This window comes from Shewanella sp. MR-4 (assembly GCF_000014685.1).
Lineage (GTDB): Bacteria > Pseudomonadota > Gammaproteobacteria > Enterobacterales > Shewanellaceae > Shewanella.
In genome coordinates, this window is sequence record NC_008321.1 from 4,101,861 (window position 1) to 4,563,233 (window position 461,373).

At 48.8% G+C, this 461,373-nt stretch carries 390 protein-coding genes, 1 tRNA gene, 10 rRNA genes, 1 other RNA gene and 2 pseudogenes (1 of these 404 cut by a window edge); 194 read left to right on the top strand and 210 right to left on the bottom strand.

The genetic code is table 11. The features are described from left to right. Nucleotides 1-208 precede the first annotated feature (208 nt). The 10 genes from SHEWMR4_RS17915 to metB form a co-directional block, all read right to left on the bottom strand. Nucleotides 209-433, bottom strand: coding sequence for a hypothetical protein (locus tag SHEWMR4_RS17915; RefSeq protein ID WP_041408890.1), 225 nt, complete (start codon nt 431-433; stop codon nt 209-211). Nucleotides 434-466: 33 nt separating this feature from the next. After that, the gene (locus SHEWMR4_RS17920; RefSeq protein WP_041408892.1) at nt 467-850 is read right to left on the bottom strand and encodes a hypothetical protein; all 384 of its coding nucleotides are present in this window, start codon (nt 848-850) and stop codon (nt 467-469) included. 718 nt (nt 851-1,568) lie between these two features. Beyond that, a complete protein-coding gene (locus tag SHEWMR4_RS17925) occupies nt 1,569-2,624 on the bottom strand; it encodes a c-type cytochrome (RefSeq protein WP_011624162.1) in 1,056 nt (351 codons plus the stop codon). A gap of 10 nt (nt 2,625-2,634) precedes the next feature. Beyond that, complete coding sequence (locus SHEWMR4_RS17930) at nt 2,635-3,261, bottom strand: c-type cytochrome (protein ID WP_011624163.1); 627 nt, start codon at nt 3,259-3,261, stop codon at nt 2,635-2,637. Between the two features lie 190 nt (nt 3,262-3,451). Then, nucleotides 3,452-4,480, bottom strand: a complete 1,029-nt coding sequence (locus SHEWMR4_RS17935) for a DUF2955 domain-containing protein (protein WP_011624164.1) — start codon at nt 4,478-4,480, stop codon at nt 3,452-3,454. A gap of 16 nt (nt 4,481-4,496) precedes the next feature. Next, nucleotides 4,497-5,555: an HlyD family secretion protein gene (locus SHEWMR4_RS17940; RefSeq protein WP_011624165.1), complete on the bottom strand. Its 1,059-nt coding sequence runs from the start codon at nt 5,553-5,555 to the stop codon at nt 4,497-4,499. Nucleotides 5,556-5,563: 8 nt separating this feature from the next. Further along, nucleotides 5,564-6,037, bottom strand: a complete 474-nt coding sequence (gene slyA / locus SHEWMR4_RS17945) for a transcriptional regulator SlyA (protein WP_041409173.1) — start codon at nt 6,035-6,037, stop codon at nt 5,564-5,566. A gap of 373 nt (nt 6,038-6,410) precedes the next feature. Beyond that, nucleotides 6,411-7,304, bottom strand: coding sequence for a methylenetetrahydrofolate reductase (metF, locus tag SHEWMR4_RS17950; RefSeq protein ID WP_011624168.1), 894 nt, complete (start codon nt 7,302-7,304; stop codon nt 6,411-6,413). 303 nt (nt 7,305-7,607) lie between these two features. Further along, on the bottom strand, nt 7,608-10,001 hold the full coding sequence (locus SHEWMR4_RS17955) for a bifunctional aspartate kinase/homoserine dehydrogenase II (RefSeq protein ID WP_011624169.1): 2,394 nt from the start codon (nt 9,999-10,001) through the stop codon (nt 7,608-7,610). A gap of 11 nt (nt 10,002-10,012) precedes the next feature. Beyond that, nucleotides 10,013-11,176: a cystathionine gamma-synthase gene (metB, locus tag SHEWMR4_RS17960; protein ID WP_041409175.1), complete on the bottom strand. Its 1,164-nt coding sequence runs from the start codon at nt 11,174-11,176 to the stop codon at nt 10,013-10,015. 222 nt (nt 11,177-11,398) lie between these two features. Here metB and metJ point away from each other — a divergent pair, with 222 nt between their 5' ends. Next, complete coding sequence (gene metJ / locus SHEWMR4_RS17965) at nt 11,399-11,713, top strand: met regulon transcriptional regulator MetJ (protein ID WP_011624171.1); 315 nt, start codon at nt 11,399-11,401, stop codon at nt 11,711-11,713. Between the two features lie 101 nt (nt 11,714-11,814). After that, complete coding sequence (locus SHEWMR4_RS17970; protein ID WP_011624172.1) at nt 11,815-12,558, top strand: sulfite exporter TauE/SafE family protein; 744 nt, start codon at nt 11,815-11,817, stop codon at nt 12,556-12,558. Between the two features lie 113 nt (nt 12,559-12,671). Here SHEWMR4_RS17970 and nrfD (SHEWMR4_RS17975) read toward each other — a convergent pair whose 3' ends face one another. From nrfD (SHEWMR4_RS17975) to SHEWMR4_RS17990, 4 genes are all read right to left on the bottom strand, one after another. Next, nucleotides 12,672-13,616, bottom strand: coding sequence for an NrfD/PsrC family molybdoenzyme membrane anchor subunit (gene nrfD, locus SHEWMR4_RS17975; protein ID WP_011624173.1), 945 nt, complete (start codon nt 13,614-13,616; stop codon nt 12,672-12,674). Nucleotides 13,617-13,618: 2 nt separating this feature from the next. Next, nucleotides 13,619-14,185 (bottom strand): 4Fe-4S dicluster domain-containing protein, encoded by a 567-nt coding sequence (locus SHEWMR4_RS17980; RefSeq protein WP_011624174.1) that lies wholly within the window; start codon nt 14,183-14,185, stop codon nt 13,619-13,621. Between the two features lie 12 nt (nt 14,186-14,197). After that, on the bottom strand, nt 14,198-16,480 hold the full coding sequence (gene phsA, locus SHEWMR4_RS17985) for a thiosulfate reductase PhsA (protein WP_041408894.1): 2,283 nt from the start codon (nt 16,478-16,480) through the stop codon (nt 14,198-14,200). A gap of 488 nt (nt 16,481-16,968) precedes the next feature. Then, nucleotides 16,969-17,595, bottom strand: coding sequence for a pentapeptide repeat-containing protein (locus tag SHEWMR4_RS17990; RefSeq protein ID WP_011624176.1), 627 nt, complete (start codon nt 17,593-17,595; stop codon nt 16,969-16,971). Nucleotides 17,596-18,296: 701 nt separating this feature from the next. Between SHEWMR4_RS17990 and SHEWMR4_RS18000 the strand changes: the two genes are divergently transcribed. The 3 genes from SHEWMR4_RS18000 (at nt 18,297) to SHEWMR4_RS18010 (ending at nt 21,375) form a co-directional block, all read left to right on the top strand. Further along, nucleotides 18,297-19,400 (top strand): phosphoribosylaminoimidazolesuccinocarboxamide synthase, encoded by a 1,104-nt coding sequence (locus SHEWMR4_RS18000; protein ID WP_011624178.1) that lies wholly within the window; start codon nt 18,297-18,299, stop codon nt 19,398-19,400. A gap of 581 nt (nt 19,401-19,981) precedes the next feature. Beyond that, nucleotides 19,982-20,887, top strand: coding sequence for an endonuclease/exonuclease/phosphatase family protein (locus tag SHEWMR4_RS18005; RefSeq protein ID WP_011624179.1), 906 nt, complete (start codon nt 19,982-19,984; stop codon nt 20,885-20,887). Nucleotides 20,888-20,898: 11 nt separating this feature from the next. Then, on the top strand, nt 20,899-21,375 hold the full coding sequence (locus tag SHEWMR4_RS18010; RefSeq protein ID WP_041408896.1) for a hypothetical protein: 477 nt from the start codon (nt 20,899-20,901) through the stop codon (nt 21,373-21,375). A gap of 542 nt (nt 21,376-21,917) precedes the next feature. Here the strand turns inward: SHEWMR4_RS18010 and SHEWMR4_RS18015 are convergent. Both SHEWMR4_RS18015 and SHEWMR4_RS18020 read right to left on the bottom strand, forming a co-directional pair. After that, entirely contained in the window at nt 21,918-22,703 is a 786-nt protein-coding gene (locus SHEWMR4_RS18015; protein WP_011624180.1) for a class I SAM-dependent DNA methyltransferase, read from the bottom strand. 270 nt (nt 22,704-22,973) lie between these two features. Continuing rightward, nucleotides 22,974-23,684, bottom strand: coding sequence for an oxidative stress defense protein (locus tag SHEWMR4_RS18020; protein WP_011624181.1), 711 nt, complete (start codon nt 23,682-23,684; stop codon nt 22,974-22,976). Between the two features lie 420 nt (nt 23,685-24,104). Between SHEWMR4_RS18020 and rimO the strand changes: the two genes are divergently transcribed. Next, nucleotides 24,105-25,535 (top strand): 30S ribosomal protein S12 methylthiotransferase RimO, encoded by a 1,431-nt coding sequence (rimO, locus tag SHEWMR4_RS18025; protein ID WP_011624182.1) that lies wholly within the window; start codon nt 24,105-24,107, stop codon nt 25,533-25,535. A 315-nt stretch (nt 25,536-25,850) separates the two neighbouring features. Here the strand turns inward: rimO and SHEWMR4_RS18030 are convergent, their stop codons facing one another. After that, complete coding sequence (locus SHEWMR4_RS18030; RefSeq protein ID WP_011624183.1) at nt 25,851-26,078, bottom strand: ribosome alternative rescue factor ArfA; 228 nt, start codon at nt 26,076-26,078, stop codon at nt 25,851-25,853. Between the two features lie 255 nt (nt 26,079-26,333). Here SHEWMR4_RS18030 and SHEWMR4_RS18035 point away from each other — a divergent pair, with 255 nt between their 5' ends. Next, complete coding sequence (locus SHEWMR4_RS18035) at nt 26,334-27,179, top strand: substrate-binding periplasmic protein (protein ID WP_011624184.1); 846 nt, start codon at nt 26,334-26,336, stop codon at nt 27,177-27,179. A gap of 181 nt (nt 27,180-27,360) precedes the next feature. Further along, complete coding sequence (locus tag SHEWMR4_RS18040) at nt 27,361-29,502, top strand: TonB-dependent receptor plug domain-containing protein (RefSeq protein WP_011624185.1); 2,142 nt, start codon at nt 27,361-27,363, stop codon at nt 29,500-29,502. A gap of 116 nt (nt 29,503-29,618) precedes the next feature. Here SHEWMR4_RS18040 and pmbA read toward each other — a convergent pair whose 3' ends face one another. Next, the gene (pmbA, locus tag SHEWMR4_RS18045; protein WP_011624186.1) at nt 29,619-30,962 is read right to left on the bottom strand and encodes a metalloprotease PmbA; all 1,344 of its coding nucleotides are present in this window, start codon (nt 30,960-30,962) and stop codon (nt 29,619-29,621) included. A 175-nt stretch (nt 30,963-31,137) separates the two neighbouring features. Between pmbA and yjgA the strand changes: the two genes are divergently transcribed. Then, the gene (gene yjgA / locus SHEWMR4_RS18050) at nt 31,138-31,671 is read left to right on the top strand and encodes a ribosome biogenesis factor YjgA (RefSeq protein ID WP_011624187.1); all 534 of its coding nucleotides are present in this window, start codon (nt 31,138-31,140) and stop codon (nt 31,669-31,671) included. A gap of 29 nt (nt 31,672-31,700) precedes the next feature. Further along, nucleotides 31,701-34,190 (top strand): Ig-like domain-containing protein, encoded by a 2,490-nt coding sequence (locus SHEWMR4_RS18055; protein ID WP_011624188.1) that lies wholly within the window; start codon nt 31,701-31,703, stop codon nt 34,188-34,190. Nucleotides 34,191-34,242: 52 nt separating this feature from the next. Here SHEWMR4_RS18055 and SHEWMR4_RS18060 read toward each other — a convergent pair whose 3' ends face one another. Beyond that, nucleotides 34,243-35,574, bottom strand: a complete 1,332-nt coding sequence (locus SHEWMR4_RS18060; RefSeq protein ID WP_011624189.1) for an APC family permease — start codon at nt 35,572-35,574, stop codon at nt 34,243-34,245. A 523-nt stretch (nt 35,575-36,097) separates the two neighbouring features. On the opposite strand from SHEWMR4_RS18060, the gene SHEWMR4_RS18065 reads away from it, so the two are divergent. Continuing rightward, nucleotides 36,098-36,637: an outer membrane beta-barrel protein gene (locus SHEWMR4_RS18065; RefSeq protein WP_011624190.1), complete on the top strand. Its 540-nt coding sequence runs from the start codon at nt 36,098-36,100 to the stop codon at nt 36,635-36,637. Between the two features lie 132 nt (nt 36,638-36,769). Here SHEWMR4_RS18065 and SHEWMR4_RS18070 read toward each other — a convergent pair whose 3' ends face one another. The 35 genes from SHEWMR4_RS18070 to SHEWMR4_RS18245 all read right to left on the bottom strand — a co-directional run bounded on the left by SHEWMR4_RS18070 (nt 36,770) and on the right by SHEWMR4_RS18245 (nt 77,800). After that, nucleotides 36,770-37,171: a hypothetical protein gene (locus tag SHEWMR4_RS18070; RefSeq protein ID WP_011624191.1), complete on the bottom strand. Its 402-nt coding sequence runs from the start codon at nt 37,169-37,171 to the stop codon at nt 36,770-36,772. A 168-nt stretch (nt 37,172-37,339) separates the two neighbouring features. After that, nucleotides 37,340-38,491 carry an ABC transporter permease gene (locus SHEWMR4_RS18075; protein WP_011624192.1) on the bottom strand — a complete coding sequence of 384 codons (1,152 nt, stop codon included), beginning with the start codon at nt 38,489-38,491 and terminating at the stop codon, nt 37,340-37,342. 1 nt (nt 38,492) lies between these two features. Beyond that, nucleotides 38,493-39,707, bottom strand: coding sequence for an ABC transporter permease (locus tag SHEWMR4_RS18080; RefSeq protein WP_041409179.1), 1,215 nt, complete (start codon nt 39,705-39,707; stop codon nt 38,493-38,495). Nucleotides 39,708-39,787: 80 nt separating this feature from the next. Then, a complete protein-coding gene (locus SHEWMR4_RS18085) occupies nt 39,788-40,762 on the bottom strand; it encodes an HlyD family secretion protein (protein WP_011624194.1) in 975 nt (324 codons plus the stop codon). Beyond that, nucleotides 40,752-42,173 (bottom strand): TolC family protein, encoded by a 1,422-nt coding sequence (locus SHEWMR4_RS18090; RefSeq protein ID WP_041408897.1) that lies wholly within the window; start codon nt 42,171-42,173, stop codon nt 40,752-40,754. The genes SHEWMR4_RS18085 and SHEWMR4_RS18090 overlap by 11 nt, the downstream gene beginning before the upstream one ends. A 110-nt stretch (nt 42,174-42,283) precedes the next feature. Beyond that, nucleotides 42,284-43,732 carry a metalloprotease TldD gene (gene tldD / locus SHEWMR4_RS18095; RefSeq protein ID WP_041408898.1) on the bottom strand — a complete coding sequence of 483 codons (1,449 nt, stop codon included), beginning with the start codon at nt 43,730-43,732 and terminating at the stop codon, nt 42,284-42,286. A 124-nt stretch (nt 43,733-43,856) separates the two neighbouring features. Further along, the gene (locus tag SHEWMR4_RS18100; protein ID WP_011624197.1) at nt 43,857-44,705 is read right to left on the bottom strand and encodes a carbon-nitrogen hydrolase family protein; all 849 of its coding nucleotides are present in this window, start codon (nt 44,703-44,705) and stop codon (nt 43,857-43,859) included. Next, complete coding sequence (locus tag SHEWMR4_RS18105) at nt 44,629-48,879, bottom strand: YhdP family protein (RefSeq protein ID WP_011624198.1); 4,251 nt, start codon at nt 48,877-48,879, stop codon at nt 44,629-44,631. The genes SHEWMR4_RS18100 and SHEWMR4_RS18105 overlap by 77 nt, the downstream gene beginning before the upstream one ends. Next, nucleotides 48,879-50,345 (bottom strand): ribonuclease G, encoded by a 1,467-nt coding sequence (gene rng / locus SHEWMR4_RS18110; RefSeq protein WP_049764552.1) that lies wholly within the window; start codon nt 50,343-50,345, stop codon nt 48,879-48,881. Before rng ends, SHEWMR4_RS18105 begins: the two co-directional genes overlap by 1 nt. A 153-nt stretch (nt 50,346-50,498) precedes the next feature. Next, a complete protein-coding gene (locus SHEWMR4_RS18115; RefSeq protein WP_011624200.1) occupies nt 50,499-51,083 on the bottom strand; it encodes a Maf family protein in 585 nt (194 codons plus the stop codon). Nucleotides 51,084-51,085: 2 nt separating this feature from the next. After that, a complete protein-coding gene (gene mreD / locus SHEWMR4_RS18120; RefSeq protein WP_011624201.1) occupies nt 51,086-51,574 on the bottom strand; it encodes a rod shape-determining protein MreD in 489 nt (162 codons plus the stop codon). Beyond that, nucleotides 51,574-52,635, bottom strand: coding sequence for a rod shape-determining protein MreC (gene mreC, locus SHEWMR4_RS18125; protein ID WP_011624202.1), 1,062 nt, complete (start codon nt 52,633-52,635; stop codon nt 51,574-51,576). Before mreC ends, mreD begins: the two co-directional genes overlap by 1 nt. A 44-nt stretch (nt 52,636-52,679) precedes the next feature. Further along, nucleotides 52,680-53,729: a rod shape-determining protein gene (locus SHEWMR4_RS18130; protein ID WP_011624203.1), complete on the bottom strand. Its 1,050-nt coding sequence runs from the start codon at nt 53,727-53,729 to the stop codon at nt 52,680-52,682. A 342-nt stretch (nt 53,730-54,071) separates the two neighbouring features. Further along, nucleotides 54,072-57,836 carry a DUF6701 domain-containing protein gene (locus SHEWMR4_RS18140; protein WP_083757938.1) on the bottom strand — a complete coding sequence of 1,255 codons (3,765 nt, stop codon included), beginning with the start codon at nt 57,834-57,836 and terminating at the stop codon, nt 54,072-54,074. A 10-nt stretch (nt 57,837-57,846) separates the two neighbouring features. Beyond that, on the bottom strand, nt 57,847-58,305 hold the full coding sequence (locus SHEWMR4_RS18145) for a hypothetical protein (RefSeq protein WP_011624205.1): 459 nt from the start codon (nt 58,303-58,305) through the stop codon (nt 57,847-57,849). Beyond that, on the bottom strand, nt 58,295-59,158 hold the full coding sequence (locus SHEWMR4_RS18150; RefSeq protein ID WP_011624206.1) for a type II secretion system protein: 864 nt from the start codon (nt 59,156-59,158) through the stop codon (nt 58,295-58,297). Before SHEWMR4_RS18150 ends, SHEWMR4_RS18145 begins: the two co-directional genes overlap by 11 nt. Further along, the gene (locus SHEWMR4_RS18155) at nt 59,158-59,733 is read right to left on the bottom strand and encodes a type II secretion system protein (protein ID WP_011624207.1); all 576 of its coding nucleotides are present in this window, start codon (nt 59,731-59,733) and stop codon (nt 59,158-59,160) included. Before SHEWMR4_RS18155 ends, SHEWMR4_RS18150 begins: the two co-directional genes overlap by 1 nt. Next, nucleotides 59,723-60,211, bottom strand: coding sequence for a prepilin-type N-terminal cleavage/methylation domain-containing protein (locus SHEWMR4_RS18160; protein WP_011624208.1), 489 nt, complete (start codon nt 60,209-60,211; stop codon nt 59,723-59,725). The genes SHEWMR4_RS18155 and SHEWMR4_RS18160 overlap by 11 nt, the downstream gene beginning before the upstream one ends. 250 nt (nt 60,212-60,461) lie before the next feature. Continuing rightward, a complete protein-coding gene (locus SHEWMR4_RS18165) occupies nt 60,462-60,971 on the bottom strand; it encodes a type II secretion system protein (protein ID WP_011624209.1) in 510 nt (169 codons plus the stop codon). Between the two features lie 13 nt (nt 60,972-60,984). After that, the gene (locus SHEWMR4_RS18170; protein ID WP_011624210.1) at nt 60,985-61,494 is read right to left on the bottom strand and encodes a type II secretion system protein; all 510 of its coding nucleotides are present in this window, start codon (nt 61,492-61,494) and stop codon (nt 60,985-60,987) included. Nucleotides 61,495-61,546: 52 nt separating this feature from the next. Then, the gene (locus tag SHEWMR4_RS18175) at nt 61,547-62,164 is read right to left on the bottom strand and encodes a prepilin-type N-terminal cleavage/methylation domain-containing protein (protein WP_011624211.1); all 618 of its coding nucleotides are present in this window, start codon (nt 62,162-62,164) and stop codon (nt 61,547-61,549) included. A gap of 76 nt (nt 62,165-62,240) precedes the next feature. Further along, the gene (locus tag SHEWMR4_RS18180; RefSeq protein ID WP_011624212.1) at nt 62,241-62,735 is read right to left on the bottom strand and encodes a hypothetical protein; all 495 of its coding nucleotides are present in this window, start codon (nt 62,733-62,735) and stop codon (nt 62,241-62,243) included. Nucleotides 62,736-62,773: 38 nt separating this feature from the next. After that, complete coding sequence (locus tag SHEWMR4_RS18185) at nt 62,774-63,994, bottom strand: type II secretion system F family protein (RefSeq protein ID WP_011624213.1); 1,221 nt, start codon at nt 63,992-63,994, stop codon at nt 62,774-62,776. 2 nt (nt 63,995-63,996) lie between these two features. Next, nucleotides 63,997-65,757: a GspE/PulE family protein gene (locus SHEWMR4_RS18190; RefSeq protein ID WP_011624214.1), complete on the bottom strand. Its 1,761-nt coding sequence runs from the start codon at nt 65,755-65,757 to the stop codon at nt 63,997-63,999. Next, the gene (locus SHEWMR4_RS18195) at nt 65,754-67,079 is read right to left on the bottom strand and encodes a tetratricopeptide repeat protein (RefSeq protein WP_011624215.1); all 1,326 of its coding nucleotides are present in this window, start codon (nt 67,077-67,079) and stop codon (nt 65,754-65,756) included. The genes SHEWMR4_RS18190 and SHEWMR4_RS18195 overlap by 4 nt, the downstream gene beginning before the upstream one ends. Next, a complete protein-coding gene (locus tag SHEWMR4_RS18200; protein WP_011624216.1) occupies nt 67,076-68,008 on the bottom strand; it encodes an ExeA family protein in 933 nt (310 codons plus the stop codon). The genes SHEWMR4_RS18195 and SHEWMR4_RS18200 overlap by 4 nt, the downstream gene beginning before the upstream one ends. A gap of 6 nt (nt 68,009-68,014) precedes the next feature. Then, nucleotides 68,015-69,700, bottom strand: coding sequence for a pilus (MSHA type) biogenesis protein MshL (mshL, locus tag SHEWMR4_RS18205; protein WP_011624217.1), 1,686 nt, complete (start codon nt 69,698-69,700; stop codon nt 68,015-68,017). 14 nt (nt 69,701-69,714) lie between these two features. After that, the gene (locus SHEWMR4_RS18210) at nt 69,715-70,032 is read right to left on the bottom strand and encodes an MSHA biogenesis protein MshK (protein ID WP_011624218.1); all 318 of its coding nucleotides are present in this window, start codon (nt 70,030-70,032) and stop codon (nt 69,715-69,717) included. Continuing rightward, the gene (locus SHEWMR4_RS18215; protein ID WP_011624219.1) at nt 70,019-70,669 is read right to left on the bottom strand and encodes an MSHA biogenesis protein MshJ; all 651 of its coding nucleotides are present in this window, start codon (nt 70,667-70,669) and stop codon (nt 70,019-70,021) included. Before SHEWMR4_RS18215 ends, SHEWMR4_RS18210 begins: the two co-directional genes overlap by 14 nt. Continuing rightward, complete coding sequence (locus SHEWMR4_RS18220; RefSeq protein ID WP_011624220.1) at nt 70,666-71,268, bottom strand: PilN domain-containing protein; 603 nt, start codon at nt 71,266-71,268, stop codon at nt 70,666-70,668. Before SHEWMR4_RS18220 ends, SHEWMR4_RS18215 begins: the two co-directional genes overlap by 4 nt. Further along, nucleotides 71,265-72,143, bottom strand: coding sequence for a hypothetical protein (locus tag SHEWMR4_RS18225; protein ID WP_011624221.1), 879 nt, complete (start codon nt 72,141-72,143; stop codon nt 71,265-71,267). The genes SHEWMR4_RS18220 and SHEWMR4_RS18225 overlap by 4 nt, the downstream gene beginning before the upstream one ends. Before the next feature lie 237 nt (nt 72,144-72,380). Then, nucleotides 72,381-74,291, bottom strand: a complete 1,911-nt coding sequence (csrD, locus tag SHEWMR4_RS18230) for an RNase E specificity factor CsrD (RefSeq protein WP_011624222.1) — start codon at nt 74,289-74,291, stop codon at nt 72,381-72,383. Between the two features lie 214 nt (nt 74,292-74,505). Further along, complete coding sequence (locus tag SHEWMR4_RS18235) at nt 74,506-75,750, bottom strand: malic enzyme-like NAD(P)-binding protein (protein ID WP_011624223.1); 1,245 nt, start codon at nt 75,748-75,750, stop codon at nt 74,506-74,508. Between the two features lie 511 nt (nt 75,751-76,261). Continuing rightward, nucleotides 76,262-76,474, bottom strand: coding sequence for a 50S ribosomal protein L31 (rpmE, locus tag SHEWMR4_RS18240; protein WP_011624224.1), 213 nt, complete (start codon nt 76,472-76,474; stop codon nt 76,262-76,264). A gap of 165 nt (nt 76,475-76,639) precedes the next feature. Then, nucleotides 76,640-77,800: a FimV/HubP family polar landmark protein gene (locus tag SHEWMR4_RS18245; protein WP_011624225.1), complete on the bottom strand. Its 1,161-nt coding sequence runs from the start codon at nt 77,798-77,800 to the stop codon at nt 76,640-76,642. 103 nt (nt 77,801-77,903) lie between these two features. On the opposite strand from SHEWMR4_RS18245, the gene priA reads away from it, so the two are divergent. The 4 genes from priA to SHEWMR4_RS18265 all read left to right on the top strand — a co-directional run bounded on the left by priA (nt 77,904) and on the right by SHEWMR4_RS18265 (nt 83,197). Then, complete coding sequence (gene priA / locus SHEWMR4_RS18250; RefSeq protein ID WP_011624226.1) at nt 77,904-80,114, top strand: primosomal protein N'; 2,211 nt, start codon at nt 77,904-77,906, stop codon at nt 80,112-80,114. A 111-nt stretch (nt 80,115-80,225) separates the two neighbouring features. Then, nucleotides 80,226-81,971 (top strand): arginine--tRNA ligase, encoded by a 1,746-nt coding sequence (gene argS / locus SHEWMR4_RS18255; RefSeq protein WP_011624227.1) that lies wholly within the window; start codon nt 80,226-80,228, stop codon nt 81,969-81,971. Between the two features lie 3 nt (nt 81,972-81,974). Next, a complete protein-coding gene (locus SHEWMR4_RS18260) occupies nt 81,975-82,670 on the top strand; it encodes an SPOR domain-containing protein (RefSeq protein ID WP_011624228.1) in 696 nt (231 codons plus the stop codon). Nucleotides 82,671-82,972: 302 nt separating this feature from the next. Further along, on the top strand, nt 82,973-83,197 hold the full coding sequence (locus SHEWMR4_RS18265; RefSeq protein WP_011624229.1) for a hypothetical protein: 225 nt from the start codon (nt 82,973-82,975) through the stop codon (nt 83,195-83,197). Between the two features lie 444 nt (nt 83,198-83,641). Here SHEWMR4_RS18265 and SHEWMR4_RS18270 read toward each other — a convergent pair whose 3' ends face one another. Then, complete coding sequence (locus tag SHEWMR4_RS18270; protein WP_011624230.1) at nt 83,642-84,487, bottom strand: AraC family transcriptional regulator; 846 nt, start codon at nt 84,485-84,487, stop codon at nt 83,642-83,644. A gap of 121 nt (nt 84,488-84,608) precedes the next feature. Here SHEWMR4_RS18270 and SHEWMR4_RS18275 point away from each other — a divergent pair, with 121 nt between their 5' ends. Then, nucleotides 84,609-85,142, top strand: coding sequence for a carboxymuconolactone decarboxylase family protein (locus tag SHEWMR4_RS18275; protein WP_011624231.1), 534 nt, complete (start codon nt 84,609-84,611; stop codon nt 85,140-85,142). 290 nt (nt 85,143-85,432) lie between these two features. Here the strand turns inward: SHEWMR4_RS18275 and SHEWMR4_RS18280 are convergent, their stop codons facing one another. The 3 genes from SHEWMR4_RS18280 to SHEWMR4_RS18290 are packed head-to-tail and all read right to left on the bottom strand — an operon-like array spanning nt 85,433 to nt 87,782. Beyond that, a complete protein-coding gene (locus SHEWMR4_RS18280; protein WP_011624232.1) occupies nt 85,433-86,365 on the bottom strand; it encodes an SPFH domain-containing protein in 933 nt (310 codons plus the stop codon). Beyond that, nucleotides 86,365-87,300 (bottom strand): SPFH domain-containing protein, encoded by a 936-nt coding sequence (locus SHEWMR4_RS18285; protein ID WP_011624233.1) that lies wholly within the window; start codon nt 87,298-87,300, stop codon nt 86,365-86,367. Before SHEWMR4_RS18285 ends, SHEWMR4_RS18280 begins: the two co-directional genes overlap by 1 nt. 11 nt (nt 87,301-87,311) lie before the next feature. After that, the gene (locus tag SHEWMR4_RS18290; RefSeq protein WP_011624234.1) at nt 87,312-87,782 is read right to left on the bottom strand and encodes an NfeD family protein; all 471 of its coding nucleotides are present in this window, start codon (nt 87,780-87,782) and stop codon (nt 87,312-87,314) included. 487 nt (nt 87,783-88,269) lie between these two features. Between SHEWMR4_RS18290 and SHEWMR4_RS18295 the strand changes: the two genes are divergently transcribed. Then, nucleotides 88,270-89,022, top strand: a complete 753-nt coding sequence (locus SHEWMR4_RS18295) for an outer membrane protein OmpK (protein WP_011624235.1) — start codon at nt 88,270-88,272, stop codon at nt 89,020-89,022. Nucleotides 89,023-89,134: 112 nt separating this feature from the next. Here SHEWMR4_RS18295 and udp read toward each other — a convergent pair whose 3' ends face one another. After that, nucleotides 89,135-89,893: a uridine phosphorylase gene (gene udp / locus SHEWMR4_RS18300; protein WP_011624236.1), complete on the bottom strand. Its 759-nt coding sequence runs from the start codon at nt 89,891-89,893 to the stop codon at nt 89,135-89,137. Nucleotides 89,894-90,305: 412 nt separating this feature from the next. Between udp and SHEWMR4_RS18305 the strand changes: the two genes are divergently transcribed. Next, the gene (locus tag SHEWMR4_RS18305) at nt 90,306-90,518 is read left to right on the top strand and encodes a YdcH family protein (protein WP_011624237.1); all 213 of its coding nucleotides are present in this window, start codon (nt 90,306-90,308) and stop codon (nt 90,516-90,518) included. Nucleotides 90,519-90,577: 59 nt separating this feature from the next. On the opposite strand, the gene SHEWMR4_RS18310 is transcribed toward SHEWMR4_RS18305, so the two are convergent. Further along, on the bottom strand, nt 90,578-91,753 hold the full coding sequence (locus SHEWMR4_RS18310; protein WP_011624238.1) for a type III PLP-dependent enzyme: 1,176 nt from the start codon (nt 91,751-91,753) through the stop codon (nt 90,578-90,580). A gap of 416 nt (nt 91,754-92,169) precedes the next feature. Further along, on the bottom strand, nt 92,170-92,649 hold the full coding sequence (locus tag SHEWMR4_RS18315; protein ID WP_011624239.1) for a hypothetical protein: 480 nt from the start codon (nt 92,647-92,649) through the stop codon (nt 92,170-92,172). Nucleotides 92,650-92,817: 168 nt separating this feature from the next. On the opposite strand from SHEWMR4_RS18315, the gene SHEWMR4_RS18320 reads away from it, so the two are divergent. The 7 genes from SHEWMR4_RS18320 to SHEWMR4_RS18355 all read left to right on the top strand — a co-directional run bounded on the left by SHEWMR4_RS18320 (nt 92,818) and on the right by SHEWMR4_RS18355 (nt 101,815). Next, nucleotides 92,818-93,654, top strand: a complete 837-nt coding sequence (locus SHEWMR4_RS18320) for a mechanosensitive ion channel family protein (protein WP_011624240.1) — start codon at nt 92,818-92,820, stop codon at nt 93,652-93,654. Nucleotides 93,655-93,771: 117 nt separating this feature from the next. Next, nucleotides 93,772-95,310: a tetratricopeptide repeat protein gene (locus tag SHEWMR4_RS18325; RefSeq protein WP_011624241.1), complete on the top strand. Its 1,539-nt coding sequence runs from the start codon at nt 93,772-93,774 to the stop codon at nt 95,308-95,310. A gap of 592 nt (nt 95,311-95,902) precedes the next feature. Then, complete coding sequence (locus SHEWMR4_RS18335) at nt 95,903-96,232, top strand: c-type cytochrome (RefSeq protein ID WP_011624242.1); 330 nt, start codon at nt 95,903-95,905, stop codon at nt 96,230-96,232. Nucleotides 96,233-96,409: 177 nt separating this feature from the next. Beyond that, nucleotides 96,410-98,140: a DUF3373 domain-containing protein gene (locus tag SHEWMR4_RS18340; protein WP_011624243.1), complete on the top strand. Its 1,731-nt coding sequence runs from the start codon at nt 96,410-96,412 to the stop codon at nt 98,138-98,140. Between the two features lie 46 nt (nt 98,141-98,186). Continuing rightward, nucleotides 98,187-99,575 (top strand): tetrathionate reductase family octaheme c-type cytochrome, encoded by a 1,389-nt coding sequence (locus tag SHEWMR4_RS18345; protein WP_011624244.1) that lies wholly within the window; start codon nt 98,187-98,189, stop codon nt 99,573-99,575. 279 nt (nt 99,576-99,854) lie between these two features. Next, nucleotides 99,855-101,015: a putative sulfate/molybdate transporter gene (locus SHEWMR4_RS18350; RefSeq protein ID WP_011624245.1), complete on the top strand. Its 1,161-nt coding sequence runs from the start codon at nt 99,855-99,857 to the stop codon at nt 101,013-101,015. Between the two features lie 341 nt (nt 101,016-101,356). Next, nucleotides 101,357-101,815 (top strand): energy transducer TonB, encoded by a 459-nt coding sequence (locus SHEWMR4_RS18355; RefSeq protein WP_011624246.1) that lies wholly within the window; start codon nt 101,357-101,359, stop codon nt 101,813-101,815. A gap of 339 nt (nt 101,816-102,154) precedes the next feature. On the opposite strand, the gene SHEWMR4_RS18360 is transcribed toward SHEWMR4_RS18355, so the two are convergent. After that, a complete protein-coding gene (locus SHEWMR4_RS18360) occupies nt 102,155-103,960 on the bottom strand; it encodes a PhnD/SsuA/transferrin family substrate-binding protein (RefSeq protein WP_041408903.1) in 1,806 nt (601 codons plus the stop codon). 206 nt (nt 103,961-104,166) lie between these two features. On the opposite strand from SHEWMR4_RS18360, the gene SHEWMR4_RS18365 reads away from it, so the two are divergent. The 12 genes from SHEWMR4_RS18365 (at nt 104,167) to SHEWMR4_RS18415 (ending at nt 114,702) form a co-directional block, all read left to right on the top strand. Continuing rightward, on the top strand, nt 104,167-104,772 hold the full coding sequence (locus tag SHEWMR4_RS18365) for a response regulator transcription factor (protein ID WP_011624248.1): 606 nt from the start codon (nt 104,167-104,169) through the stop codon (nt 104,770-104,772). Between the two features lie 439 nt (nt 104,773-105,211). Further along, a complete protein-coding gene (locus tag SHEWMR4_RS18370; protein WP_011624249.1) occupies nt 105,212-105,493 on the top strand; it encodes a hypothetical protein in 282 nt (93 codons plus the stop codon). Nucleotides 105,494-105,508: 15 nt separating this feature from the next. Continuing rightward, nucleotides 105,509-105,826: a dihydrofolate reductase family protein gene (locus SHEWMR4_RS21135; RefSeq protein WP_227499213.1), complete on the top strand. Its 318-nt coding sequence runs from the start codon at nt 105,509-105,511 to the stop codon at nt 105,824-105,826. 44 nt (nt 105,827-105,870) lie between these two features. Then, nucleotides 105,871-106,050: a hypothetical protein gene (locus SHEWMR4_RS21140; RefSeq protein WP_264622898.1), complete on the top strand. Its 180-nt coding sequence runs from the start codon at nt 105,871-105,873 to the stop codon at nt 106,048-106,050. Nucleotides 106,051-106,209: 159 nt separating this feature from the next. Continuing rightward, entirely contained in the window at nt 106,210-106,815 is a 606-nt protein-coding gene (locus SHEWMR4_RS18380; protein ID WP_011624250.1) for a type II secretion system protein, read from the top strand. Nucleotides 106,816-106,969: 154 nt separating this feature from the next. Next, nucleotides 106,970-107,494: an ATP-dependent protease subunit HslV gene (gene hslV / locus SHEWMR4_RS18385; protein WP_011073856.1), complete on the top strand. Its 525-nt coding sequence runs from the start codon at nt 106,970-106,972 to the stop codon at nt 107,492-107,494. Nucleotides 107,495-107,512: 18 nt separating this feature from the next. Then, nucleotides 107,513-108,841, top strand: coding sequence for an ATP-dependent protease ATPase subunit HslU (gene hslU, locus SHEWMR4_RS18390; protein WP_011624251.1), 1,329 nt, complete (start codon nt 107,513-107,515; stop codon nt 108,839-108,841). Between the two features lie 145 nt (nt 108,842-108,986). Then, a complete protein-coding gene (locus tag SHEWMR4_RS18395; protein WP_011624252.1) occupies nt 108,987-109,373 on the top strand; it encodes a gamma-butyrobetaine hydroxylase-like domain-containing protein in 387 nt (128 codons plus the stop codon). A gap of 69 nt (nt 109,374-109,442) precedes the next feature. Then, entirely contained in the window at nt 109,443-110,030 is a 588-nt protein-coding gene (locus tag SHEWMR4_RS18400) for a DMP19 family protein (protein WP_011624253.1), read from the top strand. Between the two features lie 383 nt (nt 110,031-110,413). Further along, nucleotides 110,414-111,883, top strand: coding sequence for a P-loop NTPase fold protein (locus SHEWMR4_RS18405; RefSeq protein ID WP_011624254.1), 1,470 nt, complete (start codon nt 110,414-110,416; stop codon nt 111,881-111,883). A 505-nt stretch (nt 111,884-112,388) separates the two neighbouring features. Beyond that, on the top strand, nt 112,389-113,966 hold the full coding sequence (locus tag SHEWMR4_RS18410; protein ID WP_011624255.1) for a cryptochrome/photolyase family protein: 1,578 nt from the start codon (nt 112,389-112,391) through the stop codon (nt 113,964-113,966). Nucleotides 113,967-113,991: 25 nt separating this feature from the next. Continuing rightward, nucleotides 113,992-114,702 (top strand): SDR family oxidoreductase, encoded by a 711-nt coding sequence (locus SHEWMR4_RS18415; RefSeq protein WP_011624256.1) that lies wholly within the window; start codon nt 113,992-113,994, stop codon nt 114,700-114,702. 60 nt (nt 114,703-114,762) lie between these two features. Here the strand turns inward: SHEWMR4_RS18415 and SHEWMR4_RS18420 are convergent, their stop codons facing one another. The 4 genes from SHEWMR4_RS18420 to SHEWMR4_RS18435 are packed head-to-tail and all read right to left on the bottom strand — an operon-like array spanning nt 114,763 to nt 118,032. Continuing rightward, nucleotides 114,763-115,239, bottom strand: coding sequence for a hypothetical protein (locus SHEWMR4_RS18420; RefSeq protein ID WP_011624257.1), 477 nt, complete (start codon nt 115,237-115,239; stop codon nt 114,763-114,765). Nucleotides 115,240-115,270: 31 nt separating this feature from the next. Then, the gene (locus SHEWMR4_RS18425) at nt 115,271-115,822 is read right to left on the bottom strand and encodes a response regulator transcription factor (RefSeq protein ID WP_011624258.1); all 552 of its coding nucleotides are present in this window, start codon (nt 115,820-115,822) and stop codon (nt 115,271-115,273) included. Next, entirely contained in the window at nt 115,819-117,108 is a 1,290-nt protein-coding gene (locus SHEWMR4_RS18430) for an ATP-binding protein (protein WP_011624259.1), read from the bottom strand. The genes SHEWMR4_RS18425 and SHEWMR4_RS18430 overlap by 4 nt, the downstream gene beginning before the upstream one ends. 3 nt (nt 117,109-117,111) lie before the next feature. After that, nucleotides 117,112-118,032 (bottom strand): dTDP-4-dehydrorhamnose reductase family protein, encoded by a 921-nt coding sequence (locus tag SHEWMR4_RS18435; protein ID WP_011624260.1) that lies wholly within the window; start codon nt 118,030-118,032, stop codon nt 117,112-117,114. A 180-nt stretch (nt 118,033-118,212) separates the two neighbouring features. Here SHEWMR4_RS18435 and SHEWMR4_RS18440 point away from each other — a divergent pair, with 180 nt between their 5' ends. Further along, a complete protein-coding gene (locus SHEWMR4_RS18440; protein WP_011624261.1) occupies nt 118,213-120,060 on the top strand; it encodes an alkaline phosphatase D family protein in 1,848 nt (615 codons plus the stop codon). A gap of 1 nt (nt 120,061) precedes the next feature. On the opposite strand, the gene SHEWMR4_RS18445 is transcribed toward SHEWMR4_RS18440, so the two are convergent. The 7 genes from SHEWMR4_RS18445 to SHEWMR4_RS18475 all read right to left on the bottom strand — a co-directional run bounded on the left by SHEWMR4_RS18445 (nt 120,062) and on the right by SHEWMR4_RS18475 (nt 127,451). Further along, nucleotides 120,062-120,424: a hypothetical protein gene (locus SHEWMR4_RS18445; protein WP_011624262.1), complete on the bottom strand. Its 363-nt coding sequence runs from the start codon at nt 120,422-120,424 to the stop codon at nt 120,062-120,064. Between the two features lie 205 nt (nt 120,425-120,629). Then, a complete protein-coding gene (locus SHEWMR4_RS18450) occupies nt 120,630-121,685 on the bottom strand; it encodes an HlyD family secretion protein (protein ID WP_011624263.1) in 1,056 nt (351 codons plus the stop codon). Further along, entirely contained in the window at nt 121,685-123,013 is a 1,329-nt protein-coding gene (locus tag SHEWMR4_RS18455; protein ID WP_011624264.1) for a glycosyltransferase family 2 protein, read from the bottom strand. The genes SHEWMR4_RS18450 and SHEWMR4_RS18455 overlap by 1 nt, the downstream gene beginning before the upstream one ends. Further along, entirely contained in the window at nt 123,010-124,398 is a 1,389-nt protein-coding gene (locus tag SHEWMR4_RS18460; protein ID WP_011624265.1) for a hypothetical protein, read from the bottom strand. Before SHEWMR4_RS18460 ends, SHEWMR4_RS18455 begins: the two co-directional genes overlap by 4 nt. Nucleotides 124,399-124,696: 298 nt before the next feature. After that, nucleotides 124,697-125,623, bottom strand: coding sequence for a pseudouridine synthase (locus tag SHEWMR4_RS18465; protein WP_011624266.1), 927 nt, complete (start codon nt 125,621-125,623; stop codon nt 124,697-124,699). Between the two features lie 52 nt (nt 125,624-125,675). Next, nucleotides 125,676-126,251, bottom strand: a complete 576-nt coding sequence (locus SHEWMR4_RS18470) for an LON peptidase substrate-binding domain-containing protein (RefSeq protein ID WP_011624267.1) — start codon at nt 126,249-126,251, stop codon at nt 125,676-125,678. 144 nt (nt 126,252-126,395) lie between these two features. Then, nucleotides 126,396-127,451 (bottom strand): hypothetical protein, encoded by a 1,056-nt coding sequence (locus tag SHEWMR4_RS18475; protein WP_011624268.1) that lies wholly within the window; start codon nt 127,449-127,451, stop codon nt 126,396-126,398. A 307-nt stretch (nt 127,452-127,758) separates the two neighbouring features. Here SHEWMR4_RS18475 and SHEWMR4_RS18480 point away from each other — a divergent pair, with 307 nt between their 5' ends. From SHEWMR4_RS18480 to SHEWMR4_RS18500, 5 genes are all read left to right on the top strand, one after another. Next, the gene (locus SHEWMR4_RS18480) at nt 127,759-130,152 is read left to right on the top strand and encodes a TonB-dependent receptor plug domain-containing protein (RefSeq protein ID WP_041408905.1); all 2,394 of its coding nucleotides are present in this window, start codon (nt 127,759-127,761) and stop codon (nt 130,150-130,152) included. A gap of 127 nt (nt 130,153-130,279) precedes the next feature. Next, nucleotides 130,280-130,741, top strand: a complete 462-nt coding sequence (locus tag SHEWMR4_RS18485) for a YhcH/YjgK/YiaL family protein (protein WP_011624270.1) — start codon at nt 130,280-130,282, stop codon at nt 130,739-130,741. Between the two features lie 143 nt (nt 130,742-130,884). Beyond that, nucleotides 130,885-131,805: a manganese-dependent inorganic pyrophosphatase gene (locus SHEWMR4_RS18490; protein WP_011624271.1), complete on the top strand. Its 921-nt coding sequence runs from the start codon at nt 130,885-130,887 to the stop codon at nt 131,803-131,805. Nucleotides 131,806-131,973: 168 nt separating this feature from the next. Then, the gene (locus tag SHEWMR4_RS18495; RefSeq protein ID WP_011624272.1) at nt 131,974-132,585 is read left to right on the top strand and encodes a DedA family protein; all 612 of its coding nucleotides are present in this window, start codon (nt 131,974-131,976) and stop codon (nt 132,583-132,585) included. 91 nt (nt 132,586-132,676) lie between these two features. After that, on the top strand, nt 132,677-133,114 hold the full coding sequence (locus tag SHEWMR4_RS18500; protein ID WP_011624273.1) for an energy transducer TonB: 438 nt from the start codon (nt 132,677-132,679) through the stop codon (nt 133,112-133,114). A gap of 64 nt (nt 133,115-133,178) precedes the next feature. Here the strand turns inward: SHEWMR4_RS18500 and SHEWMR4_RS18505 are convergent, their stop codons facing one another. The 4 genes from SHEWMR4_RS18505 to SHEWMR4_RS18520 form a co-directional block, all read right to left on the bottom strand. Then, nucleotides 133,179-134,765 (bottom strand): hypothetical protein, encoded by a 1,587-nt coding sequence (locus tag SHEWMR4_RS18505; RefSeq protein WP_011624274.1) that lies wholly within the window; start codon nt 134,763-134,765, stop codon nt 133,179-133,181. Between the two features lie 140 nt (nt 134,766-134,905). Then, on the bottom strand, nt 134,906-135,946 hold the full coding sequence (locus tag SHEWMR4_RS18510) for an MJ1255/VC2487 family glycosyltransferase (RefSeq protein ID WP_011624275.1): 1,041 nt from the start codon (nt 135,944-135,946) through the stop codon (nt 134,906-134,908). A 73-nt stretch (nt 135,947-136,019) separates the two neighbouring features. Next, the gene (locus tag SHEWMR4_RS18515) at nt 136,020-136,532 is read right to left on the bottom strand and encodes a phosphatase PAP2 family protein (protein WP_011624276.1); all 513 of its coding nucleotides are present in this window, start codon (nt 136,530-136,532) and stop codon (nt 136,020-136,022) included. Between the two features lie 355 nt (nt 136,533-136,887). Then, nucleotides 136,888-137,136, bottom strand: coding sequence for a YgjV family protein (locus SHEWMR4_RS18520; RefSeq protein WP_041408907.1), 249 nt, complete (start codon nt 137,134-137,136; stop codon nt 136,888-136,890). 324 nt (nt 137,137-137,460) lie between these two features. Between SHEWMR4_RS18520 and rraA the strand changes: the two genes are divergently transcribed. From rraA to hemB, 12 genes are all read left to right on the top strand, one after another. Further along, nucleotides 137,461-137,946: a ribonuclease E activity regulator RraA gene (gene rraA, locus SHEWMR4_RS18525; protein ID WP_011624278.1), complete on the top strand. Its 486-nt coding sequence runs from the start codon at nt 137,461-137,463 to the stop codon at nt 137,944-137,946. A gap of 131 nt (nt 137,947-138,077) precedes the next feature. Then, nucleotides 138,078-139,130 (top strand): formimidoylglutamase, encoded by a 1,053-nt coding sequence (locus SHEWMR4_RS18530; protein ID WP_011624279.1) that lies wholly within the window; start codon nt 138,078-138,080, stop codon nt 139,128-139,130. Between the two features lie 241 nt (nt 139,131-139,371). After that, nucleotides 139,372-140,127 carry a bifunctional demethylmenaquinone methyltransferase/2-methoxy-6-polyprenyl-1,4-benzoquinol methylase UbiE gene (ubiE, locus tag SHEWMR4_RS18535; RefSeq protein ID WP_011624280.1) on the top strand — a complete coding sequence of 252 codons (756 nt, stop codon included), beginning with the start codon at nt 139,372-139,374 and terminating at the stop codon, nt 140,125-140,127. Further along, the gene (locus tag SHEWMR4_RS18540) at nt 140,127-140,747 is read left to right on the top strand and encodes an SCP2 domain-containing protein (RefSeq protein WP_011624281.1); all 621 of its coding nucleotides are present in this window, start codon (nt 140,127-140,129) and stop codon (nt 140,745-140,747) included. The genes ubiE and SHEWMR4_RS18540 overlap by 1 nt, the downstream gene beginning before the upstream one ends. After that, nucleotides 140,744-142,393 carry a ubiquinone biosynthesis regulatory protein kinase UbiB gene (gene ubiB, locus SHEWMR4_RS18545; protein ID WP_011624282.1) on the top strand — a complete coding sequence of 550 codons (1,650 nt, stop codon included), beginning with the start codon at nt 140,744-140,746 and terminating at the stop codon, nt 142,391-142,393. The genes SHEWMR4_RS18540 and ubiB overlap by 4 nt, the downstream gene beginning before the upstream one ends. A 59-nt stretch (nt 142,394-142,452) precedes the next feature. Continuing rightward, nucleotides 142,453-142,710 (top strand): Sec-independent protein translocase subunit TatA, encoded by a 258-nt coding sequence (gene tatA, locus SHEWMR4_RS18550; protein WP_011624283.1) that lies wholly within the window; start codon nt 142,453-142,455, stop codon nt 142,708-142,710. A 6-nt stretch (nt 142,711-142,716) separates the two neighbouring features. Continuing rightward, nucleotides 142,717-143,160, top strand: coding sequence for a Sec-independent protein translocase protein TatB (tatB, locus tag SHEWMR4_RS18555; RefSeq protein ID WP_011624284.1), 444 nt, complete (start codon nt 142,717-142,719; stop codon nt 143,158-143,160). Between the two features lie 2 nt (nt 143,161-143,162). Next, a complete protein-coding gene (gene tatC / locus SHEWMR4_RS18560) occupies nt 143,163-143,912 on the top strand; it encodes a twin-arginine translocase subunit TatC (protein WP_011624285.1) in 750 nt (249 codons plus the stop codon). A gap of 44 nt (nt 143,913-143,956) precedes the next feature. Next, nucleotides 143,957-144,487: a hypothetical protein gene (locus tag SHEWMR4_RS18565; protein ID WP_011624286.1), complete on the top strand. Its 531-nt coding sequence runs from the start codon at nt 143,957-143,959 to the stop codon at nt 144,485-144,487. After that, the gene (locus SHEWMR4_RS18570; RefSeq protein ID WP_011624287.1) at nt 144,487-145,290 is read left to right on the top strand and encodes a TatD family hydrolase; all 804 of its coding nucleotides are present in this window, start codon (nt 144,487-144,489) and stop codon (nt 145,288-145,290) included. The genes SHEWMR4_RS18565 and SHEWMR4_RS18570 overlap by 1 nt, the downstream gene beginning before the upstream one ends. Continuing rightward, nucleotides 145,283-147,160 (top strand): diguanylate cyclase, encoded by a 1,878-nt coding sequence (locus SHEWMR4_RS18575; RefSeq protein WP_011624288.1) that lies wholly within the window; start codon nt 145,283-145,285, stop codon nt 147,158-147,160. The genes SHEWMR4_RS18570 and SHEWMR4_RS18575 overlap by 8 nt, the downstream gene beginning before the upstream one ends. A 9-nt stretch (nt 147,161-147,169) precedes the next feature. Further along, nucleotides 147,170-148,180 (top strand): porphobilinogen synthase, encoded by a 1,011-nt coding sequence (hemB, locus tag SHEWMR4_RS18580; protein WP_011624289.1) that lies wholly within the window; start codon nt 147,170-147,172, stop codon nt 148,178-148,180. A 221-nt stretch (nt 148,181-148,401) separates the two neighbouring features. Here the strand turns inward: hemB and rrf (SHEWMR4_RS18585) are convergent. The 10 genes from rrf (SHEWMR4_RS18585) to SHEWMR4_RS18630 all read right to left on the bottom strand — a co-directional run bounded on the left by rrf (SHEWMR4_RS18585) (nt 148,402) and on the right by SHEWMR4_RS18630 (nt 164,125). Next, nucleotides 148,402-148,517, bottom strand: a 5S ribosomal RNA gene (rrf, locus tag SHEWMR4_RS18585). Nucleotides 148,518-148,647: 130 nt separating this feature from the next. Continuing rightward, nucleotides 148,648-151,540, bottom strand: a 23S ribosomal RNA gene (locus SHEWMR4_RS18590). A gap of 310 nt (nt 151,541-151,850) precedes the next feature. Continuing rightward, nucleotides 151,851-153,393, bottom strand: a 16S ribosomal RNA gene (locus SHEWMR4_RS18595). A gap of 1,062 nt (nt 153,394-154,455) precedes the next feature. Then, nucleotides 154,456-154,571: ribosomal RNA gene (gene rrf, locus SHEWMR4_RS18600) — 5S ribosomal RNA — on the bottom strand. A 34-nt stretch (nt 154,572-154,605) separates the two neighbouring features. Beyond that, nucleotides 154,606-154,681, bottom strand: a tRNA-Thr gene (locus SHEWMR4_RS18605). A 33-nt stretch (nt 154,682-154,714) separates the two neighbouring features. Beyond that, nucleotides 154,715-154,830, bottom strand: a 5S ribosomal RNA gene (gene rrf / locus SHEWMR4_RS18610). Nucleotides 154,831-155,051: 221 nt separating this feature from the next. Further along, nucleotides 155,052-157,944 (bottom strand): 23S ribosomal RNA (locus tag SHEWMR4_RS18615). A gap of 310 nt (nt 157,945-158,254) precedes the next feature. Beyond that, nucleotides 158,255-159,797 (bottom strand): 16S ribosomal RNA (locus SHEWMR4_RS18620). Together the 16S, 23S and 5S rRNA genes with 1 tRNA gene alongside form the textbook arrangement of a ribosomal RNA operon. A 641-nt stretch (nt 159,798-160,438) precedes the next feature. After that, a complete protein-coding gene (gene secA / locus SHEWMR4_RS18625) occupies nt 160,439-163,165 on the bottom strand; it encodes a preprotein translocase subunit SecA (protein ID WP_011624291.1) in 2,727 nt (908 codons plus the stop codon). Nucleotides 163,166-163,225: 60 nt separating this feature from the next. Next, nucleotides 163,226-164,125, bottom strand: a complete 900-nt coding sequence (locus SHEWMR4_RS18630; protein WP_011624292.1) for a M23 family metallopeptidase — start codon at nt 164,123-164,125, stop codon at nt 163,226-163,228. 27 nt (nt 164,126-164,152) lie between these two features. Between SHEWMR4_RS18630 and SHEWMR4_RS18635 the strand changes: the two are divergent. Next, nucleotides 164,153-164,600 (top strand): annotated as a pseudogene (locus SHEWMR4_RS18635) (DUF721 domain-containing protein). 13 nt (nt 164,601-164,613) lie between these two features. Here SHEWMR4_RS18635 and lpxC read toward each other — a convergent pair. The 15 genes from lpxC to mraZ form a co-directional block, all read right to left on the bottom strand. Continuing rightward, the gene (lpxC, locus tag SHEWMR4_RS18640) at nt 164,614-165,534 is read right to left on the bottom strand and encodes a UDP-3-O-acyl-N-acetylglucosamine deacetylase (protein WP_011624293.1); all 921 of its coding nucleotides are present in this window, start codon (nt 165,532-165,534) and stop codon (nt 164,614-164,616) included. A gap of 180 nt (nt 165,535-165,714) precedes the next feature. After that, nucleotides 165,715-166,902 carry a cell division protein FtsZ gene (ftsZ, locus tag SHEWMR4_RS18645; protein WP_011624294.1) on the bottom strand — a complete coding sequence of 396 codons (1,188 nt, stop codon included), beginning with the start codon at nt 166,900-166,902 and terminating at the stop codon, nt 165,715-165,717. A gap of 27 nt (nt 166,903-166,929) precedes the next feature. Continuing rightward, nucleotides 166,930-168,165: a cell division protein FtsA gene (gene ftsA, locus SHEWMR4_RS18650; RefSeq protein ID WP_011073897.1), complete on the bottom strand. Its 1,236-nt coding sequence runs from the start codon at nt 168,163-168,165 to the stop codon at nt 166,930-166,932. After that, nucleotides 168,146-168,895, bottom strand: coding sequence for a cell division protein FtsQ/DivIB (locus SHEWMR4_RS18655; RefSeq protein WP_011624295.1), 750 nt, complete (start codon nt 168,893-168,895; stop codon nt 168,146-168,148). Before SHEWMR4_RS18655 ends, ftsA begins: the two co-directional genes overlap by 20 nt. Nucleotides 168,896-169,046: 151 nt before the next feature. Next, nucleotides 169,047-170,513, bottom strand: coding sequence for a UDP-N-acetylmuramate--L-alanine ligase (gene murC / locus SHEWMR4_RS18660; protein WP_011624296.1), 1,467 nt, complete (start codon nt 170,511-170,513; stop codon nt 169,047-169,049). Between the two features lie 2 nt (nt 170,514-170,515). Further along, on the bottom strand, nt 170,516-171,604 hold the full coding sequence (gene murG / locus SHEWMR4_RS18665; protein ID WP_011624297.1) for an undecaprenyldiphospho-muramoylpentapeptide beta-N-acetylglucosaminyltransferase: 1,089 nt from the start codon (nt 171,602-171,604) through the stop codon (nt 170,516-170,518). Next, nucleotides 171,604-172,815: a cell division protein FtsW gene (ftsW, locus tag SHEWMR4_RS18670; RefSeq protein ID WP_011624298.1), complete on the bottom strand. Its 1,212-nt coding sequence runs from the start codon at nt 172,813-172,815 to the stop codon at nt 171,604-171,606. Before ftsW ends, murG begins: the two co-directional genes overlap by 1 nt. After that, nucleotides 172,805-174,124, bottom strand: a complete 1,320-nt coding sequence (gene murD, locus SHEWMR4_RS18675; RefSeq protein ID WP_011624299.1) for a UDP-N-acetylmuramoyl-L-alanine--D-glutamate ligase — start codon at nt 174,122-174,124, stop codon at nt 172,805-172,807. The genes ftsW and murD overlap by 11 nt, the downstream gene beginning before the upstream one ends. Before the next feature lie 6 nt (nt 174,125-174,130). Beyond that, the gene (gene mraY, locus SHEWMR4_RS18680; RefSeq protein WP_011624300.1) at nt 174,131-175,213 is read right to left on the bottom strand and encodes a phospho-N-acetylmuramoyl-pentapeptide-transferase; all 1,083 of its coding nucleotides are present in this window, start codon (nt 175,211-175,213) and stop codon (nt 174,131-174,133) included. Further along, complete coding sequence (locus SHEWMR4_RS18685) at nt 175,214-176,596, bottom strand: UDP-N-acetylmuramoyl-tripeptide--D-alanyl-D-alanine ligase (protein WP_011624301.1); 1,383 nt, start codon at nt 176,594-176,596, stop codon at nt 175,214-175,216. Then, nucleotides 176,593-178,074, bottom strand: coding sequence for a UDP-N-acetylmuramoyl-L-alanyl-D-glutamate--2,6-diaminopimelate ligase (murE, locus tag SHEWMR4_RS18690; protein WP_011624302.1), 1,482 nt, complete (start codon nt 178,072-178,074; stop codon nt 176,593-176,595). The genes SHEWMR4_RS18685 and murE overlap by 4 nt, the downstream gene beginning before the upstream one ends. Beyond that, nucleotides 178,071-179,822: a peptidoglycan glycosyltransferase FtsI gene (locus SHEWMR4_RS18695; RefSeq protein WP_011624303.1), complete on the bottom strand. Its 1,752-nt coding sequence runs from the start codon at nt 179,820-179,822 to the stop codon at nt 178,071-178,073. Before SHEWMR4_RS18695 ends, murE begins: the two co-directional genes overlap by 4 nt. A gap of 13 nt (nt 179,823-179,835) precedes the next feature. Continuing rightward, nucleotides 179,836-180,150 (bottom strand): cell division protein FtsL, encoded by a 315-nt coding sequence (gene ftsL, locus SHEWMR4_RS18700; RefSeq protein ID WP_011624304.1) that lies wholly within the window; start codon nt 180,148-180,150, stop codon nt 179,836-179,838. 12 nt (nt 180,151-180,162) lie between these two features. Further along, entirely contained in the window at nt 180,163-181,104 is a 942-nt protein-coding gene (gene rsmH / locus SHEWMR4_RS18705) for a 16S rRNA (cytosine(1402)-N(4))-methyltransferase RsmH (protein WP_011624305.1), read from the bottom strand. Nucleotides 181,105-181,134: 30 nt separating this feature from the next. Next, nucleotides 181,135-181,593 (bottom strand): division/cell wall cluster transcriptional repressor MraZ, encoded by a 459-nt coding sequence (mraZ, locus tag SHEWMR4_RS18710; RefSeq protein WP_011624306.1) that lies wholly within the window; start codon nt 181,591-181,593, stop codon nt 181,135-181,137. Nucleotides 181,594-182,110: 517 nt separating this feature from the next. Here mraZ and SHEWMR4_RS18715 point away from each other — a divergent pair. From SHEWMR4_RS18715 to SHEWMR4_RS18725, 3 genes are all read left to right on the top strand, one after another. Continuing rightward, on the top strand, nt 182,111-182,815 hold the full coding sequence (locus SHEWMR4_RS18715; protein WP_011624307.1) for a hypothetical protein: 705 nt from the start codon (nt 182,111-182,113) through the stop codon (nt 182,813-182,815). Then, nucleotides 182,812-183,891: a PepSY domain-containing protein gene (locus SHEWMR4_RS18720; RefSeq protein ID WP_011624308.1), complete on the top strand. Its 1,080-nt coding sequence runs from the start codon at nt 182,812-182,814 to the stop codon at nt 183,889-183,891. The genes SHEWMR4_RS18715 and SHEWMR4_RS18720 overlap by 4 nt, the downstream gene beginning before the upstream one ends. Nucleotides 183,892-183,986: 95 nt before the next feature. After that, nucleotides 183,987-184,307 carry a hypothetical protein gene (locus SHEWMR4_RS18725; RefSeq protein ID WP_011624309.1) on the top strand — a complete coding sequence of 107 codons (321 nt, stop codon included), beginning with the start codon at nt 183,987-183,989 and terminating at the stop codon, nt 184,305-184,307. A 70-nt stretch (nt 184,308-184,377) separates the two neighbouring features. On the opposite strand, the gene glpK is transcribed toward SHEWMR4_RS18725, so the two are convergent. The 6 genes from glpK to leuA form a co-directional block, all read right to left on the bottom strand. Beyond that, entirely contained in the window at nt 184,378-185,862 is a 1,485-nt protein-coding gene (gene glpK, locus SHEWMR4_RS18730) for a glycerol kinase GlpK (protein WP_011624310.1), read from the bottom strand. 188 nt (nt 185,863-186,050) lie between these two features. Then, nucleotides 186,051-187,397 carry an outer membrane protein transport protein gene (locus tag SHEWMR4_RS18735; RefSeq protein WP_011624311.1) on the bottom strand — a complete coding sequence of 449 codons (1,347 nt, stop codon included), beginning with the start codon at nt 187,395-187,397 and terminating at the stop codon, nt 186,051-186,053. Nucleotides 187,398-187,924: 527 nt separating this feature from the next. Next, nucleotides 187,925-188,530 carry a 3-isopropylmalate dehydratase small subunit gene (leuD, locus tag SHEWMR4_RS18740; RefSeq protein ID WP_011624312.1) on the bottom strand — a complete coding sequence of 202 codons (606 nt, stop codon included), beginning with the start codon at nt 188,528-188,530 and terminating at the stop codon, nt 187,925-187,927. A 24-nt stretch (nt 188,531-188,554) separates the two neighbouring features. Continuing rightward, on the bottom strand, nt 188,555-189,979 hold the full coding sequence (leuC, locus tag SHEWMR4_RS18745) for a 3-isopropylmalate dehydratase large subunit (protein ID WP_011624313.1): 1,425 nt from the start codon (nt 189,977-189,979) through the stop codon (nt 188,555-188,557). Beyond that, nucleotides 189,979-191,073: a 3-isopropylmalate dehydrogenase gene (gene leuB / locus SHEWMR4_RS18750; RefSeq protein ID WP_011624314.1), complete on the bottom strand. Its 1,095-nt coding sequence runs from the start codon at nt 191,071-191,073 to the stop codon at nt 189,979-189,981. The genes leuC and leuB overlap by 1 nt, the downstream gene beginning before the upstream one ends. 51 nt (nt 191,074-191,124) lie before the next feature. Next, nucleotides 191,125-192,693 carry a 2-isopropylmalate synthase gene (gene leuA / locus SHEWMR4_RS18755; RefSeq protein ID WP_011624315.1) on the bottom strand — a complete coding sequence of 523 codons (1,569 nt, stop codon included), beginning with the start codon at nt 192,691-192,693 and terminating at the stop codon, nt 191,125-191,127. A 496-nt stretch (nt 192,694-193,189) separates the two neighbouring features. Between leuA and SHEWMR4_RS18760 the strand changes: the two genes are divergently transcribed. After that, nucleotides 193,190-194,971 carry a diguanylate cyclase gene (locus SHEWMR4_RS18760; RefSeq protein WP_011624316.1) on the top strand — a complete coding sequence of 594 codons (1,782 nt, stop codon included), beginning with the start codon at nt 193,190-193,192 and terminating at the stop codon, nt 194,969-194,971. Here the strand turns inward: SHEWMR4_RS18760 and recQ are convergent. Further along, nucleotides 194,953-196,776 (bottom strand): DNA helicase RecQ, encoded by a 1,824-nt coding sequence (recQ, locus tag SHEWMR4_RS18765; RefSeq protein WP_011624317.1) that lies wholly within the window; start codon nt 196,774-196,776, stop codon nt 194,953-194,955. The genes SHEWMR4_RS18760 and recQ overlap by 19 nt on opposite strands. Before the next feature lie 277 nt (nt 196,777-197,053). On the opposite strand from recQ, the gene SHEWMR4_RS18770 reads away from it, so the two are divergent. Together SHEWMR4_RS18770 and rarD are read left to right on the top strand one after the other, a co-directional pair. Further along, a complete protein-coding gene (locus tag SHEWMR4_RS18770; protein WP_011624318.1) occupies nt 197,054-197,518 on the top strand; it encodes a thioesterase family protein in 465 nt (154 codons plus the stop codon). A 216-nt stretch (nt 197,519-197,734) separates the two neighbouring features. Beyond that, on the top strand, nt 197,735-198,619 hold the full coding sequence (gene rarD / locus SHEWMR4_RS18775; RefSeq protein ID WP_011624319.1) for an EamA family transporter RarD: 885 nt from the start codon (nt 197,735-197,737) through the stop codon (nt 198,617-198,619). Nucleotides 198,620-198,681: 62 nt separating this feature from the next. On the opposite strand, the gene SHEWMR4_RS18780 is transcribed toward rarD, so the two are convergent. The 5 genes from SHEWMR4_RS18780 to radC all read right to left on the bottom strand — a co-directional run bounded on the left by SHEWMR4_RS18780 (nt 198,682) and on the right by radC (nt 202,163). Next, nucleotides 198,682-199,200, bottom strand: coding sequence for a PH domain-containing protein (locus SHEWMR4_RS18780; RefSeq protein ID WP_011624320.1), 519 nt, complete (start codon nt 199,198-199,200; stop codon nt 198,682-198,684). 103 nt (nt 199,201-199,303) lie between these two features. Continuing rightward, nucleotides 199,304-200,623 carry an amino-acid N-acetyltransferase gene (gene argA / locus SHEWMR4_RS18785; protein WP_041408908.1) on the bottom strand — a complete coding sequence of 440 codons (1,320 nt, stop codon included), beginning with the start codon at nt 200,621-200,623 and terminating at the stop codon, nt 199,304-199,306. Between the two features lie 323 nt (nt 200,624-200,946). Further along, nucleotides 200,947-201,120, bottom strand: a complete 174-nt coding sequence (gene rpmG / locus SHEWMR4_RS18790) for a 50S ribosomal protein L33 (RefSeq protein ID WP_006079871.1) — start codon at nt 201,118-201,120, stop codon at nt 200,947-200,949. A gap of 6 nt (nt 201,121-201,126) precedes the next feature. Beyond that, on the bottom strand, nt 201,127-201,363 hold the full coding sequence (rpmB, locus tag SHEWMR4_RS18795) for a 50S ribosomal protein L28 (RefSeq protein ID WP_006079870.1): 237 nt from the start codon (nt 201,361-201,363) through the stop codon (nt 201,127-201,129). A 122-nt stretch (nt 201,364-201,485) separates the two neighbouring features. Next, nucleotides 201,486-202,163, bottom strand: coding sequence for a RadC family protein (radC, locus tag SHEWMR4_RS18800; protein WP_011624322.1), 678 nt, complete (start codon nt 202,161-202,163; stop codon nt 201,486-201,488). 121 nt (nt 202,164-202,284) lie between these two features. Here radC and coaBC point away from each other — a divergent pair, with 121 nt between their 5' ends. The 5 genes from coaBC to folE all read left to right on the top strand — a co-directional run bounded on the left by coaBC (nt 202,285) and on the right by folE (nt 207,623). After that, nucleotides 202,285-203,502 carry a bifunctional phosphopantothenoylcysteine decarboxylase/phosphopantothenate--cysteine ligase CoaBC gene (coaBC, locus tag SHEWMR4_RS18805; protein WP_011624323.1) on the top strand — a complete coding sequence of 406 codons (1,218 nt, stop codon included), beginning with the start codon at nt 202,285-202,287 and terminating at the stop codon, nt 203,500-203,502. Continuing rightward, nucleotides 203,503-203,961 carry a dUTP diphosphatase gene (gene dut / locus SHEWMR4_RS18810; RefSeq protein ID WP_011624324.1) on the top strand — a complete coding sequence of 153 codons (459 nt, stop codon included), beginning with the start codon at nt 203,503-203,505 and terminating at the stop codon, nt 203,959-203,961. It abuts the gene before it with no gap. Nucleotides 203,962-203,990: 29 nt separating this feature from the next. Beyond that, a complete protein-coding gene (slmA, locus tag SHEWMR4_RS18815) occupies nt 203,991-204,584 on the top strand; it encodes a nucleoid occlusion factor SlmA (RefSeq protein WP_011624325.1) in 594 nt (197 codons plus the stop codon). A 135-nt stretch (nt 204,585-204,719) separates the two neighbouring features. Further along, a complete protein-coding gene (locus SHEWMR4_RS18820) occupies nt 204,720-206,705 on the top strand; it encodes an alpha/beta hydrolase family protein (protein ID WP_011624326.1) in 1,986 nt (661 codons plus the stop codon). A gap of 267 nt (nt 206,706-206,972) precedes the next feature. Further along, nucleotides 206,973-207,623 carry a GTP cyclohydrolase I FolE gene (gene folE, locus SHEWMR4_RS18825; RefSeq protein ID WP_011624327.1) on the top strand — a complete coding sequence of 217 codons (651 nt, stop codon included), beginning with the start codon at nt 206,973-206,975 and terminating at the stop codon, nt 207,621-207,623. A gap of 94 nt (nt 207,624-207,717) precedes the next feature. Here the strand turns inward: folE and pyrE are convergent, their stop codons facing one another. Beyond that, nucleotides 207,718-208,365, bottom strand: coding sequence for an orotate phosphoribosyltransferase (pyrE, locus tag SHEWMR4_RS18830; protein WP_011624328.1), 648 nt, complete (start codon nt 208,363-208,365; stop codon nt 207,718-207,720). A 96-nt stretch (nt 208,366-208,461) separates the two neighbouring features. Then, a complete protein-coding gene (gene rph / locus SHEWMR4_RS18835; protein WP_011624329.1) occupies nt 208,462-209,175 on the bottom strand; it encodes a ribonuclease PH in 714 nt (237 codons plus the stop codon). Nucleotides 209,176-209,388: 213 nt separating this feature from the next. Here rph and SHEWMR4_RS18840 point away from each other — a divergent pair, with 213 nt between their 5' ends. After that, nucleotides 209,389-210,252, top strand: a complete 864-nt coding sequence (locus SHEWMR4_RS18840; RefSeq protein WP_011624330.1) for a YicC/YloC family endoribonuclease — start codon at nt 209,389-209,391, stop codon at nt 210,250-210,252. A 59-nt stretch (nt 210,253-210,311) separates the two neighbouring features. Here SHEWMR4_RS18840 and yjjG read toward each other — a convergent pair whose 3' ends face one another. Beyond that, nucleotides 210,312-211,028 carry a pyrimidine 5'-nucleotidase gene (yjjG, locus tag SHEWMR4_RS18845; protein WP_011624331.1) on the bottom strand — a complete coding sequence of 239 codons (717 nt, stop codon included), beginning with the start codon at nt 211,026-211,028 and terminating at the stop codon, nt 210,312-210,314. Nucleotides 211,029-211,386: 358 nt separating this feature from the next. On the opposite strand from yjjG, the gene SHEWMR4_RS18850 reads away from it, so the two are divergent. Together SHEWMR4_RS18850 and SHEWMR4_RS18855 are read left to right on the top strand one after the other, a co-directional pair. Next, nucleotides 211,387-212,277 carry a LysR family transcriptional regulator gene (locus tag SHEWMR4_RS18850; protein WP_011624332.1) on the top strand — a complete coding sequence of 297 codons (891 nt, stop codon included), beginning with the start codon at nt 211,387-211,389 and terminating at the stop codon, nt 212,275-212,277. Nucleotides 212,278-212,417: 140 nt separating this feature from the next. After that, nucleotides 212,418-213,083 (top strand): sulfotransferase family protein, encoded by a 666-nt coding sequence (locus SHEWMR4_RS18855; RefSeq protein WP_011624333.1) that lies wholly within the window; start codon nt 212,418-212,420, stop codon nt 213,081-213,083. 19 nt (nt 213,084-213,102) lie between these two features. On the opposite strand, the gene SHEWMR4_RS18860 is transcribed toward SHEWMR4_RS18855, so the two are convergent. The 4 genes from SHEWMR4_RS18860 to SHEWMR4_RS18875 form a co-directional block, all read right to left on the bottom strand. After that, nucleotides 213,103-214,527: an MFS transporter gene (locus tag SHEWMR4_RS18860; protein ID WP_011624334.1), complete on the bottom strand. Its 1,425-nt coding sequence runs from the start codon at nt 214,525-214,527 to the stop codon at nt 213,103-213,105. Between the two features lie 117 nt (nt 214,528-214,644). Then, nucleotides 214,645-215,709, bottom strand: a complete 1,065-nt coding sequence (locus SHEWMR4_RS18865) for an aminoglycoside phosphotransferase family protein (protein WP_011624335.1) — start codon at nt 215,707-215,709, stop codon at nt 214,645-214,647. Further along, nucleotides 215,693-216,574, bottom strand: coding sequence for a nucleotidyltransferase family protein (locus SHEWMR4_RS18870; protein WP_011624336.1), 882 nt, complete (start codon nt 216,572-216,574; stop codon nt 215,693-215,695). Before SHEWMR4_RS18870 ends, SHEWMR4_RS18865 begins: the two co-directional genes overlap by 17 nt. A gap of 145 nt (nt 216,575-216,719) precedes the next feature. Then, nucleotides 216,720-218,216: a hypothetical protein gene (locus tag SHEWMR4_RS18875; RefSeq protein ID WP_011624337.1), complete on the bottom strand. Its 1,497-nt coding sequence runs from the start codon at nt 218,214-218,216 to the stop codon at nt 216,720-216,722. Nucleotides 218,217-218,589: 373 nt separating this feature from the next. Between SHEWMR4_RS18875 and gmk the strand changes: the two genes are divergently transcribed. The 9 genes from gmk (at nt 218,590) to SHEWMR4_RS18920 (ending at nt 227,749) form a co-directional block, all read left to right on the top strand. Continuing rightward, entirely contained in the window at nt 218,590-219,213 is a 624-nt protein-coding gene (gene gmk, locus SHEWMR4_RS18880) for a guanylate kinase (protein WP_011624338.1), read from the top strand. A 58-nt stretch (nt 219,214-219,271) separates the two neighbouring features. Then, the gene (gene rpoZ, locus SHEWMR4_RS18885; protein WP_011624339.1) at nt 219,272-219,550 is read left to right on the top strand and encodes a DNA-directed RNA polymerase subunit omega; all 279 of its coding nucleotides are present in this window, start codon (nt 219,272-219,274) and stop codon (nt 219,548-219,550) included. Between the two features lie 43 nt (nt 219,551-219,593). Further along, on the top strand, nt 219,594-221,696 hold the full coding sequence (gene spoT, locus SHEWMR4_RS18890) for a bifunctional GTP diphosphokinase/guanosine-3',5'-bis pyrophosphate 3'-pyrophosphohydrolase (protein WP_011624340.1): 2,103 nt from the start codon (nt 219,594-219,596) through the stop codon (nt 221,694-221,696). 22 nt (nt 221,697-221,718) lie between these two features. Further along, entirely contained in the window at nt 221,719-222,102 is a 384-nt protein-coding gene (locus SHEWMR4_RS18895; protein WP_011624341.1) for a RidA family protein, read from the top strand. A 232-nt stretch (nt 222,103-222,334) separates the two neighbouring features. Next, a complete protein-coding gene (locus tag SHEWMR4_RS18900) occupies nt 222,335-223,999 on the top strand; it encodes an AMP-binding protein (protein ID WP_011624342.1) in 1,665 nt (554 codons plus the stop codon). Between the two features lie 159 nt (nt 224,000-224,158). Then, entirely contained in the window at nt 224,159-225,109 is a 951-nt protein-coding gene (locus SHEWMR4_RS18905) for a calcium/sodium antiporter (RefSeq protein ID WP_011624343.1), read from the top strand. Between the two features lie 176 nt (nt 225,110-225,285). Further along, a complete protein-coding gene (locus SHEWMR4_RS18910; RefSeq protein WP_011624344.1) occupies nt 225,286-225,990 on the top strand; it encodes a hypothetical protein in 705 nt (234 codons plus the stop codon). An 83-nt stretch (nt 225,991-226,073) separates the two neighbouring features. After that, a complete protein-coding gene (locus tag SHEWMR4_RS18915; RefSeq protein ID WP_011624345.1) occupies nt 226,074-227,153 on the top strand; it encodes a sensor histidine kinase in 1,080 nt (359 codons plus the stop codon). Further along, nucleotides 227,153-227,749, top strand: a complete 597-nt coding sequence (locus tag SHEWMR4_RS18920; protein ID WP_011624346.1) for a DNA-binding response regulator — start codon at nt 227,153-227,155, stop codon at nt 227,747-227,749. Before SHEWMR4_RS18915 ends, SHEWMR4_RS18920 begins: the two co-directional genes overlap by 1 nt. Nucleotides 227,750-227,754: 5 nt before the next feature. Here the strand turns inward: SHEWMR4_RS18920 and SHEWMR4_RS18925 are convergent. Beyond that, nucleotides 227,755-228,900, bottom strand: a pseudogene (locus tag SHEWMR4_RS18925) (DUF1963 domain-containing protein). A gap of 216 nt (nt 228,901-229,116) precedes the next feature. Here SHEWMR4_RS18925 and SHEWMR4_RS18930 point away from each other — a divergent pair. The 3 genes from SHEWMR4_RS18930 (at nt 229,117) to SHEWMR4_RS18940 (ending at nt 232,593) form a co-directional block, all read left to right on the top strand. Next, nucleotides 229,117-230,643, top strand: a complete 1,527-nt coding sequence (locus SHEWMR4_RS18930) for a YifB family Mg chelatase-like AAA ATPase (RefSeq protein WP_011624349.1) — start codon at nt 229,117-229,119, stop codon at nt 230,641-230,643. 98 nt (nt 230,644-230,741) lie between these two features. Then, on the top strand, nt 230,742-231,644 hold the full coding sequence (locus SHEWMR4_RS18935) for an acyltransferase (RefSeq protein ID WP_011624350.1): 903 nt from the start codon (nt 230,742-230,744) through the stop codon (nt 231,642-231,644). Between the two features lie 7 nt (nt 231,645-231,651). Next, a complete protein-coding gene (locus tag SHEWMR4_RS18940) occupies nt 231,652-232,593 on the top strand; it encodes an acyltransferase (RefSeq protein ID WP_011624351.1) in 942 nt (313 codons plus the stop codon). Nucleotides 232,594-232,629: 36 nt separating this feature from the next. Here SHEWMR4_RS18940 and SHEWMR4_RS18945 read toward each other — a convergent pair whose 3' ends face one another. Next, complete coding sequence (locus SHEWMR4_RS18945) at nt 232,630-233,094, bottom strand: DUF523 domain-containing protein (protein ID WP_011624352.1); 465 nt, start codon at nt 233,092-233,094, stop codon at nt 232,630-232,632. A gap of 332 nt (nt 233,095-233,426) precedes the next feature. Between SHEWMR4_RS18945 and SHEWMR4_RS18950 the strand changes: the two genes are divergently transcribed. The 6 genes from SHEWMR4_RS18950 to SHEWMR4_RS18975 all read left to right on the top strand — a co-directional run bounded on the left by SHEWMR4_RS18950 (nt 233,427) and on the right by SHEWMR4_RS18975 (nt 245,338). After that, on the top strand, nt 233,427-234,215 hold the full coding sequence (locus tag SHEWMR4_RS18950; RefSeq protein WP_011624353.1) for a GntR family transcriptional regulator: 789 nt from the start codon (nt 233,427-233,429) through the stop codon (nt 234,213-234,215). A gap of 66 nt (nt 234,216-234,281) precedes the next feature. Continuing rightward, complete coding sequence (gene prpB, locus SHEWMR4_RS18955; RefSeq protein WP_011624354.1) at nt 234,282-235,160, top strand: methylisocitrate lyase; 879 nt, start codon at nt 234,282-234,284, stop codon at nt 235,158-235,160. Nucleotides 235,161-235,393: 233 nt separating this feature from the next. Then, on the top strand, nt 235,394-236,521 hold the full coding sequence (gene prpC / locus SHEWMR4_RS18960) for a 2-methylcitrate synthase (RefSeq protein WP_011624355.1): 1,128 nt from the start codon (nt 235,394-235,396) through the stop codon (nt 236,519-236,521). A 138-nt stretch (nt 236,522-236,659) separates the two neighbouring features. Continuing rightward, nucleotides 236,660-239,263: a Fe/S-dependent 2-methylisocitrate dehydratase AcnD gene (gene acnD, locus SHEWMR4_RS18965; protein WP_041409183.1), complete on the top strand. Its 2,604-nt coding sequence runs from the start codon at nt 236,660-236,662 to the stop codon at nt 239,261-239,263. A gap of 86 nt (nt 239,264-239,349) precedes the next feature. Beyond that, nucleotides 239,350-240,543 carry a 2-methylaconitate cis-trans isomerase PrpF gene (gene prpF / locus SHEWMR4_RS18970; RefSeq protein ID WP_011624357.1) on the top strand — a complete coding sequence of 398 codons (1,194 nt, stop codon included), beginning with the start codon at nt 239,350-239,352 and terminating at the stop codon, nt 240,541-240,543. Between the two features lie 280 nt (nt 240,544-240,823). Further along, nucleotides 240,824-245,338: an EAL domain-containing protein gene (locus SHEWMR4_RS18975; protein ID WP_011624358.1), complete on the top strand. Its 4,515-nt coding sequence runs from the start codon at nt 240,824-240,826 to the stop codon at nt 245,336-245,338. A gap of 59 nt (nt 245,339-245,397) precedes the next feature. On the opposite strand, the gene SHEWMR4_RS18980 is transcribed toward SHEWMR4_RS18975, so the two are convergent. Beyond that, nucleotides 245,398-246,489, bottom strand: coding sequence for a branched-chain amino acid aminotransferase (locus SHEWMR4_RS18980; protein WP_011624359.1), 1,092 nt, complete (start codon nt 246,487-246,489; stop codon nt 245,398-245,400). A gap of 156 nt (nt 246,490-246,645) precedes the next feature. Beyond that, nucleotides 246,646-247,461, bottom strand: coding sequence for a DUF1223 domain-containing protein (locus SHEWMR4_RS18985; protein ID WP_011624360.1), 816 nt, complete (start codon nt 247,459-247,461; stop codon nt 246,646-246,648). Nucleotides 247,462-247,533: 72 nt separating this feature from the next. Between SHEWMR4_RS18985 and SHEWMR4_RS18990 the strand changes: the two genes are divergently transcribed. Next, entirely contained in the window at nt 247,534-247,797 is a 264-nt protein-coding gene (locus SHEWMR4_RS18990) for a Rho-binding antiterminator (protein WP_011624361.1), read from the top strand. 20 nt (nt 247,798-247,817) lie between these two features. Then, a complete protein-coding gene (locus SHEWMR4_RS18995) occupies nt 247,818-248,153 on the top strand; it encodes a hypothetical protein (protein WP_011624362.1) in 336 nt (111 codons plus the stop codon). 154 nt (nt 248,154-248,307) lie between these two features. On the opposite strand, the gene SHEWMR4_RS19000 is transcribed toward SHEWMR4_RS18995, so the two are convergent. Together SHEWMR4_RS19000 and SHEWMR4_RS19005 are read right to left on the bottom strand one after the other, a co-directional pair. Next, on the bottom strand, nt 248,308-248,664 hold the full coding sequence (locus tag SHEWMR4_RS19000) for a RidA family protein (protein WP_011624363.1): 357 nt from the start codon (nt 248,662-248,664) through the stop codon (nt 248,308-248,310). Nucleotides 248,665-248,720: 56 nt separating this feature from the next. Next, nucleotides 248,721-250,226 carry a Na+/H+ antiporter NhaC family protein gene (locus SHEWMR4_RS19005; protein WP_011624364.1) on the bottom strand — a complete coding sequence of 502 codons (1,506 nt, stop codon included), beginning with the start codon at nt 250,224-250,226 and terminating at the stop codon, nt 248,721-248,723. 179 nt (nt 250,227-250,405) lie between these two features. Here SHEWMR4_RS19005 and SHEWMR4_RS19010 point away from each other — a divergent pair, with 179 nt between their 5' ends. Next, entirely contained in the window at nt 250,406-250,627 is a 222-nt protein-coding gene (locus tag SHEWMR4_RS19010) for a cell division protein ZapB (RefSeq protein ID WP_011624365.1), read from the top strand. On the opposite strand, the gene SHEWMR4_RS19015 is transcribed toward SHEWMR4_RS19010, so the two are convergent. The 7 genes from SHEWMR4_RS19015 to SHEWMR4_RS19045 form a co-directional block, all read right to left on the bottom strand. Continuing rightward, nucleotides 250,624-250,836, bottom strand: coding sequence for a DUF1107 domain-containing protein (locus SHEWMR4_RS19015; protein ID WP_011624366.1), 213 nt, complete (start codon nt 250,834-250,836; stop codon nt 250,624-250,626). The two genes, SHEWMR4_RS19010 and SHEWMR4_RS19015, sit on opposite strands and share 4 nt — an antisense overlap. A 449-nt stretch (nt 250,837-251,285) precedes the next feature. Next, nucleotides 251,286-251,897 (bottom strand): thiol:disulfide interchange protein DsbA/DsbL, encoded by a 612-nt coding sequence (locus tag SHEWMR4_RS19020; protein ID WP_011624367.1) that lies wholly within the window; start codon nt 251,895-251,897, stop codon nt 251,286-251,288. Nucleotides 251,898-252,024: 127 nt separating this feature from the next. Beyond that, on the bottom strand, nt 252,025-253,062 hold the full coding sequence (locus SHEWMR4_RS19025; RefSeq protein ID WP_041408910.1) for a serine/threonine protein kinase: 1,038 nt from the start codon (nt 253,060-253,062) through the stop codon (nt 252,025-252,027). Nucleotides 253,063-253,072: 10 nt separating this feature from the next. Continuing rightward, complete coding sequence (locus tag SHEWMR4_RS19030) at nt 253,073-253,366, bottom strand: DUF3630 family protein (RefSeq protein ID WP_083757946.1); 294 nt, start codon at nt 253,364-253,366, stop codon at nt 253,073-253,075. An 11-nt stretch (nt 253,367-253,377) separates the two neighbouring features. Next, nucleotides 253,378-254,832 (bottom strand): protein adenylyltransferase SelO, encoded by a 1,455-nt coding sequence (locus SHEWMR4_RS19035; RefSeq protein ID WP_011624370.1) that lies wholly within the window; start codon nt 254,830-254,832, stop codon nt 253,378-253,380. An 11-nt stretch (nt 254,833-254,843) separates the two neighbouring features. Beyond that, nucleotides 254,844-255,155, bottom strand: a complete 312-nt coding sequence (locus tag SHEWMR4_RS19040; RefSeq protein WP_041409184.1) for a hypothetical protein — start codon at nt 255,153-255,155, stop codon at nt 254,844-254,846. 216 nt (nt 255,156-255,371) lie between these two features. Then, nucleotides 255,372-256,289, bottom strand: a complete 918-nt coding sequence (locus tag SHEWMR4_RS19045) for a hypothetical protein (protein WP_011624372.1) — start codon at nt 256,287-256,289, stop codon at nt 255,372-255,374. A gap of 251 nt (nt 256,290-256,540) precedes the next feature. Between SHEWMR4_RS19045 and SHEWMR4_RS19050 the strand changes: the two genes are divergently transcribed. The 4 genes from SHEWMR4_RS19050 to SHEWMR4_RS19065 all read left to right on the top strand — a co-directional run bounded on the left by SHEWMR4_RS19050 (nt 256,541) and on the right by SHEWMR4_RS19065 (nt 259,106). Further along, complete coding sequence (locus tag SHEWMR4_RS19050) at nt 256,541-256,900, top strand: DsrE/DsrF/TusD sulfur relay family protein (RefSeq protein ID WP_011624373.1); 360 nt, start codon at nt 256,541-256,543, stop codon at nt 256,898-256,900. A gap of 104 nt (nt 256,901-257,004) precedes the next feature. Further along, complete coding sequence (locus tag SHEWMR4_RS19055; RefSeq protein WP_011624374.1) at nt 257,005-257,406, top strand: nitrous oxide-stimulated promoter family protein; 402 nt, start codon at nt 257,005-257,007, stop codon at nt 257,404-257,406. A gap of 55 nt (nt 257,407-257,461) precedes the next feature. Next, complete coding sequence (locus SHEWMR4_RS19060) at nt 257,462-258,394, top strand: hypothetical protein (RefSeq protein WP_011624375.1); 933 nt, start codon at nt 257,462-257,464, stop codon at nt 258,392-258,394. A 130-nt stretch (nt 258,395-258,524) separates the two neighbouring features. Beyond that, nucleotides 258,525-259,106, top strand: a complete 582-nt coding sequence (locus tag SHEWMR4_RS19065; protein WP_011624376.1) for a YSC84-related protein — start codon at nt 258,525-258,527, stop codon at nt 259,104-259,106. A 77-nt stretch (nt 259,107-259,183) separates the two neighbouring features. Here SHEWMR4_RS19065 and SHEWMR4_RS19070 read toward each other — a convergent pair whose 3' ends face one another. The 4 genes from SHEWMR4_RS19070 to SHEWMR4_RS19085 all read right to left on the bottom strand — a co-directional run bounded on the left by SHEWMR4_RS19070 (nt 259,184) and on the right by SHEWMR4_RS19085 (nt 262,840). Beyond that, nucleotides 259,184-259,786 carry a hypothetical protein gene (locus SHEWMR4_RS19070; RefSeq protein WP_041408911.1) on the bottom strand — a complete coding sequence of 201 codons (603 nt, stop codon included), beginning with the start codon at nt 259,784-259,786 and terminating at the stop codon, nt 259,184-259,186. A gap of 88 nt (nt 259,787-259,874) precedes the next feature. Further along, on the bottom strand, nt 259,875-260,912 hold the full coding sequence (locus tag SHEWMR4_RS19075; protein WP_011624378.1) for an acyltransferase family protein: 1,038 nt from the start codon (nt 260,910-260,912) through the stop codon (nt 259,875-259,877). Nucleotide 260,913: 1 nt separating this feature from the next. Next, the gene (locus tag SHEWMR4_RS19080; RefSeq protein WP_041408912.1) at nt 260,914-262,311 is read right to left on the bottom strand and encodes a hypothetical protein; all 1,398 of its coding nucleotides are present in this window, start codon (nt 262,309-262,311) and stop codon (nt 260,914-260,916) included. Between the two features lie 178 nt (nt 262,312-262,489). Beyond that, the gene (locus tag SHEWMR4_RS19085) at nt 262,490-262,840 is read right to left on the bottom strand and encodes a YkvA family protein (protein WP_011624380.1); all 351 of its coding nucleotides are present in this window, start codon (nt 262,838-262,840) and stop codon (nt 262,490-262,492) included. Between the two features lie 212 nt (nt 262,841-263,052). Here SHEWMR4_RS19085 and SHEWMR4_RS19095 point away from each other — a divergent pair, with 212 nt between their 5' ends. From SHEWMR4_RS19095 to SHEWMR4_RS19130, 8 genes are all read left to right on the top strand, one after another. After that, a complete protein-coding gene (locus SHEWMR4_RS19095) occupies nt 263,053-263,976 on the top strand; it encodes an IS5-like element ISSod12 family transposase (protein ID WP_011622877.1) in 924 nt (307 codons plus the stop codon). 382 nt (nt 263,977-264,358) lie between these two features. Continuing rightward, nucleotides 264,359-265,321 (top strand): LysR family transcriptional regulator, encoded by a 963-nt coding sequence (locus SHEWMR4_RS19100; protein WP_011624381.1) that lies wholly within the window; start codon nt 264,359-264,361, stop codon nt 265,319-265,321. A gap of 210 nt (nt 265,322-265,531) precedes the next feature. Beyond that, nucleotides 265,532-266,968: a disulfide bond formation protein B gene (locus tag SHEWMR4_RS19105; RefSeq protein WP_011624382.1), complete on the top strand. Its 1,437-nt coding sequence runs from the start codon at nt 265,532-265,534 to the stop codon at nt 266,966-266,968. A 111-nt stretch (nt 266,969-267,079) separates the two neighbouring features. Beyond that, complete coding sequence (locus SHEWMR4_RS19110) at nt 267,080-269,281, top strand: molybdopterin-dependent oxidoreductase (RefSeq protein WP_011624383.1); 2,202 nt, start codon at nt 267,080-267,082, stop codon at nt 269,279-269,281. An 11-nt stretch (nt 269,282-269,292) separates the two neighbouring features. Further along, a complete protein-coding gene (locus SHEWMR4_RS19115) occupies nt 269,293-269,841 on the top strand; it encodes a 4Fe-4S dicluster domain-containing protein (RefSeq protein WP_011624384.1) in 549 nt (182 codons plus the stop codon). Continuing rightward, on the top strand, nt 269,838-270,470 hold the full coding sequence (locus SHEWMR4_RS19120; RefSeq protein ID WP_011624385.1) for a molecular chaperone: 633 nt from the start codon (nt 269,838-269,840) through the stop codon (nt 270,468-270,470). The genes SHEWMR4_RS19115 and SHEWMR4_RS19120 overlap by 4 nt, the downstream gene beginning before the upstream one ends. 9 nt (nt 270,471-270,479) lie before the next feature. Continuing rightward, on the top strand, nt 270,480-271,445 hold the full coding sequence (locus SHEWMR4_RS19125) for a formate dehydrogenase subunit gamma (RefSeq protein ID WP_011624386.1): 966 nt from the start codon (nt 270,480-270,482) through the stop codon (nt 271,443-271,445). 156 nt (nt 271,446-271,601) lie between these two features. Then, on the top strand, nt 271,602-272,648 hold the full coding sequence (locus SHEWMR4_RS19130) for a porin (protein ID WP_011624387.1): 1,047 nt from the start codon (nt 271,602-271,604) through the stop codon (nt 272,646-272,648). 46 nt (nt 272,649-272,694) lie between these two features. Here the strand turns inward: SHEWMR4_RS19130 and SHEWMR4_RS21150 are convergent, their stop codons facing one another. From SHEWMR4_RS21150 to SHEWMR4_RS19140, 3 genes are read right to left on the bottom strand one after another with little or no spacing between them, the layout of a single operon-like run. Further along, complete coding sequence (locus SHEWMR4_RS21150) at nt 272,695-273,000, bottom strand: helix-turn-helix transcriptional regulator (RefSeq protein ID WP_227499214.1); 306 nt, start codon at nt 272,998-273,000, stop codon at nt 272,695-272,697. Between the two features lie 39 nt (nt 273,001-273,039). After that, on the bottom strand, nt 273,040-273,453 hold the full coding sequence (locus SHEWMR4_RS21155; RefSeq protein ID WP_227499215.1) for a hypothetical protein: 414 nt from the start codon (nt 273,451-273,453) through the stop codon (nt 273,040-273,042). Nucleotides 273,454-273,470: 17 nt separating this feature from the next. Then, complete coding sequence (locus SHEWMR4_RS19140) at nt 273,471-274,019, bottom strand: YbhB/YbcL family Raf kinase inhibitor-like protein (RefSeq protein WP_011624388.1); 549 nt, start codon at nt 274,017-274,019, stop codon at nt 273,471-273,473. A gap of 500 nt (nt 274,020-274,519) precedes the next feature. Here SHEWMR4_RS19140 and speFL point away from each other — a divergent pair, with 500 nt between their 5' ends. The 4 genes from speFL (at nt 274,520) to SHEWMR4_RS19160 (ending at nt 279,761) form a co-directional block, all read left to right on the top strand. Continuing rightward, nucleotides 274,520-274,603, top strand: coding sequence for a leader peptide SpeFL (speFL, locus tag SHEWMR4_RS21280; protein ID WP_227499260.1), 84 nt, complete (start codon nt 274,520-274,522; stop codon nt 274,601-274,603). A gap of 311 nt (nt 274,604-274,914) precedes the next feature. Further along, nucleotides 274,915-277,077, top strand: coding sequence for an ornithine decarboxylase SpeF (gene speF / locus SHEWMR4_RS19150; RefSeq protein ID WP_011624390.1), 2,163 nt, complete (start codon nt 274,915-274,917; stop codon nt 277,075-277,077). 85 nt (nt 277,078-277,162) lie between these two features. Continuing rightward, entirely contained in the window at nt 277,163-278,482 is a 1,320-nt protein-coding gene (gene potE / locus SHEWMR4_RS19155; protein ID WP_011624391.1) for a putrescine-ornithine antiporter, read from the top strand. A 124-nt stretch (nt 278,483-278,606) separates the two neighbouring features. After that, nucleotides 278,607-279,761 (top strand): porin, encoded by a 1,155-nt coding sequence (locus SHEWMR4_RS19160; RefSeq protein WP_011624392.1) that lies wholly within the window; start codon nt 278,607-278,609, stop codon nt 279,759-279,761. A 201-nt stretch (nt 279,762-279,962) separates the two neighbouring features. Here the strand turns inward: SHEWMR4_RS19160 and SHEWMR4_RS19165 are convergent, their stop codons facing one another. Beyond that, nucleotides 279,963-282,308 (bottom strand): YgiQ family radical SAM protein, encoded by a 2,346-nt coding sequence (locus SHEWMR4_RS19165; protein WP_011624393.1) that lies wholly within the window; start codon nt 282,306-282,308, stop codon nt 279,963-279,965. Nucleotides 282,309-282,520: 212 nt separating this feature from the next. Then, a complete protein-coding gene (locus SHEWMR4_RS19170) occupies nt 282,521-282,919 on the bottom strand; it encodes an MAPEG family protein (protein ID WP_011624394.1) in 399 nt (132 codons plus the stop codon). Nucleotides 282,920-283,074: 155 nt separating this feature from the next. Between SHEWMR4_RS19170 and SHEWMR4_RS19175 the strand changes: the two genes are divergently transcribed. The 10 genes from SHEWMR4_RS19175 to SHEWMR4_RS19220 all read left to right on the top strand — a co-directional run bounded on the left by SHEWMR4_RS19175 (nt 283,075) and on the right by SHEWMR4_RS19220 (nt 296,566). Further along, nucleotides 283,075-284,295 carry a threonine/serine ThrE exporter family protein gene (locus tag SHEWMR4_RS19175; protein WP_011624395.1) on the top strand — a complete coding sequence of 407 codons (1,221 nt, stop codon included), beginning with the start codon at nt 283,075-283,077 and terminating at the stop codon, nt 284,293-284,295. A 173-nt stretch (nt 284,296-284,468) separates the two neighbouring features. Then, nucleotides 284,469-286,109 (top strand): ShlB/FhaC/HecB family hemolysin secretion/activation protein, encoded by a 1,641-nt coding sequence (locus SHEWMR4_RS19180; protein ID WP_011624396.1) that lies wholly within the window; start codon nt 284,469-284,471, stop codon nt 286,107-286,109. A gap of 132 nt (nt 286,110-286,241) precedes the next feature. Beyond that, nucleotides 286,242-286,736 (top strand): hypothetical protein, encoded by a 495-nt coding sequence (locus SHEWMR4_RS19185; RefSeq protein WP_011624397.1) that lies wholly within the window; start codon nt 286,242-286,244, stop codon nt 286,734-286,736. A 519-nt stretch (nt 286,737-287,255) separates the two neighbouring features. Next, nucleotides 287,256-288,203, top strand: a complete 948-nt coding sequence (locus tag SHEWMR4_RS19190; protein ID WP_011624398.1) for a DmsE family decaheme c-type cytochrome — start codon at nt 287,256-287,258, stop codon at nt 288,201-288,203. A 10-nt stretch (nt 288,204-288,213) separates the two neighbouring features. After that, nucleotides 288,214-290,217 carry an MtrB/PioB family decaheme-associated outer membrane protein gene (locus SHEWMR4_RS19195; protein WP_011624399.1) on the top strand — a complete coding sequence of 668 codons (2,004 nt, stop codon included), beginning with the start codon at nt 288,214-288,216 and terminating at the stop codon, nt 290,215-290,217. Nucleotides 290,218-290,236: 19 nt separating this feature from the next. Next, nucleotides 290,237-292,753 (top strand): DMSO/selenate family reductase complex A subunit, encoded by a 2,517-nt coding sequence (locus tag SHEWMR4_RS19200; protein WP_011624400.1) that lies wholly within the window; start codon nt 290,237-290,239, stop codon nt 292,751-292,753. A 13-nt stretch (nt 292,754-292,766) separates the two neighbouring features. Continuing rightward, nucleotides 292,767-293,426 carry a DMSO/selenate family reductase complex B subunit gene (locus SHEWMR4_RS19205; protein ID WP_011624401.1) on the top strand — a complete coding sequence of 220 codons (660 nt, stop codon included), beginning with the start codon at nt 292,767-292,769 and terminating at the stop codon, nt 293,424-293,426. A 60-nt stretch (nt 293,427-293,486) separates the two neighbouring features. Continuing rightward, a complete protein-coding gene (locus SHEWMR4_RS19210; RefSeq protein ID WP_041408914.1) occupies nt 293,487-294,152 on the top strand; it encodes a molecular chaperone in 666 nt (221 codons plus the stop codon). 30 nt (nt 294,153-294,182) lie between these two features. Then, nucleotides 294,183-294,632, top strand: a complete 450-nt coding sequence (locus SHEWMR4_RS19215) for a hypothetical protein (RefSeq protein WP_011624403.1) — start codon at nt 294,183-294,185, stop codon at nt 294,630-294,632. Nucleotides 294,633-295,099: 467 nt separating this feature from the next. Then, nucleotides 295,100-296,566 carry a P-loop NTPase fold protein gene (locus SHEWMR4_RS19220; RefSeq protein WP_011624404.1) on the top strand — a complete coding sequence of 489 codons (1,467 nt, stop codon included), beginning with the start codon at nt 295,100-295,102 and terminating at the stop codon, nt 296,564-296,566. A gap of 161 nt (nt 296,567-296,727) precedes the next feature. Here SHEWMR4_RS19220 and SHEWMR4_RS20615 read toward each other — a convergent pair whose 3' ends face one another. The 3 genes from SHEWMR4_RS20615 to rsmI form a co-directional block, all read right to left on the bottom strand. After that, on the bottom strand, nt 296,728-298,188 hold the full coding sequence (locus SHEWMR4_RS20615; protein ID WP_011624405.1) for a DUF6538 domain-containing protein: 1,461 nt from the start codon (nt 298,186-298,188) through the stop codon (nt 296,728-296,730). A 72-nt stretch (nt 298,189-298,260) separates the two neighbouring features. Next, an RNA gene (gene rnpB, locus SHEWMR4_RS20630) (RNase P RNA component class A) lies at nt 298,261-298,614 on the bottom strand. A gap of 75 nt (nt 298,615-298,689) precedes the next feature. Then, the gene (rsmI, locus tag SHEWMR4_RS19230; RefSeq protein ID WP_011624406.1) at nt 298,690-299,535 is read right to left on the bottom strand and encodes a 16S rRNA (cytidine(1402)-2'-O)-methyltransferase; all 846 of its coding nucleotides are present in this window, start codon (nt 299,533-299,535) and stop codon (nt 298,690-298,692) included. 88 nt (nt 299,536-299,623) lie between these two features. On the opposite strand from rsmI, the gene SHEWMR4_RS19235 reads away from it, so the two are divergent. From SHEWMR4_RS19235 to dolP, 4 genes are all read left to right on the top strand, one after another. Then, complete coding sequence (locus SHEWMR4_RS19235) at nt 299,624-301,507, top strand: penicillin-binding protein activator (protein WP_011624407.1); 1,884 nt, start codon at nt 299,624-299,626, stop codon at nt 301,505-301,507. After that, nucleotides 301,504-301,830 (top strand): YraN family protein, encoded by a 327-nt coding sequence (locus SHEWMR4_RS19240; protein WP_011624408.1) that lies wholly within the window; start codon nt 301,504-301,506, stop codon nt 301,828-301,830. Before SHEWMR4_RS19235 ends, SHEWMR4_RS19240 begins: the two co-directional genes overlap by 4 nt. Before the next feature lie 106 nt (nt 301,831-301,936). Then, nucleotides 301,937-302,530, top strand: a complete 594-nt coding sequence (locus SHEWMR4_RS19245; RefSeq protein ID WP_011070670.1) for a phosphoheptose isomerase — start codon at nt 301,937-301,939, stop codon at nt 302,528-302,530. Next, complete coding sequence (gene dolP, locus SHEWMR4_RS19250) at nt 302,527-303,093, top strand: division/outer membrane stress-associated lipid-binding lipoprotein (RefSeq protein WP_011624409.1); 567 nt, start codon at nt 302,527-302,529, stop codon at nt 303,091-303,093. The genes SHEWMR4_RS19245 and dolP overlap by 4 nt, the downstream gene beginning before the upstream one ends. An 18-nt stretch (nt 303,094-303,111) precedes the next feature. On the opposite strand, the gene SHEWMR4_RS19255 is transcribed toward dolP, so the two are convergent. Then, complete coding sequence (locus SHEWMR4_RS19255; protein ID WP_011624410.1) at nt 303,112-304,032, bottom strand: DMT family transporter; 921 nt, start codon at nt 304,030-304,032, stop codon at nt 303,112-303,114. A 120-nt stretch (nt 304,033-304,152) separates the two neighbouring features. Here SHEWMR4_RS19255 and SHEWMR4_RS19260 point away from each other — a divergent pair, with 120 nt between their 5' ends. After that, a complete protein-coding gene (locus tag SHEWMR4_RS19260) occupies nt 304,153-305,025 on the top strand; it encodes a LysR substrate-binding domain-containing protein (RefSeq protein ID WP_011624411.1) in 873 nt (290 codons plus the stop codon). A gap of 102 nt (nt 305,026-305,127) precedes the next feature. On the opposite strand, the gene trpS is transcribed toward SHEWMR4_RS19260, so the two are convergent. From trpS to rpe, 3 genes are read right to left on the bottom strand one after another with little or no spacing between them, the layout of a single operon-like run. Next, on the bottom strand, nt 305,128-306,126 hold the full coding sequence (gene trpS, locus SHEWMR4_RS19265) for a tryptophan--tRNA ligase (protein ID WP_011624412.1): 999 nt from the start codon (nt 306,124-306,126) through the stop codon (nt 305,128-305,130). A gap of 37 nt (nt 306,127-306,163) precedes the next feature. Beyond that, nucleotides 306,164-306,847: a phosphoglycolate phosphatase gene (locus SHEWMR4_RS19270; RefSeq protein WP_011624413.1), complete on the bottom strand. Its 684-nt coding sequence runs from the start codon at nt 306,845-306,847 to the stop codon at nt 306,164-306,166. Next, nucleotides 306,847-307,524, bottom strand: a complete 678-nt coding sequence (gene rpe, locus SHEWMR4_RS19275; RefSeq protein ID WP_011624414.1) for a ribulose-phosphate 3-epimerase — start codon at nt 307,522-307,524, stop codon at nt 306,847-306,849. Before rpe ends, SHEWMR4_RS19270 begins: the two co-directional genes overlap by 1 nt. Nucleotides 307,525-307,786: 262 nt before the next feature. On the opposite strand from rpe, the gene SHEWMR4_RS19280 reads away from it, so the two are divergent. Both SHEWMR4_RS19280 and SHEWMR4_RS19285 read left to right on the top strand, forming a co-directional pair. Further along, nucleotides 307,787-308,152: a hypothetical protein gene (locus SHEWMR4_RS19280; RefSeq protein ID WP_011624415.1), complete on the top strand. Its 366-nt coding sequence runs from the start codon at nt 307,787-307,789 to the stop codon at nt 308,150-308,152. Further along, nucleotides 308,152-308,337, top strand: a complete 186-nt coding sequence (locus SHEWMR4_RS19285; RefSeq protein ID WP_011624416.1) for a DUF2970 domain-containing protein — start codon at nt 308,152-308,154, stop codon at nt 308,335-308,337. The genes SHEWMR4_RS19280 and SHEWMR4_RS19285 overlap by 1 nt, the downstream gene beginning before the upstream one ends. 24 nt (nt 308,338-308,361) lie before the next feature. Here SHEWMR4_RS19285 and SHEWMR4_RS19290 read toward each other — a convergent pair whose 3' ends face one another. From SHEWMR4_RS19290 to SHEWMR4_RS19330, 9 genes are all read right to left on the bottom strand, one after another. After that, nucleotides 308,362-309,201 (bottom strand): Dam family site-specific DNA-(adenine-N6)-methyltransferase, encoded by an 840-nt coding sequence (locus SHEWMR4_RS19290; RefSeq protein ID WP_011624417.1) that lies wholly within the window; start codon nt 309,199-309,201, stop codon nt 308,362-308,364. 48 nt (nt 309,202-309,249) lie between these two features. After that, a complete protein-coding gene (locus SHEWMR4_RS19295) occupies nt 309,250-310,665 on the bottom strand; it encodes an AAA family ATPase (RefSeq protein WP_011624418.1) in 1,416 nt (471 codons plus the stop codon). Nucleotides 310,666-310,683: 18 nt separating this feature from the next. Beyond that, on the bottom strand, nt 310,684-311,763 hold the full coding sequence (gene aroB / locus SHEWMR4_RS19300) for a 3-dehydroquinate synthase (protein ID WP_011624419.1): 1,080 nt from the start codon (nt 311,761-311,763) through the stop codon (nt 310,684-310,686). Between the two features lie 5 nt (nt 311,764-311,768). After that, nucleotides 311,769-312,284, bottom strand: coding sequence for a shikimate kinase AroK (gene aroK, locus SHEWMR4_RS19305; RefSeq protein WP_011624420.1), 516 nt, complete (start codon nt 312,282-312,284; stop codon nt 311,769-311,771). 219 nt (nt 312,285-312,503) lie between these two features. After that, on the bottom strand, nt 312,504-314,558 hold the full coding sequence (locus tag SHEWMR4_RS19310; protein WP_011624421.1) for a type IV pilus secretin PilQ: 2,055 nt from the start codon (nt 314,556-314,558) through the stop codon (nt 312,504-312,506). A gap of 21 nt (nt 314,559-314,579) precedes the next feature. Next, a complete protein-coding gene (locus tag SHEWMR4_RS19315) occupies nt 314,580-315,095 on the bottom strand; it encodes a pilus assembly protein PilP (protein WP_011624422.1) in 516 nt (171 codons plus the stop codon). Further along, nucleotides 315,095-315,721: a type 4a pilus biogenesis protein PilO gene (locus SHEWMR4_RS19320; RefSeq protein ID WP_011624423.1), complete on the bottom strand. Its 627-nt coding sequence runs from the start codon at nt 315,719-315,721 to the stop codon at nt 315,095-315,097. Before SHEWMR4_RS19320 ends, SHEWMR4_RS19315 begins: the two co-directional genes overlap by 1 nt. Then, complete coding sequence (locus SHEWMR4_RS19325; RefSeq protein WP_011624424.1) at nt 315,718-316,302, bottom strand: PilN domain-containing protein; 585 nt, start codon at nt 316,300-316,302, stop codon at nt 315,718-315,720. The genes SHEWMR4_RS19320 and SHEWMR4_RS19325 overlap by 4 nt, the downstream gene beginning before the upstream one ends. Continuing rightward, the gene (locus SHEWMR4_RS19330) at nt 316,290-317,369 is read right to left on the bottom strand and encodes a pilus assembly protein PilM (RefSeq protein WP_011624425.1); all 1,080 of its coding nucleotides are present in this window, start codon (nt 317,367-317,369) and stop codon (nt 316,290-316,292) included. Before SHEWMR4_RS19330 ends, SHEWMR4_RS19325 begins: the two co-directional genes overlap by 13 nt. A gap of 191 nt (nt 317,370-317,560) precedes the next feature. On the opposite strand from SHEWMR4_RS19330, the gene SHEWMR4_RS19335 reads away from it, so the two are divergent. Then, nucleotides 317,561-320,080, top strand: coding sequence for a penicillin-binding protein 1A (locus SHEWMR4_RS19335; protein ID WP_011624426.1), 2,520 nt, complete (start codon nt 317,561-317,563; stop codon nt 320,078-320,080). 60 nt (nt 320,081-320,140) lie between these two features. On the opposite strand, the gene argH is transcribed toward SHEWMR4_RS19335, so the two are convergent. From argH to argC, 5 genes are all read right to left on the bottom strand, one after another. Continuing rightward, complete coding sequence (gene argH, locus SHEWMR4_RS19340; RefSeq protein WP_011624427.1) at nt 320,141-321,508, bottom strand: argininosuccinate lyase; 1,368 nt, start codon at nt 321,506-321,508, stop codon at nt 320,141-320,143. Between the two features lie 83 nt (nt 321,509-321,591). After that, the gene (locus SHEWMR4_RS19345; RefSeq protein WP_011624428.1) at nt 321,592-322,815 is read right to left on the bottom strand and encodes an argininosuccinate synthase; all 1,224 of its coding nucleotides are present in this window, start codon (nt 322,813-322,815) and stop codon (nt 321,592-321,594) included. A gap of 60 nt (nt 322,816-322,875) precedes the next feature. Beyond that, entirely contained in the window at nt 322,876-323,781 is a 906-nt protein-coding gene (locus SHEWMR4_RS19350) for an ornithine carbamoyltransferase (protein ID WP_011624429.1), read from the bottom strand. Nucleotides 323,782-323,793: 12 nt separating this feature from the next. Continuing rightward, nucleotides 323,794-324,576 carry an acetylglutamate kinase gene (gene argB, locus SHEWMR4_RS19355; protein WP_011624430.1) on the bottom strand — a complete coding sequence of 261 codons (783 nt, stop codon included), beginning with the start codon at nt 324,574-324,576 and terminating at the stop codon, nt 323,794-323,796. Nucleotides 324,577-324,607: 31 nt separating this feature from the next. Beyond that, complete coding sequence (gene argC, locus SHEWMR4_RS19360) at nt 324,608-325,588, bottom strand: N-acetyl-gamma-glutamyl-phosphate reductase (RefSeq protein ID WP_011624431.1); 981 nt, start codon at nt 325,586-325,588, stop codon at nt 324,608-324,610. A gap of 665 nt (nt 325,589-326,253) precedes the next feature. On the opposite strand from argC, the gene ppc reads away from it, so the two are divergent. Together ppc and SHEWMR4_RS19370 are read left to right on the top strand one after the other, a co-directional pair. After that, the gene (gene ppc, locus SHEWMR4_RS19365) at nt 326,254-328,923 is read left to right on the top strand and encodes a phosphoenolpyruvate carboxylase (protein WP_011624432.1); all 2,670 of its coding nucleotides are present in this window, start codon (nt 326,254-326,256) and stop codon (nt 328,921-328,923) included. Beyond that, entirely contained in the window at nt 328,923-329,468 is a 546-nt protein-coding gene (locus SHEWMR4_RS19370; protein WP_011624433.1) for a DUF1439 domain-containing protein, read from the top strand. Before ppc ends, SHEWMR4_RS19370 begins: the two co-directional genes overlap by 1 nt. A gap of 98 nt (nt 329,469-329,566) precedes the next feature. Here SHEWMR4_RS19370 and SHEWMR4_RS19375 read toward each other — a convergent pair whose 3' ends face one another. The 6 genes from SHEWMR4_RS19375 to SHEWMR4_RS19400 form a co-directional block, all read right to left on the bottom strand. Next, the gene (locus SHEWMR4_RS19375; RefSeq protein ID WP_041408918.1) at nt 329,567-330,841 is read right to left on the bottom strand and encodes a CinA family nicotinamide mononucleotide deamidase-related protein; all 1,275 of its coding nucleotides are present in this window, start codon (nt 330,839-330,841) and stop codon (nt 329,567-329,569) included. A gap of 259 nt (nt 330,842-331,100) precedes the next feature. Beyond that, nucleotides 331,101-331,216 (bottom strand): 5S ribosomal RNA (gene rrf / locus SHEWMR4_RS19380). Between the two features lie 221 nt (nt 331,217-331,437). Continuing rightward, nucleotides 331,438-334,330 (bottom strand): 23S ribosomal RNA (locus SHEWMR4_RS19385). A 310-nt stretch (nt 334,331-334,640) separates the two neighbouring features. Further along, nucleotides 334,641-336,183: ribosomal RNA gene (locus SHEWMR4_RS19390) — 16S ribosomal RNA — on the bottom strand. A gap of 704 nt (nt 336,184-336,887) precedes the next feature. Beyond that, a complete protein-coding gene (locus SHEWMR4_RS19395) occupies nt 336,888-337,793 on the bottom strand; it encodes a helix-turn-helix transcriptional regulator (RefSeq protein ID WP_011624435.1) in 906 nt (301 codons plus the stop codon). Between the two features lie 56 nt (nt 337,794-337,849). After that, nucleotides 337,850-338,746 (bottom strand): formate dehydrogenase accessory sulfurtransferase FdhD, encoded by an 897-nt coding sequence (locus tag SHEWMR4_RS19400; RefSeq protein WP_011624436.1) that lies wholly within the window; start codon nt 338,744-338,746, stop codon nt 337,850-337,852. A 296-nt stretch (nt 338,747-339,042) separates the two neighbouring features. Here SHEWMR4_RS19400 and SHEWMR4_RS19405 point away from each other — a divergent pair, with 296 nt between their 5' ends. From SHEWMR4_RS19405 to SHEWMR4_RS19460, 12 genes are all read left to right on the top strand, one after another. Continuing rightward, nucleotides 339,043-339,507 (top strand): DUF3305 domain-containing protein, encoded by a 465-nt coding sequence (locus SHEWMR4_RS19405; protein ID WP_011624437.1) that lies wholly within the window; start codon nt 339,043-339,045, stop codon nt 339,505-339,507. After that, the gene (locus SHEWMR4_RS19410) at nt 339,507-340,163 is read left to right on the top strand and encodes a DUF3306 domain-containing protein (RefSeq protein WP_011624438.1); all 657 of its coding nucleotides are present in this window, start codon (nt 339,507-339,509) and stop codon (nt 340,161-340,163) included. Before SHEWMR4_RS19405 ends, SHEWMR4_RS19410 begins: the two co-directional genes overlap by 1 nt. A 186-nt stretch (nt 340,164-340,349) precedes the next feature. After that, on the top strand, nt 340,350-342,011 hold the full coding sequence (locus SHEWMR4_RS19415; RefSeq protein ID WP_011624439.1) for a 4Fe-4S binding protein: 1,662 nt from the start codon (nt 340,350-340,352) through the stop codon (nt 342,009-342,011). 10 nt (nt 342,012-342,021) lie between these two features. Continuing rightward, a complete protein-coding gene (locus tag SHEWMR4_RS19420) occupies nt 342,022-342,699 on the top strand; it encodes a molecular chaperone (RefSeq protein WP_011624440.1) in 678 nt (225 codons plus the stop codon). A gap of 166 nt (nt 342,700-342,865) precedes the next feature. Then, complete coding sequence (locus SHEWMR4_RS19425) at nt 342,866-343,063, top strand: twin-arginine translocation signal domain-containing protein (RefSeq protein ID WP_011624441.1); 198 nt, start codon at nt 342,866-342,868, stop codon at nt 343,061-343,063. Nucleotides 343,064-343,080: 17 nt separating this feature from the next. Beyond that, nucleotides 343,081-345,933, top strand: a complete 2,853-nt coding sequence (locus SHEWMR4_RS19430) for a molybdopterin-dependent oxidoreductase (protein ID WP_011624442.1) — start codon at nt 343,081-343,083, stop codon at nt 345,931-345,933. Between the two features lie 26 nt (nt 345,934-345,959). Beyond that, a complete protein-coding gene (gene fdh3B, locus SHEWMR4_RS19435; RefSeq protein ID WP_007651894.1) occupies nt 345,960-346,556 on the top strand; it encodes a formate dehydrogenase FDH3 subunit beta in 597 nt (198 codons plus the stop codon). Between the two features lie 49 nt (nt 346,557-346,605). Beyond that, entirely contained in the window at nt 346,606-347,634 is a 1,029-nt protein-coding gene (locus SHEWMR4_RS19440) for a formate dehydrogenase subunit gamma (protein WP_011624443.1), read from the top strand. Between the two features lie 378 nt (nt 347,635-348,012). Next, nucleotides 348,013-348,213 (top strand): twin-arginine translocation signal domain-containing protein, encoded by a 201-nt coding sequence (locus SHEWMR4_RS19445; RefSeq protein WP_011624444.1) that lies wholly within the window; start codon nt 348,013-348,015, stop codon nt 348,211-348,213. Between the two features lie 17 nt (nt 348,214-348,230). Further along, entirely contained in the window at nt 348,231-351,083 is a 2,853-nt protein-coding gene (locus SHEWMR4_RS19450; RefSeq protein ID WP_011624445.1) for a molybdopterin-dependent oxidoreductase, read from the top strand. Between the two features lie 29 nt (nt 351,084-351,112). After that, entirely contained in the window at nt 351,113-351,682 is a 570-nt protein-coding gene (gene fdh3B, locus SHEWMR4_RS19455) for a formate dehydrogenase FDH3 subunit beta (RefSeq protein WP_011624446.1), read from the top strand. 76 nt (nt 351,683-351,758) lie between these two features. After that, a complete protein-coding gene (locus SHEWMR4_RS19460) occupies nt 351,759-352,742 on the top strand; it encodes a formate dehydrogenase subunit gamma (RefSeq protein WP_011624447.1) in 984 nt (327 codons plus the stop codon). An 80-nt stretch (nt 352,743-352,822) separates the two neighbouring features. Here the strand turns inward: SHEWMR4_RS19460 and SHEWMR4_RS19465 are convergent, their stop codons facing one another. Then, nucleotides 352,823-354,880 (bottom strand): TonB-dependent receptor, encoded by a 2,058-nt coding sequence (locus tag SHEWMR4_RS19465; RefSeq protein WP_011624448.1) that lies wholly within the window; start codon nt 354,878-354,880, stop codon nt 352,823-352,825. A gap of 559 nt (nt 354,881-355,439) precedes the next feature. Between SHEWMR4_RS19465 and SHEWMR4_RS19470 the strand changes: the two genes are divergently transcribed. Further along, complete coding sequence (locus SHEWMR4_RS19470) at nt 355,440-357,023, top strand: methyl-accepting chemotaxis protein (RefSeq protein ID WP_011624449.1); 1,584 nt, start codon at nt 355,440-355,442, stop codon at nt 357,021-357,023. A 503-nt stretch (nt 357,024-357,526) separates the two neighbouring features. Here SHEWMR4_RS19470 and SHEWMR4_RS19480 read toward each other — a convergent pair. After that, complete coding sequence (locus tag SHEWMR4_RS19480) at nt 357,527-358,456, bottom strand: bile acid:sodium symporter family protein (protein WP_011624450.1); 930 nt, start codon at nt 358,454-358,456, stop codon at nt 357,527-357,529. Between the two features lie 386 nt (nt 358,457-358,842). Here SHEWMR4_RS19480 and SHEWMR4_RS19485 point away from each other — a divergent pair, with 386 nt between their 5' ends. The 4 genes from SHEWMR4_RS19485 (at nt 358,843) to SHEWMR4_RS19500 (ending at nt 362,542) form a co-directional block, all read left to right on the top strand. After that, nucleotides 358,843-360,180 (top strand): coproporphyrinogen III oxidase family protein, encoded by a 1,338-nt coding sequence (locus SHEWMR4_RS19485; RefSeq protein WP_011624451.1) that lies wholly within the window; start codon nt 358,843-358,845, stop codon nt 360,178-360,180. A gap of 115 nt (nt 360,181-360,295) precedes the next feature. Continuing rightward, on the top strand, nt 360,296-360,529 hold the full coding sequence (locus tag SHEWMR4_RS19490; protein ID WP_011624452.1) for a hypothetical protein: 234 nt from the start codon (nt 360,296-360,298) through the stop codon (nt 360,527-360,529). A 28-nt stretch (nt 360,530-360,557) separates the two neighbouring features. Next, complete coding sequence (locus SHEWMR4_RS19495; RefSeq protein ID WP_011624453.1) at nt 360,558-361,493, top strand: DUF4424 domain-containing protein; 936 nt, start codon at nt 360,558-360,560, stop codon at nt 361,491-361,493. Between the two features lie 176 nt (nt 361,494-361,669). After that, the gene (locus tag SHEWMR4_RS19500) at nt 361,670-362,542 is read left to right on the top strand and encodes a patatin family protein (RefSeq protein WP_011624454.1); all 873 of its coding nucleotides are present in this window, start codon (nt 361,670-361,672) and stop codon (nt 362,540-362,542) included. On the opposite strand, the gene SHEWMR4_RS19505 is transcribed toward SHEWMR4_RS19500, so the two are convergent. Further along, the gene (locus SHEWMR4_RS19505) at nt 362,535-363,470 is read right to left on the bottom strand and encodes a LysR family transcriptional regulator (RefSeq protein WP_011624455.1); all 936 of its coding nucleotides are present in this window, start codon (nt 363,468-363,470) and stop codon (nt 362,535-362,537) included. The genes SHEWMR4_RS19500 and SHEWMR4_RS19505 overlap by 8 nt on opposite strands. Then, on the bottom strand, nt 363,471-364,325 hold the full coding sequence (locus SHEWMR4_RS19510; protein ID WP_011624456.1) for a DMT family transporter: 855 nt from the start codon (nt 364,323-364,325) through the stop codon (nt 363,471-363,473). Nucleotides 364,326-364,522: 197 nt separating this feature from the next. Between SHEWMR4_RS19510 and trmL the strand changes: the two genes are divergently transcribed. The 3 genes from trmL (at nt 364,523) to SHEWMR4_RS19525 (ending at nt 367,314) form a co-directional block, all read left to right on the top strand. After that, nucleotides 364,523-364,987 (top strand): tRNA (uridine(34)/cytosine(34)/5-carboxymethylaminomethyluridine(34)-2'-O)-methyltransferase TrmL, encoded by a 465-nt coding sequence (gene trmL, locus SHEWMR4_RS19515; RefSeq protein WP_011624457.1) that lies wholly within the window; start codon nt 364,523-364,525, stop codon nt 364,985-364,987. 554 nt (nt 364,988-365,541) lie between these two features. Continuing rightward, the gene (locus SHEWMR4_RS19520) at nt 365,542-366,420 is read left to right on the top strand and encodes a hypothetical protein (protein ID WP_011624458.1); all 879 of its coding nucleotides are present in this window, start codon (nt 365,542-365,544) and stop codon (nt 366,418-366,420) included. A gap of 33 nt (nt 366,421-366,453) precedes the next feature. Then, on the top strand, nt 366,454-367,314 hold the full coding sequence (locus SHEWMR4_RS19525) for a hypothetical protein (RefSeq protein WP_011624459.1): 861 nt from the start codon (nt 366,454-366,456) through the stop codon (nt 367,312-367,314). A gap of 119 nt (nt 367,315-367,433) precedes the next feature. Here the strand turns inward: SHEWMR4_RS19525 and SHEWMR4_RS19530 are convergent, their stop codons facing one another. Beyond that, complete coding sequence (locus SHEWMR4_RS19530; RefSeq protein WP_011624460.1) at nt 367,434-367,988, bottom strand: hypothetical protein; 555 nt, start codon at nt 367,986-367,988, stop codon at nt 367,434-367,436. A 244-nt stretch (nt 367,989-368,232) separates the two neighbouring features. Between SHEWMR4_RS19530 and SHEWMR4_RS19535 the strand changes: the two genes are divergently transcribed. After that, the gene (locus tag SHEWMR4_RS19535) at nt 368,233-370,260 is read left to right on the top strand and encodes an alpha/beta hydrolase family protein (protein WP_041408920.1); all 2,028 of its coding nucleotides are present in this window, start codon (nt 368,233-368,235) and stop codon (nt 370,258-370,260) included. 74 nt (nt 370,261-370,334) lie between these two features. On the opposite strand, the gene SHEWMR4_RS19540 is transcribed toward SHEWMR4_RS19535, so the two are convergent. The 3 genes from SHEWMR4_RS19540 to SHEWMR4_RS19550 all read right to left on the bottom strand — a co-directional run bounded on the left by SHEWMR4_RS19540 (nt 370,335) and on the right by SHEWMR4_RS19550 (nt 374,658). After that, nucleotides 370,335-371,795: a M16 family metallopeptidase gene (locus tag SHEWMR4_RS19540; protein WP_011624462.1), complete on the bottom strand. Its 1,461-nt coding sequence runs from the start codon at nt 371,793-371,795 to the stop codon at nt 370,335-370,337. Continuing rightward, entirely contained in the window at nt 371,792-373,123 is a 1,332-nt protein-coding gene (locus SHEWMR4_RS19545) for a M16 family metallopeptidase (RefSeq protein WP_011624463.1), read from the bottom strand. Before SHEWMR4_RS19545 ends, SHEWMR4_RS19540 begins: the two co-directional genes overlap by 4 nt. Before the next feature lie 137 nt (nt 373,124-373,260). Beyond that, complete coding sequence (locus tag SHEWMR4_RS19550) at nt 373,261-374,658, bottom strand: amidohydrolase (protein ID WP_011624464.1); 1,398 nt, start codon at nt 374,656-374,658, stop codon at nt 373,261-373,263. A gap of 320 nt (nt 374,659-374,978) precedes the next feature. On the opposite strand from SHEWMR4_RS19550, the gene SHEWMR4_RS19555 reads away from it, so the two are divergent. Then, nucleotides 374,979-375,974 (top strand): helix-turn-helix transcriptional regulator, encoded by a 996-nt coding sequence (locus SHEWMR4_RS19555; protein WP_011624465.1) that lies wholly within the window; start codon nt 374,979-374,981, stop codon nt 375,972-375,974. A gap of 81 nt (nt 375,975-376,055) precedes the next feature. Then, nucleotides 376,056-377,192: a cell division protein FtsZ gene (ftsZ, locus tag SHEWMR4_RS19560; RefSeq protein ID WP_011624466.1), complete on the top strand. Its 1,137-nt coding sequence runs from the start codon at nt 376,056-376,058 to the stop codon at nt 377,190-377,192. A gap of 16 nt (nt 377,193-377,208) precedes the next feature. Here the strand turns inward: ftsZ (SHEWMR4_RS19560) and SHEWMR4_RS19565 are convergent, their stop codons facing one another. After that, nucleotides 377,209-377,847, bottom strand: coding sequence for a class I SAM-dependent methyltransferase (locus SHEWMR4_RS19565; protein WP_011624467.1), 639 nt, complete (start codon nt 377,845-377,847; stop codon nt 377,209-377,211). Nucleotides 377,848-377,909: 62 nt separating this feature from the next. Next, a complete protein-coding gene (locus SHEWMR4_RS19570) occupies nt 377,910-378,263 on the bottom strand; it encodes a hypothetical protein (RefSeq protein WP_011624468.1) in 354 nt (117 codons plus the stop codon). A 291-nt stretch (nt 378,264-378,554) separates the two neighbouring features. Between SHEWMR4_RS19570 and SHEWMR4_RS19575 the strand changes: the two genes are divergently transcribed. Beyond that, nucleotides 378,555-380,675: a putative bifunctional diguanylate cyclase/phosphodiesterase gene (locus tag SHEWMR4_RS19575; protein WP_011624469.1), complete on the top strand. Its 2,121-nt coding sequence runs from the start codon at nt 378,555-378,557 to the stop codon at nt 380,673-380,675. A gap of 267 nt (nt 380,676-380,942) precedes the next feature. On the opposite strand, the gene SHEWMR4_RS19580 is transcribed toward SHEWMR4_RS19575, so the two are convergent. Continuing rightward, entirely contained in the window at nt 380,943-381,545 is a 603-nt protein-coding gene (locus SHEWMR4_RS19580; RefSeq protein ID WP_041408921.1) for a tRNA-uridine aminocarboxypropyltransferase, read from the bottom strand. 125 nt (nt 381,546-381,670) lie between these two features. Beyond that, nucleotides 381,671-382,879, bottom strand: a complete 1,209-nt coding sequence (locus SHEWMR4_RS19585) for a multidrug effflux MFS transporter (protein WP_011624471.1) — start codon at nt 382,877-382,879, stop codon at nt 381,671-381,673. Between the two features lie 115 nt (nt 382,880-382,994). On the opposite strand from SHEWMR4_RS19585, the gene SHEWMR4_RS19590 reads away from it, so the two are divergent. Continuing rightward, on the top strand, nt 382,995-383,954 hold the full coding sequence (locus SHEWMR4_RS19590) for a LysR family transcriptional regulator (protein ID WP_011624472.1): 960 nt from the start codon (nt 382,995-382,997) through the stop codon (nt 383,952-383,954). 62 nt (nt 383,955-384,016) lie between these two features. Here the strand turns inward: SHEWMR4_RS19590 and SHEWMR4_RS19595 are convergent, their stop codons facing one another. After that, nucleotides 384,017-385,888 carry a methyl-accepting chemotaxis protein gene (locus SHEWMR4_RS19595; RefSeq protein ID WP_011624473.1) on the bottom strand — a complete coding sequence of 624 codons (1,872 nt, stop codon included), beginning with the start codon at nt 385,886-385,888 and terminating at the stop codon, nt 384,017-384,019. Nucleotides 385,889-386,321: 433 nt separating this feature from the next. On the opposite strand from SHEWMR4_RS19595, the gene SHEWMR4_RS19600 reads away from it, so the two are divergent. Further along, nucleotides 386,322-386,657 carry a hypothetical protein gene (locus SHEWMR4_RS19600; protein WP_011624474.1) on the top strand — a complete coding sequence of 112 codons (336 nt, stop codon included), beginning with the start codon at nt 386,322-386,324 and terminating at the stop codon, nt 386,655-386,657. Between the two features lie 2 nt (nt 386,658-386,659). Here SHEWMR4_RS19600 and SHEWMR4_RS19605 read toward each other — a convergent pair whose 3' ends face one another. Next, entirely contained in the window at nt 386,660-388,117 is a 1,458-nt protein-coding gene (locus SHEWMR4_RS19605) for a DUF4145 domain-containing protein (RefSeq protein WP_011624475.1), read from the bottom strand. A gap of 36 nt (nt 388,118-388,153) precedes the next feature. After that, entirely contained in the window at nt 388,154-388,861 is a 708-nt protein-coding gene (locus tag SHEWMR4_RS19610; protein WP_011624476.1) for a hypothetical protein, read from the bottom strand. A gap of 190 nt (nt 388,862-389,051) precedes the next feature. Between SHEWMR4_RS19610 and SHEWMR4_RS19615 the strand changes: the two genes are divergently transcribed. After that, on the top strand, nt 389,052-389,579 hold the full coding sequence (locus tag SHEWMR4_RS19615) for a DUF2780 domain-containing protein (protein WP_011624477.1): 528 nt from the start codon (nt 389,052-389,054) through the stop codon (nt 389,577-389,579). A 96-nt stretch (nt 389,580-389,675) separates the two neighbouring features. Next, on the top strand, nt 389,676-390,137 hold the full coding sequence (locus SHEWMR4_RS19620; protein WP_011624478.1) for a TerB family tellurite resistance protein: 462 nt from the start codon (nt 389,676-389,678) through the stop codon (nt 390,135-390,137). Nucleotides 390,138-390,225: 88 nt separating this feature from the next. Here SHEWMR4_RS19620 and SHEWMR4_RS19625 read toward each other — a convergent pair whose 3' ends face one another. Then, complete coding sequence (locus tag SHEWMR4_RS19625) at nt 390,226-391,050, bottom strand: HDOD domain-containing protein (RefSeq protein ID WP_011624479.1); 825 nt, start codon at nt 391,048-391,050, stop codon at nt 390,226-390,228. A 295-nt stretch (nt 391,051-391,345) separates the two neighbouring features. Here SHEWMR4_RS19625 and SHEWMR4_RS19630 point away from each other — a divergent pair, with 295 nt between their 5' ends. Continuing rightward, nucleotides 391,346-391,957, top strand: a complete 612-nt coding sequence (locus tag SHEWMR4_RS19630; RefSeq protein ID WP_011624480.1) for an energy transducer TonB — start codon at nt 391,346-391,348, stop codon at nt 391,955-391,957. A gap of 72 nt (nt 391,958-392,029) precedes the next feature. On the opposite strand, the gene yjeH is transcribed toward SHEWMR4_RS19630, so the two are convergent. Further along, nucleotides 392,030-393,298: an L-methionine/branched-chain amino acid transporter gene (gene yjeH / locus SHEWMR4_RS19635; RefSeq protein WP_011624481.1), complete on the bottom strand. Its 1,269-nt coding sequence runs from the start codon at nt 393,296-393,298 to the stop codon at nt 392,030-392,032. Nucleotides 393,299-393,525: 227 nt separating this feature from the next. On the opposite strand from yjeH, the gene SHEWMR4_RS19640 reads away from it, so the two are divergent. Beyond that, nucleotides 393,526-393,957, top strand: a complete 432-nt coding sequence (locus tag SHEWMR4_RS19640; protein WP_011624482.1) for an Lrp/AsnC family transcriptional regulator — start codon at nt 393,526-393,528, stop codon at nt 393,955-393,957. A gap of 264 nt (nt 393,958-394,221) precedes the next feature. Here SHEWMR4_RS19640 and nrfD (SHEWMR4_RS19645) read toward each other — a convergent pair whose 3' ends face one another. The 4 genes from nrfD (SHEWMR4_RS19645) to SHEWMR4_RS19660 form a co-directional block, all read right to left on the bottom strand. Continuing rightward, nucleotides 394,222-395,163, bottom strand: a complete 942-nt coding sequence (nrfD, locus tag SHEWMR4_RS19645) for a cytochrome c nitrite reductase subunit NrfD (RefSeq protein WP_011624483.1) — start codon at nt 395,161-395,163, stop codon at nt 394,222-394,224. Continuing rightward, nucleotides 395,160-395,846 carry a 4Fe-4S dicluster domain-containing protein gene (locus tag SHEWMR4_RS19650; protein ID WP_011624484.1) on the bottom strand — a complete coding sequence of 229 codons (687 nt, stop codon included), beginning with the start codon at nt 395,844-395,846 and terminating at the stop codon, nt 395,160-395,162. The genes nrfD (SHEWMR4_RS19645) and SHEWMR4_RS19650 overlap by 4 nt, the downstream gene beginning before the upstream one ends. Nucleotides 395,847-395,850: 4 nt before the next feature. After that, the gene (locus SHEWMR4_RS19655; protein WP_011624485.1) at nt 395,851-396,315 is read right to left on the bottom strand and encodes a nitrite reductase; all 465 of its coding nucleotides are present in this window, start codon (nt 396,313-396,315) and stop codon (nt 395,851-395,853) included. A 77-nt stretch (nt 396,316-396,392) separates the two neighbouring features. Continuing rightward, nucleotides 396,393-396,866, bottom strand: a complete 474-nt coding sequence (locus SHEWMR4_RS19660) for a DUF2726 domain-containing protein (RefSeq protein WP_011624486.1) — start codon at nt 396,864-396,866, stop codon at nt 396,393-396,395. Nucleotides 396,867-397,280: 414 nt separating this feature from the next. On the opposite strand from SHEWMR4_RS19660, the gene SHEWMR4_RS19665 reads away from it, so the two are divergent. From SHEWMR4_RS19665 to menE, 5 genes are all read left to right on the top strand, one after another. Continuing rightward, nucleotides 397,281-398,249, top strand: a complete 969-nt coding sequence (locus SHEWMR4_RS19665; protein WP_011624487.1) for a LysR family transcriptional regulator — start codon at nt 397,281-397,283, stop codon at nt 398,247-398,249. Between the two features lie 174 nt (nt 398,250-398,423). Next, nucleotides 398,424-400,145 carry a 2-succinyl-5-enolpyruvyl-6-hydroxy-3-cyclohexene-1-carboxylic-acid synthase gene (gene menD, locus SHEWMR4_RS19670; protein WP_011624488.1) on the top strand — a complete coding sequence of 574 codons (1,722 nt, stop codon included), beginning with the start codon at nt 398,424-398,426 and terminating at the stop codon, nt 400,143-400,145. Further along, on the top strand, nt 400,145-400,948 hold the full coding sequence (gene menH / locus SHEWMR4_RS19675) for a 2-succinyl-6-hydroxy-2,4-cyclohexadiene-1-carboxylate synthase (protein ID WP_011624489.1): 804 nt from the start codon (nt 400,145-400,147) through the stop codon (nt 400,946-400,948). The genes menD and menH overlap by 1 nt, the downstream gene beginning before the upstream one ends. Nucleotides 400,949-400,970: 22 nt before the next feature. Further along, nucleotides 400,971-402,020: an o-succinylbenzoate synthase gene (gene menC, locus SHEWMR4_RS19680; RefSeq protein ID WP_011624490.1), complete on the top strand. Its 1,050-nt coding sequence runs from the start codon at nt 400,971-400,973 to the stop codon at nt 402,018-402,020. 6 nt (nt 402,021-402,026) lie between these two features. Further along, a complete protein-coding gene (gene menE / locus SHEWMR4_RS19685; protein ID WP_011624491.1) occupies nt 402,027-403,502 on the top strand; it encodes an o-succinylbenzoate--CoA ligase in 1,476 nt (491 codons plus the stop codon). 71 nt (nt 403,503-403,573) lie between these two features. Here the strand turns inward: menE and rpoH are convergent, their stop codons facing one another. The 4 genes from rpoH to ftsY all read right to left on the bottom strand — a co-directional run bounded on the left by rpoH (nt 403,574) and on the right by ftsY (nt 408,077). After that, nucleotides 403,574-404,431 carry an RNA polymerase sigma factor RpoH gene (gene rpoH, locus SHEWMR4_RS19690; RefSeq protein WP_011624492.1) on the bottom strand — a complete coding sequence of 286 codons (858 nt, stop codon included), beginning with the start codon at nt 404,429-404,431 and terminating at the stop codon, nt 403,574-403,576. A 230-nt stretch (nt 404,432-404,661) separates the two neighbouring features. Continuing rightward, nucleotides 404,662-405,627 carry a permease-like cell division protein FtsX gene (ftsX, locus tag SHEWMR4_RS19695; RefSeq protein ID WP_011624493.1) on the bottom strand — a complete coding sequence of 322 codons (966 nt, stop codon included), beginning with the start codon at nt 405,625-405,627 and terminating at the stop codon, nt 404,662-404,664. Then, on the bottom strand, nt 405,624-406,325 hold the full coding sequence (ftsE, locus tag SHEWMR4_RS19700; RefSeq protein ID WP_011624494.1) for a cell division ATP-binding protein FtsE: 702 nt from the start codon (nt 406,323-406,325) through the stop codon (nt 405,624-405,626). Before ftsE ends, ftsX begins: the two co-directional genes overlap by 4 nt. Before the next feature lie 3 nt (nt 406,326-406,328). Beyond that, the gene (ftsY, locus tag SHEWMR4_RS19705) at nt 406,329-408,077 is read right to left on the bottom strand and encodes a signal recognition particle-docking protein FtsY (RefSeq protein ID WP_011624495.1); all 1,749 of its coding nucleotides are present in this window, start codon (nt 408,075-408,077) and stop codon (nt 406,329-406,331) included. A 213-nt stretch (nt 408,078-408,290) separates the two neighbouring features. Here ftsY and rsmD point away from each other — a divergent pair, with 213 nt between their 5' ends. Both rsmD and SHEWMR4_RS19715 read left to right on the top strand, forming a co-directional pair. Then, nucleotides 408,291-408,938 (top strand): 16S rRNA (guanine(966)-N(2))-methyltransferase RsmD, encoded by a 648-nt coding sequence (gene rsmD, locus SHEWMR4_RS19710; RefSeq protein ID WP_011624496.1) that lies wholly within the window; start codon nt 408,291-408,293, stop codon nt 408,936-408,938. A 1-nt stretch (nt 408,939) separates the two neighbouring features. Beyond that, nucleotides 408,940-409,215 (top strand): DUF1145 domain-containing protein, encoded by a 276-nt coding sequence (locus tag SHEWMR4_RS19715; protein WP_011624497.1) that lies wholly within the window; start codon nt 408,940-408,942, stop codon nt 409,213-409,215. Nucleotides 409,216-409,285: 70 nt separating this feature from the next. On the opposite strand, the gene cymA is transcribed toward SHEWMR4_RS19715, so the two are convergent. Next, a complete protein-coding gene (gene cymA / locus SHEWMR4_RS19720; protein ID WP_011624498.1) occupies nt 409,286-409,849 on the bottom strand; it encodes a NapC/NirT family cytochrome c CymA in 564 nt (187 codons plus the stop codon). Nucleotides 409,850-410,262: 413 nt separating this feature from the next. Here cymA and SHEWMR4_RS19725 point away from each other — a divergent pair, with 413 nt between their 5' ends. The 8 genes from SHEWMR4_RS19725 (at nt 410,263) to SHEWMR4_RS19760 (ending at nt 420,413) form a co-directional block, all read left to right on the top strand. Further along, complete coding sequence (locus SHEWMR4_RS19725; protein ID WP_011624499.1) at nt 410,263-410,625, top strand: hypothetical protein; 363 nt, start codon at nt 410,263-410,265, stop codon at nt 410,623-410,625. Nucleotides 410,626-410,727: 102 nt separating this feature from the next. After that, nucleotides 410,728-411,183, top strand: a complete 456-nt coding sequence (locus SHEWMR4_RS19730) for a DUF2057 family protein (RefSeq protein WP_011624500.1) — start codon at nt 410,728-410,730, stop codon at nt 411,181-411,183. A gap of 72 nt (nt 411,184-411,255) precedes the next feature. Next, entirely contained in the window at nt 411,256-411,732 is a 477-nt protein-coding gene (locus SHEWMR4_RS19735) for a hypothetical protein (protein ID WP_011624501.1), read from the top strand. Between the two features lie 219 nt (nt 411,733-411,951). Continuing rightward, nucleotides 411,952-412,212, top strand: coding sequence for a heavy metal-binding domain-containing protein (locus SHEWMR4_RS19740; RefSeq protein WP_023266436.1), 261 nt, complete (start codon nt 411,952-411,954; stop codon nt 412,210-412,212). A 21-nt stretch (nt 412,213-412,233) separates the two neighbouring features. Further along, nucleotides 412,234-413,742, top strand: coding sequence for an efflux RND transporter periplasmic adaptor subunit (locus tag SHEWMR4_RS19745; RefSeq protein WP_011624503.1), 1,509 nt, complete (start codon nt 412,234-412,236; stop codon nt 413,740-413,742). Between the two features lie 9 nt (nt 413,743-413,751). Next, the gene (locus SHEWMR4_RS19750) at nt 413,752-416,889 is read left to right on the top strand and encodes an efflux RND transporter permease subunit (protein ID WP_011624504.1); all 3,138 of its coding nucleotides are present in this window, start codon (nt 413,752-413,754) and stop codon (nt 416,887-416,889) included. Between the two features lie 178 nt (nt 416,890-417,067). Continuing rightward, on the top strand, nt 417,068-418,225 hold the full coding sequence (locus SHEWMR4_RS19755) for a ribonuclease T2 (RefSeq protein WP_011624505.1): 1,158 nt from the start codon (nt 417,068-417,070) through the stop codon (nt 418,223-418,225). Nucleotides 418,226-418,451: 226 nt separating this feature from the next. Continuing rightward, nucleotides 418,452-420,413 (top strand): methyl-accepting chemotaxis protein, encoded by a 1,962-nt coding sequence (locus SHEWMR4_RS19760; RefSeq protein WP_011624506.1) that lies wholly within the window; start codon nt 418,452-418,454, stop codon nt 420,411-420,413. Nucleotides 420,414-420,525: 112 nt separating this feature from the next. Here SHEWMR4_RS19760 and SHEWMR4_RS19765 read toward each other — a convergent pair whose 3' ends face one another. The 3 genes from SHEWMR4_RS19765 to plsB all read right to left on the bottom strand — a co-directional run bounded on the left by SHEWMR4_RS19765 (nt 420,526) and on the right by plsB (nt 425,114). Beyond that, nucleotides 420,526-421,302 (bottom strand): VOC family protein, encoded by a 777-nt coding sequence (locus SHEWMR4_RS19765; protein WP_011624507.1) that lies wholly within the window; start codon nt 421,300-421,302, stop codon nt 420,526-420,528. A gap of 132 nt (nt 421,303-421,434) precedes the next feature. After that, nucleotides 421,435-422,691, bottom strand: a complete 1,257-nt coding sequence (mtr, locus tag SHEWMR4_RS19770; protein WP_011624508.1) for a tryptophan permease — start codon at nt 422,689-422,691, stop codon at nt 421,435-421,437. Beyond that, the gene (gene plsB, locus SHEWMR4_RS19775; protein WP_011624509.1) at nt 422,691-425,114 is read right to left on the bottom strand and encodes a glycerol-3-phosphate 1-O-acyltransferase PlsB; all 2,424 of its coding nucleotides are present in this window, start codon (nt 425,112-425,114) and stop codon (nt 422,691-422,693) included. The genes mtr and plsB overlap by 1 nt, the downstream gene beginning before the upstream one ends. A gap of 161 nt (nt 425,115-425,275) precedes the next feature. Between plsB and lexA the strand changes: the two genes are divergently transcribed. From lexA to SHEWMR4_RS19805, 6 genes are all read left to right on the top strand, one after another. After that, complete coding sequence (gene lexA / locus SHEWMR4_RS19780; protein WP_011624510.1) at nt 425,276-425,896, top strand: transcriptional repressor LexA; 621 nt, start codon at nt 425,276-425,278, stop codon at nt 425,894-425,896. Then, entirely contained in the window at nt 425,893-426,405 is a 513-nt protein-coding gene (locus SHEWMR4_RS19785; RefSeq protein WP_011624511.1) for a cell division inhibitor SulA, read from the top strand. The genes lexA and SHEWMR4_RS19785 overlap by 4 nt, the downstream gene beginning before the upstream one ends. Nucleotides 426,406-426,812: 407 nt before the next feature. Beyond that, a complete protein-coding gene (coxB, locus tag SHEWMR4_RS19790) occupies nt 426,813-428,354 on the top strand; it encodes a cytochrome c oxidase subunit II (RefSeq protein ID WP_011624512.1) in 1,542 nt (513 codons plus the stop codon). A gap of 9 nt (nt 428,355-428,363) precedes the next feature. After that, nucleotides 428,364-429,956 carry a cytochrome c oxidase subunit I gene (gene ctaD / locus SHEWMR4_RS19795; RefSeq protein ID WP_011624513.1) on the top strand — a complete coding sequence of 531 codons (1,593 nt, stop codon included), beginning with the start codon at nt 428,364-428,366 and terminating at the stop codon, nt 429,954-429,956. A 1-nt stretch (nt 429,957) separates the two neighbouring features. After that, nucleotides 429,958-430,539: a cytochrome c oxidase assembly protein gene (locus SHEWMR4_RS19800; RefSeq protein ID WP_011624514.1), complete on the top strand. Its 582-nt coding sequence runs from the start codon at nt 429,958-429,960 to the stop codon at nt 430,537-430,539. Then, entirely contained in the window at nt 430,536-431,411 is an 876-nt protein-coding gene (locus tag SHEWMR4_RS19805) for a cytochrome c oxidase subunit 3 (protein WP_011624515.1), read from the top strand. Before SHEWMR4_RS19800 ends, SHEWMR4_RS19805 begins: the two co-directional genes overlap by 4 nt. A gap of 28 nt (nt 431,412-431,439) precedes the next feature. Here SHEWMR4_RS19805 and SHEWMR4_RS19810 read toward each other — a convergent pair whose 3' ends face one another. Beyond that, entirely contained in the window at nt 431,440-431,670 is a 231-nt protein-coding gene (locus SHEWMR4_RS19810) for a DUF2909 family protein (RefSeq protein ID WP_041408924.1), read from the bottom strand. Between SHEWMR4_RS19810 and SHEWMR4_RS19815 the strand changes: the two genes are divergently transcribed. From SHEWMR4_RS19815 to SHEWMR4_RS19835, 5 genes are all read left to right on the top strand, one after another. Continuing rightward, entirely contained in the window at nt 431,615-432,526 is a 912-nt protein-coding gene (locus SHEWMR4_RS19815) for an SURF1 family protein (RefSeq protein ID WP_011624517.1), read from the top strand. The genes SHEWMR4_RS19810 and SHEWMR4_RS19815 overlap by 56 nt on opposite strands. 67 nt (nt 432,527-432,593) lie before the next feature. Beyond that, nucleotides 432,594-433,139: a hypothetical protein gene (locus tag SHEWMR4_RS19820; RefSeq protein WP_011624518.1), complete on the top strand. Its 546-nt coding sequence runs from the start codon at nt 432,594-432,596 to the stop codon at nt 433,137-433,139. Continuing rightward, nucleotides 433,139-434,197, top strand: a complete 1,059-nt coding sequence (locus SHEWMR4_RS19825) for a COX15/CtaA family protein (protein WP_011624519.1) — start codon at nt 433,139-433,141, stop codon at nt 434,195-434,197. Before SHEWMR4_RS19820 ends, SHEWMR4_RS19825 begins: the two co-directional genes overlap by 1 nt. 17 nt (nt 434,198-434,214) lie before the next feature. Next, complete coding sequence (cyoE, locus tag SHEWMR4_RS19830; protein WP_011624520.1) at nt 434,215-435,117, top strand: heme o synthase; 903 nt, start codon at nt 434,215-434,217, stop codon at nt 435,115-435,117. A 54-nt stretch (nt 435,118-435,171) separates the two neighbouring features. Next, a complete protein-coding gene (locus SHEWMR4_RS19835; protein WP_161629207.1) occupies nt 435,172-435,801 on the top strand; it encodes an SCO family protein in 630 nt (209 codons plus the stop codon). A gap of 14 nt (nt 435,802-435,815) precedes the next feature. Here SHEWMR4_RS19835 and SHEWMR4_RS19840 read toward each other — a convergent pair whose 3' ends face one another. Continuing rightward, on the bottom strand, nt 435,816-436,862 hold the full coding sequence (locus SHEWMR4_RS19840) for a polysaccharide deacetylase family protein (protein WP_011624522.1): 1,047 nt from the start codon (nt 436,860-436,862) through the stop codon (nt 435,816-435,818). A gap of 22 nt (nt 436,863-436,884) precedes the next feature. Between SHEWMR4_RS19840 and SHEWMR4_RS19845 the strand changes: the two genes are divergently transcribed. Together SHEWMR4_RS19845 and SHEWMR4_RS19850 are read left to right on the top strand one after the other, a co-directional pair. Then, entirely contained in the window at nt 436,885-438,252 is a 1,368-nt protein-coding gene (locus tag SHEWMR4_RS19845; protein WP_011624523.1) for an MATE family efflux transporter, read from the top strand. A 77-nt stretch (nt 438,253-438,329) separates the two neighbouring features. Further along, nucleotides 438,330-440,267: an alpha/beta hydrolase family protein gene (locus tag SHEWMR4_RS19850; RefSeq protein WP_011624524.1), complete on the top strand. Its 1,938-nt coding sequence runs from the start codon at nt 438,330-438,332 to the stop codon at nt 440,265-440,267. 63 nt (nt 440,268-440,330) lie between these two features. On the opposite strand, the gene nfuA is transcribed toward SHEWMR4_RS19850, so the two are convergent. Next, complete coding sequence (gene nfuA, locus SHEWMR4_RS19855) at nt 440,331-440,909, bottom strand: Fe-S biogenesis protein NfuA (RefSeq protein ID WP_011624525.1); 579 nt, start codon at nt 440,907-440,909, stop codon at nt 440,331-440,333. A 167-nt stretch (nt 440,910-441,076) separates the two neighbouring features. After that, nucleotides 441,077-441,883: a ComF family protein gene (locus tag SHEWMR4_RS19860; RefSeq protein WP_011624526.1), complete on the bottom strand. Its 807-nt coding sequence runs from the start codon at nt 441,881-441,883 to the stop codon at nt 441,077-441,079. A 25-nt stretch (nt 441,884-441,908) separates the two neighbouring features. On the opposite strand from SHEWMR4_RS19860, the gene bioH reads away from it, so the two are divergent. Beyond that, a complete protein-coding gene (bioH, locus tag SHEWMR4_RS19865) occupies nt 441,909-442,703 on the top strand; it encodes a pimeloyl-ACP methyl ester esterase BioH (RefSeq protein WP_011624527.1) in 795 nt (264 codons plus the stop codon). A 61-nt stretch (nt 442,704-442,764) separates the two neighbouring features. Further along, nucleotides 442,765-443,319, top strand: coding sequence for a hypothetical protein (locus SHEWMR4_RS19870; RefSeq protein ID WP_011624528.1), 555 nt, complete (start codon nt 442,765-442,767; stop codon nt 443,317-443,319). Nucleotides 443,320-443,385: 66 nt separating this feature from the next. Here SHEWMR4_RS19870 and SHEWMR4_RS19875 read toward each other — a convergent pair whose 3' ends face one another. The 3 genes from SHEWMR4_RS19875 to greB all read right to left on the bottom strand — a co-directional run bounded on the left by SHEWMR4_RS19875 (nt 443,386) and on the right by greB (nt 448,540). Then, a complete protein-coding gene (locus tag SHEWMR4_RS19875) occupies nt 443,386-445,350 on the bottom strand; it encodes an LTA synthase family protein (RefSeq protein ID WP_011624529.1) in 1,965 nt (654 codons plus the stop codon). A gap of 217 nt (nt 445,351-445,567) precedes the next feature. Further along, nucleotides 445,568-447,907: a Tex family protein gene (locus SHEWMR4_RS19880; protein WP_011624530.1), complete on the bottom strand. Its 2,340-nt coding sequence runs from the start codon at nt 447,905-447,907 to the stop codon at nt 445,568-445,570. Nucleotides 447,908-448,036: 129 nt separating this feature from the next. After that, on the bottom strand, nt 448,037-448,540 hold the full coding sequence (greB, locus tag SHEWMR4_RS19885; protein ID WP_011624531.1) for a transcription elongation factor GreB: 504 nt from the start codon (nt 448,538-448,540) through the stop codon (nt 448,037-448,039). 373 nt (nt 448,541-448,913) lie between these two features. Between greB and ompR the strand changes: the two genes are divergently transcribed. The 3 genes from ompR (at nt 448,914) to SHEWMR4_RS19900 (ending at nt 453,088) form a co-directional block, all read left to right on the top strand. Beyond that, on the top strand, nt 448,914-449,639 hold the full coding sequence (ompR, locus tag SHEWMR4_RS19890; RefSeq protein ID WP_011624532.1) for a two-component system response regulator OmpR: 726 nt from the start codon (nt 448,914-448,916) through the stop codon (nt 449,637-449,639). A gap of 39 nt (nt 449,640-449,678) precedes the next feature. Beyond that, a complete protein-coding gene (gene envZ / locus SHEWMR4_RS19895) occupies nt 449,679-450,995 on the top strand; it encodes a two-component system sensor histidine kinase EnvZ (RefSeq protein WP_011624533.1) in 1,317 nt (438 codons plus the stop codon). A gap of 116 nt (nt 450,996-451,111) precedes the next feature. Next, nucleotides 451,112-453,088, top strand: coding sequence for a methyl-accepting chemotaxis protein (locus SHEWMR4_RS19900; RefSeq protein WP_011624534.1), 1,977 nt, complete (start codon nt 451,112-451,114; stop codon nt 453,086-453,088). A 57-nt stretch (nt 453,089-453,145) separates the two neighbouring features. Here the strand turns inward: SHEWMR4_RS19900 and SHEWMR4_RS19905 are convergent, their stop codons facing one another. Both SHEWMR4_RS19905 and SHEWMR4_RS19910 read right to left on the bottom strand, forming a co-directional pair. Further along, a complete protein-coding gene (locus SHEWMR4_RS19905) occupies nt 453,146-453,619 on the bottom strand; it encodes a peroxiredoxin (protein ID WP_011624535.1) in 474 nt (157 codons plus the stop codon). A 260-nt stretch (nt 453,620-453,879) separates the two neighbouring features. After that, on the bottom strand, nt 453,880-454,812 hold the full coding sequence (locus tag SHEWMR4_RS19910) for a choice-of-anchor H family protein (protein WP_011624536.1): 933 nt from the start codon (nt 454,810-454,812) through the stop codon (nt 453,880-453,882). Nucleotides 454,813-455,170: 358 nt separating this feature from the next. Between SHEWMR4_RS19910 and SHEWMR4_RS19920 the strand changes: the two genes are divergently transcribed. The 4 genes from SHEWMR4_RS19920 (at nt 455,171) to SHEWMR4_RS19935 (ending at nt 459,436) form a co-directional block, all read left to right on the top strand. Next, a complete protein-coding gene (locus SHEWMR4_RS19920; RefSeq protein WP_011624537.1) occupies nt 455,171-455,473 on the top strand; it encodes a PepSY domain-containing protein in 303 nt (100 codons plus the stop codon). A gap of 1 nt (nt 455,474) precedes the next feature. Further along, a complete protein-coding gene (locus tag SHEWMR4_RS19925; RefSeq protein WP_011624538.1) occupies nt 455,475-456,158 on the top strand; it encodes a response regulator transcription factor in 684 nt (227 codons plus the stop codon). After that, on the top strand, nt 456,151-457,515 hold the full coding sequence (locus SHEWMR4_RS19930; RefSeq protein ID WP_011624539.1) for an ATP-binding protein: 1,365 nt from the start codon (nt 456,151-456,153) through the stop codon (nt 457,513-457,515). The genes SHEWMR4_RS19925 and SHEWMR4_RS19930 overlap by 8 nt, the downstream gene beginning before the upstream one ends. Before the next feature lie 415 nt (nt 457,516-457,930). Then, a complete protein-coding gene (locus SHEWMR4_RS19935) occupies nt 457,931-459,436 on the top strand; it encodes a DUF3300 domain-containing protein (protein ID WP_011624540.1) in 1,506 nt (501 codons plus the stop codon). 55 nt (nt 459,437-459,491) lie between these two features. Here the strand turns inward: SHEWMR4_RS19935 and SHEWMR4_RS19940 are convergent, their stop codons facing one another. Further along, nucleotides 459,492-459,968 carry a hypothetical protein gene (locus tag SHEWMR4_RS19940; RefSeq protein WP_011624541.1) on the bottom strand — a complete coding sequence of 159 codons (477 nt, stop codon included), beginning with the start codon at nt 459,966-459,968 and terminating at the stop codon, nt 459,492-459,494. Nucleotides 459,969-460,043: 75 nt separating this feature from the next. Further along, nucleotides 460,044-461,373, bottom strand: the 3' end of a protein-coding gene (locus SHEWMR4_RS19945; protein WP_011624542.1) for an EAL domain-containing protein. It continues 2,300 nt past the right edge of the window; only the last 1,330 of its 3,630 coding nucleotides appear in the window; its start codon lies off the right edge, out of view — the gene reads right to left on this strand; it ends in the stop codon at nt 460,044-460,046.

Sequence of the window (461,373 nt, forward strand, 5' to 3'; positions counted from 1 at the left end):
GACGGTATTCATCAAGTGGTGTCTAACTAAAATCATATTTGGTGTATTTATTTAGCTCAATAAGCCGCATTCCTGCGTTATGGAAAGTGTATTCACGGATTCATACATGATGAGTGCGGCTTGTTGTAAATCCGAAGATTGAATAGATAAAGTATTTATTTAGAGGAATGCTTTAACGTTAAGCACAACGGCGTGTTGCTTTGCCTTGTTATGGATAATGAATTTCACTTTCTCTGACTTCGACATCCCCATTCATTTCTGTTTCTAAAATGTAAAGAGGATTGGGTTCAAATTTAATTATTGATACCACAGACCCAGATAGACCAGCGTGATTACCCAATGCAACAACTACATAGTCATTCAATAGGAATTTCACCCCTGAAACCAGCTCACCGCCAAACCATTTATTATGAAGCTCAGATGCTATGTTCATGCAATTACTCCATAACTCCGCACGATAGCCTTGTTAGGCGACGCCCCCAAGATAAATGAGTACAGCTACCACAAGCAACCCAACCCAGCCAGGATGCTTACCCCTGGTTGCAAACAATACCAACAAAGAACCAACGATAAATGCAAAAAGCAACGGATATATTACGATTGGGTCTGGCGACAACTTACTATTGGACAGAGACAACAAAATACCAGCAATACCAAACCCGAACGCGCTTGCAAGATGCCACGTGGCCCATAAAATTTTGACATTGCGTGCTTGGAGTGGAGGCGCTGATTCGGTTGGAACAATTCCTCGCTTGCGGAGCTTCTTAAATATGAGAATTTCGCCGAACATCGAGTGAACTACACCGACAATCACGGTAACTATTGCAGCAAAAATAAAATAGGTTTGCATCCGTTCTCCCATACCGCCTAACAGTGTATTACCCGCTCTTCTAATAAAAACCAACCCGAACAGAGTTAGACATAGGAATAAACGAGTAAATAATTTAATGACGCCAATAAGTTAACATCAGCATCAGTGGCCTATCAACATTTTTCATCCTGAAAAATCGAGACCTTATTTACCGAGAAGCATTTTGGCGCGGTAAATAATATTAGGCAAAATGAAAGAGTAATAATTTCATTTGATTGCATAAGCACCCAAGCAAAAACCGATACCTTTTTAGTCTCGATTTGAAGCCAGTTTACAAATTTCCCAGAAAGATGGGACGACAGGCACAAATCTTTAGGACTAACAGCTAATACCAAGGCAATAGAAGTTCACCTTCCCCTGCGAAGTTGCTGAAGGGCATTGAAGAAAATCACGTGACGCAGACAGGATGTCTGCGTAGCTTTCGGGGGGAAGGGACGCCCCATCGGAAGCGTTAGCGATTTTCGAATAAGCACGAAGCCACTAACCAATGCATGTAACTTCGCTAGGGGCGTCTTGGAGCATCCAAGGAGGATAGGACGAGCAGTCCTCCTTGGTCGGGTGTGGGGTGAAGCCCCACGACTTTGATTCACCTTGATCATAAAGCCGAAATGAATCAAGCACTTAGGCGATTTTACAAACCTCCCGTCCAGTGACTCGCTTTACTTCATTACACGAGCACTGAATGTGAGCTGCTCAACTAAGACTTTTTCGGAAACACCGGATAAGAGGCGGTGCCAAGCACTTTGCCATCGACTTCGACACCGTAGTAGTCATTGTCGTTATGGTATTTCTCCTGCGCTTGTTTCACATCGCCCTTATTACGGGGGTCCTGTGGCCGTTCATGGGAGTTAATGTAAGCCGCAACGTCCCAAGCCTGTTGGTTAGTCAGCTGAATACTCTTAGCGAAGGGCATGTTTTCATAAATGAAGAATGCGGCCGTATTCACCCTGTGCATACCTGCGCCCCAGTTGTAGCTCTTAGGACCCCATAATGGCGGCAGAGAGTAAACACCCGCAATCGCTTGGCCTTGACCATCGGCGCCATGGCACGCTTGGCAGTGAGCGGTATACACGGCTTTGCCACGCTCGGGTGAGAACGCGAGCTCAGGTTTTGGGATCTCAGGATAACCACGGCCAGGCAGATTTGCGCGTTGATCCACTGTCATGGCTTTGGCTAGCGTGTCAGGCAGTGGGAAATCCTCACGTTTGGCGCCTTTTACCAATTCGGCATCGCTGAGTTCTGGCACAGGGCCATCAAGGTTAGCCGCATCCATTAAACCACTCATCCCTAACCAGTAGGCATAGGCCGATAGCGCGACCAGCTCGGGGCTGCCCGCAGCGGGGGCTTTACCGTTCATCGAATAGTTAAAACAGCCTTGTACCCTTTCTTCAAAGGTATTTACTTTATCGTCTTTTTTACGATACGCGGGATACGCAAAATAGGCGCCCCAAAGCGGTGACGCATTCGCCTTACGGCCCGCATCCATGTGGCAGTTGGCACAGTTAAGCTCGTTACCTACATACTTATCTCTCAGCTGCTGGGTATTCACAAATAACTGATAACCTAAACGAACTTTATCGCCGAAGGCCCCTTCGGGAATCGCACTTAAGGGTCTTGGGGTTAAATAACTTTGATCAGGATTTTTAGGGACTGAAGGCAATGGCGCTTGTTTATCGGGTAACTCATTCGCGGCCTGCACTTGAGCTGTCAGCACGCCCATTGCGGCCAATAGTAAGATGGCAGAAGATTTCATGGCCGGCTCCTTATTTCAAATTCGCAAAGTAGTTCGCTAAGGCATCCACCTCGGCGGCGGTCAGCTTGTTAGCCACATTGGCCATCATGCCGTCCACATCTCCCTTACGAGTGCCAGCTTGCCACGCCAAGAGTTGCGTCTTGATATAACTGGCCTGCTGACCCGCTAAACGTGGTAACAAGCCGCCACCTAAACCCGAGGGGCCATGGCAAGTCACACAGGCCGGTAAGCCGCGAGACCAATCACCTTGATAGGCTAAGCGCGCGGTATCGTCGCTAAAGGTCACCTGCTCACCACGGATCACCGGCTTGACCTCAGTCTTAGGTGATTTGTCGGAGAAGTAACTCGCCACTTGCTCGATGCCATCACCTTGCAATGTCATCGCCATCGGCATCATGGTCGCGTTTTGGCGCACACCCGCCTGAAAATGTTGTAACTGGGTGGTGATATATTCTTTCGAGAGTCCAGCGAGACGGGGGCCGAGGGGTTCTATGCCCTCGCCTTCGGCGCCGTGACAGGTCACGCAGATTTGTCCCGCTGGCGGGACTGTAGTTGGATTGGCTATGGCTACAGAGGTCAAGGCACAGCCGTAGATGAGTGCGATGCCTTTAGTTAATGTTCTAATTTTAATGTTCATTTTCTATCCTTGAACAAACCTTGGCTAGCGCTTACACGGCTCTACACCATAGTGATGCCCTAAGCCTAGGTCGATAAAAAGAGATAATTGAGTGGTGCGTTCACACGTTTAGCCCACACTAAACGTATCGGCACAACATACTCCTTGAGTGAAAATGGAACAAGCATTAAAAAAATCTAATATTATATTCTTAATAACCAAATCGAGTAGCTTCAAAGCTATTCAATAACTTATGTAGCAGGTAACACAAAAACAGCGTTGCCACTATCGCCACAAAAATACTACTCACCCGGTACAGCGCACTAAAAATCAGGTCGTTGCCAGGAGTTAAGTATTGGCCAAACAAAATCCCTAAGGTAGTCATGGCGCCAAACCCCACACCTGAGCCACTCGCCTCCTTCACATGGGCCTGCGCAAACAGCATTAAACCAATCCACAGCAGCGGCACAATCAGGATCAACAATCCAGACCAGTCGTAGAGGAAGAGTTGCACCATCACTCCAAACGACACCCCAAGCAGGGTGCCCAGCGCACGTTTACGGGCATAATCCAGCGCCCCATTCCAATGCATGGGAAACAGGAGTAACAAGGTGGTCGCCTGTGCCGACATGGAGTCGCGCAAATCGAAAATCTGAAACACTAAGAAAGAGAGCGTGGCAATGCTGGCACCAAGCAAAGCCTCGTGGCGCATACGGTGCGGCGCCTTAGGACCGGGTTTGTAGGCTGGACGAGGTTCGACATCCGGCCAGAGTGCCGTCATCAGATAGGCAATAACCACAGACAATCCCGTCGCCCAGAAATTACTGAAGATTAAGTCATTGAGATCTGTGCCCGGATAGCTGGCAAAGTGCAGCATAATGCTTAAACTCAGCACGCCATTGGCACCAAATAGAAACAGGCTACCGCGGGACATAGCCGCAAAACGATATAAAAACAGTAAAAAGACAATCGGCGTCATCAATCCGGGATGGCTACCGAAGAAACCTCCGAGTAAGCCGACTTCAAGCCCCGCCATGGCCGATGAGGCCAGTAACTGCCGCATCGCATGGCCACTCATCACAGGGACTAATCCCAGCAATAACATTGGGGTTACCGTAAAAAACACCCCATTACTCCAGCCAAAGAGCTTACAGAGCGTAAAGCCAATGGTGCCGCCAGTGGCAATGCGTAAACACTGGCGTAAGTCATTGGTGGTTAAAGGGTTGTGGCGTAACAACATGCGAATTGCCTTGAGATTAATAGATGTAATGGAGCAGGCTAATGACCTTAATCTGCACCTTAGCTAGCAGGCTAAACAGCGCATTGTCAGGCAGTAATTGCACAGTGGCACGCGCACCTGCTGGCAAGCCATTCATGGCATCGTCATCTAAGACTAAATGCAGTCTTAAGCGCTGCGCATCACGCACCCAACGGTCCGACTCCTGCGGCGCCGCTAAGCGGCCATTGGCATCAAACTGCCCCGCACTCACACCGGCATCGACACTGCTCACTTGGGCGCGGTATAAACGGCCTGGTTCACCGTCGAAGGCGATTAATGCAGGGTAAGATGCGTTAACACCCCTTAAGGTTTTTTCACGGAAATCGGCAATAATATCTAACTTATCAGAGACTAAGGCTAGTAATGGCTGACCCACAGAGGCAAAACTACCGACCTCAAGCTGCAGGTTAGTCACTACACCATCCTGGTCGGCGTGAATTTGGGTATAGGATAAATTCAACTCGGCCTGCTCCAATGCATTTCTTGCTTGGCGCATTCTGAGGTTATCTTCACCATAGAGACCACGGCTCACTTTGAGTTTTTCGAGGCGAGCACTGGCGGCTGACAGATTCGCCTCGGCCGCCGCCGCGTCGCTATCGGCCTGATCACGTTGCTGCTGTGACACACCATGGGTAGCATACAGCGCATCTAAACGTTTAGCCTCGCGGCGTTTTTGTTGTGCCGTAGTCGAGCTGGCATTCACTTCGGCCTTGGCCGCCAACAACGAAGCATCTAATTCAGCATTGTCCTGACGCACTTGCTCTAGGGCCAATTTGGCCTGAGACACGGCTAACTCAAAGGGCGCAGGGTCGACTTGAAACAGTAAATCGCCCTTGGCGACCACTTGGTTATTCTTCACATTAATGGTTTGAATCTTGCCGCTGATCTGCGGAGTCACCTTAGTCACCACACGGGTTGCCATGGCCTGTGGGGTCAAGGGCATCATAGCGTCGGCAAACATAAAATAGCCAAACACGGCCACAAAACCGAGCATGGCGATTTTCACAAGGCGGGCAAATTGTTGATCCGGTGTCATCTTATTTCTCACTCAAGAATTTCTGTGCTCTTAGCCAATTTGGCTAAGGCGTTATCACTGATTAGGCTAATGATGCGTTCAAATTCGCTAAGCTCACTGGCGCTGATCCCAGCCAACAACTCTGCGCGCACTTGAATAATCCGCGCTTCGACTTGCTTTAATACATCCTTTCCCGCGGGTGTTAACGACACGATTCGGGCGCGCTTATCTTTAGTGCAGCAGTGACGCTCGACTAAACCTTGTTCCTCTAACTGCCCTAACGTGCGCATCAAAGAAGCCAATTCAATTTCCAGCGCATCCGCCAACACCTTTTGGCTCACGTTGTCGCCCAGACGCAATAACTTCCACAATGCCGTCCAACGAGGATGGGTTAACCCGAGTGGCGCTAATTCCACATCCGCCACGGTGCGCCATAGTCGGTGCAAGCGGCCCAAATGTTCCGCCAGGGATAACTCCTTTAATCGCTCTAATTCTTTCTGCATCATGCTTACTCATTTACTTAGCCTGCTAAGCATTATACTTAGTTAGCAAGCTAAGTAAATATTCGCCACAAAAAAAAAAGATCTGTGCACGCTGCCACGAAATCCCAAAACGGTATGAAACGGCGGTAGTAATATCACTTTGTGTGGGGGAAATAGACGCAGAAGATGGTGACATTAATCTCGTTAACCTATGAGATTAAAAACAATTTTTCCGAATGCAACTTCAATGCAAACCGCACGGGCGGGGGATGAACTCGCGCAGCTTTCGATGCGCTTAACGACTCTGCTGTCCCAATTTAAGATTTAGGAATTAGTCACTAGCCAAAAGCAAAACGCCGCTAAATAGCGGCGTTTTTTATGGATGTTTACTGCGTTATACCGCCTTTGGGCGAACCCCTAAGGTATGGCAAATCGCATAGGTCAGCTCGGCGCGGTTGAGGGTGTAGAAGTGGAAATCCTTCACCCCTTCACGGGATAGGACTTTGACCATATCGATCGCCACGTTAGCCCCCACCAGCTGACGCGTGCCCGCATCATTCTCTAGGCCATCGAACTGCTTATGCAGCCAGCTCGGTAGGCTCACATTGGTCATGCCCGCGAAGCGTTTTAACTGGGTAAAGTTAGTCACGGGTAAAATGCCGGGGACGATTTCGACATCAATTCCCGCCGCAACGCAGCGGTCGCGAAAACGCAGGTAAGATTCAACATCGAAGAAAAACTGGGTAATAGCACGGCTCGCACCGGCATCGATTTTACGCTTAAGGTTAATCAAATCGGCCTGAGCATTAGCCGCATCTGGATGCACTTCTGGGTAAGCGGCGACCGAAATATCAAAGTCGGCCACTGAGCGCAGTAAGCGCACTAAATCCGCCGCAAAGCGAGTTGGTTTCGGGCTGCCCGCTGGTAAATCGCCACGCAGTGCCACTATGTCGCGGATCCCCGATTTCCAGTAATGCTTCGCCAGATCTAACAATTCTTCGTCGCTGGCATCCACTAAGGTTAAATGCGGCGCGGCAACCAGATTGGTTTCTTTTTGAATACGTTCAATCACACCATGGGTGCGGTCACGCACGCCCGAGTTGGCACCATAGGTCACTGAAACAAACTTTGGATTCAGCGGCTCTAAACGGCGGATAGAGTTCCACAGGATCTGTTCCATTTCGGGGGTTGATGGCGGGAAAAACTCAAAAGAAACATTAATATCGCCATTAAGTTCAGACAAACTTTGGTTTAGCGAATGTGAATGTTGTGCGTGATGAAAAGCCATGTGTATTTCCTCAACCGCCCGAGTGCGACGCTCCATCGCGCTGGTACGACTTATAAATGCAGTAATTTAATCCATATGGACGTTTGGACGTCTATATGTCCATATACTAGAGAAACTGGCCGTTAAGTCAAGCCAAAAAATCCCCCTTTTTGGCATTTTCTTATCCCTCGTTGACCACCTTGATTTTAGTCCTGATCTTCGCCAATAAAAAAAGGACTCGAATGAGTCCTTTACGTCTATGAATATTGGTCGAATCGGCTTGAAGATACGGGGGTTAAGTTCTTCAAGTGTCTAGGTTTATGACTACTCTTGCAGCAGATCGCGACAGATCTGCGTCAGATCCGATTGCACCGCTGCGGCAGTCACTTCACGCCCCGCACCCGGTCCACGGATAATCAAAGGATTACCTTGATAGAAAGCAGAGCGGATCACAAACACATTGTCCCCAGGCGTGAGGTTAGCGTAGGGATGATTCGCATCAATCCACTGTAATCCCACCTCAGCTTTCAGGGCCGCGTCGCTATTGTCCAAGGAGGCGACATATCTCAGTACCTTGTTTTGCTCCGCCGCAGCGCCGTATTGTTGCTGCAATTCATCATCCAGCTCAGCGATACGGGCAAGGAATTGCTCCAGTGGAATATCCGCTAAATGGGCCGGCACTAGGGAGCGCAGTTCAATATCCTCAAGCTCGATTTCCAGACCGATTTCACGGGCCAAAATCAGCAGCTTGCGCTGCATGTCGCGGCCAGAAAGATCGTCGCGGGGATCGGGTTCGGTAATCCCTAGGCCACGCGCTTCAACCACTAATTCCGAGAAGGGTTTGCTGGTATCGTATTTCTCGAATAACCAACACAGGGTACCAGAGAAAATCCCGCCGACGGCCTCAACCGTATCGCCGCTGTTACGCAAATCGTTTAAGGCGTGCTGGATAGGTAAACCAGCGCCGCAGCTGGCGTTATAGCGCCAGAATAGACGGCGATAACCGAGTTGCTCCTTCAGCTCGCGGTAGAACGGCAGCGGGCCAGAACCCGCAAGCTTGTTCGCGCTGACCATATGGATGCCACGCTCAAAAAACTCTGGGTATTGTAGGGTCAAACTGGCGCTGGCACTGATATCTAATGCAATCAGTTCATCGCAGTTAAGTTGTTCTAATTGTTCGAATAAGTGCTCATATTGCCAAGGTGTTGCCTCGGCATCGAATTCCTGCTGCCAGTTTTCCAAATCCACAGCCGTAGACTTGATCAGGGCTTTGCTGGAACTCACCAAACCGACAAGTTCGACACGCGCTTCAAGCTCTTGATTTAATGAGGGAGAAACTGACTTAAACAGCTTCACCCACGCCTCGCCAATATTGCCAACACCCAGCAGCAATACGCCAATGCGTTTGCGTGGACCGGCGCAGCGGCGATGCACTTTTTGCGTCAGCAGATTAACCTGCGACTGCGGTACTAAGGTCACCAAACTTAAGTCACCACTGAACAAGGGCTTAGCGTCGCGGCTCAGTAAACGGGCAAAGCTGCGGCGATAATGCTCGGCATCGGCACTCACAAGCGCCACTAAACCGAGTTCGGTATTAATTTGCAGATCTTTAATGCCGAGGGCTTCGGCCTGCGCATCCAATAATTTTTGTACTTGTTTTTGGTTTTCAGCGGTATAGGCAAGCTCAAGCCGTTGATGCGCCGATACCCAATGGGCCAGTGGCGTTAACCCTGCTTCGACTAATTGCTCGAGCAGACTGGCCACATCGCCCGCGATCTTAAAGCCAAATAACACCACGGCATTGAGGTTAGTCACCACAGGCGCACTCGCCGAGGAGCTGTGGGGAGCAATCAGGGTAAAGTCGGTATGGGAGGCGTAGCTTGAACGTACGGCGAGGCTCACCTCGGTGTTAAACAGCGGCTGCAAAGTGCGCGAATGCAAAACAGGCGAACCTAAACGTGCCAAGCGGTCTGCTTCGGCGAGGGACATGCTCTTGAGTAATTTCGCATCGTTGATCTTATTCGGATCAGCGTTAAATACCCCTTCAACGTCGGTCCAAATGGTCACGCGCTCAATGTCGGCAAGGCTAGCAATTAAGCTGGCGCTAAAGTCAGAGCCATTGCGACCCAATAGCAAGGTATCGCCACGCTCGTTGGCACAGATAAAACCGGTGATCACTAAACGCTCGTTAGGATGCGCGGCCAGTAAGGCTTGTACTTTGGCGCGGGATTCTTGCACGCGAATTTGCGGTACGGCGGCCTCATCGGCCACGAGAATCGAGCAGGCATCCACATGACTTGCGGCCACACCCGATTCGCGCAGCAGCGCCGCCATTAAGCGCGCCGACCAACGCTCACCAAAGCTCACCACATGGCTAATTTGGTAATCGTTACGGGAATCTAAAGATAATAGACTGATTAACTGAGCTTTATCCGTGGTTAAACGCTCACGCAGATCCCGCGCTTGCTCATTGGATAACAGCTGCTCAATCAAGCCTTGCTGATAGCTGATAAGAACTTGCAACTCTTCTTGCCATAATTGGTTGCTATCGCGCAGGGACAATAATTTATATAAAAAGTTAGTGGTTTTACCCGCGGCAGACACCACCACCAGATCATCACTATGACCATGGGTTAACAGAATATGGGCGACTCGGCGATAACAATCGGCATCGGCTAAGCTGGAACCACCAAATTTATGTAAGTGACAACGTGCCATCTCGAATTCCTCTACTGACAAGCCGCAACGGCGGCCAATCCTGCTTGAATATCTGCAACTAAGTCGTCGGCATCTTCAATACCAACCGACAAACGTAATAGGGTGTCTTTAATGCCAGCTTCATAACGCGCTTGGGGCTCCATCGCCCTATGGGTCATAGTCGCGGGCACGGCCACGAGACTCTCAACGCCACCTAAGCTCTCGGCCACGCTGAATAAACTTAAGGCATCTAAAAAGGCGACCACTTCGGCCTCGCCGCCCTTAAGCTCAAAACTCAGCATAGCGCCAAAGCCTTTTTGCTGCTTGGCGGCAATGGCATGGCCGGGGTGATCCGCAAGTCCTGGGTAATACACTTTGCTCACCACAGGGCTGCTCGTCAGCACGTCCAGAATACGCTGGGCATTGCTTTGGTGCTCGCGAATGCGCACGGCTAAGGTACGCAGACCCCGCAGGGTTTGATAACTGTCGAAGGCAGACCCAGTTAAACCTAAAGTGTTCGACCACCAATGTAAGGTCTCACCGAGTTGAGGATCTTTGGCGATCACCGCGCCGCCCACCACATCGCTGTGACCATTGATGTACTTAGTGGTGGAGTGGATAACGATATCGGCACCGAGTAACAGCGGTTGCTGCAAAATGGGCGAGAGGAAAGTGTTGTCCACTACCACTAAAGCGCCCACTGCGTGGCTCGCCTTGGCGATAGCTTCGATATCGACGACTCGCAGCAGAGGGTTAGAGGGGGTTTCAATCCATACCATCTTAGGTTGCTGGGCGATGGCTTGCTCAAGCGCTTGAGCATCGGTTTGATCGACCACCAGCAGTTTAAATTGGCCTTTTTTCGCGAGGTTGGTGAATAAACGGTACGAACCGCCGTAACAATCGTGTGGAACCACCAGCAAGTCATCTGGGCCGAGCAAGGTAGTGACTAAGGTAATGGCTGCCATGCCAGTGCAAGTCACCACGCCAGTTGCGCCCTTTTCCAGCTTAGCTAAGGCATCACCTAAGATGCTGCGGGTAGGATTGCCGGAACGACTGTAATCAAATTCGCGAGGATTTTTATGACCATCGAAGGCGTAATTAGTCGACAGGTAAATTGGCGGCACCACCGCGCCATGCTGAGTATCGCTTTCGATACCCTGACGCACTGCTAATGTGGCTAATTGACGTTCGGTCACTAATTTGCCTGCGGTCATCGGGAACTCCTAAGTTCGCAAAGAGATGTCTGGACGTCTAAATGTACCTAAGCCCAGTGGCATCGTCAATAGGCGTTAAGACGTTTAGACGTCTAAACATAAAGAAATCTGTTTGCAATCACTAAGAAATAGTAGCAATAATTTGACTGTAATCTGTAAGGGTTTAAAATCTGCCCCGAATTTAGCGTTATAACAGGTGAGTCAATGACTGAATGGAATGGGGAATACATCAGCCCCTATGCTGAACATGGCAAGAAGAATGAACAAGTAAAGAAAATTACTGTGTCTATTCCGCTCAAAGTGCTAAAAGTCCTCACGGATGAACGTACCCGTCGTCAGGTCAACAACCTGCGCCACGCGACGAATAGCGAACTTTTGTGTGAAGCGTTTTTGCATGCCTACACCGGCCAGCCTCTGCCTAATGATGCCGATCTATCGAAGGATTGCCCAGACAGCATTCCCGCCGAAGCGAAACGGTTGATGGACGAGATGGGGATCGAGTGGGAAGATATGGAATAACGCTTAAGCGTCCAATATCCTACTTATCATTAGGGATCGTTAATACTCATCTTGCTTGATGGGTTAGAGTAACGATCCCTATTTTGTTTTGATGGAATCCTATGTTCTCCTTGATAGATCCACAAACGCTCGCCATTGCGTCTGTGATTGTGTTTTTAGGTGCCCTCACCCAGAGTCTGATTGGCTTTGGCCTTGCCGTGGTGGCGAGCCCGTTGCTGTATATTGTCGACCCCGAATTAGTGCCCGCCCCTGTGATTGTGATGGGTTTTTCCATCGCCCTACTCACCCTGCTGCGTGAACGCGGCCATTTAGAATTCAATGGTTTGCAATATGCGCTCATCGGTCGAGTGCCCGGAGGTTTTATCGGTGCCAGCCTGCTACTGTTTGCGCCGCAGCCGATTCTTGGTCTGGCGATTGCTGGCATTGTGGCAGTCGCCGTGGTGCTGAGCCTGTATAAATTGACTCTTCCCGTGAACAAAGCAACCCTGTTTGGCGCGGGCGTGGTCTCGGGGATCTTCGGTAATATCGCCGCCATTGGTGGTCCGCCGATGGCGATTCTGTTGGCGGGTAAGGATGCCTCCAAATTTCGCGCCGCATTGTCAGCCTTCTTTATCTTCAGCTCGACCATAGCCCTGGTCATTCTTGGGGTGACGGGTCTGCTCGAAATCAAGCATTTATGGTTATCCCTGATGCTGTTGCCATCAGTGTTTTTAGGCTATTTAGTGGCAGGCAAACTGGTGGGGAATGTGGATAAGCATAAGACCAAGATGGCCACCTTAGCCCTCTGCGCTATCAGCGCCTTAGTGCTCACGGTGAAATCTGTGATTGAGCTATTGCCGCAATAATTACCGCAATAAAATCCTGCTAATCGCCCCCATAAAAAAGCACCGTTAATCGGTGCTTTTTGCTTGCAGGGGATAGGTGATGTATCCCATCGATATTGCATTGAACCAAAACACTAACTTAGATAGCTTTGTCCCGCATATACAATAAAGTGTCTCAGTGCTAACACACCGGTTAAGCTGGCGCAGGCCACCATAATCATCGCCCCCTTGCTGTGGCGAGTCGCGGTCGGCAACAGCATAAACAACAGCGGAATACCAAAACCAATCCCGACCACGCCAATCCAGAATACGCTCGCCCACACGCCAGAGGTGAGTGATGCTAGCGCCGCAGCTGCCGCTCCGCCCTTAAAGTACAAGGCGCAGAACAACATAAACAGGAACATGATTTCGATTGCCATCACTGGCAGCTCTAAGCCATGCATTTTGGCTAAGGTCTTGTCGTGGCTATCGGTCTTGAACATCACCAGCGCCAGCACCGCATTAGCCGCCGCGCCCGCCGATAAACCAGAGACTAAAAACAGCGCTGGCAATACCGCAGTGTTCAACATCGGATAGGCATTCATGGCCGAAATTAAGAAGCCAGTATAAGCACCTACGCCAATCGCGAGGATAAACAGCAGCACTTCAATCGGTTTTCTAAAGGGCATCAGCAGCTTAGCGATAGGCACGAGGAAACCTAAGCCCCACTTTGGCAGCTCATCGCGCAGCACAAGAATCGCGTAGGCAAATGCCAAGGGGGAGTAAGCCAGTAGCGCTAACACCCCAATTGCCATTACAGACTGGAAGTTGTAGTTGATTAAAATCAGCCAAAAATGGAAAGGCTTCGTTAAATCAAACACTAAACATGCCAAGCCTAGGCAAATGGCCACTGGGCCAATAATAGCAGCGGCCTTGAGAATACTCGTCTCACCCTGCGCTTGCTCCTTATTAAACCAACGCAGACCAATGCCAATCAGCAAACTTCCGGCGGATAAGCCCGCCATAAACAGATACACGGCGATGATCCAATGCCAAGTAACGGGATCATATTGCGCCATATCGCCCCAAGTATTGTTCATAATCAAATCCCCCCTCTTTTGGTAGGAACGCGATATACCCTAGGCTGAGTGCCTAAATGGGTCTTATCTTGGTAAGTGATCTTAGTGTTGAGTAGCATAGCGACCTCACTCTGTGGATCGTTGGCATCGCCAAAGACTAAGGCATCGGTCGGACACACAGTCACACAGGCGGGCTCTTCACCTCGGGCTAAGCGCGTGTCCTTACAGAAGTTACACTTATCAGCCACTTTGGTTTCTGGATTCATAAAACGCACCTTGTAGGGGCACGCCGCCACGCAGTACATACAGCCCACACACTTATCGCCATGGATGGAGACAATCCCATCCTCACCCACATAGGCCGCCCCCGTTGGACACACCTTCACACAAGGCGCATCTTCACACTGCTGGCACGATACCCTGTGGTACTTAAAGTGCAGGTGTGGCATCTCGCCGAAGGGGCCCTCTACGCGCACTTGTAAGCGAGTCACGCCCTCGGGGACACCGTTTTCACTGCGGCAGGCCACGTTACAAGCTTGGCAGCCGATGCACTTGTTCTCATCGTGCACCATCACATATCTTTTCGTCATTTGAGCCTCCAATTAGCGTTTTGCCAGCGTGACGCCTGTCGTATGAATATTCATGCCACACACAGGGGCTGTTTGATGGGGCAATAAGTTTCCGCAGTGGATGCCTTTACCAGTCGCTCTAACCAACTCTTTGTTTTTAGAGCCAAAGCCCATATAGGCAAACACGGTATCGGGGCGAATGCCCGGGGTGACTAAGGCGTGGCCTTCTTCGCTACCCACGCTGCTGGTTAACCGAATCGGGTCGCCATTGCTGATCCCTAACTTGCCCGCCGTGACCGGATGCACCCAAATGGCGTTATCCGACATCAGGTTAGCTAACATGGGGATATTGTGAGTCGCACCATTGGTATGCACGGCGACCTTGCCTTGGATAAAGTACAGCTCGTCGGCTTTCTTCAAATGCACTTCGCGGAACTTAATCACCCCGCGTCCAGGCGCCATGGCCTCGACCTTGGCTGAGGTCAATTCAATCTTGCCACTTGGGGTTTTAAAGCTGAGCAAACTGCCGTAGGTGCCGTCTTCATCCACGGCTTTGGCATTAGCGTAGGCCTTAGTAAACTCGGCCACCATCTTAGGTTCGCGCAGCATGATGGGCTTACCAAAGCTGACAAAACCTTCATCCTTGATGCGGCGTAGCAGTGCGGTATCGCGATTCACCTGCAGCAGTTGCAGGGTTTCCATGTTATCCCAAGGGTAGAATTCACTTAGCCCTAGCTTATGGCCAATGTCCTTAAAGATTTGCCATGAGGGCTTAGTGTCGCCCAAGGTTTCCACCACGCGTTGGCGCACATAGTAGGCGGGATTTTTACCCGACTTGTCGGCGATTTCCTCATCACGCTCAAGGTAAGTCGACTCGGGTAAAATCACGTCGGCATAGGCGGCAGTTTCACTGATATACACATCGCAAACCGCTACAAAGTCGAGCTTTTTCAAGGCTTCAACCACACGCGCCCTGTCGGTCATCGTTTGCATGGGGTTGGTGCGAGACATTACCCAGCCGTGTAACTGATAGGGCACGGCAGTTAAGGTCGCATCGAGAATCGTTTGATAAATCCCGCCCGATGACCACATCATGGCGTACTGCTCTTCCACTTGGTCGATACGTTTCGCCGCAGGCTTTGGCATATCTTTTACGCCAGGCTTACCTAATACTGGCGCCACGCTTTCTCCCGCCAGTTTGTTATAGTCGCTAGGCTTTTGACCTAGGTAGATACCGCCCTTACGCTCGATATTACCAATCAAAATATTGGCAGCGTACAAGGCGCGGCGCATTTCAAACTCTTCGGTGGTAAAGGTGGCTCTGTGACCAAAATCCACCACAGCATGGGGCGCCTTGGCCGCATATTCGTGGGCGATACGGCGAATATCTTTGGCGGGCACATCGGAAACGGTTTCGGCCCACTCAGGGGTGTAGGCTTTGACTTCGGCGGCGAAGGCATCAAACCCTTCCACATAACGCTCGATAAAGGCCTTGTCGTAGAGATTATCTTCAATCAATACATGGCAAAGCGCTAAAGCCACCGCCACATCGGTGCCGGGGCGGATCGCATACCATTCATCGGCTTTGTCGGCGACGATGGAGAATCTTGGCTCGAACACCACTAGCTTGGCGCCTTTATCCATTTGCGCCGCCATCATGCCGCGGGTTTCGGACATGTTGATGCCTTCGTACAGGTTATGGCCGAAGTTAATGATGTATTTGGAGTTGCTTAAATCGCGCTTCACCTTAGTGCCAAACATGGCCTTAGCGGCAATTTCGTAACCACCGGGGCAAGTTGAAGCATGAGTAAAGGTATTCGGGCTGCCAAAGGCGGTGGCGAGATGGAATAAATGTTTTTCTTGCGAACCGGACTTAGAGGAAAACGCCACAGCTTCAGGGCCATAAGCTTGTTTGATTTTATTAAGATTATCGGCAATCAGTTGATAGGCTTCATCCCAAGAGATCTCGGCCCACTTACCCTCGCCGCGCTCACCCACCCGTTTGAGCGGCTTCACAATCCGCTGTGGATCGTAAAGTAAACTATGGCCAGCACCACCCCGGGCACAGACTTTACCACCAAAGGATTTGGCCGCCTTATTGCCACTGATAAAGACATTTTTGCCCTCAATCACCCGCGCCGAAATCGGGCAGCGAGTCGAACACATCTCACAGATACTGGCAATGTCTTTGCCCATTCCCTTTAGCTGCTTGCTCTCTAATGCCGCTAAGCTGCCCGGCAACAGGCTAGCCAATGCACATGTTGCACCGCTGGCCCCTGCGCCCTTTAAAAAGGTTCGCCTATTAAGCTCAATCATGGTTACCTCCATCACACTCATCCACCCTAATGCGCCACTTGGCACACGCAAACTTAGGCTTTGGCTTACCACTGCGGTTTAAAGACTAAATTCGCTCACAGGTTTTTAGTTATTAGTGCCAACAGACCTAGTGTTACGTCGTGTCGGCATTTTGCTGTTTCAGGGTGATTGTTATCCCGAAAGGAAGAGGCGGATATTGTGGTAAACCACATGGCAAAGTTGAGTGTGATCTGCGGCAACTAAAAGTTAAAATTGTTCTAAAAAATCGTGAATAAGATCAATAAGCCTGTTTGACCTAAACCAGTACTAAGTCAGCGCACAGGCTCGCGGCTTTGATAAGTTAAAAAGTTCTCAAAAACCCTCAAAAGCCGCTCCCATATTTAGAATAGCCGCGTGCGCAGAGAGTTTGAGGTCAGTGTTTCGCCCAGTCGTCACTGAGGAATGGTTGAAAGGGAGTAAGGCATAAGCAAGGCCAATGCCTTAGGGAGTTAGTCAACCAAGGTGATCTCTAAGCCATTTAATAGGCGAATCGCTTCGTCGCGACTAAACTTAGCGCCCTTAATTTTATTGTTAAAAATATCGATATCGTAATCGGTCGCCTCGGAGAAATCCGCCTCCATCAACTCGGTGCGGCCAAATAAGCTGTGGCGAAAATCACTGTAACTAAAGTTGGCGCGATTAAACTTGCCCTCACGGAAATCCACATCCTGCGCCTTACAGCCCTCGAGCACCATTTCATCAAGCTGAAGCCCCATAAAAGAGCAGTCGTTTAGGATGCAGGTTCTAAAGCTAAAAGGCGCCGCAAAGGATAATCTCGGCCAAGCGGCGCGGGTCCAATCTATGCCGACCAACTTACATTCTTCAAAACTCACACCGTTAAATTGGCTTAAGGGCACCTTGAGCAGGCTCAAGTTACAGCCCACAAAACGGCAATCGATAAACTTGCAGTTACGGAATGTGCTATCGCTAAACTGGCAATCGTGGAACTCGCACTCTTCAAACTCCAACTCCTGCCACTGGGTTTGGCTTTCGGCCAAGGCGATAAATTGCTGCGAGAAAAAATATCGCCCCTCGGATGCGGCGCGCGCCATCATCGGCGTTTTTACATCTGTCATTGACTACCTCTACTGTGCCCTCTGCCTTAGGCTAAGGGCTGATGGGCAAACTGTGTTTTTCAATTCACAAAAAATGGACGTTAACGCAAAGGCCACGCTGTATATCGTGCTTAGCCACTACCTTTATTCAGACCGCCTATGCGAACCCGATTTACAGAGCTAACTGCATGCCTATATTGGGATTAATACCATTCAAAGCCTTAGCGAGTCACACTTTAAACTCAAGCTTATCTATTCCTCTACTCGGGTTTCATGGGAAGTATTTTCAGCCGCCGCATTGCTCCCCTACCCAATTTACCCCGACACGCAGCACAGATGTGCATAAATAGCCGTGGAAAATTTTGCGAATAAAGGTAAAATGGCGCCACTTTTCGCGGCTGTCTAACAAGGTTCTCTCGGATTAATGGTTAGCCTTTTCGAGCAAAATGGCACGGGGTTTCCCCGCTTGAACAGACCAGATTCTCTCTGGCGCCAACCTTGCTCTGCGTGCTATTTTTCCCTCTTATCCCGACCTTCTCTCTCCTGCCTATCGCCCGAAAATATCCTATTAGCTTTACGTTTTAACCTCACCAATCTCTTGTGCGCACTTAGCGATAAGCTGTTGGTCAATAATAAAAAGGTGGCAAAGCATTTACGGCTTAAGCACACCGCAACGAATAAAAAACTCGTCCCTACACTCTCTATCCAAAGGAATACTCGTCATGAGTCTTGCTGATTCCGTATTAGCCGTAAACAACGATTTACCCATCCGCACCGACAACCCAGTCCATAGCGGCAAGGTACGTAGCGTTTACTGGCTAACCGACGCCGACAGCCGCCGTTTAATTCAAACCAAGGGCTACAATGTGCCCGAAGATACGCCGCTTGCCATTATGGTGATTAGCGACCGTATCTCAGCCTTCGACTGCATCTTCCACGGTGAGGGCGGATTAAAAGGCATTCCTGGTAAAGGCGCGGCATTAAATGCCATTTCTAATCATTGGTTTAAGTTATTTGCCGAAAACGGTTTAGCCGACAGCCACATTTTAGATATTCCGCATCCCTTCGTTTGGATAGTCCAAAAAGCCCGTCCGATTAAAGTCGAAGCCATTTGCCGCCAATATATTACTGGCTCAATGTGGCGCGCCTACTCTAAGGGCGAGCGCGTATTCTGCGGTATCACACTGCCAGAAGGCTTAGAGAAAGATCAAAAGCTGCCTGATTTGCTGATCACTCCTTCGACCAAAGGTATTTTAACTGGGATCCCCGGTGTGCCCGCGCAGGATGATGTGAATATCAGCCGCAGCGATATCGAAGCCAACTACCAAGCCTTTGGTTTTGAAAAGGTAGAAGATATCGACCTGTACGAGAAGCTGTTAAAAGATGGCTTTAAGGTGATCGCTAAAGCACTGGCCGACCTTGACCAAGTGTTTGTGGATACCAAGTTCGAGTTTGGTTATGTGACCGATAAAAACGGCAACTCAAAACTGATCTATATGGATGAAGTAGGCACCCCAGATTCATCTCGTATTTGGGACGGCGCCGCCTACCGCGATGGTAAAATCCTTGAAAACTCTAAGGAAGGCTTCCGTCAGTTCCTACTGAACCACTTCCCCGATCCGGACATTCTGCTCAACAAGGACAGAATGCCAGAGCGCGAAGCCCTCGCCCGCGACAATGCCCTGCCATTAGAGGCGATGATGGATGTGTCACGCACTTACACCGGCATCGCCGAGAAGGTGACTGGCGCGGCAATTCCGCTGCCAGCGAATCCTAAGGCAGATATTATTAAGATCCTACGTGAAGAGTATGATCTGATTGTTTAATCAGATTTCGATGAGGTAGGGAGTTTTTCCTTAACCTCAGAATGTAGAAAAGGCGCTTAGGCGCCTTTTTTGTTTTTCAAACTGGGTTTGGATTTATTTGTATAAGCCAATTTAACTCAATTCTGAAATGTTAATCTGAGAAAAATTAAAGCCAAAGTCAAAGTCGTGGGGCTTCACCCCACACCCGACCAAGGAGGACTGCTCGTCCTATCCTCCTTGGATGCTCCAAGACGCCCCTAGCGAAGTTACATGCATTAGGAACTAGCCTTGGTCTTATGGATAAATTGCTATCGCTTCCGATGGTACATCCTGTACCCCGAAAGCTAGCCGGTCATCCATGACCGGACTCACGCAATTTATTCCAACGCCCCGCGGCAACTTCGCAGGGGAAGGTGAACTCCTATCCATTTAGTGCTTTATGCTATTTATTAAAAAGAGATATACATGATCCATCGTTGAATATTTCGATATATTTTACAATCTATTGAAAAATACATGTAAAAAATGCTAATTTGTTAAAAATCACTAAGACCTTTATTTCGTTAAAAATAAAGTACAAAACTTTCAATAGGTAGATATAGATGCTGCTTTATAATCTGAGGTTTGGTTGGTGGAATGTCGCACTGTCCCCATCTGCTCCGCAAGCAAAAAGTAAGGCAAATGCTACAACTTATCCGATCATTTGTACCCATATCGAAACTTTACTTCAAGATAACTCATGCGATTTCTTAGCTCTTTGTGAAGTATCTTCCGAAGATATCAGATATTTCTCTGAAAACATAAAGTTAGAACACATCTCAATTTTAAATCTAACGGACAAGATTGGAAAAACTAGATTTGACTTAGCAGTAATATATAAAACATCAAAAATAAAAGTGAATCATATAAACAGTCTGTCAAAAATATTAACTGACAATACAGTTAAAGCATCACAGCTAGTAGAAGTTGAAAATATTGATGATTCAAGAAAAATTTATATCTACCTATGTCATTGGCCAAGCAGGTTAAATGGTAACAGTGAAGAAAAGCGAATTGCCGCAGCAAATATAGTTTATAACTCAGCATCAACATTAATAGAAAGTGGAAAAGATGTAATTATCATGGGAGACTTTAATGATAACCCCTATGATATAAGTCTCTATAAATGTTTAAAAGCAAGCCGTTGTCATGATGCAGTAAAAAAATACCCATCAGAATATTTTTACAATCCATTTTGGCGAAGTATTGTATCTGAAAATAAATATAGTCACTCAGGAATCACTAACACATATCGATCAGGCAGTTATAAATATAAACAGTTCATGGGAGAAATTTGGCATTCGTATGACCAAATAATTGTTTCAGGTAGCTTTATAAATAATACTTACTGGCATCTAAATGAGTTTAGAACTCAAGTAATAACGCCAGAAGTGATACTTAAAAATTATGAAGACAACAGCCACTTCATTGACCATCTCCCAATTGTGTGCGAGATAACTAGAGTGTAAGGAATAAATATATGCCTATTAACTTTGAAGACTTGTTAAATCTAGGGAAAGAATCCGCGGATTTAGTTATAAGAAACAACTCTGAAATAGATGAAACAATTGAATCTTTTAGAGTTTCTCTCTCAACCTTTTTGAATTTAAACATTAATTTTACGGAAGAAATCGAATACGAGGATGATACAAATAGTATTGCGGCAAGAATTAGAATAACTAATAATCTGTTTGAACCTAGAAAAAAAACGGGGTACAGCTATATATGTGTTCAACATACTGAAACAGGTGTCACAAGAAGATTAATAAAAATACAGCGTTCAAATGATGGTTACCCAATTACAGTCATAATTGATAAGAGCCATTATATTAATGATAATCAAGAAGAATTTGCCCGTGCACTTGGAGCTATAGCTTCCAACTCTCAAACACATTTAACGCTTCGATCATTTCAAAGAATGGTGGAAGAAAAAAATACACAAACAAAAACGAATTAACTAAAAGATAGGGCAGGCGTAACTCTTTTGGAATTTAGCGCCAACGCAGAGTTCACAGAAGTTCACCATCCCCTCGGAGTTGCCGCAGGGCATTTGCGTTCGTTGCGTGAGCGAGGCATGGATGCCGAGATAGCGTCAGTCGAATCAGGGACGAGCGTCTGACGCGATAGCATAAGGACGCTTAATGCCCAAGGGGCTTTCAACTCCGTTGGGGCGTCTTGGAGCATCCAAGGAGGATAGGACGAGCAGTCCTCCTTGGTCGGGTGTGGGGTGAAGCCCCACGATTTTGATTCACCTCGGCCGTGAGGCCGCTATGACGATACATCTACATAAACAAGTGTGAAATGAAGCCCCACGACTTTGATTCACCTCGGCCGTTAGGCCGCAATGACAATACATCTACATAAATAAGTGTGAGATGAAGCCCCACGACTTTGACTTTGATTTAGCCTGCTAACAGAACTGATGAAACTTAAGCAATTTCATGTGCTAGCACGAACGTAAGGGCTAACACCCCGAGTTGTCACACCTTCAACCCAAGGTTAAATCTTCACACAGACAAACAGCGCATTACCTGAGCTTAAATCCCATGGGACGATTTTTTCATAATCGTGTTCAAAGATATGCACTTCAAAATATGGCGCGAGTAAGGCTTGCAGCTCCGCAAAACTGGTCGCGACCATAGTGTGTTGGTCTTGCCATAACTCAGTCTGATGCGCAGATGTATCGCCTTCGAAATCAGCCTGTTGAGTAAAAGGCTGGAGACTCTTTGCAATACTCAGGTTTAATGACTGGTTTTCGCCCTGACCACTGTAATGCCAGCCAGATTCAAAGGCAAAATGGTGCCCCTCAAACTCGGCAAAATGCTTAATCGATAAGCGGTTATCGATGCGGTGCTTATCAACCGAATTAAAACAAAATATCCCGCCGTCATTCAGGGCGCGGTGCACGCTGGCAATACAACTCTTGAGGCGCTCGATGCCCGCACTGTAATGAATGGAATATAAAAAACAGGTAATTAAATCGACTGGCTGCTCAAGATAAAAGGCGGTCATATCCTGTAGATTAAACTGCGCTTCTGGGCAGCGACGCATAGCCATATCGAGCATGGGTTGATTAATATCCAGACCACGACACTGATAACCTAAATCGATAAAATGCCTTACATGCGGGCCAGTGCCACAGGCTAGATCTAGGTGTTGCTTGCCATTATTGCCTAAGAACTGATGCAATCGATGGATGCTCGCACTCTGTTGTTGATAGTTGATATCGGAGCACATGAGATCGTAATAACCGGAGAGATCGGTATAAAGCGCGTTAGAAGACATAGCGGCAAACAGGAGCCATAGGCAATTAAGGGTGGCGCATGATATATCAGTTGGCTAAGAACCGATACACGCAATTCCGCCCTAGAGTCGAGTGCAAGACGCGAGAATCCATTTTATTCAATAATACAGCGAACTAGGATAAAAGATGGGGCAGGTGTTTTCTTCAATTCAGTTCGCTGAGTGGGATATGCCTTTACGGCCAAGCATATAAAAATGGGCTGCTCAGTTGAGCAGCCCAGAGTGATTGAGAGTCATACTCACATCGCGGTTTTATTTGAGTTTATAAACCACTTCGACTCTGTCTTCGATAGTCACTTGGCCATATTGATAGCTTTCGGCGGCGCCCATGGCATCGGCCTTGGCATTCATACGTAACATTACGGGCTGTACAGGGCGTTGATCGTAATAACGAATTTGCCACACCTTACCTAGGTTCTCCCCAAATCCCTTGGCTAAGCTTTCGGCTTTTTGTTTAGCATCAACAATGGCCGCTTGGCGCGCCTTGGCCACATACTCGGCCTCTTTGCTCGACTTAAGGGCGATATTATTAACCCTGTTGATCCCCTCCTCTAAGGCGGAGTCCAAAATGGTATTTAATCGGGCTAAATCACTAATAGTGACTGTGATTTGGCGACTCGCGGTGTAACCACTCAGCTCTGGCGCCTTATCCTGGGCATACACATATTGCGGCTGCAGATTTAAGTTAGCGCTTTGGATTTGCTCCTTGGTAATGCCCGCGGCGGTTAAACGGGCGATAAATTTCGCCACTGCGGCATCCGAATTATCCTTAGCGGCCTTGGCCTCTTTCTCAGTAACGGCTACTTCAACATTAAGCTCTGCCATATCCGGCTCAACCTGAATTTGGCTCACCCCCATGGTTTCAATATGGGGAAAATCTACGTCGGCGGCCATCGCCTTTGCGGTAAACACACCTGAAAAAAGACCACCAGCCACTAATACAGCTAAAAGAGAATGCTTCATTGTTAACTCCAACTAAATCATTTAAGGCGAGACTGCCGTGGTTCTGACGCGGCGGCTATCGGTTAAAAGTGCGACTTGCTGTACCAATATGTAACAGCACCAATTATCGTCCGTTGCGATAGCCACGCATCATGCAAACTACCCCTATAAACGCAGGCAAAAATAAAAAGGGTTAATTTTTTTGAAAATTTTTTAAATCGGCGCCGAGCGGCAGTGCACTGCGCCATTCAAACCTTAAAGTCATTCATCCAAGATGAAATGCGGCGGGATAACTAAGCTACGGACTCTGCCGCGCCGCAACTGGTAGAAACGCACTCTTGGCTGTACACTTTTCACCCAAAGACACTGTACCTTTTAATCACTTCAGGTATAATCCGCGCTCTTTTTACGGCGCTCTTTTATCAGCATCAGCGAGACACCATGACAGTTGAAACTTTTAATCCTAAGCAAACAACCACGCTTGAGACCCCAGCCAAGACATTAGAAGCAGCGAGCGCTGATTCTACTGCAACAGGGAATCGCATCGGTTTCGTGTCTTTGGGTTGCCCAAAAAACCTAGTGGACTCAGAGCGCATTCTGACCCAATTACGCATCGACGGCTATGAAGTCACCAACAGCTACGACAATGCCGATCTGGTTATCGTCAACACCTGTGGCTTTATCGATGCGGCGGTTGAAGAATCCTTAGATGCGGTGCGCGAAGCCCTAGAAGAAAACGGCAAAGTGATCGTGACCGGCTGTTTAGGCGCCAAGGAAAACCAAATCCGTGAAGTGCACCCAGACGTGCTCGAAATCACGGGGCCACACAGCTACGAAGCCGTGTTAAAGCATGTACACAAGTACGTGCCAAAACCAGAGCACAACCCATTTACCTCGTTAATCCCACAAACTGGGGTTAAGTTAACGCCTAAGCATTATGCTTATTTAAAGATTTCAGAAGGTTGTGATAACCGTTGTACCTTCTGCATCATCCCTGCACTGCGTGGCGATTTAGACAGCCGCCCAGCGGGTAGCGTTTTAGATGAAGCGAAACGCTTAGTTGAATCAGGCGTACAAGAAATTTTAGTCGTTAGCCAAGACACCTCTGCCTACGGTAAAGACAAGGGCGGCCGCACCGATTTCTGGAACGGTATGCCAGTGAAGCAAGACATCACTAGCCTTGCCCGCCAATTAGGCAAGATGGGCGCTTGGGTACGTTTACACTACATCTACCCATACCCATGGGTAGACGATCTAATCCCCTTGATGGCCGAAGGTTTAATCCTGCCATACCTAGATATTCCAATGCAGCACGCCAGCCCACGCATCCTGAAGATGATGAAGCGTCCGGGCCGTGTTGATCGTCAGTTAGAAGCCATTCAACGCTGGCGCGAAATCTGCCCAGACTTGGTGATCCGCTCAACCTTTATCGTGGGCTTCCCTGGCGAAACTGAAGAAGACTTCGAAATGCTGCTCGACTTCCTGCGTGAAGCGCGCCTCGACCGCGTAGGTTGCTTCAAGTACTCAGAAGTAGAAGGTGCTGTAGCCAACACCATCGCTGAACTTATCAGCGAAGACGTGAAGGAAGACAGATACCACAGATTTATGGAAGTCCAAGCCGAGATCAGCGCCGAGCGTTTAGCCCGTTTCGTTGGCCGCACTATGGATATTCTGATCGATGACGTAGACGAAGAAGGCGCCATTGGCCGCAGCTTCGCCGATGCTCCAGAAATCGACGGCATGGTCTTTATCAACGGTGAAACCGAACTCGAACCCGGCATGTTAGTTCGTGCTGTGATCACTCACTCGGACGAGCACGATCTGTGGGCCGAGTTAGTCGACGCCGATGCAGAAGATGATATCGAGGCTTAAGCACTCGGCTTAAACACTAGGCTTAGGCATTCGCGCTAAGCGCTTGCCCTTCGCATTCGATTCGCCGGATTAAAAGCTTCAATAGCGAGCCCCTGATATTAATACTAATAGTCAAGGGGCTCGCTTTTTTTATGGGCAATCGTTACCGACCTAGTGATAGGCATTGAAGGATATCGGCAGCAAATGACAGAGCAGATAAGTCGAGGAATAAGTTCAATAATGGCGCGTTAAAGATTTACAGGATAAGCATTAAAGAGAAATCGAGCAGAGATAAGGGATAAACAAATCAGCGCGAGCAAAGTTAAGGGGTCTACACTAGGCTCCAGTGAGGCAAACTCCCATAAAGTCGAAAGGAGTATCGCCCCTGTGCTGATACCCCTTTCGGTTTGCTGCTTTACGGTTGTAAGACCCTTTGCCCTTTTTCGGCTTTTCGGTTCGCATTCTAAACAGTGAGCTAGTCACCACTGCCTTGAGTGCGTTGTCGGTAATAGTGCCGCGACCATTTTCATGTTCGAGCACGCTAGTCTCTTTAAGCTTTGCCATAGGAACTCCTCAGTTAATTTCATACAGGCCAAATACACCTCACTCGACCTGCGGCGACACTATAGCGCAATATGACAGGATGTACAGAGTTTGTGCAGTAGTGCAAAGAATCACGCTTTTTATTATCAAAAAGTATGATAGATTAATTCAATAAAAATAATACATTAGGCTAACAAACCTTCGCCTTAGTTGTACTTTTAGCTCGCCCATTGGCGGCAAGATTACCCTTTGTAATCACGGGATAAGGAGATCATTTTGCAATTTGCAGTTATTTATCGGCCCTTACTTAGCCTCGTTTTCCTATTAGTCAGCCTCTTCCCCAGCTTAGCGCAGGCTTTTTCAAGCTCTGAGTGCATCATTACCATGGGTTATCGCACCAGTGAGCGCCTTCCTTTTATCCAACACGAACCTAATAACCAAGGGTTTTACCGCGATATCTACCAAGCCGCCGCCGAGCGGATTGGTTGCAAACTCAGGATCACGCGGGCGCCTAAGATGCGGATTTTGCGGGATCTAAAACTCGGTAATATCGACTTTTACCCCGGCCTGAGTTTTAGTGAGGAGCGCGCCCAATTTGCCTTTTTTATTCCTAATGGCCTGTCGGAGCGCGCCATCGGCATTAGCCGTGCGGGAGCCGCCAATATACGTTCGTTAGAGCAGTTGTCCCAGAGCGGGATGACACTGTTAATCGCCCCCGGTAGCTACGACTTTAACGGCCTCCCCGAAACCATGTCGGTACGTAAACCGCCAGAACTCGATGTGCCTAAGGCCTTAGATTACCTGCTTGCCAGCCAAGGGGATTTTTTTATCTACGATCAGGCCACCATCAGCTACTACCTTAAACAGCGGGACATGAGCCAATTTAAGCTGCACCCCAATTGCTGCCAGCAGCCTCAGGCCATGTATCTGGGCTTTTCGAAAAAAAGCCGCCATTTTCGCGGGCAACATAACCCCAATTACCGAGCAGACTTACCCGTCAGCGCAGATAACAGCCCCAACAGACTCGCCGAAGATTCAAAGGCCTATGAGTTTGCCAAGGCACTCGCCGCCATGGACGCCGAAGGGGAAACCCAACGTATCTACTTCAATCACTTCGGTTAATCCAAGGGCGTGTTAAACCGCGCCGCTTGTAATCCTCACCTTGGCGCTAGCTTATCTTCATCTGGTGCTAGCGAGCACTTCAGGCCGCTATTTCAGCTTTGTCTTTATAAGCTCTGCGACAATATGCCGCACCTGTCACACTTCGATGATCTTTATAATGCAGCGCAATTTATCCGAGTGAATGGAAGACAATAAGATGGCTGCAAACGCTTCAACTATCCCCCACGGCTTTAAATGCTCTGCAATCGCCAGCGCGCTGACCTTAGCATTAGGCGCTTCGGTTGCCTCACAGGCCATGGCCGACGAGACAAATCAGACTCAAATTGAACGTATTCAAGTCCATGGCGAACAGAGTATTGGCCGTAATGCCTTAGGCTCGGCTGATGCTTTGCTAAAAGACCAAGGCGTCGATTTCTCCGAAGCGGGCGGCGTTTCCGCCTTGCCCGTACTCAATGGCATGATGGGCGATCGCATTAAAGTATTAGTCGATGGCGCGGATATCACCGCCTCCTGTGCCAACCAAATGAACCCACCACTCTCCTACGTTTCCGCTAATCAAATCAGCTCGGTAGAAGTGGTCGCGGGCGTGTCCCCTGTCAGTGCGGGCGGCGACAATATCGCCGGGGTGATTAAGGTTAATAGCCTGAATCCTAAATTTAGCGACAGCGAAGACCTCAGCTTCGAAAGCGGCGAGATTTCATCGGGATACCGCAGCACCAGCGATGCCTTCTTACTCGGTGCTAAGGCTGGAATCGCCAGTAAGAACTTAAGTTTCAGCTATCAAGGCGCCTATGAAGATGCCAATAGCTACCACGATGGTCACGGCGATAAAGTGCTCGATACCCTCTATCGCGCCCAAAACCATGCCTTAACAGCGGCATGGCGCGATGACACACAACAACTGGCGATTAAGCTAACGCATCAGGCGATCCCGTTCCAAGGTTTCCCGAACCAATACATGGATATGACGGATAACAAGAGTTATGGCGCCCTAGTCCGTTATCTGCGGGATTTAGACAACGACGGCGAATTTAGCGCCCAGTTAAACTGGCACAGTGTGAAGCATGAAATGGGCTTCTTCACTCCGGAAAAAACCGGCAAGATGCCGATGAACACTGAGGGCAGCGATTACAGCTACCAACTGCATTGGCGCTTACCTATCGGCGATGACAGCACGTTACTCGTCGGTCAGGAATTTTATAACTATCAACTCGATGATACTTGGCCAGCCGTGCCCGGCACTATGATGGCACCCAATGACTATATCAATATCAACGATGGTGAACGCCGCCGCGCCGCAGTTTATGGCGAGTGGCAGCAAAACCTCACGCCACTCTGGTGGTTATCTGCCGGGGTGCGTTATGAATATGCCACCACAGATACGGGCGAAGTGCAGGCCTACAGCAATATGCCTATGATGGGCATGCCAAATATGGATGCCGAAGCGGCAAAAGCCTTTAATGCTATGGATAGAAGCCGAGACGATAACCTTATCGATGCTACGCTGTTGGCGCGTTATCAGCTATCGGCCAAGCAACAATTGGAATTTGGCTTAGCCCGTAAAAACCGCGCGCCAAACCTGTATGAGCGTTACAGCTGGGGCCGTGGCGTGATGGCAACGACAATGATCGGCTGGTATGGCGACGGTAACGGTTACGTGGGCAATCCCGATCTTAAGCCTGAAACCGCCCACACCCTGAGCGCGGCCTACAAGTTTGCGGGCGATGAATGGCAATTCTCGACCACGGCTTGGTATAGCGCAGTCACAGACTATATTGATGCCGAGGTGATTGGCAGCTTTAACCGTACTGGCCTTGCCAGCGGTAAACGCAATATCCTTAAATTCACCAACGAAGATGCCCATCTATATGGCGCTAAGTTGAGTGCGAACTACCTATTAGCCGATACCGACAGCGGTAAATGGCAGATGCAGGGCAAGCTGAATATCACCCGTGGCGAGCGCGATGAGGGTAACGAGCCGCTTTATCAAATCAAACCGCTACAAACCGAGTTAGCCCTTAGCCATCAACTGGGTGATTGGGAAAACCGCCTGTCATGGCAATGGGTAGCGACTAAGGATAAGGTCGATGATCGCCGCTTAGAAAATGAGACCGACAGCTATTCGCTGCTAAATCTAAGCAGCAGTATCAAATGGCAAGAGCTGAGTTTAACCTTTGCGATCAACAACCTGTTTGATACTTACTACGAACTGCCACTGGGTGGTGTCAACCTTGCCGAATTTAAGGCCGATAGCAGTGGTGGCTTTAGCCAATTCGCAGGCTCGGGTCGCTCATTTGAATTAGGCGCTAGCTATCGCTTCTAAAAAGTAGAACGACATAAAATCGAAAGGGCAAATGCAGTTGCATTTGCCCTTTTGTTTAAAGCTCATTCCGTTAACGCTGAACCGTTAGACTGAATGACTCAATTGGGTTAACTCAATCAGTTACCTGCGACCTTCATCTCGGATAATAAGATCCCGCCGGTGCGGATAGACGAACGTAAATCGAAGTCCTTACTGACCGCCTGAATACCACGGAACATATCCTTCAAGTTGCCCGCGATAGTGATCTCTTCGACGGGGAACTGCACTTCGCCATTTTCCACATAAAAACCAGCGGCGCCGCGGGAATAATCCCCCGTCACCATATTCACGCCTTGGCCCATCACTTCAGTGACAATCAGGCCAGTGCCCATGCCTTTGACTAGCTCATCGAAGCTTTGGCCGGTGTGCGCCAGCGTCCAGTTGTAGATGCCGCCCGCATGGCCTGTATTGGTTAAGCCTAGTTTGCGCGCCGAATAGCTGGTCAGCAGATAGCTTTCTAACATACCCCGGTCGATGATGCGTCTATCTTGCGTCGCTACACCTTCGCTATCGTAGTTGGCACTGGCGAGCGCGCCCAACAGATGCGGCTGTTCTTCAATGTTGAACCAATCGGGGAAGATTTGGGTGTGAATCGCATCCAACAGGAAGCTGGATTTACGGTACAAGCTACCACCGCTGATCGCGCCGACTAAATGACCGATGAGCCCTGTGGCGATTTCAGGCGAAAGCAGAATGGGTAAACGCGAAGTCGCAATCTTACGCGCGCCTAAACGGCTCACTGTCTTTTGTGCGGTTTTCAAGCCAACGGATTCTGGAGATAGCATCTCACTGAATTTACGGGCGATAGTGTAATCGTAATCCCGCTGCATGCTGCCGTCGGAGTCTTCACCGATCACGCTGCAACTTAAGCTATAACGCGAGCTGCAATAACCATTTAAGAAGCCGTGGCTATTACCGTAAACCTTGACCGAAGTGTGGGCGTTTGCGCTGGCACCATCGGAGTTATTGATGCGCGGATCGGCATCGAGCGCCGCAGTTTCGGCGCGAATCGCCAATTGGGCTAATTCGTCGGGAGAAATATCTTCAGGATAATAGAGCTTAAGATCGCGGATCTCGGTCGCCATTAAGGCTTTGTCGGCTAAACCGCTAAAGGGGTCGGCCGAGGTGTAACGGGCGATATCGTCCGCCGCTTTCACCGCTAGGGCAATGGCTTCGGGACTGAGATCGGAAGTCGATGAACTGCCCTTGCAACCATCGCGATAAACCGTAATCCCTAGGGCGCCATCTTTATTAAATTCAACTGTTTCCACTTCTTTTAAGCGGGTTGAAACCGATAATCCCTGTTGTTTACTGATCGCCACTTCGGCGGCATTTGTCCCTAATTTATTGGCATATTCGAGGGCCACGGCAACCGCATCTTTCAGCGCGGCCAATTCACTATCGATTCTGTTCAAAGACACAAAGCTACTCTTTCGTTGTCGGCAATGGCGTTAGCATAACAAACACCCATGCCATTCTCATTATTTATTGCGCGCTTATTTCGTCAATCTCAGCCATGGCGCACGCGCTTTCGTTAGGCGATTTTTGGCGGGAGATGTTATTATTAGGCCGTTATTTAACTGAGGTTTTATCTATATGAAGATTGTTGGTGATTCAGAGCATTTTAAACAACCCTATGACAGTGACGAAGAGTATGTCAGCAAAACCGAGGACAAGCGTGACTGCGAAGCTGCTCAAAAAGTCGGTATGGAATTGGTGTCGCTCAGCAAAACCCAGCTAGATAAAATCGAGCTGGACGAGCACTTATATGACAGCATCCAGCAAGCCCATAAGATTAAGCCGAAGACAGAAGCCTATCGTCGCCATATGCAATATATCGGTAAGTTGATGCGTCACGTCGATGTGGAGCCGATTAAAGCGGCGCTCGCTGTCGTGCTGAACAAAAACAGCAACGAAACCGCTAAGCTGCAAATATTCGAGAAAATGCGCGAGCGCTTACTGAGCCAAGGCGACAGCGAAATTCAAACCTTAGTGGAACATTACCCACAGTTGGACAGACAGAAGCTGCGTACTTTAGTGCGTCAAGCCACGAAAGAGCTGGCGAAAGGCCCTGAGTCCAAATCCTCAAAAGAGCTGTTTAAATACCTACGCAGCGAAATTCAAGACTAATTAACTCAGCACCACAAGGATGTTTGCTTATGCGATTTAGCAACACGTTTTGCAATCTCACTTTGCTTTCTATTGGCTTATTTGGACTCTGGGGCTGTAACGGCCCCTCTGACGAAGATAACGGTGGCACAGATGCCAGCGACGGTATTTACAAACTGTCTATCGACTTTAAAACCTTATCGGGTAGTCAATGCGGCAGTTTTACCTCACTTCAAAGTTTCCCTAAAGACGCAGGTTTTTGTGCTGTCGCCAAGTTAAACAAAGGTTCAGCAAAGGTCAGCAACCAGAGAGTTAACTTTACGAGCGACCTTGGGGCGTTAACACCGGAGAGCAAACTCACAGATAGCAATGGTGAAGCCATTGTTATTGTGAGTAATCCAGATTTGCTTATCAATGCTGGAACGATTACGGCAACCACCACCCCAAGTGACTCCAGCACAGCGCTATCGGCGACTCGCAACTTTGAATTTACAGGCACTATCGACGGTATTGGCGCATCCATCGCCCCAAAACTGAGCGCCAGTATTCAAAGCAGCGCGAATGTAGTGACTCGCTTTAAAGTTGATGAAGCCGTACAACTGCAGGCCATTTTCCTCGATGCCGAAAGCAACGGCATTGCCGATGCTAAGGTCACCTTCAGTGCGGGTTCAGCGACCTTAACCCCCACCAGCGCGCTAACCAATAGCCAAGGTATTGCCCAAGTCAGTTATACTCCGAGTGCCACCGAGTTAGGCGCCAACGCCTTAACGGTAACAGTGGAGTATCAAGGGCAATCGCTACAAAGTAGCAGCTTGTATGAAGTGCTCAGCAAAGATGCGGTTAACGAAGCCGGCACCTTAAAATTAGGCTCCTTTAATGGCAGCAGTTTTACGGAAGGAAAACTGGCCAGTACGTTAACGGCGCAGGCCGATGGCAGCTATAAAATCAGCGCGGGCGGCAGCTTTGGCGTGACCGCAAGCTTAGTGTTAGAGGCCAGCGATGGCACTGTCACTCGCGTACAGACGCCGTCATCCATCAGTTTTAGCTCTGACTGTACTGCCAGCAATAATGCGAGCTTAGACTCGCCTGTCACGACGCTATCGGGCAATGCCAGCTCGACCTTCCAAGACACCAGCTGCAGCGGGAATAGCGAACGTAACGATCAAATCGTCGCGACCACAGTCGTGGGTAATCAAACGCTGACAGCGAACTTCCCCTTTACGCTTCAACGTCAAACCTTAGCCAGTCTGAGCTTTGAAGCGGCCGAGCCCAACCAAATTCGCATTAAAGGCGCAGGTGGAACTGGGTCGAGCGAATCATCACTGGTGAGCTTTAAAGTCACCAGCGCCAATGGCCAGCCAGCAGCGCAGCAAAAGGTTAGTTTTAGTTTAGATACTGTGGTCGGCGGTTTAAGTTTTGCCAATGGCAGCGCCAATGCCGAGGGGCAAACAAACGCCCAAGGTATCGCTAGTGTGCGCGTGCTCTCAGGCACAGTGCCGACCCCAGTTCGCGTGGTCGCCAGCGCAGTGGATGCCGATACCAAAGAAGTGATCACTAGCCAATCTGAGCAATTAACAGTTAATACTGGCCTGCCACAGCAGCTTGGCTTTAGTCTTTCTACGACAATATCCAACCCCGAAGCGGGCGATTATGACGGTGAAACCGCGACTATTACCGCCAGACTGTCGGATAGTTTTGGGAACCCAGCGCCCGATGATACTACGGTTAACTTCAACACCGAAGGTGGCCAAATCGCCCCAAGCTGCCTAACGCAAAATGGCGCCTGTAGCGTGACTTGGACTTCAGGCGCTTATCGCCCTCAAGATCACCGTATTACCATTTTGGCCTACGCCTTAGGTCACGAAACCTTCTTCGACACTAACGGTAACAATCAGTTTGATAGTGCCGATGGTGGTGCTATCACTAACGCCTGCTTATTCAATGGTGTAGCAACTCACTGCAGCGGCAATGGAATGGATGTGGAAACCTTCCACAATAGCGGTTTTAGCGACTTACCGACGGCGTTTCGTGATGATAATGAAAACTTTAGCCGCGACAGCGGTGAACCTTATTTCGATAACCTCGCCCGCGAGACCTATCCCGTTGCCGATGGCAAGTTTAACGGCCCTCAATGTGAAGGCAGCCTCTGTGGCACTGGTCAAGCGAATAAAATCTACATTCGTAAGGCTTTGGTGCTAAGCATGTCTGGCTCGCAGGCTTATATCAGTGTGCAGCAGGATGGCGTGTTCCTCGCAAGCGTTAATGATATTAAACCTGTTGCCGCAGGTGCCGAGTCTGAGTTTGTGGTATTTGTACATGACAGCGCCAAACAAATTATGCCTGCTAAGACCCAAATCGAGCTCTGCGTCGATTGTAACGGTACGCCAGATATCATTGAGGTAGCCAATACTCTCACTGGCAAGAATGGCTTAGGCACACCACTCAGTTTTACCGCCTCGGCGGGGAGTCAAATCAGCATAGTGACCACTACGCCCAAGCAAGTTAAGACCTCCCTCAACTTTACCGTGCCGACACTGTAAAACCAAAAGACCCGCAACTGCGGGTCTTTTACTTTCTAGCTCAATCTATTGGTTAATTCTGTAACTCTACTGTCTTGCGTAAACGCAGGCTTCGCAGCGCCAAGTACAAGACCCCAACTGCCGCCCAAATCAAGCCAAGCTCTAGGGACTGAGGTTCAAGGTTTAGCCACAGCACACCAATAGTCGCCGCGCCGCACAAGGGTAAGACGAAGTATTGAAAGTGGTCTTTCAAGGATTGGTTGCGTTTCTCTTTAATATAAAACTGCACTATTACCGACAGGTTCACAAAGGTAAAGGCCACCAGCGCCCCGAAGTTGACGAGCGCCAGTGCCATTTCGAGATCGAAGGACACCGCCGAAAGCGCCAGTAATCCCACCAGAATCACGTTAAATGCCGGCGTGCGCCATTTGGGGTGAATATAACCAAAGCCTTTATTGGGCAGCATATTGTCGCGACCCATCACGTAGAGAATACGTGCCACACCCGCATGGGCGGCCATGCCCGAGGCCAACACCGCAATGGTGGTGGCCACCAGCACCACTGACTGGAATAAATTACCACCCACATACAGGGCTATCTCAGGCAGCACAGCATCTAACTGCTGGAAGCGAGAAATATCAGGGAAAAACAGCTGTAAGAAATAGGACACGCTGACAAAAATCACGCCGCCAATCAGCGCCGTCAGCACGATAGCGCGGGGGATGACTCGCTTAGCGTCCTTGGTTTCTTCACTCAACGAACTTAAGCCATCGAAACCTAAGAAGGAGAAACACAGAATAGTCGCGCCAGTAAACAGCGGCGCAAGGCTTATCTCTTCGGAATAGAATGGACGCACACTGGCAATCACACCTTCACCTTCGCCAAGGGACAGGCTGTGGGCCATTAGGCCGATAAACACTAAGATAATGGCTATCTGGGCGAATACGATAACGCCATTAAAATTGGCCACTAAATCTATGCCCCTCAGGTTTAATACCGTCATTACAGCGACTAAACCAAAGATAAAAATCCACGGTTCGACGTTAGGGAACATGGCCGTGAGGTAAATCTTTGCCAGCAACATATTGATCATCGGCATAAACATATAATCGAGCAGCGATGACCAGCCCACCATAAAGCCGACATTCGGGCTAAAGGTTTTTTGCGCATAGGTATAGGCCGAGCCAGCATAGGGATATTTACGTACTAAGTGACCGTAGCTAAAGGCGGTAAACAGGATCCCCGCTAACGCGAGCAGGTAAGAAGTGGCCACATGGCCTGAGGTGATCTCGGAGACAATGCCAAAGGTGTCAAACACGGCCATAGGCGTGAGATAGGCTAATCCCATCACAACCACTTGCCACAGACTAAGGCTTTGCTTTAAGCCTGGATTTTGTTGGCTCATATCCAACCTCCTTTTGCAGCAGGTGGAATTGCAAACGCAACAGATTGATTTACGGCAACTACCGAACATCCGGTAAACAACAGCCCCATTGAATTGTCCTCAGTAAAGTAGGTTCAAACGAACCTCATATCATTTCCGGATGTTTACCGGCCTCAATTGGTTTAAAACCCATACGCTCAAAAAGAAAATAACCGGGATACTGAATACCCCGGTTATTTTTGCGGCGCGCATTCTCCCCCAAAACAGAGTCGAAGACAACCCAATCAAGGCATTAAGTTGCCTATCTGTGCTTTAGGCAGATAAAAAAATCTTACTATTTCGAAAGCTCTCAGAAATGGCCCCTTCGCTTAAGAAGAGTACAAATTTTGTACTTATCTGTGTGAGTTTGATCTGATTGTCGCGTTTTTTGAGACAAAGAGACACGCTGTTATGGGCTTATCCTCGTTAAGAGGTTGCCGTAAAGTAGGTTCCATCAACCCGATATGATTTTGATAAAACGACTTAGCAGTCTTAGGAGTCCATGATGAAACTGAATAAAATTATGATGATGGCAGCAGGTGCAGCGTTACTGACTAGCAGTGTTCAAGCCGTCGAGATCGATTACTTTGCAGGTATGGGTTTAGGTTATCAAGCAGATGAGATTGAAGGTGTTATCAACAAAGACACCGAAGACCTAAGCTATCAAGCCCGCATTGGTATGTTGATTGAGCAAAACCACCGTATCACTGGTACGTTTGGTTATATGGAAGACAAATTCAACTTTGCCAATGAAAAGTTTAAGCAGGAACAGTACAGCTGGTTAGTGTCCTATGACTACCTGTTACCAGTACATAAAGACGTTAACCTGTTTGCCGGGGTTAGTATTGGTGCCAACGACAACAAAGTCTCAGGCAAATCGGCAACCGATTTTGTATATGGCGGTCAAGTTGGTATGCAGTACAAATGGAGCGAGCATTTCTCATCGGATCTTGGCTACCGTTATTTAGCCCAAGACTATGAAGAAAACGGCAATGAAATCAACAACAGTCAACAGGTTTACCTCACCCTAGACTACAAGTTCTAACACTATTTTCTCCCTCATTATTTTCTTGGAGTACCTAGTTTATTTGGGTACTCCCTTTTTTTTAAACAGCCTACCGAGTTCGATACAACTATTCACATGGGAACAGGGGCCATGTAGCGATATGTGGGATGCTTAGAAGTAAAGGCTTTCGACGATTTTACCGTTAACCAGCATGTCGCATTTATCGCCCGAGCTGGATTTAGTCGATTGGATCACGCCAGCAATCGCCCCAAAAGCACCACCTTGGCTGCTCAGCACTGAGCCAAAATAACATTGGCTAGAGATGGTGTACCCCTTGTACTTACCACTGAGATTTTGGGTTGGCGTATAGGGAGGAAAAGTGCCTTTCATCACTGAGTCGCCATTCACAGACAGTGAAATATTTTTGCGTTCAGTATCGTAGCTACCGCCAAAAACGAGGTTGATACCATCGACTTCAACGGTTTTTTCTTGTGCAACGATGGGAGGTTTAGCGGCGCAGGCGGTTAATAGACAAGTACCCATGGCCAGAGAGAATAAAGTAATTTTACGCATTTCATCTTCCTTTTGATGCGATAAAAAAATGAAGCAACTGCTTCAAAATTAAACGGCCCCTGTTTAATTTTTTGCCGGACGATTATATCTATATCTGCCTAATATCCAATAACAAATTTAATACAAACATAAAAATCAGTGTTTTGTTGGTACGAATAACAGCGCCGCCTAGGATGTACTTGGTTCAGCTAATGCCCGTGCCCGACGCTTAATACCTAAAATTGCAAGACCAAAAAACAGCACAAACAAGCCCCAAAGCTGTAACCATTTAGGCAGCACACTCGCCCAACTTGCGCCCATTTGGTTCAGCTCCAACATCCCCATAATAGCGGGCACCGCAGGGATTATCTGCGAGCCCAGCACCAAAGGCTCGGGGATTAAAGCAATCGGCCAGACAAAGCCGGAGACGAACAGAATCGGCATAGAAATCAACAGCAATACTTGAGTCGGTAGGTCACGGCGGCTAAACAGCGTGCTCATCGCAACCCCAGCCGCGGCCGTCGCCAATAAGAACGGCAGCAACCATAGCGCTACTAAACCAAGACTCGCCTGAATACTCACCTTATACCAGTGGTAGCAATACCCCACATAAAAGCTGGTAAACACCATATAAATCAACATAAAGGCAAGAATACGACCACAGACCAATTGCAGCGGCGACACCTGCTGCCAATAGCTGCGGTTGCGCCACTGCCCCGCACCGAGGATCCCGGTTCCAATCAACAAGGTTTGATGCAGGATAAGTAAGAACAGCCCTGGCACCACGTAGGGGGTATAACCTAGGCTAGGGTTAAAGGCAGGCACACTATTTAAATGCAGCGAGTTCAGGTTCTGCTCGGCTTCTTTTGGATTTTTCCCCTGTGCGAGCATCCCAATTAACTGCACTTGCTTACCCGCATCCATTCCCGCGCTGACAAGTCCCTCGGCCACCGCCGAATAAATCAAGAAGTAACTGGCATCGCCGCCGTAGCTTAAGGTCACGCCCTTGCCCAGCAGCAAGTCGCGGCGAAATCCTTCGGGGATCACCAATAAACCATGGGCTTTACCTGTTTCGATAAAACGCTTCGCCTCGGTAATGGAGCCCACTTGGCCTATTACTTGGATTTTAGCGCTGGCATCCGCATGGCGAATAAGTTGACGACTCAGGGAGGAATGATCTAAATCCACCACGATAAGCTGTTGTTCTGTTGGGACTTGATGCAAGTAAGGCAAGGGATAGAGCACAGAATAAAACAGCACTCCGCCGAATAGGGTCACGGCAATCGCCTTGTCACTCACAATCGCCTTTAATTCTGTCAGCACTAACTGCCATAAATTCATGCTATTGCCCCTTCGCAGGCAGAGGCGCCGCGTCGTATTCCGCCGCTTCAGCCTGAGCTTTTACCGTCATCGGCAGTAATTTGTGAGCCAAGAGATAAATCAGCGGCAATAAACCGATAAAACCCCAATAACTACTCAATTGCTGCGCTACCGTCGGCCACGCCGCGCCATAACTCACCACGCTCACATGGGACTCAATATAATGGCTCGATGGCATGATGAGTCGCCACCACTGGGCGAGTTGCGGCATTTCATGGGTGGGGAAAGTGATCCCCATAAAAGCAAAGGCTGGCGCAAACAGCGCAGTACAAAAACTGATGACCCGCGCGCTATCACGCATCAGCACAAAGATAAACAACACAAGGCTCCACACCGCCAGCAGCATGAACAACTGAGCAACTAGCAGCAGCGCTAAACTGCCCGCAAAAGGCAAAGCCAGATACAGATACAGCCAAGCGAGGATAAACCCGCCTTGGAGCATCAATATCGGGGTAAATAACAGGATTTTAGCCAACACTTTAGGCCAAAAATGCTCGGTCAATCGATTGGAGAGCCCCTCCTCTGAATGCGCGGCATTAAGTTGCAACTCGCGATTTAAGCTGTTGGCCATCACCAACATGGATAACAACTGCCACAGCGCGACCAATACCGGCGGCACTAAAAAACCTATGTAGTTATTGTTACGGTTAAACAGTGCGGTCGTTTGGCTTTTCACTGGGCTTAAGTTCACCGCCACTTGGGATTTTGGCGTGCCCGTCATCAGCTGCTTAAGGCCTGCGATCTGCAACAACCCATCGCCTAGACTCAACTGAATTTGACTCGACAACAGCTTACCCACCAACAAAAACTGGCTGTTGTAACGCACATCGATTGTCGGTTTATGGCCGGTGAGTAAATCCTTTTTCATATCATGGGGAAACACCACCACGGCATAGACCTGCGCCTGTTGCATGGCCGCAACGGCCGAAGGGAGATCGGTAAAACTTCGCGGCTCGGTGACAGGGTTGGCTTTAAGTTGACGGGTCAACATTCGGCTCAGCTGGCTGTGGTCTTGGTCAACAATCGCCACGGGTAATTGCCGTGGTAGCCCAGCACTAAATAGCCACCAGAGACACAAGATGCCGAGCAGCGGGATATAACTGATCAGGGCCAGTTGCCAAGGATCGCGCCATAGCGCCCTAAGCTCGCGGCGCACTAATGCCACTAGCTGCGCCAGAAAGCCAGAGGATGCAGGATGCGCCGCATTCTGAAACTTATTCAAAGGCTTAGGCTCGCTCGGTGACTTGGCCACAATCGTTACTCAGCACTGAGCAGCACAGACATACCGACACGCAGATCGGGGATCGGCGCAGTTGGGCGCAGCTCCACCTCGAAGGTGCGCATATCGAAATCGTGGCCACTTTCGGTTGAACGCCAAGTCGCAAAGTCGCCCATCACACTAATATGGGCGACGGTGAACTCCACGGTTTTATCCAGCGCAGGAATGGTTAATGGCAGTTTATCGCCCTTTTTAAAGCGTTTGAGTTGATCTTCACGCACTTGGAATACTGCCCAAGCGTCCTGCATGTCGATAAGGCTGACCACAGGGAAGCCGCTCGGTGCTAACTCTCCCGCTTGCAACAATACTTCGCTGATTTCCCCAGACTTAGGCGCACGCATTTGGCTGTCAGCCATAATGGCACTGACTTCTTTCACCGCCCCTTCAGCCATGCGAGCATTACCCGCCGCTGCGGCTTTGGTTTCGACCCGCGCACCCTCTTCGGCCATTTGATACATGGCTAATGCGGCTTGCTCTGTGTACTTGGCCGCTTGCCACTGAGTAAAGGCTTCATCGCGTTTCTGTCTTGCGGCAACCCCTTCGTTAAAGAGATTTTCCACTCGGGTATAAGTGGTTTTTGCCAGCGTTGCCGCCGCTTGCGCCTTGAGCCATTGCTCTTTAGCCGCCATCACCTCTTGGGTGCGGGCACCGTTATTCGCCTCCTGTTGCAACGCCTTAGCCGCATCTCGGCCGCCTTCGGCCTGCATCAACTTGGCATCCAGTTCTGGACTATGAATGGCAAATAACAAATCGCCTTCACTGACGCTATCGCCACGGCGCACAAGCACCTGCTCTACCCGTCCTGGCACTTTGGATGATACGTTATATTCACGGGCTTCGATTTGCCCCTGTAACAGGTTCGGCGCTGGGCTGTAAGCCAGTTTGAGCCCATAGGCTAAGATAAGGCCTAATGCGACCAACGCCGTTAGGGCAAGGATTCTGTTAGCGCGCATTGATAGTCTCCTGCGATTGAGCGCCTGTGGCACTGCGACCGATAAATTCATCTAATTGACCACTGATGGCCATTAATCTGGCATAGGCTTGCACATAGCGATAACTGGCACCAAGCTGCTGGGTTTTAACGGCACTCAGTTTTAATTCGGCATCGACCCTGTCGATAGAAGTCGAAAGCCCTTGGTTAAAGGCAATTTCCCTTAAACGCAGGTTTTCACTCGCCAGTTCGAGTGAGGTATTCAGTGCCTTGACCTCTTCCTCAGCCTGCAATAACTGGCGGTAACTTTGGTCTAGCAGCAAACTTAAGTCTTGGCGGGTCTGCGCCTTAGTGTAACGGGCTTGCAGCAAGGCACTCTTAGCCGCTTCCACTTTACCGCTGCGGCCATCGCGACTCAGCAAGGGCACTTTTACGCCGACACCCACCATCCAATCCGGCTCCACCTTAGAAAACAAGCTGTCATCTTCATATAAGGTGTAATTACCAAAGAGGAACACAGTCGGATGATATTTGCCTTTCTCTAAGGAAACCAAGCCATTCGCCTGCGCCTCTTTAGCCTCGAGCAGTTTAAGTGCAGGATGCTGGCTCAGGGTCACTTGGGTCAAATCCCCCAATGAAGGCGCCTGTGGCAACACAAATAAAGGTGAGTTAGTGCTGACATCGCTCTGCTGCAACATGCGCGATAGGGCGATCACAGCCATTTCATGTTGACGGCGGGCGCTGCCTAAATTGACCTTAGCGTTATCTAAGGCAACTTGAGCATTCAGGCGCTCGACCTTAGCAATTTGCCCTTCGCGCTCCAGCGCTAGCGCGTGGTCAACATGCTTAGTTAAGGAGGCCACCAGCTCGGTTTGGGTGCTGACGAGGGATTGAGTCACATCGACGGCATAATAACGGTCAACCAACTGAGTGAATAAGTCGCGGGTCGCTAACTGTAATTCCTGTTGCTTCTCGGCCACCATGGCGGCATGAATACCTTGCGCCGCGGTGATCTGCCCGCCAGTATAAATCGGCCACATCGCCTGTAAGCTGGCGCGGAAAATATCTTGCTCGGTAAATGGCGTGACAAATAACGAACCTGGAATACTCGCCAAGGCGCCGCCGAGTGCGGGTGGTAAGGTCGCAGGGTCAAGCGAGGCTAAGGGATTAAGATCCCTTAAATCTAATTCGATTGGTTTTTCGAGGTGGGTATAACTGCCATTCAGGCTGAGGGACGGCAGATTTAAACTCTCGCCCGCCTCTTGCTCGCCCTTGGCGCGATTCACCTCTTGGGATTGGGCCTGGAGTTTATCGCTCACCTTAAGCACTTGCTGCCAAGCCTCAGTAAAGCTACTGGCCTGGGCATTGGCCGCTAACGGCAATAGCGAGGGCAAAGGCAATAAACACAGCCATGCCAAACGTGATAGTTTCATTAACACCTCTAGAGTAGTTACTCTAATTTCCTTTGCAAATGATAACATCCATCATGGAAGGCGGCTAGAACCCACCGCCTTAAGTGCTGCCTAGACAGTAAACAAGCGGGTTATGCCGTACCTCCAACGGTTAAACGGTCAAGTTTGAGGGTCGGTTGACCGACACCCACAGGCACGCTTTGACCATCCTTACCACACACACCAACGCCCTTATCTAGGGCCATGTCGTTACCCACCATGGAGATCTGGCTCATGGCTTCTGGGCCATTACCAATCAGGGTAGCGCCCTTAATCGCTTGAGTCACTTCACCATTTTCAATCAGATAGGCTTCAGAAGCGGAGAACACGAACTTGCCTGAGGTGATATCCACCTGACCGCCACCAAAGTTAGGCGCATAAATGCCCTTCTTCACCGACTTGATGATCTCGCTCGGATCAGACTCGCCCGCCGTCATATAAGTGTTGGTCATGCGAGGCATAGGCAGATGCGCATAGGATTCACGGCGGCCATTCCCCGTCGGTGCCACGCCCATCAGGCGAGCATTTAATTTATCCTGCATATAGCCTTTGAGAATACCGTCTTCGATTAACACGGTTCTCTGGGTTTGTACGCCTTCATCGTCGATGCTCAGTGAGCCACGGCGATTCGCAAGCGTGCCATCGTCCACTACAGTCACCAGTTTCGAAGCGACTTGCTCGCCGACCATGCCACTGAAGGCGCTGCTGCCCTTGCGATTAAAGTCACCTTCTAGGCCATGACCCACGGCCTCGTGCAGTAACACGCCCGGCCAACCATTACCGAGTACCACAGGCATCTCTCCGGCTGGCGCATCGATGGCGTTGAGGTTGACTTGCGCCTGACGCACCGCTTCGCGGGCGAAGGCAAAGCACATAGGTAAACCGGTTTCATCCGTCACCATAAACACGCTGTAATCGTGACGACCACCGCCACCGGCGCTGCCACGTTCACGCTTGCCATTTTCTTCTAAAATGACGCTGCAATTAAAGCGCACTAACGGGCGAATATCGGCGGCCAAGGTACCGTCACTGGCGGCAACCAGAATTTCTTCGTGCACACCCGCTAGGCTAATGACCACTTGGATAATGCGGCTGTCGAGGCTACGGATATAGGCATCGGCCTCTTTCAGCAGATTGATTTTTTTCACTTCTTCCATGGCAGCGATAGGGTCGAGACTATCGTACAGCGCCAAGGCTTGTTGACGTTTGAAAGCCTGCACCTTGGCCTGCTCACCCGCCCCAGCAATACCACGCGCCGCCTCGGCCGCAGCGCTTAATGCCGCTGGTGTAATATCATCGGCATAGGCAAAACCGGTTTTCTCGCCGCTGATGGCACGCACACCGACGCCACGCTCGATATGGAAGCTACCATCTTTAATAATGCCATCTTCGAGCACCCAAGATTCATGGCGACTACCTTGGAAATAGAGATCGGAAAAATCGACTTTATGTTGATGTATGGTGTTTAAATAACTCTGTAACCCATCTAGGGCTAAGCCACCCTTTAATAAACTTTGCTCTACTTGTGCTAAAAAAGGCATCGCGGTTCTCTCTGAAAGCTTGGCTAAAATTGGCAACTCACTCATTTTTAAAATAACTTAAATTCGCTGTGAGTCTATTTCATCTAAATCTGTTGAAGGCTTAATCGTTCAAGGCTTAATCTGTTCAAGGCTTAAGGTTCGGTGCAGTAAAGCGATTATGTTGCGCCACGGGCATTTTACTGCGGATGCTGTGCACCTCGGCCACATCGATATCGGCATGCACCCAACCTGTACCGGTTTTCTGCTCGGCAATCACCTCGCCCCAAGGACCTATTACCATGCTCTGCCCCCAGGTCTCGCGACTGCCTTCGTTGTGTGCGCCCCATTGGGCAGCGGCCAAAATAAAGCATTGGGTTTCAATGGCTCTGGCCTGTAATAATACCTGCCAATGGGCTTCTCCCGTGACCTTAGTAAAGGCCGAAGGCACGGTAATAATCTCGGCTCCCGCGAGGCGCAGCGCCCTGAATAAATCCGGAAAGCGTAAATCATAACAGATGGTCAAGCCAATTTTGCCAAACGGGGTGTCGATGACGCTGATATGATTGCCGGGGCAGAAGGTTTCACTCTCGCGGTATTGCTTAGTGCCGTCGGCAACATCCACATCAAACAGATGCAGTTTATCGTATTGCCCTAAGGTATCACCTTTATCATCAAACAGATAACAACGGCTGTAGACTCGCCCATCCTCCGCCAGCGCGGGGATGGTTCCCGCCACCATATACACGCAGTAACGGGCGGCTAAGGCACTTAAGGCAGATTTTAACGGGCTAAGATGACTGTCGCCGGCATAGGCGAGTTGCTGACTCTCATGGCCACCAAACAGCAGGCTGCATTCTGGCAGCACCACTAAATGAGGAGCATCTTTATCCCATTGCAGACGCTGACGGGTTAATTCCTCAAGCTGCGATTCGATAAACAACAGATTCGCGCTGACGTCGCGACTGCTCTGACATTGCAACAGGCTGATGCGCATGGCTATCTCCTTGAATTGTGTTTATCGACAATGCCACCTTAGGGCTCACAGGCTTAGGCTGATCTGGTTCGACTTGGGGCGGCTCAGATGGCTGAGCATCGAGAGGAGTCTGCGTTTGCGGCGACATCTCTTCGACTGCTTTTGCAGGTTCCTCTTTAGGTTTATCAGCATCTGGCGCAGGCTGCTCATTGTTTTTTTCGGGCTCAGCCTGTTGTTTACCTTCGGCCTTTACTGGGGCGCTGTTGTTGACAGGTTCGGCATCGGTTTTAGGCTCAGCGCCCTCGGTTGGTGCAGGCAATTCGCCCCCCACCATCGGCAGAATCGACTCGGGGATCTCGATCTCTTTACTCTTACGTTCGAGCTCTTCCACCACTGGCTCAGACATAGTGCCGGTCACACGGAAACGGATTTCAGAAATCACCTCAATCACAGGTTCGAGCACTTTGGTAAGCGCAAAAGCGCCAAGGCCTAGTGTCCAAGCGCTGGTGCTGATCAGCACTACAGTCGGCACACTCGACGCCAACTGCGGCACAAAGCGGATATCGTAATTTAAGCTTTCGCTGGTGAGATCCGTATAGCCACGCACCTTCATATTGCCCGCAATCGCATCCATTTCGGTATCCGTGGTTTTAACCACACCATTATCGATTTGTAGATTGCCACTAAAAGAGTTGAAGTACATGCCCTGGCCGAACACATCACTGAAATCTAAGGATAACTTACGCACTAATGAGTCGAGGCTGAACAGAGAAAAAATCCGCGCGCCCTTATCGCTCACTTGGGATAAATGCCCCTTACCCAGCTCAAACTTCATTTTTCCGTTTAAGGTTTCGAGGGAAAACGCATAGGGCGCCCCCTGCCAAGCTAGCTCGGCATTCACCTTAAGTGGCGCCTCATTCACTCCAGGGTCGATGCCTAATTGCTGACTCAAATAATTAAACTGGCTGGCGTTCAAACTCACCGTTAATTCAGTTTGGTTCTGACCATTCTGTTGCTGCCAAATACCATTCCCCTGTAATGACACCTCTGGCGTCGTCAAAGACAGTGTTTGAATTCGATAGCCCGAAGCTTGTGGGCTCGCCTGCAGTACCAGCTTGCCAAAGGGTTTATCGAAGAAACGAAAATCTTCCACATTCACCGCGACGGGCGGTAAATTGGTGAGCACCTGGTCCGCAGCGAAATCGCCTTCCCCTTCGGGTTTAACTTCGGGGGAGAAATAAAACTTATTGGCGGTAACTTTTAAGCCCTGGGTCATCCAATTCGGATAAAAATCGACCGTGCCCTCAAACTCGCTGGCCACGGCATCGAAACGCCAGCCATTTTCGTTTGGCTTGGCACTCAATCTGAGTTCGGTCAGCCCTTGCCCCAATAAATCAAACTTGCCGATATTAGCATCAATCCCAGCAACCGAGGGGAACAAAGCTGAATGGCTCGCCTCCTCGACCAAAATACCAGTACGGACAGGCTGATGATCAGTGCCGACAAAGGCATTGATCACTGGCAACCAATTGATGAGTTTGCCGCTGGTCACATCGATCTGGATATGTCCCTGCTCGGTATTGGGCACCTCGCCTGCATCGAAGAGTCGACCCAATAACAAATCAAAATAGCTAAATTGGGTGCCCTTTTCGGCCTCGAAGCCACCGACAAACTCGGCCTGCTTATCCAGTTTAACCCTGAGCGTCGCCGTTTGTTGATCGCCAGAAAATTCCGCCATTAGGGGTCTAGGTTCATCTTCGGGTTTTGCAAAGGCACCCGGTAATTTCAAGCTTGCGCCAACCAGATCCGAACCCACATTGGCTTGAATTTGATAGCCTTGATCGTCGAACACCATATTCAAGTTGCCACCCCAAGCAACTTTACCTTGGTAAAACTCACTCAAGGGATTTTGCAGCTCTTGTGGTAATCGGCTGAGATCCCAACGGCTCTTCATATCCACATTAAGCGCAAAATCTTTGCCTTCGGGTTTAGTGGCAAAACTAAATTCGAAGGGCTGCTCAAATAGGCGCGATTGAATGCCTTTGCCTTCTACAATCTCATTCGCAAACTGCACTGTGCCCGTCACCGCCTTAAGCTGCAAACCAGGCTGGGCAATAAAGACTGGCGTATTATCAAAGGCAATTTGACCACGGATATCCTCGGCCTCACCCTCGTATAAGGGAATGCTGATGTCTAAACTACCTGTGACCGCGCCCTGCACTTGTACGACGCTTAAGGTCTTGCCCACAGTATCGGCAAGGGGTGATGCCTGCAACACTTGGGTGGCGGCGCTACCATTGGTGGCGAGATCGGCCTGAATTTTTAACAGCGAATGCTCGCCTAATTCGGGGATAAACACATGGGCACCATCGGCCACCACATTCATCAATTTGCCTTGGTTGACCCAGATATCCATGCGGGCATTTTCAAATAAGGCATCGAGAGAAAGCTCAGTCACCGCTGGCCAATCGGGTTGGAATTGGTACACGGCGTTCTCTAAGGTAAAGGCCGCTTGGAAGACTCCACTATTATCCTCGAAGGGAAAATGAGCTAAGGCGCCCTGCCATAACACTTGTGCGTTTTGGCTCTGACCCGCCTTGATAGCACCATCCAAATATTCCACCAGCGCCTCGCCCATGGCTTTGACGGGGAAGTATCTATCCGCATTGGCGGCATTTTTGACGGCCACATTGGCGGCGAGTGACATACTGGTTTCAGCGCTAAAATCCAGTTTTAAGGCGGCGGAAACGCCAATATCGTCGTTTTCAAGCTGCACCTGAGGCACGGATAAGGTCGCCTTTTGGGTGTCGAAAGCGCCGGTTAACGCAGCGCCATGCAGCACTAAAGGCGCTGAAAACTGTTCGCCATAATTGAGGGTATAGGTTTGCTCGGGCAGTGAAAACACTAAACTGTCATGCTGCCACTGCAATGCTAACTCTAAAGGGTTGGTGTTAGGTATGCCTCCGACTTTCTGCCAATGCAATTGCTTGATATGAGTACTGGCCAGCAAGGGCTGCTTGGCGCTTTGATAGAGGCGAATCGGCCCGACACTCCCCTCCGGAGCGAGGTGAAACCACTGCTGCAGTACGGCTAAATCGACGCCCGGAAATAATGGCAAGAGTGGGAATAGGGTCGGTAAATCCAAGCGACTCACATAGGCATAAAAAGCATCGTCTTGCTGCTTGGCCGCAAGCTTAAGGTCAGGCCAATGCTCGCCGTTGGTCACAAAATCCAAATCCGCACTGCGGATCTCCCAGCCTGTTTCCTTAGGTAGCCAACTAATGCTGCCGGACTGGATTTCAAACTTTTGCGGCTCACCTTCCATCGACCATTGCAGCCAACTGGGTTCAAACTGCACTAAGCCCGCGCTGATGCTACGATGGGCAAAATCAAACCACGCCTTAAGATTGACCACCCCTTCTAAGGGTAACTTCTTGCTCGGATCATAGGGATTCGGTTGGCGTGATGCCCATTCGCCCAAATCTAAGGACTGGGCCGCAAGATAGATTTGCCCCTTCAACGTATCAGGCGCAGTTGCGTCACCCTGAAGATCGAGTTGCAAACCCAGCGACTCATTTACCATGGCATTATTATCGAGGTAAATTTCCCCTGCGCCGCGGTGGCGCTCACCACTATTACGCCAGTTAAGGTGGCGAATGTGGATGGGTCGATATTCATGCTGCAAACTAAGCAGTTGCACCGAGGCATCCGTCAGCGAAAAACGCTCGAGCTGCTTTAGGAGTAATTTATATAACCAATCGGTTTGCGAAGTTTGATTGGCCGCGCCCTGCGCTTTATTGCCCGATAATTTGTCGATATCGAGGGCAATATGAACGCCATCGAAATTCACATCTTCGATGCGTGGGCTGGTCGTCAGTAGCGATTGCCAAAAATCCAATTTAATTTGGACATTCTTGACCAGCACTGTGACGGGGAGTTTTTCCTGCGGTGGGATAACCAGATTATCGACAGTCACGGCCGGGCCAAAGGCCTGCCACTGGGCGGATAACTCGCCGACCTGCACATCAATTTGATATTCGCTTTTTACATACTCAACTAACTGCTGACGCACACCGTCGACTTGGGGCAATAATCCGCGGATCAAGCTTACCGTCAGGGCAAACAAGACTAAGATCAGCGCCAGTAATTGCCAACAAAAACGGCTTAGTTTTTTCGCAGTAAAAAGCGTTGCCACTACATCATCACCACGTCGTATTTATGCTGGGAATACATGGGCTCATTTTGCAGGCGAATGCGTTTACCTATGTAGACCTCAAGCTCGGCGACCAGATGACTTTCATCGCCACTTAAGCTGTTATACACAGCGGGCGAGCAGTAAAGCAAAAACTCATCGGCGTCATAGGCTCGATTCAAGCGGATGATTTCGCGGAAGATTTCGTAGGAAACCGTTTCAACCGTCTTCATGCTACCCGTGCTCTGACAGGCAGGGCATTCACCGCACAGCACATGCTCCAAGCTTTCTCGGGTGCGCTTACGGGTCATTTCGACTAATCCCAGACCCGAGAAGCCACTGACATTCGTCTTGACTCTGTCTTTAGCGAGCGCGCTATTTAAGCTATTGAGTACCCGCGTTTTATGCTCGTCACTCAGCATATCGATAAAGTCGATAATGATGATGCCGCCGAGATTACGTAGCCGCAGTTGCCGCGCGATGGCTTGGGTCGCTTCGAGGTTAGTGTTGAAGATGGTTTCTTCAAGATTACGGTGGCCGACAAAGGCACCAGTGTTAATATCGACCGTGGTCATGGCCTCGGTCTGATCGATAATCAGATAGCCGCCCGATTTGAGCTCGACCTTGCGACCTAGGGCGCGCTGGATTTCATTCTCCACATCGTAGAGATCGAAAATTGGAGCTGGTCCTGAATAGTGCTCAATCTTGTCGGCGATTTCCGGCATAAACTCTTGAGCGAAGGCTTGCAGCTCGGCAAAGGTGCGGCGCGAATCGACTTGAATTCTATCGAGCTCGGTTCCGACAAAGTCGCGCACAATCCGCACTGGCAGGGCGAGGTCTTGATACAAGAGTGCCACACCACGGCGCTGACGACGTTCGGAGACCTTAGACCATACTCGGCGCAAAAAAGCCGCATCCTGAGCAAGTTCGTCCTCACCTACGCCTTCGGCGGCGGTGCGGATAATAAAGCCTCCGTCTTCATCGACGAAAGGCAGAGTGATTTTCTTAAGACGACTGCGCTCTTCTTCCTGCTCAATCCGCTGGGAGACCCCTACATGGCTTGAGCCGGGCATAAATACCAGATAACGGGAAGGCAGGGTGATATCTGTGGTCAGGCGCGCACCTTTAGTGCCGAGCGGATCTTTTACCACCTGCACCATAATATCTTGCCCTTGGCGAACCAACTCGGCGATATCACGGACCACAAAATGGCCTTTTTCCACATCGGCCACGCATTCGGTGTGCGGCACAATATCGGAGGCATGTAAAAACGCGGCTTTATCTAAGCCAATATCCACAAAGGCGGCTTGCATGCCGGGCAACACACGGCTGATTTTGCCCTTGTAAATATTGCCCACTAGACCGCGCTTCATGCGCCTCTCGATATGGACTTCTTGCAGCACGCCATGCTCAACCAGAGCTACACGTGCCTCAGATGGGGTTACGTTAATCAGTAATTCTGAACCCATCTTGCGCTGAACTTTATTCGGATTTAAGCGACCGGTATTCACGACTCACCCCATTAGGGAAATTAAATTAATCTCAGTATGTGTTAAGCCTGAAAACCTATATCACAGAAGTTTGTCTAGCGGATACTCAACTAACGCCTTGTATTGTATCCATTAGCGTATGCCCGCCTCGGATAACAGTTCGCGAGTCTCCACTAATGGCAAGCCCACCACGCAGGAGTAACTGCCCTCAATAGATTCGACAAAACAACCGCCCAAACCTTGGATCCCATAGCTGCCCGCCTTATCCATTGGCTCCTGTGAGGCAACGTAGGCATCGATGTCGGCGTCCGACAGCACGCAAAAACGCACTAAGGTTTCGACTAAACGCACAGAGGTTTGGTCAGCCTTAGCTAAGGCGACAGCTGTCATCACAGTGTGCGCCTTACCCGAAAGTGCGCGCAGTACCCGCTTGGCATCGGCCTCATCGACAGGCTTACCTAATATTTCATTTTCAAGCACGACGATAGTATCAGAACCTAATACAGCAGGCTGTGACATGCCTGAGCATAATGCAAGCCCTGCCAGTGCCTTTTCGGCCGCGAGCCGCTGAACATAGTCCCGAGGCAACTCGCCAGCTTTAGGCGTTTCGTCAATATCCGGTGCCACTTGGGTAAAGCGAAACTCGGCGCGGCCTAAACCAATATGAGTCAATAACTCTTTACGGCGCGGCGAGGTTGAGGCTAAGACTAAATTCACGACTAACGAACCTTATAATGACGTCGAACACGACGTAAAATCCAAAAAATCCATGGCCAGAATGCCAACCCAGATAGTGCGGGTAAAAACAGATCCGTATGGAACTTAGCGCCATCCATCACAAACTCGACCCAGTAGATGATCAGGTGATAGATAACGATCAGCACCATCACCACCAGCGACTGTTGCCACTTAGGGAAGTTACGTAAACGCTGACAATGCAAAATCGCAATATAAATCACCAGCGACATGGCCAGCGAGCGCACGCCTAAGGTGGCGCCGAGCAGAATATCGAGGGCCAATCCCATCAGCCAGGCCGTGAGAATGTTATATCTATGGGGCAGCGCAATGGACCAATAAATTAAGATCATCAATAGCCAATCGGGACGCCAGGCTTCGACAATCGTAGGCAAAGGCATAATTTGACTTAATAATCCAACAAATAAGGTCAGCCATACCACGAATCTGCCGTTAGCAGCTTGTAAACTCATTAGTGCACCTCGGCTGGCGGTTGAGTGATGGCTGCATTCGATGCACCATTAGCATTGCTTGGCGTCGCACCAGTATTAGGCACTGTCGTATTAGGAGCCGTGGTATTAGGAGCTGCGTTACTAGGCGCACTCGCATTAGCAGCTGCCCCTTGAGGATTAGTACTGCCAGTGCCGGCATCGGGTTTAGCTTCTTCCGCAGGATGATCCGCCGCAGGCACAGGGAGTTGGTTCGGTAAAGTCACGCCAGAATCTGGGGATGGCCAAATCAACAGCAGATAACGAATCCTATCGAGCGCCGCTAACGGCTGAGCCGTGACACGCGCATAGCTCTGACCATCTTCGGTTAAGACTTCCATGACCCGCGCCACCGGATAACCTTCGGGAAAGCGATTACCAAGGCCTGAGGTCACTAATAAATCGCCAACGCGAATATCGGTACTCTTGGCCACATGGCGCAGTTCAATCTCATCGAGCTCACCGGTACCGTTAGCCACTAAACGCACATCGTTACGGGTAATTCGCACGGGTAAACCGTGGGACACATCGGAGAGCAAGAGCACGCGGCTGGTCATCTCACTAACCTGTACAACTTGACCGACTACGCCCTGAGCATCAACAACGGGTTGACCGACAAATACCCCACTGCGCGAACCGTGGTTCAGCACCACATAATGGTGAGAAGGATCGCTAGCCACCTCCATCACTTCGGCCACCATCTTGCGGGAATCCTGATAGGCAGGCGACCCCAACAGGGCGCGTAAACGCTCGTTTTCCTGACGCAGATGCTCGAAACGCTGCAGACGTTCACTCATTAATAATTGCTGCCTTAACAACTCTTTATTTTGCAATGCCAGCATATTGCGGGTAGCAAAACTCTCCGATGACCAATCGAGGATCGCACTGGGCACACTCGCAAGGTATTGGATGGGACTTAAGGCAGATGAAAGGGATTCACGGGCAGGCTCGAGACGGTGATTTGCGGCGAGCAAAATCACCGACAGGATAATTGCCAGTGTTAAACGGAACTGGTTCGAAATACCACGAACAAAAATAGGCTTCATAGGAAAGCTAAGGCGGTGATTAACCGCCCCATACCGAAGTTAGATTAGGTTTCTTCGGAGAACAGATCGCCGCCGTGCATATCAATCATTTCAAGGGCTTTACCACCACCACGCGCTACGCAGGTCAGAGGATCGTCCGCCACCATGACTGGAATTCCAGTTTCTTGCATCAATAAACGGTCTAAATCACGCAGTAAGGCACCACCACCGGTTAATACCATGCCGCGCTCAGAGATATCAGACGCTAATTCTGGCGGCGATTGCTCTAATGCCACCATGACTGCACTCACAATGCCTGATAATGGCTCTTGCAGTGCTTCTAAAATTTCGTTGCTGTTCAGCGTGAAGCTACGAGGTACACCTTCGGCCAAGTTACGACCACGGACTTCAATCTCTAATACTTCATCGCCTGGGTAAGCTGTACCGATAGTGTGCTTGATGCGCTCAGCCGTTGCTTCACCAATCAAGCTGCCGTAGTTACGGCGTACATAGTTGATGATGGCATCATCAAACTTGTCACCGCCGATACGTACAGAAGAGGAATACACCACACCGTTCAAGGAGATAATGGCAACTTCAGTGGTACCACCACCGATATCCACAACCATAGAACCTGTGGCTTCAGATACGGGTAAACCCGCACCGATTGCGGCTGCCATAGGCTCTTCAATCAAATAAACTTCACGGGCACCTGCGCCCATGGCTGACTCGCGAATCGCACGGCGTTCAACTTGGGTTGCGCCAACGGGAACACAGACTAAAACGCGTGGGCTTGGACGAAAAAAGCTGTTGTTATGCACTTGTTTAATAAAGTGCTGCAACATTTTCTCTGTCACATAAAAGTCGGCAATCACACCGTCTTTCATCGGACGGATTGCTTGGATATTGCCTGGGGTACGGCCTAACATTTGTTTGGCTTCAGTACCGACAGCGGCCACAGATTTCTGACCAGAACTACTACGCTCACCACGTATAGCAACAACAGAAGGCTCATTGAGGACTATGCCTTCATCACGAACATAAATTAAGGTGTTAGCTGTACCCAAATCGATCGATAGATCATTAGAAAAAATGCCACGCAGCTTCTTGAACATGTAACTAGCCTGTATTCTGTGGAGTCAGAAGAAAAGAAAAATCAGCTAACTTTATCAATGCCACCCTGATTCCACAAGACCGTTGAGGTTAACAATCGCTAATGGAGTGTTTTTTTTTCAAATGTGCCGCTCAAAAACACTATTTAATCGAAAAAAGCGCTTTATTGGCGAAAAATCCAACAGTTAAAAACCACTATCAATACAAGTTGGCAACATTAGTAAAACCTGTTTATTGCATTTTTCCCTTGTATCACAGTTTGCAACGCCGCCTCAAAAACCACCGCCTCATGATCAATCACCAAAGCTGAAACCCAATTTAGCAAAATCAAATTGAAAACAGCCTTAATTAACTTCTCGCCAGTAGATGATTCTGTCATGGCCACGGTAACGACCAAAAAATGCACTCGCACGGGGATCGGATAAGCTAGTTGGGGAGAGCCCATTCCAATTCCAATACCATTCTAACCAAGTCGGAACATCTAAAGGCGCGGTCACTTGGCCGCGATATAAATTGCCACTTGAGGTGAGCGCTCGCCACAGCAAATCAAACTGCCCCGCTTGGAATGCTGATGTAGCGCCGGAGCGATTAATGCTCTGCCCTGTGGTCAAATCCGGATCAAAGTTATAACCCAGCCCTGCATTATCCACCTGCGACTCAAGGCTGTAGGTAGCAATAGTGCAGCTATCATCGCCATTTAATACCCAATTAGTCCCATTCCAATATTCGGCTCGGGTCGGCATCCTGAGGATTTCAGTTTCTGGACCATAGGTATTGTCCATCACCACTCGGCCATGGCGCAGGATCTGCGTGGTGATTTTCTTGGCATTACAGTTAGTGCAATTACCTGTGGTTGCCGCATTCATATCAGGCGATGCCACATAGCTAAAAAGTCCATTAGGTCGAGGATCGTTATCCATCAACTGCACACCAATATCGAGCAGCTCGAAGGGACCATCTTGATATAGATTCGTCGTCACATTCGGGGTCACTCGGCTCAAGTTAGCGCGGTAAGTGCCATCGACCGTCGCCACACCTTGAACCCAACTATCAGCCTTAATGTGTAAGGAACTTAAGCGACTCTGTAAATCGACCCCATTGTTGTTGTTTTCTCCCACTAATTTGGCGGTCGCGAGGGAGAAGGGTGGGAAATAGTTCTGCGTCACCGCGCCGCCGATATTTAAGGCTTTGAGGCTCATCGACATCGGGAAGAGTTGATCCATATAGCTAAAACTGCCACAGGCAGGTACGACAGAAATATCGCCCACTAAAAATCTGTCGGGCACAAAGCGGCCAATATTGGCTGAATAGCCAATCGGAATATTTAAGCTGCTGGCCACCCCAAGGTAGTTAGGACTCGCCTGCGCCGCGATTTGGAATACCCCCACTTCGCTAATCGTCTGATTGGTGATGCTATTAAGGTTATTGGCTTGGATAGCATGACTATAGGATGCCACGCCTAATGCGCCATCATGGCCGCCGCTGGCAATGTTTGGCGCAAAGACTTTACTGGTTAGTGTCATGGCTTGGTCACTAAAGTTAGGCGTAGGTAAGTTGCCCGAGCAAAAGTCCGTATCGCGGTCGTCTTCCCAAGCCATAGCTTGGACCGTCATACCGAAATTCTGTCCCGCTTTACGGTAGGCATTACAGCTCATATCCGCACTTGGACAACTGGCGCTGGCGTCCACGGGTTTGACGCACAACCCCGCAGGCACACTGACAAATTGATCCGAGCCTGTCATCACCAGGCCTTGCTCGTTGCCACTGCCGATATATTGGGCATCGAGTTGTAATTTGCCCGCATCGGGATAATTCACTGAAATGCTTGCCTGTCCGTTAGTATCAAACTTCAGATTCAGCGTAGTAGGCGAGGCGCTTGAAGTGCCAATGGCCGTATTGTTGATGGTGACGGCTTTTGGCGAAATAGGCGCACTCGGAGTGTGATAACTGCTCCAGAAATTCAATGTCTTGGTCTGGCTTTGGAAGCTTGGAACACACTGCTGAGTCTCATCAGATTTATTCACCGCTTTGACCAACACATTAATAGGTTTATTGGCCAATTTATCGGGCACGTCGAAGATAAAACCACTGTCGGCGAACTTGAGTGAACAGTTATTTTCACTCAGTCCCCCATTCCCAATACGGCAAAGGGTTTTACTTAAAGGTTTGGTTGTCGGGCTCGAACCTTTTACACCTAAAGTCACAGTGCCAGCAGTATTGCGCCGTAATTGTAATTGTGCAGTACCACCACTAAAGCTCACCTGATTGCCACCAATCCATATGCCTTCGGAGGCGGATTCGGGTAACAAGGTCGCCGCTAAAGGATCGGTAAAAAGCTGACTACAACTGGCGTTGGCACAGGCTCGAATCGTCACAGTTTCGGGGTTACAAGTTAATCCCTGCCCCGTATGGTCAAACTCAAAATGATCGATTTGCGCCCCAACGGGATTAGACTTTAAGGCACAAATTTGAACGTTATCAATTTCATGGTTGTTATTCGAGCCACCAGTTGAGCCTGTAAGCGACAACAAGAAATCACTCGGCGTCGCCGCTTGCCCTTGTTGATCTATGGCATTAAAAGCAGGGATTAAGGTGACAAATCCCGACCCCGTATTACGCTCAATCTTCACCATCGACTGACCGGATACCTGCGAGTCGATAGTGATTTTATAGCGGTGCGCAGGTGAGACATTATTGCCATCGACCGTGGGTGATAAACAGTTGCCATTGGTATTGCTGGTACCGTTATTACAGGTGCCACGTAAATAATTATACCCTGATGTGCCAGTACCAGAACCACGCACCGCAACCGACTGACGACGTTGACCCGAACGATTTATGGTTCCCCCTTCACCGGAGAAGTTACCAAACTCATCGACCCCGACGCCTAACCAACCGCCAGCAAAGCCATTAATGCCAGGTTTAAAGCCATAACCTAAAGGCCCACCAAAAGCGCCAGGCTGGGGCGTGATGGCCGCATCTGATAACACCAGCGCGATACCATCAGCACCACTACCGCCATAGGCATAGTGATCAAACTGGATCTCGACTAAGTTATTGGCAGCAGGGAATAATCTTTGATAGGTTGAGGCAGTGGATTGATCAGACTTTGCCTCGGTTAAGCGCATACGACCACTAACAACCGAAGGAGTAAACGAACCACTACTACGGGATACTACCCAGTCGTTACTTAAAGCACTCTGAGAGAAATTATCGTTAAAGCACTGTAAAACGGGCGCAGGATTACAATTTGGAACAACGTCAATCTTTGCTGCATTATCGTCAAATTTAATACTACTATTGCCACCTAAACTAATATTTCTTGCAGTGATAGCGCCTTCCAAAGAAGAACTACCTTCTAGCACCGCATTCCCTTCTGCAACAACATAGGATTTAAGAGATGCCCCTCCATTGAGAGTGAAATTTGAATAGCTATAAATGAGAAATTTTTCTGGTTGCCCGATGGTATTTAAGTTGTAATGTCTATAGTTATTCTTAATAAAAAATGACACAGTACCAGTTGATGGAAAGACCAGAGTTACACCGTCATTAATAGATAAAGTTTCAATCCAATATTGCCCAGCAGCCAGTTCGATTCGACCCGAAGTAGCTGTAAGGGACTTCATTCTATATATGCCACCATCACTGACAAAACGAATTGTCTTATCTGAACCGCCCTCCAGTAAAATACGATTATATTCACCTTCAACGATATCAAGTTTTGTATTATTCCATGTTGGAGGGCCGATATTTACAGCGCTTGAAGATGAACATTGAGAGAAATCAATACGGTTAGAAGGTAAACTGGCAATATAATTTCCTGCTCGGCACCAACGATAGGAGTTATTAGTCGTTAAGCATAAAGTATCAAGGTTGTATCCACCTTGAATATAGTTATATGTTGGTAAATAGCTATACCAAATAAGCGCATTATCAGGTGCATTATATAAATAAGAGCTATTGAAGGTAATTGAACCATTTCTACTGTAATTGTTTACACCTTCTATAAAGGTTGTAGTCCAATCAGCTTTCACCAGATGGGATGTGAATGCCATGATTATGGGCAAAAGAATTAATGGGAATTTGGCTATTATTTTGTTAAATATCATTTTTGATAGCTTAGTTGCCACGGGCTTCTACCTCTACTTGACGGCTCACGCGGGTATCCCCACTCTCGCATACCGCTTGGCTCTTAATGTGGTACTGGATGACAGAACCCACAAAATACCGGGTACATTCTAAAGTCACGCTACAGGCATGAAAGCCCACCACATTGGGCGGCGTCCAAGAGTTTGCAACACTAGTACATGTCGCCGTTGCGTTAGCGGGGGCATTTAATGGAAATAATTGCGCCAGCGCCGCATCGGCACCGCTGTTCGCCGCCGCTAAGGCGCGAGTTCCCCACACTTCTTGAGTTAATCCGGTATCGGCATCTTCCACTATATTGATTAAGGCAGCGGCCAATAAAAACATCACGGTAATGACAAAAATACCTATGATTAAGGCGCTGCCACCCTGGCGGTGAGCCGAACACTGACGATATGCTGAGCGCGATAGGCTAAATAAGTTAGGGGACATTAATCACCTGTACTTGATGTCGATATTGAAATGTCTCGCCGTTGACATTAAATCGCGGTTGTAAATGCACCATAGCATTATTGACTAAACTCGATGGCGTTAATATCAGCGGTAAATCGGCACTGTCGTTCAATGCATTGGCCACATTCTGCGCCATTAACACCCCAGCACTCATGCTGCTAGGCGTGGGTTGGCTAACATTCAACCCATAACCAGTATAACGCTTTAAGATTAACTCATTGCTGGATGACGATTTTTCAAAACAATAACTCACAGGACTCGAACCAAAATAGATCCGCTGCCGCGGTGATGCTTCGGCAAAGCGTGTTGATGCCATAAAGGTAAGAGTGACTTGATTAGCCGGATTAGGCGACTCACCTAGGGGAGTAAAAGTCTTAATCTGTGCCCGTTTTTGTCTGGCGCTGTTATAGACATCGCTATCAGTCAAAGGATAAATCCAAATATATTGGTTGTCCTTAATGTTATCGGTCGCATTGAGAATTACTGTTCCCGTTAAGGCTGCGGCACTCGGCGCAATCGGCATCGATAAATAAGTGGTGCTCGCCTCAATGGGGACAAATTCAACGCACTGATAGGTTAAGCCATTACCATTGAGCCGCACACTGTTAGGCAAGGCGCTGCGCAGCTCACGGGTCATACGCTCGACAGCGAAACGGCTCTGGCTTAGCACTTGATCGACCGAGCTCGACTCCACAAAAATCCGCGTGCCGAAAATAATAAAGCTACTCACGCCCACCACCAGAATGCCTAAGATAAGGATCACAGTGACCATTTCGACTAAGGTAAAACCCCGTTTGGAGCGCGCCATGCGCTTTGCGGATAAAGAGCGCATTAGTAATTGCTCCTCACCAGATTGTAAGTGATCACTTCGTTATCTGGAGTAGTCACATTAATGGTCACTAACTTGGTATTGGGTGCAGAACCATAGGCGACAGAGACACTTAATTGATAGTTTGGATACACCTGCGCATAAGTTTTGCTGGAATTGAGCATAGTGGCGTTTTGAGTTAAGCCGTGATAGTCATCCACATCGTTAAAATCGTTACGCCCCTCGCCCTCATCCGGCCATTTCCACTCCGATGGCCCTAAATTGGTCACACTTGAGCAAGGTGCCCCTAATGGACTCCCACAAGCCGGCACTCCACCATTGGCATTAGTATTTTGGTCGTAACGTTTGCCCCAAATCTCATTCATCACCGAATGAGCAAGTTCGGCACTCTTGACTCGATGCAAGGTCTTGGCAGCGCGATCCGCCTGCGGAAATAACATGCTACTGAGCATCACGATAGCAATGGCAATGACTAACATGCCAACCACTAATTCGATTAAGGTAAACCCCTGTTGTTTAGCTTTTGAGGATGCTTTTAGATATGTGCTTATCGAAAACAGCCGAGGATTAATTCGCATAAATATAGCCCTCGCTGGAGATATTAATCGCCACAGTATCATTGGCAATCACATTGATACATGGCCCATTACACGCAAGCGATGCTCGACCATTAATATCAAAATCAAGGTAAAAGCTCTTGGCATTGTTACTGATAAGCACTAACTGCGCGCCACCTTGAAAAGCTTGGCTGGATAAAGGGTTAGGAGACAATGGCGAGCCCGTACAACCAGTGCTATCCCGACTGGCAAACTGACTCACTTGATAACCCATCGCCGACACGACAACGCGGTAACATCTATCGGTATTATTCAAGGCTTTTTGCTGAACCTGGCGCAGCTCGGCCATAAATTCATTGCGCAGGCTAAAGGCGCTGTAGGATGACTGGCTAAATAAGCGCGGCAATACCGCCACCGATAATATCCCAATCAGGATAATAGTGGTCACGAGTTCGACTAAGGTAAACCCAAACTGTCTGCCGCTGGAAAATCTACGCATTGTCCGCTTTGCCGTGATGCTAGGTTCTAGGTTCTAGGTTCTAGGTTCTAGGTTCTAGGTTCTAGGTTCTAGGTTCTAGGTTCTAGGTTCTAGGTTCTAGGTTCAGTTTCTGCCAACATGATTATTAAGGCAAATATTTCGCCTAAACAAAAGAAATAATTAGCAAATTCAATTTATTATAGCCAACATTCCAATAGATTGCTGGCCTAAAAAAAAGGCCTGCTAGGCAGGCCTTTTAATGGAAATATATCTAGCAGCCAGATACAACAGTATTAACAGTGATAGGACCGTATGCATCTAGACTATTCACATATTGAACATAACATTGACCACCAGCAGCCGTCCCATCAGGAACAGTTTGTCCTTGAGGATAGAAATAAATGCTGCCAGTAGCTAACACATATAACCACTCAGTTGTTGTACCACTATCTGCAGCATTAATATCCAATGCGTTCTCAAGAGAGTCTGTCCATACTGGCGTTGCATGGCCATAGTTAATCAAAACTGTTTTACCAGTTTCAACAGTTACTGTCGGAGGCGTTGCAGCCGTAGAAGCCACTGTATTATTGCCTGCAATTAACGATTTTGAGTTAATTAAGGTATCAGCACCTTTAATCGCCGACTCTAATCCTTTCACTGTTGAAGCACGAGCATCCGATTGTAGATTGATAAATTTAGGCGCTGCAGTAACAGCCAAAATGCCTAGAATAATAATTACGACCACTAATTCGATTAATGTAAAACCACTTTGCTTTTTCATTTAAAACCCTTACTTAACAACCAGATGACTCAACATGATATTTAGGAGGATTACTAGAATCTGCCTGTTTGTATTCAACCCAACATTTTGCCGTATCTGAAGGTGTCAACTTTTTAGGATGAATAATCACAGGAGATGTAAGTGTCGTTGTGACAGTTGGCGCATCAACAATAGTCCACTCGTTAGTAGTATCTAAATCAAGGACTAACACCATATCAGCTGCTGCTTGCTTCAGATACCCATAAACACCGTTTACTTTAACATCATCAGTCGCATCAGAATTACCCTTATCATCGATGATAATGCTAGATTCATCCTTACTCTCAACCCCCTGAATCGCCGCCTTAGAATAAACAAGCGAATTAGCACCTTGCAAAGACGCTTTGACACCATTCAAAGTAGATGCGTATGCATCAGATTGAAGATTAATAAACTTAGGCGCCGCTGTGACTGCAAGAATACCTAAGATAATGATCACTACGACTAACTCAATTAAGGTAAAACCTTGTTGTCTTTTCATCATTAACTACCTATGTAATAACAATTCTAAATACTGGAACTTCACGCCAATGCAATTAAAGCGTAAATGGTGTTTGAGTGAAACTTAATACTTTGCCCGTACCTGGGTTATAAACCACCCCTTTTGCACCCGCAGTCGATAAATCTGGCGCTGGCGTCGGTACACCAGTGGTTTGGTTTAGCACCAGTGAAGCCACTTGGTGATACACACATAGGTCTAAACCGCTTACGGATGTGCCATTAATCGCATTTGAGCTTCCGCCCGCACCATCGATAACGCGCACTGTATAACGTTGATTGCGCGCATCCTGCGAATAAAGCACGTTACGCGGTGCACTTTGCAACACAGTATTAAATACCTGCTGGCAGCTTGCATCGGTCATCGCCGTCGCATCGGTACCAGAGGTGCCCGTTGGATAACCAAAACGTGGGTCGAGGGACACTGAGGTACCGTCTAAGATCACACTGCTATTTTGGCGACCATCGACTTCCCATTGTGAACGCACAAAACCCACTGCGGTGGATAAACCACCCGCGACTCCGTCCACACTGGCATCTTCAGCATCATCGGTGACATTTAAAAAACGAGGGATCGCGGTTGCGGCCAACAGACCCAAAATAACGATCACTATGACCAGTTCAATCAATGAAAAACCATCTTGCTTAGTCTTCATTCGTCTCTCCCTATCTTGATGAAAGTCCATTCTAACAGCTAAATCAGTTTAAAAAAGCCCGTTACTTAACAATATTTTACGGAAACGTCAAAAAAATGACCCTGCCAGAGTTGAGCTGATAGCCGATACTATCCCCATTTTGCGCGCGATAACGGCAGCTATTATCCTTAGCAAAATACGAGCCGATAAGGGATTCGTCCTCCGTCCCTTGACCCATTAATTGTTGCCATAATTGCTGGCAAGCTTGATCATCCAATTGGTTAGGTTGTGGCCAACCCTGCGCATTCATCATCACAAAGGTTTGTTCATTATTTATGCTTTGTTCGCTAAACACTTCCCAATCTAGTCGCATTTGCGGCGGTTTGCCAAGGGACAACCATTGAGAACGCACCATAGCCAACACGTTTAAGAAGCGCGTATGCTCTAACTCCACATTGCGGGCGGCCAGTTGTGGCATAGTCGCAAAATATTTAAATCCAATCACAGCGAGAATAATCAAGATCAAGGTCAGGCTAACGAGCCGCCCATACACACGTAATAGATCGCTTTCGGCCTTCTGTTGGCTCTGCATCTATTTGATCCTAATTGAGTTAAATTCTCGATTCGGCATTATTTCCCGCCTTTGACTACGTTGAGCATATCCCACATCGGCAGATAAATACCCAGCGCCAGCACCAACACGATAACTGCCACAATCCCAATCAAAATCGGTTCTAACTTAGCGGTGAGATTTTTAAGATCATAGTCGACCTCACCCTCGTAGAAATCGGCGGCATCATTTAATAGTTGGTCAATCTGTCCAGTTTCTTCGCCTACCGCAACCATTTGCAACACCAGTGGCGTAAACAATTTACTCTGATTCGACACCCTGAGCATAGATTCGCCAGACTCAATACCACGGCGCATTCCGACAATTTTGTCGTGCATATACGCATTATCCACCGCATCGGCCACTAGACTGAGCGCCTGCGTCATCGGCACACCCGCGCTCAACATCATCGAAAAACTGCGGCAATAACGGGAGAGAGTCGAGCGCTCAATAATCGAACCCACGGCGGGAATGTGTAACTTCCACTGGTCCCATTGTTTTTCACCTTTTTCCGTATGGTGCCAGTAGCGGATCCCAATAACGGTTCCGAGCAGTATTATCAGCATCAGGGGCCAATAGTTTACAAACAGGTTTGATGTGCCGATTAACACCTTAGTCGCCCAAGGCAAGTCGGCACCAAAGCGGGCAAACATCTCGGCGAATTTCGGGATCACCATGATATTTAAAATCACCATCGCCAGCGCGATGGCAATCAATACAAATATGGGGTACCGCATCGCGGCTTTGATTCGGCGGCGAGTTTCCTGCTCACGCTCGATATAACCCGAGAGCTGAATAAAAGCGTCCTCTAACTTACCCGTGTTTTCCCCCACGTGCACCATAGAAACAAACAGAGAATCAAACACATCTGGATGTTGGTTCATGGCCGATGACAGTGGGCGCCCCGCAGTTAACTGCTCTGAAATATCATTCAGCGCATCTTTCATTCGTTGGGAGTGGGCGGTTTCGGATAAACCTGCAATGGCGCGTAGGATAGGGATCCCCGAGCGCGTTAACGAGTACATTTGCCGGGTAAAGATTTGCAGTTCATCCAAGCCGACTTTGCGCTTAAACAACTGCGCCAAGGTAAAGGACTTAGTTTCTTTAGCGACTTTGACTTCTAACGGGATAATGCCACGGGCTAACAACATATCGGCCGCCGCTCCCTCGGAGGCAGCATCGAGCTGACCCGTTACGGCTTGACCTTGTCCACTGCGTCCACGGTATTGATAAACCGGCATAATTACGCCTCAACGCCTTGCTGACTGATAATATCCCGCGAGAGTGGCACCTGTGACTCACTCACATCCTCAACAAGCTTAGCCACCTCTTCAATGGTCGTCATGCCCTCGCTTAAATATTGCAATGCCGACTCGGCGAGCGGGGTAAAATTAGGGCTTTGCAGGGCTGCACGGGCAAAATCCTGTGGGTTACCGGTACGCATCGCATCGATCATCTTTTCATCCAATTCGAGGATCTCAAAAATACCGATACGGCCGCGATAACCACTGCCGTTACAGCTTTGGCAGCCAGTGCCAATGCGGAACTTGGCCGATGAAAAGTCCTGCCGACTCACACTATTCAGCCAGGCTTTTTCCTGCGCCGTAGGTTGATATTCCACCCCGCAGTTATGGCACACGCGGCGCACTAAGCGCTGGGCAATAATCACCCTTAGCGCACTCGCCACTAAGTAACTGGCCGCGCCCATATCGAGCAAACGTAGCGCGCTGGTCACCGCATCGTTAGTGTGCAAGGTGGACAACACAAAGTGACCCGTAAGTGCGCCCCGAAGACCAATCTCCACCGTTTCTTGGTCACGCATCTCACCGACCATGATAATGTCCGGGTCTTGACGCAAAGTCGTGCGCAGCACGTTCGAAAAATCGAGTCCAATCTTATGGTTAACTTGAACTTGGTTGATCCTTGGCAATTGGTATTCGACCGGATCTTCTACCGTAATAATTTTGCGATCCGCAGTATTGAGCTCACTTAAGATGCCATACAAGGTGGTGGTTTTACCGCTACCCGTAGGCCCAGTCACCAGCAACATGCCGTGGGGGCGTTTAATCTGCTTACGGATACGCGCCAAAATATGCGGCGGCATCCCTGTCTCATTTAAGGTCAATAAGCCTGCGGATTGGTCAAGTAGACGCATTACCACTGATTCGCCGTGGTAAATCGGCATAGTCGACATACGCACGTCAATCTTGTGGCCCTTAATTTCCATATGGAAACGACCGTCCTGCGGCAGACGTTTTTCAGAAATATCTAGCCCAGCCATAAGCTTAAGCCGCAAGACTAAGGCCGCCGCGATATTCACTTCATTTAGAATGGTCTCGTGTAACTGGCCATCGATACGTTGGCGGATCCGCAGGGCTTTTTCGCCGGGCTCAATATGAATATCCGAGGCACGCATTTGCACCGCATCTTCAAAAATCGACTGCAGCAGCTTAACAACTGTGGTTTCATTATCGCTATCGCTTGAGGTCAGGCTCGCCAGATCAAACATTTGATCTGCGGCATATTCCTCTTCGAGCTTACCGGCGATTTGCGCGATTTGGTCGGTGCGACGATACAGGTTATCGAAGGCTTGTAGTAATTGCTGCTCGGGGGCCACCGCAACACTGAGCTTTTTCGGTGCGATTAAAATTTCTAAATGATCGAGCGCCTGCAAGTCCGCCGGGTCGCTCATGGCCACTAATACCGTATCCCCCCGATCTTCCACCGCGAGGGCGCGAAAACGCCGCGCTTGCACCTCGGGGATAAGGCTCACCACTTCGGCGGGGATGGGGCGTTTGCTGATATCCAGCAGCGGCAGATTGAGCTGCTGCGACAAAAATTGCAGCAGTTGGGTTTCGGTAATAGAGCGCAGCTCAATCAGGGTGCGGCCGAGCTTATGCCCTGTCTTACGCTGCTCACCCAAAGCTTGTTGTAGCTGCTCTTCGGTAATAATCGATTCTTGAACTAACAGATCGCCCAAACGCATCTTTAATCTGGGTTTCATTGGCTATCTCCTAGTTGTTGTAAACGTTGTTCAATAAAAGCTGTAGCTTGGGTCGACAGGCCTGAATAACTTAAGGCGGTGCGATAGGCCTGACTGGCGGGGCCGAATTGTTGTTGTGAATCGAGGGCATAGGCTAATCCCATCCACCATTTACCCTGCTGCGGTTCCTGCTGCAATAACTTACGGTAAGCCTGCTCAACTAACGGATATTGCCCTTGTTTTTGGGCCAAATCCGTTTGCGCTAACCACTTTTGTCGAGCTAAAGGATGGCTATCGGGAATTTGAGCAAGGCTAGCAAGAGCCGAATCCGTTTCGCCCATAGCATGTTGCACCCTTGCCAATAGCAAAGCAAATTCAAACTCTTGCGGATAGAGTAACCGTCCCTGCGCCAACACATCGGCCGCCGGCGCCAGCTCACCTTGACCATAATGCAGCGCCGCCAGTTGTTTGCGCGATTCGTGCAAGCTTGGGTCGAGCTTGAGCGCTTTAGCGTAGTAATCCATGGCCTTAACCAGCTGCCCCTGCTTTTCGGCATCCGCCGCCAACACTAACTGTTTTTGCGCGAGTTGGCTTGGGGATAACTTCACTTCTCGAATCGCCATTTTCCCAGTTGACTGAGCCTGAGCCGAAGCTTGGCTCGAAGCCTGAGTCGAAGCTTGGCTTGAAACTTGAGCCCCAGCAGGCACCACTGGCTCACTCGCCTTGGCCTCTGTTTGAGTTATTTTGACTTCACTCTGGCTTGCGTTAACGTCTGCTTGATTTGCTTTAACCGCAACCTGTTGTGACTCAGCCTGTGTTTGCACTGACTCTTGGGTTAATGCCGCCTTGTTAGGCGTATCACTTGAGGTGTGTGCCGCAACGGATTCGGTTGTCGGTTCACTCGTTGGTTCTACCTGCGCCGCGTTTACACGGGGAGATTGAGCCACTCTTGGGGCAGATTCTGCTGACGTTGACATATCCTTTGCAGGAGCATCTGTCGATGACGGACTCACTTGTGCCATCTCGGCAGTTGGCTCTGTAGATGTCGTCGTTTCGGTTTCCAGAGGACTCGTATCTATCTGTGGGCTGCCGTTATCCGGCTGAGTTTGCAAACTCATCACAGGATTTGCAATGTTATCAGCAATGCTCTTTACGCCGTAACTCGCCTGAAAAGCATAGACCGATAAGCCGCCCACCAGCAGCGACACTAAGCTGATTACTAACCATTTGCGTGATGGATTAGGGCGCCCTAAATACTGCGCCTGATGCACAGCGACATTACTGAGAGAATGGCCCTGCTGGCGCTTGTCGAGATCCTGCAGCATCTTGTTGATCACACTCATGCAACGCCTCCCCACAATTGTTGCAGGTTAACGCCCGATGCCAGTAATGCCCCAATAGCTGCTGCACATGCTATCAGTGCGATCGCCATATAGGTCGGCCATTTGGGTAAAACTGATCGACTGGCATCTTCGGTATCCTGTATTGCGCCCTTAATGTGGGACATCTGCACCTGAGTTGCCCCTTCGCCAAAACTGAGCATCAGGGCTTTATGGGCTAAAATGTTGATCAATCTTGGGATCCCACGAGATGCCTCGGCGATCTTACGGGTGAGTTTAGGGCCAAATAAGGCTTGTCCCGCATAACCTGCCACCGCTAAGCGGTAACGGATGTAGGCATCGGTTTCATCCCAGGTTAACGGCCGCAGACTGTAGCTAAAGGTGATGCGTTGCCGCAATTGTCTAAAGGCTTGGCGCTTTAATCGCTCATCCAATTCGGGCTGACCAAAGAGCACCACTTGCAGCAGCTTACGGCTTTCAGTTTCAAGATTGGTAAACAGTCGCAGCGCTTCGAGGCTCTCATCGGGCAAGGCCTGCGCTTCATCCAGCACTAATACGATGGCGTGACCATGGGCACTCAGAGCAAGTAATTGCTGCTGGATAAGCCCGGTGAGTTGCTGCTGATCGATTTCGCTGGTGTATTTTAATCCAAGTTCATTGGCCACCGCCCAGCGCAGCTCGGCGGGGGTGAGATAAGGATTAGGAAGATATGCACAATGGAAGCCCTGCGGCAGCTCATTAATCAACTTACGGCAGATTAAGGTTTTGCCCGTGCCCACTTCGCCAGTGACTTTGATAAAACCCTCCCCGGTTTGTAGGGCGGTCTGCAATACTTGCAGCGCCTCTACGTGCGGGGATAACCCGAAAAAAAATCCGGTATTAGGTGTTAACGAAAATGGCGTTTGACTGAGTCCAAAGTGCTTCAAATACATGAAAGCTTACTTATTTTCTGGATACCAACGGTCGAGTAAGGTCTTAGAACGCTCTAACTCGTTTTTCCACGTATCCCCGCCTACAACGGTCGGCTTTAGCATAATAATCAGCTCGGTTTTCTTCTTCTGCTTGCTGCGGTTTTTAAATAATTCGCCCACGAGCGGAATATCACCGAGCAGCGGCACTTGAGAAACCACTTCGGTATTTTCGCTCTTCATCAAACCACCGATCACCACCACATCGCCAGAAGCCGCGCGGATAACGGTATCGGATTCGCGGATCTCGCTCTGTGCTAGCGGCAGTTCTAAGGATTCGCTGCTGACCTTAATGTCCTTGGTTTGTTCTTTTACATCAATAACTGAAGGATGCACATGGAGCAGTACATTACCGTCTTTGTCGATTTGCGGCGTCACATCCAACGCGATACCCGAGAAAAACGGCGTTAACTCTACCTGAGGCGTGGTTACAGGTGTAGTGCCCGCCACTGTGGTCGATGACACGTCAGTCACAAAGTACTCGTCGGTACCGACCTTAATCACCGCTTTTTGGTTGTTCGATGCCGTCACCCTTGGGCTAGACAACACGTCCACATCGCCTTGGGTGTCGAGCAGGCTAATCATGGTATTGAAATCTGAGCCTTTAATGCTTAAAGACGTCACGCCACCGAGGGAGGCGGTGATTTTATCGCTCAAGCCTGCGCCCGCAGAGGTACCAAAATTGATATTGGTATTACCTACATGGCCCAATACGTTATCCCACTGAATACCTTGCTGATAACCATCAGACAAAGTGACTTCGAGGATCTTCGCTTCGAGGATCACTTGGCGTTGCAGATGGCTCTCGGCAGAATTTAAAAAGGCACGCACCTGACGTAACTCATTAGGGTAGGCACGAATAGTCACTAATCCCGCCTGTGGCGTCACCACCACCTGACGACCGCCACCAGTGTCACCAATAATGGCGCTCAAGGTTTCTTTCAATTCGCCCCAAAAATCGGTCTTAGTGCGCGAGCGAATAAAGGTGCCGTTAGTGCTATCGCTGCTGTTATTGTTGCCGTAATTACCGTTGTTGGAATTGTTATTGTTGCTGTTATTGCCAAAATTGCCGTTGTTCGAATTGTTGTTATTGGAGTTATTGTTATTCGAGTTGTTATTGTCGGAAATCCTGCCAGAACTCACAGAGGTCAACGATAGACCATCACGCTCCATGTATAAGTAATTTAATGGGAAAGTCTCAGTCCGCATGCCCGCAGGGAACACGCGCAGGATGCGCCCTTCACGGCTCACCTCATAACCATAAATATCTTCCACCACTTGAATGGCTTCACTCAGTGTCACGCCTTTGAGTGACAATGAAATCGTGCCCTGCACATCGGGGTGCACAGCCACGCTAAAGGGGGTGCCCTGCACAAGGCTTGGGAAAAACACCCTCGCATCCACATCATGGGCAGACACATCGATACGACGCTCCGTCTCCATTGGCGGAGTTAATCCACCCATCATGGCATTGGCATTCAGCTCACGCTGCACCGCATCGGGCATAGTGGCTGGTGGTGGAGGCGTTGGCTGACTCGCGGTTTGCATCGAGGTGGCCAGTGCTTCTTTTGAAGCAACGGGCTGCGGTCTATCCGTGGTTTGGCAGGCCATAAGGCAAAGTGAGAGTAGAGGCGTAATATATTTAATGGCTGTCATCTGAGTGTTATTCCCTATCTCTCTATTATTGCTTGAAATAATGCTAATTTCCGTCCGTCAGACAAGGAGACCGACGAGGGAGTGATACGCACCACTTTGACCCCTTGAATGCTGTCTCCCACGGACACAATCTTATTGTTGATCACGGCATAGGCCGTGTTGCCCGAGCTGATAATGCTGTTAAGCACTAGGGCTTTGTTTTGGCTCTGAGTCACGGCGCCGGCGGCCGAGTAGCCTTTGCCGGGCAAGGTCGGATCCCTTAAGGTTTCGGCCGATACTTGGGCCGACAACCCCAATAATGCAATGAAAATATAAGGCTTATTTAGCGACACTGATAAAGTCCTTATTGATACTCAAGGTATAAAGCTCAATATCGATTTTCCCCTTAGGGTATTCGGCTACTTTATAGTCGAGTCGTTTCCAGTAAAGTTTGTCAGGCATAGCCTCTACCGCTTCAACAAAGCGCAGTACAGAAAAATAATCCCCCTCCAAGCTCATGCGTATTCCATGGCTGTAGAGATTCAGCTTTTTCTCTTCACCCACGGCAAGAAGTGGCACGGGCGTAACCGAGGTAAACTTAAGTAATTTAATGCCTTGAACTTGCCCAAGCAGATTACCTAATAGCTCAGGCATATAATCGGCGGGCACCATATCCACCATCTGCTCATTGAGCTGAGCATCAATCTCTTGATTCTGTTGCTGCAACAAGTTTAAACGCTGGCGATAGTCCTGATTAGGATCCATAGCTAAACGCTGCTGATATAAATCAATCTGTTGCATCGAAATCTTGTTTTCTTGCTCTAACACCTTCACTTGCTGCGTCGTCGAATGCTGTTGTTTCCACAGCGACTCGATAGGCATATAGGCCGACATGGCGACCAGCACTAACACGGCGAGAGCGATAAGCCCGCGCTCACGCTGGCTGAGAACATCAAACTTTTGCGCTAACTGTTCAAATCGGGCTTTCATCGCGCCTGCTCCTCTGGGGTCTCACTCGTCAGCGTGAAAGCCAGCGGTTTATCCTCACCGCGATCCATGGTCATAGACGAAAAAGCCTGACCTTTTAAAGTGTTCGTTGTCTTTAACTTGCCCACCCATTGCGGGATGCTCTGCGGATGATCGGCAAAGCCTTCAAACATAAAATGCTGCTCGTTAATCACAATATGGTTCAGCCAAACACTCGCATCGGCCACCATAGCTAAATCCTTCAGCACGGGCGCAAAACCTCGACTGGTGAGGGATGAGCGCAGTGCCAGCTCATTCATCAATAATTGTTTTAACTCGAGCTGTTGCGACTCTAGCTCAACGCGCGCGACTAACTCAGCATCGGGTTTGCGGGCGGCGATTTGTGCCTCAAGCTCCGCCTTTTGTTGCTCGAATTGCTGTTTTTGAGTAGCGGCTTGGCTTAGCGCCTGCTGAGACTCAGCTAATTGCCAATAGCTAAAGGCCGCGAGTATTATGCAGACCGCTATCAAGCCTAAGGTATAACTTATTAATTTAGCAAAGGTTAAGCTCTGCTTTGGGGGTAATAATGCCGCAGAATATAGATTGACTCTCGATTTGATCACTCGGCACCTCGTGAAAGTTCACTAAAGGCTAATCCCGCCATGCTCGCACCCACGGCACGCTTATTAACGACATTAACGGCTTGGTTAAAGTTAGCCGATACCAACTTAGCCAAGGCATCCACGGCGCCATCGGCAAATAATTCAATTGACGCGACAGGAGGCTGGCGCAATTGACTCTCAAAGTAGTCCATAGAACGCTGAATTTCGAGGCTTAAGTTATCCGCTAGCCCGTAATTAAGTTCATCCACTTCGGCCTTATCCAGCTCGGTAAAACCGCGCACTCGGCGCTGCATATAGAGCTGACCTTGCTTGACCACAGTCAACAACAACTCTTGGCCTGTATGATGGCTCACGACTAATCTCGCCTGATTATCCTCATCAAACAGGTTAGTCATGGCTAATTCTTCGATGCTAATTCCTAGCACGCTTAAACCTTGATCGCTGATGGCCTGCACCATGGCGCGTAATTTGTCTTTATCGACCACGGCCACATTAAGCTTATTGCTCGGCAGTGGCGATTCAAAGTAATCCAAGTGAATTTGCGGCACAGGGATAGTGACCATGTCTTTGATAGACCAGAGTAAAGCTTGGGATAATTCGTCACTATCGACATTAGGTTTATCGGCTACTAGCAATTGGTAACGGCCACTGCTAAGGACAATTTGCAATGCGGCATGGGGAAAAGCATTGGCAAGTTCGGCAAAGGCTTGTTGCCATTGGTTCTGCTGCAGTTCATAGGAAACCCATTGTTCTGCAAGACTTTCAGTCGCGGGGGCGTAGACCCACAGCTTATCGGCACACACATATACACCGAGCGCCGCGTCAGCCTGTTTAGCTCGCCAAAAGGCCAACCGAGCAAAAAGTCCTTTATCCATATAAATGCCTATCTTCCGATAAAGTTAAAGCTTGAGTCATAAGAGCGCGAATAACAAACGTCCAAAATTGAATCGGGATAATGTTCACCAAATGTAAAATGTGAAATCCATCATCCCCAGCGTCATAATTTTGGCACTGGTTAGTCTAGCCGCTAATCAGTGAATTTTATAGAGAAATCCTACATTTCGGCCCTATTCTTCCACATCGATCACATACGGCTAATGAAAAAATGCTCGCTATTGCACCTCAATGGGGTCACTAAAATAGGTGCCCTGCGCCATACCCACACCGAGGATTTGTAGGGTTTGCCATTCTTCAAATACCTCAATACCCTCGGCACACACTTGCACTTCGGTGCGATATAAACCACCGATGAGACTGCGAATAAATAATTGATTTTCTGGGCGTAAATGAATATGTCGCACTATCGACCTATGCAGTTTTATCATGTCGAAGTGGCACTCTCGAATATAGTAAGTCCCCACTACCTGCTGACCCACATGGTCAACACACAGGCGCGCCCCCATCTTACGGATCATATCCAGCTTAGACTTAAGCTTGTCTTGGTGCTGGATAACGATGTCCTCTGACACCTCGAACATCAGTTGTGGCGTCAGGTGTCGATATTCGAGCAAAGTGGTTTTAAGCCATTGAGTAAAGGCACGGCTCATTAAGGTATCTAAGCTTAGATTCACACTATAGACTTGATTTTTATGCTGCTCTTGCGCCAACAAGCCAAGCACTCGCTCAATCATCTGCCGCTCAACCTGGGGCATCAAACCACATTTGTTGGCCATGGGAATAAAGAGTGTCGCCCGCACTAACGCGCCCTGATTATCCCGCGCCCGAGTAAAGATCTCCTTGTGATGCTCAACGCCGTCTGAGTCCATCACAGGCTGACTAAAGGGATAAAAACGTCGCTGAACCAAGGCATTTTCTAAGAAGCTGCGCCAACGCACCGAGCCTTTGGCAAACTCCTCATCAATCGCGCCCTTATCGTACATAAACCAATTACTGTTACCTTGTAATTGCGCGGCGCGTAATGCCATATCGGCTTCATCGAGCAGCTGATTAACATTATCCCCAGCGGTAAAGTAAGCGCAGCCCAAGTGATAAAAGTTGTCTTGATTCTCTACATCGTCGGGCAAAGGTTGGCTCAAACAGACTTTGAGTAATTTGCTGGCCAGTTGATCGGCCTCAATCAAAGACACATGGGGCACGACGATCGCAAATTGGTTATGGGAGCGACGTGCAAAAATGCTGTTGGGTAAAGTCTGCAAAATGGAGTTAATGCTGTTCACCGTCGCATGGAGCAACTCTTTAACCGCGCTCTCCCCTTTTGCCTGTTGCAGTAAATCGAGGTCGTCCATCTCCAACAGATAAATCACCCCGTGGGCCACCATGCCTTGGTCGTGACTTAAGGCATCGAGACGGTTATTTAAAAACAACCGATTACCGATACGGGTTTGCGCATCTAAAAAAGTATTGGAGCGAATAAACTTATCGAAACGGCCGCGCTCTTTGTGGGCGTCCTGTAATTCTTCAAGTAGCTTAGTTAAGGCTCGGTTGATGAGCCTAGGTTTACCATTGCCCGGCGTTGCGAGCGCTTGCTCGTGTTTGCCTTGCAAAATGAGGCGGCTGCGCTGGGCAAGCTCTTCAATTCCATCTAACTGCTGCGAAAACCACACATGGCCAAAACGCACCAGCGCGATCACCGCCAGCAAGCCTATCCCCAAAATGAGCAGCTCATACCAACTAACGCTGTAATGCTCGAAGGGCTGTGGCAGCGTGAGGGTCATGTTGAGCCCCGATTGGGGATCGAGCAGATGGGTATAGACCATGGCATTTTGCGTCTGCACATTGCCCTGATAGGCAAAGAGCACTTCGCTCTTCATGGTTAAACGGAATTCGACGGCGTTATACGCCAGCAGCATCGGCGGCAACCAAGACTCTAACTCCCACTCGGGTTGGGTCTGGTAATGCTCAATTAATAGGGATTCAAGCTCAGACACTTTTTGCTGTTGAAACTTATAGGTCAACTGCACAAAGCTCATCATGGCGCTGAGTAAAAATACGAAGGCGATAGCGGCCAAAGACATTAACCAAAAACTGGTCAATTTAGTAGTTAACATTCGAGTGAATTTCATCGAGCCGCTATCCTGCTGGATTATTATAATTATTGGAGCACTCTTAACACGAGCTAAACAAATGCTACTCCAGATTATTCAGTAGCATAAACCAAAAGGCAACCAAGGATTCGTTTTCGAAGCCGCTGCAAAGGCTCCAGATTGCAGAAATTTCACCCAGAGTAAAAACAAAAAAGAGGCTAATTAGCCTCTTTTTTGTTAAAAATCTTAGTAATTAATCCGCATATTGTGGCAGCGTAGTGATAGCTGCAACGCCGGAATCAATCGCCGCCTGTGCTACCGCACGGGCAACACGGGGTAATAAACGTGGGTCCATAGGCTTTGGCAGCACATATTCAGGACCAAAGCTTAATGAATTCACCTTTGGATAGGCCTTAAGCACGCTCGCTGGAACTTCTTCTTTCGCTAGGCCTGCAATCGCGTGAACAGCTGCGACTTTCATCTCGTCGTTAATGCACGATGCACGAACATCCAAGGCACCACGGAAAATGAAAGGGAAACACAATACGTTGTTCACTTGGTTTGGATAATCGCTGCGGCCAGTACCCATAATTAAATCGCTACGCGTTGCATGAGCCAGCTCTGGTTTGATCTCAGGATCTGGGTTTGAGCAGGCAAAAATCACCGGCTTATCCGCCATCATGGCCACTTCTTCGGCGCCAATCACGTTCGGGCCAGATAAACCTAAGAATACGTCGGCACCTTTAATCACATCTTGTAACGTACGTTTGTCGGTATCGTTTGCAAATAAGGCTTTGTATTCATTCAGATCGGTACGACCCGTGTGGATAACGCCTTTGGTATCTAACATATAGATGTTGGCGCGGTTTGCACCACACTTTACTAACATGGTCATACAGGCGATCGCAGCTGCGCCAGCACCCATACACACAAAGGTCGCATCGCTGATCAGTTTGCCTTGGATTTCTAAGGCGTTGATCATGCCTGCAGCGGTCACGATGGCGGTACCATGCTGGTCATCGTGGAACACGGGAACATTGCAACGTTCAATTAATTCGCGTTCGATAACAAAGCACTCAGGCGCCTTGATGTCTTCGAGGTTAATACCACCAAAGGTGCCAGCAATAGCCGCAACTGTGTTAATAAACTCTTCAGCGGTGTTGTGAGTCACTTCGATATCGGTCGAGTCGATATTCGCAAAATGTTTAAACAACAGAGCCTTACCTTCCATTACTGGCTTAGACGCCAACGGGCCTAAGTTACCTAAACCCAGAATCGCAGTGCCGTTAGTGATAACAGCCACAGTATTACCTTTGTTGGTATAACGATATGCATTGTCAGGATTAGCAGCAATTTCACGTACCGGTTCAGCTACACCTGGACTATAGGCTAGCGCGAGGTCATGGCTCGTTTCAGCAGGTTTAGTGAGGCAGACTGCGGTTTTACCGGGAACGGGGAATTCATGATAATCGAGTGCTTGTTGACGAATATCTGACATTTTAACATCCTGAAATGCGACATTTATAAGTATGGAAGTAAGGCCGACCAACCCAAGATCACCTCATTTATGGGCGATTTAAACAGTGTGGCAGGTCGGGGTAAGATACGCCAATTGGGTTAATTTTTAAATAAGATATTGAGAAATTTCGCCTTTGCGACAGATTTATCTCTCTAAGCCAAGTTTTATAAACTTATCTCAGCCAATAAAGGATGATTATCTGTTTAAATTTGTAGGAAACAAACGAACATTACCCGCTAAAGCAATGAAAAAACGCCTAATAAAACAAAAAATGTTGATTAAATTACAATAGAGATAGTTAGCTGCGTTATCTTATAGTTAATTGCTATAAATAAGTCGATTTAGGCGGCTTTAGCCTACTATTAAGTGACTTTGATGCTTTTTTAAGTGAAGTCGTACCAGAAAGGCAGAAGAGTAGCGATTTTGTGCCAGAAGGCCAGAAAGCAAAAAGGCGCCATAGGCGCCTTTTTTAGAAACATTGCTTACGCAATTATTTCTTGCCAAGCATACCGAAACGCTTGTTGAACTTGTCGATACGACCGCCTGTATCAACAACTTTTTGTGTACCTGTGTAGAATGGGTGACATGCACCACAAACGTCTAAGTGCAGGTCTTTACCAGCAGTAGAGTTTACTTTGATTACGTTGCCACAAGTACAGTTTGCAGTGATTACTGCATATTCTGGGTGGATACCTGGTTTCATTGGGATTACCTCAAATGTAAGGCCATGTCGCTCTTCCAACCCGAAGTCGGACACCACATGCAGTTAATAACGATATGTTAGGGCGCAGAATAATACAGTACCACCTACGCGGATACAAGTAGATTATCTGAGCATTTTCACGATAATCTACTCGTTCGCGAACATTTATCTCCCCGCCTCTCTATCCTCGAAACTTGTCTTAGCCGCCTGCGCTTCGGGATAACGGGCAAGTATCTCAGCCGATGGACAATAAAGCGTGGCATCTTTCTTCAGCGCGTTAATTCGATTCTTCGAAAATGCCTTAGGGTTAGCATCGTGGATCGCCAGCATGGCACCATAGACACTTACTTTCCATTCAGGGGCATAGCGATTGGCAATGCGCCATAGGGTCTCGTTGTGATAATCCAACATACACTCACCCGAATTTGTTGACTGAGCATTTGTCGAACTTACCGTCTTAACCTCAGTTGCAGTTTCTTCGCCAGCCTTAACTTCGGGCGCATCAATCGCAGTTTTGCTCTTATCCACTCTTGGCAGATCAGCAGACGCTTGTGCAACCGCAGGTCCACTCGCGACTTCTGTTGTCGACGGTTCAGGTGTAGACATCTCAACTTTAGCTGCTTCAGTTTTAGATGGCTCAGATTTAGCCATTTCTGCTTTAGCCTCAGCAGATGCCACTACCGACGAACTCGAGGTGGAGGATGCTTTCACATCAGACTTATCCTCAGGGAAGGTAAATCCAGAGGCGCGAGGCGTAGCGGCAACTTCTGTTGTCACCGCAGCCACAACAACGGAAGCAACGGGCACAACATCTGCTTCAGCGGTGACTAAATTCACCTCTTGCACAACCTTAGTTGATTTAACTGGGGTTTTGTCACTTTTAGCAGAGCTTGCCACCAGCTGACTTGTCTCGGCTGTGGCCGCTTTACTCGATTTCACAACCGCCGTTTTTGCTTGCGATACTGAAGACGCCGCAGAGGAAGCGTTATCAAACAGCGGCAGGTTTTTCACTTCATACCAACGATCGACACGGTATTCGCGTACTAACAGCCGAGCTTTAGGATCCGTTACATCTTCCACGCCCGTTAGCAAAACCAAGAAACGGTTAAGCTGCTCGGCCATGAGTTTTTCTTCACCACCGGACTGCTGCACCACAAATTCGAGCCGAGTCATATCCTGATTATCAGTGATCACATTGACACGCATTTTGGGGTAAGCGCCCAAATCAAACATGCGGCTATTGATACTCACATGGGAAACTTGCGCCTGCACACAAGCGCTACACACTAAGGCGAATAGTCCTAATGATTTCGCTATTTTAGTCATTTACTTACTCTCAACTATCCTTGGATAAACTGTCATTAGGACTAGCCCTCGCTAGCCGTGCTGAGTACACTAAACCTCATTTCCCTTAAGACTCGCCCTGCATATGTCACTGTTTGTTGAAGTTGCGTTACCTGTGCCTATGCGGCAAAACTTTACCTATCGAGTGGATACCGATGAGCAAGGTAAGGAAAGCGCTCAACAACCTCAGATTGGTATAAGAGTAAAAGTCCCCTTTGGGCGCCAGCAACTGATTGGCCTTGTTACCGCCATTACCGATAGTTGCGATCTGGCGCCAACACAACTCAAATCTGTCATAGAGTTTATTGATGACGCGCCCTTATTGCCAGAATCGCTTTATAAATTAACCCTCTGGGCCGCAAGATATTACTTTTGCAGCCAAGGACAAATGCTGACACAGGCGCTCCCCGTGGCGCTGCGTAAAGGGCTCGATGCCGCGCCGCAAAAAATTCAGTACTGGCAAATCACAGAGCTGGGCAGCAATATTGCGCCTGAGACATTAAAACGCGCCCCGGCGCAAAAACGCTTACTTGAACGCTTACAGCAAACCAGCCTGACGCAGGAAGACGTCATCAGTTTAGAACTGAATAAAGCCGCGCTCAAAACCTTAGAGGATAAGGGCTGGATTGCCAGACACGAGAAACTCGCCGAGCTCAATCTCGATTGGCGCAGCCAACTGGAACTCGATGAAGCCCCCCATAGACTCAATAAGGAACAGGCAGTTGCCGTCACCCTGCTCACCCAACAGCAAGGATACCACTGCACTCTGCTCGAGGGCATTACCGGTTCGGGTAAAACCGAGGTCTATTTAGCCGTACTCGAACATATCCTTAAGCAAGGTAAGCAAGCGCTGATCCTCGTGCCTGAGATTGGCCTGACACCACAAACCATCAATCGTTTTAAGCGTCGCTTTAAAGTCAATGTGGCCGTGCTGCATTCGGGACTGACCGACAACCAGCGCCTCGAAGCTTGGCGACAGGCTCGCTGCGGCCAAGCCGCCATCATCATTGGCACCCGCTCTGCCCTGTTTACGCCCATGGCTTTTCCCGGTGTAATCATCCTCGACGAAGAGCACGACAGCAGCTTTAAACAGCAGGAAGGCGTTGGCTATCACGCCCGCGACCTCGCCGTGATGCGCGGACATTTAGAATCGATCCCGGTGATTTTAGGTTCGGCGACGCCCTCGTTAGAAACCCTGCAGAATGCCCTCAGCGGTCGATATCATCACCTGCAACTCGGGGAACGAGCGGGTAATGCAAAAAAAGTGCGCCAAGGAATTATCGATATCAAAAACCTGCCCCTCAAGGCGGGGATGTCGGCGCCACTCATCAACGAAATCCGCAGCCATTTAGAGGCAGGGAATCAGGTATTACTGTTTTTGAACCGCCGCGGCTTTGCGCCAGCACTGCTGTGCCACGAGTGTGGGCACTTACACGAGTGTGACCGCTGCGATGCGTTTTTTACCGTACATCAATCCCTTGGAGAAATCCGCTGCCACCACTGCGGCAACCAATACGCCATTCCAAGGCAGTGCCACAATTGCGGTAGCACCATGTTGATGGGCCAAGGTATCGGCACTGAGCAACTCGCCGAAGCACTGCAACAGGAGTTCCCCAAGTATCCCGTGGTGCGAATCGATCGCGATACCACCCGCCTTAAGGGGTCGCTCGAAAGCCACTTAAGTGCGATCCATAAGGGCGAATACAAGATCTTGGTCGGCACTCAAATGCTTGCCAAAGGGCACCACTTTCCAGATGTCACCCTAGTGGGATTACTGGATGTCGATGGCGCACTTTTTAGCGCCGACTTTAGGGCGCCAGAACGCTTTGGCCAGCTCTATACTCAGGTCGCTGGCCGTGCTGGCCGCGCCAACAAACCCGGCACTGTGTTGCTGCAAACCCATCAGAGCGATAACCCGATACTGAGGGATTTGCTCCACCGGGGTTATGGCGAATTTGCCCGCAGTCAATTAAAAGAGCGGCAAATGGCGCTGCTGCCTCCCGCTTGGCATATGGTGCTGGTGCGTGCAGAAGCCCACTCGGCCTTGGATGCCGATAACTTTCTTAATGCGTTTGCAGCACTGCTGCCCCAAGATAAAGAGTTTGAAATCATCGGCCCAATGCCTGCGCCACTCGACAGAAAAGCCGGCAAGTTTCGCCGTCAATTGATGTTTCAAGCCAAGCACAGACATAGATTACAGCAGGAGTTTGAGCGAATTTATCCTCTCGTCGAACAGCTGCCAGAGGCCAAACGTTGTCGCTGGAGCCTAGATAGGGATCCGCAGGATCTGTTGTGATTCAATAATTTGATAAAAAATCATCGGGAAGATAGCAATTAGTCACCACAAACGGCTAAAATACGCGGTTATTCCCTGTATTCATTCTTAAAGTTAGTAGCTAATTAATCCATGAAATCACATATCCAATCATTACTTGAACAAACTATCGAATCCTTTAAACAACAAGGTATTTTGCCTGCGGATTTTGAGGCGCGAATTCAAGTAGATCGAACCAAGGATAAGAGCCATGGCGATCTGGCAACCAACTTAGCCATGATGCTAACCAAAGCGGCGGGTAAAAATCCCCGCGAATTGGCGCAGCTGATCATCGACAACCTACCCGCCTCAGCCTATGTGGCGAAAGTTGAAATCGCAGGCCCTGGTTTTATTAACTTCTTCATTGATGACAGCGCGTTAGCGAACCAATTACAGGCTGCAATTAGCGATGAGCATTTAGGGATTAAGCTACCAACGCCACAAACTATCGTGGTGGATTACTCTTCACCTAACCTCGCCAAAGAGATGCACGTCGGCCACCTACGTTCGACCATCATTGGTGACAGCGTGGTACGTACCCTCGAGTTTTTAGGCCATAAAGTGATCCGCCAAAACCACGTAGGCGACTGGGGCACCCAGTTTGGTATGCTGCTGGCTTACATGGAAGAATTACGCGCGCAAAATGGCGAACAAGCCCAATTAGAATTATCGGATCTCGAAACCTTCTACCGCGCCGCCAAACTGCGTTTTGACGAATCGGCAGAGTTCGCGACCCGTGCCCGTCAGCTTGTGGTTGAACTGCAATCAGGCGACGAATACTGCAACAAACTCTGGCGTGAATTTAACGACATTTCTTTAAGCCACTGCCACGAAGTGTACGAGCGTTTAGGTGTGAGCTTAACCCGCGCCGATGTACACGGTGAAAGTGCTTATAACGCAGACCTAGAGCAAGTAGTCAAAGATTTAGATGCCCAAGGTTTACTGACCCAAAGCAACGGCGCCAAAGTGGTATTCCAAGAAGAATTCCGTAACAAAGAAGGCGAGGCGCTGCCAGTTATCATTCAAAAGGCCGATGGTGGTTACCTCTATGCCACCACCGACTTAGCCGCTATGCGTTACCGTTCAAGCGTGCTAAAAGCCGACCGCGTACTGTACTTTGTCGATTTGCGCCAAGCACTGCACTTCCAACAAGTGTTTAGCCTTGCCAAGCTGGCCAAATTTGTCCGTAACGATATGTCACTGGAGCACTTAGGCTTCGGCACAATGAATGGCGAAGATGGTCGTCCGTTCAAAACCCGTACCGGTGGCGTAGTGAAACTGGTTGATCTACTGGATGAAGCCAATACTCGCGCACTTGAGCTGGTTCGCAGCAAAAACCCAGATATGGATGAAGCGACCTTAGCTGAAATTGCCCGCGTAGTGGGGATCAGCGCAGTCAAATACGCCGATCTGTCGAAAAACCGTACCAGTGATTACATCTTCAGCTTCGAGCAAATGCTGAGCTTTGAAGGCAATACCGCGCCTTACCTGCTATACGCTTACACCCGCGTTGCAGGTATCTTCAAACGTGCGACCGATATTGACTTAAGCCAAGCCAAGATCGTACTAGAACATGAAAAAGAGAAAGACTTAGGTAACAAACTGGCGCAGTTTGGTGAAATCCTCAGCCGCGTGATCGACAAGGGCCAACCACATGTTCTTTGCGGTTACCTCTATGAATTAGCGGGAGCTTTCTCTAGCTTCTACGAGGCATGCCCAGTGCTTGCCGCCGATAACGACGAGCAAAAGCATAGCCGTTTACTGCTGTCACAACTGACGGCCAACACACTGCAAAAAGGCCTAAATCTACTAGGTATCGAAACCCTAGAACGGATGTAAGCCATGAGCAATCGTGACTATGCCAACAGAAGACCGCAAGCGGGCGCGAAACAGCGCCCCATTCGCGCGACACGAGCAAGGCCTGCCGCTAAAAAGGCTGCGCCTCGCCGTAAGCTCCCGATCCCGTTGATCCTGTTCGCCTTTATTGCTGTCGGCAGTTTTGGCTATTTTCTGTTTAGCATTAAAGATACCGCCAAGCAGGAAGCGCCTGTCGAGGTGAAAACCGAGAAACCGACCAAGGCAAAAGAACCGGCAACGATTCTGACGCCTAAGGTGAAAGAGGCCGAGCGCCAAGCCGTGGTCGTGACTGCGCCCGTGGAGGAAAAGCCCGTCGTTGAAGCGCCGAAGAAAGATCCGAACGCCTTGCCACCCAAGCCTAAGGAAGAATGGACCTATCTGGACGAGCTTGAGAATAAAAACGTCGAAGTAGATATTCCCGATGTCGTGGCGACGCGTACACCACAGCAATATCAATTGCAGTGCGCCTCATTCCGTCAGGAGTCTCAGGCGAACCAGATGAAGGCCGTTATTGCGTTCCAAGGGTTAGAAGCGCAGGTCAGGCAAATTGAGGGCACCTCAGGCACTTGGTACAAGGTTATCCTCGGTCCCTACGAACGTAGGCGCGATGCCGAGCGTAAACGCCACACCTTGCAAAATGCCGGGATCAATGGCTGCCAACTCTTAGCCATTTCTAAATAATCCAACTCGTAAAATGAGTCTTAACATTGCGGCGCGTGAGCCATCACTCGCCGCAATTTTTTATCTTTTCCCCAGCCACGATAAACCGAAAACCGCCCTCATCTTCTAAGGTTCAAACATTGAACTAGATCACAATTTCATTTTATGAAATTTATAACCACCTATTTTTAAACAAAAAATTATTTTATTAAGAAAGATTAATATGGCGTTTAATTGACCTAGATCAAACTTAGGCGTATCTCTTAGGTAACAGCAAAACCTGTTGTCTACTCATCAAAAATCCAACCTCAGGGTGAAGTATTATGAATGCATTAATCGAGATTGAAGCCTCTGAATTCAGCCAACTGTTCAAAAGCGGTGACGCTTTAAGCATCCGGATGTACATGGAGCATGTGCACATGCCTTTAGATGTGCAGGATAAGATTTACAACGAGATTTCGGCCTTAGCGGTACTTGAACAAGACACTATCGCGCGGCTTATCGAAACCCATTCCCACTCTGAAATCTCCGAGCGCTTGGCCTATTAATAACGGCTAAATATTCTGACTAACAGGCCAACGGACGGCTTGACTCGAGTATTCCATATCGCCAGATGGAGTGATGAAACAAAGTTGTTCGCAGTCACAGGTTATACCTCGTCCTCAGTCAATCAATTAACGACTGTTGATTAATAGGCTCACGCAAACAAATAACTTCTTCCGACATACAGATATGAACTATGACACCAAGACCTTAGGACGCTGTGCTGTTAAACGTTATTTGAAAATGCGATTCTCGGTTTTTGGAGCGCTCCATCGAGCCTAACCTGACAGCATTGCAAACTGCGCATAATAGTCCCCACTCTTTATAAATATCTAACGGGTAAAACGGTTGTTAGCGCCTGAATGGTTAGGGATATCTACATTGCAGAATAAGTTCAACAACTAACACTCCATCCCTAGAAATCCGAGAGTTTCACTGAGAACATGAGGTTACTTTGTTGGTTCAATTGCCTCCGTCCCCATGCTTTTCTGTTGTTGTAACCAGCGTGTCGGCGTCAAACCAAACTGACGCTCAAAAGCACGAGAAAAAGCAACGCCACCGCTGTATCCCACTTCTAACGCAATAAATTTAACTGGCTGACCCGCCAACAATAGCTGCTGTGCAAGTAATAAACGTGACTCAGTCACGTAGCTTAGCGGTGGCTGACCGATCACTTGATGAAAGCGAGCGGCAAACTGCGCCCTCGACATTCCTGCGAGCTTGGCTAATTCTGCAATGGTCCACGGCGTATCTGGGCTAGCATGGATAGCCTCAATAGCTTTGGCGAGTTTGGGATCCGTCATGGCCGCAAGTAAGCCCGACTCACACAAATTGTGTTCGACCATATGACGCAAAAGTAGCAGTAAGAGTAAATCCAACAAACTAGCGACAACGGCATTATGGGCATAGCGCAGGGAAAAGGCTTCATCAAAAAGTAAATTGATGGTTGGAGCCAGCCCTTCAAGCTTGGTTAAGGGAATGATTAAGGCGTCAGGTAACGCACGAAATAGTGGAGAATCTCGAAAAGTTAAGCGAGCACAGACCAAATCACAACCGCTGAAATGCAGAGGCTGAAGTCTATGATGGCGACCGCGAGGGTAAACGATGAGTGTGGGTTCACTGATAGTTTGTACTGCGCTGCCGGTTTGATGTAGCCCCAATTCACCCCGGCGTAATAAGTGGAGCTGCCCACCATTCGCGTGCTCCTCACTCTCTGCACTTTGGCAAAGATTGCCCGAGAAAAATAGGCTGGCTTTCGGCGCCGCATGTTGAATTAAGCTTGATAGCGCATCCATAAGATAAGACGTATTGTGTGTATTTGTGGATATTTAGTGATAATTCGTATTTTTCATTGTGTCAATATGCACAGCGTAAATTCACTGAAACACACAAATCACAAACATCAAGGAGCTTATCATGAGCCGTATTACTCCAGTATCAAACCCACAAGGTGAAGCTGCAACAACCCTTAATGCCATTAAACAAAAAATTGGCATGGTGCCGAATCTGTATGCGACTGTCGCGCATTCACCAACGGTACTGAATGCTTACCTAGCATTCAGCGAAGCGCTAAACCAAGGTCGTTTGTCTGCTAAACAACGTGAACTGATTGCTCTGGCGGTTGGTCAGGCTAACGAATGCCAATATTGCCTGTCTGCTCATACCATGATTAGCCGCGGCGCAGGTCTTTCTGATGAGCAAATCATTACTGCGCGTCAGGGAACGGCAGAAAATACACTAGACAATGCTTTGGTGAAGCTGGCCGTTACCCTAGTAAAACAACGTGGCGTGATCACCGATGAACAGCTGTCTGACGCACGTACACATGGCGTTGATGAAGGTTTAGTATTTGAAGTATTAGCACAAGTGAGTGCCAATACTTTCACTAACTACGCCAACCATGTGGCTGATACCGACATCGACTTTCCAAAAGTGAATGTGCAGCTCTAAGCTGAGTTGGTTTGAAAATTAGAGAGCACCCAAGTGGTGCTCTTTTTCATTGTATGCAACTGATAAAAAACAGCTTTCAATTTTTGGTTACACCCCCTCAAAAATGTGAAATTAATCCATTTGGGAAAGGTTTTAGGCACACCAGTTAAAGTGCTGCGCTTTATTAACCAGTCGTTACTCTCAACCCCATGAAACACCCCCAAAAAATAAGGCCAAATATCACTATTTGGCCTTAAGCTTATTTGCACTTAAGTTCATTCACTTAAGTTGAGTACTCTCAATTAGGATTCTTAAGCTTTCTCTTTTAAGCCTATGCTATTCATCCAGTAATCGAAATCGACCATATTACCGGGCAGCACCACACGGCTAGACTTCTGGCTTAAGCCATCGAGCTGCTTAAAGTATTGCTCACCAAGCTGCATACGCAATGCGTTATGGCCGCCTGGCGCCGCAATCACCGCAGCTAAACGCTCAATCGATTCCGCAGTGGCTCGTGACAGGGTTAAAATCTCCTCCGCTTTACCTTCGGCCTCATTGATACGGCGCTGCATTTCACCTTCAGAGCGGTTTACGGTTTCCGCTTTAATACCTTCGGAGCGATTGATCTTACTCTGCTTATCACCTTCACTCTTTGCCAGTAATGCACGACGCTCACGCTCGGCATTCACTTGCATTTCCATGGCGTTTTTCACTGTCTCGGGTGGCGTGATGTTCTTAATCTCATAGCGGTGCACGCGAATACCCCACATGGCACCCGCTTGGTCGAGCACTTCCACTACCTTAGCGGAAATCACATCCCTCTCTTCGAAGGTGCGGTCGAGATCTAAGGTGCCGATCACTGAGCGCGTGGTGGTCTGCGCCAGTTGAATTGCCGCATAGCGATAGTCAGTGATGCCATAACTGGCCTTCACAGGATCAGTAACAGAGATATAAATCACCCCGTCGACTTCCACATTCACTTCGTCACTGGAGAAGCACTCCTGTGGTGGAACGTCGATAGTTTCCTCTTTTAAGTCATGGATATAAGCCACTTTATCGACAAAAGGAATTAAGGTGTGGAAACCCGCATCTAACGTCGAGTGGTACTTACCTAAACGCTCAACAATATAAGCCGATTTAGTCGGAACTAAGCGGATGGATTGGAACAGCTTAATCACAAATATGGCGAAAATCAGTCCCCAAATGACCATTACCGCGACATCAGTATTCAATGGGATTTGCATTAGCGTGCTCCTTTGCTAGTTGCATTATGGCCACCCACGGTTTGGGTGACTTGTTCCATTCCTTCGAAGAATCCTTCGAGTTTTGCCATTTCCGCGGGGACAACCGACACTTGCGAATCGTTGAGAATTTTCCCGACCTGAGCAATAAACTGCTCTTTTAACAGCATATTCATCGCATCGTTACCGCCATTGACCGCTAACGCTTGGGAAATCATCGCCATGCCTTCGGACTTTGCTTTAGCGATAATGGCAATCTCTTGCCCCGTACCTTTAGCTTCGTTGATACGCTTCTGTTTTTGGCCTTCAGAAATGTTAATCGCCTCTTGGCGCTCACCCTCTGACATATTGATCATCGCGGCCTTTTCGGCATTGGCCAAGGTGATTTCGGCGCGCTTACGGCGCTCGGCTTCCATTTGTTTTTCAAGGGTATGGATTACATGGCGCGATGGCGTGATATTACGGATCTCATAGCGTAACACTTTGATCCCCCAAGGCTCAGACGCCTTATCAATCTCGCGCACTATGGATTCGTTTAAGCGATCACGCTCGGAAAAGGTCTCACTGAGGGTGAGCTTACCGATTTCAGAACGCATAGTGGTCTGTGCCAAATTCACGGCAGCTTTGCGATAGTTTTCAATACCGTAGCTCGCTAATTTGCCATCCATGACCTTGAGATACACTAAGCCGTCCACTTCAAGCTGGGTGTTATCCTTTGAGATACAGCTTTGTGGCGGCACATCGAGCACTTGCTCACGGGTATCGTGTTTATATGCGACGCGATCGAAGAAAGGGATTAAGAAGTGGAATCCCGGTTGCAGTACGGTACGGAATTTCCCCAAACGCTCAATGACATGCACCTCACGCATCGGCACTATCAACATCAGCTTATAGAGAATAAACAAGACAAATAAAATGACTAAGGTAAACACAAACATAGACTCATCCTTTAGTTTTGAGACGTTGCCTGCTCAACAGGCTCAACCACTAGGGCAATGTTTTCACGGCAGATAATCCTGACCTCAGTGCCCGCAGCAATGATACTACCATCCCCCAATGCGGGCCATTCGCTCCCTTGGAACTCGACTCTTCCTGTCGTTTGTCCTGGACCTATGGTTTGTTTAACACGGGCGATTTGATTGTAGATATCAAGTTCTTCATCGGTGTTATCCACATGGGAATCACCACCAACCAATTTTTGAGTGACTTGCCGAAAGGCGAGTAATAAGACGATGGCGGAAATAAACCAAAGTGTCAGGCTTTGAACCACACCTTCCACTAAGCCAATCCATAAGGCGCCAGCCACCACTAAGCAGGCGGCGCCGAGTAGCACGACAATACCTCCAGGTATCACCAGCTCGGCTAACATCAAGATAATCCCGATAATAGACCAAACTAAAATCAGATTCGAAAACTCCATATTCCCCCCTGAAATGAGAGCATCCTGTGCTGCACTATAGCAGCAGAGTGACAGATATGCGACATAATATGTCATAAATTTATACGCCGATTTAAAAAGCACGGCAAGACAATTAACTTGGGAAAATGAGGGGATGAATTGACTCGCGGCAAAATATCGACCCGAGTTGTTCTAAAATTAAGCACAATCAATTCAAAAAGTTAGCTCACAATATCATCAAAAATGTATCTTGAAATAAAATAACCACTAAAAATCAATAAATTAAACATCTTAAAACCCACAATTTGATTATGTGATTTTCACAACAACATTCGATAAAAAACTTTGAATAATTGTAAATTTTTGCATATATTGCCCGCACTTTTTACCTTGCCCTCAGCCAGAACCTATACAAGCCGCTCCACCCTAGCCGTTTGTAGGTTCAGCCCTCTGAGCAGGAACTGAGTACAACTTTATTTAGCGTCTACCCCTACAACAGGAAATAACAATGAAAAAGACATGCCTATGTCTAGCATTAATGCTTTCACCTCAAGCATTTGCTGGTGACTTAGTACAGTGGTGGGATTTCAGTGCAACCGCCCTTTATGGCGAAGACTACGACTTGGCTCCTTCGGACAAGCAAACGACAGTCACACTCGAAACCGCTGGTGCATGGAAATACGGTGATTGGTTTGCCTTCCAAGATTTTATCTACTTCAAAGGCGACCACACGGGCATGGATAGCACCACCTACGGAGAGATTTCACCTCGCTTTAGCGCGAGCAAAATCCTCGGCGAAAAAATTGCGTTCGGCCCTATTACCGATCTTTCATTAGCCCTTACCTACGAAGAAGGTGAAGGCCCTGTGCATAGCTTGCTCTATGGTTTAGGGGTCGATGTTGCCGTACCTTACTTTACCTACCTTAACTTCAACACTTATCGTCGCGATGCAATGAGCTCAGGCAATATCAGTGATGGCTGGCAGTTCACCCCAGTCTTCAGAATCGATATCCCTGTAGGTTCGGCCAATATCGTGCTCGATGGCTTTATCGATTGGGTATTTGCAACGGATAACAGTGGTTATGAAGAGAACTTCCACTTCAACCCTCAGCTGAAATACGATTTAGGTAAGAGCCTATTTGGTGATCACAAGGCAAATAAACTGCTTGTGGGTATCGAGTACGATCTGTGGACCAACAAATACGGCGTGAAGGGTGTCGACCAAGACACTTATTCTGTCATTGCTCAGTACCACTTCTAATCTAAGTGATACAGCCCGCCTTAGCGGATACAGCGAATAAAAAAGGTGCCCTAGGCACCTTTTTTATTATTACACAAGCAACACTCGCTTTGCAGGGGAGCGTGTCGTCGAATTAAGCCAGTAGCTTCTTAGCGGCAGCCACGACGATAGAAACAGCACTGACTTCAGTTTGCTTCATTGTCGCTTCGTTCGGGATTTCCTGTTGAGTGCGGTTTACGATAACGCCAGCCACACACGCCGCACGCCAACCTTGAGTCGCACACATAGTGAATAGGGTCGCAGATTCCATTTCATAGTTCAGCACGCCCATATCCTGCCACTCTTTCATTGAGCCAGCGAAACGACGGGTCACACGGCCAGTCACAGTGTCATAGCGCTCTTGGCCTGGGTAGAAGGTATCAGAAGATGCGGTAACGCCGATATGAGGCTCTACGCCCGCATCGCGGCACGCAGCAACCATAGCAGTGGTACATTCGAAGTTAGCAACCGCTGGGAACTCCATAGGTGCAAAATGTAAGCTCGCGCCATCTAAACGCACTGACGCTTGAGTCACAATCACATCACCCACATTTACATGGGGTTGAATCGCACCTGTGGTACCAACACGCAGGAAGGTATTCACACCTAATTGCGCTAACTCTTCAACTGCAATCGACGTTGATGGACCACCGATACCGGTAGAGCAAATCACCACTGGCTTACCGTCAGCATACGCTAAGTAGCTGGTGTACTCGCGGTGGCTTGCAAGGAATGTGGCATTATCCATTAACTCGGCAATACGTTTTACACGCTCAGGATCGCCGGGCACAATCGCCAAAGTGGCACCATCGAGCATCGCTTTGGTCAAACCTAAGTGAAATACATCAGCCATCGTGAAAACCCCTTTCATTTTTGATAATAAAATTCTTATAAAATCGACTTTAACCTAGTATCGAAGCGGTGAAGGTTAACTTGATCACAGAATTATCGGCAAGAAGAATTGTTCATTCGTAATGTAATTACCAAACCTATTACAGCTTGATCACAAAGATAGCAAATCTGTGATGTTTCTGTAGGCACTCGTCAATCAGGTGAAATTAAGTGTGAGCCAGATCTAACTCACTCGCCACACCGAGCAATATAAAAGATATAGGTTGTTGATTTATATAAAATTTGCTGAAATCACCCTTTAGTATTAATCTGTAGGAGGATAAATATTGATCCAAATCACGTTTCATCATTGTGCCTAAGGTTAGGGTTAACACGAGACCAAAGCACGATAAAAGACGACAAGGAGAACGCCAATGTTTCCAGAATATCGAGATCTCATTACCACTTTAAAGACTCAAGATGCTCATTTTCAACGTAAATTCAACGAGCACAATCAATTAGATGAAGAAATCAAGCAACTGGAAAAACGCGTTGGCAGTGATTTCAATCCCACAGTGAAAGAACTCAAGAGCAAAAAACTGCATTTAAAAGAAGAGATCTATCAAATTCTCAAATCCCACAATTAAGTGGTGACGCCAAAAACGAAGGGCGCCTAAGCGCCCTTTTTGTTGCCTTGCGGCCAAGATTACAGGTAGTAATCCTTCAGAGGTGGGAAACCGTTAAAGCACACCGCTGAATAAGTGGTGGTGTAAGCACCGGCGGTTAACCAGTACATACGGTCTCCAATCGCGAGGTCATTCGGCAGACCATAGCTGTAGTGTTCGTACATGATGTCGGCGCTATCGCAGGTCGGGCCGGCGATAACACATTTGTCCAACTCACCTTGTTTGTGGGTGAAGATTGGGAATTTAATCGCCTCATCCATGGTTTCGATTAAACCAGAGAACTTACCCACATCGGTAAATACCCAACGCTCTAATGCGGTGTAGGATTTCTTACTGATCAGCACCACCTCAGACACCAACACACCAGCGTTAGAGATCAGCGAGCGACCCGGCTCCAGAATGATCTGTGGCAAATCATCACCAAAATCTTCCTTCAGGAAGTGAGTGATTTGCTCAGCATACACACCCAGTTGATTGGTTTTGTCGATATAGTTAGCTGGGAAGCCACCACCCATGTTGATCATCTTCAGGACGATGTTGTGCTCATCACGCAAACGATCGAAGATGCTCTTCACTTTACCAATCGCCGAATCCCAAGCACCGATATCACGTTGCTGTGAACCCACGTGGAATGAAATACCAAAGGGCTCTAAGCCTAATTCCTTCGCCAGAACTAACAGCTCATAAGCCATCTCATTTTGGCAACCAAACTTACGAGACAGTGGCCAATCGGCGGTGTCCGTGCCTTCGGTCAGGATGCGCACATAAATGCGTGAACCTGGTGCTTCTTCGGCGATCATACGTAAGTCAGCTTCAGAATCCGATGCATACATACGCACACCACGCTCATAAAATGCACGCACATCTTGACGCTTTTTGATGGTATTGCCATAGCTCACGCGGTCAGGCGTTACGCCCACGTTAGTGACCATATCTAATTCATAAATCGACGCAATATCGAAGTTTGACCCTTTGTTTTTCAATAACGTCAGGATCTCAGCCGCAGGGTTTGCCTTAACTGCATAATAAACATCGGCATAAGGAAAACTATTAACCATGTCATCGTATTGTTTCGCAATGATACTGGTATCAATCACCACGAACGGGGTCGCTTTATCTTTGGCAAACTCTTCAATACGTTTGAAGGTTTCAGCATCATAATAGTCAGCAACATCAATAGATTGAAATTGGCTCATTGGGCCAGAGTCTCCTTTGGGTCAAATGGTAAAAGATTCGCTATCTGTCTTAAAAAACGTGCGCAGTAAACGCTATTTTTTTATTTAACGCAACGAATTTTTATGCTTAATAACTAACTTTTTATTCCATGAAATTTTAAGCGGTGACAAACATAAAAAAACTGCTATCAAAACAGATAATTATGCACAAGAGCACAACAGAGAATATTGACGTTTTTGAGGTAGGAAAAATGAATTTTTTACGACGGCAACTCAAGCTTATGCAGCTAAGGATGATCTGAGGAAAAATACTGAGTAACACTCGTCGGCCGAATAGCGATTCAAGCTCAATCCGCACGAGCCAAAAATCACCACTCTAAAGCGAGATCAAATCAGCTGAGGGGAAAGTCCCCTCAACATTGATCCCAAAGTACAGACTATTGCGACTCGTTTAGTTTCGCTAAGGCTTGGCTTAAGGCTTCACTCGAATCGAAGTAGGCGATGTCCTGAATATTGCGGTGGTCCAGTAAAATCATCGTCGCCATATCTTTAGTATCGGGTAACAGGCGGCTGATCTCGCCTTCCCTGTCTAACCCAATGGCAAAGGGCAACTCCTGCATTTGCGGCACGGCGACAAATTTGGCGATCAACGATGGCATGCCACTGATATCCGCCACATAGACTAAATGCGGTGGAAACTTATCTCCCGCGAGTGGTGTAAGCGTTTCTTTAATAATATCGCCGCCTTTCATACTGCGGCTAAAGAGCACGACTTTGGTTTCGTCAGTCACACTGACCGCTTGCTCATTTTGATCCTGCAATGAAATAGGATTGATCGCATCCCCGGCAACATAACTCGCCGCCAAGGCCATCATGGGAGTGAAAAGGAAGGACAGACACAACAACAGCTTTCTCATAAACACTTAACTCCATTTTTGATACGGGCAATAGCATACCCGAGTCTCACAACCGGCTCATTTAATCCGAGCCATTACATGATACGCTTCACAATGCATGGCGAATACGCCTTTCAAAGCAATTGTACGTTATACTAGGGCGGTTAAATTTATTGTAAGGATATCATTATGATAACACCGGGACTCGATCAAGAATTGCAGCAACTCCAAGGCGTTTACCAGCTGATCACCGAGTTTTTAGTCAATTATAGTTTCCAATTAATCGGTGCGGCGCTGGTCTTTTTATTGGGTCTGTGGGTCGCCAGCAAAGTCTCGCGCTTAGTCGCCAAGCAGTGCGAAAAGCATCACATCGACATCACCCTGAGTAACTTTGTCAGCAATCTGATCCGTATCCTAATCATTGTCATGGTGGGTATTATTGCCCTAGGCAAGATAGGCATTAGCGTCACGCCCATGGTGGCAGCGATTGGTGCCGCCTCCCTCGGCGCGGGTTTAGCCCTACAGGGCATGCTGTCGAACTATGCTGCTGGGGTCACCATTATTGTGACTCGCCCTTTTGTGGTCGGAAATACCATCGAAATCAAAGGTGAAAGCGGTGTCGTCACGCGGATTAATTTGGGAATGACGATTTTAACCAATGAGGAAGGCGAGCAAATTAGCATTCCCAACAAGCACATCGTTGGTGAGATCTTGCATAACTCCTTCGGTAATAAGCTGGTCGAAACCCAATTTAATCTGAGTTATAACAACGACCCTGAAGCGGCGATAAGCCTAATCACAGAGCTGCTGAGCCAAAACCCCAATGTCAGTCAGGACACTACACCAAATATTGGTATCAATGGTTTTAATGCCATCGGCATCGAGATTGGTGTGCGTTACTGGGTACCGACACAAAGTTACTTTCAGCATAAATACAAGATAAATATGGCCATTTATAACGCCCTCAAACAGGCTGGTATCGAAATGGCTTGCCCAGTGCGAGAAATTCATTTGCAAGAAAAGTAAGCGCCTCCATCGAGGCGAATGACTTCAAACATTCGCCTCATCTAACACAGTTAACTTGCAATTTTTTCGGGATGCGCGTTTACTGTGCGGCCCAAATATCGATAGTGACGGATTACTATGTTGTTGATACTTATCATTATAGCCTTTGTCGTTCTGTTTATTTTTTTTGCCAAATACCAAAAAAAGAAAATACAAGCCGAAGCGCTTGCCGCGGGTGAGCCCTCGGCGCTACTCAATCACGGACTCACATTAATCAATCAGGGCAAAATCAACTCAGGCCTAGACTATATTCAGCAGGCCGTAGATAAAGGCTTTGCCGTGGCCGCCATTGCTATGGCCGAGTTGTATTCGGGTCGATTCCAACAAGTCCCCGCCGATCCCAAGGCATCTGAATATTGGTATCGCAAAGCCGCCGAGATCGATCCGCAATTTTTACCCATGATCACCCTAACTAGCTTGGTCGCCTCTGAGGCGCAAACACCCGAGCAGTTACGCGAACAGGTAGAACAACTCAAAGCCAGTGCTGAAGCGGGGCAAGTCGAGTTTCAATATGAGCTCGCCTATTTGTATCTCAGACAACCCTTTCTCGATCCCGATGCAAGCCAAGCAATTTACTGGTTCGAAAAGGCTGCCGCCCAAGGAAACCAAGATGCCTATTACCACTTAGGTACACTCTACTGGCACGATGAACGTGTCACGCCCGACTATAGCAAAGCGCGGGAATACTTTGAGAAAGCCGTCGCCGCCGGTGATGAACTCGCAAAAGATAACCTAGGCCATATGCTGGCCGCAGGCCAAGGCGGCCCTAAGGATCTCGTCCGTGCCGAAGCCCTACTCAGCGAATATGCCGTAGAAAATGATTTTCGCCAGTATTACCTAGGCAAACGTTTCCTCTATGGTGAAGATTTTGCCGTCGACTACGGTAAAGCCCGCCACTGGTTAGAAAAATCCTGCACCGCTGACAATGTTTTTGCCAAGTTAGCGCTGGCACACCTTAAACTACTCGACCCACAAACGGATAATGACTACCAGCAGGCAAGAACAGAATTCGAGACGCTAGCGTCCCAGTGGCAAGAAGAAGCCCTATTCGGCCTAGGTAAAATCTATGAAGAAGGCTTAGGCGTCTCGCGCCAACCGATTAAAGCCTTAATGTATTACCAACTGGCGGCTATGAGCCATATCAGTGACTATCAAGACGCATATGAGAAGCTCAGTAAGCGCTTAGGTACCCTAGAGATCCGCGAAGCCCAAAGCCTGTGTAATAACTTTCTGCATCAACATCCTATCCCCAATGAGCAGCAAGCTTATTACTACCTTAACCAAGCAGAAATCTACCGCAAGGGTGAGCATCCGAGCCGCGAAGCGTTGCAAACCGCAGAGACTTGGTACCGTAAAGCTGCCGACTTGGGCAGCCAAGATGGTATGCAAGCCCTCGTTGATATCAACCGCCATGAGTCGATTGATAAACCGGTTCAGACATATATTTGGTCGAGCATATTACTGCGCAACTTTGGCAAATACGGGATGAATAGCGATCAGCTTTTGTATCAACAACAAGTCCTGCCGCGCTTAACAGAGTCCGAGTTGTTGTATGCCCAAGATGAAATCGAGAGAATTGAAGTCCAACTAGCGCCTTACTTACAGAGCAACGAATAAGGATAAACTGCTGAATGCTAGGGTTTGGCCGCTTAGCCAAACCCTCTTCTTAAAAACCACGGCTTAAACCGTGGCTTGGGTCAAATGCCGCAGCAATGTCGCCAGCCTTGGCGCTTCTTCTCCGCGAAAGTGAATAAAGCACGGCGGGTTATTATTAACTTAGCCGCTGCGTTAAAAAAATTAGAAATCAGCCGCCCTTATCAACGCCTAGCAGCCCCGCCCTCACACAGCGAAAATGGAGCAAAATCATTTCGACTGGCTACTTTAGAGATCGCAAATTTTACAAAATGTTAACTCGATCACTATCATTTTTTCGTCCTCTCCGACCTAAATCCCTAGCTGCGGCACAACAAGCTAATTTAGCAATAAAAACAAATCTTTGTTTTTGAAAATGTAAATTCCCACCCAATTCAATCCATCGTCAGTCAATTAGATTTTTATCAATGAAATTTTTATCAATTAGATTTTTTTAATGAAAGTGATACACCTCAAATAAACATCCCATCAGCTTTGATAAATTTATTCACAAGGTGGAAGCAATAGCCACATTCCACCAACAAAGTCATGTGAATGACACTTAAGAAAGGATGAGATGATGAAAACTTCAACTAAGATCGCAATCGCCGTCGCGCTAATCAGCAGTTTGGGAATTCAAGCCTACGCCGCCGATGGGGGCAATCCCAAAAAGGGAAAACACCTCTATAAAAAAGAATGTAAAGCCTGCCATAGCCAAGGTGGTGAAGGTGGCGAGCTGACCCCAATGAGCAAAACCATGAGCCAATGGGACCGCTTCTTCGACAAAGATAAACACAAACTCAAACCTGAGGTATTCAACGGCCTCACTGAGCAAGATCTCAAAGATATACAGCAATTCCTGTATGACCATGCCGCCGACTCGGAGCAACCGCAAACCTGCGGTTAATCGCTGCCGAGCCTAAATCAAAGGGATAACCACAGGCCTGCAACTGTAAGTTAACCCATTGAAATAAAACCAAGCCCAATAAGAGAAAAATGGGGAGCACACCTCAGGGCCTCCTGTTGGGTAAATTTGGCACAGGGCCTTGATCCAGTGCCAGCGGAACACTCAGGGAGAAACCCTATGCGTACACCTACACTCATTTCGATATTGGTTGCAAATGCGCTGTTTATGTCCGGCCAAACCTTTGCCGCCGCCAACGAAACGCCAACGGACACTCAAAAAATGGCCGAGCTGAAACAACAGCTGGCCGATATCACCGAACAGCTCGATGAACTCAATAGCCGCGTCGATAAAACCGAGCGCCACACCTCGTTAGACCGGCTTGAAATCACAGGTGACTTTAGAACCAAGGCCCACTCACTGCATTACCGCGATGTCGTTTGGAACCCCGCCATTAAAGTTAACTTTAATGACTTTGGCGCCAAGGCCATGTCCGGCGCCTTTGGGATGCCAAACGATCCTAACTCGCCACTCGGACAGATGATGCAAGCCAATCCCGATCTGGCCGCAGCCTTTCAAAACGGCATTTTACAGGGTGTGATGCCATACGTCCTCGCACAGCAACATATCCAAGATATTGATAACGATATCTTTTACACCACTCGCCTGCGGTTAAATCTTAAGGCCAAGGTATGGGACAACGTCAGTTTTGCCGGTCGTCTGAGCATGTATAAAAACTGGGGCGACTCCACAGGCGTACAAGTGTTCGACTCCTGGCGTTCATTCACTATGGATGGCACCAGCAGCGGCAACACCAGCGGTGACTGGCTGCGGGTCGAGCGCGCCTATTTCGACTGGAAAAAAATCAATGGCTCCGAATTTTACCTCTCGATTGGTCGCCGTCCATCCACCTATGGCCCACCAAGCCACTACCGTGAAAACGAACTGCGTGGCGGCACGCCTTCTGGCCATTTAGTTAACTTTAACTTCGACGGCGCCACCTTAGGGTACAACCTAGGGGAAATCACAGGGGTTGAGGGGCAAGTGGTCCGCTTCTGTTATGGCCAAGGCTTTGAATCCCAATGGGGTAATGGCGAAATGTTTGGCGACATCGTCACCAAGGATACCCATCTCGGCGGCTTTAATATCGATGCCATTAACGATGGCACTAACTTCCTGCAATTTACCCTGTTTGGTGCCAAAGACGTGAACGACGGCTTTAAAGGCACTATGGCCTTCCCGACCCAACTCGCGGGGATTTTTGCTCCGACCATGTACCAAGATATGCAAAAGTTCGACAACTTTAACTTTGTCACCCGAGTGCAACCTAGCGGCGTCATTGGTGATATGTACCTCGGCGGCATTGGCTTTGCGCGAGAAGAAGCTAACGATATCAAATGGTTTGCCTCATTGGGTTGGACACGCGCCGAGCCAAATGGCAATGCGGGTATGTTCGGCGGCATGTTATCCGATGCGGTGTTTGAAGCAGAGCTCAACAGCACTGGCACCGAAATCATCATGGTGCCGAAAACCAGTGATGATACCGATACCAAAGATGGTTATGGCATCTATGTGGGTATCCAAATCCCCGCGCCCTACGGCAAATTTGGCTTGGAATATAACTACGGTTCTAAATATTGGACGCCCTTCACCCAAGCCCAAGACGACCCCATCGGTAGCAAGTTAGCCACCCGTGGCCATGTCGGCGAAGCCTATTACATCTTTGATATCAATCCAAAAATGTTTATCAAACTGGCAGGACTCTACTACGACTACGAATACACGGGTAGTGGCACACCTGTGGGCGCACCACAAAAAATCGATGAGGTGTTAGCGGGCTCTGCCTACTCGATGCTGCCTGCGGTCGATAAGGCCTTCGATGTGAATGCCTCGCTGACCATTAACTTCTAATCACATGCCATTCAGCCCTCGGTATTGCCGAGGGCAGGAGTACAGAATGAAAAAACTCATTGTTATTGCCTTAGCGGGTATGGCGTTGCAAGCGCAGGCCGCCAATCCCCATAAAGATGTTCTCAAAGGCCCCTTCGCCACAGGTTCTGAGGTGACGACTCAGTGCTTAACCTGCCACGAAGAACAAGCCACAGACATGATGAAAACCTCCCACTGGACATGGGAGTTAGAACAAAAGCTACCCGATAGAACCGTATTACGCGGTAAGAAAAACAGTATCAATAACTTCTGTGTGTCGATTTCCAGCAACGAACCTCGCTGCACTAGCTGCCACGCAGGTTATGGCTGGAAGGACAGTAACTTTGATTTTAAAGACAAAACCAAAGTGGACTGCCTTGTCTGCCACGACACCACAGGCACCTATGTGAAAGACCCCGCCGGCGCAGGCGAACCCATGGCGAAACTCGATCTGGCGAAGATCGCGCAAAACGTCGGTGATCCCGTGCGGGATAACTGCGGTAGCTGCCATTTCTATGGTGGCGGTGGTGATGCGGTCAAACACGGGGATCTCGACTCCTCCATGGCCTATCCAGATAAAGCCACCGATGTGCACATGGACAGCGACGGCAATAACTTCCAATGCCAAAACTGTCATACCACTGAAAAGCATCAAATTTCGGGTAATGCTATGGGTGTCTCCCCAGGCGGCATCGACCATATAGGTTGTGAGAACTGCCACGAGAGTGCGCCGCACAGCAACAAAAAGCTCAATACCCATACCGCAACCGTGGCCTGCCAAACCTGCCATATTCCCTTCTTCGCGAAGAATGAGCCCACCAAGATGCGCTGGGATTGGTCAACTGCGGGTGATGATAAACCTGAGACCGTTGATCAATATGGCAAACACACCTATCAGAAGAAGAAGGGTGACTTTGTGTGGGAGAAAATGGTCAAGCCCCAGTACGCTTGGTACAACGGCACGGCTAACGCTTATATGGCGGGGGACAAGATGGACCCGAATGTCGTCACTAAACTGACCTACCCTATGGGCGATATTAACGATGCTAAAGCCAAGATTTATCCCTTTAAAGTGCATACAGGTAAGCAGATTTACGACAAGAAACTCAATATCTTTATCACCCCAAAAACCTATGGCAAGGGCGGATACTGGAGCGAGTTTGATTGGAATTTAGCGGCGAAACTGGGTATGGAAGCCAACACCACCATGACTGAAAAAGGCATCAAATACAGTGGTGAATATGGCTTTGCCGCCACTGAAATGTGGTGGCGTATCAACCACATGGTGTCACCGAAGGAACAAGCGCTTAACTGTAATGATTGCCACAACAAAGGCACTCACCTCGATTGGCAAGCCTTGGGCTATCAAGGCGATCCAATGAAAAACAAGCAAGGCCCTAAACATAAACAACCATAAGCCGTTTCACTCGCTATCGCCTAACCTAATCTAATGGCATAGCGAGTATCGCTCCCCTGCAAACCTTTGAGAGCTTAGTGCCCGCTGGCTAAGCTCTCTTTTTTATCGTGCTATACCTGCCAACAAAGACAAATCGCCGCAGTTAAAAAATAACACTGTCCCAGTTTGTCTCAATCTATAGGCGTGAAAAGGAGTTTGGCTCTGTTTATAAGTCAAATTAACTGATTTTTATGGCATTTATTTTGCCTAAACAGGCAATGTTCAATTGTGGCAACCTCTATGACCGCGGGCAAAACCCCAACACAGCATTCGACTCAACCGCTTAACCGTTTACTCGGTGAAACCAGCGGCGCCTTCGCCGACCTAGGCACTTTTTTACCCTTAGTCTTGGGCTTAATCGCCCTAAACCAATTTTCGCCCCAAGGGATATTTTTGGGCTTTGGCCTATTCGCAATCTTAAGCGCCTTATTTTATCGCCGCCCTATTCCCGTCCAACCCATGAAGGTGATCGCCGCCCTCGTAATCGCCCAAGGCTTAACACCAGGGATGCTCCAAGCCAGTGCCATGCTGATGGGTATCATACTGTTAATCTTGGCCTTTAGCGGCGCCATTACTTGGCTTGCCAAACAATTATCCCAAGCCGTGAGTGTTGGTATCCAACTAGCGATTGGTCTGCAGTTGATGTGGATGGGCACTAAGATGATGAGCGACTTTTGGCTGCTCGGACTCGGCGCGTTTGCCTTACTATTTGTGAGTAAATTCTTACCCTTACGTTACCTTGCTATGCCACTCGTTATCGCTGCTGGCATGTTATGGCAAGCCAATAGTCAAACCGACATTGCCACCAGCCTGAACATTCCCGCTTTGAGTACATCCTTACATTTAGCTTGGCCTAGCCTTAACGAGTGGAGTTCAGCAGCGATTTTACTGGTGCTGCCACAGCTCGCCCTCACCTTAACCAATGCGGTCATTGCAACTTCAGCCATGGCGCAGGAAAAATTCCCCGAAGATGCCGCCAAACTCACGCCTAAAAACTTGGCCATTAGCTCTGGGCTGGCCAATTTGTTACTCGCGCCTTTTGGTGCATCGGCCATGTGCCATGGTGCAGGAGGCCTTGCGGTGCAATACCACTTTGGCGCACGCACTCACCTCGCGCCATTAATCTTCGGCAGTACTTGTGTGGTTATCGCCCTATTCTGGGATGGGCAAATTGCGTGGTTGCTCGGGCTTATCCCTGTGGCGATTCTCGGCAGTTTGCTGTCCATCGGCGGTTTGCAACTGGCGTGGTCAAAACGCCTTATCGATGGTAAACCCTTCTGTATCTTTGTGATCCTCGCGACCGCAGTCACTTGCTTGGCTGTCAACGCCGCAGCGGGCCTCGCTGTCGGAATTCTTCTAGAGCAAGGTCGCCGCACTTGGGCCATGCTCGCCATGCGTTAAGTACTTCGAGCATCAATCCAAATGTTGTCTTTTGTGTCTATCAAAGATTCCAAGTGCAAAATGATTTTTAGATCAAATTATACTCCTAAGCGGGTCTAGGCTTTACAGCTAAATCCATTGGAATATTCTTTCTATTGCAACTTATAGACTGGCATTTATTCAATGATTCTACTCTCTGCTTTACTTCTGTATCTAGAACATAAATTATTTATTCTTTAAAAAACATCGAAACCATTCAACCTAACATGTTAAATTTGCGTAACTGCGGTTAATTGTGTAAGTTAATGATGATCTAAGATACCTACTAGGAAGTAAACATCCGTAACAGCAAGGAGCCCTCTATGCTACAGACTTTGAAAAAATCATTTTTTATTATCGTTTTGACTTTGTGTGCGTCGAACGCATCTAGCGCGCAGAAAAATAATAATACCATAGAATATTTAGATTTAACTTCTGAAGATAAAAAGGAGTTACTCAACGAGTACTGGATTACAGATAAAAGAGTCCATCCAGAATATCCTATAGAAGCAGCTAAAAATGGCATCTCAGGTTGTGTAGCGTTAGTTGTTGGAATTAATAGCAGTGGAAAACCAAGTGGATATAAGGTAAAAAAATCATATCCTGAAGGTGTATTTGATAATTATGCTACTGCAGCATTAGCTAACTGGAGATGGAAAGCTACTGATAAAAACAGTGATAAAAAACCAGTATTAACAATTATACAAATGGACTTTAGTGTTAGTAAATCTCCAAAAAGTGCTGAAGCCATAGCACATTGCGGTCAAATTCACGATGCATAATCTTATGTAATCCTGCTATAAAGGATAGTAAAACCGCCGTATTAAACGGCGGCAAACCTATATTATAAAATATTAATGCCGACACCTAAAAAATATAAAACTTAAACTTTAATACTATGGCTTTCATCCCTGTTATTATAATTCTCCAAAATTATAGGTGATAACTTTATTATTTCTAGCAATAACACCCTTAATTCTTAGATTAATTTAAAGGCTTATCAGACTCTTATTAGTTCATATAAATAGTATGTATAGCATTACTATCCAATAGGCATTGCTCAGTATACATTTAGAAAACGACTATAATTTTAAGCTAACGGTAAGGCATACTTTAAAATTTTATTGGCTGGGCAATACCACGGTTACCACACAGCCTTGCTGCCAGGGTAATTGGGCATGTACCGATTGCTTGCAGTTTTCAATCTCAATACTGCCATGGTGGCGGCTGACGACATCCTTACAAATGGCTAAACCTAAACCGAGTCCCGCATCCTTGGTGGAGGCAAATGAGGCCATTAGCTCACTGGCTTGGCGTTGCAATCCTTCACCATTATCAATCACTAATACTTTAATTTCAGTGGGTTGATAATAGATCTCCACCCTCAACTGGCGCGTTCGGTGATCTTCACAGGCTTCTAGCGCATCTAAACTATTTTTGACTAGGTTGACCCACATTTGACTGAGGCCCACGCTATCCCCCAAGACTTCAAAGGGATGACCTTCGACCAATACAGTAACTTGCACACCTGCGCGGTCTAACTCGCGCCGCAGCAGGGCTAAGGCTTCTTTGACGACTAGGGTCACATTGAGCGGTTCGGCCTTAGACTGGCGACGTTTGAGTAAACCGCGAATGCGGTGCACAACCGCCCCTGCTCGTATCGATTGCGCGTTGATTTTCCCTAAAATATCATAGAGTTCAGGATTATCCTGCCCCAGCCTTTCTAGCTGTAGCATGGCGCCTTCACTGTATTGGGTTATGGCGGCAATAGGTTGATTTAATTCATGGGCAAGCCCCGCGCCAATCTCCCCGAGAATCGCCGCACTCTGCAACCGCTCTAGCTGCAAGGCTTTATCCTTTAACTGCCGCTCGGTGCTGACCAAAAACTCGCTCTTTTGGCGAAATTTATATTCGAGCCACAGGTGATAAATGGTCGATACGATAAAGATCAGCAGCAATACCCCACCCCACTCTTTATTTTTCTCCATCCATTTATAGACGGTTTGATAGAGAGGAGGGGCTGCGCCTTGCAGCTGTAATTCTTTAAATAATTCAATCACCTTGAGCTGACTCACCGGCGCTGTCCAACCTAAGGTATCGGCGGTAATCGCCGCCACATGGTCGGCGGGCAAGTCAAACAGGGCGCGAGTAATTTGCATGGTAATACGCGGCGATACTGTATCTGCGGCCGCGAATGACCAATTAGGATAAAGCTGGGTGCTCACCTCGCAGTCATAACCAGGAGGATTGGTTGGATGAATAACCCGATAATCGGCTTGATTGATAAGCCCGGTTTCAATCATTTCCTCTAAGGTGCAAAAAGGCGCAATCGCAGCATCGGCATTACCATCGCGCACTTGATAGATTAGCGGCTCGAGGGGAAAGCCTAAGAATCGCACATCACCGAAAAACTGCTCCGGCAAATAGCCCATTTTATGCAGCAGTCCCATCGCCGCTTGATAGCCACCGAGCGCCTGCGGATCGCTGGCAACCACATTCTTGCCCCGTAAATCCTGCAAACTGCGGATTGGGCTATCGGCACGCACAATAATGGTCGCGCCTATGGTAAAAGTGCTGCCTTGATGTTTACGGCTCTTCATGGTCGCCAGCCACGAGAGCGGAAAGTTATTACTCAAATGCAGATACTGGCCGGGGTTGGTCACAATAAATTGCAAGTCGTGGCTAAGTAACTGGCTACGCATGCCATTAAAATCCACCGGCACCACTTCAAAACGGCTATTGGGGACTTTTTCGCTCAGGTAATCCATCATTGGCTGCCAGCGTTGTTTAGCTTGCAACACACCATGATTGGCCAGCACACCCACCTTAAATTCATTGACGGACACATCTTCATCGGCATAGCACAGGGTAAGCCCTGTCAGACTCAAGATAACACTCACGAGTATTGCCCGACACCACAACCCCATTGCGCTCGCCTTTTCCACTATGCCCTTGTTATCGGTTCACTTTATCTTTACCGCTTCAATTAAGCTGTGAATCGCCCCAAACTCTGGCGCATGGCCGATAGGATTCGGCTAATTTAGTGATACACCTCCCAAGACCTCGGCTTAAAATTGAGCCAGCTACACCGCAGGCTTAAGCTGATAACACCAAAACCATTGCAAGGAAAACCATGTCCACCAAGCTACAGTTGTACTTAGTCGATGATGATGAGGCGATTCTCGATTCTCTAGGGTTTATGCTCGGGCAATTTGGCTATCAAGTACAAACCTTTAGCAGTGGACGGGATTTTTTAGCCCAATGCCCCTTAACGCAGGCGGGCTGCGTGATTTTAGATAGCAGAATGCCGGAGATCACCGGCCAAGAAGTCCAGCAAAAATTGCTTGAGACCCAAAGCCCGCTGGGTGTGATCTTTCTAACGGGTCACGGCGATTTACCTATGGCATTAAGCGCCTTCCGCAAAGGTGCCTGTGACTTTTTTCAAAAGCCCGTGTCCGGCAAAGCTTTGGTTCAAGCGATTGAAAAAGCGCATAAAGAAAGCCAAGCCAGTTTTGAGCAACTGTATCTGCAGCAAAAATTTGCCCAACTGACTGAGCGCGAACAACAAGTTTTAGCCCATGTGGTTCAAGGCATGACCAATAAACAGATCTCCGAAGCCATGTATTTATCCTTAAGAACCATCGAAGTCCATCGCGCTAAGATTATGAAAAAGCTCGAAGTTAGCAATATGGCCGAATTAGTCCAGCATTTAGCTCACCTCAATGCCCTACTGCCTTAATGTCTTAATACCTTAGTGCCTTAGTGCCTTAGTGCCTTAGTGCCTTAGTGCTCTACAGTCTTAGCCACAAGGTCTCTGCTAGCCCTACTCAGATATGCTGACTTGAACACTTTCCCTTGCTTGCCCTGGCAAAAGTTGCCCTGCGACAAGCTGTCGCAGTTTGTCAGTTTAGCTTTGTCGCTTCAGCAATAAACTGCCACACTCAGCTCAGGTTCTCTCCTTTATGTCCCGTAGGCATTAAAGATCCACTGCTTTAGAACCTTCCCCCGAGAACGGCCAGTGTTCTCGGGGCTTTTTTATCTCTCCTGTTTTGTCCACAAGGCTCGCCCCTCAGCCGCCAACAAAGTAAATTCATTTATAGACCCAGAACATTCATGATGATTTGAGGTCATAATCAACAACATAATTTGCAGACTCAAACGCAATCAAGGAAGAATTTATGTCTAAGATCATCATCAACCTCTCTTTTAGTCTTTTTATGCTTGGCTCCCTAAGCGGATGCCTAACAAACACACTGGTCAGTGATAGATGCAACCAAACATATCCAGCTGATCAGCAAGAATGTGACAAAACAGACGCCGCCATCTATACCGCTTCAGCATTATTAAAAGACTCAGATAAAGGCCAAAGCTGCGCCGATATGTCTGGCAAAGCGAAAGAGGATTGCTTAGTTCAACAACAAGCGCTAAGAGAATCGCTCGATAAGCACTCTCGCAAATAGTCTCAAGGAAGATAAATGCAAGCCTCGGTTTTTATTGCCGTTTCACTCGATAGGTTTATTGCCTCGCCCGATGGGGATATCGATTTTTTAAATCAGCATCCGAGCAGTAATCCCGAAGAAGATTTTGGTTACTGCGCCTTTATCAAAACGGTTGATGCCATCGTGATGGGGCGCAAGAGCTTTGAAAAAGTTCTGTCATTTGACTGCGATTGGCCCTATGAATCGCTGCCCGTGTTTGTTTTAAGCAAACATGGCATTTCAATTCCCGCAGCATTAAGCACTCGGGTCGAAGTGCTTAACGGGGATGCAACGAGCATTAGTGTGGACAACTAAAAAAGCGCGGTTTTAAACATCTCTATATCGATGGCGGGCAAACTATTCAGGGATTTCTCGCGGCAGGACTGATACAGGAGTTAACGCTCACGCGCATCCCAACCTTGCTTGGTTGTGACATCCCTCTCTTTGGCAGCTTGGCCCACGCGATTCAGCTAGAAGCCCTACACACTCAGCAATATGACAATGGCTATGTGCAAACTCGTTATCGCGTAATCAGTTAATCGATTATCTCCCTACGGGAACGCTGACCGACTCAGCTTTGCAGAATCGAGTCATTAATGTAACCAGCCTGTTAAGTAAAATTAAGTTCTATCAATAACTTAATGATCATCTATCAAAGATACGTTAGAATATCGCCATCTTAGCAACAGGTGAGCAGTATGAGCCGTCTACATACATCTAAAGGATTTACCCTAATCGAATTGGTGGTGGTTATCATCATCTTAGGCATTCTTGCCGTGGTCGCTGCGCCTCGCTTTATAAATCTTAGCCAAGATGCCCACAATGCACGGGCAAAAGCCGCCTTCGCCGCTTTTACCTCTGGCGTAAAGCTGTATCACAGTTGTTGGCTTGCGGGTGGACACTCGGGCTACACCCAAGATCTTGCCTGTTATGGTGATGGCACTTTAGACTCAACCACCACTGGTTTTCCCTTAGGTAAAGACACAGACAATGGCGGCAATCAAGGCACTCAATTACAAGGCGATTTCTGTGGTGAGTTATGGCAATCCTTACTCGATAATCAGGACTTTGTCCTCACCTCACACACGAATTGGGAACAGCAACAGGCGTCCGATATCGACATAGTCTACTGGTACGCTGGCGGCGCAATAAGTGATCCTGACACTTATTGTTACTTTAACTATGTGTCGGATGATCGCCGTCTTGGCAGTGAGAATTGGGAGCTAAAATACTATCCCCTCCATGGCCGCACTGTTATCGGTCGTTCCTCCTTTTCGAAATCTGAAATACCACCTTCCCCCTAAACGCACCAAGCATATCCGCTTTAGCCACAGGGCATAAAATCCCTAACGCCCTGTGGCTTTTTCCGCTTTCACTTGAAATCTGACCATCCATCCCCATATCTATTCCATCATCCACCGCAGGATTTTCATTGCGGGCAAGAGAAGAGGATTCATTGTGACCACTATCGTATCAGTACGCCGTAATAACCAAGTTGTCATCGCCGGCGATGGCCAAGTCTCCCTAGGCAATACCGTCATGAAAGGTAACGCCAAGAAAGTGCGTCGCTTATATCACAACAAAGTGTTGGCAGGTTTTGCTGGCGGCACCGCCGACGCTTTTACCCTATTTGAGCGTTTCGAGTCCAAGCTCGAGATGCACCAAGGCCATCTATTACGATCGGCCGTTGAACTGGCCAAAGATTGGCGAACCGACCGCATGCTGCGCAAACTCGAGGCCATGCTGGTGGTTGCCGATGCCGAAGCGTCACTGATCATCACAGGAAATGGTGACGTAGTGCAGCCAGAACATGATTTAGTCGCCATTGGCTCGGGCGGTAACTATGCCCAAGCGGCGGCGCTAGCCCTGCTACAAAATACCGAATTATCGGCGCTGGAAATTGCAGAAAAGTCGCTGACTATTGCAGGCGATATCTGCGTATTCACCAATCAATTCAAGACAATTGAAGAACTTAACTACTAACAGCCCGTGAGGAATATTATGTCTGAAATGACCCCCCGTGAGATTGTCCACGAGCTGGATGCCCACATTATCGGCCAGAAAAAGGCCAAGCGTTCCGTCGCCGTCGCCCTGCGTAACCGCTGGCGCCGCATGCAATTGGATGCCGACTTCCGTCAAGAAGTCACCCCAAAAAACATTCTGATGATTGGCCCAACCGGCGTAGGTAAAACCGAAATCGCCCGCCGTTTGGCAAAGCTCGCCAATGCGCCGTTCATCAAGGTTGAAGCCACTAAGTTCACCGAAGTGGGTTACGTGGGTAAAGAAGTCGAGCAAATCATCCGTGATTTAACCGACATCGCCATTAAGCTGACCCGCGAGCAACAAATGGGCAAATGCCGTCAACGCGCCGAAGAACACGCCGAAGAGCGTATTCTCGATGCCCTACTGCCCAAGCCGAAAAACGACTGGGACAACACGGACAGCGATACCAGCTCCAATACCCGTCAGATCTTCCGCAAAAAGCTGCGTGAAGGCCAGTTAGACGACAAAGAAATCGATATCGATGTGGCCCAGCCACAGGTGGGTATCGAAATCATGTCGCCACCGGGCATGGAAGAAATGACCAACCAACTGCAAAGCCTGTTTAAAAACATGGGCCAAGCACCGGCTAAACGTCGCAAGATGAAGATCAAAGAAGCCTTTAAGCTGTTGATCGAAGAAGAAGCGGCCAAACTGGTTAATCAAGAAGATTTAAAAGAGCAAGCCATTGAATTGGTTGAGCAGCACGGCATAGTGTTCCTCGACGAAATCGACAAGATCTGTAAGCGTGGCGAAACCTCTGGTCCAGACGTGTCCCGCGAAGGCGTACAGCGCGACCTGTTACCTTTAGTTGAAGGCTGCACTGTCACCACTAAACATGGCATGGTGAAAACCGACCATATTCTGTTTATCGCTTCGGGCGCGTTCCAAATGGCAAAACCTTCGGATTTAATCCCCGAGCTACAAGGCCGTTTACCGATCCGCGTTGAGCTTGATGCGTTATCAGCCGATGATTTTAAACGCATTTTAACTGAGCCACACGCCTCACTGACCGAGCAATATATTGCGCTGATGGCCACCGAAGGCGTGACTATTGAGTTTGCCGAGTCGGGCATCGAGAGCATTGCTAAGGCGGCATGGCAAGTGAACGAGCGCACCGAAAACATTGGTGCCCGTCGTCTACATACCGTGATGGAAAAGCTGATGGAAGATATCTCCTATGAGGCGTCCGACAAGTCTGGTAGCTCATTTGTGATTGATGCCGATTATGTGAGTGCTCACTTAGATAATCTGGTTCAAGACGAAGACCTAAGCCGCTTTATCCTGTAACTAGGGCTGTTATCCAAGCCTGCAATGTTCGTTCCGAACATTGAGTGCAAAATTGTGACTGTGGCTAAGGCTTACACTTTGTAACCTTAGCCACAAATTGTTATGTTACAGCTTGTCCATTCCCCGTATTTTCTTGGCACTACCTATGACCACTAGCACACCCAATGTCACCGATCTTAAGCTCAAGCGTAAATCGCGCATTTTAGAAATCAGCTTCGATAACGGCGAGCAGTATCAACTCAGCTGTGAGATGTTACGCGTCTATTCCCCCTCCGCCGAAGTGCATGGTCACGGTAACCCTAAGCTGGTCACCCACAAGAAAAATGTGAATATCACCAGCATCGAACCCGTAGGTAACTACGCGGTAAAAATCGTCTTCGACGATGGCCACGATACCGGGCTGTTTTCCTGGCAGGTGCTTTACGATCTCGCCACTCACCAAGTGGAATTATGGGAAAAGTACTTAGCACGCCTGCGAGCTGAGAAGGCTTCCCGCGAACCGCTGATTGCGATGAATATAAAGTACAACTAATCAGTTAGCGCCATTAGCGCTCAAGACTCTCCTTGAGTGCTTACCCACTGACTAGTCTAAGGAAAGATAATGTCGGAAAAAGTCCCCTGCACAGCTTGCCAAACCTTAATCATGCCCAGCACGGCCGAGCGAAACGCAGGCTTATGTATGCCCTGCAAAAACGGCAATCGTGAAAATATCGAACAGGCAAAAACCTATTACCAAAAGGAGCGGGAATTAGATAAAACCTGCCCTTTTAGAGCGCTGTGGCGAGATATTGTGGTGCGAGTGCACGACGATAAACAGGGCTTTCACACGTTAAGCGAAGCGGCGCAGCACTATTACGCAGTCAATTGTCTCTCTGGTGAAGTCTACAACGGCGGCTTTATCCAGTACTTCGATAACTCATCGGGCGAGCATTATGCTGTTGCCGAGCGCGGCCTTGAGCAAATTGGCGCTTTGCACTCGTTAGCCCTATTACAACAGGCTAAACAGGCGGTATTTGGCGATCATCCCGTCCCTACCGACAGAGATCAACGCCTCGCCGCAACCGATAATCCAGTCGCCGAAGCCCGACTCAATCAACTCGATGATGAGTTTTATAAAGATTTGGATAATCTTGATATCAAGCTAGAGAGCTATGCAATACAAATGGGATTGGTAGTATCGAACCGATAAATATTCTATTTATCGCAATAACACTTAACGTCGTGGGGTTTCACCCCACACCCGACCAAGGAGGACTGCTCGTCCTATCCTCCTTGGATTCTCCAAGACGCCCCTACGGAGTTGAAAGCCCCTTGTGCTCATTGCCAAATTTGCTATCGCTTCCGAAGGATGCGTCCCTGCACCTGCGAAAGCTAGCTTGCCATCCATGGCAAGACTCACGCAATTTGTCTATTCGCCCTACAGCAACTCCGAGGGGATGTGTATTCTGTAACTTCGGCGTAAGCTGTTAATACCAAGAGCCATCTGCATTGTAAAATTTAACAATGAGTGTCTCGATTAATTCTATTGATATTTTATAGCCAGCTAACATCGTACTTAAGAAAGGGAAATAAATGGACATTTCAAATCACGCCAGAAAATACATGGAATGGGAACCGAAATATAACTGGGAGACCTGTAAGACGAACAGAAGAGAATTTGGTGAATTTATCGCTCACTTCCTCACTGCAGATAGCCGAGTTATTAATCTAGATGGAATATATGGCTCAGGTAAAACGGAGTTCATTAGGCGTTTATATATTGAACTAGCCAAAAGAAATCATCCTGTTGTCTATATTGATATTTGGGAAAGTGATTTTTCAACAAACCCCCTAGCCGTTATTTGTAGTGAATTAATTCAACAGATTGAGTTCATATTAAAAGAAAAAAGTCCAAATAGCGAAATCAAGAATGAAAATAAAGCAACCGAAACATTTAACCAACTGAAAGCCAAATTAGGTACTTGCTTACATTACGCCACACTTGCCTCACTTGTTAGTGGTGACAACTCCATTTCGACGGAAATATCCTCAGTTAATGCGGCCATATCAGCTATCCCAAACTTAATAACTGAATCGAAATCGCAAAAGTACGTTGAAACGATTCAAAAAAATCATGTAGCCGCTGTACAAGCCATGAAAGATATCAAGGAGTACATAACCTATATATCCGAGTTGATAGAGGTTATATACAAACTAAATACTCCTATTGTTATTTTGATTGACGAACTGGATAGATGTAGGCCTACTTACGCTATTGAAACTCTTGAAGTCATTAAACATTTCTTTGAAACAAAAGGTTGCACATTCTTAGTAGCAACAAACACTGAGGTTTTAGAGCATTCTGTTCAAGCCGTATACGGTTCAACGTTTGACGCCAAACATTATTTACGAAGATTTTTTGATAGAAAAGTGAGTCTTCCACCAATATCTACAGTGGATTACTTAAAAGCAAAGCAACTCGATTTTAGTAAATACACAAACAGTGGAATAAATCTCCACCCTCTTATCACCATGGACATAATCATTGAAGTATTTGCAGATCTTTTTGAAGCCAATAACATTGAATTAAGGGGAGTTGAGCAAATTCTTAATAGATTTTTCACTAGCTTAGATTATGCCTTAGGAATTAAAGAAAACTCTAATACTGTTATAAACACAATAGTTCTAATAGTAGGCTTGATAGAACAGCATTTAGACAAACCAGAACTTTCCGAACGTAAAAATAATAACCCTTTAAGGACGAATATAAAAACAAATTATAGTCAACTAAGTGGCACTATCGATGTTATGTTTAATTGCGTAATGACGACAGAGTCTAAAGTTAAATATAAAGGGCACGGCCATTATCGGGAGCATGCGTACGCACAAGAAATGCTAACTATTGAATCGTACAATTTTGGCGACATTGAAATATTAGGTTACTCTCGAGATAGCATAACCATATTTACAGAAATCATACACCAATACAACAATCCTAAGTGCAATTATTGGTTATGGGAGAACTATCAAAGAGTAATAGAGCTATCGGGACATATTCAATAAACACCACTAAAAGCCTATTTACCAATAATAAAAAATGATAGGAATGGAAGAGACCTTTGAGATTTACAGCTAATATCTGAGCTTCAGAAGTTCACCTACCCTGCGAAGTTGCTGAAGGGCGTTGAAGAAAATCGCGTGAGCGAGGCATGGATGCCGAGTTAGCTTTCGGATTCTTTATTTAATAAATAGGGGATGTACCATCGGAAGCGTTAGCGATTTTCGAATAAGCACGAAGCCACTAACTAATGCATGTAACTTCGCAAGGGGCGTCTTGGAGAATCCAAGGAGGATAGGACGAGCAGTCCTCCTTGGTCGGGTGTGGGGTGAAGCCCCACGACTTTGACTTTGCTTTTACATCACTTCATCCGATTCGATATTCAAATCAGTTAACCAATCCCAAATCACAGCGATAAAACTACCCTCATAAAGCAATCTTCAGATTGATCCCAACCACTCATATCATCGTAATCCTCAATTGCAAATACCATCCACCAGAGTCCACCTAATGCAATTACGGCAGCAATCACAGCAGCAATTACAACACTTCCATACGGTTAGGCTAATTTTAGGCGATCAACTCAATACCCAGCATTCTTGGTTTAACCGCGTTGATGATCAAGTTCTGTATGTGATTGCAGAATTGCATCAAGAAAACACCTATGTGACGCATCATGTGCAAAAGATTTGCGCGTTCTTTAGTGCCATGGCGCAGTTTGCCAGCGAGCTTGGCGCTGCTGGGCATCAAGTGCGTTACCTCACCCTCGACGATACCCAAGATTTTGCCGACCTCAACGCATTAATAGAGTATTTTGTCGCCGAAACGGGGGCGATTAAGTTTGAATATCAACGGCCTGACGAATATAGACTCCTCGCGCAATTAAGCCAGTTGAAGTTGGCCAATGCCGTTGTGAATTGCGTCGATACCGAGCACTTTTTATTCCCCTTTGACGAAATTGATAGGGAATTCCCCCAAGGGCAACACAGGCTGATGGAGCATTTTTATCGGAGAATGCGCAAAAGATTCAATATCTTAATGACAGATGGCAAGCCCGTAGGCGGACAGTGGAATTTTGATGCCAACAACAGGCAAAAGCTTAAATCCCAAGATATCAAATCGCTCCCAACACCCTTGATGTTTGGCCACAATGTGCAAGACATTCTCGAGCGTCTTCAACGCCATGGGATTAATACTATGGGCAAGGCGGATACGCGTTTACTCTGGCCGATAAACCGCGCGCAAAGCCTCGAATTACTTCAGTATTTTTGTGAATACTGCCTGCCCGCCTTTGGCCGGTTTCAAGATGCGATGACTCAGCAACATCCAGCACAGTGGAGCCTGTATCACAGTAGGTTATCCTTTAGCCTAAACGCCAAATTAATCAGCCCATTAGAAGTGATCAATGCGGTGATTGAGCACTATCATGCCAATCCTTTTATTGAGATAGCTCAGGTCGAAGGCTTTGTTCGGCAAATTCTCGGCTGGCGTGAATATGTACGCGGTATCTATTGGGCCAATATGCCACAGTACGCCAGCATTAATGCCCTCGAGGCCACGCGCAAGCTACCCGACTACTTTTGGCATGGCAAAACTCGAATGAATTGCCTACACCATGCCTTATCTCAGTCACTCGATTATGCCTATGCCCATCATATTCAACGCTTAATGGTGATTGGCAATTTTTGTCTATTGACCGAAATCGCCCCCGATGAGGTGGATAAGTGGTACTTAGGCGTGTATGTGGATGCGATTGAATGGGTCGAAATGCCCAACACTCGCGGCATGGCGCTATTCGCCGATGGCGGTATCGTCGGCACTAAACCCTATGCTGCGAGCGGCAGTTATATCAATAAAATGAGTGATTACTGTGGCAGTTGTCATTACAAGATAAAAGAACGTAGCGGCGCACTCGCCTGCCCGTTAAACAGCCTATATTGGCGCTTTATGGATAAACACCGCGCACAGCTCTCCCACAATCCACGCATCGCCATGCTGTATCGCACTTGGGATAAAACCGATGAGGCGGCAAGGCAGGCCATTCTGGCAACGGCCGAACAACATCTCGCGCAACTTGAACGCCTATAGAAGCTCTTCGCATGGGAGACACGCTATGAATATTTTAGTGTTAGGCGGTAGCGGTGGCATAGGCCACGCTATGGTGAATAAGCTGCGCGAAATCTATCCCGAGGCCACTATCCATACGACCTATAAACATCATAGGCCCGATACAGGGCGAGACGATGGCGTGATTTGGCATCAACTGGATATCACCCTTGAGGAGGAGATTAAGCAACTGAGTCAAAACATCTCCCAATTAGATTGGCTAATCAACTGTATTGGCATGCTGCACACAGAGGATAAGGGGCCAGAAAAAAGCCTGCAGGCACTCGATGGGGATTTTTTCCTGCACAATATCCAGCTCAATACGCTGCCGAGTATGATGCTGGCAAAGCACTTTGAACCCACGTTAAAACGCAGTGCGTCGGCAAGGTTTGCCGTGGTATCGGCCAAAGTCGGCAGCATTAGCGATAACAGATTAGGTGGTTGGTACAGCTATCGCGCCTCGAAAGCGGCGCTGAATATGTTCCTTAAAACGCTGTCGATTGAATGGCAGAGAAGCATGAAACACTGCGTGGTGCTAGCACTGCATCCCGGCACTACGGATACGCCATTATCCAAACCTTTTCAGCAGAACGTGCCTAAACAAAAGCTGTTTACACCAGAGTATGTCGCCCAATGTTTAGTCAGTATTATCGCCAATGCCACACCAGCACAAACGGGCAGCTTTTTGGCCTACGATGGTGCTGAGCTGCCTTGGTAGCGATACAAGCGTTTAGCACAGATACGGATTAACCTTGGCTGCTCTTAACCCTGACAACTCTTAACCTTCACAAAAATAGGCATAATTGATGCGGCTGCCTTGCCCCCATACTGCCGTCCAAGTATTCACATCGCTCATATAGCCAAAGTGGATCGACTGCGATGTATCGCATGCTTCTTGAAACGGCGCTTTATTGTCATTAATAAATTGCGCCGAAGCCGCCAAAATATCACTGCACTCCTCATCATCGGCGACTAACCAGATAAAGTCTTCGCGGCAATCTTCCCTAGCAACCATCTCTTCGGGGGAATATAAGTCCAGCTTTTGCTTGAGTGTTCGCCACTGCTCGGGCGTGACATTGCAGGAGATAGCCAGCTTATCAAGCACCCCAGCACCGCCAGCCCAAAAGGATAAATCAAAGTCTAACAGCTGAGGTTCTGGAGCAAAGCCCAACAGGTTTTCAAGCACTTGCAAACTGTTGGCTAAATCGGCATCAGGCCTGCGATAACGCACCTCAATCCCATCATACTCACGCATACTACGACTCCTTCCTTGAGCAAATTCTCGTTTACTTGAGCGGCCCGGTTTCACTCACAGGTTTCTTTAATAACTTACGCTGCAAGGTACGGCGGTGCATCCCCAGTTGGCGGGCGGTAGCCGACACATTGCCCTGATTAGCATTGAGTACTTGCTGAATATGCTCCCATTCCAGCCGTTTAGGGCTGAGCGGCGAGTCGTCGATTTCATCTTCTGGCAGTGCGCTCGCCTGACTATTCACCTCGAAGGCCGCCAACAAGGTTTGGGTATCGACGGGTTTGGCAAGATAGTTGTCGGCGCCGAGGCGAATCGCCTCTACTGCGGTAGCAATACTGGCGTACCCCGTTAGCAACACCATGATGACTTTAGGCAACAGATTACGTAGCGGCACAATCAAGCTCAGGCCATTGGCCTCGGCCAGTTTCATATCCAACAGGATATGGCTTGGGCAAAATTCCCGCGCCACCAGCAGCGCATTACTGGCATCGTGACTTAAGCGGCATTCGAAACCATGACGAGTCAACCGCCGAGCGAGCACGCCTGCAAGTGCCTGATCGTCTTCAATAATCAATAGCCGTTTCATAGCGCCTCCGCAGTCGTGACCGATGCATTAGGCTGCAAGAGGGTAAAACGAATTTGCGCCACTGTGCCCCCTTGAGGATGATTGGCGAGGATCAACTCCGCCCCTAAACGTTCTAGGCTGGCATGGCTCAGCAGCAAGGCCACGCCTAAGCCTTTGGGGCTCTCGATTAATAAGGTACCCAATTGTGGCAATAATGAGGGAGCGATACCCGCGCCATAATCACGGATCTGCAAATAGATCTGCCCTTCACTTGGCGCGCTATCTAGGCTGATATCCACTTGAGCGACACCTAAGGTTTCGGCACTCGCGCGGGCAGCATTTTCAATCAAGGCCATAATCGCGGGGGTTAAACTCATATCGGTTAAGATCTGTTGTTCTTCCAACTGCTTAGGTGCGCAGGTGATCAACCAATTGAGCTCGGTTTGCGGCATCAATAACTGGGTTTTCTGCTTTAATCCGGCCACCAGCTCGGTGACCTTTTGTGGCCGCTGACGACGGTCGCGAATCGACTCAGTCGCCAGCCGCAGCTCGGTTAAGGTATGTTCGCAGCGACCTAATGCAGTCTCCATTTCAACAACTGTAATCGAAGGTTCGGGTTGCTCTTCCCTTAATTCGTCGAGCAATAACCGCAGTGTCGATAGCGGCGTCGCCAATTGATGGGCCATTTGTGCAGAAACGGTACCAAGTGCCAATAACTGCTCCTGCCGTAATTGCCCTTCGCGCATATAGGCAAGCTGCGCATCTTGACGGCGCATGCGCTTGGCAATTAACGCCACACTCGTGGTCAATACCAGCGCCGAAATCACAAAGTTAAACCACATGCCGAGGTAGTGGGAGCTCATATCCATACCGTGGTGATGCATTTGCGACTCTGGCACGGTAAAAATCATCAGGCTATAGGCAAGCGTAGAGATCGCCGTCAGGCTCCAAGGCGCCCAAATCGGCAGAGTCACGGCCGCGAGCGCTATGGGTAATAGCAGTAAGGAGATAAACGCATTGGTCGCCCCGCCCGAAAAATACAGCCAAGAGATCCAAAACAAGGTATCGAGACTCAGGGCGATAAACAGACCACGCTCTTTCGCAAACAAGGGCTTACGCAATGCCAAGGTGAGCGACAAATACAGCACCTCCAGCACAAACACATGCACTAGCGGCTCCATTTGTAAACTCAGGCCAAAGGTGTCGGCGGCAAACAACGTCAAACCGATTTGCAGCAATAAGCCTAAGGTTCGCAGCAGCGCCACTTGGTCGGCGGCTTGCAAATTTGTGCCTAGGATCTTAACCATTTTTTAATCCTTAAACTTAAGGCCAACTGCCGCCAGTGCCGCGCTAGATTGGCTAAGTGCCTGAGTTAACCCTGTCTTAAACGCTAACTCAGAGTAGATCCCCAAGGCGGCTAAACGCCCACAACTTAAGGTGCAATCTTGCGGCCTTTTGGCGCTATCCATGGGTGTTTGCTCAGGAAGTAAATGCGCGCTATCAACCCCTAACAGTTCACCTAAGCCGAGCAGCATCTGATACTTAGTCATGGTTTGCATGGCACTAAAATGGTAAATCCCCGATACATCAGCACCGTCACTCTGCCGCTGGATGAGCTTAGCAATGGCATTGGCAATATCCGCCGTCGATGTTGGCGCACGAATGGCCCAATGGTCGACCCGCTGCGGTCTGCTATCCAGCAATTGGTTGATTAACACCAATACCGCAGACTCGCTCAGTTGAGTCACTTCGCCGTAGAGGATAGGTAAGCGTAATACCGCAAAACCTCTGTCGGTGTTCAGCACACAGGTTTCGCCTTGCAATTTAGACGCGCCATAAAAGTTGACCGGATTGGGCTCAGCATCTTCGGCATAGGGCGGCGTTGTGCCATCGAACACATAGTCGGTAGAAATATAGAGCAGCCAAGCTTGGTGGTTTTTGGCGGCCTCGGCTAAGGTTTGGCTGGCGCTCAAATTCAGCGCTAAGGCATGTTCAGGCGAGCGCTCAGACACATCGGGGCGACGCTCGGCGGCGCAGTGCACTATCACCTCGGGCTGTTCACGGGCAATAAAAGCTTCAACCTCGGCGGCTTGGGTTAAATCGAGCCGATGAATCCCCGCCTCGGCACGGCTAAAACCTGTGGCAATCACCCTATGACCCGCGGCGGTTAACTGTTTGACGACCGCCCTGCCGAGTAATCCGGTTGCGCCCGTTACCATGATATTTGCCATATTGCCCCGCGATCCTTAGCCATTCATTTGGCTCATAATTCTAAAAGCTTTTCATATTCAACGCACTTGTTTACTCTTATTTGCCTGTGCTCAACCTCATCGAGTTTGTACCACTTAACCCGATTAACGACCAAAAGGCTGAATTTGACTCAAGCACTTCCCCTCATTCTTGCAGGCCCCATGCTGCGCCACTGCGACGCCTCACACTTTACCCTCTGGTTTGTGAGCCGCGAGCCGTTAAGCGAATTACAGCTTACCTTAGGGGAGCAAAGTTACCCGTTAACAGAGGAAGAAGTGCACAGTGTGCAGCTCGGTCAGCATGCCTTTCAGTATTTACTTCGCCTGTCGCGCCCCGAACTGCTTACGCCCCAAACGATTACCCAATATCGCGTGTCGGCCAAGGGCATTGATGACCTATTTAATCATGTCGAAACGTTGGGTTATGGCGATGCTAACTCGCCCCATCTTTACTTTAGCCAAACACTGACACAGGTATGGCACGGCTCATGCCGCAATCCCCATCACCACAGTGAGGATGCTTTAGTCGCCGCCGATACTAAACTCGCACAGCTTATCGATAAAGGTGCGAATGAGCGCCCAGCGTTATTGATGCTCAGCGGCGATCAGGTCTATGTGGATGATGTGGCGGGCCCTATGCTATGCGCCATAGGTCAAGTGATTGAAAAGCTAGGTTTGCACCATGAAGCCTTCCACGGCGCTAATATTGCGGGAAGCGAGGCCATAAGTTACCGACCCGAGCATTTATATTTACGCCATAAAAATCTGCTGCCACGCACCGAATATCCCGCCAAAACCGCACTCTGGCGCTGGTATATCAATCATCCGATTTTTACCTCATCGATTGCCGAAAACCATTTAGTCAGTCTCAATGAGATGATTGCCCTGTATCTGCTCACTTGGTCACCCGAATTATGGGAGCTTATCGACTTACCCAAGGAGGTTGAGGGACTCTCGGCGGCGAATCAGCTACGTTGGCAGCGCGAATGGCAAAATCTATTGGCCTTTAAGGCGGGGCTTAAACAGGTTAGGCGCCTGATGGCGCATATTCCCGTGTATATGATGTTCGATGACCATGACATCACCGACGATTGGAACCTCACCGCCAAGTGGGAGCAGGCGGCCTACGGCCATGCCTTTTCGAAGCGTATTATTGGTAATGCTTTGATTGCCTATACCTTATTCCAAGGGTTAGGCAATACACCGAGCCAGTTTGATGCCGAGGTACGGCCGTTATTAGATGGTTTTTTCGCCCGCCCAGCGCCAGAAGCTCAGGACGCCTTGATTGATGAGTTACTCAAATTCGAGCAATGGCATTACACCTTAGACACCTCACCTAAGCTGGTCGTGTTAGATACCCGCACCCGCCGCTGGCGCAGTGAATCCAATCTCGCTAAACCCTCGGGGTTAATGGATTGGGAAGCCTTGATGGATTTACAACAAGCGCTGCTCGGCCAATCTAAGGTGATTATCGTCTCCCCTGCGCCCATGTTTGGGGTCAAGGTGATTGAAGCCGTGCAACGCATGGCGACACTCATGGGCGGCTCACTGCTGGTCGATGCCGAAAACTGGATGGCACATCCGGGCGCGGCCAATGCCTTGCTGAGCATCTTTATGCACCGCAAGACCCCAGAGCAATTTGTGATCCTCTCGGGGGATGTGCACTACTCCTTCGCCTATGACATCAGCATTCGCTTTCGCCGTAGCAGCCCGAATATTTATCAAATTACCTGTAGCGGAATTAAAAACCAGTTCCCCGAGAAGCTACTGCCGCTTTTCGACAAGCTCAATGGTTGGCTTTATGGCCACTTCTCGCCGCTCAACTTGTTCACTAAACGCAAGCGAATGTCGCTGCGCGGTAGACGCCCAAATGGCGAGCGAAGCAAGCGTTTAGTCAACCGTAGTGGAATAGGGATTTTAGCGTTAGCGGAGGATGGTGAACCAACAAAAATCGCTGTTTTACATGGGGATATGACCGAGACTCGGTTCGAACCACCGAGGCAGGAATAGTTTAATATGGGTTGCGTTTTACCGCATCAGAAGGGGTTGTGCTATCACTCGCTTCAGCAGGCTTAGCGGCCGCTTCTTGGTTCGGCCAGTTCTGTTTAAATAGCTGGGAATCGGGGCGTTTTTGCGGCGAAGTATCATCTAACATTTGGTCCCAAACGCCCTGTTGTAACGATACATCGGTTTGATTGCCCGCGTCCTGCGTGACCTCGGCACTCGGTTTCTTCGGCTCGATCACCGCGCTGGCCTTACGGATTTCCGTCGTCAACTCATGTACATAGGGATACTTAGTCCAGCCGCCAAAATACATGGCGCCCAGCAACACCGCGGTACAGAGTAAAATGGAAACGATTGCAGATTTGGTCATCTTACCCTCCCTATTGGCCGATAAAACGAAGCACTAAACTTAAGTAGGACAGTATGATAACCACAGAAGCTCACCGTACACCAGTTTAGGGCCAAAGGTGATGCCCTTCTATGAGTATTAAAATTTGTACACCCGTTAACAGCCAACGCCGCTCTCACGCTATTGAGGGCGGCATTGCCTCAAGACATTAGCCTCGGATTGCGGGCTACCAAAGATAATCAAAACTGACTTCAACCGGCACGCCTTCAATCGACGTGGGCAAAGCAGTTTCCGGCTTCAAGGTTATTTTCAATACGGGCTTTTCTCCATCGAATGGACCCGACAATTGCTTAGGCAAGCGCCCCACTAACTCGGTTGGTTCCGAAATCTCACCCCTTAGCCGAGTGCCATTGGGTAATTTAATGGTCGCCTCTTGGCCTATGGCGGTATATTCCAAGTACTTAGGTTCAAGGTAGGCAAAGATCACCGCCGCCTCACGACCCGAGAGTAAGACTAAGGGCCTGTCTTCGACGATATGCTCACCCGCTTGCACTAATACATCAACGACCCGAGTCGGGGTAAGCGCCTTAATATCTAATTGCGATTCCTGTGCTTTTAATCGGGCGAGCTGCAGCTCGACATTGTATTTTGATTGAGCAATAGGCCCCGCAAGCAACTCGGTCTTCTGCGCTTGACGCGCCTGCATTAAATCGACTTTGGCCTGTTCGAGTGCCATCTTTGAAGCCGTGTGCGCCTGCAACACTGCCGCCATATCCGCAGTGGGGACAACCCCTTTTCGCTGGTAACGCTCAAAACTGTCGAGCAGCCCATTCTGCCGCGTGACCCCTTCAGCCGCCACATCGATACGCTGCTGTAATTGCGTGAGGATTTCGGCATTAAGGCTGAGATTGTTGAGTTCAAGCTGAGACAATTGCTTCTCTAACTCATGGATTTGTGCCCCTAACTGCGCATCGACTAAGGTCAGAATATGTGTTCCACTGGCAAGCACATCGCCCCGCTTCACCTTGACAGCGGCAACATCCCCCGCACTGGGGGCGCGTACTTCTAAGGGCTCGGTCGTCACTATGCCACTGGCCAAAATAAACAAATGGGGACGCAGCAATATCCAGCCGACCACAGCGACGGGCGTAATCACCAAGGCTAATAACAAGTACCAGCGCCCCTTAAAGCCGCCCCGTTTAGCTGCGGCATATTTTACCCCTATGCCGCTGTCATCCGTTGGACGCTGCGCTTTATCGCTCGGTTGATAATTTACTTTCATTAAAACTTTCTCCCACGTTTCAATACCCACCATGGCGCCATTGAGCTTTCTTCATGGGAGCGGCGAAAAACTTCGTTCATGAGTGCAAAGAGACACACCATACGCATAAACAGCGCATAAAACGGATATAAAGGTAACCAAATGGCTAGACGTAAGTCCTGGGACAGCCGCTCCGAAATCGCTAGTAATACCATCAAGTAGAAGAACACTAAGATGACAAAATAGAAGCCATAAATCGTGAGCGAAATGGAGGTAATAAACTGCCACGGATAACTCAGCACTATCCCGATGGAATAAAATACGATGACAAAGGGCATCAACACGTTCTGCAAGAAGCCATAGAGCAAGGTAAAGATAAAGGTTCCGGTACCGAGTAGCTTAGGCGTAAAGGCCGGCCAGTGTTTACGAAAATACAGGAAAAGCAAATCCCCATCCCAACGCAGGCGTTGTAATACTAAGGTTTTGAGATCGGCCGGTGCATCTGTGTGGCCTATAGCCAAAGTCGCGAACGGAATATGCCAATCGGGATAACGCTTGAAGTACTGTTTGATCCTCACGGTTAAATCTAAATCTTCGGCGGTATGAGTATCCCAGCCACCAATTTGAATTAAAAAAGTCCGTCTAAAGGCACCAAAAGCCCCGGAGATATTATTCAACAGATTCCATTGCCCAAGCCCGGTCTTGCCACCCTGCATTGAGATCAGATACTCAATCGACTGCATGCGAGTCAGTATCGATTCGTTCACATTGCGTACCCTTAATGCGCCACCGACGGCGGGCACATTGGGATCTTCAAAATAGGGCACAATCTGCGACACCATATCGTTATCGAAGGAAGTATCCGCATCGGCATTGATAACAATCTCCCCCGTGGCGACCGATAGACCCGCATTTAAGGTCGACACTCGGCCACCGCGCTGCCACTTAGGCAATACGACCACCTTGCGATTTGGCACTTGGCAGGCCTTGGCCGCCGCCATCGCCACTTGATAGGTCAAGGCGTTTTGCACGGCGCCATCGACAACGGCAATAATCTCAATCTCACCGTCGTAAACCTGTTCGATGAAGGAGTCGATTGTCGATTTGACGGCTTCACCCTCGGCATAACAGGTAATCACGCAGGACACTTTAGGTTTATATAGCGACTGCCGAGGCACTTGTACGAAGTTGGTATAGTAAAACCGCATAATACCAGTGAGCACCAACAACATCAGCGGCGCCTCATACAACAGAATGAGCGGCACCAGCCAAGCGAAAAAGCTTAAGTGTTCAGCCAATTGGTGCCAGATATCGAGCACCATGTAGCCGATAGTGTTGAATTCACTCATATTGACTTAGCTTTGACTAATTGATCTGTTAACCATTCACCCACATTTTCACCTATGTCCGCAGGCAAGGTTAGGGCTTTAACACTCAGTTCGATTTTGGATGCCGATTGCAGCTCTTTGAGATCGAACAACTTGTTGTAAATGCTCTTTAACTGGCTCATCTCCGTCATCGGCAACAACATCAGCAAACCGTCACGGGTGTAGTTGCTGCAAGCATCTGTCACCCTGATCACGCTACGCAGACGCTCCTGCAAGGCATCGAGCTGCGCAAAGCCCTTGGCCTCACCTTCGATTGCCAGAAACTCATCCACGTTCAACATTTGAATCGACAAAATGGAATGGGTTTGATGGTGACGTTTCGCTAATTTATTCTGCCAATCCAGCAGCCAATAAAACTGGGCACTGGTCATTTGCTCGCCCGGCTCCAAAGCAAACCAAGATTGCGAACGCCCTTGGCGTACTAGAGTTCGCCCAGGGATCGCCAGTTTAAAGCTGTACACATTCCTCACATGCAGATCGTCCAGCTTACTGCTGAGCTGACAATGCAGACATTTCGCCTCGACAACGGCATCAACGAATAAGGTTTGGCAGCTATTACAATGCTGATTTTCTATAGGACGGTCGTAATCCACCCCAATATGCCGCAAATTCTGCAAGCAGTTTGGGCAGCTCAGGGTGTTCAACTTGCGAAATGATGCCTGAGCGCCAACATGCCCACAGTTAAAACAGTGCAAACTGCTCTGTTGCTCGGTATCTATGCTATGACATTGAGGGCAAACATCGATGTAATTAAGGTGTCCAGAATGACACCCGGGGCAAAAACGTAATCGATTAGATAATTCAGCCTTTTCAATCAACTGAGATTTCTGCAAGTCGCCCAACCAGGTAAAACTTTCTTCTGGATTAATACCAAAACATCTTAATAATGGATAATCGTAGAGGTAGCTTTTTTCGGGTACGGAGTGCGGTTCTAATATGGCATCCTGATGACACCATAAATACGTTAATAATTTATAACGAAGATCATCATGATAATCTAACTTAATTTGTTGTTTCTTAAGTTGATATATTTGGAAGTTTTCATCATATCCTGCATCCCACAACCCATTGGCTAAATAGGGCGATAACGCACTCTCATGGCAGACCAATATATGGCTTAAAAAGGTGGAGTCATTTTTCCTAAGTACACGCAAGCACCTATCTTGTTCTTCAGCTTGTAATGATAATACAATTAGCTCGACAGAACGTCCCTGTTCTAACAATTCTTCGACAGAATTAAATTCTTCAAATTCTGGATGCCATGAGAGTTCACGGTATGAGCCTACCCAAACAAAATCACTAAAGTAACAGTTACTTGCAACACTCGTAGAATGTATAGATGTCATATAACAACCTTGTACAGATATAAACAATCTGTCTCGTAGATATAAACATCCGTGTATAACTAATAAGAGGTAGATCCTGCCTTAATATATATTTCTAACACTGAGTATAGATGAGGTAGGAACATTTTAAACAGCAACGAAATATGCCGAACACTATCGCAAATTGAGCGTTCAACATACTCATAGTGGCGCAAATCATTTATAAAAGGCAACGAATATAAACATATAAGTTCAATAAAACAACTCAAACTCTTGCGATGAAAAATGCGGGAAGCCGTTTAGTCACAGATGTGCAGCATTAATCATTTTTCAAATACAAATGTTCGCATTGAACATCATGTTTGTTGCCAGTAATAGGATCAACAAAACGTAATCGCTGCGCTAAGAGCTGCAGCGGCTTGGTAAAATCATCCAGCCCTTTAGGGTATAACGTCGGATAAAAACGGTCATTTAATAATGGCATACCAAGGCTTAACATATGGACGCGCAGCTGGTGCGTCTTGCCCGTAATAGGGCTTAACTCGAATAAACCAAATTCCCCTTTAACCGCGACTAAGCTAATCTCGGAGTGCGTATTTGCCTCGCCTTCGACTATCTTCATGGTGAAACTCGGCTCGCTGCGTTGCATACGATTTTTCACCGTCCAATGCAATGGCAAGGTTAATTCGCCACAGGCATATTGCGCCATAATCTCTGGAGTGAGTTTGGCAATCGCTTGATAATCTTTACGAATCGCATCATCGACAAAAAGCTGGTGATAAATATGTCGCGTCTCGGGGCGAGTCGTCATCAGAATAACGCCTGCGGTTTCCCGGTCTAACCTATGGGCAGGGGCGATAGTGTCGATCCCAGTGCTTAAGCGTAAACGGTGCACTAGGCACTCATTCACATAATCGCCGCTAGGGGTGACGGGTAAAAAATGCGGTTTGTAGGCCAAGATAAGGTTGCCATCTTGAAACAAAATCGGCGACGCGAACGGGACTTGTGCTTCGACGGGAACTTCACGGTAGTAGTAAGCCCTCGCCGTTGGGCGATAGGCTGTATCTAATCCAATCAAACTACCGTCTTGCCAATGCACTTTGCCATCGAGGATCCGCTGGCGCCAAACCGCTTCGCCAATATGGGCATAATGCTCGATCAAAAAAGAAAATACGGTTGGTTTATCAACCACTTCTAAGGGAAGAACCACAAAGGATGGTTGGGCGGCACGGGCGGTTTGAGTCATAGAAACAACTAGCGGCGATAATGAGCCGCTATTTTAGCCTCTGTGTGGTTTTTCAGTCCACATGGGACTTGATGAGTTGCAGGACAAAATCCATGGTTTTATGGCAGTCGGGTTGATTCACCAGCACTAGCTTATCGCGGTTATACATGGGCAGCACTTCTAACCAACGTTGGCTCACCCAAGCCGCATCCTCTAAATGCACTTGAGAATACAGCTCAAGCAAGTCTGGGTTCACCTCATAGAATTGCTCTAGGGCTGCACTGATCAGCTCGAACTCCCCTTCAATCGGCTCTTCCTGCCAATTTTGGCAGGGCAAAGTGCGGGACATCCACAACTTATCTTTCGTCTGCGCCGCCGAGAGAATACTGACTCTCTGACGCCCCTCTAACACTATGCTGAGTGAGTCATCTTCCAGTTGATTAAAATCTATGATGTCACACTGAGTCGCTGTGGGATAACAGGGCGGAGTGCCATTAGGCTTCATCGCCGCAAAGGCCAAATCGTATTTGCCTTTTAAGACATCCGCGACCATACGCAATTGACCCGGCTCGACCACGCGGACCTCAATCCTTCCCTGTGGCAGCAACAAGGCATCGCGCATAATTAACGCCATTTCTCGTGTTTGCATAGCAACCTCCTGCCCACTCATAGAAGGAAACGCTCAAAAACTAGCCGAATCCCCTTATTAATTTAGAGTGTAGCAGGAGAAATAATTTCCTTCATAAAGTCGCTGACAGCAAAAAAGAATTTAGGCTGACTTGCCGCTCTCGCCTTACAGCGGCACTAGGTGTGCAGCGATATTTCCTTTTGCACACACCTCGGCAAATTCATCGGCAAGACGCTCGCTCAAGGCAACAGAACGGCGCCAATACTGCATACGCTGCGCCGTATCTAGTTGCTTAAAGTCTTCACGATCGGGCACTTTACCAAAGGGAAGCGAAGCCACAAATTCCGCCGAAGGCGCCAGCACCAAGGCGTTATGGTAATTGGTGCGCGCTCGGCGCCAGGTTAACGATTTATCGAACCATCCGGGGCTCATATGGGGATAAAAATGCGGGTACAAGGTTAAGCCCGTGGCATGGGATAGAGGCAAATCGAAGTGGTAGTCGGTGATGCCACCATCATAATATTGCCCTGTGGCAACGCCCTCAATCTGAGATACCGGAGCGAGCACGAGTGGAATCGACCCCGTTGCTAACATCACTGCGTTCATATTGGTTTCGGTGAGCCGCGCCTGCTGGCTAGGTAAATCTGCAAGTTGCTTAAAGGGAGATGATGCCAGTTGCTGGCTAAAGACCACCCGCTCGAAATGCCAACCCAAGGTTTTGCGGCTAATGAGGTTGGTCGCGGCCGTCATCGCCAGCCCTGCTGCCAAGGGCAATTTATGGCTAAGGCGATTGATGTGTTTAGCCCGGCATGCAATTAAGTGACTGTGAATAAAGGGATGATTCACTATCTCGCGCCCGCCAGACTCGCCGAGAATGCCTTGGACTATGCCCTTCACCTGCTCGCTCACTTCCTGCGGTGTCGGTATGGTTTCATACTGCTGGCCAATATAGTAATCCTCTAAACGTCCGTAGGCTTGTAGTGGATCCTGCTGCGCCAAACAGGCTAAACGCCAGGCTCCCGACGAAGCCCCTAAGGTATAAAGCGGTGTATTACGCTGCTTAAAAAATTCCGTGAAGAGATACTTATCAAGACCCGCAATCCCTAACCATTTGGGGCCACCGGATGCGGCCAATAGTTGTGTAAAAGCATCAGGATGCAGACCTTGTTCCCTGATAATGTTAAAGGCCGTAGGACCTGCAAGAAAGCGTAATGCGGGCAAAACTTAACTCCTTAAAGTGCCTCAAACCTGAGGTTTAGCGCCATTAAAACACAGCCACTAAGCGCGATAAACCTTCAGCACACCTACTGGATCTGGATGATTTTATTCACTTAGCCCATCACATTCAAAGTGGCGATATATTCGACTGGCTTTAAGGGATTATCTAGAACAGTAAGCTCTGAGTTAGTTCTTTTCTGTCTAGATGTAACAATTGTTACAGTGATAACCTTCACCCTATCGAATTGTTACTTTCGTTGGTTCAATGTTTTCGTTCCAGCCTAAAGGTTACTCCACATTGAGAGGTTTTATGCGTCCAGCCGTTATCGCATTAGCAGTATCTTCAACTTTGGTTTTTCCTGTCGTACACGCAGAAGAACAGGCCAGCAGCTTTGAGAAAATTGAAGTCGTCGGCTCGCGGATCGCCCTGCGCACCGCAACCGACAGCGTTGCCCCCGTCGATATCATTACCGCGGAGCAACTCGAATCCACCGGTATGACCGAAACCGCTAAGGCGCTGCAATTTGCCGCGCCAAGTTACAGTTTCCCCTTCTCATCGGTCACCGATGGCTCAGACGCAGTGCGCCCAGCCAGCTTACGCGGCCTGTCACCTGATCACACGCTAGTACTGGTAAACGGTAAACGCCGCCATGGTTCGGCGCTGGTGCATTTAAGTGGCACTGTCGGCAAGGGCTCATCTAACGTCGATTTGAACGCAATTCCGATGACGTCAATTAAGCGCATCGAAATCCTGCGTGATGGCGCTTCGGCACAATACGGCTCAGATGCAATTGCTGGTGTTATTAACGTAGTCTTAAAAGACAACGACCAAGGCGGTAGCGTGTCGGCTCAAGCGGGCCAAACCTATCTGGGTGACGGTGAACAATGGCGCGTAGGTGTGAACCACGGGATCAGCCTAAACAACGACGGTTTTGTGAATATTGGCGTTGAAGCTCACCATAAAGACAGCACCAACCGCGCAGGCTTAGATCCACGCCAACAATATCCTAAGCTGCCAGACGGTTCGGATGATCCGCGTGAAGCGACTTTCAACCGCAAGAGCCACCAAGTGGGCGACGCCGAATACGATAACTTAGGCTTATTTATCAACGCGGCGCAGCCTTTCTCAAGCGACAGTAAACTCTATGCCTTCGGTGGCATTAGCCAGCGTGAAACCAAATCCGGCGCATTTTATCGCCGCGCGCTCGATGCTCGTAACTTGACCGAGCTGTATCCCGACGGCTTTTTACCGCAGATCAATCCTAAGATCATCGATTCATCATTAGTCCTAGGCTATGAGTTCACCCTCGGTGAATGGAATATCGATACCTCAGCGGGCTATGGCGGTAACTCGTTCGAATACAATATTGTGAACACCCTAAACGCATCACTCGGCCCAGATAGCCCGACAGAATTCGATGCGGGCACCCTGTCCACCAGCGAAGCAAACCTGAACATCGATGCCTCACGCTACTATAACTTTGCCAATGATTCAGAGATCTTAGTGGCAACGGGTGTCTCTTGGCGCCAAAACGGTTATCAGATTGAGGCGGGTGAACCCAACTCTTATATCAATGGCGGTTATGATAACCGTGCAGCGGGTAGCCAAGGCTTTACTGGCTTTACGCCCGAATCAGAAGTCGATGAGACTCGCGACAATACAGGTGTTTATGTCGAGCTTGAAAACCAATTAACCACTGAGTTTTATTGGGCGGCGGCGCTGCGTTACGAAAACTATTCTGACTTTGGCGGTAACACCAGTTGGAAGCTCGCGGGCCGTTACGACTTCACCGACCATTTAGCGCTGCGCGGCACAGTGAACACAGGCTTTAGAGCGCCGAGCGTACAACAGCTGTACTTCAGCAATATCTCGACCCTGTTCAATCCTGATCCGACTACGGGCCAATTAGTGCCAACAGAATCAGGCACCTTCAACACCTTATCGCCAGTGACTAAAGCCCTAGGCATTAACGAGCTCGACCCAGAGCTATCGCAATCCTTCAGCTTAGGCTTGGTCTATACCAATGATACGGGTCTCGCCCTGACCTTGGATGCCTATCAGATTTCAATCGATGACAGGATTATCCTCTCAAGCTCAGTGACGCCAAACGACTCACCCGCTGTTGCGGCGGCGCTAGCCAATACTAATGCAGAATCGGCGCGCTTCTTTATTAATGCAGTCGATACCCGTACTCGCGGCGTCGATTTAGTGGTGAGCCAAGATTTTGATCTCGGCAACTGGGGCGATTTACGCGCTAACTTGGCGTACGCCTATAACAAAACAGAAATTCAAGATATTCATTTCCCTGAAATTTTGGACGGACTCGGCCCTAAACTCTTCGATAATATCGAACAAACCCGCATGACCTCGGCCACGCCGCACAATACGGGTAACCTAGGACTGACCCATGAATTAGGTGACTTTAAGACTAATATTCGCCTCAGCTATTTTGGCGATTATACAGTGGGTTACTCAACGGGTGATGTAAATTACAGCGACCAATGGGTGATGGATTTATCCGTGCGCTACGCAGCAACCGATGCCTTAAGCTTCACCGCTGGCGTACAAAACTTGTTTGATGTGTATCCTGAAAAACGCCCAGATGACAATAACTTCAATGGTATTTTCGTCTATCCATTAACCAACACGCCGTTTGGATTTAATGGGGGTTACTACTTCCTCGAGGCTAAGTACACTTACTAAGCCACAAACCATCAAAACAGGCCATTTATGGCCTGTTTTTTTATGTCTATCGCTTATGTTCTAACGGCGGTGAACTGATTATAATCTTTACAATTCACTCATTTACTTACGTCATATCGAGTACCCCATGATTGTCGATACCTTAGCTAATCGCCATATTTATCAATCACTCAGTCCACGCATTGCCACGGCATTAGCGCATCTTGCCAGCACTGACTTTAGCCAACTGCCCGTTGGCAATTATCCCCTCGATGGCGAGGATATTTTCGTAATAGTCAACGATTACCACACTAAGCCACAATCCACCGAACCCTTTGAAGTACATCAAAAATACATCGATGTGCAGTATGTGGTCAGTGGCGAAGAAGAGTTTGGCTATCTACCATTGTCCGACCAGACACCCTCAAAACCTTATTTCGAAAAGCACGATTACGCCGAGTTCGATTACGAGTCGAATAAAGCCAACGCCTCCTACATTCAACTAAAGGCGGGGATGTTCGCGCTCTTCTTCCCTGGCGACATGCATATGCCCGGCACGAGTGATACACCGACAGCGGTGCGTAAAGTCGTGATAAAAGTGAAGATCTAACACCTGTGTGAATAATGGCCACTGCCAGCGGTCGGTTTTTAGTGGAATAGCGACTTAAGGGCGCAGCGATATGCGCTTTGGCTATTTCCGAATCGGGCGAAATATTGTTAAAATTGCCACAAATTTAAAGGAGAGTCCCTGAAATGCCTATGTACGTTGTCGGTCACAAAATCCCCGATTCTGATTCAATCTGCGGTGCTATCGCGTTAGCTTATTTAAAAAACCAAATCGGTGAAGAAGCCGTTGCCGCACGTTTAGGTGAGTTATCACCCGAAACCGCTTTTATTCTGGAGCGTTTTGGCTTTGAAGCGCCAGAATACAAAACCAGCTATGCTGGCGAGCAGGTCTACATTGTTGACCACTCAGAACTGACTCAAGCACCGGACGATATCGCTCAAGCGACTATCGTAGGTATTGTGGATCACCACAAATTAGGCGATCTGACCACTGATACGCCTTTAGAGTGCTGGATCCGCCCTGTTGGTTGCAGCAACACAGTCATTAAGATGATGTACGACTTCCACCAAGTTGCCATCCCTAAAAATATCGCTGGCATCATGATGTGCGCCATCCTGAGCGACACTGTGATCTTCAAATCACCTACCTGCACTACAGCCGACATTCGCTGCGTTGAGGCCTTAGCCGAAATCGCTGGCGTTGAAGACTTTAAAGCGCTGGGCATGGAAATGTTCAAGGTAAAATCGGCAGTTGAAGGCACGCCAGCACGCGATCTCGTGATGCGCGACTTTAAAGACTTCAACATGAACGGTAACTTAGTGGGTATCGGCCAGTTAGAAGTGATTGATCTGTCTGTATTTGATTCAATCAAAGCCGAACTGGAAGCCGATATCAAAGCACTGAAAGTTGAAGGCAACCGTCACAGCGTACTGTTGCTGCTGACTGACATTATGAAAGAAGGCTCAGAGCTGTTAGTGGTTTCTGACGATGCCGATCTGGTTAACCGTGCCTACGGTAAAACCCCAGTCGATGGCAAAGTGTGGTTAGACGGTGTATTAAGCCGTAAGAAGCAAGTTGTGCCACAACTGCAGGCCGCTTTCGCTTAAGCGACCATTAAGTTGTTATGCATAAAAAGCCGAACTCAGTTCGGCTTTTTTGTGCCTTAAAAATGTTCCACTCCTTAAAATCGGCATGAAACTTTGCTCATAAAGCTATCCTAAATTTGGCTGTGCCGAGTAAGATGGGATGATTCATTCTCGCACTCTGTTTTAATCATGCCAGAAGCCTTACAACACCTTATCACCGAAATGACACCTTGGTTGCAGCAATACGGTTATCTGCTGCTCTTTGTGGCCATCGCCGTCGAGGGATTTGGTATTCCTGCACCGGGACAATCATTACTGATTGTCGCCAGTTTACTGGCTGCAACGGGGCAAATGTCGCTGCCATTAGTCTTAATCGTTGCCTGCGTCGCCGCCCTGAGTGGCAACAGTTTGGGCTACTTTATCGGTCGCCGCTTCGGTGAGGTATTGCTGCGAAAAGGTTGGATAAAGCCGCAGCTTGAGGACAAGATCCACAGTGTGATTGGCCAGTATGGCATTGCCGCCTTAGTGCTCAGCCGCTTTGTCGAAGGGCTTAAGCAGTTTATGTTTATTGGCTGTGGGCTAGCCAAAATGCCCTTTAAGCAATTCGTGATGGGCAACCTACTCGCCACCAGCATTTGGGTAACGCTTTTTGGCTTAGGCCCAGTGTTAATCCGCGATGAAATCGCCCCTATTCTCACGTTTTATCATCAACATAAATACCCTACATGGGCAATCGTTAGCCTGCTTTTAGTCCTTTTACTTCATTTTAGCTGGCGTAAATTTCAGGTTAAAAATCAGTAAAAAGTATATTACAAACACTGTTTTGATCAGATAAAGTGGCAGCTAGGTTCCCCTTCTAACTAAACGGATAGTGAATAAACAAGGAGTGTAGATGAAGTCTTCTGCTTGGGGCGCTCTCGCCCTTTTACTACTTACCACCCCATGCTTAGCATTAACTAAGCATATTTATGGTGATGTACAAGTTACCAATATTAGCCCGAGTAGCGATTTTGTTTGGGAACGCGACAATACACAGCAACCCCAATACCCAATAGAACTCGCGCGTTCGCGCATAGCGGGTTGTACTGTGCTGTCCTTCGACATTTCCGAGACAGGTGACACTGAAAATATTGAAGTCATCAATTCTGTCCCCCATTATGCGATTGGCAAATATTCAAAACAAATACTTAAAACATGGAAGTGGACACCCACGTCTACAGTTAAAACCGCCGAGAAACGCACTGTCAGACTCGACTATTGCCTTGGGGAAACTTCTTCCGCTGAATCAGAGAAACAATGTAAGCAACAAGCACAACTCGCCTGTAGCTAACCATTGAACATATTTAATTTTCTCAAAGGTTAAACAAGCCCCCAGAGAGAATCCTCCCGCAGATTTACTCAGTCTCAACCTTAGGTTGAGGCTGAGCTGGTTCATTCGGTTTAGTATCCTTAGTGTTATTTATCTCGGTTTGGGGCTCTGTATTAATTTGGGGTTCCGCATTAGTTTGAGACTCAGCATTAATGGCTGGCGGCGTAGCTGTGGTCTCGGCTTCCTCTTGTTTCGTTTCTCCAGTCATTGCATTCGAAGTCTCATCCTTTGCTTGCGGCAGGGTGTGCTCATCTGATGGCTGCACTACTGGGGAATGCTCCTCAATCAGTGTTTGCTTCTCAGGCGCCTCTTGTGAATCTTGTGGCTTAGGTTGTTCGCCTTCAGGTACCAGTTCCACTAACACTACGGGTTCTGCTGGCGTATTTGTTTGCGTATCCGACGAGCTTGCCGCTTCCGATTCTGGCGTCAACGTGGCTAAATCTTCATTCGCAGGGCTTTCGACCGCATGTTTAGGCAATTGATTTCGATACAAATCAATCATCCCCATCACCTCGGACAAGGCTTTAGCGTGATCCGGCGTCAAGATACCATTGTGCCCAGAGACAATTTCATCGGACACGGCCAGCACCCATACTGCCTGCATATTGGCGTCTGGACAGGTTTGCACGCTGCGCCGCGCCTGCAGGCGCGCACGGATTTTCCAACCCGAATGCGGCAAGGTCATCATACAACCCGGGATTTGATCGTGAGCCATTAATGCCGAAGGCATCTTCATCGGCGTCGAACAATTACCGCCAGAACATTTATCAATATCATGGGTAATAGCCCAAGAGTTACCCAGCGCCCGCTCGCCGTCCTTGATGTAATTAAACGCCTCTTTTACCGCAAAATCGCCCTTAGATTGCAGCACCACCATACTCGGTTTTTGCCTATCTAAGCTCATCAGCGTATCGAGCGGCTTAAAATCCTGCGCCGGCGCGGCGGGGTTTAACAGTAAGAAAAGATTCGGGTTATCCTGCTCATTATCGATGGCCGCCTTGATTCTATCTTTACTGGCGTGCAGCACCACTAAGCCGCCAAGACTGTGGCCAATCACGGTATAACGCAGTAATTGATGTTCAGCCACTAACCCATCCAGCTTATCCAGCAACTGTGATAGCCCGGTTTGCCCAATGCGCTTGGCCACGGCTTTACGCTGTAAAATGGTCGGGAAATCCAGCGGTTCAATCCAACTGGTGGCATCTTCTGAGCCATCGAGCCAGAAGGGATCCAGCTTGTCACCACGCCAACCTATGTATAAACCCAATAGGTTACGCTGGGAGTCGGATGCCGCCATCTGTTGATAAAACTGTTCGAACGCGACAAAGTTTTCGTCCGTCGGATTAGCGCTATGGTGCCAGCCGTGGACAAAAATCAGCAGCTCGGGAGCCGTGCCATTATTGGGTTGTAAAATACGCGCCTTGAGTCCTTGCCATTGTCCATCGTTGTGTGGCTGACCTTGATCATTAAATTCAATCACATGCAAATTTTGCGTAGCAATATCAGGGCCGGGAATGTGATAGGCTTGGTCAGGAATAAAAGGAAGTAAAATACCGAGGGACAACAACATTAAAAACAGTAACTTGTACTGAGTAAACTTCTTAAGGCTCATTTATGACAACTAAATTGTGGCCAGACTAGGCCAATATAGACACGCTGCTGGGGCTAACAGCAAAATTGGCCAAATTATACGCTAACCCCAAATTTCCAGCTAGAGCCGACGATGCCTTTTATCATCAAGCTTAGCTCGAGTTAGCGCCAGGTGTCGGGTAGCTTCACTTGGCTCCAAAGGTCATCACACAATGGCGCGGTATGTTGCCACTGACCGCTGCAAATCCATTTCACTAAGGCATCACCCACCTGTGGATAGGCGATGGGACTTGGCGATGCTGCCTTGAGCCAACGTTTGACCACGCCCATGTCTAGACTCATCATACTGTCACCCGCGCCCAATAATTGCAGCGCTGCCACGTTCGACAACTGCTCGAATTGACCAATCAGCGGCTTGACCAACAACTTCTTACCTAAGGTCAGCGCCTCGCTCGCCAACTCAAATCCGGCATTACCAATCACTCCACCGCAGCTCGCTAAGTGCTGTTTAAATCCGTCACGATTAAAACCATGCCATTGAATATGGTCGGCGAGCGGTGCTGTCGGCTGCTTAGCGTGATACACCAAAAACTGATAATCCGTAAAAGGCTTAAAAAATTCGGCGATCGCATCCGCCTCTTCGAAGGGTAAATACACCAAAATTTGATGGGTATGTTCAATAGGACTGGCATCGACTTCGACAAAGGGAGGTAGGATCGGAAAACCAAAATGATGCCAATGGCAACCCAGTGCCACATCCACTGGCGCAAAATAGTTGAGTAGCAACTCATTAAACCAAGTGCTCCCCAACTTAGGCACTGGGTGAGTCAAGGCCGCTTGATGACTTATGCCAATGGAAGGGACGCCTTGGCGCCTCGCCGCCCATGCGGATACGGGTTCAAAATCATTCAGCACTAGGTCATAGCAACTCAAATCTAATGCTTGGATATCCTTAAGCAATGACAAGGAGCAATTCTGTCTCACCGTTTGCGATACATTCACTCGTCCTGAGTGAGTCGCAAAGGTCATTCCCGCCTGTACGCGATACTCCCCAAAACACTCCATATCGAAAAAATGCTCAGGCTTGCGCCCCGAAAACAAAAAGTCGACTTGAATATTGTGCTCAATTAAGGCTTTTGCCATCACTCGAGCACGACTTAGGTGGCCATTCCCTGTGCCTTGAACTCCGTAGAGTATTCGCATTGCTTATCCTTTAACTGTGAATGAGAGAGTGGTGAATCAAGGAGGTACCTAACGAATAAGCGCCTGATTTGGGTTAAATCACGGGATGTACCAGCAACACTGCCCCAATACCTAACAGGGCGCCAGCAGCAATATCTGAAGGGTAATGCACCCCTAGCGCAACGCGTGAGGCACCAATACTGAACGCCCAGGCATAGGCAAAAGGGGCGGCGATGGGATACACCTGCGCCACACTCGTGGCCATCACAAAGGCGGCCGCCGTGTGCCCAGAAGGTAGACTGAATCTGTCTGAAGGTTCGAATCCCTTTTCAAACCCAACTAAGGCGTGGCAGGGGCGAGTGCGGCGAATGCTATTTTTGAGTAATAAGTACAGCGGCAATTCAATCAAAAAGCTCGCTAACAGCAGATTGAACAGGCTCTGTCCTTGGGCATGTGTCAGCATCAACCCAACAGCAAGATACAGATACACATGCCCATCCCCAGTTGCCGATATCCGCTTCGCCCAATCATAAACACCATGACGTTGGCTCAAACCCACAATGCGATAAAACATGCGCTTATCTAAGTCTGTAATGTAACTCAACATAAAACAGGCTCCTTGCTGGCATGCCAGCGAGTATCATGGCGATGTTAATGAGTGCATTCTCTCGACAACCGTTAGCGTCTGCATGTTTTAACGCCGTGTCAGACGACTATTTCACGATAGAACCCCACGCTAAACCCTATGGCGACTTAAACAGATATTGCTTAAGTACTCAGTGTTAAGCTGAGACTAAGAACTCCCGATGACGGCAAAGTGACATCAGGCCTAAAGTTTTATGACATTCGCACAGATGAAATAAATCGCGATGAATGAAGTAATGACTGCAAAGAGAGGAAAACGGGCTGGGAGATACAGTGCTGCCCTGATGCTAAGAGCGGGCAACACTGTTAGAAAACTTTCAAGCGACGGCTTGTTCCAACGCTTTGGCGCGGTAAATTTTCGTCAGATGATAGATATTAATACAGGCTACGAAGGCGTTCATACCCGCAACAGGCCAGGCTGAAATAAATACGCCGTAGATGACAAACAGGGTACAACCGACAAAGTTTAGCCATCTTAACCAGACGATGTTCTTCATCATAAGTGAAATTGCCACCATCACTGAGGCAAAATAACCAATAATTTCAATTGTGTTTACAGCTTCCATAGGCACCTCTCGAAGGCCCTCTACCGTCCATAAGCGTAACGGGGGGTCCTTGCCCCTAAAGCAAATATAAGTTAAGTAAGTTAATTTAAACTTGGGATATAATACCAAAACACGCAACAGAGTTGTAATAAAAAACCGTTATTTAATGACCGAAATCAAGTTTTGAGGATAACCCCCTGTTAAGTGACGAAAGCTTACAACAGAAGTGTTAACGTCCAAGTGCAACAATACCGTGATTGATAACACTTTTCTTTTCAGTAATCCCTTTTATACTGGCGTAAACTCGCTAAACTGTACGCAACGCGGATCAATAGGAGTGTAAATATGGAATACAACACCTCAGAACTATGTGACATGTACTTAGATGTCGTAGATGTAGTCGAGCCCATGTTCAGTAACTACGGTGGTTGTAGCTCTTTTGGCGGTTCTATCAGCACGATTAAGTGCTTTGAAGACAACGGCCTAATCACCGAGGTCTTACAAGAAGATGGCCAAGGTAAAGTCTTACTGGTTGACGGTGGTGGCTCATTACGCCGCGCCCTGATCGATGCTTCTATCGCTGAAATCGCAGTCAACAACAACTGGGAAGGCATTATCGTTTACGGTTCAGTACGCGATGTGGATGCGCTGGAAGAATTAGACATCGGCATTCAAGCCCTTGCCTCGATTCCAGTAGGTGCCGATGGCAATTCAGTGGGCGAAGTGGAAATTCCGGTCAACTTTGGCGGCGTGACCTTCCTCCCAGGCGATCATATCTATGCCGATAACACTGGCATTATCCTGTCGCCAGAGCCACTCGACATTGAGTAATGACAAATAACACGACAAGAAAGCCAGCTAAGCTGGCTTTTTTATTGGCTGTTTTTAGTTTACTCCCATTGAATATTCGTCCTTGGGTACGCCACAATATCCCTGTCCCTACCCTATAAGAATACGAATCCATGTCCGAATTTATTCCCTTTACCCAGGCCGATGTGGCCAGTCTAGTGAGCCCGAGAGCGGGTGAAACCAAAATTGGCCAATGTGTACATTTGGCTAATCACGAGCATTCACTCGAGGCGATACTCGCCACAGCCAAGGCCCACGGCGCTCAATTTGCCATTTTAGGCGTTGGGGAAGATATTGGCCCACGAGCAAACTTAGGCCGAGGTGGCGCCACCGATGCCTTTACCACCAGCATGCGCCAATGGCTGAATTTACAGTCGAATCGTTTTCTTTCGGGCGCCGAATGCCTAATTTTGGGGCAAGTTCATACGGCGGATCTGCAATTACAAGCGCAGGACGGCGAAGGCGCGAGCCTAACCCATTTACGCCAGGCGGTTGAGCAACTCGATGAACGGGTGATAAGCATCGTCAGCGCTATCCAAGCGGCGGGGCTTGAACCCATAGTGATTGGCGGCGGCCACAACAATGCCTATGGTCTGTTAATGGCGACTTCGGCCCATTATCAACGCCAAGTCGCTGCAGTGAATCTTGACCCTCACAGCGATTTTCGTCTGCTCGAAGGGCGTCACAGCGGTAATGGTTTTAGTTATGCCGCCGATCGCGGCGCGCTGGGTTATTACCATGTGCTCGGCTTGCACGAGCTCAAAAATAGCGAGGCAAACTTACAACAACTGTCTGAATTTGGTGGTACTTGGCATAGCCTGCAACAGATCTGGGTTCGCCGCGAGATTAGCCTCACAGAGGCGCTGCAGCAGATAGTCAACAAACTCAATCACACCGCACTTCCCGTAGGATTAGAGCTTGATGTCGATGCCATTGCTAAAATGCCCAGCAGCGCCTCAACGGCGGCGGGTATTCCTCTGCTCGATGCCGCGCACTATATCAGTTATATCGCCAGTCACTGCCCTTGTGCTTATTTGCACTTGGCCGAAGCCGCGCCAAGTTGCCATGAGGCGGGTATTGAAGCCGGATTTAGGGATGTCGGCCAGAGTATCAGCGAGTTAATCTATGCCTATGTGCAAGCAAGGCGCCAATTTTTAGCTCAATAGCATGTTAAGCTTGCGCCCTTGTGGGCGCTAAGCTATTCACCAAATCCTGATATTGTGGTCTAATGCCAATCCATTTTATCGAGTCGGCGCACTCAAGATTAGCGAATGCCAAACGCCTCAAGCCAACGCCTTGAGGAGAGTTTACTAACTCGATCACAGAGTGATAGATCAAAGATTCAGCAAATGCAGGCGATGGCTTACACTCGCCACCAATACTTTGCAAAACAATAGGAATACATTGATGTCTGAGGGCGAATCTAAAAATACCCACTTTGGTTATAAAACCGTAGAGGCGGATAAAAAGGCCGATCTCGTTGCCGGCGTGTTTCATTCGGTTGCCGCCAAGTACGATATCATGAATGACGTCATGTCCTTCGGTATTCACCGTTTTTGGAAGCGTTACACCATTGAAGTTTCTGGTGCGCGCCCTGGTATGAAAGTGCTCGACCTTGCGGGTGGGACTGGCGATTTAACCGCTAAGTTCTCCCATCTGGTGGGTGAAAAAGGCGAAGTGGTATTAGCGGATATCAACGATTCTATGCTGAAAGTGGGCCGCACTAAACTGCGTGACCGCGGCATCGTTGGCAATGTGAGCTATGTGCAAGCCAACGCCGAAGCGCTGCCTTTCCCCGATAACCACTTCGATATCATCACTATCGCCTTTGGTCTGCGTAACGTGACCGATAAAGACGCGGCGCTGCGTTCAATGAACCGCGTGCTTAAGCCAGGCGGTAAGTTATTAGTGTTAGAGTTTTCTAAGCCGCAACACGAGCTGATGCGTAAAGTCTATGACTTATACAGCTTTAAAGTGCTGCCGAAAATGGGTGAGATTATTACCAAGGATGCGGATAGCTATGAGTATTTAGCCGAGTCGATTCGTATGCACCCAGACCAAGAGACCCTCAAGCAAATGATGGTCGATGCGGGCTTTGAACAGGTCGATTACACCAATATGACCGACGGCATTGTTGCCCTGCACCGCGGTTATAAATTCTAATGATGCCGCAAGAAGTGGTGTTACTTGCCTGCGCCGCCATTGAGACGGGTCTGAAGCAACTTCAGACCCAAGCTGGCGACGCCTATGCTCGCCAGCGTCAGTTACATGGCAAAGTCTTTCGCATTCAGTTATCACAACTCAGCTGGCCAATTTACTTGGTCTTCGCCAAAGAAATTCAAGTACTGAGTCGCTATGAAGGCGATGTGGATGTCAGCCTGCATGCCGATGCCACAACGCTCTACCGCGTGACAGAAGGTGCTAACCTCACCGAACTCATCAAACAGGATAAGCTCAGCCTCGAAGGTGACCTCAATCTGTTACAAAGCTTCAGCCATTATCTGCGTAGCATAGAGTTTGATTTTGCCGAGCCACTGTCGCGTTACTTAGGCGATGGGCCAACCCATAAACTGCTGAGCACGGGACTACAGGCCAAAAACTTAGCATTTGAAGTGCTGCGTAAGACCCGCTCGCATTTGGGGCAACTCGCAATCGAAGAATATCGCCTTGCGCCACACCGGATTGAACTCATTCATTTTCGCGATCAAATGGATGATTTAGTTGATGATACTCGAGCGCTCGAACAACGGATTGCCAAATTAAGAGATAAAATTAAGCCATGACCCTTGCCAGTATCCGCCGCGGTTATCATGTCATTAAAACCCTACTGCAATATGGGTTAGATGACGTATTACCGCCAAAGATGACCCCTTGGTACTTTAAACTCGCCCGCAACAGCCTGTTTTGGATCCGCAATAAGCACAAAGGCAAATCCGGTGGCGAGCGTTTAAAGCTGGCGATGCAAGAGCTTGGCCCTGTGTATATTAAGCTCGGGCAAATGCTATCAACCCGCCGCGACTTGCTCAGCGACGAATGGGCCAATGAACTTGCCATGTTGCAGGATAAAGTCCCGCCCTTCGATGGCGCCTTGGCACGGCAAGCGATTGAAACCGAACTTAAAGCCCCCATCGAGAGCTTCTTCGACGACTTTAACGAGACGCCATTAGCCTCAGCTTCGATTTCTCAGGTGCATACCGCCACGCTCAAATCCAACGGCAAAGCCGTGGTATTAAAAGTGCTGCGACCGAATGTGGAAGCTAAAATCCAAGCCGACTTGTTGTTGATGTCGCAAACGGCTAAGATCATCGATTATCTCCTCGGTGAAGGGAATCGTCTGCGTCCCTCTGAGGTGATTGAAGATTACCGCGTGACCATTCTAGGTGAGCTTAATCTTAAGCTTGAGGCCCTTAATGCCATTAAGCTGCGCAATAACTTCCTCGACTCAGACGCGCTCTATATTCCGTATGTTTACGAAGAGTTTTGCTATCCACGTTTAATGGTGATGGAGCGCATTTACGGTATTCCGGTATCGGATATCGCCGCGCTGAAGGCACAGGGAACTAACTTTAAACTCTTGGCTGAGCGTGGCGTAGAGCTGTTTTTCACCCAAGTGTTCCGCGATAATTTTTTCCATGCCGATATGCATCCAGGTAATATTTTTATCTCCCGCGATCATCCCGAGAATCCTTATTATATCGGCCTAGATTGCGGCATTATGGGCACACTCAGCGAAGTCGATAAGCGCTATTTAGCGGAAAACTTCCTCGCGTTTTTCAACCGTGATTACCACCGTATCGCGCAGCTGTATATCGAGTCGGGTTGGGTATCGGAAAAAACCGATCTGCAAGCCTTCGAGCAAGCCATCAAGGTCGTTTGCGAGCCTATGTTTAACAAGCCGTTAGATGAAATATCCTTTGGGCACGTGTTATTAGAACTGTTCCGCACCGCACGCCACTTCGATATCGTCGTACAGCCTCAGCTCGTGCTGCTCGAGAAGACATTACTGTACATCGAAGGCTTAGGACGTCAGCTCTATCCGCAGCTGGATCTCTGGCAAACGGCGAAGCCCTTTTTAGAGCAATGGATGGCCGAGCAAGTGGGCCCCAAGGCAATGTTTAAAAAGGTATCCACAAAACTGCCATATTGGTCTGATAAGCTTCCGGAATTCCCTGAGCTAATTTACGATAACCTTAAATTAGGCAGGAAATTGCTGAGTTCTCAGCAACAAATGCTAGATAAGTATCTGAAATATCAGCAGCAAGCACACAAGAGTAATTACTTGCTCATCACTTCTGCAATTTTATTGATCTGCGGCACGTTATTGTTTAACCAAGACGCTACACTGTGGAGCCCTTACGTGTGTCTAATTTCAGGCGCAGCGTTATGGATTATCGGATGGCGATCTAGGCCAAAGAATCGTAAATTTTAGCTAGCACTAATTAATCAGAGGTTCATAATAGAACCGATATCAATTAAGAGGATACCTTCATGGGTGGCATTAGTATTTGGCAACTTCTTATCATCGCGTTAATCGTTGTCTTATTGTTTGGAACAAAGAAATTACGCTCTTTGGGTGGTGATTTAGGTGGTGCTGTTAAGGGCTTTAAAAACGCTATGTCTTCAGAAGAAGATAAGAAAGCGTTAGAAGATGCTGAAGCGGCAAAACCTGTGCAAACAGCACAAACTGCACAACCAACCCAACAGGCGACTGAAAAGAAACCTGAGTCTAACAAAGAACAGGCGTAACTCTTTATGTTTGACGGTATCGGCTTTATGGAGCTGCTGCTGATCGGTGTTCTGGGGCTTGTGGTACTTGGCCCCGAACGTCTACCGGTTGCAGTACGTTCAGTAACAGGTTGGATCCGCGCGATGAAACGCATGGCCAACTCAGTCAAAGAAGAACTTGAGCAAGAGCTAAAGATCGAGCAATTGCACGCCGACCTCAAAAAAGCAGAGAGCAAAGGTCTATCTAACCTCTCACCCGAACTGCAAGAGTCGATCGACCAGTTGAAGCAAGCAGCGCAGTCTGTGAATCGTCCTTACCAAGTGCAAGATATTCCTGCACAGGAAAATCAGATCCACAATCCTGCAAGCCAGAGTGTTTCTTCAGAGGCGAGTCCTACGGCTTCCTCCGCCCCCACTAGCGAACCCAATCAGGGCGAGGATACCCGTTCTAACCCGAAAGCTAACGGATAATTATGTCGCAACAGCAGCCACTTATCAGCCATTTGCTTGAACTTAGGTCCAAGCTGCTTAAATCCATTGCCAGTGTGTTATTAGTGTTCATTTGTAGCGTGTATTGGGCAAATGATATTTACCATTACATGGCAATCCCTTTAATGCAGTCTTTGCCCTTAGGTGGCAGCATGATTGCGACCGATGTGGCCGCACCTTTCTTCGCCCCTTTCAAACTAACTTTGGTACTGTCATTTTTTGTGGCGGTACCCTATGTGCTCTATCAAATTTGGTCCTTCGTCGCACCCGGTTTGTATAAGCATGAAAAACGCTTAGTCATGCCGCTACTCTTTAGCAGCACAGTGCTGTTTTACTTAGGAATAGCCTTTGCGTATTACATTGTATTCCCTGTGGTATTTGGCTTCTTTGCCAACACAGCCCCCGAGGGAGTACAAGTTGCGACCGATATCAGCAGCTATCTCGATTTTGTGCTGAAGTTATTTTTTGCCTTTGGCTTATCCTTTGAAATCCCGGTTGCCGTAGTCCTGCTTTGCTGGGCGGGTGTAACCACTCCTGAAGATCTCAAACAAAAACGCCCTTATATCATTGTCGGCGCATTCGTGGTCGGTATGCTGTTAACGCCACCGGATGTTATATCCCAGACTATGCTTGCCGTACCAATGCTGTTATTGTTCGAAGGCGGATTATTTGCAGCTCGTTTTTACAGTAAACCTGATGACGAGACCGACGAAGAAGAATCAACGAACGACTAATGCCTCAATCGGCATTAGAGGAAAATAATAATAAGGAAACTGGGATGCGTTTTACTCTACTGACTTGTGCAGTGTTACTGGTATCTGCACAGGCTAATGCCGCGATTGAGCAACAATTAACTCAATGTGCAGGGATAACTGACAAGCTCGAGCGCTTGGTATGCTATGACAACCTAGCAGCAAGCATTCAAGTCACCACAGTTGCCAATAACACCACGGCCCCGATGGCAGTCGCCCCCGTTGTCACTCCCGCAGCTGCCCCTGTAGCTGTGGCGACTGCAGCTCCTGTTGCAGCTGCCGCAACCAATGTCGAAGATAATTTCGGTATGGAAGTTAAACGCGTCCAAGAGAATACAACCGACAAAATTTATCTCGATGTGGAGTCTATCGCAGAAGACCCTTACGGCGCCTTAAAGATTACCTTTACCAATGGCCAAGTTTGGAAACAAACCGAAGGCCGTAAATTTAATCTCAAAGTCGGTGAAAAAGTCTTTATCGAAAAAGCCGCGCTTGGCTCTTTCTTAATGGGCACTGAAAGTCGTAATGCTAAGGTGAGGGTAAAACGCCTAAAATAATGCCATCTTATATAGATATCGCTGTCAACTTGCTTGGCAGCGCACTCGAACCAGACATAGCGCAAATCGTACAAGCAGCGGCGGACCAAGGGGTTTCGCCGTTAATTGTTATTGGCAGCGATTTAACTGAAAGCGCCGCCGCCATTCAATTATGCCAACAGTATCCCAAACAGCTTTACTGCACCGCAGGCGTACATCCCCACCACGCTAGCGAATGGCAAGCAGACTCCAAACAGTTACAAACAAACCTGTGCCAAGCGCCACAAGTCGTTGCTGTCGGTGAATGTGGACTCGATTACAACCGAGACTTCTCCCCTCGCCCAGCCCAGCGCCAAGCGTTTATCGACCAACTCGAACTCGCAGTTGAACTCAAAAAACCGGTACTCATGCATGAACGAGATGCCCACGATGATTTTTTGAGTATTGTTAAAGAATACCGCCCTCATCTCAGCGGAGCATTACTGCATTGCTTTACAGGCACCCGGGCTCAGATGGAAGCCTATATCGACCTCGATCTACATTTGGGTATTACGGGGTGGGTATGTGATGAAAGACGCGGCCTAGAGCTAGCCGAGCTGGTTCCATTTATTCCGAAAGAACGTTTATTGATTGAAACTGACAGCCCATATCTGCTGCCACGCAGTATGCGACCTAAACCTAAATCCAGTAAAAACAAACCCGAATACTTGCCCTATATTGCGCAATATATTGCCAATTTACGGGGTGAAAATTCGGCTGAATTTGCCAAACAGTGCTATCAAAATAGCCTCGCCTTTTTTAATTTGAGTCAAGCTAATGACTAAGTTCGGCGGCTTATTGGTATTGTTGCTCAGCATGTTCATATCGACTGGCAGCTTTGCCAACACTATGAGCATAGATGAGCGTACCCCCACTCCCCTTAACCTTACCCCTTGGTTAATGGTGACGCATTCCAATGCCGATGGTCAGTTAGCCGATATCCAAGCTCAACCTAAGTTGGAATGGCACAAGTTTACCAATCAGGATATTCAACGCCTCAATCAACATAGTTTTTGGCTTAGAGTTAACCTCACTACTGGCGATGAGCACCTTTCACGTATTCTCGCCCTAGATAATCCCTTGCTGGATAAAGTGACGCTTTATCATTTAGTGGATAATGAACTCATCAACACATCGTATATGGGGGATACACTGCTCTATAAGGAGCGCCCGCTGCCGAGCAATATATTTCTGTATCCTTTTAAACTGAATGCCAATGAGCAACACACCTTCTATCTGCATATCGTCACCGAAGGTAATGCCGCCGTACCACTAAGTCTTTGGTCAGCCAATGATTTGGCCCAAATTGCCGAATCGACGGCGATTGAACATGGGTTTCAACTCGGTGTACTCGCCGCGATAGGGATCTTCAGTCTCTTTATCGCACTCGCCTCGGGTTCATTTAGCTATAGCTATTACTCAGGTTATGTCCTGTGCATGACACTCTTGGTGGCCACCATTAATGGTTATGCATTCCGTTTTCTCTGGCCTAATTGGCCTGCGCTACAGCAACTGATGATCCCCGTGCTGTTACCTCTGGTGATGGCCTTTGCCTTAATGTTCACCGAAAAAATCCTACAGCTGAAATACTATAACCGCCGTATGTTATTAATATGTCGTTATAGTGCCGTTTATATCCTCTTGATTGGATTATTAGTGCCTTTTATCCGCTATGGCACCGCACTTTCTATCGAGATTATCTCGGTAGCGATACTCAGCATCGTTATGATGGTACTCGCGGTGATTCAAGCCATTAATGGTCAAAAACTCGCGAAGCTCTATACCATTGGCTGGGTCAGTATGCTCACGGGCGCGTGCCTCAGTAGCCTACTCTATTTGAGTGTTATTGAACTCAATATCAAGCCACAGACACCAGTGATGTTCGGACTCACTTTCGAGATCATCTTTATGTCACTAGTACTCGCTATTCGTTATAACGATGAACGAAAATCCAAGCTACGCATTCAACAGGAAGCGCTAAAACAAGCACAAAAGATCCGTAGTGCACGCGAGGAAGCCTTGAAAGTGGAAGCCGAAACCAATGAAAGGCTCGAGCAGATGGTGCAAGAACGCACGCTAGAGCTTGAGATAACCCTGCGCGAATTGCATGAAGTTAACCAAAAACTTACCGAGCAGAGCACTATCGATAGCTTAACCGGAGTAAAAAACCGCAGCGCCTTCGATAAACGACTGCTCGCAGAGAGCCGGATTAGCCGTCGCCAAGAAACCCCTATTGCCTTATTAATGCTGGATATCGACCGATTTAAATCCATCAACGATCAATTCGGCCACCTAGCAGGGGATCAGGCATTAAAAGTGATAGCGACAACCTTGCAGCAACATTTAAAACGACCAACCGATCTAGTATCACGTTTTGGTGGTGAAGAGTTTGCTATTATTCTCCCCAATACGACTGCGGATGGCGCTCTTCAAGTCGCTGAAAATATAAGAGATGCAGTGACCAGTATCGGCCTAGCATGGGAAGGCAAGCCCATTCCCTTGACCGTGAGTATCGGTGTCAGTGCCGACGTCATCAGTAACGACCAACACAGTACCGAATTATTAGAGCAAGCCGACAAGGCGCTCTATCAGGCAAAAAATAGCGGACGCAATCAAGTTAAATTGTATGCGCCAGCACAAACAGAACCTACTTAGGAGTCTAATGTGAACATCATTACCAGTGCCTTCCCTCAGCGCAGAATGCGCCGCATGCGCAAACATGACTTTAGCCGTCGCCTGATGGCAGAGAATCACCTAACAGTCAATGACTTGATCTACCCCATGTTTGTGCTTGAAGGCACTAATCGCAGCGAAAAAGTCGCTTCTATGCCAGGGGTTGAACGCTACTCTATCGACTTACTATTAAAAGAAGCCGAAGAGCTAGTTGAACTCGGTATTCCGTTAATAGCGCTGTTCCCAGTTACCCCTGCCGAGAAGAAATCGCTGATGGCAGAAGAAGCCTACAATGCCGATGCTTTAGTGCAACGCGCCGTGCGTGAACTGAAAAAGGCCTTCCCACAACTGGGTATCATGACTGACGTGGCCTTAGATCCTTTCACCACCCACGGTCAAGACGGCATTATCGATGAAACAGGCTATATCCTGAATGACATCACTACAGAGATCTTAGTGAAACAAGCACTCTCTCATGCCGAAGCGGGTGCAGATATTGTTGCCCCGTCGGACATGATGGATGGTCGCATAGGTGCGATTCGCCAAGCGCTCGAAGCCGCTGGCCATGTCAACACCCAAATCATGGCCTATTCAGCCAAATACTCCTCAAGCTACTATGGTCCCTTCCGTGATGCAGTAGGCTCAGCAGGCAACTTAAAAGGTGGCAATAAACATAGCTATCAAATGGATCCAGCCAACAGCGATGAAGCCTTGCATGAAGTGGCACTAGACATCCAAGAAGGTGCAGATATGGTAATGGTGAAGCCTGGTATGCCTTACCTAGATATCGTTCATCGCGTAAAAACCGAATTAGCCGTGCCTACCTTCGCTTACCAAGTCAGTGGCGAATATGCCATGCATATGGCAGCCATTCAAAATGGTTGGTTAGCGGAAAAGGCCATCGTCATGGAATCGCTGCTATGCTTCAAACGCGCTGGCGCAGATGGCATCCTTACCTACTTCGCTAAACGTGCAGCACAGTGGCTAAAAGAAGCTAAATAATCAGGCTTAAAAACCAATTCTAAGCATAAAGGGCAGCCATACGCTGCCCTTTTCATTGTCCCGAACAAAGCTCTTAGATCTACGGCTTTATCGTTCAAATCGATAAGCAGGCAATGAATATCGTCTTCGCAGAGGCGAATAAAAGGAAGGAAGATAATAAAAAGGAAAGCGCGAAAACAAAAAAGCCAGCTTATTCAGCTGGCTTTATCGTTTAATTAGGCGCTTGGCGATGACCTACTCTCACATGGGGAGACCCCACACTACCATCGGCGCGATTGCGTTTCACTTCTGAGTTCGGGATGGGATCAGGTGGGACCACAATGCTATTGTCACCAAGCAAATTTGGTATTTACTTACCCGTCTTATCTCACGCAGGCAGTAAATGAATTCGGAAAGCTGTATTGAGTTGCACTTCTTAAGTGTTTGTATTCGTCTAAGTACTACTTAGCAAAACCCATCTGGGTTGTATGGTTAAGCCTCTCGAGTCATTAGTATCAGTTAGCTCAACGCCTCACAACGCTTACACACCTGACCTATCAACGTCCTAGTCTCGAACGGCTCTTTAGTGGACTTAAAGTCCAAGGGATGACTCATCTTGGGGCTCGCTTCCCGCTTAGATGCTTTCAGCGGTTATCGATTCCGAACATAGCTACCGGGCAATGCCATTGGCATGACAACCCGAACACCAGCGGTTCGTTCACTCCGGTCCTCTCGTACTAGGAGCAACTCCCCTCAATCATCCAACGCCCACGGCAGATAGGGACCGAACTGTCTCACGACGTTCTGAACCCAGCTCGCGTACCACTTTAAATGGCGAACAGCCATACCCTTGGGACCGACTTCAGCCCCAGGATGTGATGAGCCGACATCGAGGTGCCAAACACCGCCGTCGATATGAACTCTTGGGCGGTATCAGCCTGTTATCCCCGGAGTACCTTTTATCCGTTGAGCGATGGCCCTTCCATTCAGAACCACCGGATCACTATGACCTACTTTCGTACCTGCTCGACGTGTCTGTCTCGCAGTTAAGCTGGCTTATGCCATTGCACTAACCGTACGATGTCCGACCGTACTTAGCCAACCTTCGTGCTCCTCCGTTACTCTTTGGGAGGAGACCGCCCCAGTCAAACTACCCACCAGGCACTGTCCTTAACCCCGATTAGGGGCCCAAGTTAGAACATCAACACTACAAGGGTGGTATTTCAAGGACGACTCCATCAGAACTAGCGTTCCAACTTCAAAGTCTCCCACCTATCCTACACATGTAGGGTCAATGTTCAGTGCCAAGCTATAGTAAAGGTTCACGGGGTCTTTCCGTCTAGCCGCGGGTATACGGCATCTTCACCGCAATTTCAACTTCACTGAGTCTCGGCTGGAGACAGCGTGGCCATCATTACGCCATTCGTGCAGGTCGGAACTTACCCGACAAGGAATTTCGCTACCTTAGGACCGTTATAGTTACGGCCGCCGTTTACCGGGGCTTCGATCATGAGCTTCTCTTGCGATAACCCAATCAATTAACCTTCCGGCACCGGGCAGGCGTCACACCGTATACGTCATCTTGCGATTTTGCACAGTGCTGTGTTTTTGATAAACAGTTGCAGCCACCTGGTATCTGCGACTGCCGTCAGCTTAGGGAGCAAGTCCCATCACCAACAGCAGCGTACCTTCTCCCGAAGTTACGGTACCATTTTGCCTAGTTCCTTCAGCCGAGTTCTCTCAAGCGCCTTGGTATTCTCTACCCGACCACCTGTGTCGGTTTGGGGTACGATTCCCGCTAACCTGAAGCTTAGAAGATTTTCCTGGAAGCATGGCATCAACTACTTCATCCCCTTGGGGACTCGTCATCAGCTCTCAGTGTATAGTGACCCGGATTTGCCTAAGTCACCCACCTACCACCTTAAACGCGGACTACCAACGCCGCGCTAGCCTAGCCTTCTCCGTCTCTCCATCGCAGTTAGCGGAAGTACAGAAATATTAATCTGTTTCCCATCGACTACGCCTTTCGGCCTCGCCTTAGGGGTCGACTCACCCTGCCCCGATTAACGTTGGACAGGAACCCTTGGTCTTTCGGCGAGGGGGTTTTTCACCCCCTTTATCGTTACTCATGTCAGCATTCGCACTTCTGATACCTCCAGCGTGGGTTACCCCTTCACCTTCAACGGCTTACAGAACGCTCCTCTACCGCGCAACCCTAATGGATTGCACCCGTAGCTTCGGTGGTATGTTTAGCCCCGTTACATCTTCCGCGCAGGCCGACTCGACTAGTGAGCTATTACGCTTTCTTTAAATGATGGCTGCTTCTAAGCCAACATCCTAGCTGTCTAAGCCTTCCCACATCGTTTCCCACTTAACATACACTTTGGGACCTTAGCTGACGGTCTGGGTTGTTTCCCTTTTGACGACGGACGTTAGCACCCGCCGTCTGTCTCCCGGATAGCACTCTTTGGTATTCGGAGTTTGCAAAGGGTTGGTAAGTCGGGATGACCCCCTAGCCTTAACAGTGCTCTACCCCCAAAGGTGTTCGTCCGAGGCGCTACCTAAATAGCTTTCGAGGAGAACCAGATATCTCCCGGTTTGATTGGCCTTTCACCCCCAGCCACAAGTCATCCGCTAATTTTTCAACATTAGTCGGTTCGGTCCTCCAGTTGATGTTACTCAACCTTCAACCTGCCCATGGCTAGATCACCGGGTTTCGGGTCTACGCCTTGCAACTAAACGCGCAGTTAACACTCGGTTTCCCTACGGCTCCGCTATTCGCTTAACCTCGCTACAAAACGTAAGTCGCTGACCCATTATACAAAAGGTACGCAGTCACGGTCTCAAGTACCGCTCCCACTGCTTGTACGTATACGGTTTCAGGTTCTATTTCACTCCCCTCACAGGGGTTCTTTTCGCCTTTCCCTCACGGTACTGGTTCACTATCGGTCAGTCAGGAGTATTTAGCCTTGGAGGATGGTCCCCCCATATTCAAACAGGATATCACGTGTCCCGCCTTACTCGTTTTCATCAAAGGTTAGTTTTCGTGTACGGGGCTATCACCCTGTGCCGCTGGACTTTCCAGACCATTCCACTAACACCCCTCTGACTTAAGGGCTAATCCCCGTTCGCTCGCCGCTACTAGGGGAATCTCGGTTGATTTCTTTTCCTAAGGGTACTTAGATGTTTCAGTTCCCCTCGTTTGCCTCACTACACTATGTATTCATGCAGTGATAACAGCTTATGCTGCTGGGTTCCCCCATTCGGACATCGTTAGCTCAAATGCTTGTTACTAGCTCGCCAACGCTTTTCGCAAGTTACTACGTCCTTCATCGCCTCTGACTGCCAAGGCATCCACCGTATACGCTTAGTCGCTTAACCATACAACCCAAATGAGTTTCACATCACTTGCGTCGTTGCGACCAGCTGGTTTTACTTGTCTCATCTTCGACCAAGAAGATGGACTCGCCTTAGACTTGAATATTCAAGACACTTAAAAAGTGTTTTAAGAACTCAATTTTTTCGTATTAACACAACGACAGACATCATTGCATTAATTACTATCAGCTTTCCAAATTGTTAAAGAACAATGCTTACCGGCACGCGGCGCATTTCGCTCTCCCTCCTCTTTCGAGAAGTTCAACAAGCCATCTGTGTGAACACTCAACAAACATCGAGTTAGTCGTATAGGTAAGGAGGTGATCCAGCCCCAGGTTCCCCTAGGGCTACCTTGTTACGACTTCACCCCAGTCATGAACCACAAAGTGGTGAGCGCCCTCCCGAAGGTTAAGCTACCCACTTCTTTTGCAGCCCACTCCCATGGTGTGACGGGCGGTGTGTACAAGGCCCGGGAACGTATTCACCGTGGCATTCTGATCCACGATTACTAGCGATTCCGACTTCATGGAGTCGAGTTGCAGACTCCAATCCGGACTACGACGAGCTTTGTGAGATTAGCTCCACCTCGCGGCTTTGCAACCCTCTGTACTCGCCATTGTAGCACGTGTGTAGCCCTACTCGTAAGGGCCATGATGACTTGACGTCGTCCCCACCTTCCTCCGGTTTATCACCGGCAGTCTCCCTAGAGTTCCCGCCATTACGCGCTGGCAAATAAGGATAGGGGTTGCGCTCGTTGCGGGACTTAACCCAACATTTCACAACACGAGCTGACGACAGCCATGCAGCACCTGTCTCAGAGTTCCCGAAGGCACTAAGCTATCTCTAGCGAATTCTCTGGATGTCAAGAGTAGGTAAGGTTCTTCGCGTTGCATCGAATTAAACCACATGCTCCACCGCTTGTGCGGGCCCCCGTCAATTCATTTGAGTTTTAACCTTGCGGCCGTACTCCCCAGGCGGTCTACTTAATGCGTTAGCTTGAGAGCCCAGTGTTCAAGACACCAAACTCCGAGTAGACATCGTTTACGGCGTGGACTACCAGGGTATCTAATCCTGTTTGCTCCCCACGCTTTCGTGCCTGAGCGTCAGTCTTTGTCCAGGGGGCCGCCTTCGCCACCGGTATTCCTCCAGATCTCTACGCATTTCACCGCTACACCTGGAATTCTACCCCCCTCTACAAGACTCTAGTTTGCCAGTTCGAAATGCAATTCCCAGGTTGAGCCCGGGGCTTTCACATCTCGCTTAACAAACCGCCTGCGCACGCTTTACGCCCAGTAATTCCGATTAACGCTTGGACCCTCCGTATTACCGCGGCTGCTGGCACGGAGTTAGCCGGTCCTTCTTCTGTAGGTAACGTCACAGATAAGCCGTATTAAGACTTACCCTTTCCTCCCTACTGAAAGTGCTTTACAACCCGAAGGCCTTCTTCACACACGCGGCATGGCTGCATCAGGGTTTCCCCCATTGTGCAATATTCCCCACTGCTGCCTCCCGTAGGAGTCTGGGCCGTGTCTCAGTCCCAGTGTGGCTGATCATCCTCTCAGAACAGCTAGGGATCGTCGCCTTGGTGAGCCATTACCTCACCAACTAGCTAATCCCACCTAGGTTCATCCAATCGCGAGAGGCCCGAAAGTCCCCCTCTTTCCCCCGTAGGGCGTATGCGGTATTAGCAGTCGTTTCCAACTGTTATCCCCCTCGACTGGGCAGATCCCTAGGCATTACTCACCCGTCCGCCGCTCGCCACCTCAGGAGTAAACTCCCTTGTGCTGCCGCTCGACTTGCATGTGTTAGGCCTGCCGCCAGCGTTCAATCTGAGCCATGATCAAACTCTTCAATTAAAAGTTTTTTGTTTAACTCGCGTTAAACGACTCAATGAATTCTACTGTTTTGATTCGCTTTGCTCACTAAGAAGCATCGCGTTTCAATCCATACATTACTGTATGTACATATTGCTATGAACACTCATTCATTGATTTAAATTTTGATTACTCGCCAAACGGCAGAGTAATTTCGATTAACTCAACACCTGTGAGTGTCCACACAGATTTCTTGTTTAGATTGTTAAAGAGCATTTGACCATTCACTTCGCGCTACCGCTCAGCGGGTCAGGGCTGCGTATTCTACGCATTTCCCGTGTCGCGTCAAGGCGTTTTTGCAAACTTCTTGAGGCTTTCGAATCAACTGCACATTTTGCATTCTATTCGAACTGTCACCGCGCTTGCTTTCGCTGTCTGCCGTGTCAGTGGATGCGCATTATAGGCAGCAGAACTTTTTGTGCAAGGGCTTTTTTCAAGTTTTTCGTATTATTTTTCAAATCGCTTTTTACACCCAAACTAGGCACACCCTACCCACTACTTACCCCCAAAGTTATCCACATCCTAAAATTTTAACTATCGTGGTAAGCCGCAATTCGGGTAGTTGGTCGCTTGCAATATAAGGTTATTTAAAGTGAATTAAAGCATCGATGTTTTAAATGATACTGTAATTTCGAAACAGGACTTCTAGAAATAAGACAGCCTAATTATGTCATTCACAACAAAACCCTGTTCAATGGAGTTATGCATTCTCTTCTTAAATCTTAAATCCTTCGCATTGCATTAAATAGAACGATACACATCTTGTCTTTATAGTGGGCTCTATGGGAGGGGCAGTCGAAGGCTCGTGCTTGCTCCTATAAGATGGAGCAAATTGACAAGACAAGAGTACATCGCGACATTGGGCGAAGAGAAAGGGCAATGTTACGGCCTGATTCAAAGCTCAAATCATTATGAATCGCGAATCGAAAGCATACTCGTGCACACAGAGGGCCAATGACTGAATACGTTGTACAAGGGGCGTAGTAAAGAAAAATTTAGAAAAGCAAAAAGGCCACCTAATCAGGTGGCCTTTCTTAATTTAGCGTTTGGCGATGACCTACTCTCACATGGGGAGACCCCACACTACCATCGGCGCGATTGCGTTTCACTTCTGAGTTCGGGATGGGATCAGGTGGGACCACAATGCTATTGTCACCAAACAAATTTAGCTCTAGGACAACACACTAGATTGTATGGTGCTGATACCCAGAATCGAACTGGGGACCTCATCCTTACCAAGGATGCGCTCTACCGACTGAGCCATATCAGCAATTCTTTATCATCAATGATGATTTAATTAGGCGCTTGGCGATGACCTACTCTCACATGGGGAGACCCCACACTACCATCGGCGCGATTGCGTTTCACTTCTGAGTTCGGGATGGGATCAGGTGGGACCACAATGCTATTGTCACCAAGCAAATTCTTACTGGTTAATTCTACGTCTGACGGCATTGTTTCCTCACTCCAGTGCTCATGTACTACCGTACACTCCGCCCTTCGCTCGTCACGGCTTTGTCTGCCGTACCATTACCTGCGTAATTAACCTTTATTTGTTAATTTAGAAAGCTGTATTGAGTGCCACTTCTTAAGTGTTTGTATTCGTCTAAGTACTACTTAGCAAAACCCATCTGGGTTGTATGGTTAAGCCTCTCGAGTCATTAGTATCAGTTAGCTCAACGCCTCACAACGCTTACACACCTGACCTATCAACGTCCTAGTCTCGAACGGCTCTTTAGTGGACTTAAAGTCCAAGGGATGACTCATCTTGGGGCTCGCTTCCCGCTTAGATGCTTTCAGCGGTTATCGATTCCGAACATAGCTACCGGGCAATGCCATTGGCATGACAACCCGAACACCAGCGGTTCGTTCACTCCGGTCCTCTCGTACTAGGAGCAACTCCCCTCAATCATCCAACGCCCACGGCAGATAGGGACCGAACTGTCTCACGACGTTCTGAACCCAGCTCGCGTACCACTTTAAATGGCGAACAGCCATACCCTTGGGACCGACTTCAGCCCCAGGATGTGATGAGCCGACATCGAGGTGCCAAACACCGCCGTCGATATGAACTCTTGGGCGGTATCAGCCTGTTATCCCCGGAGTACCTTTTATCCGTTGAGCGATGGCCCTTCCATTCAGAACCACCGGATCACTATGACCTACTTTCGTACCTGCTCGACGTGTCTGTCTCGCAGTTAAGCTGGCTTATGCCATTGCACTAACCGTACGATGTCCGACCGTACTTAGCCAACCTTCGTGCTCCTCCGTTACTCTTTGGGAGGAGACCGCCCCAGTCAAACTACCCACCAGGCACTGTCCTTAACCCCGATTAGGGGCCCAAGTTAGAACATCAACACTACAAGGGTGGTATTTCAAGGACGACTCCACGAGAACTAGCGTTCCCGCTTCAAAGTCTCCCACCTATCCTACACATGTAGGGTCAATGTTCAGTGCCAAGCTATAGTAAAGGTTCACGGGGTCTTTCCGTCTAGCCGCGGGTATACGGCATCTTCACCGCAATTTCAACTTCACTGAGTCTCGGCTGGAGACAGCGTGGCCATCATTACGCCATTCGTGCAGGTCGGAACTTACCCGACAAGGAATTTCGCTACCTTAGGACCGTTATAGTTACGGCCGCCGTTTACCGGGGCTTCGATCATGAGCTTCTCTTGCGATAACCCAATCAATTAACCTTCCGGCACCGGGCAGGCGTCACACCGTATACGTCATCTTGCGATTTTGCACAGTGCTGTGTTTTTGATAAACAGTTGCAGCCACCTGGTATCTGCGACTGCCGTCAGCTTAGGGAGCAAGTCCCATCACCAACAGCAGCGTACCTTCTCCCGAAGTTACGGTACCATTTTGCCTAGTTCCTTCAGCCGAGTTCTCTCAAGCGCCTTGGTATTCTCTACCCGACCACCTGTGTCGGTTTGGGGTACGATTCCCGCTAACCTGAAGCTTAGAAGATTTTCCTGGAAGCATGGCATCAACTACTTCATCCCCTTGGGGACTCGTCATCAGCTCTCAGTGTATAGTGACCCGGATTTGCCTAAGTCACCCACCTACCACCTTAAACGCGGACTACCAACGCCGCGCTAGCCTAGCCTTCTCCGTCTCTCCATCGCAGTTAGCGGAAGTACAGAAATATTAATCTGTTTCCCATCGACTACGCCTTTCGGCCTCGCCTTAGGGGTCGACTCACCCTGCCCCGATTAACGTTGGACAGGAACCCTTGGTCTTTCGGCGAGGGGGTTTTTCACCCCCTTTATCGTTACTCATGTCAGCATTCGCACTTCTGATACCTCCAGCGTGGGTTACCCCTTCACCTTCAACGGCTTACAGAACGCTCCTCTACCGCGCAACCCTAATGGATTGCACCCGTAGCTTCGGTGGTATGTTTAGCCCCGTTACATCTTCCGCGCAGGCCGACTCGACTAGTGAGCTATTACGCTTTCTTTAAATGATGGCTGCTTCTAAGCCAACATCCTAGCTGTCTAAGCCTTCCCACATCGTTTCCCACTTAACATACACTTTGGGACCTTAGCTGACGGTCTGGGTTGTTTCCCTTTTGACGACGGACGTTAGCACCCGCCGTCTGTCTCCCGGATAGCACTCTTTGGTATTCGGAGTTTGCAAAGGGTTGGTAAGTCGGGATGACCCCCTAGCCTTAACAGTGCTCTACCCCCAAAGGTGTTCGTCCGAGGCGCTACCTAAATAGCTTTCGAGGAGAACCAGATATCTCCCGGTTTGATTGGCCTTTCACCCCCAGCCACAAGTCATCCGCTAATTTTTCAACATTAGTCGGTTCGGTCCTCCAGTTGATGTTACTCAACCTTCAACCTGCCCATGGCTAGATCACCGGGTTTCGGGTCTACGCCTTGCAACTAAACGCGCAGTTAACACTCGGTTTCCCTACGGCTCCGCTATTCGCTTAACCTCGCTACAAAACGTAAGTCGCTGACCCATTATACAAAAGGTACGCAGTCACGGTCTCAAGTACCGCTCCCACTGCTTGTACGTATACGGTTTCAGGTTCTATTTCACTCCCCTCACAGGGGTTCTTTTCGCCTTTCCCTCACGGTACTGGTTCACTATCGGTCAGTCAGGAGTATTTAGCCTTGGAGGATGGTCCCCCCATATTCAAACAGGATATCACGTGTCCCGCCTTACTCGTTTTCATCAAAGGTTAGTTTTCGTGTACGGGGCTATCACCCTGTGCCGCTGGACTTTCCAGACCATTCCACTAACACCCCTCTGACTTAAGGGCTAATCCCCGTTCGCTCGCCGCTACTAGGGGAATCTCGGTTGATTTCTTTTCCTAAGGGTACTTAGATGTTTCAGTTCCCCTCGTTTGCCTCACTACACTATGTATTCATGCAGTGATAACAGCTTATGCTGCTGGGTTCCCCCATTCGGACATCGTTAGCTCAAATGCTTGTTACTAGCTCGCCAACGCTTTTCGCAAGTTACTACGTCCTTCATCGCCTCTGACTGCCAAGGCATCCACCGTATACGCTTAGTCGCTTAACCATACAACCCAAATGAGTTTCACATCACTTGCGTCGTTGCGACCAGCTGGTTTTACTTGTCTCATCTTCGACCAAGAAGATGGACTCGCCTTAGACTTGAATATTCAAGACACTTAAAAAGTGTTTTAAGAACTCAATTTTTTCGTATTAACACAACGACAGACATCATTGCATTAATTACTATCAGCTTTCCAAATTGTTAAAGAACAATGCTTACCGGCACGCGGCGCATTTCGCTCTCCCTCCTCTTTCGAGAAGTTCAACAAGCCATCTGTGTGAACACTCAACAAACATCGAGTTAGTCGTATAGGTAAGGAGGTGATCCAGCCCCAGGTTCCCCTAGGGCTACCTTGTTACGACTTCACCCCAGTCATGAACCACAAAGTGGTGAGCGCCCTCCCGAAGGTTAAGCTACCCACTTCTTTTGCAGCCCACTCCCATGGTGTGACGGGCGGTGTGTACAAGGCCCGGGAACGTATTCACCGTGGCATTCTGATCCACGATTACTAGCGATTCCGACTTCATGGAGTCGAGTTGCAGACTCCAATCCGGACTACGACGAGCTTTGTGAGATTAGCTCCACCTCGCGGCTTTGCAACCCTCTGTACTCGCCATTGTAGCACGTGTGTAGCCCTACTCGTAAGGGCCATGATGACTTGACGTCGTCCCCACCTTCCTCCGGTTTATCACCGGCAGTCTCCCTAGAGTTCCCGCCATTACGCGCTGGCAAATAAGGATAGGGGTTGCGCTCGTTGCGGGACTTAACCCAACATTTCACAACACGAGCTGACGACAGCCATGCAGCACCTGTCTCAGAGTTCCCGAAGGCACTAAGCTATCTCTAGCGAATTCTCTGGATGTCAAGAGTAGGTAAGGTTCTTCGCGTTGCATCGAATTAAACCACATGCTCCACCGCTTGTGCGGGCCCCCGTCAATTCATTTGAGTTTTAACCTTGCGGCCGTACTCCCCAGGCGGTCTACTTAATGCGTTAGCTTGAGAGCCCAGTGTTCAAGACACCAAACTCCGAGTAGACATCGTTTACGGCGTGGACTACCAGGGTATCTAATCCTGTTTGCTCCCCACGCTTTCGTGCCTGAGCGTCAGTCTTTGTCCAGGGGGCCGCCTTCGCCACCGGTATTCCTCCAGATCTCTACGCATTTCACCGCTACACCTGGAATTCTACCCCCCTCTACAAGACTCTAGTTTGCCAGTTCGAAATGCAATTCCCAGGTTGAGCCCGGGGCTTTCACATCTCGCTTAACAAACCGCCTGCGCACGCTTTACGCCCAGTAATTCCGATTAACGCTTGGACCCTCCGTATTACCGCGGCTGCTGGCACGGAGTTAGCCGGTCCTTCTTCTGTAGGTAACGTCACAGATAAGCCGTATTAAGACTTACCCTTTCCTCCCTACTGAAAGTGCTTTACAACCCGAAGGCCTTCTTCACACACGCGGCATGGCTGCATCAGGGTTTCCCCCATTGTGCAATATTCCCCACTGCTGCCTCCCGTAGGAGTCTGGGCCGTGTCTCAGTCCCAGTGTGGCTGATCATCCTCTCAGAACAGCTAGGGATCGTCGCCTTGGTGAGCCATTACCTCACCAACTAGCTAATCCCACCTAGGTTCATCCAATCGCGGAAGGCCCGAAGGTCCCCTCCTTTCCCCCGTAGGGCGTATGCGGTATTAGCAGTCGTTTCCAACTGTTATCCCCCTCGACTGGGCAGATCCCTAGGCATTACTCACCCGTCCGCCGCTCGCCACCTCAGGAGTAAACTCCCTTGTGCTGCCGCTCGACTTGCATGTGTTAGGCCTGCCGCCAGCGTTCAATCTGAGCCATGATCAAACTCTTCAATTAAAAGTTTTGTGAATCCGAAGATTCGACTCAATGAATTCTGAATCGACTTAACTTAATAAGTCGTTGTACATATTGCTATGAACACTCATTCATTGATTTAATTCTTTGATTACTCGCCAAACGGCAGAGTAATTTCGATTAACTCAACACCTGTGAGTGTCCACACAGATTTGCTTGATAAATTGTTAAAGAGCGTTGACCATCGCATTATCGCAAGTGATTTCAGCGGGTCAGGGCTGCGTATTCTACGCATTCCCGTTTTTGCGTCAAGTAGTTTTTGCAACTTTCTTTTCGCTCATCGAGGAGTGAATCACTCGATGAATTGGCACTTGAAACTGCGTATCGCTGTCTGCCGTGTCAGTGGTTGCGCATTATAGGCAGCAGAACTTTTTACGCAAGGGCTTTTTTCGGTTTTTTTGATCTTTTTTCAATAGTTTCAGTTAGTCACAAAATACCCACTATTTATCCTCAAACTTATCCACAAAAAAGACAAAAGCTGTTAATTTTAGTGCAGCGGCACACGTTAGGATTTATAGCCGAGGGTTTTATGGTCGGTGAAGAGTTAAAGCACTTATAAAGCAGCAGGTATGAAAAAGGCGACTATTACAGTCGCCTTTTAAAAAATGACTTCGCGTATTGAATTAGCTTAGCTTGCCGTGACACTGCTTATACTTACGGCCTGAGCCACAAGGACAAGGATCGTTACGACCCACTTTATCGCCATCGCGGATCATTGGCGTGTGAGCCATCATCTCGTCGCTACCATCATCCCCACCTACTAAGGCTTCGGCAGCTGCGTGCTGATAGTCGCGTTGGATCTTGGCATCTTCTTCACGACGACGAGCTTCCATCTCTTCTACGTCTGACTGTGCTTGTACTTGTACCTTAGATAGCACACTAATGACGTCATGCTTTAAGGTCGACAGTAATTGCTGGAACAGCTCGAAAGACTCGCGCTTATATTCTTGCTTTGGATTCTTCTGCGCGTAACCACGTAAGTGGATACCTTGGCGTAAGTGATCCATTGCCGCTAAGTGTTCTTTCCATAGACCATCGAGGGTTTGTAGCATCACGGCTTTTTCAAACTGGCGCAGTACTGGTGCACCGACCATTTCTTCTTTTGCTTTATACGCATCAGACCAAGAAGTGATGATACGCTCACGCAATGTTTCTTCGTGTAAGTCGTCTTCTTTATCTAGCCATTCTTGGATTGGCAGTTTTAGCATAAATTCTTGCTGTAAACGTTGCTCTAATCCTGGCACATCCCATAACTCTTCCACTGATTGAGGTGGAATGTATTGATCGATCACCGCACTGATCACATCGTCTTGGATGTTCTTGATGGTGTCTTCGATACTTTCGGCATCCATCAACTCGTTACGCTGTGCGTAAACCACTTGACGTTGGTCGTTTGCGACGTCGTCAAATTCGAGCAGTTGCTTACGAATATCAAAGTTACGCGCTTCCACTTTACGCTGAGCATTTTCAATCGCACGGGAAACCCATGGATGCTCGATTGCTTCGCCTTCTTCCATGCCCAGTTTCTTCATCATGCCAGAGACACGATCCGAGGCGAAGATGCGCATTAAGCTATCTTCCATAGAAAGGTAGAAACGTGAAGAACCCGCGTCACCTTGACGACCCGCACGACCACGTAGCTGGTTATCGATACGGCGAGATTCGTGGCGCTCAGTACCTAAGATGTGTAAACCACCAGCGGCGACCACGGCATCGTGGCGCTCTTGCCAGTCAGCCTTGATTTTAGCTTTTTGCTCTGCTGTTGGATTCTCGAGGGCTTCGATTTCCATATTCCAGTTGCCACCTAACACGATGTCGGTACCACGACCCGCCATGTTAGTCGCAATCGTCACGGCGCCAGTACGACCCGCTTGAGCAACAATTTCGGCTTCTTTTTCGTGGAACTTAGCGTTAAGCACTTGGTGTGGGATCTTCTCCTTCACCATCAAACGCGCTAACAGTTCAGACTGTTCGATGGAAACCGTACCCACCAATACTGGCTGGCCACGTTCACGGCAGTCTTTAATGTCTTTAATAATTGCTTGGTATTTTTCATTGGCTGTGAGGTAAACCAGATCGGCCATATCCTTACGAACCATTGGACGGTTCGTAGGCACAACCACAGTATCTAAACCATAGATGTGTTGGAACTCGAACGCCTCGGTATCGGCTGTACCTGTCATACCCGCTAACTTCTCATATAAACGGAAGTAGTTTTGGAAGGTAATCGATGCCAGCGTTTGGTTTTCGTTTTGGATACGCACGCCTTCTTTGGCTTCAACGGCTTGGTGTAAGCCTTCTGACCAACGACGACCAGGCATAGTACGACCAGTGTGTTCGTCTACGATGATCACTTCGCCATCTTGAACGATATAGTCGACATCGCGTTCAAACAGAGTATGAGCACGCAGCGCAGCGTTCACATGGTGCAGCAGAGAAATGTTCGCCGCAGAGTAGAGAGAGTCGCCTTCGGCTAACATGCCGCGCTCAATCAATAGGTTCTCAACCTTCTCTTGGCCACGCTCGGTGAAGTGCACTTGTTTGGCTTTTTCATCGATGCTGTAATCACCCTCACCCACGTACTCTTCAGAGTCTTCTTTATCTTGACGGATAAGATTCGGGATAAGCGTGTTGATCTTGATGTATAGCTCAGAGCTATCTTCCGCGGCACCAGAGATAATCAATGGCGTACGGGCTTCATCGATAAGGATTGAGTCGACTTCGTCGATCAGTGCATAGTGCAATGGACGTTGAACACGCTCTTGTGGCGAGAACGCCATGTTGTCGCGCAGATAGTCGAAACCAAATTCGTTGTTGGTACCGTAGGTAATATCGGCGTTGTAGGCGTCTTTTTTCGCTTGCTGGCCCAAACCTGCAACGTTAATGCCGACAGTTAAGCCTAAGAATTCGAACAGTGGGCGGTTATTTTCCGCGTCACGACGGGCTAAGTAATCGTTGACGGTAATAACGTGAACGCCTTTGCCAGTTAAGGCATTTAAATAGGCTGGCAGAGTTGCGGTTAAGGTTTTACCTTCACCGGTACGCATTTCAGCGATGCGGTTACTGTCGAGCACCATACCACCGAGTAACTGCACGTCGAAGTGACGCATCTCGAACACTCGCTTCGATGCTTCACGCACGGTCGCGAAGGCTTCCGCCATAATGCTCTCTAACGAAGCTCCGGCCGCTAAACGCTCGCGGAACTCGGCGGTTTTCGCCTTAAGCTGTTCATCGGTTAATTTTTCATAATCGGCTTCAAGCGCATTAATCTTATTAACTACTTTTTGTAACCCTTTGAGGGTACGGTCGTTGCGACTACCAAATACTTTTGTCAGTAATTTACCAAACATCTGAATCACTTATTTTCTGTAGGCCAAGTCCATGATGGAAACTAGAAGCCAATGTTTCAATTAACCTGCCTTGCGGTAGACAAACTTCTGTGGATCTATCTGCTGTCCGCCACGCAACACTTCATAATGCACATGAGCCCCTGTTGAGCGCCCAGTGCTTCCCATACTGGCGATGGTTTCGCCTTTAGCGACCACATCACCTACAGCTACTGACAAAGCTTTATTATGACCATAGCGTGTACGTAAACCGTTACCATGGTCGATTTCGACCAATTCGCCATAGCCAAACATATTCCCAGCCCAAGTCACCACGCCTGCAGCAGTCGCGACAACTTTAGCCCCTTCTCGACCGGTAAAATCGATCCCTTTATGCATGGTTCGACGACCGTTAAAAGGGTCATTACGTAATCCGTAGGGCGACGATAACCAACCTTTATCGAGTGGGAGCCCTGATACATGACGTTCAGCATCTATATGGTGGTTAGATGACACTGTTTCAAGTAGTGATAGTTGAACATTATTGTTGTCAATTCGTGACGCCAGTTTATCCATATCATCGATAAGCTGACCAAGTTCGATATTCGAGCCTAATTCGCTCAAGCCACCCACACCCACTTCAGAGGAGAAATCAAAGTCTTCATCCAATTTATTTTGTTTAGCGACTTGTTGACCTAAAGCCTCGAGACGGGTGATTTTAGCTTGCATGCGCGCGACATGGGTCGCAAGCATGGCTAGCTGTGACTCTGTTGCACTCTTTAGTTCTAAGACTTGCTTCTTTTGTTGTTCGCGTTGGATCCGATCGTTATCGACACTGGCTTGCTGATTTTCAAATTTAGCAGAGTTGTGTTGATAAATACCGGCACCAGTAGCCAACAATAGCATGGGAAGGAGCAACCAGCGTTTACTGGGTTGCCAGCGCGTGACGCCATTCCGACCTTGAATAAATACTGTTACACTCATAGCCTAATTCAGCCATCTTATTATCATATGAAAAAGCCCCCTCAGGATCTCAGCCAATTACTACATCTGTCAGGCACATTGCCCGATATAGCTGAGAAAGCGGAACTACTTTTATATCTGGATCAGCATGTGAAGCAGATTGTCGCAGGTCCTGTTGCGGAGCAGCTGAAAGTCGCTAATTTCCGCCAGGGTGTTCTTGTGGTTGAAACCACTTCGGCAGCATGGGCCGCACGAATTAATTTCCAAAAGCCGAAACTACTAGCGCAGCTTCAAGCAGGAAACGCTCCCAATCCTTACCGCAATTGAAGTTAAAGTCAACCCGAGATTAGCATTGTATGACGCAAAGCCGAAACAGGCGCACAAGCAACTCAGTCCAGCTGCGGCAGAACATATTGCTGCGCTTGCAGAAAATGTGAGCGGGACACTAGGCGAAAAACTAAAACGGCTGGCCACATTGGCCAGCCGTAATAAGTAAAGATCAAGCGCTATTAAGCGTAAACCGCGCCACCTGGCACAGTAAAGCTGACGGGAACATCGGCTTCTTTCTCAAAGCTCACCAGCTCCCATGCATCCTGCTGCGCCAATAAGGCTCGCACTAATTGGTTATTCAGTGCATGACCCGTTTTATAGGCAGTAAACTCACCAAGAATGGCGTGTCCTGCCACGTAGAGATCACCAAACGCATCTAAAATTTTGTGCTTAACGAACTCATCCTCATAACGCAGGCCGTCGGGGTTGAGGACGCGATATTCATCAAGTACAACCGCGTTTTCCATGCTGCCACCTAATGCTAGGTTGTTCGCACGCAGATACTCAATATCACGCATAAAACCAAAAGTACGGGCACGGCTAATGTCTTTAACAAAAGCAGAAGTAGAGAAGTCCATCACCACGTGCTGCTGACTACGAGCAATTTCAGGGTGAGCAAAGTCAATTTTGAAGTTGACTCTAAAGCCTTTGAATGGCTTCAGCTCGGCCCACTTATCACCGTCTTCAACACGCACAGGGCGTTTAATCTTTAAGTACTTCTTAGGCGCAGCCTGCTCTTTAATACCTGCAGACTGAAGTAAGAAGACAAATGGGCTCGCACTGCCATCCATAATTGGGATTTCAGGCGCGTCCACTTCGATTACGGCGTTATCAATGCCTAAACCCGCTAAGGCTGCAAACAGATGCTCAATAGTCGAAATACGAATACCTTCGTCATTGACAAGTGCCGTGCACATAGTGGTTTCGCGAACTTGTTCCGCCTTTGCAGGAATAGCAACGGCAGGATTCATGTCGGTACGCACGAGTACGATCCCTGTATTGACTGGTGCGGGCATAATGCTCAAGGTGACCTTGTTCCCAGAGTGCAAACCGACTCCAGTAGCCTTCACCATTTTTTGAACAGTTCGTTGAAATATCATTCAGTTACCCGTTTAGATTTCAATAATTAAGCCTAATATTTGCACACACAGCGGCAGCAAAACGACCACATAGGTTCGACATGGTAACATAAGTTGACCATGTCATACAAATGTAGTCATTGGATGGTATTGCCTCGCTAAGCAAGACACCACCCAAAACGCTGGACTCAAATACCTGTTTTAGTCAGCTTGCTTACGTAAAAACGCTGGGATATCCAAGTAATCCAATTCATGCTTTGTTGAAGGTGCTGGCGCAGGAGCCGGTGCTGGCGATGCAGGTAACACGTTACCCTTTGGCGCCGCATAGCTCACATGAGTTGCTTCTTCGACATAGGCTTCTACTTTTGGTTCCACAACAACTGGCTCTGGACGTGGTGCTGGTTTAGAAACCAGTTGAATATCAGGACGCTTTTCAGCACCGATACCAGTAGCAACCACGGTAACACGCAGCTCGTCGCTCATTTCTGGGTCGATCACCGCACCCACAACCACGGTCGCGTTGTCAGAAGCGTAAGCTTTAACATGGTTACCGACGGTTTCGAATTCTTCGATGCTCATGTCCATACCAGCGGTAATGTTAACTAACACACCACGGGCACCGGCTAAGTCGATGTCTTCTAACAATGGGCTGGCAACTGCCGCTTCGGCCGCTTCTTCCGCACGGTCTTCACCACGCGCAACACCGGTACCCATCATGGCATTACCCATTTCGGACATAACGGTTTTCACGTCCGCAAAGTCGACGTTAATCAGACCAGGACGAGTGATAAGCTCGGCAATACCTTGTACTGCACCGAGTAACACGTTATTCGCTGCGGCAAACGCATCGAGTAATGACGTACCACGGCCCAATACTTTTAATAATTTTTCGTTAGGGATAGTGATTAACGAATCCACGTGCTTAGCAAGCTCAGCGATACCTTGCTCGGCATAAGCCATACGTTTCTTGCCTTCGAAAGGGAAAGGCTTAGTCACGACGGCAACCGTTAAGATGCCTTCTTCGCGAGCGATTTGAGCAACGACTGGCGCAGCACCTGTACCAGTACCACCGCCCATACCGGCTGCGATAAAGATCATGTCTGAGCCTTTGATCGCTGCACGAATGTTTTCGCGGTCTTCTTCAGCCGCAGCACGACCCACTTCAGGGTTGGCGCCAGCGCCAAGACCTTTAGTGACATCGCGACCTAATTGAATCGTTGAGCCAGCGCCTGATTTACGTAGCGCCTGTGCGTCTGTGTTGGTAACGACAAACTCAACACCTTCAATGTTGTGTTTGACCATATGTTCGACAGCGTTACCGCCGCCGCCGCCAACGCCGATGACTTTAATCACCGCGTCGTCTGAGTGAGTGTCCATGATCTCAAACATTGTCTGATCTCCGTGTTGCCTGCGTTATTAAAATTCACCCTTAAACCAGCTTTGGACCCGATTCCAAGCACTGGTAACCCCTTGACGCTCAGGACGCTCGAATTGACGCTCAAGCACCCGTCTTGCACCATAATGGAGCAATCCAACCCCTGTGGAGTAAATAGACTGATCCACGTATTCGTATAACCCTTTAACTGGCAATGGTGAGGCGACGCGTACCGGCATCCCAAAGGTTGCCTCCGCAATGTCCACCACGCCTTGAATCGACGCCGTACCGCCTGTTAGCACGATACCTGCGGCGATTTGATCTTCTAAACCACTGTCTTTCAGCTCCTTGAGCACTAGCTCAAACAGCTCTTGATATCTCGGCTCAACCACTTCGGCCAAAGTGTGGCGCGACATGCTGCGCGATGGGCGACCACCAACCGAAGGCACTTCGATACTGTCTTCGCGGCTCACCATGGAGCTGCGCGCACAGGCGAACTGCACTTTAATTTGTTCAGCATGTGACGAGGGTGTGCGGAAAATCTTCGCGATATCGTTGGTCACTTGGTTACCCGCAACGGGCACAACCGCGCAATGACGCAGTGCACCATTGGTGTACACGGCGATATCCGTCGTGCCACCGCCGATATCGACGATACACACACCTAAGTCTTTTTCATCGAAGGTTAATACCGCATCCGCCGACGCAATGCCGGAGAACACTAAGTCATCAACCTTCAAGCCACAGCGTTCAACACTCTTAGTGATGTTCTTCGCCATATCATTGGCGCAGGTCACTATGTGTACCTTGGCTTCCATCCGCATACCTGACATGCCGATAGGGCTGCGAATACCGTCTTGTACGTCAATCGCATATTCCTGTGGTAACACATGCAGAATGCGACGTTCGGTCGGGATCTTCACCGAGCGAGCGGTATGGATCACGTTGTCGACGTCTTCCTGCGTCACTTCCTCATCGTTAATCGACACCATGCCATTTTCGTTTTGGCAGGCGATATGTTTACCGGAAATGCTCAGGTAAACCGATGATACTTGGCAGTCTGCCATTAATTCCGCTTGATCGAGCGCGCGTTGCACACTGCGCACGATGGAGTCTAAATCGTTAACGCCACCCTTATCCATGCCCCTTGAAGGGTGGTTACCAAGGCCGACTATGCTGATTTCGCCATCGGGCAGAACTTCGCCTATGATCACTGCGACTTTAGAGGTTCCTATGTCCAATCCGACGATCAGATTTCTATCTTGGTTTTTGGTCATTAATTATCGGCTCTCTTGTTTGTGCATCGCCCCAGCCTACGGCCAACCCAGTGTCGTAGCGCAAATCCACTCTGGCAATTGGTTTATCTTGTTTCGCCAGTAACGGATAAACAGTGATAAACCTTTGTATCCTTGCCATTTTATCTTCTCGACCTAGGTCTAAAACAATACCGTTACCCAGTGTCGCGTGCCACGCATGACGTGGCGTCAAACTCAAATTGGCCAAGGTAAAGCCATTAATCTTCAGTAGCGAGTTAACCTGCGCGTAGGCGGTTAACACTTCGGTCCCCATATCATCTGGCCCAGATAAATAAGGCAGATGCTCTAGCTCAGGATGTGATGGCGCTTCAAACACCTCACCATGCACATTGAGCCAAGCGGTACCATTCCAATGGGCGACCGGTTGTTGCTCCTGTAAATACACCCTGAGTTTCGCTGGCCATTCACGCCTCACTGACGCGCGATACACCCAAGGTAAGGCTTCTAATGCCTGTTGCACTAAGGTGATATCTGCGCTGAAAAAACTCCGCTGCATTAAATCCTGTAGTGCAATTTGTATATCTCTATCTGTGGTGTAAGTCCGTTCACCTTTGATGGCCACCGCCTCAATGGGCAGCGTGCTGGCATCACTTAAAAATTTATGCAGTTGGTAGCCACCAAAGACAAAGCTACTTATCACTAACCATAAAAAACCAATTCCGCTCCACAGGTACCAATTAACCTGTGACATCCTCGCCCACCAGTGTCGCCTCTTATCACTCCAAGACACGTTTGTTTCCACCTTTCAACGACACTACTAAAAACCACAGAAAATCGGCCATTATATAGAGCTAAAGCCTCGGGTCAAAATTTCCTTTAAACCCGAGTTGTCACGCAATATATCAAGGTTTTACCTCGGTTGTCGCAGCAGTGCTAAAGCCCAATTCAGAGGCGGCTAACTGGCGCGACAGGGCGCCTATATTACCCGCACCTTGGGTCAACAATAAATCCCCCTCCTGCAACACATCGGGTAGCACTTCGGCTAACTGATCTGGGCTGGCGATAAAGATGGGATCTAACTGTCCGCGCAAACGAATCGAGCGGCACAGTGCGCGGCCATCGGCACCGGGGATCGGCGCTTCACCCGCGCTATACACCTCGAGTAACAGCAAGCAATCCACTTGAGATAACACTTCAATAAAGTCTTCGTACAAGTCACGGGTACGAGTGTATCTGTGTGGCTGATAGGCCATCACTAAGCGTTTGTCAGGCCAGCCAGCACGCGCCGCTTTAATGGTCGCCGCCACTTCGCTGGGGTGATGACCATAGTCGTCCACTAACATCACTTCGCCCTTTGGCGTCGCGAACTTACCTAAGTGTTGGAAACGACGGCCAATACCCTGGAATTCAGCCAAGGCTTGAATGATGGCGCTATCATCGATTTCATCTTCTGTCGCCACGGCAATCGCCGCGAGCGCATTTAATACATTGTGCTGACCAGGCAGGTTAAGCAGCAGATCTAAGTCTTCCTTGCCTTTACGTCTGACGGTAAAGCGGCATTGGTGACCCTGCTGCTGGAAATTCAGCGCCTGCACGTCGGCATCATCACTGAAGCCATAGGTGATCATGTGGCGACCAATACGCGGCATAATCTCGCGCACGACAGCATCGTCGATACACACCACAGCTACGCCATAGAATGGCAGGTTATGTAAAAAGTCCACGAAGGTCGATTTGAGCTTTTCAAAATCCCCACCGTAGGTATCCATGTGGTCTGCTTCGATATTCGTCACCACGCTCACCATAGGTTGCAGGTGCAGGAAGCTGGCATCACTCTCGTCGGCTTCGGCAATCAGATAACGACTCGTTCCTAAGCGGGCGTTAGTGCCTGCGCTGTTGAGCAAGCCACCGATCACAAAGGTCGGATCGCGACCCGCTTGACCATACAAACTGGCAATCAAACTGGTGGTCGTGGTTTTACCGTGAGTTCCCGCAATCGCCACACCATGGCGATAACGCATCAACTCGGCCAACATCTCGGCGCGGCGCACGATGGGAATACGCAATTCCTTAGCTGCAATAATCTCTGGGTTCTCAGGATTAATCGCGGTCGAGACCACAACCACATCGGCTTGCTGCACGTTATCGGCGCCATGGCCGATATGAATTTTCGCGCCCAGCAGACAGAGTCTGTCGGTCACGGCATTTTGCGCGATGTCAGAACCACTGACGACATAACCTTCGTTTACTAATACTTCAGCGATCCCGCCCATGCCCGCGCCGCCAATGCCGACGAAATGAATACGCTTAATCCGGCGCATTTCTGGGATCATACTTCTTAGCTGTAAGTATCTTTCTGTCTTAGTCATACCTATCCTTTCTCGGCGAGAGCGATACACACTTGGGCCACCTGCTCGGTCGCATCCAACACGGCAACCTCTCTCGCTCTTTGGCCCATTTGGGCTAATTCTGCTCTGTCATTGGCGAGTAACTGTAGTTTACTCACCAGCTTATTCACGTCCAAGATGGCCTGCGGCAATAGGAAAGCGGCGCCAGCCTCAACCAATACTTGGGCGTTACGGGTCTGATGATCATCCACAGCATGGGGATAAGGCACCAGAATACTCGGTAGTCCCACCGCCGCTAACTCGGATACCGTCAGCGCGCCGGCACGGCACAATACCACATCCGCCCAGCGATAGGCGGCTTCCATGTCATCAATAAATTCGGCAACGTTAACGCCGCCATCCTGTCCTTGCTGTTGATAAGCCGACTTAACGCCCGTCAGATTATCCTTACCCACTTGATGCCAAACCGTAATCGACTGCTGCTTACTCAGCGCGGCTACCACTTCTGGCATTAAGTCGTTAAAGACTTTGGCGCCTAAACTGCCGCCCACCACTAAGACTTTTAAGGCATCATCTGCGGCTTGCTTAGGTTCGGCACCTAAAGCAATGAGCTCGCGACGGATGGGATTACCCACCACCTTGGCCTTTACCTGAGTGAAGGTATTTTTAAAGGCGCACAGTACTTGATTAGCAATTCGCGAGAGTAACTTGTTGGTCATTCCCGGAATGGCATTTTGCTCATGCAGCACTAAGGGCACGCCCGCCAATTTGGCCGCCACACCGCCCGGGCCACTGGCGAATCCGCCCATGCCCAGCACCACATCGGGCTTGAACTCGGCAATAACGGCCTTGGCTTGCAGAATCGAGCGCACCACTTTAAAAGGCGCCGCCAATTTACGTACTAAACCATTGCCACGCACGCCCTTGATGTCGATAAAATCGATATCGAAGCCATACTGAGGCACTAAGCGCGCCTCCATACGGTCGGCGGTGCCTAACCAACGTACTTGCCAACCTTGCTGCGCTAAATATTTTGCCACCGCGAGCGCCGGGAACACATGTCCGCCCGTGCCGCCTGCCATGACTAAAATACGTTTACCCGCGTCGGTCATTACTTCAATCTCCCTTGCACGGCCTGAACTAAACTCATGCGCCGCTCATAATCGATGCGCAGCAATGTCATTGCCGCCGCCGTCATGACCCATAGACTACTACCGCCGTAACTCACAAAGGGCAGTGTTAACCCTTTAGTTGGTAACATACCAATGCTTGCGCCCACATTAACGACGGTCTGGAAACAGATCCAAATTCCAATGGCATAGGCCAGATAACCTTCGAAGGCTTTGTCCATCACTAAACATAAGTTACCAAGGCGAATGGCCCTCAATGCCACAAACAGCAGCACGGATAACACAGCGATAATGCCGATAAAACCTAACTCTTCACCGATCACGGCAAAGATAAAGTCGGTATGTGCCTCAGGGAGGTACTCCAACTTTTGAATACTGTTACCTAGGCCCTGACCAAACCAATCACCCCGACCATAGGCCATCAGCGATTGCGTTAACTGATAACCACTGCCGAACGGATCCTGCCAAGGATCTAAAAACGAGGTTACCCGACGCATACGGTAAGGCTCGAGCAATACCAGCGCCACGAAGGCTAAGATGCCGGCAAAGATCAGCGCGAAGAAGTCGAGCAGACGCGCCCCCGCGAGGAACAACAGCCCCACGGTGCCAACGAATAACACCACCACGGTACCTAAGTCGGGCTGCATCAAAATCAAAATCGCGTAGATCGCAAATACCGCAATCGGCTTATAGAAGCCCTTAGCATTTTCACGCACTTCCTGATGCCGACGCACCAGATAGCCCGCCATATACACAGAAAACGCAAACTTAGCGACCTCGGCCACCTGAATACGGATGGGACCTATGGATAACCAACGGGTCGCACCGTTGACTGTGGTTCCGACAACCAGCACCGCCAGCAACATCAAAAACACACCTAGCAACATGATGGGGCTCATCCGCTGCCAAGTTTGCATCTCGACCCTCAGCACAAAAGCGGCAATCACTAAACATCCCAACAGATAGCCCACATGGCGGGTCATAAAGTGGAAGGGATTACCCGTCAGCGTTTGCGCCTCAGGCATAGAGGCCGACATGACCATGACAAAACCAAAGCCAATCAAAGACAGCACGGCCGTGAGCAAAGCCCGGTCGTACAATTGCACGCCCGGCACCTCGTTATCACGTTGCCAGTTAGGCAGTGCGTTCAGCACTCGCCCTAACAGGCTGAGCTGTCTTGCATCACTCGCCATCGAGTTGCTCCACTTGGCTTCTAAAATCATCCCCACGAGCCATAAAGTTGCTGTACATATCAAGGCTCGCACAGGCTGGCGATAGGAGTACGATATCGCCCGAGGTGGCTAACTCGGCGGCCTTAGCCACCGCAGCAGCCATAGAGTCCACCTTAATGGCCCCTTCCTTCAATGCGGCTATCTTATTGCCATCGCGACCTAAGGTGATGAGGTGTGTCACTTTCGTTAACGGCTCGACCAATGGACTGAAATCCGCGCCCTTACCATCACCACCAGCAATCAAAATAATGTCACCTAAGTGGTCGCTTAACCCATCGAGCGCCGCGACGGTAGCGCCAACATTGGTCGCCTTCGAATCGTTCACATAGGTCACGCCCGCTTTTACACCGACCACTTCACAGCGATGAGAAAGACCAGTAAAGGTACGAGCCACTTTAGCCATGACTTGCTTATCTACGCCCACGGCATACACCAGCGCCATGGCAGCGAGTAAGTTGGCATGGTTATGACTACCAATCAGCGATACTTCGGTGATCGGCATAATTTCACTGTGACCGTGGTAAATCTTGCTATCACAAATGCCCCACTCGTCGCCCTCTGGCGGCGCTAAACCAAAGCTGTTTTGGTTCATCGGCTCTGTCGGGATAGTCAGCGCATCATCACGGTTAAAGATGATGGAGCGGCTTTGATGGTACAGACGCAGCTTGGCCTTGCGATAGGCATCCATATCGCTGTATCTGTCCATATGATCTTCGGTCACGTTCAAACAGGTCGACGCCACGCAGTTTAAGCTGTGGGTGGTTTCGAGCTGGAAGCTCGACAGCTCAAGCACAAAAATATCGGCATTTTCCGTCAGCAGATCGAGCGCCGGAATACCAATATTGCCGCCCACGGCCACCGCCATGCCGGCTTCACGCAGCATTTCACCCACTAAGGTGGTAACGGTCGACTTGCCATTTGAGCCAGTAATCCCAATCACACAAGGTTTACGGTCGGCAATCTCACGGGCAAATAGCTCCACATCGCCAATGACTTCAATCCCCATATCCAGTGCAGCGCGAACCTCAGGCGTATCAATCGCAATGCCTGGGCTGATAATGATTTGCTTTGCTTGCACTAAGTAACGGCAATCGAATCCGCCGGCAATCAGCTGCACCTCAGGGAATGCGCTGGCAAGGGTATCCGCACCAGGAGGTTGGCGACGACTATCCATCACCAAGGGTGTGATCCCTTTTCCACACAAATAGCGCACTACCGAGAGCCCGGTGGCACCCAAACCTAACACTATGTGTGAATACTGACTTTGCATGAGCGATTACCTTAACTTCAACGTGGCTAAGCCGAGTAACACTAAGAAAATCGAGATAATCCAAAAGCGGACAATCACGCGTGGTTCAGGCCAACCCTTTAACTCATAGTGGTGATGGATAGGCGCCATGCGGAAAATGCGCTGGCCACGTAACTTGTAAGAACCGACCTGCAGGATCACAGACACAGTTTCCATCACAAACACACCGCCCATAATCACTAATAGGATTTCTTGGCGAACCAGTACCGCAATCGCGCCTAAGGCTGCGCCTAAAGACAGCGAGCCCACATCGCCCATGAAGACCTGTGCTGGATAAGTGTTAAACCATAAAAAGCCTAAGCCTGCGCCCACAATCGCAGTACAGACGATCACTAGCTCACCCGAACCAGGTAAATGCGGAATGTGCAGGTAATTAGCAAACTGAGCATGGCCAGACAGATACGCAATCAAGGCAAATGCCGCGGCCACCATCACAGTTGGCATAATCGCCAAACCGTCGAGACCATCGGTTAGGTTTACCGCGTTGCTCGAACCCACGATAGTAAAGTAAGCCAATACGATAAACACAGCGCCAAGCTGTGGCATCACGTCCTTAAAGAAAGGCACGACTAACTGGGTTTCACCCGGGTTAGACGCTGTGGTGTAGAGGAAGAAAGCAATGATCAACGCCGCTAAGGATTGCAGAATATACTTCCAACGCGCGATCAGTCCCTTAGTATCTTTACGCACGACTTTGCGGTAATCATCAATAAAACCGATCATGCCGAAGCTGCCTAATACAAACAGCATCACCCACACATAACGGCTACCGAGATCGCCCCACAACAGTACACTGATAAAGATGGCGCCTAAAATCATCAGGCCGCCCATGGTCGGCGTACCGCGTTTACTGAAATGCGACTCTGGCCCGTCGTTACGCACGACTTGACCAATCTGCATTAACTGCAAACGCTCAATCAGTTTAGGACCCCACCATAAACTAAACATTAATGCGGTTAACAAGCCTAAAATGGCTCGAAATGTCACATAGGAAAATACGTTAAACCCAGTATGAAAACGGGTTAAATACTCGGCCAGATACACCAGCATCTACACTAACTCCCCACGCCCGAAGGCTACTGTTAGGCCATCCACGACCCGCTCCATTGCGGCACTACGTGAACCTTTAACTAAAACCGTCACCTGTCCCGGCAACTGGTTGATGTGTTTTATGAGTTTTTCTACTAACGTCGCCACGCTGTCATGGTGCTCCGCCCCGAAAGCTTGGCTAGTGTGCTGAGTTAAGGTGCCGGTACAGAACAGAGCATCGATTCCCTGTTGCTTTGCCAGTTGTCCCAGTTCAGCGTGTAAAAGGGGCGCATTGTCGCCTAATTCGCCCAAATCTCCCAGTACCAAACAGCGATTTTCAGAAATTTCCTTTAACCAAGCGATAGCCGCTCCCACTGACACGGGATTGGCGTTATAGCTATCATCGATTAGACGAATACGTCCTAATTGAGTTGGCTGCATGCGTCCCTTAACTGGGGTCAACTGGCTCAAGCCTTCGGCGATTTCTTTAAGGCTTAATCCTAAAGCAATACAAACACTTGCCGCAGCCAGCGCGTTGCTAACTTGGTGACGACCCGCGAGAGGCAGAGTCACTTCGCAGGACTCTCCCGCGTAATTGAGGATAAAACGATAGCAACCTTCGCTATTGGCTTTGTGGCCAGTCGCAATCACATCGATTTGACGTTTAGCCGCGCCTTCCTGCTGGGAGAAGCTTAATTGCTTATATTGTTTCGCTTTCACCCGCATCACATCGGCAAAGGCATCATCGGCATTGATAATTGCCGTGCCGCCGGATTGCAGATGGTTGTAGATTTCCGATTTGGCCTGAGCGACACCCGCCTGTGAGCCAAAGCCTTCTAAGTGAGCGCTGCCAACGTTGTTGACTAACGCTACGTGAGGACGCACCAAACTCGAGGTGTAATCAATCTCACCTTTATGGTTAGCGCCAAGCTCAAACACCCCGTATTTATCCTCGGGCGTTAAGCGCAGCAAGGTGAGTGGCACACCGATTTCATTATTAAAATTGCCAGCGGTGTAAAGCACTTGATGCTTCGCCGATAAAATTGTGGCGATCATTTCTTTCACGCTGGTTTTGCCATTGGAGCCAGTTAAGGCCACACAAATGGGATCCACTTGGTCACGTACATAGGCGCCAATCGCGCCCATGGCCTTTTGGCAATCGGCAACAATAAGCTGCGGCACATCGAAGGCCAATTCACGTTCAACCAGCAGTGCAACGGCACCATTTTCAATTGCCGTGGCCGCAAAATCATGGCCATCGAAACGCTCGCCCTTTAAGGCGACAAACAGAGTCGCTGGGCCGATTTTACGGCTATCGCTGCTTAATGCTTGGATGGTGACATCGTCACCGACTCGATGCGCACTTAAGTGTTGGCTTAGCGCCTCGAGGGAAATTGGGATCATTGGCTTTGCTCCGATAACTGACGTGCCAGGGCGCGCTCATCATAGTCATGACGCACACCTGCCGCCTCTTGGTAAGTTTCATGGCCTTTGCCCGCAAGCAGAATCACATCCCCAGGTTTAGCCTGTGCCACGACGCGCTTAATCGCAGCCACACGGTCAACCTCGGTCAATGCTCGCTCAGGGTGAGTCAGCCCTTGGATAATATCGGTAATAATTTGGTTAGGATCTTCGCTACGGGCATTATCGCTAGTCACCATAATGCGATCGGCGCATTGCTCCGCCGCTTGTCCCATCAATGGGCGTTTGCCCTTATCACGGTCGCCACCGCAGCCAAACACGCACCACAACTCGCCCGCGCAGTGACGACGCAGGGCATTCAGCGCCTGTTCAATCGCATCCGGGGTGTGAGCATAATCGACGACTAAGGTGATGTTGTCTGCGGTGGTAAAACGTTCCATGCGGCCAGCCACGGGCACTAAATAAGGCACTTTGGCGGCCAGGGCACGCATATCCACGCCCTGTAAATACAAGGCAGATAAAGCAGCGAGTAAATTCGAGAGATTAAAGGCACCTAATAAAGGAGAACGAATGTCGATTTCGCCCTCGGGCCAGACTAATTTCGCCTGCACGCCTTGATCGTTAAATTGGGCATTCTTAGTGTAAAACGCCGCCTCGGTATGCGCTTCAATACTAAAGCCCCACATTTTCGCGGGGACATTTGCCAGCTCGGATAACCAAGCGGCACCCACGGGATCATCAAGATTCACTAAGCCGTGACGCAGGGCGTCGAAACGAAACAGCATTTGCTTGGCTGCGGCATAGTTTTCCATATCGCCGTGGTAGTCCAAGTGATCACGGGTCAGGTTAGTGAATACCGCCACATCGAAGGGCACGGCATCGACTCGGCCTTGGACTAAACCATGACTTGAGACTTCCATCGCGCAGGTATTAACGCCTTTGTCTGCAAACTCATATAGTTGGCGCATCAGGGTAATCGCATCGGCGGTCGTATTACCGCTATCGACTAACTCGCCCCACAGGCCATTGCCGAGCGTGCCCATCACCGCCGCTTTACCTTCAAGCAAGGTCACTAATTGCGCGCACAGTTGACTAGTCGAGGTTTTACCATTGGTGCCGGTGATCCCGACAATGCCCATAGACTGACCTTGGACAACGGGATAACGCACTGCGGCGACCGCAGACACTTGCTTCGCTAACTGATAAAAATAAATCTGTACGCCTTGCTCAGTCGCAATAACCTTGCCCTGCTCTTCAATGCTATCCGTATGCACTAACACCGCAATCGCACCTTGGGCTAAGGCCTTATCGATAAATTGACGACCATCGACCTTATGGCCAGGCAGCGCTAAAAACACATCGCCGCGACGTATTGCGCGGCTATCTAAAGTCAAATCTAAGAAGGTTTGTTCGCCCGCGTAGGGGAACCAAGGCGCTAATAGATCCCTTAACAACATCATTCAGTTCTCCCGGCGAGTCCCGCCAATTGCACCTGTTCTTTATCGGAAATGGGTTCGACATTTAACATTTGCAGTGCGCCTGACATCACCTTAGCGAATGCCGGCCCTGCCACTGAACCACCATAATAGAGATCGCCTTTCGGCTCGTTCACCACGACAACAATCGCGAGTTTGGGATTATTCACTGGCGCGACACCAGCAAATAACGCAACATAATCATCACCATAACCGCCAGCTACCGCCTTACGGCTGGTGCCAGACTTACCCGCAACTGGGTAGCCATCGATATGCGCAAGCGTACCTGTGCCACCTTTTTCGGTCACACCCACCATCATTTGCAGCACATCGTGAGCGACCTCTTGTGAGATCACGCGTTCACCTTCGGGCGGCTTTTTCAGTTTTAAAATCGATACTGGATATAAAGTCCCGCCATTGCCTAAAGTGGCGTACATCCGCGCCAGTTGCAGCGTGGTCGCCGTTAGGCCGTAGCCGAAAGATAAAGTGGCGCGCTCGAAATCGGACCAACGGTGACGGTCTTGGATCAAACCTGCGCTTTCACCCGTGAGGTTAATCCCCGAGAAGCTGCCTAAACCCATGGATTGATAAGTGCCTAATAACTGCTGCACTGGAATAGACAGGGCGAGTTTACTGATCCCCACGTTACTGGATTTCGCCAGAATACGTGCCAGTGTCATGTCGCCGTAGTTAGTTGCGTCACGTACTTGGCGGCCGCCTAAACGCATCCATCCCGGAGAGGTTGGGATCACATCGGTAGACTTAACCGTGCCTGCTTCTAACGCCGCAGCAACCACAAAAGGTTTAATGGTTGAGCCAGGCTCGAAGGTATCCGTCATCGCGCGGTTACGCATTCTGAAGGTTTGCAGATTGTCGCGCGAGTTGGGGTTGTAAGATGGCGTATTCACCATGGCTAAGACTTCGCCAGTGTGAATATCGAGCACCACGATCGAGCCAGAGGTCGCTTGGTTCATCTCAGTCGTGCGCTTTAACTCACGGTAGGCAAGTTGCTGAATACGTTGGTCGATACTCAACACAAGATCGTTTGGACTCTCACCTTCCTGAACGATATCGAGGCGCTCAACCACATGGCCATCGCGAGATTTACGCACTTTTTGTTTAGATGGTGTACCTGTAAGCCAACTGTTGTAAGCGTTTTCGACACCTTCAATACCGACATCGTCGATATTGGTAATGCCGATCAGCTGGGCGGTGATCTCACCACCAGGGTAGTAGCGGCGTGACTCGGATTTTAAAAACACCCCAGGCAATTTAAGCTGAGTGATATAGTCTGCCACCGCAGGTGTGACTTGGCGTTTAAGGTAGGTAAAACGTTTGGTTGGATTGCTGCGCACCTTTTCGAGCACATCTTCCACGGGTTCATGTAATACGTCCGCCAGCGCTTGCCAGCGGCGCATATCGGTAAAACCATTGTTATCATTGACTTGTTTAGGGTCGGCCCACACGGCACGCACCGGCACACTCACCGCCAGCATATCGCCGTTACGGTCGGTGATTAAGCCACGCTGCACCTCACGACTGGTGGTTCGTAGGGTGCGCATGTCACTCTCGTGACGCAGCTTATCGGGCTCGATAATTTGGATATAAGCAGCACGACCCACAAGGCTCGAAAACATCGCAAATACAAAGCCAACCACGACGTATAAACGCCAGTGGATCAGTTGTGGCTTTTGCTTTTTGCTGGCCTGTTTGGTTTTTGCTTGCCTAGTCATATCTTCCCTATGTTCACGGCACCTTTACCACAACTTCTTCGCTGGGTAAGGGTCGACTCATGTTGAGATCCTTTGATGCAATCCGCGTGATCCGGCTGTGCTCGGTCTGGGACTGCTCTTCCAATAATAAATTGCGCCACTCGATATCTAATCTGTCACGCTCCTGCAGTAGCTGATCCCATTGGGTAGTGAGCTTACGGCTCACATGGCTGGTATAGACCACAGCCACAGCATTACTGAGCACGAGCAGTGCGAGTAACAAGATCCATTTGTGTTGCCACAGGTCGTTTAATACTATCCGTGGCAGATTTAATGAGGGCTTACTCACTTTGTTTGCCCTCTAGTAATCTAATCGCTCGGCAATGCGTAACACTGAGCTGCGCGCTCTGGCATTGCGTTCAATTTCCTCATCGGAAGGCATAATCGCCTTACCTATGGCGCGCAATTTACGCGACTTGTTAATTTGATCTTCGGTGATTGGCAGACCGTGAGGCACGCTCTCACCTTGGCTATGGCGACGAATAAAACGTTTTACGATGCGATCTTCCAGTGAATGGAAGCTGATAATCGATAAACGTCCCTGTGGCGCCAGTACGGTTAATGCACCTTCAAGCGCTTGATCAATTTGATCTAATTCACTGTTGATATAGATACGGATCGCCTGAAACACCCGGGTTGCAGGGTGTTTGTTACGCTCTTTATTTTTGGTGATCCGCGCAATTAAATCGGCTAAATCCTTGGTGCGTAAAAACGGGGTTTTATCACGGTCAGCCGCAATACAACGGGCAATATGGCGCGCATTTTTCTCTTCACCATAGGTTTTGAATACCCACGCCATGTCTTCAATTTCGGCTCGTGCTAACCACTGAGCCGCCGTTTCGCCTTGGCTATTGTCCATGCGCATATCGAGCGGACCATCGCGCAGGAAACTAAAGCCACGTTCGGCATCATCGAGCTGCGGAGAAGACACGCCTAAGTCGAGTAACACACCATCAATCTTGCCAACCAGACCAAGCTCTTCGACGTAATCGGCTAGTTGGCCAAAACCACCATGTACAATTTGAAAACGGGGATCATCGGCGAATTGTTTAGCCGCTTCAATGGCTTGAGGATCACGATCGATCGCAATCAGACGTCCGTTTTCACCCAGTCTTTGCAGCACTTGTCTTGAATGACCACCGCGGCCGAACGTGCCATCGATATAGATGCCATCGTCTTTGATGTTCAAACCGCCAACCGTTTCTTCGAGCAGAACGGATAAATGGGCAAATTCTTGACTCATTACTCTCTTCTTATTTAGTTATGCGACTCGTTAGAGTGAAAAATCCGCCAGACGCTCGTTATTCGCGAGCTCCTCGCTTCGAATCGTTTCCTGACACTCATCAATTTGCTGCAGCCAAGCTTGCTCATCCCACAGCTCAAACTTGTTTAACTGTCCCACCAGCATGATGCGCTTATCTAAATTGGCGTATTGCCTTAGCGGCGGTGGCAGTAATATGCGCCCGTTGCCATCGAGTTCTACCTCATGGGCATAACCCAGCAACATGCGCTTAAGGGACCGTTGGGTTTTGTCGGTATCTGAAAGCTTGAGTAACTTAGCTTCGATCAATTCCCACTCATGGATGGGATAAAGGAGTAAACACGCAGATTGAATATCGACTGTGATGACGATGCGGCCTTGGTGCTCTAGCTGCAAAGGTTCGCGGTATCGCACTGGAATAGCGATCCGTCCCTTTGTATCTAAGTTGATAGCACTGGCTCCACGAAACACGCTAATTCATCCTATCCTTTGATTTTTGATCCACAAATATCCACTATTTCCCACAAATGCTAAGTTTAGGGATAGTAGACAAGCATTGTCAAGGGATGGGATCCTTTTATAAAGCCAGTCGGCAAGCGGGTTAGCAGCATGTTGAGCCCATCACTTAGCGACAAAGTTTTGACAAAAAGATCAGCGGAAAATCGGCTAAACGGCGAAAACCACGGGAATATAAAGCGAACAAAAAAGCAGCAGCCTTTTGCTTTCAGGGAGTTGCAATGAAATATTTGCCACAGGGTTTCTGTAAATATTGGATTTTCCCGAGTGAAAAATCACACTGGACTCACACGGGACAACAAAATAGACTCATTTTTTACATTCGCATTGGCTTATAGATCGTCAATTTCTAGCATAAATCGCTGAAATTTTATTTTCAGTTGCGGATTTATTCTGCAATTTAGGGATGCCTTTATTTCACGATTGCGAGGAAGATCAAAACTCCCGCGGGATTAACTCAAAGAATAACGCTATGAAAGCTACTCAAATCCGAACCTGCCACAAGTGGTTTGCGCTGCTTACCGCGATTCAATTGCTACTTTGGTTAGCCACCGGCGCTTATATGGTGTGGATGGATATCGAATTTATTCGCGGCAAGCCACTGGTAAACAAAGCAAACACGGCTACATACCAAGTGGAGACGCCCGCGTACAGCTTTACGGACTTTATCAAAGCACATCCCGATGCGACGGATATTAGTTTGTACGCGAATCAAGGCACACTCTACTATCGCGCCAACATCGCGGGAAAATTGCAGCGCTTTAGCAGTGAGACGGGGGAAGTATTACCGTTGCTCGATAAACAACAGGCGCTCGACGCTGCACAACGAGTCTATACGGGTCAGGCTAAATTTATCGGCTCGACACTCATCGAGCAGAACGCTCCGAGTGAAATCCCTGCTCGCGCACTCCCCGTTTGGCAACTGACGTTAGACGATGCCATGCATTCGACGCTTTATGTTTCAGCAATAACCGGACAGCTCGTAACAGCCCGCCATGATTATTGGCGGCTCTTCGATGTAATGTGGATGCTGCACATAATGGACTACGAGACCCGTGTGAATGTAAACAATTCTTTACTCACACTCATGAGCAGTCTAGCCTTGTTGACGACACTCTTTGGTATGGCTTTGACTTATATCAGTTTTAGAGCCAAACATCGTGAGGAGCGAGTATGAGCCTCCCGACACTTCGCTATACCAGCATGACTGCCACCAAACATCCCATCAGCCTAATGTTGCAAACCATACATAAATGGCTGGGGCTTATCGTTGGCCTACAATTATTAATTTGGGTCGTGACAGGACTCGCCTTTAACCTGATTGACGAGCGTTTTTTGGATGCGAACCCATATCGCACCACGCATCAAACAGCGACTCCCACTACTGCACTCGCCCCCACGGCTAATCTGCTGCAACAATATCAAGCAGAAGGCATTATCGAACTTAAGCTAACCTCAGTGTTCGAACGCGCCGTATATGCGCTCACCACAACTCAACAAACCCGCTGGTTTTGGGCGGACTCACTCCAACCACTATCCTTGAGTGATGCCGAGATACTCGCTATTGCCAAACAGAGTTACTCAGGCCCTGGTGAACTCAGCGCACCGCAAATCCTCACCCACGAAACGCCATTCGACGCCAGTGACCCAATTGCTATGCTGACAGCCGCGGACGAAGTTGGAACGCGGATTTATATCGATACCGCTTCGGGTGCGGTTCTGGCCCACCAAAATCGCCAATCAGATCTCAAGGATCTGCTCTTTATGCTGCATTTTATGGATTATGCTCCCAATAATGGCATTGGTTTTAATCACTTATTGGTACAACTTGTCAGCATTGCCGCGCTGTTTTTAGGTCTTTCGGGGATTTACATTCTTGGGCATAAGTTCCATCAAGGTCAGTTATCGCTGCCGTTCTTGAGGCGCAAAAACACCATAGGAAAACTGACGCTTTTTACTCAAGACGCTCAGCCGCTCGCCGAATTGTCTGACCTTAGTGGCAGCTATTTAGAAAGTATTAATCGAGGGAGTGAAAGATTAAGAACCCAATGTGGCGGTGGCGGACGCTGCGGCCTCTGTAAACTCAGATTTGTCGAGCAGGCGCCCAGCCCCAATGATTATGATCTGGATAAACTCACCCCCGCTGAGCTAGCACAAGGTATTCGCCTGAGCTGCCAACACGAGGCGCATCCTGGCAAACTGGAGTTAGTCACCAAAGCCCAGCACAGATATTGGCCACAGTCCAAGCACTAGAGAGTGTCGCGTACAGGCTTAAATCGGCGTATAGTCTAAATATTAACCAATTCCCGCCGATAAAGGGTTAAGAGGTAGCAAACCAAGGAGGCGCTATGAGTGGATTGGACAGTCTTTACGCTATGCTGGCACAGCCAACAAAACCCGTATTTACCCCTAAACGGGTCGTCGATCAGGTTAGCGGTGCGACCGCCAATGCGCCCGATAGCCATGAAACCCCTCAGTCGCAATTACCCCCGACGCTAGATGTTAAAGTCAGGGAAAGACGCAAAAACAACAACGTCAGTCGCAATAAAAAACGCCGCGCCTCGGACAAGCAACAAAACCTGAAAGAGGGAGGGTTGCTTGAAGTCACCGACGATACCGCTGACACCGCACAACCGCCCAGCAAGCATATTATCGATATCGAAGTTTAGTCGCGGGAGTTAAATGAAAAGACGCAACCTCTGGATGCGCCTTTTTCATTTCAATCATTTATTTCAATAGCTAAGAGCGAGTTCTTACTACAGCATCCTGCCAGCCCACATATAATCGCTCCCTTTGACTCGCATCAATATTGGGTTTGAAGTGTTTGTCGATACAGGCTTTATACTCAAGTTCGGTCACTGAGGTCCAAAAGCCGACCGCAAGACCTGCTAAAAAGGCTGCGCCAAGCGCGGTGGTCTCACACACGCTTGGCCTTAAGACTTCAACGTCGGTGATATCCGCTTGAAATTGCATGAGGAAGTCATTAGCAACCGCGCCACCATCCACCTTAAGGGATTTTAGCCGCTCACCGCTGTCCTTAATCATGGCATCGAGCAAATCCTTACTCTGGTAGGCAATCGACTCCAATGCCGCGCGGATAATATGATTACGGTTAGCACCGCGCGTTAACCCAAACAGCGCGCCACGGGCATTAGGATCCCAATAGGGAGCGCCAAGCCCGACAAAAGCTGGCACTAAATACACGCCATTTGTATCCGCGACTTTAGAGGCAAAATATTCGGTGTCGCTGGCATCGCGGATCAACCCCAGCTCATCCCGCAGCCATTGAATCGTCGCGCCGCCCATAAATACTGAGCCTTCAAGGGCGTAGTTCACTTCACCTTGGGCGCCTACCGCTACTGTGGTTAATAATCCATGGGATGAACGTACGGCTTTGTTGCCTGTATTCATTAATAAAAAGCAGCCTGTGCCATAAGTGTTTTTGGCCATTCCAGGCTCAACACAAAGCTGGCCAAAGAGCGCCGCCTGTTGATCGCCCGCGATCCCCGCGAGAGGAATTTCGCTGCCCTCACCGGCAATACGGGTTGTGCCATAGACACTGCAGGAAGGTCTCACTTCGGGCAACATAGCCGCAGGAATATCGAGCGCCTCGAGCAGTGTTGTGTCCCAACTTAGGCTGTGGATATTAAACAGCAACGTGCGGGCGGCATTGGTGGGATCGGTCACATGCACTTTGCCTTCGGTGAGTTTCCATAGCAACCAAGTATCGACCGTGCCGAATAAGAGTTCACCTCGTTTGGCCTTCGCGCGCGCATCCGGCACATTATCGAGGATCCATTTGATCTTAGTGCCTGAAAAATAAGGGTCGAGCAGGAGCCCCGTATTCTCCCGCACATAATCTTCTAAGCCTTGGGCCTTGAGTTGCTCACAGATTTCTGAGCTGCGGCGACACTGCCACACAATGGCATTGTAGACGGGTTTACCTGTGGCCTTTTCCCAGATAATGGTGGTTTCGCGCTGATTAGTGATACCAATGGCCGCCACTTCATCGCTGTGAATACCCGCTCTGGCGAGGGATTCGATTAACACCGAACTTTGGCTCGCCCAGATCTCCATTGGATCATGCTCCACCCAGCCGGGATTTGGATAAAGCTGGGTAAACTCTCGCTGTGACACACTGACAATATTGGCATCGTGGTCAAACACAATCGCCCTTGAGCTGGTTGTGCCTTGGTCTAAAGCCACTACATATTTTTTCTGCACACGCCTATCCTATTTACCCTGCACCCAATTGATATGGCGCAGAACGTAATGCTCCATTGATTATGCTCTGAATATATTCGCAATTGGCGGCTATGACCAGCCAACATCTGGCAAATGCGTATCCGGCCACGTTCTTTTAGGCACAAAAAAGCCCTGAAGATTCAGGGCTTTTTCATCAAGCTGGATGCTTACATCTTGTAGCTCATTTGGATACCGGCTAACCAAACATCACCGCTCGCTTCACCGTTGAAGCTTACTGTGGCGAGGTTTAGCAGATTTTGCTGCTCGTTGATTGGCGCATCACCCGTGGCACGGATATAGGTCAGTGCGAAATCAACATTCAGGTTTTTAGTCGCCTGATAACCAGCACCGACAGAGAACCACAGACGGTCTGAGTCAGGGATAGTCGTGGTACGCCACTCATCGGCCGCAGCCGTTTTGTCTAAGGCCACACCCGCACGCACTAACCATTCATTGTTCACTTGGTAGGTCGTACCTAAGGCAAAGCGCCAGTTATCTTCAAAGTTTTCTTCTTTCACTAAGTCAGATTCTAAGCCGCCCTTTGGTTTAACTTCACCAGGGAAGTAAGCCACTAACTGATCGAATACGCTCCAATCGGTCCAGTTAACGCTGGCATGCATTGCCCAGTTATCCGTTAATTGGTGATAAGACGACAGCTCGGCAAACGCAGGCAGTTCGAGGGGAATATAACCTTCAATCGACAGATTTTGGCCACCATCGTAAATCACACCAGAAGCGTGACCATCTAACTCAAACTTAACGCCGCTGTGATAGGCTAAACCCACGCGGTTGGTTGGGTTAATTTGCCAGCTAGTCCCTAGTTGCCAACCGTAGCCAATATCGTCGCCCTTCATGCTTTTCAGCTCAGTGCCACCCGGCGGTAACATTGCAGATACTTGTGCAGGTAAACCGGGTTTGATGCTATCTACCCAGCCAGGTAACGAAGCACCGATTTCACCTTCACCGTAAACGATACGCACACCACCACCGACGCTGACAGCATCATTTACGCGGTAAGCGATGTTAGGGTTGAACTCAACTGTAGTAACGGCAGTTTTATTACCAAAAATCGCCGCGGCGTGGGTTTTAGGTAACTCGGTTGACAGACCATAGTTAGAGTTAACGGCCAGACCCCAAGTCCATTGGTCATTTAACTGATTGGAATAGTAGAAGTTAGGCACTAATGCATCATCAGCCACATCGATGGCATCACCGTTCATCACGATTGGATTTGGGCCAAGTAATGGCGAGCTTAGGCTCACATCACCTTTAACATCCACGTTAGGCATAACATAGATACCACCAGCAGACAGCTGACGACCTTCTAAATAGGTCAGCATCGCTGGGTTGCGCCCCTGAACTGAAGCGTTATCGGCAATTGCGGCTTCACCGGCGAAGGCGCGGCCTAAGCCAGTCGCTGAGTATTCGGCCAGTTGGAAACCCGCTGCATGGACTTGAGTCGTTGTGCTTAATAAGGCTGCAGTCACAGCCAAAGTCAGAAGACGTTTTTGCATTGTTATTCTCAGAAAATATTATTGTTATCTGTGCCAGTAACTTGGTCACAATGGCGTTCACACAAAATAGAGCAAACACTCCAGATTGAATGCAGGGGAGTTTACCGATGCAGAAGATGTTTGCAACAAGCGGGAATAAAACAGATAAAAAAACTAGTTATTAAAAGACATTCAATATTTTTAGTGAGATAAATCACTTTTAAAACAAGAAAATCCAGCAAAAATCTAGCAAACTATTTGCTGAGCATATTTAAATGCAGATAATAAAAACTCAAAAATAAATTTAAAAACAATGAATTAACACAGAAAAACACTATAAACACTTGTAAGCCATTTTAACCATTAAAATTCAGCATAAATCACTATGATTTATTTTGATTGCGACACAAGGAATGCCAGCCTTACTTTAATCCAATAAATACAATGAATTATAGTTAGGTAATTAAACATGGATAACAAAAACGCCTAGTTTTCGAACTAGGCGTTTAAGATTAACTTACGTTAAGGTACAAGTGTTCGCCGAATGCTTAGCGGCGCCAACTAGGAATGTTTGCTTCGTACTCACCTATCTGCGTCCCGTGGGACAAGGTCAATCCAATGGCATCTAAGCCATTCAGCAATTTATGTCGCGCCGACTCGGCCAGTGTAAAGCTAAATTCAGCTCCCGAAGGCGATATAACCTTGCAAGTCGTTAAGTCCACGGTGATTTGTGCGCCTTCTTCGCTCGCCACCTCATCCATTAACTGACGCACTTCGTTCGCACTCAACTTCACCGGCAATAAACCGTTGTTGATGGAGTTGCCATAAAAAATATCGGCAAAGCTCGGGGCAATAATGGCACGCAGACCAAAATCCGCCAGTGCCCATGGGGCGTGTTCACGGCTGGAGCCACAGCCAAAGTTTTCCTGAGCCAGCAAAATCGAAGCACCGCTGTAGCGAGGTTTATTTAGAGTAAAATCAGGATTAGGCACATCCCCGGCATCATCGAGATAACGCCAGTCGTGGAATAAGTGCACACCGAATCCATCCCGCGTCACTTTAGATAAAAATTGCTTTGGGATAATTTGATCGGTATCGATATTGGCGCTGTCGATCATGACCGCAAGCCCGGTATGGCTAGTAAAAGGTTGCATTAACTTCTCCTCTTGGGATTACGGTTAGTAAGGTTTACGGATATCGACAAAATGCCCTGCAATTGCCGCCGCAGCCGCCATCGCTGGACTCACTAAATGAGTACGACTACCACGGCCTTGGCGCCCTTCGAAGTTACGATTACTGGTCGAGGCGCAGCGATCGCCCGCTTCTAACCTGTCATCGTTCATCGCCAAACACATAGAGCAGCCCGGTAAACGCCATTCGAATCCGGCCTCGATAAAGATTTTATCTAAACCTTCGGCCTCGGCCTGCGCCTTCACTTGGCCAGAGCCCGGTACTACGATTGCCGTAACGCCCGACGCCACTTTACGCCCTTTGGCCTGTTTCGCCGCGCTGCGTAAATCTTCAATCCGCGAGTTAGTGCAAGAACCAATAAAGACTTTATTAATCGCGACGTCTGTCATCGGCGTGCCTGCGGTCAAGCCGATATAATCCAGCGCTTTTTCCATGCTAGCGCGAATCGTTGGATTTGCCTCATCGGCAGGATTAGGCACTGGCGCATCGATGGCAACCACTTGTCCAGGGTTGGTGCCCCAAGTCAATTGCGGTGCGATATCGGCCGCATCCAACACGACGGAGGCATCAAACTCAGCACCAACATCGGTTTTCAGCGCCTTCCAGGCGGCGACGGCCTCTGCCCAATCTTCGCCCTTTGGTGCAAACTCACGACCTTCTAGGTAATCGAAAGTGGTTTGATCCGGCGCAACCATGCCCGCCTTAGCGCCCATTTCAATCGCCATATTGCAGACAGTCATGCGCCCTTCCATCGACAGTGCTTCAATGGCCTCACCACAAAACTCAACTACATAGCCAGTGCCGCCATCCATGCCGATCTTACCGATAATCGCCAGTACGATATCTTTCGCGGTGACACCATCGGTGACCTGACCACGAACTTCGATTTTCATGGTCTTGGCTTTTAATTGGCGCAGGGTTTGCGTCGCCAGTACATGTTCCACTTCGGAAGTGCCGATACCGAAAGCCAGGGCGCCAAAGGCCCCGTGAGTCGCCGTATGGGAATCACCACACACTATGACAGTGCCGGGTAAGGTAATGCCAAGCTCAGGTCCCATCACATGCACAATCCCTTGATTAGGATGATGAATGTCATATAAGCGCACGCCGAAGTCTTTACAGTTTTGTGCCAAGGTCTCGACCTGAGTGCGTGCCATAGGGCTTAAGGCATCGAGACTGGCACTGCGTGTTGATGTGTTGTGATCCATGGTCGCGAAGGTTTTTTCTGGGGCGCGTAACTTACGCCCCGCCACTTTCAAGCCGCTAAAGGCTTGGGGTGATGTCACTTCGTGAACCAAATGTCTGTCGACATAAATGATCGGCGCTTCGCCCTCAGGGGTGGCCACAACGTGAGCATCCCACACTTTTTGATACAGGGTTTTCGGAGCGGTTGATGTTGAAGGAGTCGTCATTACACACCTGCCTTAACTGCATCGGCGATAAAGTCGCCCATTTCGACTGTCGATTTGGCCTTATGGCGTTGGTCGCTACTTAATAGCTCACCAGTTAAATAACCAGAATTCAGCGCTTTACTCACTGCACGTTCGATCGCGCTTGCCGCCTCTTCTTGCTTTAAGCTGTGGCGCAGCATTAGTGCCGCCGACAGAATTTGTGCAATCGGGTTAGCGATGCCCTTACCCGCGATATCCGGCGCGCTACCACCAGCGGGTTCAAACAAACCAAAGCCAGTGCTATTCATACTCGCCGAAGACAACAAGCCCATGGAGCCTGTCAACATGGCGATTTCATCCGATAGAATGTCGCCAAACAAGTTAGAGCACAGCATCACGTCAAACTCATCGGGGCGGCGCAGCAACTGCATGGTCGCGTTGTCGATATAGATGTGTTCCAGTTTAACATCGGGGAAGTCCACCGCCACTTCTTCTACCACTTGGCGCCACAGTACCGAGCAAGCTAAAACGTTTGCCTTGTCGACCGAAGTGACTTTTTTACGGCGGCCGCGGGCGGCTTCAAAGGCGATGCGGGCGATACGGGCAATCTCACGGCGGCTGTAACGCATGGTATCGAAGGCTTCTTCACTCTCACCTTCACCTTGGCGACCCTTAGGTTTACCAAAGTAGATCCCACCCGTTAACTCACGCACGCAGAGAACATCGAAGCCTCTAGCTGAAATATCGCTGCGCAGCGGTGACATATGTTCTAAACCATCATGCAATTTAGCGGGACGCAGGTTACAAAACAGTTCGAAGTGACCCCGTAGCGGCAACAGAGCACCACGCTCGGGTTGTTCATTGGGCGGCAGTTTTTCCCATTTAGGACCACCGACTGAACCGAACAGAATGGCATCGGCCGCCTCGCAGCCCTTCAGTGTTGCCTCAGGCAAAGGACAACCATGATTGTCAATGGCGATACCGCCGACATCATATTCAGTGTATTCAATGTTAAGGCCAAAACGCGCCTCAACCGCCTTTAACACCTTACGCGCCTCGGCCATCACTTCTGGCCCAATACCATCCCCGGCTAATACTGCAATTTGATAACTCATACGCCCGCTCACTCCTTCAATGTGAAAACTTTATGCTCGATATCGCTTGGGCTATACGCCGCCCAGCTCTCTGTTTTTATGCATATTCTGCTTGTAATCTGCGACCTTATCGGCGCGGCATGTCAGGTTCATCACGTGCACTAACGCACGGGCTGATGCCTCAACCACGTCGGTCGCTAACCCGACACCGTGGAAATTTTGCTCATGGTAAACCGCGGTAATGTCGACTTGGCCCAAGGCATTTTGCCCCTCGCCCTTGGCGCCCAATTTGTAGCTAATGATATCGATACGACGGTCCGTCGCACGGGCAATGGCGTTATAGGCAGCATCGACGGGACCATTACCAGTCGCGGCTTCGGTTTTAATTTCACCGCCGACATCGATGCGCACTGTTGCCGTAGCAACGCCTTCGGTGGAGTCGGACTGCACCACTAACTGCTGTAATTGATAGAAGTTATCTTCCGCCGCTTGCGCTTCCATAAAGGCTAAGGCTTCTAAGTCGTAATCGAAGACTTGGCCCTTTTTATCCGCCAAATGTAAAAACTGTTCGTAGAGGGCGTCCAGATTGTAATCCTGCTCACTGTAGCCCATTTCCTCCATGCGATGCTTAATCACATGGCGGCCGGAGCGCGAGGTCATATTCAGGTTGTTTCGGTTTAGGCCGATACTCTCTGGCGTCATGATTTCATAGGTATTTTGCGCCTTTAACATGCCATCTTGGTGAATACCTGAAGAGTGAGTAAAGGCATTGGCCCCCACAATCGCCTTATTCGACTGGATCGGCATATTGCATAACTGGCTGACGAGATTCGACGTGCGGTGGATCTCCTTAGCATTGATCCCAGTTTCAACTCCCAACAGATTCTTACGCGTTGCTAAGATCATGGCGATTTCTTCTAGGGAGCAGTTACCCGCACGCTCACCAATACCGTTCATGGTACATTCGATTTGGCGGGCGCCATGCTGCACGGCGGTAATCGAATTGGCTACCGACATGCCTAAGTCATCGTGGCAGTGAACCGAAATAATGGCTTGGTCGATATTCGGTACGCGATTAAACAGGGTTTGAATAATGCCACCAAACTCGCTTGGCACTGTGTAACCCACGGTATCAGGGATATTGATGGTGCGAGCGCCAGCATGAATCGCCGCTTCCACCATACGGCACAGATTATCGATTGGCGTGCGTCCCGCATCTTCGCAGGAAAACTCCACATCATCGGTGAACCTGCGGGCATATTTCACCGCGCCTACCGCCATCTCCAACACTTGCTCGAATGAGCGCTTTAACTTGCTCTCCACATGGATAGTGGAGGTGGAGATAAAGGTATGAATACGGAACTGTTCGGCAACGGATAATGCCTGAGCGGCGGCATCGATGTCCTTTTCAAGTGCGCGAGATAAGGCGCATACACGGCTATTTTTGATGGTACGGGCAATGGTCTGCACCGACTCAAAATCACCGGGTGACGACACAGGGAACCCCACTTCCATCACATCCACACCGAGACGTTCTAACGCCATGGCGATCTGTAACTTTTCTTTGACCGACAGGCTTGCCGCTAACGCCTGCTCGCCATCACGTAAGGTGGTATCAAATATAATTACTCTGTTAGACATCTCGTTTCTCCATGGAACGTCACCGTTCATTATTTAACTTTTGCCGTATTCAGATACAAAAAACCCCGCAACATTGGTGCGGGGTTTGTGAATGCTTTGCCTATCTATCGAGCGAGCAACACTAAGACCTCCGCGTTTGTGGCGCGAGAGAGAGAAGGAGGAGGTCGAGTTTGCTGCTAATTCTATTCATTTAAATTAAATATTTATTCTATTGACTCAAAATAAGGACGGTTAATATTTAACTCGCCTGCCTAAGTGTGTCAACCCCAATTTTTTTCATGTTCTAAGAGTTTTTTCCTGCAGAATAGTAAAACTTGCGTATTTGCACACGCAGTGTGCACGATTAATCCCTTGTTGATAGAGAAAAATCTACAAAATGCTACAACTCAAATTTTGAACAAAAAAATCATTTTTTATGCAAAAAAACCTTGAGACACGTTATAATCCTCGCCCGCCGTTACGGATAGTTGAATCAATACAGGGTATGGAGCAAAAAATGGATTTTCGTGTCTTAGCGCTAAGCCTGCTGTTATGGCTTTGCCCTTTATGGGTCAGTGCTAACGACCAATTAGATGCACTCACAGAACAAGTTTACCAGTACCCTACCAAAGCCTTTGCGCAAATTACCGCTTTAGAAAAACAACAAACAACTGATAATTCAAGTGATATTGATAGGCTTCGCCTCAGCATGCTCAAGTGCCAGAGTTTGTTGCAACTGGGGGAAAATGAAGCAGCAATCAATCTTGCACAAATGGGCGAGGCCAGTGCCAAACAACTTAAACTCGACCAGGCACGCCCCTATTTTTTGAATTGTCAGGCCGATGCCAATCTGAACTACGATAATATCCAAGAGGCATTACCCCTACTCGACTCCGCCATTACCCTTGCCAGACGTTATCAGCAGCCCCAAGCACTCATCGATGCGCTCAGACTCAGGGGCCAACTTGATACCAATACGGATAATTTTTCCTCCGCCATCGAAGATCTACGTATCGCTATCGATATCTATCCAGATATCCATTCGCAAACACAAAATTGGGTGTGGCCACCACAGGCCTATGTCTATGCCGCTATGGGGAACTTGCTCCATGCTACCAACGATTTTCCTCAGGCCATGTATTACACTAGGCTGGCGTTAAAGAGTACTGATGCCAAAGGAAAAGTGCGGCACGTACTGCTGCGCAATGCAGCCCGGATTGCACTGGATAATGGCGAACGCGATTACAGCGACCAATTAGAAAAACAAGCCAAAGTTCTCCTACCTGAAATAGGTTCGCCACTCGAACTTGCCTATAGTTATGCCATTTTGGCATCGATCGCCCTCGATAAAGGGAAAATCGACACGGCCGAAGAATATATCTCCATTGCGATGAATACCTTTAAGCAACAAAACCAGCGGGTCGCTATGATGCGCTCGACCCGTTTGTTAGCTCAGGTTCGCTTTGCTCAGCATAGAGATGACGCCGCACTGACACTCATGGATTCTGCCATTGAACAAGGACAAGCGCTAAAGCAATATTCTGATCTCAAATGGTTTTATGGCATTTTAAGCGATTATCACCACACCCACGGCAATGACAAACTCGCCTACGAATTTTTACAAAAGCGCTTCGATGCTGCAGAGCTAGCCAACGAGTCGATGAATAACACTCGGATTTTGCAGTTCAAAGCCAGGTTAAATCAGCAAGGTTTACAGCAACTCAACGACGATGAACAACAACACCATAATGTCTCATTGTTGAGTGAACTCAATGTCGACTGGGCCTACAGCACCCTATTTTTAGTGGCAATGGGGTTACTCGGTGGCGCTATTTGGTATTTCATTGATAAGCAAAATAACCGCGCACCAGCATCAGATACGGACGCAGCAAGTCTTCCGCCACTGGAACAGCTTGAGCTGACACTGCACAGTGCTAAACAAGGGGCTTATCCGCTGTCATTATTGCTGTTTAATGCCAGCCAAATACGCCAAGTCGACCTGCCACCCTTACTAGAGAAGCTGCAAGACAAGCTACGTGAGCAAGACACACTGCTGCGTTATTCGATTGATGACATCGTTATTGTGCTGCCCTATACCTCAGCAGTCGGCGCACAGAAGGTTGTCAACCAGTTAACTCCCACCATTCAGATGTGGCAAGGAACGCACAAGGTAAACATTGGGATTGCAGTGATGCAACAGTTTGATACTCTGGATTCTCTGGTGAAACGCGCGAGTATTAACCAGTTAGGCAAACTCAAGGTGAGCGATCCGCAAAGCGATTATTCCCCCGCTAAATAAGCGGCTATCTCATCAAGGAAATCGTCGCCAAATCGGCTGAGTTTGCGCTCACCGACCCCGTTAACAGCCAGCATTTCACCGGGGCTGGTAGGCATCATGGCCGCCATTTCCGCTAAGGTCGCATCGTTAAACACCAAATATGGCGGCACATCCTGCTCCTCGGCAATGGTGCGACGTAGGGCTTTTAGCCTCGCAAACAGTTTGCGGTCGTAATTCAGCGGTGCCCGCGATTGAGTGACTTTGCGCTTAATGTTCGTCAGTTGAATACGCGGCTCTGCCAACATTAGCGCCACCTCGCCCTTAAGGATCGGTCTGGCCGAAGGGTTTAAGGTGATGGATGAGCCCCGAGTAATATCTTGGCTCGCCAGCCCCAAATGGATGAGCTGACGAATAACACTCAACCAATATTCATGGCTTTTGTCTTTGCCTATGCCCCAAGTGCTGAGTTTATCGTGTCCTCGGTCGACAATTGCAGCGCCCTTGGAGCCACGCAACACTTCAATCAAGTGATTGATACCAAAGCGTTGTCCGATCCGATAGATGCAAGATAGCACCTTCTGCGCATCCTCGGTGCCGTTATAACGTTTAGGTGGGTCGAGACAAATATCGCAGTTGCCGCAGGGCTCTAACGCGCTTTCATCGAAGTAATGCAGCAACACTTGGCGGCGACAGGTTTGCGCCTCAGCAAATGCAGCCATGGTATTGAGTTTATGGAAATCCACTTGCTGCTGCGGCCCTGGCTCAGACTGCTCGATAAGATGGCGCACCCGACCAATATCGGCAGGATCAAACAGCATAAAAGCTTCGGCCTCGAGTCCATCGCGGCCCGCTCGGCCAGTTTCTTGATAATAGGCTTCGATGCTCTTCGGGATATCGTAATGGACCACAAAGCGCACGTTGGATTTGTTAATCCCCATGCCAAAGGCAACTGTAGCAACGACAATATCAATTTGATCTTTAAGAAAGCTATCCTGCACTTCACCGCGCTCTTGTGGCGTCATGCCCGCATGATATGCCTTAGCATGAAACCCTTGCAGGGTGAGTCTTTCAGCCACCTCATCCACACGGCGTCGACTGCTGCAGTAGACAATGCCACTGCTGCCATTTTGCTGCAGTAAAAACTGTCGTAACTGATTAGCGGCATTGAGTTTTTCGGCAACCGTATAGCGAATATTGGGCCGATCGAAACTCGATAGTAATTTAAAAGGATTAATCCCTAGGCGCTCGCAAATATTTTGCCGTGTCGCCTGATCCGCAGTGGCGGTGAGCGCCATCATAGGCACATGGGGAAATAACTGCTTTAACTGGCCAAGGGCGGCATATTCGGGACGAAAATCGTGTCCCCATTGACTGATGCAGTGCGCCTCGTCAATGGCAAACATGGATAGCGGCAGGGAGCGCATACGCTCGATAAAATCGGCCGTCAGTAACCGCTCAGGAGACACATACAACAGTTTTAGCTCGCCTCTATGCAACTGCCTAAGCACCTCTACACTCTGCTCCCGCGGCTGCGAGGAGTTTAAATAGGCGGCATTGACCCCCGTCTGCAACAGGCTGTCGACCTGATCTTTCATCAATGAAATCAGTGGTGATACCACGATAGTGATGCCTGGCATCAGCAGTGCAGGCAACTGGTAACACAGACTCTTACCGCCGCCAGTGGGCATGATCACAAGGCAGTCCTCACCACTGCATACACGTTCGATAACCTCACGCTGACCGTCCCTAAAGTCACGGTAACCAAACACCTGCGCTAGGCGTTGTGACAGCGGATCATCATGTATGTCGAGTAACTGAGTTTCCATGGATCTTCTAGCTAAAAAGTAAGGGCGCCTATTCTAAAGGACAGAATCGCTCCTGTCTTGCGCCATCTTGCCCTAACTGACCCAGCGCTAACAACTAATGAGGTAGGCTTAGACTGCTACCACGACTCATCACAACACCTAAGACGATTTGCCCACACAAAGGCTAAAGTTGCATTACCCATTGGCTTGGCTGTAGATTAATTGCTCTAAGTCGAATGCCATTACGCATGCTTCGACCCTATTCTAAGAAGCCCTACAGCCTACAAGGACGAACAGCATGACAAACCCAATTCAAGCCGAAGTACTAAAACGTGTTGCCGAAGTGTTTGACCAGCACGTGCCGTTTCATAATTTATTGGGGCTGGATATCAAGCGCTACGACATTGATGGCGTCGAAGTAGTGATCAATATGAAGCCAGAGCTCATTGGCAATATTCATCAACAAATTCTCCACGGTGGTGTTACGGCTACAGTGCTCGATGTGGTAGGCGGGCTCACCGCCTTTGCCGGACTGGTTGCTAGTCGTGATGATTGGACGGTTGAAGAGTTACAGCAACGGCTGCAAACCTTAGGCACAATCGATATGCGCGTTGATTACCTGCGCCCCGGGCGTGGACAGGTTTTCACTGGCACGGGCAGCGTGATCCGTGCCGGCAATCGCGTCTCGGTGTGTCGTATGGAGCTTCACAACGAGCAAGGAACTCATATCGCCTTCGGCACAGGCACTTATATGGTTGGCTAGTCCGTTGTCACACCTCGTTTTTTAGAATTTTTTTACCGCATTCACCATCGATAAACTAAAGGGAAACACTTTGATTATTCAGGTGTTTCCCCTCTTCTTTTTGTTGAGCACTGGTCATTGGAGACATCCTGTAACGAAAAAGGCGACCGCACACACCTTGAGTCAATTCCCATAGCCTCCTACAATCGCCGTCCTGTTGTCCTTCGAAGATGTCTCATGCCTGATAACGAATACCGCAAAGGGATCCTACTTGCCGTCAGTGCTTACTGTATGTGGGGATTTGCGCCCTTATATTTCAAACTACTCCACCATGTTTCGGCCACCGAAATTTTACTGCATCGGGTGATCTGGTCATTTGTGTTTATGGTGATCATCATGCTGTTTATCGGTGGCTTTGGAAAACTGCGCCAGCTGTTTAAACAGCCCAAACAACTACTCGTACTCACCATCACCTCCCTATTAATTGCGGCCAACTGGTTGATTTTTATCTGGGCTGTGAATAACGATCATATGCTCGATGCCAGCTTGGGTTACTTTATTAATCCCCTACTGAATGTGCTGCTCGGCATGCTGTTTTTAGGTGAAAGATTACGTAAGTTGCAATGGTTTGCCGTCTCGCTGGCGAGTGCTGGCGTGCTGATCCAATTAGTCTCATTCGGCTCGATCCCTATTGTCTCCCTCGCCTTAGCGGGCACCTTCGGGGTGTATGCGCTGCTGCGTAAAAAGGTCAATGTGGATGCAAAATCGGGTCTGCTAGTCGAAACCGCTATCCTGCTGCCAGTCGCATTGGTTTATCTGGTCGCGACCTTAGATAGCGCCACAGCGAATATGCTAACCAACGATTGGCACCTTAACGTATTATTAATGGCAGCCGGGATTGTTACCACGATTCCACTATTGTGTTTTGCCGGTGCAGCGGTACGTATTCCATTGTCTATGCTCGGCTTTTTCCAATATATCGGCCCGAGTATTATGTTTATCCTCGCGGTAACCTTATTCAATGAACCCTTCGATGCCGAGAAGAGCATCACCTTCGGCTTTATCTGGAGCGCCCTGTTGGTGTTCACCTTCGATATGGCCTATAAACGCAAAACGGCGTGATGAGATCACGCCGCTACCGACACTTGCAAAAATACTGGTTAAGTGAGCATCTACTTAACCAGCTATTTTTGTAGCTGGCTAATAAACTTCTCACCCTCTGGCACAGACAAGAGCAGATTGTAGCCTCGCGTCGTTGGCACTAACACTAGTTCGGATTTATCCGTCACGGCCACAAATGCCTTACCCTTCCCCTTCAGATTAAACCAACCGAGTTGAAACCCTGGCATACCTATACCATTGGTTTTAAAGCTGGGCGCTAAATCCATCTCTTGCTTCAAGTCGATAAGACGCGCCTGCTCGACCAACAGTTCGGAACGCGCTAATTGCACTTTATAGAAGGGAATATCGAGTTTTAGCTCGGTGTCGGTTAGCGCGATTTCAGCATTATGGGATTGATAAAACACCCAAGAAAATCCGCCAATCATCACTAACAAGATGCCTAAGCTCGCCGATTTAGCCACTTTCGGCATAGGTTTAACCCACAACATCCACAGTACACCAGCTAAACCTAACAACAAGATAATAAAGCTTAAAATTGAAGTTTGAGTCAGAGGCGCGAGGGAGAAAAACTGAGTCACCATGGTGGGCAGTCCTTAAGGGAGAAAAGCTTAATCTGCCAACAAAGACATATTATGTCAACAAAAATGCCAGCGCTAGGCTGGCATCTTATCAAGCGTTAAAAGCTTAAAGATCGAGGGCGAGAATTTTAGAGCGGCGCTGATAGTTATACAGCTGCTTTTTCTTCTGCGGTAAGGCTTCCACATCTTCGATCACAAAGCCATGTTCTAAAAACCAGTGAATGCTGCGGGTGGTCAAGGCAAACAAACGGGAATAACCACGGCTACGCGCCTGGCCTATGATATTTTTCAGCAATAAGCTGCCCCTATCCGCATCGCGATAATCCGGATGCACCACCAAACAGGCAAACTCACCGGCGTTATCCTCTTCAAAGGGATACAGGGCGGCGCAGCCAATGACTAAGCCATCACGCTCAATCAACATAAACTGCTCGATTTCAATCTCAAGCTGCTCACGGCTTCGGCGCACTAAAATGCCCTGTTCTTCCAGAGGACGAATTAAGTTCAGTACACCGCCAATATCGCTAATCGATGCGCGGCGCAGACGCTCAGCGCTTTCAGTCACGATTTGCGTGCCTATGCCTTCACGGGAGAACAACTCCTGCAGCAAGGCACCGTCATCGAGATAACTGACCAAATGACAACGGGGCACACCATTGCGGCACGCATCGATACTCGCCTTGAGGAAGGCCATAGTACCAATACAGGCCGAACCTTGCTCTGCGAGCTTAGTCAGAATGTTTTGCGCATCATTTGGCATTAATTCGGCAATCACATCGCCATTGCGATCGAGGATGCCATTTTGCGAACTAAAGCCGATCATCTTGTCGGCCTTAAGCTTGATCGCAACCTGAGTGGCAATCTCTTCGGCGGTGAGGTTAAAGCTTTCGCCAGTAACGGATGCAGCAATCGGCCCCATCAACACAATACAGTGGTTATCGAGCTGACGCTTAAGCCCTTGAGTATCGATACGGCGCACTTTGCCACTTAGGCAAAAATCGATGCCATTATCGACCCCCAGTGGCTGGGCGATCACAAAGTTACCGCTGACTAAGTTAATTTGCGCGCCTTGCATCGGCGTATTACTTAGACTCATCGATAAACGTGCGGTGATATCAAACTGCAATGCACCCGCGACCTGCTTGATCACTTTGAGTGAGTCTTCATCGGTGATACGTACACCTTCGTGGTAGGCGGGTTCAATCCCATTGGCCGCTAATGCCGAATCGATTTGCGGCCTCGCGCCATACACTAACACCACTTTAATGCCTAAACTGTGCAACAGGGCCACGTCATTTAAAATGCCGCGAAATTGATTTTGTGCTAAAGCCTCGCCACCCAACATCACCACAAAGGTTTTCCCTCTATGGGCATTGACGTAAGGGGCGGAATGACGAAATCCATCAACCAGTTCAGTGGTACGCACGCGTTGTTTACACCTCATATTTGAGCTGGCAAAGCCGATATGGCACACCAGGAATGAATGACTAAATCACGCGTATAGTATTGCATTTTAATTCACCAATAAAGAATTTATTCTCATTAAAATGCAGTTTTAATACAATAAAGTGCTTATATTTTCAAAAAATTGCATTTTTGATAAATAATCACATTTTTTTAACCAAATGCGATTTCGCAGCACTGCCGAGTATGGGACAGATTTATCTCAACTTGATGACGAGAAGCCGAAAAAAGACCAAAAAAAAAGCCCCTTAGATAAGGGGCTTTTCTCGAAACACTAAACAAGGATTACTTGATTTTTGCTTCTTTGTAGATAACGTGCTGACGAATAACTGGATCAAATTTTTTGATTTCCATTTTTTCTGGCATGTTACGCTTGTTTTTTTCAGTTGTGTAGAAGTGACCAGTTTTAGCTGTAGAAACTAATTTGATCTTCTCACGATTACCTTTAGCTTTAGCCATGATCTATTACACCTTCTCGCCACGGGCACGAAGTTCAGCAACAACAACTTCAATACCTTTCTTATCGATCAGACGGATACCTTTAGTAGATACACGTAACTGTACGAAACGTTTTTCTTCTTCTAACCAGAAACGGTGGTTTTGCAGGTTAGGTAAAAAACGACGACGGGTCGCGTTTTTTGCGTGCGAACGGTTGTTACCAACCATCGGCTTCTTGCCAGTAACTTGGCATACTCTTGACATGTCAGTCTTCTCCAAAAAACAATTTTAACGCTCGAGCATTAATGTACCTCGTATGGCCGTCGCCCGAGGCACAAAGAGGGCGCATTTTATACACGATCATAGAGGTAAGATCAAGCGTTAGATTAATTAATCCAGCCTCGTTCCGCGAAGGAAACTATCTCTCGATCACCAACAACCATATGGTCCAGTAAGGATACGTCTATGGTTGCTAACGCATTTTTTAATCGCTCAGTTATTCGTCTGTCAGCCTGACTGGGCTCGGCAATACCAGACGGATGATTGTGACACACTATGACGGCAGCAGCCTTTTTTTCCAGCACTAGGCTCACCACTTCACGTGGATACACCGAAGCTGAATCTATTGTTCCGCGGAATAATTCGACGAATTGAATCACTCTATGCTGGCTATCCAGCAGCAAAATTGCGAACACTTCATAGGAGCGGTCAGCTAATTGTCTCATTAAATAATCCCGAGTTAAATCGGGATTTGTCAAAACCTGACCTCTCTGCAGGTTTTCTTGTGCCACACGCCTCGCTAATTCAGCCGCGGCTTGAAGCTGGGCGTATTTTACAGGTCCCACGCCCGGAAGTCGACACACCTGATGCTTTGGTGCGCAAAGTAAGCTTCTTAAACCTCCAAATTCTTGAATAAGTGAACGGGCAAGGTCGACCGCATTTAAACCGCTCAGACCATTTCGCAGTAAAACAGCCAGTAATTCTGCATCCGAGAGATGGGCGGCGCCTTTTACTAATAATTTATCCCGCGGGCCTTCGCCCTCGGGCCAATCCTTAATCGCCATACGACCTCCCTGTCAGCGCGAATTTTTACTTTAAACAAGTATGGACGAGATTTTTTGAACTGGGACAGTCACGCCAATTAGTCGCTTTGTGGTATGGTTGGCAACATTATTTCAATCTCGGATGATGTCAGTGAGCCTGATAACGAAAAACGTCCTACTGGGTATTGGTGGCGGCATTGCGGCCTACAAAAGTGCGGATTTAGTGCGCCGCTTAAAAGAACGCGGCTTTGATGTGCGTGTGGTGATGAGCCAGAGCGCCATGGAATTTATTACCCCACTCACACTGCAAGCCTTATCAGGCCATCCCGTGGCATCAAGTTTACTCGATCCCGCTGCCGAAGCGGCAATGGGTCATATCGAGCTGGCGCGCTGGGCGGATTTAGTGATTATCGCCCCTGCCACCGCGAATTTGCTGGCCCGTATCAATGCGGGCATGGCGGATGAGCTTATCACCACCACTTGCCTTGCGACCGAAGCGCCAATAGCCCTGTGCCCCGCGATGAATCAGCAGATGTATCGCAATGCGGCCACCCAAGCCAATTTAACCAGTTTACAAGGCCGTGGTTATACCCTTTGGGGCCCCGCCAGCGGCAGCCAAGCCTGCGGCGAAGTCGGCCCTGGCCGTATGCTCGAACCGCTTGAGATTGCCGAGCTGGCAACAGACTTTTTTGCAACAAAAGATGTCTCCTCACAGCCCCTAGCAGGTCAATCGGTGCTCATTACCGCAGGGCCAACCCGCGAAGCCATCGATCCTGTGCGTTATATCTCTAATCACAGCTCAGGCAAGATGGGATTCGCCTTAGCGAAAGCCGCCGCCGACATGGGCGCCGCTGTGACCTTGGTCGCAGGACCAGTAAATTTAGCCACGCCTGAAGGGGTGACGCGAATCAATGTTGAATCCGCACAAAACATGCTCGATGTTGTGATGGATAATGTTGATAAAAAAGATATTTTTATCGGCTGTGCGGCGGTTGCCGACTATCGCGTCAGCGATATTGCGGACTGTAAGATCAAAAAGTCCGCCGAAGAAATGCAACTTGCGCTGGTGAGGAATCCTGATATCTTAGCGACGGTCGCAAGCTTGGCAACCCGTCCTTTTATGGTGGGATTTGCCGCCGAAACCCATGATGTAGAAGCCTACGCCCGCGATAAACTCAAACGCAAAAATTTGAATATGATCGCCGCAAACGATGTATCCGTTGCTGGTCTTGGCTTTAATGCCGATTCCAATGCCCTGCGTGTATTCTGGCCGCAGGGTAGTCAAGATTTGCCTGCCACCGATAAGCTCACGTTGGCTCGGCAATTACTTTCGTTGATAGTGAAAGAAAAAACAAAATAAATGAAAACACCGATTGAATTAAAGATCCTCGACTCCCGTATTGGCTCTGAGTTTCCCCTGCCCGCCTATGCCACTCCAGGCAGCGCGGGAATGGATCTTCGCGCCATGATTGATACCACAATGACGATAGCCCCGGGTGAGACTCAGTTAATCCCGACGGGCATCGCCATCCACGTGGCAGACCCAGGCCTTGCCGCCGTGATCCTGCCCCGTTCAGGCCTTGGCCATAAACACGGTATCGTACTCGGAAATCTGGTTGGGCTTATCGATTCAGATTATCAAGGTCCCTTGATGGTCTCTTGCTGGAACCGCAGCGATACCCCATTTACTTTAGAAATTGGTGATCGTCTCGCACAACTGGTGTTTGTTCCTGTGGTACAAGCACAATTCAAACTCGTTGATGAGTTCGACAGCTCAGATCGTGGTGAAGGTGGATTTGGCCATTCTGGCACTAAATAACCGCATCGATATTGAGCAAGGATACTGCAATGGCTGTAAGCCCAAAAATTAATCGTCGTGAACACATACTGCAATGCCTAGCGCAAATGCTAGAAACCAGCCCAGGACAACGTATTACCACCGCTAAGCTCGCCTCTGAAGTGGGCGTGTCGGAAGCGGCACTCTATCGCCACTTTCCGAGTAAGGCGCGGATGTTTGAAGGGTTAATTGAGTTTATTGAAGAGTCATTACTCTCCCGCATCAACATCATCATGGACGATGAAAAAGACACCATGAGACGCTGCCAACTAGTGCTACAACTGCTGTTGATTTTCGCCGAGCGCAACCCGGGGATCTCTCGGGTACTCAATGGCGATGCACTCTTAGGTGAAAACGAGCGTCTACGCAGTCGTATCAGCACCCTATTTGCCAAAATTGAAACCCAACTCAAGCAAATTCTGCGGGAAAAAACCCTACGTGAAGGCAAAGGCTTTAATTTAGATGAGGCTATTTTAGCTAATTTACTGTTAGCCTTCGCCGAAGGCCGAATCGCCCAATTTGTGCGCAGTGAGTTTAAACTCAAACCGACACAGCACTTCGATGAACAGTGGCGCTTTATTCAGCATCAGCTGTTACAAAGCTAATGATTTTTCAATACAAAGGACGGTAATCACCGTCCTTTCTTTTATCCCCTACTCCTTGTATTGGTATTTCTTTTGTTTTAATCTGCAATACATCTTTTTAAAACAAAAACCACAATAAATTTACAAGGATGTCAGATGAAAACTTTGCCATTTGCCGCGCTGGCTGTAATTTGCTTGCCTATTATGCCTTTCAGCACATTAGCGGCCGAAACCTCGGCGACAAATGCCCTGTCACAATCCCAATTATTCAGTCGCGGTAACGAGTACTCTAACGTCAAGATCTCGCCTACCGGCAAGTACTTAAGTGCAATCACTAGTGTCGAAGGCAAGAATGTCCTCTTAGTACTCGATGCCCAAACCAAAAAACTGCTTAACGCAATTCGCTTCCCGAGCAACGCGCAGGTAGGCACCTATGAATGGGCAAATAGTGAGCGTATTGTACTTGCAAAAGAATACCTTAAGGGCTGGAGCGATGTGCCCCAATACTACGGCGAATTAATGGCGGTCAATGCCGATGGTTCTCGCCCTAAATATCTATTTGGATATAACAGCGGCGAGCAGCAAACCGGCTCGAATATCAAGAAAAATACTCCTATAAGTGCTACCGCCTTTATTCTCGATCCTCTGCCTGATGACGAGCGTTATATGCTGGTCAATGCGATCCCATGGGGTGGTGCCCCAGACTTGAGTGAAACACTTCAGGATGTTTACCGCGTAGACCTTTTTAGTGGGGTTCGTAAACGCATCACAGGCTCCCCCATTGGCCGAGCACGCTTTATGACAGATCATGAAGGTGAAGTCCGCTTTGTGGCTGGGGAAGATGGCAAAAACATCACTAAAGTCTTTTACCGCAAAGATGGCGAATGGTTAAACACCGATAAACTCAACTTAGGCTTAAGTGATTTTACACCTATCTCTTTCGCCGATAATAAAAATAGTATTTACGCCGCAGGCCGAGTGGGCACTGAAACCTTAGGTGTCTATCGCATCAATCTCGAAACAGGGGAGAAGGCCGAGATTATTCAAGATGAAGTGGTCGATCCAAGCAACTTCTGGATAAATGGCACTAACAAACAGCTCTATGCCGTTGAGTTTGAAAATGGCTATCCAAGCTATGCCTTTGTCGATAACAACGATAACCATGCCAAACTGCTTAAGGATTTACTCGCGGCCCTGCCGGGGCATCAAGTACAAATCGTCAGCGAAACCCGTAATGGCGAACAATTGGTGGTGATTGCATTTAACGATCGCAATCCCGGTGATTACTATTTGTTTGATACGAAAAAGCTCAAGCTAGAGTATCTGGCCGCCGCCCGTAAGTGGCTCGACCCAGAAAAAATGGCTGAGGTTAAACCTATTAGTTTCACTAACCGTGATGGCCAGAAAATCCATGGCTACTTAACCTTACCCAATGGAAAAGAAGCCAAAAATTTACCTTTGGTCGTCAATCCCCATGGTGGCCCCCATGGCATTCGTGACTGGTGGGGGTTTGACCCACAAAACCAACTACTTGCTCAAAATGGTATGGCGGTTTTACAGGTTAACTTCCGTGGCTCAGGTGGTTATGGCGAACGTTTCGAGCAAGCTGGCTATCAAAAATGGGGCTCGGATATTCAGCACGATATTATCGATGCCACTCAATATGTGATTGACCAAGGCCTTGCCGATAAGGAACGGGTGTGTATCGCAGGCGGTAGCTTTGGCGGCTATAGCGCCTTGCAAAGTGCGGTATTAGCACCCGATATGTTTAAATGCGCGGTTGGTTTTGCCGGTGTGTATGATCTGGAATTGATGTTTGATGAAGGTGACGTCGCCAGAACACGTTCAGGCACAAGCTATCTTAAGGACGTACTTGGCCAAGACAAAGCCACCCTAAAAGCCATGTCTCCCTCTGAGAACGTAGCAAAATTAAAAGCGAACCTCTTACTGGTGCACGGTGGTGACGATGAGCGAGCACCGATTGAGCAACTCGAATCACTCGAAAAAGCCCTCAAGGCCCATAATTATCCCTATCAAAAACTGGTGATGGATAACGAAGGCCATGGTTTTTATGATGATAGCCATAGAGCCAAGTATTACGATCAGATGCTAAGCTTCTTAAAAACCAACCTGAAACTTTAGTACTCACTAAAATAACTACTATCTTCATCAAGATAATGATGTTTTAGCCCCCCAAGGAGCCGATAATCGATAAGGACTATCGGCTTTTTCATCTTCAGCGTGAGCGTTTTTTGGTATGAATTATCCGCAATTCGCGCTATTCTCCCCCACCTTGTTCTTACCCAGATAAGAACCAGTCGATTTGTACCTGAGTTCACCCATTGTACAAACTCAGTTTAGGGTGCTAGGTTTTCAGTGATAGCCGCTACTGCAGTAGTGGAGGATAAGATGGCATTAAGTGAAGCAGCAGTAAAAGTACAAGCCGCCCTACAAGAACGCGGACTTGAAACCCCCATGCTCCCCAATGTGTTTACGCCTGAAGAGCGTAAGGACAAGATTGAATTCCATATGAAGGAAATCCTGACGCTAATGTCATTGGATCTTTCCGACGACAGTCTTGCCGATACTCCACGCCGCATTGCCAAAATGTATGTCGACGAAATTTTCTCCGGCTTAGACTATGAGAACTTCCCGAAGATCACTGTCATTGATAACAAAATGGGCTTTGATGAGATGGTGCGCGTGCAGGACATCAGCCTGACCAGTACCTGTGAGCATCACTTAGTCACTATCGATGGCACAGCGACAATCGCTTATATCCCACGTAAAAAAATTATCGGTTTATCAAAGATTAACCGCATAGTACGTTTCTTCTCCCAGCGTCCACAGGTGCAAGAGCGTTTAACTCAGCAAGTGCTAGTAGCCTTGCAAACCCTACTCGAAACCAAAGACGTGGCCGTAAAAATGGATGCGGTGCATTACTGCGTAAAATCCCGCGGCGTGATGGACTCCACCAGCTCCACCACGACCACCGCCCTAGGGGGCATTTTTAAATCTAACCCCGCCACCCGTGCCGAGTTTTTAAATCAATCCAAATAAGCTGTTAGATTTAATCAGTGCATAAAAAAACGCTGCCATTCTTGATGAATCGCAGCGTTTTTGTTTTAGCGATTTATAACCTGCTTAAGCCTTATTAGGCTTCGATGCCATACTGCTCACGGTACTGGCTTACCGCCGCCAGTTGCGCTTCCATACCCGGTTTTTCTGACAGATAGCTGATCAGATCCGCAAGTTTGATGATCGCCACAATACCGCAGCCAAAATCACGCTCAACCTCTTGAATGGCCGACAGTTCGCCCTTGCCCTTCTCTTGTCTATCCAGCGCGATTAATACGCCTGCCAGCTGCGCCTGATGGGCCTCGATGATTTCCATCGACTCACGAATCGCCGTACCCGCGGTGATCACATCATCCACCAGCATCACCCGACCTTTAAGCTCGCTACCAACTAAGCTGCCACCTTCACCGTGATCTTTTTTCTCTTTACGGTTAAAGCAGTAGGGGATATCGATATCGTGGTGTTCGCACAAGGCCACCGCAGTTGTGGTCGCAATCGGAATACCTTTGTAAGCAGGGCCAAACAACAGATCGTACTCTATGCCTGAATCCACTAACGCCGCCGCATAAAAACGTCCTAAACGCGCAAGGTCCCGTCCAGTATTAAATAAACCCGCATTAAAGAAATAAGGACTGATACGGCCCGATTTAAGGGTAAACTCACCGAATCGCAGTACCTGACGCTCTAGGGCAAATTCAATAAACTCACGTTGATAGGCTTTCACAATCTCTCCTTACGACTTTAACGTTCTATTTTTATTGGGTTATAGCAATATTGATTTAATAAAAAGCCCCATAACGGGGCTTCTTATCAACAACAATTAATTCAATGCGGCTTTCTGCACATCGACGATTTCACGAATACTGTTCTTCGCCAACCCGAGTAGCTCAATCAATTCTTCATGGCTAAACGGCTCACCTTCAGCCGTACCTTGAATTTCAATAATCTTACCGGTTTCCGTCATGACAACGTTCATATCGGTTTCAGCCGCGCTGTCTTCCACATATTCGAGATCGCTAATAGCTTCACCGTTGTAGATACCGACGCTGACCGCAGCAATTAAAAACTTCAGCGGGTTAGACTTGATGATGCCCTTACCACGGGCCCAGTTCAGCGCATCCACAAGAGCCACACAGGCACCTGTGATAGATGCGGTGCGAGTACCGCCATCGGCTTGGATCACGTCACAATCGATAACGATAGTGTTTTCACCAAGGGCTTTCATATCGACGCAAGCACGCAGCGCACGGCCAATCAGACGCTGGATCTCTTGAGTACGACCAGATTGCTTGCCGCGAGCCGCTTCACGGTCCATACGACTGTGAGTTGAACGTGGCAACATACCGTATTCCGCCGTCACCCAGCCTTGTCCCTGACCTTTAAGGAAACGTGGCACACCCTCAGTAAAACTGGCGGTACAAAGTACTTTGGTTTCGCCAAACTCCACCAACACAGAACCTTCGGCGTGGGCCGTAAACTGGCGAGTGATAGTGATGGGACGTGTTTGTGCTGGCGTTCTGTTACTTGGACGCATGCGAGATTCCTGTATTCTGAGTCATTGACCGATTTTGGCTGCATATTATAGGGATTTGTGCCTGAGGATGCCATGCCTAGGGCAATTCTCTGGCAAACTCCGCCATTTACAACACAAGCTTCCCCTTCGCAGTATACTGTATGCCTTTAATCCTAAAGCCATTGACTCTATAATCGCCTATCAATATGACGATTCAACCATCAGGACAATCCCATGATCCAAAGCATGACAGCCTACGCTCGCATCGAGCACAAAGCACAATGGGGCACTGCCTCTTGGGAAATTCGCTCAGTCAACCAGCGTTATCTCGAAACTTACCTACGTCTGCCAGAACAATTCCGCAGCTTCGAACCCGTACTGCGCGATCGTCTGCGTAAACGCTTAAGCCGCGGTAAAGTCGAGGTCAATTTACGCTACGAGTTAGCCGACAACAGCAATAACGAACTCAAATTAAACCAAGGGTTAGCTAAGCAGTTGCTCGACGCTGCCAGCTGGTTAAAACAAGAAGCCGGCCAAGGCGAAGTCAGCCTAACTGATATTTTGCGCTGGCCAGGCGTGCTCTCAAGCTCAGAGCAAGATATGGACGCCATAGGCGCCGAGCTATTAACGGCTTTCGATTTAGCGATAGACCAGTTTATCGAAGCCCGTGGCCGCGAAGGAGCAGCGATTAAAGACATGCTGTTAAGCCGTTTAGAAGGCGTCGAAGAACAAATCGCTATCGTGCGCAAGCACATGCCTAAAGTGATGGAATATCAGCGCGATAAACTCACTAATCGCCTCGCTGAGATCAAAGGTGAACTCGACCCCGCCCGCATCGAGCAGGAGATGATCCTGTTAGCACAAAAACAAGATGTGGCCGAAGAGATGGACAGACTCGAAGCCCATGTCACCGAAGCGCGCCGCATCCTCAAAAAAGGCGGCAGCGAAGGCCGCCGCTTAGATTTTATGATGCAGGAATTTAACCGCGAATCTAACACCCTCGCCTCAAAATCCATCAGCACCGAAATCACCGCCGCCGCAGTCGAGCTCAAAGTACTTATCGAACAAATGCGCGAGCAGATCCAGAACGTTGAATAGTGTTGCTTGTGTTATCTAAAACCAAAAGCCCTTTTAAAGGGCTTTTGATTTTTTGGAGACTAACCGAGTAATGGCATGAGCTTCTGCTGTAGCTCATGGTGGGAGGCGACTTGAAAGTGCGGGCGAATACCTGCGGGGGCTGCGTGTCCATGGACGTTATACCAACAGGTGTTGAATCCCGCATTGATGCCGCCTTGAATGTCTGAATGTGGGTTATCGCCCACCATCAACACTTGTTCGCGCGCAGGCTGACCCATCAACTCGAGGGCGTGTTCAAAGATACCGATATCGGGTTTAGCCATGCCCACTTTTTCTGAAATAACCAAAATATCAAAATGATGCTGTAAACCAGTACGCTCTAAACGCACTGTTTGCAACTCGGTAAAACCATTGGTGATGATCCCCATTTTGGCTTTTCCCTGCAGTGCGGCCAGTAATTCACGGGCACCGGGCAAGGGCGCACAAATCTCAGCCATCGCCGTTAAAAATGCACTGTTTAAGGTTTGCGGGGTAACCGCAAGCTTTGCCGCCCATGGCTCGAAACGTATGGTTTGCAGTTCGGCGGCGCTGATCTTGCCATCCTGATACGCAACCCATAACGGCTTGTTTACACTTTGATATTCTTCGAAATCGGTACGAGTAAAATCGATGCCAAAGCCTGAAAACATTCGCTTCAGCCCTTCGAAAGCATCGAAATAAAAGAGAGTTTCATCTGCATCGAAAAGCACCCAAGTATAGGGTAAAGCGGCAGCATGATTCGGGGTTAAAGATGACATACGACTCCTAACAACACACTAAAGGCACGGCTTAATCCGTCAAGACAAGCAGCACAGTACTATACAACACCCAAAATCTAACGCGAAGGCACACGAAAAACAGAGCATAGTTAGCAAGTCTATCTGCCAATAATGCTTTAGCGCCTTCAACACCAAGGGAATAGGTTTTTAGTTGCGAAATAGTCTACTATCTTGATTTAAGATTGATAATACCGCATACATGAAACCCATTGTTGAACATATCTCAACAGTAATTAGATTAGGCACCTGTTTCCAGGGATGAGCTACAACACGGGTTATCATCGCCGCAGATCAGCCTGAGCATAAAAACTCACAGCCACAACATTGGAGCCCTTTGATGGATCATTTTTCTGCCCTGCCCATTTTTGTCACTGTAGTGGAATGCGGTAGCTTTTCCGCCGCAGGACAAAAACTTGGGCTGAGCAAATCGGCCATCAGCAAGCGTATTACGCAACTGGAGCAACACTTAGGTATTCAGTTGCTACAACGTACCACTCGCAGTTTGAGCCTGACGGATGCTGGCGCACGCTATTTCGAATATATTCGCCCCGCAGTGCAGCTCACTCAAGAAGGATTGGATGCTATCTCCGAGCTGCAGCAAACGCCTAAAGGCAATCTGCGAATTTCCGTGCCTATGGTGTTTGGCCGCTTGTATATTGCGCCTTTAATCGCTGAGTTTTTAAAACGTTACCCCGATATTCAGCTGCAAATGCAAATGGATGATAAGACCACTGATTTAATCGCAGGCGGCTTCGATCTGGCCATTCGAATTGGCGAGCTTCCTGACTCCAGCCTTATCACCCGCAAAATTGCCCCTTGTTTGAGCGTGATTTGCGCGTCCCCCGCATATCTAGCTCAGCACGGTTCACCCATGGTTCCTCGCGAGCTAACTCAGCACAACTGCTTGTTTTACAGTTACTTTCAAGACGGTGTGGAATGGAGTTTCCAGAGTCCCAATGGCATGCAACGCATCCAACCCAAAGGGAACTATCAAGTAAATAATAGTGATGCCATCCATCGAGCCTGTCTCGATGGTCTTGGCATCGCCAACTTACCACTCTTTATTGTTGAATCCGATCTACAGGCTGGGCGTTTACAAACGATACTGACTAACTTTCTACTCCCCGAACATGGTATTTATGCCGTATATCCGCAGCGAAAATACCTCCCAACCAAAGTGAAGGTATTGATTGATTTTTTACGGGATAAACTGGCAAATACCGACTAAGCGTCTTTAAAAATGCGCCGGAAGCAAATCCCAAAGCTTGCGCTGTAGACTGCTCCTCAACTACCGACAAATCTCGCTCGCTAAGATATACTGCGCGACACTTTCATCGCGCCACACGCATTCACTAAGAGCCATAGTTCATGCCCTCACTGCATTCTCATCCTGAATTCGTCAATAAGCTGATTATCATAGGGCTGCCCCGTACAGGGACGACGAGCGTGAGCGTGGCCTTATTGGAGCAAGGCTTAAAAGTGGCGCATATGGCGTTTACCAAAGAAGCCTTTATGCAGGCGGATGCGATTTCCGATGCGCCTTGTTTTAGCGATTTCAAACAGTTGGATGAGTTATTCTCCAAAGCCAAGTTTGTTTATCTTGACCGAGAGCTAGATTCTTGGGTGCCGTCGATGCAGATGTTACTCAGTCGAATGCTGCCACATTTAGATGCACAAACCGGCCGATTCCACCCGATTATGAAGCGCAGTTTTCGCCATAGCTTTGGTGTCGGTTTGATTGAAAACCCGCAAGATACACAACATCTTATCGATTGTTATCAGCGCCATAAACAAAGCGTATTCGACTATTTTGCTGGCAGAGATGACTTCTTATCACTCGATGTGAGCCAGCAAGGCGCCCTCGGCCAGTTATTAACATTTATCGGATTGGCCAGCGCCGAAAACCAACAGAATTTTCCTAAACTCAATGTCGGCCGCAATGTCGCCAGTTGGGATGAATATAAACACCCGAATAAGATCAGCGCTAATGCCTCGGGTCCGGAAAAACGTAAGTTCTTCGATTATAAGCTTTAAAACTCAACGGTTGGGAAAGCTAGTCAGGGGTATTTCGGCGTTTTACCACAGTTAACCAGTCGAGACTCACGCCCGAAATCGCGTTAAAACCGCGGATACGGAAGATAAGTTGCAGTAACTGCGGCCTAGGCCTGACTTTCGGTTCGACCGAACGCGGAATAAACCATAGCGTCACGAATGCGCGCAGTATGGTCGACACCAAAAACACCACAAAAATCGGACTACTGAGCCAGCTATTCCAACCTGACCAGACTAAAAAGTCCGCCGCATGGGAAGCTATCGTGCCGCCGACCATGGCCCCCACAAACACCAACCCAGCGCTGAGTGACGCTTGCAGCGCCGCGTAGGTCGCAAAATCACTGCGAAAGGGACGAATATCATAAAGGTAATTGGCGGTACTTAAGGTAAAGCCGCTCCACGCTAAGCCCGAAAAGGCCTGAATGAGGAGAATATACAAATAGTTATCGGAAAACAGCCATAACAACGGCAAGCTTGGGATCATGCAGCTGGTGATAATCATCACCAAACGATTACCAAATTGATCGCTAAATCGTCCCCAAAACTTCAGCGTCACAAACTGAGTCGCTATCGATGCCACACTGGCTAGCACAAATTCAATGTAGCTAAACTTCAAGTCTTCCAGCATATATACGACGAAAAACGGCGCCGAGATGGCTACCATCGCCTGCATACTGGCCACAAATAGGCTGTATTGGCGGAAGGTTTTATCCTTCCATGCTCCGCGAAAATTGCGGATGGTTTGGATAAATACGCCCCGCTGCTTGGCTTCGCGCGGATCTGGGTCGTGCATTTGCAATAACAACCAAGCCGAGACAAAACGTCCCATAGCCGCTATCGAAAACAACAAGGTAAAACCTAACCAGGCCATTTGCAGCGAATCAGTAAGAGTAAGAATGCCACCGCCCACAAAAAATACGCTTAAGGATGCGCCCATGGTTAAGCGGGTACGCGCCGCAAAAAAGGCGCCACGGCGACGTTCGGGCACGATAGACCCCATCCAAGCGCGCCAATGGGGTTGGATAAGATTGATAAACCCGTGGTATCCCACGGCGAGCGCGATAAATATCCATACCGCATGTTCGGGACGAAAGGCCGCTAACGCGCCCATTCCCAATACCACCAACGCCTGCAAAGCTGCGCAGTAGACGATAAAACTACGGCGGGAAAAGTGACTCGCTAACCATACCGAAACCAGCTGCGACATCGCCCCAAAAAGCTGTGGCAAACCGGTAACAAAGCCCATTTGCGCAAGACTGGCACCGAGAAAAATTGCGTAGGCATTGAAAAAGTTATCGCTCGTCGCCGTCATCATCGACGAAGCCACGGCTTCCTGCTGCGAGCGACGCAGGGTGCATCTTAACCAGAGATTTCTAGCGCTACGGCGCGAACACGTTAATGCAGAGGGAGCTTCGAGGGTGCCCATTCCAAGCCAAATCCATATGAGACTAAAGGGTTTTGATGTTGCAATTATGTCGTATATAAGCCAAAAACAAAACGCCCCAAATGGGGCGTTTGATTAGGGCGTGTTGACGTTTCAGGGTTAGAAGCAAGCCTTTAACTCGGCTTCTTGATCTAACAGGCTTTGATACAAGGTAAATTGATTCGCAGCCCTATCCAGATTGTGGCCCTCACGGTGCACATGGAAATACACGTCACCATTGAGATAATCCGTTAAAAAACGCACGCCGATCATCAGACAAATCACCCGCGCCCCAAGCCAGAGGCTACGTTTTTCGACTTCAGTTAGTACTTCGCCCAGTTCACTTAAATAACCACGGCAAATGGCGGCAAAGATTGATTGGCGCACTTTAACATTATCAAGGGCGGTCGAATCTTCGGCTTCAGGCGAACAGAAGGTACGCACCATATCGCCAAAGTCATACATCAAATGCCCTTTCATGCACGTATCGAGGTCGATAATTGCCATGCTCGACATGTCGCGCTTATCGAACAGCATATTATTGATTTTAGTGTCGTTATGGCAAATACGCAGCGGGAGCTGTGGCGAAATCTCGGCTAGCTCATCTAATAAACTCTGCTGTGACAGGGCGTAATCGACCCAGTTACGGCATAAATCCAACCGCTTAGCTTTATCCTGTTGAACCGCTTGGCGCAGTATTTCCATCCGTCCCGGCAAATGGTGGAACTGCGGGATCACATCCTCAAGCTGAGTGGCATCAAAATCACTCAAGGCACAGGCAAAATGACCAAAGGCCTTAGCCGCCATTTCGGCTTCGGCTTCAGACTTCACGACCTCAATACTTAAACTGTGGGGCAAATAACTGATGGCACGCCAAAATCCCTGCTCACCTAAATCGATCGCCAGCTCACCCTCTTGGGTAAGGCACGGACTCACCACTTGAAGACCATATTGCTGTTGTAATGCCTTGGCGCATAAATGATGGCTTATCTTATCGGCATTACTTACCAATGCCTGCGGCGTCTTAAACACTTGGGTGTTAATACGTTGCAGCACTAATTCACCCGAGGGCCAACGCACTAGCAAGGTATCGTTAATATGACCATTCCCTAACGCTGAGATTTTTGCCTCGTCAGCTTCAATTCCAAAATGAGGCAACACAGACTGCCTAATGAGTTTTATCACTCAATAACTCCATTAATTTTTGCTTTACCCAGACAGTATCCTGCGGATAGGTCACACCGAGCCAAGGTTCGCTGGCCACATCAACAAACACGGGCACACCTTGCTCAATTCCCGCCTGAACCACGGCGGGCAAATAGCATTCAGATTTAGGCAATTGGCCTTGCTGTTCGATAAATTCGATTAATTCACGTTTAATAACATCAAATATGCTTGGCGAGAAGCCCCAACAGGTCATAGAGACCAGAGACTGTGAAGGAAGAGGTGCCAATCCCTCAGGACCTTCACCGATAAAACCATGATCTTGGGCTTGAATATTCAACCATTCGGCGACTGAGCGCAGTTGCCCCTGCTCCACTTGGCATAAGCCACGATTCACGCCCCCGTGTTCGGACAAGGTCAGCTCAATCGGATAAGCCACCATCATCCAATCATGGGGTCTGGCGGTTAATCCCTTCGCTAAAGAGATAAAAGCGCTGTCGCCGTAGAAATCATCGGCATTGATCACCGCCATTGGCCCACTAACACAATCACGGGCGCACCACAGGGCATGAGCCGTTCCCCAAGGCTTTAAACGATGGCTCACATCCGCAAGCTGCGCTTCGGCAGGCAAATCGGTGAGCGACTGATAACAGAAGTGATACTCGAAGTCCGCTGGCAAAAAGCGTATCAACAGCTCGTGGAGTTCCGCTTCCAATTCGGGGCGGATCACCAGCACAGCACGCTTAAATCCGCTGCGGATCGCCGACTGTATCGATAACACCAACATGGGTTCGCCCGCAGGACCGAGGGAAGCTAATTGTTTATCGCCGCCAAAACGACTACCTAGCCCTGCCGCCATAATGACTAAGGTCAAATCTGTATTCATGTGGGATTAGTGTTCAGTTCGTATTAAAGATATTTTCCCGAACCTCGCCGCAATCGGCTATGCGAGCGCATTTAAAACAAGATTGGAGAAAAAGAGGAGCAAAAGTGTAATCTACCCCTCTAGTCCTGACTAGAATTTTATCGATTTAACGGGCTAAATAATTACCAAAGTTACGATTAGGCTCTAAAACCGCTTGGCTGCCCTTGAGGCTGAACTTGTAACCACACAAACCGATGCTGCCACGACGAGCCAGATCTGTGATGATACTGGCCGTATCCAGCGGCGTGAAACGCGCCTCCGTTGCCGAATCGGCAAGCAAATCCACGCTGATAGTGCGATATTCAGTGCCATTATTAAACACCAGCGCGCTACAACTCTTATCGCCCTTGGCCGTGGCAATCGACCACAGCTGTTGCGGCTTACCACGTTCACCTAACCAGCGAATAATTAACACATCTTGCTCTAACGCCACCGAAAAACCATCGGGCATATCTAAGGTCACACGATCGCTTGCAGCAATAGGCGCAGAGGGCACGACAGGAACAGCTTCTTCAGCCTGTGACTCATCGCTATTGGGCCATAATCCCCACACCAGTAGGACTAACAACACAGCGCCCACCCCACCGCCGACGGGCAACCAATAACGGCGCTCAAGCTTAGGTAAAGAAGGCAACTTAATAAAACGTCGATAGGGAGCAAAAAACTCGGCAACCCCTCTAAACAGCTCAGTCATTGAGCCCGACTCTTTCGCCTCGGCGCGGCGACGACGCACTTCTTCAGCATGCTCAGTATCGTTAAAGGCCGCGGTATCTTCATCGGGATCGAAACGCCATACCGGCTCATCGCTGTGCTCGGCAGGGTCGAGTGGTGCACGTTTAAATTCCGCGCCCTGTAAATCGACTTGGGCTAAATCGACATCGGCGATATCGATGCGGGTTTGCTCTACTCGGCTCTGATTGGCAGGACGAAAATCGGCGTGGCCCTCGAGTAACGCATCTTGCACGACAAAATCAGCAGGATTTTGCGTCATTTTTGTTAACGCATCGAAACGCAGTTCATCTTGGCGTAAGGCATCCAAGTCGGCATCCACAACGGGGGAAGCACTCGTTGGTTCAGTATGAGAATAGGTTTCAGCCTCTGTCGATACCGGAATATCCGGCGCAGCATGGGAGACACTGGCATTTTGTGCAGCTGCGGCCTTTGGCGTTAATACGGGCTCGACTCGGCGACGGGGAACGGCCTGCGAGGTTGGGATATCTAAAGCTGGGCCATAATAGCCCAAACGATACTCCACTAAGGTGGGAGAGGTTAAACGTGTGCCCCAAAAGGTCGCACCAGCGCCCAAGACCAGCCCTAGAATGGCGACTACGGGCGGCGCAGCCACTATATACAGCGCCAGTAAAATCAGTAGCGGCAGAATAAAGACTGCAACCAAGGCCTTAGGCTTAGCCGCATCATTTAAACGGCGCAGCGCAGTAAGGGCGAGCAAAGGTAAGCCCACCAACGCTAAAAGATACATTAAAAAGTTCGCCCCAAACGCGGCGACAGCCAGTGAAATGCCCAAATACACACCAACACTGATGGCCACAAAGCGGGGACGGGAATCACGCCCATGAAGGCAGAAAAGAGATTTTAACAGCACGACCCTTCCTTTATAGTGAAATAATCCTAGCGCACACGACTCTCAATGTCGCATAGGCACGAGCGTAACGAATTTAGCCGCAATTGTCAGTGCAATAAGACGCTAGATAAGCAAAAATGCTGATTATATCCATCTAAAGCTAAATCAGGCTTAATTCTCAGGCTCAGCAAGGCTTAGGGACGCAGAGATTTTCAGAATCCGCTCTTGGAGTCACAGTAAACCGTAAAAATACACCAGCGGCAGCGCTAACTGTCGCAAAACATAAATAGACAACAATTGCTGGCTAACTAGCCCTAGCGTTTTTGAGGTCAAAATCTGTATAATGCTCGGCTTTCTAGGCCCTTCTTGCGTTAACCAACTGGATATTTTGCTCATGACCGCACGCGGAAATTTATTTATTGTTTCAGCCCCGAGTGGTGCTGGTAAATCCTCGCTGATTTCGGCGCTGCTGAAAGACAAACCCGCCGACATGCAGGTTTCAGTGTCGCACACTACCCGTGCGCCTCGCCCTGGCGAAGTGAATGGTCAACACTACCATTTTGTTAATGTTGAAGAATTTAAAGCGCTGATCGAGCAAAATGCCTTTTTCGAGTGGGCCGAAGTATTCGGTAACTACTATGGCACTTCGCGCCACGTCATTGAGCACACTTTGACTCAAGGTATCGATGTTTTCCTCGATATCGACTGGCAAGGCGCTCAGCAAGTCAAAGCCGTGATGCCAGAGGCCATTGGTGTATTTATTCTACCGCCCTCAAGGGATGAGCTAGAACGTCGCCTCACTGGCCGTGGCCAAGACAGTCAAGAAGTTATCGCCAGCCGTATGGCACAGGCGGTTTCTGAAATGTCGCACTATAAAGAATATGATTTTATTATCGTCAATGACGATTTTGACACAGCACTGGCCGATATGCGGGCGATCATTCGCAGCCAACGCTTAACGGGTGCTAGTCAGATCCACGCGCAAAATGATATGCTTAACGATCTGTTGGCAGGCTAACTGCCTTAGTGTACAATTTTGCGTCATTTTTTCCCTAGATAAACTGGAGTTTCAACACATGGCTCGCGTAACTGTAGAAGACGCCGTAGAACAAATCGGCAACCGTTTTGATATGATCCTGGTTGCGGCGCGTCGTGCTCGCCAAATCGCCGTGCAGGGTAAAGACCCTATGGTTGAAGAGATGAACGACAAGCCAACGGTTATCGCCCTGCGTGAAATCGAACTAGGTTTAGTGAATGCTCACACTTTAGATGCTGACGAGCGTCAATCTGTGCGTGAGCGTGAAGCAGCTGAAATCGCAGCTGTTGCAGCCATCGCTGAAGGCCGTTCACTATAAGTCTAATTGAGTCACACCTGTTTGGGTAAAGGAGAGCTGCCACTTGTATCTGTTTGAAGGTCTAAAGGAGTCTGCTTCCGGTTACTTAGAACCCGAACAGGTAGAATTGCTCAAGCAGGCGTACCAAGTTGCGCGTGATGCCCATGAAGGTCAAATGCGCACCAGCGGCGAACCTTATATTACCCATCCGGTTGCGGTTGCCCGCATCCTCGCCGAGATGCGTCTCGATCACGAGACGCTGATGGCTGCCTTGCTGCACGACACCATCGAAGATACCTATGTCACCAAAGAGGACTTGGCCGAACAATTTGGCGAAGCCGTGGCAGAGTTGGTTGAAGGGGTGTCTAAGCTCGACAAGCTGAAATTTCGCGATAAAAAAGAAGCCCAAGCGGAAAACTTTCGCAAAATGATGATGGCGATGACGCAGGATATCCGCGTTATTCTCATCAAGCTTGCCGACCGTACCCACAACATGCGTACCTTAGGTGCACTGCGCCCCGATAAACGCCGCCGCATTGCCCGCGAAACCTTAGAGATTTACGCGCCGATTGCCAACCGACTCGGTATCCACAATATCAAGACCGAGTTAGAGGATTTAGGCTTCCAAGCCTATTATCCGATGCGCTATCGGGTGTTAAAGGAAGTGGTCAAAGCTGCCCGTGGTAACCGCAAAGAACTCATCCAAGGCATTGAAGCTGCGGTGTTAACTCGCCTAAACGATGCGGGCATTAAAGGCAAAGTTAAAGGTCGCGAGAAAAACCTCTACTCCATCTACAACAAGATGCAGAGCAAGGAACTCCAGTTCCAAGAGGTGATGGATATCTACGCCTTTCGCGTCATCGTCGACTCCATCGATACTTGCTACCGTGTGCTCGGTGCCATGCACGGCCTGTATAAACCGCGTCCGGGTCGCTTTAAAGATTATATCGCTATCCCCAAAGCCAACGGTTATCAGTCGTTACATACCTCATTATTCGGCCCACACGGCGTGCCCGTCGAGATCCAAATTCGTACCGAAGATATGGATCAAATGGCCGACAAAGGGGTTGCGGCCCACTGGGCTTACAAAGGCGGCCCCGATGGTCAAGGCACTACCACGCAAGTGCGTGCCCGCAAGTGGATGCAAAGCTTGCTGGAACTGCAACAGAGCGCCAGCACCTCCTTCGAATTCGTGGAAAACGTTAAAACCGAACTCTTCCCCGAAGAGATTTACGTATTCACCCCCGAAGGTCGCATTTTAGAATTACCGGTTAACGCCACCGCCGTCGACTTTGCCTATGAAGTCCACACCGATGTGGGCAATACCTGTGTCGGCGCCCGTGTTAACCGCCAAGCTTACCCGTTAAGCCAGCCATTAATCTCCGGCCAAACCGTTGAGATCATTACCGCTAAAGGCGCGCGTCCGAATGCCGCTTGGCTTAACTTTGTGGTGACAGGTAAAGCCCGCGCCAAAATCCGCCAAGTGCTTAAGAGCCTAAAAGCAGACGATGCTATCGCCCTTGGCCGCCGTTTGCTTAACCATGCGCTGGGTAAAACCAAACTCGATAGCATTCCTGCCGAGCAGATTGATAAAGTCGTGCGCGATACCAAGCACGCCAATTTAAATTCCTTACTCGCCGACATCGGCCTGGGCAATGCCATGAGCATAGTCATCGCCCAACGTTTGATTGGCGATAATTTAGAGAATCAAGAGAGCCGCGATTCTCACCTGATGCCAATCCGTGGCGCCGAAGGTATGTTAGTAACCTTCGCTAACTGTTGCCGCCCCATCCCTGGTGATGCGGTGATTGCCCACGTGAGCCAAGGTAAAGGCTTAGTCGTCCACATGGAAAACTGCGCTAACATTCGCGGTTACCAAGGCGAGCCAGATAAATACATTCCCGTGCAGTGGGACAATGTCGAAGGCGTTGAATATCAAGCCAATCTGCGGGTGGAAATTGTTAACCACCAGGGCGCGCTGGCAAAGATTACCTCGATTATCGCCGCCGAAGGTTCGAACATTCACAACCTTAGCACCGAAGAGCGCGATGGCCGCGTTTACTTGATTAACCTGCGGATTTCGGTGAAGGACAGGATCCATTTAGCTAACGTGATGCGCCGTATCCGGGTACTGCCCGAGGTATTGCGTACATCACGTAATCGTTGATCATTACTTTAGAGAGAGCGTCATGGCAGAAAAAATCATTATCGCGACCGAAAATGCCCCAGCGGCAATTGGCACTTATTCTCAAGCGGTTAAAGTCGGCAACACAGTGTATTTATCCGGCCAAATCCCACTGGTGCCAAGCACAATGCAAATCGTGAGCGATGATTTTGAGGCGCAAGTTGTGCAAGTGTTTGAAAACTTAACGGCCGTTTGTACCGCAGCTGGCGGCACGATCAACGATATCGTTAAGCTCAATATCTTCCTAACGGACTTAAGCCACTTCGCAAAAGTGAATGAAATCATGAGCCGTTACTTCAGCCAACCTTACCCAGCTCGCGCCGCTATCGGTGTGAAGCAGCTGCCTAAGGATGCGCAAGTCGAAATGGACGGCGTGATGGAGCTGTAAGCTTCCACCGATTTTACGAGGCGCTTAGGCGCCTTTTTTATTGCTTAATGCGCCCGCGGCTCCTGCTCTGACCTGTGATTAAGTTCATTTTCATTTCATACTCAAACGATAGGCTAGTCCGCCAATTTTAAGATTTTACAATCTTGCAAACTATTTGCGTGGCCTCACAAAACTCGCCATACTGGGCACCTATGTTGGGGTTAAAATAACAATAAAGAACAGGGAATTGCCTATGGATAATGCGATTAAGACGCCAGTTGAAATGTTGGCGCACTGGGCGAATACACGTGGGGATGAGATCTATTTGCGCCAGCCCATCAAGGGTCAATACCTTGATTTCACGTGGAATGAAGTGCAAGAAAAAGTGCAGCAACTCGCGGGTGCACTGCGCCATTTAGGCTTAGAGCCGGGCGATAAGATTGCCGTGCTCTCTAAAAACTGCGCCGAATGGTTTATTACCGACCTCGCCCTGATGCACGGCGGCTATATCAGCGTTCCCATCTATCCTACCGCCAATACAGATACTATCCGCTATGTGTTGCAACATAGTGGTGCCAAAGCAATTTTCCTCGGCAAGCTCGACCACTGGGCCGATCAAGAAGCCGGCGTCGGCGGCGAATTACTCCGCCTTGCCATGCCCTATGAGACCATGCCGGCTCAATATCAGTGGGAACAACTGCTCAAGATGGGCAACCCTCTGATTGAAGCGCCGTTACCTGAGCTCGATCAGACCATGACCCTGATTTACACCTCGGGCTCAACGGGCCAACCTAAAGGCGCGATTCAGACGTTTGCCAGCTATGGCTGGACTTGCCAAGCCGTAGTGCGCGATCTGCGAACCAATGGTGACGACAGATTATTGTCCTACTTACCGTTAGCGCATATTACCGAGCGCGTGGCGATCGAAGGCTCGTCTTTCTATTCCGGCAGTACAGTCGCCTTCGTCGAAAGCTTAGACTCCTTCGTTGCCGATGTGCAGCGCGCTAAACCGACGGTGTTTTTCTCGGTTCCACGGCTATGGAGCCTGTTCCAGAAGAACATTATCGACAAGATTGGTGTTGGCAAACTCAATCTATTGCTAAAAATCCCACTGATTAGCAGCCTAGTAAAACACAAGATCCACAAAGGGTTAGGACTCAACCATTGCCGCTTACTCGGCTCTGGTTCGGCGCCTATTCCGCCCTCTCTTATTCACTGGTACCACAGCATTGGCTTGGATATTTGTGAAGCCTGGGGAATGACGGAAAACTGTGCTTACTCCATCATCAACTATCCCTTCGATGTGCGCAAAATCGGCACTGTGGGTAAACCCGTACAGGATTGCCAAATCCGCCAGGGTGAAGACGGCGAACTGCTACTGAAGAGTCCCGGCCTGATGACGGCCTATTATCAGCAACCCGAAGCAACAGCGGCGGCCTTCGATCCCGATGGTTTCTTCCATACTGGCGATCTCTGTGCCATCGATGCCGATGGTTGTGTGACTATCACTGGCCGGGTGAAGGACAACTTTAAAACCGCTAAGGGTAAATACGTCGCTCCAGTGCCAATTGAACGTAAGCTCGCGCAGGATCCCCATGTGGAGCTGATTTGCGTTATTGGTTCTGGTCTGCCGCATCCCGTCGCGTTAGTGCAACTTTCCGAGGGCGCGACCTTACAAGCCCGCGAGGAAGTTCGCGCATCTTTAAAAGCGACCCTCGATAGCGTGAACCCACATTTAGAGTCCCATGAACATGTGGATGCGATTGTGGTCGTGAACGAACCTTGGACCATCGAAAACGATGTGCTAACTCCGACACTGAAGATCAAACGTCATGTGCTCGAGAAAGCCTTTAGCGAGCGTGTCGACGGTATTCGCGGCGCACAAGTGCGCTGGGAAGATGAGTTAACCGTCAAATAAGGTTAAAGCGCACACTGAACCATGAAAGCACGCTCTTCGGCGTGCTTTTTTATGACATATTCTGTCAAAACGGTTGAAAAACACGTATCATGTGCGCCTGTCAGCGTAAGGTGATACACCTTAAATCAATTCACTCAATCAGGTTTAACAGAGTCTAAAATGCTCATTGCACTTTCAATTATCGGCGGCTTTATCATTTTAACCTTAGGCGCAGAAGCCTTAGTCCGTGGCGCGAGCTCCATCGCCCTACGTCTTGGCATTACGCCACTCATCATCGGCTTAACCATTGTGGCCTTTGGTACCAGCGCGCCCGAACTTGCGGTGAGTGTCAAGTCAGCACTGGCAGGCAATAGCGGCATTGCACTGGGTAACGTGATTGGCTCTAACATTGCCAACATTGGTTTGATTTTGGCAATTACCGCTCTTATTCGCCCGATTCAAGTACAGTCACAGATGGTAAGACGGGATATCCCCTTGATGATCCTTGCCTCTATGCTGTTTTGGGGATTGTTATTGGACGGCGAACTCAGCCTAATTGACGGCGTGATTTTATTATCACTGCTTGTTGGCTACCTCGTATTCAGCTATTTCAGCTCGAAAAATACCACAGATGCCGACGGCGAAATCATCGAAGAAGGCCCTAAAAACCCATTACTCTCAGTGGCATTTATTGTTGTAGGCATCGGCATGTTAGTCGGTGGCGGGATTTTATTTGTGAACGGTGCGGTCGATTTAGCCAAAGTGTTTGGCGTGAGCGAAATCATTATCGGCTTAACTATTGTCGCTATCGGCACCAGCATGCCAGAGTTAGTGACCTCGGTTTTAGCGGCGCTCAAAGGTGAGAGCGATATCGCTATCGGTAACGTAGTTGGCTCTAACCTATTCAACATTTTAGGTATTTTAGGTGTGACTGCGATTGTGCACCCAGTATCAGCCTTAGGTTTCCAATCCTTCGACTTTATCGTGATGCTAGCCTTAGCCGTGGTGATTTTACCCTTCGCGTGGTCAGGACTACGCATAGGTCGCCGTGAAGGTGCCACACTGCTTGTCGCTTACTTAGGCTACATGGTTTACCTCGTCAACCAAGCCAACACTCAAGCGGTCGTTTAACGCACTGCGCCTTGCCTTACAAAACACCGGAGCCTCTCCGGTGTTTTGCTTTTAGGCCTAAGACATGACATTTGTCATGCCCAATTGATGACCTTTGTGCCTGCACTCAGGCCAAGGTATTTCTGATAATGAAGCCGTCCCCAAGCAATGGGTTATCACTTCAATAAGGAAATACCATGAAAACATTCTTACTGTTATCAAGCCTTGCCCTCGCCTGCGCGCCCGTATTCGCGGCTTCCAACTCGAGCTCAAAGATCGCTGCAATAGACAAAGCTGCAAGCACCTTAAATATCGATAAATTACAACAGCTCAGCACGACAACATCGGATTACGAAGCAGCCTATGCCAACTATCGTTTAGCCATCAGCGCCAATGTGATGGGACAAAAAACCTTGGCGGAACAGGCCTTAACTTCGGCGCAAACTAGCTTAGAAGCCCTCAAAAATACCCAAGCCGATGCCGAATCCCTCGCGTTATTATCGTCCGTTTACGGCATGCAAATCGCCTTGGATAACAGCAAAGGCGCCAAGCTTGGAAGCAAATCCGCCAATGCCATCGCTCAAGCCGAACAGCTGGCACCGCTTAACCCGCGGGTGGCATTAGTAAAAGCGATTGCCGCCTATAATACGCCCGCCATGTTTGGTGGCAGCATGCAACATGCTAAGACGCTCGCCAGCAGCGCTATTGAACGGTTTAATCAACCTTGCGAGGACATTTGCTGGGGTGAGGCCGAAGCTTACACTTGGCGCGGACTCGCAAAACAGGAATTAGGCGACGCCCAAGGGGCGATTGAAGATTGGCAACAGGCGCTGCAAGTGGAAAAAGATTATGGTTGGGCTAAGTTTTTACTTCAGCAAAATCAGCAAATAAGTGCAAAATAACCCCAGAACAGGCAAAAGGATTGGCTGACGTTTGCGGCCAATCCTGCCATCGGTAGCCAGCTATTGGCCTTAGGCGAAGCGTTATGACTCAACACTCAGTGCAAATAGAACAAAAAATCGCATGGGTTTACCTGATAAACCTAGCGTTTTATCTGATCCCGTTGTTTGTCACGCCCTATCCGAGCTGGCAGATAGGGCTCATTTTAGCCGTACTGATTCCCTTTATTTACAGCTACTTTTGGGCCTATCGCTGCCATACTCGAGTGGCTTATCGACCCATCAGCGTCATGCTATTACTGGCGATTGCCATAACGCCCATCAATCCTGGCTCTATTTCTCTGTTTACCTTTGCCAGCTTCTTTATTGGCTTCTTCTATCCACTCAGAGTCAGCATGCTAAGTTGGTTTGGAATTTTGGCCTTATTGTTCTTACTCAACCACTTTATCCAGTTCAACAATCTGTATTTCCCACTGTATGGCTCGGCGTTAGTTTTCGGCGTTGGCATGCTGGGGATTGCCGAGCAAAAACGTTATCAGCACAGATTGAAGGAGCGGCAAAGCGCGCAGGAGATCAGCACCTTAGCGACCATGGTTGAACGGGAGCGCATCGCCAGAGACTTACACGATATCATGGGGCACAGCCTGTCATCGATTGCCCTAAAAGCTGAACTGGCGGAAAAACTGCTCGCCAAACAAGAATATCAATTAGCGACCACTCAGCTGCAGGAGCTAGGACAAATCGCTCGGGAGAGCTTGAGCCAAATTAGGCATACAGTCTCAGATTATAAACATAAAGGGCTGGCCAGCTGCGTCACTCAATTATGTCACTCCCTGAGGGACAAAGGCATCGCGGTGGAGCTGCTAGGCGAGTTACCCAAATTGTCCGCCAGAGCAGAGAGTCAACTCGGTTTAGTGTTAACTGAGCTCGTGAATAATATTCTGCGCCACAGCAGCGCCAGCCAATGCCGCATTCAGTTTCGCGAGCAGGCCGATAGCCTTATCGTCGACGTGCAAGATAACGCCCCGGCAAGCCCTATTATCGAGGGTAATGGCCTAACAGGGATCCGCGAGCGGCTCGCTAGCCTTGGGGGACATTTAAGCTATGATCTTGAACAGGGATACGCCTTTAGCGTCAGTTTACCTTTGCTGGGAGCAACAGATTAATGCACATTCTTCTCGCGGAAGATCAGGCCATGGTGCGCGGCGCGCTCGCAGCACTGTTAACCCTAGCGGGCGGTTTCACCATTACCCAAGCCAGCAATGGCGATGAAGCCTTAAACCTGCTGAAACAACAACATTTCGATCTACTGCTGACGGATATCGAAATGCCGGGAAGAACAGGTTTGGAGTTGGCAACTTGGCTTAAAGAACAGCATAGCCATACCAAAGTTGTTGTTATTACCACCTTTGGCCGCGCAGGTTATATTAAACGCGCCATTGAAGCAGGCGTGGGTGGCTTTTTACTGAAAGATGCGCCCTCGGAAACCTTAGTCCATGCCATTCAACAAGTGATTGCGGGTAAGCGGATTATCGATCCTGAGCTGGCAATCATGGCGATTGGCGATGTCGACCCTCTCAATGATAAAGAGCGCCGCGCCCTACGTTTTGCCAGTGAAGGTAAATCCACCGCCGAGATAGCCGAGATGCTGTTTATTGCCGAAGGCACGGTACGTAACTATCTATCCGAAGCCATTGCCAAACTCAATGCGAGCAACCGAATCGATGCCGCCCGCATCGCCAAGCAAAAAGGTTGGTTATAGCTCTGCTAGTTGTCATAAATGCAGTAAATGCGGTCGAATTTTCCTAAGGCTAAATCATCCCGGTGGATAATAAAATTCAACTGCATAGAGTGCTCACTATAGACGGCTTTGAACAGCACCAGATAATCTTCGGCATTGCCGCCTAATTCAGCCGCAGCGTGGAGTTCGGGGGCTTTATAGCGGCTATCACCATGGCCATTAATGCAGGCGATACCATTGTAATACGGCAGCGGCTGCTCGGGGACGAGCAATGCCTGCAAGTTGGATGACTGCCAGTCGGTATTAGCCCATTGCGATTGAGTGAGAATCTGACCAGGGATAAACCCGTGCACATTCAATTGTATCAGCTCATAGCCCTTGAGCTGATCTTGCCACTCTGGTGCCAATTCATCATCTACAACCGCTAGGGCCTCCAGCACCATAGCTTGTTGCGGTTCAGGTAGCGCTTGTAAACGGTCCTTGGCTAACCTTACTAAATGCGGGTTGTCACTATTAATCATGTCAGGGGCTATCATCTTTATGCTGGCAATTCCCTGAAGTTGATAAGCCGCTTCATACTCATAGTTTGCACATACAGCATCGTCGAACTTAAGTTCGGCAATCGCTTTCCCAGACTTTAGTTGCTGATCTTCAGCGACATAATAAACATGGCCGCGAAGCATTTCCGAGAATCGCCAGCGCTCCAAAAAGAACAACAATCGCCCTTCTCGGGGCAAATAAGATTGAAACGCCTTTAGGTCGCTACAGTTGAGCTGTGCAATAAATTGCATGGGCACACGGAAGGCCTACGCCGCCTCGTCCCAATCCCAAAGATGCGCCTCATCTGTCTCCCAATCGTCCTGCCAGTCCTCCCGCCAATGCTCATTAATAAACTCGCGGGTATGACCAAAGCTCTCAACATAGCCATCCAGCATCTCCTCCCTTCCAACCAAAGTCACCGGATAATCCATGCCGACAGGCAAATCCGGCAATCCACCTAGTCGGCTGTTACCTAACTGGGCATAGTCTTCGTTTGCACAGGGATAGAGGTCGACACTACTGCGAATAAACGCCGAGAGAACATTGGCAAGCTTGGGGTCTTTAAACTGTGCCAGCTTTTGCTCGAGTAACTGCTGACGGATGGGGGAATTTTCTGCTAACAACATATCCATATTGACCTCACTGCTCCAATATTGGCTTTTTATCATTTCTATCAAATATTTGCTATCGCTTAACCGTTCAAACTGCCAACGCTGTCACGCTAACACTAACGCCTGAGTCAGCCGCTTGCGGCTCTGGCGGACAGCGATCCTGTGAATTGAAAACCCTTAGGCGAATTACTGCTACACTCAAATTCTGCGCAAAAAGATCAACAAAAGGATTTGTTTATGGCGATAGCCTGCGTGCAAACCCGAGCCAGTTGCGGTGTTGAGGCTCCAGAAGTCATCGTTGAAGTGCATCTCAGTAATGGTCTGCCCGCCTTTAATCTGGTGGGCTTACCCGAAGCCTCGGTCAAAGAAGCGCGCGAGCGGGTACGCAGCGCCTTGATTAATGCAGGATTTGAATTCCCCATGCGCAGGATAACGGTTAATCTCGCGCCGGCGGACTTGCCTAAACAAGGGGGTCGTTACGATTTGCCCATCGCCATAGGCATTCTGGCGGCTTCGGAGCAAATCCCTGCCAGCAGCCTTAAAAATACCGAATTTGTCGGCGAACTCGCGCTCTCAGGGCAGATACGCCATTGCCAAGGGTTACTGCCAGCCATCATTGCGGCTAAGCGTCATAATAATCAGTTAATTCTTCCCTTAGAGAATCGCCACGATGCCGAGCTTGTGGGCTATCACGGGGTCTATTTTGCTTCCCATTTGCAGAGCCTAGCCGCGTTTCTCCACGGACAAGCGCCATTGCCTATGCTCGAACAACAGCTCGAATGGATTAGCGATGAGGCGCCAACCACCCAGCCTTGCCTCAGCGACGTCATAGGCCAGTATCAAGCTAAACAGGCCCTCGAAATCGCCGCGGCCGGAAACCATAACCTGTTGATGCTCGGCCCGCCAGGCACGGGTAAAACCATGTTAGCGAGCCGCATTATGGCGCTACTGCCCATACTCAATTACGAAGAGGCATTAGAGGTCGCCGCCATTCACTCGGTGGCGGGCATTAATATCAAACCGCAGGATTTTCTCAAGCGGCCATTTCGGGCGCCGCACCATACCAGTTCATCCATCTCCTTGGTTGGTGGCGGCAGCATTCCTAAACCGGGGGAAATCTCCCTCGCCCATCGCGGCGTGTTATTTTTAGATGAAGTCGCCGAGTTTCCCCGCAAGGTACTCGATTGCCTGCGTGAACCCATGGAAACGGGCGAAGTAGTGATCTCCCGCGCCGCCGCTAAGTTAACCTTTTTGAGCCGCTTTCAGTTGATTGCCGCCATGAATCCCAGTCCCAGCGGCGATATTGAAGGGGCGAACCGCGCCACACCCGATCAGGTTCAGCGCTATCTCGCCAGACTCTCGGGGCCTTTTTTAGATAGGTTCGACCTCACCATCGAAGTCCCCAAACTCCCTGCGGGTACACTCACACAACCAACAAGTACCAGCGAAACCAGTGATGAAATCGCTAAACGAGTCAAACGCGCCCGCGATAGCCAACTCGCGCGAGCTGGCGTGCTCAACAGTGAACTCTCGGGAAAAAAACTAAAGCAATTCGGCGGCCTTAGCGACGCCGACTTAGGCTTTTTAGAACAGAGTGTCGTCAAGCTTGGGTTATCCGTTCGCAGCTTCCATCGGATTCAACGCGTCGCTCGCACCATTGCCGATCTTGAGCAAGCGCCCAATACCGAACGGCGCCACCTCGCCCAAGCCTTAGGTTATCGCGCCATGGATAAGCTGCTCGCCCGTTTATCCCAGCAGTATTGAACTCAAAATATTAACAAATGCGCTGACCAGCTGCCGTAAGATTGAGCCAAACGCCGACACCGAGTAACATAGGCCTCCAATTTTATCAGGAGGCACTAATGGGGACGCTGTTTTCACAATTAAAAGGCTGCATTGCCTTCTTAGGTTATGTGGTGAACACCTTGTTTTGGGTTATACCCATAGTGCTGGGCAGTTTGATAAAGCTTATCCCTCTGCCGCCTTTGAGAACGGCCATCAGTTACTTTCTCGACTTTTGCGCCAGCGCCTGGATAAGCGTCAATGGTGTGATTGAACGTGTGCTACACCCTGTAGAAATTGAACTCTCGGGTGAGACTCAATTCTCGACCAAAGAATGGTATATGGTGATTGCTAACCATCAGTCTTGGGTGGATATTTTAATCCTGCAACGGGTGTTTAACCGCCGCATTCCCTTCCTGAAGTTCTTCCTCAAACAGGAACTACTTTATGTACCAGTATTAGGATTGGCGTGGTGGGCATTAGACTTTCCCTTTATGCGCCGCTATAGCACATCACAGCTGAAGAAAAATCCGAAGCTCAAGGGTAAAGATATTGAAATTACACGTAAAGCCTGCGCGAAATTTAAGACAAAGCCCGTCAGTGTGATGAACTTTGTCGAAGGCACGCGCTTTACTAAGGCGAAACATAAAAAGCAAAACTCACAGTTCCAACATCTGTTAAAACCTAAAGCGGGTGGCATGGCCTTCGCGCTATCGGCGATGGGAGAACAGATCCACAAGTTAGTGGATGTTGCGATTTACTACCCGGGCCCAGTTCCTAGCTTTTGGGACTACCTGACAGGCAAGCTGCCAAAGGTTAAAGTACACATTAAAGTGACCGATATTGCGCCAGGCATGCGTGGCGACTATATGAACGATCGTGATTTCAAAATTGGCTTCCAAGAACAGTTGAACGAACTTTGGCTCGCAAAAGATCAAGTGATCAGCCAACTGGCTGGCCAAGCGGACCAAGAAGTAAGGTAAAACCTCTATGTTGAATTTCCTTCCCGGCCCAGTGCTGTTTATTCTCAGTCTGAGCCTGCTGATCATTAACACCGCCCTTTGGGGAACCTTGGTTTGCCTCGGTGGTGTAGTGAAAATGCTGATGCCAGCTCAAAGTGCACGCAACGCAGTGACCGCACTGATGAACCGTTTTATGTGGGCATGGGCGAGCTGCAATGGTGGCATTTTATATTTGATTGCCAAAATTGAGTGGGACATCCAAGGCCTCGAAGGATTGGATAAAAACGGCTGGTACTTGTTAATCAGTAACCACCTCAGTGGCTTTGATATTGCCGCGCAGACCTACCTGCTGCGTAACCATATCCCTATGCTGAAGTTCTTTCTCAAGAAAGAGTTGATCTATGTGCCCATTATGGGCCTAGGTTGCTGGGCGCTCGACATGCCCTTTATGGACAGAACCAGCCCGGCAAAACTCAAGAAAAATCCAAAGCTTAAGGGTAAGGATTTAGCGACCACTCGCCGCGCCTGTGAAAAGTTTAAAAATATGCCCACCTCGATCATCAACTATGTTGAGGGCAGCCGTTTTACCGAAGACAAGCGCCAGCGTCAGGATTCACCTTACCGCCACTTGCTGCGTCCTAAGGCGGGCGGAATTGCCTTCACCCTGTCGGCCATGGGTGAGCAATTTACCAATCTATTGGATGTAACCTTAGTGTATCCCGATGCGCCAGATGATGTGTTATTCGGCGTGATGAATGGCAAAGTACGGAAGATTGTGGTGCGGGTACGCGCCTTACCAGTGCCCCAAGTCGATGCCACTCGCTACTTTTCAGAATCTGAATATCGGGTCGAGTTTCAGCGTTGGTTAAACCAAGTTTGGGCCGAGAAAGATGAGCAAATCGATGCGCTATTACTGCAACATCGACAGCTCACGGATAGCGCCACCAGCACCCACACACAGCTTCACTAACGTAAAGTGAGTCGATAGCGGGTTTGGCTTGCCCGCTTATTCCGCCTCAAGCAGCGCCAACCTCGTTGCCGCTTGCGCTAATTCCGTTTCATTAAACACACTCACACCCGCCGCCCGCAGTAATTCCGCCGTCATTCCTTGCCCTGCGATTAAACGTTTACTGAAAGTGCCATCATAAATATGTTGATTGCCACAGGAAGGACTACGCGCCTTTAAAATCGCAATCTTAATACCTTGCTCCTGAGCCAGAGCAAGCGCCTTTTGTGCTCCCAACCGAAAGGCCGCAGTCACATCCTCCCCCTGCGCCGTTAGCACTGCCTCGCCGACACGCTCGGCCGCGGGCCTTGGTGTGGGTAATCCGCCCGCGCATTCGGGACAAAATGCCACGATACGACCTTCCCGCTGCCATCGCTGCATCCACTCGTCTTGCAGCAGATTATGGCCACCGTCATAACGTACCGCCTGCCCGAGCAAACAACTGCTAATGAGGATTTTCTCCATCTTGCCCCTCTATACCTTCACCCTGTGAGTACCGACCCATACCTCTTCAGCATTGTACTCAATAAGTCGCAATGGGGTAAAAGCTGTGCTTGTTCGGACCATTAGACATCACTCAACACCAAAATTGTCGACAATTATCAATTATAAAATAGAGAAGATAAAATTACCAAAATCAACTAAAAACAAAAATAACCAACAAATACAATAATTAATATAGTAAAAACTAGAAATATAGACTTACGTCTAAGTAAACATATTGTTGACAATCGTCATTAACGGGACTATTTTTTACCCATTGTCGACAATCCAGCAATCAACGAGTGATGCGCAGTATGTTGAAGCAAGAGACCATATTCCCAACAGATGACACCCCAAGCTCAGTGGCTCATGCCGCGACGAGCCCAACGAACAAGGTGAAATCCCTCGCCAGCGAAAAATCGTCGACCACCTTAGCCGATCAAATTTTGGTGCAAATACAAACCAGCATCATCAAGGGCGAACTGCCTGCGGGCAGTAAGATCAACGAGCAAGCCCTCGCCGAAAAATATGGCATCAGCCGCGGCCCAACCCGTGAAGCGCTGCAAACCTTAGAAAGACAACGTCTCGTTGTCCGCGCGCCCCATGTGGGTGCCCGTGTTGCTCAACTCACAGTGAGCGAGTTAAACGATTTATATCAATTGCGTAGCGTGCTCGAAGGCATGGCCTGCGAACTCGCCGCCAACCGTATTACCCCAGAACAGCTGGCGAAGTTGCAAGACTTACTCGCCGTGCAAGAAACCGCACTGGCCAATGGCGATACCTATTTCCAAGAGGAAGGCGATGTCGACTTCCACTATCAAATCATCCAAGCCAGCGGCAATAAGCATCTGCAAGAAACCTTAATTGGTGGGCTTTACCACCTGCTGCGGATGTATCGCTATCAATGCACTAATAAGAACCGCCCAGTAAAAGCCATTGCCGAACATAGACGTATCGTCGAGGCCATCGCCCAGCGTGATGGTGAACTCGCCAGTCTGTTGATGCGTCGCCATATTGAGCAAGGCCGTAAAAATACCGAATTACGCTTGATTGAATTACAAGCTAACGCCGCCGCGAAAGAAACCTTAGCCAATATTAACTAAGGCGTTGCGGCCCATAAGCATCCAATGCTGAACACTCAGTACCCTAAATAGGATAAGGACAAGACCATGACCCAAAGCGCAGGATTACGTTTTCGCCAAGCTCTTGCTAACTCAAAACCGCTGCAAATCGTCGGCACCACTAATGCCTATTTCGCCCTGATGGCGGAGCAAACGGGTTTCCAAGCCCTGTATCTGTCGGGCGCGGGTGTAGCGAACGCCTCCTACGGTTTACCGGATTTAGGCATGACCTCGATGAATGACGTGCTGATCGATGCCGGTCGTATCACTTCGGCAACCCAACTGCCACTGCTGGTCGATATCGACACAGGTTGGGGCGGCGCTTTCAACATCGCCCGCACCATTAAAGAATTTGAAAAAGCAGGTGTTGCCGCCGTGCACATGGAAGACCAAGTGTCGCAAAAGCGTTGTGGCCACAGACCCAACAAAGCGGTCGTCAGCACAGAGGAAATGGTTGACCGTATCAAGGCCGCCGTCGATGCCCGTACCGATCCTAACTTTGTAATCATGGCGCGCACCGATGCGGTTGCCGTTGAAGGTTTAGAAGCGGGTATCGAACGTGCAAAAGCCTATATCGCCGCGGGTGCCGATATGATTTTCGCCGAAGCCTTAACTGAGCTGGACCAATACCGTCACTTCAAGGCTCAGGTGAACGCGCCGATTCTGGCGAACATGACCGAATTTGGCCAAACCCAACTGTTCAACAAAGAAGAACTTGCCGCAGCGGGCGCCGACATGGTGCTTTACCCACTCGGCACTTTCCGCGCCGCTAACCAAGCCGCACTGAAAGTGATGCAAGCGCTGATGAATGATGGTCATCAACGCAATGTCTTAGACACTATGCAGACCCGTGCGGATCTGTATAAGTACTTGGGCTACCACGCCTTTGAAGACAAGTTAGATCAATTGTTTAGCCAAGATAAGTAAAAGATAAGTACAGACCATGGACGTCAGTAGAAGCTTAGGCTTCGCGTTGTTACTGATACCCAGATGCGCGAGCCGTGACCTCAAATAACGGCTCACACATCACCGACACGCTGCAACCCTACATAAGGCCGAAACGAGTATTTCGCCAACATTATGCAGCTTTAACCAAAAAGGTAGACGGCCAATATTGAGCCTGTCTGCAATAACCATAGCGTTAACGGAAGGGAAGGATTATGTCAGACGCAAAAAAATTAAGTGGTGCAGGATTACGTGGCCAGAGCGCGGGTGAGACCGCATTAAGTACCGTAGGTGTATCGGGCAGCGGCCTGACCTATCGCGGTTACGATGTGAAGGACTTGGCCGAAAACGCCACCTTCGAAGAAGTCGCCCACCTCATTCTCTACGGTGAGCTGCCAACCACAGCACAACTCGAAGCATACAAGACCAAACTTAAGGGTATGCGCGGCCTGCCACAGGCATTAAAAGAAGTATTAGAGCGTATTCCTGCCGACGCCCATCCAATGGATGTCATGCGTACCGGTTGCTCGATGCTGGGTAACCTCGAAGCCGAGCACAGCTTTAGCGAGCAGAGCCAAATTGCCGATCGTTTACTGGCGGCCTTCCCATCGATCATCTGCTACTGGTATCGCTTTAGCCACGATGGTGTACGCATCGAAACCGAAACCAACGATGAGCAAATCGGTGCTCACTTCCTGCACCTGCTGCACGGCAAAGCCCCATCGGCGCTGCACGCTAAGGTAATGGACGTATCATTAATTCTGTATGCAGAGCATGAGTTTAACGCTTCAACCTTTACCGCCCGTGTGTGTGCATCGACCCTGTCGGACATGCATTCCTGCGTCACTGGTGCTATCGGCTCACTGCGTGGTCCGCTACACGGCGGCGCCAACGAAGCGGCGATGGAACTGATCCAAGACATGAAAGACGAAGCCGATGCCCGCGATGTGCTCATGGGTAAACTCGAGCGTAAAGAGAAGATCATGGGCTTTGGTCACGCCATTTACCGTGAGTCAGACCCACGTAACGCCATCATCAAAGAATGGTCTGAAAAGCTGGCTGCCGATTACGGCGATGATCGCCTCTACCGTGTGTCGGTCGCCTGTGAAGCCCTGATGTGGGAACAGAAGAAACTCTTCTGTAACGCAGACTTCTTCCACGCCAGTGCTTACCACTTCATGGGCATTCCAACCAAGCTGTTTACCCCGATCTTCGTTTGCTCACGGGTAACGGGCTGGACGGCGCACGTGATGGAACAGCGTTCAAACAACCGCATTATTCGTCCAAGTGCCGACTATGTGGGTGTAGCGCTACGTAAAGTCGTGCCGATTGCAGAGCGTTAATAACACAACAGGAACTGGCGCTAAGCGTCAGTTCCGCATGAGCTCTTTAGGTCTAACACCTTAATAAAAGAGCCGAATTTACCCTATGTGGCTGCGATAGCGGCCACCGAAGTACAAATAGGTACGGACATTACCACTATGACCACAGCTATGAATCGCCTCTATCGCAAGCCCTTACCAGGCACAGCACTCGACTATTTCGATACCCGTGAAGCCATTGAAGCCATCAGCCCCGGCGCCTACGCTAAACTGCCCTACACCTCACGAGTGTTAGCGGAAAACTTAGTGCGTCGCTGCGAGCCAGAAGCACTCACAGACTCGCTAAAACAAATTATTGAATCAAAACAGGAACTGGATTTTCCATGGTTCCCTGCGCGTGTAGTGTGCCACGATATTTTAGGGCAAACCGCGCTGGTAGACTTAGCGGGTCTGCGTGATGCGATTGCCGCTAAGGGTGGCGATCCGGCGCAGGTTAACCCTGTGGTTCCGACCCAGCTGATTGTCGACCATTCTCTGGCTGTGGAATATGGTGGTTTCGATAAGGATGCCTTTGCGAAAAACCGCGCCATCGAAGATAGACGCAACGAAGACAGATTCCACTTTATCAACTGGACTCAAAAAGCGTTTAAAAACATCGATGTGATCCCACAAGGTAACGGCATCATGCACCAGATTAACCTAGAGCGTATGTCACCCGTGGTCCATGCCCGTGATGGCGTGGCCTTCCCCGATACCTTAGTGGGTACCGACAGCCATACGCCACACGTAGATGCGCTGGGTGTTATCGCCATCGGCGTGGGCGGTCTTGAGGCCGAAAGCGTGATGTTAGGTCGCGCCTCTTATATGCGTCTACCCGACATTATCGGTGTTGAGCTCACAGGCAAGCCTCAACCGGGCATTACCGCCACCGATATCGTATTAGCCCTGACCGAATTCCTGCGTAAGGAAAAAGTGGTTTCTTCTTACCTTGAGTTCTTCGGCGAAGGCGCAGAGGCTTTAACACTTGGCGATCGCGCGACTATCTCTAACATGACACCAGAATTTGGCGCCACCGCCGCCATGTTCTATATCGACCAACAGACGCTGGACTACTTAACCCTGACGGGTCGTAGCGACGAGCAAGTGAAGCTGGTTGAAACCTATGCCAAGACCACAGGTTTGTGGAGCGATGATCTCAAGCAGGCCGAGTACCCACGTACCCTGCATTTTGACCTGTCATCGGTAGTGCGTACCATTGCAGGCCCATCGAATCCCCATGCTCGCGTTCCGACTTCAGAGTTGGCCGCACGCGGCATCAGTGGCGTGGTTGAAAACGAGCCAGGCTTAATGCCAGATGGCGCCGTGATTATTGCGGCCATCACTAGCTGCACTAACACCAGTAACCCACGCAACGTGATTGCGGCGGGCCTGCTTGCACGTAACGCCAATGCCAAAGGCTTAAGCCGTAAACCTTGGGTGAAAACCTCACTCGCCCCCGGCTCTAAGGCGGTACAACTGTATTTAGAAGAAGCCAACCTGCTGCCAGAGCTGGAGTCATTAGGCTTCGGTATTGTCGGTTTTGCCTGCACCACCTGTAACGGTATGAGCGGCGCACTCGACCCAGTGATTCAGCAGGAAGTGATCGACCGCGATCTTTACGCCACCGCCGTATTATCCGGTAACCGTAACTTCGACGGCCGTATTCACCCTTACGCTAAGCAAGCTTTCCTCGCATCACCACCATTAGTCGTCGCCTATGCAATCGCGGGCACCATTCGCTTCGATATCGAGAAGGATGTGTTAGGCCATGACCAAAACGGTAACCCAGTTCGCCTTATCGACATTTGGCCAACGGATGCCGAAATCGATGCCGTGATTGCAGCAAGCGTGAAGCCAGAGCAATTCCGTAAGGTCTACGAGCCGATGTTCGACCTGAGCGTCGACTATGGCGATAAGGTCAGCCCACTGTACGACTGGCGTCCACAATCGACCTATATCCGCCGCCCTCCTTACTGGGAAGGCGCATTAGCGGGCGAGTGCACCCTCAAGGGCATGCGCCCATTGGCCGTGTTGGGTGACAACATCACCACAGACCATTTATCACCCTCGAACGCTATTATGATGGACAGCGCGGCGGGCGAATACCTGCACAAGATGGGTCTGCCAGAGGAAGACTTTAACTCCTACGCGACCCACAGGGGCGACCATCTAACGGCCCAGCGTGCCACCTTCGCCAACCCCAAACTCAAAAACGAGATGGCGGTTGTCGATGGCAAGGTGAAGCAAGGCTCACTGGCGCGTATCGAGCCAGAAGGCCAAGTGACCCGCATGTGGGAAGCCATTGAAACCTATATGGATCGCAAACAGCCGCTGATTATTATCGCCGGCGCCGACTACGGTCAGGGTTCATCCCGTGACTGGGCGGCAAAAGGCGTGCGCTTAGCGGGCGTTGAGGCCATTGTCGCCGAAGGCTTCGAGCGTATTCACCGCACTAACTTAGTCGGCATGGGCGTGTTACCGCTGGAGTTTAAGGCAGGCGAGAATCGCGCTACCTATGGCATAGATGGTACCGAAGTGTTTGACGTTTATGGTGAAATCGCGCCAAGAGCGGATCTCACTGTCGTGATTAGCCGTAAAAACGGCGAGCGCGTCGAAGTACCAGTGACCTGTCGCCTCGATACCGCAGAAGAAGTATCTATCTATTCTGCCGGCGGCGTATTGCAGCGTTTTGCGCAGGACTTTTTAGAGTCGAATCTGAAGTAAGACTCGCGCTAAAAGGCGGCAATGCCGACAAGCTTGCCGCCTATATCAACGCTAACCTTTTCGCTATTCCCCTTGGAGTTAATAGCATGAGCAAGAATCCGTTTCCGCCCCAAATTAAAGTTGCCGCCACCTATATGCGCGGCGGCACCAGTAAAGGGGTGTTTTTCCGTTTACAGGACTTACCCGAAGCAGCCCAAGTTCCCGGCCCAGCTCGAGATGCCCTGCTCCTTCGCGTGATTGGCAGCCCCGACCCCTATGGCAAGCAAATTGATGGCATGGGCGGCGCCACCTCAAGCACCAGCAAAACAGTTATTCTGTCGAAAAGCAGCCAAGCCGACCACGATGTCGACTATCTATTTGGCCAAGTCTCTATCGACAAACCCTTTGTGGATTGGAGCGGTAACTGCGGCAACTTAACCGCTGCAGTGGGCGCTTTTGCTATCAGCAATGGGCTGATTGACTCTACGCGCATTCCGCAAAACGGCCTCTGCACAGTGCGTATTTGGCAGGCCAATATTGGCAAAACCATTATTGCCCATGTCCCAATTACCGATGGCATAGTGCAAGAGACCGGTGATTTTGAGCTGGATGGCGTGACCTTCCCCGCCGCCGAAGTGCAAATCGAATTTATGAACCCCGCCGCTGACGAAGACGGCGATGGTGGCAGCATGTTCCCCACGGGTAACTTAGTGGATGTGCTCGAAGTGCCTGGTGTTGGTAACTTTAATGCGACCATGATTAACGCGGGAATTCCGACCATCTTTATCAATGCCGAGGACTTAGGTTACACGGGCACTGAGCTGCAGGACGATATCAACAGCGATAATGCCGCTTTAGCCAAGTTTGAAACCATTCGTGCCCACGGCGCGGTGCGTATGGGGCTTATCAAGCATATTGATGAAGCCGCATCACGCCAACATACGCCTAAGGTGGCCTTTGTTGCTAAGCCGAAAAACTATGTGTCATCCAGTGGAAAAGCCGTAGCGGCAGAGGAGATCGATCTGCTGGTACGCGCCCTCTCCATGGGCAAATTACACCATGCGATGATGGGCACAGCCGCCGTGGCGATTGGCACAGCGGCGGCGATTCCCGGCACTTTAGTCAATCTCGCAGCAGGCGGTGGCGAGAAGGAAGCGGTACGTTTTGGCCATCCTTCAGGCACTCTTCGCGTCGGCGCTCAGGCCATGCAAGTAAACGGTGAATGGACTGTCGTCAAAGCCATTATGAGCCGCAGTGCCCGCGTGCTGATGGAAGGCTTTGTGCGCGTACCAACGGCTTAAGTCAAGAAAAGCGTTCAACCAAAGACCTTGCTTCTCCCCCTTCCGGCAAGGTCTTTTTTTATTTCACAGACATGTGGATCCCAATATGTTGGCATTAGGTAAAGAATGCTAAACTCCTTCTCAATAGCACGATAATAACAAGCCGCATTTTGCGGCCTGTAACTACGTGAATATACTGATTATTAATTTTGATATTTAACAGAGCTCGCGTCTTTGTTGCACTATACGCGGCATCCCCAAGGTAAATGCACTATACCGCCCAGTTTTGGGTTAATGGGTTTTGATAGGGGTAACTTTGAGCCATCCAATCCTTAAATTCGTCTTAGTCGTGCTCTGTCTTATTAGCTTAGGGGCTCCGCGAACAGGCTTGGCACTCCCCTTAAATGCGGCTAACACACAGCTGAAATTTGAACATATCCGCAGCGAAGAAGGCTTAAATCAAAATACCATTACCAGCCTGTTTATGGACAGCGCAGGCATGCTTTGGATTGGTACTCAGGATGGATTACACAGCTACAACGGTTACAACTTCAACCTCTTTATCCACTCGCCGAACGATCCTAAGAGCGTTTCCGAAAGCTATGTATCAGACATTATTCAAGATGCGCATGGCTATATCTGGGTTGGCACTTTTAGCCAAGGGATCAACCGTTTAGATTTAAAAACGGGCACCTTCGAGCGCTTCGGTGTCGAGCAAGGCCTGACCGACCCTAGAGTCACTAAACTCAACATTGTTGGCAATACCCTCTGGATCGGCACTCAGGGCGGATTATTTTCACTCTCAACCCGCACCAACAGAGTCACTCAAGTGTCATTGGGGACGAGTATCGAACCCCAAATCACTAGCCTAGCCAATGTGGATAACACCTATTTATTGGCAGGCACTAAGGCCAGTGGCACCTTTGCCGTGACGGCCAATTCCATCACTCGACTCAATGTACCGCAGGAGCTGGTTGCCTATCAGATTAAGGCCAATTCAACCCGCGCCATTACCTTAGCGCTCGGTAATCAGCTCTGGCACTATGATCTAGTGTCACAACAGGGACAAGTGCTATGGCAAACAGAAAAAAACGTCCCTTATATCAAAGATTTTATCCAAACACCCCAAGGTCAGTTTTGGGTGGTTGGACCCGATGCGGGTTTGATCCAGTTACAGAGGGCAGGAGAACAATTTGGCGCGACCTATCATAGGTACGATACCAAGCGTTCGAATAGCATCAGCGAAAATAACATCCTATGTCTTTTAGAGGATCCATTCGGCAATCTATGGATTGGCGCAAGTTATTCGGGGCTGAATAAGATCAATACTCGCCGGCAATATTTTCAGCATTTATTTGAATACTCAGCAAAACTACCCCTGCAAAGTAATAATATCCGCACCATTTACCGCAGCCAAGATAACGCACTATGGATAGGCACAGAAGGCGCAGGGCTGAAACGACTCGGCTTCAATAGCACTCAATACGAGCACTACAACTCCCTGTTTGCCAAGGCCCTAGGTCTAGAAGCGCACAACTTAAACCTGATCCTACGCTCAATTATCCAAGACCAGCAAGGCACGCTCTGGTTTGCCAGTAACTATGGATTAGGCCGCCTGAGCACTGGCGGTGATTTTAGCCTACTAAAGGTATCAGATAATCAAGATACCTCCACAGAAGCAAACTATATCCGTAGCTTAGAACTAGATGACCAGAACAGGCTGTGGGTCGCGACATCCCATGCCTTGTACCGAAAAGCGCCAGAGGGCAATGAATTTACGCCGGTTTCAATCGCTCACATTGAAAATTTCTACCCCATGCAAAATCAGCTACTCACGTTAAGAGCAGACAAGCATGCTCTGTGGATTGGCTCGCTCAATGGCTTAGTGAAACTGGATATGCAAACGGGGAAAGGGGAAGCGTTCTACCACGACCCCCATGACAAAAATACCATTATAAACAATCGCATTAGAGACATTTTAGTCGCCAGCAATGGCGATATCTGGTTTGCCACCCATGGCGGCATCAGTCGATTATCGGCCCAAGCCACGACACCGATTTTCAGTGATTATACCCGCGAACAAGGCCTGCCCAGTGACACTATCTATGCTCTGCTTGAGGATGCCGAACATCATATTTGGTTTAGCAGCAATGCGGGGATCGGCAAGTTAAATCCCGTTAGCGGCAAAGTCATCAATTTTAATGAACAGGAAGGCCTGCAGGCGCTGGAGTTTAACGGTGGCGTAAAACTTAAAGACAGTGATGGCGACCTGTGGTTTGGCGGGATAAACGGGATCAACCGCTTTAATCCTAAAGCATTGCCCGACAAACGGGGCGAAGCCCGAGTCGCACTCACCGCCTATAAGATTGCGGGTAAAAAACATACTATCCTCGACCTCAGCCATCCACCCAAAATCGTGATGAACTATACCGACCAATTGGTCAGCTTTGAGGTCACCTCACTGGATTTTAGCTACACGGGCAAAAATCGCTTTAGCTACTACCTCGAAGGCTTTGATAACCAATGGCACGATTTGCCCACGGGAAATGAAATCACCTTTACCAATATAGAACCAGGCAACTACGTGTTGCATGTACGTCACTCCATTGAGCACAACAACGAAGGTAACTATGCGCTGCTGGTCGATTTAAGCATCAAGGCCCCCTTATACCGCACTCAATTTGCCTATGTGCTTTATGGACTACTAACATTAGCCTTGTTGGTCGTTGTTTATCGTTGGCGTAAGCAAAAACGCCAACAGCAACAAGAGTTTGATACCAGCATCCGCGCCTCCGAAGAGCGGCTAAAATTGGCGCTCTGGGCTTCGGGCGATGGTATGTGGGATTGGAATATCCAAGAACAGCAGGTCTATCGTACTCATACGGATATTCCGGTTCCCCAATGGAATAGCCACTCTCTGTTACATGACAATGCTCACCCTGAAGATAGGGAGCGGTTTAAACAAGTCTTGACCGAGCACCTGCTGGGACGCTCCCCTTTCTTTGAAGTGGAATATCGTATCGAGCATTCACCGGGCAACTGGCTATGGATCCTTGAGCGCGGCAAAGTGGTCGAAACCAATGCACAGGCTCAGCCCGTTCGAATGACGGGCACCACCCGCAATATCACCTCGCGCAAGCTGATCGAGAATGAGCTAGTGCTCTCCTCTCAAGTACTTAACAGCATGAACGAGGCCGTTGTGGTGGCAGGTCTAGACTACCGGATCCGCTCGGTAAACCCCGCCTTTAGCGCCATTACCGGATATTCGGAGCGGCAAATCAGCGATAAGTATTTAATTCATTTAGCCTACAGCCGACAACAGCGAGATCTCTTCAATGGCATTGAACAGCAACTGCTGCGTCATAAACATTGGGCGGGTGAAATTTGGATCCGCAACAAGGCGCGCAAGGCGATTCTGGTGTGGCTCGAGATCAACCAAGTTATCGATGTGAAAGGGGAAACCAGTCACTTTGTGGCGGTGTTTACCGATATTACAGAGCGTAAAAAGGCCGAAGAGGATCTCCGCTTCCTCGCCAGCTTCGACACCTTGACTGGGCTGCCGAATCGCACCTTGTTCCAGGACAGGCTCAACCACGCCATATCTCAAGCCCATAGGTCGAATAATATCGTCGCCCTGCTGTTTTTAGACCTCGACCGCTTTAAGCATATCAATGACTCAATGGGGCACCATATTGGCGATCTGCTGCTCAAAGCCGTGGCCCACAGGCTGCAAAGTGCTGTTCGCGAAGGGGATACAGTGGCCCGTTTAGGCGGCGATGAATTTACCATTATTTTGGAAGGTGTGGCGAAAACCAAGGCGGCGACGCTGATCTCCGAGAAAGTGCTCAAAGCCTTTCAGGCGCCCTTCTTACTCGATGATAAGTCCCTGACTATCTCAACTTCGATTGGTATCAGCCTCTATCCCAATGATGCGGAAGATGTAGATTCGCTGATTAAGTTTGCCGATACCGCCATGTACCACGCCAAGGCGCTCGGTCGGAATAACTTTCAGTTTTACACCAATAAACTCAATGAGATGGCAACGCGCCATGTGCAACTCGAGGCAGGGCTTAAACAGGCCATCTCACGCAACGAGTTAAGCTTGGTGTATCAACCCAAGTTTTGTTTACGCAATGGCTCACTCACTGGACTTGAGGCGCTGCTGCGTTGGCATCATAGTGAACTAGGCCCTATCTCACCCACCGAGTTTATTCCACTGGCGGAGGAAACCGGCATCATTAACCAAATTGGCCATTGGGTGATCAACCACGCTTGTCAGCAACTTGCAGAGTGGAATGAGCTGGGTTTGGGCGATATCAGCATGGCGGTGAACCTTTCGGCCAGGCAGTTGAAGGCCGATATTATCTCGACCATCGAAGTAGCTCTCGCGGTATCCGGCCTACCCGCCAAGGCGCTCGAGCTGGAATTAACCGAGTCGATGATCATGGGTAATCCACAGGAATCGGTAAATATCCTCTCTAAACTCAAGGCACTAGGTTTAACCATCGCCGTGGATGATTTTGGTACTGGCTACTCGAGCTTGAGTTATCTTAAACGTTTCCCTATCGACACCTTAAAAATCGACCGTGAGTTTGTGCGCGACATTACCAACGACCCCGACGATGCGGCCATTACCAGCGCGATTATCGCCCTCGCCCACAGCCTAGAGTTAAATGTGGTGGCGGAAGGGGTAGAAACCCAAGAACAGCTGAACTTCTTAGCGCTGCAAGGCTGCGATCAAGTACAGGGCTTCCTGCTGAGTAAGCCACTCAGCGCCCAGGATTGCTTAGCGCTGTTGCAACAACGGATAAAATAAAACCAGATAAAAAAATAAGGCTCCCTAAAGGAGCCTTATTTCATTGGATCATTTCACGATTAAGGCGCGACACGCTCAACACGTTTCACCCAGCCATCCGGGCCTTGGATATGGCCTTTCTGGATATCGGTATACAGCTTGTAGATGCGTTGAATATGCTCACCCACTTCACCGTTGCCCACGGTCACCACTCGGCCATCTTCAAAAATATAGGAACCGACAGCAGATACCACGGCAGCCGTACCAAAACCACCCGCTTCGATAATCTCACCAGATTCGATATCGGCGATAAACTTATCCAGCATAACAGTCTCTTGGCGCACTTCGCAGCCGAGTAACTCACCCAGCTCCATAATGGATTGCGAGGTAATGGATTTTAAGATGGTATCGGTGAAGGTTGGGATGATCACTGTGCCGTCTTTCAGAATGTGGAAGTGGTTCATGGCGCCCGCTTCTTCAATCTGTTGGTTGTTCGCATCTAAATACAGCACCTGTGATGCACCAAACTGCGCGGCAGCTTTACCGGCACGCAATGAGGCAGCATAGTTACCCGCCGCTTTAGAGGCGCCAGTACCACCCGATACGGCGCGATGGTAAGTCTTGCTGATCAGCAGACGAATGCCTTTATTCACACCCGCCGCGTAGTAAGCACCACTTGGGCTTAACACCACGCAGAATGTGTAGCGCGTACTTGGACTCACAGACAGACGGTCTTCGGTCGCAAAAATAAAGGGGCGAATGTATAAACAGGCACCTTCTTGCATCGGGAACCAGAGACGGTCTACGTCGATCAAGGCGTTGATCGCATCGATTTGCATCTGCTCATCGATATTAGGAATACAGACAATATCCGCAGAGCGATTCATACGCTCGGCGTTTTTGTTGATACGGAAAGTGTAAATTTCGCCATCTTCATGCATAAAGGCCTTGGCGCCTTCGAAGATGGACTGACCATAATGCAGGGCCATCGCACCCGGCGCCATTTCAAACGGACCGTAGGGCACAATACGTGGATCGCGCCATTCACCATCGCGATAATCCATTAAAAACATATGATCGGTTCTGAGGCTACCGAAGCCCACATTTCCTTCGGGCTTGAATTGCTCAGTACGGCGTTCGGACGCAGGTTTTAAATCGTATTTTATTTCCATCGCATACCACCTTGATTACTGAACAAGCAGACTAGGTAGCGGCAGGAATAAAGTCAATAGGTGAGATTCATCTAAAAGTCTTAGCCGATAAAATAAGCGGTTAAAAAGATGTCTTAACAACTTGCCGTTAGGGCAAATCGCTTCATTTGACTCCCCTTATTGACTTTGGATTTCGTCATGCGGCGCCTCAAGCCAGCCGCCCACGGCTTGTATAGGTTCTTCATTTAGCGTTAACCAGGCCACCCAAGCCAAACGGGGCGCACTAAACGCTGATGCGGGAATGGCATCGAGGGATTGGGTAAACTGCAGCGTAGGGTCTTTGGCATGCTCAAGCACACTCCTCGCGGGCAAAGATTGCAAACTCAGCACCACAAAATCATGGGGTAATTGCCTATGGCGATTCTCGCCGCGTTTTATCTCAGTCGTAAAACCCGAGCCGACCAAGGCCAAATGCAAACGTGTTCGATGCAAGTCTTTATCCTGTGCCCAAGTGGGCTGCGGCTCAAAACTCCCCTCAAGCTGCTGGTTGGCGATACTCAACTTAAGCATCCCCACCTCAGGTTGAGGCAGAGCAAAGATCCCATCTAACTCACCCGAGAACCAACCACGCCACTCCTTAGCATTAATCACAAACTGCGGTGTATACACTTGCCGCGTATGCTTTTGGTTTAAATGTTGATATTGGCGCTCACTGAAAGCCCTTTGGCCAAAAATATCCTTCCATCCTAGGTAATCCCAATAAGTCACATGAAAGACTAACGGAAAATATTTCTGCCATAGGTCGGTCTTATTAAACTGCTCAGATAACCAAGCCTCGGCGGGTGGACAACTACTGCAGCCCTGTGACGTATAAAGTTCGATAATATAAGGGCGGGTCACGGCACTCTGCGCTTGAAAAGGCGCCAACGTCTGAGCAAGAACGGATTGCAACAGCGGCCAGAACAAGATGCTCACTAATAGGATGCGTTTCATTATTTCTCCTCCCTTAATAGAGAAGAAGACCTTGAATCACATCCAAATCATTCACACTCTAGAGGAAAGATGATGTCTGACTACAAAATGATCCCCTGTGCCCACTACGACTACCTAGAGCTGGCTTGTATGCACGGCTATCGCCTCGACATTGAGTTGCAGGACGGCAGCCTGTGCCAAGCGCGGGCAATCACGACCCAGACCCACGCCGATAAGACTGAATGGCTGGTCGTCGAACATCAAGCAGGCCAGCAAACACTGCGGCTAGATAGCATTATCGCCATCACGCCCACTGATCCCCATGCCAGTTTTGGCCGTGTTATGATTGCGAGCTAGTAGTAAAGGAGCATAAATAAATGACAAGGATGATACTGTTGCTGAAATTAGGCGATTGGACTGGCGGCCATCATGGTCAGTCCCCCTACTTGGTGGAGTTTGATAGCGAGCGACTCAATTCCCCCTTTGACGTTAGCGAAGGTTGGGGACACGGATTAGGCGGCAGCTGTTATTCGTTGGCACGGTTTGTTGAAACTGAGCATTATACCCAACTCAAGCACCACGCACCTTGGGCCGTGACCATCATAGAGCAAGGTTTACCAACGCTGAATATAGAGACCATCGCCCAAGGCTTGCTGGCGCAGTATCCCTCGCACCGCCCCAATATTCCGGCGAACTTAGCCCGCTATTTCTAACTGAAGATCTTGTGCTAGTTCATGATCGCGTTCTAAATGAAAGTTGCGTAGCCTTGCCACGGTAGATGTGCCGCAACATTTAAGGCTGCAATGGTTGTGGGCGAGTAAAGCCAAGTTCGACTTAGCTTTACTGCTAACTTAGATTAGAAGCGAGTTACGCCTTAACGACGGCGGCAATCACAGAAACTTCAACCAGATATTCTGGCTCGGCAATGGCCGCCTGCACACAGGCACGGGCTGGCGCATGACCCTGTGGCACCCAAGCATCCCAAACGGTATTCATGGCATCGTAGTCATTCATATCCTTAAGATAGATAGTGGCTGACAACAAGTGTTCCCGAGAACTGCCCGCCTGTGCTAACAGAGTGTCGACTTCCTCTAGCATAGTCGTCGTTTGTTCGGTGATGTTTTGATACTTATCCTTCGCCACTTGGCCACATAAGTACACTGTGCCTTGGTGGATCACTATGCTGCTCATACGTGTACCAACATCTAAACGGGTAATGCTCATAGGGATAATCTCTTAAATCAAATGGTTAATTCTGCAGGCATTCTACCCCGAAAGGCTCAGTTTGTCTGCGAACGAGCGCTCAGCCAAGGTGGATAAAAGCGTGTCATTAAGGCCAATAACCCTAACGCAGTGCCTATGACCCCAAACCACACGAACAGGGTTGCAACCGATAAGTTAACTAACTGAAATCCCACTAATGCCGCACCAGCTCCGATTAATGCAAACGGCAGTTGAGTCACCACATGGTCATGGGGTAAGCAGCCAGAACTCGTCGCACTCAGCACGCTAGTATCGGAAATCGGCGAGCAATGATCGCCAAACACAGAACCCGCCATCACCGCACTCAATACAGGTAACAGCAAGCTGACATCCATGTTATGGGCAATTTCCCCACCGATGGGGATCATAATCGCAAAGGTACCCCAGCTTGAGCCTGTGGCAAAGGCCATGATAGCGCAGAGTAGAAACATCCCCGCCACCAGCAGACTCGGGGATAAATACAATTTAGCCCAAGCCGCCAACAAGCTCGCCACCCCCAGATCTTGGATCACCGCGCCTATCATCCAAGTACAGAGTAAAATCGCGATGGCAAAGGCGATCATCCGCACGCCATGCACTAAGTCCGCCAGCAGTTTCCCTATGCTTCGGCCCGACAACATCAACAACACTAGCGTGACTAAGGTCGATAACAGACAGGCATCGCGCATCGCGGCGCCAATATCGGCTTTAGCTAACCAGGCCGAAATATCCCATGATGGCACCTGCTGCGCACCAGACCAGAGAGTTAAACCGACAGAGGCGCACAGTAAGGTCAGCATGGGGATCGCAAGCAGCCAAGGATTGCCTTGGGAGGGAGTTAAACTTGGCTCAACGGGATCAGCCGCCAATACTGCATTCTCGATGGGGCGAAACCCCATCCCAAACCAAGCCACAATCAGCGACAAGCCTAAGGTGGTTATCGCATAAAAATTGAATAAGGCGACGTCGATGAAGGCCTCAAGGGCTGAAACGGGTAAAAAGCTGAGTCCCGCCAAGAGCGCCATCACATAGGGCCCCCAGCTAGAAAAAGGCAAGAGTGAACAGAGCGGCGACGCATTAGAGTCGACTAAATAGGCCAGCTGCGTCTGACGGATGCCATAACGCTGGCTCAGAGGTTGGCACACATGCCCTACGGCGAGGCAACTAAAAATACCGTCGATAAAAACCAACCAGCCCAACAGCACCACACCAATACGCGCCTGTCGTCCCGTACGAATACGTCGATATAGCCAATCACCAAATTGCTCTACCGCACCGCTTCTGGCGAGGAGCTGCGTCATGCTGCCCAGCAGCAACATGGCCATCAGCACGTTTAAATGCCACCACTGCCAAGCGCCTTGGCTGTAAAACTGCTTAGCACCTATCTCCAAGAGATAGCCCAAGCTTTGTACTATATCGAAGTGGGCAATGATTAAGGCGCCCGAGAGGATACCGACACCCAGCGCCACTAAGGTACGCCGTAGCCAAAGGGCTAGCACTAGGGTTAATAACAGGGGAAGTATCGCAAGCAGGTTCGGCGACATGGGCCTTTCCGATAATAAATAAACCCAAGAATACTAACGAGTTAGTAACAAATGCAAAAAAACTTAAATTCGTACGCGGTTATCGGGCATTTTTTAACCAAACGACAAAGACTGCTATTCCTTATGCTATTGGCACTGCTAGAATCACAGTCCCATCCAGAAACTATAGGACTCTCCAGATGAGCCTTGAATTACTGTCCAAACTGGAAACCAAGATCCAGGCTACACTCGAAACTATCGAGCTTCTAAAAATGGAGCTAGAGGAAGAGAAGCAAAAAGCGTCGACTTTGAGTGAGCAAAATCAACAATTAACTGAGCAAAACCAACAACTGCAACAAGAACTCGCTTCTTGGAACGACAAAGTCACCGGACTTGTTGGCCTGCTCAACAGTGAAATCTAAGCTGTTTTAGTTTGATGATTCTGCGATTCAATCAGTTCGTTCAGCTCTAAGATAGCCTGCTTTACTTTCGGCAGGCTTTTTCTTGGCAATAAAAAACGCCCCTTTTCAAATTCTAATCGACCTAAGTCTTTAACCCATATCACGCCAGTGAGAAAAATACGCGCATGCTTTGCAATCAGCTTCGGTGCGTATACAGGGAAAACTCTCATACAACCCCCTACATGCTTTCTTGTTGTTATTGACTACGGCTATTTGACAGAAAGATGACCAATTGAGTTTCATCCTTTAAGAATTTTTTTCAAAATTTACAATTAACAAAGTTAATTATTTGATTTTATTTAACAATGTAAAACTGCTTCAATCTATAACTTAATGGTCAAAATTTTGACAGTTGACATTATTTTGACGCACACTTAGAATCACCCACGTTACTCAGGGTAAAAATGAGTCATATGGCTCAAGTCCGTACTCTCCATCATCGGAAGTACGGTTTTTTTTTGCCAAATTTCGGCCAAGCACAACACGACCCAATTGCGCTCTGCAGACTAGGCAATCACACCCAATAAAAAAGGAGCGCTAGGCTCCTTTAAGTTTATATCAGTAGTATCAATCATTTAAGTTACAAAAAGATGATAAAACTACGGCAATCTAGTGATCTTTATTGTTTCTTGGCTAAATAGTAAGCGATATCTAATAGCTCGTCGTAAGACTTGATCGCACCCGTTTCGACGCGGTACTTACCATTCACCACTAACGCAGGCACGCCAGAAATCTTCGCGTTTTCAGTATCACGCTTCATTTTCGCCATTTGCGCTTTCACCATAAATGAATCTGCAGCGGCATCGAAAGCTTTTCCGTCAACGCCGTTTGCCACAAACAGGGCGCGCACGTCGTCACGGTTAGTGAAATGTTGTTTCTTCTCATGGATAGCTGAAAATATCGCCGCATCCATTTTTTCATCCACATTGAGTTGGTGTGCCACAGCAAAGGCGCGTGACATTTCTACGCCCATTTCTTTACCGATAAAGTCAACGTGGGCTTGATTGAATGCCACACCTTCTGGCTTCTCAGCCAAAATTTTAGGTACCACAGTTTTTGAGAAGTTGAAGCAATGCGGGCAATAGAAAGAGAAAAACTCGGTGATTTCAGGCTTAGCCGTTGCTGGACCATCGTTAATCACTGTGTAATGTACACCTTCTTTGTATTCAACTGCCGACACAGTTAGTGGAGCCAATAACAGCGCTGCTGCCATAAGTAATGCTTTTTTCATGAATTTTCCTTAAATCAATTTTATAAACTAGCTGGAGCCTAACATATTTCATTTTTTGAGTGTAACTCAAGCCGAGAGTTCAATCGGTTTGGCCTAAGAGGCGCGTAATTCCACCCTGTTCACACATTTAATAGGGGATCAGGCTCAGCGGCGGTTCATCGAGTGCCGCGAGTTGCTCCTTAAAGGCTAAGATCTGCTGCTCCCAATACTTTTCATCCCCAAACCAAGGAAAATGCATAGGGAAAGCAGGATCCTGCCAACGCCTGCCAATCCAAGCGTTATAGTGCACCATCCGTAATGCGCGTAGGGGTTCAATCAGCGCCAACTGCCGAGTATCGAACTCACAAAACTCTTCATAGGCTTCGAGTAATACCTCGAGTTGCAGTTGCTGCTGCGCTCTATCGCCCGTCAGCATCATCCATAAATCTTGAATAGCCGGTCCCATACGGGCATCGTCTAAATCCACAAACCCCGGCCCATCGGGTGTCCAAAGAATATTCCCCGGATGTAAGTCCCCGTGCAGACGAATGGGCGTAAAAGCTTGCAGCGCCCAACGCTGATTCACCTTAGCCAGCACTTGCTCCACCACAGTAAAAAACGCAGGACGTAGTGTGCTTGGTACGAGATCTGACTGCTTTAACCAAGCTAAAGGTTCATCACCTAAAATCTGCGGATTTAGCGGCTCACGGGCCTTAAATGTCGACTGGGCACCGTACTGGTGTATACGACCGATAAAACGCCCAACAAATTCCAACTGCTCTAAGTTATCCACTTCGAAGGGGCGACCGCCGATGGAGGGAAACAGTGCAAACCGAAAGCCGTGGAAATGATGCAAGGTCTGCCCTTGCACGGATGTGGGCACCGCCATCGGGATTTCCTGCTCGGCAAGCGCGATGGCATAGTCGTGTTCTTCTTGGATCTGCGTATCGGTCCAACGATCGGGGCGATAAAACTTCACCACATAGCGTTGCCCTTCATCGCTGCGAAATTGATACACGCGGTTTTCGTAACTATTCAGCGCGAGCAGGCCAGTCTCTGGGTATATTCCGAGACTCTCGATCGCATCTAAAATCAAATCCGGCGTTAAGGCCTGAAAGTCAAAGGCTGCGCCCGAATGCGTATCATCGACGGCCCCCTGAGATGGAACTAACTTATCTTGGCTCATTGCGACTCTCTCATACATAGGACTTTAACAGTGTGGCAAGGTATTCCAATACCTCAAAATCGGCCTCACGTTCCACACTCAGCCAACAGATATTGCCGTAAAACTCATAATTGAGCCAAAGCGAGGTGCCCTCAAACTCTAATAGCCATTGATGGCGATCCGCGCCCCATTGGCGCTCGCGCACTTGGCAATCTAAGGCGTGGGCTAATGGCTCGGCAAAGGCCTCGAAATGATCAAAATCGATATCGCCGCTCACACTTAAGCTTAACGCGGCTCTATCTAACTGAATGGCTTCTAATTTCATTTTTACTTCCATCAACTGCTGCACGACATAATCAGCCCTTGTCCCCAATCGGGTGGACGCTTGGCCAGATCTTCATGCTCAACTTGTTCGGCAAACGGCTGGCGCAATACTTGGTGCAGACGCTCTAGCGGCGCAAGATTCCCCTCCTCCACGGCAATAATGGCCTCCTGAGCCAAATAATTGCGTAGGATGTATTTGGGATTAACGCTATTACGCGCCTGCTGCCAGGCCTCAATATCGGTAACTTTACCCAACCGCGCCTGATATGCCTGATACCAAGCATCAAATTCATTAAGGTCGATAAAATCATCCCTTAGCGAAGAATGCGCACTACTCGGGTCAAGCTGACCGAAGCGGCGCCACGTGTTGCTGTAATCCAGCTGATTTTTCTCCATCAGCACGGTAAAACGGCCAATCAGTTCTAAGTCCTGCTGATCCTGCTCGGCTGTCGAATCCGCTCGCTCAGTCAACCCTAACTTAACGCGCATCAGCATCAAATAATGCTGCACTAGCGCATGTTGATATTGATTCAAGGCGGCAATTAAATCATCGGACGGGATCACAGGCGTCAACGCCTGCGCTAAACGTTGCAGGTTCCATAGACCAATGCCGGGCTGCTGACCAAAGGCGTAACGCCCTTCTGGATCGGAATGATTGCAAATAAAGTCTTCTTGAAAGGTATCGAGGAAGGCAAACGGACCAAAATCGAAACTATCCCCCAGAATCGACATATTGTCGGTATTCATTACCCCGTGGGCAAAGCCGATAGCCTGCCAATGGGCGATGAGCTTAGCGGTATCTTGTACTACCTGCAAAAACCAGGCTTTATAGCCCGCCAGATCGCAGCTCAAATTCGGATAATGCTGTTTCAAGGTAAAGTTGAGTAACTGCGTGAGCTTATCGGCTTGACCACGCTCGCTATGGCAGAAAAATTCAAAATGACCGAAACGGATATGGCTGCGTGCCAAACGTACGGTAATGGCAGCGGTTTCTTGGCTCTCTCGCCAGACGGGCATATCAGAGCCGATCACCGCTAAGGCTCGGGTCGTCGGCACACCTAAATGATGCAGCGCTTCGGAGACAAGAAACTCCCGCACCGCTGAGCGCATTACGGCTCTACCATCGCCATGGCGAGAATAGGGTGTCGGCCCGCCGCCTTTGAGTGCCACATCCCATGCGCCTTGGGGGCCTAATGCCTCACCCAAAATAATCGAGCGACCATCGCCTAATCTGGGCGTGTAGCCACCAAACTGATGGCCACTGTACACCTGCGCATAATAACTTGCGCCCTCAACGGCCGCGTTACCCGATAATCCCTGCAATAAGGCATCTGTCGGCTGCTGTAAGTCGATTAACTTGGCGGCATCTTCACTCCACGCCAGCCAATGGGGATTGCTTATCCCCTGCGGATAGACTTGAGAGTAAAACTCAGGCAACTGGGTAAAAAAATCCTGTTTAAACTTCATCAATGCTTTCCCTATTGAACGAGCTGCTTACACACGAGTACGGACTTGTCGCTAAGCTCACACTGTTGGCCGCATTGATATACGCCGGCGCCGCTAGCCTCGAAGCCACTGACACCCGATCCGGTTAAGCGTTGTAATCCTTGGGCTTTGCGCTGGCATTGCTCGAGAGTGTCGTAATAACCATTGATATCATCGGTTTGTAATGGCGTCGTTGGCAGTGAGGTCGCCGCAGGATAATAAAATAGCGTCCATTCGGGGGTTTTAGTGCAGCCACTCAACCCAAGGCTGAGGCTGGCAAATAAGATGACCAAGGATAATTTCATTTTGCCGATTCGGTTAAAACAGCTCGCAACATACTTCATAAAAATAGCCCATAAAAAAAGCGAACCTTAGTTCGCCTTTTGCGCAGTAAGTATCAGGATTCTACACGGCTTTACCCGGTTAAATAACCGCTTTTCGGCTAAGGGTATCTCAAGTGCATTGTTAATCGCGTTTGAGCACCAAAGCCTGAGTTCTACTCTCGCGGTCAGACAGCAACCTTAGGCCATCGCCGCTTTCGCCTGCGCCTTCTCGATACGGCTAATTCGTCCTTCAAACCCCGTCACAGTGCCATCGGTTAAACCGAGTTTGATCGCCTCTTGGCAGAGTGCAATCGCTTTATCAAAGTCTTGGGTATCGTTTAGCAAAGTCGCGAGCTGCATAAAACCTGGGGTTTTAAGCTCAAGCTCTTTGGGCTTTTCGGTATTCGCACTGTGGAATAACGCAAGATACAGCCCATGTAGCGCTGCGCCATAGGCTAAATATTCCGTCGATTTGCGCTGCTTGTAGCACTCTGCTATGACGTTTTGTAAGGCGTTATAGCGAGCCAAGGCAGTCTCTGCACTTTGGTATTCTTCTACCGCGCGCTCTAGGGTCACATTCGCCCATGAACCAAGTGCTGCAAGCGGCTCATCTTTCGCCAGAGGAGTGCTTGCCACCTCAGGTGAACTCTCGACGCTTTCTTTAGCCTTAACGGGAGCACCGACGACTACCGGATCTTCTTTAGCCTCACTCGCCTGGGTGACCAAAACGTCATCCTCAGGGATTGCAGAGTCTTTATCGGCATCGGCAGAATGCACATCTGCAAGAATAATTACATTCTCGTCATGGGTAGCAGCAGGGATCTCAACGTCGATAATATCTTCGCTCAGCTCAACACGGCTCGCTGGCTCAACGTCCCTTGGCATTAATTCAACCTCGGGCGCTTTGGCCGCAGCGGCGGCGGTTGACTCGTTCGTCGCAGAAGGAGCAAGGTCAGGCGTAGATTCAGCCTCATCGGGCGAAGCGCTTGTATCCCTTGTCTTTTCGGTTGATTTTTTCGCCATCATTGCCTCTTGCTCTTCCTTCGCCAAGCGCTGGGCACGACGAAATAAAAACACTCCGATAGCGATCAGTATAAAAACGACAACGACCTTCATTCTTCTTCACCTTTAATGGCTGCTTCCCATCAGAAGCAATTGCAGTTGGCTTGCCAAATCGACTCAAGGGCCTGAAGCTGGCAAGGGATTCTGTCCAAAAGTTGAGCAGAGATTAACCGCTATTAAAGTCCATAGTGTCTGTGTAAATCAAGTATTTATGCCGTTTTATCCGATCTTGCACGCAAATCGATAGGCGCAATTCGGCTAGACTGTTAGGGTTTATGACCATTTGCAAAATTAAGGAAAGCCTAATGCAAAACATTCTGATCGTTGCCCACGCCAGCCCCTATGGCACAGAAAAACTCTTCAATAGCCTACGTATCGCTTTGGCGCTGAAGGATCAAACAGAGCAACAGGTTGATTTAAAAATCTTTTTAATGTCGGATGCGGTATTTGGCGCCCTTAAACATCAAACGACTCCAGACCTCAGTTACAACCTACAACAGATGTTTGAGATCCTAAGCGCTCAGCAAGTCCCCATTTTACTCTGTAAAACCTGCGCCCAAGCGCGGGGCGTTAACCCCGAAATGCTGCTCGAAGGCGCACAAATAGGCACTCTGCAGGATCTGACCCGCTGGACGCTGGCCGCCGATAAGGTGATGCATATTTAAAGTCTCATTTTGTGCGCATCTTCATAAATTGTGACTTCAGTTTTGAACAAGCCCGCGCCGCTGCTTATGATGGGATTATCCGAGTGACAGACTAAGGTATTCCCATGGATTCAGCGGCCCTACTCACAGGTAAACTGCGCTACGAGCATGAAACAATTAGCGCGATGGCAAAAATTTATTGTAAAGCCAAACACCAAGGTCAAACAGAATCTGGCCTATGTGAAGAGTGTTTAGCGTTGCTAGAATATGCCGCCGTTCGCCTCGATCGCTGCCCCTACGGACAAGATAAACCCACCTGCAATAAGTGCCCTGTGCACTGCTATAAACCAGCACAAAAGGCGCAGGTCAAAGAGATCATGATTTTTGCCGGCCCACGAATGCTGTTACCGCATCCCATTCGCGCAATCAAGCACTTGCTGGCGGAGCGTCAGCCCGTCCCCGCATCAGTGCCCGAGGCGGCTTCTAATCGCCATCAACGCATCGCCATTACACAGAAAAACCTTTAGTAGCACTTTTGCACCTCGAATTTCCCTGTTATAACAGGACGTCGAGGTGTTAAAAATGAACGAATTTAATACGTTTTTTGCTCAAGCCTATTGGTGGTTATCTCTTTTTGGTGGCTTACATTGCCTCGCGTTAGCTATTTATATTCGCTACATTTATCACTCGAACAATAATCAAAAACTGTTAGCGGGTTTCTTAAGCCTTGTTGGCCTGTATTTTCTGACGGGCATGCTCAACCGCGATAACACCCCCATCCCTATCCATGTGTTATTTAACCTGATCACCCCGATTTATTTTTTACTCATGCCGCTGCTCTACCTCTACTGCAAACGCAGCCTAGAGCAAAGCACTGAGCCTGTGGGATTCTCACGGCATTATTGGCCAGCATTGATCACACTGTTTCTCGCCATGCTGGATATGGTTGTACGGCTAAACTTGCACAAAAATGCCCTTTGGTTTCAGGCGGAATTTTTTAAATATCGACAGGATATCGACTTCAGCCATTGGAGCCTAGCCTTGCCTCTGTTGCTGTTTATCCAGACGGCGACCTATTTTTTTGCACTCTGGCGATTGTTCCAACGACATAAGCTGCGCCAACAACAGCGTAACGAGGCGCCGCAGCAAACCTTAAAACTCATTCGTTTCCGCTGGTTATTCGGCCTGACCTTAGCCATGCTATTTAACTGGCTGTTAAGGGTATTTGTGGTGGTGCTTCCCTTTTATCTTGGGGATTCGCTCTCGACCCTATCCCATGCACTGCCACGCCTAAGCCTGCTGTTAAGCTTTTACTTACTAGCGGCATACGGTCTTAAGCAGATCACCCGCACCGCCTATCTCAAGGGACATATGTCAGCCCCTCAACCAAAGGTGGAGCCTCAGTCTTCAGAGGTGCTCACTCCAGAGGAATTTGAGTTTATTCAACAACTGCAGCAGGAATCGAACGAATGCTCAGAGAAAATCCCACACACGCCCCCTGATCCGAAGAACTAATTCACCGTAGAGCAATCAAAACTGTCACACTGAATAAACTGAACCCCAGCTGACATGAACTCAGCTTTAGGCTGTCATTTGTTAAAACAAAGGGTAGTCTGATGGAACCGAAGAATAAAGGAGGAACGCCATGAAATCATTTTTATCCCTTATCGCCGCATCGACCTACCTGATAGCCAGCTTTATGGTACCCGTAGCGCAAGCCGACGATAGCTACACCGAGGCTTTAAATAATTTTCACCAAGCAAAGGAAACGCGCAAATTTTTTGATACCGCCTACGGTTATGCCCTCTTTCCCACAGTCGGCAAAGGTGGAATAGGTATTGGCGCCGCCTACGGTAAAGGTCGCGTCTTTCAAGCGGGTCAATATATGGGAGACTCTAGTCTGACCCAGCTCTCCATTGGTTTTCAATTAGGCGGGCAAGCCTATAGCGAAATCATCTTCTTTAAGGACGCCAAATCCTACAACGAGTTCACCAGTGGCAGTTTTGAGTTCGATGCTCAGGCCTCGGCCGTTGCGATTAACATGGGCGCCAACGCCAAAGCGGGCACCACAGGCAACTCGGCAGGCGCAGGCCAAGCGGGTGGTAATCAATCGGCAACTGCCGCCTATATCAATGGTATGGCGGTATTTACCGTTGCCAAAGGTGGATTAATGTTTGAAGCGGCGCTGGCGGGACAATCCTTCTCCTTCGAGCCCAGAGGCAACTAAGTTTTAGTCATGTCGTCCCCATTAAAAAACCTCCTATTCCACAGGATTAGGAGGTTTTCTTTTATCCCCGATAGCGATTACTTATTTCCCCAAGGGGCTGCCGGCAACGGTTGCGGCTGGTTCAAATCAAAATCCACTTGGAAATGACGATTCTCGCGGGTCAACAGGTAGCTGAAGGTACTTGGCGTAACCTCCATATGCCACACATTGGTGACAGACTGGGTCAGGCCATTTTGCATAAAGTTATCAATCGATGCCTTATCGATGGAGAATGACTGCTTTTGGCTGCTGCCGACACTCGCCGTATCGCCGCCATACATAGTCACCTTATCTTCCGTCCCGTCTTGATGGCGGTGATCATGCTTTAATCTTAAGCCTTGAGCCGTTTTCGTGATCACCCAAGTACGGGAGTGGTCATCACCTACATGGAACGGAATTTTCAGCTCAGTATCACTGCATTCGCGCACATGCATCACCAGCGCTTTATCACGAAAAGCCGCATCGGCGCTGTCCGTTGACACCACTTTGCCCGCAAATGCTTTACCGCAATGGGATGCTAATTGATTGAAGAAAGTCTCTTGCTCTATGGCAAGTGCAGGTTCGGTAGCCGCATTGGCAAATACCGGTGTCGCCATCATAAGGCCGACGATTCCAAGGCGTGGTAGGGTGATAGTTTTCATTATGTTTTCCATGGAAAATTCGATGAAAAACACGCTAACACAGGGGAATAAATTTAAACTTAATTCCCCTGCGTAAGCTCGCTTGGCGTTACCAACCTATATACAGGCGTGAACGGTTGCCTAAGCGTTTTTTGATAAAACGTGCCGTGATAATACTGCCCACCATCAGGAAGATAAAAATCCCTGCCGAGAACAGGATACTGGTGACCCAAGACCCCGGTGGTAGACGATAACGTAACACTGTGGCGACCGTATTAAACAACATGTCGAATAACGGATGGATGAAGAAAATCGCAAAGCTCATCTCGGCGGTTTCGACTAGCCAAGGGATGCGACTGCGTTTCGACAACCAATCACAGAAGTTAAGCACTAACACACACAGACTCAGCTTTTGGATAAACTGCCAGTCGATGCCATTATATTCAAACGGCGCCTTATGGTAGTTACCAATGTGCTGCACTATGTAGCTTTGCTCGACTAGACTCACAACCAGGAAGATCACCGCTAACGCACTGAAAATTGAGCCGTAGCGCGTCACAATATGTTCATCTTGGGAATATAAAATACCAATCAAATAGAAAGGCATAAAATACACCACTGAGTGGATAAAGTTGACGTTACCTATGGGTCTGTGAAGCAGAATTGCCACCACACAACTCAGCACAAATAGGATCCAACGCATCTGCTGCGAGCAACGGATAAACCACAAAAACACTGGCGAGAATAGAAACACCGCCATAATAAACGGGATATACCAGTGCGGATACAAGATGTAGCCATTGCGTACGGTATAGAAAATACTCAGCAATAGCTTATCAAGCGACTGATGCTCCAAGAAAATCCAACGTAAACTCAAGAAGAACAGGCCGACGGCAGAAACGACTAAAAAGGGATAAAGTACGTTTTGTACCTTATTCTTCATAAACTTGCCGTAATCGAAATCCTTATAAAAAATCCGATGGAAAAAATAACCAGAGATAAACACGAACAACGCCGTGCCACCCCTGAGTAAATTTTCTAGCAGTAACGGAAACCCTTCCCCAGAGTTATAAATACTGTGGCCAAGCACGATAAAAATAATCGCGATGCCGCGCATGTAGGTAAATTCGAGCTGATTTTTTCTCATATTAATTCATCGCACAGTAGAGGGTTCTTCCCTCAACAACACTTGCAGAAACCCGGATGGTGCCATGGATTTCCGGCTCATTGAACACCAAATACTGACCTTCGCGCTGAAAGTTGAACCCCAAAGGTAGCAGAGTTGCAGCTTCAATGCCCTCACAATAATTCTGTAACGGCACATCTAGCAACGGACTGCCGCTCACATTTAAGTTGCTGAATTGTGAACTCATACCTAAATAGGCTTGGGTCATTTCTTCTTGATAGGGCACCACATAAAACCCAGAGCGCACCTCACCCACATCGATAAAACTGCTGCTATCGCTCACACTCGGCATCACCAATAACGGCACTTTCGGGTCCTGCACATCCTTAAGTAACTGGGTCAGTTTTTGCTCCGTTGCTGGATAGTAGGCCAGCATGTCCTGCAACCGTTGCTTCTGCGCCATATTCTGGGCAACGGGCGGAGCAATCGGCTTGATGCGACTCAGCAGTAAATCCACTGGCAACATGCCCGACATTACGGACTCTTTCCACACATAGGCATCTTGAGTGCTATCGAGCAATATGCCAGCCAGCGCGCCGATATTCTCGGCCTCGGCCGTCCAGCCGCCAAGCATTTGCTGCTGTTGATAATAATCCTGCACGTACTGCAGCAAGATTTGCTGATAGCCGAGGTAGGACTGGTTTTGACTTAAGAAGCGCGCACCCGCAATTAACTCGACATATCTGGCGCTGCCTTCGACTAAGTCATTTACATAACTGACTTTATCTTCGTTAGGCGCAGTTTGCCGCCACACTTGTAGCCAGTAAGCGGCATAGCCTAAATACTGCGCCTGCTGCTCGGGTTGTTTTAAGGCTGACATCAAGGCATTAAACAGTTGTAAGCGGTAATAACGAGCATCTAGGTTAAGTGGATAAACCTCGCCTTCATATCGACGCGCATCCTCTAACACCCGCCACTCGGATTGGGCATAAAAATGAAACGCCTCATGCACGCTGTTGCCAGCCCAAATTACAAAAGGTAAATCGGCGGTTTTAGTCGTGCTTTCGAATTGAATTGTCGGCGACTCGAGCTGGATAAGTACACCCGCTTGCCCTTGATATTGGGGAAAACCAAAGTTAATCGACAGCCCAGAGTGCAAGTTAACCGACTCTAACACGCTGTTGTCTTGAATAATTTCACCGCCGGGTTGGCGCAACCAAACGTTGCCAGCGTAGCTAAAGAGGTGCACTTTATCGTCGAGACGAAATCCTGGCCACAGGGCTTCACTCTGGCGACTGGTCTGAGCCATAAAATCGAGGTACAGGCGGGCGAGTTGTTCTGGCGAGGCCTTATCGGCGAACACGGGGGTGGCGGCAGAGACTCCTAAAAACCACAGGATCACCGCCATAATATTTTTCATTTCTTTGCCTAAACACACACAATGGGTTCACAAAACAGCGCTAGCATATAGCGCAATTAACCAATAGTGAAACGTTTCACAAAAAATATTTTTACCCTTAAAAAACTAGGGTAAAGCCTATTCATTAACCACTAATAAAATCATATTTTTAGCCTAAAAGATGCCGCCATTTTCGCGACTAAGACTTAGGCTCAGCAGGCTCATCGCCAAACCACAGCGCTAACTTATCCGCCGCTTGGGATTTCACCTCATCATCAATATAGAGCATAACCATAGCGAGCGCTGCCGCTAAGGCGCCCAAGTCATCGGTAAAGCCCACTAAAGGGGTCAAATCCGGGATCGCATCCAAAGGCGAGATAAAGTAAGCCAAGGCCCCAAAAATCACCGACTTGGCCCACTTAGGCGTATTGGGCTTTTGCGCCGCATAGTAAAGCCAAAGGGCACGTTCAACCACTTCACGCCCTGCTTGGCGACCAAACATTTTGATTTTGTTCCAAAAACCAGTCTCAGTGAATTGCTCTTCTGCCATAAATCCCTCCAGTTAAATGTGCCCCGTAAGCGCCGAACGAATACAGCTACCCACGCTCTACCTTTCTAAATTAGCAACCCATGAGTAATTAAGGATAAGTAACCACACTTTTGCACAAGAATAAAGCAAACAGACTTTGTTTCCTAAATAGGTTGAACTAAAAACGTAGCCGCAGATCTGATCGGCATCGCCTATCAACTTACCCATCAACCGTGTCAAAGCCTCGCTATAAAACAACCAACTGGAAGCAATACAACCAAGCCTTAATCAACCGCGGTTCACTTACCTTCTGGATTGATGAGGATGCAATTGCTAAGTGGAAAGCCAAGGTCGAGCCGCCCAAGAAAGGTCGCCCTCAATTATTTAGCGACTTAGCCATTACCACTGCGTTGATGGTTAAGCGTATTTTCTCTATGCCACTGAGAGCCTTACAGGGCTTTATCAATTCGGTGTTTAAACTGGGTGACATCCCATTATCTTGCCCGCATTACACCTGTATCAGTAAACGCGCGAAAACGGTCAATATTGCTTTTAAAACCAAGACTCGCGGCGCCATTGAGCACTTAGCTATCGACTCGACAGGCTTGAAGGTCTATGGCGAAGCTGAGTGGAAAGTGAAGAAACACGGCACAGATGGAAAGCGCAGAGTGTGGCGTAAACTGCATATTGCCGTAGATACACATAGCCATGAAATTATTGCCGCAGAACTCAGTTTATCAGGTGTAACAGACGCTGAAGTGATGCCCAATTTACTTAAGCAAACCCATCGAAAAATCCGCAATATCTCGGGTGATGGTGCTTACGACACGAAAGCCTGTCACGAAGCCGTTCGTCGAAAACGCGCTTTAGTGCTCATTCCACCTAGGGAAGGTGCTGCGCTATGGGAACAAGGGCATCCACGAAACTTAGCCGTCAGTTGGCAACAGCTTCATGGCTCAAATAAGCAATGGAAAAAACGGTATGGTTATCATCGCCGCTCAATCTCAGAAACCGCAATGTACAGGATAAAACAACTGCTAGGAGGCACGTTGAGCATGCGAAATTATAACGCTCAGGTGGGAGAAGCTTACGCGATGATTAGGGCTTTGAACAAACTCACTGGGCTAGGTATGCCTGAAACCCACTATATAGCTTGATATTTGAACAATGATGAGAGTTTCGTTCGCTGACTCGATTTAGGAAACAAAGCCAAGCAAACATTCAATTTCAAATCATGTTCCTATTTCGACTGTGATTTAACCTCCCTACGACACACGAATAGATAACACAAGTACAAACATCACAAATGTTTATATCTATATATCTTTCAACTTTATATTTGACCCTATTCACACATTCACTATTAAACACCATAAAACTTAATTTCATCATCAGAAATAAGATTATTTCAATCATTTAAAAACAGGAGGAAACTCATAAATAAAAGAATTAACCAGAACATAATGCCACATTAATCTTGGCAACAAGCCCACAAAGAACTCATAGTAATACGTAAATATTGCAAAGAGTTTACTTAACATGAAAATAGACAATCTAAATTACCTTCAGCTTAGAGTCTTACTATCCGTCTATAAACATGGTCAAGGTAATATAGCCGCTACAGAGCTTGGTCTATCAAACTGTAACGTCACGCGTATATTAAATGCACTACGCGATATATTCATGGATTCATTATTCATTCGTAAATCACATGGATTAATCCCAACTAAAAAGTTAGAAGAGCTCATTCCGCACGCCAAGTATCTTGTTGAACAATATCAATTACTAGAGCGTCAACATTCTGTTTTCACCCCAAGTGAATCAGGTGGTCATTTTGTAATACGCGCCTACGATGAATTCGTTTATGCCGTACATAAAGTAATCGCAAATTATATTCAACCAGAAGCCCCCAATCTTAGATTTGATGTTCGCAGCCTAAGCCATGACTGCAATAATGAACTGATCGCTGGAGATATTGATTTTGTTGTTGTTTATGAGGGGTTTGACGATAGTCGACTCAACAATGAAATCTTTTCTGAAACCGGGGATATCTACATATTGGCCAATCATAATCACCCTATATTAGAGGGTGAAATGTCATTAGAGCAATTATCGCATTACCCTTTATTAGAGATCGATAACTATAACGATCTCAGCTGTCCATTATTAGTCAATCTCTGCCGTGACAATGGTTTACAAATGGATATGGCAGGTTATACCGACAGCCTAGCAACAGCAATGCAATTGCTCGCCAATTCCAACAGTATCACCCTTAGTTGCAACCAATTTACCCGCCAATTTGTCGACATGATCCCCGCTATCAGTTACCGACGACTAACAGATGAAATGATTAAAGATATTAAAGAAATCCGGAGCGAACAAAGAGCAGTTGGAAATTACATTCTCTATGGAAATATAAATAATTCACCCGCATTCAACTGGGTTAAATCAAAACTCGTTTACGGATTAGAGAGAGAATGGCGATTAGCTTCAGCTAGTTAAGAGATAAGTCACACGTCAATAAAGAGGTAGTTAATGGAGTTCACACTTTTTTGCATCACGGCATTTGCCGCTTATCTGGTGTTTAAAAAACCAGAAAAAGAGTCGCTCGCAGACAAATTATTATTTGGTTGCATTGGTTTAAGTTTCTTCATTTGGATAATGATGTCTTGGGGCATTTTACTTCCTATCGGCAATTACTAAAGGGCTACCATGAAAGAGCATTTATTTAACAAGCTAGCTTCATTTGCTTCTATTATTATCATGGCATTACCCGTTGGTATTGCTTGTTTTATTTTCGGTTTTATTTATTTAGATAACCCTTGTGCTTTCTGTTGGCAAGAACGTACTGCCATGATCTTAGTGGCGCTAACGGCACTCTATATCGTCCGCTTTGGCCTAAAACCTAAATATATCGCTGCGCTAGTTTGGCTTGGAATATATGGTGCCTTTATGGCCTCAGTTCATACCTCTATCAATTTAGGCAGTGATATTGGCCAAGGTTTCTCACTGAAAATCATGGGCGCTCATACCTACACTTGGGCGCTATTCGTGTTTGTCGTTGTGCTTATTGTGGTGGCATTACTCATGCTCACACTGGGTAATAAATTCCCTAGTAACGGCTACGGTAAGCAACCACTCGATACACTTCCAAAGATTGCCTGTGGGGTATTCCTAGTCGTGATCAGTGGCAATATTGTCCAAGCCTTTACGCAAACAGGCCCCCTTCCCTTCGTAGGTCAAGATAGCCCTGGCCGAGTCTCTTTTAATCCTCAATTCATGAGTTGGGAGCTCGATCATTGGCCAACTTATGCACCTAATGCCCGCGGTGCTTATGCCATTGATAATCCAGATATTGAGACTTGGCAACTAACAGAACCGCTATTTGCGGAGGTGCCTAGAGCGAAATTAGCTGCAGAACAAGTACTGCCATCGGAGATAAGTGGACGTGTGACTGCCATTGACTATCAAGCCGAAGCAGAAATTTATGCCCTGACGACGACGGATAATTGGGTTTATATCCTCGACAAGCAGATGCAAATCCTCAGCAAGGCTCAAATTGATGGCATGTATATGCTGCATATCGAAACGCTTCAGGGGGTTACCTTTACTTCAAGCAACAGCCTGCTGGTGATGGGCTTCAATAAGGCATGGGCAGAATTGACCCTAGATCCTGCACAAAACTGGGAGATGAACTATCGCCACTTCAATCAGAGTAGCGATGGCATAGGTGAAACCGCTCGCGGCCAGTTCAGCACTGTACGCGCTAAAACCAGCTACAGCCTAGCATTGGGTTACAGCAATACACTCGCACAATTTGTCACAGTGACGACCCGCGATGCGCTCAATGAGCACTTAGTGTTATCACGCTTTGACCACACAGATATGACGCTCTCTGCCGAATCTAATCTGCAAGGTCTCCCTGCATTACCACAGATAACGGGCATCAGCGTTCAAGGTGAGCAAGCTTGGATCCTCAACAATGATGGCAGCGAGGTACTTAAGCTCAATCTGCTTACAGGCGAAGTGGCGCCTATGGCCAAACTGGCTGGCACGAACAATCCGCAAGGACTGTTAGTACAGGATGGCAAGCTGGTAACCATCAGCCAAATCAATGGGCAAAACCAACTACAAACCTATGTGATGTAAGTAATTTCGCCCCGGGATTCTCTCGGGGCATGCCGGTTCCCCGGCGATATAAAAGGCACAAAGCCAATAATCAAAACGAACCTAAGGTTCAAATAATGGTGGGTGATGACGATGAAAATCGATAGACGCACGTTTTTACAGGGAGCTGCAGCAAGCGCTGTGCTGTCCTCCCTGTCAGGGTTAACCCCCGGCATAGCACATGCCAAACAACCAGGTGCCAATACAGGTCTATTGGCAAAACGCAATGGAGATGTTGTTTATCATAGTTGTTTACGCAACTGTGCAGCCCGATGTTTACTCAAGTTTAGAGTACAAGATGGGCGTATGACCTATGTCTCTGGGGCAGAAGAACAAGCCAAAACCGGTTTAGCTCCCTGTCTAAAAGGCCAAAGCTACGTCCAGTACACCTATGCCGCCGACCGGATCCTACATCCAATGGAACGTGTTGGTAACAAAGGAGAAGGTAAATGGCGTCGGATCAGTTGGGATGAGGCCTACAGAAAAATATCAAGCCGTTTCAAACAGATAATTGCTGAACACGGCTCAGAAGCCATTCTACCCTATAGCTACTCTGGTAATTATGGCGCCATTGGAATGTCCGCTTCCGGTGAACGCTTCTGGAACCGTATCGGCTCCTCTATTCTTGAACGTAAAGTCTGTACCTATGCCGCTTATGATGGACTCGAATCCTTGTATGGCACCTTCCTAGGCCCTGATCCTGAGGATATCTTACTCAGTGATGTGTACCTCACCTGGGGACATGACGAAGTCGTCTCGAACACTATTGCAATCAAACTCATTAACCAAGCCCGTGATCGCGGCACCAAACTGTTAGCCGTCAATCCACAACGGACCCCTTTATGTTCACAGGCAGATATTTATCTGCAACCTCGCCCCAGTACAGATGTGCAACTCTGCGCCGGTATAATGAAATATCTTGTAGAGAAAGATCTTGTTAACCATCAGTTTATCGCAGAACAGACCATCGGCTACGACGCCCTATTGCAACGCTTAAATGAGATCAGTTACGACGAAATCGAGACAATTACCGGAGTTCCTCGAGCAAAAATGTTCGAATTTGCCAAGGTACTAGGTGAAAACGAAAAAACCATGTTGCGTATGGGCTATGGTTTCCAACGTAACTTTAACGGTGCCCGCATGTCACGCGCCGTAGCCATGTTGCTCGCTGTGACAGGGAACTTTGGTAAGCGTGGTAACGGGTTAATCTACGATAACGTCCATGCTGGCGGAGGGCTGAATCAATACCAAGCAAGCGGTAAATATATGCGCTCCAATCCTGATGCGCAGCGGATCAATATGACGGAGCTTGCCAAGGCGCTTCATCCTACACATCCCACCAGCCATGACAAACCGAGTAAACCGATTCACGGCATGATTATCTATAACGGTAACCCTGTCGTTGTGGCACCGGATACCAATGCCGTTATCGAAGGTATGAAACGGGAAGATCTGTTTGTGGTCGGCCATGACATGGTCATGACGGACTCACTGCAATACTGCGATATTATCCTGCCTGCGGCCAGCCAATTTGAAACCGATGATATCGTCGGCGACTACCATGGCTACTATGTGCAGGTCTGTCAGAAAGTCATTGAACCGCTGGGAGAATCTAAGTGTAACTGGACCTTCTTCCGTGAATTAGGCCAAGCCATGGGATTTGAAGATCCCGCCTTCAAAGCCAGTAACGATGACATCATTCGCGAGTTGCTAACAACAGATTCACCTTACTATAAGGGGGTCAGCTACGAGCGATTAATGAAGGAAAAATACATCAAGCTAGACATTCCCCAACCTGTACTCGCCGATGGTAAATACGATACGCCAAGTGGCAAGATTGAATTTAGTTCTCAGCTCATGGCTGACGCAGGTTTTCACCCTGTACTCGATTGGGGTTTGCCAGAAGACGAGATGGAAGCCAGAGAAAAAGCCCTTCCCTTCCGCCTACTCTCATCTGGCGTCCCACAGCGGGTCAATAGCTCCTTCTACAATGTTAAATACATCCGCGCCATTCCCGCCTACTACGTGAAAATTAACCCTGAAGATGCAAAGACGTACGGCATCAAGAACAACGACAGAGTCCAACTCAGTAATCACCGCGGTGATGCCAAGTTCGTGGCCATGATTACCACAGGGGTGCCCCAAGGGACCTTAATGAGCCCCAAATGTAACTGGCTCAGACTCAATCCTAACGGCACAGAAGGTTGTACTAACTCATTGACAACAGACAGGTTGACCGACATGGGTGGTTGCTCTGCCTACCATTCAACCCGCGTGTCTTTGGCTAAAGCCTGATGGAGAACCCCATGGAAAATAAACATCAACTCGGATTCGTCTTCAGACAAGAGAACTGTGTCGGCTGCCAAGCCTGCACTATTGCCTGCCAAATCCACAATGAACTCCCAGAAGACGTACGATTTCGTAAAGTCGACAGATATGAAGTGCAGCGCGATGACGGTGCGGTAGACGTGTGGCTAAGCCACTCCTGTATGCACTGTGGCAATCCAGCCTGCTTAATTGCCTGCCCTGCCCAAGCTTATACCGTTCGCAGTGACGGACTCGTCGTGCTTAACCGCGATAAATGTACTGGCTGTGGTCTGTGTGTCAGTGCCTGTCCTTACGACGCTGTCGTCATGCTTAAAACCGATGGTAAAGCCGCTAAATGCAATATGTGCATAGAACTGATCGACCAAGGTCTGAAGCCTGCATGTGTCGATGGCTGCCCGGTGAAATGTCTCGATACCGACCGTATCAACCAACTTCTCGCTCAAAAAACTTCGGTCTCCAAGCAAGGGATTGGTTACGGTAACTGCGTCACTAAACCTAACATGGTGATCGTTAAGGAACGGCTATGACATCAACGGATTTTGGTCCTGTGGCAACGGGTTATCAGGCGTTCAAGGGAATGTTGTTCACCCCTTCTTCTCCCGAGACCTTGCAACTGCTGATCACTTGGTTAGAGCATAACCAACAATATCCCATGCTGTTGCAAGAGGCTCGTAAATGGTTGGCTGAGCCGATGGAGCTCGAATGTGATTTCAACCGCATGTGTATTGGGCCGACACGGTTGTTAGTCCCCCCTTACGAGTCTGTATATCGCGATGGGGGAAGGCAACTTAACACCGACAACACCACCGCTGTGGCCTCGTTTTACCAAAAACTCGGCTTAGTAATAGATAACAAACTCAATGAACCTGCTGACTACATTGGCAATGAAATGGAGTTTCTCTTCTGTGCCGAAGCTTTGTGTCACCACCATAGCAATACCAACCCCACAGTAGCCAGTGAGTTGAACCAGATGGCACAGCGTTTTTTACAGCAACATCTCGGTACTTGGTTTGAAGATTTCACCAATGGAATGTCACACAATGCTCAGCTCAAATTTTGGGACTGCTATGCCAAGGCTCTGGCCGACTTTTTGGCGAACAGATTAAATATTGCAGGGGCCTATGCCTCATCTGAAAAGCCTCGACTCGATGCTTAAGGGTATAATATGAAAAGATTAATCACTGCTATCACTAGTCTTACTGCGGGTATCTACAACTTACCGCTACTGGCGAGCGAAACGTTAATACCCCAACCTCAACAATGGCAACCCATACAGGAAATCGCCGTACAAGGGGATATTCCCGAACTTCGTGGCATGCCACTACAACCCGAGTTTCCTGCGCCTTTGGCGCCTGTTAATCAAGGCTATCTCGAAACACTTGCTCCAGCGACTTGGTGGGCCGATCTGCTGACCTACAGTTTCTTTGGGATGTTTTTCGTCTTAGCCCTGTTTGTTTTAATTAACGGCAAGGCAAAACTGACTCAAGGCTTCTCTGGCCAAAAAGTCAACCGTTGGAGTGGGATGGATGTGTTGTTCCACTGGATAGGAGCAATCGCCTGCCTACTGCTGATCGTCACCGGACTGGCGATGATCGCAGGCCGTTTTTGGTTAGAACCCAATATGGGCGCTGAACGTTGGATCGGTTTTATTGGTAGCTCTGTAGCCATTCATAACCTTATGGCCTTCCCCTTTATATTGGGTTGGTTAGTGATGGTCGTGAAATGGGCCAATAAACAACTCCCCGAAGCCTGCGACTTAGGGTGGTTTAAGGCGCTCGGCGGCTACCTCAACTTTGGGTCATTCAAAGGCAAACACCCTGATGCAGGCTTTGCTAACGCGGGCGAAAAACTTTGGTTCTGGTGTTTTGCCCTGTTTGGTGCCCTGATGATTGGCTCGGGTTTAGTCTTGATGTTCCCAAGCTTGGTCGCAACTAAAGATGGCGCCAATCTCGCCCTGCTCCTGCATCTCGTGAGCGCTTTCGTGCTCGGGGCATTCACAGTCGTACATATCTATATGGCCACAGTGATCTCTGAGGGCGGTATGGAATGCATGCTCACAGGACAATGTGATGAGAACTGGGCTAAACAACACCACAATCTCTGGTTCCAGAAGTTACCTAAAAGCAAGTAAAAGCTGACGGCTTGGAGTCCCTGCAACTCCAAGTTAGTCAATAACGCCAGTATCCCCCCATTCGGGGGGAGTCACCCACACTCATGTCCGCGATCTTTAAGGTCAGGGCTAGTTGCATCTTAAAAACCCGTTACACCCTAAAATAAGGGGAAAATTATGAATAAAACCTCGCTACTGCTACTCGGCCTCACGCTGCCTTTTGGCACTATGGCCGCAGAAAATAGTGATTGGGAACAACTCGATCGCCGCCTACAACACTTAGAACAGCAACAAACAACTCAACTGCAAAATACTGAACTTAGCCTCTACGGCTCTGTGAGACCCACACTGGTCTATAGCGATAGTAGTTTGACCGACGACTGGGATGTCGGAGATGCACTCTCACGTATAGGAATTAAGGGTAAAACTGAATTCGCCCCCGGCTGGGCACTGCTGGCACAAGGTGAATGGAAAATAAACCTGAACGGTGATGGTAGCTTTGGTGATGCACGCTTAGCTTTTGCGGGCGTAAGCTCTCCTTGGGGACAATTCACTCTCGGCCGTCAACGCCCCGTACAATATAGCCTAGTCGCCGAATATACCGACATCTTCAATAATGCCAACTCGCCTTTCGCCTACAATCAGGAGAGTCCTTTTTTTACGGATAATCTCGCGCTTTATCAAGCCAAAATCGGCTATTTTACCCTTATGGGATCAGCGCAATTTAAGAGCAAAGAGGCCAACAGTGGCGCAGATATGCTGAATGCTGGGATTGGCTTCGACTGGCAACAGTTACACCTAGGGCTAAGTTACCTAGAACAGGATACTTTCGAGTCCAATCTTAATACTGGCAAAGAAAATACTACTGGTTTTGCAATGGCTTATAGCTTTACCAATGGTGTCTATCTTGCAGTTGCCTATCAATATAAGGACTACCAACTCAATCAAGGCGAAGACAGAGAGGGCTATAGTCTCGATAGTGCACTCGCCCTTCCACTCGGTCCGGACTACAAGCTTAAGCTGGGTTACTTCCAATTCGACGATGGGGTAAGCGACCCAAGCAGTCTTAACTATCAAGGTGTTAATACCACAATAGAGTGGAATCCCACCCCCAATGTGCGCCTGCATGCAGAGTACTTATATCAAGACAATGACAACCGAGATACAGATAACAGTATCGCCATCGGGGTTCGCTATGACTTCGATTTAAACTGGAAAGCTTAACTCAAACCCTGCCAAGGACGGCACTCCTCTGCCCAACTCAGACTCATCATAGGGTACGGCGATACGCGGCGGGTGTCAGGCCAAAGGTCTGCTTAAAGCGCGTCGAGAATTTTTCTGCCGACAAATACCCGCAGGCTAAAGCAATTTGCAGGACGGAATCCGTAGAATTTTGCAACAGCGCTAGGCCCTGGCACAAACGTACTTCGGCGAGTAATTGCCTAAAACTAGTATCTTCCTGCGCCAGTTTACGTCTTAAACTGGCAGTGCTCATATGCAACTTGTCGGCGATGTCCTCTTGCTGCCATGGGGCTGAAGGATGTTGTCCGAGCAAGCCCAGCACCGCTTGGCTCACATTTGCAGGCTTATGACTGTAAAGCCAATTGACACTCGCTTACTGCGGCAGACTCAGCAGCAAAGCGGCTAAATAATGCATCTGCACCGATGTGGGTAGCGCCAAGGTCAGGCTGTGCAGCAACGCATTCCAGGCAAAATCGACCGAGCGTGAAATCGTTTGCGTGGGCTTTGGTATCATCCTATCGGTTGCCGCCAGCGTAACGCCTGAGGGTAACTCATAGGGTAAGAGGAGTTGCACCGCTCGATAGCGCCCGCTCATCGGTCGATTAACGAAGCTGATATGACTTCCGGCGGGTAACAATAATAGCTGCTCAGCATTCACGGCCAGGGCATCATCTTGCCAGAGCAGCGACTTCTCGCCTTGGATCACGCGGATAATCGAGGGCTGATGCACTGGTACCCGCGAAAGTGACTGCGCCAGTTTAGAGTCGTATTCAAACATGCGGATCATACATCAGCCCTACACTATTAGCGCTGATACACAGCGGTCAGCTTAGCGCTACCTAAGGCCTGCGCATTGAGCATAAAGCCTAACAGCGCGGGAGATGCCTCTTTAGGTAACTCTAATGGTGAAGGTAGCGCCCACACAGTAAAGATATATCTGTGCATGCCATGCCCCTGCGGCGGACAAGCGCCACCAAAGTCAGTAGTGCCAAAGTCATTCTTCAGCGCAATCGCTCCTTGAGGTAAGGCGTTGGCTTTAGAGCCCGCACCTTGGGCTAACTGTTGTTGCTCGCCGCCAATATTGTAGACGGCCCAATGCCACCAACCACTACCCGTTGGCGCATCGGGATCATAAGCCGTCACCGCATAGGCTTTTGTGCCTTTTGGCGCATAACTCCAAGTGAGTTCGGGAGAAAGATTCTCGCCATTACAGCCGAATCCATTAAAAACAAATTGATTCGATAATTGCTGACCTTCGCCAATATCTTTACTCGATAAGGTCATGGCCTGCGCCGAGCTGAATGCCGCCGTTAATAACCCAAGTCCGACTATCCACTTATGTAAATGCATCATCATTATCTCCTTTAGATTAGGGCTAATTTACGCCAGTCTTAAGTGGCAAACCTGCCTCAAAACGCCAAGTTTCTTCCCTAAATGCTCAAAATTGAGAAAAAGTGTCGGCTTTTTGTCATCTTTAAGCACCTAAGTGATTTTGTAAAGACTTTATCTGCATTTTTATTCAAATATGCCGTACTTTATAAAACACCAAATGAATCAATACAGCGATTAAAGCCTAATAAGATATTTATCATTTATTAATTTATGCACTTTTTAATTTTCATTATTAATTTGACAATATTTACTTTCGTTATTTAGATAATGATACTTAAGGATGATTGACTGTATTTAATTTGGTAAAAATATTGAAATAAATAATTACAGCTAATTAAAAATACGACACTGATCATATTTTTATTGATAACACACAGATAAACTCCATACCGTAATAAAACGTATCAATCATTTTCTCTAATCTCATAATGGAGTTGTATATGAAGAGGAAATCAAAAATCATGGCTCACATCCGGCGCACCAGACATATCATGATGCCAAGCCAACGTGACTATTTCGACCATTCATACATCTTCCTTCGCTAATCCTCGCGTAGGTAGTAGGCCAATTAACAGGTCTAAAGTGGTATTGCCCTTGTAAGCGCATACACTTATCGTACTGTTTTTGCAGGTTTATTATCTCGCATCTAAATCAAAGCATTCTTTAGTCAGTGCAGCCAAGCTGCGGCCAAATAATTCTCTCGGAATAAATCTATCTATTTTATTCTAGGACGATTTATAGCCTCATCATATCTGCACACGGAATAGCCATATCTAATTTAATGCCATTAATATTTTTTAATTAGGTATAGGCCAAGTTGTATCCAAAACTTTTTAAAGTAAAAGGGAAATTAACGATGAAATCATTAAAAGTTGCCGCCAGCTTATCTGTTAGATCATGTTTTGAAATAGACAGAGAAGTCGTCAATGTATTAACCACAGATTTTTGCGATGTGGGTGCGGCTGTAGTCTCTGTTGATGATGTTAGAAATGGTATTGTTGAAAAAATTAAAAATACCGGATTGAAACTGCCTATTTTCGTATCAGTTTGTTGTGAAGAAACCTTCCCAGATGATATTTGCTCTTCTATTACCGGGGTATTTGAACTCTGCGGTAGCAATACCGATTTCTATGGCAAACAGGTCGAAACCGCCGTCCAAAAATATGAGCAAGCCCTATTACCGCCGTTCTTTGGCACACTGAAAAAATACGTGGAAATGGGCAACTCCACCTTCGCCTGCCCAGGCCATCAGGGTGGGCAATTCTTCCGTAAACATCCTGTGGGTCGCCAATTTTTCGATTTCTTTGGCGAAACCATTTTCCGCTCCGATATGTGTAATGCCGACGTTAAACTCGGCGATCTGTTAATCCATGAAGGCGCGCCACTGGATGCACAAAAATACGCGGCCAAAGTCTTTAACGCCGATAAAACCTACTTTGTGCTCAACGGAACTTCTTCTTCAAATAAAGTGGCGACCAACGCACTGCTGGCGAAGGGAGACTTGGTATTATTCGACCGTAACAACCATAAATCCAACCACCATGGCGCGTTAATTCAAGCCGGTGCGACACCGATTTATTTAGAAACCGCCCGTAACCCCTTCGGCTTTATTGGTGGCATCGACGCCCACTGCTTCCAAGAGTCTTATTTAAGGGAGCAGATCCGCGCCGTTGCACCTGAGCGTGCCGATGAACAACGTCCATTCCGTTTAGCCATTATCCAGCTGGGCACCTACGATGGCACTATCTACAACGCTCGCCAAGTAGTTGATCGTATTGGACATCTATGTGATTACATCCTGTTTGACTCGGCTTGGGTTGGCTATGAGCAATTTATTCCTATGATGAATGACTGCTCGCCTCTGCTGCTCGAACTGACGCCTGAAGATCCCGGTATTATCGTGACTCAGTCAGTACACAAACAGCAGGCAGGCTTCTCACAAACCTCGCAAATTCACAAAAAAGACTCACATATCAAAGGCCAAGCCAGATACTGCAACCATAAACGCTTCAACAACGCCTTTATGATGCACGCCTCTACCAGCCCCTTCTATCCGCTGTTTGCCGCATTGGATGTGAACGCTAAAATGCACGAAGGCGCCAGCGGCCGTTATCTGTGGCGTGAGGCGGTTAAAGCCGGTATTGAAGCTCGCAAGTTACTGCTCAAAAAATGTAAATATATCAAGCCATTTATCCCAAGCATGATCGAGGGACGCCCATGGCAGGATTATCCAACCGAACAAATGGCCGATGATTTACGTTTCTTCGAGTTTGAACCCGGACAAAAATGGCACTCCTTCGACGGTTACGAAAAAGGCCAATATTTCGTAGACCCTTGTAAGTTCCTATTAACCACGCCTGGTATCGATGCCGAAACGGGTAAATATACTGAGTTTGGTATTCCAGCAACTATTCTGGCTAACTTCTTACGTGAAAATAATATTATTCCCGAGAAGTGCGACTTAAATTCGATTTTATTCCTGATGACACCTGCGGAAGATATGGCGAAGATGCAACACTTAGTGTCGCAAATATCTCGCTTCGAAAAATTAGTCGACGAAGATGCGCCATTATCTGAAGTATTACCTAACGTCTATAACGCCAATAAAGCCCGTTATAAAGACTATACCATTCGTCAACTCTGCCAAGAAATGCACAACCTTTATGTCAGCCATGACGTAAAACAACTGCAAAAAGAAATGTTCCGTCAGGCGCATTTCCCAACAAAAGTGATGGACCCACAGGAAGCCAACCTCGAGTTTATCCGTGGCAAAGTGGAGTTAGTACCACTGTCACAAATTGAGGGACGCATTGCCGCAGAAGGTGCATTGCCTTATCCACCTGGAGTGTTATGTGTGGTCCCAGGTGAAATATGGGGTGGCGCTGTACAACGTTATTTCTTAGCCCTTGAAGAAGGCATCAACTTATTACCCGGATTCTCCCCTGAATTACAAGGTGTTTACCTCGAAAACACCCCAGACGGAAAAATCCAAGCCCTAGGTTATGTATTAAATAAATAATTGAAACCCGACTGCAGAGTTAATTAACCCCGCTCTGCAGTCAATTTCAAACTTCTATAATGAATAACATTATTAGGTCATTATTATGAGTAAATCAGCAAATAAAATTGGTGTCGTCCAATTAACTATTATCACCATAGTCAACATGATGGGTTCAGGTATTATCATGTTGCCTACCCAATTAGCCCAAGTCGGTACTATTTCTATCCTTTCTTGGTTAGTGACTGCGGCGGGTTCTACAGCGCTTGCCTATGCCTTTGCCAAATGCGGTATGTTCAGTAAAAAATCAGGTGGTATGGGCGGTTACGCCGAATATGCCTTCGGTCGTAGCGGTAACTTTATGGCGAACTACACCTATGCGGTATCGCTTTTAATCGCTAACGTCGCCATCGCTATCTCTGCCGTGGGTTATGCCGCGGTGCTACTCGAAGTGAACTTAAGCCCAATGGCTATCTGTCTTGCCACCATTGGCGTGCTTTGGTTAGCAACAGTGGCTAACTTTGGTGGCGCCCGCATTACGGGTCGCGTGAGTAGCGTTACCGTGTGGGGGATTATTCTGCCCGTGATTGGTGTGTCGTTAATCGGTTGGTTCTGGTTCGATATCGACCTCTACAAAGGTGCTTGGAACCCACACGATATGCCTTTCTTTAAAGCCTTAGGCGGTTCAATCGCGATGACTCTATGGGCATTCCTTGGCTTAGAATCAGCTTGTGCTAACTCGGAGACAGTTGATAACCCAGAGAAAAACGTTCCTATCGCCGTAATGGGCGGTACCTTAGGTGCAGCGCTTATCTATATCGTTTCAACCAACGTGATTGCCGGTATTGTGCCTAACGCTGAACTTGCCAACTCAAACGCACCTTTCGGTCTAGCCTTTGCGCAAATGTTTAACCCTGTGGTCGGTAAAATCGTGATGGCCTGCGCCATTATCTCCTGTACTGGCTCACTGCTGGGTTGGCAGTTCACTATCGCGCAAGTGTTTAAAGCCTCTGCCGATGAAGGTTTCTTCCCTAAAGTATTCTCTAAGGTCAGTAAAGCCGATGCACCAATTTGGGGTATGACCATCATCGTTTCGATTCAAACCCTGCTGTCTTTGATGACTATCAGCCCATCACTGAGCAAACAGTTTGAAGCCCTGGTTAACCTCGCCGTGGTGACTAACATTGTGCCTTACATCCTGTCCATGGCAGCCCTAGGTGTGATGCAAAAACAACTCAAAGTACCAGCGAACAAGGCCCGTGTTGCCAACGTGATTGCGGTTATCGGCGCCCTGTATAGCTTCTACGCCCTCTATAGCTCTGGTGAAACCGCAGTGATGTTAGGCGCTATCGCGACCTTCTTCGGTTGGACCATCTACGGGGTGATTTCTAATAAAACACCAACAGCTGAGATCAAAGCAGCGTGAGCACGTCTCCCCTGCGATTCTCACTCTTTACTAGATAAGAAACATAAAACCAATCCGTCTTCAGGGACCTTAAGCCACAGTGCCTAAGGTCCCCAGACAAAACTTGCCTATTTTCGGTGGAACTATGAAAAAAACATGCATCGCTCTAATGCTACCTATGCTGTTGGCCGCCACCAGCAGCCAAGCGGTTGAACTCTATAACGATCAAAAAAACTCATTAGATTTAAGTGGTTGGTTAGGCTTCGCGGCACTCAACGACAGCCACGATACCTCAGTAATTGATGACTCCTCCCGAGTACGATTTAGCTTTGAACGCAGCGAGAGAAATGGCTGGACCGCCTTTGCCACCACGGAATGGGGCATCAACATGGTGTCCAGCGATGACAGTTTAGTGATGCAAGGTGGCAAACTGGCCGCCGAAAAAACCGAAGACTTCCTCTATAACCGTTTAGGTTATGTCGGTATGTCGCACGATGAATGGGGTAGCCTCAGCTTTGGTAAGCAATGGGGCGCTTACTATGATGTTGCAGGCACGACGGATTTACCGAACGTCTTCGCCGGATATAGCGTCGGTGCCTACGCCTTTAGCGATGGCGGGCTAACAGGAACTGGCCGTGCCGACTCCGCGTTTATCTACCGTAATAGCTTTGGCCCAGTGCAAATTGCCCTGCAATACGCCGCCAAAACCAATGGTGATGTCACCTTAAAAAATGATGACGGCAGCGAAATGACCAACTCTGAGCTTAATTTCGACAGCAGTTACGGTGCCAGCCTGACCTACTCACTCACAGATAAATTTAAACTGCTCGCCGGCTTTAACCGTGGCGACTTTGAAGGCCATCTAGGTAACACTCAAGTCGATGAAACCAACGAAATCGTCGGTATCGGCGCCATGTATGGTGATTACTATCACTACGCCGATAACCGCGAAGCCAGCGGTCTCTACGTCGGCTTTAACGCCCATCAGAGTAAGAACAATGAGTTGGTCGGCGGCGAACTCTACGACGCTACTGGCGCTGAGCTGATGACGGCCTATCAATTCGATAACGGTTTTGTGCCTATGATTGTCCTCAGCTATTTGGACTTAGACACAGATGCCAGCACGCCCATCCAAGGCAAATGGACCCGCCAATTCGCCATGCTTGGACTGCACTACCGTTATAGTAACGACACTGTGATGTTTGCCGAAATGAAGTTAGATTTCAGCAACATGGATGACCCTGCACTCGAAGCGCAGGAAGATAATGGCTTTGCGGTAGGGATTAACTACTTCTTTTAGGAATGGACAGTCTTCATCAGGCTCTCCCGTACATTGAGGGATAGTGGCTCACGTTCCTCATATCCGTGGGCCCATTTGAGACTGAGGTGCGGCGCACGTTCCGTCTACAAACGCTCGCCACACTCATTGGATGGTACCGCTGGTTTACCATCATCTCTGCGCCACTCCAAATAGGTTTACTGGAGTGGCTTTTTTTCGCCGTTACTTAGCGTGCTGACGCCCTGAAGAGGCTTTGTTTCCGCGACCTTGGTGGCCAGCCTTACCCTGCTCAGATTTTCCCTTAAAGCCCGACTGACCAAAAGGCGCCTTAGCTCCCGGACGGCTGCTCTTAGGCTGCTGACCTTGCGTTGCATTCGCCCCAGACTTAGGTCCCTTAGGCTTACTTGCGCTCGGTTTGCCCTTGGCATCGCCTTTACCCTTACGCTCATCGAACTGATTGCCCGAGAAACGCGTCAGGGCTTTTTGCCCTTGGTTAGCATCCTTCATCCATTTCTGGCCACGTTCGTTGCGCCCTTCTGGTGGAACGAGATGATTAGGACTGTTACCAATCAAATCTTCACGTCCCATGGCAATCAAACCTTCGCGGATGATAGGCCAACCCGCTGGGTCGTGGTAACGCAGCAGCGCCTTATGCAGGCGGCGTTGGCGGCCCTTCTTCGGCACGGGCACCACTTCACTGGTGTGCTTGACGTTTTTCAGCGAGTTCAACTCAGTGTGATAAATGGTCGTCGCGTTTGCCATTGGCGATGGATAGAAGTTTTGCACTTGGTCGAGCTTAAACTTACGCTCCTTCAACCAGAGCGCGAGGTTGAGCATATCCTCGTCGGTCGTGCCCGGATGCGCCGAAATAAAATAAGGGATCAGGAACTGTTCTTTACCCGCTTCCTTAGAGTACTTGTCGAACAGCTCTTTAAACTTATCGTAGGCGCCCATGCCGGGTTTCATCATCTTGCTGAGCGGCCCTTCTTCGGTATGCTCAGGGGCGATTTTCAAATAGCCGCCCACATGGTGCTGGACCAACTCTTTAACATAGGCCGGATCTTCAATCGCTAAGTCATAACGCACGCCCGAAGCAATCAAGATTTTCTTAATGCCGGGCACGGCACGAGCGGCGCGGTACAAGTCGATAGTGTGTTTATGATCTGTGCCTAAATGGCCGCAAATCGATGGATACACGCAGGATAAACGGCGACAGGTTTTCTCCGCTTTTTCACTGGTACAGCCGAGGCGATACATGTTGGCGGTGGGGCCGCCTAAGTCAGAAATCACCCCAGTAAAGCCGGGAACCTTATCCTGAATATCTTTGATTTCTTTGATAATTGATTCTTGCGAACGGCTCTGGATAATCCGGCCTTCATGCTCGGTAATCGAGCAGAATGAACAGCCACCAAAGCAACCGCGCATGATGTTGATCGAGGTTTTGATCATGTCATAGGCGGGGATTTTGTCCTTACCGTAGGCAGGATGCGGTACCCGTTGATAGGGTAAATCGAACACGGCATCCATCTCGTCGGTATTGAGCGGCCAAGCAGGTGGGTTCACCCACACACCACGGTCACCGTGGGGCTGGAACAGCGCTCGCGCGCAACCCGGGTTTTGCTCTTGGTGCAAAATCCGCGAAGCATGGGCGTATAAGTATTTGTCCTCAGAGACCTTTTCAAAGGCTGGCAGCAGCACATAGGTTTTATCCCAAGGCTTAGGGCGTGGCGGCTGCACACTGATGGGTTTTGGCGCATCGTTATCGAAAATTTTAACATCCGATGGGCCAGATAAATTGGCACAGCCCACATCGTCGGCGCCATAGGGGTTCGGGATAGGATCGATCTTATGCAGTTGATCTATCTTGCGAGAATCCATCCCACGCCACTCGGGCATAGGCTCTTTACGGATAACGGCTGTGCCACGCACATCCTGAATATCCCCAATGGCTTCACCCGCCGCTAAACGACGCGCCACTTCGGCCAGCGGACGCTCGGCGTTGCCGTACATCAAGATGTCGGCCTTGGCATCGAAAATCACACTGCGACGGACTTTGTCCGACCAATAATCATAGTGCGCGATACGGCGCAGGCTCGCCTCTATGCCGCCAATAATCACTGGCACATCTTTAAAGGCTTCTTTACAACGTTGGGTATAAACCGTCACAGCACGGTCGGGGCGCTTACCGCCCACATCGCCAGGAGTATAAGCATCATCGCTGCGGATACGACGGTCGGCGGTGTAACGGTTGATCATCGAATCCATATTGCCGGCGGTGACACCAAAAAACAGATTCGGGCGACCAAGCTGCATAAAGGCATCTTTGCTTGACCAATCGGGCTGAGAAATAATCCCGACACGGTAGCCTTGGGCTTCTAACATCCGGCCAATGACCGCCATGCCAAAGCTTGGGTGGTCCACATAGGCGTCACCAGTGACAATAATAATGTCACAGCTGTCCCAGCCTAATTTCTCCATCTCCTTGCGAGACATAGGTAAGAAAGGCGCTGTGCCGAAGGACTCGGCCCAATACTTGGGATGGCTAAACAGTGTGGATTCAACTTGCATCGATTTTGACCCAAAAGCGTAATGTCAAACAAAGGTGCAGGCAAAAACAGGCCGCACCGATTTAGGGACGCGGAGTATAGCAGGCAAACAGGGATAAGTGCGATTAAAAAAACAGCAGCCGAGGTGTTTTTCGGGGTATTTGCACCAATGTGCTCAATACCCCTAAAGTGGCTAGGGATATGGCTTAGACGGCCATTACCCTATCTCAGCCATTACAGACTTTGGGCAAAATGCACTAAGTTGACTAAGGCTAGGCTGATAGTCACCAACCAAGTGAGCAACACGCCCCAAAAACGGCCGAAATGATAACCGCCTTTCCCCTGAGTTAACCCTATCGCATGGAGCAAGCGTGCCACAATCCACAGGGTACCAAAACAATGCAAATAGAAATGCGCTAAGCCACCCGCCTCGGCCACCAGCATTAAAATCAATACGATGGGCGCATTCTCAATCAGATTCGCATGTACCCTGCCCGCCAGCGCCAAGGCATTGTTACCGCCATCGCCGATACCGATTTTTTGGCTTCGTCTTAATTTCACCACTCGATAAGCCAGCGCAATTATCAACAACCCAGTCAAGCTGGCGTAAAACCCTGTTACCATCAACGGCATAGCGATTCCCTTTTGATTAACATCACCGCGGTGTAGACCGCAAAAATTCAGCAATTTATTTGTATTAAGCTTAAAAGCCATTAACCTTTTAGCGACAAGATAGGTTAATATGCGCGCGTGATCTCTTACAACTTTTTATACAGTGAATAGCCCGATTGGATAACGAACAGTTTCTCGAAAAGCGTAAATTTATCATTAAGCTAGGCAAGGCTTTACATAAGTTTGGCACACCCGCTTACCGTCTTGAAACCCATTTGCAAACCGTCTCACGGACGCTCGGAATCGAAGGTTATTTTTTAATCTCGCCGACCTCGATGACCTTCGTATTACAACACGATACCGATCAAGAATATAACCATGTTGCGCGGGTTAAACCCGGCGAATTGGATTTAGGCTCCCTCGCTCGCACCGATGAACTGGTAGATGAGCTCACCTCTGGTAAACGCACACTCACCGAAGCCTTAGACAGGCTAGAGGAAATAGCCAACAAACCCAACCCCTACGGCCCAGCATTAACCTGTTTCTCCTTTGGCACCTCGGCGGCCGCCTTTGCCATGTTGATGGGCACGGGTTGGAACGATGTCTTTTGGTCAGGCTTGTTAGGCTTGCTAGTCTATGGTTTTGTGTACCGCGCCGAGCGTTCGACGCGCATGGCAGAAGTGTTAGAGCCCTTCGCGACGATTGTTTGCGCCATTGCCGCCTGCGCCATTGCCCGCATCGACCCCAATATTAATATTCCCGTGGTGATCCTCTCCTCCATCATCATCTTTATTCCCGGCTTAGCCTTAACCTTAGGGTTGGCAGAACTGGCGGCACGCGACCTGATCTCGGGCACAGCGCGGATTATGGACGCTAGTATGTTGTTGTTTAAGCTGTACTTTGGCGCAGTGCTGGGGATGGCGATTGGTAAAGCCTTCTTCGGTGAAGCCATTCATATCGAGCCTGAGGGCTTACCACGCTGGGCGATTTGGTCGGCGGTGCCCATCCTGTCGATGGCGTTGGTGTTTATCTTTAAGGCACGAATGCAAGATTCACCTTGGGGCGTACTGGCGGGGATAGTGGCATTCTTCTCCGCCATGTTAGGCGGACACTTTTTTGGGGATTCTGTGGGGATCTTCTTCGGTGCCTTGGCGGTAGGGGTCTATTCCAATCTCTATGCCCGTTGGATGAAAGCGCCCGCCTCGATTGCACTGCTGCAAGGTATTGTGATCTTAGTGCCCGGCAGTAAAACCTACATAGGGCTGAACGCGCTGATCTCCGGCGAAACCATGCTCAACCAATCCCATATTGGATCGCAGATCTTTTTGATCTTTATGTCGCTTATCGCTGGACTAATTTTTGCCAACGTCGTGGTACCACCAAGACGTACGCTGTAACATCTCCCCTCAGGGCTGGCGCTAACTCCAGCCCGATTCTTAAAGCAACCTTAAGTAAAATCATAATCTTATTAAAATGTTTCCTTGACTAATTGCCACTTCCCGTGTGTTATTAAATTGTGAAGCGCAGCAGAACCTTAAGCTGTCGCCATCCAGTTTACGGGAGTGGTTTTATGCAGAAGTTTACCCTGTATGCATCGATTCTACCTTGTTGCCTCTGTGGTCTAGTCAACCTAGCCAGAGCGGATGAGGCTTTGCCTAAAACGCCCCCCGAGGAAGCCCCAAAAAAGGTCAGCAAGATTGTCGTGGTGAGCAACCCGATTTTCGATGAGTCCGATCCCGACGCATTTTTTATCCACCGCTGGGCAAACTATCTGCATATCAACACTAAGGAATATGTCGTTCGCGACAAGCTAACCTTTGGTGAAAACGATACTGTTACCCAAAAAGACCTCGATGAGTCACAACGTTTACTGCGCGCCGAACCTTATATTCGCGATGCAAAAGTCTATGTCAGTGAGAAAGATCCCGAGGCCGATGTCCACCCAGATGATGAATCGATTGTTATCGAGACCTGGGATAACTGGTCCCTGCTCCCCACCACCAGCTTTAGTAGCTCGGGCGGTGACACCCGTTACTCCTTTGGCGTGAAAGAAGACAACCTCTTCGGTACAGGCATACGCACCCGCTTAAAATATCAATCCGATGAATCCCGTACTGGCTATAAGTTTGCCTTCGAAGCGCCCATTAGCATTATCGACCACGGTATTGTCGCCGCCGAGTTTTACGATAATAGCGACGGCCAAGCTAAGCATGTGTATGTCAGTAAGCCCTTCTATTCATTGAATACTGAGACCATGTACTCGGCGGAGTTTTTGGATGATAGCCGCACCGATATCTTGCGCCAGAACGGCCACGAGGTGAACGAGTTTGAACACATTGTCGACTATCTCAATCTGCAATATGGCTGGTTAATCAATAAGAATAACGAACACTTATCGCGTTTTATCACTGGTTTTACCCAAGATAAGCACGAGTTTGCCAATTCAGAGGTTTACCCGACTTCCGAGTTACCGCAGGGCAGGGACTTTATGTATCCTTGGGTCGCCTATGAGTTTATTCAGGACGACTTTCAGGTACTTAATAATGTGCACCTTATTCGTAATAACGAAGACTTTAACTTAGGTTGGCACCACTATATTCAATTGGGTATCGAAACCAATGACATAGGCGACAATAACCCAGTGGGCTACCACTTCAAATGGCAAACCACCCGCGGGTATAAGTTTGATGAGCATCTATGGTTACTCGAAATGGGCGCCACCAGCACCTTAGGCACCACCCAAAAAGATACCTATCAAGCCAATGTTCAGGCCGAATACTTCTATCAAATCAATCCTAAATGGATAGCCTATGGCAAAGCGTGGGCGAGTGTGTCGAATAACACGTACCTCGATCTCACCGAAGGCCTCGGCGATGAAACTGGGGTTCGCGGTTATCCCAACGAATATCAACAGGGCGACAACCAATGGTTACTCACCGCCGAAATTCGTAATTATCCCAATATCAACCTATACCAATTGGCCGAACTCGGCTGGGCGGTATTTGCCGATGTCGGCCAAGCATCGGGTGGCCCGTTAGCGGCCAATAACGAGGTCAGCGGCCCACTTGCCAGTGTCGGTATTGGCGCGCGGATTTATTCCTCTCGCTCCAGTTACGGCAACGTCGCCCATATTGATCTCTCAGTGCCCTACACGGGTGGTGATTCGGTCAACAGTTGGGAATGGCGTTTTCTGGTGAAGCGCAGCTTCTAATCTATGGTTTATCGCGCATCGGATATGCGCCTCGTTTTATCGCTGAGCACGCAGTTTTAGCAGTAAACGCTTGTCAGCCATCGACAAAGCGCATAGCGTAACTTAAGCGTTTAACGGGAATAAGGGACTAAGATGAAAAACTTCGCCGCTGGGCTTAACAACTTTTGGGTGGGATTATTCACGGGGATCATGCTGCCGCTGATTATCGTCGCGGGATTGTTATACGCCACCGTCGATAAATTCACCGGACTCATAGAAGACGCCGCCATCGCGCCTTTAATTAGTCGCAGCGAACAGACCTTCGACAGAGTCGATAATCTGCTCCTCACCTTAGACAATAAAGTCGACGACGCAAATTTAAAGGACGTAGCACTTTTAGCCCCGTTAAAGAACGCGCAGTTGTTCCCAGAGCTACAGGCCCTCGCCAGCGGTGTCGCCAACCTCAAACAGACAGTCACAGATATCGATAAGCAAGCTGTGTTGGTAAACCTGCAGGACAAACTGCAAGCTTCACTGGCAACCAAATTCCCCGAGGAGCAAGCAAAAGAACTCGCTCAGAATCTTATCAATATTGCGCAAGTGCTTGCTAGTCAGCCATCACTTAGCACCCTGTCTGCAGCTCAATAGCATTGAGCGTATTTTAATATCCTAATTAAAATGATTACCTTATGATGAATCATTTTAATTAGGAAAATACAAAGAGCACATATAAATATCAGTATCAGCTTAAAAACATTTTACGCATCAATCGCTAAATATCTTCATTCTAGAATTTAAAAAAACTGTTTACTTAAAAACAGAAATTAAGTACACACCAATATTTTTTTATTTTTGTGACATCAAACAATTTCAACAATTCGCCAGAAAAACAATAAAATAACACCACTAAAACCTTTATTCAACCCAGAATACAATCAATTTAAAGATGATACCAACAATACTGTATTTAAAGGGAAAACAATCTCTCTCAATTGAGAATCAATTACCGCCCCATGTGACAAAGCCTATATTAACTCCCATTTTTTGTACCAAATCCAACTTTTTAAACAAGCCTTTAATATGCCTTATTTAAGCTAATTTCCAAGAGTAACATTTACGGGAACTAATAATTCAAACCATACATACCGTAAATAAAAGGCAGCTAATATGAGATGGCATAAAATAAAACGCTGGATAATAGGAGCGAGTGCATTACTTTTATTATCTCCCTCAGTAATAGCAGAAAAGGCCCAGAACAGTGAGCAACTTGAAAAGCTATTAGAACAAAAATTTACCGCGGGCCAATATTCTTCAAAAGGCGCTGACACCTGCCTAATGTGTCATAAGAAAAATGACAAGGTCATGGCAATTTTCGATGGCAAACACGGTGATATGAGCCATTCTAATTCCCCGATGGCGGGATTGCAGTGCGAATCTTGTCATGGCCCTCTCGGTAACCATAACAAAGGTGGCAAAGAGCCAATGATCACCTTTGGTCGGGATAGTAAGTTATCCGCGCCGACGCAAAATACCGTGTGTTTAGGTTGTCACCAAAATACCGCAAAAGCAGGTTGGCATAATAGCTTGCATAATCTGGAGGAAATCGCCTGTGCCTCCTGCCATCAGGTCCATGCCGCTAAAGACCCCATCTTAGATAAACAACAAGTTAATCAGACCTGTACCTCATGTCATACCCGCGAAAAAGCAGACATGAACAAACGCTCATCCCATCCGTTGAAATGGGACCAGATGACCTGTATCGATTGCCATGCTCCCCACGGTTCATCGAATGAGAGCGCCCTCAAAAAAGCCACGGTCAATGACACTTGCTATAGCTGTCATGCCGAAAAACGCGGCCCCTTCCTATGGGAGCATGCGCCCGTCACCGAAAACTGCTCAACCTGCCATAACCCTCACGGCAGTGTAAATGAGGCCTTGGTTAAACAACGTGTGCCGCAGTTATGCCAACAATGTCATGCCGACGATGGTCATGCGAGTCGCGTCGTGAGCCAGCCGAGCACCAATGCCTTTGGCGCTGGCATGGGTTGCTTGAATTGCCATAGCCAAATCCACGGCTCCAACCACCCTGCCGCAGCAATTTTGCGCGTTGATTAAGGAGTCTGAGATGAAGTTTAAATTGAATTTAATCACCATTGGACTGCTTGCCGCCTCTGCAAGCGTTAACGCAGCAGACTTTTCGGTTAAGCAAGCCAATACCAGCCAGGTCAACACCAGCGCCTATCAATGTAAGGCCTGTACTGTAAAGCAAGGCTACCAAGGCGAAGTTAACGCCAATGTTGGCTGGGCAAGCAGTGACGATATCCACTCAGGTAATAGCTTTGGCGACAGTGATGCGGGCTGGCGTGGCAGTGTCGGTGGCGATGTGAGTTATCGACAGGGTGAATACCACGCAGCGATGCAAGCCGATGAACTCGGTTCGGACAACGGTTATCTGCACCTCGAAGCCGCCAAAAACAATCTGGGCGGCGTCCAACTCGATTACAGCCTGCTGACCCGTTATGACGCCACGGCCCAAACCCAGCTTTGGCATAACAATGGATTGCTGCGACCCGATAGCCACACTCGCTCCCTTGACCTCGAATTACAGCGTGAAAAAGTCGGTATCGGCCTTGAGGGCGAGTTAGATGCACTGCTTAACGGCCTTAAGGGTTATATCAACTATGACCACGAGGATAAAACCAGCAATCGTCGTAGCAGTTTATTAGCCAACTCAGGCCCAATAAACTTTGCCTTACCTGTGGATGCGACCACTCAAAATATCAATGCCGGTATCAGCATCGACCAGCACCAATGGCAGAGTGAGCTGGCCTATAACGGCAGTTATTACCGCAACCACATTAATCACTTAAGTCTGCCCTATGCCGACAATGTGTATGCCGCCACCCCAGATAACGATGCCCATCAAGTCTCGTTGACAGGCCAATATCTGCTCGGCAGCAATGTGATTAACGGCCGTCTTGCCACAGGCCGAATGATCCAGGATGACAATCTAATCCAAATCAGCGGTAATCCTCTGCAAAGCTGGGACGGCGAAGTGGAGACCTTAGACGCGCGTATCGGCTTTAGCAGTATGCTGAGCCCCCGCTGGCGCCTGAACGGTCAACTGGATTACAGCGACCGCGACAATAAAAGCTCTACCTGGGATTTTGCCCAATTTGAAGTCGACAATGTCAGCGGTGCCTTTAAGCAAAACGTGGCGATGGATATTCAACGCACCAACTTCAAACTGCAGAGTAGCTACCGTTTCAACAGCGACTATCGCTTACTCGGCGGTTTTGATTACAAAGCGGTTGAACGTAACTATACCGAGCGTGAAGAGACTGAGGACAGTGCGCTGTGGGCTAAGTTGAATATCCGCGCCATCCCTAAAACTGTGGTAGACCTTAAAGCCAGTTACGAAACCCGTGATGGCTCAACCTATGACAGTCTAGAAGCCACCTCCATCGAAGAAAACCCGCTGCTACGCAAGTTTTACCTTGCGGACAGAAACCGTAATGGACTCGAACTCAGGGTTAATCATACTCCCCTGCAATGGCTGACCCTTGATTTCGATGCCCATTACAACAACGACGACTACGATAACACCACCATCGGCTTAACTGAGGTGAAGGACTACGGCTACAACGTACAACTCAGTGCCCAGCTGTCCAACAGACTCAACGTTTTTGCTAGCGCAGGGCAACAGTGGATTGAGTCTGACATGGCAGGAAGCCAAGCTTATGCCTCCCCAGATTGGTACACCAATGTCGACGATGAGTTTATCGACCTCAATATTGGGTTTACCTACGACGGACTGATGGATGACCGCTTAAGCATTGGGGGGAATTACCAATTTGCGAACTCCGCAAGTGACACCCTCATCACCACAACCACAGACCAACCTTACGGTGATTACTACTCCTACAGCCACAATATTGAGCTGTATGGCCGTTATGCCCTGAACGAGCGCATGGGACTCAAGCTGAGCTACCAGTACGAACGTTACTACGACACTGACTACGCCGAGGTCAGCCCCTATGCAGTCCCAGGATTAGTAACCTTGGGTGAGCTTAATCATAACTACAACGCGCATCTGCTGATGTTGACCTTCAGCTACATGCTGCCTTGATTTAACAGAGGTGAAGAGAATGGAACGTAGAAGTTTTTTAAAGATGAGTGCCGCATTAAGTGCTGCTGCGGCCGTCACAGGTTGTGACTCCAGCTCGAAAGATGTCGATGTGGTACCACCAACTCCTCCGGTTACAGATGGAGAGATCCAGACCTGGTCTTCCTGCCTGGTCAACTGTGGCTCTAACTGCCCGATCAAGGTATTCAGTAAAGATGGGGTTATCACCCGCGTTGAGGCCGACAATGAAACCACTGACGAATATGGCTACAACCACCAGATCCGAGCTTGTGCGCGTGGACGCTCACTCAGACAACGCACCTACGCAGCGGATCGCTTAAAGACACCCATGAAACGTGTCGGTAAGCGCGGTGAAGGCAAATTTGTGCCCATTACGTGGGACGAAGCAGCCTCAACCATTGCCAGCGAACTGCAACGTATTACCGCCGAATACACTAACCGTTCAATTTTAAAACTCTACGGTTCTGGTGCTTATTACGGTTTCTCCAGTTCAAACTGCTTTAACCGCCTGCTGAATCTCAACGGCGGCTTCCTGAATATTTATGGTAACTATTCTTGGGCGCAGCAAATTGAAGCCGCGGCGGCCACTTGGGGTGGCAGCTCAACCAACGGCAGTTCTATGGTCTGCGTTGCCGACAGCGATCTGTTTTTAGGGATTGGTTATAACCCTAGCGAAATGCGCCAAAGCGGTTCTGGCGAAGGTTACGATTACCTGCAAGCTATTCAAAATAACCCCAGCATTGAAGTCATCATGGTCGACCCAAGATATACCGACTCCATGGCGGGCAAGGAAGATCATTGGTATCCAATCCGTCCGGGCACAGATGCTGCATTTGCCGAAGCCATCGCCTATGAAATGATTTCTTCAGGCTGGGTCGATGCCAACTCTAAAGCCTTCTTAGATAAATATTGCGTCGGTTATGACAAGGCCTCACTCGAAAAAACCAAAGCCGAGTTCGAAGCATCGGGCGATGCCAGCAAAGTGGAATACGCCAAGTTTATCGATGTCGAAGAAAACTACCGCGATTACATCCTAGGCGTGGGTAAATTCACCGAGGCCAAAACACCTGCGTGGGCAGCAACCGTTTGTGGGATTTCGGAAGCCAACATCAAGGCTATCGCGCAAAAGATTATGAATGCCAAGGCACCTTATATCATCATAGGTGCAGGTGTTAACCGCCATGCAAACGGCGAACAGGCGATGCGCGCTTGCTATATGCTGCCCTTTTTAACCGGCAAAGTGGGGCAACCAGGTGTCAACAACGGTGCCCTGCCAGTACAAGGCAGTATGAGCAAATCGAGCTTATCAGGCTTGTCGAATCCGATTAAAGAAGCCATTTCCTTCTTCACCTTCTCTGAAGCCATCGAACGTGGCGCGGAGATGACCGCCCGCAAAGATGGCGTAAGAGGAATGCCAGATTTAGATACGCCATTGGGTCAGAATATTAAGGCCATTTTCGCCATTAACTCTAACTCCCTCGTCAACCAACATGCCGACTCTAACGGTACTTCGAAGATTTTGGAGGACGATACTAAGTGTGAACTGATCGTGGTAGCCGATTGTTGGATGACGCCTTCGGCACGTTATGCCGATATCCTCCTGCCAGATACCAGTTGGTTAGAGTCAAATGACCTAGTGGATGGCAGCTATGCCACAGGTCTCATGGGCTACTTAGTCGCCATGAAGGCGGCGGTGAAGCCAATGTGGGAATGTAAGTCCATGTATGACATGTGCGGCTTAATCGCACAAAAAATGGGCGTTTATCAACAGTACTCTGAAGGTAAAGACGAAACTGCATGGCTAAATCAGCTCTATGCCGGCACCCTGACTGCGCCTTCAAGCGCCAACGCCATTCCCGCATTACCAAGCTCTTATGAAGAAGCCCAAAAGATTGGGGTGTTCCGCTCCTTCAATGGCACTAAACGCATCGCCTTAGACAGCTATATTAATGGCGGTAAAGCCCTCGGCACACCTACCGGTAAAGTCGAATTCTACTCACTCGATTTTGCGCAAAAAGCGGCGGAATGGGAGTTCGATGCAAGCGTCAAAGGCAACTACATCACCGCATTACCCAAATACCAACCAACTTGGGAAGGCTATGAGGATGCCGACACCATAGACACTTACCCACTGCAATTAATGGGTTATCACACTAAGGGCCGTACTCACTCCAGCTATCACAACGTGGCTTGGCTACGTGAAGCCGTTGAAGATGCAGTCTGGATGAACCCGATAGATGCCAATGCGCGCGGCTTATCACAGGGAGATACGGTCCATGTATGGAGCCAGCGTGGCACCATTGAAATCCCTGTACGCATCACCCCAAGGGTTGCGCCAGGCGTGGCCGCACTGGGTCAAGGCGCTTGGTATACCCCAGATCCATCGGGCCGAATCGGTCCATCCGGCCATGTGATTGATATTGGGGGCTGCATCAACACGCTTACTCGCTACCAACCTAGCCCTGCCGCCAAAGGTAACCCACAACACACTAATCGCGTGCAGATTGCTAAGGCTTAAGAGGTAAATACAAATGACACAAGAAACACAATATGGTTTTTACTTTGACAGCAGCAAATGTACTGGATGTAAGGCGTGCCATATCGCCTGTAAAGACCGCATGACGGGACTTATCCGTGCAAATGATGGCAACGGTAGCGTTGCCAATCTTCCTGGGGTGCTGTGGCGCCGCGTCACCGAATACGGTGGTGGCAACTGGAGCCAGAATGCCGATGGAAGTTTTGAGCAAAACGTTTTTGCATATTACACATCAATAGGTTGTAACCATTGCAGCGAACCCGTTTGCGTTAAAGCCTGCCCGACGGGTGCCATGCATAAACGCAAAGACAACGGCCTAGTGTTAGTGGAGTCATCCATCTGTATTGGCTGTGGCAGCTGCGCAAGAGCCTGTCCCTATGACGCGCCACAATTAGATACTCAGCGTAAAGTCATGACCAAGTGTGATGGTTGTTATGATCGACTCGCCGACGGCAAAAAACCGATTTGCGTCAATGCCTGTCCATTGCGGGCACTCGATTTTGACACTATGGAAAACCTAAAAGCCAAATATGGTGAAGGTGACGGGCACATTGCGCCGCTGCCCTCGTCATCTATCACCTCTCCCAATCTGATTGTCAAAAAGAACCCAAATGCACAATCGGGTGGGCAAGTGCTGAATTGGTCTGAAATTTAAGTCATAGGATTGATGGGGGGCTTGTGCCCCTCACTCTTTCTACCTGATAAGAGAAGAATTATGTCAAAGATAAAAGCGGATGATTACCTGACATGGGGAGCTATCGCTAAGGTTCTGCATAATATTTTATATACCTACCCAGAAGCTCCCTTAATCGACAATTTTAAGCAAGAAGAACTCCACATCAGTTGGCCTCAACTTGTTGATTCCGAGTATGAAAAACAGGGGCGTACTTATTTAAAGCGTTATTTAACAAACTGGGAAAGCACAGAGGCGCAGCTGATCGAGTTAAAAGTGGATTACGGGCAATTGTTTTTTGGTCCAAGCGACCCTAAAGCGGCACCTTGGGGGTCAGTGTATACCGGGGAAGAACAGTCATTAAATGGTGATTCGACGCAAAAACTGATGGCCTTCTATAAGGCACATAATATCGAATTCACATTAGAGAGAAACGAGCCGATAGATCATATTGGCTTGATTCTGCTGACATTAGAATATTTATTTACCCAATTAGCGGCCACGCCCGAAGACAAAAATATCCTCGGAACCTGCACGCTACTATTACAACAGCATCTACTGCCCTGGGCGGATCGCTGCCTCGAATTAGCGGAGCAACATGCCGACAGCGAATTTTATAGAGGTATTGCTATCTTGAGCAGAGTCTATCTCGAGCATGTATCTCAACAACTCGGGATCATAACGCAGCAAACCAAACTCTTTCGTTAACAACGGATAGAAAGGTGATGAGCCAACAACATGAGCGTTATCCACTCTATTGCCCATCAATGGGATAAGGCAGAATTTGCCCATCAACTGCAACAGTATATTGCGTCGAATCGAGATGCGATGCGACTCTTTATCGGCGCGACAGGCTGCCAAACAGTATGCCACTTGATTGCGGCGATGGGAGAATTGCCCCCAAAATCAGAGAAAGGCAACTTCAATATCACCTTACCTTTGCTGCTCGACGTGTTATTGCAACGTTTTTTGCTGCTCTATGTGAAAGAGGTACAACACCAGAGCCTTACTCAGGGCGAGCAGCTTATCGTCTCACTGACAGAGCTTATCGCCCAACAGGCAACACAACAGAGCGAACAGGATGCAGAGGTTCTGAGCAAGAGTCATATCATACTCTCAGCAATGGAAAAGCTGGCAAAACAAAGAACACAATTACGCCGCCAACGCTCGACCATGGGACGCAGCTAACCACTTTGCTTGCAATCTAGCCCAAATAAAAAGCCCGTTTACCTAAAAGATAAACGGGCTTTTTACTGAATTTAATGAGTTGGCCGATAAGACGGGTAAGTTACCCTAATTGCTATAACCACCCATCAACACAAACCATAACACAATGATTTTATTCAAAACTAATTTATGTAATGGAAGTTAGCCTAACTCATTTTGTACCATTTGTGTACCACGACTAGTTTTTTATTAGACCCATAATAAATCACCAAATGTGATTCTTACTCAGCAAAGAACATGTTGAACGATTCACAAACCAAGCAATTCTTCTACCAGTAACTATTAAATTGATTGTTAGTTCTTAAATTGTTTAACAACTAGCTCAAGAAAGCATGAAATCCGAAGCGCTGTTTGACCTAATAACAGGAAAGGATTACTGTTCCAAGTGCATCTAGCAATCCCCAATACTCTAATTGCAAAGGAAAAATATGGACATTTCAAATCACGCCAGCAAATATAAGGAATGGGAGCAGATATATAACTGGGACACCTGTAAAACCAATAGAAGAGAGTTTGGGGAATTTATTGCTCATTTCCTGTCGACTGATAGCAGAGTGATTAATCTGGATGGAATTTATGGCTCAGGTAAAACAGAGTTTATTAAGCGTCTATATATAGAGCTAGCGAAAAGAAAGCATCCTGTTGTCTACATTGACGTATGGGAGAGTGATTTTTCTACTAATCCTCTAGCAGTTATTTGTAGTGAGCTACTTCAACAAATTGAGTTTGTACTCAAAGAAAAGGCTCCAAATGGAAGAGCGGAAGATAAGCGAACTGCCAAACATACATTGAATAGCTTAAAATCCAAACTAGGGATTTGCCTCCAATATGCTTCTGTGGTGTCCCAGTATTTCGGAGATAGCTCTATCGCTAGTGAGTTAGCTTCGACAGGCGCAATCATATCCACCACCCCCAGTTTATCCACCATAACAAGGGCGGAGGAGTATGTAGAAATAGTGCAAAAAAATCACGTTGAAGCGGTTCGCGCCATGAAAGAGATAAAGGAATATATCACCTTTCTATCTGAACTGATTGAAACCATTTACAACCTAAAAACGCCCATTATCATCATGATTGATGAGCTAGACAGATGTAGGCCAACTTATGCTATAGAGGTACTCGAAGTAATCAAGCACTTCTTTGAAACCAAAGGCTGTACATTCCTTGTCGCTACAAACACTGAAGTGTTAGAGCAATCAATCAAGGCTGTATACGGTTCAGAATTTCAGGCAGCACATTATTTGCGCAGGTTTTTCGAAAGAAAAGTCAGACTGCCACAAGTATCCACTTTGGATTATTTAAGAGCAAAACAACTAGATTTTGATAAATACACCAGCAATGGCATTCTTCTTCATCCATATTCATCCACTCAAGGCATCTCCGAACTATTTGCCGCCCTTTTTAGAGCAAATGAAATTGAATTAAGAAGCGTTGACCAGATTTTAAATAGATTTTTTACCAGCTTAGATTACGCTCTAGTAAGCAAAACCACCTCTAAAATTGCTATAAACATTACAGTTCTGATGGTTGGTCTGCTGGAACAGCATTTAGATAGACCAGAACTTAGTCAACGCAGTAACAGTAATCTAGTCTCGACAACGCTTGCATACGGCAACGCTAAGTTAAATAGCAACATCAAAGCTATGTTCCATAGTGTTATGACCACAAAATCTCAAGAGCAATATAACGGGCGAGGCAAACGAATTTTCCCACACGAAATAGAAATGCTGGCTATCGAGACTTACGACTTTAGCAGGGAAACCATATTCGCGAACCCTAACGATAACGGGGAAGCTATCACAGAAATAATAAACAGTTATTACGATAGTAGCTGCAATTTCTGGCTATGGGAGAATCATCAAAAAGTAATCGAGTTATCAGGGCACATCCAATAGGCTCATTTATATGATTCAAGCAATTAATTTTGCTGACGTTATTCCTTTCATCAATGAATGCGAATTAAATGTATTAATCAGATACATGAGCCTTTGAGCTTACCGAGTCATCTCCAAATAATCCCATAGCAACTTTAAAATCCCTAGAGATATGTCAAAAACTATCTCATAAAAACCAACACTGTTAAAAATGCAAATTTAAATGTTATTGACACCCACAAACAACACTGCCAATATCTATGCAAAGAAAATCTCTCCCCTTTTTCATTTGCTGAAGGTATATCTAAGTTATCCATCAACCCCCGCGCATGATAGGTTAGTGAGTTGTGGTGATTGAAAACTACTGGAAATAACTCTCCTTCAACCCCCTTAACAAACTCTATAAACCCAAGTTCAATCAATCTATTATGAATGGGAATGGGTCTTATGGCTGCAACTGTTTTACCTGAATTAATCCAGAGGTAATAACGACCAGTGTCATCGTCAAGTCTCAGGCTCTCATGTGTTAACCCAACAATATCTCCTCGTCGAGCGCCTGTGTAAATGGCTAAGAGAATAGTCCATTTATGCCAACCCTCTAACTTAACGGCTGCCTGTTTGAGCTTTATAATCTGGGAATCGGAGAAACAGGCGTATCCTGTAGATTTGGATGGCCAGTCAACCTTTGTTGTTGGGGATATTTGGTAAATCTCTTTTTCATTTGTAAGGAAGCGACTAAAAAAACTTTGGCAGACTTTAAGGAGCCCATTAACAGTCTTGCTACTGACTTTATCTTCGTCTGGAATATCCTCTTCATCTATATCCATAATCTGAGCAATTTCCATTTTTTTATAAGGTAGAATGTTACCCTTGGGGAAATCTTTATAGCGACTTAACAAAGATTTTATCATTGGTCGATTTATGGTTTTGACATCAATATCTCCCCAGTAGGCCAGCATTATCTCGTATAACCTTTGATTATTTAATTTAATATCATGATTCCAATCTGACTTAAATTTTTTAAAGTCCTCCCAAGCCTCACTTAACAAATATGGAGGTATTGTCGCAATCGCTGTGTCAGGAAGCGTTACCGCTTTAGCGGTCGATGAATAATTCGAATCTAACAGCCTACCCAAGAATGACTTAGCACTACTAAGCTCTTCTTCGAACCGTCCTCCATTGATAATCCGCTGATGCATTGCACCAGCTAAACGCATTAATAATTTCTGATAATCTCTTTTATCTTTTATTTCTGATGGATAAGGTGTCTTAATGCCAAAATCACTAGGGTCAAAACTATTCCCACCATCAGCTAGTGAGTCACCAATTTCAGACCGAACAACCTCCCAAGCCGTAGCATATTCCCCTTGCTCGTCTCGCTGATGTCGCTTCAAAGAGTCTGCGAAGTCGTAGTTTGTCAGTTCAGCAAATAAATCTATTAAAATCTGTTTATTGGGCACACTCGACATCAGCTTTATTCTCCTTAAAAGTGCTAATTTAGGTGCAATAAGTCCAATAGCAATCTCATCTGAAGTGGTAAAAAGAGAATGCTTTATCTCTGTCTTTCCAACGATAGCAGCAAGGTGTTTGGGAAGTCTGTAGCGGAAATAAAAAACGCCATTTCTGCATTGTAAATGTCTCATTTGTGTACCACTTTTGTACCAGCGGTTTCAAATAAAATCAAAAACAACACAAAAACAGCGTCTTAGTGTGATTTGGTGAGTTGGCCGATAAGCCGGGTCCTGTCTTGGACAGTCATTCATCTAGGCCTGCAATCGCTCGCAGGCTCAAGCGACCTACCCGGTTCCAACGCGAGCCACGCCATACGGAACCCTATTTGGTCTTGCTTCGGGTGGAGTTTACCTTGCTACGGACTATTGCTAGCCGCACGGTGCGCTCTTACCGCACCCTTTCACCCTTACCACCTTAGCCGAGGCTATGATGGCGGTCTCCTCTCTGTTGCACTTGTCGTCGGTTCGCACCGCCCAGGCGTTACCTGGCACCCCGCTCTTTGAAGCCCGGACTTTCCTCCCCGCTCTTGCGAGCGCAGCGACTGTCTGGCCAACTCGGCGCGGATTATAGCCTAAGCAACCTGCGCACACCACTGTTAATCCCGCCTATCTGCACCTATCTCTAAGATCGGCTTATAAATCCGACTCTAAGCCGAACTTATACAGAGCATTCTTTTTAAGACCGTGAATTTGCGCGGCAATGGCGGCGGCCTTTTTGAGGGGCAATTCTTCACAGAGTAATTTCAAAGTGTTGATGGCAACTGTGGGAATAGCTTCATCATCGTCCGCAGCGCGGTGTCCATGCACCATCAGCACTATCTCACCTTTTTGCTGGTTAGGATCTGAGCTGACCGTGGCCAACACCTCGGCCACAGGGCCAGAGAGGAAGGTTTCGAAGGTTTTAGTCACTTCACGCGCCATGACCACTTGGCGTTCGTCACCTAAGACTTGGGCCATAGTCGTCAGGCTATGCTCGATGCGGTGCGGTGATTCATAAAAAATCAGCGTACGCGGATCTTCCTTGAGCTCGAGTAACTTATCGGCGCGCGCCTTCTCTTTAGAAGGTAAGAAACCTTCGAAGGCGAAACGATCCGACGGTAAACCCGACGCGCTTAATGCGGTAATCGCGGCGCAAGGGCCTGGCAATGGAACCACTCTAAAACCCGACTGGCGCACATGGGAGACTAAGTGATAGCCAGGGTCCGAAATCAGCGGCGTGCCCGCATCGGAAATCAGCGCTATCGATTGCCCTGCGGCCAGTTGATCTACAATCCATTGGGCGCGGGCACGCTCGTTATGGTCATGCAATGCGATAGTTTTGGTAGAAATACCAAAATGACTCAATAACTTGCCGCTGTGGCGCGTATCTTCACAGGCAATCAATGCGACCTGAGTGAGCACTTCGATAGCACGTGGGCTCATGTCCCCCAAGTTACCAATGGGAGTGGGAACAATATAGAGTGCGACGCTTTGGTCCATATATACCTCGGTAATGACAGCGCCAAGACTTTCGTCAAGCGCAAGAGAAGGTTAAACTAGAGGCAGCATCTTACCAGAGTGAAGCCCAGTGTTAAAAAGCCTGAATACAACTAAGTTCGTTTCCGTGGCCATTTTATCCGCAGTGTTGGCGGGTTGCGGCAGCCAAACGCCCAGCTCAACCGGTACTGCTCCCACAGTGGCCACCTCTTTAGCCTCTGCCCCATTGGCGCCCAATGTGTATTTAGCACAGGCAGCGAATAGCAAAGATCCACAGCAACGCGACACTAACCTGTTGCTGGCGGCACATGCCTATATCAATGCCAATGACTATGCAGCGGCACAGAAACTGTTGAAGTCGATGCTACCAAGCCTGACCCAGACTCCAACGCTAGTGGCCGAACATAAATACCTGACGGCACGGGTGTTAGAGCATACATCGACCTATGTCGAGGCGCTCAAGACTCTGAGCTATCCAAGCACTTGGGTTTTACCCGGCTGGCAAATGGCTGCGTATCATCAATTTAGAGCGCATTTGTTCCAACTGAATAAGCAACCTATCGAACAAGTGCGCGAGCTGAGTTTATTGACCACCTATTTACCGCCCGCCGAGGCGAGTGAAGTCAATAACCAAATCTGGCAAGTGTTGCAGCCAATGCATGAGCAAACCCTGCAAACCTTTATCCGCGATGCCAACAACCCAGTATTTGCTGGTTGGTTGCAGCTCGCCTATATCGCCAAACATTATGCGGTCGACCCCAATCAACTGGTTCGCTACTTAGGCGACTGGCAAAAGCAGAATCCTTATCATCCAGCGGCGGCGAAATTACCGACCGATTTGGATCGGGCGCTCAATGCCAAGCCTTTTATGCCGAAGAATATAGCCGTCTTGTTGCCGCTCACAGGTCAACGCGCCAGCGCGGCCAACGCGATTCGCCAAGGGATTTTAGCCAGCTATTTAGCCAAACCCAATGAGCAGGTTGCGGTTAATTTTTACGATACGGCCAATGATGCCGTCGCCGCATATCAGCAAGCGGTAAACGCAGGTGCCGAGTTTATTATTGGCCCCTTGCTGCCAAATGAAATCGATCAATTACTCTCGCTGAATAACACAAGCCCTTCAACGAGCACGTCAACAGGAACAGCACCCGCTGCGCCTATCGCTCCCACCGCAGCTATCCCGCAGCTGTTTTTAAATCAAACCGATAAGTTTGTGCCCGATATCAATAAGTTTTTCTTTGCGCTGTCACCAGCCCAAGAAGCTGCCGATGCCGCAACGCGCATGTATCAAGATGGCGTGACTATGCCATTACTGCTCGCCAGCAACGATGCCACAGGCAAACGCATGGCAGAAAGCTTTATCCAAGCCTGGAAAAAGAAAAGCGATACCCCTATCGAAGTCTATTACTACGATGGTGGCGATAAAATGAAAACCACAGTGCAGGATGCACTCGGTGTCCGTGATAGCCAAGCGCGTATCGCGCGGATCAAGGAGCTGCTCGGTAATTCGGTACAGGCCGATTTTCGTTCGCGCCAAGATATCGATGCGATCTATATGATCTCGACGCCGCAGGATTTAACCTTGCTCAAGGCCTTTATCGATGTGAACTTCAGCGTCTTTACTCAGCCAGTGCCGCTGTACACCTCAAGCCGCAGCCGCATCGACAACGAATCGAGCCAAACGGCGCAGGATTTAAATAACCTGACCATGAGCGATGCACCTTGGCTGATGCAAAACAGTGAAGAAAACCTGATGGTTAACACACTTTGGTCGGGCTGGAATAACGGCCAGAAACGCCTGTTCGTGATGGGCTATGATGCCATGGATTTGATCAGCAAACTGGCGCAAATGCGCTCATTCACGGGTTACCAGTTCAATGGACGTAGCGGCGTATTATCCGTCAATCCTGACGGCGTGATTAACCGCCAATTAAGCTGGGGACGCTATCAAAGAGGCAGTTTCCGTCAACTATGACACTCGGACAGCAGGCAGAGTCGCTCGCTCAAGGTTACCTCGAACAGCAAGGGTTAACCTTTGTCGAGCGCAATGTCCGCTATCCCTTTGGTGAAATAGACCTCATCATGCGCCATAAACACCACTGGGTATTTGTTGAAGTAAAATATCGCTCAGCAAATCAATTTGGCGGCGCAATACAAGCACTTAGCAAAGCACAAATCGGCAGGATCCGCATGGCGGCAAGCCACTATTTACAGACGCATAAACTGGATGTGCCGTGCCGATTCGACGTTGTCGCCATCGAGGACGCGCAAATCCACTGGCTAGTCGATGCCTTTTAAACGAGGCCTTCGACTCAGCTAATCGAATAATTTTTAACGCTTATGCCTCAACTCCACCGTGGAAATATGGCATCATAGCCACACTTTATCCTGAAAGGATGTATCCATGTTAGAACGCATTAAAGACAGCTTTACTGAATCTATCCAGACCAAAATCGATGCAGCCGAAGCACTGCCAGAATCCATCGCCAAAGCGGCCGAGATGATGGTGCAATGTCTTTTGGGCGGCAATAAGATTCTTGCCTGCGGTAACGGTGGCAGTGCCGGTGATGCTCAGCACTTCTCGGCCGAGCTATTAAACCGCTACGAAATTGAACGTCCACCATTGCCCGCGATTGCGCTGTCAACCGACACTTCAACCATCACTGCGATTGCAAACGACTACAGCTATGATGAGATTTTCTCAAAACAAATCTTAGCCTTAGGTCAACCTGGTGACATTCTGTTGGCGATTTCCACCAGCGGTAATTCAGGCAACGTGATTAAAGCCATGGAAGCCGCCCTGAGCCGCGATATGACTATCGTTGCCTTAACCGGTAAAGACGGTGGCGCGATGGCGGGATTACTGAGCGTCGGCGACGTGGAAATCCGTGTTCCTTCTAACGTGACGGCACGTATTCAAGAAGTGCACTTACTGGTGATCCACTGCCTCTGTGACAATATCGACCGCACGCTCTTCCCGCAGGACGAACAGCAATGAGATATGCTGCCCCACTGTTAATGGTTTGCATGCTGCTGCAAGGTTGCGCCGGTGCCGTTATGGTGGGCGCAGTCAGTGGCGCCATGATGGCCAACGATGAGCGTTCGGTGAAGACTCAGCTCGATGATACCAATACCGATTTTAAGATCACCAGTGCCCTGCTTGAGCATGAAGATCTGAAGAAACAAACGAATATCACGGGTGTTTCGGTTAACGGTAATGTGCTGATGATTGGCCAAGCGCCCAACTCTATGTTGAGGGATAAGGCGATTAAGGTCGTACAAGACCTTAAGCTTGGCGGTAAGATCCACAATCAGATCCGCATCGGTAACCCGACCTCTTTCACTACCCGTAGCAATGACACTTGGGTGACGACGAAAGTGAAGGGACGCATGCTCAACGAGAAAGAGCTGGATGTCACCCGTATTAAGGTCATCACAGAAAACGGTGAAGTCTTCCTACTCGGACTCATTCACCGCTCTCAGGCCGACATGGCGGTCGATATCGCGCGCAACACCGCGGGCGTGCGTAAAGTCGTTAAAGTCTTCGAATACATCGAATAACCGATTGAGCCTAAGCCCTTAGGGTTTAGGCTCGCCTTCTACCGCTTCTAGTCCTAACGCTTTTACTTGGATGTTATCCATAACCTTGGGTGACTTGGCCACCCACATGCCAATCCAAGGTAAAAACAGTGACGGCAACACAATCAATGCGGCGCCCAACCAACTTAGGCTATCTAACCATTCATCGAATAACAGCCAGCCCAAAAAGACGATAAATAACAGGCCAGTATATTCGGCAATCGCAATATCGCTCGCCTGCGCGCGACGATAGGCCAGCACGCAGAACCAGTGATAAATCAGTAAGAAGGCATTACTGAGTAGTGCTACGGCTAACAATCCCCAGCTCAGCCCCGCAACTCCTTGAAAGGCCGCGATGATTAAAGTCGCAGGAATACCTAGCAGGTTATACAACATTAAGGTTAATACTGGATGCTCAGTATTCGGGACTTTTTTCAGGGTCAACTGGTTGACGGCAAAGGTAAACGCCGAGAATAACACTGCCAATCCAAACCAGTTCATCTCACTCGGTCTGAGGATAATTAAGATCCCAACAAACCCGAGTAATGTGCATACCACTTGCCCTGTGGTGATCCGCTCCTTTAAAAACCAATAGCCCATCAGAATAATCATCAGCGGCGCCGAGTAAAACAGTGAGCTGACCGTCGCCAGCGGCAAAGCCATTAGGCCAATAATTAAAAAAAGCGCGCCAACCGAGCCTATGTTGGCACGCCAAAGGTGGACCGAAATATGTTCCGTCTTGGGTCGCTGTGAGTACAACCAAATGGGGATTAACATCAATACTGAAGTGATTTGTCTCACGAGTAGAAAAGTGGCCGCATTTGCATCTTCTGGCAGCCATTTGATCGATACATCGTAAAAAGCACTAAATAGATTACCCACTATCAATAAAATCAAACCGATAACTACAGGGCGCTGCATTTTTTACCATCCGCAAATCTCGATGCTGGCATGATAATCCCCACAAAAGTTAAGCTGAAATGATGCTTTCTCATGCTAGATGAATTAAATTCATACTAAATCTTTTAGGCGTTGAAAATCATGAGAAAGCTTCCTCCATTACGCGCACTACAAGTCTTTGAGACCGCCGCAAGGCAACAGCATTTTTCCAAGGCTGCCGCCGAGCTTTGCATTACCCAAAGCGCAGTTTCACACCAAGTGCGTGTATTAGAGGAATATTTTGGCGAGCAGCTTTTCGACCGTCAGGGACGAAAATTGCAACTCACGCCTAAAGGCCAGAGCTTGTTTATTGAGTTAGAAAGGATCTTTAATGAGTTAAGCGATCTTAATCTCAAGATCCGCGACACCCCAAACCAACAACTCTGTTTGGCGGTGTATAGCTCTTTTGCGGTGAAATGGTTGATCCCAAGATTAGCGGATTTTAGGCGTCAGTATCCCAGCGTTAAAATTCGTCTCGAGATGATCACTCAAGACCCCGATCTCAGCACTAGCACGGCCGATATCTTTATCGCGGGCAAACTCAATCAGCGCGGCTATTGGCAACAGTTACTACATAAGGAGCGGCTCATCCCAGTATGTAGCCCGAGTTTTTACCCCAAGTGGCGTGATATTAACTTAAGCAATTTCCAACAACAGGCACTGCTGATTGTGGATGAGGGGCCGCTGGGACTCGATTGGCATAAATGGTCATCGGCCCACCAGATCCCACTGAATAACGAGCAACAACATATTTTTAGCCATATCGTAATGGCAATTGAGGCGGCAATTGCGGGCCAAGGCCTCGCCCTCGCCCCCGATTTTATGGTGGCAGGTGATATCAGCACTGGCAGGCTGGTTGCGGTTAATCTGCCAGATGTTCATACGGGCTTTGAGTTTAGTTTTATCTGTAAGCAGCGCCGTCTCACAGAGCCTGCCATCGCCGCCTTTTCCTCTTGGCTAAAATCGCAGGCCTAAACGCTTTGTATCAACCAACCCAATGAATAACAGACATAAAAAAGCCGACCTAAGAATAGGTCGGCTTAATCTAGTGTTGTGTAATACGCTTTTTAGGTCAAATTACACTAACAAACCGATCTTCTCGTACACCTTTTTAAGCGTCACTTCGGCGCGAGCCTGGGCATTTTCAGCGCCCGCTTTCATCACTTGGTCGAGGTAAGCACGGTCGGCACGCAGCGCACGATAACGCTCTTGTAGCGGCTCTAACATGCCCACTACCGCCTCACCTGCGGCACCTTTTAAGTGACCATACATCTTGCCTTCAAACTCGGCTTCGAGGCTGGTAATGCTTTGACCCGTGATACCCGACATTAAACTCAACAGGTTAGATACGCCTGGCTTGTTTTCCATATCGAAACGCACGACTGGCGGCTCATCACTGTCGGTCATGGCTTTTTTCAGCTTTTTCATGACCGCTTTGGGATCTTCAAGCAGGCCAATCACGTTGTTACGGTTGTCGTCCGACTTAGACATCTTCTTCAGCGGATCCTGTAGCGACATCACCTTAGCGCCATGCTCAGGGATAAAAGGCTCAGGAATGGTAAACGTCTCGCCGTAAGCGTTGTTAAAGCGAGTCGCGATATCACGTGTTAGCTCAAGATGTTGTTTCTGATCTTGGCCAACGGGGATTTCATTTGCTTGATACAGCAGAATATCCGCCGCCATCAGTACAGGATAACCAAACAGACCGACGTTAATGTTGTTAGCGTGCTTTTGTGACTTATCCTTAAACTGCGTCATACGGCTCAATTCACCCATTTGGGTATAGCAATTTAACGCCCAACCCAGTTGGGTATGCTGTGGCACTTGAGATTGGATAAACACTGTGCTCTTCTTTGGATCGACACCACAGGCTAAATACAGTGCAAGTGTATCTAAACAGGCTTCACGCAATGCTTGAGGGTCTTGGCGCACGGTAATGGCATGCAAGTCCACCACGCAATAAAGGCAGTCGTGGCTATCTTGCATGGCAACCCATTGACGCAATGCACCCATGTAGTTACCTATGGTTAATTCGCCGGACGGCTGTGCACCGCTGAGTACTATGGGTTTGGTCATTACGTCATTGCTCCAAATAAAGATAAAAAAGATTCGATTAAACTGGCTGAGCGAGATTTAGCCAGCGCAGGATCTCGACAAACTGCTCGCATACAGCGTCAGGGCCAGTGAGCCCAATATCTTCACCGTAGTTGTAGCCATAGGTCAAGCCGATTGATGCAACACCCGCCGCTTTCGCCGCTAAAATGTCATTTTTAGAATCGCCCACCATCAACAACTCACTTTTATCGAGTTGCCATTCGGCTAATAGATGCTGTAGCGGTAATGGATCTGGCTTCATCTTCGCCAGCGAATCACCGCCAAGCACTATGCTAAAGAAGTCATTAATCTTAAAGGCTTCAAGCAAGGGCAAGGTAAAGCGATAGGGCTTGTTGGTCACCACAGCTAGCTTAAATCCTGCATCAAATAGGATTTGCAGCACTTGATGCACATCGGCATAGAGTGCACTGTGCTTCTCAAGATTTTCTTGATAGTGATGCATAAAGATAGGCATAGCCTCATCCAATGCCGTTTGCTCAACGTCTGTACCTAAAGCGTGGCTCATCGCGCGGCGCATCAGCATTTCTGCCCCATTGCCCACCCAAGTTCTCACCTGTGCCTCGGTACAAGTTGCTAAACCTAATTCGGCGAGTGACGCCTGAGTCGCGACTGCAAGATCGGGCACACTGTCAATCAGTGTGCCGTCGAGATCAAAGGCAATCGCTTTAATCTGTTCCCGCATTATTTGACCTCAACTTTCGCTAACTCGGCGCGCATCTCGTCGACGACGGCTTTATAGTCTCGCTTACCGAAAATGGCAGAACCTGCGACAAACATATCGGCGCCTGCGGCGGCAATTTCGGCAATGTTATCCACTTTGACGCCACCATCGACTTCTAAACGAATATCGAAACCACTGGCATCGATACGCTCACGCACTTGGCGTAATTTATCTAAAGTCGAAGGAATAAAGGATTGGCCTCCAAAACCTGGGTTGACCGACATCAGCAGAATCACGTCCAACTTATCCATTACATGGTCGAGATAGTGCAGCGGTGTTGCCGGGTTAAACACTAAACCCGCTTTACAACCCGATTCTTTAATCAGTTGCAGGGTGCGGTCGATATGCTCAGAGGCCTCGGGATGGAAAGTAATAATAGACGCACCCGCCTTGGCAAAATCAGGCACGATACGATCAACAGGCTTAACCATTAAATGCACATCGATATCGGCCGTGATGCCATAGTCACGTAACGCTTTGCACACCATAGGGCCAATGGTTAAGTTGGGCACATAGTGGTTATCCATCACATCAAAATGCACTACGTCAGCCCCTGCATCTAACACGGCTTTAACGTCATCCCCTAAACGGGCGAAATCGGCGGATAAAATCGATGGAGCAATTAAAAATGGGCGCATAGGACACTCGCTGCTATTGAACAAAAAGTGCCTTATTTTACCCTTAGCTAGGTCATGCCTCTATAGCAAATGCCACATTTATCGCGATTGAAACCCAATAGAGGCGCAATTGGCGCACTCATAACGTACGGTAAACTCAAGGAGATGCTGAAGCGTTAGAAAGATTTTAGTGAAGATTGATAAATTATTGTTCATAAACTAAGCGAGTTTGTTATACTCGGGTCGCTATCGTGGATCATTTAGTGGTTGTAAAGGAAGTATCATGAAGGGGCGGTTAACACAGTTTTCACACATTTTAGGCTCGGTGACCTTTAAGTCATCGATGATGTTGGCATTTACCGCAGTGGTCGTCGCCTCCTTAGCCTTTGGCGTGGAAAAACTCACCGCAAGTAACGATACCTCCGCCTGTGCTTGTAGTAGCGATACTCGTTACAACAACAGCTTACCTAGCAGCCATCCAAATAACCGCTGTGCCGAACAGGCGCAAACCTTAAGCTGGAAGACCTGGCTCACTGGCAAAAATCGCTCTAGCCAGTTCCATTTTGTCGACTTGCTTGAACTACTCCATGGTCATCAAGACAAACCTATCGATGACCTGAAGCCCGCTAATTCACAACAGTCCTATTGATGCTCAGCCGGATCTGGCAAGTCTTTCACAGTACAATAGCCGCCTTCTTTGGTGTGCAGTCAGATAGAAATCGTCAAAAAGACTTCCAGACCAACTCGCCATTACCCTATATCTTGATGGGGATAGTGTTAGCGATTGCCTTAGTCGCCAGCCTGATTCTACTTGTTAGCCAAGTCGTTGGCTAAGCCACTCGATACGACAACTTAGTATCAATCATCCTGCGGATCATAATTCTCGTCGTACAACGCAATCAGCTCGTCGACTTTGTTGCGACCACTGCCATTTTGGCTAATGTTGCGCTGCACTTGGATCTTGGCAAGGTGGGCACCGCGATACAACTCACGTGTCAGTGGAATATCATGGTTACTAATCACGACCGGAATGCGCTGCTCTAACGCCATGTGCCGCGAATAACGCGCCAGCAGCGCCTGATCATCCAAGCTAAAACCCGCACCGACATAGGTGGTAAAACTTGCAGTGGTCGATAGCGGCGCATAGGGCGGATCGCAATAGATCACATCGCCTGTACGGATTTGCTCGAAGGCTTTTTCATAGCCGATGCACTTAAACTCGGCGCGCTGAGCTTTCTTTGAAAAGGCTAAGATTTCTTTCTCAGGGAAATACGGTTTCTTGTAGGAGCCAAAGGGCACATTAAAGCCCCCTTTGCGGTTATAACGGCATAGTCCATTAAAACCATGGCGATTCAAGTACAAAAAATAAACCGAGCGCAAAAAAGGATCGCGGGATTTATTAAAGTCTGTACGCACGCGGTAGTAGGCATCCTTTTGATTCATCTCATCGACGAATAGCTTCTTGGCCGCCTCAATGTATTCGGCAGGCCTTTCTTTCACTATGTTGTAGAGATTAATCAGATCTTGATTGATGTCGCAAAGTAAATAGCTGGGGTAGTCAGTATTTAAAAAGACTGAACCTGCGCCGACAAAGGGCTCAACTAAACGCTCACCTGTCGGTAAGTAGTTCGCGAGCTCATCCACCAATTTAAATTTTCCGCCGGCCCATTTCAGGAAGGCTCTATGTTTTTTGATCATTTAACTTGATGAATGCCGACAAAAATAAAGGCCATGATTGTACTCTGTTTATTCTGAAATTTCACCGCTTGAGCGCGTTTCTTGTAGTTGATAACCGCCGAGTTCTGCCCATTTTTTTATCAGGGGTTGGCTAAGATGATACTCTTTGACCAATTCCGCGGCCGCCTGCTGTGCCGATTGACTGTCGTTAAACTGCCCTACTAACACCACCCAAAACTGTTTGTATTTGACGACTCGCACCTCTGGCACATTATGCAGTTTCTTAAGGAGTGACTTCACTGTTTCACGCTGGGAGACAGTGGCAATTTGGATCGCATAGCCCGTTTTCGGCCGCATCGATACGGGTGATGCAGACTCAGGAGTAGCATGCACCAACTGAGCAGCTGAGTCATCTTTCGCGTGCTCTGTAGAAGCTGGCGCAGGCTCTGCGTTATCAACCTCGGTGGCGGTGCTGTCGCCCTTACTTGTCGCTTCATCGACTAGTGGTGCTATGTCAGTCTCTCCTTCCGCTTGAGGCTCTTCCCCATGGAACTTAGCCAATGGGTCCGCTTGCTCCACCGCTTCCGCTAATAATGCCTGCGTTAACGACTCGGCTCGCAGCTTAAAATACGGCGCTAATATCTGTTTGCCATGGGCAAGAAACTCTGCGGAATCCACAGCAGGATAAGTCACGACCTCAGGAATTGGCTCACTGGAAAAGGGTTTAGCCAGACCAAGCCAAATTACTATAGCAATCAGCACGCTGGCGAGCCCAATAAGCGCGACTTTGTATTGTGTCCATACTGATTTTTTCTCACCTTGGCCGTGTAGAGCTAGCTCCAGTAAGGCCACCACCTCCTGAGGAGTGCCCGTTTGCTTCTCAAGCTGAGCACGCACTATGTCCCTTGGCGTAAACGGATTTTGGTCACTATATCGCAGCAAGGTTTGATACAGCGCCTCGCGCTCCGGCAGGCTTAAGGGATCAATGCTTACCGGCAGGATTTGTCGTCTTAACGACTCTGGCAGCTGTGGAAGTAAGTCGGCTAAAAATGCAGGCGGTACAGCTAACGTCACGGCGATACGCTGACCCGCACATTGCACTTGATTGAGTATGATGCACTCGGCCCACAATTCTTTAGAGAGTAAATGAGCATCATCGATAATGATGTGCAGCGGCTTACTTTGTTTCGGCGCGACGCGCAGTATGGTTTCAGCGAGGGAGATTTCGTCATCAAAAATCGGAGATGACACCAATTGCACTAAAATCTTGCGACGAATTTCAGCATTGTCAGCATGCATAGGACAAATGACTAACGCAGCATTCGACTCATCAAAATCTGTGGCTAGCGCCGTGAGTAGTGTCGTCTTACCCGAGCCGTGCGCGCCCACAAGCACCAGTAGCTGGTCGCTATAACTGGCCACATGATGCAATCTTTCTACGAGGGCTTCCTGTGAAGGAAGCAAGACTTGCCCCTGAAACGTCACTCATCCACCACACAAGGTTTATGCGCAGCAGATAACCTGTTCTAGGGTAGATTCCGGAACTTGGCTAAAGACATCAGCTCGACCAATGGCCGTCGGGAGTACCAGCCGGATCTGACCACCTAAGACTTTCTTATCGCGACGCATATGTTTAATAAAACTGTCGAAATCCATCGATTCCGGCGCTGTTATTGGCAGATCGAAAGCGTGGAACAATTGCACAATACGACGAACAATTGACTCATCAATCAATCCCATGGACTTAGCCGTTTGTGCAGCAAGGACTGTGCCAGCCGCAACCGCTTCACCATGCAGCCAATTACCATAGCCCATCTCGGCTTCGATCGCATGTCCAAAGGTATGCCCAAGGTTTAATAATGCGCGGACGCCCTGCTCGGTCTCATCCTGGCTCACGACATCGGCTTTAATCTCACAGCAGCGAGAGATCGCGTAGACCAAAGCTTGAGTATCTAGGCTTTTCAATGCCTGAACATTGTTCTCAAGCCATTGAAAAAACTCAGCATCCCACATGATGCCATACTTAATGACTTCTGCCATCCCCGCAGCGAATTCTCGCGCAGGCAAGGTCTGTAAACATTCAGTATCGATAATGACGATCTGTGGCTGATAAAAAGCCCCGATCATATTTTTGCCAAGCGGATGATTAACGGCGGTTTTCCCGCCAACAGAGGAATCTACTTGTGATAATAGCGTGGTCGGAATTTGAATAAAATCGACACCACGTTGGTAACAGGCTGCAGCAAAACCCGTCATGTCACCAATAACTCCACCACCGAGAGCCACCAGCACTGAATCACGGGCATAATTGCGTTGCAGCAAAGCCGTAAAAATAGAATCTAAATGCGTTAAATCTTTAAATTGCTCGCCATCGGGAAGGATGACGCTAGATACCTCACCAAACGAAGCCATCGTGTCTTGTATTTGTTTGAGATACAAAGGCGCGACAGTTTCATTGGTGACGATAAGGATACGTTTTTTCAGCAGGTAGCGAGACAAGGTCTCGCTATCACTCATCAAACTCTGGCCAATGTAAATGGGGTAACTACGTTCACCTAAATCAACCTGAATTTGTTGTGTCATTCTGCCTAGAAACCTAATTTCTCTATGATTTGATTCGCAACAACCTTTGCACTTTGATCGTCAGTTTTAACGATCACATCAGCAATTTCTTCGTACAGAGGGTTACGGATTTCTGCGAGGTTCTCTAATACTTCTCGCGGATCATCTACTTGCAGTAATGGGCGACGCTTGTCTCTTTGAGTGCGCGCAACCTGTTTGTCGATAGTGGTTTCGAGATACACCACGATACCGCGAGCAGATAAATGATTACGGATATCTTTGCTCTGAACTGAACCACCGCCAGTGGCAAGGACAATACCTTGTTTTTCAGACAGATCAGCAATAACCTGAGCTTCGCGACGGCGGAAACCTTCTTCGCCTTCAACGTCAAACACCCAAGCAATATCGGCGCCTGTGCGTTGCTCAATCTCTTGATCTGAATCGTGGAATTCTAAATGCAGCATTTGCGCCAGATGGCGACCAATTGTGCTTTTACCTGCGCCCATTGGGCCTACCAGAAAAATATTACGTTTTTCAGCCATTTCTTGTACGTCTGAATCTTAATGAAAAGTATGCCTATGTCGACTCATGAACAAGCCGACCTACTGTATGTTACCTTGCTCTAATGAGACTTGACCGAGGATTATCTCAGTTTCATGTCTAGTCTGGCAAGTGATGCACGCTATTTATGATAAGAATTGTATTTCAGACACAATAAAGCCAGCAAGGAATGCTGGCTTTATTCGACTCGTAACAAACGATTAGAGCTTCTCGTTCACAATTTTAGGCGTCACGAAAATCAACAGCTCTTGGCGCTCATTCTTGTCGGTAGTGTTACGGAATAAGAAGCCAACTAAAGGAATGTCACCCAAGATAGGCACCTTGCTCACGCGGCTGATTAAATTCTGCTGATAAATACCACCGAGCACAATGGTTTCTCCATTATCCACTAACACTTGCGTACCAATACGTTGAGTATCGATAGCGACTGCCGGACCTGTGGGAGTATCCACCGTTTTACCCTGAGAGTCTTGAGTGATTTCAAGATCCAGAATCACGCGGTTATCAGGAGTAATTTGTGGTGTCACTCTTAATGACAATACCGCCTTCTTAAAGGTCACCGACGTCGCGCCGCTCGAAGTGGATTGCACATAAGGGATTTCCACACCCTGCTCGATATACGCCGCTTTTTGGTTAGAGGTGGTAATGCGAGGGCTCGCGATAATCTCACCTTTGTTTTCCTGCTCAAGCGCACTCAGCTCTAAATCTAAGATGGTGCCATCGGCAAGCTTTGCCACATGGAAAGCAATGCTGGTAGGGTTTGTCACCGCCGCAGGTAAATTCACGTTCAAACGGTTATCCAGTGTTGGCACAGTACCATTGGCAATGCTGCCTGCGCCTTCAAGGGTTCCTGACGTCCCTTTGCTACCCTGCTGATCAGTCACGCCCCAACGGATACCTAAATCTTCAGACACGTCGTCTTTTACCGTGACCATGCGAGATTCAATCAACACTTGGCGGATAGGAATATCGAGCACTTCAACCAAACGATGGATATTCTCGATGATTTCAGCAGTATCTTTCACTAACACTGTGTTGGTACGCTCATCGACAGCCACTGAACCGCGAGGAGACAATAAACTCGAATCAGCACCTTTTAATAGCTCTGCTATGTCGGTCGCCTTGGCATAGTTAATCTGAAGATATTCAGAATAGAGTGGTGCCAGCTCTTTAACTTCTTGTTTATTTTTAAGGTTTTGACTTTCACGAATCGCCAGCTCTTCACTTGGCGCCACCATAAGAATATTGCCTTCGATACGCTTATCGAGCCCTTTGGTTTGCAGAATCAAATCCAATGCTTGGTCCCAAGGCACATCATCGAGTCTTAAGGTGATATCACCTTCAACTGTGTCGCTCGTGACTAAGTTGAAGTTGTTATAATCGGCAATAATCTGCAATACGGTACGTACTGAAATATTCTGGAAATTTAACGAAAGGGTTTTACCGTTATATTTCTTTACCTCTTTTGTCGCCGCGGCACGCTCTACCTTGTTGATTGAGAGCCTAAAGAGATTATCTTCCTGTTTGTAATTGAACTCATAATTACCCGAGACATCGACTAAAATCCGGGTCGTTAAATCGTCCTTAAAGGTTTCAAAATGCTTTACCGGTGTGGAGAAATCCTGCACATCCATCACATATAACAAGTCGCTGTTAATATCTGTGTTGTAAAGCTGAACTTCAAGCTTGGCGCCAATCTGTTCAACGTTTGCAGCAACCGAGCGATTATTTAAATAGACTAATAAATCACCACCACCATTAGCGTTGCGACGAAAATCGATATTTTTAACGCTATTAACGAAAGGATTATTACCGGCTTGACTGCCTGCAACTTCATCGTTAATCGTTAGACGGTAGGAATTACCAACTACGCTACCTTGATAGGGTTTAACCTTAGATAACCCCAAGGTCACCATTAAATTAGCGTCTTGCTGGGTCGTCACTATATCCTTCACGCCGACTTGATTGATCGGGAGACGATCTTTAGAAAGACCCGAAATACTGTCATCGAAGGTTAATACCAACTGGGCAGGAGCAGCATTAGAGTCAATTTTGGGTGCGCTAATAGCGTCCTCAAACACTAATTCGACTTCTAATTGATGATCGACCAAAGCATGGTATTTGACATCCATCAATCTATTTGCCGCAAAACTCGATGGCAAAAATCCAAATACTAATGCGATCCCAATAACAGACTTAGCTAAGCCTGAAGATAAAAACGATAACGGGATTTTTATCGCGGCAGAAGATTTCATTATTCCCTCATCCTTCGCTTGTTATTTTCCAGAAAGTTCAATGTTGTTTGTGCGCTCAGCCCAACAACCTGAACCATCGGGAATTAATTCTACAACTTCCACATTTTGAGAAGTCACTTTAGCTATATGTCCATTAAACAACCCAAGATACTCACCCACGCCCATCCGATATACACTGCCATCATTGGTTTCAATAAGTGCCCAAATCACATTACCTTCGCTCAAGGTGCCGCGCATTTTAAGATTGTCTAAAGCATAGGTTTCTAAACGGCCCTTACGACGTTTCAAATCCGGCTGTAAGCAGTTTTTGCTGGTATCAACCACTTCTTCCGTTAGCTCCCTTGAAGGAGGGACAAAGGGACTACGCATTAATTCGGCTTGATACGCAAAATGCTCAAACTTTGGCGGTTCTTTTAAGGGTGGAATATGTGCCACATGCTGTGCCTTGGTAGTAGTAACAAATAGCTCTAAATCACTACGATCGCCAACACAACCCATTAAAAAAAGACTTAACGCTAACAGAGGTAAGAGTTTCATTATTTCTTCCCCTTGTTATTGGCAGGCTTCTCGGGCGGTAATTCAGCCCCTTCTTTAAAGCGATAGGTTTTAGCAAGAATATCCATGGCTAGATTACCGCTCTCGTCACGCTTAATGGTGAAATCGTGCAAGCTGACGATACGAGGCAACTTAGCCACGCCACTGACCATATTGCCTATTTGATGATAGTCACCCGTGACAGACATTTTGATCGGAAACTCAATGTAGAAATCCCGCTGAATTTCAGGTTCCCAATTTAAACTCTTAATCCGTAATCCAGCGTCGGTTGCCACAAAGGTTAAGTCATCGAGCAGCCCTGGCATTTCATTTTCAGAGGGCAGCATTTTAAGTAACTCGGCAAATTGCTCCTCCATTACAGCCAACTGTTCACGGTACAATTTAAGGTTCGCGGCCAGCTGGTATTTGGTTTTAAAATCTTCTCTTAGCTGCTCTTCCTTTCTTTGCTCAGCGTTATAAACATCGATGGCATCAGAAACTACCAAAAAATAACCCGCGGCAAACACGCAGAGTGCTAATAAAACGGCGAAGAAAACTTTGACTTGATTTGGCCAACCGCCGATATTCTCAAAATCGATATCATTAAACTGACTTAGATCGAGTTTCATTTACTCGCTCCTTTTGCCGTTTTAATAGGCTCATCAGCCATGGCACCTTTAATGCTCACCCTTAAGCTAAAGCGTTGCAGCTGTCTTAGCTCATCATCTTGAGTCACGATAGATTGCATATTCGGATCGGTTAACCACTCAGATGCCTTAACCTTACGCATCATATTCGCCACGTTGTTATTCGATTCACTTCGTCCTTCTATCAGCAATAAACTGCCTTTTTTCTCTAGGCTCGATAGATATATTCCGGGGGGAACAATACGCACCAGCTCATCTAATACGTGTGTCGGTAAATTACGGGATTGCTGAAGGTTCAAAATGATCTCGGTACGACGCTCAATATCTTTCTTACGCTCGGTGATCTTTTTAATCTCGGCGATTTGCGCATCGAGTTGTTGAATTTCGGACTGTAAATAAGCATTCCGTCCGCGCTGTTCATCGGTCATCATGTCGAGTAAAGACAAGGCTACATAGACTAAAACTGCTGAGCCTAAAAATACCGCCGCTAATATTCCAATATAATCGCGCTTCTGCTTTTCTCTTGCTTCCTCACGCCAAGGAAGCAGGTTTATGTTCGCCATTGACCGTAGCTCCTCAGCGCTAAGCCACATGCAACCATATATTTGCTAATGCTAGGTTGCAGTATATTTTTAACGGATTCATCCGCGTGCAGGCATCCTTGGAAGGGATCGGCAATTATGGTGTGAACACCTAACTCATTCGTTAATAAGTTAGCCATGCCTTCCAGTTTAGATGTTCCACCGCATAATACGAGATAATCGACTTTATCTTTACCACTCGAAGTACAATAAATTTGCAACGTCCGCTTAATTTGTTGCAGCAATTGGGTCTGAAAGGGAGATAACACTTCAAACATATAATTACGCGGCAAATCGCCTTCTATTTTGGCTTTTTCTGCCTGCTCGTAAGACATGCCATAAAAAGACAGAATCGACTGAGTAAATAACTCACCGCCAAAGGCTTGCTCACGGATAAAGGTTGTTTCGCCCGACTCCACGACAGAGAAGGTCGTCATATTGGCACCAATATCGACCATGGCCACCGCCTTCTGCCGAGCGCCTTCGGGTAACTGACCTAGCACCAACTCGACGGCTCGCCCTAAGGCATACCCTTCGACATCAACGACTTTGGTTTCGAGTTCGACTTCATCGAGCGCATCGACTCTGGCATCAATATTATCAGTGCGGCACGCACTCAGTAGCACATCAACCTTAGAAGGATCGGTACTGTTAACATTTAAGGTTTCAAAATCAATGCTAACTTCATCGAGGGAGTATGGGATAAGGTTATCGGCTTCAATCTCAATTTGTGCCTCCATTTCCTCCTCGCTCAGCGAGGCATCCATGTAGATGACCTTAGTCATCACCGCAGAACCAGAGACCGCAACCGCTGCATATTTAACCGACTTTGGCAAAATACGCTTGACCTGTTTGAGACATTCAACAACGGCATCGGCATCACGAATATCATGATCGTTAATAGCCCCCTTTTTTACGGGAACCGCTGCATGACTTAGTATTTTATATCCATCAGCAGTCTTACTCAGCAGAATAGCCTTTACTTCATGGGAACCAATATCAATCCCGACCATTTGCGGAGCCTGACGCTTCCATAAATTTGAAAGCATAGTCCGTTGTCACTTTATTATTTGTATTCAGTAGTAAAAGAGATTAGCACAAAATCAACCCGTTATACGTATTTGTATAGAATGTTTCAAGATTTTACAAACGCTATTTTAGGGACATCACGTTTTTGCTTCACCCAAACGTGTGCGCCTTATATACTGTCGCACTTAACTGAACATTAGGATCAATTTAGGTGAAGTGGTTAAAACGTATTGTTATAGCCCTATTCAGTCTAGCCCTTTTGGGCGTGGGCGCCATTGTTGCAGCATACTTTTATGTTTTGCCGGATCTGCCGGATGTATCGACACTAAAAAATGTGCAATTACAAACACCTTTGCGCATTTACAGTAGCGATGGCAAGCTCATCTCTCAGTTTGGTGAGAAGCGTCGCATTCCGCTGAAACTCGAAGAAGTGCCTAAAACGCTGCTCCAAGCCTTCCTCGCCACCGAGGATGCACGCTTTTATGAGCACGGCGGTATCGATCCTGTTGGGGTGATGCGTGCCGCAATCGTCATGCTCACCACGGGTGAAAAGAAACAAGGCGCGAGTACTATCACCATGCAGGTGGCGCGTAACTTCTTCCTGACCCGCGACAAGACCATTATTCGTAAAGTGAAGGAAATTTTTATTTCCTACCACATCGAGCAATTGTTAACTAAAGATGAGATTTTAGAACTCTACGTTAACCGTATTTATTTAGGTCAGAGAGCCTATGGTGTCGGCGCGGCTGCTCAAGTGTATTTTGGTAAAAACGTTCAAGATCTGACGCTTTCCGAAATGAGTATGATCGCGGGTCTCCCTAAAGCACCGTCGACTCTAAACCCTATTACCTCCCCTTCACGCGCACTTGCACGCCGCAACGTGGTATTGATGCGAATGAACGAAGTGGGCTACATCAGCAAGGCTGAATACCAAGCTGCTGTGCAAGAGCCGCTCGTCGCCAAATACCATGGTGCTGAAATCGACCTTTACGCCCCTTATATCTCTGAAATGGCTCGAGATTACATGGTGCAAAAATACGGTGAAGAAGAGGCCTACACGAACGGCTATAACGTCTACACCACGATTTCATCAGAGCAGCAACTGCTAGCACAGCAAGCATTACGCAATAACGTCTATGCCTATGATGAGCGCCACGGTTACCGTGGTCCTGCGGCAGTTTTATGGACCGACACTAAGCCAGACGATGCACAAATCAAAGCCGAGCTCGCTAAAATTACGCCTGTACAAGAGTTGCAACCCGCTGCGGTATTAAGCATCGATGGACAGCAAGCCAGTGTGTTAACCGCCAAGGGCGAAACCAAAGTCATCAAATGGGATGGCCTAAAATGGGCGCGTAAATTTATCACCGATAAACGCCAAGGCTCGGTGCCAAAATCGGCCTCGGATATGCTGAAAGTCGGTGAACGTATTTGGATCCGCGACAATGGCCAGTATCTACAATTATCGCAAGTGCCAGAAGTGGCCAGTGCCACTGTTGCACTCGATCCTACAAATGGTGCTATCCGAACCTTAGTGGGTGGCTACAGCTTTAGCCAAAGCCAGTACAACCGTGTAACTCAAGCGAAACGTCAATTAGGTTCGAATATTAAACCTTTCATCTATGCTGCGGCATTAGAGAAAGGCTTTACCCTCGCGACTCTGATTAACAACGCGCCGATTAACAAACCCGATATTAGCCAAGGTACTGCGTGGCGCCCTAAAAACTCGCCCGATATCTATGGCGGCCCAACACGCCTGCGTGTGGGGTTAGCGCAATCGATCAACGTAATGTCTGTTCGCGCTATGCGCCATATTGGTTTAGATGCGGCCATCGCCGAGCTGACTAAGTTTGGATTCGATCCTAACGACTTACCTCGTAACGAGTCGTTAGCCTTAGGTTCTCCTTCGGTCACCCCACTGCAAGTGGCAACCGCTTTCAACGTGTTCGCAAATGGTGGTTTCTTAGTTGAACCTTTCTATATCGAACGAGTAGAAGACTCCTTCGGTAATGTGATTGAGAAGGCCAATCCGACCTTGGCCTGTAAGCCTAACAACAGCTCCGTACAGCCTAGCAGCGATCCAATGAGTTTTGGTGAGCCCGCAGCTCAAACCGATGAGCCTGTGGCCTATTGCTTCGAACAAACTGGCCGTTATGCTCCGCAAATTATCTCTGAACAAACGGCATTCCTGATCACCGAAGCGCTGAAGAGCGTGATCTGGGGTGGCGGCGATTGGAGTAAAGGCACTGGCTGGCAGGGTACGGCTTGGCGTGCGGCGCAGTTAATCAAACGCCATGATATTGCGGGTAAAACCGGTACAACAAACGAGTCTCGCGATACCTGGTTCAGTGGTTTTGGCCCAACACTCACCAGCACCTTCTGGGTAGGGTTTGACGACCATGGTCGCCAATTAGGCAGAACCGCATGGAACCCGAATGGTGAGAAGGATCAGATCACAGGCACAGAGGCAGGCGCTAAGACCGCAGGCCCTGGCTGGAACGAGTTTATGAATAACGTGCTGAAGGGCGTACCTGAAACCACAGCGATCCCACCCGAAGGGATTGTCTCGGTGCGGATCGATCTGGCGACCGGCAAACTGACTCGTAAGACAGACTACACTAGCGCATTTGAATACTTTATCTCGGGCACTGAACCTAAGGAATACATCAGTGAAAGCCAAGATGAAAACAACCTATTCATCGATGCGCCGACAGACGATTTATTCCAATAGGGATAAATAACCATAAAAAACGCGACTCTTGAGTCGCGTTTTTATTTCTCAATTAAGGCATTAGCCCGCGTTCTTCGCCGCAATCGCTTGTTTAACCTGAGCCAGCGCAGTGCCGCCAAGGACATCACGTTTTGCCAAACAAGCTTCAATGGTGAGGTTGGGATACACATCATCTTCAATGATATCGGCGAACGTTTTAAACTCGGCCAGCGTAAAACCTTCTAATGGGATCTTCTTGGCAATAGCAGCAACGACAGCCACGCCGACCACATGGTGCGCTTCGCGGAACGGCATGCCTTTAGACACCAGATAATCCGCTAATTCGGTCGCGTTGGCATAACCTTGCTGCGCAGCTAACAGCGCATTCGGGCGGTTAACGACTAAGCCAGATAACACTAATGCCGCCATATCTAAGCAGATTGCCCAGCTGTCGACCACATCGAACAGGCCTTCTTTGTCTTCCTGCATGTCTTTATTGTAGGCCAGAGGCAGGGCTTTCATAGTGGTGAGAATGCCCACTAAGCTGCCATAAACACGGCCCGTTTTACCGCGAATAAGCTCCAGCGCATCGGGGTTTTTCTTTTGTGGCATTAACGATGACCCCGAGGTCACTTCATCACTTAATGAGATAAAGCCCGCTTCACCCGAGTTGAAGAAAATCAAATCTTCGGCCATACGGCTTAAGTGCATCATGCTGATTGACGCCGTTGAACACAGCTCAACTACATGGTCGCGGTCCGACACACTGTCCAAACTGTTTAAGGTTGGCGATGCAAAGTTCAGTGCCGCAGCCAGCGCATGTCTATCCATTTGATAGGCTGTGCCCGCCAAGGCGCCCGAACCGAGCGGGCAGGTATTGGCGCGCTTTAAGGCATCGGTTAAGCGGCTAAGATCACGCTCAATCATCTCCACATAAGCTAAGCACCAGTGGCCAAACGTGACTGGTTGTGCACGTTGCAAATGAGTATAACCCGGCATAACAGCGTCGAATTCACGCTCAGCAAGCGCGATAAGTTCGCTGCGTAAGGTTTGCAGGCGAGCCACTAATGCCGCACCTTCGGATTGGCACCAGAGTTTTAAATCGGTAGCGACTTGGTCGTTACGGCTACGGCCCGTATGGAGTTTTTTACCCAGATCGCCGACTTTAGCGATCAACGCCGACTCCACGAAGCTGTGAATATCTTCCGCGCCCGATGCGAGAATAATCGCAGGATCGCCCTTCACTTCCACCAGCAGCTCGTTCAGTGCTTTCTTCAAATCGCTGCATTCAGTGGCAGTGATAATGCCGACACTAGCAATCGCATCGGCCCAAGCGATAGAGCCGACCACATCCTGCTCAAATAAACGGTAATCCACAGGCAGTGAATCGTTGAATAATTTAAATAGCGCGCTGGTTTCGCCCTGAAATCTTCCACCCCATAAAGCCATGCTCAATCCCCTCGGTCACTGCTTTGAATACGTTAAAACTTAAGATATAAAAAAGGGCGCTAGGCGCCCTTTGAGTCAGCCTATTACTTAGCATTGAGCGCGCGAATGCGGCTTGCTAACGAGTACAGACGGATAAAGCCTTCAGCGTGTTTCTGGTCATACACTTGATCTTCACCGAAGGTGGCAAATGCTTCTGAGTACAAGCTGTTTGGCGAACGCTTCTTAACGGCAATCGCGTGACCTTTGTAGAGTTTAACCACAACTTCACCGTTAACAGACTCGGCTAATGACTCAGATGCCGCCAGCAGCGACTTACACAGAGGTGTAAACCAACGACCGTCGTACACTAAGTGCGCCATTTGGGCACCCACTTGCTCGCGCCAAGTACGGCTGGTTTTATCCAGTACTAACTCTTCAATCGCGCGCAGCGCAGCAAACATCACAGTGCCGCCTGGAGTTTCGTAACAACCACGAGACTTCATGCCCACTAAACGGTTTTCGGTGATATCGATACGACCCACGCCATGTGGTGCAGCGATGGCATTCAGCTTCATCAGTGCAGCGTAAGGTGTTAATGCTTCACCGTTTACTTTGGTCACACGGCCATGTTCGACTTCGAGTGACACATATTCTGCTTGGTTTGGCGCATCTTCTGGATCGGCAGTCAGCGTCCACACACCTTTGCTTGGCTCGTTCCATGGATCTTCCAACTCGCCACCTTCGTGGGAAATGTGGAATGCGTTGGCATCACGGCTGTAGATCTTAGTCGCAGAAGCCGACGTCTTGATATTACGCTCAGCTAAGTAAGCCAGCAGATCTTCACGGCTCTGCATGGTCCATTCACGCCATGGTGCAATCACTTTTAAATCAGGCGCTAATGCCGCAAAGCAACCTTCGAAACGCACTTGGTCGTTACCCTTACCGGTACAACCGTGGCACAGAGCATCGGCACCCACTTTACGTGCTACTTCAACCTGCGCCTTTGCGATGATTGGACGCGCCATTGAAGTACCTAACAAGTAAGTACCTTCGTAGATAGCACCCGTTGCCATGGTTGGGTAGATGTAATCTTTAACGAATTCTTCTTTCAGATCGACGATATGACATTCCGATGCGCCAGAAGCTAATGCCTTTTCAGTCAGACCCACTAATTCTTCTTCACCCTGACCTACGTCAGCGCAAAAAGCGATGATCTCACAGTTGTCGTAGGTTTCTTTTAACCATGGAATAATGGCCGAAGTATCTAGACCACCCGAATAGGCTAAAACGACTTTTTTCACGCCAGTGTTTTTGTTCTCGATAGACATCTTAAATTCCTATAACTCGTTTCTCACCTTGGAGAAAGTAGGCTGCTAAACAGGGTTAAATTAACTAAATAGGGTTACCAGTACTGCGTTTTGGGCGTGCATCCGATTCTCTGCTTGTTGCAGGATCAAAGAGCCTTCGCCATCCATCACTTCATCGGTCACTTCAACACCGCGGTGAGCGGGTAAGCAGTGCATAAAGAAGTGAGCACCCGCTTTCGCCATCAAGCCCTTATTGACCTGATAAGGTGCAAACTTATCCTTAATTTCCGCTAACGGTGTTGGATCACCCATGGAAATCCAGGTATCAGTATAGATAGCATCGTGACCTTCGATAGCACCAATATCTGAAGTCAGTACAACTTTGCCGCCATATCGGCTGGCAAGTTCTTGTACTTCGGCCACGACGTAGCCATCAGGAAAGTGACCCGCTGGGCAGATCACTGTCATGGTGGCACCGAGAATGGCCGCGCAATACATCAATGAATTCGTCACGTTATTACCGTCACCTACGTACGCTAACTTGACATCACTGATATTTTCAAAATGCTCGGCCAAAGTTAAGAAATCGGCCAGCGCTTGGCAAGGATGATATAAATCCGAAAGCGCATTAATCACAGGCACAGTGCCAAACTCGGCCAATTGTTCGATGGTCTTGTGGGAGAACGTTCTCGCCACAATAGCATCGGCCCAACAGGACAGGTTAGAAGCAAAGTCAGCGACCGATTCCCGCTTACCTAAGGCACCATTTTGTTGGTCTAGGTATAAACAGTGGCCGCCGAGCTTGTTAATACCGATATCGAAGCTAACACGAGTACGCAGGGATGGCTTTTCAAATAACATCACCACACTCTTACCGTCCAGCGCATGACGATACTCAGCGGGATTCGCTTTAATCGTCTTGGCTAAGGTAATCAGATCCAGCAACTGTTGCTGGGTTAACTCTTTTATCGATAGTAAATGCTTCATAACCTACTCCGCTTATGGTTGGATTTGTGTGCCCACGGCCTCACCTTTTGCTAATGCGACTAATTGGCTTGCATCACGCCATGAGGCAACTTGAACCGCCTGCCCCATCCACTGCGCCACTTCGAGCGCAGCTTCTACTTTGACTTTCATTCCCTTTTCGATCACGCCTTGCTTCACCAACTCGGCAATCTGCTTACCATTCAGCGAAGGGATTAATTGACCTTTACCATCGAGCACGCCAGACACATCCGATAGCAGCACCAACTTGCCACCGACCAACTTAGCTAATACCGTCGCCGCTTGGTCGGCGTTCACGTTCAGCATTTGACCATCGTCCATCATGGCAATTGAGCTACAAATCGGCATCCAACCTTGGGACAGAATAAACTTGAGGTAAGTGGCGTCTTTAGGAGAAACCTCGCCCACTAACCCTAAACGCTCATCTTTGATCTTGGCCGATACTGTGTTGCCATCGGCTAAGCTCATGCCCACACTCACAATCCCAGCCTTTGTCGCCGCGCCTTGGAGGATCTTGTTTGATGTTCCGGCCAGTGCACCGGCAATGATCGGCATTTGCTCCGGCGGGGTCACCCGCAGGCCTTCTAACTTGACGGTTTCCATGCCGTTTGCGGCTAATTGCTCATCGACCAAACAGCCGCCGCCATGCACCATCAGCACTTGCTGACCATCAGCGATCATTGCTGCCGCGGTATCCATTAAACGCGCCATCCCCATTTCACACTGCAGCAGGGCGCCGCCGACTTTAAGAACTAATACTGAGTTGTTGGTAGACATCTTGACGACTCTCTTAAATAAGGATGAACGGTTAAAGGTTAAAGTGAATCTTTATGCATTGCAGGGCTTGGCTCGCCGCGCCTTTCATCAAATTGTCGATGGCACTGGCAACCACTAAGTAGCCACTGTTCTCATCAAACTTCCAACCTAAGTGGCAATTCGGAGTCAGCACCACATCATCCACTTTCGGGAACTGGTTCTGTTTCACTGTCACCAGCGGAGCTTGGTCATACACACTGTATGCCGCAGCCACATCGGCAGTGGTAGTGCCTGGTTTTAGCTGTACCGTGATGGTCGCTAAAATGCCGCGCTTGAAGTTGCCTAGGTGCGGCGTGAAGATCACCTCTTGCCCCAGTTGAGTGGCAATTTCGGGTTGATGTCTGTGGCCTAATACGCCGTAGGGTGTGAGGCTCACTTCGCAAAAACTGGTATGCAGCTGCGCCTTACGACCCGCGCCCGTCACACCACTAACCGCATTGATCACTGGATAGGCTGACGTCAGTAAATTCTTTAATGGTTTCAATGCTGTTAATGATGCTGTTGGGTAACAACCTGGCACAGCAATCATTTTAGTCGCGGCGACTTCTTTGGCATTCCACTCGGCTAGACCATAGACGGCCTTGGCCAACACTTCAGGATATTCGTGCTCAAAACCGTACCACTTAGGGTACTGCGCCACATCGCTGAAACGATAGGCACCGCTTAAGTCAAACACGGCTAAACCTTGGTTATAGAACCACGCCGCTAAATGCAAACTCACCGAATGTTCGGTCGCTAACACCACGGCATCCGCCTCGGCGACGATCTTCGCCTTCGCTTCTTCAGTCAGTGGTGACAGAGCTAAATCAATGTGGCTGTAGACAGGGTACAAATCTGCTAAAGCTCTACCTTTATCTAAACTATTTTCAGAGACATACAGACCTTGAATCGATAATTCAGACTCCGCATGGACTAAAGCTGTTAGTTGTGCGCCTGTGTAACCACTGGCACCGATAATGGCGATGTTTTTCATATGTATTTTTATAAACCGAATCAAAGAGACTTAAAGAATAGATGAATAGCGTACACGCACCAGCGTATATCTATGATGACAAGACTATCGTCGTAGGAAATCGTAATGGGTCGTTATTTTATTCACTGACGGCTTAACGCTATACATCATGATATTTACTCTACAGGTCACAAGGGGTGACTCATCTCAACTGCTGGCTAGACTACCACAAAGATCTATTTATGCAATATATGTGAATATATATTTTTATTAAATTTTGTCTTTTATCTGCGTTCGAGCACGCTTAGCAAATAACACAATACTTCACTAACTGCTTAATAACTCAGTTATCTATGGATGAAAGACTGAAAAATCAGTCCTTTTTATTAACACCGAATACACATACCCGCAAAGCCGAAAATGATGCAGTTCATATTCACTTCCACTAAACATAATAAAATATTGCGTTAGCTCGCATTTATATTGAATATTCTTCAACAATTATCGTGATTAGTTGCATATAAGATAAGCCAGTCGTATAAGTTATAAGTTCTGCTGTTGACCATTGCCCTCAGTGGTGGGTATTGTGCTAGCGGGCTATATACCCAAGCGACCTGAAGACTCTCATCACCTAAAGGTTGTTTGGGTATATTGCGGATTTTTATATTTTTCAATTCGGAGTAACTATGGCAGGTAATGTGGCAGACAATGTGACCGACATGTATGCGTCGTTAAGATCGAACGTGAGTATGTTAGGGCAGATCTTGGGCGATACGATGCGCACCCACCTCGGCGATTCTTTCCTCGAGAAGGTTGAGCAAATTCGTAAACTCGCAAAAGATTCCCGCCGTGGCGATGAAGCAGCACGGGAGCAAATGCTAGAACTGCTGACCGCACTCCCCGATGAAGAGTTAGTGCCTTTTGCTAAAGCCTTTAACCAATTCCTCAACTTAGCAAACTTATCCGAACAATTTCATACTATTAGCCGTAACTGCGATGAGCTGGTTTGCGTACCGGATCCGGTCGAACAGTTGCTTGGCCGCATGCTTAATGGCCGTATCGATCAAACCAAAATGTTGGATTGCTTAAAAACGCTGGATATCGACTTAGTCCTCACCGCGCATCCAACGGAAATCTCTCGCCGCACACTGATCCAAAAATATGCAGCAATTGTGGATTGCCTCGCCGAGCAAGAAAACAATCAACTGTCGGACAGAGAGCGCCGCCAAATTAATCTGCGTCTGCGTCAGTTAATCGCCCAAATCTGGCACACCAATGAAATTCGCCGTGAACGCCCAACACCTGTGGACGAAGCCCGCTGGGGATTATCCACCATTGAAGAATCCCTCTGGCATGCTGTCCCCGACTTTTTAAGGCAGCTCAACGATCAAGTACAAGATCGCACAGGCCAGCAATTACCTATCGATATCGCACCGGTGCGCTTCTCAAGCTGGATGGGTGGCGATCGCGACGGCAACCCTTTTGTGACCGCTAAAGTCACCCAAGAAGTATTAGATCGTAATCGCCATGCTGCCGCCCGTTTATTCCTCAAGGATATAGTGTTGCTGGTTGGCGAGTTATCGATGGAAGAAGCCAACAGCGAACTGATGGCGTATACCAACAATAGCTGCGAACCCTATCGTTTTGTGCTGCGTTCATTAAGACAAAAACTGCGCGACACCATCGACTACTTAAACGCCCGCATCGAGGGCCATAACCCAGAAGTCGATAAATCGACGCTGATTTGGCAAGAAAGCGATCTGAAAGCGCCGCTAGAGATGCTATACAAGAGTCTATGTGATTGCGGCATGCGTTTGATTGCTAATGGTTTACTCCTCGACATTCTGCGCCGTCTCGCTTGTTTTGGCATCCATATGTTAAGGCTCGACATCCGCCAAGACGCAGGCCGCCACTGCGATGTACTTGCCGAGTTAACCCGCTATTTAGGTATGGGTGACTTTAATCATTGGGATGAAACCGAAAAACAAGCCTTCTTGCTGCGTGAACTCAGTAACCGTCGCCCGCTGATCCCAAGCAACTGGCAACCTTCTGCCGATGTGGCCGAAGTACTTAACACTTGCCGTTTAATTGCTAAACATCCGGCGAAGGCGTTGGGCTCCTATGTGATTTCCATGGCGAGCAAGCCTTCAGATGTATTAACCGTATTATTACTGCTCAAAGAAACCGGCTGCACTCATCCAATGCGCGTTGTGCCGCTTTTTGAAACCTTAAGCGACTTAAATAACGCCGCCGAGTGTATTACCGCACTGCTCGATATCGACTGGTACCGTGGTTACACCAAAGGTATGCAAGAGGTGATGATCGGTTATTCAGACTCGGCCAAAGACGCGGGTGTAATGGCGGCCGCTTGGGCGCAATATCGCGCACAGGAGCAGTTAGTCGCCGTCTGTAAACAGGCTGGCGTTAAGCTGACGCTGTTCCATGGTCGTGGTGGCAGTATTGGTCGTGGCGGCGGCCCAGCTCACAAAGCGATTCTGTCGCAACCGCTCGGCTCAGTTGATGGTCGTATTCGCGTTACCGAACAAGGTGAGATGATCCGCTTTAAGTTCGGCCTGCCTAAATTGGCGGTGCAAAGCTTAGCCCTGTACACCTCAGCGGTGTTAGAAGCGACCTTGCTTCCGCCGCCCGAGCCTAAGCAGGAATGGCGCAATTGTATGGAGCGTATTGCTGAGGAGTCAGTGAGTGCTTACCGCGGTATTGTCCGTGAAGAGCCTGATTTTGTGCCTTATTTCCGTGCAGCCACTCCAGAGGTTGAACTGGGCAAACTACCATTAGGTAGTCGCCCGGCAAAACGCCGTGTCGATGGCGGTATCGAGAGCTTACGTGCCATTCCTTGGATTTTCGCTTGGTCTCAAAACCGCTTAATGTTGCCAGCATGGCTCGGCGCTGGTGAAGCATTGCAGGCTGCCTGCCAACGTGGCGAAATGGGCTTGCTACAGGATATGGAGCGCGAATGGCCCTTCTTTAGCACGCGGATTTCCATGCTGGAAATGGTATACGCCAAGGCTGAACCTAACTTGGCGCGTTACTATGAAACCTGCTTAGTTCCGCCCAATCTTCACCACTTAGGCGAAACTTTACGCCAGCGTTTAGATCTCGGTATTAAAGTGGTGCTGGAGCTGACTAAATCGGATACCTTAATGGCGCATACACCGTGGAATCGCGAATCAGTCAAACTGCGAAATCCCTATATCGATCCATTAAACTTCCTGCAGACCGAGTTATTGGCTCGTACTCGTAAGGAAACAACCGAAGCTCCCGCTTCCGAACACGTGCAACTCGCCTTAATGCTGACGATTGCTGGTGTCGCGGCGGGCATGAGAAACACAGGTTAATGAAAAAACTCACGCTTAGCCTTTGCTTGGGATTATCTGTACTGCTTGGCGGCTGCGTCACGCAGTACAGTATCAGCGAGCATGAAATGGAGCAGTATCTCAGCAAAGAGATCCACTTTGAGGTGAAGCAAGGTAATCAACTCGTGGGCGCGCAAGTGCGCATTAACGACATCAGTGTCAGACTCGGCGAAAAGCCTGACACTATGAGCGTCAGTGCGGCCACTCAAGTGTCCATCACTAATCCTATTTTTCAGTTGAAGGCGCAGCTTTCAACCACCTTTGAGGCCAAGCCTTGGTATGACAGTGCCACCCACAGCGTCTACCTGCGCCAGCTTGAATTGGTGAAAGTAGAATCAACCCCTAAGGATATCGAGAAAGCCATCAGTAGTGCGACGCCACAGGTTATGGGCTACTTAAGGCATTTCCTCGAGAATCAGCCCGTTTATGTGCTCGATACGAAAGACAGTAATCAAGCGCTGATGGCCAAGATGACCGAGAGCATTCAAGTCGTCCCTGGCAAATTAGTCCTTAAATTCACAAAATAGCGGCTCGTGTTGCAAACCATTCTCCATAAAAAATGCTCCCTCGGGAGCATTTTTGTTAATCCAGCTAGACTGACTAAAACCCTTCAGCATCCAAAGAGCTACTTGCTGAAACGCCCTATCGATTGATAATCCACAATCACAGCTTCTGTGAGTAATTCACGTCTTAACATATCGTAGGCCACTGCCGCACTTAAGCTACGCACTAAATCCCGTGAGCGTCGCGGCAGTTTTATCATTTGGCTGTAGACGCCACTGCGAGTTGCCAAAGCAATTGCTACTGTACCGACGGGCTTCTCTTCGGTTCCGCCATCTGGTCCCGCTATTCCACTTGTCGCTAAGGCAAAATCACTGTCTAAGATAGCACGCGCGCCCTTAGCCATTTCTTCGACCGTGGGAATAGACACTGCGCCGTGATCGTCTAAGGTTGCAGGATTAACCCCTAACACTCGCACCTTAGACTCGTTACTGTAAGTCACCAGACCGTGTTGCAAATAGGAAGAGCTGCCGGGGAAATCCACTAACTGACTAGTAATCATCCCGCCCGTGCATGACTCGGCAACACTCAAGGTCAAGCCAGAATTCAGTAACTTCGCATGGATTTCCTCAGCAAGCGTCGCTTTATCTTCGGCGACAACCGCAGTACCCAGCACCATTTTAATGTGCCCTGTCACCCGCGGCAGCAAAGCAATCGCCTTCTCACCGCGGGCAAAGATCTTAATCTCAATATGCGGCATTGAGGAGCGATAACCAATGGTAATCCCCTCGGGCAACTCCAATGGCTCGATTTTGTCGGCAAGGGAAGACTCACCATGACCTATGGTCAGCAACTTCTTCAGCGCCACCTTAGCGTCGAGGCCAAACTCTTCACGGATAAAAGGAATAAATTGTTCCTTCACCATATGTTTGAGTTCAAATGGCACACCAGGGGTGAAGAATAACCAGGCTCGATTCAACTTCACTCTAAATCCACAGGCCGTACCGACGGGGTTATCCACCATCACCGCAGACTCAGGCAGCATCGCCTGCTTCAAATTACTGACTGGCATCTCACGGTTATTACGCGTAAACCAATCTTCTAAATGCTGACGCCACTCGCGATTCTCAACCAGAGACTCTCCCTTAGCCTTTGCCATTGCTTCGGCAGACATATCATCACTGGTCGGCCCCAAGCCGCCATTCACTAAAATGACATCGGCATGCAAGCTACGCTCTTGGAAAACCGCAATTAAGTCCTCGAGGCGATCACCCACAGTCACTCGTCGTTGGATCTCAATGCCATGCTCCATCATAGTGCTGGCAAACCAGGCCGCGTTAGTATCAACAATCTGACCCGACAGCACCTCTTCCCCAGTGCAAACCATCTCTAACTTCATCATAGATCCTTAGCTACCCCAATAAATTACTGCATAAGGTAAGTAACCTCTGAAGTAATAGCAAGAGTTGCCATCGGCAGGTATGGCTCAGAAACGTGAAGAAAATAAGGCTACAAGTCGCTATTTAGCGCACATTAGCGAGGGAGAGTGAAAGAGGCTGAAAATTGGAATGAATGATTTCAAAATCACAATCTAAAAATGGCAAACGCTAAAAACAAAAAAGCCAGCTTATTCAGCTGGCTTCTTCGTTTAATTAGGCGCTTGGCGATGACCTACTCTCACATGGGGAGACCCCACACTACCATCGGCGCGATTGCGTTTCACTTCTGAGTTCGGGATGGGATCAGGTGGGACCACAATGCTATTGTCACCAAGCAAATTCTTACTGGTTAATTCTACGTCTGACGGCATTGTTTCCTCACTCCAGTGCTCATGTACTACCGTACACTCCGCCCTTCGCTCGTCACGGCTTTGTCTGCCGTACCATTACCTGCGTAATTAACCTTTATTTGTTAATTTAGAAAGCTGTATTGAGTTGCACTTCTTAAGTGTTTGTATTCGTCTAAGTACTACTTAGCAAAACCCATCTGGGTTGTATGGTTAAGCCTCTCGAGTCATTAGTATCAGTTAGCTCAACGCCTCACAACGCTTACACACCTGACCTATCAACGTCCTAGTCTCGAACGGCTCTTTAGTGGACTTAAAGTCCAAGGGATGACTCATCTTGGGGCTCGCTTCCCGCTTAGATGCTTTCAGCGGTTATCGATTCCGAACATAGCTACCGGGCAATGCCATTGGCATGACAACCCGAACACCAGCGGTTCGTTCACTCCGGTCCTCTCGTACTAGGAGCAACTCCCCTCAATCATCCAACGCCCACGGCAGATAGGGACCGAACTGTCTCACGACGTTCTGAACCCAGCTCGCGTACCACTTTAAATGGCGAACAGCCATACCCTTGGGACCGACTTCAGCCCCAGGATGTGATGAGCCGACATCGAGGTGCCAAACACCGCCGTCGATATGAACTCTTGGGCGGTATCAGCCTGTTATCCCCGGAGTACCTTTTATCCGTTGAGCGATGGCCCTTCCATTCAGAACCACCGGATCACTATGACCTACTTTCGTACCTGCTCGACGTGTCTGTCTCGCAGTTAAGCTGGCTTATGCCATTGCACTAACCGTACGATGTCCGACCGTACTTAGCCAACCTTCGTGCTCCTCCGTTACTCTTTGGGAGGAGACCGCCCCAGTCAAACTACCCACCAGGCACTGTCCTTAACCCCGATTAGGGGCCCAAGTTAGAACATCAACACTACAAGGGTGGTATTTCAAGGACGACTCCATCAGAACTAGCGTTCCAACTTCAAAGTCTCCCACCTATCCTACACATGTAGGGTCAATGTTCAGTGCCAAGCTATAGTAAAGGTTCACGGGGTCTTTCCGTCTAGCCGCGGGTATACGGCATCTTCACCGCAATTTCAACTTCACTGAGTCTCGGCTGGAGACAGCGTGGCCATCATTACGCCATTCGTGCAGGTCGGAACTTACCCGACAAGGAATTTCGCTACCTTAGGACCGTTATAGTTACGGCCGCCGTTTACCGGGGCTTCGATCATGAGCTTCTCTTGCGATAACCCAATCAATTAACCTTCCGGCACCGGGCAGGCGTCACACCGTATACGTCATCTTGCGATTTTGCACAGTGCTGTGTTTTTGATAAACAGTTGCAGCCACCTGGTATCTGCGACTGCCGTCAGCTTAGGGAGCAAGTCCCATCACCAACAGCAGCGTACCTTCTCCCGAAGTTACGGTACCATTTTGCCTAGTTCCTTCAGCCGAGTTCTCTCAAGCGCCTTGGTATTCTCTACCCGACCACCTGTGTCGGTTTGGGGTACGATTCCCGCTAACCTGAAGCTTAGAAGATTTTCCTGGAAGCATGGCATCAACTACTTCATCCCCTTGGGGACTCGTCATCAGCTCTCAGTGTATAGTGACCCGGATTTGCCTAAGTCACCCACCTACCACCTTAAACGCGGACTACCAACGCCGCGCTAGCCTAGCCTTCTCCGTCTCTCCATCGCAGTTAGCGGAAGTACAGAAATATTAATCTGTTTCCCATCGACTACGCCTTTCGGCCTCGCCTTAGGGGTCGACTCACCCTGCCCCGATTAACGTTGGACAGGAACCCTTGGTCTTTCGGCGAGGGGGTTTTTCACCCCCTTTATCGTTACTCATGTCAGCATTCGCACTTCTGATACCTCCAGCGTGGGTTACCCCTTCACCTTCAACGGCTTACAGAACGCTCCTCTACCGCGCAACCCTAATGGATTGCACCCGTAGCTTCGGTGGTATGTTTAGCCCCGTTACATCTTCCGCGCAGGCCGACTCGACTAGTGAGCTATTACGCTTTCTTTAAATGATGGCTGCTTCTAAGCCAACATCCTAGCTGTCTAAGCCTTCCCACATCGTTTCCCACTTAACATACACTTTGGGACCTTAGCTGACGGTCTGGGTTGTTTCCCTTTTGACGACGGACGTTAGCACCCGCCGTCTGTCTCCCGGATAGCACTCTTTGGTATTCGGAGTTTGCAAAGGGTTGGTAAGTCGGGATGACCCCCTAGCCTTAACAGTGCTCTACCCCCAAAGGTGTTCGTCCGAGGCGCTACCTAAATAGCTTTCGAGGAGAACCAGATATCTCCCGGTTTGATTGGCCTTTCACCCCCAGCCACAAGTCATCCGCTAATTTTTCAACATTAGTCGGTTCGGTCCTCCAGTTGATGTTACTCAACCTTCAACCTGCCCATGGCTAGATCACCGGGTTTCGGGTCTACGCCTTGCAACTAAACGCGCAGTTAACACTCGGTTTCCCTACGGCTCCGCTATTCGCTTAACCTCGCTACAAAACGTAAGTCGCTGACCCATTATACAAAAGGTACGCAGTCACGGTCTCAAGTACCGCTCCCACTGCTTGTACGTATACGGTTTCAGGTTCTATTTCACTCCCCTCACAGGGGTTCTTTTCGCCTTTCCCTCACGGTACTGGTTCACTATCGGTCAGTCAGGAGTATTTAGCCTTGGAGGATGGTCCCCCCATATTCAAACAGGATATCACGTGTCCCGCCTTACTCGTTTTCATCAAAGGTTAGTTTTCGTGTACGGGGCTATCACCCTGTGCCGCTGGACTTTCCAGACCATTCCACTAACACCCCTCTGACTTAAGGGCTAATCCCCGTTCGCTCGCCGCTACTAGGGGAATCTCGGTTGATTTCTTTTCCTAAGGGTACTTAGATGTTTCAGTTCCCCTCGTTTGCCTCACTACACTATGTATTCATGCAGTGATAACAGCTTATGCTGCTGGGTTCCCCCATTCGGACATCGTTAGCTCAAATGCTTGTTACTAGCTCGCCAACGCTTTTCGCAAGTTACTACGTCCTTCATCGCCTCTGACTGCCAAGGCATCCACCGTATACGCTTAGTCGCTTAACCATACAACCCAAATGAGTTTCACATCACTTGCGTCGTTGCGACCAGCTGGTTTTACTTGTCTCATCTTCGACCAAGAAGATGGACTCGCCTTAGACTTGAATATTCAAGACACTTAAAAAGTGTTTTAAGAACTCAATTTTTTCGTATTAACACAACGACAGACATCATTGCATTAATTACTATCAGCTTTCCAAATTGTTAAAGAACAATGCTTACCGGCACGCGGCGCATTTCGCTCTCCCTCCTCTTTCGAGAAGTTCAACAAGCCATCTGTGTGAACACTCAACAAACATCGAGTTAGTCGTATAGGTAAGGAGGTGATCCAGCCCCAGGTTCCCCTAGGGCTACCTTGTTACGACTTCACCCCAGTCATGAACCACAAAGTGGTGAGCGCCCTCCCGAAGGTTAAGCTACCCACTTCTTTTGCAGCCCACTCCCATGGTGTGACGGGCGGTGTGTACAAGGCCCGGGAACGTATTCACCGTGGCATTCTGATCCACGATTACTAGCGATTCCGACTTCATGGAGTCGAGTTGCAGACTCCAATCCGGACTACGACGAGCTTTGTGAGATTAGCTCCACCTCGCGGCTTTGCAACCCTCTGTACTCGCCATTGTAGCACGTGTGTAGCCCTACTCGTAAGGGCCATGATGACTTGACGTCGTCCCCACCTTCCTCCGGTTTATCACCGGCAGTCTCCCTAGAGTTCCCGCCATTACGCGCTGGCAAATAAGGATAGGGGTTGCGCTCGTTGCGGGACTTAACCCAACATTTCACAACACGAGCTGACGACAGCCATGCAGCACCTGTCTCAGAGTTCCCGAAGGCACTAAGCTATCTCTAGCGAATTCTCTGGATGTCAAGAGTAGGTAAGGTTCTTCGCGTTGCATCGAATTAAACCACATGCTCCACCGCTTGTGCGGGCCCCCGTCAATTCATTTGAGTTTTAACCTTGCGGCCGTACTCCCCAGGCGGTCTACTTAATGCGTTAGCTTGAGAGCCCAGTGTTCAAGACACCAAACTCCGAGTAGACATCGTTTACGGCGTGGACTACCAGGGTATCTAATCCTGTTTGCTCCCCACGCTTTCGTGCCTGAGCGTCAGTCTTTGTCCAGGGGGCCGCCTTCGCCACCGGTATTCCTCCAGATCTCTACGCATTTCACCGCTACACCTGGAATTCTACCCCCCTCTACAAGACTCTAGTTTGCCAGTTCGAAATGCAATTCCCAGGTTGAGCCCGGGGCTTTCACATCTCGCTTAACAAACCGCCTGCGCACGCTTTACGCCCAGTAATTCCGATTAACGCTTGGACCCTCCGTATTACCGCGGCTGCTGGCACGGAGTTAGCCGGTCCTTCTTCTGTAGGTAACGTCACAGATAAGCCGTATTAAGACTTACCCTTTCCTCCCTACTGAAAGTGCTTTACAACCCGAAGGCCTTCTTCACACACGCGGCATGGCTGCATCAGGGTTTCCCCCATTGTGCAATATTCCCCACTGCTGCCTCCCGTAGGAGTCTGGGCCGTGTCTCAGTCCCAGTGTGGCTGATCATCCTCTCAGAACAGCTAGGGATCGTCGCCTTGGTGAGCCATTACCTCACCAACTAGCTAATCCCACCTAGGTTCATCCAATCGCGAGAGGCCCGAAAGTCCCCCTCTTTCCCCCGTAGGGCGTATGCGGTATTAGCAGTCGTTTCCAACTGTTATCCCCCTCGACTGGGCAGATCCCTAGGCATTACTCACCCGTCCGCCGCTCGCCACCTCAGGAGTAAACTCCCTTGTGCTGCCGCTCGACTTGCATGTGTTAGGCCTGCCGCCAGCGTTCAATCTGAGCCATGATCAAACTCTTCAATTAAAAGTTTTGTGTTTCCGAAGAAACGGCTCAATGAATTCTGAATCGACTTAACTTAATAAGTCGTTGTACATATTGCTATGAACACTCATTCATTGATGTAAATTTTGATTACTCGCCAAACGGCAGAGTAATTTCGATTAACTCAACACCTGTGAGTGTCCACACAGATTTCTTGTTTAGATTGTTAAAGAGCATTTGACCATTCACTTCGCGCTACCGCTCAGCGGGTCAGGGCTGCGTATTCTACGCATTTCCCTTGTCGCGTCAAGGCGTTTTTGCAAACTTCTTGAGGCTTTCGAATCAACTGCACATTTTGCATTCGATTCGCACTGATACCGCGGTTGCTTTCGCTGTCTGCCGTGTCAGTGGATGCGCATTATAGGCAGCAGAACTTTTTGTGCAAGGGCTTTTTTCAAGTTTTTTGCATTATTTTTCAAATACCTTTTTACACCCAAGCTAGACACATACTACCCACTGCTTATTCCCAAAGTTATCCACAGCCGCTGCATTTATCACCACTGCATGCCATCAAAATCATTAATTAGCGTAGTTCATCACTCGATTAAAACGTACCGCTGAAGCAAAAAAGGAATAAAGATGACATTCGGCAATTAGAATTGAAGAACAAATAGAGGAAGTGGCGACCTTATACTTATATAGCGACATATAAGTATAAGGCCGTGCAACGCGGCTTACTTGTGGTGTTAGTTAGCACTCCACAATAACTGGCCGCAATCGGTAAGGTCGTATCCACCTAACAACGCCGCCATTTGACGTGTATGCCCGCTGCTTAACATAGTAAAGAGCTGTTGCAGCTGCCTACGGAAGTAAATGCTTTGCGGCATAACAAAATCGAAGGACTCTTTGACGAGCGGCACAAAGCTTAAGCCACTTTCCAAGGCAACGGATTGGCAACCAAAACCAATATCGGCATCTCCACGTGCTATATATCCCGCAAGTTCACGTTCGCTATAGGCTGTTAGCACCACATTGAGTTGGTCTAAACGTGCTCCTTGCTTTAATAGCCATTGTTCTAAATGTTGTTGGCTCCCTGCGCCACCTTGGCGACTGACCCAGCGCCAGGGTAAGGTGAGTACCTTGTCCTCTTCTTGGCATCTGTGGTGCATATCGGTTCGCATGATCAAACCTTGCTGACGGGAATAGCCATGGACCATGATCCATTGCTGATGGTTCTGATACCCTTTGAGTAAGGCTGGATGGCGGATATTTCTATCCTCCATGCTGCCCCAGTGTAGAGTACAAACATCAGCATATCCCTTTGCTAATAGCTCTAACCCGAGGCGCGAGCCTGTTGCGCTGTAGCTGATCAGCTCACGACTACCAACCTGCGCCATTAAGCGTGCGACCAACATAGAAAGCAGAGGATCATCGCTGCCAGTGATCAAGAGTCGATCAGTTAACATGCCGCTGTGGCAAGAGTCCATCACCCAGCGATCAATTAGCACCTTAGGGAATAGCCATTTACCGGTGATTTTCGTTGCTGGCAGAATTCGGTCATTCGCCATGGCGTAGACCTTCTTCTCGTTCAGATCTAAATACTCAGCAACCTGTTTCGCGCTCATGTAAATCAATTCACTGGCGGATGTCATCTTATGTCCTTATCGTCCTGTCTCTCTGAGTTCAAGCAATACCATTTATCTCGGCATTAGTTGCCTGATGGGGTATTCACATCAAATTCGAGATTTTCACTACCGTGATAGATCAAAAAGTGGCGCCCTTTCGCTCGGGCAATAATAGTGATGCCCAGCTGTTGAGCCAGCTCCAAACCCATTTGTGTCACGCCACTACGCGACAGCAGTACGGGGATCCCCATTTTGGCGACCTTAATCACCATCTCCGAGGTGAGTCGTCCCGTAGTGTAGAAAATTTTGTTATCGCCCCGATCCTGTGCCAACCACATATCACCCGCTAAGGTATCCACGGCATTGTGGCGCCCCACATCTTCCACAAAGGCAAGGATCTGGTCGTTCTCGCAAACACCACAGCCATGAACGGCGCCGGCATTCTTATAAGTGTCATTATATTCGTTGATATTTTTAAGCAAACTGTAGAGCGTACTTTGCTTAAGGCTAGGAGTGGGTAGCTGGATATCATCTAAATCCTGCATAAAACTGCCATATACAGTTCCTTGACCACAGCCTGAGGTCACGGTTTTTTCCGATAATTTTTGCTCAATATCGGCAGTTTGTTCACGGGTTAATACGGCGGCGGAGTTCACATCCCAGTCGACAATTACAGAGTCTAACTGGCTGACATCTGAAATAAAGCCCTGATTTTTAAGATAGCCTAACGCGAGCGACTCGGGTTTTGCTCCTAAGGTCATCAAAGTCACAATCGGGCGCCAGTTCAGATAAACCGTTAAGGGCCTCTCGCAGGCAACATGCTTATCAATCACTTCACCCGATTCATCCACTGCTTTAACCGCTATAGTGAGTGGCACTTCTGCCTGAGTTTTCACAAAGGTGAAGGCTCGCTTGGGCTGCGACGGATTGTCATTGGACTGCATTTGCTGAGCAATATTAGAACTATTATCAGAAATCATAATGTTACCGCTTTACGAGTGATGGCATCAGCATAGCAATATTTATACCTAGGCATGAAACTCTGGGCAAAATGCGTGATCCGTCGCAATTATGAATATCCCGCTGGGCTTAAATGTCCCAGACGAAATGACCAACTAGACAAAATGTCCTAAATCCACCCTTATTTTGATGATCCACCTCAAACAAATACCCTATGTTTAATGGCATTAATATTGCAGTGACCTTTTATCGCAATCTGTAGGGGAAAGGGAACCGTTAGCTTAGGTTCGCCCCTCTCGGCTGAAACGGAGAGACAATGCAACATACCACTAGTGTTTGGCCTATGTACGTTTCACTCAAAAAAGTAGAGAAACAAATAGGTCGTTGGACCTCGGTACAATGGGAAATCGATCATCTACTGCCCGCCACCCACGAAGCCCCCGAAGGCGCAACCTTAGTCCTGCTCGAACTGCATAAAGATGAGCGCGCCAGTTACCGCATCAACCTCGATATGGACAATGCCATGCTGTACTTAGTCTGCGATGAAAAGGCAGATGGTACTTGGGTACCCGCGTTACTCTCGGCGGATCAGAACGTGGCAGCAGGCTGCCTTGAGGGCAACACTCCCGTTATCAATATGCTGATGCCAGAGGCTATCGCCTGCTGGATTGAAGCTTTTATCACCCAATACGGCGAAGTTGAAATCGCCGCCTATCGTCGAAAACACGTCGACCACCGTAAAAATCAAGGCCCTAGCCGCGATCCATTACGGAGGGACTAATGGCTGACTCAACCCCTAAGGCTAACGGCATCTTTAGCCGTTGGAACCAACGCCGCGAGCAAGTCGCAGCCGAAGAAGCCGCACTTGCAGCCCAAACTACGGCCGAAAATCTTGCAGAAGTAAAGCCTGAGACCACGGCGGCCTCTGCCACGCCGACTTCTGAACCTCAAGATGCTCCCCCAAAAACCGATGAGGATCCGAACCGTCTCATCACCGCAGAGGAATTGCCCAATCCCGAAGAAATTGAGATTGGCGGCAGCTTTGCTAAGTTTATGGGAGACAATGTTGACCCCGCGGCCAAAACAGCAGCGCTACGCGCATTATGGAAACAGCCCCATTTCAATGAGATAGATGGTCTTTTGGAATATGCGCTCGACTACAGTAATCAGCCAAAGCTGACGCCTGAGGTATCCGCTGAGTTAGCCCAAAAAGTATTCCGTTTTATCACCAAAGAGAATGAAGAGTCAGACGAAGAGCCGACCTCAATCCCCAGCGAAGCGGTGGTCAATACAGAAAATGCAATGGAATCAAAAAACAGTGATGTCGAAACCGAATTAGCAAACACGCAAATTGCGGACAATTTGGAAGGGGAGACTGATGACCTACCCCAAAATGCACCAGAGCCCTTAGCTCAGATGCAAAAGCCAGTTGTTTAATGTCAGTTTAGCTAATTTTTATGTCCATAACTTTGGTATGTGAATTGCTGTACTAAGGAATAAAAACTTAGATAAAAGCAGAAAAGGCAAGGACTTAGTCTCCAACCACCGCCTAAATCTGCAGCAAAACAGCTATAAAAGAGCAGCCAAAGTACTGTTCAGGAACGCAATGTGAGCACTCATTTGATGACCAATCAAACCCAGCTTGCGCTAAAACAAGCGCGGCAAAATGTGTTAGCCCAAACGCAGATTTTACAGAATCTGATCCCGCCAACAGTGAGCTACACCACTGAAGGCACAGTGCTAATTATTGGCCCAGAGGATCTGGCACGCCTCGCGGCGGACAAATTGTCCACTATGGCGAGCCGTGTGATTTTGGCTAACGAAGCGATTACCAGCCAAGATGAAGCGCACCTTGAAAAGGTGATGGCTGCGGCGACGGATGTCGAAAGCTACTATAACAAACTCATTGGCATTAAAGGATTTTTAGGTCAATTCCAGGTCAGCGTTGAGCATCAAGATGGCGCGGCGGAATTGAGTGTTGTCGCCATTCGTAAACCTCATTTCGACTTGATTCTCGATTTAAGCAGCACACCTTGCTTGAATTTAGAGATGCTGCCACCAGGTTATTTCTATGTCGGTCAAGACCAAGCCAAACTGGCTGATGCGCTGGAACAACTCCCAGAACTGGTGGGCCAATTTGATAAACCCCGTTACGTCAAAATCAATGCCGACCTGTGCGCCCATGACCGTAATGGCATCAACGGCTGTAATCGTTGCCTCAACTTCTGCCCAGCCGATGCGATAAGCAGTGTCGCCAAGAAAATCGAGGTCGATCCTTACCTGTGTCACGGTGCTGGCAGCTGCTCAAGCGCTTGCCCAACGGGTGCCATTGGTTATGACTTACCCACGCCACAGGCGCTGCATTCGTACCTGAATAAAATTATCAATCGTTACCGTGAGCAAGCCCAAACTGCGCCCGTGATCCTGTTCCATGACAATGCGGTTGGCGCGAGCTTGATAGGTGACGACTTAGCTGGGGATGTGCTCCCAGTCGCCCTCGAAGAAATCACCGTTGCCAGCATTGACCATTGGTTAGCAGCGCTAGCTTGGGGCGCTCGCCAAGTGTTAATCCTCAATACCGAGGCAACCGCTCCCACGCTCACGCAAATGTTGAAAGGTGAATTAACTTTAGCTAACAGCATTTTAGATGAAATGGGCCAACCACAGCGCCTAAGTCTTATCGATCCAAGCATGCTGGCGAATTTGGAGCCAATGCTCGACATCAGCCTCGATTGGCCAGTAATTGTGCCCGGCGCTTTTGCGTCCACCAGCAAACGTAACACTCTGTTTGATGCGATTGACCATCTGAACAGCCAGGCAGGCGAAATCGATAGCTGTTTAAGTATCAACAACGTTCCCTATGGCAACGTCAGCGTCAATGTTGAGAAATGTACTCTGTGTATGTCCTGCGTGGCGATTTGCCCCACCATGGCATTGCAAGATGGTGGTGACAAACCTGCACTACACTTTATTGAGCAAAACTGTGTGCAATGTGGCTTGTGTGAGGCGGCTTGCCCTGAAAAGGTCATCAGCCTGACGCCACAAATTAACTTTGATAAAGCTGCTCGTCAGCAATTACAAACCCTGAAAGAAGAAGCCCCGTTCGAATGTATTCGCTGCGGCTCTCCTTTTGCGACCCAATCTATGGTGCATCGGATGCTGGATATGGTCGGCGCGCACAGCGCATTCTCAGCCAATATTGAACGACTGAAAATGTGTGGCGATTGCCGGGTAAAAGACATGTTTGAAGACATTCTTCAAGATCCTGAAAAGCAACTGCGATAAGAGATCCGCTATGACCGAATCAGTAAGACAAGTATCAGAAAACGATCAGTTGAGAGCCGATATCTATCAACTGTTGGCCGCCCTGTTGCGTCGCCATCCAAGCCCTGAACTGCTGCAATTTTTGGCCAATCTTGAAATCGATGCCAATGAAGACAATGAGATGACCAAGGCTTGGTTATCCCTGCAATTAGCGGCGCAGCAGTTCAGCAGTGAACAATTAGAAGATGAGTATTTTGCCCTGTTCCTCGGTGTGGGTTGTGGCGAAATCCTGCCCTATGGCAGCTGGTTTATGACAGGCTCACTGATGGATAAGCCCTTGGCTCTGCTACGCCAAGACTTAATGCAACTCGGTTTTGAACGTGAAGAAAACGTCAAAGAACCCGAGGATCATGTGGCCGCCCTGTGCGAAGTCATGGGTACGCTTATTCTTGAAGCTCCAGGCTACCGTCAGCTGGCGTTCTATCAACGCCACATGGGCAGCTGGATTCAGCGCTTCTGCGACGCCGTCAGCAAAGCCCCGAGCGCTGCGTTTTATGCCACGGTTGCCCATCTTGCTAAGGCGTTTTTTGAGATGGAAGCCGCCGAGTTTGAACAGCTCAGTTTAGATATACCCGTTAATTGCCCTGGCAGTGCCGAGTTACAACCTGCGGCTAGCGATTTAGAAAAACAAGTGGAATTAATGAACTAAGCTTAACAGGGTTAGCGATGCACATACCTGTGCCTATCGCGCGTGAGTTTGATAGGCAAAGGTGGACTTAAGGTTCACCTTTGCCACAAAAAGGAAGCTTAGGCTTCCACAGTAACCGAGGTGGTCGTGGTATGCATCACCTCACCCAGTAACACAAGGAGACACTATGAAGAAGCAAGCTTCCGACATGGGCCGTCGTCAATTGCTCAAAGCATTGGCACTCGGCAGTGCGGCTGGCGCGGTTGCGACTGTCAGTAGCCAAGCTCTGGCTGCGACCCCAACAGTTGCCCCAAGCGAAACTAAGAGTGACAACTATCGCGAAACCGACCATATCCGTAACTACTATGCGTCGTTGAACAACTAACCAGAGGAGTGTGTGTGATGCGATTAACCCGCAAAACAGACCAAGTCGTCGAGCCAAAAGTGCCCGCCCTCGGTCTCAATCGTCGCCAATTCTTAAAATCTGCAGGTCTTGCCACTGGTGGTATCGCCGCCGCGTCTATGCTTGGCACAGGCATGATGCGTAAAGCACAGGCGCAGGAACATATCCCCCATAATGCACCGACTGAAGTCAAACGTACTATTTGCTCTCACTGCGCTGTGGGTTGTGGTATCTATGCTGAAGTGCAAAACGGTGTGTGGACAGGTCAAGAACCCGCGTTCGATCATCCATTTAACCAAGGCGGCCACTGCGCGAAAGGGGCTGCACTGCGTGAACACGGCCACGGTGAGAAACGCCTGAAATACCCAATGAAGTTAGAAGGCGGTAAGTGGAAGAAGATCTCTTGGGATCAAGCCATCAATGAAGTGGGTGATAAAATGACTGCGATTCGTCAAGAATCGGGTCCTGACTCTATCTACTTTATGGGTAGCGCTAAGTTCTCTAACGAACAAGCCTATTTATATCGTAAACTCGCGGCACTGTGGGGCACAAACAACGTCGACCACTCAGCCCGTATTTGTCACTCTACCACGGTAGCCGGTGTTGCTAACACTTGGGGCTACGGTGCGCAAACCAACTCGTTGAACGATATCCGCAACTCTAAGTGCGTCATGTTTGTGGGTTCAAACCCAAGTGAAGCGCACCCAGTCGCCATGCAACACATTTTGGTGGCAAAAGAGCGCGGCGCTAAGATTATCGTTGTTGATCCACGTTTCACCCGTACTGCAGCTAAGTCTGACGAGTACGTGCATATCCGCCCAGGTACCGATATCCCCTTCATCTATGGTCTGTTATGGCACATTTTTGAAAACGGCTGGGAAGATAAAGAGTTCATCAAGCAACGTGTTTACGGCATGGAACGTATTCGCGATGAAGTGAAAAAATATACGCCTGAAGAAGTCGAAAACGTTGCTGGCGTGCCTAAGGCGCAAATGTACCGTATCGCTAAAATGTTAGCCGAAACCAAACCTGGCACTATCGTATGGTGTATGGGCGGTACTCAGCACCACGTCGGTAACGCCAACACCCGTTCATACTGTATTTTACAGTTAGCGCTGGGCAACATGGGCGTATCAGGCGGCGGTACTAACATTTTCCGTGGTCATGATAACGTGCAAGGCGCGACTGACTTTGGTCTGTTATTCGACAACTTACCCGGTTACTACGGTTTAACTTCTGGCGCTTGGGCTCACTGGTCTAACGTTTGGGACTTAGATCCAAAATGGGTTGCAGGCCGTTTCGACCAAGGCGAGTACCTAGGTCAAACACCTCAAACCTCAACGGGTATTCCCTGCTCTCGCTGGCACGATGGTGTACTAGAAGATAAAACCAAGATCGCGCAAAAGGACAACATCCGTCTGGCGTTCTTCTGGGGTCAATCTGTCAACACCGAAACCCGTGGCCGCGAAGTACGTGAAGCACTGAACAAGTTAGATACTGTGGTTGTTGTCGACCCAATCCCAACCATGGCCGGTGTTATGCACCAGCGTAAAGATGGGGTGTATCTGCTCCCTGCGTCGACTCAATTTGAAACCTACGGCTCAGTGTCTGCCACTAACCGTTCGATTCAATGGCGCTCTAAAGTGATCGAGCCGCTGTTTGAGTCTCTGCCTGACCACGTCATTATGTACAAACTGGCGAAAAAGCTGGGTATCGAAAAAGAATTCTGTAAGCACATCCAAGTGAATGGTGAAGAGCCATTGATTGAAGACGTGACCCGCGAATTCAACAAAGGCATGTGGACCGTCGGTTACACAGGCCAGAGCCCAGAACGTCTGAAAATGCACCAAGAAAACTGGGGCACTTTCGATGTTAACAGCCTGACCGCACCGGGCGGCCCAGCTAAAGGTGAAGTCTACGGCTTACCTTGGCCATGTTGGGGTACTCCAGAGATGAAACACCCTGGTACCCAAATCCTTTACGATCAATCCAAAGAAGTGAAAGACGGTGGTGGTAACTTCCGCGCCCGTTATGGTGTTGAACACAATGGTGTGAATATTCTCGCCGACGGTTCATTCTCCAAAGGCAGTGAAATTCAAGATGGTTATCCTGAGTTTACCGCCGACATGCTCAAGCAATTGGGTTGGTGGGATGATTTAACTGAAGAAGAGAAAAAATACGCCGAAGGCAAAAATTGGAAAACAGATATTTCTGGTGGTATCCAACGTGTTGCCATCAAACACGGCTGTATTCCTTTCGGTAACGCAAAAGCGCGTTGTATCGTGTGGACTTTCCCAGACGATATCCCGCTGCACCGCGAGCCACTCTACACTCCTCGTCGTGACTTAGTCGCTAAGTACCCAACCTACGAAGACCGTATGGTTGCCCGCCTACCGACCCTGTATAAGTCAATTCAGGATAAGGACTTCACCCAAGGCTTCCCACTGACACTGACCTCTGGTCGTTTGGTGGAATACGAAGGTGGTGGTGAAGAATCTCGTTCTAACCCTTGGTTGGCCGAGCTACAACAGGAAATGTTCATCGAAATGAACCCGGCAGACGCTGCTGACCGTGGTATCCGTGACGGTGACAATGTCTTTGTTCATGGTCCTGAAGGCGCCAAGATCACAGTGAAGGCAATGGTGACACCACGGGTTGTTCCGGGTGAATGTTTTATGCCATACCACTTCGCCGGTATCTTTGAAGGTGAAAACCTCGCGAAGAATTACCCTGAAGGTACAGTACCTTATGTACAAGGTGAATCGGCTAACACCATTCTAACTTACGGCTATGACGTTGTGACTCAGATGCAAGAAACTAAGTCCAGCCTTTGCCAAGTTAGCAAAGCCTAACCTACTTGATGAGGAGATAAGCCATTATGGCAGTCATGAAATTTTTGTGTGACACCAAACGCTGCATCGAGTGTAACGGCTGCGTCACAGCATGTAAAAACGAAAACGACTCCGCACTTGAGTGGGGTATTCAACGTCGCCGCGTGGTGACGATTAACGATGGTCAACCGGGTGAAGCATCGATTTCAGTAGCATGTATGCACTGTACCGACGCTCCTTGCATGGCCGTATGTCCGGCAGATTGTTTCTACCGTACCGACGATGGCATTGTGCTACACAACAAAGATACCTGTATCGGTTGTGGCTACTGCTTCTATGCCTGTCCGTTTGGTGCACCACAATTTCCGAAGAAAACCGCCTTCGGTAGCCGCGGTAAAATGGACAAGTGTACTTTCTGTGCCGGTGGCCCAGAAGAAACCTTCTCCGAAGCCGAGCACAAGAAATACGGTGCAAACCGTATTGCTGAAGGCAAGCTACCTATGTGTGCTGAGCTTTGTTCAACCAAAGCGCTGCTTGCGGGTGATGCGGAAGTGGTATCAAACATCTACCGTCAACGTATGGCCTCTCGAGGCAATCCTAACGTGATTTGGGGCTACAACCCAAAGACCGGTGAGATTAACTAAGCAGAGTGAAGGTTAGGGAGTCATCCCTAACCTCTGGCAAGGAGTGAAAATGTTAAACAAACAGTTAAACAAATCACTGCGCAGTCTGTTTGCTCTGATGGTACTCGTGATGGGATTGGGCCTAGGTTCAGTAATGAGCGCAAGCCCAGTACAGGCAAGTGATCAGCAATCGAGTCAACAACAGGCGAAAGCGCAAACCAGCGAAGCCGATCTGTGGCGCGCGGTAAAGTCGGGTGAAACTGGCTATACCACAGCCAAAGGGGTCGAAACTGGGGTGTTGATTAACGTTGCCGGTAACCAAGGTAAAGAACTGAGAAACCAATACATCACCCCGATTATGGCCTTGGCTGTAACGGGTGTGTTTGGTGCTTTCTTACTGTTTTACCTGGTGAATGGTCCTTCAAGACTCAGCCACGGCTTTTCAGGCAAGATGGTAGCACGTTGGTCTAAGGCGGATCTGTGGATCCACTGGATCATGGCAATTAGCTGTCTCACGCTGATGTTTACCGGCTTAACCATTATGCTCGGTAAGCATGTTGTGCAAGAACTGCTAGGGCCGGACATCTGGGCACCGCTGATCTACGGCAGTAAAACCGTGCACGACTGGGCAGGCCCCATCTTTATCATGGCGTGGATTGTCTGCGTGGTGAAATGGATGCCGCTACAAACCTTTAAAATGTACGATCTTAAATGGTTCCTAGTGGTCGGTGGCTATATCAACTTTGGTCCATTCAAAGGTAAACACCCTGACAGTGGTTTTGCTAACGCCGGTGAAAAAATGTGGTTCTGGACACTGACCCTATTCGGGCTGTTTATCAGTGTCTCTGGCATCATGTTGGTATTGCCCGGCTTAGACCTGCCCCGTGAAGCCTCGATGGGCGCGCTGCTGATCCACTCGATCAGTGCCGTTATCCTGATTGCCTTTACCATAGTGCATATCTGGATGGCAACCGTACTCAGTGAAGGTGGTATGGAGTGTATGAAGTCAGGCTATTGTGATGAGAACTGGGCTATCCAGCACCACAATTTATGGTATGACGAAATCAAGGCCAACGGCAGTCTGCGTTATAAAGACTAACTAAAGCGTGATGCTTTAATCTGATAAAAACACCTCGCACTGCGGGGTGTTTTTTTACCCTTAAACCACTCATAAATCATTAACAAGTGCTTTATTTTCATCCGAAAAGCGACCGATTTTTCGCGATCACACAAGTGCAGAAACCATGAGCGAGTTAACGCTTTTGCATCGCAGTCCCTGCTTGTCCGGTCACAAACTGTTCTAGATCAAATCCTACTCAATCTATTCCTACTATATTGCCCTCACGCGCGATGATTAACGGCAAGCAAGATGATTTCATTATCTTTTCCACCTCTAATCTTCACTTTTTGATAACAAGCTCAATCCCTCGAAAAGTCGCGCCATCCAAGAACCATAACCCCTCATTCAGGAGTCAGCATGAAGCAACAACCTAGCGATTTATCTCGCCGTTCTTTGCTTAAAGCACTCACCGTTGGCAGCGTTGCCGGCGCCGCAATTGCCGCTACCGGCATGAGCGCAGCCCAAGCCAGCGAGAGCAGCAAGGTAACAACCAAAGAGCCTAAGGGTTACCACGAAACTGCGCACATTATCAGCTATTACGATAGCCTGCGTAGCTAATCTAGGAGAAGTCAGCGATGAAGTTAACTCGCAAGTCCGATGTCGCCCAAGTGGCCGACAAACCGACGTTAGGCATTAGCCGTCGTCAATTTATGAAGCAAGCAGGTATTACTACCGGTGGTATCGCAGCAGCTTCTCTGATGGGTACTGGCATGATGCGCCGCGCAGAAGCCAAAGATGTGCCACACGACGCGCCGATCGAAGTTAAACGTACGATTTGTAGTGCCTGTGCTGTGGGTTGTGGTCTGTATGCCGAAGTGCAAAATGGTGTGTGGACGGGTCAAGAACCTGCATTCGATCACCCATTCAATGCTGGCGGTCACTGCGCTAAGGGTGCTGCACTGCGTGAGCATGGCCACGGTGAAAAACGCCTGAAATACCCAATGAAATTGGTTGATGGTAAGTGGAAAAAAATCTCTTGGGAAGATGCGATTAACGAAGTGGGCGACCAAATGCTCAACATTCGTAAAGAATCAGGCCCAGACTCAGTGTACTTCATGGGTAGCGCTAAGTTCTCTAACGAAGGCTGCTATATGTACCGCAAACTGGCGGCCATGTGGGGCACAAACAACGTCGACCACTCAGCTCGTATTTGTCACTCTACCACGGTAGCCGGTGTTGCTAACACTTGGGGTTACGGTGCGCAAACTAACTCTTTCAACGACATTCAGAATGCCAATGCCATCTTCCTGATCGGGGCCAACCCAGCAGAAGCGCATCCAGTATCTATGCAGCACATTCTGATCGCTAAAGAGAAAAACAACGCGAAAATCATCGTTGTTGACCCACGTTTCTCTCGCACTGCGGCGCACTCAGATCTGCACTGCGCGATTCGTCCAGGTACTGACATTCCCTTTATCTACGGTATGTTATGGCACATTTTCGAAAACGGTTGGGAAGATAAGACCTTTATCCAACAACGCGTATTTGAGATGGAAACCATCCGCGAAGAAGCGAAAAAATTCCCACCTAAAGAAGTGGCAAATATCACTGGCGTAAGTGAAGAAGTCATTTATCAAGCCGCGAAACTGATGGCGGAAAACCGTCCAGGTACCGTGATTTGGTGTATGGGTGGTACTCAACACCACGTCGGTAACGCTAACACCCGTGCTTACTGTATTCTGCAATTAGCCTTAGGCAACATGGGCGTTTCTGGCGGCGGTACTAACATTTTCCGTGGCCACGACAACGTACAAGGCGCGACCGACTTAGGTCTGCTGTTCGATAACCTACCAGGTTACTACGGTTTAACCTCAGCCGCTTGGACTCACTGGACCCATGTGTGGGATCTAGATATGGAGTGGGTGAAGAGCCGCTTCGATCAAAACGCCTATTTAGGCAAAGATCCAATGACCACCCCTGGTATTCCTTGTTCTCGCTGGCACGATGGCGTGTTAGAAGACAAGAGCAAGCTGGCACAGAAAGACAATATCCGTATGGCCTTCTTCTGGGGTCAATCGGTCAACACTGAAACCCGTCAACGTGAAGTGCGTGATGCTTTAGACAAGATGGACACAGTAGTGGTTGTCGACCCATTCCCAACCATGGCGGGTGTGATGCACCGTCGTAAGAATGGCGTGTATCTGTTACCTGCTGCGACTCAGTTTGAAACTCAAGGTTCAGTGTCTAACTCAGGCCGTTCTATCCAATGGCGTGAGCAGGTTATCCAACCTTTATTCGAGTCAAAAACCGACATCGAAATTATGTACCGTTTAGCGCAAAAACTCGGTATTGCCGAGCAATACACTAAACGCATCGCCAAAGAAAACGGCTTACCGGTTATCGAAGAGATCACCCGCGAAATCAACCGCGGCATGTGGACCATCGGTATGACAGGTCAAAGCCCTGAGCGTATCAAGCTGCACACCCAAAACTGGGGCACTTTCAGCAACAAGACGCTCGAAGCCGTCGGCGGCCCAGCGAAGGGCGAAACCTACGGTTTACCTTGGCCATGTTGGGGCACACCAGAAGCTAAACACCCTGGTACCCAAATTCTGTATAACCAATCCAAACACGTTAAAGACGGCGGCGGTAACTTCCGCGCTCGTTACGGCGTTGAATACAATGGCAAAAACCTACTGGCTGAAGGCTCTTTCTCTAAAGGTGCCGAGATCCAAGACGGTTACCCAGAATTTACCGACAAGCTGCTGAAGCAACTCGGTTGGTGGGATGACCTGACTGCGGAAGAAAAAGCCGAAGCTGAAGGCCGCAACTGGAAGACAGACTTGTCAGGCGGCATAGTGCGCGTGGCAATCAAGCACGGTTGTATTCCATTTGGTAACGCTAAAGCCCGTTGTATTGTTTGGACTTTCCCAGACCAAGTGCCAGTTCACCGCGAGCCGTTATACACAGCACGCCGTGACTTAGTGGCTAAATACCCAACCTACGACGATATGCAAGTTCATCGTCTGCCAACACTGTACAAGTCAATCCAAGAGAAAGACTTCAGCGGCAAGTACCCACTGGTACTGACCTCTGGTCGTTTAGTGGAATACGAAGGTGGTGGTGAAGAATCTCGTTCTAACCCATGGCTGGCTGAGCTTCAACAGGAAATGTTTGTTGAAATCAACCCAGGTGACGCAGCCGACCGCGGTATCCGCAACGGTGAGTTTGTGTGGTTAGAGGGCGCCGAAGGTGGCCGCATTAAAGTACAAGCCATGGTAACACCACGCGTTAAACCAGGTGTGACCTTTATGCCATACCACTTTGCGGGTGTGATGCACGGTGAAAGCTTAGCGCCTAACTATCCTGAGGGCACTGTGCCTTACGTTATCGGTGAATCCGCTAACACGGCACTGACCTATGGTTATGACCCTGTGACTCAAATGCAGGAAACCAAAGCGTCGCTCTGTCAGATCGTTAAAGCGTAAGTGCAGCTTAAGCTAGGAGAATTGCCACTATGGCTACAATGAAATTTTTGTGTGACACCAAGCGCTGCATCGAATGTAACGGCTGTGTCACCGCATGTAAAAACGAAAACGATTCCGCTCTCGAGTGGGGTATTCAACGCCGCCGCGTAGTAACTATCAACGATGGTCAACCCGGTGAAGCTTCAATCTCTGTCGCCTGTATGCATTGCTCAGACGCGCCATGTATGGCGGTTTGCCCAGCAAACTGCTTCTACAAAACCGAAGACGGCATTGTGCTACACAACAAAGATGCCTGTATTGGTTGCGGTTATTGCTTGTACGCCTGTCCATTTGGCGCACCACAGTTCCCGAAAAAAGGTGCCTTTGGTAGCCGCGGTAAGATGGATAAATGTACCTTCTGTGCCGGCGGGCCAGAAGAAAACCACTCAGAGGCAGAGCGCCAAAAGTACGGTTCAAACCGTATTGCCGAAGGCAAACTGCCAATGTGCGCAGAACTATGTGCGACTAAGGCCCTGTTAGCGGGTGATGCAGAAGTGGTTTCTAGCATCTTCCGTGAGCGTGTGGCTTACCGTGGCGCTAAAAACGCGGCTTGGAATTAATTCAGGTCACAGGATCTGTCCACAGACTTAGCTTGGCGCCTGCTAGCAGGCGCCACTAAGCGAGAGAGGATGTATGATGAACAAATGGTTCAAACACATAGGTTTAGCCATAGCACTGCTATTTAGTGCCGTGTGTCTAGCCAATGGTGGTGATGAACAGGCGCTCCAACCTCAAGCCTCTGATGCCCAAATTTGGGCACAGCTGAAGGACGGCGCCACGGGATACACTACCTCCCAAAGCGAGTTCCACGCACAACCGATCAATACCTACGATCTGCGTGTGCTGGAGCTGCGTAGCGACTGGTTGGCGCCGGCCTTAATGGCAGCGTTATTCGGCATGATCATTATCTTTGTCTTATTTATCAAGGTGAACGGCATCTCCAAGCTACACCATGGTTTTTCAGGCAAGTTAGTGCATCGCTGGTCAAAGTTTGACGTTTCAATCCACTGGTTAGGTGCGATCCCGTGCTTAATGTTGATTTTAACGGGCTTAACCTTATTAGCGGGTCGTTTCTTCTTCCAACCTTGGTTGGGCGAAGGCATCTGGGAAGCCATCGTTTATGGCGCTAAACAAATCCACGATGTGATGGCGATTCCGTTTATGATCGGCTGGGCATTGATGACAGTGTTATGGGCGAAGAACCAGCTGCCAAAAATGTACGACGTGAAGTGGTTCCTCGTTGTGGGTGGTTACATCAACTTTGGTCCCTTCAAAGGTAAGCACCCTGACGCAGGTTTTGCTAACGCCGGTGAAAAAATGTGGTTCTGGGCCTTTGCCCTGTTTGGGTTAGTGATTTCAGCCTCGGGCATGTTGTTACTGTTCCCAAATCTTTTCGAACCAAGCCGCACCTTAAGCTTAATCGCGCTGGTATTGCACTCAGTGAGCGCTATCGTGATCTGCGCCTTCTCTATCGTGCATATCTTCATGGCAACGGTAATGTCTGAAGGAGGTATGGAGTGTATGGTGTCTGGTTATTGTGATGAAAACTGGGCAACCCAACACCACAACCTGTGGTACGACGAAATCAAAGCTAACGGCACTTTGAAATATAAAGAGTAAAAGTCGCTGAAAACACAAAACCTCCACAGCATGCTGTGGAGGTTTTTTTATGGGTAAAATAAGTGCGTTAAATCGAGCGCTTAGAAGCGGTACATCACAGAGACACCCAGATTTCTTGGGTCGATAATCGCCGCATAACCATCGGGATAACTGCGGCTGGCAGGTTCATTTACCGTCAAGGCTTGCTCATCAAACAGGTTGTTTACAAAGCCGCTGATTCTCCAGCTATCGGTTTGATAATCGAGGCTTAAGCGGGCAACGACATAATCGCCAGCCACCCGTGATTCGGTATTATTAATATCCGCATAATACTCACCCACATAGTTACCTGAAAAACCAAAAGAAAATGCATCGCCCAACCAATATTTTAAGCCCGCATTGGCGGTCACATGCGGCGCCGAGTTCAGCTGATTGCCGATAATGTCACCATAGCTAGGATCCGCTTGCTTGATTTCACTATCAAGTAAACCTACGCCCGAAATAAACTGCAGATTTTCGGTGAGCATGGCGCTGAATTCAGCCTCAATACCATAACTGACCGCTTTATCGATATTGGTAATTTTGCGGGCGCTGTTAGAGGCTTGGTAACCTTCGAAATCGTTGTAGAAGAGGTTGGCATTAAAGTTAACATCGCCATCCATAAACGCGCTGCGACTGCTGATTTCATAGGTATTAACGTACTCTTTGTCGTAGTAGTAATACTCACTTTCGGCTAACGACAACGCACCGCCGCCCGAGTTATAACCGCGACGCACGCTGGCCGCCAAAGTTGTGCTGTCATTCAGCGCATATTGCAGCACTAACTTCGGCAGGGTAACGGTATTGGCATTATCGAGTTTTTCCTGCAATTGACTGCCTTGATAGAGCATATTGAAGTTACGCAATTGCTCCTCACGCATCACGCGGCCACCGAATGTGACCCAGAGTGATTCGGCAAGGCCATAGGTCATCTCACCATAAATAGAGGTGGACTCAGTGCTATCATCCCCACTGTAGACAGAGCTGCCAGTACTACCAAAATCTTGATCGCGTTTAAAATAGGCTAAACCCACAAAGCCATTGAAATCTTTATCTTTTAGACCAAAGCTATACTTACCATCGACAGTGTAACTCTGGTCGTTCATATCCACATATTGCTGCGCCGTGGCAAGGGCCTCATAGGATTCAAAGCCCCAGTCATAATCCATATAAGCGACGATGAGATCGAAGGCGCGGCCTTCACCAAGGTCATAATCGACTTTCACTGAGTGAGTCGTGGATTTTGTCTCGATATAACGTTGGAAAATAGGCTTAAACGCCCAAGGATCATCACTGGTAAAATAGTTGCGCCCAGAGTCACCTTTCTCATCATTGTATGAAAAGCTGTAGAGCACTTTGAGATCTTCAATCGCACTCGGCTGCCACAGGAATTTACCGCGCCAGCGATTGGTGATCAGTTCATTGAGGTCAAATGGGACTGGATTTGTCTCATATTCCAAGCCTTTATTGAAGGTATTCCCTGTCACATTTTGTCCGCTCACCCTAAATGCCAGCTCATCATCGAGGATGGGGCCAGAGAGCATAACGGCGCTATCGATAAAGTTATCTTGATTGCGATAACCAACACGAGCCGCACCTTGCCAATCGAAGGTGGGGTCTTCCGTTTTAATAAACACTGTGCCACCAATGCTGTTACGACCGTTAATCGTCGATTGCGGGCCGCGGTACACCTCAATTTGTTGGATATCCCACAGGCCAGTATCACCAGTAAGATCGGCCACAAAAGGTTCAGCAACGCCATCGACTAAGGTGGATACCCGTGCTCGAGCACCGCCGGTAAAAGAGTTAAATCCCGAGGCTGAACCATTACCTGAAACCCCACGGATATCCGGCACAGATCCCGTAAGCACCACCACGTTAGGCACTTCAGATAAGGCACTCGAGGTGGATTGATATTGACCGCTGTCGAGCGCGTCTTTATCGATAACCGAAATAGAGGAAGTCGTATCCTTAAGGCTACGCTCAATTTTCTCACCATAAACAGTAATTTTTTCAATCGGTTCAGAAGATTCTGCGTCCACAGCAGCGTAAGCTGATGACATCACTAAACTCGAAACCATTACTGCAATTGCACTTTTCTTAAACGCCCTGCATTCCATAAAAACCTCGACAGCACTCATTGATAAACGGTGTTAGCTTGAAATGCCGACAATCTACATTAAAACAACCTTAAATCCAAATGATAACCAATATCATTTGCATTCAGAGTATAACTTTGTGACTAACCGCAAATTCGCGGGAGATGGTAGGCATAAGATAGGATGAGGAATAAACACCACAGACATTGATAGAGCGAACAAAATTCAATTTCAAAACATCAACACGCCATAGATACATTTATAAACATTTGTGTGTTTTGCGATCCGCCTCACAATCGCCTTTGGCGCTGTTAATAGGCTGTATAGTGACTGCTACGCCTGCTTTATTTTCACCATGAAAATCAATCAGCTGAAATTTTATTGAATTTTAATTACACAAATTATAGCAACCAGTACGCTATTCAAAATTAACACAATGAACACAACCTCTTTTAAAACATTGAATTGCGATAAAACCGTTCATAATATCACCTTGCAGTTGTATGAATCCAAGCGTTAAAATGACCTCGATATGTAATTTAATTACATCCCTTCTTGATTTATACCCCAGCAGGCCACCATGTTTAACAATGCAAAAACCAGCACATTGACGGCGCTGCCCTCAGTGTTTGCGAGTATTTTATTGATCATTATCGGCATTTCCTCCTATCGGGGCTTTGCCGAACTCAATGACACCAGCAGCAGACTTGTCAACAATACCCAGCTCGCAGAGACTTTCACGAGTGTGCGAGAATCGTTTTTCGAGTTGCGCTTAGCGACATTAGTCCATAACAGCGATGCCATCAGTACACAGCAACGCAATGTGCAGCAGCTCATTGAAAAACTCGAAGACTTTAATACCGATTTTATGGGGCAAGATGCCAGAACGATCCGCACGCTATTACCGCAAATTGAGCAATATGTGCGTCTATATCAGCAAGAAATCGCCTACGCCAAACAAACTGGCACAGAGCCAGAACTTACACGCGAGCGCGGGGCTCTTGGTCCCAAGGTAAGTCATGAGATTAATCAATTAGTTAAGTTGATCACTCAACGCAACCATGAACTGGGTAAACAGGCAGAAGATAAAGTAAACGCCACCGAGGCATTGCTCCTTGGCCTAATCCTAATTGCGATTGTCGCTTCCTTACTAAGCGCCTTCTTTATGAGCAGACGTTTGGTCAATATCGTTAATCAAATCAAACGCGTTGTTGAGCGCCTTGCCGATGGCGATCTGACTCAGAAGACCCAAATCAGCGGTCAAAACGAACTGTGTTCGCTCGGCGCCGATCTCGACCGAGTCATTGACCATTTGCGTCATATGATTTCCGATATTGCCCAGGCCTCTGAACATATGTCGGATCAAATTGGTCAGCTTAATGTGCAGTCCAACGCCAATACCCATGCATTGCAAACCCACGCGGTAGAAACCGACCAAGTGGTTACGGCCATGACCGAAATGAGTGCTACTGCCCATAACGTTGCCGGTGATGCCGCCTCTGCTGCACGCTTTACCCAGCAGGCAAATGAACAGGCGGATAAGTCGAAAAAAGCGGTCGAACAAGCGGCAAATACTGTTATCGCCTTGGTTGGTAAGGTCGATACCGCCGCCCACACCATAGCGGAAATGAATGAAAACACTCGCCATATCGCCACTATCTTAGGTGTGATTGGAGATATTGCCGACCAAACCAACTTACTCGCCCTTAACGCCGCCATCGAAGCCGCCCGCGCTGGCGAACAAGGCCGAGGCTTTGCCGTCGTCGCCGATGAAGTACGCGCCCTAGCCGCTCGCACCCAAGCGAGCACGGCCGAGATCAATCAAATGTTAGAACGCCTACGCACAGGTGCTAACAGCGCCGTTAATGCGATGGATGAGACAAAACAGAGTTGCCAAGATGCAGCGGACACCACTACGCTGGTGACTGAAAGCCTTGAAACCTTAACGACCTATGTATTTGATATTAATGGATTGAGCAATCAAATCGCCACCGCCGCCGAAGAACAAAGCGCCGTGAGTGAAGAGATTAATCGTAACTTGAATACCATTCGCGAAATGGTAGATGAACTGAATCAAAGCGGTAAAGCAACCCTCAATAGCGCAACCTCTTTGGCCGCCACGAAAGAACAGCTAACAGGCGTAGTCTCGCATTTTAGACTCTAATTCGAGTCAGCTAAGTCGTTACAATGGCCTAATATCGCAAGATGTTAGGCCAAACTTTTTTAGAGCTATGCATAAAGCCTTAAATAAACATCTAATGGCTTTCTTCAGCACCTAGCTATAATCTAGCCCATAAATACTTAACAGCTAATCAAAGCTATGACAGATATCCTAAAGACAAAGTCGATGTACCTCGCTATAGGCATGCTTATTGGGGTCGTTATTGGCTTTCTCTCACTATGGATAAGCAATTTGTTTATAGCGATAGCATCCATTCTTGGTTGGTTAGTGCTAATGGCTGGCGTGCCTTCCTCTAATAGTCACCAAGTTCGGATAGCGTTCTTCTTTATATTCGTCAGCCTATTACCCGTCTCGTGGGGAATTTACACAACTGCCAATTAATCTCGTATTCACCGCACTAGCGGCGATAAGGGTTTCGATCGCACGATAAGTGGATGAAGTGATGACCGCATGCTTTAGCAATAAAATAGAAGCCATAACAGGAATTACTCAACTTCCTCGCTCTGTTTCTTCTGCTCTAAGCTCGCCCAATATCCTGCCAGCAGGGCGCCTGAAAGGTTATGCCAGATCGAGAAAATTGCGCTAGGGACAGCGGAGAGCGGGCTAAAAAACTTGATGCATAATGCGGTCGCAAGGCCTGAGTTTTGCAGCCCTACCTCAATCGAAATGGTTTTACACACTGTATGGTTAAAGCCGAGCAAGCGGCAGCAGGTATAACCCAAGGCGAGTCCCACACCATTATGTAGAAACACCGCGAGTAAAATCACAGGCCCCACCTGCGAAAATTGCCCTGCATTTAGGGCCACAATAATGCAGATGGCCAGTACAATCGCCACGATAGAAATGATGGGCAATGCAGGGGCTAGTTTAGCCACCTGCGGTTTAAAGAAGTGATTCAACACCACACCCACAGTCACAGGGACAAGCACGATTTTAACGAGGCTGACTAGCATATCCATTAAAGGAATAGCGACCATCTCACCGATTAATAGCTCAATAATCAAGGGTGTGAGTACCACACCCGCTAAGGTCGATAGCGCAGTCATAGTGATAGATAAGGCGACATCGCCCTTGGCCAAATAGCAAATCACGTTCGATGCCGTACCACCCGCCACACTCCCCACCAGCACCATGCCTATGGTCAATTCCCGATTGAGTCCTAATAGCAAACTAATGGCTAAGGCGCTTAAGGGCATCAGAGTAAATTGCAAGATTAAGCCTGTGATAACGGCACGTTTCTGTTTGAATGCATTGGCAAAATCCCGCACATCTAAGGTCAATCCCATGGATAACATAATCACCACCAGCAACGGCACTATGCTGGTTTTCAATCCGCTAAACCATGCGGGCATCAAATACGCCGTACCCGTCCCAAGTAAGGCAAATAGCGGAAAAAAGCGGTTGATATTAACCAATGGGGATCCTCCAAGATTTCAGGCAGTTTGGGGAGATTAAGCAATGTCCGCAGGGATAATGACAGCCAGATACCCTCAGTACAAGTCAAAATGCCCACAAGTAAGAAGCTCAACTTTTTATCATTTCAGTCTTTCGATTGAGCACTAAAGTTAATCGCTCAAATTCAATAACAAACAGCCAAAAACCTCAGTAAATATGCATCTATGTTTACTAAAACATGATCTGCTTAACAAAAAGCCAGTGATTTCCTTGTTAGGAAACCGTAACTTATAACCAGTTCACGTTTTGCTTACTCCATACGAGGTAGTCTAATTGCGCTAGGTGGTCGTGAATTACCTAAAGCAATTTCGGTGTTTACGGTTAGCACTCTCAGATAGGAATCGTTATGTCTTCAGTTATTCAAACGCTCAATGGCGCGATCGCAACGCCTTATCAAGCGAATATTACCGTCCCTAACTGGATGCTCAGCTCGATGGAACGAGTCATGCAGTATTATGTCGATAAGAATCTTCGCCTCGATACGCTCTCCGCCGACATCATGCCCGCTCCGGTCGAAGGTAAAAAGTACATGCTTTATGCCCATGTGCCCTTCTGCCATACCTTGTGTTCTTACTGTACCTTCCACCGTTTTATGTTTAAGGAAGACAAGGCGCGCGCTTACTTTATCTCTCTGCGTAAAGAGATGGAGATGGTCAAAGCCTTAGGCTATGACTTTGAATCTATGTACATTGGCGGCGGCACCACCACAGTATTAGAAGACGAACTCGCCCGTACCATTGAGCATGCCAAGACCCTATTCCCAAGCATTAAAGAAGTATCTTGCGAGTCGGATCCACAGCATTTAGACAGCCCAGGCTTTAAGCAACTCAAGGGCTTAGTGGATCGTATGTCCATCGGCGTACAAAGCTTTAACGATGACATTTTAAAAATGACCGACCGCCTCGAAAAATTCGGCACAGGTCAGCAAACCTTCGACAAGATCATGGCGGCCAAAGAGCTGTTCCCCATTATCAACGTCGACCTGATTTTTGGCTTCCGCGGTCAAACCGATGAAGTGATCCAGCACGACTTAGACATGGCCTCACGCCTCGACCCCAGACAGATCACCACCTATCCGCTGATGATCACGCACCAAACGCGTAAGAGTGTTAAAGGTAAACTGGCAGCGCCACAGGCGGATATGGCCAACCAATATCGCCAGATCTTAAACCGTTTAAATGGTCAATATAATCAATTGTCTGCATGGGCCTTTGGTAAGGCGAATGACGAAGGCTTCGACGAATATGTTATCGATTACGATGAGTATTTAGGGGTGGGTTCAGGCTCATTTAGCTTCTTGAATGACACTTTATACGTCAACACCTTCTCGCTGCGTAAATACCAAGAGCGGATCGCCGCTGGCAAGATGGGCGTAGAGCAACAGAAAAACTACAGCAAAAAGGATGTGATGCAGTATCGCTTCCTGCTGGGGATGTTCTCTGGCCGTCTATCGCGCAAATACTTCCGCGAAACCTTTGGCGTTAACTTAGACACAGCCCTGTTTAAGGAAATGACCTCGATGAAACTGATTGGCGCCATCAAGAACGACCCCACAGATCCCGATAATCTGATCATCACAGATAACGGTAAGATGATGGGCCTGTTAATGATGAAAGAGTTCTACGCCGGCATGGATAACGTGCGCGCCCAATTGCGTAAGCCACTCAAGCCCTGCGATATGTAAATATCGGTTGAACCACAAAAGGCCCATGATGGGCCTTTTTGTTAGCGCCATTTCAGGCTACGCTTGCCACCACTCACGCATGAGTCTATCACCCAGTAATAAAGGAGTATTCGTTATGGGTTTTAATGAGCAAGAAAGACAAGCACTACTCGCCGTTAAGGGCGTTGGCCCGACTGTCATTAAACGCTTTGAAGAAATCGGTATTAGCTCACTCGCGCAGTTGGCCGAGCATGAGGTCGAAGATATCGCCAACCTAGTCGCCAGCATGCTACGCACCACTTGTTGGAAGAACAGCCCACAGGCTCGCAATGCCATCGCCGCAGCCATTAAGCTTGCCCGCCGCGCTTAATCCTTTATTGCTATCTTTTGAGATGTTTATGTCAATCCATATTCGCGCCTTAATGGGCGGTTTACTCGCGCTGCTGAGCACAGCAGCCTTCGCCAATGACAGCAGTTTTGGTGATGCTAATGGCTCTATCACCCTTAAATATCAGCCACATATCAGTATGGACAAGGAGTCGCTCTTTATCAGCGAGGCCGAAGTCAAGGTCGATTACCTGTTTACCAACACCAGTTCGCAGGATCTTATCGTCCCCATCGCCTTCCCTATGCCGCCGATGTTTTTTGGCTCCGCCGATCACAGCAGCATCGATAACTTCACCCTCAAAGTAAATGGCAAAACCCAACCAACTGAGCACAGGCTCGTCGCCCAACTTGCCGATAAGACGGATATTTCACAAGAGCTTAAAAAACTCGGCTGGGGCGTAGAAGAAGTCGCTTACTTTGCCGAGTATGGCGAAGTCCCCAAGGGCAAACCCGCGCTCCCCAAGGAATGGCTAGATGGGGACCAACAAATCGCCTTTACCCTGAGTGACTACTTTGTGTGGCAGCAAACCTTTCCCGCAGGTAAAGCCGTTGCCATCAGCCACAGTTATACCCCGAGCCTCCCAACGGGCGTGCCCGATACCGCCAGCAGTATTATCGATACTTACACTGAGCTTGCCTGTTTAGATGAAAGCGCCAAGCAAGGGATTCGTAAGCGAAACCTTATCGTTAAACAAGACGGCGAAGCTCAGGAGATTGGTGTCGAGTGGAGCCACCTTAGCTATATTTTGGTGACGGCCAATAACTGGCAAGGGGCGATTAAGGACTTCAAACTGACGCTGAAAAAATCCCAGCCAACAGATCTCATTAGCTTGTGTTTTGATGGCGAGCTTAAAAAAATCGACCCACTCACCTTTGAGTTTCAGCAAAAGCAGTTCACGCCAACGCAGGATCTCAGCATCCTATTTATCCGTAAACCGGATTACTAAGTGATCTTGAGTGCCATCGCTGTGAGCGCTGGGAGTGCGAGAACCTGACAAGATCAGAATATGCGCCGTTAGTTTGCCCCATCTCAGTTGAAGTTGTGCGCCACCTATAGCGCATTCATTTCTTCCTCGAGCTAGAGTATGCTGTTCTATCCATTCGATTAAACAGTAGTAACGTAATGCAAGATGTGGCCTTAGTGTTAGAGGGCGGCGGCCTGAGGGCAATTTATACCGCCGGTGTGTTAGATGCCTTTTTGCAGCAACAATTGCACTTCCCCTATGTCATTGGTGTATCGGCGGGGGCGATTTATCCCGCTTCTTATGTCTCACGCCAATTTGGCCGCAATTTACAAATTCAGCAGCAATATCTGCGGGATAAGCGCTACATGGGGCTGCGCCACTGGTTAACCACGGGCAATTACGTCAACACCGACTTTACCTATAAGCGCATGGCCTATGAGTTACTGCCTTTTGATTTTAAAACCTTTTTAGGCAGCGGAACCGAGTTTAAGGTCGGGGCGTTTAACTGCCAAACAGGACAAACTGATTACTTTGGCATGGCCGATTTTCAAGAACACGACAAATTGCTCGATGTGCTTATCGCCTCCTCTAGCCTGCCTTTTATGGCCAATCCCTATCGGATAAACCAGCAAACCTACCTCGACGGCGGTATCGCCGCGCCCATTCCGGTAGCGAAGGCGCAGCAAGAGGGCTATAAGCGACAGGTGGTGATCCTGACTCAAGACGCAAACTATCGAAAATCGCCGATGAAGTTCAACTGGTTAGCACGCAAGCGTTATCAAGCTTATCCGGCAGTGGCCGCCGCGCTCAAAGTACGCCACCAACGTTATAACCAATCCCTCGAGGAACTCGCCCAGAGTGTTGCCAGCGGCCATACCTTTGTGATCCGCCCTGCTGCGCCACTTAACCTCTCGCGACTTGACCGCAATATCGATAAAGTGACCGCCGTATATCGCCAAGGGCTGGCCGATGGGCAGGCGATTTTGCCCAAGCTGCAGGCTTGGCTAAACACTGGGGCAGATATCAGTTAGGGAGCGAGGCGCTGACTTTGTTAATAATCAGTTCCCGCAGCCATTTATGGCTGAGATCGTGCTCGAAATGCTTATGCCACATCAGCAGATACGCACCGGGGATCAGTTTAATCGGTGAGGGTAAATACATAAGATCAAACGACTTCATCACCGCCAAGGCATAACGGGAAGGAGCGCAGAGAATCAAATCACTCTGCTCACACAGGGCCAACGCACTCTGGAAGTCGGTCATATTCACCGCAATATCCCGTTTACGCCCTTGGATTTGCAGCACATCGTCTAACAACCAATGTTCCAAACCACCAAAAGCAACCTGTAATTGGCGATAGCTTAAAAAGGTATCGAGATCCCATTCCTGCGATAGTGCAGGATGGTCACGGCGCATCAGGCACACTGTGTAATCCTGAACCAATTCAACATAATGGATATCGTCCGGAATATGGTTTACGTGCATGGGCGAACGTTCATCCCATTCGCGACAACCTATGGCTAGATCGATATCGCAGCGCTGGAGTCTGTCCATGGTATCCAGCCGCCAGGTTTGGCAATTAATGCTCACACCGGGCGCCTGCGCTAAGAGCGAAGGCATAAAGTGTGGGAAGGTCAGCGAATAGGTCGTTTCGACCAGATGCATCCGAAACTGGCGCTGGCTTAAGGCGGGTTCAAAACTGTCTGGCCGGGTAAATTGCGCTAATTGCTGTAAGCATTGACGTAAATCGGGCGCCAGCGACAGTGCCTTGGGCGTCGGCTTGAGGCCGTAGGCGGTGCGCTCGAATAAGGGGTCATCAAACACTTCACGCAGGCGAGTCAATTGCTTGCTCACCGCCGACTGACTCAAATGCAGCCGCGCCGCTGCGGCCGTGACACTCTGCTCCTCGAGGAGAATTTCCAGTACGGGCAGTAAGTTTAAGTCTAAGTGTTTTAACATCTAACCCCTCGCTTTTAAGGGATTCCACCTCAAGTTTTGCGGCAACTTCATCAGCAGTAGCGACAGCAAAATCACTAAAATCCCTGCCCACTGGCGCATATCTAAGGCTTCACCCACAATCAATACGCCTAATGATACGGCAACCACGGGATTGACTAAAGCCACCATCCCCATGATTTCTGGTCCTAAATTTCGCATTGACCAGAGCCAAGCCCAATAAGCCACTGCGGTATTGGCGGTAACCAACCAGATTAACGAGGGAACCACATCCATACTGGGGATCTGTGGCGGCCCCGCCATAAACCAAGCCAGCGGGATCAACATCAATCCCCCCAAGAGTAATTGCCAAGCGGTGAGCACTAAAAAGTCGCCCACATCCCAGCGCTGCATCCAACGGGAAGAAAAGGCAATCAGAGTCGTCGCGCTCAGCATACACAGTACACCAATCGGGTCGAGATCCGCCGAGGGATTCAGTAATAGAATCACGCCACCGAGGCCCATTAAGCCAAGCAGTAACCACTTCATCCCCGGGCGTTTTTTATCAATCAGCCAAGCGAGGATCAAAAAGATTAATGGCAATGTCGCACCCAGCGTGCCCGCAACGGCGCCGGGTAGCCGATAGGCGCCAATAAACAGCAGCGCAAAGAAGGCGCCAATATTACAAAACGCCAGCAAGCTTAATTTAGACCATGCCAGTGTCGGCAAACGTGGGCGCAGCATCAGCAGCAAAATGCCCGCAGGCAGCGCGCGCCAAACCGCCACCCAGTAGGGTGACATATCCTGTAAGTAAAGACTCACCAGTGCATAGGTGGTCCCCCAAAACACGGGGGCGAGTAACGCAATCACAAACGGCATAATGACTTCTTAAAAAGTATCTTGATACTGAGATATATTACTTTGAGAGAATAGAACAGGCAAGTGCTGAGATAAGGTTAATAGGGAGAAAAGAAAAATGGATTCGCGTTTATACTGCTTTAGATATGCGCACGCAGAGCTGCGCTTAAGGCTTGTTTGCCGTATAATCGGGCGTCATTTTTTACAGGCGGGCAAGCATGTTCCATATCGCACTCTATGAGCCAGAAATCGCACCCAACACGGGTAATATCATTCGCCTTTGCGCAAACAACGGCAGCCAACTGCATCTAATTGAGCCACTAGGGTTTGATTTTGAAGAGAAAAAACTGCGCCGCGCGGGCCTAGACTATGCCGATTTAACCAATGTGACTCGCCATAAAAACTTCGATGCCTTCCTCGAAGCCATGGCAGGCAAACGCATTATGGCCTGTACCACTAAGGGCAGCCGCCCTCACACTGAACTCAGTTTTGCCAAGGATGACGTGCTATTATTTGGCCCAGAAACCCGTGGGCTACCTATGCCAATTATCGAGTCGATCCCAACCGAGCAGCGATTACGCATTCCGATGGCGGCCACCAGTCGCAGCCTCAATCTCTCCAATGCCGTGGCGATTATCAGCTACGAAGCCTGGCGTCAGCTCGGGTTTGAAGGCGCAATTTAATAGGTAGGAATACTGATTTGGATTAGGCTGGACTTCACCAGCCAATTTTCCAATCACTCAGCCAAATCATTCAGCCATCCACGCCGAAAGATCGCTTTAACTCAATTCACACCAAAACCAGATAACCTTGCCGCTATGTGTACAGTATGAATTGTCATTGTTACCTCAGTGACACGCCGCCTTTTTATTTAACAAGAGTTATCCCTATAGGCTCGACGGCGGCATCCATGCCGCCAACGGTCACTGGTGCAACAAATGCCAATCTTCACTAACCCTTTCGCTGCTCATTCAGCTAAAAAGGTATTGTCCCTTTTCGAGTTAGAATAAAAATTCATTCATATTTTGATACTACAGATTTCCCCTACTAAAACTTATCTAAAGGGCGTAAAGAAGCCCCCTGTATCCTACTTAGATAACAAAGGGGCGACCTAGTTTGTTCCACTTATCACTAACACACTGATTTTTCTTTGATATAAAAAATAAAGGCGGCATTATAATGATACAAAAGATGCAGATTAGCTGCTTAAGACGCGTTATGTACTAGGGGATTTTGAATGATCATCAGCAGTAAAACGAGTGAAAAACTTCGAGACTTAATAAACGAAGAGACTGAGTATCGTTCTGGGCCAAATTTGGTTAAGTTTTTTAATGCTCTAGGTTTTAATCACTCATATGGACAAGGCTTCCCCTCTCGTTGGAAGTATACAGACGATTGTTTAGAAGTAATCAATGGAACACCTCAACTTGATAAGTGCATTAAAACAGTATTCAATCCCGTCAATTTTATTAGCCGCATTGACAAGTTGGATCGCTGTATTGTCGAATTTAACCAGTATTTAGCTTTTGATAAATGGCAAGTTGTTAGAAATGAAGCTGAAATAACCTTCAAGAAGCTTCATAAAGTGGAGTTTAACGAGGATAGAGTGAAATCAAGTAGTCTGTCTGAGTCTGATTTTTTAAGTCGAGAGTTTAGTGGTTTCACTATCTCTGATTTAGGCTTGGACCCAAATGTAACTGATGTACTGAACAAACGAGTCGATGAAATTGAAAAAAATTATAATTCGGCAGCTTACCTTTCTACTATTTTAATCGCTGGTAGTACTTTAGAAGGTGTTTTTCTTGGATTAGCTTCTATTTATCCACGAGCATTTAACACGGTGAAGTCTTCCCCAAAAAATCGTGACGGTAAGGTTCAACCATTTCATGAATGGACTCTCGCTGCCTTTATTGATGTGGCAAAAGACTTAGAACTAATTCAGTTAGATACCCATAAATTTTCACATATTTTGAGGGACTTTCGTAATTATATTCACCCTTATCAACAAATGTCATCAGGCTTCACACCAAGAGAGCATACAGCTAAGATTTGTTTACAAGTACTTAAGGCTGCAATTACTGAAATAACTCTAAGCATCAATAAGCTACGTAATTAATGCGGCTAAGCTTCATTCAAATAGTGATATACAATGAAATTAAAACATTTATTACAGCATGATTTTATAAAAGACTTTGAAGGGCTCTTAGTTACTGAGTTTGAAAAAACATTATTTGTAGCGAGCCTAAGAAACTATTGTTCTCATGGAAATCCGTTGAGGTTTCACAACTTTGCTTTCTCAATGAGAGAGCTTGTTTTACGGATTATTGATCGCAGAGCTCCTGATAGCAAAGTTAAGTCTGCAGCTTGGTATTCGAGAGAGAGTGATAGATTCGAAATAACTAGGCGTCAAAAACTCAAATATTGCGCTCAAGGAATGCTGTCAGACGCTTATTTGGATACTGTGTCGTTAGAAGATCTAAATCACAGCATTAAAGACTACCTCAAAGAATTTAACTTCTTCAATAAATATACCCATATTACAGAAAAACACTTAAACACTTGCCCTAAGCAGTTTTACGCAGATATGAAGTTTATTATTCAGCGCTCTAGAGAAGTGATTGAAGAAATTGATTCGATGGAAAATTTAGTAGTCAATAGCATTCATGATACCTTACAAGATCACCTATTCGACTACGTTATCAATAACTTTCCAAGTGAGCTAGACATCCTAGCACACAACGTAATAGTTGAATCTGTATCTCCAGAGGAGCTTGTGGTTACTTATCTAGAGGAAAACGGTATCACTGTAGCGGTCTCGGGTACAGTTTATGTTACTCAAGAATACGGTAGAGGGGAGGACTTTACAGAATTATATGAAAACTATCCTTTTAGTGTTTCTATTGACTTAACTGTTGAGGATCCTACTGATATTACTATTGACCAGCATGACTTTAAAATTGATACGTCATCGTGGTTTGAAGTTGAGGAAGAGCTTGAAACTGAAGGTTGATCAGTGTTTAAGGCTTCAAGATATTATTTCTAATCTCAGTTCAGCGAGCTAGAACAGAAACTCTAGCTCGTTTATGTCCCCAAAGTGAGTTGCGTATTGTCGAGTATGAATAATTCGGCTTAATGAGATGGTGCGACAGGCGTCATCTCTATCCCACGAAAGAGCTGATAGCGGTCGATATCATCGTCTAAATATTGGATATTTTGCGTCCATAGCCATGCGCCTTGGGGCGATTTAGCTTCGAATAACAGTTGGATTAAGGCGGCGCGCGCATTCACGACTCCCTCGCCAAGCAGGGAATAATCGCCATTTTGTTGATATAAACTAAAGAGTTGCTGCTTTTCCTGCGAGACACCGTCGTAGTAGGTTAACAGTACTTGCTCGCCTTGCTCCCGAAACCACCAAGTCTCGCTGTAGGGAGCACGCGTACCGACACTTACGGAGAGGATCAACTGGCGCTGATCATGGGAGCAAAAGCCGTTGACGATAACTTGCTTCGGGATTTCCCCCACCTTAGCGGCATTGCCCTGCCACTGCCCCACCATTTGCGGGCAAAAAGCTTTAAAACTGACCTTAGCGGCTTGCGCAGGAAAGAGAGCTAAGCTGCCCAAGGCGAGTATCAAGACATTTTTTATCAATAGCTTGCCCAGTTTTTGCGGGATGATTAACGCCATATTCGAGTCCTATTTCAATCTTCCAATACATTAGCGTTAAAACCCCTTAGCCACAAATACACTACGACAGTTTGCGCCATGTCAGTCATACCTCGTCATCAAAATGCGGCCTGTGGTTACAGTTACTTACATAAAAGTCCGTCTCAACCTTCACAGACTCAGCTTGATTTCATGCTCGGTTTTTATACTTTGGGGTTTAATGGGAAAAATAACGATAACACTCTGAATGATAAGGAGACATCTAGTGAAGAAGGCAGGAATTATACTGCTGAGTCTGCTAATGCCCCTCAGCACGGCATTTGCAGAAGCCAGCAAACCACTCTCAGTCGAATTACTTTGGCAACTCAAACGCATAGGTAGCCCAGTGGTATCCTCCACGGGCGAGCACATTATTGCGCCTGTGACTGAATACGACCTTAAGGAAGACAAGGGCTCAACCCAACTGTGGCGCTTCGACGGTGAAGGTAAAAATAACCGTGCGATTACCGCCAAAGGCTTAAAAGTCAGCGAGCCAGTATTTTCGCCAGACGGCAAAACCTTAGCTTTTATCAGCGAACGTAACGATGATGACGCGGGCCAAATTTACCTGTTACCTATGGATGGCCCGGGTGAAGCCAGCAAACTCACGGATATACCCACCGGCGTCAATGGCATCAAGTGGGTTGGCAAGCATTTGTATTTTATCAGCAATATCTTCCCTGAGCAGAACTGGGAGCAAATGAAGGCCCAGCTTAAAACAGACAAAGATAATAAAGTCTCCGCCCGCCAGTGGAATGCGCTGCCCTATTCGCAGTTCGATCATTGGTTAGATGAGCGCCGTCAGGCCCATGTATTTAGGATCCCAGCCACAGGCGGCGCGGTTGAAGCCGTGACTCAGCCGTTAGGCCATGAACTGCCACGCTCAAGCCAAAGCAGCTCAAGTTATGATATTTCCCCCGATGAACGCTTAATTGCCTTCAGCACCTATGGTTCGGATAATCGCGTCGACCCTAAGTTAGATCTGTTCCTCGCCACCATTGGCGGCAGCAAGGCTGAAAACATCACTCCAGATAACCCAGCGCCGGATCTAAACCCAACATTTAGCCCTAACGGCAATACCCTCGCCTTTACTCGCCAAAAAATCCCCGGATTTTATGCCGATACCGCAAGGTTGATGCTGATGGATGTGAGCAGTCGCAAACTCACCACGCTCACCGCGGATTGGGATCGCTCAGTGTCTCAATTCGAGTGGACACCCGACAGCAAGGGCTTCTATGCCAGCATTGATGATGCAGCGACAAACCGTATTTATCATATCGATGCCAAGAGCGGTAAGGCCAAGGCCATCACCCAAGCCACCGACTTTAGCCAGCCAGCTATCGCTAAAGATGGTCAGTTGATTGCGACCAATCAGAGCTTTTTGTATCCCGCGCGTTTAGTCAGCATCAACCCTCGCAATGGTAAAACCGAGCGTTTAGAGCAGTTTAACGACGAAATTTTAAAGGATGTCGATTTAGGCACCTATGAGTCGGTCACCTACAAGGGTTATCAGGGCCAAGATATTCAAATGTGGGTGCACTATCCACCTGGGTTCGATCGCAGCAAGAAGTACCCGCTATTTATGTTGATCCACGGTGGCCCACACAACGCCATTAGCGATGGTTTCCACTTCCGCTGGAACGCACAAACCTTCGCCTCGTGGGGTTATGTCACCGCCTGGCCAAACTTCCACGGCTCTAGCGGCTTTGGACAAGAGTTTGCCGATGCCATTAACCCAGATTGGAAAAACAAATCCCTCGAAGATGTGCTCAAAGCCGCAGACTGGTTTAAGCAACAAAGTTGGATCGATAGCGATCGTATGGTCGCCGGCGGCGCCAGCTATGGCGGCTACTTAACCTCGATTATTTTAGGTCAGCCGCATCCCTTCAAGGCGCTGCTGATCCACGCAGCGGTGTACGACATGTACTCACAAATGTCGGCGGACTTTGCCGTCCACAGCACTCGCTTTGGTAACTACTGGGATAATCCTGAGCTGTATAAAGCCATTTCGCCCCATTACTTTGCCGCCAACTTTAACACTCCAACCTTAGTCAGCCATGGGCAACTCGATTATCGCGTACCCGTCGGCCAAGGTTTTGAGCTGTTCCGCACCTTGCAAACACGTAATGTCGAATCGCGGATGATTTATTTTCCCGATGAAAACCATTGGATCATGAAACCCAACAACTCCATCTATTGGTATAACCAAGTGAAGGATTGGATGACTCATTACGCTAAGCCCGGTGCGCAATAACACCTAGAACAGAAAAACAAAAGGTCTGCACTATGCAGACCTTTTTATTGGGCGAAATACACTAACGCCAGTGGTTACTGACCAAAACCCACCGCATTAATATCAACGGTTTGCACTTGGCCATACTTGGCCGCGATAGGCGCTATCTTGCTGGCGTTGCCAATCAGCACAAACTGCAGGTCTTTTTGTGGGAAGTAAGTTTTCACTAACCTTTGGGTTTCTTCTAAGGTTAAGCCGTCCACTTTGGCTTGGAACTCATTGATAAACTTATCATCGAAGCCGTAGAGATACATGCCAGATAAGAGTCCAGCCAATTGGCCCGAGGTTTCAAACTTAGGCGGGAACTGACCTTTAACATAGGCCTTAGCCGAATCAAGAGTCGCTTGGTCGACGCCTTTTTCCCATAAACGAGCATAGGTTTTCAGCGCTAAATCAATCGCTTCTTGAGTGGTTTCCGTCTTAGTGAAGGTGCTAATGGTAAACACGCCCGAGTCGGTATAAGGACTAAAACCGGAGCGCGCGCCATAGGTTAGCCCCGCATTCACCCGCAGCTCATCGTTCAGCCAAGAGGTAAAGCGACCACCTAAAATGGTGTTCACTACCGTTAGCCCCACATAGTCTGGGTTATCACGGCTAATGCCTAAACCACCGATAACAAAGGTAGTTTCCATCGCATCTGGCTTATCCACCAGCAGCACTTTGGCCTCAGTTAACTTAGGTAAACCTTGGTTTAAGTCGGGCTGAACGAGTTTTTCGCTGCCTTTCCACTGACCAAAAGTCTGGGTTAGCTTGGCCTTCATCGCTGCCACATCAAAATCCCCCACCACAGTTAATGCGGTATTTGCAGGTTGATAGTAGCTTTTGTGGAAGGCGCGCAGCTGCGACACTGTGACTTGCTCAAGTGACTCGCGATTACCCGATGAGGCATTACCGTAAGGATGGGCACCGAACACCAGTTTATCGAAGTAGCGACCAATCACGGCGCGCGGGCTTTCTTTATCCTGCTGTAAACCCGCAATGGCGCGCTGCTTAAGCTTGTCGAATTCTGCTGAATCAAAGTCGGGGCTTAATAGCGCGGCGCTGAATAGGCCGAGCATGACATCGGTATCTTTCGCCATAAAATCGGCGGCCAGATAACTACCTTCTTTGTCGGCTTCGGCCCCTAAGCTAGCGCCGAGAAAATCCACTTGCTGCTCAATCTCGGCCTTGGATTTACCCGCCGCGCCAAGGAGTAAACCTTCGGCGGTCATTTGGGCGATACCCGCTGTGGTGTCGTTTACCGCCCCGGCACGCACGACCGCGTTTAGGGTGATTAACGGCACTTCGCGCTGTGGCATTAAATACACTGTTAGGCCGTTATCTAGCACTAACTTGTCGTAACTTGGCATGGCAAAGCTGCCAGTATCGACTCGTTTTGGTGCCGTGGTGGCGCAGCCGGATAAGGCTAAGCTAGTGCCTAGGGCTAATGCGACCATTAACTTAGTCGGCTGCAGAGATGATTCTATAAAGGATGATTTAACAAAGGAGAATTTCATTGATCCGACTCCTCGTTTGCCGCCAATACCGCAACAGTGCGATTCGATTTGCGTAAATAGGTTTGGGCAACACGTTGGATATCCGCAGGCGTTACCTTGTTATAGGCCTCTGGCGCATTAAATAATTTATCGTAGCTACCAAAATACATTTCATAGGTGCCTATGGTGTTGGCCTTACCATTGATGGTTTCCATCGCACGATAAAAGTCCATCAACTTGATATTTTTGACTTTATCTAGCTCTTGCTGAGTCACGCCATTGGTCACTATGCTATTAATTTGTTCGATCAGCGCACGCTCTAAGGTGTTAGCATTCACTTCAGGCGTGGCTACGCCCATCACATAGAACAGGTTAGGATCGACCGACATCGGCATATAGGTCTCGGCTTCGAGCGCGACTTGCTTATCCACCAGCGCTTGATATAAACGCGAGCTATTACCTTGGCTTAGGATCGAGCTGAGCAGATCCAAGGCATAATAATCGGCATGGGTCGCCGCTGGCACATGGTACGCCAACATTACGTTAGGTGTACTGACCGAGGCTTTTTGTACGAAGGTACGGCGCTCCCCCTTTTGCAAAGGCTCGACGGTACGCACGGCTTTAGGCGGTGTTTGCGCGGGGATTGGCGCAAAATACTTATCCGCCAATGCCTTAACTTGAGCCAGCTTTACATCACCGGCAATCACTACGACCGCATTGTTCGGCGCATAGTAGGTTTTATGGTATTGCACTAAATCTTCTAAGGTCCAAGCGGCAATATCCGACTCATGGCCAATCACAGACCAAGAGTAAGGGTGCGCTAAAAAGGCCACGCCTTTAACTTCGCCTTCGAGGGTATTCCAGTTGGAGTTTTCAAGCCCAGTCGAACGCTCCGACTGTACTACGCCACGCTCGCTTTCAACCATATCGGGATTGATATCTAAGTTGGCGATACGGTCGGCCTCGAGGTCGAACATGGTTTCTAGCGCATTAGCTGGGAACCAGTCGGTGTAGACCGTCATATCCTCTGTGGTGTAGGCATTGTTAGCCCCGCCAGCGGCTTCCATAGTACGGTCGAACATCTTAGGGCCGTATTTTTTCGAGCCGTTAAACATCATGTGTTCGAAAAAGTGTGAGATACCGGTAATCCCCGGAACTTCGTTGCGGGAACCGACTTTCCAAAACAGATACATGTTGGCATTGGGAATAGAAGAGTCCTCTAGCACCATGATTTTCATGCCGTTGGCTAGCGTAAAACTCTTGATGTCTTCTGCCGTTGTGGCCTGTGCTTGGCTTAAGGGATTAAAGAGTCCCATCGCCAACACCAGCGCCGATAGCGTGCGCTTCATCTTGTTCGCTCCTTGCTGTAAAAATCCACATATGAAGGCAAATTGCCTAGCAAATCAAGCGTGGGAAGACCTTCCCACGCCGATTTTTTGTAAGCTCAAGTTATACCGAAAAGCTGACGGAATAAGGCTTAAGCGGTTTATTGCGCCTTAAGTGCCGTAAGGGCAACCTTGGTCATGGCCTCAACACCAACTTTTAACGCACTTTCATCCACATAGAAGGCGGGAGAATGGTTACTGGCCGCCGTTTCAGGATCTGTGCCTTTGGGTGTTACCCCGAGGAAGAAAAACATCCCAGGTGACTCTAGGGCATAGAATGAAAAGTCCTCGGCACCTGTGATTAATCCTGGCTCAATCAGCATCTTATCGCCGACCACACTGGCAAGCACTGGGCGCATACTGGCGACCAATTCAGGATTATTCACCACCACGGGATAACCTTGATGGATTTCGGTTGTCGCTGTGGCACCTAAGGTTTTTGCCGATAACTCGGCGATTTCGGCCAAGCGCACCTTAATATCGGCACGCATAGGTTGGTCAAAGGTGCGGATGGTGCCAATCAGCTCCACTTCATCGGGAATAATATTCGAGCGAATACCGCCATTGACTGCGCCAAAACTCACCACGGCGGGCGCTTTGGTAATATCCACCTGACGACTGACAATGGTTTGCACATTGGTAATAATTTGCGCCGCGGCGACAATAGGGTCGACACCATTCCACGGACGCGAACCATGGGTTTGGCGACCTTTCACTTTGATTGTAAAGGAATCTTCACTCGCCATGGCAGGGCCACTACGCACACCAATCATGCCGCTTGGCATACTCGAAGTCACATGCATGCCAAACACTTGGTCGGGTTTACGCTTGGCAAACAGCCCTTGTTTTAGCATTAATTCCGCACCGCCCTCTTCACCATCGGGCGCACCTTCTTCGGCGGGTTGGAAGATAAACATCACATCACCGGCAAGGCTATCTTTGACTTTCGCTAAATTCTCGGCCACCCCCATCAACATAGCCACATGGGTATCGTGGCCGCAGGCATGCATCACCCCTACGGTTTGACCGCGATAGGTATCTGTCGCTTTAGAGGCAAAAGGCACATCGACCACTTCGGTCACGGGCAAAGCATCCATATCGGCGCGGATCGCAATCAAGGGACCGGGTTTACCGCCCTTTAAGATGCCTACAACGCCAGTATGGGCAATGCCCGTTTGCACTTCTAATCCGAGGGATTTCAGATGCTTTTCGATAATCTTGCTGGTGCGAAACTCGCGATTAGATAACTCAGGATGTTGGTGCAAATCACGGCGCCAGTCGATCACCTTTTGCTCCACACCCGCCGCCAACTTAGCCGCATCGGGCTGCGCCGCATAGGCAGTGCTTACCCCTGCACCCATTAAGCTCAAGGTGACGATGGAAGCGAGCAAGCTCTTAGTCAGTTTGGATGAACTCACACCGAGTGAACGGGAATAAGGTGCAAAGGATGTAGCTACAGAGGATGTTGATAACGCGCGCGATACCGAGAGTACAGTCATAGCGATAACCTATTGTTGTTTTTATAAGCTATCTAAACTACACGGACATTGAGAAATTGTTAATAGATTTAATAGTAAGGAGACATTACGCAGTGAATGTTTTACTACACTCAGTGTAAATCACGCGGCTTGCAAAATATGCCGACAATCCATTGTTGATGGTCTTATGAAATCAAAAGCCGAGACAATGCGATTACTCGCATAAGGTGAGTCAGTCGGGATTTTGAAAGATTTTCACACACCATACAAAACCTGCGACAGCTTTTGTCGCAGCCTTTGATTAATATAATGTTATTCCGCTAAACATCGAAAAATTCATCATGCAGCCTAACTTTCAACGCCAAGTGACACTACTGAGCTTAATCCCGCGGGCGCCACGTAAAATCTCGGTGAACGAATTAGTCGAGCGGCTGGCAAACCGCACGCAGGATATCAGTAAGCGTTCGGTGCAAAGGGATTTAAAGGCCATGTATGAAATGGGCACCTTTGGCTTACGCCTCGATGATAGAAACAAGCCCTATGGTTGGTCGATTGAGTCCTGCTGGCGCGGGTTGAACCTAGATCTAATGGACCAACATATGGCGCTGGCTTTAACCACCTTAAAGCGCAGTGCCAGTCAGTTGATGCCACCACAAAGCTTGCAACAACTACAGCCCTACTTCGACAGGGCCGATCAGGTGCTGGCTAGCGATCCCGAAAACCCTTGGCTCTATTGGGCGTGCCGAGTCGCACAGCTTCCCGAGCCTTACCCCTTTATCCTGCCGCAGCACCAACCTCAGTCTTTAGAGGTCATACAGCAAGCGATTTTGGATAAGAAACAAATTCGCTGCGATATCAAAAAATGGATCAATGGCAAAATGCATTGGCTGCATTACAACCCCATTAATCCACAAGGTATTTTGATCCGCGATGGGGTGGCGCTACTCGCCTTTACCATTGGCAGCTTTGATAAGCGCCGCCACCACAAACCGATTGGCTTACTGCGTAACGCGCAGCTATTGCCCAGCGCGGCGGTTAAGAGTGCCGATTTTGATATCAATAAAACCGCACAGGGCTCGCGTGGCGAGAAGATGCGTCTCGAACTGCTGCTCTCCGATAAGGCGAGTTTTATCATGCGCGAAGCCAAGTTTAGCGATAACCAGACCATGCAATTACGCGAGGATGGCCGCTTTTATGTAGTCGCAGAAGTCACTGATACCCCAAAGCTGCGCGCAGCATTGTGGGAAATGGCCGATACCGTGGAGGTGCTGGCACCGGTAAAACTGCGGGAGCACTTTGCCGCCCTCAGCAAAAAAATGGCGGCGAAATACCGTTAAACTGTTTATCGCATTGATGCGACAAGCTGAGTCGCAACTCAAGGTTAGTCTTGCTTTACCATTGCTAACTGTGAGAGTGCTATGTTTGAACTAATTCATGAAACCGCCACTGGCGCCATGCCTAAATTAACGGTATTCGGCGTCGGAGGTTGTGGTTGTAATACCATTAATCAACTCAGCCAAGTCAATCTGCCATCCAGCGTAGAATTAATTTCCGTCAATACCGATGCCCAAGCCATGGCAGCCACCAGCAGCCATTACCGCATTCAAATTGGTCCACAAACGACGAAAGGCTTAGGCGCAGGCGCCAAGCCCGATGTCGGCTGCGCAGCAGCGATTGAGTCGGCGCAGGCATTAACTGAACAAATGCAGCATAGCGATATCGTGTTTCTCACGGCGGGATTAGGCGGCGGCACAGGTACGGGCGCGCTACCGCAGGTGGCAAAGCTCGCTCGTGAGTTAACCAAACCTGTTATCGCCGTTGTGACCATGCCTTTTAGCTTTGAGGGCCAGCACAGAAAGACCAATGCCGAAGCCGGACTGCAGGAATTATTGGAGAGCGCCAATGCCGTTATCGTTCTCCCCAACGATAAGCTTGCCGAGGTGCTTGGCGCCAAAGTGACCCTGCTTAATGCATTCAAAGAGAGCAATAAAATTTTACAGGATGTGTTACTGGGGCTTGCCAATACCATCAGCCAAGCTGGGCTTATCAATATTGATTTAAATGACTTTATTTCCGTTATCAGCCGTCAAGGTCGCGCCGCAATGGGCGTGAGCTGCCTTCAGGGCGACGAGGATCTGATCTCGGCGGTTAAACGCGCCATGCAACATCCTTTGCTCGATAATATTGAACTCAATCAAGCACAAGCGGCAATTGTCAGTGTTGTCGCAAAAGACACGATAGAGCTCAGTCAATACAACCAAATCGGCGCAACTGTACATGAGCAATTACCGCGGGATGCCCTAGTGATTATTGGGCTCACTATCGACCCGAACCTCGAATCGGAGCTCGAAATCATGGTGATAGCAACGGGGATTGGATTCGCTCCGCCGGAAATTCAAACTCCTATCCAGGCTGTCAATGACAACTATATCAATGTGCATGATTTTATTAAGCGTCAGGCAATATCCATCGCCGAGCCTGCACCAACCAAGTTCGATTTAGAAAACTTACAGATCCCAACTTATCTGCGGCAGCAAAAGCCCCAAGCGCATTAGTTAACCTGAGTTCAGGTTAACTAGCTTGATGCAAAAACACGACGTCTTTGTCGATGATTTCCAGTTGCCAGCCGTAATGCTCGGCGAGCCATTGAAAGGTGGCTTCGGAGTAAAAGTTAATATGGGTGGGATCATTTTTATAATGCCAAGTGCTAAAGGCCGTGGGATTGAGCACTCGCTTCGTCATCACGGCCAAAATGCCCTTGGGTTTGAGCAAGGAATTTAATAAGGTCAGTAACGCATCGGCATCACTCACATGCTCGATGACCTCTGTTAGGGTAATGAAATCGTATTGCCGCGTGAGTAACTCGGGGTGGTTGGCGTAATAGAGATCGTAGTTTTCGACCCGATAACCCCGCGTTTGCGCCAGCAGACTCAACGCCTTGCCCTCACCACACCCAAAATCGAGCCCCAATGCCGTTGGCGCAAAGCGGCTCAACAAGGGGGCGAGGGTTCTGTCTAGAAACTGCTGATAACCAAGATCCTGCGGGTGATTCTCGTGCTTATCGTATTCAGCCTTTTCGGCTGCAGGACTCAGATAAAATTCGGCAGGCACGCTCACCAAGGCACACTGCTGGCACTGTTGGTAACGACGGCGTTTATCTTGGTGGTAAGCCACTAAATCGGCACTGTGGCAAAGGGGGCAGGTGTTCAACGGCAATTCCTAGCAGAATCAAAGGGCAAACGGTGAATATTGCCCTTAATGTAAAAAAATAACTAAGGTTTGGGGATTTTACGCTCTTTGGCGGCCGCTTCCTTGGCTTCTTGCAGATATTTTTGCTCGCGGCTTTCCCTTTCATCGAACTGCTTTTGAGCCTTAAGCTTTTGTTGGGCTTCCCAATCCTGCGGATTGGACTGTTGGCGGATTTTTTCTTCCCGTGCCGAGGTCTCTTGGGCGGCTCGGCGGGCCTTTTCAAGCTGCGCCTGCTCGATACGCTGCGAGTCGATGCGCGCCTTATCGGCCCGTTGCTCTAAGGTCAGCCGTGGTTTCGGCTGATCAGCCGCGTGCGCGGTAGGTAATACTAGGCCGACAACGACACTTAATGCGATAGTGGGGATAAGTTTTTGCATCCGATATTCCTTAGAGTCCTTCCTCGGCTGATTGACACGGCAAACTGGGTATTCAGGGCAAAACATAGCATAAAACCGTATTTTGCAGTGATGAGTTAGAATGATTTTCGTGTAAGTCGCTGAAAATCAGCTATCTTAGACTGTCAGTTTTTAGTTGTTATTTGAGCAAAACCTCGATTATGTTTATTTTAACCTCGCTGGAATGATGTACTATTTGAATTAATTTCGTTATAAACGAAGTACCTAGCTATAGGATGTGACCTTAATTTGCGTCACAAGGGAGTATCCTAAATGATCAGATGGCAACACTTGCTCAATAAACTCAGTACAGATGACCCTGTATTGCAAGATAAGCTGTCATGCTGGCAAGCCGATCCGCACCAGACTCCCCTCGCCCTAATCCAAGGCTTTAGTTTTATTAGCGCAAATAGCGCCACCCTCGATTACTTTGGCACCGAATACGATGCCTTAGTGAATACCACGCCCTATGACTTTTCACCTAGGATCCAATCCTCCGGACGCAATAGCGTTGAATTTGCACGGGAAATGATTATTGAGGCGGCATCGGGGAACCATGTCGAATTTAGTTGGCTCCACCTGAGCCAACAGGGTAAAGAACTCCCCACCAAGGTAAGACTCTACCCTTGTTATTTACAGCAACAAGCCGTAGTGCTCGTTGAGCTACAAGCCCTCAACCGTCGAACTCAAGTTCGGCCGTCGATCTCCGATGGCTTTGCCCATATCCCACGGGAAATTATGGCGACCACACTTGAAGAGAGTGCCGAGGCCGTTTACATCACCGATGCTGATAATCGCATATTGGCCGTAAACAAGGCTATGTGCCGTATCTGCGGTTACAGTGCCGAGCAATTGATCGGTAAAACCCCTGAGTTTTTAGAGGCCAAACTCCTGCCACCAGGGCAAGAAACCGATTGCCAAGCCGCCATGAAACTTCGGGGATTTTGGCATGGTGAGACGCTTAAACAGCGATCTGACGGGAGCCACTTTCCTGCATGGCAGAGCAGTCGCCGAATCGAGACCGATGACAACGCCCTATATCATGTGAATATTTTCAGCGATATCAGCACCAAAAAACTGCTCGAAACGCAGCTCACCACCCGTGCTATGTACGACACATTAACGGGGTTGCCGAACCGTTATCATCTCAAGCAAATACTCAATAGCGCCCTCGATAAACTGAAGGATGATCCTTCCGCCCTCGGCGCACTGATGTTTTTAGACCTCAATGGTTTTAAGAACATCAATGACAGCTTTGGTCATTCCATGGGTGACAGGGTGTTACAACTGGTGGCCGCGCGTTTAGAAGCGGGCTGCATTGAGAAGGCCGATATCGCCCGTATGGGGGGCGATGAGTTTACCTTAGTGCTGCAGGAATGCAGCTGTAAGGAAGAAATTCAATTATTTGCCGAGCAAATACTGAGCCTATTCGACAGTCCATTTGAAATCGAAGGGCAGAAGTTCTTCCTCGGTACCAGTATTGGTATCGCGCTGTTCCCAACCCACAGCGATCAAGCGGGACAGCTGATTAGCTTAGCCGATACCGCCATGTATAGCGCGAAGAAAAATCAGCCGCACTTAGTCTTTTATGACAAGGTGATGAGCCAAGCAGCTGAGCTTAAATTAAAGCTTATCAACAATCTAAGGCATGCCCATAGCCTCAAACAGTTCAATCTTGCCTATCAGGCGATAGTGGATTTACATACCAATAAGCCCATAGGTGCCGAGGCGTTACTGCGTTGGCAAAAATCCCCCAACGAGCATTATGAAGCGGCCGAGTTCGTCCCTTTACTCGAGGAAACAGGGCTGATTATTACCATTGGGCAATGGGCACTGGAGCAAGCCTGTAAGCAGGCCGCCATATGGCGCGCGAGTTATCAGCCTGATTTTAAAGTGTCGGTTAACGTATCGCCCTTACAGTTGGAGCATGTGGATTTTGTCGGCCAAGTGATTAGCGCCCTAGAAATGGTCGCCCTGCCCGCCGAAGCGCTGATTTTAGAAATCACCGAGTCAGCGCTGTTACGTCAACCCGAGTTAGCGCGCCAGACCCTTGAGCGCATCAAAGCCTTAGGTGTCGGCATCGCCATTGACGACTTTGGCACAGGTCTCTCATCACTCAGCCGTTTAGGAACCTTACCGATAGACAGTGTCAAAATTGATGCTGAATTTGCTCTGCGTTTACATGATGCCTCGGGACAAAAACTTTGCCATGCCATAGTGCAATTAGCACAGGCTCTCGACATTCACTTTGTGGCAGAAGGCATTGAAACACAGCAGCAAAAAGACATCATTACCCATATGGGACAAGGTTTTGCGCAAGGCTTTTTGTTTGGCTATCCCAGCTCGGTTGAACAGTTTACTCAAGCCTTTTTAGCCGAAAGGTGTATCGCTTAAGGTTGAGCTGCAACGCGGTGATAATTGACTGGTTTATGGGTGGATTTTTACGAATTGACTCATTGGCTCGATAGCCCTGCCAGCACACCATAAAGAATGGAATCACTCCCCTGCAAAGCAATTGGCTGGCAAAGCTATCTCATCATTTGCGCTGCAAATGAATCACCGCTATTAAACCTTGTTTTACGTTACGTTAGCGTGATCTGAATAAGATTTTAACTATTTTAATTCGTACGGGGTCTCAAAAACGTAAGAATTTAAAAACACTTATTCTCCGCCCTGATAACGCAACCTTACCTGAGCTGGCATCGCCCGAATGCGCATCTCCACCATAGCATCGAAGGCATTCAATAGAGGCGACACATCTAAATCCGGCTCGAGTGCTTTTAGCATATAAGCACTCGCTTCTAAGGTTGATAAACTGTCACTGCGACTCGATTTGCGGATCTTATATCTTGATGCATAACCTTCGCCCAAGTGCACCGCAGGCAATTGAGCCAACCATGAATTGAGCTGCAAGATTTTAAAGGCTTTGCGCCAGGTGCCATCGATCAACAACAGTACACAATCGGCGCAAAGCTTCTGTTGTTCGACACTCACACTCTGCTCAGAGGGATACACAAGATAGACAGGGCGTTCGCCATTCATCAATTGTTCGCGCAATAAGGCAAAATCCGCCTCAGTCTCCCCCACATATACTTGGGTATTGGGGATTACTAGACTTAACACCTTGACGCTATTCTTTTTATGCTCGACTTCGGAGGGGTGTTGCAATATCACTAGCTGCGTTTGCGGCTGTATCGGCTGCACATGGGCGCAGAGGCACGCATTCATCGGATAACAGCAAATAGGACAATAGTGGCGACTCAAAGCAAACTCTCTATAAAACGTTTATCCTGCAGTATAACAGCTCGCATTACCCATAAAAAATGCCCGTAGTTATGGTCAAATAAGCTACGGGCAAAGGGTGTTTTGGGTTAGCCGTTTAGGGCGAATTAATGCTCTGCGGCTAATTGCTCTTGGTGCCAGTGGTCGAAGCGGCTGAGCGCCATCATTGAAAGTAATCCGACAGAAAATACTCCCATTACTAAGGCCACTGCATAGGGGGCGGTCAGGTTTGTTTGCTGTACCAATCCAGCAATCACCGATGCACCACTCATCTGAATAAAACCTAACATCGCCGTTGCTGTTCCTGCACGCTCACCAAAGGCTGACAGTGCCATACTGGTCGCAGGGCCTAATAAGAAAGCAAAACCGATACACAACAACATCATAGGTAGCATAAAGGCAAAGGCGGCAGCCATACCCACACTCGGACCAAAGGCTTGCGCCGCGATAATCAATACCGCCGAGAGCACCAGTAGCACTAAGGCAAGGATGGCGGTTGGACGGTTGCCTAACTTGCGGATCACCACCGGCGCGGCAAAACAGGCCACAATATTGACTACAGCGTTCAAACCGAACAAACCGCTAAATGCCAACTCAGACACCCCTAAATGGCCGATAAGCCACACGGGAGAGTAAGACACATAACTTAAAATTGCCGCCATCGCCGACATACAGGCAAAGGCATAAAACAAGAAATGGGTATTGCTCAGCACCGGCTTATAACGACTCCAACGGTACAATGGGCCTGTGCTAACGGTATTGGCCGGACGGGTTTCGGGTAAACGATAGCCCACCAATAGCATCATCAAAATCGCGTATAGCGTCATAAACACAAAGGTCGAGCGCCAGCCAAATTGCATGGCTAATAGTCCGCCAAGGGTAGGTGCCAAGGCAGGAATAACGCAAATAGCACCGTTTAAGTAACTGTAAATACGGGCGCCTTCCTTCGGCGAATAACAGTCACGCACAGCGCTAAAGACCACAATCGAAGTTGAACACGCCGCTAACCCTTGCAACACGCGAGCAAGTTGTAACCAGTGAAATTCAATCGCAGCAGCGGCGAGCAAACTGCTCGCGCCATACAGCAACACACCAAAGAGTGCCACGGGGCGACGTCCATAACGGTCGGCCAAGGGGCCAATCAATACCTGTCCCACACCCATAGCAAATAAAAACAGTACTAAGGTGGACTGTACTTCGCTGGCAGACACGGCGAACTCTGCCGCCATAGTGGGCATAGAAGGGAGGTAAATATCAATTGCCAGAGGGCTAAGTAGCACCAAAGACATCAAAATAGGTAACAGATTGCGCCGCATAAAACTTATCTCGGTTAAACAGTAAAAAGTATTTCAGTGGGCGCTATTTTAAATAACTCAAGGTATGAACAGAAATGGTATAATTTCCAAAGTGAATTTCCTTTAAGGAATATCTATGAATCTCGACAACTTAGCCAGAATCGATCTCAACCTACTGGTGATATTGAAGGTTTTGCTCGAAGAGCAGAGCGTCACCCGCGCAGCGAGTCGATTACATATTAGCCAGTCGGCATTGAGCAAGAGCTTGAATCGCCTGCGAGAAACTCTAGATGATCCCCTGTTCCAACGCACTGCCCACGGCCTAAAACCCACGGCACATGCGCTCAATATTGGGCTTAAATTGCCGAATATTTTGCAGGACTTATATCAACTCACTCAGCCACCGACGTTTACGCCGGCCAGCAGTAACAGGCAGTTTTCCTTTGCCATGGTTGAAAGCGCCTACGAAACCTTAATTCCCTATTTTATCGGCCCATTGTTAAGCACTGCACCGAATCTGAAGCTCGACTCCTATGTGTGGACCGAGAAATCGATGCACGATTTGCAGCAGGGGCAAATTGACTTTGGGATCTCGGGGCGGGATCTACACCCACTGTCGGACTCGCAAACGGACAGACTCCCAGATGGCATTAGCTGCCAAACCCTGTTTACCGACAGGCAAGTGTGTTTGGTGCGCCAAGATCATCCCTTGATGACTGCACTCACCTCGCCCCAATGGGATTTATCCATGTACTTGGATATGGCACATGTGCAGGTTCGTTGTGAAGGGAGTGATTGGTGGGCGCTGGATTACTTTCTGGCCGACCTTGGCCACAGGCGCAAAATCAGCACGACTGTACCCGATTTTTATGGCGCGGCCAGCATCTGTGCCCACAGTGATTTAATTTTCACTTTGCCGTCGAGCTTTGCACTGCACGCATGCAAGCTGTATCCACTGAGGCTATTGCCTCTGCCCTTTGAATTTATCCCTATGGCCTATGTGCTGCTCTGGCATCAGCGCAACGATGAAGACCAAGGCCATAAATGGATGCGTGATACCATCTGCCAAAGTGTTGAAAAGCTTATGCAACCTTAGGACAAAAGCCATAAAAAAGCCCAGGGCACAAGCGTATCCCGGGCTTATTGAACTCAACACACTTAGAGAATAAAAGTCGCGACCTGTGCATTAAGATCGTTTGCACGCGCCTTTAATCCTTGGGCTTGAGTCAGATCCGATTTCGCGGCCTCGGTGATTTCGTCGGTCACGTCCTTGATCGCAACAGTATTTTGGGTGATTTCCCCCGTAACTTGGGTTTGCTCTTCGGCGGCAGTGGCAATTTGGCCTGCCATATCCGAAATCACATTTACGGCTTGGGTGATTTCTTCCAACGCCTTTGCCGCGGCATTCGCATCTTCGACGCTGTTGCCAGCGAGCATTTGACTGCTTTCCATCAAACTCACGGCTTTTGCTGTGGTGCGTTGCAGGGTTTCAATGGTCGCGTGTACCTCTTGGGTCGAATCTTGAGTCCGGCGCGACAATACCCGCACCTCATCGGCGACCACGGCAAAACCACGGCCCTGCTCACCCGCGCGGGCAGCTTCAATCGCCGCGTTGAGCGCTAATAGGTTAGTCTGCTCCGCAATCCCTTGAATAGTCGCTAAAATGCTAGAAATCGACTGTGCATGGCGACTTAAATCTTCAATCACGTCTGTTGCCTGAGCGACTTCATCGGCTAGGGAATTGATCGAGCTGCGGGTTTTATTGACCAGCTCTTTGCCTTGGAAACTGCTCGCGGCCGACTGCTGCGCCGCTGTCGCAGTGTTTTCCGCATTGGCGGCAATTTCATTGGTCGCGCTTGCCATTTCGGTCACCGCCGTTGCCACCATAGCCACTTCCTGCTGCTGACGTTGCAACTCTGCCACGGCAATATGGTTGGTTTTAAGACTGCGCTCGGCATCCGCATCTAGCTCACTGGCTAACTGACGAATATGGCTGATGAGTTGGTGCTGGCTGCCGACAAAACGGTTAAAGCTATCAGCTAGCACGCCCACTTCATCCTGTGTGTCGACCTCGATGCGTTGAGTTAAATCACCATTGCCGTCGGCAATGCGTGCCAGTGCCTGTGACACGCGTCCGAGTGGACCTAGCAATAGATTAACCAACCAGGAAATCGCCAACACGCTCAGGAGTAATACAACGGCGGAAAGTCCAAATTGCGTCAACAGAAGATCGGTCAGAGGTGCCTCAAGAGTCTCCTTATCCAGCACTATCACCAATTCCCAATCGGTATTGGGAATATCGACGCCCCAGACTAACTTGTCGCGGCCCTCATTCTCAAAATACATGGGCAGCAAGGTTCCCGCTTGGCGGCTCTGCTGCGGTAAATCATGATTCAGATCGTTGTCGATTTGGCCGACAGGCTTCATGGCCTTTGAAGCATCTTTGTAAGCAATCACAGTGCCGTCTTTGTGCATCATGATCGCATAGCCATTGGCGGGGAGTGTCATGCGATTCACGCTCTCGACTAGGCTCGCAATTGAGAGATCGCCCCCCACCACACCTTGCGAGGTCGCCTGTGCCATAGTGACCACTAACACGTTATAGGCCACGTCAACATAGGGTTTTGTCAGGATAAGACCGCGCTCATTCATCGCCTGTTTATACCAAGGGCGCGTTCTCGGATCGTAACCCGTGCGGTCGATGCTTGGATCTGAGTCCAACATCTGCCCTGTCTCAGTACCATAATAAGTCAGCTGGAATCGCCCAGAGGCCTGCGCCTGCTGTAATGCACTTAAACTGTTACCTTCCACCTTAGAGACTAATGCCCCAACGATATCTTGGCGCCCTGCTAGCCACTCTTGAATGCGCTCGGCCTGTTGTTCACCCAAGCGCTGCACTTGCTCTAGGCTATTTTGCAGCAACAATGACTTTTGACTGGAATAGCTTTGCCATGACAGTGAGCCGATGACGAGGGAGAGCGCGATCACGACCGAAATCAGGATCTTTTGTTTAAGCGAATATGAGTTCATTTTGGTATCTACGGTTTTACACAGCAGTGAAGGAAGGTAATGATGAGAGGCAGGCAGTTAACGTCGTAAATTTACAGTTTTAGCCAAAACCAATCAAAATATCGGCTAAATTTTCGCACATATTGCACAACAAACAAAGAATACGTTACAGTCGGAATAACAAATAATTAAGCAAAAACATTAAGATAACCAAATAACACCAAAAACAAACCTCAGGCAAACACAAAGATCACAGCCAAACAAAAGGCACAACAATTTCGGCTTCATAGACGTAAAACAACGTAAATTAACCCAAATTAACGTGACCCAATCCGTTTATTTATTGCACACTGACTCTCCATAGCATTGGGAAAGAGAGGCCTTCGATTACACCAGTTTGGCAAATCCTTAGACTATTCCCCTTACGCCTCGCCCATTTTGATTAGGAGTTCTTATGATCTATCAACAATTTCAACAGAGCCCATTTCAGCCACGCATTTCAGGAGCTCGGGCTTGGTTAGCCATGGCGGTCAGCGTCAGCCTAATCTGCTTATCTCTGTTTTTATTACCTTTTGTGCTTTTATTCGGTGCCATTGCGCTCGGCTGTGTTGTGCTATTTAGCCGTTTTTATGTCGCACGCCAAATGAGTAAGTTTAATCGCACCCAGGCGCAAGCACAGGAGGCGGCAAGCCAAGCATCGGACTTTTATCGCTCGGCGAATGTGGTACGCGAACCCCATGCAGAGCAATATCGTGGCCGCACCTTCGAGCATCAACAGGATGAGAAATAATACTAGGCGCTTAGTAAGGTTTTTGCGCGCTTAAGGGTTTGAATCTCGCCGGGATCTTGAGTCATCTCCAGCACAGTATCAATTTGCAGCGCGAGTGATTGCCAGAGAGGCTCGATGATCTCGGCCTCTTTGGCATTAGCATGACGGCGCGCGAGGTTGAGCAGCGCCGCAGAGCCCACCACATCGATGCGCCCTAAAATACCGTCCGCGAGTGCCATGCTCAACTCAATCATGGCTGGCACGCTGTGACCGTATTTAATCACTTCACGCAGGTAACGCTCCGCCTGACTCACATCGCCACCCAAACCACTTTCATCGTTTAGCATGTGTTGTGCGCGGGTAAGCATGGCATCGAGTTGGCCCTGTTCCGCCGCTTCGGCCATCCAATATTCACTCACAATAGGATCGCGCTGACAACCATCGCCATTAGCGAGCATTAAGGCTAAATGGTACTGGGCATGGGGATAACCCGCTTGTGCCGCTTTATTAATAAAATGATAGGCTTGGGTCAGATCTTTCGCCTGATAGTAAAGCACGCCTAAATTCGCCATGGCTTCGGTCTGCTCGCCCTCGGCCGCCAATTGTAAATAGTGCTTAGCCTGCACTAAATCCGGCTTAAATGTCTCGCTGCCCACCAGATAAAAATACCCGAGTAACGCCATCGCATTGACGACACCCGCCTCAGCGGCCTTGGCAATTGCAGCTTCGCCCTGAATGGCATCGGCCTGTCCTTGATAGCCATGGATAAGCCCCACCCCATGTTCATAGAGAGCATCGGAATGTTTTGGCGCCGCGAGGGCAAACCAATAGGCAGCTTTGGCAAAGGTATCACTGGCTTTTTGCGCCACTTCCTTTACCGCTGGGCCATTTTCATCTTCATTACCATAGGATTGGTCAGCTAAGGCAAGCTCTTGTTCTTTAAGCATTAATGCTTTGGTTTTAAAAGAAATCCCCACAAGATATTGTGCCTTAGGGTCGTCTTCCATCACCGCGCGGTAACAGAGATCTTTAATGGTAACAGCATCGCTGGCTTGGTAACGATAAGCGGGAGCCGCACACCCAATCACCTTAGGATACAAGTGCTCAATTAAGGCCAACACATCCTTAATGGCCTTTTGGGCCAAGGCGAGCAATTGTTCTTGGGTTAAATGGTATTTTTCAGGGTGGGCACCACGGTTACCATCGCCACGCAGGCGATGCAAGGCTCTGGTCGTCTTCACATCGATCAGCCGCTTTTGGTTTAACAGCTCGATACGATCATAGAGGTTGGGACTGGTGAAGGAGACGGCTTTATCCTGACCGAGTAGTTCGGTCAGCCTGTGGGTAAAACTGCGGATATGTAGCAGTGACTGGGTGGGCACATCCTGCACATAGTTTTTGGCGTTGAGGTAATCATCGAGGAGAGAGGCCGAAAACCCTTGGATAAATTCGCTATCCAGTAACTCAGCCACTGTCCCCATAAATCCTTACCTCAGTTCAAATGTACTCAGTTGATATTATTCCGCGGTAGGCTTTTTCGTCACCATATACAGGCGGAACAGCGCTAAGTTCACGAATAGACCGATAAATGCCATCAAGGTATCCGCCAACATTTGCACTGGCAGGCCGCCCAGAGAAGCCGCGCCAGAGAGCTGCGCACCCACGACAGAAAGCGGCAAATAAAGCATCAATAAGGCGATGGTTTTCAGTACGATAGGACCGCTAAAGCTAAAGCTTGCCTTAATGGCTTCCAGCGGTGTGAGACGTTCAACCACCACCATAAAGTTCACATAGGCGAGTCGCGCAAACAGATAGAAACTGATGACGAGGCCGACTAACCACAGTGGACCGAACGCAGCAAATAGCATCACAGGCGCTAAAATCGCCAGTCCCGAAAACACACCCGCCAACAGCAGGGGCGGTACAAAGGGTAAGCTGGCCTTCAATACCATTCCCGTCGGGGGATTATGTCCCTGGGATCTCAGCTCTAAAAATAGCGTTAATGCGGCGATCAGCACCGAAAAAATCAATAACAGTAGCATCATGGCGATCATATGTGGCGCGCCAAACTGTGGGTTTTCCAGATCGACTTTGCTCATCTCTGTGCCTAGCCACAGCTGGATCCCCACCTGCACTAACAGCAATGGCACTGTCAGCATGGCAAGCTGAGTGAGATGATTACGGAAAAAGTTATAAGCTTCGGTCAAAATTGCGGATAGTGACATGCGCCTTTCCAAAATAATTGAAGTAAATTAACACCGTGAATTGCCGCTAAGGATACCCAAAATCCCGCCCCAATGCACAACACAAATCACTTGAGTGAACCGTAAATCACAGAAAAGGACTGCAACAAAAGTCGCAAAGCCGTTACACTGTGGGCCTTTATTGCGCGCAAACCCTCAAAGGATGCCACTCATGAAACACACTCTCACTCTCTCAATCCTGATCAGTGCCACGCTTTTAGCGGCTCCCGCCAGTGCAGGCTGGTTAGATAACCTCGCAGGAACACAAGCAAAAACAGAAAAAGTGGCCACAGGTACCGCGACTCAATCTAACGAGTTAGTCGGTAGCGTAATGTCGCAACTCGGTTTAAGCCAAAACCAAGCCGAAGGCGGTTTAGGCAGCCTGTTAGGCCTAGCCCAGTCTAGCCTAGGTTCGAATGATTACACCAAATTAGCCGCCAGCATTCCTAATGCCGACAGCCTATTAGCCGCAGCGCCAAAGCTTGACGCTAACTCGGGCGTTTCAGGCCTATTGTCTAAGGCGGGTAATATTGGATCTTCCCTTCAAGGCAGCGCAATGGTGTTAGATGCTTTTGAAAAATTAGGTATTTCTAAAGATCTCGCTATGCCGATGATCAATATCGCCAAGTCTTATCTTGAGACAAATGGCGCCGAAGGCAGCTCAGATCTTCTGATGAAGGGCCTAAACTCTCTGCTGTAATCTTCGCTTTCACCCTAAGCACACGGCTTAGGGTGAACTTTAGCGCCGTAAATCACTCTATTTAGTTATCCCTTCTTGCCAGAGCAGTGCCCTTTTATGATTGCTAAGCTGAAACGATTCCTTCAATCCCACACCCAGGCCATCTCCCCCGAGGAGAAAGCCCACCAGCTCAAGTTGGCGGCCGCGAGCATGTTGCTCGAAGTGGTATTTGCCGATGAAACCCTCGCGGCAGAAGAAATGGCATTACTGCCAACCTTGCTGACGGAAACGTTGTCGATGCCAACGCAGGAAGCCAATGAACTGATTGAAGAAGCGAAAAAAGCCCAAGGTAATGCCACCTCGCTGTTTGAGTTTACCAATACCATCAATACCGAATTTAGCTTGGAGCAAAAGCAACAATTGCTGTTAGCTATGTGGCAATTAGCCTATGCCGATGGACAACTATCCCAGTACGAAGATCAAATTATTCGCCGCACCGCCGATTTGCTGTACCTCAAACACAGCGAACTGATCCAGATGCGTAATCAGGCTATCGAAGCGACCCAAGCGGCATACTAAAAGCCCCCATAAAAAAGCATGAATCGCAGTGCTGCCATTCATGCTTTGAGTTTAACGTTTTAAATTGCCGTTTGCGGGTCAAACAGTCTTAAGCAAGGGCCTTACCTATTTCGAATCCAGCGCCTCTCAGTTCTGTTAACTTGACTCGCAATCCCCCCATTTCCATCTTTAAGCCCTTCTTGGTCGCTAATTGCGATAACCAACTGGTTTTATCGTCATCATCTATGCTGTCCCACTCCTCCAGCACTTTATAGGCGAGGCACAACAAGGCGGCCAATTTAGAAAACGGATTCGAATCCTTGGGGTGATCCTGATAAAGAATCCCCTGCACCAGCGCGGGGGTGAATTTCCAGTTTTGGGCCAACAGGGCGCCAATATCGGGCGAGTCATAGCCGAGCAGTTCACGCTCAAACGTATGCTTATCTTTGCCCTGAGCGACGGCTTCGGTAATCTTCTCGGCATCTTCGGGGGAAATCGCCGCAATCAGTAAGTCACCAATCCGATGGAGGATCCCACAGGTAAAGGCCTCATCGGGCTGTACCCCACAACGTTTGGCCATCTCTTGGCAATAGAGTGCAATTTCAAAGGTCTGCCCCCAAAACTGCGCGAGATCGACCCCTTGGCATTTAGGCACTGAGCCCATCACCGCCGACGCTAGGACTAACGTCCGCAGCGTCTGCATGCCAAGGCGCACAACGGCTTCGTCAATACTGCCCACCTCGCGGCTGTGACCATAGTGGGCGCAATTTGCCAGCCTCAGCACCTTAGCGCTGATCAAGGGATCGTGGGACACCTTAGTCGCAATATTTTTGACCGTGGCATTATCATCGTTAACTACTTCAAGCAGCTCACTAATGGCTTTAGGTAAACGGGGTAAGTCATCGACTCGACTCAGTAGCGCAGCAGAATCCATATTTATTCTCCTTCGACATGAATGATCAAAATATAGAACACAGAATTTAGCCTCGCTTGCAAAGATATCGCCGTATATCAATGGCGTCTGGCACTTTTGTCTTACTTCAAACGATATTGAAAGCAGGCAGTGATTGCCACAAATCCGCTCGGCAAGCGCGATTGGCTCGTGCTTTATGCCATTACAGCCCATCAAAAATTGCTCAACAATTATGCTTATTTGTAAATAAACATTTCTAAAATTTAGTGATAGGTGATATAGATTAAATCTTGTTCATCCATTGTAAGGAAACACTATGGGCCAACATGCACTCGTTAATCGCACAGGTATTATCCTTGTTAGCGCACTGATCACCTTAGGTTTGTTCGTGTTTATGGCGCAACTTATCCATAATCCGCAGCCCTTGAGCGGGCAAGCGAGCGATGCACCGCAAATCAATATTTTGATGAGCGAGCGAACACCCATTCCGCCTAAGGAAAACCGTAAACCCGAACCACCTAAACCCATTCCGGCTAGGGAGCGCGTTACCGCTCCGGGTGAGAGCAATCAACTCGTCGACTTCAATACTCAAACTTTTACTCCCGAAATGCCGAGCCAAACCACACTCTTTACCCAATCGGCAATGACGGCTGAAGCCTTACCCGTGGTGCAAGTGTCACCTCGCTATCCCATTGATGCGGCACAAAATGGCAAGGAAGGTTATGTGGTCGTGGGATTTGATATTACGGCGGATGGTAGTGTCAGCAATGTGCGCGTGCTCGATGCCAATCCGAAGCGAGTGTTTGATAAGGCGGCACTGTCAGCGGTGCAAAACTGGAAATATAAACCTAAGTTTGATTCGGGCAAGGCCGTGCCACAGCTGAATCAACAGGTGCAGCTCGACTTTAAACTGGATCAGAAGATTTAAGACTAAGGGACCAGAACGCACGACAGTTGGCGTTCTGGTCCGTCATTCAGAGATAGTTCAGCACTTTGACCACTAAGACGCTTTATTTACCGCTAAGCTCTGTTTGCGGCTGATATGCGTCTTCTGCCACCACAGGAATGGTGCGACGAACAAGATCAACACCAGCACGTAGGCCATGCTTGCCCCAAGCGCGATACCTAAGGCCAAACAGAAGCCACAACCTAATACCACTAAGGGTAAGTTACTGCGGGGCAATAACTTAGCCGCGGCTAACATCGCCATTAAGTAGATCACCACGAATACCCCATTACTCCAGGCAATCAAATGCTCGAGCTCTTGGCCCGTGGTGTGGGTCAGTACAATCACACTCGCCATCACGCTGAGTAACGCCGCCAAGGCGCGGATTGGTACACCGTGACGATTTTTTACCGCAAAGCAGCGTGGCAAAATGCCTTCGTTACCAAAGCTCCAGATAAGGCGCGCAGCACTGGCGGCGTACACGTTAACCGTGGCAAGACCGCTGGCAATCCCCAATACACCTATCACTTGTGCGCCATAGCCACCCAAAAGCGCATCGAACACACCAATCATGGCCACGCTTTTATCGGTCGGAACTAACAGTAAAATCAAGGTACAGGCCACATAAATAATGCCCACCAGCACAGTACCCATCATCATCGCTGGGATCATATCCTGCTGCGGACGGCGGAAATCATCGGCGAGGTGAGTCATGGCCTCAATCCCAAGGAAACTCCAAAAGGCGATACCTGCGGCAATCATAATGGTGGGAATTTCTGGCGTGCCATAGCTCGCTAATGAGGTTAAGTGCCCAGGTTGCACACTACTCGCCCCGAATAACAGCACCACAATCGCCATAATACAAAGGGTTAAGCCAAATTGCAGTTTGGCCGAGACTTGAATACCACGCAGATTAAGTAGGAATAAACCGAAAATCACTAATACCTCAGCACCCACTTTAGACCAGCCATCTAAGGGGATGAGTGCATTAACGAATTGGAAGGTCATCAAAATCGCGGCCGGCGCGCCCATGGGCACCACCAGTAAAAAAATCAGCCCAATAGTACGGCCAGCGGTGCGGCCAAAAGCCTTTTCGACAAAATAAGCGGGACCCGCAGCATGGGGAAAGACACTCGCCAATCGACCAAAAATCAGTGCCACCGGAATAATGGCTAAGGTCAGGAGTGACCACGCGATAAGCGCGCCAGCTTGGGCTTTGTCGATTGTCATTTGCGGGAGAATAAACACCCCTGTGCCCAGCAAAGTGGTGGCCATCAAGCCTGCGCCTTGCCAACGTCCTATAGTTCCGCTATGTGAGTTCATCTGTTAAAATTCAGTGGTTTTGAAGCCGTCAGTATAGTGAGATTTTACGCCGCAATCTGCCGTCAATCTCAGTGTTCTTCATGGCAAACACCGGCAAAATGACGGCAAAAATGCATATTTCCGGCAAAATGACGGCGCAGCCCCAGCGCAGGGTGTTTAACTGATATTAGCCTGCCTTGGCGATTTGCCTCGCGCTTTTTTACAACCCGTTTTTATCGGAGCTCAAGTTGGATAAGTTTGATACCGCCATCATCCACAGCCTACGCCAAGATGCTCGCCAGAGTGTCTCCAGTATCGCTGAGCAGGTTAACCTTTCCCGGAGTGCGGTTGCCGAACGGATAAAAAAACTCGAGCAAACTGGGGTGATCCGCGGCTATCAGGTTTTGCTGAGCGAATCGCAAAAGGAAGGCGTGTCGGCCTATTTCGAAATCCAGCATAAATGCCCGCGCTGCGCCGATGTGGTGCATGTGTTCCATGCCATCCCCGAGGTGATCACTTGCCGCGGTATATCCGGCGATATGGATTTGCTGGTGTATGTGCACGCCCCGTCGATGCGCCGCTTGCATGAAATTCGTGAATATATCGATACCCACACGGACATCATTAAAATCAAAACCCATGTGGTGATGAGCGAGTGGATAAATAACGCGGGTGAATAGGCATGCTTTGCCCCCAAACAAGAAACGCCACCCCTAAGGAATAAAGGTGGCGAGGCCCTTGTGGAGGCAGGGCAAACAATATCAAAAATATGGCTTCCCTTCCCAATAACCTCCCTGTGACAGCAAATCGCGACAAGGCAACCCACCTTTAACTACTTCAGCCAGTGTAATCAAAGGAGGTTAACTCACAGTGCATTCCTTAAGCACCGCTTCGCCATCCGCCGTTATTCCTTCTTATCTTTAACTTGGGCAAACCGTGCCCTATTAAACGACCGTCATTTGCCCCGTGTAGAGAATAAAGTTACGCAGCAGTAGTACACCAATAAGACTTAAGCACGCGGTTCCAGCCACATAGGCCCATTTACGTTTGGAGGTAGCCGTCATAAACAGGTTCATCGCCAATGGTCCCGATAATCCCAGCCCAACTATGCCAATCCAGAAGACCCATCCCCAGAAGCCATAACCTATCGCATTAAAGGCGGCAAACTTACTCTGACCTCCCGACAAGACGAGCCCCATAAAGAAGGTGAAAATCAACACTATCTCCAACAAAATCAATGGGATCTCAACTTTATGGATAAAGTGTACTTCCTTGGCATTGGGGTTGGCATTAAGTAGCACGCCACCCAAGAGGGAAGATGCGGCGCCCGATGAAAGCCCCGAAGCCAAAAACAGCAGCGGCAACACAGGGTTTTTCAACATCGGATAGCCGGGCAAGGCCGACAGTAAAAAGCCGGTATAAGCCCCAAGCGCGAGGGAGAAGATCACCAACAAGCCAGTAATCGTTGCCTCGAAGCGACTCAGCCAGGCCGTGAACTTCAGCACTATGGGGAAGCGACTCTCACACCAAGCATCAATAGGTTTACGGAATAACAAGCCAATCCACATAAACATAAAGACTTGGTAAATCAGCAGAATCAACACCCCCATCGACATCACTGACTTGGGATTATAGAAGACTAAGATCTTCCAAAAATCTAAGGGCTTAGTTAAGTCCAAGACTAAGATGCCCAAACCCGCCATCACAGCCACGGGCGCCACAATACAGGCCGCTTGTACAAAGCCAGACTGGTAGGCGTTATGCTTTAACACAAAATGTTTGAGTAACACCGCAAAGAACATGGCGCCGGCCGATGCGCCAGCTAAAAACAGGTAAATCGCGATCGGCCAATGCCACACTAGCGTATCAAAATGTAGGGCGCTCATATTGCAACCTCCCCTGATTTGGCCACAATGCGGAACAGTTTTGGCCGCGTTCCTAGGTCAACCTTAGCCCTTTGGGTCGGGTTAGCCTTCAGCACTTGTACCACCTGTGAACTCGGATCCTTTAAGTTGCCAAACACTAAGGCCTTAGTTGGACAAGCCGCGACGCAGGCGGGCTGTTTACCTTGGGCCAGATTAGTCTCACGGCAAAAATCACACTTGTCCGCGGCATGGGTAACGGGATTGATAAAGCGAATTTTGTAGGGACAAGCCGCGATACAATACTGACAGCCCACACACTTCCACGCATCCACCGACACGATTCCCGTCTCTTTATCGATAAAAGCGGCACCGGTCGGGCAGACATTGACACAGGGGGCATCTTCACAGTGCTGGCAAGACTTACGACTGAAGTGATAAAACTGGTTTGGATATTCTCCGTAAGGTCCGGTTTGTTCTATCTTCAGCCGCGCCACGCCCTCGGGCACCTGGTTGGTTTCACGGCATGCAACCTCACAGGCCTTGCAACCTATGCACTTAGTCTCATCGTGGATCAGCGCATACTTCACGCTGGGTTCGGCCTTCGCCTCATTCGAAGCACTGACAGTCGCGAGTAGGGTCGCTCCCGAAGCGCCGGCCAACAGGGCGCATGTCCCTTTGAGAAATCTTCTTTTTGAATTTTCCATAACCTTACTCCTGCTGGCCTGTATGACAGTTACGGCACAGCTCACTGCGAACCTTAGGCGTCATGTCGGCCATAGGTTCAGTTGGGCTATGTAATTTATGGCAAGCGGCGCACGCCACTTTTTGCGCATGCACATTATGCGTCCACTCTTGGGAACTGAGTTTGGCGGGCCTGTGGCATTTTTGGCATGCCTGTAATTGCACTGTGGTTTCGGATGCCTCATTTAATCCAAAAACCACTAAATCATTTGGTTTTTTAGGGTGATCACCCTTTTCACCGTGACAACTGGAACAGGTCATTTTCATGGCATCCTGGCCGTGATGCCCTAACATTTGACCATTACGCTTATGACACTTCATGCAAGCATCACTGTTAATTTGCCGAGCAGGTTCAGCACTCGTAGCAGAAAAACTGAGCAACACAGCCACGACACCCAAGCGTAATGACCACAGCCATTGTCGTGTAGACATAGCGAGTCCTCATATTGATAGATGGGGAAATACAGAGGAAGTCAGGGTTCGGAAGGCTCCGAACCCGACAGTCGTGGTCAGACGGCTAAAGCTTGCTTAAGGCTTTGGGTATCCCACTGTTTATGCTGGTTCATTTCAATAAAACCAATATTGAATTTACTGAACAGCTTTTTCATGGGTGAGTTAATTTGCTTACCAGCGTCGCTGATCACCATTTTGACTTCAGAAGAGTCATGGTCAATCAACACATAGTCGAGACGGCATTCGTGATTTAAATCAGCATCATGCTGGTCCATATCAAATACAGTGTCTAACGGCACATTGCAGCAGACATCATATTTACCTTCTACGACAGTTTTGAGTGATTTAAAAAAGCTGAAGCTTTCTTCATCAAATAACACTGGTTTGAGTTTCATTTCATGATGAGCGTCATCAGGATCTGCTCTAAAAAACTTAATGCAAGTCATGACAAACATTACAAACACGAATGGAACTGCGACGAATAGTACAAAGTACATAAACGCATAGCTGAGAATGACTGAAGTGTTCATATACGCCTCCAATAACACAATTATATTTTTGTTTTCTCCTTTAAAGCAGCTTCAGTATTATTGTTAATCCCATTTATTTTTTTGACATAGATCACATTTAAAAATACAAAATTACACATAAACAACAAGTTAAGATACAGAACACATTACCGTTTAACATAAATCTAAAATGCACATATTGATAATGGTTAATTAATAAATTGAAATTCAAATAGTCAAATATCACAAACTAAAATTTCAAATTAAATTAAAGATGTTTTTTGAAAAATAAAAAATTCAAATCTAAATTTCCTGTTACACATAGATAGAAAAAAGGTGCTAGACTTGAGACTGGTTTCACATTAATTTTAATTACCAACACCATAATAATTCCTTGCGTATCTAGTGCTTGCCCAATATTAAGGAATATAAAAAATGCATATTAATAACATGGACAACCTCGATATTTTGAGTTTAAAAATATTGGTTTCATTATATGAGAACAAATCTGCAACCTATGTATCAAAGGCGTTAGATATCCCAGCCCCAAAAATAAGTCGCAGCCTAAAAAATCTGCGGGAAACATTTGGCGATGAACTTTTCATTCGTAAAAAATACGGTTTATTTCCAAATGAGTTTGTAACTCATTTATATCCTATTGCGAAACAAACCATAGAATGCTCGGATAAATTTCAAAAGGTGCGCGCGGCAAATGCAAGCCAAGTCAAAACCCATGTTGAAATTGCAGCGCCGGGCCTCATTGCCTATGCGTTTCCTAAAGCCTTAATGCAGGCCATTAAGGAAGAACAAAAGCCGATGCAGATTAATATCACACCTTGGTCGCTGCACACGACACAGGACATCATCAATGGCGATGTGGCCTTAGGCATTTGCTGCAATAAGAGCACCGCCGATGTGGCGGCCTTTGGTGATAAGTTGCAAACCACGACGCTGCAACGCATGGACAAGGTTTACCTCATCGCCAGCCGTAACCATCCGATTTTTAAACGCGAAATCACGCTTGAGAGCATTGCCGAATACCCCTATGTCAATACAGATCTTGGCAACCCCAGCACTCGCCTCAGCCCATATCAGGAGTTCTGCATTAAAAATGGCATAAAACTCAATACTGAAATTACCATTACCAGTATTTCTAGCCTGTTTGAATATCTCGGCGAGAGCCAGACAATTTCATTACTGCCCTATCGAGTGGTTTACGAGATGGTGAGCGATATTCCCGAGTTACACACTTGTCAGCTGTCGCAACTGGAGGCCGAACGTTTGTACGCCCATACCGAAGCGCCAACGATTTTCCTCGTGCAAAAAAACCAACCGAATAAGGTGAATGAGGACTTGTTCTGGCTAAGCGGACAGATAAAGAAAATTGTCGACCATATTATTTAGCGGCTCCTTATCCTGATTTTTCATCTTGTTATACGAGGTGATAGGCATACTCTGCCTTAGCTTAGGCTCCACCTCCCCCTCCTGCGCACAACCCCAAGTTTTGTTAAGCCAGGCATACATCTTGCTCGCCAAACACGTTACACTAAGCCCATCTTTATCCTGATAGATCTTGCTATGCGAACCGAAAACACAGCCACACTGAACCTGATGTGGGGCGCACTGATTCTGGAAGAATTAGCACGTCTTGGTGTGCAGCATGTCTGCATGGCACCTGGCTCACGCTCGACACCGCTAACCTTAGCCGCAGCTCAGCAAACCAAGCTTAAACGTCACTTGCATTTCGATGAGCGTGGCTTAGGTTTTATGGCCCTCGGATTAGCCAAAGCCAGCTGCGCCCCCGTGGCGATTATCACCACCTCAGGCACGGCCGTCGCCAACCTTTATCCTGCGATAGTCGAAGCTTGGTTGACCCATGTGCCCTTGATTGTCTTAAGCGGTGACAGGCCGCCAGAGTTACTCGGTTGCGGCGCCAACCAAGCCATAGTGCAGCCGGCGATTTTTGCCAATTATGCCCAGCAAGTAAACCTGCCCACGCCAGATGCGCACATTGCGCCGCAGATGTTGCTCACAACGCTCGATGAGGCGGTGGCAAACCAAACACGCCCAGTGCATATCAACTGCATGTACCGCGAACCTCTATATCCGAGTGAGATGAGTGGCACCATTCTCGATAGCGAATCGCCTTATCTGAGGCCACTGCAAACTTGGCTGCAACACGCCAGACCCTACACTCAATACGGTAAGAGTGAACAGCTCAGCAGCCCGAGCGATGATGCCATTATGCGTTTCGTCCACGGTAAGGGCGTAATCATCGCGGGTACACTCACGCCGGAGCAAGATCCACAGCAACTCATCGCCCTCTCACAAAAGATTGGTTGGCCATTGCTGACCGATGCACAGTCACAACTGCGGCAACATCCTGCGGCAATAGGCAATATTGACCAACTACTGCAACACCCTAAGGCGCGCAATCTGTTGCAAGAGGCTGACCGCGTGCTGGTGTTTGGTGGGCGCTTATTGTCTAAGCGTTTGATTGCTTACCTTGCCGAGCAAAACTGGCACAGTTACTGGCAAGTGCTGCCACAGCAGGACAGACTCGACCCAAGCCATAATGCCAAACACATTTGGCACGCCAACGCCGCGCAATTTGCTCAACTTAACTGGTATCGCTCCTCTTCGGCCAATTGGGCCAACACCTTAGTCACCTACAACGATGAATTACATAGTTTATTTGTGCGTAATATCGATCAAGGTGAGTTTGGTGAGGCGCAGGTTATCCGCGCCATTGCCAATACGCGGCCGTTAGAGCAGCAATTGTTTATCGGCAATAGTCTGCCCGTGCGGTTATACGATATGTACGCCCCAGTGAGTTGTTGCACGGCCACCACTTATACCAACCGAGGCGCATCGGGGATCGACGGCTTACTGGCCACCGCCTGCGGCATTGCCGCGCATCAAGGTAAACCCACGAGCTTGATTATTGGGGACTTATCCCAGCTGCATGATCTCAACTCGTTTGCCATTGCCCGCAGCTTAACCAGCCCGCTGGTGATCATTATTCTCAACAACGACGGCGGCAATATCTTTAATCTCTTGCCCGTTCCCAATGAGGAGCTGCGCAGTGATTACTACCGCTTAAGCCATGGTTTAGAGTTTGGTTACGCCGCTGCCATGTTTAATCTGCCATATAATCAAGTGGATAATTTAGCCGACTTCCAAAGCTGTTATCACGAAGCGCTGGATTATCAGGGCGCCTCGGTGATCGAAGTCAGTGTAAGCCAACACCAAGCCAGCGAGCAGATCGCCGCGCTGAATTTATGGGTGAAACAAAGCTAATGCCAACCGTGGCCCGTTACGGGGAAGTCTCGCAGCCAAACTTAGTCCTGCTTCACGGCTTTTTAGGGACTAAGGCCGATTGGCTGCCGCTTATCCCCGAACTGAGCCAGCATTTTCACTGTATCTGCCTCGATTTACCCGGACACGGCGATAATCAGCATGAGCTGCCATCGACGCTCACCAATGGTTTCGAGCATTGTGTTCAAGACATTATCAGTCGCCTCGATCGCCTTGGTATTGAATCCTTTTATCTCTACGGTTATTCCCTCGGCGGCCGTATCGCTCTGCACCTTGCCAAGGCGTATCCGCAGCGCGTTTTGAGCTTATGGCTGGAGTCCTGTCATCCCGGGCTAACCGATACCGCAGAGCAAGCCGCACGCAGTAAAAACGACAACCTGTGGGCCAAGCGCTTACACAGCTTAAGCAGTCGGGATTTTTTACAGCTTTGGTATCAACAGGCGGTGTTTGCCGATATGACCGACAAGGCGCGGCATGCCTTGGTAGCAAAACGTGCGTCGCTGCTCGACCAACATCCCAAGCAGACACTAAAACAGATCTTTTTGGCCACATCCCTGGCTCGCCAAGCCTCTCTCTGGGATGTACCTGAAAGCCTTGGCTGTGAATGCCATTTTTTTGCGGGCAGCCAAGATGCGAAATTCACTGCAATAGCAAAGGATTGGCAAGCACAACAACCCATCATCTTGCATCAGATTGAACAGGCTGGGCATAACATACATCAGGCCAATCCCACGGCATTAGTTGCCTGCTTAAGCGCGCTAAAGCTTAAAAAATCGATGACTTGATACAGATAAATTTAGGGAAAATATGATCTTAACTTCGCTCAGCTTGTACTTATATCGCCTACCCTTAGACCGCTTTTTACCCGTGGGGAAACAACGCATCGACCACAGAACCGGCTTAGTGTTGCAGGTAAAGGCACAAGCAGAGGGCGAAGAAAGCGAGCAACTTGTTGAAATCGCTCCACTCTCAGGGTTTGATATCGACCAGCAGCCATTGTCCGGTTTTAGCCGCGAGAGCCTAGACGAAGTACAACAGGCCTTAGTGGCACTGTTGCCTAAGCTGCAAAATCAACCTATCGATTACTTACTCGAGCAGGCCGAAGCGAGCCCCTATCCGTCCATGGCCTTTGGCTTAAGCCTATTGCACGCCAAACTTAGCGGAAAACTCGAGTCGGTGCGGCCAGTTACCGCCACTGTGCCGTTGATTTATCAGCCGTTGGATGCGCCCAAAACCGAATTGATAACTAGCATTGCTAGTCTTGATAGCGGCGTGCACTCAGTCAAAGTGAAAGTCGCACAGACCTCAATGGAAGATGAATTGAGCTTGATTTATGGCATCTTAGGCCAGAGACCCGATCTCAAGCTGCGCTTAGATGCTAATCGCGGCTTTAGCTTAGAACAGGCCCTCGACTTTGCCGCCTGTTTACCACTAGAGAGCATTGAATATATTGAGGAACCTTGCCAGCATCCGCAGGATAATCAAACCCTGTATCGCGCTATTCCTCTGCCCTACGCCTTAGATGAATCCCTCAATGACCCGGATTATCAATTTGTGATGCACGAGGGGCTCACGGCACTCATCATCAAACCCATGCTACTTGGCAGTATTGAAAAACTTCAGCGCCTTATCGACGAGGCCCACAGCCATGGCGTGCGCTGTATCTTAAGCTCAAGCCTTGAGGCCAGCTTAGGCCTCAATGACTTGGCCCATTTAGCCGCCATACTGACGCCCGATGAAATCCCAGGGCTCGATACATTAGCCGCCTTTAGCCAAGACTTAATCGTACCAAGCGGTAAGCCCCAATGCTTAAAGCTTCATCAACTTAAGCTTGTCGCCAGTACGCAGCAGGATTAATCGCCAATGTCCGAATCTCACACATTGGCACCATCCCAATCCATTGCACAGCAAGGTATCTCGCCATTACATAGCGCGGCGTTCACCTCACCCACACAAACGGCGGTTAAGTGTAATGGACAAGACATCAGCTACGCCCACTTGAGCCATATGGTGCAGGCCTTGGGTGAACAGCTCACGCGCATCGGCGTAGGTCCAGGGCAACCACTGGCATGTATCAGCCGCAATAATCTAGAGATGATTTGCTTGTATTGGGCCTGTGTGGATATTGGCGCAATCTTCTTTCCTATCTCGCCACGTTTTCCGCTGGCGCAAGTTCAAGGGCTTATCGATAGCCACCACATTCCTTTCTATTGGAGCGAAGCGGCGCTGGCCTTGTCAGGCAGTCATCAACTCACGCTGGATTTTAGCCTCGATACGGCCCCTAGCGCCGACCTCGCCGCGACAGCTTTTGATATTTATCGTCCAAGTAATGTGATTTTAACCTCTGGCTCCAGCGGTTTTCCCAAGGCGGCCGTGCACAACCTTGCGAATCACATTGCCAATGCCGAGGGCGCCCGCAGCCTGATCCCGCTGGTCACAGGCGATGCTTGGTTGTTGTCGTTACCTCTGTTTCATATTGGCGGCCTCGCCATTCTCAACCGCTGCGCCTTAGTGGCGGCGACGGTAGTACTACCGGATCCAACTCTCCCGCTGCAGGTGCAAATCGAGCGCGACGGCTTAACCCATGCTTCCCTCGTGCCTACACAGTTACTCAATCTACTCGCCGACAAACAGGCTTCACTCAAGAGCATTAAAGCCCTACTGCTCGGCGGCGGCGCAATTTCTATCGATTTACTTAAACAGCTCGAACAGCGGCATATTGCCAGCTTTACCAGCTACGGCATGACTGAGATGGGCTCGCAAATCACCACAGGCCCGGCGCGAAGCGATGGCACCAGTGGCAAATTACTCCCAGGACGTGAGCTCAAAATTATCGATGGAGTAATTTGGGTGCGGGGAGATTGCTTATTTATGGGCTATCTCACGGATAAGGGAATAGAAAAACCACTCGATGCCGAGGGTTGGTTTTATACCAAAGACAGGGGCGAATGGGATGCTAACGGCAATCTTAAGATCTTGGGCCGCGTCGATAATATGTTTATCAGTGGTGGCGAGAACATTCAGCCAGAGGAGATTGAAGCGGCGCTAAAACTGCATCCGCTAATTGATGAGGCGATCGTCTTTCCTCAGCCGGATGTGACCTTTGGCCAACTTCCCGCCGCCATTATTCGTGGCGACATTGTCCGCAGCGGAACTGTCAGCAACAACACAAGCCAAGAGATAAGCGCAATAGAGGCTGAACTTGAAGTCTTTCTCGCCAACAAAATCGCTCGCTTTAAACGACCGCGCCGTTATTACCCTTGGCCAGAGCATGCCGAACAAACGGGGTTAAAGGTGAATCGCAAGCAACTTATTGCCGCTATTCAATCCGAATCTTGATAACTCTTGGTAAATTCAGCCACAAAAAAACCTGCCGCAGCAGGTTTTTTATGTTCTCACGCCGAGCCTAATTAGGCTTCCATACAAGCCTTAAGCTTGTTCATGGCGTTTTTCTCTAACTGGCGAATGCGCTCAGCCGAGACTTGATAGGTTTCTGCCAATTCCTGCAGCGTGGTTTTATCATCATCTAACCAACGAGCACGCAGAATATGCTGGCTACGCTCGTCTAAGGTTTTGATAGCCGATAATAAACGACCTTGGGCATTGGATTCCCAGTTATCGTTTTCGATGTTTTCGGCTAAATCCGACGAATGATCTTCGAGATAATGCACAGGGGCAAAATCCTGCTCATCATCATTATCACTGCTGAGGTCAAACGCAGGATCCTGCGCCGCCATACGTGATTCCATCTCAGTCACATCGGCCTTAGATACACCTAAGTTTTCTGCCACCATTGCGACTTCATCATCGCTAAACCAACCGAGGCGAGTTTTCGCTTTACGGATATTAAAGAACAACTTACGTTGTGCTTTGGTGGTTGCGACTTTAACAATACGCCAGTTTTTCAGCACATATTCGTGAATTTCAGCTTTAATCCAGTGCACAGCAAAAGACACTAGACGGACGCCCACATCGGGATCGAAGCGCTTAACCGCTTTCATCAGACCGATATTGCCTTCTTGGATCAAATCCGCCTGTGGCAGACCGTAACCTGAGTAGCCCTTAGCAACGTGCACCACAAAACGTAAGTGCGACATAATCAGTTGCTTCGCCGCTTGCAGATCACCCGTTTCCTGCAAACGCTTGGCTAACTCATACTCAGTCTCAGCGTCTAACATTGTCATGCTAGTCACTGAATGGATATAAGCTTCTAAACTACTGCTGCCCTGAGGGACTGTTAGTGCCATTGATTGCGTTTGAAAGGTCATTCGCGCTCCTACTCTCTTACTACTTATCAAATATAAGTCGATTTCATCCTGTGGTTTAACTCAAAACACCTTGAGGATGAGCTGACGAACTATCGGCTAATTGACAGAGTATGTCAACCTTCGCTCGTCTGGGGTGTTACTTTTAACCCCGTTGAATAGACATTGCAAGTGAACAAAAGTTCATCGCTTGCCTTATCTACCCGTATTTTTAAACGATAAACGATTGATTATTAAGAGGGTTCAATCGCTCTTAAATGTTGCCTTACCGAAAGGTAAGAACCCAGCCAACCTAAGAAGGAGGCTAAGCCCACTAATTGTAGCAGTTCGGTAAAGGTCAGAGATTTCATCTCTAGCTGACTGCCGTACAAACCGAGCAGCTCAGCGAGGGCAGAATCTAGATACCAAACCAATAGGTTAATGATAAGCCAAGCCAATACACCGCCAATGACCCCGTACCAAATGCCCGTATAAAGGAAGGGGCGCTGAATAAAGGACTCAGTGGCGCCAACCAGCTTCATCACTTCAATTTCGGTGCGACGGTTCATAATCGCTAAGCGAATGGTGTTACCTATCACCAACACCACGGCGAGTACCAGTAGGGCAGCAATCGCCATCACGGTACGTTCGAGTAAGCGCACCACGGCTTGCAGACGCTCTAGCCATTCGATATCTAAACGGCCAAAACTGATTTCAGGCTCGCGCTCCAGCTTAGACAACAACTCACGGGCACCCACTGGAGTAGAATAACGTTGAGTCGGCGTCACGGTAATCACCGCTGGCAGCGGGTTTTTATCGAGATAGGCTAACGCTTCACCAAACCCCGACAGGCGCTGAAACTCTTCGAGCGCTTGATTGCGGTCGATATACTGCACCTTTTCCACTTCGGCATAGGCTCGGATGCGGGTCAGTAAACTTTGAATCGTCTGCTCGCTGCGATTTTCATCGATAAACAGTGAAATCTCCGCCGCACTGTTCCAAGAGCTAGTAATGGTCTCGGCATTTTTAACTAATACTTGCAGCGCCGCAGGTAAGCTTAGACTCACACCGAGAACCGCCATCGTCATCAGAGAAGAAACTGGGCTGCGCCACAACTCACCCATACTCGCCATGGCTTGCTGCACATGACGAATAAAAAACATCACGATACGCCCCGAAATGGGCAACTTGCTGCGCGTTAATTTAGCGTTGTCACTCATTGCGCATCACCTCGAGCAGTCGCGTGTCCATGGTGTAATTCCTGTGCGCCGAGCATACGCCCTTGTTTCAGGGTAAAAGTGCGGTACTTCATCCGCGCAATCAGCCCCAAATCGTGGGTAGCGATAAGCACGCTAGTGCCTGCATCGTTAAAGGTTTCGAATAAGCGCAAGATATCCATCGACAACTTAGGGTCCAAGTTGCCCGTCGGTTCGTCGGCCAGCAATAGTGGCGGTTTATTCACAATGGCGCGGGCGATACCGACACGTTGCTGCTCACCACCGGATAACATGATGGGGTTATGGCGCTCTTTGCCATACAAACCCACCATATCCAGCGCGCCAGCGACACGTTTGCGGATCTCACCGTGGGAAAAACCTTCAATCACTAATGGCAAGGCGACGTTGTCGAATACGCTTCTGTCCATCAATAGATGATGGTTTTGGAAAATCATTCCAATATTGCGGCGCAAATAGGGCACGTGTTTAGGGCTGATTTTGGCAATATCGTGGCCATTAATCGCCACCCGGCCGGTGGTTGCACGCTCAATCACTGTGATTAATTTCAACAGGGTACTCTTACCCGCACCCGAATGGCCGGTTAAGAATGCCATTTCACCTTTTTGTAGATGAAAATTCACCTCTTCCAGTGCCATTTGGCCACCAGGATAAATCTTACTGACCTGCTGAAAATCAATCATAAATTAGCTATCCGCTTTCTCTTGAGTGAACAAGGCATCAATAAATTCTTTAGAATTAAAGGTACGCAAATCATCAATTTGCTCACCCACGCCAATATAACGTAGCGGGATTTTAAACTTATCGGCAATCGCAAACACCACGCCGCCCTTGGCGGTACCGTCGAGCTTGCTGATGGTCATGCCAGTAACGCCAACAGCCTCTTGGAATAGCTGCGCTTGGCTAATGGCATTTTGGCCCGTGCTCGCATCTAAGGTCAGCATCACTTCGTGTGGCGCCTCAAGGTCGAGCTTCTTCATCACCCGCACCACTTTCTTTAACTCTTCCATCAGATGCGACTTGTTTTGCAGACGACCCGCGGTATCGGCGATCAATATATCAATCTTACGGGCCTTGGCCGCTTGCAGCGCATCGAAAAGTACCGAGGCACTGTCTGCGCCCGTATGCTGAGCCACCACGGGAATATTATTGCGTTGACCCCAAACCTGTAATTGCTCAACCGCTGCAGCACGGAAGGTATCGCCCGCCGCTAACATCACAGACTTACCCTGACGCTGATATTGCTTCGCCAGTTTACCGATAGTGGTGGTTTTACCCACACCGTTAACACCGACCATTAGAATCACATAGGGGCCGTTAGCATTTTCAGGCACTAAAGGGATAGCGACAGGATCGAGCGTCTTCTGCATTTCATCACGCAGCAGGTCGTAGAGCGCTTCGGCATCCTTCAGTTGCTTGCGAGACGCATGTTCGGTCAGGCTTTGGATAAGGCGTGAAGTCGTTTCGACACCCACGTCGGCGATTAACAGCTGCTCTTCCAACTCTTCAAACAGATCATCATCGATTTTTTTACCACGAAATAACCCGATGAAACCGCTACCAATATTTTCGCTAGTGCGCATCAAGCCGCGTTTTAGTCGGGCGAAAAAGCTTTCTTTGGCGGGTTTTGCCTGAGGTTCGGGTTGTTGCTCAAGGGGTTGTTCAGCTTGGACCTGTGCAGCGGCAACTCGCTCTGCTTCTGCTTGGGCTTCTGCAGCAACTCTTTCGGCTTCTGCTTGTTCAGCGGCTAACTGTTCTGCCTGAGCTTGCTCCGCCGCTAAACGCGCAACTTCGGCCGCCTGTTGTTCGGCTAAACGTGCTGCTTGCTCTTCAGCAATGCGCTGGGCTTCTGCTTCTGCTTCTGCTTCTGCTTCTGCTTCTGCTTCTGCTTCTGCTTGAGCTTTTGCCGCTTGTTCTGCGGCAACTCTTTCGGTTTCTGCTTGTTCAGCGGCTAACTGCTCTGCTAGAGCTTGTTCCGCCGCTAAATGCGCGGCTTCGGCCGCTTGTTGTTCGGCTAAACGTGCAGCTTGCTCTTCGGCAATGCGCAGGGCTTCCGCTTCCGCTTCTGCTTGAGCTTTTGCCGCTTGTTCTGCTGCAACTCTTTCCGCTTGCGCTTGTTCAGCGGCTAACTGCTCTGCTAGAGCTTGCTCCGCCGCTAAATGCGCGGCTTCGGCGGCCTGTTGTTCGGCTATACGTGCAGCTTGCTCTTCGGCAACACGCTGGGCTTCTGCTTCTGCTTTTTCGGCCGCTAATTTGTCGGCTAAAGCCTGTTCGGCGGCCGCCTTTTCAGCCGCGAGACGGGCTTCTTCAGCGTGCTGCTTTGCTAATGCTTCGGCTTGCTCGGTTTGCGATGGAGTAGAGACTGGGGTTTGCTCGACAACCTCATCTTGTGATTTATCTTTACGAAACCAGGAGAAAAAACCTTTCTTTGCCATGTGTAATTCCAGCGCTCTACTTCAGTGTTGAATTTAAAATAAGACCCTGCCGTTATACCAGATTACCGCGGCAATTACGCCCAAAAAGTCGGCAATTAGTTCTGCTCTATCAGCCTTCTCACCTTTTACTAGGAGTTTGATATAAAATAGTGGCCTTTATTAAGGTGGCATAGTCTACCACTTTCTTTCTTCAGGCAAAATCACGGGGGCACTTTGGCTAATAATCGTGCAAACAACAAGCAAGTGACCAAGAGTCAAACGGCCAATAAGAAAGCCGGTAGTGGCCAAGTGCGGATCATTGCCGGGCAATGGCGTTCGCGCAAACTGCCCATCCATGATTTAGACGGCCTGCGGCCGACCACAGATAGAGTCCGCGAAACCCTCTTTAACTGGCTTGCCAATGATATTGCCCATGCAAGGGTGCTCGACTGCTTTGGTGGCAGCGGCGCCTTGGCGCTTGAGTCTCTCTCACGCTATGCCAGTTATGCCAAGATTATCGAGCTGCAACGTCCTGCCGCCATGCAACTTAAAGCGAATCTCAATACCCTCAAGTGCGACAATGCCGAGGTACTCAACGCCGACACTCTAGTCGTGCTGCAAAATGGCTGCGACCAAGGGTTTGACGTGGTGTTTATCGATCCGCCTTTCCGCAAAGGCTTAGCAGAAAAAACCATTCAACTTTTGGACAGCCAAGGTTGGCTTAATGATGGCGCGCTAATTTATGTGGAGATTGAGTCGGAATTAACTCAAATGGCAGTCCCTGCGACTTGGCAACCGCTCAAAGACAAGACCGCAGGGCAAGTCAGCTATCGCTTATATCAATACCAAGCCGAAGACTCTCAGGCGAACACCGAGGAATAGCATGTCGTTTCTGATCAATATGGGCAAAGCCATTACCTTAATCGCGTGGCTGATGATGGCTTATAACCTTGTAATACCTTTTGCAGGCAATATCGGCATTATTCTCAATATCTTGCTCGGCATTACTTGCTTGATGCATTGCTTCCAAGTCGCCATCTTCCATATGCTATTTAAAAACCTGCTGACGCTACGCAAGCAAGATTATCTGCAAGTGTTTATCTTCGGTGTGTTTAGCCTTTTGGCTTTTCGCAAACAGGTTTTATCCCAATCCAATTAATGCTCGGAAAGCAAAAAGCCCTCTTACGAGGGCTTTTAATTTGAACATCAGGCTATTGAAGCGCTAAACCTTATCCTTTTGGATAGGGGTGAGCGACACCTTTGTGGCAATCCACACAGGTCTTTCTCGCTTCAGGATCTTTCTTGAAGTTGTTGCTGTGCATTCTCACTGCCATTGGCTTCATAGATTCAGGCTGGTTCTCATAAATGCGAGTATGGCAGTGTTGGCAGTTCGCAGAATCATTACCACGGAAGTAAGCCAATGCTTTATCAGCTTGCTCTTTGCGGTTTTCGTCTAACCAAGCTTGAGTGTTAAAGCCATCGATAGTTAAGAAACCATATAAGTCTTTAGATACGATAATTTTCTTAATTAAGTAATCCACTGGACCGTGGGGTAAGTGGCAGTCTTGACACTGTACTGTCACACCCGCACGACCACCGCCGTGGGCAGAGGCTAACACTTCATCTTTCAATGAGTGGTTGCTATGGCAGCTCATACAGAATGCGTCTTCGCTTGTCGCATGTAAGGTTTGCTGGGTTGCAAAGTAGCCCACAACACCGACAACAATACCGACGACGATCAGCGCCAGGATGGAATATTTTGCGCTTGGTTTAAATAGTGCACGCCAGTTCATCACTCTATCTCCAAAAAATATTGTCAAAATTAGTTTTTATAAGACTATTTTATATTTTTTCATTTATTAGAAATTTGATTTTAAGCCTAAAAATGCCCATTAATTTAAACTTAAAAGTGCAAAATGAGACTTAGGTCTAACTCTTAATACATAACTCACTCAACCCAGCTTAGCAGAGCTTGAGGGTACTTCAACTCACGCTAATACATTAATCATTATGCTAAGCGACCAATGATTAAGTACTACCTTATGAAGCTAAGGCAATGAAATCATTTTTAGAATACAAAAATGTGATCAAGACGACATTTAACCTGCAAAGCCACAGTGTGATACATAAAAAAACAAAATGAGTATGAAACTTTTCACCAACTTTAATGGTCATTAGAGGTAGACATTATTTTAAGTGAGTTTTTATGGCTAAGTTTTGGATCACCATAGCACTGTTATTTTCACTTATCGCCCAATCGGCGATGGTGAATGCTATGCCAACTTCAGCGATGAATGACTTCCACGATACGCCCAGCATGCAAATGGTCGATGGCAAGATGAAGTGTACTATGCCCGATTGTCCTTCGGACGAATGCATGCTGCATTGCCAAGACTCCCTCACCAACCACTGTAAAACCCATTGTCTCGCACAACTTTATCTCTCTACGTCACAACCCCAACTCGCACTGATGAATCATGCGAGTAAGCGTATTGCAGTCCAAAGCTGGGCGATTCAAACGGCCGATCTCGGGTTAACCACACCCCCTCCCAACTCCAATTTGCTGTAACCGATCTGTTTTAAGTTTTAGCAATTAAATCGATTCAATATTCCGCGATGATGACGCCACGATTGCGCGCTCACGCGATATAGCAAATTTTTGGAGTTTATTATGAAAACCACTTTAATTAACAAAACCTTAGTTGGCGCGACTTTAATCATGAGCACTCTGGCGATTAGCATGACGGCTAACGCAGCAACCCTAAAAGGTACAGAAACACTCAATGTTGTCAGCATTAATGGTCAAGCCACTAAAGCGTTTAAACCCGTTGAACTGCCCGAAGGTAAAGTACTGGTTGAAGTTAAATATCAAGATGTATTCAACTACCGTGCGGACGACAGCGGCACTTGGGTGAAGTCAGAACCTTTATTCTTTACCTTAGATGTTGCATCTCAGTCTAATTACCAAATTAGCACGCCTAAATTAGTCAGTGAGGCGGATGCGAGACGTTTTATTAAAAATCCCAGCATTCAATTAAGTGTGGATAATGCGACGCCACAGCCACAGCCATTGCAAAACCACAGCCAATTAATGGCGGATATGTTGGAAAACCATCCCTCAAAATAATTAAACCGTAGGAGTTTATAAACAGGGGCATTAACTGAAATGTGAGTTAACTCATTGCAGGATAATGCCTCTATGCTAAAATCGAGCCGTTCATTATTTGGAATATTTATGCATCACACACTAGGTCGTTCACTATTAGTCATATTCACTTTACTCGCACTCGTCGGGCAAAGTGTTGCGTCTAATGGTCACGCTATGGTGATGCGCTCTATGGAAATGAGCGCTATGGTTCATAACCCTTCCAGCCAAGGAATGGACCATGCCGCCATGATGCAGATGAACACAGAGAACCGAGCTGATTCAGGTGCAATGGCCAGTACAGATTGCTGTAACGATCAAATGCTTCCCGGCGCGAAGCAGCACTGCTGTGATGGCACCACATCTTGTCTTAATGACTGTGGACATTGTTTAACGATTTCAGTTGCCGGCACTCTTTTCAGCCCACACCTTTGGCCCAGTGTTGGACTGAGTGATACCCCAGTGGCCACTCCTATGCCTCATTTCCACTCTATCTCCCTGTCTTCGGCCTTTAAACCGCCGATAGCCTAGCCTCATTGTGCCCTTTTTTCAGGGCGAACAAAGCTAACAATTTATTTCGCCGTTTATTGTGGTGCACCAACAACTCAGCACCCAGAGTAAAGCAAAAGCGTAGTACTGACCCAGCTGACCGCTATGGCAGCCCTATTCGCGCAGGTTATCGGCGCAGAATAATACCAGTCACGTTTTATGCACTCATATCCGGCTACCAAACCCGATGGAGTGAACAATATGAAAACCTTAACTAATCTTGCCTTAGTTGCATTTTTAATGACCAGCACCAGTGTGTTTGCTACGGCAACGCCCCATGAGCACCACCATGACAATGCAGCGCCACAGGAACAAGCTCAAACCTATGTTTGCCCTATGCACCCAGAAGTGACAGGTAACAAAGGTGACACTTGCCCTAAATGTGGCATGAATTTAGAGCCAAAAGCGACTGAAGAGAAAATGGCTGACGGTGCAATGCACAAAGACCACGCGCACCACTAAGCTAGGCTGGAGATGAGGCATATGAAGCAATTTTATAAAGTAAAAAAGCCGGGCCCTAAGGCTGTATTGATACTCAGCAGCCTACTGATGGGAACGCCTTGGTTAACCCAAGCACAGCTCGTTAATGCTGCAACACAAGCTGAAGCGGGCCACGAACATGCGCACGATACTAACAGCGCAAATCAAGTCAAAACCTACACTTGCCCAATGCACCCCGAGGTTGAAAGTCACGAACCCGGTCGTTGCCCTAAGTGCAATATGTTCCTCGTTGAGAAGGAAGAAGAGGAAGAGGCAAGCGCTGCCGGCCAACATGCGGATCATCAAGCCAGTGGCGCAAGCCAAAATGCGGCGCAAGTCTTTGATACACCAACGCCTAAAGCCAATAGCTTAGTCAAGAATCAAAGTTCAGGGGCAACCATAAAATACGTCTGCCCTATGCACGCCCACATTATTAGTGATGTGCCAGGCACTTGCCCTATCTGCGGCATGAATTTAGAAAAGGTTGAAACCGGCGGTAATACCCAAGAAATCAACCTCAACGTCTCTGGCAGCATGCAGCAAGCACTCGCCCTGAAAGTCGCCGAGGTTAAACGCGATACCCTATGGAAATTTGTCGAAACAGTGGGCCAAATAGACTACGACGAGAGCCAAATCAACCATGTGCACGCCCGTGTTACTGGCTGGATTGAGAAGCTGATGATCAAATCCGTTGGCGATTCAGTCAAAAAAGGCCAGCTGTTATACGAGATCTATTCACCCGATCTGATTAACGCCCAGGATGACTATCTATTAGCGCTCGATACCTCTAAGGCTTCGGGCAATAATAACCGTTACCAAGATTTAGTGCGTAAAGCGGGGCTGCGTTTGTCATTACTAGGGATGAATGAAAAGCAAATTCAACAACTTGCTGACTCACGTCAGACCCAGTACCGCGTGCCTTTCTATGCCCTGCAAGATGGTATTGTTAAAGCACTCGATGTGCGTGATGGCATGTATATCCAGCCCTCTACTGAGGTGATGTCGGTTGTCGACCTTTCCAAAGTGTGGGTGATCGCCGATGTGTTTGAAAACGAGCAAAGCTGGATTGCCCTAGGGCAGAAAGCCGAAGTCTCTGTGCCCGCCATGAATATCAGCGGTATCGAAGGCACCATTGACTATATCTACCCAGAGCTTGACCCCATCACCCGCAGCTTAAGAGTGCGTGTGGTGCTGAATAATACCGATGTCTCCCTCAGACCTAAGACGCTTGCCAAGGTCTCGCTCTTCGGCGGGCCCAATAAAGATGTGTTAGTGATCCCGCAGGAAGCCCTAATCCAAACGGGTAAAGAAAACCGCGTAATAGTAAAACAAGCCGATGACAGCTTCACCGCTAAGGCCGTGACGGTCGGCATGATGAGCCAAGGTAAGGCCGAAATAGTCTCGGGTCTCAGTGAAGGTGAACGCGTGGTGACATCGGGACAATTCCTACTCGACTCCGAGGCCAGCCTCAAGGGCAGCTTAATGCGTTTAAGCAGCGGCCATCAGCACTAGGAGCGGATTATGTTGAAATATATTATCGAGTCCTCGATCAGACAAAGGCTCATGGTGTTGATTATCGCCATGATGATCACTGTCTGGGGGATACAGGAGCTGCGTAAAACGCCGCTCGATGCCCTGCCGGACTTATCCGACGTACAGGTGATTATTAAGACTCCTTATCCGGGTCAAGCGCCAAAATTGGTTGAAGAACAAGTAACTTACCCACTCTCAACCGCCATGTTAGCCGTGCCCGGTGCAAAAACCGTGCGGGGTTTCTCGATGTTTGGTGACTCTTATGTGTATGTGATCTTCGAAGATGGCACCGACATCTATTGGGCGCGTTCGCGGGTGTTGGAGTATTTAAGCCAGATCAGCAGTCGCTTACCTCAAGGGGTACAACCCTCACTCGGCCCCGATGCCTCAGGCGTGGGTTGGGTATTTGAGTACGCACTGGTCGATCGCTCCGGCAACTTAGACCTGTCTCAGCTCAAGAGCTTGCAAGACTGGTATCTCAAACTCGAGCTACAAAGTGTTGCCGGCGTCTCCGAAGTTGCGACCGTTGGCGGCATGGAACAAACCTATCAGATCGTGCTTGAGCCGGACAAAATGGCGATTTATAAGCTCGATATCGCCGCCGTTAAGCAAGCGATCGATAAAGCCAACAGCGAGGCAGGTGGTTCTGTGGTCGAAATGGCCGAAGCCGAATACATGGTGCGCGCTAAGGGTTATCGCCAAACCTTAGAGGATTTCCGTGAAATTCCTTTAGGGATCACTAGCCCATCCGGCACAGGCTTGTTGCTTAAGGATGTTGCGACCGTCCGTAAAGGCCCAGCTTCTCGCCGTGGTATTGCCGAGCTAGATGGCGAAGGCGAAGTCGTGGGCGGTATTGTGGTCATGCGTTACGGTGAAAACGCCCTCGCAACTATCGATGCGGTCAAAGCCAAACTTGAAGAGTTAAAAACCGGTCTGCCTGACGGCGTGGAAATCATTCCAACCTATGACCGTTCGCAACTGATCCAAAAGTCCGTCGACAACCTATTCAGCAAAGTGGTCGAAGAAATGCTGGTCGTGGGCTTAGTGTGTCTGCTGTTTTTGCTGCATGCGCGCTCAACCTTAGTGGCCGTTATCACCTTGCCACTGTCGATTCTCATCGCCTTTATTGTGATGAACAAAATGGGCGTGAATGCCAACATCATGAGCCTTGGCGGTATCGCCATTGCTATCGGTGCGGTCGTTGACGGTGCCATCGTTATGATCGAAAACCTGCACAAACATTTGGAGCATTTTAAAGCCGAGCACGACCGTGAGCCTTCGGTAAAAGAGCATTGGCGTATTGTGACCGAGGCTTCGATTGAAGTCGGCCCAGCGCTATTTTTCTCGCTGATTATCATCACCTTAAGCTTTGTGCCCGTCTTCGCGCTAGAGGCACAGGAAGGACGCTTATTCGCACCGCTCGCCTACACCAAAACCTTTGCTATGGCGGCGGCCGCATTTTTATCTATTACCTTAGTGCCCATTCTCATGGGTTACTTTATCCGAGGGAAAATCCCAAGCGAGCGCAGTAACCCTATCAGTCGCGTACTGATTGCCCTGTATCAACCGGCATTAAAACTGGTACTTAAGTTCCCTAAAGTCACCATAGTGCTTGCCTTAGTGGCATTGGCGAGTGCTTGGTATCCTATGACGCGCATGGGCAGTGAGTTTATGCCCGCCCTCGAAGAGGGGGATTTACTCTATATGCCAACGGCACTGCCTGGGATCAGCGCCAGTAAAGCCGCCGAAGTGCTACAACAGACCGACCGTTTGATTAAAACCGTCCCTGAAGTGGCCCGCGTATTCGGCAAGGTCGGCCGCGCCGAAACCGCAACCGATCCCGCGCCGCTGACCATGCTCGAAACCACGATTATGCTCAAACCCCATAACGAATGGCGTGAGGGCATGACCTTAGACGGCATCATTAATCAGTTGCAGCAAACGGTGAAAGTGCCCGGGTTAACCAACGCTTGGGTGCAACCGATTAAAACCCGTATCGATATGCTGTCGACGGGGATTAAAACCCCCGTGGGGATTAAGATCACCGGCGCCGATGTCAATGAGTTACAAACCCTAGGCGCTAAGATTGAGGCTATCTTGAGTAAAGTGCCGCACACCAAATCGGCCTACGCCGAACGCAGTGGTGGCGGTCGCTATATTGATATCAGCCCCAAACTCGATGTAGCCGCCCGCTATGGTATGACACTACAGGATATCCAAGATGTAGTACGTTACGCGATTGGCGGTATGGATATTGGCGAGTCGGTGCAGGGCTCAGAGCGTTACCCCATCAACCTGCGTTACCCACGCGAACTGCGTGACAATATCGAGAAACTGCGCGAACTGCCGGTGATCACTAAATCAGGCCATTATTTGCCACTGCGTAACTTGGCCGACATCGAAATTACCGATGGCGCGCCAATGCTTAAGAGTGAAAACGGCCGCTTAATTTCGTGGGTGTTTATCGATATCGAAGGCACTTCGATTGGTGAATATATCGCGGCTGCCAAAACAGCCTTGGATGAGGAACTCGTGGTCCCAGCCCGTTACAGCTACAGCTTTGCGGGTCAGTACGAGTACATGCAGCGGGTCGACGCTAAACTCAAGCAAGTGATCCCCATGGCACTCGGGGTGATCTTTATCCTGCTGATGATGACCTTTGGCTCGACCATGCAGGCCAGCATTATTATGCTCAGTCTTCCCTTCGCCCTCGTGGGTAGCACTTGGTTGTTGTATCTACTCGACTACAACATCTCGGTCGCCGTTGCCGTGGGGATGATCGCCCTTGCGGGGGTCGCCGCCGAATTCGGGGTGGTGATGTTGGTGTACCTCAATAACGCCATTAAACATAGGCAGGAGAAAAACACCTACCACACAGTCGAGGACTTAAAAGAAGCCTTGATTGAAGGTGCGGTAATGCGTATTCGACCTAAAGCAATGACAGTAGCAACCATCTTCTTCGGCCTCTTGCCCATCATGTGGGGTGCGGGTTCGGGTAACGATGTGATGCAAAAAATCGCCGCACCTATGGTCGGCGGTATGGTGACAGCACCGATATTGTCGCTGTTTGTTCTGCCTGCACTGTATCTGTTGATCTACGCTCGCCAAATCAATAAAACCGAATAACCCTTTGCTTTAATTCACCATAACCCCTAGCGAGATTAACGCTAGGGGTTATGTTTTTTGAATTCAAAGTAGTTTTTCAGTCCATATCCTATTCGCGTATTCGGCAATTTCACTGCACAATAGCAGCTTGCAACACTATGTGTTTGTGCCACCGCCATAGCAGAAAGGACGCCAGCGAATGACAGCTTTATTTTCCCCTCCCATCCACAACCGCGCAGGTATTTATCGCCATAGCTTTGGCTTACTGGGGCTGTTTTTAATAGGTTTTACACCCATCGCACTTCAGGCGGCTCCTGCCTCGGGAGAGTTTGTCGCTAGCAAGCGCTGCGAACTGTTTCAGTCTAAAAATAAACAAACCAATCCCGATAATTGGCAGAGCAATATTGGCGAGCGTTATCCCGTTGCCGAAATTTTAGGTAACAGTGCCAACCCAGATTGGCTCAGGGTGCGAACCAATGCCAACAGCTCGCCACTGCGTTGGATAAAAGGTGATTGCGGACAATACAATGTCGCAGCTACAGCGCCCGCCGAATCCATAGCGACCGCTCAGCCCACCGCGAATGTCGAGCCCGCGCAAACAAGCCTCACTAGCGAGAGCACGGCAGTTAAGAGTGAAAAACCGCAAGAACGTAGCACGCCAGAGAAGCGCCAAGGCAATGTGTGCCAAATCGAGGATAACTACGACTCCAATGTGCTCGCACTGAGTTGGCAGAGCACCTTTTGCGAACTCTATGGCAGCCGCAAACCCGAGTGCCGCGCCTTAAGCCAGAACAGTGACGCGCCTCAGTGGCAACACTTTAGCCTGCATGGCCTCTGGCCGAATCGCCAGCAATGTGGCACCCGTTACGGCTTTTGCAGCAGCGTGAAACAACAACCGAGTGATTTTTGTGATTATCCCGAGGTGACGCTCAATGCCTCCGTCCAAAAAAATCTCGAGGAAGTGATGCCAAGCGCCCGCTACGGCAGCTGTTTAGAGCGCCATGAATGGTGGAAACATGGCACCTGTCGCAACCAAGACCCTAATGACTACTTCTTACTGGCGACTCAGCTGACACAGGAAGTGAATGCCTCGGCATGGGTGCAACTATTTATCCATGAAAGAATCGGTAAAAAAGTGACTCAACAGGAGCTAAATCAGAGCTTTGATGCCAGCTTTGGCCAAGGTGCGCACACTAAAGTCACCCTAGACTGCGCCAAAGGACTCTTGAGTGAAATCCGCATTAACCTGCCTCAAGTCATCAACAACTCCGACTCTTTGCCGAGTCTGCTCGCGAAGGCGCCGAAGGCGAAAAAAACCAATTGCCCGGCCACACTGTTAATCGACAATCCAAACTAACCGCGTACGGCCAGTGGCGAGGCATATCGCCACTGGCAACCGCTTATAAACCAAGAGGCTAAAAACGGTTATCCCTCGCAAACGCCCTCGCCCAATATTAACGAAACTTCATTTAAGCTGTCCCTTTACCTCAGGATATGTCTCCTATACTCAAACAAGCCGTGCCTAGTACAGGAGCTAGCGCTTTAATCCAAGCCATGGAAGACAAGTTTATTCTGAGGTAACTATGTTTTCTATCAATCAGTTAACGCTCACTAAAAAGCTTGCAATCGTTCCTGTCTTTCTCGTTGCCATGCTTATCACTTTAGGGGTATTAAGCTACTTTGCCCTGACCGACATTGATAATCGGATGCGCGCCGTTACCGAAGATCTTGCCCCAGAAAGCGATCTCACCAGTAGCCTGCTACAGGAAATTTATCGCCTGCGCCTCACGGTAAAAACCTATGTCAAAACCGGCTCCAGCGAGACGGCAGCCGAATTTAGCGCCCAAGACAGCAAAACCCGCGACATATTGGCAAAGGCCAAAGCCCATATAGATAATCCTGAACGAACTCAAATGCTTGAGCAGATCATTGCCCATGAAAAAGAGTACGTGGATATTTTTAATCGCCAAGTCGTAACTAATCAGCAGCAAAGAGCCAAGCTAGTCACCGGCATACTCGACGTTAAAGGGCCCGAAATCGAGAAAATTATCTCCCAGATCATGCAGTCATCTTTTACCGATGGCGATGTTCAGGGCGCCTTCTTCGCCGGTAAAAATCTGCGTGAACTGCTCTTGGCTCGCCTCTATGTCAGCAAGTTTCTCCTCGATAACCAAGCCGATCAGGCTCAGCGTTTTCGGGATGAAATCGTCAACACTCATACCACTATGGATGAGCTTGCCGCCGCGCTCGATAACTTGAGCTATCAATCACAAGTCAAGCAAGCCGCCGGACTGCTCAGCGAGTATGAACAAGCGGCCAACGGGGTTTTTGAGGCGATTAACAACCGCAATCAAGCCATAGTGCAGCTCGATAATATCGGCATCGAAATGGCGCAGATAACCTCAGATCTGCAAGACAATACCATGAAGTCTCTCTCCGAAGCGGGCGATATCGCCGCCAAGGAAGTCAGCCAAAAAATCATCTTTATCAACATTATCCTGCTGATCGCGATTCTGCTTTCCGCCTTTATTACCGTGATAGTGACCCAAAGCCTGCTGCGTACCATACGTGAAGTGGTGGCACTACTGAATGAAATCGCCGATGGCGAGGCCGATCTCACCCAGCGCCTCCCCGTAAACGGCCATGACGAACTGACCCAACTTGCCAAAAACTTTAACCGCTTTGTGCTGCGGATCCAGCAGTTAGTCGCCGAAGTTAAAGACACAACGGTCCAAATGGTTAGCGCATCAACCCAGTTAAACAGTGTGACTCACAGTGCGACTCAAGACATGAGTTTGCAGCAGAATGAAACCCAACTCGTCGCCTCGGCCATCACTGAAATGGCCGCCAGTGCCGTCGAAGTTGCCGCCAGTGCAGATACTGCCAATAAGCTCTCAGAAGATGCCAAAGCACAAGCCCTCCTCGGCCGCGAGACTGTTACCCGCGCCACCCATTCGATGAGGGAACTGGCGAGCAAAGTCGAAGCCTCGGCCACCACCATAGAACAGTTACGTAATGACAGCGATAAGATTGGTGCCGTGCTGGATGTGATCCGCGCCATTGCCGAGCAAACCAACCTGTTGGCGCTCAACGCGGCTATCGAAGCGGCTCGAGCAGGCGAGCAAGGACGAGGCTTTGCCGTGGTTGCCGATGAAGTACGTTCACTTGCCAGCAGAACGCAAGAATCGACCAAGCAAATCCAGCAAATCATCCAAACACTGCAGGATAGATCGGGCTCAGCGGCGACCATGATGGGACAAAGCCGAGAAGCCACCAACAGTACGGTCGAGCAAGTGACCCAAGTGGAATCGGCCCTCTCGACTATCACCGAAATGGTCATGTCGATCACCCACTCGGTCTCGCAAATGGCCCACGCTGCCGAGCAGCAGTCGACCGTGGTGGAAGAAATTAATATGTCGATCAACAGCGTGAATGACAGCGCCAACCGTACTCTGACGGGGGTTAAACAGGCTGCCAGCTCTGCCAATGGCTTGCTGGGGATAGGTCAACAGCTGGATGGTTTAGTGAGTGAGTTTAAGGTGTAGCCAGTAGCGGATAAAGGAATAAGCGCATCGACATAAGACCATATAAAACCTAGGTATGACTCAATAAACCTAGGTTTTATTGTCTTTTATGCTGAAATCTCTCCTCGCCAGCTTAAGATAGCGCATTTAACTTGATGACCGCGAAGGTTGCCCCTTGCGCGTCGGCAATCACCGCAAAACGTCCCACATCGGGGATATCGCTTGGCGGCACGCATATCTGCGCACCTAGCCCCTGCGCTTTAGCGGCAAAGGCATCACAATCCGCCACGACAAAATAAGGCATCCAATGGGCAGGGATCTCGCCCCATTCCGGCATCATTTTCATCATGCCCCCCATAGACTGGCCGTCGATTTGCCACTCGGTGTAATCGATGCCGGGTACATGGCTAGGAAGTGCGGTCCAAGGAAACACTTGAGTGTAAAAACTGGCTTCGGCGCTAGGTTCGCGGCAGGCCAGCTCCACCCAACACAGGGTATTTTCTTCACCTTGGCGACGCGAGCCTGAGTGATTTTTTGCTTGCCACAGGGCAAAGCGCGCCCCTTCGGGGTCGCTCACTTGCGCCATCACGCCCGCGTCACCCACCACATGCGGTCCCATGTGTAATTGCCCACCCGCGGCCAGGATGGCGGCAACCGTCGCCTCGATATCCTTAACCGCAAAATAGATCCGCCAATGGCTAGGGATCTGTGGTTCCGACTCAGGGATTTGATACATGGCCCCTAAATCGTCTCCCTCCAGATTGAACAGCGAGAAATGACCATTAGGAATCGCCATTTCCACCGCATTCCAACCAAACAGTGCGTGGTAAAACCCCTGTGCGCCCTGCCAGTCATGGCTCGCCAGTTCGACCCAACAAGCCTGTCCCTGTGCGTACTGAGTAATCCTCATTGCAGACTCCAATCAAACAGATAATGTGTTCGAGTTAAGCTGGAGTTTGAGCAACTGTCCAGTTTTGACGATAAAAAGATGAATATAAAGAAAAAGCCCTCAATTTGAGGGCTTGATTCGTAGGCGAAATACTTAGGAGAACTGCGGCAATAAATTCGCCATCGCGAGTAGATGACAAGCCCCTGTCACCACGCCATATAGCACCACAAGGATAATTAAGGGCGTGCCACCAAAGACTCTAAAACCTTGATGGTTAGGGAACTGCTGTCTCGATTTATAGGCCATCAGAGCGGGCACTATGACGGCCCAAACGGTTGCCGCTAAGGCTGCGAAACCAATGGCAACCAAAAAACCATCGGGGAACAGCAAACCTAATATGGTCGGCGGCACAAAGGTGACAATTGCCGTTTTCATCCGCCCCGAGCGCGTATCGTCGAACCCGAATAAATCGGCCAAATAATCGAATAAGCCTAAGGTCACGCCAAGGAATGAAGACGCCACAGCCAAGTTAGCAAACAGGGTTAACATGCTGTTTAACCAGCTACTTTCCATCACTTTCGACAAGGCACCGACTAACACACCCATATTGCCACCCTGGGCAATAATCTCACTAAATTGGCTGCGGGGAATGTTGCCCATAGTGGCGACTAACCAGCAGGCATAAATGATCAGCGCAATGAAAGTGCCGACGAAAATCGCTTTGATGATGGTCGATGAATCTTTGCCATAGTACTTCACCAGACTCGGCACATTGCCATGGTAACCAAAACTTGCCAAGCCAAAGGGCAAAGCAGCCCACAGATAAGGCATAAAGCTTTGATTGCCATCCGGTTCGAGCAACTTAGTCACATCAATCTCGATCAGTAAATTACCAATCGCGAGGAAGAAAGTAATAATCATACCGCCGAGCATTATGGTCGTAATACGGTCCACCGCCTTGGTACTGATCAACACGATACAAGCCAGCACAACCGCAAATACTAATCCAGCAACACTCTGGGGTAACTCAATCCCCATACCCTGTAGGCTATGGTTAACAATCGAGCCGCCGCCACTGATGTAGGCGTAGGTTAAGATGTAAAGCACGAAGGCAATCGATACCCCATTCACGATCCGCCAAAACTGACCTAGAGTTTCCTTGGTCAGGGTATCGAAACTCGCTCCCGGTTCGAAATGCAGGTTGGTTTCGAGCAGTAACAATCCCGACATCAACATGCAGAACCAAATACCGAGTAACATCAGTACCGAGTAGCCAAACCACATGCCAGCGCCCACAACGGGCAAAGAAAACATCCCCGCCCCGACTGTGGTGCCGGCAATAATCATGGCACCACCGAGCAAAGACTTGCCCACCGGCTTATTCTTCGCCGCATTCATATGGTTAGCCATTAAACGATATGCTCCGCGGTCACGCTCGCTACTATGGTTTGTCTCACTGAAGCTCTGAGCAAGCTATTGGCTTGATCGCGAATGCGCTCAACGTCGGATTTATCTTCCTTCTCGGAGAAATAACCCAACTCTTTAAGCTTAACACTCAAGGTGTTATAGAGTTTCTTGTCGTAGAATTCTGGTGCGGTAATTCCATGCAGTGCCCCTAAACGTTGGGCCAGCAGATGGCTTTCAGACTCCAGTTCCGAACGCTCCATCTTAGGTCTGTGGGCCAGCAGATTGAAGATAATCGCATAGCGTTGCAAGGTTTCGCTAACGCTTCCGGCCAGCAACAACATTTGGCTGGTGTGCTCGGTCACCACCGACAGCGTATCGCTTTCCTGCACTAGACCCTGCTCAATAAACAGATCCAGCACTTGATTCACATAACTTGGGAGGTCCTTGATACCCATGAATAACTCCGCCTTCAGTAGCGGATAGAAGTCACTCACAATCCCTAGGATATGAGCTCTTGAAATCTGCTTATTGTTGGTTAAGCAGCTGGCAATCAACGACGGAATGATAAACAAGTGGATGATATTGTTACGATAGTAAGTCATTGAAATCGCTTGATTCGCGTCAATAGATACTATCTCACCCAGAGGATCGGCATTGATGGAGAACTTATTCAGCTCTAAACCTTGCTGCACTAAGTGCTTGCCATCACCTTCGGCCACCGACGTAAACGAAGTGTAAGGCACACGCTTAAGCAACGTCAGGTACAAATCTAACTGACGCTCGAGCAAGCAACGCTCTAGGGCATTTTGCTCCGACGCCAATAGCACTAAGCTGGTCAAGGTGATAGAACTGGCGGCGGCGGCATCGTTAATGCGGGTCATCACGCGATTCGCTAACACGTTCACCGCAGGGGTTAACCAAGTTGGTTTTTGCTCGGGATCGTCGGCCACTTCAGCGCGCCAGTTAGGCGCGGTTTCATTCAAGAAGTTTTGCAGTGTAATCGGCTCACCAAAGTTAACATAACCTTGGCCAAAATTACCTAATTTACGAATAGCACCAAAGACTTGCCATACAGATTCTTTCTGTTTTTTCTTACCGCTCAGCTCTTTATGATAAGTCGCCACTTCCATCACGTGATCGTAGCCTAAATACACAGGCACTAAGGTGACAGGGCGTTCGATACCACGCAGCACACTGTTGATCGTCATGGCGATCATGCCCGTTTTCGGCGCCAATAGACGACCGGTGCGAGAACGGCCACCCTCAGAGAAATACTCAACCGAATATCCCTTAGCAAACAGCTGATCGAGGTATTCACGGAACACGGCCGTATAGAGTTTATTGCCGTTAAAACTACGGCGAATAAAGAAAGCGCCGCCACGGCGGAACAGCGGCCCCGCAGGCCAGAAGTTTAGGTTAATCCCCGCCGCAATATGCGGTGGCACCATGCCTTGGTAATACAGAATGTAGGATAACAGCAGGTAATCCATATGGCTGCGATGGCAAGGTACATAAACAATCTCGTGACCATCATGGTGAAGCTGGCGGATTTGTTCAGCACCTTTGATGTTGATACCGCTGTAGAGCTTGTTCCACAACCAAGTTAAGAAACGCTCAGCAATACGCACTAGGCTGTCGGAATAATTCGCTGCAATTTCATCAAGATATTCAATTGCTGTTTCACGGGCTTGGGTTTCGGAAATCTTCTTACTCGCCGCTTCTTCCTGAATCGCCTTGCGTAAGGATTCGGATTTCAGCAGGGAGTGGAACATTGCCTGACGATTCGGCAGCACAGGCCCTGTCATCACCTTGCGTTGGCGGCGGAAATGTACTCTGGCCACCCGCGCTAGTTTATGGGCAATCCCCATATCGGTGCCGTGTTCATCGGCCATGTAACGCAGCGATACCGCATTAGAAAACTGCACAAAGTTGTGACGACCTAAAAATAAGATCATCAAGCACTTACGTAACCAAGTTGGATTCTCGCGCTCAAGAACAGCTGCCTTCATGGTGTCGTCTTCTTTACCCGGAGTACGGCCCCAATACAGACTGACAGGCACCAGCTGAATATCTAACTCTGGCTTTTCCTTATGGACGGCCAACAGGCGCATAAAACATTCGAGGAATGGCTCATTACTGGCACGCTCGCCAAACAAAGGCTTACGGCCTTCGAGGCAAACGACGCGGGGCGCGACAACGCCATTTACCACGAGCGGCTCATAGGGGCTTGGCAAACCCAGCTTAGTGGTGATTTCGCTTAACGCAGCAATATCACTCAGGGATTCTGTTTTCATTACATAAGCAAGCGGTCTGGACGCGTCCAGATTCAGATCGGCAAAGGGATCCTGCGGCACAACAATAGTGTGCACTAAGTGTTTTTGAATCCAGCGTAATGATTTCAACCAAAGAGAGTCTTGTTTAGGCATTATTCTTATGCAATGTAAGTACGTTCATTAGCCCCATAGAATACCAGATTCTAGGGAATATTCGCTAATACTCTCCAATCGCGTTAAAAAGTGGTTAATACTTGCACTACGAATAATACTGTATATACTAACAGTAACTGTATAGAAAAACAGGAAAGAACATGAGACCGTTGACGCCACGCCAAGCCGAAATTTTAGAGCTGATTAAACGTAATATTGCCGAGACTGGCATGCCACCCACCCGGGCCGAAATCGCCACCCGTTTGGGTTTTAAAAGTGCAAATGCCGCCGAGGAACACCTTAAGGCATTGGCGAAAAAAGGCTGCATCGAGATCATGCCTGGCACTTCCCGCGGGATCCGCCTCCCAGTTGAGGAAGAAGATAACAGCGAATCTGGCTTACCACTAATTGGCCAAGTGGCTGCGGGCGAACCTATCCTCGCCCAAGAGCATGTCGAACAGTATTACCAAGTCGACCCCAGCATGTTCCACCCAGCCGCCGATTTCTTGCTGCGCGTCAGAGGCGACAGTATGAAGAACATCGGCATCCTCGAAGGGGATCTGCTCGCCGTTCATAAAGTACAGCAAGCGCGCAATGGCCAAGTAGTTGTTGCTCGCGTTGACGATGATGTAACAGTTAAACGCTTTGAAAAGAAAGGGAATCTCGTTTATCTACATGCTGAAAATGAAGATTACTCCCCGATTAAAGTCGATTTAAGTTTCCAAAGTCTAACAATTGAAGGGCTCGCCGTAGGGGTGATCCGCAATGGAGATTGGCTATGAACAAACTACTAGGTAATGCCCCGCGTCACCCCGGTTTATGGCTCGATGCGGTACGCGAAACCGATACAGACTGGCAGCATACGCCTATCATCACTATGCCCACCGAGAGCCAAGGGCGCCAAGAGCTAATGCAACTTAGCAAACAATTGGCACAACTGAGCCAACAAGGCCGCTGGGTCGTGCTCATCAACCCACCCAGTATTGGCTACAAACAGTTACTGGCCAGCGCTGGCGTGCGTATGGATCGTGTACTCTTAGTCCATGCGAAAGATGAAGTGGAAACCCTGTGGGCCATGGAAAAAGCCTTAACCAGTGGCACTTCCAGCGCAGTAATTACTTGGATCCACTCACTCGATGCCCGCGATAATCGTCGTTTACAAATTGTGGCCAAGAGCGCCCGCGCCATGGGAATCGTGCTCGAAGGTGTCGTAAATCACTCATCTACGGACGCGACACTCAAGCAACCAGCTCACTTTGCCCAAGGTAGTTTTTTTAGCTCTGTTCATTAAAATTTTTGCACTGCGTATTTAGCCTTGAAAGCCGCCTCACCTGTGAATGTGGGGCTTTTTTTTTGGCAATTTTTCAGACAATTAGAAAAAGAAGTGATCTTGATCAATTTTTAAACAGCAAGTATGTTTGATTCAGGCGAGCATAATATATCGCCCGTTTAGGCAAAAAATATCGACGATTTATCGAATATCTCTTGCCCACAAAAATCGAGAATAATGGGTTTATTCAGCAGTATGTGCCAGTGTGGCTAATACCAGCAGTAACAATACTTAATCAAAAGTAAGCCGCCAACGCACGTTGAAGTCAGAGAAGCTTTTTTGGGAACTGAAGAGTTTGCATAGAGTTGAGACTTACTGTGTTGCTCTTCTTTGTAGTTGCTATTCGCAATTGGCAGAGGAGAAGTCTTGTGAAGCAATGGTTGTATTGTTTACTCGTGGTGCTATTCGCCCCACCGTTGCCCGCAGCGGACATGCGGTTCAACATGACCCCCGGCGTAACAGAAATCAGTGGCAAGGTTTATCACTTACACATGACGATTCTGTATATCTGCTGCGCGATAGGCCTAGTGGTTTTTGGCGTGATGATTTATGCCATGATCAACCACAGAAAATCCAAGGGCGCGGTCGCGTCTCACTTCCATGAGAGCACAAAAGTCGAAATCGCGTGGACGATTATTCCTTTTGTCATTCTGATCTTAATGGCGATTCCCGCCACGAAAACTCTGATTGCCATGGAAGATCCCAGCAATGCCGATCTCACGGTAAAAGTCACAGGTTCTCAATGGAAATGGCATTATAGCTACTTCGATCAAGATATTGATTTTTACAGTATTCTCGCGACTCCAAGACCTCAAATCGAAGGAAGTGAAGCCAAGGGAGAGCACTACTTACTCGAGGTCGATAAACCCCTAGTATTACCCATCAATCGTAAAATCCGCTTCTTGATGACCTCAGAGGATGTCATCCACTCATGGTGGATGCCCGCCTTTGCGGTAAAAAAAGACGCTAACCCAGGTTTTATCAACGAGGCGTGGACCCGTATCGACAAACCCGGCATTTACCGTGGCCAATGTGCCGAGCTTTGCGGTAAAGACCATGGCTTTATGCCGATAGTGGTACAGGCATTGCCCGAAGCCGAGTTCGATGCATGGGTTGAAGAACAAAAACAAGCCGCCAATGCCGCTGCGCAAGCCGCACAAGCTGCGTTATCGCAAACACTGACGAAAGAAGAGCTGATGGCTCAGGGTGAGCAAGTTTACCTCGGTCACTGCGCGGCCTGTCACCAACCCAACGGTGAAGGTTTACAGGGGGTATTCCCGCACCTCAAAGGCAGCCCCATTGCGACCGGACCACTGAGCGGCCATCTTGAAATCGTGCTCAATGGTAAAGCGGGTACGGCCATGCAAGCCTTCGGCAAACAATTAACGGCCCAAGAGATTGCCGCCGTAGTTACCTATGAGCGTAATGCGTGGGGCAATAACACGGGGGATGCGGTACAAGCCAAAGACGTAGATGCCCATAAATCCGGTGGCACCAATAGCGAACCAGTTGCAACGACTCCGCCTCCAGCAACTACCGATGCGCCTAAGCCGGCGACAGAACCCGCCGCCAGTGTCGACCCCGCGAGTCTTCCCACGCTTAGCCATGATGAACTGATGGCCGAAGGGGAAAAGACCTATGCCACGATTTGCGCCGCCTGCCACCAGCTAACGGGTGCTGGCATGCCTCCCGCCTTCCCCGCCCTTGCTGGCAGCGCTATCGCAACAGGTCCGGTAGCCAATCACATCGACATAGTGATGCACGGTAAACCGGGCACGGCGATGCAGGCATTTGGCACACAACTCACGCCACAACAGCTTGCCGCCATCATTACCTATGAGCGCAATGCGTGGGGCAACAATACTGGCGATACAGTGCAACCCGCTGATATTGCTCGCCATGGACAGTAGGGGATTAAGATGAGCACACTGACTCAAGATCAAATTGCCGCCCATGATGAACACCATCACGGTGCACCTAAAGGCATCATGCGCTGGTTACTCACCACTAACCACAAGGACATTGGCACCCTGTACCTGTGGTTTAGTTTCATTATGTTTTTAACCGGTGGTGCGATGGCCATGGTGATCCGCGCCGAACTCTTTCAACCCGGATTACAACTCGTTGAGCCTAACTTCTTCAACCAAATGACCACTGTGCATGGGTTAATCATGGTATTCGGCGCCGTGATGCCGGCCTTTACAGGGCTGGCTAACTGGCTGATCCCGATGATGATTGGCGCGCCTGATATGGCGCTTCCACGGATGAACAACTGGAGTTTTTGGATCCTGCCCTTCGCCTTTACTATTTTACTGAGCTCACTGTTTATGGAAGGCGGTGGCCCTAACTTTGGTTGGACCTTCTACGCACCACTCTCGACCACTTATAGCCCTGACAGCACAGCATTATTTGTTTTCTCGATTCATATCATGGGGATAAGTTCGATCATGGGTGCCATCAACGTGATCGTCACCATAGTCAACCTGCGCGCTCCCGGCATGACGTGGATGAAGTTACCGTTGTTTGTCTGGACTTGGCTGATTACCGCCTTCTTGCTGATCGCCGTGATGCCCGTACTCGCGGGCGCCGTTACTATGGTGTTAACCGATAAGTTTTTCGGTACTAGCTTCTTCGAGGCGGCAGGTGGTGGTGATCCTGTTATGTTCCAGCATATCTTCTGGTTCTTCGGTCACCCCGAAGTCTACATCATGATTCTGCCTTCCTTCGGCATCATCTCCGCCATAGTTCCGGCTTTCAGCCGTAAACCATTATTCGGCTATTCATCCATGGTGTATGCCACGGCGAGTATTGCGATTCTGTCCTTCCTCGTGTGGGCGCACCATATGTTCACCACAGGTATGCCTGTGTTTGCCGAGTTGTTTTTTATGTACTGCACTATGCTGATTGCCGTGCCGACTGGGGTAAAAGTGTTTAACTGGGTAGCGACTATGTGGCGCGGCTCATTGAGTTTTGAAACCCCAATGTTGTTCGCGGTGGCCTTTATTATCCTGTTCACTATTGGCGGCTTCTCTGGCCTGATGCTCGCCATCACACCGGCCGACTTCCAATACCACGATACTTATTTTGTGGTGGCTCACTTCCATTACGTGTTGGTCACTGGTGCGATTTTCTCCATCATGGCGGCGGCCTATTACTGGTTGCCAAAATGGACCGGCCATATGTACAGCGAAAAGCTCGGCCAGTGGCATTTTTGGTGCTCGGTGATTTCGGTCAACGTGTTGTTTTTCCCTATGCATTTCTTAGGTCTTGCGGGTATGCCAAGGCGTATTCCCGATTACTCGATTCAATTTGCCGATGTGAACCAAATTGTGTCGATTGGGGGTTTTGCCTTTGGTCTTTCTCAGCTGATTTTCCTCGTGCTGGTGATTAAGTGCATTCGGGGCGGCGAAAAGGCGCCCGCCAAACCTTGGGAAGGCAGCGAAGGCTTAGAGTGGACCCTACCCAGCCCTGCGCCCTACCACTCTTTCACCACGCCACCCGAGGTGAAATAACATGCAAGGCCAACCCCATCAGCCCAACATCAAGTCCAACCGTAAGCTCATCAGCCTGCTGGTGCTGGGCTGCCTTGGGATGTTTGGCTTTGGGTTCGCCTTAGTGCCGCTCTACGATGTGTTGTGCGAAAAACTGGGGATTAATGGCAAAACCTCCAATACTGCCAGCAGTTATCAAGCGATCACTGTGGACAAGAACCGCGTGGTAACGGTGGAGTTTATCTCGCAGGTGCAGACGGGCATGCCGTGGAAATTTGAGCCACAAACGAAACGGCTCGAAGTGCATCCAGGAGAACTCATTCACACGGCATTTCTGGCTCAAAATGTCTCTAACAGAGCGATCGTTGGCCAGGCGATTCCTTCTATTTCGCCCGGACAAGGCGCGGCTTATTTCAATAAAACCGAATGTTTTTGTTTTAACCAACAACACTTAGCCGCCGCGAGTCGCGCCGAGCTACCGTTGATCTTCTTTGTGGATCCTCAATTACCCGAGTCTATCCACACCTTAACCCTCTCTTACACCCTCTACGACATTACCGACAAGCAGTTAGCGTCTGCCATAGAGCAAGGAGCTGCAAAATGACCACTAAACATGAGACTTACTACGTACCCGCCCAGAGTGCTTGGCCGATTGTTGGTGCTATCGGCTTGTTTTTAACTGCCTTTGGGGCAGGACATTTTGTACATCAACTCAAATCTGGCGCTTCGGGTGGCGGCTATATTCTACTGGCAGGCATAGCCGTCATCCTGTTTATGCTGGTTGGCTGGTTTAGAACCGTGATCAAAGAATCGATGACGGGCCTCTATTCCCATCAGATGGATAGATCGTTTCGCCAAGGCATGAGCTGGTTCATCTTCTCAGAGGTGATGTTCTTTGCCGCCTTCTTCGGCGCCTTATTTTACGCCCGCATGGTCGCAGTGCCTTGGCTCGGCGGTGCCTCTAACAATGCCATGACCCACGAAGTCCTGTGGCCACACTTCGAAGCCGTTTGGCCACTCGTCACCACGCCTGATGGCACCAAAACCGAAGCCATGCCATGGAATGGACTACCGCTAGTCAACACCATAGTGCTGCTAACCTCCTCAGTCACGCTGCATTTTGCCCATATCAGCTTAGAAAAAGGTAAGCGTTCGGCCATCACCCTCTGGCTTGGGCTCACGATTTTGTTGGGAATTAGCTTCCTTGCTTTGCAAGCGGAGGAATATAGCCATGCCTACCATGAGATGGGGCTAACGCTCACCTCGGGCGTGTATGGCAACACCTTTTTCCTGCTGACGGGTTTCCACGGCATGCATGTCACTTTGGGCACTATCTTTCTATTAGTCTTGTTTTTCAGGGTGTTAAAAGGCCACTTTAGTGCGGATAAGCATTTTGCCTTCCAAGCGGGCAGTTGGTACTGGCACTTTGTCGACGTAGTTTGGCTCTGCCTATTTATCTTTGTTTATGTGCTTTAAATATTCATTGAAACAATAAGTTGAAAGCTTAAGGCGTGGGATTGAGACCAAGTAGTCCAGTCCCCAAAGCCACCAGCAAGAGCAGGATCACTAGTACAGAAAATATCACCCTACGGCCCAAATAGCGGCTCATAGGCACAGGGTGATCAGCGGTTTGATCGTCACCTTTAACCATAATGATTAAGGCTCTGCCTAGGTTAAAAATGATAAACAGTAACAGCAGTACTAAAACACACTTAAAAATGAACGGGATGTTCATACGCTATCCTTATGTTTTGCTGACCAAATTAATGGGGTTGCCAAGATATATTTGGCTGCATAGGGCAATGTTGTTACTGCTGATATTGACTGTGGTGGTATTTGTGATTTTGGTCAAGCTGGGTTTGTGGCAAATGGATAGGGCCGCGGAAAAAACCGAACTACTCGCACAAATGGAGGCCAGACAATCCGCTGCCGCACTCAATCCTGAGCAGCTGATAGCTGAATTGGCTAAAGGTGGCGTTACTGGCTATCGCCTTGAAGTTCAAGCCAGCCCCGTTAATCCACAAATCTGGTTACTCGACAATCAGGTCTATCAAGGGCAAGTGGGCTATCTCGCCTTTCAATTACTGCAAATAACGTCAGAAAATCAGACAAATCATCGCGAACAACCTTGGCTGTTACTCGAACTCGGCTTTATTGCCGCTAAATCCCACCGAGATGCCTTGCCCGAAGTCAGCCCCATAGTCGGTGAACTGCCTCTTACAGGCCGCCTCTATCAAAAACAGATTAATCCCTTGAGCCATCATTTATTAGCAGAACCCTTCACCACGGAGCAAGGTGAACGGATTCGGTTTCAAAATCTCAATCTGCCCGAGATGGCACAAATGTTAGGACATCCCATCCTGCCCGCGGTGTTACAACCCGATGCCTTGCCCCAATTACAACCCGCGCAGGCCTTACCCCACCCTTGGCAGCCTTTCCCGCTTTCGGCCCAAAAACATTGGGGTTATGCGTTGCAATGGTTTGCCATGGCAACTGTGTTTGCGGGGCTGATGGGCTGGCAAGCAATGAAATACCTCAAAAAATCACGACAACGGCATCAAGCCGATAAGGAAGCGACTAAAACCGAGTAACAGATACCTGCAAGATGTTAATAAAAAACAATAAAACAAAGCATTAGGGACAATAAGAGGAGCAAATATGGACTCCCAACAAACAGCCAAATACCGCGCATTGGGGTTATTGCTACTGGCCTTTATCGCGCCTGTGGTCATCGCTAAGTTAGTGCTGAGCATGCATTGGTATCAAGGCGGCTCCACCAACCACGGTGAGCTCATCAGCCCAGAAACCAGTTATACCAGTCTTGGCCTTAACAATCCTCAGCCTAAGGAATGGCAACTGTTGTATTTATTGCCCGCAAAGTGCGATGAAGCTTGCCGCGAGCGCTTGTATATTCTGCGTCAGAGCCATACCGCCTTAGGGCCAGATCAGGCTCGTGTCGAACCGCTTATTCTTGTGAATCCAGACAGTGACTTAAGCGCATTAAGCAGCTTTAACTTCTACACTCAGCCCGCCAGCCAAAGTCTTATTCAATGGCTTGACCAACAGCAGTTGATTATTGTCGATCCACTCGGCGCACTCGTGCTGCGTTACCCCCAAGTGCAAGGCAAGGCGGCACATTTAGCTCAGGGTAAGGCCTTGGTCGCGGATCTGCGTAAGTTATTGAAACTATCGAGGGTAGACTAATGCAACTGACTTGGCTCCTACGCGTCACCATAGTCTTTACCCTGTTAGTGATTTTAATGGGGGCTTACACTCGGCTGTCGGACGCAGGACTTGGCTGCCCAGATTGGCCCGGTTGCTACGGCCATATCAAAGTGCCCACACACGACCATGAGATCTCCCATGCCCAAACCCTATTTCCTGACCACGATATCCATCCCGAGAAAGCTTGGCTCGAAATGATCCACAGGTATATCGCGGGCGCCTTGGGCATACTAGTGTTACTGATTTTGATCCTTTGCTTGAAAACATCCCAAGCCCCCAAGAAACTGCCCTTTGCCATAGTGCTACTCATCATCTTTCAGGCGGCGTTGGGGATGTGGACTGTGACGATGAAACTAATGCCGATTGTCGTGATGTCCCATTTAATTGGCGGCTTTAGCTTGCTCTCGCTCCTGCTCTTACTGTATCTGCGAACACGTCCGAGGCGAATTTTCGAAACCGCTGATATTCACAGTCAGCGTGGTGCGGGCGCAGGATTTAATGGCGCCCATGGTTCGCGGATAGGCACTAGCCTTAAATTTCTCGGCCAGAGCAAACATTTGCCGAAACTGGCGCTGTTGAGTCTGCTGGTGCTGATAGGTCAGATCATGCTTGGCGCCTGGACCTCCTCCAACTATGCCGCACTCGCTTGCACGGCTTTGCCGATTTGTGAAGGTAATTGGATGGATAATCTCGCCATTGCCGATGCGTTTTCCCCTTTCCAAGGGCAACACCCAAGCTTTGAATTTGGCGTATTGGATTACCATGCCCGCATGACCATTCATATCGCCCACCGCGTTGGCGCCATTATTACCGCCAGTCTATTGTTGTTGCTCGCCTATCGGTTATTTTTCAGCACCCAGCTCAAGGCCCTTAGCCTATTGCTGGTCGCCTTAGTGATACTTCAGGTCAGTTTAGGGATTTCAAACGTGGTGATGCATTTACCACTGGGGATTGCCGTTTCCCACAATGGCGGCGCGGCGCTGTTACTACTCACCTTAGTCGCGATTAACTATTTCCTTTGGCGCAGGGCACCTTAATCATCGGGGGATTTATCATGGCAAAACCACTCTCTATCAGCAGTCACCCCAGTGTCCATTTGGCTTGGCGTGCCTATTTTGAGATGACCAAACCTAAGGTTGTGGCTTTAATGCTGCTCACCGTCTTAGTCGGCATGTGTTTAGCCATGCCCACCATACTGCCAGTCAAACCCTTAGTGGCAGGCTTACTCGGCATCGCCATGATGGCGGGGTCGGCCGCCGCCTTAAACCATCTGATTGATAGGCGAATCGACGGCATGATGGCACGCACTTATAACCGTCCGCTGCCCAAGGGCCGAGTCTCAGCGAGAAGAGCGTTGTTGTTCGCGGCACTCTTAGGCAGCCTAGGTTTTGTGATCCTCTATGTTTTTACTAATCCGCTCACCGCTTGGCTCACCTTTGCCAGCTTGATTGGTTACGCCTTGATTTATACCGCCTATTTAAAACGGGCCACACCTCAAAATATTGTCATTGGCGGTTTAGCGGGCGCAATGCCACCGCTCTTGGGCTGGACGGCGGTGACGAATCAATTCCATGGTCATGCGCTATTGCTCGTCATCATCATATTCCTGTGGACGCCGCCGCATTTTTGGGCACTGGCAATTCACAGACGCGCAGAATATGCCAAAGTGGATATTCCCATGCTGCCCGTGACCCATGGGGTAGAATTTACTAAGACCTGTATCTTGCTCTATACGATTTTGCTGGCGATAGCTTGTCTATTGCCCGTGTTAGTCGGGATGAGTGGACCGCTCTACTTTGTGTGCTCAAGCTTGCTCAGCACGGGGTTTATTTATAAAGCGTGGCAGTTAAAGTATCAGGATAGCGAAGGGCTGGCGATGCAGGTGTTTCGTTTTTCGATTTATCATTTAATGTTGTTATTCATGGCATTACTGCTCGACCACTATCTTTGGGCTTAATGTGCAACGAGCAATAGGGCGAGCATGGTCAAAGGACAAAATATGCAAGCAAGAATCTCCAACAAAATCTTAGTGATAGCGATTCTGTTAATAGGATTGGGTGGACTATTTGCAGTGAAGTTCAATCCACCTAAGCCCGTTGAGCTAGAGAGTGGTTTTTTGTTTCCTGAGGCGTTCGAGCTAGCGCCCTTTGAGCTTGTCGATCAACAGCAGAAACCCTTTACTAATGCCAATTTGAAGGATCAATGGAGCCTATTCTTTATCGGCTTTACCTATTGTCCCGATGTCTGTCCGACCACCTTAAACAAGCTCGCCGCCGCCTATCCTGAGCTGAAAAAAATTGCCCCCATTCAAATCGTGTTTTTATCCGTAGATCCGAAGCGGGACACCCCAGAGAAACTCCTCACCTACGTGAATTTCTTTAATCCTGAGTTTAAAGCGGTGACGGGTGAGCAAACCCAAATATTCCCCCTCACCCGCAGCCTAGGGCTCACCTATGCCATGGTCGGCGAAGGGGATAATTATCAAGTCGATCATAGTGCTGGCTATGTACTGGTTTCTCCCCAAGGCACGCGGGTCGCGGTGTTTAAACCCACGGCAGCCTTAGGTAAAGCCCCTCAAGTACTCAACCAGGCCTTGATCAGCGACTTCGATAAAATCGTTAAAAGCTACAAACCTAAATAACCACCGCAGAAGTGTTACTCTTTAACCCAAGTGCCGTCGTCTTTGGGTCTCACCCATGCCTGCGAAAACCAGTAATAGCCGTTGCGCGTCTTGCTTGGTGCCGTGCAATTGTAGCGCGAGCGACCCGCCGGCAGGGCTAAATCGGCTTGAATACTAAATTCATTGTCACTGCTCCAAGTCGGCGTTTTAGCGCCTTGCCCTTGGATATAACACATGACTTGCTTGGCCGAAATATCGCTCATATCCAGCTTAACCTTAAGCTCTGGGCGCCAATGCCCGCCCTTCAGCTCAGGATCGCTAGGCGTTTGCTCAAGCACTGGCATATTGAGGCTGTATAACTTGGCTTTTAGGCTCTTTAGATCCGCATATTGCCCCGCTACAGGGAAGCGCGGCAGCGCCGTGAGTGGCGAATACGGCCCCGCCGCCCCAGACTGCTGGCCAAAGGCAACGAAGCCATTTTCGGTCAACATGTCCTGAATCGCCTGATTGTATTCGCCATAGGGATAGGCCAGCATTTTAAAGTTCTGCCCCGTCGCCTCACGAATCGCGTTTTCGGTGTCCTGAATATTGGCTTTAATTCGTGCCAGCCATTGGCTTGGGGATTCATTGTCTAGCCTGCGGATCAGATGCTCATGGGCCCAGCTGTGGTTAGCAATGTCGGCCCCCTCCTTGGAAAGCTTAATCAGCTCATCCCAGGTCATCATCTCGGTAAACTTTTGTTTAATCGGCTCAATTGCCACAAATAGGGTGTAGGGAAAACCAAATTCCTTTAGGATAGGGTGCGCTGTGGTCGCAATGCTGCGATAACCATCATCGAAGGTGATCGCCACCGTTTTGGCAGGTAAATCTTGCTTGTTTTTGATCGCCTCAACCACTTGGGATAAGGGAATAACCTTAAATCCATCGTCCGCCAGAAACTGCATTTGCTCACGAAATTGTGCAGGCGTGACGCTCGTCGCCGCCGGCGTGGTTTCTGACACATGGTGATACTGTAAAATGACCACAGCATGGGCCGAGAAAGTCATCAGCCCTAAGAGTGCCAATAGCGCACGTTTAACCATAATGTGAATACCTCTGAAATCAATGACTACCGCAAAATCCACCGCACTCGCGCTCCTGTTGAATGGCACCAAGAATCGCCAGCTGCTCGCGCTTGCCCTGCCGATGATCCTCTCCAATATCACGGTTCCGCTGTTGGGATTGGTCGATACGGCCGTCATCGGGCATTTAAGTGACGCCTATTATTTAGGGGGCGTCGCACTCGGGTCAACGATTATCACATTAATCATTTGGTTATTAGGCTTTTTACGGATGGCGACCACCGGATTGGTCGCACAGGCCTATGGCGCAAACGATACCGCGCGCCAATTAAAGTTGCTGGTCCAAGGCGCCATGTTGGCAACTGGGCTGGGTATCGCGGTGATCCTATTACAGATCCCGATACTGAATTTAGCGCTCGGCCTCTCCGAGGCGAGTGTGGAAGTGGAGCGTTATTGCCGAGAATATTTTCAAGTCCGAGTCTGGTCGACGCCATTCGCCCTGCTCAATTTAGTGATGCTCGGCTGGCTCCTTGGCAGACAACAGCCCAAGGCGGCCATGTGGCAGCTCATCTTCGCCAACTTAGCCAATATTATCCTCGATGTGTTGTTCGTCTTGGGTTTAGGCTGGGGAGTCAAAGGGGCCGCACTTGCCTCAGTATGTGCGGATATCACCGCCTTTAGCGTTGCGCTCTACATGGTATTACAACAGCTTAAGTTAATACCTCGATTCCAATTTGCCGATATCAGAGTTCACCTGAACTTGTCGGGTTACGGCCAGCTGCTCAGGCTCAATACCGATATTTTTATCCGCAGCCTATGCCTGCAAACCGCCTTCGCCTTTATGACTTTTCACGGTGCAGGCCTTGGGGATAATACGGTCGCAGCCAATGCGGTCTTATTGAATTTACTATTATTAATCGCCTACGCCCTCGATGGCATAGCCTATTATGCCGAGGCGGAAGTGGGCAAGGCCTACGGGCAACAACGCACACAGCCACTGCGTGAAGCAGTACTCCTCGCCTGGTGTTGGTCAGCCATCACAGCCCTAGGTTTTAGCCTGATATTTTATCTTTTTGGAGACCATATCATCGGGCTGCTAACCAATATTGATGAGGTGAGAACCACAGCGCAAATTTATCTGCCTTGGCTGATATTACTGCCGCTTTGGTCTTTTAGTTCCTATCTGTTTGATGGGGTTTATATTGGCGCCGCTAAGGGCAAAGTCATGCGCAATAGCATGATTATCGCCACATTTGGCGCCTTCTTCCCGACATGGTATTTGCTGCAATCGCTGTTGCCTTCCGAACAAGCTAACCATGCACTGTGGGCGGCCATGACGGCCTTTATGCTAGCACGCAGCCTCACCCTAGCGACACATTACCGCTTTAGCAAGGCATTTATTCTTAATTAGTTCTGTAAAGACAGTAGCTTACTTAAGGTTATCCCATTAAGATACGCAGCATTATTGTAATAAAATTGTGATGCGCTATGAAAAGGATTTTACCTTTGTTACTCCTGTGGCTAAGTCTGCCACTGCTTGCTCAAACGGTACCACAGCTTCCGGTCGAGGCTTTTGCCAGTATTCCCGATGTCAGCTCAGTCCAACTGTCGCCCGATGGCAAAAAAATTGCCTCTATCGTTCGGGTCGATCAGCCCAAACTTAAGGGCACTGTGGTCAGTATTCTCGATTTAGAAACGGGCAACAAAGACTACGCGATTCACACCGATAACCAGAAGTTTGTCCTACTGTCATTACAGTGGGCAAATGACACTACTTTGCTGATCAGCGCTAAGTTTCCGGCAAACCGCTACGGTACACCGACCACAGAAACTCGCTTGGTGAAGTACGATTTAACTACACGAAAAACCACGAGCGTACTCGCCCGTAGCGTCATCGACCGACTCAGTTGGATCCCCCAACATCAGGGACAGATTATCGATATGATGCCGGATGACCCCGATAATATTTTGCTCTCCCTCGATGGTATGGGCGAAGAAGTAGGTGAAGACAGCGTGCTGAGAGTCAATCTCTCTCAAGGAAAATCCGCATTTATTCAAAACTCTAAACGTAAAATCATCGGCTGGATTACCGACAGACAGCACAAGGTCCGTATCTCCATCTATAACGATGACACTGAATATAGGATCTACGAGCAACCAGAACAAAAGGCAGAGCCACGCTTACTCTGGACCTTTAAAGCCTTCTCCGACGAGAGCGTCTGGCCACTGGGCTTTGATGCCGACCCCAACATCTTATTCGTACGCGCCTACCACCAAGGCTTTGAAGCTATCTTCAAGGTGAATTTAACCGCTCCTAAGCTCACGAAGGAGCTGGTGTACGCCAACGAAGATACCGATGTTGAAGGCAATCTCATCTATTCAGAACTCAAGAAAAAAGTCATTGGGATCAGTGAAGGCGACGGCGAAGAATATACCTTCTGGGATCCTGAATATGCGGGTCTGCAAAATGGGTTGAAAGCGGTATTGCCCAATGCCCATAACTACATCACCCAATTTAGCGCGGATGAACGCCGCTATATCGTCTACTCCACCAGTTCGACTCAACCTGGCACCTATTACTTCGGCGATAGGGATGAAAAGGCGCTGTTTCCGATTGCCGATAGATATAGCCAGCTAAGCAGCGAGCAACTCGCCGACACTCAATATCTGAGCTACGAAGCGCGGGATAAACTCAAAATCGATGCTTACCTGACAGTGCCAAAGGGCCTCGAAGCCAAGCAACTCCCCACCATTATCTTCCCCCACGGCGGGCCGATTAGTTACGACAGTAACGATTTCGATTATTGGTCGCAGTTTTTCGCTAACCGTGGCTACGCGGTGTTTCGAATGAACTTTAGGGGCTCGGCGGGCTACGGCTATGAGTTTATGAAGGCCGGCCTCAAAAGCTGGGGACTCGAAATGCAAAACGATGTGGAAGATGGTACACGTTACTTAATCAATCAAGGGATTAGCGATCCACAGCGTATCTGTATCGTCGGCGCGAGTTATGGTGGTTATGCCGCCTTAATGGGCGCGGCGATGACACCTGATCTGTACCGCTGCGCGGTCAGTGTGGCAGGCGTAACAGACGTGGCTTACCTGGTAAAATCCAGTCGCCGTTTCACCAATTATGAAGTTGTTAAAGAACAAATTGGCGATGATTTTAGCGCCCTCTATGAACGCTCACCCGTTAGTAAGGCCGATAAGATTACTATCCCGGTATTACTACTGCATGGCAATAAGGATCGAGTGGTTAAGGTGCAACATAGTCGCGAAATGTTCGATGAACTGAAATCACGTAAGAAAAACGTCGAATATATTGAGCTCGAAAATGGCGACCATTACTTAAGTAACAATGACCATAGGCTAACCACCTTTAAAGCGCTCGATAAGTTTTTAGCCGACAATCTTAAAACCCAGCTGTAGCTACAAAACGCCATAAAAAAACGCGACTCACAGGTCGCGTTTTTTATTCAGTTCAACACCAGCTTAAGCGTAAGAATGCGCGCCGTGTTGGTGATCGGTCACATCGCTCACACCAGAGAGTTCACCTGGGAACATATCGAGTAGTTGCTTCTCGATACCATCTTTTAGGGTGATATCAACTTGCGAACAACCGTTACATCCACCGCCAAACTGCAGTACTGCTACGCCTTCTTGGGTGATTTCAACCAACATGATGTTACCACCATGGCTTGCCAGTTGTGGGTTGATTTCAGATTGGATCACATACTCAACACGCTCGGCTAAAGGCGCATCTGAAGCCACTTTACGCATTTTAGCGTTAGGGGCTTTAAGGGTTAATTGCGAACCTAATTGATCGGTTACGAAGTCGATTGAGGCTTCTTCTAAGAAAGGCGCACTCTTCTCATCAACCATAGCGCTAAAGCCATTGAATTCTAATTCAATATCATCGCTTTCAACGGCGTCAGGCGGGCAGTAAGACACGCCACACTCGGCTTGTGCGGTACCTGGACTGATCACAAATACGCGAATATGAGTGCCTTCAGGTTGATCGGCTAACAACTTTACAAAATGGGCCTGAGCCGCATCGGAAATAGTAATCATGGAAACCAGCTCCGTCAGGGGATACCTGAGTGTTTTAGTAAGAATTAGGCGTATGATACTCCTACTCACACGCGCTTTGTAGTCCCTAGGGTAGCAAGTTCTGGAATTTTGCAAAATCCATCACGCTTTCAATGCAACAACTTAACCTGTAGATCACTAACGGATAGCTAACGCGGAATGTCGTTTTCACCCGCAATATCATCCAACAACCCCGGTGCTTCGGCTCTGGCGAGACACCATATTTGCACTTGTATATATCGCGCCTCGAACAAGCGGGCAATTTCTGCCACTGTGGTCCCCGTGGTGACCACATCGTCCACCAGCGCAATCCGTTGATAGGCAAAATCGGCATTTAACTCGAAAGCATCCTGTAGATTTCGCCGGCGCTGTGCGCCATTGAGTCCGGCTTGTGGGCGCGTATCCTGCCGCCGAATTAATCCGTCACTGACCAGTGGCAGCGAGAGCTGCTTCGATAATTCATGGGCAATTAACCATGCTTGATTAAATCCACGTTGGCGCAGCCGATTGGGATGTAAAGGGACTGGCACTATGGCCTGCGGTAGAGTGATTAAGTCTTGCTGTTCGAGCTGACCAATGCGCGCTACTAAGGCTTGGCACAATATGGGTAGAGCGGCGAGTTGCCCCTGATATTTAATGGCCGCTATCCAAGGGCCAAAGCCTTGATGATAGCTGCAAGGTGCGATGACTTTTCGCGGTTGATGCCTTAGGCACTCACCGCAATATTCGAGTTCAAGCGGCATGGATTTTCCACAACCTAAACAAATTGGGCTGTGATATAAGCCCGTTTGCAGGCATATCTGGCAAAATCCGGCTTCCTTTGCATTGAGGGATTGGTGGCACAGTAAGCAGCGGTTAGGTAAACTGCCCGCCAAGTAACGCTGCCCCAAATGCGAAACTATGCGTAACAGCTTCGCCCCCTGTTGCGACCAAGTCCATTTGCTATCGCCCGACATACAACTTCCTATTAGAGGTATTTTAGTGAACTCTGCGACGCCAGCCCATCATACCCAACTGCATATCGACATCCGAGGCCAAGGGCCGGATCTGGTCATGCTCCACGGTTGGGGCGTTAATAGCGCCGTCTTCACGCCGCTCCATGAGCAGCTTTCTGAGTATAGAGTCCACTATGTCGATCTGCCGGGCTTTGGCTTAAGTCAGCCAATAACAGGTGGTTTATACACTTGGGTGGATGCGCTAATTCACGCCTTACCCGCCAATGCGATTTGGGCCGGCTGGTCACTGGGTGGCTTAGTGGCAACTCAAGCTGCCATAAGCTATCCATCCCATGTCAGAGGATTAATGACCATCGCCTCCTCGCCCTGTTTTATGGCAAGGGAGGAAGAAGCATGGCCCGGTATTCCACCGCAGGTGCTCAGCATGTTTGGCGAGCAGCTTGGGCAAAATTTACCAAAAACAATTGAGCGCTTTTTAGCGATTCAGGCCATGGGCAGCGAAACCGCTAAAGACGATATCAAGCAGCTGCGGGATTTAGTGCTAGCGCGCCCGCTACCCGATGCTGCGGCCTTAACTCAAGGTTTGGATATGTTGAACCAAATCGATCTTAGGCCGTATCTCTCGGCGATACAGCAACCTTGGCTGCGGATCTGGGGCCGACTCGATGGACTCGTGCCCAAACGCGTTCAACCTCAAATGCCCACCGCCAGTCACATCACTGATGTCATGCTTGCCAAGGCATCCCACGCACCGTTTGTGTCCCACAGGGAAGAATTCTTGCAGGCAATCACACCTTGGCTGGCGCAATTCAAGGACTAGTGCTTTATCTTTGTGCAATAAGTGGCTAGTATTTAACCATTAAGGCCACAAGGAATTTTTCATGCTGCTTGTCAGTAATTACCCCCAAGTTCCGATAGCGACGACCAATGTCGCGACGGACTCGGCTCGGGTCGACAATCAGCTCAAGCCCGTTGTTATTCCGCCACAGGCCGCGACTAAGGGCCATGAAGAACGTGCCTTTAATCCGCAAAATGAGCGTACCGCAGATCAAACTCAGCAACAGGCACGTTTGCTCGAGCAAAATCAGCAACAAGTTCAAGACAAACAGCAACAGCAGCAGTCTTCACAGCAGCAGAGCCAGCAACAGCAAGAAAAGCAAGCGCCCATAGTTGCTGCCGATCGTGCGCTCCCTAAAACCCTTAAAGTGCCAGTGCGCGGCCCAGCGGCGCTGCAGCGTAAAGATATTCGGTTAAAAGTCGGCCAAAATACTCCCCGCCCCGCCAATACTACAGCGAAAACCACGACTGCGGCGGCGCGTCAGCCGATGCAAGGGGAATCCCCTCAGTTTTATCAACAGGTTGGCCAGCGTATTGGGCAATATTATGCGCAGCAAACTCAGCCCGAAGCCGAACCTGCTATGTCGGCTTGGATTTAAAATCTGCTGGTTTAAAGATAAGTTTCAAAATAAAAATGCCGCTAATCAGCGGCATTTTTCATTCGGTTATTTACCCGAGCGATACAGCTCTTGCTGGTAGGCTAGGCTGCCCCACAGTGCCCAACCTAAGGCCTTTTTCTCCAACGCCTGCGCCGCAGGGGCATAAGGCGTTAAGTGCTCGGTCTTTTCATCGTACTGGAAGCCCTGCGCCGCTTTCTCTGGCTGCAGGATAACCACATCTTTACCTTCCATCAGGGCAAAGTTTTTATCGTATTGCATTAGCGCACGACCCGGCCAATCCTCGCTGACCTGAGTTAAGTCACGACCTAACATAGGGTAAGAGTCTGAAATACCAATCAAAGATAACAGGGTTGGTGGCAAGTCGATTTGGCTCACGATACGGTGGTCGCGTTTTGGCGCAACATTATCCCCAAGGATCAACCCCGGAATACGAAAACGCGGTACAGGCACAAGATCGGCGCCACCGACACGACTGTCGTGATCGGCTACCACGATGAAGATAGTATCCTTCCAGTAGTCTGCATTTTTCGCCAACTTAAAGAACTCACCAATCGCATAATCGGCATATTTTGCCGCGTTATTACGGGTTTGCTTTGGCTGTTCATACAGCTCAATACGACCGTCGGGGAATTCGAATGGGTCGTGGTTACTCGAGCTAAACACCAAGCTAAAGAATGGCTTACCTTCACTGTGAAGACGCTCAAACTCACTATTCGCCTTACGCATTAAATCTTCATCGGAAGCGCCCCAAGAGCCTACAAAAGCAGGCGACTGATAGTCCTTCTGATCGATAATGTCGCTAAATCCATTGCCGAGGAAGAAACTGCGCATATTGTCGAAGTGGCTCTCACCACCATAGATAAATTGGGTGGTATAGCCGTGGTTTTTCAGCAATTCGGCGAGGGTGAAAAAGCCCGTCTGGCTCTTACCGAGTTTCACCACGGCGCGGGCCGGCGTTGGGGTAAACCCTGTGGTGACCGCCTCAATCCCGCGCACTGAACGTGTGCCTGTGGCGTAAAGATTATCGAAATACCAGCCTTCCTGTGAGAGCGCATCAATATTCGGGGTTAGGGGCATGCCGCCTAAACTCCCGACAAAACGGGCGCCTAAGCTTTCCTGCAGCAGGATCACTAGGTTTTTAGGTTTACCGCTGTAACTGGCTTGGTTAAAGCTCAATGAGGGAACTTCGTTCGAGGTAAAGGCTGTCTCTGGGCGACCACTCTCTTGTCTGATGGTCTTGATGATCTCATCTTTGTCTAACGAGCCATACACTTTAGAGGCATCTTCTTCGCTACCCATTTGCTTAATCGCAAACACCAACGAATAAGCAGAGTTAATCACTAGGGAGTTAACCAAGGGATCGTCGGCAAATGCCACCATTGCTGGGTTGATAGGTCTATGGCCTAAGGTTGAGCGCGCGCCCAATAGGGTCACGACGATCACCATGACAGCTAACACAGGACGCCAATACCAACGTGGAAAACGTAAATTTTTAGACAACTTACCGCTGAGTTTCCAACCGCCCCACAGGGTGACTATGCTAAGCAGCACCGAAAAAATCAGCTCAAGCTTACGTCCCGCCCACAGCATAGAAAGCACTTCTTTAGGATAAATCAAATACTCTACATACAAGCGGTTCGGGCGAATGCCGTATTCCTCAATAAAGGCTGGCGTTGATACCTCAAGAAACACAATGGCCCACAGACCTAAGGTTAGCCATAGGCGCAGCACCCATTGCCAAACTCGACCAAGCAGATGATCGCCCGAAAACAACGCCGTACCTAAAGCGGCGACGCCCCATAACCAACACAGGGTTGCGATATCGACACGAATACCTTGTAGTAGCAGATGCGACCAACCGTCAACAGCGGCCACACGTTCGCCCTGCCACAGACCTAAGCCGATACGGCTTGCCGTAGCAATAGCGAGTACTAACAGACTGAAAACAAGAATGACGCGAAATGGCCCATGGGCGGACTGGCGTCCACGAGCGGATGAACCTGACTGCATGTATAACCCCAAAACATTAAACTTCCACTCAGCTTTGGAGTGTCAATTTGAAAAAAATCGGTGAAAAAGTTGTGGTATGACAACCGATTTTGCTTAACGTTGCATTAAATGCCGACTTTATATTACCTAGGACAGCATATATGCAACAATTTTGTGGCTAACAAGTAAAAAATGTCGACTCGAACACAGGTGTGTATCCGAGTCGACCTGAGTCAGATTACTTTTTCAGCTTTGCGAAAGCGTCGGCAAAGGCATTGCCCATGGCCGCATTGACAGGTGCCGCTTTTGGCGCAGGACGCGAAGACTTATGCTGGGCATTGCCCTTATGAGCCTGTGGCTTACCTTGAGATGGGCTGCGTGTTTGAGCCTTGCTCTGATCGATAGCCTCATCCAGACGCATACTCAAACCGATACGACGACGCTCGACATCGACCTCCATCACCTTCACTTTCACTACATCACCCGCTTTCACCACTGTATGGGGATCGGTAATAAATTTGTCGGTTAATGACGAGATATGCACTAAACCATCTTGATGCACACCGATATCCACAAAGGCACCAAAGTTAGTCACGTTGGTGACAACGCCTTCGAGGATCATCTCTGGTTTCAGATCCTTAAGCTCCTCCACCCCATCCTTAAATTTGGCGGTTTTAAACTCACCACGGGGGTCACGACCCGGTTTATCCAGCTCGCTGAGGATGTCGGTCACTGTCGGTAAACCAAACTCAGGGGTCGTAAACTCCTGCGGCTTGATATTGCGTAGCAGCTCAGAATTACCGATAAGGCTCGCCAACTCCACTTGCTTAGTCTTAGCAATGGTTTCGACTAGCGCATAGGCTTCGGGGTGAACCGCCGACATATCCAAGGGATTGTCGCCATCACGGATCCGCAAAAAGCCTGCAGCTTGTTCAAAGGCTTTAGGGCCTAAGCGTGGCACTTTCAGCAGCTCTTTACGGTTTTTGAAGGCACCATTGGCATCGCGGTAGTCAACCAGGTTTTTCGCTAAGGTTTTGTTTAACCCCGCCACCTGCGACAGCAAAGGCACTGACGCCATGTTTAAATCCACGCCCACACCGTTTACGCAGTCTTCGACCACGGCTTCGAGCGAGCTAGACAACTGGCTTTGGCTTACATCGTGCTGGTATTGACCCACACCGATGGATTTAGGCTCAATCTTCACCAGTTCCGCTAAGGGATCCTGTAAACGGCGTGCAATCGAAACGGCGCCACGAATAGACACGTCCAGCTCAGGGAACTCCAGCGCAGCGAGTTCTGAGGCGGAATACACGGAAGCACCAGCCTCACTCACCATCACCTTGGTTAGTTGCGGTTGGCTATCCTTAAGGCTGGCAATCAACTCACCCGCTAACTTGTCAGTTTCGCGTGATGCAGTGCCGTTACCAATCGCGATTAATTCCACCTTATGCATTTGCGCTAAGTTGGCTAAGGTACGAATCGACTTGTCCCACAAATTCTGCGGCGCATGGGGGAAGATAGTCGTATGTGCGACCAGCTTACCCGTGTTATCCACCACGGCCACTTTAACGCCCGTGCGTAGCCCCGGGTCTAGACCCATAGTCGCCTTGGCGCCCGCTGGTGCGGCCATAAGTAAGTCGCCTAAGTTGCGGGCAAACACTTTAATGGCTTCTGCTTCGGCGCGCTCACGCATTTGCGAGATAAACTCGGTTTCCATCTGCAGGGCAATTTTAATCCGCCATGTGGCGGTCACAACGGTCTTAAGCCATTGATCGACTGTGCTCTCGCCAAGTTTTAAGCCTAAGTGCTCGCTAATGATCACTTCACAGTAACTGCCCTGACCCGCTTCTGCAGCAGGATCGGCATTCATGGATAGAGATAGGAAGCCCTCATTGCGGCCACGCAACATCGCCAAGGCGCGATGTGACGGCACTTTCGCCAGAGGTTCGTTGTGCTCGAAATAGTCGCGAAACTTAGCGCCTTCCTTCTCTTTGCCGGCGATAACGCGGCTCTCTAACACACTGTTTTGGCTTAAGTGCTCACGGACTTTACGCAGTAATTCCGCATCTTCGGCGTAACGCTCCATGAGAATATAACGAGCGCCTTCCAGCACGGCTTTGGTATCGGCAAAGCCCGCTTCGAGATTCAGATAACCCGCAGCCAATGCCTCGATATCGGCATTGCGATCGGCAAGCACAGCTTCAACAAGCGGCTCTAATCCCGCTTCAATCGCAATTTGGCCCTTAGTACGGCGTTTAGGCTTGAAGGGAAGGTACAGATCTTCGAGACGGGTTTTGCTGTCCGCGCCTTCAATTTCCCTTTGCAATTCAGGCGTTAACTTACCCTGGGTTTGAATGCTGGATAAAATGACCTGACGTCTGTCATTCAGCTCGCGTAAATAACCTAAACGAGTGTGCAGCGTACGTAACTGGGTGTCATCTAAGCCCCCAGTCGCTTCTTTACGGTAACGGGCAACGAAGGGAACGGTAGCACCATTGTCGAGCAAATCTATGGTGGCAGTGACTTGATGCTCCTGAACATTCAGTTCCTGAGCAATAATTTGGGCAATAGTCTGCATAAATAAAGTATCGTGCCTAACGGTTTGATTGATCCTAATTGCGCCCAAGATACCACAGGCGCAGTCGTTATTTCATATGATGCTCTCGATTTCAGCATGAAAATCGACGAGAGTTTGATCTACTAAAGGTTATTCAGGCTCGCCCTCGAGCGGCGTTTCGAATGGGGTATAGCGGATGTCGTTGATATACCATTCCTTTGGACCCGAAGGGGTTTGCACGACCACTTCATCATCAACCTGTTTGCCGATCAGTGCCCGCGCCATGGGAGAGTCTATGGTGATATAGCCCAGTTTAGTGTCGAGCTCATCCTTGCCGACAATACGATAACGCACGCGCTCGCCCGCTTCGTTTTCAAGCTCGAACCAAGCGCCAAAGTAAATTTTGCCTTCTTGCTGGGGAGAATAATCGACGATTTTAAGTTCTTCGAGGCGTTTGACTAAGTATCTGACACGGCTATCGATTTGACGCAAAAGCCTTTTGTTGTAAGTGTAATCCGCGTTTTCACTTCGGTCGCCCTGGGCGGCGGCCTCTTGCACTTTGAGCGTGATCTGCGGACGATATTCCTTCCACAGGTATTTTAATTCTTTATCTAAGGTCATCCAGCCTTGGCGGGTGATCAAATGCGCTTTCATGTTAAGACTCTGTAGTTAACTAAAACGAGCATAAATATAAACAGGCGTGCATTGATAATACTCAGAGTCTCCACCAAAGTTAAGGACTGGCAAAGACACATCACCCAGAAATGTCAATTTAGTTACAATTTCATATGTATAGTGATTATATTCAACGATTCCCATGCAATTTCATTTGCTTAGTATTAACATGAGTTGGCAATTAGCCGTATTCGGTCGACATTGACTCACATCATGAGCTAGTCGCTCAGATTGAATCCAGCTATATTAAGCACATTCTTGGCAGATTCGTTTTCAATTTCAGCCAGTTAATCTTTGTTGTATGACGGCATAAAGAATAAAAGCAATAATCCGAGCAATTTAAGGACATCCCATGGGACAAGAAACCTCGAAAATCCTCGTCGTCGATGATGATATGCGCCTACGAGCACTACTCGAGCGTTACCTGATGGAGCAAGGCTATCAGGTACGCAGTGCGGCCAATGCCGAGCAGATGGACCGTTTATTGGAGCGTGAAAACTTCCACCTAATTGTGCTCGATCTGATGCTCCCCGGAGAAGATGGCTTATCCATCTGCCGTCGCCTGCGCCAACAGGGCAGCACCATTCCCATTGTGATGCTGACAGCCAAGGGCGATGAGGTCGATCGGATTATCGGCTTAGAATTAGGTGCCGATGACTATCTACCGAAACCCTTTAACCCCAGAGAATTATTGGCACGGATCAAAGCCGTCATGCGCCGCCAAGTGCAGGATGTGCCCGGTGCACCAGCGCAGCAAGAAGCCGAAATTACCTTTGGAGAGTTTTCCCTCGACCTAGCCACCCGTGAGATGTACCACGGTGATGAGGCCATCACACTCACCAGTGGCGAGTTTGCCGTATTAAAAGTGTTAGTCACCCATCCACGCGAACCTTTATCGCGGGATAAACTGATGAACCTCGCCCGTGGCCGTGATTATTCGGCGCTGGAGCGCTCGATTGACGTACAGGTCTCGCGCCTGCGCCGTTTAATTGAGAAGGATCCCGCCAACCCAAGGTATATCCAAACCGTGTGGGGCCTTGGCTATGTGTTTGTGCCCGACGGCGCCGCCCGTCGATGAGCCACTCTTGCCTTAAGTCGTCAGTGCGTTGGCATCAAGATGAAATCTAAGTTTTGGTGGCGCTTTCTTCCCCGCAGCGCCTTTAGCCAAACCGTTATGCTGATTGGTTGTCTATTGCTGATCAATCAGCTGGTTTCCTATGTCACTGTGGCTGTGTATGTATTAAAGCCCAGTTATCAGCAAATCAACCAGTTAATTGCCCGTCAAATCAATCTGTTATTTGTCGATGGTATCGATATCGGCCGCGAACACTTAACCATAGTCGATGCGCTCAATGCCAAAGTCCGTGACGATGGCATGAAGGTCTACAACCAACAACAGGCCCGCGAAGCGGGAATCGAACAGGCCACCTACTACGGTTTTTGGTCATCGCAGATGTCGGAATACTTAGGTGGTGAGGCAGAAGTTCGCGTCACTCACGGCACAGTGCTACAAATTTGGATCCGCCCGCCACAGGCGCCATCGGTATGGATTAAAGTACCGCTCATCGGCCAAAACGTTTCCGATTTATCGCCACTCACCTTGTACTTAATGGTGATCGGTGCGCTCAGTGTCGCCGGTGGATGGTGGTTTGCCCGCCAGCAAAACAGGCCACTCAGGCGCTTACAAAAAGCCGCGATCTCGGTCTCACGCGGCGAGTTTCCCGATCCTTTACCGCTAAAAGGCTCGAGCGAACTGGTGGAAGTGACCAATGCCTTCAACCAAATGTCCCACAGCATGAAGCAGCTCGAACAGGACAGAGCCCTGTTGATGGCGGGTATTTCCCACGATTTACGCACGCCACTGACGAGGATTCGCCTCGCCTCCGAGATGATGGTCGAGGAAGATCAATATCTTAAAGATGGCATCGTCAACGATATCGAAGATATGGACGCCATTATCAGCCAGTTTATTGCCTACATTCGCCAAGATCAGGAGGCGAGCCGCGAGTTAGGGCAAATTAATAAACTCATTCAAGATATTGCGCAGGCCGAAGCCAACCGCGACGGTGAAATTGAAGTCGTACTGAGCGACTGCCCCGAGGCGCTGTTCCAAGGGCTAGCGATTAAGCGAGTGCTCAGTAATCTGGTCGAAAATGCCTTCCGTTATGGTTCGGGCTGGGTGCGGATAAGCTCGCAATTTGATGGTAAGCGTATCGGTTTTAGCGTTGAAGATAATGGCCCTGGGATTGATGAGTCACAAATTCCCAAACTGTTTCAACCTTTTACCCAAGGTGATATTGCGCGCGGCAGTGTTGGCTCGGGCCTTGGGCTCGCCATCATCAAACGGATTATCGACCGTCACCAAGGCCAAGTCACCCTATCTAATCGCGCCGAAGGTGGCTTAAAAGCCCAAGTCTGGCTTCCCTTGGAATAACTCCTCAATTCCGGATGACAAGGCTAACTCCCATTCTGTGTTGTCATATTTATGTCACGCGAAATTCATAAACTCTAGGCAGTTAACTTCCTAAAGTTTCCAATGAAGATTGCATCATGAAGATTTCAACGCTGTCACTCTCAGCTTCGGCGCTGTTGTTATTGCTTGCTGGACTATTAGCAGCCGTAGTGCTGTGGAGCAGCGACCAAAGGCAACAGATTGAGCAACAAACCCAAGTACTTCAAGGCCTACAACAGGATTTTCTCGTAGGGGTGCGCCGCGATCTCGATGGCTATTTAGCCAGTGGTAACGCGACCCAACTCGAAGAAGCCAAAGCCAAACTGAGCAAGATTAAAACTGAGCTCAGCGAGCTCAACCTCGCCGCAGCGGGCAGTGCCGATGAGGAATTACAAACTGGCCTTAGCCAATTCATTCAAGACTTAGACACTAAATACCGCGCCGCAGGCAAACTCGCTGGCAACCCAAGACAACTGCTGGCCCACGCCGAATCTGAAATGCTCGACTATAACCGCCGGCTCGGCAGTTACGCCGACAAAGGCTTAGCGATTAATGCCACTGTGGCCGAACAATATCTGCAATTAAGCCGTGACTTACCCAGCATTGTTTATCAATTATCGCAGCTTACCGATGGCTATCTCATCGATAAAAATCAGCAACTTAAAAATATTCTCGACAGCACCAGCAAGGAGCTAAACCAATGGCGTGACCGACTGAACGCCTTGCCGTTAATCGGCGTGTTCGAGCAGCAGGAAGCCGATGAATTTGCCCTCGGTGCGAGTGAGCCAGAACAAATTGAAGTGGGCGAAAATGATCGCAGCGAGCTGTTAAGCCTTGCCAACCGATACAATAAAGAAGTCGCCAACACCCACCGACTGCTGCAAGCCAATCAGGAAATGCAAGAGCAGTTAATTCAAGCCATTAGCAGAGTTGAACAGCAGCTCATCGCACTCGGTGAGGCGCAGGCCGCCAAAAACCAACAGCTCAAATATGAGTTACAAGTCATTCTTTATGCGATGGTTTCGATTATGGCGCTGTTTGCTATCGGCTATTTAATCCTGCAACAGAACCGTGTGGTTAAACCCCTTAAACGCCTCAATCAAGCCTTTATGCAATTAAGCGAGTCTAACAGTCGTGAACGCTTGGACATCAATCGCCGCTGCGAAACCGGCCAAATTGCAGGCCATTTCAATCAATTACTGCACAGATTCGAGCAAGAAGACGAACTCCAGCGCCAACAAATGACTAAAGTATCCCAATCCTTAAGTCAGTTGGTCGCGCGCATTACACAACTGTCGCAGCACACCGAACACACTCAGACCATAGTTGCCGACACTCAGTCGCAAACCGAGCATATCCGCAGCCTCGCCAATGAGGTCAGCCACACCTCGGCCCTTGTTGAACAAAGCGCGGCCGAAACCATGCGCCAAATGCAGTCGAGCCAAACCGAGGCCGAAGCCGTGCTGAGTGCCACAGAGCAAACTCAAACGGCGGTTGGCCTTTGCCATGCCTCGCTCGAAAGCCTGAATAACTCAGTGGCAGATGTCGCTAAAATCATTGATGTGATTGGTAATATTGCCGAGCAAACCAATCTGTTGGCACTTAATGCCGCTATCGAAGCCGCCCGTGCAGGCGAACAAGGTCGCGGTTTTGCCGTGGTCGCCGATGAAGTGCGAAGCCTAAGTCAACGCACTCAAGTGTCGTTAAATGAAATCGTGAAGATCCTGCATCAGCTCACCCAGTCTAACCTCGCACTCGGCGAGAGTGTCGATGGCATTGCCCAAGCGACCGATAGCCAAAAACAGCGGGCACAGAGCCTATGGCATGTGGCACAAACCGTGCAAAATCAAGCGAGTGAAATGGCCAATACCGCCAAGCAGGGTTCGCTTAACGCCAAGGAGCAGGTCGATTACCTCGATGAATTTGTTCGCAGCATGGATAACCTAAAAGACCAAGCGCAAACCAGTTCGCAGCAAAGCGAAGTGATAGCCCAAGAAGTACAGCAAAGCGTGGAAGATATTGAGACCAGCCTAGGCATAGCCGACACCAACACAGTATCTGCCCGAGCGGCTTAAGCTTAATGCCAATAAAAATGGGAGCCTAGGCTCCCATTTTGTTTTTTTAATCAGGCATTAAAGTGCCGCTAATACCACTTCGGCTTTGCTCACTTCAAATGACTTAGGTGCTTCTACATTCAGTAAAGTCACCACGCCGTTATCGATGATCATCGCATAACGTTGTGAACGTACACCACCAAAGCCAGCGGTATCCATCTCTAACCCAAGCGCCTTAGTAAAGCTGGCATCGCCATCGGCAAGCATCAGTAACTCAGACGCATTTTGCGCTTCGCCCCAAGCTTTCATCACAAAGGCATCGTTTACCGATACACAGGCAATTAAATCAACGCCTTTAGCTTTAAATTGATCGGCCAGCACCACATAACCTGGCAAATGCGCTTCAGAACAAGTTGGTGTGAAAGCACCAGGCACTGCAAATAACACCACTTTTTTACCCGCGAACAACTCGGTAACTTGATGATTTACCATGCCATCTTTAGTTAGTTGGCTTAGCGTCGCCGCTGGTAATGTTTGACCTTGAGCAATCATGACTCTCTTCCTTTAGTTAACGTAACTTGCCCATACTAGCCCGAATCCGAAATGATAAACACAGAGAGAAAAAGGGGATTTGTAGCCAAGGGAGCAAAGTGCCGATAAATCGCATGGTTGCTTTTGTTACCCGCATTGAAAAATAAAAAAGCAGCGTATCGATGGATACGCTGCTTTTAGTATTAGCCACGCAGTTTACTCTAAATAGGCGCTGACTTGGTAAAACCCTGATGGCTTACAAAAGAGTTTATTTCAGGATATTAAACCCATTTTTCACGCTTGCGCAGTGCAGCGAACAACCCAAGGCCAAGCAAGGCAAAGATAGACAATGCACCGCCGCTTTCTTCCACCACAATCACTTCGTCAACACGGTCACGGTCGCTACTTTCCAGCGGCAAGGCATATAAGCCATCGGTGTCATCGGCGCTAATGGTGGCGACAATATCGCTATAACCCACTTCATAAACATCGATTAATACATCGTAGTGATCCGTTGGATAGCCAGTGTAGAGTGTAGTCAGCACTTCATAATCGTCCTGCGTTGAATCACCGTAAATGGTAAACACGTCCGTGGTGTAGTAATGCACCCAAGGACCACCGTTACGGCTGAGGTATAACTCGGCAAACAGGTCGGCGCGCTCATTAAGATATGAGCCAAACACATCTACATCGAAGGTCACGCTGAAGGTTTGATAAAACCCATCGTAATCAAAGTCTTCAAACAAACGGCTGCTGGCATCAAAAATCCCAAAGCTGTGATACACGGGTGCGCGATAGGGATCTTCACTGGTCGCACTCGAGCTTGGGATAGGCTGACTCGTGTGCTTAGCAATCACTTGTTCGCGGGTCATGGGGGTCGCGCCCATCAATTGCACGCGATGAGCACTCGGACTCTTTGGCGCCAACGACGGCGCTAAGGATTTAACGGCGGCCGCAGCGGCTTCACCCACATTTTGAGCGGGCGCTGACTGCTGCAATAGGCTTAGGGCTTGTTTTTCTTGCTCTGCGGCCTGCTCGGCATCGGCTTTTTTTGCCATCCCAATACTGGCCGCGCTAAAGGGGGCCAAGTTTGGCTCATCGAAGGACTCTGCGCTCACCATGGCTGGCGCCAGTAATGCGCCTGCCAATACCATTGCCTTCACAAAGGCTGTGTGAGTTGTGCCTACGATACCTGATTGATTGAGTGTGCTCATCTTGAATACCCCATTGGATAATCCGTTCAAATTGGTGACATTAGAGGGCACTCAAGGTGAACATAAGCTGAACATTAAAAACCGTGATTTTTGGGATAAAAAGCCGTTCAGCCTCAATTCATCTGTTTTGGTTAACACTGCTAATATGTCACAGGATATGACTCCTGTTCTGTATAGAGGTTCGATGGGGATTAACTCGATAAAATCCCACGAATCGCAGTGAATTTTAAAGGAATTGTGTTTACCAATTGGCTGATCTCTATGTGTTTGTTATGGTGATAAGGTATTCTTAGTCGACTCGATAAGCTATCCACCTAGCTACTCACTTAAGATCGCCGAACATGCGCGGGTAACAGATATGAAACTTGGTTTGACACTGACCCTAGTCGCTTGCTTATGCACCTCCTTTGGCAGCATGGCGGGCAATGATAAACACGATGATCGTAATCAATCGCGCGGCCAAGGTGTGAAGAATGAACAGCGCCGCCTTGTGGTCAACAGTCCAGATCAAGCCGTGGCGATGGCGCAACGTCAATATCGAGGAAAAGTGCTCAGCGTGCAGTCGAGTGGCTCAGGCTATAGAGTCAAAATCCTCAATAACGATGGCCAAGTTTTTTCTGTTTCGGTGGATGCCGCCACTGGGCGTGTTTCGAGGAATTAATATGCGACTCTTACTCGTTGAAGACGATTTAGCGCTTCAAGCCAACTTAAAACAGCACTTGCTCGATGCTCACTACAGCATAGATGTCGCCAGCGACGGTGAAGAAGGCCTGTATCAGGCCATTGAATATAATTATGATGCCGCGATTATCGATGTCGGTTTGCCTAAACTCGACGGCATAAGCCTTATCCGCCGCGTGCGCGAAAAAGAACGCGCGTTCCCCATCTTGATCTTAACCGCGCGGGATAGTTGGCAGGATAAAGTCGAGGGCCTCGATGCGGGTGCCGACGACTATCTCACTAAGCCCTTCCACCCCGAGGAATTAGTGGCTCGGCTCAAAGCCTTGATCCGCCGCTCGGCCGGTAAAGCCAGCCCAGTGATTACTAATGGCCCCTTTAGTTTAAATACCAGTAGCTTAGAAGTGCGCAAAGGGGATGAGCTCGTCACCCTAAGCGGCTCTGAATACAAGCTATTTGAGATTTTTATGCTGCATCAGGGCGAAGTGAAGTCGAAAACTGCGCTCACCGAACATATCTACGATCAGGATTTTGACCTCGACTCCAACGTTATCGAAGTCTTTATCCGCCGTTTACGCAAAAAGCTCGACCCAGATAACCAATACAATCTGATCGAAACCCTGCGCGGCCAAGGCTATCGTTTAAGAGTCATCTCCCCAGATGAGTAAGCGCGCGCTTGCCTGGCAATTATTAAACTCCCTCAAAACTCGGCTCGTCCTCAGTGCGCTGCTGTTTATTTTGGTGCTGCTGCCGCTGATTGGCGTCGCTCTCAATGACGCCTTTGCCGAGCAGGTAAAAAGTGCCGCTAAAAACGAGCTGAGTGCCTATGTGTATTCGGTGTTAGCGGTGACTGAGGTTGAAAACAAACGGATTTTTATCCCCGAGTTGGTGCTCGAAAACCGCTTTAACCTCATTCAATCAGGCCTCTATGCCATTGCCACCACAGAGGATGCCGAGCATAAGCAGAATATTGTCTGGCATTCGCAGTCCTTTATTGGCATCACGCCGCCGGCGCAGTTCACTATTCCGCCGACGGGCAAGAGTGCCTTCGCTCAAATCGATCTCGCTGGCGCGCCACACCTTATCTACAGCTTTAGCGTGAGTTTTGCCAGTCTGAATGAAAACGTGCCAGTCACTATCCATATCATTAAGGATGAATTGGAGTTTCAACAGCAAATCTCCCAATTTAATCAACAACTTTGGACTTGGTTGCTGATCTTGATCTTAGTGATGCTGGTGTTTCAGTTAAGTTGGTTGATTTGGACCATTAGGCCGCTGGCGCGCTTTACCCAAGAACTCCACGATGTCGAACAGGGTAAATCGACCCAACTCAGTAGCCAGTATCCGACTGAGCTGCAGGAAGTCGCGCGGCAATTGAATATCCTGCTCAATACCGAGCAGACCCAGCGCAAACGCTATCGCAATGCCCTTGCGGATTTGGCCCACAGCCTAAAAACCCCGCTGGCGGTGATTAAGAGTCAGGCGGACTTAAGCGAAGCCTCGAGCGAGCAAGTGTCGAATATCAGTCGTATCATCAGCCACCAGCTGAAACGCGCCCAAACGGCGGCGGCCGCTTCCTGGCATTTAGGCATTAAGGTGGAGGAGGTCGCCGCCAAACTGCTGCGAACCTTGGCCAAGATTTATCGTGAGCCGCAGATTGATCTCAGCGGCGATCTGGCACCACATGCCGTATTTAAGGGCGATGAGGCCGATCTGACCGAAATTTTAGGTAACTTGCTCGATAATGCCTGCAAGGCCGCCAAGTCGCAGGTCAAATTAACCGTCACAGGCGACGCCTATCAGCTCCAACTTTGTATCGAAGACGACGGCCCGGGGATCAGCGAAGTCCTGCAAACTCAAATATTTGAGCGTGGGATCCGCGCCGACTCTTATCACCAAGGCAACGGCATAGGTTTAGCCATAGTGCGCGATTTAGTGGATAGCTATAATGGCCGCATTTCCGTATCCCGTTCAGAAAACTTAGGCGGCGCCAAGTTTACGGTTAACTTCACCCACTCGGCTTAAGCGTTTATTTCATCAAGATAACTAGGGCGTGTTGACGTTTCGAGATTAAATTTTGTTCGTTCTGGCAAGCTCGTGCTTGCGAAACGAGGAATGATGTGTAGTTATTCTACTCAAATGACGAGTGACAAAGAGCAAGGGCTTGCCAGACGAACCCTTCGGGCAGCATTTGGCTGGCTTTTTTGCTGCGTTATCGTCCGTTTATGTAGAATAACTACACTGCACGGACTTTGCCTTGCATAAAATCCAGCCACATTGCTGCAAAAATAACCCTGAAACGTCAACACGCCCTAATGAGTTAGCTAAAAATTTGTGCTGCTTTAGGCATTTTTACCACACAAAATACTTTCAGCTTATGTTCATATTCACGCGCCTATGATGCCAATAACATCCTCAAATAGGATTATTGGAGCGAACCATGAACAGATTACATCGATGGAAATGGCTAGTGTTATCGGCGGCATTAGTTGCCCTGCCGTTCACTGCGCCAACTCAAGCCGCAGGCGTATCAGTCAGCCAAGGTTCAAGTTCTTCACTGAGCCAAGCCGAACTCGAACAGATGCTTGCGCCCATTGCTCTCTACCCCGATAGTTTATTGAGCCATATTTTGATCGCCTCCACCTATCCACTCGAAGTGGTGCAGGCGCAGCGTTGGTTAGAGGATAACCCTAAGTTATCGACCGACGAAGTAATGTCTCGCACCGAAGACAAGGACTGGGATCCGAGTGTTAAAGCCCTTATGGCATTCCCTAACGTCTTAGAGAAAATGAGCGAAGACTTAGATTGGACCCAAAAACTCGGCGAAGCCTTTTTAGCCGATGAAGGCCAAGTGATGGATGGCATTCAATCGCTCAGACAACAAGCGGATAAAGCCAACAGTTTGGCCAATATGGACAACATGGCGGTGACCCGTGCGAACAACCAGATCATCATAGAACCCGCACGCCGCGAAATCGTGTATGTGCCCTACTATGATCCCCGCGTGGTTTATGGCACTTGGCGCTGGGGCGTGGCCTATCCCCCTGTTTATTGGGAGTTTGGTGGCTATGGGGGCTACCCTTACCGCCCAAGTCATAGTTACTTTTACTGGTCACCCGGGATCCATATTTCCTTTAACTACTTCTTTAGCTCGTTCCATTGGCACAGCCACAGAGTCGTCGTTGTCGATCACCGTCACTCCCACCATTATCGCCCAAGGGAGCGATACTCAGTCAGCTATGGTGCTCAACCTTGGAAACATAAACCCGAGCACAGACGCGGTGTGGTTTACCACAATCCAGTGGTGAAAGAGCGCTACTACGGCGATAGTAAGTTCCGTAGCCGTGACTCCCACTCCAGTGGCAGTGGTCAGCACTTTACCAGCCAATATGCCAAATCGAGGGAACACCAAGACGCACGTTATAACCGCGACAACAAGGGCTATGACAAGCGCCAAGATAAGGACAGAGGTAACAACCTAAGCCGCGACAATCACTACAGCCGCGAGCGTACGCCTAGCTTCCAAAATACTCAGGCCGAGTTAAAAGAGCGCCGCGTGGCACCGACAAACTCGGCGCAAACCAAAAGAGAAGGTTACCAGAAAGAGCGTAACGACAATTTCCGTCAGGATAATCAAGTAAGACAAGCGCAGGCAAAAGCGACGAGGGAGCAAACCAAGGACAGTCCACAGCGCCAGTATCAGACTCGAGAGCAGCAACCACGCAGCTTTGAGCCACGTACTCAGCCACAGAGACAGGAAGCTCGCCCTGAAGTGAGACGCGCCGAGCCGCAACGTATGGAGCAGCCCCGCCAAGCGCCGCCAAGACAGCGGGAAGAGAATCGAGTCAGGCAGAATGATTCACGCCAAAATATGCAGATGGCCCGCAGCCCTGAACATAATCAAGGCAGATCGGCACAGAGCCAAGAACGTCGTCACAGGGAATAACCCGAGCCAATAAAAATAGCGCGAATATTCGCGCTCTTTTTTTATGCCTAAGTGATTAGAACTTTAAGGTCAAGGACTGGCCTTCTCCCATGCCCTGCCATTCGAGGGTTAGCTCCATTATCTCATTGATAATATGTTCAAAGTCCGATTGAGACACCTCGGGCAGAGCTAATTTTCGATTACCGCAGCTCTGCTCTAACAGGTATAAAAACCCCGCATAGGTCGGCGTATCGGCAGACCACAGCAGAGATTGCAGGGATTCGACAATCGACTCAGTTTGCCAAATTAAGGTCTTATCCGCGACGGCGAGGGAGGCTTCGTTGTGCTCAAGGGAAAAGCTGATATCGGCGCCCGCGCGCACTTGGGCGAAAAATGCGCCCTGAATATGCAGCCGTTTTTCAACGACATAGTGGATCATGTCGTGGGGTGCAATCCCCTGTTCGGGCATTTGAGTTTGGGTTGCACTGCCGTCCATACGCACGCAGCGCAATTGTCCGTAACGCTTCGAACCTTTGGTGAAGATAACTTGCATAAAGCCGTCCTTAGTTTATCCATCTTTCCATCGCCGAATGTAGCCAAGTATAGTTCTAAATGGATAAAAAACGGCTTAAAAATTGCGCTCGATAAAACGTAAACAATCTTCGGCAGCTAAGGGCTTACTAAAATAATAACCCTGCACTAAATCGCAGCCCATGCTCGAGAGCAGCACCAACTGCGCCTCATTCTCGACCCCTTCGGCCACTACGGTGAGCCCCAACTCGTGCGCCATTGAAATCGTTGCCGCACTGATGGCGGCATCGTTCGGATCGCTCTCAATATCCTTCACAAAGGATCTATCTAACTTGAGTCTATCTAAAGGTAATAGCTTCAAATACGAGAGTGACGAGTAACCCGTTCCAAAGTCATCAATCGCCAATTCGATGCCATGCTGACGCAGCTCGGCCAGTAACTTGGCATTTTGTTCGGGATACTGCATGGCCACGCTCTCGGTAATTTCAAGCTCAAGCGCTCCCTTAGGCAACTTATGCTTGGTCAGCACATTGATAATATCCGCAACTATGGTGTCTTTGCGTAGCTGATGAGCAGAGAGATTGACCGCCATCCGCAGTCCCTTGGCGCCCTTTTCGCGCCATTCGGCCAACTGAGCGAGCGCCTGCTCTAGCACCCATTGGCCGATAGGGATAATCATGTCGATCTCTTCGGCGATAGGGATAAAGCGATCGGGAGCCACCAAGCCCAATTCCGGATGTTGCCAACGGATCAGCGCCTCGACGCCGACCATTTGCCCTGTGTTGATATCGATTTGTGGCTGATAATGCAGTCGTAACTCATCACGGGCAATGGCTTGCCTGAGTCCGGTTTCGATTTGCTGGCGCTCGGTCACTAAGGTATTCATCGCGGCGGTGAAAAACTGATAGTTATTGCGCCCCGCCGCTTTGGCGCGGTACATGGCCATATCGGCATTTTTCATCAGCGCCTCAACACTGTCGCCATCGGTCGGGAACAGGCTGATGCCTATGCTGGGTGATGAATGCAGTGGCTTGTTATCTATGATGTAGGTTTGATTCAAACCACTGCGCAGGGCTTCCGCCACCTTAGCAACGCTATCGTGATCCGTATCGGACAACACCACCACAAACTCATCGCCGCCTAAGCGCGCGACAATATCGTCGCTGCTCACAATATTCTTCAGGCGCCGCGCCACTTCGAGCAGCAACATATCGCCGACATGGTGCCCCAAGGTGTCGTTGATATTTTTGAAATGATCCATATCGATAAACATCACGGCAATCTGGGTTTGACTGACAAAGGCCTCCTGAAAAACCGTCTCCAGACGTGATTGCAGACTCAAACGATTCGGCAGCAGAGTCAAAGAATCGTGATGCGCTAAGAAGTGAATGCGCTCCTCATTGACTTTGCGTTCGCTGATATCGGTA

What these genes read in the sequence shown, in the direction of transcription:
- SHEWMR4_RS18285 (WP_011624233.1), bottom strand. Translation starts at nt 87,300, where the DNA reads ATGTTTGTGTTTACCTTAGTCATTTTATTTGTCTTGTTTATTCTCTAT.
- SHEWMR4_RS18190 (WP_011624214.1), bottom strand. Translation starts at nt 65,757, where the DNA reads ATGAAACCCAGATTAAAGATGCGTTTGGGCGATCTGTTAGTTCAAGAA.
- SHEWMR4_RS19650 (WP_011624484.1), bottom strand. Translation starts at nt 395,846, where the DNA reads ATGGAAAATTCAAAAAGAAGATTTCTCAAAGGGACATGCGCCCTGTTG.
- SHEWMR4_RS19880 (WP_011624530.1), bottom strand. Translation starts at nt 447,907, where the DNA reads ATGCAGACTATTGCCCAAATTATTGCTCAGGAACTGAATGTTCAGGAG.
- phsA (WP_041408894.1), bottom strand. Translation starts at nt 16,480, where the DNA reads ATGATTGAGCTTAATAGGCGAACCTTTTTAAAGGGCGCAGGGGCCAGC.
- SHEWMR4_RS18480 (WP_041408905.1), top strand. Translation starts at nt 127,759, where the DNA reads ATGCGTCCAGCCGTTATCGCATTAGCAGTATCTTCAACTTTGGTTTTT.
- ppc (WP_011624432.1), top strand. Translation starts at nt 326,254, where the DNA reads ATGGCAGGTAATGTGGCAGACAATGTGACCGACATGTATGCGTCGTTA.
- SHEWMR4_RS19420 (WP_011624440.1), top strand. Translation starts at nt 342,022, where the DNA reads ATGACCGAATCAGTAAGACAAGTATCAGAAAACGATCAGTTGAGAGCC.
- SHEWMR4_RS18530 (WP_011624279.1), top strand. Translation starts at nt 138,078, where the DNA reads ATGTCCGAATTTATTCCCTTTACCCAGGCCGATGTGGCCAGTCTAGTG.
- SHEWMR4_RS18540 (WP_011624281.1), top strand. Translation starts at nt 140,127, where the DNA reads ATGATGCCGCAAGAAGTGGTGTTACTTGCCTGCGCCGCCATTGAGACG.
- ubiB (WP_011624282.1), top strand. Translation starts at nt 140,744, where the DNA reads ATGACCCTTGCCAGTATCCGCCGCGGTTATCATGTCATTAAAACCCTA.
- SHEWMR4_RS19555 (WP_011624465.1), top strand. Translation starts at nt 374,979, where the DNA reads ATGCAGCCTAACTTTCAACGCCAAGTGACACTACTGAGCTTAATCCCG.
- SHEWMR4_RS19210 (WP_041408914.1), top strand. Translation starts at nt 293,487, where the DNA reads ATGTCAAAGATAAAAGCGGATGATTACCTGACATGGGGAGCTATCGCT.
- SHEWMR4_RS18295 (WP_011624235.1), top strand. Translation starts at nt 88,270, where the DNA reads ATGAAAAAGACATGCCTATGTCTAGCATTAATGCTTTCACCTCAAGCA.
- secA (WP_011624291.1), bottom strand. Translation starts at nt 163,165, where the DNA reads ATGTTTGGTAAATTACTGACAAAAGTATTTGGTAGTCGCAACGACCGT.
- SHEWMR4_RS19575 (WP_011624469.1), top strand. Translation starts at nt 378,555, where the DNA reads ATGATCAGATGGCAACACTTGCTCAATAAACTCAGTACAGATGACCCT.
- SHEWMR4_RS19445 (WP_011624444.1), top strand. Translation starts at nt 348,013, where the DNA reads ATGAAGCAACAACCTAGCGATTTATCTCGCCGTTCTTTGCTTAAAGCA.
- argS (WP_011624227.1), top strand. Translation starts at nt 80,226, where the DNA reads ATGAAATCACATATCCAATCATTACTTGAACAAACTATCGAATCCTTT.
- ftsW (WP_011624298.1), bottom strand. Translation starts at nt 172,815, where the DNA reads ATGGCGAGTGATGCAAGACAGCTCAGCCTGTTAGGGCGAGTGCTGAAC.
- SHEWMR4_RS19030 (WP_083757946.1), bottom strand. Translation starts at nt 253,366, where the DNA reads ATGAAATTAGAAGCCATTCAGTTAGATAGAGCCGCGTTAAGCTTAAGT.
- SHEWMR4_RS19350 (WP_011624429.1), bottom strand. Translation starts at nt 323,781, where the DNA reads ATGAAGCATTTACTATCGATAAAAGAGTTAACCCAGCAACAGTTGCTG.
- SHEWMR4_RS19490 (WP_011624452.1), top strand. Translation starts at nt 360,296, where the DNA reads ATGGGTTTTAATGAGCAAGAAAGACAAGCACTACTCGCCGTTAAGGGC.
- nfuA (WP_011624525.1), bottom strand. Translation starts at nt 440,909, where the DNA reads ATGATTACTATTTCCGATGCGGCTCAGGCCCATTTTGTAAAGTTGTTA.
- ompR (WP_011624532.1), top strand. Translation starts at nt 448,914, where the DNA reads ATGGGACAAGAAACCTCGAAAATCCTCGTCGTCGATGATGATATGCGC.
- SHEWMR4_RS18410 (WP_011624255.1), top strand. Translation starts at nt 112,389, where the DNA reads ATGCAATTACGGCAGCAATCACAGCAGCAATTACAACACTTCCATACG.
- trmL (WP_011624457.1), top strand. Translation starts at nt 364,523, where the DNA reads ATGTTCCATATCGCACTCTATGAGCCAGAAATCGCACCCAACACGGGT.
- SHEWMR4_RS18315 (WP_011624239.1), bottom strand. Translation starts at nt 92,649, where the DNA reads ATGAGAAAGCTGTTGTTGTGTCTGTCCTTCCTTTTCACTCCCATGATG.
- udp (WP_011624236.1), bottom strand. Translation starts at nt 89,893, where the DNA reads ATGGCTGATGTATTTCACTTAGGTTTGACCAAAGCGATGCTCGATGGT.
- SHEWMR4_RS19905 (WP_011624535.1), bottom strand. Translation starts at nt 453,619, where the DNA reads ATGATTGCTCAAGGTCAAACATTACCAGCGGCGACGCTAAGCCAACTA.
- SHEWMR4_RS18440 (WP_011624261.1), top strand. Translation starts at nt 118,213, where the DNA reads ATGCTGCGCCACTGCGACGCCTCACACTTTACCCTCTGGTTTGTGAGC.
- aroB (WP_011624419.1), bottom strand. Translation starts at nt 311,763, where the DNA reads ATGACACAACAAATTCAGGTTGATTTAGGTGAACGTAGTTACCCCATT.
- rsmI (WP_011624406.1), bottom strand. Translation starts at nt 299,535, where the DNA reads ATGGACCAAAGCGTCGCACTCTATATTGTTCCCACTCCCATTGGTAAC.
- SHEWMR4_RS19255 (WP_011624410.1), bottom strand. Translation starts at nt 304,032, where the DNA reads ATGCAGCGCCCTGTAGTTATCGGTTTGATTTTATTGATAGTGGGTAAT.
- SHEWMR4_RS18380 (WP_011624250.1), top strand. Translation starts at nt 106,210, where the DNA reads ATGAGCCGTCTACATACATCTAAAGGATTTACCCTAATCGAATTGGTG.
- SHEWMR4_RS18715 (WP_011624307.1), top strand. Translation starts at nt 182,111, where the DNA reads ATGAAAGCTACTCAAATCCGAACCTGCCACAAGTGGTTTGCGCTGCTT.
- rph (WP_011624329.1), bottom strand. Translation starts at nt 209,175, where the DNA reads ATGCGTCCAAGTAACAGAACGCCAGCACAAACACGTCCCATCACTATC.
- SHEWMR4_RS18470 (WP_011624267.1), bottom strand. Translation starts at nt 126,251, where the DNA reads ATGCAAACACGAGAAATGGCGTTAATTATGCGCGATGCCTTGTTGCTG.
- SHEWMR4_RS19100 (WP_011624381.1), top strand. Translation starts at nt 264,359, where the DNA reads ATGAAAATAGACAATCTAAATTACCTTCAGCTTAGAGTCTTACTATCC.
- tatA (WP_011624283.1), top strand. Translation starts at nt 142,453, where the DNA reads ATGGGTGGCATTAGTATTTGGCAACTTCTTATCATCGCGTTAATCGTT.
- SHEWMR4_RS18170 (WP_011624210.1), bottom strand. Translation starts at nt 61,494, where the DNA reads ATGATGAAAAGACAACAAGGTTTTACCTTAATTGAGTTAGTCGTAGTG.
- SHEWMR4_RS18565 (WP_011624286.1), top strand. Translation starts at nt 143,957, where the DNA reads ATGCGTTTTACTCTACTGACTTGTGCAGTGTTACTGGTATCTGCACAG.
- SHEWMR4_RS18325 (WP_011624241.1), top strand. Translation starts at nt 93,772, where the DNA reads ATGTTGTTGATACTTATCATTATAGCCTTTGTCGTTCTGTTTATTTTT.
- SHEWMR4_RS19085 (WP_011624380.1), bottom strand. Translation starts at nt 262,840, where the DNA reads ATGGCAGAAGAGCAATTCACTGAGACTGGTTTTTGGAACAAAATCAAA.
- SHEWMR4_RS18405 (WP_011624254.1), top strand. Translation starts at nt 110,414, where the DNA reads ATGGACATTTCAAATCACGCCAGAAAATACATGGAATGGGAACCGAAA.
- SHEWMR4_RS18520 (WP_041408907.1), bottom strand. Translation starts at nt 137,136, where the DNA reads ATGGAAGCTGTAAACACAATTGAAATTATTGGTTATTTTGCCTCAGTG.
- SHEWMR4_RS19075 (WP_011624378.1), bottom strand. Translation starts at nt 260,912, where the DNA reads ATGAGAAAAAATCAGCTCGAATTTACCTACATGCGCGGCATCGCGATT.
- SHEWMR4_RS18725 (WP_011624309.1), top strand. Translation starts at nt 183,987, where the DNA reads ATGAGTGGATTGGACAGTCTTTACGCTATGCTGGCACAGCCAACAAAA.
- SHEWMR4_RS18090 (WP_041408897.1), bottom strand. Translation starts at nt 42,173, where the DNA reads ATGAAACTATCACGTTTGGCATGGCTGTGTTTATTGCCTTTGCCCTCG.
- SHEWMR4_RS19625 (WP_011624479.1), bottom strand. Translation starts at nt 391,050, where the DNA reads ATGGATTCTGCTGCGCTACTGAGTCGAGTCGATGACTTACCCCGTTTA.
- recQ (WP_011624317.1), bottom strand. Translation starts at nt 196,776, where the DNA reads ATGGAAACTCAGTTACTCGACATACATGATGATCCGCTGTCACAACGC.
- SHEWMR4_RS18630 (WP_011624292.1), bottom strand. Translation starts at nt 164,125, where the DNA reads ATGAGTGTAACAGTATTTATTCAAGGTCGGAATGGCGTCACGCGCTGG.
- SHEWMR4_RS18070 (WP_011624191.1), bottom strand. Translation starts at nt 37,171, where the DNA reads ATGCGTAAAATTACTTTATTCTCTCTGGCCATGGGTACTTGTCTATTA.
- SHEWMR4_RS18265 (WP_011624229.1), top strand. Translation starts at nt 82,973, where the DNA reads ATGAATGCATTAATCGAGATTGAAGCCTCTGAATTCAGCCAACTGTTC.
- SHEWMR4_RS18900 (WP_011624342.1), top strand. Translation starts at nt 222,335, where the DNA reads ATGGATAATGCGATTAAGACGCCAGTTGAAATGTTGGCGCACTGGGCG.
- SHEWMR4_RS18920 (WP_011624346.1), top strand. Translation starts at nt 227,153, where the DNA reads ATGCACATTCTTCTCGCGGAAGATCAGGCCATGGTGCGCGGCGCGCTC.
- SHEWMR4_RS19585 (WP_011624471.1), bottom strand. Translation starts at nt 382,879, where the DNA reads ATGCGGCGCAATCTGTTACCTATTTTGATGTCTTTGGTGCTACTTAGC.
- SHEWMR4_RS18465 (WP_011624266.1), bottom strand. Translation starts at nt 125,623, where the DNA reads ATGACTCAAACCGCCCGTGCCGCCCAACCATCCTTTGTGGTTCTTCCC.
- SHEWMR4_RS18280 (WP_011624232.1), bottom strand. Translation starts at nt 86,365, where the DNA reads ATGCAAATCCCATTGAATACTGATGTCGCGGTAATGGTCATTTGGGGA.
- cymA (WP_011624498.1), bottom strand. Translation starts at nt 409,849, where the DNA reads ATGAACTGGCGTGCACTATTTAAACCAAGCGCAAAATATTCCATCCTG.
- SHEWMR4_RS18420 (WP_011624257.1), bottom strand. Translation starts at nt 115,239, where the DNA reads ATGCGTGAGTATGATGGGATTGAGGTGCGTTATCGCAGGCCTGATGCC.
- SHEWMR4_RS18575 (WP_011624288.1), top strand. Translation starts at nt 145,283, where the DNA reads ATGACTAAGTTCGGCGGCTTATTGGTATTGTTGCTCAGCATGTTCATA.
- SHEWMR4_RS19925 (WP_011624538.1), top strand. Translation starts at nt 455,475, where the DNA reads ATGCGACTCTTACTCGTTGAAGACGATTTAGCGCTTCAAGCCAACTTA.
- SHEWMR4_RS18195 (WP_011624215.1), bottom strand. Translation starts at nt 67,079, where the DNA reads ATGAGTGTGATCAACAAGATGCTGCAGGATCTCGACAAGCGCCAGCAG.
- SHEWMR4_RS18020 (WP_011624181.1), bottom strand. Translation starts at nt 23,684, where the DNA reads ATGAAGCATTCTCTTTTAGCTGTATTAGTGGCTGGTGGTCTTTTTTCA.
- SHEWMR4_RS18085 (WP_011624194.1), bottom strand. Translation starts at nt 40,762, where the DNA reads ATGCGCGCTAACAGAATCCTTGCCCTAACGGCGTTGGTCGCATTAGGC.
- SHEWMR4_RS19125 (WP_011624386.1), top strand. Translation starts at nt 270,480, where the DNA reads ATGAAAAGATTAATCACTGCTATCACTAGTCTTACTGCGGGTATCTAC.
- SHEWMR4_RS19110 (WP_011624383.1), top strand. Translation starts at nt 267,080, where the DNA reads ATGAAAATCGATAGACGCACGTTTTTACAGGGAGCTGCAGCAAGCGCT.
- SHEWMR4_RS19725 (WP_011624499.1), top strand. Translation starts at nt 410,263, where the DNA reads ATGGCTAAGTTTTGGATCACCATAGCACTGTTATTTTCACTTATCGCC.
- rpoH (WP_011624492.1), bottom strand. Translation starts at nt 404,431, where the DNA reads ATGACCTTTCAAACGCAATCAATGGCACTAACAGTCCCTCAGGGCAGC.
- SHEWMR4_RS19550 (WP_011624464.1), bottom strand. Translation starts at nt 374,658, where the DNA reads ATGACTGTACTCTCGGTATCGCGCGCGTTATCAACATCCTCTGTAGCT.
- SHEWMR4_RS19730 (WP_011624500.1), top strand. Translation starts at nt 410,728, where the DNA reads ATGAAAACCACTTTAATTAACAAAACCTTAGTTGGCGCGACTTTAATC.
- mshL (WP_011624217.1), bottom strand. Translation starts at nt 69,700, where the DNA reads ATGACAGCCATTAAATATATTACGCCTCTACTCTCACTTTGCCTTATG.
- SHEWMR4_RS17925 (WP_011624162.1), bottom strand. Translation starts at nt 2,624, where the DNA reads ATGAAATCTTCTGCCATCTTACTATTGGCCGCAATGGGCGTGCTGACA.
- SHEWMR4_RS17955 (WP_011624169.1), bottom strand. Translation starts at nt 10,001, where the DNA reads ATGGCACGTTGTCACTTACATAAATTTGGTGGTTCCAGCTTAGCCGAT.
- SHEWMR4_RS19205 (WP_011624401.1), top strand. Translation starts at nt 292,767, where the DNA reads ATGACACAAGAAACACAATATGGTTTTTACTTTGACAGCAGCAAATGT.
- tldD (WP_041408898.1), bottom strand. Translation starts at nt 43,732, where the DNA reads ATGCCTTTTTTAGCACAAGTAGAGCAAAGTTTATTAAAGGGTGGCTTA.
- leuC (WP_011624313.1), bottom strand. Translation starts at nt 189,979, where the DNA reads ATGACGACTCCTTCAACATCAACCGCTCCGAAAACCCTGTATCAAAAA.
- SHEWMR4_RS17930 (WP_011624163.1), bottom strand. Translation starts at nt 3,261, where the DNA reads ATGAACATTAAAATTAGAACATTAACTAAAGGCATCGCACTCATCTAC.
- SHEWMR4_RS19740 (WP_023266436.1), top strand. Translation starts at nt 411,952, where the DNA reads ATGAAAACCTTAACTAATCTTGCCTTAGTTGCATTTTTAATGACCAGC.
- SHEWMR4_RS19000 (WP_011624363.1), bottom strand. Translation starts at nt 248,664, where the DNA reads ATGAGCATTACCCGTTTAGATGTTGGTACACGTATGAGCAGCATAGTG.
- SHEWMR4_RS19185 (WP_011624397.1), top strand. Translation starts at nt 286,242, where the DNA reads ATGAAAAACTTCGCCGCTGGGCTTAACAACTTTTGGGTGGGATTATTC.
- SHEWMR4_RS18415 (WP_011624256.1), top strand. Translation starts at nt 113,992, where the DNA reads ATGAATATTTTAGTGTTAGGCGGTAGCGGTGGCATAGGCCACGCTATG.
- SHEWMR4_RS18870 (WP_011624336.1), bottom strand. Translation starts at nt 216,574, where the DNA reads ATGAATACAGATTTGACCTTAGTCATTATGGCGGCAGGGCTAGGTAGT.
- speFL (WP_227499260.1), top strand. Translation starts at nt 274,520, where the DNA reads ATGGCTCACATCCGGCGCACCAGACATATCATGATGCCAAGCCAACGT.
- SHEWMR4_RS19930 (WP_011624539.1), top strand. Translation starts at nt 456,151, where the DNA reads ATGAGTAAGCGCGCGCTTGCCTGGCAATTATTAAACTCCCTCAAAACT.
- fdh3B (WP_011624446.1), top strand. Translation starts at nt 351,113, where the DNA reads ATGGCTACAATGAAATTTTTGTGTGACACCAAGCGCTGCATCGAATGT.
- menC (WP_011624490.1), top strand. Translation starts at nt 400,971, where the DNA reads ATGATCTTAACTTCGCTCAGCTTGTACTTATATCGCCTACCCTTAGAC.
- SHEWMR4_RS18140 (WP_083757938.1), bottom strand. Translation starts at nt 57,836, where the DNA reads ATGATATTTAACAAAATAATAGCCAAATTCCCATTAATTCTTTTGCCC.
- SHEWMR4_RS18235 (WP_011624223.1), bottom strand. Translation starts at nt 75,750, where the DNA reads ATGTCAGATATTCGTCAACAAGCACTCGATTATCATGAATTCCCCGTT.
- SHEWMR4_RS19260 (WP_011624411.1), top strand. Translation starts at nt 304,153, where the DNA reads ATGAGAAAGCTTCCTCCATTACGCGCACTACAAGTCTTTGAGACCGCC.
- rraA (WP_011624278.1), top strand. Translation starts at nt 137,461, where the DNA reads ATGGAATACAACACCTCAGAACTATGTGACATGTACTTAGATGTCGTA.
- SHEWMR4_RS18980 (WP_011624359.1), bottom strand. Translation starts at nt 246,489, where the DNA reads ATGGAAATAAAATACGATTTAAAACCTGCGTCCGAACGCCGTACTGAG.
- SHEWMR4_RS19570 (WP_011624468.1), bottom strand. Translation starts at nt 378,263, where the DNA reads ATGCAAAAACTTATCCCCACTATCGCATTAAGTGTCGTTGTCGGCCTA.
- SHEWMR4_RS18490 (WP_011624271.1), top strand. Translation starts at nt 130,885, where the DNA reads ATGCCTATGTACGTTGTCGGTCACAAAATCCCCGATTCTGATTCAATC.
- yjgA (WP_011624187.1), top strand. Translation starts at nt 31,138, where the DNA reads ATGAAGATTGTTGGTGATTCAGAGCATTTTAAACAACCCTATGACAGT.
- fdh3B (WP_007651894.1), top strand. Translation starts at nt 345,960, where the DNA reads ATGGCAGTCATGAAATTTTTGTGTGACACCAAACGCTGCATCGAGTGT.
- SHEWMR4_RS19870 (WP_011624528.1), top strand. Translation starts at nt 442,765, where the DNA reads ATGCTGCTTGTCAGTAATTACCCCCAAGTTCCGATAGCGACGACCAAT.
- SHEWMR4_RS19400 (WP_011624436.1), bottom strand. Translation starts at nt 338,746, where the DNA reads ATGATTTCTGATAATAGTTCTAATATTGCTCAGCAAATGCAGTCCAAT.
- SHEWMR4_RS19935 (WP_011624540.1), top strand. Translation starts at nt 457,931, where the DNA reads ATGAACAGATTACATCGATGGAAATGGCTAGTGTTATCGGCGGCATTA.
- SHEWMR4_RS17990 (WP_011624176.1), bottom strand. Translation starts at nt 17,595, where the DNA reads ATGACAGATGTAAAAACGCCGATGATGGCGCGCGCCGCATCCGAGGGG.
- SHEWMR4_RS19900 (WP_011624534.1), top strand. Translation starts at nt 451,112, where the DNA reads ATGAAGATTTCAACGCTGTCACTCTCAGCTTCGGCGCTGTTGTTATTG.
- SHEWMR4_RS19160 (WP_011624392.1), top strand. Translation starts at nt 278,607, where the DNA reads ATGAAAAAAACATGCATCGCTCTAATGCTACCTATGCTGTTGGCCGCC.
- SHEWMR4_RS19785 (WP_011624511.1), top strand. Translation starts at nt 425,893, where the DNA reads ATGAACAAACTACTAGGTAATGCCCCGCGTCACCCCGGTTTATGGCTC.
- SHEWMR4_RS18780 (WP_011624320.1), bottom strand. Translation starts at nt 199,200, where the DNA reads ATGGTGACTCAGTTTTTCTCCCTCGCGCCTCTGACTCAAACTTCAATT.
- csrD (WP_011624222.1), bottom strand. Translation starts at nt 74,291, where the DNA reads ATGAAATTCACTCGAATGTTAACTACTAAATTGACCAGTTTTTGGTTA.
- SHEWMR4_RS18155 (WP_011624207.1), bottom strand. Translation starts at nt 59,733, where the DNA reads ATGCGAATTAATCCTCGGCTGTTTTCGATAAGCACATATCTAAAAGCA.
- SHEWMR4_RS18735 (WP_011624311.1), bottom strand. Translation starts at nt 187,397, where the DNA reads ATGCAAAAACGTCTTCTGACTTTGGCTGTGACTGCAGCCTTATTAAGC.
- mtr (WP_011624508.1), bottom strand. Translation starts at nt 422,691, where the DNA reads ATGGCTAACCATATGAATGCGGCGAAGAATAAGCCGGTGGGCAAGTCT.
- SHEWMR4_RS19750 (WP_011624504.1), top strand. Translation starts at nt 413,752, where the DNA reads ATGTTGAAATATATTATCGAGTCCTCGATCAGACAAAGGCTCATGGTG.
- SHEWMR4_RS18260 (WP_011624228.1), top strand. Translation starts at nt 81,975, where the DNA reads ATGAGCAATCGTGACTATGCCAACAGAAGACCGCAAGCGGGCGCGAAA.
- SHEWMR4_RS18770 (WP_011624318.1), top strand. Translation starts at nt 197,054, where the DNA reads ATGACAAACCCAATTCAAGCCGAAGTACTAAAACGTGTTGCCGAAGTG.
- SHEWMR4_RS19825 (WP_011624519.1), top strand. Translation starts at nt 433,139, where the DNA reads ATGCAACTGACTTGGCTCCTACGCGTCACCATAGTCTTTACCCTGTTA.
- SHEWMR4_RS18895 (WP_011624341.1), top strand. Translation starts at nt 221,719, where the DNA reads ATGGCAGAAAAAATCATTATCGCGACCGAAAATGCCCCAGCGGCAATT.
- prpF (WP_011624357.1), top strand. Translation starts at nt 239,350, where the DNA reads ATGAGCAAGAATCCGTTTCCGCCCCAAATTAAAGTTGCCGCCACCTAT.
- gmk (WP_011624338.1), top strand. Translation starts at nt 218,590, where the DNA reads ATGACCGCACGCGGAAATTTATTTATTGTTTCAGCCCCGAGTGGTGCT.
- SHEWMR4_RS18340 (WP_011624243.1), top strand. Translation starts at nt 96,410, where the DNA reads ATGCGTACACCTACACTCATTTCGATATTGGTTGCAAATGCGCTGTTT.
- SHEWMR4_RS19320 (WP_011624423.1), bottom strand. Translation starts at nt 315,721, where the DNA reads ATGAAACTCGATCTAAGTCAGTTTAATGATATCGATTTTGAGAATATC.
- metJ (WP_011624171.1), top strand. Translation starts at nt 11,399, where the DNA reads ATGACTGAATGGAATGGGGAATACATCAGCCCCTATGCTGAACATGGC.
- SHEWMR4_RS18305 (WP_011624237.1), top strand. Translation starts at nt 90,306, where the DNA reads ATGTTTCCAGAATATCGAGATCTCATTACCACTTTAAAGACTCAAGAT.
- metF (WP_011624168.1), bottom strand. Translation starts at nt 7,304, where the DNA reads ATGGCTTTTCATCACGCACAACATTCACATTCGCTAAACCAAAGTTTG.
- rpe (WP_011624414.1), bottom strand. Translation starts at nt 307,524, where the DNA reads ATGCGCCCATTTTTAATTGCTCCATCGATTTTATCCGCCGATTTCGCC.
- murE (WP_011624302.1), bottom strand. Translation starts at nt 178,074, where the DNA reads ATGATGTTGTTAAGGGATCTATTAGCGCCTTGGTTCCCCTACGCGGGC.
- SHEWMR4_RS19590 (WP_011624472.1), top strand. Translation starts at nt 382,995, where the DNA reads ATGAATCTCGACAACTTAGCCAGAATCGATCTCAACCTACTGGTGATA.
- SHEWMR4_RS19510 (WP_011624456.1), bottom strand. Translation starts at nt 364,325, where the DNA reads ATGCCGTTTGTGATTGCGTTACTCGCCCCCGTGTTTTGGGGGACCACC.
- SHEWMR4_RS18175 (WP_011624211.1), bottom strand. Translation starts at nt 62,164, where the DNA reads ATGAAGACTAAGCAAGATGGTTTTTCATTGATTGAACTGGTCATAGTG.
- SHEWMR4_RS18185 (WP_011624213.1), bottom strand. Translation starts at nt 63,994, where the DNA reads ATGCCGGTTTATCAATACCGTGGACGCAGTGGACAAGGTCAAGCCGTA.
- trpS (WP_011624412.1), bottom strand. Translation starts at nt 306,126, where the DNA reads ATGACCAAACCCATAGTACTCAGCGGTGCACAGCCGTCCGGCGAATTA.
- SHEWMR4_RS18720 (WP_011624308.1), top strand. Translation starts at nt 182,812, where the DNA reads ATGAGCCTCCCGACACTTCGCTATACCAGCATGACTGCCACCAAACAT.
- SHEWMR4_RS18165 (WP_011624209.1), bottom strand. Translation starts at nt 60,971, where the DNA reads ATGAAAAAGCAAAGTGGTTTTACATTAATCGAATTAGTGGTCGTAATT.
- murC (WP_011624296.1), bottom strand. Translation starts at nt 170,513, where the DNA reads ATGACTAAGACAGAAAGATACTTACAGCTAAGAAGTATGATCCCAGAA.
- SHEWMR4_RS18355 (WP_011624246.1), top strand. Translation starts at nt 101,357, where the DNA reads ATGCTACAGACTTTGAAAAAATCATTTTTTATTATCGTTTTGACTTTG.
- potE (WP_011624391.1), top strand. Translation starts at nt 277,163, where the DNA reads ATGAGTAAATCAGCAAATAAAATTGGTGTCGTCCAATTAACTATTATC.
- SHEWMR4_RS19875 (WP_011624529.1), bottom strand. Translation starts at nt 445,350, where the DNA reads ATGCAGTCAGGTTCATCCGCTCGTGGACGCCAGTCCGCCCATGGGCCA.
- SHEWMR4_RS18370 (WP_011624249.1), top strand. Translation starts at nt 105,212, where the DNA reads ATGTCTAAGATCATCATCAACCTCTCTTTTAGTCTTTTTATGCTTGGC.
- SHEWMR4_RS19470 (WP_011624449.1), top strand. Translation starts at nt 355,440, where the DNA reads ATGTTTAACAATGCAAAAACCAGCACATTGACGGCGCTGCCCTCAGTG.
- SHEWMR4_RS18395 (WP_011624252.1), top strand. Translation starts at nt 108,987, where the DNA reads ATGACCACTAGCACACCCAATGTCACCGATCTTAAGCTCAAGCGTAAA.
- yjjG (WP_011624331.1), bottom strand. Translation starts at nt 211,028, where the DNA reads ATGTCATCTTTAACCCCGAATCATGCTGCCGCTTTACCCTATACTTGG.
- SHEWMR4_RS17935 (WP_011624164.1), bottom strand. Translation starts at nt 4,480, where the DNA reads ATGTTGTTACGCCACAACCCTTTAACCACCAATGACTTACGCCAGTGT.
- SHEWMR4_RS18515 (WP_011624276.1), bottom strand. Translation starts at nt 136,532, where the DNA reads ATGTTGAGTTACATTACAGACTTAGATAAGCGCATGTTTTATCGCATT.
- SHEWMR4_RS18270 (WP_011624230.1), bottom strand. Translation starts at nt 84,487, where the DNA reads ATGGATGCGCTATCAAGCTTAATTCAACATGCGGCGCCGAAAGCCAGC.
- SHEWMR4_RS18430 (WP_011624259.1), bottom strand. Translation starts at nt 117,108, where the DNA reads ATGGTTAAGATCCTAGGCACAAATTTGCAAGCCGCCGACCAAGTGGCG.
- SHEWMR4_RS18435 (WP_011624260.1), bottom strand. Translation starts at nt 118,032, where the DNA reads ATGGCAAATATCATGGTAACGGGCGCAACCGGATTACTCGGCAGGGCG.
- SHEWMR4_RS19290 (WP_011624417.1), bottom strand. Translation starts at nt 309,201, where the DNA reads ATGATCAAAAAACATAGAGCCTTCCTGAAATGGGCCGGCGGAAAATTT.
- SHEWMR4_RS18485 (WP_011624270.1), top strand. Translation starts at nt 130,280, where the DNA reads ATGATTGTCGATACCTTAGCTAATCGCCATATTTATCAATCACTCAGT.
- SHEWMR4_RS19375 (WP_041408918.1), bottom strand. Translation starts at nt 330,841, where the DNA reads ATGAAGTTAGAGATGGTTTGCACTGGGGAAGAGGTGCTGTCGGGTCAG.
- slyA (WP_041409173.1), bottom strand. Translation starts at nt 6,037, where the DNA reads ATGCAGAAAGAATTAGAGCGATTAAAGGAGTTATCCCTGGCGGAACAT.
- SHEWMR4_RS19745 (WP_011624503.1), top strand. Translation starts at nt 412,234, where the DNA reads ATGAAGCAATTTTATAAAGTAAAAAAGCCGGGCCCTAAGGCTGTATTG.
- menH (WP_011624489.1), top strand. Translation starts at nt 400,145, where the DNA reads ATGCCAACCGTGGCCCGTTACGGGGAAGTCTCGCAGCCAAACTTAGTC.
- leuA (WP_011624315.1), bottom strand. Translation starts at nt 192,693, where the DNA reads ATGTCTAACAGAGTAATTATATTTGATACCACCTTACGTGATGGCGAG.
- SHEWMR4_RS19270 (WP_011624413.1), bottom strand. Translation starts at nt 306,847, where the DNA reads ATGCGGGAACAGATTAAAGCGATTGCCTTTGATCTCGACGGCACACTG.
- aroK (WP_011624420.1), bottom strand. Translation starts at nt 312,284, where the DNA reads ATGGCTGAAAAACGTAATATTTTTCTGGTAGGCCCAATGGGCGCAGGT.
- SHEWMR4_RS19465 (WP_011624448.1), bottom strand. Translation starts at nt 354,880, where the DNA reads ATGGAATGCAGGGCGTTTAAGAAAAGTGCAATTGCAGTAATGGTTTCG.
- ftsY (WP_011624495.1), bottom strand. Translation starts at nt 408,077, where the DNA reads ATGGCAAAGAAAGGTTTTTTCTCCTGGTTTCGTAAAGATAAATCACAA.
- rpoZ (WP_011624339.1), top strand. Translation starts at nt 219,272, where the DNA reads ATGGCTCGCGTAACTGTAGAAGACGCCGTAGAACAAATCGGCAACCGT.
- rarD (WP_011624319.1), top strand. Translation starts at nt 197,735, where the DNA reads ATGCCTGATAACGAATACCGCAAAGGGATCCTACTTGCCGTCAGTGCT.
- SHEWMR4_RS19525 (WP_011624459.1), top strand. Translation starts at nt 366,454, where the DNA reads ATGAAATTAAAACATTTATTACAGCATGATTTTATAAAAGACTTTGAA.
- SHEWMR4_RS19190 (WP_011624398.1), top strand. Translation starts at nt 287,256, where the DNA reads ATGAGATGGCATAAAATAAAACGCTGGATAATAGGAGCGAGTGCATTA.
- SHEWMR4_RS19810 (WP_041408924.1), bottom strand. Translation starts at nt 431,670, where the DNA reads ATGAACATCCCGTTCATTTTTAAGTGTGTTTTAGTACTGCTGTTACTG.
- SHEWMR4_RS19415 (WP_011624439.1), top strand. Translation starts at nt 340,350, where the DNA reads ATGACCAATCAAACCCAGCTTGCGCTAAAACAAGCGCGGCAAAATGTG.
- mreC (WP_011624202.1), bottom strand. Translation starts at nt 52,635, where the DNA reads ATGAAGCCTATTTTTGTTCGTGGTATTTCGAACCAGTTCCGTTTAACA.
- SHEWMR4_RS18350 (WP_011624245.1), top strand. Translation starts at nt 99,855, where the DNA reads ATGACCGCGGGCAAAACCCCAACACAGCATTCGACTCAACCGCTTAAC.
- SHEWMR4_RS18500 (WP_011624273.1), top strand. Translation starts at nt 132,677, where the DNA reads ATGAAGTCTTCTGCTTGGGGCGCTCTCGCCCTTTTACTACTTACCACC.
- SHEWMR4_RS19025 (WP_041408910.1), bottom strand. Translation starts at nt 253,062, where the DNA reads ATGAGCCAAGATAAGTTAGTTCCATCTCAGGGGGCCGTCGATGATACG.
- SHEWMR4_RS19165 (WP_011624393.1), bottom strand. Translation starts at nt 282,308, where the DNA reads ATGCAAGTTGAATCCACACTGTTTAGCCATCCCAAGTATTGGGCCGAG.
- SHEWMR4_RS18145 (WP_011624205.1), bottom strand. Translation starts at nt 58,305, where the DNA reads ATGTCCCCTAACTTATTTAGCCTATCGCGCTCAGCATATCGTCAGTGT.
- rpmB (WP_006079870.1), bottom strand. Translation starts at nt 201,363, where the DNA reads ATGTCAAGAGTATGCCAAGTTACTGGCAAGAAGCCGATGGTTGGTAAC.
- SHEWMR4_RS21135 (WP_227499213.1), top strand. Translation starts at nt 105,509, where the DNA reads ATGCAAGCCTCGGTTTTTATTGCCGTTTCACTCGATAGGTTTATTGCC.
- SHEWMR4_RS19015 (WP_011624366.1), bottom strand. Translation starts at nt 250,836, where the DNA reads ATGAGAGTTTTCCCTGTATACGCACCGAAGCTGATTGCAAAGCATGCG.
- SHEWMR4_RS19105 (WP_011624382.1), top strand. Translation starts at nt 265,532, where the DNA reads ATGAAAGAGCATTTATTTAACAAGCTAGCTTCATTTGCTTCTATTATT.
- SHEWMR4_RS18150 (WP_011624206.1), bottom strand. Translation starts at nt 59,158, where the DNA reads ATGCGCTCTTTATCCGCAAAGCGCATGGCGCGCTCCAAACGGGGTTTT.
- argB (WP_011624430.1), bottom strand. Translation starts at nt 324,576, where the DNA reads ATGTCTACCAACAACTCAGTATTAGTTCTTAAAGTCGGCGGCGCCCTG.
- SHEWMR4_RS19195 (WP_011624399.1), top strand. Translation starts at nt 288,214, where the DNA reads ATGAAGTTTAAATTGAATTTAATCACCATTGGACTGCTTGCCGCCTCT.
- SHEWMR4_RS19610 (WP_011624476.1), bottom strand. Translation starts at nt 388,861, where the DNA reads ATGTCACTATCCGCAATTTTGACCGAAGCTTATAACTTTTTCCGTAAT.
- SHEWMR4_RS18005 (WP_011624179.1), top strand. Translation starts at nt 19,982, where the DNA reads ATGCTGCTTTATAATCTGAGGTTTGGTTGGTGGAATGTCGCACTGTCC.
- SHEWMR4_RS19805 (WP_011624515.1), top strand. Translation starts at nt 430,536, where the DNA reads ATGACCACTAAACATGAGACTTACTACGTACCCGCCCAGAGTGCTTGG.
- SHEWMR4_RS18320 (WP_011624240.1), top strand. Translation starts at nt 92,818, where the DNA reads ATGATAACACCGGGACTCGATCAAGAATTGCAGCAACTCCAAGGCGTT.
- acnD (WP_041409183.1), top strand. Translation starts at nt 236,660, where the DNA reads ATGACCACAGCTATGAATCGCCTCTATCGCAAGCCCTTACCAGGCACA.
- SHEWMR4_RS19755 (WP_011624505.1), top strand. Translation starts at nt 417,068, where the DNA reads ATGACAGCTTTATTTTCCCCTCCCATCCACAACCGCGCAGGTATTTAT.
- SHEWMR4_RS18450 (WP_011624263.1), bottom strand. Translation starts at nt 121,685, where the DNA reads ATGAAAGTAAATTATCAACCGAGCGATAAAGCGCAGCGTCCAACGGAT.
- SHEWMR4_RS19035 (WP_011624370.1), bottom strand. Translation starts at nt 254,832, where the DNA reads ATGAAGTTTAAACAGGATTTTTTTACCCAGTTGCCTGAGTTTTACTCT.
- SHEWMR4_RS18335 (WP_011624242.1), top strand. Translation starts at nt 95,903, where the DNA reads ATGATGAAAACTTCAACTAAGATCGCAATCGCCGTCGCGCTAATCAGC.
- nrfD (WP_011624173.1), bottom strand. Translation starts at nt 13,616, where the DNA reads ATGAACAATACTTGGGGCGATATGGCGCAATATGATCCCGTTACTTGG.
- SHEWMR4_RS18850 (WP_011624332.1), top strand. Translation starts at nt 211,387, where the DNA reads ATGGATCATTTTTCTGCCCTGCCCATTTTTGTCACTGTAGTGGAATGC.
- SHEWMR4_RS19080 (WP_041408912.1), bottom strand. Translation starts at nt 262,311, where the DNA reads ATGAAAAATATTATGGCGGTGATCCTGTGGTTTTTAGGAGTCTCTGCC.
- priA (WP_011624226.1), top strand. Translation starts at nt 77,904, where the DNA reads ATGTCACTGTTTGTTGAAGTTGCGTTACCTGTGCCTATGCGGCAAAAC.
- SHEWMR4_RS19140 (WP_011624388.1), bottom strand. Translation starts at nt 274,019, where the DNA reads ATGATGCATTTACATAAGTGGATAGTCGGACTTGGGTTATTAACGGCG.
- SHEWMR4_RS18365 (WP_011624248.1), top strand. Translation starts at nt 104,167, where the DNA reads ATGTCCACCAAGCTACAGTTGTACTTAGTCGATGATGATGAGGCGATT.
- rpmG (WP_006079871.1), bottom strand. Translation starts at nt 201,120, where the DNA reads ATGGCTAAAGCTAAAGGTAATCGTGAGAAGATCAAATTAGTTTCTACA.
- SHEWMR4_RS19540 (WP_011624462.1), bottom strand. Translation starts at nt 371,795, where the DNA reads ATGAAATTCTCCTTTGTTAAATCATCCTTTATAGAATCATCTCTGCAG.
- SHEWMR4_RS19815 (WP_011624517.1), top strand. Translation starts at nt 431,615, where the DNA reads ATGATAAACAGTAACAGCAGTACTAAAACACACTTAAAAATGAACGGG.
- SHEWMR4_RS19665 (WP_011624487.1), top strand. Translation starts at nt 397,281, where the DNA reads ATGCATATTAATAACATGGACAACCTCGATATTTTGAGTTTAAAAATA.
- SHEWMR4_RS19220 (WP_011624404.1), top strand. Translation starts at nt 295,100, where the DNA reads ATGGACATTTCAAATCACGCCAGCAAATATAAGGAATGGGAGCAGATA.
- SHEWMR4_RS18455 (WP_011624264.1), bottom strand. Translation starts at nt 123,013, where the DNA reads ATGAGTGAATTCAACACTATCGGCTACATGGTGCTCGATATCTGGCAC.
- SHEWMR4_RS19345 (WP_011624428.1), bottom strand. Translation starts at nt 322,815, where the DNA reads ATGTCTATCGAGAACAAAAACACTGGCGTGAAAAAAGTCGTTTTAGCC.
- lexA (WP_011624510.1), top strand. Translation starts at nt 425,276, where the DNA reads ATGAGACCGTTGACGCCACGCCAAGCCGAAATTTTAGAGCTGATTAAA.
- ftsA (WP_011073897.1), bottom strand. Translation starts at nt 168,165, where the DNA reads ATGACCAAAAACCAAGATAGAAATCTGATCGTCGGATTGGACATAGGA.
- plsB (WP_011624509.1), bottom strand. Translation starts at nt 425,114, where the DNA reads ATGCCTAAACAAGACTCTCTTTGGTTGAAATCATTACGCTGGATTCAA.
- SHEWMR4_RS18275 (WP_011624231.1), top strand. Translation starts at nt 84,609, where the DNA reads ATGAGCCGTATTACTCCAGTATCAAACCCACAAGGTGAAGCTGCAACA.
- rng (WP_049764552.1), bottom strand. Translation starts at nt 50,345, where the DNA reads ATGGGTTCAGAATTACTGATTAACGTAACCCCATCTGAGGCACGTGTA.
- murG (WP_011624297.1), bottom strand. Translation starts at nt 171,604, where the DNA reads ATGACCGACGCGGGTAAACGTATTTTAGTCATGGCAGGCGGCACGGGC.
- SHEWMR4_RS18930 (WP_011624349.1), top strand. Translation starts at nt 229,117, where the DNA reads ATGGCGATAGCCTGCGTGCAAACCCGAGCCAGTTGCGGTGTTGAGGCT.
- SHEWMR4_RS19315 (WP_011624422.1), bottom strand. Translation starts at nt 315,095, where the DNA reads ATGAAACTCTTACCTCTGTTAGCGTTAAGTCTTTTTTTAATGGGTTGT.
- SHEWMR4_RS18030 (WP_011624183.1), bottom strand. Translation starts at nt 26,078, where the DNA reads ATGGCAAAGCTTAAAGAGACTAGCGTGCTCGAACATGAAAATGGTCGC.
- SHEWMR4_RS19050 (WP_011624373.1), top strand. Translation starts at nt 256,541, where the DNA reads ATGCAAAACATTCTGATCGTTGCCCACGCCAGCCCCTATGGCACAGAA.
- SHEWMR4_RS19495 (WP_011624453.1), top strand. Translation starts at nt 360,558, where the DNA reads ATGTCAATCCATATTCGCGCCTTAATGGGCGGTTTACTCGCGCTGCTG.
- SHEWMR4_RS18400 (WP_011624253.1), top strand. Translation starts at nt 109,443, where the DNA reads ATGTCGGAAAAAGTCCCCTGCACAGCTTGCCAAACCTTAATCATGCCC.
- SHEWMR4_RS19615 (WP_011624477.1), top strand. Translation starts at nt 389,052, where the DNA reads ATGAAACACACTCTCACTCTCTCAATCCTGATCAGTGCCACGCTTTTA.
- ftsX (WP_011624493.1), bottom strand. Translation starts at nt 405,627, where the DNA reads ATGAGTGACAACGCTAAATTAACGCGCAGCAAGTTGCCCATTTCGGGG.
- dolP (WP_011624409.1), top strand. Translation starts at nt 302,527, where the DNA reads ATGAGATATGCTGCCCCACTGTTAATGGTTTGCATGCTGCTGCAAGGT.
- SHEWMR4_RS19850 (WP_011624524.1), top strand. Translation starts at nt 438,330, where the DNA reads ATGAAAAGGATTTTACCTTTGTTACTCCTGTGGCTAAGTCTGCCACTG.
- menE (WP_011624491.1), top strand. Translation starts at nt 402,027, where the DNA reads ATGTCCGAATCTCACACATTGGCACCATCCCAATCCATTGCACAGCAA.
- tatC (WP_011624285.1), top strand. Translation starts at nt 143,163, where the DNA reads ATGTCGCAACAGCAGCCACTTATCAGCCATTTGCTTGAACTTAGGTCC.
- SHEWMR4_RS18990 (WP_011624361.1), top strand. Translation starts at nt 247,534, where the DNA reads ATGTCTGACTACAAAATGATCCCCTGTGCCCACTACGACTACCTAGAG.
- SHEWMR4_RS17980 (WP_011624174.1), bottom strand. Translation starts at nt 14,185, where the DNA reads ATGACGAAAAGATATGTGATGGTGCACGATGAGAACAAGTGCATCGGC.
- radC (WP_011624322.1), bottom strand. Translation starts at nt 202,163, where the DNA reads ATGGCGATTAAGGATTGGCCCGAGGGCGAAGGCCCGCGGGATAAATTA.
- cyoE (WP_011624520.1), top strand. Translation starts at nt 434,215, where the DNA reads ATGGCAAAACCACTCTCTATCAGCAGTCACCCCAGTGTCCATTTGGCT.
- SHEWMR4_RS18360 (WP_041408903.1), bottom strand. Translation starts at nt 103,960, where the DNA reads ATGGGGTTGTGGTGTCGGGCAATACTCGTGAGTGTTATCTTGAGTCTG.
- SHEWMR4_RS19215 (WP_011624403.1), top strand. Translation starts at nt 294,183, where the DNA reads ATGAGCGTTATCCACTCTATTGCCCATCAATGGGATAAGGCAGAATTT.
- SHEWMR4_RS18065 (WP_011624190.1), top strand. Translation starts at nt 36,098, where the DNA reads ATGAAACTGAATAAAATTATGATGATGGCAGCAGGTGCAGCGTTACTG.
- SHEWMR4_RS18225 (WP_011624221.1), bottom strand. Translation starts at nt 72,143, where the DNA reads ATGGATAAAGGACTTTTTGCTCGGTTGGCCTTTTGGCGAGCTAAACAG.
- SHEWMR4_RS18995 (WP_011624362.1), top strand. Translation starts at nt 247,818, where the DNA reads ATGACAAGGATGATACTGTTGCTGAAATTAGGCGATTGGACTGGCGGC.
- SHEWMR4_RS19735 (WP_011624501.1), top strand. Translation starts at nt 411,256, where the DNA reads ATGCTAAAATCGAGCCGTTCATTATTTGGAATATTTATGCATCACACA.
- SHEWMR4_RS18075 (WP_011624192.1), bottom strand. Translation starts at nt 38,491, where the DNA reads ATGAATTTATGGCAGTTAGTGCTGACAGAATTAAAGGCGATTGTGAGT.
- tatB (WP_011624284.1), top strand. Translation starts at nt 142,717, where the DNA reads ATGTTTGACGGTATCGGCTTTATGGAGCTGCTGCTGATCGGTGTTCTG.
- SHEWMR4_RS18495 (WP_011624272.1), top strand. Translation starts at nt 131,974, where the DNA reads ATGCCAGAAGCCTTACAACACCTTATCACCGAAATGACACCTTGGTTG.
- SHEWMR4_RS19130 (WP_011624387.1), top strand. Translation starts at nt 271,602, where the DNA reads ATGAATAAAACCTCGCTACTGCTACTCGGCCTCACGCTGCCTTTTGGC.
- SHEWMR4_RS19440 (WP_011624443.1), top strand. Translation starts at nt 346,606, where the DNA reads ATGTTAAACAAACAGTTAAACAAATCACTGCGCAGTCTGTTTGCTCTG.
- rimO (WP_011624182.1), top strand. Translation starts at nt 24,105, where the DNA reads ATGACAGTTGAAACTTTTAATCCTAAGCAAACAACCACGCTTGAGACC.
- coaBC (WP_011624323.1), top strand. Translation starts at nt 202,285, where the DNA reads ATGATGTCAGTGAGCCTGATAACGAAAAACGTCCTACTGGGTATTGGT.
- SHEWMR4_RS19285 (WP_011624416.1), top strand. Translation starts at nt 308,152, where the DNA reads ATGCTCAGCCGGATCTGGCAAGTCTTTCACAGTACAATAGCCGCCTTC.
- SHEWMR4_RS18695 (WP_011624303.1), bottom strand. Translation starts at nt 179,822, where the DNA reads ATGACTAGGCAAGCAAAAACCAAACAGGCCAGCAAAAAGCAAAAGCCA.
- SHEWMR4_RS19115 (WP_011624384.1), top strand. Translation starts at nt 269,293, where the DNA reads ATGGAAAATAAACATCAACTCGGATTCGTCTTCAGACAAGAGAACTGT.
- SHEWMR4_RS18935 (WP_011624350.1), top strand. Translation starts at nt 230,742, where the DNA reads ATGGGGACGCTGTTTTCACAATTAAAAGGCTGCATTGCCTTCTTAGGT.
- SHEWMR4_RS19045 (WP_011624372.1), bottom strand. Translation starts at nt 256,289, where the DNA reads ATGAAGGTCGTTGTCGTTTTTATACTGATCGCTATCGGAGTGTTTTTA.
- SHEWMR4_RS18860 (WP_011624334.1), bottom strand. Translation starts at nt 214,527, where the DNA reads ATGGGCACCCTCGAAGCTCCCTCTGCATTAACGTGTTCGCGCCGTAGC.
- SHEWMR4_RS19940 (WP_011624541.1), bottom strand. Translation starts at nt 459,968, where the DNA reads ATGCAAGTTATCTTCACCAAAGGTTCGAAGCGTTACGGACAATTGCGC.
- SHEWMR4_RS18910 (WP_011624344.1), top strand. Translation starts at nt 225,286, where the DNA reads ATGAAAACATTCTTACTGTTATCAAGCCTTGCCCTCGCCTGCGCGCCC.
- envZ (WP_011624533.1), top strand. Translation starts at nt 449,679, where the DNA reads ATGAAATCTAAGTTTTGGTGGCGCTTTCTTCCCCGCAGCGCCTTTAGC.
- SHEWMR4_RS19180 (WP_011624396.1), top strand. Translation starts at nt 284,469, where the DNA reads ATGCAGAAGTTTACCCTGTATGCATCGATTCTACCTTGTTGCCTCTGT.
- SHEWMR4_RS19820 (WP_011624518.1), top strand. Translation starts at nt 432,594, where the DNA reads ATGGACTCCCAACAAACAGCCAAATACCGCGCATTGGGGTTATTGCTA.
- SHEWMR4_RS18245 (WP_011624225.1), bottom strand. Translation starts at nt 77,800, where the DNA reads ATGACTAAAATAGCGAAATCATTAGGACTATTCGCCTTAGTGTGTAGC.
- SHEWMR4_RS19910 (WP_011624536.1), bottom strand. Translation starts at nt 454,812, where the DNA reads ATGAGCACACTCAATCAATCAGGTATCGTAGGCACAACTCACACAGCC.
- slmA (WP_011624325.1), top strand. Translation starts at nt 203,991, where the DNA reads ATGGCTGTAAGCCCAAAAATTAATCGTCGTGAACACATACTGCAATGC.
- SHEWMR4_RS18460 (WP_011624265.1), bottom strand. Translation starts at nt 124,398, where the DNA reads ATGACATCTATACATTCTACGAGTGTTGCAAGTAACTGTTACTTTAGT.
- SHEWMR4_RS19715 (WP_011624497.1), top strand. Translation starts at nt 408,940, where the DNA reads ATGTCGTTTCTGATCAATATGGGCAAAGCCATTACCTTAATCGCGTGG.
- lpxC (WP_011624293.1), bottom strand. Translation starts at nt 165,534, where the DNA reads ATGATATTTCAACGAACTGTTCAAAAAATGGTGAAGGCTACTGGAGTC.
- SHEWMR4_RS17920 (WP_041408892.1), bottom strand. Translation starts at nt 850, where the DNA reads ATGCAAACCTATTTTATTTTTGCTGCAATAGTTACCGTGATTGTCGGT.
- SHEWMR4_RS19395 (WP_011624435.1), bottom strand. Translation starts at nt 337,793, where the DNA reads ATGACATCCGCCAGTGAATTGATTTACATGAGCGCGAAACAGGTTGCT.
- SHEWMR4_RS19430 (WP_011624442.1), top strand. Translation starts at nt 343,081, where the DNA reads ATGCGATTAACCCGCAAAACAGACCAAGTCGTCGAGCCAAAAGTGCCC.
- SHEWMR4_RS19630 (WP_011624480.1), top strand. Translation starts at nt 391,346, where the DNA reads ATGGGCCAACATGCACTCGTTAATCGCACAGGTATTATCCTTGTTAGC.
- mreD (WP_011624201.1), bottom strand. Translation starts at nt 51,574, where the DNA reads ATGAGTTTACAAGCTGCTAACGGCAGATTCGTGGTATGGCTGACCTTA.
- SHEWMR4_RS18445 (WP_011624262.1), bottom strand. Translation starts at nt 120,424, where the DNA reads ATGACCAAATCTGCAATCGTTTCCATTTTACTCTGTACCGCGGTGTTG.
- SHEWMR4_RS18000 (WP_011624178.1), top strand. Translation starts at nt 18,297, where the DNA reads ATGAGTCTTGCTGATTCCGTATTAGCCGTAAACAACGATTTACCCATC.
- SHEWMR4_RS19020 (WP_011624367.1), bottom strand. Translation starts at nt 251,897, where the DNA reads ATGAAAAAAGCATTACTTATGGCAGCAGCGCTGTTATTGGCTCCACTA.
- SHEWMR4_RS18015 (WP_011624180.1), bottom strand. Translation starts at nt 22,703, where the DNA reads ATGTCTTCTAACGCGCTTTATACCGATCTCTCCGGTTATTACGATCTC.
- SHEWMR4_RS18060 (WP_011624189.1), bottom strand. Translation starts at nt 35,574, where the DNA reads ATGAGCCAACAAAATCCAGGCTTAAAGCAAAGCCTTAGTCTGTGGCAA.
- SHEWMR4_RS19240 (WP_011624408.1), top strand. Translation starts at nt 301,504, where the DNA reads ATGACACTCGGACAGCAGGCAGAGTCGCTCGCTCAAGGTTACCTCGAA.
- SHEWMR4_RS19370 (WP_011624433.1), top strand. Translation starts at nt 328,923, where the DNA reads ATGAAAAAACTCACGCTTAGCCTTTGCTTGGGATTATCTGTACTGCTT.
- SHEWMR4_RS18345 (WP_011624244.1), top strand. Translation starts at nt 98,187, where the DNA reads ATGAAAAAACTCATTGTTATTGCCTTAGCGGGTATGGCGTTGCAAGCG.
- mraY (WP_011624300.1), bottom strand. Translation starts at nt 175,213, where the DNA reads ATGCTGGTGTATCTGGCCGAGTATTTAACCCGTTTTCATACTGGGTTT.
- SHEWMR4_RS19405 (WP_011624437.1), top strand. Translation starts at nt 339,043, where the DNA reads ATGCAACATACCACTAGTGTTTGGCCTATGTACGTTTCACTCAAAAAA.
- ubiE (WP_011624280.1), top strand. Translation starts at nt 139,372, where the DNA reads ATGTCTGAGGGCGAATCTAAAAATACCCACTTTGGTTATAAAACCGTA.
- argH (WP_011624427.1), bottom strand. Translation starts at nt 321,508, where the DNA reads ATGGCTTTATGGGGTGGAAGATTTCAGGGCGAAACCAGCGCGCTATTT.
- SHEWMR4_RS19520 (WP_011624458.1), top strand. Translation starts at nt 365,542, where the DNA reads ATGATCATCAGCAGTAAAACGAGTGAAAAACTTCGAGACTTAATAAAC.
- SHEWMR4_RS19600 (WP_011624474.1), top strand. Translation starts at nt 386,322, where the DNA reads ATGATCTATCAACAATTTCAACAGAGCCCATTTCAGCCACGCATTTCA.
- SHEWMR4_RS19060 (WP_011624375.1), top strand. Translation starts at nt 257,462, where the DNA reads ATGAACGAATTTAATACGTTTTTTGCTCAAGCCTATTGGTGGTTATCT.
- ftsZ (WP_011624466.1), top strand. Translation starts at nt 376,056, where the DNA reads ATGTTTGAACTAATTCATGAAACCGCCACTGGCGCCATGCCTAAATTA.
- ftsE (WP_011624494.1), bottom strand. Translation starts at nt 406,325, where the DNA reads ATGATTGATTTTCAGCAGGTCAGTAAGATTTATCCTGGTGGCCAAATG.
- SHEWMR4_RS19840 (WP_011624522.1), bottom strand. Translation starts at nt 436,862, where the DNA reads ATGGTTAAACGTGCGCTATTGGCACTCTTAGGGCTGATGACTTTCTCG.
- SHEWMR4_RS17940 (WP_011624165.1), bottom strand. Translation starts at nt 5,555, where the DNA reads ATGACACCGGATCAACAATTTGCCCGCCTTGTGAAAATCGCCATGCTC.
- ctaD (WP_011624513.1), top strand. Translation starts at nt 428,364, where the DNA reads ATGAGCACACTGACTCAAGATCAAATTGCCGCCCATGATGAACACCAT.
- SHEWMR4_RS19450 (WP_011624445.1), top strand. Translation starts at nt 348,231, where the DNA reads ATGAAGTTAACTCGCAAGTCCGATGTCGCCCAAGTGGCCGACAAACCG.
- SHEWMR4_RS18915 (WP_011624345.1), top strand. Translation starts at nt 226,074, where the DNA reads ATGACTCAACACTCAGTGCAAATAGAACAAAAAATCGCATGGGTTTAC.
- hslU (WP_011624251.1), top strand. Translation starts at nt 107,513, where the DNA reads ATGTCTGAAATGACCCCCCGTGAGATTGTCCACGAGCTGGATGCCCAC.
- SHEWMR4_RS19845 (WP_011624523.1), top strand. Translation starts at nt 436,885, where the DNA reads ATGACTACCGCAAAATCCACCGCACTCGCGCTCCTGTTGAATGGCACC.
- SHEWMR4_RS18425 (WP_011624258.1), bottom strand. Translation starts at nt 115,822, where the DNA reads ATGAAACGGCTATTGATTATTGAAGACGATCAGGCACTTGCAGGCGTG.
- SHEWMR4_RS19760 (WP_011624506.1), top strand. Translation starts at nt 418,452, where the DNA reads ATGTTTTCTATCAATCAGTTAACGCTCACTAAAAAGCTTGCAATCGTT.
- SHEWMR4_RS18130 (WP_011624203.1), bottom strand. Translation starts at nt 53,729, where the DNA reads ATGTTCAAGAAGCTGCGTGGCATTTTTTCTAATGATCTATCGATCGAT.
- SHEWMR4_RS18310 (WP_011624238.1), bottom strand. Translation starts at nt 91,753, where the DNA reads ATGAGCCAATTTCAATCTATTGATGTTGCTGACTATTATGATGCTGAA.
- SHEWMR4_RS18040 (WP_011624185.1), top strand. Translation starts at nt 27,361, where the DNA reads ATGGAAGACAATAAGATGGCTGCAAACGCTTCAACTATCCCCCACGGC.
- SHEWMR4_RS19325 (WP_011624424.1), bottom strand. Translation starts at nt 316,302, where the DNA reads ATGGCGAACATAAACCTGCTTCCTTGGCGTGAGGAAGCAAGAGAAAAG.
- SHEWMR4_RS17970 (WP_011624172.1), top strand. Translation starts at nt 11,815, where the DNA reads ATGTTCTCCTTGATAGATCCACAAACGCTCGCCATTGCGTCTGTGATT.
- SHEWMR4_RS19545 (WP_011624463.1), bottom strand. Translation starts at nt 373,123, where the DNA reads ATGAAGCGCACGCTATCGGCGCTGGTGTTGGCGATGGGACTCTTTAAT.
- SHEWMR4_RS19010 (WP_011624365.1), top strand. Translation starts at nt 250,406, where the DNA reads ATGAGCCTTGAATTACTGTCCAAACTGGAAACCAAGATCCAGGCTACA.
- rpmE (WP_011624224.1), bottom strand. Translation starts at nt 76,474, where the DNA reads ATGAAACCAGGTATCCACCCAGAATATGCAGTAATCACTGCAAACTGT.
- SHEWMR4_RS19605 (WP_011624475.1), bottom strand. Translation starts at nt 388,117, where the DNA reads ATGGGGACAGTGGCTGAGTTACTGGATAGCGAATTTATCCAAGGGTTT.
- SHEWMR4_RS18905 (WP_011624343.1), top strand. Translation starts at nt 224,159, where the DNA reads ATGCTCATTGCACTTTCAATTATCGGCGGCTTTATCATTTTAACCTTA.
- SHEWMR4_RS19245 (WP_011070670.1), top strand. Translation starts at nt 301,937, where the DNA reads ATGTTAGAACGCATTAAAGACAGCTTTACTGAATCTATCCAGACCAAA.
- SHEWMR4_RS18510 (WP_011624275.1), bottom strand. Translation starts at nt 135,946, where the DNA reads ATGCGAATACTCTACGGAGTTCAAGGCACAGGGAATGGCCACCTAAGT.
- SHEWMR4_RS18570 (WP_011624287.1), top strand. Translation starts at nt 144,487, where the DNA reads ATGCCATCTTATATAGATATCGCTGTCAACTTGCTTGGCAGCGCACTC.
- SHEWMR4_RS19410 (WP_011624438.1), top strand. Translation starts at nt 339,507, where the DNA reads ATGGCTGACTCAACCCCTAAGGCTAACGGCATCTTTAGCCGTTGGAAC.
- SHEWMR4_RS19310 (WP_011624421.1), bottom strand. Translation starts at nt 314,558, where the DNA reads ATGAAATCTTCTGCCGCGATAAAAATCCCGTTATCGTTTTTATCTTCA.
- greB (WP_011624531.1), bottom strand. Translation starts at nt 448,540, where the DNA reads ATGAAAGCGCATTTGATCACCCGCCAAGGCTGGATGACCTTAGATAAA.
- SHEWMR4_RS18945 (WP_011624352.1), bottom strand. Translation starts at nt 233,094, where the DNA reads ATGGAGAAAATCCTCATTAGCAGTTGTTTGCTCGGGCAGGCGGTACGT.
- SHEWMR4_RS19530 (WP_011624460.1), bottom strand. Translation starts at nt 367,988, where the DNA reads ATGGCGTTAATCATCCCGCAAAAACTGGGCAAGCTATTGATAAAAAAT.
- SHEWMR4_RS19800 (WP_011624514.1), top strand. Translation starts at nt 429,958, where the DNA reads ATGCAAGGCCAACCCCATCAGCCCAACATCAAGTCCAACCGTAAGCTC.
- SHEWMR4_RS19055 (WP_011624374.1), top strand. Translation starts at nt 257,005, where the DNA reads ATGGATTCAGCGGCCCTACTCACAGGTAAACTGCGCTACGAGCATGAA.
- SHEWMR4_RS19920 (WP_011624537.1), top strand. Translation starts at nt 455,171, where the DNA reads ATGAAACTTGGTTTGACACTGACCCTAGTCGCTTGCTTATGCACCTCC.
- SHEWMR4_RS21155 (WP_227499215.1), bottom strand. Translation starts at nt 273,453, where the DNA reads ATGATCCGCATGTTTGAATACGACTCTAAACTGGCGCAGTCACTTTCG.
- SHEWMR4_RS18940 (WP_011624351.1), top strand. Translation starts at nt 231,652, where the DNA reads ATGTTGAATTTCCTTCCCGGCCCAGTGCTGTTTATTCTCAGTCTGAGC.
- SHEWMR4_RS19330 (WP_011624425.1), bottom strand. Translation starts at nt 317,369, where the DNA reads ATGCTTTCAAATTTATGGAAGCGTCAGGCTCCGCAAATGGTCGGGATT.
- SHEWMR4_RS17915 (WP_041408890.1), bottom strand. Translation starts at nt 433, where the DNA reads ATGAACATAGCATCTGAGCTTCATAATAAATGGTTTGGCGGTGAGCTG.
- ftsZ (WP_011624294.1), bottom strand. Translation starts at nt 166,902, where the DNA reads ATGTTTGAGATCATGGACACTCACTCAGACGACGCGGTGATTAAAGTC.
- speF (WP_011624390.1), top strand. Translation starts at nt 274,915, where the DNA reads ATGAAATCATTAAAAGTTGCCGCCAGCTTATCTGTTAGATCATGTTTT.
- menD (WP_011624488.1), top strand. Translation starts at nt 398,424, where the DNA reads ATGCGAACCGAAAACACAGCCACACTGAACCTGATGTGGGGCGCACTG.
- SHEWMR4_RS19620 (WP_011624478.1), top strand. Translation starts at nt 389,676, where the DNA reads ATGATTGCTAAGCTGAAACGATTCCTTCAATCCCACACCCAGGCCATC.
- SHEWMR4_RS18055 (WP_011624188.1), top strand. Translation starts at nt 31,701, where the DNA reads ATGCGATTTAGCAACACGTTTTGCAATCTCACTTTGCTTTCTATTGGC.
- SHEWMR4_RS18505 (WP_011624274.1), bottom strand. Translation starts at nt 134,765, where the DNA reads ATGAGCCTTAAGAAGTTTACTCAGTACAAGTTACTGTTTTTAATGTTG.
- SHEWMR4_RS19280 (WP_011624415.1), top strand. Translation starts at nt 307,787, where the DNA reads ATGAAGGGGCGGTTAACACAGTTTTCACACATTTTAGGCTCGGTGACC.
- SHEWMR4_RS19040 (WP_041409184.1), bottom strand. Translation starts at nt 255,155, where the DNA reads ATGAAATTATCCTTGGTCATCTTATTTGCCAGCCTCAGCCTTGGGTTG.
- SHEWMR4_RS19505 (WP_011624455.1), bottom strand. Translation starts at nt 363,470, where the DNA reads ATGTTAAAACACTTAGACTTAAACTTACTGCCCGTACTGGAAATTCTC.
- SHEWMR4_RS20615 (WP_011624405.1), bottom strand. Translation starts at nt 298,188, where the DNA reads ATGAGACATTTACAATGCAGAAATGGCGTTTTTTATTTCCGCTACAGA.
- leuB (WP_011624314.1), bottom strand. Translation starts at nt 191,073, where the DNA reads ATGAGTTATCAAATTGCAGTATTAGCCGGGGATGGTATTGGGCCAGAA.
- SHEWMR4_RS19485 (WP_011624451.1), top strand. Translation starts at nt 358,843, where the DNA reads ATGTCTTCAGTTATTCAAACGCTCAATGGCGCGATCGCAACGCCTTAT.
- SHEWMR4_RS19460 (WP_011624447.1), top strand. Translation starts at nt 351,759, where the DNA reads ATGAACAAATGGTTCAAACACATAGGTTTAGCCATAGCACTGCTATTT.
- SHEWMR4_RS18100 (WP_011624197.1), bottom strand. Translation starts at nt 44,705, where the DNA reads ATGCGCATCAGCCTGTTGCAATGTCAGAGCAGTCGCGACGTCAGCGCG.
- SHEWMR4_RS19425 (WP_011624441.1), top strand. Translation starts at nt 342,866, where the DNA reads ATGAAGAAGCAAGCTTCCGACATGGGCCGTCGTCAATTGCTCAAAGCA.
- SHEWMR4_RS19005 (WP_011624364.1), bottom strand. Translation starts at nt 250,226, where the DNA reads ATGTCGCCGAACCTGCTTGCGATACTTCCCCTGTTATTAACCCTAGTG.
- SHEWMR4_RS18820 (WP_011624326.1), top strand. Translation starts at nt 204,720, where the DNA reads ATGAAAACTTTGCCATTTGCCGCGCTGGCTGTAATTTGCTTGCCTATT.
- SHEWMR4_RS18200 (WP_011624216.1), bottom strand. Translation starts at nt 68,008, where the DNA reads ATGTATTTGAAGCACTTTGGACTCAGTCAAACGCCATTTTCGTTAACA.
- SHEWMR4_RS18760 (WP_011624316.1), top strand. Translation starts at nt 193,190, where the DNA reads ATGGATTTTCGTGTCTTAGCGCTAAGCCTGCTGTTATGGCTTTGCCCT.
- SHEWMR4_RS19660 (WP_011624486.1), bottom strand. Translation starts at nt 396,866, where the DNA reads ATGAACACTTCAGTCATTCTCAGCTATGCGTTTATGTACTTTGTACTA.
- SHEWMR4_RS18950 (WP_011624353.1), top strand. Translation starts at nt 233,427, where the DNA reads ATGTTGAAGCAAGAGACCATATTCCCAACAGATGACACCCCAAGCTCA.
- dut (WP_011624324.1), top strand. Translation starts at nt 203,503, where the DNA reads ATGAAAACACCGATTGAATTAAAGATCCTCGACTCCCGTATTGGCTCT.
- SHEWMR4_RS18180 (WP_011624212.1), bottom strand. Translation starts at nt 62,735, where the DNA reads ATGCAGAGCCAACAGAAGGCCGAAAGCGATCTATTACGTGTGTATGGG.
- SHEWMR4_RS19860 (WP_011624526.1), bottom strand. Translation starts at nt 441,883, where the DNA reads ATGTCGGGCGATAGCAAATGGACTTGGTCGCAACAGGGGGCGAAGCTG.
- SHEWMR4_RS19655 (WP_011624485.1), bottom strand. Translation starts at nt 396,315, where the DNA reads ATGTCTACACGACAATGGCTGTGGTCATTACGCTTGGGTGTCGTGGCT.
- SHEWMR4_RS18655 (WP_011624295.1), bottom strand. Translation starts at nt 168,895, where the DNA reads ATGTCACAGGTTAATTGGTACCTGTGGAGCGGAATTGGTTTTTTATGG.
- SHEWMR4_RS18985 (WP_011624360.1), bottom strand. Translation starts at nt 247,461, where the DNA reads ATGAAACGCATCCTATTAGTGAGCATCTTGTTCTGGCCGCTGTTGCAA.
- prpB (WP_011624354.1), top strand. Translation starts at nt 234,282, where the DNA reads ATGACCCAAAGCGCAGGATTACGTTTTCGCCAAGCTCTTGCTAACTCA.
- SHEWMR4_RS18685 (WP_011624301.1), bottom strand. Translation starts at nt 176,596, where the DNA reads ATGATCCCAATTTCCCTCGAGGCGCTAAGCCAACACTTAAGTGCGCAT.
- SHEWMR4_RS19065 (WP_011624376.1), top strand. Translation starts at nt 258,525, where the DNA reads ATGAAATCATTTTTATCCCTTATCGCCGCATCGACCTACCTGATAGCC.
- leuD (WP_011624312.1), bottom strand. Translation starts at nt 188,530, where the DNA reads ATGCAACCTTTTACTAGCCATACCGGGCTTGCGGTCATGATCGACAGC.
- SHEWMR4_RS18160 (WP_011624208.1), bottom strand. Translation starts at nt 60,211, where the DNA reads ATGCGTAGATTTTCCAGCGGCAGACAGTTTGGGTTTACCTTAGTCGAA.
- murD (WP_011624299.1), bottom strand. Translation starts at nt 174,124, where the DNA reads ATGCAAAGTCAGTATTCACACATAGTGTTAGGTTTGGGTGCCACCGGG.
- rsmH (WP_011624305.1), bottom strand. Translation starts at nt 181,104, where the DNA reads ATGAGTCAAGAATTTGCCCATTTATCCGTTCTGCTCGAAGAAACGGTT.
- yjeH (WP_011624481.1), bottom strand. Translation starts at nt 393,298, where the DNA reads ATGAACTCACATAGCGGAACTATAGGACGTTGGCAAGGCGCAGGCTTG.
- SHEWMR4_RS19500 (WP_011624454.1), top strand. Translation starts at nt 361,670, where the DNA reads ATGCAAGATGTGGCCTTAGTGTTAGAGGGCGGCGGCCTGAGGGCAATT.
- SHEWMR4_RS18215 (WP_011624219.1), bottom strand. Translation starts at nt 70,669, where the DNA reads ATGAAAGCCCGATTTGAACAGTTAGCGCAAAAGTTTGATGTTCTCAGC.
- SHEWMR4_RS18840 (WP_011624330.1), top strand. Translation starts at nt 209,389, where the DNA reads ATGATCCAAAGCATGACAGCCTACGCTCGCATCGAGCACAAAGCACAA.
- SHEWMR4_RS19070 (WP_041408911.1), bottom strand. Translation starts at nt 259,786, where the DNA reads ATGAAAACTATCACCCTACCACGCCTTGGAATCGTCGGCCTTATGATG.
- folE (WP_011624327.1), top strand. Translation starts at nt 206,973, where the DNA reads ATGGCATTAAGTGAAGCAGCAGTAAAAGTACAAGCCGCCCTACAAGAA.
- SHEWMR4_RS18290 (WP_011624234.1), bottom strand. Translation starts at nt 87,782, where the DNA reads ATGGAGTTTTCGAATCTGATTTTAGTTTGGTCTATTATCGGGATTATC.
- prpC (WP_011624355.1), top strand. Translation starts at nt 235,394, where the DNA reads ATGTCAGACGCAAAAAAATTAAGTGGTGCAGGATTACGTGGCCAGAGC.
- SHEWMR4_RS19200 (WP_011624400.1), top strand. Translation starts at nt 290,237, where the DNA reads ATGGAACGTAGAAGTTTTTTAAAGATGAGTGCCGCATTAAGTGCTGCT.
- SHEWMR4_RS19765 (WP_011624507.1), bottom strand. Translation starts at nt 421,302, where the DNA reads ATGAGGATTACTCAGTACGCACAGGGACAGGCTTGTTGGGTCGAACTG.
- nrfD (WP_011624483.1), bottom strand. Translation starts at nt 395,163, where the DNA reads ATGAGCGCCCTACATTTTGATACGCTAGTGTGGCATTGGCCGATCGCG.
- argC (WP_011624431.1), bottom strand. Translation starts at nt 325,588, where the DNA reads ATGAAAAACATCGCCATTATCGGTGCCAGTGGTTACACAGGCGCACAA.
- SHEWMR4_RS18010 (WP_041408896.1), top strand. Translation starts at nt 20,899, where the DNA reads ATGCCTATTAACTTTGAAGACTTGTTAAATCTAGGGAAAGAATCCGCG.
- SHEWMR4_RS18855 (WP_011624333.1), top strand. Translation starts at nt 212,418, where the DNA reads ATGCCCTCACTGCATTCTCATCCTGAATTCGTCAATAAGCTGATTATC.
- SHEWMR4_RS19170 (WP_011624394.1), bottom strand. Translation starts at nt 282,919, where the DNA reads ATGCCGTTGATGGTAACAGGGTTTTACGCCAGCTTGACTGGGTTGTTG.
- SHEWMR4_RS19595 (WP_011624473.1), bottom strand. Translation starts at nt 385,888, where the DNA reads ATGAACTCATATTCGCTTAAACAAAAGATCCTGATTTCGGTCGTGATC.
- SHEWMR4_RS19120 (WP_011624385.1), top strand. Translation starts at nt 269,838, where the DNA reads ATGACATCAACGGATTTTGGTCCTGTGGCAACGGGTTATCAGGCGTTC.